General features: G+C 65.0%; 352 protein-coding genes, 5 tRNA genes, 5 pseudogenes and 1 riboswitch (2 of these 363 only partly in view). Of the genes and pseudogenes, 165 read left to right on the forward strand and 197 right to left on the reverse strand.

Annotated elements, in window-relative coordinates:
* The 7 genes in view from cobN to NDN01_RS16095 are tightly spaced (at most 12 nt apart) and all read right to left on the reverse strand, a layout consistent with a single transcriptional unit that may run on beyond the window.
* Positions 1–1,782, reverse strand: partial view of a cobaltochelatase subunit CobN gene (cobN, locus tag NDN01_RS16065; RefSeq protein WP_272622765.1) — the 5' portion only. 1,953 nt of this gene lie to the left of the window's left edge; 1,782 of the gene's 3,735 nt are visible here — the first part of the coding sequence; its start codon is at positions 1,780–1,782; its stop codon lies beyond the left edge, outside the window.
* Positions 1,782–2,828: a cobalamin biosynthesis protein CobW gene (gene cobW, locus NDN01_RS16070; protein ID WP_272622766.1), complete on the reverse strand. Its 1,047-nt coding sequence runs from the start codon at positions 2,826–2,828 to the stop codon at positions 1,782–1,784. Before cobW ends, cobN begins: the two co-directional genes overlap by 1 nt.
* On the reverse strand, positions 2,825–3,805 hold the full coding sequence (locus NDN01_RS16075) for a DUF6925 family protein (protein WP_272622767.1): 981 nt from the start codon (positions 3,803–3,805) through the stop codon (positions 2,825–2,827). The genes cobW and NDN01_RS16075 overlap by 4 nt, the downstream gene beginning before the upstream one ends.
* A gap of 12 nt (positions 3,806–3,817) precedes the next feature.
* Positions 3,818–4,585 carry an ABC transporter ATP-binding protein gene (locus tag NDN01_RS16080; protein WP_272622768.1) on the reverse strand — a complete coding sequence of 256 codons (768 nt, stop codon included), beginning with the start codon at positions 4,583–4,585 and terminating at the stop codon, positions 3,818–3,820.
* Positions 4,582–5,565 (reverse strand): FecCD family ABC transporter permease, encoded by a 984-nt coding sequence (locus NDN01_RS16085; protein WP_272622769.1) that lies wholly within the window; start codon positions 5,563–5,565, stop codon positions 4,582–4,584. The genes NDN01_RS16080 and NDN01_RS16085 overlap by 4 nt, the downstream gene beginning before the upstream one ends.
* Positions 5,562–6,470 (reverse strand): ABC transporter substrate-binding protein, encoded by a 909-nt coding sequence (locus tag NDN01_RS16090; protein ID WP_272622770.1) that lies wholly within the window; start codon positions 6,468–6,470, stop codon positions 5,562–5,564. Before NDN01_RS16090 ends, NDN01_RS16085 begins: the two co-directional genes overlap by 4 nt.
* Complete coding sequence (locus NDN01_RS16095) at positions 6,470–8,410, reverse strand: TonB-dependent receptor plug domain-containing protein (RefSeq protein WP_272622771.1); 1,941 nt, start codon at positions 8,408–8,410, stop codon at positions 6,470–6,472. Before NDN01_RS16095 ends, NDN01_RS16090 begins: the two co-directional genes overlap by 1 nt.
* Positions 8,411–8,592: 182 nt before the next feature.
* A riboswitch (cobalamin riboswitch) is annotated at positions 8,593–8,849 on the reverse strand.
* A gap of 253 nt (positions 8,850–9,102) precedes the next feature.
* On the opposite strand from NDN01_RS16095, the gene NDN01_RS16100 reads away from it, so the two are divergent.
* Positions 9,103–10,314 carry a glycosyltransferase family 39 protein gene (locus NDN01_RS16100; RefSeq protein ID WP_272622772.1) on the forward strand — a complete coding sequence of 404 codons (1,212 nt, stop codon included), beginning with the start codon at positions 9,103–9,105 and terminating at the stop codon, positions 10,312–10,314.
* Entirely contained in the window at positions 10,311–11,732 is a 1,422-nt protein-coding gene (locus NDN01_RS16105) for a UbiA family prenyltransferase (RefSeq protein WP_272622773.1), read from the forward strand. The genes NDN01_RS16100 and NDN01_RS16105 overlap by 4 nt, the downstream gene beginning before the upstream one ends.
* 32 nt (positions 11,733–11,764) lie before the next feature.
* Here the strand turns inward: NDN01_RS16105 and NDN01_RS16110 are convergent, their stop codons facing one another.
* On the reverse strand, positions 11,765–12,847 hold the full coding sequence (locus NDN01_RS16110) for an acyltransferase family protein (RefSeq protein WP_272622774.1): 1,083 nt from the start codon (positions 12,845–12,847) through the stop codon (positions 11,765–11,767).
* Positions 12,848–13,024: 177 nt separating this feature from the next.
* Positions 13,025–13,111: transfer RNA gene (locus NDN01_RS16115), tRNA-Tyr, on the reverse strand.
* 134 nt (positions 13,112–13,245) lie between these two features.
* On the opposite strand from NDN01_RS16115, the gene NDN01_RS16120 reads away from it, so the two are divergent.
* From NDN01_RS16120 to NDN01_RS16130, 3 genes are read left to right on the forward strand one after another with little or no spacing between them, the layout of a single operon-like run.
* Positions 13,246–14,856 (forward strand): M20/M25/M40 family metallo-hydrolase, encoded by a 1,611-nt coding sequence (locus NDN01_RS16120; protein ID WP_272622775.1) that lies wholly within the window; start codon positions 13,246–13,248, stop codon positions 14,854–14,856.
* Positions 14,856–15,602, forward strand: a complete 747-nt coding sequence (gene rlmB / locus NDN01_RS16125) for a 23S rRNA (guanosine(2251)-2'-O)-methyltransferase RlmB (RefSeq protein ID WP_272622776.1) — start codon at positions 14,856–14,858, stop codon at positions 15,600–15,602. The genes NDN01_RS16120 and rlmB overlap by 1 nt, the downstream gene beginning before the upstream one ends.
* Positions 15,603–15,630: 28 nt before the next feature.
* Positions 15,631–16,416 carry a hypothetical protein gene (locus NDN01_RS16130; RefSeq protein WP_272622777.1) on the forward strand — a complete coding sequence of 262 codons (786 nt, stop codon included), beginning with the start codon at positions 15,631–15,633 and terminating at the stop codon, positions 16,414–16,416.
* A gap of 33 nt (positions 16,417–16,449) precedes the next feature.
* On the opposite strand, the gene NDN01_RS16135 is transcribed toward NDN01_RS16130, so the two are convergent.
* A complete protein-coding gene (locus NDN01_RS16135; RefSeq protein WP_272622778.1) occupies positions 16,450–16,767 on the reverse strand; it encodes a 2Fe-2S iron-sulfur cluster-binding protein in 318 nt (105 codons plus the stop codon).
* Between the two features lie 66 nt (positions 16,768–16,833).
* Between NDN01_RS16135 and NDN01_RS16140 the strand changes: the two genes are divergently transcribed.
* Both NDN01_RS16140 and NDN01_RS16145 read left to right on the forward strand, forming a co-directional pair.
* Positions 16,834–17,457 carry a DNA-3-methyladenine glycosylase family protein gene (locus NDN01_RS16140; RefSeq protein WP_272622779.1) on the forward strand — a complete coding sequence of 208 codons (624 nt, stop codon included), beginning with the start codon at positions 16,834–16,836 and terminating at the stop codon, positions 17,455–17,457.
* A gap of 1 nt (position 17,458) precedes the next feature.
* Positions 17,459–17,821, forward strand: coding sequence for a hypothetical protein (locus NDN01_RS16145; RefSeq protein WP_272622780.1), 363 nt, complete (start codon positions 17,459–17,461; stop codon positions 17,819–17,821).
* A gap of 44 nt (positions 17,822–17,865) precedes the next feature.
* Here the strand turns inward: NDN01_RS16145 and NDN01_RS16150 are convergent, their stop codons facing one another.
* Positions 17,866–18,279 (reverse strand): DUF2147 domain-containing protein, encoded by a 414-nt coding sequence (locus NDN01_RS16150; RefSeq protein WP_272622781.1) that lies wholly within the window; start codon positions 18,277–18,279, stop codon positions 17,866–17,868.
* 76 nt (positions 18,280–18,355) lie between these two features.
* On the opposite strand from NDN01_RS16150, the gene NDN01_RS16155 reads away from it, so the two are divergent.
* A complete protein-coding gene (locus NDN01_RS16155; protein ID WP_272622782.1) occupies positions 18,356–19,225 on the forward strand; it encodes an S-methyl-5'-thioadenosine phosphorylase in 870 nt (289 codons plus the stop codon).
* A gap of 60 nt (positions 19,226–19,285) precedes the next feature.
* The gene (locus NDN01_RS16160; RefSeq protein WP_272622783.1) at positions 19,286–20,638 is read left to right on the forward strand and encodes an Nramp family divalent metal transporter; all 1,353 of its coding nucleotides are present in this window, start codon (positions 19,286–19,288) and stop codon (positions 20,636–20,638) included.
* On the opposite strand, the gene NDN01_RS16165 is transcribed toward NDN01_RS16160, so the two are convergent.
* Positions 20,625–21,476: an HpcH/HpaI aldolase/citrate lyase family protein gene (locus tag NDN01_RS16165; RefSeq protein ID WP_272622784.1), complete on the reverse strand. Its 852-nt coding sequence runs from the start codon at positions 21,474–21,476 to the stop codon at positions 20,625–20,627. The two genes, NDN01_RS16160 and NDN01_RS16165, sit on opposite strands and share 14 nt — an antisense overlap.
* A gap of 125 nt (positions 21,477–21,601) precedes the next feature.
* Here NDN01_RS16165 and NDN01_RS16170 point away from each other — a divergent pair, with 125 nt between their 5' ends.
* Positions 21,602–23,311: an ABC transporter ATP-binding protein gene (locus tag NDN01_RS16170; protein WP_272622785.1), complete on the forward strand. Its 1,710-nt coding sequence runs from the start codon at positions 21,602–21,604 to the stop codon at positions 23,309–23,311.
* Here the strand turns inward: NDN01_RS16170 and NDN01_RS16175 are convergent.
* Both NDN01_RS16175 and NDN01_RS16180 read right to left on the reverse strand, forming a co-directional pair.
* Positions 23,308–24,135, reverse strand: coding sequence for an arylamine N-acetyltransferase family protein (locus NDN01_RS16175; protein WP_272622786.1), 828 nt, complete (start codon positions 24,133–24,135; stop codon positions 23,308–23,310). The genes NDN01_RS16170 and NDN01_RS16175 overlap by 4 nt on opposite strands.
* A 10-nt stretch (positions 24,136–24,145) precedes the next feature.
* Positions 24,146–26,488, reverse strand: coding sequence for a GH92 family glycosyl hydrolase (locus tag NDN01_RS16180; protein ID WP_272622787.1), 2,343 nt, complete (start codon positions 26,486–26,488; stop codon positions 24,146–24,148).
* A gap of 202 nt (positions 26,489–26,690) precedes the next feature.
* On the opposite strand from NDN01_RS16180, the gene NDN01_RS16185 reads away from it, so the two are divergent.
* The 3 genes from NDN01_RS16185 (at position 26,691) to NDN01_RS16195 (ending at position 31,654) form a co-directional block, all read left to right on the forward strand.
* Entirely contained in the window at positions 26,691–27,722 is a 1,032-nt protein-coding gene (locus NDN01_RS16185) for a LacI family DNA-binding transcriptional regulator (protein WP_272622788.1), read from the forward strand.
* Between the two features lie 129 nt (positions 27,723–27,851).
* A complete protein-coding gene (locus tag NDN01_RS16190) occupies positions 27,852–30,368 on the forward strand; it encodes a glycoside hydrolase family 3 protein (RefSeq protein ID WP_272622789.1) in 2,517 nt (838 codons plus the stop codon).
* A complete protein-coding gene (locus NDN01_RS16195) occupies positions 30,365–31,654 on the forward strand; it encodes an MFS transporter (protein ID WP_272622790.1) in 1,290 nt (429 codons plus the stop codon). Before NDN01_RS16190 ends, NDN01_RS16195 begins: the two co-directional genes overlap by 4 nt.
* Positions 31,655–31,730: 76 nt before the next feature.
* Here the strand turns inward: NDN01_RS16195 and NDN01_RS16200 are convergent, their stop codons facing one another.
* Entirely contained in the window at positions 31,731–33,920 is a 2,190-nt protein-coding gene (locus tag NDN01_RS16200) for a penicillin acylase family protein (RefSeq protein ID WP_272622791.1), read from the reverse strand.
* 84 nt (positions 33,921–34,004) lie between these two features.
* Here NDN01_RS16200 and NDN01_RS16205 point away from each other — a divergent pair, with 84 nt between their 5' ends.
* Positions 34,005–35,300 carry a metal-dependent hydrolase family protein gene (locus NDN01_RS16205; protein ID WP_272628258.1) on the forward strand — a complete coding sequence of 432 codons (1,296 nt, stop codon included), beginning with the start codon at positions 34,005–34,007 and terminating at the stop codon, positions 35,298–35,300.
* A gap of 637 nt (positions 35,301–35,937) precedes the next feature.
* Here the strand turns inward: NDN01_RS16205 and galE are convergent.
* From galE to NDN01_RS16230, 5 genes are all read right to left on the reverse strand, one after another.
* Complete coding sequence (gene galE, locus NDN01_RS16210; RefSeq protein ID WP_272628260.1) at positions 35,938–36,933, reverse strand: UDP-glucose 4-epimerase GalE; 996 nt, start codon at positions 36,931–36,933, stop codon at positions 35,938–35,940.
* A 154-nt stretch (positions 36,934–37,087) separates the two neighbouring features.
* Entirely contained in the window at positions 37,088–37,435 is a 348-nt protein-coding gene (locus NDN01_RS16215) for a hypothetical protein (protein WP_272622792.1), read from the reverse strand.
* Between the two features lie 427 nt (positions 37,436–37,862).
* Positions 37,863–39,125 carry a hypothetical protein gene (locus NDN01_RS16220; RefSeq protein ID WP_272622793.1) on the reverse strand — a complete coding sequence of 421 codons (1,263 nt, stop codon included), beginning with the start codon at positions 39,123–39,125 and terminating at the stop codon, positions 37,863–37,865.
* 306 nt (positions 39,126–39,431) lie between these two features.
* The gene (locus NDN01_RS16225; RefSeq protein ID WP_272622794.1) at positions 39,432–40,541 is read right to left on the reverse strand and encodes a hypothetical protein; all 1,110 of its coding nucleotides are present in this window, start codon (positions 40,539–40,541) and stop codon (positions 39,432–39,434) included.
* Positions 40,542–40,587: 46 nt separating this feature from the next.
* Positions 40,588–43,596: a TonB-dependent receptor domain-containing protein gene (locus NDN01_RS16230; protein WP_272622795.1), complete on the reverse strand. Its 3,009-nt coding sequence runs from the start codon at positions 43,594–43,596 to the stop codon at positions 40,588–40,590.
* Positions 43,597–44,417: 821 nt separating this feature from the next.
* Between NDN01_RS16230 and NDN01_RS16235 the strand changes: the two genes are divergently transcribed.
* From NDN01_RS16235 to NDN01_RS16270, 8 genes are all read left to right on the forward strand, one after another.
* Positions 44,418–45,350 carry an RraA family protein gene (locus NDN01_RS16235; RefSeq protein ID WP_272622796.1) on the forward strand — a complete coding sequence of 311 codons (933 nt, stop codon included), beginning with the start codon at positions 44,418–44,420 and terminating at the stop codon, positions 45,348–45,350.
* Between the two features lie 648 nt (positions 45,351–45,998).
* The gene (locus NDN01_RS16240; RefSeq protein ID WP_443025130.1) at positions 45,999–46,637 is read left to right on the forward strand and encodes a GntR family transcriptional regulator; all 639 of its coding nucleotides are present in this window, start codon (positions 45,999–46,001) and stop codon (positions 46,635–46,637) included.
* A 340-nt stretch (positions 46,638–46,977) separates the two neighbouring features.
* Entirely contained in the window at positions 46,978–48,123 is a 1,146-nt protein-coding gene (locus NDN01_RS16245; RefSeq protein ID WP_443025131.1) for a fumarylacetoacetate hydrolase family protein, read from the forward strand.
* Between the two features lie 68 nt (positions 48,124–48,191).
* Positions 48,192–49,571, forward strand: a complete 1,380-nt coding sequence (locus tag NDN01_RS16250) for an amidohydrolase family protein (RefSeq protein ID WP_272622797.1) — start codon at positions 48,192–48,194, stop codon at positions 49,569–49,571.
* Positions 49,568–50,878 (forward strand): MFS transporter, encoded by a 1,311-nt coding sequence (locus NDN01_RS16255; protein ID WP_272622798.1) that lies wholly within the window; start codon positions 49,568–49,570, stop codon positions 50,876–50,878. The genes NDN01_RS16250 and NDN01_RS16255 overlap by 4 nt, the downstream gene beginning before the upstream one ends.
* Positions 50,879–51,104: 226 nt before the next feature.
* Entirely contained in the window at positions 51,105–51,968 is an 864-nt protein-coding gene (locus NDN01_RS16260) for a 4Fe-4S dicluster domain-containing protein (protein ID WP_272622799.1), read from the forward strand.
* Positions 51,965–52,648 carry a hypothetical protein gene (locus tag NDN01_RS16265; protein WP_272622800.1) on the forward strand — a complete coding sequence of 228 codons (684 nt, stop codon included), beginning with the start codon at positions 51,965–51,967 and terminating at the stop codon, positions 52,646–52,648. The genes NDN01_RS16260 and NDN01_RS16265 overlap by 4 nt, the downstream gene beginning before the upstream one ends.
* A 20-nt stretch (positions 52,649–52,668) precedes the next feature.
* A complete protein-coding gene (locus tag NDN01_RS16270; RefSeq protein WP_272622801.1) occupies positions 52,669–52,974 on the forward strand; it encodes a hypothetical protein in 306 nt (101 codons plus the stop codon).
* A 41-nt stretch (positions 52,975–53,015) separates the two neighbouring features.
* On the opposite strand, the gene NDN01_RS16275 is transcribed toward NDN01_RS16270, so the two are convergent.
* The 10 genes from NDN01_RS16275 to NDN01_RS16320 all read right to left on the reverse strand — a co-directional run bounded on the left by NDN01_RS16275 (position 53,016) and on the right by NDN01_RS16320 (position 66,028).
* On the reverse strand, positions 53,016–54,146 hold the full coding sequence (locus tag NDN01_RS16275) for a tetratricopeptide repeat protein (protein ID WP_272622802.1): 1,131 nt from the start codon (positions 54,144–54,146) through the stop codon (positions 53,016–53,018).
* 160 nt (positions 54,147–54,306) lie between these two features.
* Positions 54,307–56,079 (reverse strand): vWA domain-containing protein, encoded by a 1,773-nt coding sequence (locus NDN01_RS16280; protein ID WP_272622803.1) that lies wholly within the window; start codon positions 56,077–56,079, stop codon positions 54,307–54,309.
* A gap of 117 nt (positions 56,080–56,196) precedes the next feature.
* A complete protein-coding gene (locus NDN01_RS16285; protein WP_272622804.1) occupies positions 56,197–56,742 on the reverse strand; it encodes an RNA polymerase sigma factor in 546 nt (181 codons plus the stop codon).
* Positions 56,743–56,903: 161 nt separating this feature from the next.
* The gene (locus NDN01_RS16290; protein ID WP_272622805.1) at positions 56,904–57,797 is read right to left on the reverse strand and encodes an SDR family NAD(P)-dependent oxidoreductase; all 894 of its coding nucleotides are present in this window, start codon (positions 57,795–57,797) and stop codon (positions 56,904–56,906) included.
* A gap of 127 nt (positions 57,798–57,924) precedes the next feature.
* On the reverse strand, positions 57,925–58,608 hold the full coding sequence (locus NDN01_RS16295; RefSeq protein WP_272622806.1) for a TetR/AcrR family transcriptional regulator: 684 nt from the start codon (positions 58,606–58,608) through the stop codon (positions 57,925–57,927).
* Between the two features lie 67 nt (positions 58,609–58,675).
* Positions 58,676–60,259 carry a long-chain-fatty-acid--CoA ligase gene (locus NDN01_RS16300; RefSeq protein WP_272622807.1) on the reverse strand — a complete coding sequence of 528 codons (1,584 nt, stop codon included), beginning with the start codon at positions 60,257–60,259 and terminating at the stop codon, positions 58,676–58,678.
* Complete coding sequence (locus NDN01_RS16305) at positions 60,256–61,884, reverse strand: carboxylesterase/lipase family protein (RefSeq protein ID WP_272622808.1); 1,629 nt, start codon at positions 61,882–61,884, stop codon at positions 60,256–60,258. The genes NDN01_RS16300 and NDN01_RS16305 overlap by 4 nt, the downstream gene beginning before the upstream one ends.
* A complete protein-coding gene (locus NDN01_RS16310; protein WP_272622809.1) occupies positions 61,881–63,215 on the reverse strand; it encodes a spinster family MFS transporter in 1,335 nt (444 codons plus the stop codon). The genes NDN01_RS16305 and NDN01_RS16310 overlap by 4 nt, the downstream gene beginning before the upstream one ends.
* 3 nt (positions 63,216–63,218) lie before the next feature.
* Entirely contained in the window at positions 63,219–65,534 is a 2,316-nt protein-coding gene (locus NDN01_RS16315) for a TonB-dependent receptor (protein ID WP_272622810.1), read from the reverse strand.
* A 236-nt stretch (positions 65,535–65,770) separates the two neighbouring features.
* Positions 65,771–66,028 (reverse strand): GCG_CRPN prefix-to-repeats domain-containing protein, encoded by a 258-nt coding sequence (locus NDN01_RS16320; protein WP_272622811.1) that lies wholly within the window; start codon positions 66,026–66,028, stop codon positions 65,771–65,773.
* Positions 66,029–66,063: 35 nt separating this feature from the next.
* On the opposite strand from NDN01_RS16320, the gene NDN01_RS16325 reads away from it, so the two are divergent.
* Positions 66,064–66,249 carry a hypothetical protein gene (locus NDN01_RS16325; protein ID WP_272622812.1) on the forward strand — a complete coding sequence of 62 codons (186 nt, stop codon included), beginning with the start codon at positions 66,064–66,066 and terminating at the stop codon, positions 66,247–66,249.
* Positions 66,246–67,082 carry an HpcH/HpaI aldolase/citrate lyase family protein gene (locus NDN01_RS16330; RefSeq protein ID WP_272622813.1) on the forward strand — a complete coding sequence of 279 codons (837 nt, stop codon included), beginning with the start codon at positions 66,246–66,248 and terminating at the stop codon, positions 67,080–67,082. The genes NDN01_RS16325 and NDN01_RS16330 overlap by 4 nt, the downstream gene beginning before the upstream one ends.
* Positions 67,083–67,301: 219 nt before the next feature.
* Here the strand turns inward: NDN01_RS16330 and NDN01_RS16335 are convergent, their stop codons facing one another.
* Positions 67,302–67,694 carry a DUF3597 family protein gene (locus NDN01_RS16335; RefSeq protein WP_272622814.1) on the reverse strand — a complete coding sequence of 131 codons (393 nt, stop codon included), beginning with the start codon at positions 67,692–67,694 and terminating at the stop codon, positions 67,302–67,304.
* Between the two features lie 177 nt (positions 67,695–67,871).
* Between NDN01_RS16335 and NDN01_RS16340 the strand changes: the two genes are divergently transcribed.
* Complete coding sequence (locus tag NDN01_RS16340) at positions 67,872–68,456, forward strand: DUF4142 domain-containing protein (protein ID WP_272622815.1); 585 nt, start codon at positions 67,872–67,874, stop codon at positions 68,454–68,456.
* A gap of 49 nt (positions 68,457–68,505) precedes the next feature.
* On the opposite strand, the gene NDN01_RS16345 is transcribed toward NDN01_RS16340, so the two are convergent.
* Positions 68,506–69,447 carry an alpha/beta hydrolase gene (locus NDN01_RS16345; RefSeq protein ID WP_272622816.1) on the reverse strand — a complete coding sequence of 314 codons (942 nt, stop codon included), beginning with the start codon at positions 69,445–69,447 and terminating at the stop codon, positions 68,506–68,508.
* 209 nt (positions 69,448–69,656) lie between these two features.
* Positions 69,657–70,523 carry an aldo/keto reductase family oxidoreductase gene (locus NDN01_RS16350; protein WP_272622817.1) on the reverse strand — a complete coding sequence of 289 codons (867 nt, stop codon included), beginning with the start codon at positions 70,521–70,523 and terminating at the stop codon, positions 69,657–69,659.
* A 97-nt stretch (positions 70,524–70,620) separates the two neighbouring features.
* On the opposite strand from NDN01_RS16350, the gene NDN01_RS16355 reads away from it, so the two are divergent.
* The 3 genes from NDN01_RS16355 (at position 70,621) to NDN01_RS16365 (ending at position 74,339) form a co-directional block, all read left to right on the forward strand.
* Positions 70,621–71,523 (forward strand): LysR family transcriptional regulator, encoded by a 903-nt coding sequence (locus NDN01_RS16355; RefSeq protein ID WP_272622818.1) that lies wholly within the window; start codon positions 70,621–70,623, stop codon positions 71,521–71,523.
* A 135-nt stretch (positions 71,524–71,658) separates the two neighbouring features.
* Positions 71,659–73,077 (forward strand): succinylglutamate-semialdehyde dehydrogenase, encoded by a 1,419-nt coding sequence (gene astD / locus NDN01_RS16360; RefSeq protein ID WP_272622819.1) that lies wholly within the window; start codon positions 71,659–71,661, stop codon positions 73,075–73,077.
* Positions 73,078–73,238: 161 nt separating this feature from the next.
* Positions 73,239–74,339: a pyridoxal phosphate-dependent aminotransferase gene (locus tag NDN01_RS16365; protein WP_272622820.1), complete on the forward strand. Its 1,101-nt coding sequence runs from the start codon at positions 73,239–73,241 to the stop codon at positions 74,337–74,339.
* A gap of 99 nt (positions 74,340–74,438) precedes the next feature.
* On the opposite strand, the gene NDN01_RS16370 is transcribed toward NDN01_RS16365, so the two are convergent.
* Together NDN01_RS16370 and NDN01_RS16375 are read right to left on the reverse strand one after the other, a co-directional pair.
* Entirely contained in the window at positions 74,439–74,963 is a 525-nt protein-coding gene (locus tag NDN01_RS16370; protein ID WP_272622821.1) for a hypothetical protein, read from the reverse strand.
* Positions 74,964–75,125: 162 nt separating this feature from the next.
* Entirely contained in the window at positions 75,126–76,427 is a 1,302-nt protein-coding gene (locus NDN01_RS16375; RefSeq protein ID WP_272622822.1) for an Hsp70 family protein, read from the reverse strand.
* Positions 76,428–76,613: 186 nt separating this feature from the next.
* On the opposite strand from NDN01_RS16375, the gene NDN01_RS16380 reads away from it, so the two are divergent.
* The 4 genes from NDN01_RS16380 to NDN01_RS16395 all read left to right on the forward strand — a co-directional run bounded on the left by NDN01_RS16380 (position 76,614) and on the right by NDN01_RS16395 (position 79,616).
* Positions 76,614–77,249, forward strand: a complete 636-nt coding sequence (locus NDN01_RS16380; protein ID WP_272622823.1) for a PepSY-associated TM helix domain-containing protein — start codon at positions 76,614–76,616, stop codon at positions 77,247–77,249.
* 19 nt (positions 77,250–77,268) lie between these two features.
* Positions 77,269–77,787: a DUF2271 domain-containing protein gene (locus NDN01_RS16385; RefSeq protein WP_272622824.1), complete on the forward strand. Its 519-nt coding sequence runs from the start codon at positions 77,269–77,271 to the stop codon at positions 77,785–77,787.
* Between the two features lie 27 nt (positions 77,788–77,814).
* A complete protein-coding gene (locus NDN01_RS16390; protein ID WP_272622825.1) occupies positions 77,815–78,627 on the forward strand; it encodes a DUF4198 domain-containing protein in 813 nt (270 codons plus the stop codon).
* Positions 78,628–78,728: 101 nt separating this feature from the next.
* Complete coding sequence (locus NDN01_RS16395; RefSeq protein WP_272628264.1) at positions 78,729–79,616, forward strand: FAD:protein FMN transferase; 888 nt, start codon at positions 78,729–78,731, stop codon at positions 79,614–79,616.
* A 10-nt stretch (positions 79,617–79,626) separates the two neighbouring features.
* On the opposite strand, the gene NDN01_RS16400 is transcribed toward NDN01_RS16395, so the two are convergent.
* The 7 genes from NDN01_RS16400 to hutI form a co-directional block, all read right to left on the reverse strand.
* Positions 79,627–80,310: a Fe2+-dependent dioxygenase gene (locus tag NDN01_RS16400; RefSeq protein ID WP_272628265.1), complete on the reverse strand. Its 684-nt coding sequence runs from the start codon at positions 80,308–80,310 to the stop codon at positions 79,627–79,629.
* Positions 80,311–80,397: 87 nt separating this feature from the next.
* Complete coding sequence (locus NDN01_RS16405; protein WP_272622826.1) at positions 80,398–81,537, reverse strand: NAD(P)/FAD-dependent oxidoreductase; 1,140 nt, start codon at positions 81,535–81,537, stop codon at positions 80,398–80,400.
* 280 nt (positions 81,538–81,817) lie between these two features.
* The gene (locus tag NDN01_RS16410) at positions 81,818–82,465 is read right to left on the reverse strand and encodes a helix-turn-helix domain-containing protein (protein WP_272622827.1); all 648 of its coding nucleotides are present in this window, start codon (positions 82,463–82,465) and stop codon (positions 81,818–81,820) included.
* Between the two features lie 181 nt (positions 82,466–82,646).
* The gene (gene hutU, locus NDN01_RS16415) at positions 82,647–84,311 is read right to left on the reverse strand and encodes a urocanate hydratase (RefSeq protein WP_272622828.1); all 1,665 of its coding nucleotides are present in this window, start codon (positions 84,309–84,311) and stop codon (positions 82,647–82,649) included.
* Entirely contained in the window at positions 84,308–85,123 is an 816-nt protein-coding gene (gene hutG / locus NDN01_RS16420; RefSeq protein WP_272622829.1) for an N-formylglutamate deformylase, read from the reverse strand. The genes hutU and hutG overlap by 4 nt, the downstream gene beginning before the upstream one ends.
* Positions 85,120–86,652, reverse strand: a complete 1,533-nt coding sequence (hutH, locus tag NDN01_RS16425; protein WP_272622830.1) for a histidine ammonia-lyase — start codon at positions 86,650–86,652, stop codon at positions 85,120–85,122. Before hutH ends, hutG begins: the two co-directional genes overlap by 4 nt.
* On the reverse strand, positions 86,649–87,866 hold the full coding sequence (gene hutI / locus NDN01_RS16430; protein WP_272622831.1) for an imidazolonepropionase: 1,218 nt from the start codon (positions 87,864–87,866) through the stop codon (positions 86,649–86,651). The genes hutH and hutI overlap by 4 nt, the downstream gene beginning before the upstream one ends.
* A gap of 68 nt (positions 87,867–87,934) precedes the next feature.
* Here hutI and NDN01_RS16435 point away from each other — a divergent pair, with 68 nt between their 5' ends.
* From NDN01_RS16435 to NDN01_RS16445, 3 genes are all read left to right on the forward strand, one after another.
* Positions 87,935–89,287 carry a formimidoylglutamate deiminase gene (locus NDN01_RS16435; protein ID WP_272628266.1) on the forward strand — a complete coding sequence of 451 codons (1,353 nt, stop codon included), beginning with the start codon at positions 87,935–87,937 and terminating at the stop codon, positions 89,285–89,287.
* Positions 89,284–89,973 carry a UTRA domain-containing protein gene (locus NDN01_RS16440; RefSeq protein ID WP_272622832.1) on the forward strand — a complete coding sequence of 230 codons (690 nt, stop codon included), beginning with the start codon at positions 89,284–89,286 and terminating at the stop codon, positions 89,971–89,973. Before NDN01_RS16435 ends, NDN01_RS16440 begins: the two co-directional genes overlap by 4 nt.
* Positions 89,974–90,043: 70 nt before the next feature.
* Positions 90,044–90,514, forward strand: coding sequence for a low molecular weight protein-tyrosine-phosphatase (locus NDN01_RS16445; protein ID WP_272622833.1), 471 nt, complete (start codon positions 90,044–90,046; stop codon positions 90,512–90,514).
* A gap of 24 nt (positions 90,515–90,538) precedes the next feature.
* On the opposite strand, the gene NDN01_RS16450 is transcribed toward NDN01_RS16445, so the two are convergent.
* The 5 genes from NDN01_RS16450 to putA all read right to left on the reverse strand — a co-directional run bounded on the left by NDN01_RS16450 (position 90,539) and on the right by putA (position 99,172).
* Entirely contained in the window at positions 90,539–92,653 is a 2,115-nt protein-coding gene (locus NDN01_RS16450; RefSeq protein WP_272622834.1) for a S9 family peptidase, read from the reverse strand.
* 81 nt (positions 92,654–92,734) lie between these two features.
* Positions 92,735–93,850, reverse strand: a complete 1,116-nt coding sequence (locus NDN01_RS16455) for a YkvI family membrane protein (RefSeq protein ID WP_272622835.1) — start codon at positions 93,848–93,850, stop codon at positions 92,735–92,737.
* A 107-nt stretch (positions 93,851–93,957) separates the two neighbouring features.
* Positions 93,958–95,106, reverse strand: a complete 1,149-nt coding sequence (locus NDN01_RS16460; protein WP_272622836.1) for a dipeptidase — start codon at positions 95,104–95,106, stop codon at positions 93,958–93,960.
* 605 nt (positions 95,107–95,711) lie between these two features.
* Positions 95,712–95,984, reverse strand: coding sequence for a DUF1488 family protein (locus tag NDN01_RS16465; protein WP_272622837.1), 273 nt, complete (start codon positions 95,982–95,984; stop codon positions 95,712–95,714).
* 86 nt (positions 95,985–96,070) lie between these two features.
* Positions 96,071–99,172 (reverse strand): bifunctional proline dehydrogenase/L-glutamate gamma-semialdehyde dehydrogenase PutA, encoded by a 3,102-nt coding sequence (gene putA, locus NDN01_RS16470; RefSeq protein ID WP_272622838.1) that lies wholly within the window; start codon positions 99,170–99,172, stop codon positions 96,071–96,073.
* A 107-nt stretch (positions 99,173–99,279) separates the two neighbouring features.
* On the opposite strand from putA, the gene NDN01_RS16475 reads away from it, so the two are divergent.
* On the forward strand, positions 99,280–99,759 hold the full coding sequence (locus NDN01_RS16475) for an Lrp/AsnC ligand binding domain-containing protein (protein WP_443025132.1): 480 nt from the start codon (positions 99,280–99,282) through the stop codon (positions 99,757–99,759).
* Between the two features lie 49 nt (positions 99,760–99,808).
* Positions 99,809–100,213, forward strand: coding sequence for a hypothetical protein (locus tag NDN01_RS16480; protein WP_272622839.1), 405 nt, complete (start codon positions 99,809–99,811; stop codon positions 100,211–100,213).
* Between the two features lie 60 nt (positions 100,214–100,273).
* Here NDN01_RS16480 and NDN01_RS16485 read toward each other — a convergent pair whose 3' ends face one another.
* The 21 genes from NDN01_RS16485 to hpnI form a co-directional block, all read right to left on the reverse strand.
* Positions 100,274–100,681: a glyoxalase gene (locus tag NDN01_RS16485; RefSeq protein WP_272622840.1), complete on the reverse strand. Its 408-nt coding sequence runs from the start codon at positions 100,679–100,681 to the stop codon at positions 100,274–100,276.
* Between the two features lie 115 nt (positions 100,682–100,796).
* Complete coding sequence (locus tag NDN01_RS16490; RefSeq protein ID WP_272622841.1) at positions 100,797–103,871, reverse strand: efflux RND transporter permease subunit; 3,075 nt, start codon at positions 103,869–103,871, stop codon at positions 100,797–100,799.
* Positions 103,868–104,905, reverse strand: coding sequence for an efflux RND transporter periplasmic adaptor subunit (locus NDN01_RS16495; RefSeq protein WP_272622842.1), 1,038 nt, complete (start codon positions 104,903–104,905; stop codon positions 103,868–103,870). The genes NDN01_RS16490 and NDN01_RS16495 overlap by 4 nt, the downstream gene beginning before the upstream one ends.
* On the reverse strand, positions 104,902–106,239 hold the full coding sequence (locus NDN01_RS16500) for a TolC family protein (protein WP_272628268.1): 1,338 nt from the start codon (positions 106,237–106,239) through the stop codon (positions 104,902–104,904). The genes NDN01_RS16495 and NDN01_RS16500 overlap by 4 nt, the downstream gene beginning before the upstream one ends.
* A gap of 5 nt (positions 106,240–106,244) precedes the next feature.
* Complete coding sequence (locus NDN01_RS16505) at positions 106,245–107,594, reverse strand: HAMP domain-containing sensor histidine kinase (RefSeq protein ID WP_272622843.1); 1,350 nt, start codon at positions 107,592–107,594, stop codon at positions 106,245–106,247.
* Positions 107,587–108,264 carry a response regulator transcription factor gene (locus NDN01_RS16510; RefSeq protein ID WP_272628269.1) on the reverse strand — a complete coding sequence of 226 codons (678 nt, stop codon included), beginning with the start codon at positions 108,262–108,264 and terminating at the stop codon, positions 107,587–107,589. Before NDN01_RS16510 ends, NDN01_RS16505 begins: the two co-directional genes overlap by 8 nt.
* A 129-nt stretch (positions 108,265–108,393) precedes the next feature.
* Positions 108,394–109,452 carry a YncE family protein gene (locus NDN01_RS16515; RefSeq protein ID WP_272622844.1) on the reverse strand — a complete coding sequence of 353 codons (1,059 nt, stop codon included), beginning with the start codon at positions 109,450–109,452 and terminating at the stop codon, positions 108,394–108,396.
* A gap of 273 nt (positions 109,453–109,725) precedes the next feature.
* Entirely contained in the window at positions 109,726–111,918 is a 2,193-nt protein-coding gene (locus NDN01_RS16520) for a TonB-dependent receptor (RefSeq protein ID WP_272622845.1), read from the reverse strand.
* Between the two features lie 39 nt (positions 111,919–111,957).
* On the reverse strand, positions 111,958–112,152 hold the full coding sequence (locus tag NDN01_RS16525; RefSeq protein ID WP_272622846.1) for a hypothetical protein: 195 nt from the start codon (positions 112,150–112,152) through the stop codon (positions 111,958–111,960).
* Complete coding sequence (locus NDN01_RS16530; RefSeq protein ID WP_272622847.1) at positions 112,149–113,306, reverse strand: PepSY-associated TM helix domain-containing protein; 1,158 nt, start codon at positions 113,304–113,306, stop codon at positions 112,149–112,151. The genes NDN01_RS16525 and NDN01_RS16530 overlap by 4 nt, the downstream gene beginning before the upstream one ends.
* A gap of 106 nt (positions 113,307–113,412) precedes the next feature.
* On the reverse strand, positions 113,413–114,891 hold the full coding sequence (gene pdxR / locus NDN01_RS16535) for a MocR-like pyridoxine biosynthesis transcription factor PdxR (RefSeq protein WP_272622848.1): 1,479 nt from the start codon (positions 114,889–114,891) through the stop codon (positions 113,413–113,415).
* A 69-nt stretch (positions 114,892–114,960) separates the two neighbouring features.
* The gene (locus NDN01_RS16540) at positions 114,961–115,887 is read right to left on the reverse strand and encodes an alpha/beta hydrolase (RefSeq protein ID WP_272622849.1); all 927 of its coding nucleotides are present in this window, start codon (positions 115,885–115,887) and stop codon (positions 114,961–114,963) included.
* Complete coding sequence (locus tag NDN01_RS16545) at positions 115,884–116,477, reverse strand: FMN-binding negative transcriptional regulator (RefSeq protein WP_272622850.1); 594 nt, start codon at positions 116,475–116,477, stop codon at positions 115,884–115,886. The genes NDN01_RS16540 and NDN01_RS16545 overlap by 4 nt, the downstream gene beginning before the upstream one ends.
* Positions 116,474–118,681: a prolyl oligopeptidase family serine peptidase gene (locus NDN01_RS16550; RefSeq protein WP_272622851.1), complete on the reverse strand. Its 2,208-nt coding sequence runs from the start codon at positions 118,679–118,681 to the stop codon at positions 116,474–116,476. The genes NDN01_RS16545 and NDN01_RS16550 overlap by 4 nt, the downstream gene beginning before the upstream one ends.
* 40 nt (positions 118,682–118,721) lie before the next feature.
* Positions 118,722–120,899 carry a TonB-dependent receptor gene (locus NDN01_RS16555; protein ID WP_272622852.1) on the reverse strand — a complete coding sequence of 726 codons (2,178 nt, stop codon included), beginning with the start codon at positions 120,897–120,899 and terminating at the stop codon, positions 118,722–118,724.
* Between the two features lie 89 nt (positions 120,900–120,988).
* Entirely contained in the window at positions 120,989–122,656 is a 1,668-nt protein-coding gene (locus NDN01_RS16560; RefSeq protein ID WP_272622853.1) for an amidohydrolase, read from the reverse strand.
* Between the two features lie 129 nt (positions 122,657–122,785).
* A complete protein-coding gene (locus NDN01_RS16565; RefSeq protein WP_272622854.1) occupies positions 122,786–123,751 on the reverse strand; it encodes a lysylphosphatidylglycerol synthase domain-containing protein in 966 nt (321 codons plus the stop codon).
* Between the two features lie 20 nt (positions 123,752–123,771).
* On the reverse strand, positions 123,772–124,677 hold the full coding sequence (locus NDN01_RS16570) for a ferritin-like domain-containing protein (protein WP_272622855.1): 906 nt from the start codon (positions 124,675–124,677) through the stop codon (positions 123,772–123,774).
* A gap of 10 nt (positions 124,678–124,687) precedes the next feature.
* On the reverse strand, positions 124,688–125,521 hold the full coding sequence (hpnK, locus tag NDN01_RS16575) for a hopanoid biosynthesis-associated protein HpnK (protein WP_272628271.1): 834 nt from the start codon (positions 125,519–125,521) through the stop codon (positions 124,688–124,690).
* Between the two features lie 112 nt (positions 125,522–125,633).
* A complete protein-coding gene (gene hpnJ / locus NDN01_RS16580; RefSeq protein ID WP_272622856.1) occupies positions 125,634–127,079 on the reverse strand; it encodes a hopanoid biosynthesis associated radical SAM protein HpnJ in 1,446 nt (481 codons plus the stop codon).
* Positions 127,076–128,230, reverse strand: a complete 1,155-nt coding sequence (hpnI, locus tag NDN01_RS16585) for a bacteriohopanetetrol glucosamine biosynthesis glycosyltransferase HpnI (RefSeq protein WP_272622857.1) — start codon at positions 128,228–128,230, stop codon at positions 127,076–127,078. Before hpnI ends, hpnJ begins: the two co-directional genes overlap by 4 nt.
* A gap of 250 nt (positions 128,231–128,480) precedes the next feature.
* On the opposite strand from hpnI, the gene hpnA reads away from it, so the two are divergent.
* The 7 genes from hpnA to NDN01_RS16620 are packed head-to-tail and all read left to right on the forward strand — an operon-like array spanning position 128,481 to position 136,338.
* Positions 128,481–129,482: a hopanoid-associated sugar epimerase gene (gene hpnA / locus NDN01_RS16590; RefSeq protein WP_272622858.1), complete on the forward strand. Its 1,002-nt coding sequence runs from the start codon at positions 128,481–128,483 to the stop codon at positions 129,480–129,482.
* The gene (locus NDN01_RS16595; RefSeq protein ID WP_272622859.1) at positions 129,479–130,612 is read left to right on the forward strand and encodes a glycosyltransferase; all 1,134 of its coding nucleotides are present in this window, start codon (positions 129,479–129,481) and stop codon (positions 130,610–130,612) included. The genes hpnA and NDN01_RS16595 overlap by 4 nt, the downstream gene beginning before the upstream one ends.
* On the forward strand, positions 130,612–131,451 hold the full coding sequence (hpnC, locus tag NDN01_RS16600) for a squalene synthase HpnC (RefSeq protein WP_272622860.1): 840 nt from the start codon (positions 130,612–130,614) through the stop codon (positions 131,449–131,451). The genes NDN01_RS16595 and hpnC overlap by 1 nt, the downstream gene beginning before the upstream one ends.
* Entirely contained in the window at positions 131,448–132,287 is an 840-nt protein-coding gene (gene hpnD / locus NDN01_RS16605) for a presqualene diphosphate synthase HpnD (RefSeq protein ID WP_272622861.1), read from the forward strand. The genes hpnC and hpnD overlap by 4 nt, the downstream gene beginning before the upstream one ends.
* Positions 132,272–133,528 carry a hydroxysqualene dehydroxylase HpnE gene (gene hpnE, locus NDN01_RS16610; RefSeq protein WP_272622862.1) on the forward strand — a complete coding sequence of 419 codons (1,257 nt, stop codon included), beginning with the start codon at positions 132,272–132,274 and terminating at the stop codon, positions 133,526–133,528. The genes hpnD and hpnE overlap by 16 nt, the downstream gene beginning before the upstream one ends.
* Before the next feature lie 9 nt (positions 133,529–133,537).
* Positions 133,538–135,490 carry a squalene--hopene cyclase gene (shc, locus tag NDN01_RS16615; protein ID WP_272622863.1) on the forward strand — a complete coding sequence of 651 codons (1,953 nt, stop codon included), beginning with the start codon at positions 133,538–133,540 and terminating at the stop codon, positions 135,488–135,490.
* Entirely contained in the window at positions 135,487–136,338 is an 852-nt protein-coding gene (locus NDN01_RS16620) for a phosphorylase family protein (protein ID WP_272622864.1), read from the forward strand. Before shc ends, NDN01_RS16620 begins: the two co-directional genes overlap by 4 nt.
* Here NDN01_RS16620 and hpnH read toward each other — a convergent pair.
* A complete protein-coding gene (gene hpnH / locus NDN01_RS16625) occupies positions 136,258–137,403 on the reverse strand; it encodes an adenosyl-hopene transferase HpnH (RefSeq protein ID WP_272622865.1) in 1,146 nt (381 codons plus the stop codon). The two genes, NDN01_RS16620 and hpnH, sit on opposite strands and share 81 nt — an antisense overlap.
* Positions 137,404–137,412: 9 nt before the next feature.
* Positions 137,413–138,372 carry a 4-hydroxy-3-methylbut-2-enyl diphosphate reductase gene (gene ispH / locus NDN01_RS16630; RefSeq protein WP_272628273.1) on the reverse strand — a complete coding sequence of 320 codons (960 nt, stop codon included), beginning with the start codon at positions 138,370–138,372 and terminating at the stop codon, positions 137,413–137,415.
* A gap of 248 nt (positions 138,373–138,620) precedes the next feature.
* Between ispH and NDN01_RS16635 the strand changes: the two genes are divergently transcribed.
* Together NDN01_RS16635 and NDN01_RS16640 are read left to right on the forward strand one after the other, a co-directional pair.
* Positions 138,621–139,226, forward strand: coding sequence for an ABC transporter substrate-binding protein (locus NDN01_RS16635; RefSeq protein WP_272622866.1), 606 nt, complete (start codon positions 138,621–138,623; stop codon positions 139,224–139,226).
* 275 nt (positions 139,227–139,501) lie between these two features.
* Positions 139,502–140,320, forward strand: coding sequence for an MlaA family lipoprotein (locus tag NDN01_RS16640; protein WP_272622867.1), 819 nt, complete (start codon positions 139,502–139,504; stop codon positions 140,318–140,320).
* On the opposite strand, the gene NDN01_RS16645 is transcribed toward NDN01_RS16640, so the two are convergent.
* From NDN01_RS16645 to dxs, 3 genes are read right to left on the reverse strand one after another with little or no spacing between them, the layout of a single operon-like run.
* A complete protein-coding gene (locus NDN01_RS16645) occupies positions 140,317–142,920 on the reverse strand; it encodes an MMPL family transporter (RefSeq protein ID WP_272622868.1) in 2,604 nt (867 codons plus the stop codon). The genes NDN01_RS16640 and NDN01_RS16645 overlap by 4 nt on opposite strands.
* 4 nt (positions 142,921–142,924) lie before the next feature.
* Positions 142,925–143,395, reverse strand: a complete 471-nt coding sequence (locus NDN01_RS16650; protein WP_272622869.1) for a DUF2141 domain-containing protein — start codon at positions 143,393–143,395, stop codon at positions 142,925–142,927.
* Entirely contained in the window at positions 143,385–145,319 is a 1,935-nt protein-coding gene (gene dxs, locus NDN01_RS16655) for a 1-deoxy-D-xylulose-5-phosphate synthase (RefSeq protein ID WP_272622870.1), read from the reverse strand. The genes NDN01_RS16650 and dxs overlap by 11 nt, the downstream gene beginning before the upstream one ends.
* Before the next feature lie 296 nt (positions 145,320–145,615).
* Here dxs and NDN01_RS16660 point away from each other — a divergent pair, with 296 nt between their 5' ends.
* From NDN01_RS16660 to NDN01_RS16730, 15 genes are all read left to right on the forward strand, one after another.
* The gene (locus tag NDN01_RS16660) at positions 145,616–145,795 is read left to right on the forward strand and encodes a hypothetical protein (protein WP_272622871.1); all 180 of its coding nucleotides are present in this window, start codon (positions 145,616–145,618) and stop codon (positions 145,793–145,795) included.
* Positions 145,796–145,994: 199 nt separating this feature from the next.
* A complete protein-coding gene (locus tag NDN01_RS16665) occupies positions 145,995–150,233 on the forward strand; it encodes a contractile injection system tape measure protein (RefSeq protein WP_272622872.1) in 4,239 nt (1,412 codons plus the stop codon).
* Positions 150,234–150,240: 7 nt separating this feature from the next.
* The gene (locus NDN01_RS16670) at positions 150,241–151,593 is read left to right on the forward strand and encodes an ATP-binding protein (protein WP_272622873.1); all 1,353 of its coding nucleotides are present in this window, start codon (positions 150,241–150,243) and stop codon (positions 151,591–151,593) included.
* 172 nt (positions 151,594–151,765) lie between these two features.
* Complete coding sequence (locus tag NDN01_RS16675; protein WP_272622874.1) at positions 151,766–152,341, forward strand: DUF4255 domain-containing protein; 576 nt, start codon at positions 151,766–151,768, stop codon at positions 152,339–152,341.
* Positions 152,338–153,582: a hypothetical protein gene (locus NDN01_RS16680; RefSeq protein ID WP_272622875.1), complete on the forward strand. Its 1,245-nt coding sequence runs from the start codon at positions 152,338–152,340 to the stop codon at positions 153,580–153,582. Before NDN01_RS16675 ends, NDN01_RS16680 begins: the two co-directional genes overlap by 4 nt.
* Positions 153,583–153,625: 43 nt before the next feature.
* A complete protein-coding gene (locus NDN01_RS16685; protein ID WP_272622876.1) occupies positions 153,626–155,428 on the forward strand; it encodes a phage tail sheath family protein in 1,803 nt (600 codons plus the stop codon).
* 66 nt (positions 155,429–155,494) lie between these two features.
* Complete coding sequence (locus NDN01_RS16690) at positions 155,495–155,950, forward strand: phage tail protein (protein ID WP_272622877.1); 456 nt, start codon at positions 155,495–155,497, stop codon at positions 155,948–155,950.
* Positions 155,950–156,477, forward strand: a complete 528-nt coding sequence (locus NDN01_RS16695; protein ID WP_272622878.1) for a phage tail protein — start codon at positions 155,950–155,952, stop codon at positions 156,475–156,477. Before NDN01_RS16690 ends, NDN01_RS16695 begins: the two co-directional genes overlap by 1 nt.
* Positions 156,478–156,488: 11 nt before the next feature.
* Complete coding sequence (locus NDN01_RS16700; protein WP_272622879.1) at positions 156,489–156,692, forward strand: DUF5908 family protein; 204 nt, start codon at positions 156,489–156,491, stop codon at positions 156,690–156,692.
* Between the two features lies 1 nt (position 156,693).
* Entirely contained in the window at positions 156,694–157,404 is a 711-nt protein-coding gene (locus NDN01_RS16705) for a CIS tube protein (RefSeq protein ID WP_272622880.1), read from the forward strand.
* The gene (gene vgrG, locus NDN01_RS16710; protein WP_272622881.1) at positions 157,401–159,200 is read left to right on the forward strand and encodes a type VI secretion system tip protein VgrG; all 1,800 of its coding nucleotides are present in this window, start codon (positions 157,401–157,403) and stop codon (positions 159,198–159,200) included. The genes NDN01_RS16705 and vgrG overlap by 4 nt, the downstream gene beginning before the upstream one ends.
* A 22-nt stretch (positions 159,201–159,222) precedes the next feature.
* Positions 159,223–159,522, forward strand: coding sequence for a PAAR domain-containing protein (locus NDN01_RS16715; protein WP_272622882.1), 300 nt, complete (start codon positions 159,223–159,225; stop codon positions 159,520–159,522).
* Between the two features lie 3 nt (positions 159,523–159,525).
* A complete protein-coding gene (locus tag NDN01_RS16720; RefSeq protein ID WP_272622883.1) occupies positions 159,526–159,960 on the forward strand; it encodes a GPW/gp25 family protein in 435 nt (144 codons plus the stop codon).
* An 11-nt stretch (positions 159,961–159,971) separates the two neighbouring features.
* Positions 159,972–164,105 carry a hypothetical protein gene (locus tag NDN01_RS16725; RefSeq protein ID WP_272622884.1) on the forward strand — a complete coding sequence of 1,378 codons (4,134 nt, stop codon included), beginning with the start codon at positions 159,972–159,974 and terminating at the stop codon, positions 164,103–164,105.
* Entirely contained in the window at positions 164,102–167,515 is a 3,414-nt protein-coding gene (locus NDN01_RS16730; RefSeq protein WP_272622885.1) for a glycoside hydrolase domain-containing protein, read from the forward strand. Before NDN01_RS16725 ends, NDN01_RS16730 begins: the two co-directional genes overlap by 4 nt.
* Before the next feature lie 36 nt (positions 167,516–167,551).
* On the opposite strand, the gene NDN01_RS16735 is transcribed toward NDN01_RS16730, so the two are convergent.
* The 10 genes from NDN01_RS16735 to NDN01_RS16780 all read right to left on the reverse strand — a co-directional run bounded on the left by NDN01_RS16735 (position 167,552) and on the right by NDN01_RS16780 (position 180,604).
* A complete protein-coding gene (locus tag NDN01_RS16735) occupies positions 167,552–168,166 on the reverse strand; it encodes a TetR/AcrR family transcriptional regulator (protein ID WP_272622886.1) in 615 nt (204 codons plus the stop codon).
* Positions 168,167–168,178: 12 nt separating this feature from the next.
* Positions 168,179–169,297: a hypothetical protein gene (locus NDN01_RS16740; protein WP_272622887.1), complete on the reverse strand. Its 1,119-nt coding sequence runs from the start codon at positions 169,295–169,297 to the stop codon at positions 168,179–168,181.
* Positions 169,294–170,436 (reverse strand): DSD1 family PLP-dependent enzyme, encoded by a 1,143-nt coding sequence (locus NDN01_RS16745; protein WP_272622888.1) that lies wholly within the window; start codon positions 170,434–170,436, stop codon positions 169,294–169,296. The genes NDN01_RS16740 and NDN01_RS16745 overlap by 4 nt, the downstream gene beginning before the upstream one ends.
* Positions 170,436–171,689 carry a D-arabinono-1,4-lactone oxidase gene (locus tag NDN01_RS16750; RefSeq protein ID WP_272622889.1) on the reverse strand — a complete coding sequence of 418 codons (1,254 nt, stop codon included), beginning with the start codon at positions 171,687–171,689 and terminating at the stop codon, positions 170,436–170,438. Before NDN01_RS16750 ends, NDN01_RS16745 begins: the two co-directional genes overlap by 1 nt.
* Complete coding sequence (locus NDN01_RS16755) at positions 171,686–172,855, reverse strand: SO2930 family diheme c-type cytochrome (protein WP_272622890.1); 1,170 nt, start codon at positions 172,853–172,855, stop codon at positions 171,686–171,688. Before NDN01_RS16755 ends, NDN01_RS16750 begins: the two co-directional genes overlap by 4 nt.
* A 10-nt stretch (positions 172,856–172,865) precedes the next feature.
* Positions 172,866–174,104 carry a parallel beta-helix domain-containing protein gene (locus NDN01_RS16760; protein WP_272622891.1) on the reverse strand — a complete coding sequence of 413 codons (1,239 nt, stop codon included), beginning with the start codon at positions 174,102–174,104 and terminating at the stop codon, positions 172,866–172,868.
* Positions 174,105–174,127: 23 nt separating this feature from the next.
* Complete coding sequence (locus NDN01_RS16765; protein WP_272622892.1) at positions 174,128–176,569, reverse strand: TonB-dependent receptor; 2,442 nt, start codon at positions 176,567–176,569, stop codon at positions 174,128–174,130.
* A 129-nt stretch (positions 176,570–176,698) separates the two neighbouring features.
* Complete coding sequence (locus NDN01_RS16770; RefSeq protein ID WP_272622893.1) at positions 176,699–177,169, reverse strand: SRPBCC domain-containing protein; 471 nt, start codon at positions 177,167–177,169, stop codon at positions 176,699–176,701.
* Positions 177,166–177,504 carry an ArsR/SmtB family transcription factor gene (locus tag NDN01_RS16775; protein ID WP_272622894.1) on the reverse strand — a complete coding sequence of 113 codons (339 nt, stop codon included), beginning with the start codon at positions 177,502–177,504 and terminating at the stop codon, positions 177,166–177,168. The genes NDN01_RS16770 and NDN01_RS16775 overlap by 4 nt, the downstream gene beginning before the upstream one ends.
* 265 nt (positions 177,505–177,769) lie before the next feature.
* Positions 177,770–180,604: a TonB-dependent receptor plug domain-containing protein gene (locus tag NDN01_RS16780; RefSeq protein ID WP_272622895.1), complete on the reverse strand. Its 2,835-nt coding sequence runs from the start codon at positions 180,602–180,604 to the stop codon at positions 177,770–177,772.
* Positions 180,605–180,738: 134 nt separating this feature from the next.
* Between NDN01_RS16780 and NDN01_RS16785 the strand changes: the two genes are divergently transcribed.
* The 3 genes from NDN01_RS16785 to NDN01_RS16795 all read left to right on the forward strand — a co-directional run bounded on the left by NDN01_RS16785 (position 180,739) and on the right by NDN01_RS16795 (position 185,290).
* Positions 180,739–182,661 carry an isoaspartyl peptidase/L-asparaginase gene (locus tag NDN01_RS16785; protein WP_272622896.1) on the forward strand — a complete coding sequence of 641 codons (1,923 nt, stop codon included), beginning with the start codon at positions 180,739–180,741 and terminating at the stop codon, positions 182,659–182,661.
* Positions 182,658–183,101, forward strand: coding sequence for an Lrp/AsnC family transcriptional regulator (locus NDN01_RS16790; protein WP_272622897.1), 444 nt, complete (start codon positions 182,658–182,660; stop codon positions 183,099–183,101). The genes NDN01_RS16785 and NDN01_RS16790 overlap by 4 nt, the downstream gene beginning before the upstream one ends.
* 164 nt (positions 183,102–183,265) lie before the next feature.
* A complete protein-coding gene (locus tag NDN01_RS16795) occupies positions 183,266–185,290 on the forward strand; it encodes an acyltransferase family protein (protein WP_272622898.1) in 2,025 nt (674 codons plus the stop codon).
* Between the two features lie 68 nt (positions 185,291–185,358).
* On the opposite strand, the gene NDN01_RS16800 is transcribed toward NDN01_RS16795, so the two are convergent.
* The 4 genes from NDN01_RS16800 to NDN01_RS16815 all read right to left on the reverse strand — a co-directional run bounded on the left by NDN01_RS16800 (position 185,359) and on the right by NDN01_RS16815 (position 190,202).
* On the reverse strand, positions 185,359–186,687 hold the full coding sequence (locus NDN01_RS16800) for an efflux RND transporter periplasmic adaptor subunit (RefSeq protein ID WP_272622899.1): 1,329 nt from the start codon (positions 186,685–186,687) through the stop codon (positions 185,359–185,361).
* Positions 186,663–188,018 carry a TolC family protein gene (locus NDN01_RS16805; protein ID WP_272622900.1) on the reverse strand — a complete coding sequence of 452 codons (1,356 nt, stop codon included), beginning with the start codon at positions 188,016–188,018 and terminating at the stop codon, positions 186,663–186,665. Before NDN01_RS16805 ends, NDN01_RS16800 begins: the two co-directional genes overlap by 25 nt.
* Before the next feature lie 280 nt (positions 188,019–188,298).
* Complete coding sequence (locus NDN01_RS16810) at positions 188,299–189,501, reverse strand: ABC transporter permease (protein WP_272622901.1); 1,203 nt, start codon at positions 189,499–189,501, stop codon at positions 188,299–188,301.
* Positions 189,498–190,202 carry an ABC transporter ATP-binding protein gene (locus NDN01_RS16815; protein WP_272622902.1) on the reverse strand — a complete coding sequence of 235 codons (705 nt, stop codon included), beginning with the start codon at positions 190,200–190,202 and terminating at the stop codon, positions 189,498–189,500. The genes NDN01_RS16810 and NDN01_RS16815 overlap by 4 nt, the downstream gene beginning before the upstream one ends.
* Before the next feature lie 104 nt (positions 190,203–190,306).
* On the opposite strand from NDN01_RS16815, the gene NDN01_RS16820 reads away from it, so the two are divergent.
* Entirely contained in the window at positions 190,307–190,519 is a 213-nt protein-coding gene (locus NDN01_RS16820) for a hypothetical protein (protein WP_272622903.1), read from the forward strand.
* Positions 190,520–190,883: 364 nt separating this feature from the next.
* On the opposite strand, the gene NDN01_RS16825 is transcribed toward NDN01_RS16820, so the two are convergent.
* The 6 genes from NDN01_RS16825 to kdsA form a co-directional block, all read right to left on the reverse strand.
* On the reverse strand, positions 190,884–191,372 hold the full coding sequence (locus tag NDN01_RS16825; RefSeq protein ID WP_272622904.1) for a hypothetical protein: 489 nt from the start codon (positions 191,370–191,372) through the stop codon (positions 190,884–190,886).
* Between the two features lie 271 nt (positions 191,373–191,643).
* Positions 191,644–194,871, reverse strand: a complete 3,228-nt coding sequence (locus NDN01_RS16830; protein WP_272622905.1) for a TonB-dependent receptor domain-containing protein — start codon at positions 194,869–194,871, stop codon at positions 191,644–191,646.
* A 129-nt stretch (positions 194,872–195,000) separates the two neighbouring features.
* The gene (locus NDN01_RS16835; RefSeq protein WP_272622906.1) at positions 195,001–196,032 is read right to left on the reverse strand and encodes a FecR family protein; all 1,032 of its coding nucleotides are present in this window, start codon (positions 196,030–196,032) and stop codon (positions 195,001–195,003) included.
* On the reverse strand, positions 196,029–196,568 hold the full coding sequence (locus NDN01_RS16840; RefSeq protein ID WP_272622907.1) for an RNA polymerase sigma factor: 540 nt from the start codon (positions 196,566–196,568) through the stop codon (positions 196,029–196,031). The genes NDN01_RS16835 and NDN01_RS16840 overlap by 4 nt, the downstream gene beginning before the upstream one ends.
* 234 nt (positions 196,569–196,802) lie before the next feature.
* A complete protein-coding gene (locus NDN01_RS16845) occupies positions 196,803–197,111 on the reverse strand; it encodes a hypothetical protein (protein ID WP_272622908.1) in 309 nt (102 codons plus the stop codon).
* Between the two features lie 33 nt (positions 197,112–197,144).
* Entirely contained in the window at positions 197,145–197,993 is an 849-nt protein-coding gene (kdsA, locus tag NDN01_RS16850) for a 3-deoxy-8-phosphooctulonate synthase (protein ID WP_272622909.1), read from the reverse strand.
* A gap of 161 nt (positions 197,994–198,154) precedes the next feature.
* On the opposite strand from kdsA, the gene NDN01_RS16855 reads away from it, so the two are divergent.
* From NDN01_RS16855 to NDN01_RS16875, 5 genes are all read left to right on the forward strand, one after another.
* Positions 198,155–199,165, forward strand: a complete 1,011-nt coding sequence (locus NDN01_RS16855; RefSeq protein ID WP_272622910.1) for a KpsF/GutQ family sugar-phosphate isomerase — start codon at positions 198,155–198,157, stop codon at positions 199,163–199,165.
* On the forward strand, positions 199,158–199,988 hold the full coding sequence (locus NDN01_RS16860) for a 3-deoxy-manno-octulosonate cytidylyltransferase (protein ID WP_272622911.1): 831 nt from the start codon (positions 199,158–199,160) through the stop codon (positions 199,986–199,988). The genes NDN01_RS16855 and NDN01_RS16860 overlap by 8 nt, the downstream gene beginning before the upstream one ends.
* Positions 199,979–200,587, forward strand: coding sequence for a histidine phosphatase family protein (locus NDN01_RS16865; protein ID WP_272622912.1), 609 nt, complete (start codon positions 199,979–199,981; stop codon positions 200,585–200,587). The genes NDN01_RS16860 and NDN01_RS16865 overlap by 10 nt, the downstream gene beginning before the upstream one ends.
* Before the next feature lie 141 nt (positions 200,588–200,728).
* Positions 200,729–202,348: a capsular polysaccharide export protein, LipB/KpsS family gene (locus NDN01_RS16870; RefSeq protein ID WP_272628275.1), complete on the forward strand. Its 1,620-nt coding sequence runs from the start codon at positions 200,729–200,731 to the stop codon at positions 202,346–202,348.
* The gene (locus NDN01_RS16875) at positions 202,348–203,541 is read left to right on the forward strand and encodes a glycosyltransferase family 4 protein (RefSeq protein ID WP_272622913.1); all 1,194 of its coding nucleotides are present in this window, start codon (positions 202,348–202,350) and stop codon (positions 203,539–203,541) included. Before NDN01_RS16870 ends, NDN01_RS16875 begins: the two co-directional genes overlap by 1 nt.
* Positions 203,542–203,577: 36 nt before the next feature.
* On the opposite strand, the gene NDN01_RS16880 is transcribed toward NDN01_RS16875, so the two are convergent.
* On the reverse strand, positions 203,578–204,189 hold the full coding sequence (locus NDN01_RS16880) for a sterol desaturase family protein (RefSeq protein ID WP_272622914.1): 612 nt from the start codon (positions 204,187–204,189) through the stop codon (positions 203,578–203,580).
* Positions 204,190–204,332: 143 nt separating this feature from the next.
* Here NDN01_RS16880 and NDN01_RS16885 point away from each other — a divergent pair, with 143 nt between their 5' ends.
* Positions 204,333–205,109, forward strand: a complete 777-nt coding sequence (locus NDN01_RS16885) for an SDR family NAD(P)-dependent oxidoreductase (RefSeq protein WP_272622915.1) — start codon at positions 204,333–204,335, stop codon at positions 205,107–205,109.
* Here the strand turns inward: NDN01_RS16885 and NDN01_RS16890 are convergent.
* Complete coding sequence (locus tag NDN01_RS16890) at positions 205,090–206,583, reverse strand: LTA synthase family protein (RefSeq protein WP_272622916.1); 1,494 nt, start codon at positions 206,581–206,583, stop codon at positions 205,090–205,092. The two genes, NDN01_RS16885 and NDN01_RS16890, sit on opposite strands and share 20 nt — an antisense overlap.
* 218 nt (positions 206,584–206,801) lie before the next feature.
* Between NDN01_RS16890 and NDN01_RS16895 the strand changes: the two genes are divergently transcribed.
* Positions 206,802–208,145, forward strand: a complete 1,344-nt coding sequence (locus tag NDN01_RS16895; protein ID WP_443025133.1) for a capsule biosynthesis protein — start codon at positions 206,802–206,804, stop codon at positions 208,143–208,145.
* 7 nt (positions 208,146–208,152) lie between these two features.
* On the opposite strand, the gene rfbA is transcribed toward NDN01_RS16895, so the two are convergent.
* From rfbA to rfbC, 4 genes are read right to left on the reverse strand one after another with little or no spacing between them, the layout of a single operon-like run.
* Positions 208,153–209,022 carry a glucose-1-phosphate thymidylyltransferase RfbA gene (gene rfbA / locus NDN01_RS16900; RefSeq protein ID WP_272622917.1) on the reverse strand — a complete coding sequence of 290 codons (870 nt, stop codon included), beginning with the start codon at positions 209,020–209,022 and terminating at the stop codon, positions 208,153–208,155.
* A 4-nt stretch (positions 209,023–209,026) separates the two neighbouring features.
* Positions 209,027–209,947: a dTDP-4-dehydrorhamnose reductase gene (rfbD, locus tag NDN01_RS16905; RefSeq protein WP_272622918.1), complete on the reverse strand. Its 921-nt coding sequence runs from the start codon at positions 209,945–209,947 to the stop codon at positions 209,027–209,029.
* Positions 209,944–211,002 carry a dTDP-glucose 4,6-dehydratase gene (rfbB, locus tag NDN01_RS16910; protein WP_272622919.1) on the reverse strand — a complete coding sequence of 353 codons (1,059 nt, stop codon included), beginning with the start codon at positions 211,000–211,002 and terminating at the stop codon, positions 209,944–209,946. Before rfbB ends, rfbD begins: the two co-directional genes overlap by 4 nt.
* Positions 210,993–211,571: a dTDP-4-dehydrorhamnose 3,5-epimerase gene (rfbC, locus tag NDN01_RS16915; RefSeq protein WP_272622920.1), complete on the reverse strand. Its 579-nt coding sequence runs from the start codon at positions 211,569–211,571 to the stop codon at positions 210,993–210,995. The genes rfbB and rfbC overlap by 10 nt, the downstream gene beginning before the upstream one ends.
* Before the next feature lie 291 nt (positions 211,572–211,862).
* On the opposite strand from rfbC, the gene NDN01_RS16920 reads away from it, so the two are divergent.
* From NDN01_RS16920 to NDN01_RS16935, 4 genes are all read left to right on the forward strand, one after another.
* Positions 211,863–213,026, forward strand: a complete 1,164-nt coding sequence (locus NDN01_RS16920) for a Wzz/FepE/Etk N-terminal domain-containing protein (RefSeq protein ID WP_272622921.1) — start codon at positions 211,863–211,865, stop codon at positions 213,024–213,026.
* A 71-nt stretch (positions 213,027–213,097) separates the two neighbouring features.
* Entirely contained in the window at positions 213,098–213,826 is a 729-nt protein-coding gene (locus tag NDN01_RS16925; protein WP_272622922.1) for an ABC transporter permease, read from the forward strand.
* Positions 213,823–214,470: an ABC transporter ATP-binding protein gene (locus NDN01_RS16930; RefSeq protein WP_272622923.1), complete on the forward strand. Its 648-nt coding sequence runs from the start codon at positions 213,823–213,825 to the stop codon at positions 214,468–214,470. The genes NDN01_RS16925 and NDN01_RS16930 overlap by 4 nt, the downstream gene beginning before the upstream one ends.
* An 853-nt stretch (positions 214,471–215,323) precedes the next feature.
* On the forward strand, positions 215,324–217,645 hold the full coding sequence (locus NDN01_RS16935) for a glycosyltransferase (RefSeq protein WP_272622924.1): 2,322 nt from the start codon (positions 215,324–215,326) through the stop codon (positions 217,643–217,645).
* A gap of 199 nt (positions 217,646–217,844) precedes the next feature.
* Here the strand turns inward: NDN01_RS16935 and NDN01_RS16940 are convergent, their stop codons facing one another.
* The 3 genes from NDN01_RS16940 to NDN01_RS16950 all read right to left on the reverse strand — a co-directional run bounded on the left by NDN01_RS16940 (position 217,845) and on the right by NDN01_RS16950 (position 221,221).
* Positions 217,845–218,801 (reverse strand): phytanoyl-CoA dioxygenase family protein, encoded by a 957-nt coding sequence (locus NDN01_RS16940; RefSeq protein WP_272622925.1) that lies wholly within the window; start codon positions 218,799–218,801, stop codon positions 217,845–217,847.
* 64 nt (positions 218,802–218,865) lie between these two features.
* Positions 218,866–219,684, reverse strand: coding sequence for a DUF5672 family protein (locus tag NDN01_RS16945; protein WP_336298305.1), 819 nt, complete (start codon positions 219,682–219,684; stop codon positions 218,866–218,868).
* Positions 219,659–221,221, reverse strand: a complete 1,563-nt coding sequence (locus tag NDN01_RS16950; protein ID WP_443025134.1) for a glycosyltransferase family 2 protein — start codon at positions 221,219–221,221, stop codon at positions 219,659–219,661. Before NDN01_RS16950 ends, NDN01_RS16945 begins: the two co-directional genes overlap by 26 nt.
* Here NDN01_RS16950 and NDN01_RS16955 point away from each other — a divergent pair.
* Together NDN01_RS16955 and NDN01_RS16960 are read left to right on the forward strand one after the other, a co-directional pair.
* A complete protein-coding gene (locus NDN01_RS16955) occupies positions 221,211–222,584 on the forward strand; it encodes a polysaccharide biosynthesis/export family protein (RefSeq protein ID WP_272622927.1) in 1,374 nt (457 codons plus the stop codon). The two genes, NDN01_RS16950 and NDN01_RS16955, sit on opposite strands and share 11 nt — an antisense overlap.
* Positions 222,585–222,955: 371 nt before the next feature.
* Entirely contained in the window at positions 222,956–223,696 is a 741-nt protein-coding gene (locus tag NDN01_RS16960; protein ID WP_272622928.1) for a class I SAM-dependent methyltransferase, read from the forward strand.
* 186 nt (positions 223,697–223,882) lie between these two features.
* Here the strand turns inward: NDN01_RS16960 and NDN01_RS16965 are convergent, their stop codons facing one another.
* From NDN01_RS16965 to NDN01_RS16980, 4 genes are all read right to left on the reverse strand, one after another.
* The gene (locus tag NDN01_RS16965; RefSeq protein ID WP_272622929.1) at positions 223,883–224,473 is read right to left on the reverse strand and encodes an FMN-binding negative transcriptional regulator; all 591 of its coding nucleotides are present in this window, start codon (positions 224,471–224,473) and stop codon (positions 223,883–223,885) included.
* A gap of 162 nt (positions 224,474–224,635) precedes the next feature.
* The gene (locus NDN01_RS16970) at positions 224,636–226,360 is read right to left on the reverse strand and encodes an amidohydrolase (RefSeq protein WP_272622930.1); all 1,725 of its coding nucleotides are present in this window, start codon (positions 226,358–226,360) and stop codon (positions 224,636–224,638) included.
* 71 nt (positions 226,361–226,431) lie between these two features.
* On the reverse strand, positions 226,432–228,567 hold the full coding sequence (locus tag NDN01_RS16975; RefSeq protein ID WP_272622931.1) for a TonB-dependent siderophore receptor: 2,136 nt from the start codon (positions 228,565–228,567) through the stop codon (positions 226,432–226,434).
* Positions 228,568–228,743: 176 nt separating this feature from the next.
* On the reverse strand, positions 228,744–231,455 hold the full coding sequence (locus tag NDN01_RS16980; protein WP_272622932.1) for a helix-turn-helix transcriptional regulator: 2,712 nt from the start codon (positions 231,453–231,455) through the stop codon (positions 228,744–228,746).
* 178 nt (positions 231,456–231,633) lie between these two features.
* On the opposite strand from NDN01_RS16980, the gene NDN01_RS16985 reads away from it, so the two are divergent.
* Genes NDN01_RS16985 through NDN01_RS16995 form a run of 3 tightly spaced genes read left to right on the forward strand, consistent with a single transcriptional unit; the run spans position 231,634 to position 235,581 of the window.
* On the forward strand, positions 231,634–233,238 hold the full coding sequence (locus NDN01_RS16985) for a hydantoinase/oxoprolinase family protein (RefSeq protein WP_272622933.1): 1,605 nt from the start codon (positions 231,634–231,636) through the stop codon (positions 233,236–233,238).
* The gene (locus tag NDN01_RS16990; RefSeq protein ID WP_272622934.1) at positions 233,228–234,331 is read left to right on the forward strand and encodes a DUF917 domain-containing protein; all 1,104 of its coding nucleotides are present in this window, start codon (positions 233,228–233,230) and stop codon (positions 234,329–234,331) included. Before NDN01_RS16985 ends, NDN01_RS16990 begins: the two co-directional genes overlap by 11 nt.
* The gene (locus NDN01_RS16995) at positions 234,328–235,581 is read left to right on the forward strand and encodes a cytosine permease (RefSeq protein ID WP_272622935.1); all 1,254 of its coding nucleotides are present in this window, start codon (positions 234,328–234,330) and stop codon (positions 235,579–235,581) included. Before NDN01_RS16990 ends, NDN01_RS16995 begins: the two co-directional genes overlap by 4 nt.
* Positions 235,582–235,584: 3 nt before the next feature.
* Here the strand turns inward: NDN01_RS16995 and NDN01_RS17000 are convergent, their stop codons facing one another.
* Positions 235,585–236,460 (reverse strand): alpha/beta hydrolase, encoded by an 876-nt coding sequence (locus NDN01_RS17000; RefSeq protein ID WP_272622936.1) that lies wholly within the window; start codon positions 236,458–236,460, stop codon positions 235,585–235,587.
* 93 nt (positions 236,461–236,553) lie between these two features.
* Positions 236,554–237,741: a CaiB/BaiF CoA transferase family protein gene (locus NDN01_RS17005; RefSeq protein WP_272622937.1), complete on the reverse strand. Its 1,188-nt coding sequence runs from the start codon at positions 237,739–237,741 to the stop codon at positions 236,554–236,556.
* 81 nt (positions 237,742–237,822) lie between these two features.
* Between NDN01_RS17005 and NDN01_RS17010 the strand changes: the two genes are divergently transcribed.
* The 4 genes from NDN01_RS17010 (at position 237,823) to NDN01_RS17025 (ending at position 242,241) form a co-directional block, all read left to right on the forward strand.
* Complete coding sequence (locus tag NDN01_RS17010) at positions 237,823–239,298, forward strand: aldehyde dehydrogenase (protein ID WP_272622938.1); 1,476 nt, start codon at positions 237,823–237,825, stop codon at positions 239,296–239,298.
* 11 nt (positions 239,299–239,309) lie between these two features.
* Positions 239,310–240,074, forward strand: a complete 765-nt coding sequence (locus NDN01_RS17015; RefSeq protein ID WP_272622939.1) for an SDR family NAD(P)-dependent oxidoreductase — start codon at positions 239,310–239,312, stop codon at positions 240,072–240,074.
* 39 nt (positions 240,075–240,113) lie between these two features.
* The gene (locus NDN01_RS17020) at positions 240,114–240,848 is read left to right on the forward strand and encodes an IclR family transcriptional regulator (protein WP_272622940.1); all 735 of its coding nucleotides are present in this window, start codon (positions 240,114–240,116) and stop codon (positions 240,846–240,848) included.
* A 94-nt stretch (positions 240,849–240,942) separates the two neighbouring features.
* On the forward strand, positions 240,943–242,241 hold the full coding sequence (locus tag NDN01_RS17025; RefSeq protein WP_272622941.1) for an MFS transporter: 1,299 nt from the start codon (positions 240,943–240,945) through the stop codon (positions 242,239–242,241).
* Between the two features lie 2 nt (positions 242,242–242,243).
* On the opposite strand, the gene NDN01_RS17030 is transcribed toward NDN01_RS17025, so the two are convergent.
* Positions 242,244–242,672, reverse strand: coding sequence for an Lrp/AsnC family transcriptional regulator (locus NDN01_RS17030; RefSeq protein ID WP_272622942.1), 429 nt, complete (start codon positions 242,670–242,672; stop codon positions 242,244–242,246).
* Between the two features lie 125 nt (positions 242,673–242,797).
* Between NDN01_RS17030 and NDN01_RS17035 the strand changes: the two genes are divergently transcribed.
* The gene (locus tag NDN01_RS17035) at positions 242,798–243,835 is read left to right on the forward strand and encodes an ornithine cyclodeaminase (protein ID WP_272628281.1); all 1,038 of its coding nucleotides are present in this window, start codon (positions 242,798–242,800) and stop codon (positions 243,833–243,835) included.
* Here the strand turns inward: NDN01_RS17035 and NDN01_RS17040 are convergent.
* Positions 243,801–244,073: a hypothetical protein gene (locus NDN01_RS17040; protein ID WP_272622943.1), complete on the reverse strand. Its 273-nt coding sequence runs from the start codon at positions 244,071–244,073 to the stop codon at positions 243,801–243,803. The genes NDN01_RS17035 and NDN01_RS17040 overlap by 35 nt on opposite strands.
* A 368-nt stretch (positions 244,074–244,441) precedes the next feature.
* Here NDN01_RS17040 and NDN01_RS17045 point away from each other — a divergent pair, with 368 nt between their 5' ends.
* Positions 244,442–246,574, forward strand: coding sequence for a TonB-dependent siderophore receptor (locus tag NDN01_RS17045; protein ID WP_272622944.1), 2,133 nt, complete (start codon positions 244,442–244,444; stop codon positions 246,572–246,574).
* A gap of 223 nt (positions 246,575–246,797) precedes the next feature.
* On the opposite strand, the gene NDN01_RS17050 is transcribed toward NDN01_RS17045, so the two are convergent.
* Positions 246,798–246,873, reverse strand: a tRNA-Thr gene (locus NDN01_RS17050).
* Between the two features lie 174 nt (positions 246,874–247,047).
* On the opposite strand from NDN01_RS17050, the gene NDN01_RS17055 reads away from it, so the two are divergent.
* From NDN01_RS17055 to NDN01_RS17070, 4 genes are all read left to right on the forward strand, one after another.
* On the forward strand, positions 247,048–248,328 hold the full coding sequence (locus NDN01_RS17055) for a PAS domain-containing protein (RefSeq protein ID WP_272622945.1): 1,281 nt from the start codon (positions 247,048–247,050) through the stop codon (positions 248,326–248,328).
* A 63-nt stretch (positions 248,329–248,391) separates the two neighbouring features.
* A complete protein-coding gene (locus tag NDN01_RS17060; RefSeq protein ID WP_272622946.1) occupies positions 248,392–250,116 on the forward strand; it encodes an MFS transporter in 1,725 nt (574 codons plus the stop codon).
* 1 nt (position 250,117) lies between these two features.
* On the forward strand, positions 250,118–251,239 hold the full coding sequence (locus NDN01_RS17065) for an HlyD family secretion protein (RefSeq protein ID WP_272622947.1): 1,122 nt from the start codon (positions 250,118–250,120) through the stop codon (positions 251,237–251,239).
* Positions 251,236–252,633 (forward strand): efflux transporter outer membrane subunit, encoded by a 1,398-nt coding sequence (locus NDN01_RS17070; RefSeq protein WP_272622948.1) that lies wholly within the window; start codon positions 251,236–251,238, stop codon positions 252,631–252,633. The genes NDN01_RS17065 and NDN01_RS17070 overlap by 4 nt, the downstream gene beginning before the upstream one ends.
* Positions 252,634–252,758: 125 nt before the next feature.
* On the opposite strand, the gene NDN01_RS17075 is transcribed toward NDN01_RS17070, so the two are convergent.
* The 5 genes and pseudogenes from NDN01_RS17075 to NDN01_RS17095 form a co-directional block, all read right to left on the reverse strand.
* Positions 252,759–252,977 carry a hypothetical protein gene (locus NDN01_RS17075; RefSeq protein ID WP_272622949.1) on the reverse strand — a complete coding sequence of 73 codons (219 nt, stop codon included), beginning with the start codon at positions 252,975–252,977 and terminating at the stop codon, positions 252,759–252,761.
* A gap of 44 nt (positions 252,978–253,021) precedes the next feature.
* On the reverse strand, positions 253,022–253,711 hold the full coding sequence (locus NDN01_RS17080) for a class I SAM-dependent methyltransferase (RefSeq protein WP_272622950.1): 690 nt from the start codon (positions 253,709–253,711) through the stop codon (positions 253,022–253,024).
* 50 nt (positions 253,712–253,761) lie between these two features.
* On the reverse strand, positions 253,762–255,144 hold the full coding sequence (locus NDN01_RS17085) for a sensor histidine kinase (protein ID WP_272622951.1): 1,383 nt from the start codon (positions 255,142–255,144) through the stop codon (positions 253,762–253,764).
* Positions 255,144–255,815, reverse strand: a complete 672-nt coding sequence (locus tag NDN01_RS17090; RefSeq protein WP_272622952.1) for a response regulator — start codon at positions 255,813–255,815, stop codon at positions 255,144–255,146. Before NDN01_RS17090 ends, NDN01_RS17085 begins: the two co-directional genes overlap by 1 nt.
* A gap of 364 nt (positions 255,816–256,179) precedes the next feature.
* Positions 256,180–256,485, reverse strand: a pseudogene (locus NDN01_RS17095) (restriction endonuclease); the annotation flags it as partial.
* Positions 256,486–256,706: 221 nt separating this feature from the next.
* Here NDN01_RS17095 and NDN01_RS17100 point away from each other — a divergent pair.
* Together NDN01_RS17100 and NDN01_RS17105 are read left to right on the forward strand one after the other, a co-directional pair.
* Positions 256,707–256,985 carry a type II toxin-antitoxin system RelB/DinJ family antitoxin gene (locus NDN01_RS17100; protein ID WP_272622954.1) on the forward strand — a complete coding sequence of 93 codons (279 nt, stop codon included), beginning with the start codon at positions 256,707–256,709 and terminating at the stop codon, positions 256,983–256,985.
* On the forward strand, positions 256,963–257,292 hold the full coding sequence (locus NDN01_RS17105; RefSeq protein WP_272622955.1) for a type II toxin-antitoxin system YafQ family toxin: 330 nt from the start codon (positions 256,963–256,965) through the stop codon (positions 257,290–257,292). The genes NDN01_RS17100 and NDN01_RS17105 overlap by 23 nt, the downstream gene beginning before the upstream one ends.
* Before the next feature lie 276 nt (positions 257,293–257,568).
* On the opposite strand, the gene NDN01_RS17110 is transcribed toward NDN01_RS17105, so the two are convergent.
* The gene (locus NDN01_RS17110) at positions 257,569–258,408 is read right to left on the reverse strand and encodes a hypothetical protein (RefSeq protein ID WP_272622956.1); all 840 of its coding nucleotides are present in this window, start codon (positions 258,406–258,408) and stop codon (positions 257,569–257,571) included.
* Between the two features lie 312 nt (positions 258,409–258,720).
* Between NDN01_RS17110 and NDN01_RS17115 the strand changes: the two genes are divergently transcribed.
* The 3 genes from NDN01_RS17115 to NDN01_RS17125 all read left to right on the forward strand — a co-directional run bounded on the left by NDN01_RS17115 (position 258,721) and on the right by NDN01_RS17125 (position 265,629).
* Positions 258,721–259,266 (forward strand): helix-turn-helix domain-containing protein, encoded by a 546-nt coding sequence (locus NDN01_RS17115; protein WP_272622957.1) that lies wholly within the window; start codon positions 258,721–258,723, stop codon positions 259,264–259,266.
* Positions 259,259–260,779, forward strand: coding sequence for a terminase (locus NDN01_RS17120; RefSeq protein WP_272622958.1), 1,521 nt, complete (start codon positions 259,259–259,261; stop codon positions 260,777–260,779). The genes NDN01_RS17115 and NDN01_RS17120 overlap by 8 nt, the downstream gene beginning before the upstream one ends.
* 236 nt (positions 260,780–261,015) lie before the next feature.
* The gene (locus tag NDN01_RS17125; RefSeq protein ID WP_272622959.1) at positions 261,016–265,629 is read left to right on the forward strand and encodes an NAD-glutamate dehydrogenase; all 4,614 of its coding nucleotides are present in this window, start codon (positions 261,016–261,018) and stop codon (positions 265,627–265,629) included.
* Between the two features lie 45 nt (positions 265,630–265,674).
* Here the strand turns inward: NDN01_RS17125 and NDN01_RS17130 are convergent, their stop codons facing one another.
* The 3 genes from NDN01_RS17130 to NDN01_RS17140 all read right to left on the reverse strand — a co-directional run bounded on the left by NDN01_RS17130 (position 265,675) and on the right by NDN01_RS17140 (position 269,220).
* Positions 265,675–265,803 (reverse strand): hypothetical protein, encoded by a 129-nt coding sequence (locus NDN01_RS17130; protein WP_272622960.1) that lies wholly within the window; start codon positions 265,801–265,803, stop codon positions 265,675–265,677.
* Positions 265,804–265,900: 97 nt separating this feature from the next.
* A complete protein-coding gene (locus NDN01_RS17135) occupies positions 265,901–266,665 on the reverse strand; it encodes a tetratricopeptide repeat protein (RefSeq protein ID WP_272622961.1) in 765 nt (254 codons plus the stop codon).
* An 8-nt stretch (positions 266,666–266,673) separates the two neighbouring features.
* Entirely contained in the window at positions 266,674–269,220 is a 2,547-nt protein-coding gene (locus tag NDN01_RS17140) for a TonB-dependent receptor (RefSeq protein WP_272622962.1), read from the reverse strand.
* A 339-nt stretch (positions 269,221–269,559) separates the two neighbouring features.
* Between NDN01_RS17140 and NDN01_RS17145 the strand changes: the two genes are divergently transcribed.
* Positions 269,560–270,135 (forward strand): manganese efflux pump MntP, encoded by a 576-nt coding sequence (locus tag NDN01_RS17145; protein WP_272622963.1) that lies wholly within the window; start codon positions 269,560–269,562, stop codon positions 270,133–270,135.
* 137 nt (positions 270,136–270,272) lie between these two features.
* On the opposite strand, the gene NDN01_RS17150 is transcribed toward NDN01_RS17145, so the two are convergent.
* The 6 genes from NDN01_RS17150 to NDN01_RS17175 all read right to left on the reverse strand — a co-directional run bounded on the left by NDN01_RS17150 (position 270,273) and on the right by NDN01_RS17175 (position 275,801).
* On the reverse strand, positions 270,273–270,614 hold the full coding sequence (locus NDN01_RS17150) for a GIY-YIG nuclease family protein (RefSeq protein WP_272622964.1): 342 nt from the start codon (positions 270,612–270,614) through the stop codon (positions 270,273–270,275).
* 315 nt (positions 270,615–270,929) lie between these two features.
* The gene (locus tag NDN01_RS17155; protein WP_272622965.1) at positions 270,930–271,175 is read right to left on the reverse strand and encodes a ribbon-helix-helix domain-containing protein; all 246 of its coding nucleotides are present in this window, start codon (positions 271,173–271,175) and stop codon (positions 270,930–270,932) included.
* 15 nt (positions 271,176–271,190) lie between these two features.
* Complete coding sequence (gene cobT, locus NDN01_RS17160) at positions 271,191–273,020, reverse strand: cobaltochelatase subunit CobT (protein ID WP_272622966.1); 1,830 nt, start codon at positions 273,018–273,020, stop codon at positions 271,191–271,193.
* Positions 273,017–273,859, reverse strand: a complete 843-nt coding sequence (locus NDN01_RS17165; RefSeq protein WP_272622967.1) for a hypothetical protein — start codon at positions 273,857–273,859, stop codon at positions 273,017–273,019. Before NDN01_RS17165 ends, cobT begins: the two co-directional genes overlap by 4 nt.
* A gap of 156 nt (positions 273,860–274,015) precedes the next feature.
* Positions 274,016–275,020, reverse strand: a complete 1,005-nt coding sequence (cobS, locus tag NDN01_RS17170) for a cobaltochelatase subunit CobS (RefSeq protein WP_272622968.1) — start codon at positions 275,018–275,020, stop codon at positions 274,016–274,018.
* Between the two features lie 106 nt (positions 275,021–275,126).
* Positions 275,127–275,801: a winged helix-turn-helix transcriptional regulator gene (locus tag NDN01_RS17175; RefSeq protein ID WP_272622969.1), complete on the reverse strand. Its 675-nt coding sequence runs from the start codon at positions 275,799–275,801 to the stop codon at positions 275,127–275,129.
* Between the two features lie 99 nt (positions 275,802–275,900).
* On the opposite strand from NDN01_RS17175, the gene NDN01_RS17180 reads away from it, so the two are divergent.
* From NDN01_RS17180 to NDN01_RS17205, 5 genes are all read left to right on the forward strand, one after another.
* Positions 275,901–276,344, forward strand: coding sequence for a VOC family protein (locus NDN01_RS17180; RefSeq protein ID WP_272622970.1), 444 nt, complete (start codon positions 275,901–275,903; stop codon positions 276,342–276,344).
* Between the two features lie 34 nt (positions 276,345–276,378).
* Positions 276,379–277,101, forward strand: a complete 723-nt coding sequence (locus tag NDN01_RS25985) for a DUF1428 domain-containing protein (protein WP_443025135.1) — start codon at positions 276,379–276,381, stop codon at positions 277,099–277,101.
* Between the two features lie 46 nt (positions 277,102–277,147).
* Positions 277,148–277,939: a VOC family protein gene (locus tag NDN01_RS17195; RefSeq protein WP_272622971.1), complete on the forward strand. Its 792-nt coding sequence runs from the start codon at positions 277,148–277,150 to the stop codon at positions 277,937–277,939.
* Positions 277,940–277,967: 28 nt separating this feature from the next.
* Positions 277,968–278,456 (forward strand): VOC family protein, encoded by a 489-nt coding sequence (locus tag NDN01_RS17200; protein ID WP_272622972.1) that lies wholly within the window; start codon positions 277,968–277,970, stop codon positions 278,454–278,456.
* A gap of 61 nt (positions 278,457–278,517) precedes the next feature.
* A complete protein-coding gene (locus tag NDN01_RS17205; protein WP_272622973.1) occupies positions 278,518–279,180 on the forward strand; it encodes a dihydrofolate reductase family protein in 663 nt (220 codons plus the stop codon).
* Between the two features lie 46 nt (positions 279,181–279,226).
* Here the strand turns inward: NDN01_RS17205 and NDN01_RS17210 are convergent, their stop codons facing one another.
* The 3 genes from NDN01_RS17210 to NDN01_RS17220 all read right to left on the reverse strand — a co-directional run bounded on the left by NDN01_RS17210 (position 279,227) and on the right by NDN01_RS17220 (position 282,907).
* Positions 279,227–279,760, reverse strand: a complete 534-nt coding sequence (locus tag NDN01_RS17210) for a hypothetical protein (RefSeq protein WP_272622974.1) — start codon at positions 279,758–279,760, stop codon at positions 279,227–279,229.
* A 286-nt stretch (positions 279,761–280,046) separates the two neighbouring features.
* Positions 280,047–282,128: a hypothetical protein gene (locus NDN01_RS17215; RefSeq protein ID WP_272622975.1), complete on the reverse strand. Its 2,082-nt coding sequence runs from the start codon at positions 282,126–282,128 to the stop codon at positions 280,047–280,049.
* A gap of 164 nt (positions 282,129–282,292) precedes the next feature.
* Positions 282,293–282,907 carry a J domain-containing protein gene (locus NDN01_RS17220; protein ID WP_272622976.1) on the reverse strand — a complete coding sequence of 205 codons (615 nt, stop codon included), beginning with the start codon at positions 282,905–282,907 and terminating at the stop codon, positions 282,293–282,295.
* A 40-nt stretch (positions 282,908–282,947) separates the two neighbouring features.
* On the opposite strand from NDN01_RS17220, the gene NDN01_RS17225 reads away from it, so the two are divergent.
* From NDN01_RS17225 to NDN01_RS17245, 5 genes are all read left to right on the forward strand, one after another.
* The gene (locus tag NDN01_RS17225) at positions 282,948–283,232 is read left to right on the forward strand and encodes a BolA family protein (RefSeq protein ID WP_272622977.1); all 285 of its coding nucleotides are present in this window, start codon (positions 282,948–282,950) and stop codon (positions 283,230–283,232) included.
* A gap of 2 nt (positions 283,233–283,234) precedes the next feature.
* The gene (locus tag NDN01_RS17230) at positions 283,235–283,936 is read left to right on the forward strand and encodes a glutathione S-transferase (RefSeq protein WP_272628285.1); all 702 of its coding nucleotides are present in this window, start codon (positions 283,235–283,237) and stop codon (positions 283,934–283,936) included.
* Positions 283,937–283,971: 35 nt separating this feature from the next.
* The gene (locus NDN01_RS17235) at positions 283,972–284,379 is read left to right on the forward strand and encodes an NUDIX hydrolase (RefSeq protein WP_443025252.1); all 408 of its coding nucleotides are present in this window, start codon (positions 283,972–283,974) and stop codon (positions 284,377–284,379) included.
* Entirely contained in the window at positions 284,376–285,275 is a 900-nt protein-coding gene (locus NDN01_RS17240; RefSeq protein WP_272622979.1) for a pirin family protein, read from the forward strand. The genes NDN01_RS17235 and NDN01_RS17240 overlap by 4 nt, the downstream gene beginning before the upstream one ends.
* 121 nt (positions 285,276–285,396) lie before the next feature.
* Positions 285,397–286,284: an alpha/beta fold hydrolase gene (locus NDN01_RS17245; protein ID WP_272622980.1), complete on the forward strand. Its 888-nt coding sequence runs from the start codon at positions 285,397–285,399 to the stop codon at positions 286,282–286,284.
* A gap of 24 nt (positions 286,285–286,308) precedes the next feature.
* On the opposite strand, the gene NDN01_RS17250 is transcribed toward NDN01_RS17245, so the two are convergent.
* Together NDN01_RS17250 and NDN01_RS17255 are read right to left on the reverse strand one after the other, a co-directional pair.
* Entirely contained in the window at positions 286,309–286,878 is a 570-nt protein-coding gene (locus NDN01_RS17250) for an NUDIX hydrolase (protein ID WP_272622981.1), read from the reverse strand.
* 42 nt (positions 286,879–286,920) lie between these two features.
* Positions 286,921–288,018: a DUF2332 domain-containing protein gene (locus tag NDN01_RS17255; protein WP_272622982.1), complete on the reverse strand. Its 1,098-nt coding sequence runs from the start codon at positions 288,016–288,018 to the stop codon at positions 286,921–286,923.
* A 61-nt stretch (positions 288,019–288,079) separates the two neighbouring features.
* Here NDN01_RS17255 and hisG point away from each other — a divergent pair, with 61 nt between their 5' ends.
* The 13 genes from hisG to NDN01_RS17320 all read left to right on the forward strand — a co-directional run bounded on the left by hisG (position 288,080) and on the right by NDN01_RS17320 (position 300,936).
* A complete protein-coding gene (hisG, locus tag NDN01_RS17260) occupies positions 288,080–288,742 on the forward strand; it encodes an ATP phosphoribosyltransferase (RefSeq protein ID WP_272622983.1) in 663 nt (220 codons plus the stop codon).
* Positions 288,743–288,874: 132 nt separating this feature from the next.
* Entirely contained in the window at positions 288,875–290,185 is a 1,311-nt protein-coding gene (hisD, locus tag NDN01_RS17265) for a histidinol dehydrogenase (RefSeq protein ID WP_272622984.1), read from the forward strand.
* Positions 290,182–290,637: a transcription antitermination factor NusB gene (gene nusB / locus NDN01_RS17270; protein ID WP_272622985.1), complete on the forward strand. Its 456-nt coding sequence runs from the start codon at positions 290,182–290,184 to the stop codon at positions 290,635–290,637. The genes hisD and nusB overlap by 4 nt, the downstream gene beginning before the upstream one ends.
* A 265-nt stretch (positions 290,638–290,902) precedes the next feature.
* Positions 290,903–291,802, forward strand: a complete 900-nt coding sequence (gene thiL / locus NDN01_RS17275; protein ID WP_272622986.1) for a thiamine-phosphate kinase — start codon at positions 290,903–290,905, stop codon at positions 291,800–291,802.
* A gap of 101 nt (positions 291,803–291,903) precedes the next feature.
* Positions 291,904–294,042 (forward strand): sodium-translocating pyrophosphatase, encoded by a 2,139-nt coding sequence (locus tag NDN01_RS17280; protein ID WP_272622987.1) that lies wholly within the window; start codon positions 291,904–291,906, stop codon positions 294,040–294,042.
* A gap of 184 nt (positions 294,043–294,226) precedes the next feature.
* Entirely contained in the window at positions 294,227–296,182 is a 1,956-nt protein-coding gene (locus tag NDN01_RS17285) for an alpha/beta hydrolase family protein (protein ID WP_272622988.1), read from the forward strand.
* Between the two features lie 109 nt (positions 296,183–296,291).
* Complete coding sequence (infA, locus tag NDN01_RS17290; protein ID WP_010162480.1) at positions 296,292–296,510, forward strand: translation initiation factor IF-1; 219 nt, start codon at positions 296,292–296,294, stop codon at positions 296,508–296,510.
* 11 nt (positions 296,511–296,521) lie between these two features.
* Complete coding sequence (locus NDN01_RS17295; RefSeq protein WP_272622989.1) at positions 296,522–297,091, forward strand: Maf family protein; 570 nt, start codon at positions 296,522–296,524, stop codon at positions 297,089–297,091.
* Positions 297,084–298,055, forward strand: coding sequence for a ribonuclease (locus NDN01_RS17300; RefSeq protein ID WP_272622990.1), 972 nt, complete (start codon positions 297,084–297,086; stop codon positions 298,053–298,055). The genes NDN01_RS17295 and NDN01_RS17300 overlap by 8 nt, the downstream gene beginning before the upstream one ends.
* A 1-nt stretch (position 298,056) precedes the next feature.
* Positions 298,057–298,254 (forward strand): DNA gyrase inhibitor YacG, encoded by a 198-nt coding sequence (locus NDN01_RS17305; protein WP_272622991.1) that lies wholly within the window; start codon positions 298,057–298,059, stop codon positions 298,252–298,254.
* Positions 298,255–298,294: 40 nt separating this feature from the next.
* Positions 298,295–298,370, forward strand: a tRNA-Phe gene (locus NDN01_RS17310).
* Between the two features lie 188 nt (positions 298,371–298,558).
* Entirely contained in the window at positions 298,559–298,963 is a 405-nt protein-coding gene (locus NDN01_RS17315) for a DUF2147 domain-containing protein (RefSeq protein ID WP_272622992.1), read from the forward strand.
* A gap of 80 nt (positions 298,964–299,043) precedes the next feature.
* The gene (locus tag NDN01_RS17320; protein WP_272622993.1) at positions 299,044–300,936 is read left to right on the forward strand and encodes a RiPP maturation radical SAM C-methyltransferase; all 1,893 of its coding nucleotides are present in this window, start codon (positions 299,044–299,046) and stop codon (positions 300,934–300,936) included.
* Here NDN01_RS17320 and NDN01_RS17325 read toward each other — a convergent pair.
* A complete protein-coding gene (locus NDN01_RS17325) occupies positions 300,933–301,790 on the reverse strand; it encodes a hypothetical protein (protein ID WP_272622994.1) in 858 nt (285 codons plus the stop codon). The genes NDN01_RS17320 and NDN01_RS17325 overlap by 4 nt on opposite strands.
* A 158-nt stretch (positions 301,791–301,948) precedes the next feature.
* On the opposite strand from NDN01_RS17325, the gene NDN01_RS17330 reads away from it, so the two are divergent.
* Both NDN01_RS17330 and NDN01_RS17335 read left to right on the forward strand, forming a co-directional pair.
* Positions 301,949–303,871: an asparagine synthase-related protein gene (locus NDN01_RS17330; protein ID WP_272622995.1), complete on the forward strand. Its 1,923-nt coding sequence runs from the start codon at positions 301,949–301,951 to the stop codon at positions 303,869–303,871.
* Between the two features lie 146 nt (positions 303,872–304,017).
* Positions 304,018–305,081 (forward strand): IS630 family transposase gene (locus NDN01_RS17335; protein WP_272628134.1). Its coding sequence is split into 2 segments (ribosomal slippage): positions 304,018–304,509 and positions 304,512–305,081, totalling 1,062 coding nucleotides; the frame shifts between segments, so codons are not numbered across the junction.
* Between the two features lie 16 nt (positions 305,082–305,097).
* Here NDN01_RS17335 and NDN01_RS17340 read toward each other — a convergent pair.
* Both NDN01_RS17340 and NDN01_RS17345 read right to left on the reverse strand, forming a co-directional pair.
* Positions 305,098–305,412: a PqqD family peptide modification chaperone gene (locus tag NDN01_RS17340; protein WP_272622996.1), complete on the reverse strand. Its 315-nt coding sequence runs from the start codon at positions 305,410–305,412 to the stop codon at positions 305,098–305,100.
* Between the two features lie 235 nt (positions 305,413–305,647).
* Positions 305,648–305,806: a hypothetical protein gene (locus tag NDN01_RS17345; protein WP_272622997.1), complete on the reverse strand. Its 159-nt coding sequence runs from the start codon at positions 305,804–305,806 to the stop codon at positions 305,648–305,650.
* A 350-nt stretch (positions 305,807–306,156) separates the two neighbouring features.
* Here NDN01_RS17345 and NDN01_RS17350 point away from each other — a divergent pair, with 350 nt between their 5' ends.
* The gene (locus NDN01_RS17350; protein ID WP_272622998.1) at positions 306,157–307,269 is read left to right on the forward strand and encodes an FUSC family protein; all 1,113 of its coding nucleotides are present in this window, start codon (positions 306,157–306,159) and stop codon (positions 307,267–307,269) included.
* Between the two features lies 1 nt (position 307,270).
* On the opposite strand, the gene NDN01_RS17355 is transcribed toward NDN01_RS17350, so the two are convergent.
* Together NDN01_RS17355 and rtcR are read right to left on the reverse strand one after the other, a co-directional pair.
* Positions 307,271–307,963, reverse strand: a complete 693-nt coding sequence (locus tag NDN01_RS17355) for an alpha/beta fold hydrolase (protein WP_272622999.1) — start codon at positions 307,961–307,963, stop codon at positions 307,271–307,273.
* Positions 307,964–307,968: 5 nt separating this feature from the next.
* Positions 307,969–309,564, reverse strand: a complete 1,596-nt coding sequence (rtcR, locus tag NDN01_RS17360; RefSeq protein WP_272623000.1) for an RNA repair transcriptional activator RtcR — start codon at positions 309,562–309,564, stop codon at positions 307,969–307,971.
* Positions 309,565–309,833: 269 nt separating this feature from the next.
* Between rtcR and NDN01_RS17365 the strand changes: the two genes are divergently transcribed.
* The 5 genes from NDN01_RS17365 (at position 309,834) to rtcA (ending at position 314,654) form a co-directional block, all read left to right on the forward strand.
* A tRNA-Pro gene (locus NDN01_RS17365) sits at positions 309,834–309,911 on the forward strand.
* Between the two features lie 14 nt (positions 309,912–309,925).
* On the forward strand, positions 309,926–311,473 hold the full coding sequence (locus tag NDN01_RS17370) for a TROVE domain-containing protein (RefSeq protein ID WP_272623001.1): 1,548 nt from the start codon (positions 309,926–309,928) through the stop codon (positions 311,471–311,473).
* A gap of 488 nt (positions 311,474–311,961) precedes the next feature.
* Positions 311,962–312,034: transfer RNA gene (locus NDN01_RS17375), tRNA-Ala, on the forward strand.
* Positions 312,035–312,248: 214 nt separating this feature from the next.
* The gene (locus NDN01_RS17380; RefSeq protein WP_272623002.1) at positions 312,249–313,475 is read left to right on the forward strand and encodes an RtcB family protein; all 1,227 of its coding nucleotides are present in this window, start codon (positions 312,249–312,251) and stop codon (positions 313,473–313,475) included.
* A gap of 165 nt (positions 313,476–313,640) precedes the next feature.
* Positions 313,641–314,654 (forward strand): RNA 3'-terminal phosphate cyclase, encoded by a 1,014-nt coding sequence (gene rtcA / locus NDN01_RS17385; protein ID WP_272623003.1) that lies wholly within the window; start codon positions 313,641–313,643, stop codon positions 314,652–314,654.
* A gap of 7 nt (positions 314,655–314,661) precedes the next feature.
* On the opposite strand, the gene NDN01_RS17390 is transcribed toward rtcA, so the two are convergent.
* Complete coding sequence (locus NDN01_RS17390; RefSeq protein WP_272623004.1) at positions 314,662–316,035, reverse strand: cell division protein FtsZ; 1,374 nt, start codon at positions 316,033–316,035, stop codon at positions 314,662–314,664.
* A gap of 319 nt (positions 316,036–316,354) precedes the next feature.
* On the opposite strand from NDN01_RS17390, the gene NDN01_RS17395 reads away from it, so the two are divergent.
* Positions 316,355–316,990 carry a division/cell wall cluster transcriptional repressor MraZ gene (locus tag NDN01_RS17395; protein ID WP_272623005.1) on the forward strand — a complete coding sequence of 212 codons (636 nt, stop codon included), beginning with the start codon at positions 316,355–316,357 and terminating at the stop codon, positions 316,988–316,990.
* A gap of 550 nt (positions 316,991–317,540) precedes the next feature.
* Positions 317,541–318,161: a response regulator transcription factor gene (locus NDN01_RS17400; RefSeq protein WP_272623006.1), complete on the forward strand. Its 621-nt coding sequence runs from the start codon at positions 317,541–317,543 to the stop codon at positions 318,159–318,161.
* An 8-nt stretch (positions 318,162–318,169) separates the two neighbouring features.
* Here the strand turns inward: NDN01_RS17400 and NDN01_RS17405 are convergent, their stop codons facing one another.
* Entirely contained in the window at positions 318,170–318,520 is a 351-nt protein-coding gene (locus tag NDN01_RS17405) for a hypothetical protein (RefSeq protein ID WP_272623007.1), read from the reverse strand.
* Positions 318,521–318,877: 357 nt separating this feature from the next.
* Here NDN01_RS17405 and NDN01_RS17410 point away from each other — a divergent pair, with 357 nt between their 5' ends.
* Complete coding sequence (locus NDN01_RS17410) at positions 318,878–319,306, forward strand: response regulator (RefSeq protein ID WP_272623008.1); 429 nt, start codon at positions 318,878–318,880, stop codon at positions 319,304–319,306.
* 27 nt (positions 319,307–319,333) lie between these two features.
* Here the strand turns inward: NDN01_RS17410 and NDN01_RS17415 are convergent, their stop codons facing one another.
* Both NDN01_RS17415 and NDN01_RS17420 read right to left on the reverse strand, forming a co-directional pair.
* Complete coding sequence (locus NDN01_RS17415; protein ID WP_272623009.1) at positions 319,334–320,647, reverse strand: sensor histidine kinase; 1,314 nt, start codon at positions 320,645–320,647, stop codon at positions 319,334–319,336.
* Entirely contained in the window at positions 320,637–322,034 is a 1,398-nt protein-coding gene (locus tag NDN01_RS17420) for a sigma-54-dependent transcriptional regulator (protein WP_272623010.1), read from the reverse strand. Before NDN01_RS17420 ends, NDN01_RS17415 begins: the two co-directional genes overlap by 11 nt.
* 160 nt (positions 322,035–322,194) lie before the next feature.
* Between NDN01_RS17420 and NDN01_RS17425 the strand changes: the two genes are divergently transcribed.
* The 4 genes from NDN01_RS17425 to NDN01_RS17440 all read left to right on the forward strand — a co-directional run bounded on the left by NDN01_RS17425 (position 322,195) and on the right by NDN01_RS17440 (position 326,995).
* A complete protein-coding gene (locus NDN01_RS17425) occupies positions 322,195–322,323 on the forward strand; it encodes a hypothetical protein (protein WP_272623011.1) in 129 nt (42 codons plus the stop codon).
* A 131-nt stretch (positions 322,324–322,454) separates the two neighbouring features.
* Positions 322,455–323,777 carry an efflux RND transporter periplasmic adaptor subunit gene (locus NDN01_RS17430; protein ID WP_272623012.1) on the forward strand — a complete coding sequence of 441 codons (1,323 nt, stop codon included), beginning with the start codon at positions 322,455–322,457 and terminating at the stop codon, positions 323,775–323,777.
* A 4-nt stretch (positions 323,778–323,781) separates the two neighbouring features.
* Complete coding sequence (locus NDN01_RS17435) at positions 323,782–324,462, forward strand: ABC transporter ATP-binding protein (RefSeq protein WP_272623013.1); 681 nt, start codon at positions 323,782–323,784, stop codon at positions 324,460–324,462.
* Between the two features lie 25 nt (positions 324,463–324,487).
* Positions 324,488–326,995, forward strand: coding sequence for an ABC transporter permease (locus NDN01_RS17440; protein ID WP_272623014.1), 2,508 nt, complete (start codon positions 324,488–324,490; stop codon positions 326,993–326,995).
* Between the two features lie 108 nt (positions 326,996–327,103).
* Here the strand turns inward: NDN01_RS17440 and NDN01_RS17445 are convergent, their stop codons facing one another.
* From NDN01_RS17445 to NDN01_RS17490, 10 genes are all read right to left on the reverse strand, one after another.
* The gene (locus NDN01_RS17445; RefSeq protein WP_272623015.1) at positions 327,104–327,652 is read right to left on the reverse strand and encodes an NADPH-dependent FMN reductase; all 549 of its coding nucleotides are present in this window, start codon (positions 327,650–327,652) and stop codon (positions 327,104–327,106) included.
* Positions 327,652–329,220, reverse strand: a complete 1,569-nt coding sequence (locus tag NDN01_RS17450; RefSeq protein WP_272623016.1) for an aldehyde dehydrogenase (NADP(+)) — start codon at positions 329,218–329,220, stop codon at positions 327,652–327,654. The genes NDN01_RS17445 and NDN01_RS17450 overlap by 1 nt, the downstream gene beginning before the upstream one ends.
* Positions 329,221–329,418: 198 nt before the next feature.
* Positions 329,419–330,648 (reverse strand): SGNH/GDSL hydrolase family protein, encoded by a 1,230-nt coding sequence (locus tag NDN01_RS17455; protein WP_443025253.1) that lies wholly within the window; start codon positions 330,646–330,648, stop codon positions 329,419–329,421.
* Between the two features lie 19 nt (positions 330,649–330,667).
* Entirely contained in the window at positions 330,668–331,783 is a 1,116-nt protein-coding gene (locus tag NDN01_RS17460; RefSeq protein ID WP_272623018.1) for an endo-1,4-beta-xylanase, read from the reverse strand.
* On the reverse strand, positions 331,780–333,246 hold the full coding sequence (locus NDN01_RS17465) for a mannitol dehydrogenase family protein (protein WP_272623019.1): 1,467 nt from the start codon (positions 333,244–333,246) through the stop codon (positions 331,780–331,782). Before NDN01_RS17465 ends, NDN01_RS17460 begins: the two co-directional genes overlap by 4 nt.
* 91 nt (positions 333,247–333,337) lie before the next feature.
* Positions 333,338–334,750, reverse strand: coding sequence for a glucuronate isomerase (gene uxaC, locus NDN01_RS17470; protein WP_272623020.1), 1,413 nt, complete (start codon positions 334,748–334,750; stop codon positions 333,338–333,340).
* On the reverse strand, positions 334,747–336,093 hold the full coding sequence (locus NDN01_RS17475; protein ID WP_272623021.1) for an MFS transporter: 1,347 nt from the start codon (positions 336,091–336,093) through the stop codon (positions 334,747–334,749). Before NDN01_RS17475 ends, uxaC begins: the two co-directional genes overlap by 4 nt.
* A 22-nt stretch (positions 336,094–336,115) precedes the next feature.
* Positions 336,116–337,327, reverse strand: a complete 1,212-nt coding sequence (gene manD / locus NDN01_RS17480) for a D-mannonate dehydratase ManD (RefSeq protein ID WP_272623022.1) — start codon at positions 337,325–337,327, stop codon at positions 336,116–336,118.
* Positions 337,328–337,338: 11 nt separating this feature from the next.
* Entirely contained in the window at positions 337,339–339,717 is a 2,379-nt protein-coding gene (locus tag NDN01_RS17485) for a glycoside hydrolase family 3 N-terminal domain-containing protein (RefSeq protein WP_443025254.1), read from the reverse strand.
* Between the two features lie 5 nt (positions 339,718–339,722).
* Positions 339,723–342,119: a glycoside hydrolase family 3 N-terminal domain-containing protein gene (locus tag NDN01_RS17490; RefSeq protein ID WP_272623024.1), complete on the reverse strand. Its 2,397-nt coding sequence runs from the start codon at positions 342,117–342,119 to the stop codon at positions 339,723–339,725.
* 150 nt (positions 342,120–342,269) lie between these two features.
* Between NDN01_RS17490 and NDN01_RS17495 the strand changes: the two genes are divergently transcribed.
* The 3 genes from NDN01_RS17495 to NDN01_RS17505 all read left to right on the forward strand — a co-directional run bounded on the left by NDN01_RS17495 (position 342,270) and on the right by NDN01_RS17505 (position 348,999).
* Positions 342,270–344,429, forward strand: a complete 2,160-nt coding sequence (locus NDN01_RS17495) for an alpha-glucuronidase family glycosyl hydrolase (RefSeq protein ID WP_272623025.1) — start codon at positions 342,270–342,272, stop codon at positions 344,427–344,429.
* Between the two features lie 154 nt (positions 344,430–344,583).
* Positions 344,584–347,724 carry a TonB-dependent receptor gene (locus NDN01_RS17500; protein WP_272623026.1) on the forward strand — a complete coding sequence of 1,047 codons (3,141 nt, stop codon included), beginning with the start codon at positions 344,584–344,586 and terminating at the stop codon, positions 347,722–347,724.
* 198 nt (positions 347,725–347,922) lie between these two features.
* Positions 347,923–348,999 carry a LacI family DNA-binding transcriptional regulator gene (locus tag NDN01_RS17505; RefSeq protein WP_272623027.1) on the forward strand — a complete coding sequence of 359 codons (1,077 nt, stop codon included), beginning with the start codon at positions 347,923–347,925 and terminating at the stop codon, positions 348,997–348,999.
* Positions 349,000–349,034: 35 nt separating this feature from the next.
* Here the strand turns inward: NDN01_RS17505 and NDN01_RS17510 are convergent, their stop codons facing one another.
* Complete coding sequence (locus NDN01_RS17510; RefSeq protein WP_272623028.1) at positions 349,035–349,643, reverse strand: DUF4336 domain-containing protein; 609 nt, start codon at positions 349,641–349,643, stop codon at positions 349,035–349,037.
* Between the two features lie 144 nt (positions 349,644–349,787).
* Here NDN01_RS17510 and NDN01_RS17515 point away from each other — a divergent pair, with 144 nt between their 5' ends.
* Together NDN01_RS17515 and NDN01_RS17520 are read left to right on the forward strand one after the other, a co-directional pair.
* Positions 349,788–351,566 (forward strand): IlvD/Edd family dehydratase, encoded by a 1,779-nt coding sequence (locus NDN01_RS17515; RefSeq protein WP_272623029.1) that lies wholly within the window; start codon positions 349,788–349,790, stop codon positions 351,564–351,566.
* Positions 351,566–353,236, forward strand: a complete 1,671-nt coding sequence (locus NDN01_RS17520) for a glycoside hydrolase family 43 protein (RefSeq protein WP_272623030.1) — start codon at positions 351,566–351,568, stop codon at positions 353,234–353,236. The genes NDN01_RS17515 and NDN01_RS17520 overlap by 1 nt, the downstream gene beginning before the upstream one ends.
* Before the next feature lie 445 nt (positions 353,237–353,681).
* Here the strand turns inward: NDN01_RS17520 and NDN01_RS17525 are convergent, their stop codons facing one another.
* The 4 genes from NDN01_RS17525 to NDN01_RS17540 are packed head-to-tail and all read right to left on the reverse strand — an operon-like array spanning position 353,682 to position 359,675.
* Positions 353,682–354,980, reverse strand: coding sequence for a glycoside hydrolase family 1 protein (locus NDN01_RS17525; protein ID WP_272623031.1), 1,299 nt, complete (start codon positions 354,978–354,980; stop codon positions 353,682–353,684).
* Complete coding sequence (locus NDN01_RS17530; RefSeq protein ID WP_272623032.1) at positions 354,977–355,699, reverse strand: TetR/AcrR family transcriptional regulator; 723 nt, start codon at positions 355,697–355,699, stop codon at positions 354,977–354,979. The genes NDN01_RS17525 and NDN01_RS17530 overlap by 4 nt, the downstream gene beginning before the upstream one ends.
* Positions 355,696–357,390: a carboxylesterase/lipase family protein gene (locus NDN01_RS17535; RefSeq protein WP_272623033.1), complete on the reverse strand. Its 1,695-nt coding sequence runs from the start codon at positions 357,388–357,390 to the stop codon at positions 355,696–355,698. Before NDN01_RS17535 ends, NDN01_RS17530 begins: the two co-directional genes overlap by 4 nt.
* Positions 357,387–359,675 carry a TonB-dependent receptor gene (locus tag NDN01_RS17540; protein ID WP_272623034.1) on the reverse strand — a complete coding sequence of 763 codons (2,289 nt, stop codon included), beginning with the start codon at positions 359,673–359,675 and terminating at the stop codon, positions 357,387–357,389. Before NDN01_RS17540 ends, NDN01_RS17535 begins: the two co-directional genes overlap by 4 nt.
* A gap of 357 nt (positions 359,676–360,032) precedes the next feature.
* Here NDN01_RS17540 and NDN01_RS17545 point away from each other — a divergent pair, with 357 nt between their 5' ends.
* Positions 360,033–362,177, forward strand: coding sequence for a TonB-dependent siderophore receptor (locus tag NDN01_RS17545; protein WP_272623035.1), 2,145 nt, complete (start codon positions 360,033–360,035; stop codon positions 362,175–362,177).
* A gap of 114 nt (positions 362,178–362,291) precedes the next feature.
* Here the strand turns inward: NDN01_RS17545 and NDN01_RS17550 are convergent, their stop codons facing one another.
* Positions 362,292–363,767, reverse strand: coding sequence for an MFS transporter (locus NDN01_RS17550; RefSeq protein ID WP_272623036.1), 1,476 nt, complete (start codon positions 363,765–363,767; stop codon positions 362,292–362,294).
* A 110-nt stretch (positions 363,768–363,877) separates the two neighbouring features.
* Between NDN01_RS17550 and soxR the strand changes: the two genes are divergently transcribed.
* Positions 363,878–364,333: a redox-sensitive transcriptional activator SoxR gene (gene soxR, locus NDN01_RS17555; protein ID WP_272623037.1), complete on the forward strand. Its 456-nt coding sequence runs from the start codon at positions 363,878–363,880 to the stop codon at positions 364,331–364,333.
* A gap of 81 nt (positions 364,334–364,414) precedes the next feature.
* Here the strand turns inward: soxR and NDN01_RS17560 are convergent, their stop codons facing one another.
* From NDN01_RS17560 to NDN01_RS17585, 6 genes are all read right to left on the reverse strand, one after another.
* The gene (locus NDN01_RS17560) at positions 364,415–365,263 is read right to left on the reverse strand and encodes an aldose 1-epimerase (protein ID WP_272623038.1); all 849 of its coding nucleotides are present in this window, start codon (positions 365,261–365,263) and stop codon (positions 364,415–364,417) included.
* 1 nt (position 365,264) lies between these two features.
* Positions 365,265–366,671 (reverse strand): sugar porter family MFS transporter, encoded by a 1,407-nt coding sequence (locus tag NDN01_RS17565; RefSeq protein WP_272623039.1) that lies wholly within the window; start codon positions 366,669–366,671, stop codon positions 365,265–365,267.
* A 36-nt stretch (positions 366,672–366,707) separates the two neighbouring features.
* Positions 366,708–367,592: an SMP-30/gluconolactonase/LRE family protein gene (locus tag NDN01_RS17570; RefSeq protein WP_272628287.1), complete on the reverse strand. Its 885-nt coding sequence runs from the start codon at positions 367,590–367,592 to the stop codon at positions 366,708–366,710.
* Between the two features lies 1 nt (position 367,593).
* Positions 367,594–368,412 carry an SDR family NAD(P)-dependent oxidoreductase gene (locus NDN01_RS17575; protein ID WP_272623040.1) on the reverse strand — a complete coding sequence of 273 codons (819 nt, stop codon included), beginning with the start codon at positions 368,410–368,412 and terminating at the stop codon, positions 367,594–367,596.
* Complete coding sequence (locus NDN01_RS17580) at positions 368,409–369,563, reverse strand: fumarylacetoacetate hydrolase family protein (protein WP_272623041.1); 1,155 nt, start codon at positions 369,561–369,563, stop codon at positions 368,409–368,411. Before NDN01_RS17580 ends, NDN01_RS17575 begins: the two co-directional genes overlap by 4 nt.
* Before the next feature lie 114 nt (positions 369,564–369,677).
* Entirely contained in the window at positions 369,678–370,604 is a 927-nt protein-coding gene (locus NDN01_RS17585; protein ID WP_272623042.1) for a crotonase/enoyl-CoA hydratase family protein, read from the reverse strand.
* 134 nt (positions 370,605–370,738) lie between these two features.
* Here NDN01_RS17585 and NDN01_RS17590 point away from each other — a divergent pair, with 134 nt between their 5' ends.
* A complete protein-coding gene (locus tag NDN01_RS17590) occupies positions 370,739–373,213 on the forward strand; it encodes a DegT/DnrJ/EryC1/StrS family aminotransferase (RefSeq protein ID WP_272628288.1) in 2,475 nt (824 codons plus the stop codon).
* Positions 373,210–374,277, forward strand: coding sequence for a glycosyltransferase family 2 protein (locus NDN01_RS17595; RefSeq protein ID WP_272623043.1), 1,068 nt, complete (start codon positions 373,210–373,212; stop codon positions 374,275–374,277). The genes NDN01_RS17590 and NDN01_RS17595 overlap by 4 nt, the downstream gene beginning before the upstream one ends.
* Positions 374,278–374,286: 9 nt before the next feature.
* Here the strand turns inward: NDN01_RS17595 and NDN01_RS17600 are convergent, their stop codons facing one another.
* The 3 genes from NDN01_RS17600 to NDN01_RS17610 are packed head-to-tail and all read right to left on the reverse strand — an operon-like array spanning position 374,287 to position 379,673.
* Positions 374,287–375,201, reverse strand: a complete 915-nt coding sequence (locus NDN01_RS17600) for a DUF4886 domain-containing protein (protein ID WP_336298306.1) — start codon at positions 375,199–375,201, stop codon at positions 374,287–374,289.
* 11 nt (positions 375,202–375,212) lie between these two features.
* Positions 375,213–378,308, reverse strand: a complete 3,096-nt coding sequence (locus NDN01_RS17605; protein WP_272623044.1) for a TonB-dependent receptor domain-containing protein — start codon at positions 378,306–378,308, stop codon at positions 375,213–375,215.
* An 18-nt stretch (positions 378,309–378,326) separates the two neighbouring features.
* Complete coding sequence (locus NDN01_RS17610) at positions 378,327–379,673, reverse strand: dicarboxylate/amino acid:cation symporter (protein WP_272623045.1); 1,347 nt, start codon at positions 379,671–379,673, stop codon at positions 378,327–378,329.
* A gap of 216 nt (positions 379,674–379,889) precedes the next feature.
* On the opposite strand from NDN01_RS17610, the gene NDN01_RS17615 reads away from it, so the two are divergent.
* From NDN01_RS17615 to NDN01_RS17635, 5 genes are all read left to right on the forward strand, one after another.
* Positions 379,890–381,680, forward strand: a complete 1,791-nt coding sequence (locus NDN01_RS17615; RefSeq protein ID WP_272623046.1) for a sensor histidine kinase — start codon at positions 379,890–379,892, stop codon at positions 381,678–381,680.
* Positions 381,680–383,059, forward strand: coding sequence for a sigma-54-dependent transcriptional regulator (locus tag NDN01_RS17620; RefSeq protein ID WP_272623047.1), 1,380 nt, complete (start codon positions 381,680–381,682; stop codon positions 383,057–383,059). Before NDN01_RS17615 ends, NDN01_RS17620 begins: the two co-directional genes overlap by 1 nt.
* 300 nt (positions 383,060–383,359) lie before the next feature.
* The gene (locus NDN01_RS17625) at positions 383,360–386,062 is read left to right on the forward strand and encodes a TonB-dependent receptor domain-containing protein (protein WP_272623048.1); all 2,703 of its coding nucleotides are present in this window, start codon (positions 383,360–383,362) and stop codon (positions 386,060–386,062) included.
* Between the two features lie 8 nt (positions 386,063–386,070).
* A complete protein-coding gene (locus NDN01_RS17630) occupies positions 386,071–386,784 on the forward strand; it encodes a PepSY domain-containing protein (RefSeq protein WP_272623049.1) in 714 nt (237 codons plus the stop codon).
* Positions 386,781–387,503, forward strand: coding sequence for a PepSY domain-containing protein (locus tag NDN01_RS17635; RefSeq protein ID WP_272623050.1), 723 nt, complete (start codon positions 386,781–386,783; stop codon positions 387,501–387,503). Before NDN01_RS17630 ends, NDN01_RS17635 begins: the two co-directional genes overlap by 4 nt.
* A 1-nt stretch (position 387,504) precedes the next feature.
* Here NDN01_RS17635 and hutC read toward each other — a convergent pair whose 3' ends face one another.
* Entirely contained in the window at positions 387,505–388,314 is an 810-nt protein-coding gene (hutC, locus tag NDN01_RS17640) for a histidine utilization repressor (protein WP_272623051.1), read from the reverse strand.
* A gap of 246 nt (positions 388,315–388,560) precedes the next feature.
* Between hutC and NDN01_RS17645 the strand changes: the two genes are divergently transcribed.
* On the forward strand, positions 388,561–389,340 hold the full coding sequence (locus tag NDN01_RS17645) for a sulfite exporter TauE/SafE family protein (protein ID WP_272628290.1): 780 nt from the start codon (positions 388,561–388,563) through the stop codon (positions 389,338–389,340).
* A 171-nt stretch (positions 389,341–389,511) separates the two neighbouring features.
* On the opposite strand, the gene NDN01_RS17650 is transcribed toward NDN01_RS17645, so the two are convergent.
* The 8 genes from NDN01_RS17650 to NDN01_RS17685 form a co-directional block, all read right to left on the reverse strand.
* Complete coding sequence (locus NDN01_RS17650; RefSeq protein ID WP_272623052.1) at positions 389,512–389,787, reverse strand: hypothetical protein; 276 nt, start codon at positions 389,785–389,787, stop codon at positions 389,512–389,514.
* Positions 389,788–390,126: 339 nt separating this feature from the next.
* A complete protein-coding gene (locus NDN01_RS17655; RefSeq protein ID WP_272621981.1) occupies positions 390,127–391,203 on the reverse strand; it encodes an IS5 family transposase in 1,077 nt (358 codons plus the stop codon).
* 879 nt (positions 391,204–392,082) lie between these two features.
* Positions 392,083–393,369, reverse strand: coding sequence for a glycosyl hydrolase family 28-related protein (locus tag NDN01_RS17660; RefSeq protein WP_272623053.1), 1,287 nt, complete (start codon positions 393,367–393,369; stop codon positions 392,083–392,085).
* A gap of 490 nt (positions 393,370–393,859) precedes the next feature.
* The gene (locus NDN01_RS17665) at positions 393,860–394,396 is read right to left on the reverse strand and encodes a toxin-activating lysine-acyltransferase (protein ID WP_272623054.1); all 537 of its coding nucleotides are present in this window, start codon (positions 394,394–394,396) and stop codon (positions 393,860–393,862) included.
* A gap of 15 nt (positions 394,397–394,411) precedes the next feature.
* Positions 394,412–414,550 carry a cadherin domain-containing protein gene (locus NDN01_RS17670; RefSeq protein ID WP_272623055.1) on the reverse strand — a complete coding sequence of 6,713 codons (20,139 nt, stop codon included), beginning with the start codon at positions 414,548–414,550 and terminating at the stop codon, positions 394,412–394,414.
* Positions 414,551–415,659: 1,109 nt separating this feature from the next.
* Positions 415,660–416,583 carry a hypothetical protein gene (locus tag NDN01_RS17675; protein WP_272623056.1) on the reverse strand — a complete coding sequence of 308 codons (924 nt, stop codon included), beginning with the start codon at positions 416,581–416,583 and terminating at the stop codon, positions 415,660–415,662.
* Positions 416,584–417,065: 482 nt separating this feature from the next.
* Positions 417,066–418,145 carry an IS630 family transposase gene (locus NDN01_RS17680; RefSeq protein ID WP_272623057.1) on the reverse strand — a complete coding sequence of 360 codons (1,080 nt, stop codon included), beginning with the start codon at positions 418,143–418,145 and terminating at the stop codon, positions 417,066–417,068.
* A 160-nt stretch (positions 418,146–418,305) separates the two neighbouring features.
* The gene (locus NDN01_RS17685; protein ID WP_272623058.1) at positions 418,306–418,944 is read right to left on the reverse strand and encodes a formylglycine-generating enzyme family protein; all 639 of its coding nucleotides are present in this window, start codon (positions 418,942–418,944) and stop codon (positions 418,306–418,308) included.
* Positions 418,945–419,906: 962 nt separating this feature from the next.
* On the opposite strand from NDN01_RS17685, the gene NDN01_RS17690 reads away from it, so the two are divergent.
* Positions 419,907–420,083 carry a hypothetical protein gene (locus NDN01_RS17690; protein WP_272623059.1) on the forward strand — a complete coding sequence of 59 codons (177 nt, stop codon included), beginning with the start codon at positions 419,907–419,909 and terminating at the stop codon, positions 420,081–420,083.
* 175 nt (positions 420,084–420,258) lie between these two features.
* Here the strand turns inward: NDN01_RS17690 and NDN01_RS17695 are convergent, their stop codons facing one another.
* The 4 genes from NDN01_RS17695 to NDN01_RS17710 form a co-directional block, all read right to left on the reverse strand.
* The gene (locus NDN01_RS17695; RefSeq protein WP_272623060.1) at positions 420,259–420,663 is read right to left on the reverse strand and encodes an SEL1-like repeat protein; all 405 of its coding nucleotides are present in this window, start codon (positions 420,661–420,663) and stop codon (positions 420,259–420,261) included.
* A 198-nt stretch (positions 420,664–420,861) separates the two neighbouring features.
* Positions 420,862–422,331, reverse strand: coding sequence for an HlyD family type I secretion periplasmic adaptor subunit (locus NDN01_RS17700; RefSeq protein WP_272623061.1), 1,470 nt, complete (start codon positions 422,329–422,331; stop codon positions 420,862–420,864).
* Entirely contained in the window at positions 422,328–424,508 is a 2,181-nt protein-coding gene (locus tag NDN01_RS17705; RefSeq protein ID WP_272623062.1) for a type I secretion system permease/ATPase, read from the reverse strand. The genes NDN01_RS17700 and NDN01_RS17705 overlap by 4 nt, the downstream gene beginning before the upstream one ends.
* 291 nt (positions 424,509–424,799) lie before the next feature.
* Complete coding sequence (locus tag NDN01_RS17710) at positions 424,800–425,285, reverse strand: DUF6118 family protein (RefSeq protein ID WP_443025136.1); 486 nt, start codon at positions 425,283–425,285, stop codon at positions 424,800–424,802.
* A 131-nt stretch (positions 425,286–425,416) separates the two neighbouring features.
* Here NDN01_RS17710 and NDN01_RS17715 point away from each other — a divergent pair.
* A pseudogene (locus NDN01_RS17715) lies at positions 425,417–425,695 on the forward strand (transposase); the annotation flags it as partial.
* Between the two features lie 215 nt (positions 425,696–425,910).
* Here NDN01_RS17715 and NDN01_RS17720 read toward each other — a convergent pair.
* The 4 genes from NDN01_RS17720 to NDN01_RS17735 all read right to left on the reverse strand — a co-directional run bounded on the left by NDN01_RS17720 (position 425,911) and on the right by NDN01_RS17735 (position 431,853).
* Positions 425,911–426,807, reverse strand: coding sequence for an alpha/beta fold hydrolase (locus NDN01_RS17720; protein ID WP_272623063.1), 897 nt, complete (start codon positions 426,805–426,807; stop codon positions 425,911–425,913).
* Between the two features lie 100 nt (positions 426,808–426,907).
* Positions 426,908–430,066, reverse strand: coding sequence for an efflux RND transporter permease subunit (locus NDN01_RS17725; RefSeq protein WP_272623064.1), 3,159 nt, complete (start codon positions 430,064–430,066; stop codon positions 426,908–426,910).
* Positions 430,063–431,163, reverse strand: a complete 1,101-nt coding sequence (locus NDN01_RS17730; protein ID WP_272623065.1) for an efflux RND transporter periplasmic adaptor subunit — start codon at positions 431,161–431,163, stop codon at positions 430,063–430,065. The genes NDN01_RS17725 and NDN01_RS17730 overlap by 4 nt, the downstream gene beginning before the upstream one ends.
* A gap of 72 nt (positions 431,164–431,235) precedes the next feature.
* Positions 431,236–431,853 (reverse strand): TetR/AcrR family transcriptional regulator, encoded by a 618-nt coding sequence (locus NDN01_RS17735; protein WP_272623066.1) that lies wholly within the window; start codon positions 431,851–431,853, stop codon positions 431,236–431,238.
* A gap of 86 nt (positions 431,854–431,939) precedes the next feature.
* On the opposite strand from NDN01_RS17735, the gene NDN01_RS17740 reads away from it, so the two are divergent.
* The 6 genes and pseudogenes from NDN01_RS17740 to NDN01_RS25990 form a co-directional block, all read left to right on the forward strand.
* Positions 431,940–433,391 (forward strand): efflux transporter outer membrane subunit, encoded by a 1,452-nt coding sequence (locus NDN01_RS17740; RefSeq protein ID WP_272623067.1) that lies wholly within the window; start codon positions 431,940–431,942, stop codon positions 433,389–433,391.
* A 273-nt stretch (positions 433,392–433,664) separates the two neighbouring features.
* Positions 433,665–434,036: pseudogene (locus tag NDN01_RS17745) on the forward strand (transposase); the annotation flags it as partial.
* A 416-nt stretch (positions 434,037–434,452) separates the two neighbouring features.
* A pseudogene (locus tag NDN01_RS17750) lies at positions 434,453–434,602 on the forward strand (helix-turn-helix transcriptional regulator); the annotation flags it as partial.
* 37 nt (positions 434,603–434,639) lie between these two features.
* Positions 434,640–434,825, forward strand: a complete 186-nt coding sequence (locus NDN01_RS17755; RefSeq protein ID WP_272623068.1) for a helix-turn-helix domain-containing protein — start codon at positions 434,640–434,642, stop codon at positions 434,823–434,825.
* A gap of 25 nt (positions 434,826–434,850) precedes the next feature.
* Positions 434,851–436,668 carry a recombinase family protein gene (locus NDN01_RS17760; RefSeq protein ID WP_272623069.1) on the forward strand — a complete coding sequence of 606 codons (1,818 nt, stop codon included), beginning with the start codon at positions 434,851–434,853 and terminating at the stop codon, positions 436,666–436,668.
* A gap of 92 nt (positions 436,669–436,760) precedes the next feature.
* Positions 436,761–436,912: pseudogene (locus NDN01_RS25990) on the forward strand (IS5 family transposase); the annotation flags it as partial.
* Here NDN01_RS25990 and NDN01_RS17765 read toward each other — a convergent pair.
* The 12 genes from NDN01_RS17765 to NDN01_RS17820 form a co-directional block, all read right to left on the reverse strand.
* Positions 436,909–438,240 carry a CitMHS family transporter gene (locus NDN01_RS17765; protein WP_272623070.1) on the reverse strand — a complete coding sequence of 444 codons (1,332 nt, stop codon included), beginning with the start codon at positions 438,238–438,240 and terminating at the stop codon, positions 436,909–436,911. The pseudogene NDN01_RS25990 and the gene NDN01_RS17765 overlap by 4 nt on opposite strands.
* A 72-nt stretch (positions 438,241–438,312) precedes the next feature.
* On the reverse strand, positions 438,313–439,458 hold the full coding sequence (locus tag NDN01_RS17770; RefSeq protein ID WP_272623071.1) for an acyl-CoA dehydrogenase family protein: 1,146 nt from the start codon (positions 439,456–439,458) through the stop codon (positions 438,313–438,315).
* Positions 439,455–440,600 (reverse strand): CaiB/BaiF CoA transferase family protein, encoded by a 1,146-nt coding sequence (locus NDN01_RS17775; RefSeq protein ID WP_272623072.1) that lies wholly within the window; start codon positions 440,598–440,600, stop codon positions 439,455–439,457. The genes NDN01_RS17770 and NDN01_RS17775 overlap by 4 nt, the downstream gene beginning before the upstream one ends.
* The gene (leuD, locus tag NDN01_RS17780) at positions 440,597–441,214 is read right to left on the reverse strand and encodes a 3-isopropylmalate dehydratase small subunit (protein WP_272623073.1); all 618 of its coding nucleotides are present in this window, start codon (positions 441,212–441,214) and stop codon (positions 440,597–440,599) included. The genes NDN01_RS17775 and leuD overlap by 4 nt, the downstream gene beginning before the upstream one ends.
* Entirely contained in the window at positions 441,215–442,618 is a 1,404-nt protein-coding gene (gene leuC / locus NDN01_RS17785) for a 3-isopropylmalate dehydratase large subunit (RefSeq protein ID WP_272623074.1), read from the reverse strand. It abuts the gene before it with no gap.
* The gene (locus NDN01_RS17790) at positions 442,615–443,439 is read right to left on the reverse strand and encodes an isocitrate lyase/PEP mutase family protein (RefSeq protein WP_272623075.1); all 825 of its coding nucleotides are present in this window, start codon (positions 443,437–443,439) and stop codon (positions 442,615–442,617) included. Before NDN01_RS17790 ends, leuC begins: the two co-directional genes overlap by 4 nt.
* 13 nt (positions 443,440–443,452) lie before the next feature.
* Positions 443,453–444,910 carry an MmgE/PrpD family protein gene (locus NDN01_RS17795; RefSeq protein ID WP_272623076.1) on the reverse strand — a complete coding sequence of 486 codons (1,458 nt, stop codon included), beginning with the start codon at positions 444,908–444,910 and terminating at the stop codon, positions 443,453–443,455.
* Between the two features lie 49 nt (positions 444,911–444,959).
* Positions 444,960–446,153 (reverse strand): citrate/2-methylcitrate synthase, encoded by a 1,194-nt coding sequence (locus tag NDN01_RS17800; RefSeq protein WP_272623077.1) that lies wholly within the window; start codon positions 446,151–446,153, stop codon positions 444,960–444,962.
* A gap of 23 nt (positions 446,154–446,176) precedes the next feature.
* Positions 446,177–447,217, reverse strand: a complete 1,041-nt coding sequence (locus NDN01_RS17805) for a CapA family protein (RefSeq protein ID WP_272623078.1) — start codon at positions 447,215–447,217, stop codon at positions 446,177–446,179.
* Between the two features lie 6 nt (positions 447,218–447,223).
* Positions 447,224–448,510 (reverse strand): MFS transporter, encoded by a 1,287-nt coding sequence (locus NDN01_RS17810; protein ID WP_272623079.1) that lies wholly within the window; start codon positions 448,508–448,510, stop codon positions 447,224–447,226.
* Positions 448,510–449,685, reverse strand: coding sequence for a PrpF domain-containing protein (locus NDN01_RS17815; protein ID WP_272623080.1), 1,176 nt, complete (start codon positions 449,683–449,685; stop codon positions 448,510–448,512). Before NDN01_RS17815 ends, NDN01_RS17810 begins: the two co-directional genes overlap by 1 nt.
* Before the next feature lie 31 nt (positions 449,686–449,716).
* Entirely contained in the window at positions 449,717–452,731 is a 3,015-nt protein-coding gene (locus NDN01_RS17820; RefSeq protein ID WP_272623081.1) for a TonB-dependent receptor, read from the reverse strand.
* 124 nt (positions 452,732–452,855) lie between these two features.
* Here NDN01_RS17820 and NDN01_RS17825 point away from each other — a divergent pair, with 124 nt between their 5' ends.
* Positions 452,856–454,055, forward strand: coding sequence for a citrate synthase (locus NDN01_RS17825; RefSeq protein WP_272623082.1), 1,200 nt, complete (start codon positions 452,856–452,858; stop codon positions 454,053–454,055).
* A 408-nt stretch (positions 454,056–454,463) separates the two neighbouring features.
* Here the strand turns inward: NDN01_RS17825 and NDN01_RS17830 are convergent, their stop codons facing one another.
* Positions 454,464–454,946: a MarR family winged helix-turn-helix transcriptional regulator gene (locus tag NDN01_RS17830; RefSeq protein ID WP_272623083.1), complete on the reverse strand. Its 483-nt coding sequence runs from the start codon at positions 454,944–454,946 to the stop codon at positions 454,464–454,466.
* A gap of 94 nt (positions 454,947–455,040) precedes the next feature.
* Here NDN01_RS17830 and NDN01_RS17835 point away from each other — a divergent pair, with 94 nt between their 5' ends.
* Positions 455,041–455,409: an antibiotic biosynthesis monooxygenase family protein gene (locus NDN01_RS17835; RefSeq protein ID WP_272623084.1), complete on the forward strand. Its 369-nt coding sequence runs from the start codon at positions 455,041–455,043 to the stop codon at positions 455,407–455,409.
* A 239-nt stretch (positions 455,410–455,648) separates the two neighbouring features.
* Here NDN01_RS17835 and NDN01_RS17840 read toward each other — a convergent pair whose 3' ends face one another.
* On the reverse strand, positions 455,649–456,560 hold the full coding sequence (locus tag NDN01_RS17840) for a LysR family transcriptional regulator (protein WP_272623085.1): 912 nt from the start codon (positions 456,558–456,560) through the stop codon (positions 455,649–455,651).
* Positions 456,561–456,665: 105 nt separating this feature from the next.
* Here NDN01_RS17840 and NDN01_RS17845 point away from each other — a divergent pair, with 105 nt between their 5' ends.
* The 5 genes from NDN01_RS17845 to NDN01_RS17865 are packed head-to-tail and all read left to right on the forward strand — an operon-like array spanning position 456,666 to position 460,530.
* The gene (locus NDN01_RS17845) at positions 456,666–458,039 is read left to right on the forward strand and encodes an alpha/beta fold hydrolase (protein WP_272623086.1); all 1,374 of its coding nucleotides are present in this window, start codon (positions 456,666–456,668) and stop codon (positions 458,037–458,039) included.
* Positions 458,040–458,069: 30 nt separating this feature from the next.
* The gene (locus tag NDN01_RS17850) at positions 458,070–458,681 is read left to right on the forward strand and encodes a hydrolase (RefSeq protein WP_272623087.1); all 612 of its coding nucleotides are present in this window, start codon (positions 458,070–458,072) and stop codon (positions 458,679–458,681) included.
* A 2-nt stretch (positions 458,682–458,683) separates the two neighbouring features.
* Entirely contained in the window at positions 458,684–459,496 is an 813-nt protein-coding gene (locus NDN01_RS17855; RefSeq protein ID WP_272623088.1) for an alpha/beta hydrolase, read from the forward strand.
* Positions 459,497–459,521: 25 nt separating this feature from the next.
* Complete coding sequence (locus NDN01_RS17860; protein WP_272623089.1) at positions 459,522–459,704, forward strand: hypothetical protein; 183 nt, start codon at positions 459,522–459,524, stop codon at positions 459,702–459,704.
* 34 nt (positions 459,705–459,738) lie between these two features.
* Positions 459,739–460,530: an SDR family NAD(P)-dependent oxidoreductase gene (locus tag NDN01_RS17865; protein ID WP_272623090.1), complete on the forward strand. Its 792-nt coding sequence runs from the start codon at positions 459,739–459,741 to the stop codon at positions 460,528–460,530.
* A gap of 831 nt (positions 460,531–461,361) precedes the next feature.
* Here the strand turns inward: NDN01_RS17865 and NDN01_RS17870 are convergent.
* Positions 461,362–461,373 carry the end of a DUF1772 domain-containing protein gene (locus NDN01_RS17870; protein WP_272623091.1) on the reverse strand. 669 nt of this gene lie beyond the right edge of the window, so the window shows 12 of its 681 coding nt (coding positions 670–681); its start codon lies off the right edge, out of view — the gene reads right to left on this strand; it ends in the stop codon at positions 461,362–461,364.

Consider the following 461,373-nt stretch of genomic DNA (forward strand, 5'->3'; position numbering starts at 1 on the left):
CTCGCCTGGATCGTTGACGATGAACGGATAGAGTTGCGGGGTCGGCCCGGCGCAGATCTCCGGCCAGCATTCCCGCGACAGCGCGAGCGCTTTGCCCGGCAGCCATTCGAGATTACCATGCTTGCCGACATGGACGACGGCCTGCGCGCCGAAGCGGCGATCAAACCAGACATGGAAAGCGAGATAGGCGTGCGGCGGCACCAGCGCCGGATCGTGATAGGTCGCCTTGGGATCGATATTATAGCCCCGTGCCGGCTGCACGGCTACGGCGACATTGCCGAATTGGTGCACGGCGAGGCGGAAGGCGCCATCCCTGACGAACGGATCGGCGTCGGGCTGCCCCCAGCGTTCGAGCATCGCCCCGCGCGCGCCATCGGGCAGCCTGTCGAACGCGTCGCGATACTCGGCCAGCGACAGCGCCGGCGCGTCGCCGCGGCGATCCGGCGAGGCTATGTCGTTGGTCACGCCGGCCAGCATCACCGCCATCAGCGCTGCCCCATCCAGCGGGGCATTACCGACATCATAGCCGGCATCGTGGAGCGCGCCGAGGATCGCCGCAGCGCTTGCCGGCGTATCGAGACCGACGCCGTTGCCGATCCGACCATCGCGATTGGGATAGTTGGCGAGGACGAGCGCGACCCTGCGCTCGCCCGGCGCGGCGCGACGAAGCCGCGCCCAGTTGGCGGCAAGGCTGGCGACGAAGTCGACCCGATCGGGCAGGACACGCGGCACGACGATGCCGCATTCGGTCAGCGCGTCGAAACGTTCGGCCGCCTTGAAGGCGACGGCGCGGGTGAACAGCCGCCCGTCCACCTCAGGAAGCGCGACATTCATCGCGAGGTCGCGTGGCCCGAGGCCCCGTCCGCTCGCTGCCCAGTCCGCCTGCTCGACGCCGGCAAAGGCAAGCTGGAGGATCGGGCAATCGCCGCGTTCGAGGACACCACCGGTACGGTTGTCACCTAGGGTCGAGGAAGCGAAGGAGGTAGCGTTGAGGATGACATCCGGCTTTACGCCAGCGAGGACGCCGTCGAGCCATTCGATGACGAAGGGTTCGCGCAACGCCCGGACATGCGCGGCGACGACGTTCAGCCCCCTGGCAGCCAGCGCCGCGACGGTCGCGTCGACCGCGTCGAGCGTGCCCGCCGCGACCAGCGCGCGGTAGAAGATCAGCAGGGCGACCGGCCTGTCCTCCTGCCAGCCGGCCCGGACATCGGCGAGGCCAGGTCGCTCAACGCCGAGCAGATAGAGGCCGGCATCGGCGAGCGGCAGCGGATCGTCCGGTATCCCGGCGGCGCGACCGATCAGCCGGGCAGCGGTCTGCAGGAAACCAAGTGCATTGGCGACACCACCCTGGCGCAGATAGTCGCGCAGCCGTTCGAGTATCGCGACATCGAGCGTCGACGCGCTGTCCAACGCCGCATCCGCCTCGCGCCCGTCAGCGACCGCGGCGAAGGCGATGCCCCGCTCCCGCGCGACCCGGGCGATTTCGTCCACGCCATAGGGCCAGTAGCTCCGGCCGCCCAGCAGCACGACGCAGACGAACCGCGCCTGGGCGATCACCTTCTCGACATAGAGATCGACTGAATAAGGATGGAGAAGCTGGAGCAGGTTCACCAGCCTGACGCTGGGAGCCCCCTCCCCCAGCATCGCCGCCGCCCGCGCGAAGCAGGCGAGATCGCTGTCCGCCACGGTCAGGATCACGATGTCGCCCGGCGATTGATCGAGGTCGATCGCCTCGTCGCCGTTCGAAACCGTGCCCGGCGTGGCGGCAAGCAGATGCATCAGTTGGAACCGGCCCCCATGACGGTCCGGAGCCCCGCCGAGATCGATGCTTCGTCCAGACCCTTCTGGCCGATCACGACAAGCTGCGAACGGTGCGGTTCGCCATCGTTCCACGGCCGGTCGAAATAATGCTGGATGCGCGGACCGACCGCCTGGATGACGAGACGCGCCGGCTTGCCGTCGACAGCGATCATGCCTTTCACGCGCAGCACGTCATGCTCGACGATGAGACGCTCCAGCGCGGCAAGCAGCGGTTCGATGTCGCGGATTTCCGCCCCGGCGACCACGAAGCTGTCGAAATCGTCATGGTCGTGCTCGGGCTCGCCATCATGGACTGAAGGCCGCGAGTCGAGATCGTCCTCGGCAGCGGCGGTGATCCCGAGCAGGGCGCCGATATCGACCGCGCCATGATCCGCCCGAACGATCTTCACGCCCGAACGGGTGTCCTTGCGGATATCCTGCTCGACCCGGGCAAGCGTGTCGGTATCGACCAGGTCCGCCTTGTTGAGGACGACCATGTCGGCACAGGCAAGCTGATCCTCGAACAATTCTTCGAGCGGGCTGTCATGGTCGAGCGACGGATCGGCGGCACGCGCCGCCGCCAGCGCGGCTTCGTCGGTGGCGAAACGGCCGCCGGCGACCGCATCCGCGTCGATCAGCGTGATCACGCCGTCGATCGTCGCGCGGGTGCGGATATCGGGCCATTGGAACGCCTTGATCAGCGGCTTGGGCAGGGCGAGCCCCGATGTCTCGATGACGATATGCTCGGGCGGGTTCGGCCGGTCGAGCAGTGCCTGCATGGTCGGGAGGAAATCGTCAGCGACGGTGCAGCAGATACAGCCGTTCGCCAGCTCGACGATATCCTCCTCCGGGCACGCCGCATCGTTGCAGCCGCGCACGAGATCGCGATCGACGCCGATATCCCCGAATTCGTTGATGATCAGCGCGAGCCGCTTGCCGCCCGCATTCTGGAGAAGATGACGGATCAGCGTCGTCTTTCCTGCACCCAGGAAGCCGGTGACGACGGTCGTCGGTATCTTGCTCAAACTTCTTCTCCTTCTTCGATCTCAACTGGGGCGCGGTCATGCATCGCGCGCCAGGGTTTCACGCGCGCGTCACCAGCCGCCGCCAGACGGCGCAGCACGATCCGCGCCTTGGTCCGGCCCCGCCGGCTGTCAGGCCAGGATGTGGTCTCGGGCGAGCCACGGTCGACCGCCGCCGCTAGGTCAGTAGCGACCCGGACGTCCTCCGCCAGCCCAAAACGATCGAGCAGCGGCGCGAACGCCCGGTCGAGCGCCGGATCGAATGGATGGCGTTCGCCCGTCATGGTCCGCCAAGGCGATCGCGGATGCGCCGACAGCACCGATTGCCAGCCATCGGGAATCGGTACGTTCGCCGAATGGGTTCGATCCTTGGCGATCAGCTTGGGGAGAAGATGGGTATGCGGCCCCGCAGGCGACTTGCCGTCGGCGGGCGGGATAGGCTGGAACACCTCGATCCGCCCCGCCGGCGACAGCAGCACACGGTGCGGCTGCGCCCTCAGCACCGCGGGCATGATGCCGGGAACCGAGAGAAGCGCCTGGCCGACCGCAGCGCGCAAGGCATGGACCAGGTCCGGGTCACCGGTCCGCGCGCACATATGCACGCAGCCGGCACCCACGCCGAGGTCGAACAGGATCGATGCGCGGTCTTCGATCCGGATCGCCGAATCATCGGGTCCCAGCTCAACAACGACCGTGCCCGGAGTCCCGGGTCGTGGCAGGCAGAATGCCAGGGCATGCCCCCAGCTCTCGCCGTCGGCCGACAGGCTGTCCCAGGCGAGGCCGGTGAGGTCCGGGATCGCGACGACGCGGATCGCACCGCGCGCGGTGACGATCTCTACCCGGCCGGGCTCGCGCCGCATCCGCGCTTCCTCGTCGGCATCACGGACAAATTCGCCGATCGCCCCGAAACTGCCGATGCTCCAGCCATAATCGGGATCGGCCAGAAGATCGGCGACAAGCTCAAACGGGGCGTGCTCCATGCCGGCCTTTCGTCAGTCGAGGAATCGGATTGATGCGCCATCGTCGTCGCGACGGATGCTGACGCGGACGTCGTAAAGGCGGCCGAGCATATCCTCGGTCATCACGTCGGCGACCGGGCCCACGCCAAGCAACCTGCCGTCGCGAACCGCGACCACGTCATCCGCGAAACGCAGCGCCAGATCGAGGTCATGAATTGCCATGACAACGGTTCGCCCGACATCTGCCCGCGCGCGCAACCGCCGCGCCGCGTCGATCGCGTGGCGGGGGTCGAGGCCGGCGGTCGGCTCATCGACAATGAGCAATTCGGGATCTCCGACGATCGCGCGCGCAAGATTGACCCGGGCCAGTTCGCCGCCCGACAATCCCGTCGCCTGGCGGTCGCGCAGCGCCGACAGGTCGCATTCCTCGATCGCGCGATCGATTGCCGGAAGCAGCGCGTGCGGCAGGCCGCCGAACGCCGGGAGCTGCGGCATCAGGCCAAGCGCGACGACACGCTCGACGCTGATCGGCCAATCGACCGACGCACGCTGTGGCAGATAGGCGCGGCGCCGCGCCAGCCCCTGCCGCCCGATCGACGTCAGGTCAGCGTCGCCGAGCCGCAACACACCCGAGACAGGTACCAGCAGCCCGGCCGCGGTTTCGAGCAGGGTGCTCTTGCCGGCGCCGTTCGGGCCGATCACCGCGGTCAGGCGCGCCGCCGCGAAGGTGACATTAATATCGTCGAGCACGACGCGTTCGCCGCGCTTTACCGTGACGCCTTTCAGGAACAGTCCGCTCATGCCGTGCGCTTCCGGACGTGGAGAACGAGCCAGAGGAAGAAGGGCGAGCCGACCACGCTGATGAACACGCCGAGATTGATCGGCGGGCCAAAGCGGATCACCCGGGTCGCGATATCGGCCGTTACCACCAGAATCGCGCCGGCAATCGCGGCAGGAACGAGCGTGGCGCCGGGCCGGTGGCCGACCAGCGGGCGGATCACATGCGGCGCGACCAGCCCGACAAAGGCGATCGCCCCGGAAACCGCCGTCGCGCCGCCGACGCCCAGCGCCGTGCCGACCAGCGCGAGCATGCGGATACGCCCGACATCGACGCCAAGGCTTTCAGCCTGCACCTCGCCGAGCGCCAGCGCATCGAGCCCCCGCGCGGTGAACATCAGCAGGACGGCGCCGGCCAGGATGAACGGCGCTGCGATCTGGACATGGTCCCAGCTTCGATCGGCGAGCGACCCCATCAGCCAGGTCATGATCTCATAGGCGGCATAGGGATTGGGAGCGAGATTGAGCGCGAGGACGACGCCGGCAAAGGCAATGCCCGATATCGCCGATCCCGCCAGGATCAGCGAGAGCGTGCCGCCGCCGCGCGACAGCATCAGGGCAAGGCTCGTCGTGACCAGCGCGCCGACCAGCGCGAAGACCGGCGTGGCGAGGATATAGGTCGCCGAGAAGCCGAAATAGATCGCGATCACCGCACCGAACGCCGCGCCGCCCGATACCCCGAGCAGCCCCGGTTCGGCCAGCGGATTGCGCAGCAGCCCCTGGAGCACCGCCCCCGACAGGCCGAGGATCGCGCCGATGAGGATGGCGATGACGAGGCGCGGCAGGCGGATTTCGGTGACCAGCATCGCCGTGAGGTTTGAGTGGGGATCGCCGAGGCCCGCGATCACTGCCTGCGGGCTCAGCCAGATCGTGCCGGCGAACAGCGACGCCGCCGAGATGATGGCCAGCAGGGTGAGCAGGCCGGGAACGAGCCAGCGAGTCATTGAGCGCGACCAGCGAACGGCAAGGGCGCGCGCGCCGCGGCGGCCGCACGGCGCATCTGGTCACGCAGGGCGACCGCAGCATCGGCGATTTGCGGCGTGCCGCAGGCATAATAGGCCTGGGGCATGGTCAGCATCCGGTCCTTTCCCCAATAACGCCGGACGACACGATGCTGTTCGACAAGATCGCCAAGGCTCGGCTCATGCGCGTAGGGCGACCCTTGCACCAGCAGCGCCGGCGCTGTCTTCAGCAGCACTTCGGCATCGGGCTTGCCATAGGAGGTGGCCGGCGGCTCGTTCGCGATATTCCGGGCGCCGGCCGCTTCGAGGATCGCATCCTGCAGCGTGCCTTTGGCGGCGCTGAACCCAATGCGGTCCCACGAGGCGATACGAAGCTTCGGCGCAGGATCGCGCGCCAGTTCCGCAAGAGTGCGATCCATCCGCGCGATCATCGCCTCGCCCCGCGCCTTCTCGCCTACCGCCGCCGCGATCTGGCGCGTGAGCGCGCGGACATCGTCGAAACTGCTGGCGAAGCCGGCCTCGATCATCGGATAGTGAAGCCGCTTGAGCATCCCGCGGGTGGCCGGCGTCGTGAAGCTGCCGGCGATCACCAGATCCGGCCTTTGCTCGATCACGTCTTCCGCCAGCCCGTAGTTGACGCCGACCTTTTGCGCCTGCGCCGCCATCAGCGACGACCCGGGATCGCGCGCCAGCCAGGTCACCGACGCGATCCGCTCGGGCGGCAGCAGCGCAAGCACGAGCTGGTCGGTGCACAGGTTCATCGACATCACCCGCATCGGCCTTGCCGTGGGTGCCGGAATCGCCCGGTCCGCCGCGCCGCACCCGGTGAGGCACAGCGCGACGGCCAGCGATCCGGCCAGCAGCCGGGGCGCTGCCGCCCGTCTCATCAGAAGCGGACCTTCACCCCGCCATAGGCGGCGCGGCCCGGCGTGGCGAAGCTGAACACTTCCTCATAATCCTCATCGAACAGGTTCTCGACCCGGCCATAGACCGAGATCTTGTCGGTCACCTTGTACTCGGCATTGAGGTTCACCAGAACATATTCCTGAAGCGACACGGTCACCGGAATATAGCTTGGGTTGGTATAGGCGACGTCCGTCTGGCGACCATTGTAGCGAACCGTCAACGTGCCCGAGAAGCGCTTGTCGGCGCTGAACACGGTCGTGTTCAGGCTGGCGATATGGTTCGGCCGGCGCACCTCGACCGCGCCATTCTCCCGCGCGTGGAGATAGGTATAGGCCAGGTCGAACCGCAGCTGCGGGATCGGCGTGGCGGACGCGAACACCTCAACGCCGTGCTGGCGCGACAAGGTCGTCCGGTTGCCGGGCGTCGCGATGTACAGCGGGGCCGGATAGGTCGTGTAGATCTCGTCTTCGAGCTTGCTGTCGAAATAGGTGGCACCGATCGTCGCGTGATTCCCCGCGAAATCCTGCTCGATGCCGGCTTCCCAGCCCTTGGATTTTTCAGGCTTCAGGTTCGGGTTGCCGATATATTTGCCGTCGGAATAGCCATAGAGCTCATAATAGCCCGGGTTCTTGACGCCGGTGCCATAGGCGCCGCGGATTCGGGTCCCGGTATCGAACCGGTAGCTGCCCTGCGCCCGCCATGTCGTCACATCGGCGAAGCGCGTGTTCAGATCGCGACGGATCGAGGCCCCCAGCGACAGCCTGTTGTCGACGAGCAGGTCATATTCGCCGACCAGCCCGACATTGTCGGTGTGCCGCTTGCCCTGGAAGACGAACTTCGACGGCGTCGTGTTCTCGAATTCCTCACGCTCGACATCGACCGCGCCCGTTACGCGACTCTGGAAGGTGTCGGTGCCGAAGCGGAAGGTCGATTCGAACGAGCCCTTGTAGCGGCGCCCCTTGTCACCGTAGTCGAACCCGGCGCTGGTATAGCCCTTGCGGGTCGTGTCGGCGAACTGGCCGGACAGGGCATTGGTCCAGCGGCCGTCCGCCAGCGAAAGCTCGGCGCGGACCAGACCGTAAAAGGCGGTGTTGGTAAGCCGCACGCCCGGGCTGTCGACCGTATAGCCGAACAAAGGGCTGGCCGTGCTGCTCTCGCTGTTGTTCGACAGAGCATCGGTGTAGCTGTAGCGGCCCACCCCGGTCAGCTTGAAGATCGACGAGGGCGACCAGGTGAGCTTGGCGCTGGCGCCAATGCTGGTCGAACCGATGTCGCGCGTCCCGTTGCGCGCGGTCGGCGTGCCGTCGGTACGATAGAGCGAGCTCGACACCGCATAGTCGAGATCGCCGGTGACGCCGGCGATGCGCGCACCGCCCGATGCCGTCCCGAACGAGCCGCCTTCGGCGCGGAGCTTGATGCCGGGCGCCTCGGCACCGGTCAGGGTGATGTACTGGATCACGCCGCCGATCGCATCGGAGCCGTAGAGCGACGATTGCTGGCCCCGCAGCACCTCGATCTTGGCATCCTCGTCGGCGATCAGCGTGCCGAAATCATATTCGCCATAATAGGGATCGGAAGCCTTGATGCCGTCGATCAGCACCAGCACGTGATTACCCTCGGTGCCGCGAATGCGAATCTGGGTCACGCCGCCGATCGCGCCCGTGCGGTTGACCGCGATTCCGGGGACGTCGCGCAGCACGTCCGACACGATCCGCGTCTGGCGCTCCTGCAGCGCGGCATCGTTGATGATGGTAACCGAGGCGCCGAGATTCTTGACGGCGACGCCGTCGCCCGAGCGCGATGCGGTGACGACGATATCGTCGCCCTTGTCGTCGGTGGTCGGCTGGGTCGGATTGCTTTGCGCGAGCGCTGGCATCGCGGCGATCAGCGCAACGGTGGAAACGAAAATTCTGGTCAACATGGCAGTACCCCCTGGCGTCGAGCGACGGCACGGCGGGGCAAGCCGACCTTTCACGGACGACCGGCGCGGGACGACGGGCGGACGCCAATCAGCGCCCATGCATCACGCACCTCGCGGCCCCAGCCGCATGGTTCGTCGCTCAGACGGAGTACCGTGCCGTGACCATCCCCTGGACCAAGGCAAGAGCGACCAGAGCGCCGGCAGGTCTCCTGGCTCGCGGGTCACAGCTTGATGCACACCTTCCCAGGCCCCGCATGACTTAGCGTCCGGCCCAGTGGCTGTTCCTCGGGCGATCACCCAGGAACCAGTGCATCGCGCTCACCGCTTACAGTTGCAGGGACAGCCGCGGATTTGGATGGCCCCGGCTTTCACCGGATTCATCCGCACCGCATTCCCGAATTAAGCCCCTAATCGGGGCACCGGCGCGATCATGAACGATCCGGCATGACCCGATCGTTCGCGGCCCCCTTAGATCAGGTGGCAGCGCTCGCCAATGGGCTATTTGCCGGCATCACCAAGATGCCGGACCGAAAGACCGCGCGCGAAAAAGATACCTCGCACGAACGGCAGCGTCGGGATGGCCCCGATTAAGTGGATTTCAACTCGCGAACGTTATTCGGCAGCACGTGCGGCACTATAATCTTCTTTTAAAAAGGGCCTCCGTTCCCTTGACGGGCCGTGGCGAACTGGGGGTGCTTGCATCGATCCTTGCCTTGGCCGTGCTTGCCCGACTGGTCGCCATGCATGTGTTGCACGAACCGATCGTAAGCGACGCCGCCGCCTATCTCGAAATGGCGCGAACGCTGGCAGGGCCGGGGCCGATGCGCGACACCTATGGCAATGCCGCCTTTTACAGCCCCGGCTATCCGTTCGTGCTTGCCGGGGCATATGCGCTCGGCGTGACGGGGCTGGCCGCGGCGCAGGCGATCAATCTCTTCCTCGGCCTGATCTCTACCCTGCTGATGTATCTGGTAACCCGGCGGGCCAGCGGCCGGCCGTTCGCGGCCCTTGTCGCGGCGACTGCCTATGCGGTGCTGATCCCGGCGGTTGCCGGCACCGCATTCGTCCAGCGCGAGAATCTTTCGGTGCCGCTCCTCCTGCTGTTCATTCTTTGCGTGATCGAACTGGCGCGGACTCGCCGGCCCAATAGCGTCGCCGCGATCACGGGAATGGTCTACGGCGCCGGGTTGCTGGCGGGCGCCTCGATCATCCTTACCGTCGCTGCGGCGATCGTCGCGATGCTCTGGCGCAAGTCCGATTTGCGCGCAGCGGCGACAGCGGCAGCCACCTTCGTCGCCGGCGCCGCGCTGGTGGTCACGCCGTGGCTTGCCCATGTCGATCATGAGCTCGGCCGGCCGGTGCTGACGACCAATGGACCATTCAACCTCTATGTCGGTAACAATCCCGCGGCGGACGGCCGGTTCGTCAGCCTGCGCGACACCCCGATCGGCGCGGCATGGCACGGGCTGCGCGCCCAGGAAGGCGAACTGGGCGCGACCGACCAGCTGGGGCGGCTCGCGGTCGCCCATATCCGCGCGCACCCGGTCGAAACCGTCGCCCTCTCGCTCAAGAAGCTTGTACTCTTCTGGCTGCCCGACCTGCCCGACAATGCCGATACCGATCATGGCGCAGCGATCAACGCGCTGCGCTGGCTCGATGTCGTCCAGTATCTCCTGCTGGCCGGGCTCGGCCTCGTCGCGATCCTGCGCTGGCGGACGCGCTCGCAGGGCGAACGGCTGGTCATCATCACCCTTGGCGCCTTCTGGGCGATCCATGCCGTAGCCTATGTGATGCCGCGCTACCGCCTGCCGGCTCTCCCGCTGCTGGCGGTGCTCGCGGCGGGCGTCATCACGCCGCACTCGCGACGCCCGGCCGAACCCCGGCCGTTGGCGGCGGAGGCATGAACGCCCCGGTCCCGCGTCCGCTCTATGTCGATCTCGACCGCACGCTCGTCGCGGGCGACGTGTCGCTCGAAAGCTTTCTTCGTTTCGCCCGAAGCGGCATCGTGCCCGCGCTCCTGCTGTGCCTGTGGCTGCTGCGCGGACGCGCCTTCGCCAAGACGATGGTCGCGCGACGGGTCGCGTTCGATCCGGCTGCGCTTCCCTACCGGCCCGAAGTGGTCGACCTGATCAGGGTCGCCCGCGCGGAAGGACGGCGCGTCATCCTGGCGAGCGGATCGCACCGCCATCATGTCGGGCGCGTCGCGCGGCATCTCGGCCTGTTCCATGCCGTGGCGGGAACGACCCACCGGCGCAACCTGACCGGCCATGCGAAGCTGGAATGGATCAGCGGCGACGCCTGCGGCGCGTTCGACTATATCGGCGATAGCCGCGCCGATCGCCCGATCTGGAAGGCATCGCGAACCGCGCTGACGGTCGGCCACCATCCCGGCGGCGGCAATGTCCATCGAGTCGCTCATGCCGGCCAGTCGCCATGGCGCGCGACGGTGCGGGCATTGCGACCCCATCAATGGGCAAAGAATGCGCTGATCGGCGTACCGCTCGCCACCGCCGGGCTCTGGGGCGACCCTGCCCTGCTTTCCCGGACGGCCCTCGCATTCATCCTGTTCTCGCTGGCGGCGTCGGGTGTCTATCTTCTCAACGACCTGCTCGATATCGACGCGGACCGCGCGCATCACACAAAGCATCGCCGCCCGATCGCCTCGGGCGCGCTGTCCATTCCCCGGGCGATCGCGATTGCCACAGTGTTGCTGGCGGTCCCGCCGCTGGTCGCGTGGCAGACCCTCGGCCCCGGTTTCGCGATCGTCCAGGTCGGCTATCTCGCGCTGACGACCGCCTATTCGATGAGGTTGAAGCAGGTCATGGCGCTCGATGCGATCGTCCTTGCCTGCCTCTACACGCTGCGCATCTTCGCCGGTGCGATCGCGATCGCGGTTCCCGTCAGTTCGTGGCTGCTGACCTTTGCGATCTTCTTCTTCCTCAGCCTCGCCTATCTGAAGCGATACACCGAACTGGCCGGCGCCGTGTCTCCGGACCGCCTGCTCAGCGGACGCGGCTATGTAGGGGCCGACATCGAGATCGTGATGGTCAGCGGGGTGGCGGCCGGCATGGTCTCCATCCTCGTACTCGCCCTCTTCATCAACGGATCCGCGCCGGAATATGCCAACGGCACTCCAGAGCTGCTGTGGGGCCTATGCCTCATCCTCCTCTATTGGCAGAGCCGCGTCTGGATGATGGCCCGTCGCGGCCAGGTCTCGGGCGACCCGATCGCGTTTGCGATCACCGACCCGCGTAGCCTGGTGCTGGGCGGGCTTGCGGCGGCAATCGTGGTCCTCGCCCAGCGGGTGCATCTGGCCATCTGACGCTATCGGCGGCGGCCAACGCCGCCATCAGCTTACGCGGCCTGGAACTGTAGCCGGTGCCTTCGTGCCTTGAACATCGCCTGTATTTTCAGGTCGACCCCATGGGCACCCCATCCGCATGCGAAAAGAGCGATCACGAACACCGCACCCACCACGGGCGGGTCGATGTGCGTCTTCCGGATGATGAAAATGCACATCGCGATCAGCGGAGCGTGGATCGCATAGATCGGGAACGACATGGCACCCAGCCATCTGAAGACGGGCAAGAGCGAGGATGTCGGCTCTACGCGCGAACCGAAAAAGATGAGCAACGGCGAAGCGGCAATCACTATTAGCAGATCATAAAATGGGCGAAATGCCACGGCAGGATCGTAGAAGAGCATTGCGAATACGGCAATCAGCGCGGCGACAGACCAGATGGTTCGCACCGGCGCGGCACGAGATCGAATTCTGTACAGTATAATTCCGAGTGTGAAGGAGAACATCGTCCGGGCCACGCCGGCGGGAAGCGATTCCCAGCGCGGTCCAAGATTGGCGCCCCCAAGAGTGAGGACGAAGTATCCGAAAGCGGTGCCCGCAAGCAGCGCCACGAGCACGTAAGCCCATGGCCTGAAAAATCTGGCGACTGCGGCCCACGCAACATTGACCCAAAATTCGTACACCAACGACCAGGCCGGGTAATTCAGCGGCGAGAACGTTCCTACGCCGGTGCCGATCGATGGAAGGAACAGCAGCGCCGACAAGACGCCGGCCGGTATACGCCACATCGCAATTGCGTTGGGACTGCCGGTCAGCGATTGCCCGATCATCTGGATCGTCCCCAGCGCGAGACCCAGAACATACAGCGGATAGAAACGGACGAGACGTCGAAGGACAAAGTCGCCGGTGGTGAGCGCACCGGTTTCGAGCTTCGCGCCATTGGACGCCGCCAAAACGAAACCGCTGAGAACGAAGAAGATATCAACGGCGAGATGGCCACTCATCGCCTGCCGGGGCCAAAAATTCGCGAAGGTGTGGAAAATGACCACAGAGATGGCGGCCGCCCCTCTTATGCCGTTCAGGGTTTCATATTCCCGCTTGCCTTCCATCGTCGCCCCCATTGCGGTGTAAGCCATCAGGATGTTTCCGTCGGTGCGCCGCACCGCTCAAGGGAAGCCGCGCAGGAAGGATGATGAGGCAAGCGGGACCGAAGACGGTGGTCATTGGCCGACACCGTCGCGCAGGAATGGCATTTCCCGACCATTTCCATGATCCATATACAAAAAGCGCCGGCAAAACCGGCGCTTATGTGTTGGTGGACAGGGCTGGATTCGAACCAGCGTACGGGAAACCCGGGCAGATTTACAGTCTGCTGCCTTTAACCACTCGGCCACCTGTCCACTGGGCCGCTCAAAAGCGAGGCGGTCCCATGCCGACCGAACGCCATGCTGTCAACGCCTGACGAGCCCTTGCGCGGGAAGGCAGTGGCGAATAGGCCTCGTAATAATCTTTCAATGCCTCTCCGGGGATTCCGATGCGTCGTTCGCTGCTGCTCGCCACCGCGCTGCTCTCCCTTTCCGCGCCTGCCCTTTCGCAGGTTGTCGATCGCAACCAGGTCAACCGCATCATCGACGAGGGCACGACGCGCAGCCAGGTGATGCTGACCGCGCAGCATCTTTCAGATGTGATCGGCGCCCGACTCACCAATTCGCCGTCGATGCGACAGGCGGAAAACTGGACCCAGGCGAAGTTCACCGAATGGGGCCTGAAGAATGTCCACAAGGAAGGATATGATTTCGGCCGCGGCTGGTGGATCAACAGCTCGAGCGTGCGCATGGTCACGCCGCGCCCGATCGTGCTGACCGCGATCCCGATCGCCTGGACGCCTTCGACCAACGGCACGATCAGCGCGCCCGTCTTCGTCGCGCCAATGTCGAAGGAGCGGGATTTCGACAAATGGCGCGGCAAGCTGAAGGGCAAGATCGTGATGATCACCCAGCCGGGCACCGGTAGCGAACCCAGCGAGCCGGCGTTCAAACGCTATACCAGCGAGGAACTGGCCAAGCTCGACCAGTATCAGCAGCCGACCTATGATCCCGAGGCAACGGATCGCCGCCTGAAGCGGATGGATTACGCCAAGAAGCTCGATGCCTTCCTGAAGGCCGAGGGCGCCGTCGCCTATGCGACCATGTCGCGGCTCGACTACAAGCTGGTGCATGGCGAGGGCTATCTGTTCGGCGTCGGCGAGACCCAGGCGATGCCGGGCGTCGAGATCGCGGCCGAGGATTACCGCCGGCTCGCCCGCCTCGCCAAGGCAGGCACCGCGCCGACGGTCGAGATCAACAACGACGTGCGCTTCGACGACAGCGACGCCAAGGCCTATAATATCTTCGCCGAGATTCCCGGCACCGATCCAAAGGCAGGCTATGTGATGGCCGGCGCGCATCTCGACAGCTGGGTTGCGGGTGATGGTGCCGCGGACAACGGCGCCGGAACCGCGATGATCATGGAAGCAGCGCGTATCCTGTCGGCGAACGGCATCCGGCCGAAACGCACGATCCGCTTCGCGCTCTGGTCCGGCGAGGAGCAGGGTCTGCTCGGCAGCCTCGCTTATGTCGAAAGCCATCTCGCGACGCGCGGCAAGCCCGGCGACCCGGTCCTGACCGGCGTCGCCCGTTACTATGGCTGGCAGAGCCGCTGGCCGATCACAGCCAGGCCCGGCTGGGGCGATCTCGCCGCCTATTTCAACCTCGACAATGGGGCGGGCAGGATTCGCGGCATTTATGTCGAGAACAACCAGGCAGTCGCGCCGATCTTCCGCGACTGGCTCGCGCCGTTTTCCGGCATGGGTGCGAAGGACGTGGTGATCCGCAAGACGGGCGGCACCGACCATGTCTTCATGCAGGCGGTCGGCGTGCCCGGATTCCAGTTCATCCAGGATCCGCTCGACTATGGCAGCCGAGTGCACCACACCAGCATCGACACCTTCGACCATCTGAAGGGCGACGACATGCGCCAGGGATCGATCATCCTCGCCTCGTTCCTCGCCAACGCGGCCAATGCCGACAAGGCATTGCCTCGCCCCCCGATGCCGACCGAGCCGGTCGTCACCGATCCCTTCGCTTACACCGTGGACGACGACTAATGGCCCGCAAAGGACACCGCCCTTCCCAGGCACCTGTAGGCCGCCCCCGTTTCTGGGGACGGCACGCCGTGACGGCCGCGCTGGCCAATCCCGAGCGTACCGTGCGTAAGCTGTGGGCGACACGCGAGGCGCTGGCCTCGCTCGACATCCCTCCGGTGATCCCGATCGTCTTTGCCGATGTCGCCGATCTTGCGCGGCTGGTCCCCGGCGACGCGCCGCACCAGGGACTGGTGGCGGAGGTCGATCCGCTCGAGGACATCTGGCTGGGCGATCTGCTTCAACAGGGTGCTGACGACAGGCGTCCGCTGATCGTGCTCGACCAGGTGACCGATCCGCACAATGTCGGCGCCATCCTGCGGTCGGCGGCGGCGTTCGACGCGCTCGGCATCATCACCCCGGACCGCCATTCGCCGCCCGAATCAGGGACGATCGCCCGTTCCGCCTCGGGCGCGCTCGAGATCGTCCCCTGGGTGCGCGTGGTGAACCTCGCCCGCGCTCTGGAGGAGATCGCCGAGGCAGGCTTCTGGCGTGTCGGCCTTACCGGGGAAGCGACGCAGACACTCGCCGAAGCGATGGGCGAGACCCGCGTCGCGCTGGTGCTCGGCGCCGAGGGCGAAGGCATGCGGCAGAATACCGCGGCGCACTGCGACGAGCTTGCGCGCCTGCCGATCTCGCCTAAAGTGGAAAGCCTGAACGTGTCCAATGCGGCAGCAATCGCCCTTTACGCGGTGACGACACGGGGCTGACCACGGCGGACCAGACAAAGGCAAGACCATGGCGGCACGATTTTCGCGGCTGATCCTCACGCTGCTGCTGCCGTTCGCGCTGGCGAGCTGCGTGCTCACGCCAAGCAAGTTCGTCTCGACCCTGCGCATCGATGCCGACCGGCATTTCACCTTCACTTATGTGGGGGAAGTGCTCGCGCTCGATATCGGCGACGACATGATGAAGGGCATGGGCGACAATTCGCCGGATACGCCGGCCGATCCCGCCGCCGGGGATGGCACGGCGACGCTGCAGAAACTCGCCTTCCAGGACAAGCCGGATGCCGCCAGCCCGGACAGTGACGGCAAGGACGACGCCAAGACCAAGGCCGCCAAGAAGGCCGCGGCGGATGCCAAAAACCGGACGATCGCCGAGACGTTGTCGAAGGAAGCCGGCTATCGCAAGGTGGCCTATCTCGGCGACGGCAAGTTCAGCATCGACTATGCCATCTCGGGCACGCTCGATCATGCCTTTCTGTGGCCGTACAATGTCGATGCCGAACTCGTCTTCCCGTTCATCGCGATCGAGCTGCGCGCGAACAACACCGTACGGATGAAGGCCCCTGCCTTCGCCAATGACAGCAGCAAGAGCAGCGGCGGCATGGCCATGCCGGGGTTGGACAAGGCGTCGGACCAGCTCGACGGCGTCTTCACGCTCGATACGAATGCGGAGATCGTCAGCCAGAACAACGAGGATGGCGCGGTGACGGCCGGCGGCCGCAAGACCATCACCTGGAAGGCGACTCCGCTGACCAAGGACGCGCCCAGCGCCGTGTTGAGGATGGCCGCGAAGTGATTGCTCCCCTCCCGCAAGCGGGAGGGGATAACCTCAATCCTCGGCCGCGATCGTCACCTTCATGCCGTCGAGCGCGTCGGTCAGCTCGATCTGGCACGACAGGCGCGAACGTTCGTCGCGATCGGAGGTCGAATCGAGCAGATCGTCCTCGTCAGCGCTCATCTTCGGCAGTTTGGCAGCAAATTCCGGGTCGACATGGACGTGGCAGGTGGCGCAGCTGCAGCAGCCGCCGCACAGCGCCAGGACCTCATCGATCCCGGCGTCGCGAATCGCCTCCATCACCGAAAGCCCGGCCTCGCCCATGATCTCCCGTTCTTCCCCTTCACGGGTCACGACGATAAGCTTGGGCATCAAATCCTCCTCCGGGGTTCGGCGCCGCCATGCCGCCCCCGGCGCCGCTAATCAAGGGACGAGAATATGGGCCTGAGCGCCGAACAGCTTCGCGCGGCGCTCGACATACTGGCCGCGAGCGAGCCGTGCTTCGCCACAGCGATCGCGCGCGCGGGCTATCCCCCGCCGCGAATCCGCGCGCGGGGCTATGCGACCTTGCTGCGCACGATCGTCGGACAGCAGGTCAGCACCAAGGCTGCCGAATCGGTGTGGCGGAAGCTGGAGGGGATTGTCGGCAACCTCGACGACCCCCGCAATATCATGCACGCGACCGACGAGCAGCTTCGCGAGGCGGGGCTGTCGCGGCAAAAGGCCAGCTATGCGCGCAGCCTCGCCGACGAGGTGACGAGTGGCCGGCTCGATCTGGCGAATCTTCCCGCCGACGACCAGGAGGCGGTCGCCGCGCTCGTCCGGATCAAGGGCATCGGCCGCTGGTCGGCCGAGGTCTATCTCCTGTTCGCCGAAGGACGCGCCGACATCTGGCCGGCCGGCGACCTGGCGGTGCAGATCGAGATCGGCCGAATCCTGGGCCATGACGAACGACCGAGCGAGAAGCTGACCCGCGAGCTCGCCGAGGCCTGGCGACCTCATCGCGGCGCGGCAGCGATTTTCGCCTGGCATCATTATGCCGCCGACATGAAGGTGATCTGACATGGCCCGCGCCGCCCGCCTTGAACGCCTGGACGCCCACCGCGTCGAACTGGAAACGACATATCGCACCACGCTGATCGCCGCACTGCGCACCACCGCCGCAGGCCGTTTCGGCCTGTTCGACCATCATCAGGACAAGGATACGCGCAAGCGTGCGGCGGCGGTCGTCGATCCGATCATCACGCTTGGCGAAGAAATTGACGAGATGCGATCGCAACTCGGCATCGAGCCGTTCGCGCTGCACCAGGAATTTCTCGCGTCGCGGGGGCGGCCCAAATCACCTCAGGCGGTGGGCGAAGCGAAGCAGGCACAGCAATGGTTGAGCCGCCTGGAGACCGACAATTCCGAGGAACGGGATTCCTGATTCCGACGCCGTCAATTGCCTCGTTTCCGGAACCGGGGTTCGCCTCAGTGAGCCGCCGGCCATGTCACCGTGCGGCAAATGATGAACCAGCATCCCTCCACCTTCAGGCTGGTGGCCGACTGGCGGCTGATATAGGCTCGATAGGTCTTGCCCTGGAAAGGGTAATAGATTTTCCCTTCCCATTTGCCGTCCTGCTCGGTGAAACCGTACAGCACCTGCACGCCGACCAGCGAGCGGGTGCGCAGCGCCGGACTGGGATTGTGGCTGTCCGTCGTCGGCCCCTCGACTCGGGCCTTTTCGGTCAACCGCGTGATATGGCCGCACAGCGCCTTGCCACAGGGCGCGATCGTCACGATGCCCTTGCCGTCCTGCGAAACCCAGTCACCGGTGATGCCGTCAGCGGCATGTGCGGCACCGGACAGGATAATCGACAAAATCGCGGCAAGAACAAATCGCATATGGCGGCCCCGGGGCTCGAGAGATAGGCGGTATAAGACGGCGGTAGCCGGAATCGACGACCTATGGGAGCATCGAATGAGCGGCAAATGGAAGATCGGAATCATCGGTGGTTCGGGACTCTATGCCATCGATGCATTGCAGAACCCTGAATGGGGACGCGTTTCCACACCCTGGGGCGATCCGTCGGACGATCTTCTGTTCGGATCGATCGGCGATGTCGAGCTTGTCTTCCTGCCCCGCCATGGCCGCGGCCACCGCATTCCGCCGTCGGAACTCAACTTCCGCGCCAATATCGATGCGCTGAAGCGCAGCGGCTGCACCGACATCCTCGCCATCTCCTCGATCGGATCGCTGCGCGAGGAATTGCCACCCGGGCATTTCGTGGTGGTCGACCAGTTCATCGACCGGACTGTCGCGCGCCCCTCGAGCTTCTTTGGCACCGGCATGGTCGCGCATGTCTCGATGGCGGAGCCGGTCTGCCCGCGCCTTTCGGCCTTCGCCGCCGAGGCGGTACGCGCGGCCGGCGGGTCGATCACCAAGGGCGCGACTTATCTCGCGATGGAAGGGCCGCAATTCTCAAGCCGCGCGGAAAGCATGCTCTACCGCCAATGGGGCGCAGACGTGATCGGCATGACCGCCATGCCCGAGGCAAAGCTCGCCCGCGAGGCGGAGATGCCGTACGCCCTGATCGGCATGGTCACCGACTATGACTGCTGGCGTGAGGAGGCTGCTTTCGTCGAGGTGAGCGAGGTCATCAGGCAGATGTCGGCCAACGGCACCATCGCCCGCAAGGCGGTGCTTGAGTTCGTCGCCGCGTTGCCGGCCGAGCGCACGCCCTCCCCGCTCGACACGGTGCTCGACCATGCGCTGATCACCGCACCGGATGCGCGCGACCCGGCCGTGCTGGCGAAACTGGATGCTGTCGCCGGCCGCGTCCTGGGCTAAGGCGAAACCGAATGCGGCTCCGGCGATTGACGGCATGATACGCATACGAGAGGATACCGCATGTCGCCGCCGCCCTCAGCCACGACCGCGCCGGGATTCGACGGCATGAGCGACATGCGGCCGCAGCGCCCCTCGCTTTCCGAAAGCTATCGCACCATCGCGGTGCCGCTCGGCAAAGGCGGCTTCTGGCGCAAGACCGCGGCCTTCGCCGGCCCCGGCTATATGGTCGCGGTCGGCTATATGGACCCGGGCAACTGGGCGACCGATCTCGCGGGCGGATCGGCCTTTGGCTACACCCTGCTCTCGGTCATCCTGCTGTCGAACATCATGGCGATGGTACTCCAGTCGCTGTCGGCGAAGCTCGGCATCGTCACGGGACGCGATCTCGCCCAGGCATGCCGCGCCAACTACAACCCGGTGATCAATTTCTGCCTGTGGGTGCTGTGCGAGCTTGCGATCATCGCCTGCGATCTGGCCGAAGTGCTCGGCACAGCGATCGCGCTCCAGTTACTCTTCGGCCTTCCGCTCATAGCAGGCGTGTGCCTGACCGCGTTCGACGTGCTGCTGATCCTGGCACTCCAGCGATTCGGCTTCCGCAAGCTCGAGGCATTCATCGTCGCTCTGCTGGTCGTGATCGCTGGCTGCTTCGCCTATGAACTGGCGATGGCGCAGCCGAGCGTTGCCGCGATCATGCGCGGGCTGGTCCCGACGAGCGAGATCGTCACCAACCCGGCGATGCTTTATATCGCGATCGGCATCCTCGGCGCGACGGTGATGCCGCACAATCTCTATCTCCATAGCTCGATCGTGCAGACACGCCGGTTCGGGCAGGACGATGAGGGCAAGCGCGACGCGGTGAAGCATGCCACGATCGACAGCACGGTCGCGCTGACGCTGGCGCTGTTCATCAACGCCTCGATCCTGATCCTCGCCGCCGCGACCTTCCACACGGCCGGGCGGACCGACGTCGCGGAGATCGACCAGGCCTATAAGCTGTTGTCGCCGATGCTCGGCGCCGGGGCCGCCAGCGTGCTGTTCGCGGTGGCGCTGCTCGCGTCGGGACAGAATTCGACCGTCACCGGAACGCTTGCCGGGCAGATCGTCGCCGAAGGGTTCCTCGACCTCAAGCTGCCGATGTGGCTCAGGCGCATGGTGACTCGTCTGCTGGCGATCGTGCCTGCGGTGATCGTGGTCGGCATCGCCGGCGATTCCGGCGCGACGAAATTGCTGGTGCTGAGCCAGGTCGTGCTGAGCCTCCAACTGCCGTTCGCGGTGGTGCCGCTGGTCAGCTTCACCAGCGACAGGAAACAGATGGGCGCTCTCGCCAATGCGCTGTGGCTGAAGATCGCGGCCTGGGTGATCGCCGCAACGGTGATCGGGCTGAACGCGACGCTGCTGTTCAGCTTCTTCTGATCGACCCGGCCAGCGTGGCGATCCGCTGCGCCTGTTCGAGGTGCAGGAGTTCGACCATCTCGCCCTCGACGCGAATCGCTCCCTTCCCCATATTCTCCGGTAGCGCGAACGCGGCGATGATCCGATCGGCCCACGAAATGGCTGCCGCCGTCGGACCATAAGCCCGATTGGCCGCCGCGATCTGGGCGGGATGGATCAGCGACTTGCCGTCGAAGCCGAAGGCTGCCCCCTGGGCGCATTCGGCAGCTAGCACCGCCCCGTCCTCGATCACGTTGCACACGCCGTCCAGCGCAGCGATACCGGCCGCGCGGGCGGCGGTGACGATCATCGCGAGATGGCCGAGCAACGGGGTCCGCTCGGGCCCGGGCGTGCAGCACATCTCCTTGGCGAGATCGTTGGTGCCCGCGAGCAGGCCCACCAACCCGGTGGCGCGCGCCGATGCGGCGATCGCGGGCAGATCGAGCATGCCGGCGCATGTCTCGATCATCGCCCAGAGCGGTACCGTACCGAGCAGCATGCGGGCCGCTTCCAGATCCGCGGGAATCGATACCTTGGGCAGCACGACCGCTTCGAACCCCGCGTCCGCCACTGCCCGGCAATCGTTAGCCCCCCATGGCGTATCGAGCGCATTAACGCGTACGAACAGGGCACGATCGCCGAACCCTCCGGCTGCCGCCGCCACGATCGCCTGGTCGCGCGCTGCCGCCTTCAGATCGGGCGCGACCGAATCCTCAAGATCGAGGATCACCACATCGCAATCGAGGGTGCGCGCCTTTTCGATCGCGCGCGCGTTCGACGCGGGCATGAACAACGCACTACGGCACGGACGGGCGATCATCGGGCGGCTCCTGCAAACGGGTCGCCCGCATACAGGAAGTTCGCGCTCTCCGCGCAAGCCCTAACGCCGCCGCATATGCACACAGCTTCTCGACGGCGGCCCGCGCGCGTGGGAAAGGGATTTCCATGACACTTGCCTCGATGACCGCGCTCTGGCGCTCTGCCGCCCGTTTCTTCGAGGCCTTTGCGCGCTTTGCCGGCGTGCGCGGCTGGATCGCGGCGGGCCTTGTCGGCCTTTCCGCGATCCTCGACGGCGCGGGGCTGGTGCTGCTCATCCCCATCGTCGATGCCGTGGTCAATCCGGGCGACGGGTATCTACCGACACGGGCTGTCTTCGAAACCCTGGGCGTCCACAGCCAGATGGGCCGCCTCGCCCTGCTGATCGCTGCGTTCGTCGCGATGGCGGTGCTGCGCGCGGTCGTGCTCTATTCGCGCGACATGCACCTCGCCCGACTTCAGGGCGACTTCGCCCAGCATGAGCGTGACCGGATCATCCGATCGCTGGCAGGCGCACCGTGGAACCGGATCGCGGCGCTCAGCCATGCCCGCGTCACGAATATGGTCAGCGTCGAGGTCAACCGTATCGGATCGGGCGCGCAGTTCCTGATCCAGGGCGGTATCGCGCTGGTGATGCTGGTCGTGCAGGGCGCCCTTGCCTTCCTGCTCGCGCCGGGCCTCGCGCTGGCCATCGCCGCGATCGTCCTGATCGGCGGCGGCGCGGTCCTGCTGGCGCAGGGCCGGGTTCGCGATCTCGGTGTCGGTCTGGTCGATGCAAACCGAAAGATGATGGGCAGCGCGACCGGTTTTCTGGGCGGACTGAAAGCGGCGACCGCGCAAAACGCCCAACACGGCTTTGCCGAAGAGTTCGCGACGATCCAGCGTTCCGTCCGGGCACGCATGCTTGAATTCACCCAGCGTCAGGCGCGCAGCCGGCAGGTCTTCGCGGTCGGATCGTCCCTGATGGGCGCGATCGTCGTGCTGACCGGCTATGCCGTGCAGATTCCGCCTGCGGTATTGATTACTCTGGTGCTGATCTTCGCGCGGATGAGCGGACCGGCCATGCAGATCCAGCAATCGACGCAGAACTTCTTCTTCGGCCTCCCGGCGTTCGAAGCGGTCCGCAAGCTCGAGGAGGATCTCGATGCGAGCGCGGCGCCCGCGCCAGTGCCCGTCATGCCACCGCCGGGCGCGATCGAATTGCGGGGTGTGTCGTTCCTTCATCCGGGCGGCGGCGGGTTGCATCCGGCCGACCTGACGATTGAGCCGGGCTCCTTCATCGGCATCACCGGACCATCGGGCGCTGGCAAGACGACGCTGGTCGAGCTGCTCACGACACTGCAGGAACCGCAGACCGGGCGGATGCTGATCGGCGGCGAGCCGCTCGACGCGGCGCGGCGGGCGGGCTGGCGCGAGAGCCTCGCCTATGTTCCGCAAGAAGGCTTCCTGTTCAACGACAGCGTGCGCCACAATCTCACCTGGGGCACCGACGGGATCGACGATGCGCGCCTTTGGGATGCGCTGCGCCTTGCCGGTGCGGAAGAGATCGTCGCGCGCCTGCCCGAGGGGCTGGAAGGGCAAGTCGGAGAGCGCGGGATCGCGCTATCCGGCGGCGAGCGCCAGCGCCTGTCGATCGCCCGCGCCCTGCTCCGCGATCCGCGCATGCTGGTGCTGGACGAGGCAGCGAACGCGATCGATGCAGCGGGGGAAGCTGCGTTGCTCGAGCGGCTGGCCAGTCTCGATCCGCGCCCGACAATCGTGATGATCTCGCATCGCGCGGAAAGCCTGGTGCTGTGCGATCGTGTGATCACCGTCGAGCTCGGGCGCCTTTCCGCCTAGGCCTCGCCGAACAGGCCGAGCGCGGCGACCTCTTCGGCGGTGAAGTCGATCCCGAACATCAGGCTCAGCCGCATGCGATAGACGCGCGGATCGACGATTTCCGCGACGTTCTCCTCCTCGCCCGCACGCCGGCGATAGACACGGTCGGTGAGGCCGGCGAGCCCGCGCGGCAGCACGATGCTGACGAGGCGGAGTTGCAGGAAGCGGCTCTCCGGCGCGGTCGAGGTCCAGTGGTTGCTCAGGTGCAGGTCAGCGTCCCAGACCTGGCCGAGAGTGAAGCTGTATTGCGGCTGAAAGCCTTCCCCGGCGCCGCGCCCGTCGGTCGTGCCGGGATGGCCATCGCGCAGCAGCATCCAGCCATGCAGCGTATCGCGCTCCAGACGGAAGCTGGCGCCATCCGGCGCATCGACCATTGCGCCCTCGGCCAGCGGCATGATCGGCGTGTAGCTGCCGCCGAAGCCGGGATCGGCGACCCATTCCTGCCCGTCGATCGTCACCAGGCTGAATACATGGGCGAGCGGCGGCGTGTCCGTCGCGCCGAGCCAGACGCGGGCGAGCAGCGGCCGAGCCTCGAAGCCGAGTGCCGTCAGCGCGTCCAGGAACAGGCGGTTATGCTCGAAGCAATAGCCGCCGCGCTTCGCGGTCACCAGCTTGGCGAAGACCGATTCGCTGTCGATCCGGATGCCCCGGCCAAGGATGATGTCGAGATTCTCGAACGGGATGGCGAGACGATGGGACCGCTGGAGCATGGCCAGACCCTCGGCGTCGGCGAGAGGCCGTTCCTTCAGGGCGATGCGGGCGAGATAAGCGTCGAGGTCGAACATCAGCGTGATTCTACTTTCCTGCGGAATAGCCGGTCATTGAATAGGGGCGATTCTTTTCCCCCGTCGCCCAAATGGTGTTGGGCGTCGCCTGCATGACGAAGCGGAGCTCGCCGCCGGCAACGATCTCGCTATGGCGGATAAAGCCGCGCGGCAGCAATGTACCGTTGAGCAGCACCCGGCCGACATAGCGATTCGTATCGGACAGCCCTTCGACACGGATCGTGAAGCTCTTGCCGTTCGGCAGATTCAGCACCGCGCGATCAACGAAGGGGCGACCGATGACATATTCGCCCGTCCCCGGTGCCACCGGATAGAAGCCGAGGCTGGTGAAGACCAGCCAGGCCGACATCTGGCCGAGATCGTCATTGCCGGACAGGCCGTCAGGGGTCGGCTTGTACTGGCTGTCGACGATCTGCTTCAGCCGTTCCTGCGTGCGCCACGGCGCACCGGCATAGCTGTAGAGATAGGCGACATGGTGGCTCGGCTCGTTGCCATGGATATACTGGCCGATCAGGCCGGCGATGTCCTCGGCATGGCTATAGTCGACCTTGCTGTTGTCGAAGTCGAACATCGCGTCGAGCTTCTTCACGGTCGCCGCGTCGCCGCCGAGCATGCGGATCAGGCCGCCCTGATCCTGCGGCGCGAACCATGAATATTGCCAGGCATTCCCCTCCGTATAGTCGCTGCCATAGTTGATAGCGGTCGGATCGAACGGCTCGCGATAGCTGCCGTCCGCCTTGCGCGCACGGAGGAAGCCGGTCTTCGCATCGAAGCTGTTGCGCCAGTTGAGTGCGCGCCTGTCGAAGCGGTCGGCCACATCCTTGCGCCCCATCGCCCGCGCCATCCGCGCAATCGTCCAGTCGTCATAGGCATATTCGACCGTCTTCGACGCCGCCTCGGGCTCGCGGTCGATCGGCACGTAGCCGAGTTTCATATAGTCGCCGAGGCCGCCATAAGGCGTGTAGTCGGCGCTTGCGACCATCGCATCCAGCGCCGCCTTCGCGTCGAAGCCCCTGATCCCCTTCAGATAGGCGTCGGCGATGACCGGCACCGCATGATAGCCGATCATCGTCCAGGTCTCGCGACCGTTGAACTGCCAGACCGGCAGGATGCCGAACGGGCTGTCCTGCCGGCTTGCGATCAGCGAGTTGACGAAATCGGCGTTGCGCTTTTCCGGCTGGATCAGGGTCAGCAGCGGATGCTCGGCGCGGAACGTATCCCATAGCGAAAAGGTCGAGTGATAGGTGAAGCCGCTTGCCTGATGGACCTGATCGTCCGGCCCGCGATATCGCCCATCGGCATCCCCATAGACGCTGGGCGCGACGAGTGTGTGATAGAGCGCGGTGTAGAGCGTCTTCCTCATCGGACCCGGCGCCTCGATTGTCGCCGCACCGAGCGCTTTCTCCCATGCCGTTCGGGTCAGTGCGCGAATCGAGTCGAAGTCGCCGGGCTCGCTCGCGAGGTTCGCCAGCGCGCCCGCTTCATCGACGCCGGAAATGGCGACATGAACTTCGAGCGGCCTTGTCAGCGTGCCGAAATCGAGCCGGGCGACAAGCGCCCGCCCCGCCAGTTGATCCACCCCGTCATCGCCGCGACCGGGGCCCTGGAAACCCTTGTACGGCACATCCTCCTCGCGGTTGACGAAGGCGTGACCGGCAAGCGGTGCGGAGAAGCGCATCGCGAAGAACAGCTTGCGCGCCGGTGCCCAGCCCCGCGTCTCCCGCATGCCGGTGATCGTACCGTCGGAACGGACCCGGACCGACGACCAGAGGATCTTGCCCGGATAATTATAGATGCTCGACCGGAGATCGACCACGAGGTGTGCCGTCTTTCCCGCCGGAAAGCCGTACCGATGCACGCCGACGCGCGTGCCCGCCGTCAGCTCTGCGCGCACGCCGGGGTCGCTGAGGGTGACCGCATAATAGCCGGGTGTCGCGACCTCGCTCGCATGGCTGAAGCGCGAACGGTAGCCCGAGCCCGGCCTGGCCGAATCGCCCGGTTCAAGCGGGACCGCATCGCCGGCCGCTGGCATGACGAGGACGTCGCCGAGATCGCTGTGTCCGGCACCGGAAAAATGCGTATGCGAGAAGCCGAGGATCGACGAATCCTCGTAGCGATAGCCCGCCGCCCATTTGTAGCTCTGCTTGAACGGCTTGATCTCGGTATCCGGGCTCAACTGCACCATGCCGAACGGCGCGACCGCGCCGGGGAAGGTATGCCCCTCCCCACCAGTGCCGATGAAGGGATCGACCGAGTCGACCGGCGCGGCGGGAGCAGGCGGCGCCGTCTGCGCGGTGGCGAGGCTGGCAGCCGTGCCGAAGCACAGGATGGCGATGACCGGGAGGCGTTTCATCAGGGCTTTAGACCACAGGAGCTCGAGGGGGTGAAGCGCCCAGCGGGAAGGAGATCGAGATCAACGTTGTCATAATTTCGCGCACCCGACGGAAAAGCCTTGTTTCGCGGACGTTCCGGAAGGCACTATAGCGCCTGTCTGCTGTGCCGCGCGGTCCCGCGCGGTCTACCGCAGCGTCAATTCCCATGCTAGCGGAGCGGATATGGATCTCGGGCGGCGCGCAACCATCATCGACGTGGCCCGGGAGGCGGACGTATCGATCAAGACCGTTTCGCGCGTGTTCAACGATGCGCCCAATGTCACGCCCAAGACACGCGACCGCGTGCTGAAGGTCGCCGCCGCGCTGCATTATCACCCGAACGTCGTCGCGCAGGGCCTGGTCGGCCGGCGATCCTATCTGCTCGGCCTGCTCTACGAGAATCCCAGCCCCAATTATGTGGTCGAGTTGCAGCAGGGTGCGCTCGATCGCCTTCAGGGCGAGAAATACCGGCTGGTGGTGCTGCCCGTGGGGCAGGTGTCGGCGATCGCCGACAAGATCGTGTCGCTGGTCAGGTCGGCGGCGCTCGACGGGGTGGTGCTGACCCCACCGGCGTCCGATCATCCGGTCGTGCTCGAACAGCTCGAGGCGGCCCGTTTCCCGTTCGTGCGCATCGCGCCGACCCGGTCGCCCGAACTTGGCCCGCGCACGCTGACCGACGATGTCGGCGCAGCGCGGATGATGACCGAATATCTCATCTCGCTGGGCCACAGGCGGATCGGGATGATCAAGGGCGATCCAAGCCATCCGGCGAGCGAGGCTCGACTGCTCGGCTTCTCCAACGCGCTTTCGGCCGCTGGCCTGAAGATGCGGCCGGACGATATCGAACAGGGCATGTTCACCTTCGATTCCGGGCTGCAGGCGGGCATGCGCCTGCTCGGCCGCAGCGACCGCCCGACGGCGATCTTCGCGCAGAATGACGACATGGCGGCCGGGACGATCATGGCGGCGCACGACCTGGGGATCGACGTTCCGGGCGCCCTGTCGGTGGCGGGCTTCGACGACAGCGCGATCGCGCAGATCGTGTGGCCGCGGCTGACGACGATCCACCAGCCGGTGTTCGATATGGCGCGGGACGCGACCGCTATGCTGGTCGCCATGCTCGACAAGAAGGAACATGAAGACCTGATCGAGCACCCCGTGGCGCTGATCACCCGCCAGTCCACCGGCCCGGCCCCGCCCCCCCAGGCCAGTTGACGTTCGGTATGGCAGGCTTGCGTAACTATCGGGCGATTGGAATTGACAACGTAAGTCACGTAGTGATGTAAGAGCAGGCAGAACCCGACTGGTCGGGCTGACAAACCGATCGACGGAGAGGATAAAGTGATGTTCGGCAAGCGCAGGGCGAAGGTGGCGCTCGGGGTCGCCAGCCTCATGACTGTTGCCATGGCAACCGGAATCGGCACGGCGCAGACGCCCGCGGCCCCATGGCCGCATGTCGGATCGCCCCTGCCGCCCGATCCGGCGATGGAGGCCCGGATCGATTCCCTGCTTGCCCGCATGTCCGACGAGGACAAGGTGGCGCAGATCGTCCAGCCCGATATCGGCAGCCTCTCGATCGACGATATCCGCCAGTACAAGTTCGGATCGATCCTGGCCGGTGGCAGCTCCGGCCCGAACCGCGACGACAAGGCGCCCGCCCCCGCCTGGCTGGCCTATGCCGACGCGGCCTGGGACGCGGTGACGAAACGCGACGACGGCCGCCCGGTGATCCCGCCGATCTGGGGGATCGATGCGGTGCACGGCCATGCCAACATCATCGGCGCGACGATCTTTCCGCAGAATATCGGCCTGGGGGCAATGCGCGACCGCGACCTGATCCGGAAGATCGGGGAGGTGACCGCGAAGGAAATGGCGGTCACCGGGATCGACTGGGACTTCTCCCCTACCCTCGCCGTGGTTCGCGACGATCGCTGGGGCAGGAGCTATGAGGGTTTTTCCGAAGATCCGTCGGTGGTGCGCGATTATGCCGGCGCGATAGTCGAGGGATTGCAGGGCAAGCCGGGCACGAAGGCGTTCCTGCGCGCCGGCAAGGTGATTGCCACCGCCAAGCATTTCGTCGGCGATGGCGGCACCGCCAACGGCGTCGACCAGGGCGACAATCCTTCCTCCCCCGAAGAGATCCGCGACATCCATGGCGCGGGCTATCCGCCGGCCATCGCCGCCGGAGTGCAGGCGGTGATGGCGAGCTTCTCGAGCGTGCGCGGCACCAAGCTGAGCGCCGACAAGGAACTGCTGACCGGCGCGCTGCGCGACCAGATGGGATTCGACGGCCTGACCGTGGGCGACTGGAACGCGCACGGCCAGGTGCCCGGCTGTTCCAACACTTCCTGCCCCGCCGCGATCAACGCCGGGATGGACATGGTAATGGCGCCGGATAGCTGGAAGGGCTTCTATGCCAGCACGCTCTCCCAGGTAAAATCGGGCGAGATATCGAAGGCACGGCTCGACGAAGCGGTGCGGCGCATCCTGCGGGTAAAGATGCGCGCCGGCATGTTCGAGAAGGGCAGGCCCTCCAGCCGCCCGTTCGCCGGCAAGTTCGAACTGCTCGGGTCGCCCGAGCACCGTGCGGTGGCGCGGCGGGCGGTGCGGGAATCGCTGGTGCTGCTCAAGAACCAGCGCCATGTGCTGCCATTGTCGCCCAAGCTCGACCTGCTGGTCGCGGGCGACGGTGCAGACAATATCGCGAAGCAGAGCGGCGGCTGGACGATCAGCTGGCAGGGCACCGGCCTGACCAATGCCGATTTCCCGCACGGCCAGTCGATCTATGCCGGCATTGCCGAGGCAGCGAAGGCAGCGGGCGGCAGTGCGACGCTGAGCGTCGACGGCAGCTTCACCAAGAAGCCCGGCGCCGCGATCGTGGTGTTCGGCGAGGACCCCTATGCCGAATTCGCGGGCGACCGGGCGACGGTCGAATATCGCCCCGGCGAGACGCGCGACCTGGACCTGCTGAAGAAGCTGAAGGCGCAGGGCATTCCCGTCGTCGCGGTGTTCCTGTCGGGCCGGCCCTTGTGGGTGAACCCGGAGATTAACGCCGCCGACGCGTTCGTCGCGGCCTTCCTGCCCGGCGGCGAGGGTGGCGGCGTGGCCGACGTGCTGCTGGCGGGCAAGGACGGCAAGGCCCGCCATGACTTCCGCGGCAAGCTCTCCTTTTCCTGGCCGAAGCGGATCGACCAGACGCCGCTCAACCGGGGCGACGCCAAGTACGACCCGCTGTTCGCCTTCGGCTATGGGCTGACCTATGCCGACCAGGGCAACCTCGCGCAGCTTTCCGAAGACCGGCCGGCCGCCGCAACCCGCGCCGACGGTACGGTGTTCGCGCGCGGTACCCTGCCGGCGGGCTGGAGCTTCGACCTGGCCGAACCCGGCGGTGTGGCGGTGCCGGTGAAGGGCAATTCTGGCACGACCGGCGCCGGGCTCGTCCGCCTGGCCAGTATCGACCGGCGCGCGCAGGAGGATGCCCGCACCATCACCTGGGGCACGGCGGGCGGCACGATGCGGATCGCCGCCGACAAGCCGGTCGACATAGCTCGCGAAGCCAATGCACAGTACAGCGTGGTCGTGGAATATCGCGTCGATGCGACGCCAACGGGGATCGTACGAATGGGCCTGCAATGCGGCAATAATTGTGCGGGCACAGTCCCGATCACCGGCATCCTGCGGGCGGCACCGGTCGGGCAATGGACCACGCTCACCCTCCCCCTCAACTGCTTCGCCGCCACGGGACTCGACCCGAGGCGCGTCACCGCGCCCTTCACACTCGCAAGCGAGGGAGCGATGACGCTGTCGATCTCCGACATACGCTTCGTCAGCGCCGGCGGCGCGGCGGGGTGCCCGCAATGACCGCGAAGGAAAGCGGCAAGACCGCAGCCGGCGCCGGCGCCGCCTTCGCGGTGGTGACGTGCCTGTTCTTCGCCTGGGGCTTCATCACCTCCAACACCGACCCGCTGATCGCGGCGATGCGCGGCATCTACACGCTCAACGTGGCGGAAGGCATGCTGACCCAGTTCGCCTTCTTCCTCGCCTATTTCGTCGTGTCGCTGCCCGCCGCAGCGCTGCTCGCCCGGCTTGGCCACAGCCGCACGATCATCACCGCGCTGATCGTGATGATCGGCGCGTGCGGGCTGATGCTGATCGCGTCGCACATGGAAGCCTATACCATGGTACTGGTCGCGTTGTTCGTGATGGCGGGCGGCATCACCGTGCTGCAGGTCGCCGCCAATCCGCTGGCCGCGTCGCTGGGCGCGCCCGAGCGGAGCCATTTCCGCCTGACCCTCGCACAGGCGTTCAACTCGCTTGGCGTGGTGCTCGGCGTCAACATCGGATCGAAGCTGATGCTTCGGTCCGACGTGTTCGGCCAGGGCGGGCATATCCTTCCCCATGTACCGCGCAGCACGGCGCTGGGCGCGATCGACCATGCCTTTGTACTGATCGCCGTCGCGGTCGCGGCGCTCGCGTTGCTGATCTACGCCTTCCGCCACCGCATCAACACGTCCGCCGCCGACATCGGCATCCAGGGCGCCTCGCCGCTCAAGGCGCTGCGGTCGGGCTGGGCGGTGTTCGGCGCTGTCGCGATCTTCCTCTATGTCGGCGCCGAGGTGACTATCGCCAGCGTGATGATCAATTTCCTCAACCGCACCGACGTGCTTGGCCTGGCGCTCGACGCGGCGGGCGGCGTGCTGGCCTTCTATTATTGGGGCGGGGCGTTCGTCGGACGATTCGTCGGCAGCGTGCTGCTGACCCGGGTGCGGGCGAGCTATCTGCTCACCGGCGCCGCGACGGTCGCCGCGTGCCTGAGCGCCGCGGCCTTCCTGCTGCATGGACCCGCCGCAGCCTATGCCGCCCTTGGCGTCGGCTTCTTCAACTCGATCATGTTCCCGACGATCTTCAGCATCACGATGGAGCGGTCGAAGGCATCGAGCGCGTCGGTATCGGGGCTGTTGTGCATGGCGATCGTCGGCGGTGCGCTGCTGCCCTTGTGGTCGGGGCATATCGCCGACCGGACCAGCATCGGCATGACGTTCGTGCTGCCCGCCATCGCCTATGTCGGGATCGCACTGTTCGCCGCGCTGGGCAAAAGGTCCCGGCTGGCGGGTGACGGCGAGGCTGCTCCTTCCATGGCCCATTGAGGGCGGGGATTAGGACAGATCCGTCGCAGGTTGAATCGATCCCGGCCTCTGACACCCTTCCCCCGGTGGAAGGGTGTCAGAGGCCGGGCTGGTATTTCCGCTCCACATGGCCGGTCAGGTCCTGGGGATAGAAATAGACCGGCCTGAGATTGCCGTCGGCATAGCGCTGGGCCTGGTCGTTGAAATGGGGTGACGCCGGGTCCCCGCTCTCCCCGCCCGCGGTGACCGCCCATGCCTTGAGGCGCGGGCCGAACTCGACCACCGCCACGAAGCTGTTGCCGCTGGTGCCGTAATAGTTCTTCGTGTTGGGATAGGGTCTGGCACCATAGCTGGCGAGCGAGCCCCATTGCGCCGAGGTAAAGGGTACGGCGATGCTCGGCTTCGTATCGTCGAAATGCGCGTCGATCGAATCGTCGAGCCGCTGGAAGCGGTTGATCCGGCCCCAGGCCACGCGCCAGTCGCCGAAATCGCGAGTCAGGCGATCGACCGCCTGAACCAGCGCGTCGAGCTTTGCCCCGGGTGCCACCTTCGCGCCGATATAGTCGGGCACGTTCATCCGCTCGGCGCGGGCGAAGCTGCCGACATCCTTCCACAAGGTATCGCCCCAGATGACGGCAAGCGCAGTGGGCTGGGACGTGGCGCTCCAGCGATAGTCCCACCCCTTGAGCAGCGCGACAGGGGCGGCGAGCTTCGCGCGCCGGGCATCGCCGGGCGGGAGCGCTTCCCATGCCGAAACGAGTTGCGGGATCAGCGTCGCGAAGGCTGGGAGATAGCTGTCATAGGCTGCCGCGCGCAATCCTTCCGGCGTGAAGCCGGTCTTCCCGGTGAGCAGCAGATCGGCATGGGTGCCCCGCGCGTTGGCGCCGGCCTGATCCATGTAACGCGGATAATCCTTCGCCTTTGGGCTGTCGGGGCCGGCCGACTGCCATGGCCAGTCGTTGGTGTTCTTCGCCCAGCCCACCGGCGGGTTGATCACATTGGGCAGGGTTGCGATGGCGTGCAGGCCCTTCCAGTCGGTCGCCGGATCGGCGCCGTCGACCGCCCGGGTATAGTCGAACCGGTCGTCACGAACCGGCACGAATTGCGGGTGGAGATAGGCAATCTCCCCCTTGCTGTCAGCGAAGAGCGTATCGTTGGAGCTGTTCGCCTGACGTTCGGCGACCGCCATGTATGACGCGAGGTCAGTCGTCTTGGTCCGCAGCCAGCTCTGCTCAAGCGCGAGGATCGGTTTCCACATCATCGACGCGGCGATCCATTTGCCATCGCGCTTCGCCACGATCGGCCCGTGATGAGTGCGCGGCACGGTGAAGGCGCGGTTCCCCATGCTGCCGTCGGACTGGCGGAAGGCGATGGAGATTCGGCTGCGTTCGACCGGCCGCAGTTTCGCACCATAGCGATAGGAGAGCTTGCCCGAATCGTAGACGAAAGTCTCCGCGAACTCATCGACATTATCGACGCCCGAGGAGGTGTGCATCCAGCCCGCATTGGCGTTGAAGCCCTGGTAGATGAAGAACTGGCCCCAGGTCGAGGCGCCGTAGGCGTTGAGCCCCTCCCCGCTGGTCATCTGAAGCTCCGAGCGGAAATAGAAGCTGGTGTGCGGGTTGATCAGTAGCAGGGCATGGCCATCCACCGTGTTCTTCGGCGCGATGGCGATGCCGTTGGAACCGCGCGGCTCGCGCGGCACCCGGCCTGTCTCCTCGTCAGTCATCGCGACCTGGCGCGCACCGTAGAGGCTTTCCAGTTCCGACAGCGAGATTCGCTCGATATCGCCGCCGATGCTGCCCTCCGTGAAGGACAGCGCCATCCAGGGCTCGAAACGCCTGAGCACTTTGGGACGGGTGCCGGGATGGGTGGCGAGATAATAGTTCAGCCCGTCGGCCCACGCATCCATCAACTGGCGCAGCCAGGCGGGACTCTCGCGATACTGCTTCCGGAGGACGGCCGGATCGACATAGAGGCGCTGGCGCAGATCGGCCCAGATCGCCGCCTCGCCCTGCGCCTCGGCGGTGCGGCCAAGCGCGGTCAGGTAATTCGCCTCGATCCGGCTGAAATCATCCTCCGCCTGAGCGTAGATCGCACCGAACACCGTATCGGCATCGCTCTTGCCGATGACATGGGCAATGCCCCAGTCGTCGCGCGTAATGGCAACGCGGGCGGCCCGAGCCTTCCAGCTCCCCATCTCATCCGGCGCGGCATGGGCGATGCCGGGCGACAGCAGGGCGGTTGCGAGGAGCAGGTTGCGAAGGCGGGGCTTGAGTCTATCCATGGCCGCAGGGCTATCCGGCGCATGAGCGCGCGGCAAGACAATGGTGCGGTGGGAGAACCGGGGATGAAATGGTGGCTTGCGCTGATGCTGTCGATCGCCGGGCCCGTGGCGGCGGCCGAGCCGCAGGCGATCCTGCTTCGCCCGGCCCGGGTTTTCGATGGCGTCGATCCGAAACCGCATGCCGGCTGGGAAGTGTTGATCGACGGCGGCAGGATCGTCGCGGCGGGACCGACGCTGAAGGCACCGCCCGGCACGCTGACCATCGACCTGCCCGGCCAGACGGTGATGCCCGGGATGATCGAGGGGCACGGCCATCTGTTCCTCCATCCCTATAACGAGACGAGTTGGGACGACCAGGTCCTGCACGAGCCGCTGGCGCTGCGCACCGCGCGGGCAGTGGCGCAGGCACGCGCCACCCTGATGGCCGGCTTCACCAGCGAGCGCGACCTCGGCACCGAGGGCGCTGGCTATGCCGATGTCGGGCTGAAACAGGCGATCGACCAGGGAATCGTCGCGGGGCCGCGCCTGACGGTGGCGACACGCGCGATCGTCGCGCTGGGGGCCTATGGCCCCAAGGGGTTCGAGCCGGGCGTCGCCGTCCCGCAGGGTGCGCAGGAGGTGAACGGGGTCGACGAGATGGTGCGCGCGGTGCGCAGCCAGATCGCGGCGGGCGCCGATGTGGTGAAGCTCTATGCCGATTATCGCTGGGGCCCAGGAGAACCAAGCCGTGCGACCCTGTCGCAAGCCGAGATGATCGCAGCGACCGAGGCGGCGCATGACGCTGGGCGCCTCGTCGCGGTCCATGCCTCCACCGCCGAGGGCATGCGCCGTGCGATCGCGGCCGGGGTCGACACGATCGAGCATGGCTATGGCGGCACGCCCGAGATTTTCAGGGCAATGGCCGCAAAGGGCATCGCGCTCTGCCCGACGCTTGCCGCCTCCGACGCCGTCGCGCGCTATCGCGGCTGGAACGGTGCCGATCCGGCGCCGGCGAGCGTGACGGAGAGCCGGAAGAGTTTCGCCCTGGCGCGCGCGGCGGGCGTAACGATGTGCATGGGCGGCGATGTCGGCGTGTTCGCCCATGGCGAGAATGCACGGGAGATTGAATTGATGGTCGCTGCCGGCATGCCGGCGGCACAGGTGATGATCGCGGCGACATCGGGCAATGCGCGGGCCTTCCATCTCGACGGCAAGCTGGGTGCCGTGAAGGCCGGGCTGCTCGCCGACCTGATCGCGGTCAATGGCGACCCGACGCAGGAGGTGGCGTCGACGCGCGCGGTCAGCATGGTGATCAAGGGTGGCGTCGTGATGAAGGCGTTCACCGGGCCAGCCGCTATTCCGGGTGCGGCCGCGCCGGAACAAAGGTCCAGCGTGCGCTGAACGAGGCGCCCGCTGTCGACAGGGCCTCCATTCTGGCCGCGACGCCAAGTCATTGTGTTGGAGCGGAAGCCAAACGATCAAGTATTCGTCGAATTTCGCGACCCACCCACGAGGGAAGCGGATTCGGGCGTTACCAGCGGCCTGTGCCCGATATACGGACGATGGCCGAACAGGTGTTGGAAGTGCAAGAAACGCCGCGCGAAATAGTCCCCCGACGGTATTTGACGAATAGCCGGCCAATTTCGCGAGGGGTATCGATATGATTTCGAGCTCTTCTTGTGGGGACTTGAGCGCGGGTATTTCTACTGACATGCCTGCACCTCTCGCCCGGCTGCGGCACGCAGCGCGGGGCGAGCGACGATACCGAGCCGGGCGATTGGTTGAATCGCGGATGGCGGCGTCAGGATTCAGGACTGTCCGTGGGAAGGCAGGGTAGAGCGAGGCGCATCAGATCGAACCTCCCCCGATTCGGCCCAAATAGTCATTGAGCTTCCCAACGACGCTCGGGACATGCCTGTCGAGATGGCATATCGGGGCAGGCGTTCCGCACGTCACCTGTGCCTCGATACGGCTTCGCCTGTTCGGCCCTTACTCGGCACGAACGGAAGCTGGTGGCGCCGATTCCCAGCACGATGCTCTAGCCGCGCTGTTCCAGCAGCCGTTCCCAGGCAAGCGCATCCTTCACGATCGTGTCGAGATCATCGAGTGCCGGCTTCCAGTCCAGCGTGGCGAGGATCGCGCGGTTGTCGGCGACGAGCTCGGCCGGGTCGCCGGGGCGGCGGCCTTCGAGGTGGCGCTCGATCTTCATGTTGGTGACCCGGTCGACCGCGTCGAGCACCTGCTGCACCGAGAAGCCGCGGCCATAGCCGGCGTTGAGGAAATGATTGCGCGTCGGCTCGGCGACCAGCAGGTCAAGCGCCGCGACATGCGCCGCGGCAAGATCGCTGACATGGATATAGTCGCGCACGCCGGTGCCGTCGGGCGTGTCGAAATCAGTGCCGAATACAGAGACCGAGGCGCGTTTGCCGGTCGCCGCTTCGACCGCGACCTTGATCAGGTGAGTCGCCCCGGCGGTCGACTGGCCGCTGCGCCCCTTGGGATCCGCCCCGGCGACGTTGAAATAGCGCAGCGCCGCGAAGTTGATAGGATGCGCCGCGGCGACGTCACGCAGCATCGCCTCGGTCATCAGCTTCGACATGCCATAGGGGTTGATCGGGACCTGCGGATCACCCTCCGCCACCGGGACCTTTTCCGGCGTGCCATAGGTCGCGGCGGTCGAGGAGAAGATGAAATGCCGCACCCCGCAAACGACCGCACTTTCGAGCAGGGCGCGGCTGGCGACGGTGTTGTTGCGATAATATTTAAGCGGGTCGCTGACCGATTCCGGCACCACCACCGAACCGGCGAAATGCATGACGGCGCGCACGTCATGCTCGCGCATCGCGGCGCGGACCAGGCCGTCATCCTCGATATTGGCCCGGACCAGCGTGGCGCGGGGATCGACCGCCCAGTCGAAGCCGGTGACGAGATTGTCGACGACGACCACGCGGTGCCCGGCGTCAAGCAGTGCGAGAACCGCATGGCTCCCGATATAGCCCGCCCCGCCCGTTACCAGCACAGTTCCGTTCAGCATCATCATCTCCCCCAAGCCGGGAGAGCGTTAGGGCCTGCATCCGGCCTTCGCAACGGGTGCGGAGGCTGGATGCAGGCCCCCGTCATCAAGCGGGCGCATTCAAGCTGGTACATCCAGACCGGGGGCGTCGGGACACGCCGGACCCCATCGACACTCAGCAGCGCGCGAGGAAATCCTCCATGGCGTCAAAGGCGCTCGACGTCAGGCGCAGATAGGAGCGACGGCCGTCATAAGGATCGGCCTCGCGCACCACGAGCGAGCGCTCGATCAGCAGTTTCACCCAGCGCAGCCCGGTCGACATCGGCTTGCCCGAACCGATCGCGGCGCTCGTCACCGAAACGCGCTTGCCGCTCGCCTGGGCGATGTACAGATCGAGCATCAGGTCCCAGCCCGGATCGCCGAACAATTCGTTGCCGAGCACCTCATCGCGAAGCCGGCGCTGGTTGTGGATATGGCGTGCCTTTTCGATCAGCCCGAATTCGGTACGCAGGCCGACCCTCATGTGAGCGACCGGCAATTCCTGGATCAGCATATTGGTTCCCCCATTCCCGGCGACCCCGCAACTATAAGGAACAATGCGGGAATCCACGTTATGCCAAAGTCGGAACACCGTGTTCCACCGCGTCACCTGCGCCATTCAACAAGCGCCAGCAACCCGTGGGGCGCCGACGTCGCTAAAATAACGAGATTTGGAGGTAATAATCGACGGAATTCCGCCCTTTATTGAGAGGACGCAGGGAATAAGTCGATATTGGAGGGATCATCGCCCACCCATCCGGATGAGCGGGGCGTGCGCCATGGAACACCCGAAAAGCAATGTGGAACACCTCCGGGACCGATTTGGAACACCCCCCGGGAGGTGTTCCAGAACAGTCCGCCGGACGTGCCGGCCAACTCGCGCGGGGGTGCCAGCAGGCCGGTACATGGGGTTATTTCGCGATGCGGGTGACGCGGCCGACACTGGTATCGCCGGCCCACATGTTGTTCTGCTTGTCGAACACCCAGTAGCTCGCCTCGATGAACTGGCCCGGGCCGATACCCATGCCGTTGCCGACCGCGCCGACCACCTTGCCGTCGCGCGTCAGCTTCAGGAACTGGCCGTCCTGGCCACTCGCCATCCAGGGATTGCCGTCGCGGTCGAACTGGATCGCGCAGACCAGGTTGCGGGTCTGCATCGTGCGCAGGAACTGGCCCCGGCTGTTGTAGACGACGATGCGATAGTCCTCGCGGTCGCCGACCCAGACATCGCCATTGGCCGGGTCGATGCCGAGCGCATGGGCGTTGACGAACTTGCCCTCGCCGACATTGTGGCCGAACCACTGGCCTATGTAGTTGCCGTTCCTGTCGAGATGCAGGACCCGCGACGCGCCGATATTGTTGGTCGGGTTGTCCGAATCCACGACGTTCGGGCTTTCATTGCCATGCCCCTGCGCGATGTAGATGTCGCCCTTCGGCCCGAAAGCGATCATCACGGGTTCCCAGAGTAGCCGCTGGCCCTTTGCCTCGTCCCAGTCTCCCGGCTGGCCCGACACGCCGATCGTCTGGAGCAGCCTGCCATCGGGGCTGACCTTCTTCGCGGTGGCGTTGGCGGTATCGAGCACCCAGATATTGTCGTCGGCATCGATCGCCATGCCGTGCGCCTTGTCGGCATGGCCCACCACATCGTCACCGATCGACCGGGTGAGCTTGCCGGCGGACGAATAGCGCAGGAGTTGCGCGCTGCCGGCCGGCTTGCGCTGGAACACCCAGAGATTGTCCTTCGAATCGAGTGCGACCGCTGGCACGCCGCCAATGCCCGCCGGAAGCTGGATGGGATAGGTGAACCTGTAGCCCAGCTTCTGTTCCCACTGGACTCGCTGCATGTCGCCGCGCTTCGGGCCGTTGCGGTTCTGGCAGACGGTGGTGTGGCTGCAGCCCTGCACGGCAGCAGGACGCGCGCCGGCCGCGAAGGGCGCGCCTTCGGGGCGCGGCAGGACGGTCACCACGCCATTGGCGTCGACCGAGGTGCGCCCGCCCGGATCGGGGAAGGAACCCTGCATGAACCAGGCAGGCGAGCCGTTCGCCGCCGGGCCCCTTGTCGGCGGCGCGGTCTGCGCAAACGCGCCCGTCGCCAGCAGGATCGCGCCGAGCGTGGCGCCTGCGATCCTGGCGGCAATCCTCGGGGCAGTGGCGGGCTGAACGGGTCGGGTCATTTCTCTCTCCTGGGGGTATTCGATCGTTCTTGGGCTGAAGGAGGATCGCGGCCGTGGCCGGCGACGCGTCACGGTCGATCCTCTATCGATAGGTGCGGGCCATTTTTGACCTCGTGATCGGTGGCGAATATCCTGTGTGCCGGCGGAGGAAGCCCGGCTTCCACCGTGCTGCCCAGCCAATACTGCATACAAAAAATCCTGCGTGCATGCATCTTCTGCGTGCCCGAGATTGTCAATAGATTCGTCGGCGCGGCGGCAGCATCGACAGAGCCGGCCGCCCGGCACGGGCGGCCCCATGCCATCGATTCAGACCGGCATTCTCCGCTTGGTGAATTCGCGCCCCATGATCGCGACGTCCTCGCCACCCTGCCCCGCCGCGACGACCATGCAGCCGTCCCTGATCTGCTGGACCACATTGTTGTGGCCCGGCTCGGTCTCCGCAGCATTGAGGAACATGACCTTGTTCTTCTTGCACTCGGCCAGCACCCTGGCGCGGACCGCCTCCATATTGGGCAGGGCCGAGACATCAGCGATCACCTTGCCGGCGGCATCGCGGACCACCGGATGGCCGGACAGGCCGCCATCCTCCACACCGTGATAGCCGTTCAGCCACAGATTATGGTCGCCCGGGCCCCATTCAGCCATCGCCATGCCGGGAATGGCGAGCGTCTGGGCGACGGTCTCGTCGGCATAGGTGTCCTCGATCTTCACCCCGAAGATGATTTCGCCGCGCGGGTTGAGCGGCCAGAGATCGGCGATGTGCTGATAGGTGCCGCCCGACACGCCCCAGATATCGGCGGCATAGCTGGCGCTGTTGCCGCGCAGGCCCCGCATCCTGACCTTCGGCGTGTTGGGGAAATCGGGGAACGGGTAGCGCGCGCCCATATGCATATAGGTCTCGATCGCCCTGGGATCGCGGGCGTGGCAGATATGGATGCCCATCACGCCAGTGCAGAGAAGCTGCTCGATCACCCAGGTGTTGGCGCGGGCATAAGCCTCATCGAGGCCAATGACCGGGGGCGAGACGAACACGGTAGGGAAACGGTGGCCGGATTTCGTACCGCCGCCGTCCTTCAGGCCGCGCATGAACTCGCGCAGTTCCTTCAGGTCGAAACAGCCATGCTCCATTTCATAGCTGATCGCGTCCGCCCAGGTCTTGCACATCTTCCTGCCCTGTTCGTACGGATCGACGTTCGGGCCGACGCCCGAGCCGGTATAATAAATCGGCTGCCCGTCCTCCCACAGCTCGATGCACTTGTTCAGGCGGCGCGGCTTGTAGGTCATGTCGACCGACGACGGCTGCCTGCCGCTATTGACCGGACGGGCGGCACGGCCCTGCGCCACGGCCTGGGTGGCGGCGAGGCCGGCGCCGGCGACCGCACCGGCCACCAGCAATTCGCGCTTGTTGATATCCATCAGCTATCCCCTTTTCGGTTTCAGGTCATGAGGTGGAGTCGGCTCGTCAGAAGGTCGCCCGAAAGCCGACCGAGACGAGGCGCCCGAGCAGGTTCGAGGTGAAGCCGTTGAAGCCCCAGGCGCCGACACCCCCGGCACCGGTGGTGTTGCCGTTGTAGAAAGGCGGGTCGCGATCGAAGAGGTTCTTCACGTCGATGTAGACCTGGCTGCCGTTCATGAAGCTGCCCTTGAAGTTGTAGGCAGCATGCAGGTCGATCGTCAGGTCGGGCTTCACCCGGTCGCCGCCCCCGGTCGGATTGCCGTTGGAGCCGAGCGTCACCGGCTTGACCGATGTCTGGATCCAGTTGCGATAGGCGCCGGTATAGTTGGCGAAGAAATCGAGCGAGAAGGCATCCTTCTCCCAGCCGAGCTGCCCGCGCCCCTTGGTCTGGATCGACGGGAACTGCGAGTTATAGCCCGAGGTGTTGAGGATGCTGAACGGCTGATCGCCGAAGTCCTGCATGAAGCGGGTGAAATAGGTGATCGACCCGCCCACCGTGAAGATGCCGGCACCTGACGTCGGCACGCGATACTGGAACTGGGCATCAATGCCCTGGACGTTGAGGTTGAGCACGTTGCCGACATCGCGGTTGATGAGGAAATACACCGTCGACGGCAGGGTCGCCGCCGTCGTCGCGCCGTTCGCCACATTGGTGAAGGTCCGGATCTGGTCGGCGGTGCAGCTCGTAGGACAGATGGTGAGACGATCGTGCAACGCCGCCGAATTGATGATCAGCGGCTGCGCCGGCGAGGCGACGCCGCCCTTGAAGACGTTCGCCCAATAGGTGACGTTCGCGGTGAAGCCGGGAATGAAATCGGGCGTCAGGTCGACACCGACCGACCAGCTGCTCCCGGTCTGGGGAACCACACCGGCGAAGCCGGCGCCGAGCGAGCGATCAAGCCCCTCGCGTCCGGTATTGGCGCCGACGCGGCAGGTGACCGTCGCCGTCTCGCAGCCCGGAAGCTGCTTCACCTCGGGATAGGCGGCGACCGGCACGTCGAGCACGGCGCTGGCACCGGTGCCGGTCGCACCGCGCAGATAGCCCTGGCGCGCGTCGCCGATCTGGTTGAGCGGCGGCGCCACGAAGGATTCGGCCCAGTTGCCGCGGACCTTGATCCAGTCGTTGATCTGCCAGTTGGCAGCGACCTTCGGGTTCGTCGTCGATCCGAAGTCGCTGTAATGATCGATCCGGCCGGAAATGCTCAGGTCGAACTTCCTGACCAGCGGGATCTCCATGTCTTCCCCGACCACCGGCACATAGAGCTCGACATAGCCCGACTTCACCCGGCGCGGCCCCAGGTTCATGATGAAGTTGGTGTAGCCGGTGCCAGTGCTGTTCGGATTGAGGCCGTACACGTCCTGCGTGACGTGCATATATTCCCCGCCCACGGCCATGCGCACCGCGCCGCCCGGCAGATCGAACAATTCGCCCTGCGCCTCCAGCTTGAGCTGGTACATGTTGTTCTGGTGTTCGTTGTTGGTGTTGTTCGAATAGAGATACTGCCACACCGACGCCGCGGTGCGATTGGTGCCGAGGCCGTTCCACACGTCGAGCGCATTGGACGTGGTCAGCGCCTGGCTGACCGTCCCCGTCTGGCCCGGCGCCGGCAGAACGCTGGTTATCGTGCCATTCAGCGCCGGCGATCCGTTGAGCGCGAGCGTGGCGCAGGTACTGCAGAAGGTGTTCTTGCCGCGCTGGTAGCTGTTCGACCGAGCCAGCGCGCCGCTGGCCGTGATCGACCATTTGTCGGTGACCTTATAGTCGATCACGCCCGTCGTGTAGAAAGTGGTGTTCTGGTAATTGTTGGTGCCATAATCCCCGGTAGGAGTGAGGGCGAGCCAGTTGACCAGTTCCTGGGTGAAACCGCTGCCTGGCGGCGCCCGGAAGAAGGGGTTGATCTGCATTCCCTTGCCCGACCCCGCGCCATAGGTCTGCGCGTTCGACAGGGTGCCCGGCGTCCCGGTCGAGAAATGCTGCAGGTGGTTGAACACGAACTTGCCGGTGAAGCTGATCCGGTCGCCCAGTTCCTGGTTGACCACGACCAGCACGCCTTCGCGCTGCACGCCCGGCACGGCGCTGCCGTAAAGCGAAGTGTTGCACATACCGTTCAACGCCTGGTTGTTCGGCAACGTGGTCGTGGCGTCGGCGCCGGGATAGATCACCGTGGCCGATGAGCTGCCGCGCACCGTGGCGGGCGAGCAATTATAGCTATTGGTGTTGCTGCCGCCGATGTCGCGATAATCGCCGCGGCTGAGGAACAGCCGCTTGTCGCTGGTGATCTCCTGCTGCTTCAGGAACTGCCCGGCGATATAGACGCCGCCGCTATCCCATTTGGTGCCCCAGATGCCGTTGAGATCGTAGCTGCGATAGCTGTCGGCAAAACCGACGCGGCCGTTGACCGTCAGCCCCTCGAAGGTCTTGCGGGTGATGAAATTGACCACGCCGGCGACCGCATCCGAGCCGTAGATCGAGGAGGCGCCGTCAGCGAGCACCTCCACCCGCTGCAGGGCCGGGGTCGGGATGATGTTGGGATCGGTCTGGGCATATTGCAGGCCGCCGCCCGGCATGCGCAGCCCGTCGATCAGGGCAAGCGTGGTGTTGCTCCCGCTGCCCGCCAGGCTGTGGATCTGCGGCGCGTAATAGGAATAGGAACTTTGTGCCTGCGGGGTCGAGCCGGCGGTGGTGATCGCGGGAACCGTGTTAACCAGCTCGCTCGTCGAGATCGCGGCCGTCTTGATCAGGGCTTCCTGCCCGACCGACACCAGGTTCGACCCGACCGGCGCCACACCGCGGATCGCCGAGCCGGTAACCACGATATCCTCGCCAGGACTGGCCGAATCCTCGGGCGGCAGTTCCTGGCCGGAGCCGGCGGACGCGGGCACCTGAGCAGCCTGGGGAGTCGTGTCGGCCGCCCTCTGCGCATCCTGCGCCTGCACCGCCGATGCGAAGGCAAACATCGCCGCAACGGCGATCGTGGAACCGCTCAGCCTGAGCGTGGGCAACAGCTTGGTCACAATATCTTCTCCCCCGGTTGGTTCTTGTGGGTCGATGACGCGATCGGGACGATCCGGCGCAGCGCGGCGCGGCAAGAAGAGCGGCGGGGAGGATGTCGTGGCCGAGCGGTGCAGCGCCGCGGTTCCCGGATTCCCGGCAAGCGGACACGAGGCTCCGGCAACGGGTCGCGATGCGAATCCGATCAAGGCATTCTCCCCTTTTTATCGCCGCGGCTTTTGCCGTTGACGTTGCTGGCACCGGCTTCCCGCCGCCCGCCTGTCGCTCGAGTCCGAACGACAGTATGTTTGGATACAATTCTATTCATTGAATACAAGATGATATTTCATGCTGCGTTGCGATGCAGGAAATACGACCGTCGGGCGAACATCAGTCCCGGCCGATCCGTGCGGCACGAGCTACAGCTTCAGGCAAGCTGTCAGCATGTCATGATTCACGATTTTTCCCATTTTTCTATGTACACTTAATCCACGTCTTCTTCCCTTTTTCATTCAACGGGAGTCACGCTTTCGCGCCATGCAGACGGGCACAAATACCGGATACATAGTGCCGTCATGCACGCACCGACGCACGGTCGGTTACAGCAACTTGTCGCACCCCCTGCACCTGCCGGCATCTGCAGCGGATCAGGAGCAAATGTATTGAACTGGCAATAATTGTATGCAAATTTTGACGAGCGGCGCCGGCCGGCTCGACCATCCTTCCGGGGCCCAAGCAAAGGGGGGGAACGACACAGCAGACAATGCATGGCCCGCCACTATTCCGGGCGACGACCCCGGCCGCGCGGATGCGATATCGACAACAGAACAAAGGGAGAGATACAGTGAAAAAGCTTCTATTGGCCATGGCCCTAGGCGCGTCAGCCGTCGCCATGACGGCACCCGCCCATGCGCAGATCCAGGCGACCAGAGACGATATCCTGTTCTACACCGCCGACTGGACCGGGGAGCGTTTCCCCGACGGAAGGCCCAGGGTGCCTGATGCGATCCTGAAGCGCCTGCTCGACGTCAACACCGAGGAGGCCTGGGGCATCCTGCGCCAGGTCGGGTACAACAACCAGTTCGAGGGTGGATTCCAGATGGTCCACAACGACCGGCCGTTCGTCGGCCGGGCACTGACCGTCCAGTATCTTCCGCTGCGCCCCGACATGAACAAGGCGATCAGCGCGCTGGGCGCGAAGGAGAAGCGCTCCGGTGGCCATAACAGCTGGCCGATCGACATGCTGCAGGTCGGCGACGTCTATGTCGGCGACGGCTATGGCAAGATCATCGACGGCACGCTGATCGGCGACAATCTCGGCAATTCGATCTACGCCAAGTCGAAGACCGGCGTGGTGTTCGATGCCGGCGTGCGTGACGTGGCAGGCCTTGCCGAGATCGACGGGTTCAACGCCTTCACCCGCGGCTACGACCCCTCAGCCATCCGCGAGATGGAGATGTTCCGGATCAACGGGCCGATCCGCATCGGCCGCGCGACGGTGCTGCCGGGCGACCTGATCCTGGCAAAGCGCGAAGGCGTCGTCTTCATCCCCGCGATCATGGCCGAGACGGTGGTGAAGGGCGCCGAATATATCGCGATGCGCGATGCCTTCGGCCATCAAATGCTCCGCGAGCAGCGCTTCACGCCGGGCGAGATCGATCAGCGCTGGACACCGAACATCAACGCGGCCTTCCTCAAATGGACCGAGGACCATCCCGACCAGATGAAGATGACCCGCGCCGACCTCGCCGAGATGATGAAGTCGCGCAATCAGTAAGCGAAAAACCATGACGGAGAAGGGGTGGCGCGGCGGCCTCCCCTTCTTCCGGGGAGTCGCCATATCCGTTCATCGCGAGTAGCCGGGCCTGTCGAAGCGGTGGATCGGAGAACAGGCGCACCGCATTCCAAGGTGCGTCGATACGGGCCTTTGATACGGCTTCGCCTACTCGGTCCCTACTCAGCACGAACGGCTATGGTGAATCCGAACAGTTCATCATCACCATCCATTCAGCATGATTCGGTCACGGTGCACCCGTCCCTTCGCCTTAATGTTGCATGTAACATATAGGATATCGTATAACTTGCATGCAAATTGCATTAGCTTACTGATCGGACTAGGTTATTCGTCGGACCGAAACATGGCGGGGATGCGGGATACGGATATGGTCGACGCGAAGCGATCGGGAAAGCCGGGCGATGGCCGGGCGCGCCAGCTTGATAAGTCCCCTTCGGACCTTTAGGTAAACGCTGTCTCACGACGTTAACCTCCAAAAAATCACAATTGGGCGCTGAGATGATGAGCCGAACTGCAAAAACTGGCACCAAGACCAAGACCGTGCGGAGCAAGGCTCCATTAAAGAACGGCGCCAGTGCAGGACCCCGCAAAGGCAGGCTTCGACTTGATGCGGTAAAGACAATTCGGAAGATGATTCTGCTTGGCGAGTTGCCGCCGGGCGAACGCCTGCGCGAAGTCGCGCTGAGCGAGGCGCTCGGCATGTCGCGCACGCCGATCCGCGAGGCCTTTCGCACATTGGCGGCCGAAGGACTGATCGACCTGCTGCCGAACCGCAGCGTCGTGGTCAGCGTGCCGGACAAGTCGGAGGCGGCTGACGTCTTCACCGTGCTCGGCGTGCTCGAAGGGCTCGCCGGGCAACTCGCCTGCCGCCGGATGACGCCCGAGCAGATCGAGATCCTCGACGAGCTGCAGGCCGACCTGGCCGCCTATTTCGAGAAATCGGACAGGCTGAGCTATCTCGAGGCGAATCGCCTGATCCACGAGCATATCGTTCAGGCGGCCGAGAGCCCCTCGCTGATGCTCGCCTGGCGGCTGCTGCTGCCGCGCGCTGAACGCGCCCGGCATGTCACCACGCTCGACCATGACCGCTGGGCCGAGGCGTTCGCCGAGCATTGCGAGATCAACGCCGCGATCCAGGCGCGCGACGAGAAGCTGCTCAAGCAGCTGCTCGAAAGCCACTTCGCCAAGGGCGTCGAGAGCATGAAAAAGAACGAGGCCCGCGAGCGCGCCAATCGCCGCGCCGAAATCTATGCAGGCGTGGTCGGTTAAGGCGAAGTCGAACGTCATCGCGTAAGGACAAGTGTCAATCGAGGGAATATTGCGTCCCCGGCGAAGGCCGGGGTCCACTCGGGGGGCGATGATAATTGGCGTTACGTGTCGTTACATCAGCCTTCCCAACTGGGCCCCGGCCTTCGCCGGGGAAGGCAACAGGTGACCGGCCATCGCGTGCCCTCCCTCAACTCATGATGGGGCATTCGTCACTCCTGTAGCCTCACACCCCTAGCCGGGGTAGAATTCAGCAATACCCCGTTGTCTGTATGCAAGATGATTGATATGCATACATCAAATCGGGCGCCGTCTCGCGACCCGGAAACGGGGAGAATGACGAGTGCGCGACCTGCTTCCAGACGACAGCCGGGACGCGACTCTGATCGGACGACTGGCGAGCGACCAGGGCCCGATTCCCGTCTCCGTCATCGACGGGAATGTCTTCGACCTGTCCGGGGAAGCTGACACGGTTTCCGGCCTGCTTGAAATGCTGACCCCGGGCGGCACGCTGCCCGCTGGTCGCGCCATGGGGCCGATCGAGGCGCTCGACCTGAGGGCCGCCTGGGACGAGTCCGGACCGGGCCGCCTGCTTGCGCCAATCGACCTGCATTGCATCAAGGCATCGGGCGTGACCTTCGCGGTCTCGGCGCTTGAACGGGTGATCGAGGAGCGCGCGCGCGGCGATTCAGCCGGCGCGGCGCGGTTCCGCGCGGAAATCCAGGAGAAGATCGGCGGGGATATCCAGTCGGTCCGACCAGGATCGCCCGAGGCGATGAATCTCAAGGACATGCTGATCGCGAGCGGCGCCTGGTCGCAATATCTGGAGGTCGCGATCGGGCCGGACGCCGAGATCTTCACCAAGGCGCCAGTGCTCTCGGCGGTCGGATCGGGCGCATGGGTCGGCATCCGCAGCGATTCGCACTGGAACAATCCAGAGCCCGAGGTGGTGATCATCGCCGATTCAGCCGGCAATGCGCGCGGCGCGACCCTGGGCAACGACGTGAACCTTCGCGACATCGAGGGACGCAGCGCGCTGCTGCTGGGCAAGGCGAAGGACAATAACGCGTCCTGCGCGCTGGGACCGTTCATCCGCCTGTTCGACGACAGGTTCACCATGGACGATATCCGAAACGCCGAGGTCTCGCTGCTGATCGAAGGCGAGGACAAGTACCGGCTGGAAGGCAGGTCGAACATGCGACTGATCAGCCGCGACCCGATTGACCTGGTCGGCCAGACGATCGGCAAGAGCCACCAATATCCCGACGGCTTCGCGCTGTTCCTCGGCACCATGTTCGCGCCGGGCGACGACCGCGGCGAGCCGGGGCGCGGTTTCACCCACAAGATAGGCGATACCGTGACGGTGTCGACGCCGAAGCTCGGCACGCTGACCAACAGGGTATGCCATTGCGAGGATGCGCCGCCCTGGACCTATGGCATCGCGGCGCTGATGCGCGACCTGGCCCGACGGGACGCCTTCCGCATCTGATCAATCGAAGACCCGACCGTAAGCACGACGCGCCCGCCGAGACGGGACGGTCCAACAGGAGAGTGACCATGGGGAACGCCATCTTGCCGAACAACACCGCACGGCATGGGCGCAAGACGCGGCTGGCCGGGCGCCTGCTGGCCGCGACCGCCGGCGCGATCGGCCTGTTCGCCACCCTGCCCGCGCTGGCGGAAACCCTGGTGGTGAAGAACTTCACGCTGATCGACGGCCGCGGGGGCGCCGCCACGCCGAATTCGGCGATGGTGGTCGAGGATGGCCGGATCGTCTGGGTCGGACCGTCGGCCCAGGCGCCGGTCGATGCGGCGGCGATCGACCTGACCGGCAAGTTCGTCATCCCCGGCCTGATCGACACGCATATCCATATGGGCAATGTCCATGACCTGACCCAGGATGAGCGTTTCTACACGACCGAGAATGTCGAGGCCGACCTGAGGACCTATGCATCCTACGGCTTCACTACCGTGGCGGTGATGGGCACCGACAAGGATTCGGTCTTCGCCGTCCGCAACGCCGAACGTGCCGGACGCCCGACCATGACCCGGCTGTTCACCGCCGGCCAGGGCATCGTGTTCCGCGGCGGCTATGGCGGCGTGCCCGGGATCAACCGCCCCGTGGCCAATGCCAGGGAAGCGGCGATCGAGGTCGACGCGCAGGCGGCCAAGGGTGCCGACTATATCAAGTTCTGGCTCGACGACGAGCTGGCCACCATGCCCAAGATGCCCCCCGAGATCAGCCAGGCGGTGATCGACGCGGCGCACCGCAACGGGCTGAAGGTGTTCGCCCATATCTTCTATCTGGAGGATGCCAAGCGGCTCGCCGCGCAGGGCGTCGACGGTTTCGTGCACAGCGTGCGCGACAAGCCGGTCGACAAGGAACTGACCGACGCGATGAAGGAAAAAGGCATCGTCCAGGTCGCGGCGACGCTCAGCCGCGAGGCGGCGATGTTCGCTTATGGCAAGCCTGCGCCGCAACTCGACGATCCCTTTTTCAAGCAGTCGCTCTCGCCCGAGGCATTGCGGCTGCTGGCCAGCCCGGAGCGGCAGAAGAGCGTCGCCTCGGCGCCCGCCTTCCCCCGCCTGCCCGGCTTCTTCGATACCGCGATGGCCAATCTGAAACGCGAAGCGGCCGCCGGGGTGCATTATGGCGTCGGCACCGATTCAGGTCCTCCCGGCCGCGTCGCCGGCTATTCGGGCCATTGGGAAATGGAGCTGATGGTCAAGGACGGCTTCACCCCGGGCCAGGCGATCCAGGCGGCGACCGGATATGGCGCCGAGATCCTGGGCGCGAAGGACCTGGGCACGATCGAGCGCGCCAAATGGGCCGACTTCGTCGTGCTCGACGCCGATCCGCTCAAGGACATCAGAAACACCCGCAAGATCAACTCGGTCTATATCGCGGGCCGCAAGGTGCGCTCGGTCGCGCAATGACCGTTGAAGCGAATGACAGCCGGCGCGTGGCACGGCGGCCGACGCGCGTCCGCCATGCCGTGCTGTGGCTGACGGTCGCCGCGTACATGATCACCTATATGGACCGGGTGGTCATCTCCACCGCGGCGCCGGCGATTCAGCAGGAGTTCGGTTTCTCCGCGATCACCATGGGCTGGATCTTCAGCACCTTCCAGATCACCTATGCGCTGTTCCAGATTCCGGGCGGCTGGCTCGGCGACCGGTTCGGCCCGCGCCGGGCGCTGACCTGGATCGTGATATGGTGGTCGAGCTTCACCGCGCTGACCGCGATGACCTGGTCGGCCGGATCGATGCTGGTCTGCCGCGCGCTGTTCGGCGCCGGCGAGGCGGGCGCCTTCCCGATTGCCACGAGGTCCCTCTCGCGCTGGATGCTGCCGCAGGAGCGCGGCTTCGCGCAGGGCGTCACTCATGCCGGCGCGCGGCTCGGCGGCGCGATCACCCCGGTGTTCGTCGTGCTGCTGATCGCCGATTTCGGCTGGCGCGCGCCCTTCTTCGTGTTCGCGGCCGTGGGCCTGCTCTGGGCGGCGCTCTGGTTCTTCTTCTACCGCGACCTGCCGAGCGAGCACCGGAAGGTGAACCAGGCCGAACTGGCGCTGATCACCGATGCACTGGGGGCAGCGCCTCCACCGAGCCGAACGGTCAAGGTGCCGTGGGCGAAGCTGCTCGGCAACGGGCAGATATGGACGCTGTCGGCGATGTATTTCTGCTATGCCTACAGCATCGGCATCTTCCTGACCTGGTTCCCGACCTATCTTAAGGAAGCGCATGATTTCAACCTGACCAGGATGGGCCTGTACGCCAGCCTGCCGCTGATGGCCGGCGTCGCCGGCGACATCGCGGGCGGCTGGATTTCGGACCGCATGGCGCATCGGTCGGGCAACCTGACCCTGTCGCGACGGATCGTCGCGATGACCGGATTCCTGATCGCGGCGGCGACGATCCCGATGGCGGTGCTGTCGGCCGATCCGCTGACCAGCGTCGCCTGGTTCTGCCTCGCGGTGTTCGGGCTCGAGCTGACGGTCGGCGTATCCTGGGCAGTGACGCTCGATATCGGCGGCAACTACGCCGGCTCAGTCTCCGCGGTGATGAACAGCTGCGGCAATATCGGCGGCGCCATCGCCTCGTTCGCCACCGGCTATATCGTCACCTATGCGGGCTGGAATCCGGCCTTCTTCGTGCTGGCGGTGCTGTGCTTCGCGGCCGCGCTGCTGTTCCTGCGGATCGACGCCGCCAGGCCCCTGTACCGGGGCGAACCGGCCGCCGCGTGACGGGCTTTCGTCTCCCGATGTGAGAGGTTTGATCGGAATCGGACATCAAGACCATTGACACGTTCGGCCAATGGCTTGATGCATACAAACAGTTACTTTAGTATGCAACAATCGTCGAGAGCCGATCACTATCGTCGGCAACGGGGAAACGCCCGCACCGTCGCGGGCAACGCCCGACAGGCGAAAGCGGTCGCCGCCGCCGAGGTCCGGGGAGGTCAGGCAGGATATGAAGATCAGCGAGACGAAATGCGTTGGCTGCGGCAATTGCACCTACGCCTGCCCGATGGGGGCGATCTATGTCGACCCGAAGACGCGCAAGGCGACGGTCAACAGCGACGAATGCGTCGAATGCTATGCGTGCTATAACGGGCTGAGCAAGGAGCATCTGCCGCCCCGGACGGTTCGCTTCACCCGGCGCATGATGTCGAAGCTGTGGCTCCGGTTCGAACCCGATCCCGATATCTGCCCGACCGACGCGCTCGAGCCCGATCCGCTGACCTGGCCCCGCGTCGTGCGCCGCGCCTTTTCCGATCCGCGCGTGCCGCACGAATCGACCGGCGTCACCGGCCGCGGCACCGAGGAAGTGAAGACCAACGAAATCTCCAACCGGATCGCGGTCGGCATGGTCGGCTTCACCATCGAGTTCGGCCGTCCGGGCGTTGGCGTGCGCTTCCACCAGATCCAGGAAATGAGCATGGCCCTCGCCGCCCTTGGGGTGAAGATCCAGCCGAAGAACCCGGTCACCGCGATGATGAGCGATGTCGAGACCGGCAAGATCCGCGACGACATCCTGAACGAAAAGGTGCTCTCCGCGATCCTCGAGATCACGGTGCCGGTCGAGCGCACCGAGGAGATCATCCGCACCGTCTGGGCGGTCGAGAAGAGGATCGATACGATCGTTGTGCTCGGCGTCGGCACGCGCTGCGACGAGGATGGCGAGGAGCGCGTGGTCGCCCCGATCCTGGAGAGCCTCGGCTACACGCTGAAGCGCGCCAAGACCAATCTCGGCCTGGGCCGCCCGCAGATCCGCGAGCTTGCGCGCGAGAATGCCGAACCGGCCAGTCAAGCACAGGAGTCGGTCGCGGCATGACCAACACCCTTCACCGCTACGGCACCGCAGAAAGCTTCAAGGACGATTATGTGATCTTCGCGCTGCCCGCCAAGGGCGGCGCGCAGACGGGCGACCCCAAGCCGGCGTTGCGGCGCTTCCTGGAGATCGCGCTCGACTATAATCCGGTGAACATCGGCGACGCGATCCACGGCGGCGGCACGCGGCCGACCGAACATAGCCACGCGATGGAGCATTTCGCCAGGCGCCCGACCAAGCCCGATTTCCAAAGGGTGATGGACGGCCTGGGCGAGCCGACGACCTATTCCGCCGTGTTCGCGACACGCGAGGACGCGGAAGCATTCGTCCAGCGAATCGTCGAGGAGGACCTCGGCCTCAGCATCAACATCTCCTCCTCGATCGAGAATGCCCAGAATTGCTGCAAGGCGGCCGGCATCACTCGGCACAGCGTCGGCTATTCGCTCGGCTTCGAGGGCATTCAGGACAATGCGCCGAACCGCCATGTGCTCGCCCTGTCGACCATGTGCGGCCACGGCATGATCAGCCAGTCGCTCGCCAAGAAGATGATCGACATGGTCAAGGAGAACCGCGCCTCGCCCGACAAGGTGACGGCGGCGCTGAGCCGTTTCTGCTCGTGCGGCATCTTCAACCCGGTGCGCGCCAGACGGATCATCGAAGAGGCGCGCAAGAAGACCTTCTAGTCCCCGATGGAGCAACCATTGTGACGACCCAAGCCATGGACCCATGGTCCGACACCAAGCAATCCGCCGCCGGACGCGGCGCCAGAGCGCCGATCGGCGTCGGCGAAGGAACGATCCCGGCCGGGCGCTCCGGCCGTACCCGGCTCTGCTATGTTCATCCCGACCTGGTCAGGGACGCCCGCGACCGGCTGCGCGCGCAGACCGCGGATTGCGTGATGGAGACCCTCGGCATCAGCGTGAACACCTGGGTCAAGATGCGCGACGGCAAGCCGATCCGCATGTCGGTCGCCGAGCGGTTCGTTCAGCGGGTCGGCGCCTCACGCTGATCCGCCGTGGGGCGGATCGCTGCGCAGGGCGGCATCGGCGTTCAGTCCACCACGTCTTCGTAGCGCGGATCGAGATCGACGGCGCGATCCGCATCGGCATCCGCCCGGCGGATGTCGCCCTGCCGACGCAACAACAGGCTGCGGTTATAATAGCCGCGCGCCGCATTCGGCGCATAGCGCACCGCCCGGTCCAGATCGGCAATGGCGCCAGCAAGCTCTCCCTTGCGCTCCCGTGACAGGCCACGATTGAGCCAGGCGATGGCAAGCCGCGGCGACACCTCGATCGCCCGGTCGAATGCCGCGATCGCGCCGTCGACATCGCCACGCCACGCCAGCGAGAGTCCATCAGCCACCTGCGCCGCCGCGCGTCCGGCGGGGCCCGGCGCAGCCGGATCGACCAGTTTCCCGCACGCACCGAGATCGCGGCCCGGATCATCCACCGTGCACGCATTCCAGTCGCCGCGTCGCGCGCGCTTCGACACCATCCGGGCCCGCGCCCCGGCCTTGCCGCTCGATCCGCTTACCCGCGTCCCGGTGACCACGATATTCGCATCGGCGGAATCTTCCACCACCGGAGCGGACGGCGCCGCGGCCGCGGGAGGCGGAGCGGCCACAGGTGCGGCGAGGAATGCGCTTTCCGCCCGCGCGGAAGCGGCGCTGCGTTTCATTTCCATCGGCGGCGGCGGTGGGGGTGGCGGTGGCGGTGGCGGCGCAACATCGGCCTTCACCGTTGGTAATATGGGAGGCGCCGCCGGAACATTCGCGCCCGCCGAAAGCGACCCGGTTGGCTTGCCTCGAGGCGTGACGACCGGCGGCGCAATATCGGCCGCGACCGGCAAGGGCGGCCCGGGGGGCGAAGCGGGTGCGGGCCGGGATGGCACGTCCACAGGCGATGGCGCCTGCGTATCGCTGGCAAACCGGGGACTTGTCGTCATCCAGACCGGCACGCCCACCACCGCGACCAGCGCGACGGTGACCAGCGCTCCCATACGGGGGCCGCCGATCCACGACCGTCGCGGCGGCGTTGCCGGGCGCGGCGGATCGACGGCGCGCGGGGGGCCGGTGGCCGCATCGAACCGCTGCATCGCCGCCTCGATCGCCGAATCCCGGGCGGCGGGCCTTGGCGGCGGTGGGTCGGGCAGCGAAGCCGAGAGGTCGCTATCGGGCTCCATTCACGGCGCCCCGTCTGCGGCACGGATCGCATGGAAACCCGCCACTGGCCCGAGGCAATGAGGAGACGAAAGCAACATCTGCCGGCCTTATAGCCTCAATTGCCGACGGGTCGAATGGCGATCGGGTGCGGCGGCAGCGCCTGACGCCGCACCCCCTTGCCTATCGCCGCAACTGGGCCAGCGCCCCGGCCGACCTGGCCGCCCGGACGAGCTGGACGAACTCGGTGCGATAGCCGAAATCATCCTCGCCCCGCGCGGCCGTGACGATCCGCAGCACATCGTCATAGCTCATCGAGCCGTTATATTTGCCACCGCGAAGCAGTTCGGCAAACGCCGCGACCCCGGTCGCGAACCGTGCTTCCCGCGGCGCATCCTCGAACCGGGCAACCTCCGACGTTCGGTCGATCGGGGTCGAGATCAGCCGGCTCGTGTCGGATTTCGGCAGCTTGTAGCGGATCCTGACGAAACCATATTCGCCGCCGCGCGCTGACGCCGCAACTGGTGCGGGCCGTGCATAGCGCAGATCGCCAATGGCGCGCGGACCACCCACCGGCACGATCTCGTAAATCGCGGTGACCGTCTGGCCCGATCCGACATCGCCCGCATCGACCTTGTCATTGTCGAAATCCTCGCGGTTGAGCATGCGCGTTTCATACCCGATCAGGCGATATTCGGCGACGGTCGCCGGGTTGAACTCGACCTGGATCTTCACGTCCTTGGCGATCGGGAACAGGGTCGAGGTCGCCTCGTCCACCAGCGTCTTCCGCGCCTCGCCGATCGTATCGATATACGCGGCCGCGCCATTGCCGTTCTGCGCCAGCGTTTGCATCATCGCGTCATTGTAATTGCCCATGCCGAAACCGAGCACCGAGAGGAACACCCCCTTGCCGCGCTCGCGTTCGATATAACCCTTCAGCTCTTCCTGATTGGTGATGCCGACATTGAAATCGCCGTCGGTCGCCAGGATGACTCGGTTGACACCCTTCGCATCGAAATTGCTTTCGGCGAGTGCATAGGCCTGGCGGATCCCCTCGGCCCCCGCCGTGCTCCCGCCCGCGCCAAGCCGATCGATCACCCCGAGAATCCGGCCCTTTTCGCTCGCCCGGGTCGGCTCGAGCGCGGTGCCGGCCGAGCCGGCATAGGTGACGATCGACACCCGGTCATCGGCATCGAGCTGGTCGAGCAGCAGCGCCAGCGACTGCTTCACCAGCGGCAGCTTGTTGGGCGCGTTCATCGACCCCGAGGTATCGATCAGGAAGACGAGATTGGCGCGCGGCCTGGTCGCGCGCTGGAGCTCATAACCCCGGATGCCGATGCGGACGAGCTTGCGCCCGGCCGTCCAGGGGCTGGGGAAGACAGCGACATTGGTACTGAACGGCTGGTCCGCCGAACGTGCTGCCGCATAGCTGTAGGGGAAATAATTGACCATCTCCTCCGTCCGCACCGCCGCCGGCTGGGGCAGGAGGTTCTGGTTGAGCGAGGCACGGACGAAGGAATAGGACGCGGTGTCGACATCGATCGAGAAGGTCGAGACCGGATCTTCCCGCACGACCTTGAAGGGGTTCTGGGAAGTAGCGGTGAACTTGTCGCGCCCGACATCCTGATAATAGGGCATCGGCATGCCAGGTTCGGGCGCGATCCGCGCCAGATAGCTCTGCGGCGCCATCATCTTGCCGGTCACGATCATGGACGGCGGCGGCGGCGGGGCGGGCGGCGGTGGAGCAGGTACCGCCATCGCGACATCAGCGGCGACTTCGGCCCGCGCGGCAGTCTGCTGGTGCACACGCGTTCCGGTGACGACGATATTATCATCCGCCAGCGCGGCGGGCGGGGCGGCGGTCTCGATGCCGGACCTCGCGCACGAGGCGAGGAGCATGACGGTCACGCCGATAGCGATGGCGGGGTGCTGGCGGGACATGTATTGGCGGGGCATTGGGGGACTCTCCCTGGTGACAGCGGCGCACGATCGTCCGCATGTCCCTTCGACGCCCCTCCCCGGGATATCCTTGGGCCCGGTTGAAAATATTTCTTCGAATGCCGCCCGTGCCGTTCAGCCGCCTTCGGCCCGGTCGGTGGCAAGCAGCCGCCGTACCTCGTGCATCCGCCACGATATGGTCGATTCAGCCACGCCCAGTATCTCGGCCGCCTCGGCATGGCTGAGCTGCTGTCCCGCCACGAGCACCACCGCATCGCGATAGCCCGGCTTGAGCCGGGCGATGGCGCTCTTCATCCACATCGCATCGTGGAGATCGCGCCCGTCCGGCCCGCGCGTCAGCCCGGTCAGCACGCCGAGCCGCTCCGTAAAGCCGAGAAAGGAGCGGCGCCGGCGCTTCTGGTCGCGGCAGGCGTTGACCACGATGCCGCACAGCCAGGTGGTGAACCTCGCTTCGCCGCGGAACCCGCCGATCTTCTCGACCAACGTGCAGCAGACATCCTGCGCGATATCGTCCGCATCGGCACGCGATCCGGTCAATTGCCAGGCCAGGCCGTGGATCCGGTTGTAATGCCGTTGCAGCAGCAGGCCGAAGGCATCGCGATCACCGCCCATGGCGGCGGCGATCAGGTCGACGTCAGGATCGTCCCCCGTATCCGCCATGAGTCAGCGCCGGCCGCCATACGGGCCGGCGCGCATGCGCATGACTGTCGCCGTATCTCCCACAGGCCGCTCTGTGCATCATTCGCGCCCATGATGCCATCGCGGACCGGCGCCCCACACCTTCCGCTCGGGAAAGCGGGAGCGGATCGGCGGCATTTCCTTCACTCCACCAGGGCGGTTTCCGTCGATGCCATGCCGGCGCTCGCGACCTCGCGCTCGGCCTGGACGAAGCCATATTCGGGGACGATCTCGCCCGCCCGGTCGGAGATGATGTTCCAATGGGCGACCACCTGCTCGCCGGCATCCCCCGTACCGCCGATATGCCGCCCCTGCGACAAGGTGACGCTCGCCCGCGCGAAATGACCGGCGCCCGCGCAGAGGATCGCGCGGGTGGGCGCATCCTCGCCGACGAGCGCGAGCAGCCCCGGGCTCACCAGCGCCGGGTCGAGCAGGTCGAGGCTAGTGTCGGGCAAGACGCCATGAGTCATCCGGGTGGCGGCAGTCGGCGCGAGGCAGTTCACGCGGATGCCGTATTTCTCGCCCTCGATCGCCAGGGTCTGCATCAGCCCGACCAGCGCCATCTTGGCGGCGCCATAATTGGCCTGGCCGAAATTGCCGTACAGGCCGGACGAAGACGTCGTCATGATCACGCGGCCGTGGCGCTGCTCGCGCATGATCTCCCACACCGCCTTGGTGCAGATCGCCGCGCCCATCAGGTGAACGTCGATCACGATGCGGAAATCGTCGAGGCTCATCTTCGCGAAGCTCTTGTCGCGCAGGATGCCGGCATTGTTCACCAGAATGTCGATCCGGCCCCAATGGTCCATCACCCGGGCGACCATCGCGGCGACCGCCGCCTCGTCGGTGACCGATCCGGCGACGGCAAGCGCCTCGCCGCCGGTGGCGGCGATCTCCGCGGCAACGGTCTCCGCTGCCTGCTGTGCCACATCGTTGACCACCACCCTAGCTCCGTGGCGCGCCAGAAACAGGGCATGCGCCCGGCCCAATCCGCCGCCGGCCCCGGTTACGATCGCGACGCGTCCTTGCAGTGACATCTGACTGTTCCTCCCTCTTGACCTGCGTTCGTCGCTAGCTCGATTCATATTCACTCTCAAGCTAGTTAGTGTCTTTTATGTGTAACATCCGCTGATGCGGCCGGCGGGAATCACCTTCATCACGCCGTCAGAACGGCTCTTTTCCCGAATGCTGGCGGCACAATTCCAGGAAGCCGGCGGCCATGAACGACGCCATGCGATCCTTGACGGCAACAAAATCGTCCGACTTGCAGATGCCGCCGGAAAGCTTGTCGATACGCCCGGTGCGCGCCAGCGTGAGCATCAGGGCGCCAGTCACGAAATGATAGCCCCAGAAGATATCCTGCTCGCTGCAATCGGGCAGCGCCTTTTTCAGCAATCCGATCAGGCGCAGCACGACCGGATCGAAATGCTCGTCCATCAGTTCGGCACCCCATTGGGGTGCGTTCGCCACCTGGGCGCCAAGCGCGGCATAATTCTTCCAGCCCTCCCCGCCCTCGATATAGAGGTCGAGATCGGTATCGAGGAAAGCGCGCAGCGCCCCCGCGACACTCGGCTTGCCCTGGGTCGCCACGTCATATTCGTCGAGCGCCTTCATGCGCCGCTCACTCGTCACCACGGCGCGGCGGGCGAAGACGGCGTCGAAAAGCTTCTTCTTGTCCTCGAAATAGTAATTGAGCAGCGTGTGGTGGACGCCGACGCGTTTCGCGACATCCTTCAGCGTCACGCCGTAAAGGCCGTGCTGCGAGAAGAGATATTCGGCCGCGTCGAGGATCTGCTCCATCGTCTCGGCACGCTGTTCCGCCTTGGTGTTGCGTCGGCGGGGTTTCACGTCTTCGGGCAATGAGGGCCTTTCTGTCTTGGCGCGACCAGCGCCGAACCGGCGACCGGACCCCGGCTCACGCGCTGCCGTATTCGGATCTCAGGCGTATCTTGTCGATCTTGCCGGTCGACGCCAGAGGCATGTGCTGAAGGCGCACGATCGCATCGGGGATCCACCAAGGCGCGACCCGCCCTTTCAGGGGTGCCAGCAGCGCTTCGTCGCTAATTCCCTGTCGATCGCGCATCTCCACCAGCAGGATCGGGCGCTCGCCCCATTTATCGTCCTGCCGCCCGATTACCGCGGCCAGCGACACCTCCGGCAGCGCGCCGACCACGGCTTCGATCTCGGCCGGGTTGATCCACTCGCCGCCCGACTTGATCAGGTCCTTGGCCCGGCCGGTGATGATCAGATTGCCGTCCATGTCGATCCGCGCGAGATCGCCGGTCCCGAACCAGCCATCGGCATCGGTCGCGCTCTGCTCCTGGCCGAAATAGCGCTCGACCACCGCCGCGCCGCGCACGCGCAGATGCCCCTCCGGCCCGCGCTGTTCAGGCAAGGCGTTTCCTTCCGCATCGACCAGCAACAGATCAACCCCGATCGCGGGACGCCCCGCCAGGGCGGCGGACCGGGCCGGATCATTGGGCGGGGAGACGGTGCCCGAGGGCGACAATTCGGTCATCCCCCAGCTCGTCTGTACCGTCACGCCGAGCCGGCGCTCGATACGCTCCATCAGCGCTGGCGCCAGCGGAGCACCGCCCATGATGATTCGCTGGAGCGTCGGCACCTCTTCGCCGGTGGCCTCGAGGTGGTCGAGCAGCCCGAGCCAGACGGTCGGCACGCCCACCGCGATCGTCACCCCTTCAGCGACGATCAGACGCGCCAGGCTCGCGCCGTCAGTCCGCCTTCCGGGCAGCACCAGCTTCGCGCCGGCCGCGGGCACCGCGAAGGGCAGTCCCCAGGCATTGGCGTGGAACATCGGCACGACGACCAGCGCGCTGTCCTTGGCGGAGATCGCCATGACGTCCGCCTGCAGCAGCCGCAACGTGTGCAGGAAGCTCGACCGGTGTGTGTAGGTGACCCCCTTGGGCGCGCCCGTGGTGCCGGAAGTGAAGCAAAGGCCGCAGGGCGCGGTTTCGTCGAAGCCTCCCCAGGACACGGTCGGGGACGCGTCGGCGATCAGCGGTTCGAGTTCGACGACGCGCGCGGTCCCCGCCACGCCCTGGCCGGGCCCGTCGATCACCAGTACGTACTCGATCGCCCGCACCCGCTCGGCGATCTGGCTGGCGAGCGGCATCAGGTCGGCGCTCGCGACCAGCATCCGCGCGCCCGACTGCTCGACCATCGAGGCAAGCTGCGCGCCGGTCAGCCGCGGGTTGAGCGTATGGCAGACCGCCCCCATGCCCATGACGGCATACCAGGTCTCGACATGCGCCTGGCTGTTCCACGCCAGCGTGGCGATTCTGTCCCCCGCCCGCGCGCCAAACCCGTCGAGCACCGCCGACACGCGCCTGCTGCGCGCCTGTAACTCGCCATAGCCGATCCGGGCGATCCGCCCATCTTCGCAGGCAGTCACCACCTCGCGGCGAGGATGCCATTTGGCTGCATGTTCCAGAAACTTGTCGAGCGTCAGGTCGAAAGGCTGCATTTCACCGTCGATCATTTGCAGTTTGCCACCTTTGCCAGCACCGGGGAGATGACGCCGGTATTCCAGTTCCACGGCTGGTCGCCTGCCGCGGACCGGCGGCAGACAGCCGCTTCGTGCAGCGCGAACATGCCCGGGAAGAGCTTCCTGCCCGGCGTCGGCACCTGCGCGAAGGCAATGTAGTTCGCGTCCTTGCCATAAGGTTGCCAGGCGGGCTGGCCCTTGGCGACCGGATCGCCGGTCGTCGCGAACGACGTCCAGTAGCTCATCATCGCGTCGGACAGGCGCCGTTCGGCCAGCGTGTCGGGCACCTTCGGCCAATAAGGCGGCGTCTGGCCCGTCGTGCCGAAGACATAGGGCAGTTCCGATGCGTGAAACGCATGCAGGCCGTTATCGTCGGCGGCCGGATAGCCGTGATCGAACAGATAGAGATAGCCGCGCTGGCCGATCGCTGTCTGGCCGATCGCCAGCCGGGTCGAGGTCCAGCCGTAGAGTGCATCGCGGGTATTGGCGAGCATGCTCTCGTCGATCGTGCCAGCGGGATAGAGCCTGAGATAATAGTCGGCGAGATCGCCATAACGGCCGCGAATCGTCTCCTCATAGGCAGCGGCGTTGGCCGGCGCCGGCGGCAGCAGGACACGGAGCGAGCGGATTTCACCACTGTTGAAGCCGGCGAGGACCGGCACGGGCGCCTGCTCGCCGCGATTCCAGGTGTCGATGAGCTGGCGGGTCAGCACCTTGCCATCGACGGCGCCCCAGGGGCCATAACCCCTGGCCGCGGCCGAATCCGTGAGCTTTTCCGCGTCCATCGCGCGGAACGCCGGCAGATCGGCCGCCCCCAGCGCCGTCATGATCTGAGTCCCGGCAGCTTCCGCCGAGGGCGTGCCGTGCGCCGTCTGCTTCAGCTCGGGCGTTGAGATCATATAGGCGCTTTCGGCGATGGCCTTGTGGAACAGCCCGCGCGCGCGCGGTGAGGCCATCAAATACATCACGCTGAGGCCGCCCGCCGATTCCCCCGCGATCGTGACGTTGCCGGCGTCGCCGCCGAACGCGCCAATGTTGCGCTTGACCCAGTCAAGCGCCGCGATCTGATCGAGCAGGCCGTAATTGCCGGAGATACCTTCCGCCGATTCAGCGCTCAGCGCCGGATGCGCGAGATAGCCGAGCACGCCGAGCCGATAGTTGATCGAGACGACGATCACCTTCTTCCCGGCCATGCGCGCGCCGTCATACGTCCGCTCATGGCTGTAGCCGCCGACCAGCGCGCCGCCGTGGATCCAGACGAAGACCGGCAGGTTCCTCGCGTCCTTCGGTGCCCAGATATTGAGCGTCAGGCAGTCCTCGCTCATCTTCTCGGGCGGGTTGGTGTAGATGCCGACCGCCTTCGAATGCGGCTGGACGCAGGCCGGCCCGAACTCAGTCGACTTGCGCACGCCTTGCCAGGCCGGGAGCGCGGCCGGGGCCTTCCAGCGCATCGCCCCAACCGGCGGCTGTGCATAGGGGATGCTTCTGAAGACACGAACATCACCCTGGACGCTGCCCTGTACACTTCCTGCGGGAGCATCGACGGTCGCCGACTGGGCAAATGCCGGACCGGTCGGAAGCAGGAAGGCCGCCAGCGCGGCAACGCACAATTGTTTCATGCTGACATCTCGACGGGGTTGCGGCTTTCGCGGCGCAGGATGCGTGCGAGCCGGAGGAAGAGCGCGATCGCGATCAGGTAGAAGGGCGTCAGCGTGTACAGGGCCGATTGCAGATACTGGGGATGGCCATGCACCTTGAACCAGTCGCTTGCCTGACCGACCCAGGTCGGCCCGAGACCGAGACCGATGAAGTTCATCACCAGCAGCAGCAACGCTCCGGCCAGAACGCGCTGGTTGGGCCTGACTTCGTCCTGCACCAGCGCCACGGAGGCGGAGAGGTAGAAATAGTTGAACATCATCACGACCGCGAGCAGCGCGAGCGCCAGCGGCCAACCCGGCGCCCAGATGAAGGCAAGGTAGAAGGGCATCGCCACCGCGAGCGACAGTGCGGGCGCGACGGCATAGCCAGCGCGCGAGGTTCGGGTCATGCGGTCGATCACCCGGCCGGAAATGACCATCCCGCCGCCCATGCCGAGAACGAGCACCAGCGCGTACCAGATCGCAACCTCGCTCAGCACCATGCCCTTGTCGCGCATCAGGAACAGCACGGCGAAATTGCCGAGGCCATAGGTGACGAACTGAGTCGCGCCGCTGCCCAGCGCCGCGAGCATGAGCACCGGGTGCGTAAAGAACATGCGCAACGTGGGCCAGAATGGAGCCTTGTCCGACCCGTCGCTCGCGCGCACCTGGTCGGTCGCGCCGCGTTCCGGCTCGCGGAGGAATAGCCGCACCAGCAGCGCCGTGACGACGCCGATGACGCCGATGATGATGAACGGCATGCGCCAGCCGAACCGCTCAGCGATCGCGGCGCCGAACGCCACGCCGATCGCGGCGCCGATCGCCGGGCCGAGATTGAAGATGCCGAGCGCCGCCGCGCGCCTGCCGGGCGGATAGGTATCAGTGATGATCGCGTAGGATGGCGGCACGCCCCCGGCCTCACCGAAACCGACGACCATGCGGGCGACGACGAGTTGCGTATAATTCCCCGCCATGCCGCAGGCGATCGTCGCGCCGCTCCAGATCGCGCAGGCGAACGACAGGACGTTCACGCGGTTGGTCCGGTCGGCCAGCCAGCCGACCGGGATCGCGATGAAGCAATAGAACATCGCGAAATAGAGGCCACCGATCAGTCCAAGCTGACCATCGGTTACCTGCAAGGCGTCCTGGATCGGCTTGGCGAGGATGCCGATCAGCTGCCGGTCGAGAAAATTGAGGACATAGACGAAGGTGAGCGCGGCCAGCATGAACCACGGACGGGCGCTGGTGGCCGGGGCGGAACGCGCGGCGGCCGGCTCCGTCACGCCGATCGGGGGAACGGAACCGGCGGCCACCGATCAGAGCCCGTAGCCGAGGCGGATGCCGATCGTACGCGGCCGCAATGTACCGAACCGGCTGACGAGAAACGCTTCGGGATGGATGTAGGTGATCGAGTGATCGTCGAACACATTCTCGACATAGAGCTGCGCCGAGATGTCGCCGCGCTTGAGGCCGAAGGTCAGGTTCGTGTTCACATATTCGTCGGTCTTGCCAAAGGTCGACAACGGCACGGTCGGCGCGCCCGGCGTGTTCGGGAACGAGCTGTTGTACGAGCCGACATATTGCGCATTCACGGCGAAGTTCGCCTTGGTGTCGTTGCCGAGATCGAAGCCATAGGACGCGTAGAGCGCGCCCTGGAGCCGCGGTGCGGAGAGCCTGTGCCCGAGCACCGCGCCGGAGATCGCGGCCTCGGTCGCGCTCAGCTTGGTGATCTTCGAATCATTATACGCCGCGTTCAGGCCGATGAAGACGTCCTTGACCGGGATGATGCCCATCTCGACTTCGAAGCCCTTGCTGCGTGCCCCACCGATATTGGTGGCGAACTGCACCGAGTCCGATACGCGGTTGGCCTGTGCCTGGATATTGCTCCAGTCGATCAGATAGGCCGCGACATTGATCGTCACCAGCCCGTTGAGGAAGCGCCCCTTGGCGCCGACCTCATAGCTTTTCAGATCGTCCGAGGACGCACCGTTGGGGATGATGATGTCGTTGGGATTCACCAGGCTGGGACGCCCCGCGAACGCATTCACGATCGGGGCGCGGAAACCGGTGGAGAAGGTGGCATAGGTCGTCACTGACTCGGTGGGCTTGAAGCTGGCGCTCGCCTTCCAGGATGGCTTCGATCCCGATGCCTTCACACCGGCGACCGCGGCATAGGGTGTGAACTGGTTGAAGTTCACATTCCTGAAGCCGCCCAGCGCGTAATCGAAATAGTTGAAGCCCGCCGCCGTCGCGAGATACCCGCCAGCTTCGGTGAACCCCTGGGCCGAGGTACGGCCGTAGCGCATGCCGCCGGTCAGCCAGAACTTGCTCGAGAAGCGATAGGTCAGCTCCCCGAAACCGGCGAGTTCTTCACTGATCTGATGAGTATATTGCTTCTGGTAATATTGGTCGGGCAGTCCCGTAAAGCCGCGTGACTGCAGGAACGGAAGGCTGGAGCGGTAGAAATAATCGACGTCGCGGCGGCGGTGCATGTAGAAGCCGCCGACGACGAACTGGAAAGGGCCGTCCAGCGACGAGACGAGCCGGGTCTCCTGCACGAACACCTTGTCATAGCCGTTCGCATCCAGGCCGAACGCAATCGGCGCACCGGGAAAGGACCCGCGCGGGAAGGTGCCGCCGAGGTCAACCCAGAAGCGCTGGTCGAACTTCGAATAGGTCGACGAGCTGGTCAGCTTGGCGAAATCGAACTCATAGTCGAGCGTGCCGTTGAGCACGAGCTGCTTGCCGGTGAAGCGGTCCGGCTGGTCCGAAACGCGTTTCTCGCGCCCGAGCGCCGGGCTGGTCAGCGAGGAATCCTTGGGATCGCTGTTCTCATAGGAGCCGAGCAGCTTGATCGACAGCCGGTCGGTCGGCCGCCACAGCGCGACGAGGCGCCCGCCCCAGTCGATCAGCTTGTTCGAATTGTGGATGCCGGTGCCGACATTGTCGAGATAGCCATCCTCATGGCGATAGAAGCCGACGCCGCGGATCGCGAGCTTGTCGGTCACGACGGGGATGTTGACCATCACATTATAGCGCTGGCGCACCGAATCCGACCCGGTCAGACCAATATCGACGAGTGCGGAGGTGTCGAACTCATGAAGGTTCGGGCTCTTCGTCAGGATGCGCATCGCCCCCGACAGCGAGCCGGAGCCGAACAGCGTGCCCTGCGGCCCGCGCAGGAACTCGACGCGCTCCACGTCGAACAGATTGGGGTCGACCACCGTGGTGTTGCCGATGGTCGAGACCGGCAGCTCATCGATATAGACCGCGACCGAACTCTGGAGATTGGCGTTGTAGCCGTTGGTGGCGATGCCGCGCGCGGTGAAATTGTTGAAATTCTGGGTCGGACGGTTGAGCACCACACCCGGCGTCTCCCGGGCGATGCCTTCGAAGCCGACGATTCCCTTCTCGGTCAGCTGTTCCTGCGAGAAGGCGGTGATGCTGAGCGGAACGTCCTGGATGCGTTCGTTGCGGCGGGTGGCGGTGACGACGATGTCGTTCGCGTCATGAGCCTCTTCCTGCGTGGTGGCCGGGGTATCGGCTTGCGGTGCGATCGCCTGTGCCAGCGCCGGCGTTGCCGATACGACGAACGCGGCGGCGCAAGCCGACGCAAGAAGAATGGCCCTCATCCTGTCTCTCCCAATCGACACCGGTCGTTAATGCCGGCTCGTTGGCAGGAGAATGCCGCGCGCCTTGCCTGGAGTCAACACTCACTCTCTAGAGTGTGAATATTAATGGGTAGATCGCCTGAGCCTGAACCAGATTGTCCTGTGCAATTTGGGAAAACATGCGACAGGGACGATCGAACGCGTCGCGCGCTCGATCGTCCGCAACAGTGCCGCCAGCGGAGCGGGTGCTGGCGCTATCAGCGGTAGCGCCAGCCACCATGCCCGCGATAGCGGTGCTGCCAATAACGCCGACCATCCCAGTAGCCACGGCCATGATAGAAGTTGCCGACCACGAGCGGCCCCGGCGCGACGACCACCGCGGGACCGCGATTGGGGCGGCAATGGCCCGCCGGCCCCCGGTGATAGCCCGGCCCGCATCCCTGCCTGGCATCGGCCGGCGATATCGAAACGGTGGTGGCGCCCGTGACAAGGGCAATTGCTAGAAGCGTCTTCATAATGACCTCTCGGTACTGGTTACGCTACACGCCCGATGAAGGGCGATGCGAAAACGAGCGCGGTCGGGCCGTGGTTCCGTGCTCCCCATCCGTCACGCTGCCTCGCCAGCGGCGACCACATACCGAAAATCGCGCCCATCGCGCCGACCGCCGCGGTGGACGGGATTGTCGCGCCTGTGCCAGAGCGGCGGCGAGATGTGTCGATGAAGGTGAAAAGATGAAGCTTCGGTCGCTGTTGTTTGTCCCCGGGGATCGCCCGGAACGTTTCGCCAAGGCAGCAGCGAGCGGCGCCGATGCGCTGATCCTCGATCTCGAGGATTCGGTCGCGCCGGAGAAGAAACCCGAAGCGCGTGCGGCGATCGCCGCCTGGCTGAAGGACGGGCGCAGCGTCCCCTGCTTCGTCCGGATCAACCCGCTCGGCAGCGGCGAGACCCGGGCCGACCTGGAGGCGATCCTCCCCGCCGCGCCCGACGGCCTCATCCTGCCCAAGGCCGAGGGCGCTCCCTCCGTCCGCGCGCTGATCGACCTGGTCGGCGGCACGACACCGCCGATCCTGCCGATCGCCAGCGAGACCCCCGCCGCGGTGTTCCAGCTTTCCACCTATGGCGAGGTCGCGGATCATCTCGCCGGCCTGACCTGGGGTGCCGAGGACCTGCCCGCCGCGATCGGCGCGACCAGCTCGCGCAACGAGGACGGCAGCTATACAGCGCCTTATGAGATGGTCCGCGCGCTCACCCTGTTCGGCGCGCATGCCGCCACCGTGGCGGCGATCGAAACGGTCTATCCCAACATCGCCGACACCGACGGCCTCGCCGCCTATGTCGCGCGCGGGCGGCGCGACGGCTTCACCGGCATGATGGCGATCCACCCGGCGCAGGTCGCAACGATCAACGCCGGCTTCAGCCCGAGCGAGGCGGAGATCTCTCATGCTCATGCGGTGGTGGAAGCCTTCGCCGCCAACCCCGGCGCGGGCGCGCTCAAGCTCGACGGCAAGATGATCGACCGGCCACATCTCAACCAGGCGCGCAAGGTGCTGGCCCAGGTGGAAGGCTGACGAGCGGATCGACCATGAGGCCGGATAGCGCCCGGCACCGCCGGGTCGGATCAGGTGCCCGCTGGAAATGTCATGAGGGTAGCTGACATTTTCATTCTGGCTATTATTGTTTGTTTTCAGATATTTAATTGAGCATTTGCAATGACGGGCCGGTTAACCGGCCCGTCATCGCGGAAATTGGCATATGAGACAGGCCGGGCGACCTTGCCCGGCATCGGCTCAGTTGCGCAGGCTGTCCGGCACGACGCCGCCATTCTCGGCGAGCTTGGCCATCACCGCCTGGTGGAGCGCGATATTCTTCTCGGCGCTGCCATCTTCCCCGCTCACGCCAAGTTCGTCCGCCAGTTGCTTCCGTGCGGAAAGGCTCGAATCGAGATCGAGCAGTTTCAGCAGGTCGACGATCGACGTCTGGTAGTTGCCGCCGCCATCGTCCTTCATCGACGCCATTTCGCTGAGCACCGCGCCGACATCGACATTCTGGGGTGCGGCCGCCGGCTCGGGCGTCGCCGCCTCGGGTGCTGCGGCGTCGGGCGTCGCCTCGGCGGGCGCAGGCTGCGGCGCGGCGGACTGATGATGGAAGATCTTGTCCATGATGTTACCGAAAATGCCCATTGCTCTTCTCCTTGGTATTGCCGTTGCCCGACCTCGCCGCGCGCCTCGTAGAACGGGGCCGGACGCCAAAAGGTCCGTCCCGAAGCATCGCACGAAAATTTACCGGGCGGAACGTCCTTCGCCGCCGAAGGTTGGTGCGCGGGGCGCCGCTGTGCGCGATCAACAGGAGACGGAATAATGCGCTACAAAACCATCGCGATGCTGTCGGCGGCGACGCTTGCACTCGCCGGATGCGGCCAGAAGAGCGAGACGAGCACCACGACCACGAACACCGTCTCGACCGAGGTCGGCAGCTCGATGACGGCCGGCAACGACAGTCTGGCGGCACCGTTGCCGAGCGCCGGCCAGAGCTTCGCCAACGCCGCGGCTTCAGGCGACGCGTTCGAGATCGCCGAATCCCAGCTCGCGCTGACCACGTCGAAATCAGCCGCGATCAAGTCGTTCGCGAAGAAGATGGTCGATGCGCATACCGCCTCGACCGCCAAGCTGAAGACGGCCGCGGCGAGCGCGACCCCGGCGATCACGCCGGATGCGACGCTGACGGCCGACCAACAGCAGAAGCTCGATGCCCTCAAGACGAAGACCGGCGCCGATTTCGACACAGCCTATGTCGCCGACCAGGTCGCCGCACACCAGGCGACGCTGGATGCGGTACGCGGCTATTCGACCACCGGCGACGTTCCCGCCCTGAAGACCTTCGCGACCGGCCTGATCCCGACCGTGACCGCGCATCTCAACATGGCGAAGGGGCTCAAGCCCTGATCTGACCCGCCTGACCTCGCTGGCGAGGCGGCACTGCCGCCTCGCCATTCTAGACGATCCACCCTTTGATCGCCCGCGCGATATCATCGATCGCCGCGCGCGCGATCGGTACGTCACGCGTCATCTGCAGGAAGCCGTGCACCGCGCCCGGCCACACCACCAGTTCGGCCGGCACCGCCGCCGCCTCCAGCCGCTCGAGCAGCAAGCGGCTGTCGTCCGCCACCGTGTCCGCCTCCGCAACGCCCAGGAAGATCGGCGGCAGGCCGACGAGATCGGCATATAGCGGCGTCGCCTCGACCGGCGGCGCATCCTTCGCCGGTCCGAGATAGATTCCCCAGTACCAGGCCATTCTTTCCGCCGTCAGGCCATAGGGCCCGGTGCCGAAAGTGCGCGCGCTTTCCGTATCGAGCCCCGGCGCGAAGCACCCGTAAAGCAGCGCGCAGCCGGCCGGCATCGTCCGCCCGGCATCGCGCAGCCGGATCGCCAGCGACAGCGCCAGATTGGCCCCCGCGCTGTCACCGGTAAAGGCGAAGCGCGCCGGATCGAGCGCATAGCGCCTGGCGCGGCGCTCGATCCACTCCCATGCCGCCAGGCAGTCGTCGAGCGCGGCAGGATGGGGCTGTTCGGGCGAGAGGCGATAATCGACACCGAACAGTACCGATCCGCTTTGCTGCGCCAGCAACCGCAGCATGCGATCATGCGTGTCGACGTCGCCGGCACACCAGCCGCCGCCATGGAGATAGAAGATCGCGCCCCGCGCGGTGGCGGCGATGGGCGTATAGATGCGCAGGCGGATCAGGCCGCCCGGTCCCTGTATCCGGCGATCCTCAACGCCGCCCATCTCGGGCAGGCCGTCATTGAAATAGCGTGCCGCCGCGTTCGCCCGCGCCCGCGCCTCGGCCGGTGGCAGGACCGTCACGTCGAAGGCGGGAAAATGGGCCGCCTGGGCCGCGCGCGCGGCAATGATCTCTGGATCGATCGGGATCGCCATGACAGGCGCGTAGCACGCGCCATAAGTCATGCAATAATGACAAATCGTGCCGACCGCCGTGATGGCGTTCCCGCCGCGCCGGACCTCGGGTATTCGCGCAGGATTCGCCGCGCCTCCCTCGAGATCAGCCCGAGGTTGAACATCCGGTCAAGCATCGCCCGGCCTGCGCGCGGCGGCTCGCCGCGACAGGCGCGTCCGCCCACGCCATCTCAGTCGCCGGTCGTGCCGATCCGGTCGAGCTCACCGATCACCGCGTCCGACAGCACAAGATCGGCCGCGGCGAGATTCTCGAGCAAATGCCCGGTCGAGGAAGTGCCGGGGATCAGCAGGATGTTCGGCGAGCGCCGCAGCAGCCAGGCGAGCGCGACCTGCATCGGCGTCGCGCCGAGCCGCGTCGCGATGTCTGACAGGGACGAGGATTGAAGCGGCGAGAAACCGCCAAGCGGGAAGAAGGGCACATAGGCGATGCCCCTGGCCGCCAGTTCGTCGACCAGCGCATCGTCCTCGCGGTGGACGAGGTTATACTGGTTCTGCACGCACACCACCGGCGCGATACGTTCCGCCTCGGCGACCTGCGCCGATGTCACGTTGCTCAGGCCGAGATGCCGGATCAGTCCCTGACGCCGCAGGTCCGCCAGAGTGGTGAATCGCTCGGCGATCGAACCCTCGCTCGGCCCATGGCCATCGCCGAGGATGCGCAGATTCACCACGTCGAGCGCTTCGACGCCAAGGTTGCGCAGATTGTCGTGCACGCCTCGGGTCAATTCGGCGGGGCTCATCGCGGGATTCCAGGACGCATCGTCACCGCGCACCGCGCCGACCTTGGTCACGATCGTCAGTGCCTCGGGATAAGGATGAAGCGCCTCGCGGATGATCTGGTTGGTGACGTGCGGGCCATAGAAATCGCTGGTATCGATATGGTTCACGCCGCTCGCGATCGCTTCGCGCAGCACGGCGACCGCCGCGTCACGGTCCCTGGGCGGACCGAACACGCCCGGCCCTGCAAGCTGCATCGCGCCATAGCCCATGCGGTTCACGATTCGGTCGCCGAGGCGGAAGGTGGTGGTGTCGGTCATATCCGGTCTCCAGAGGTTTCCCTGCACAGGATATGTGCCCGGCACGACCGGACTATAAGACAGGACAATCGGGACAAGCCGTGCGATAATATGCACAATGGCGACCGAGCTCGACGATCTGGCGACCTTTGCCGCGGTGGTGCGCGCCGGTGGCTTTCGCGACGCGGCACGCGCCGGGACGGCGTCAGCATCAGGCCTGAGCGAAGCGATCCGCCGGCTGGAGGCACGGCTCGGCGTGCGCCTGCTCAACCGCACCACCCGCAGCGTCACGCCGACCGAGGCAGGCGCACGCCTGTTCGAACGGCTCGGCCCGGCGCTGGGCGAGGTCGAGGCTGCGCTCGACGTGGTCAACGCCTTTCGCGACCGGCCCGCCGGTACGCTGCGGCTCAACGTGCCGGCCAATGTCGCGCGGATCGTGCTGCCGTCGATCGTGACGCCATTCCTCAAGGCCTATCCGGAGATCCGCCTCGAGGTGACGAGCGAGGATGGCTTCATCGACATTCTCGCCACCGGCCACGACGCCGGCATCCGCTATGACGAGCGGCTGGAGCAGGACATGATCGCGGTGCCGATCGGCCCGCGTTTCCAGTGCATCGCCACCGCCGCCGCGCCCGCCTATCTCGCAGCATATGGTCGGCCGGATCATCCGCGCGACCTGCTCGACCATGCCTGCATGCGCGGGCGCTTCTCCAGCGGGCGGATCGCCGTCTGGGAATTCGAGCGCGACGGGGAGATCGTGCGGATCGACCCGGCCGGGCCGCTGCTGATCCAGCCGGGCGCCTCGGCCGACCTGCTGGTCGATGCGGCGATCGGCGGGCTGGGCATCGTCCATCTGTTCGAGGACTGGCTCAAGCCGCATCTCGACAATGGTGCGCTGGTGCCGGTACTCGAACCGTGGTGGCAGCGCTTCACCGGCCCGTTCCTTTATTATCCCGGCCGCCGTTACCTCCCCGCGCCGCTCCGCGCGTTCGTGGATTTCATCAAGGACCGGCCCGGCTGACCTGCCCTTGCCCGGGTCCGTTCCGGCGGGCGATGGGACGGGATGTGCATTAGGCTGCTTCCCGCGCTTGATCTCTCGCCCGCCGAGGCCGACATTGCGATCGAACCGCGATGCCTAGCGAGATGACGACCCGATATGACCAACCTGTTCAACTCCTTCGACCCTGCCACCGGTGAAATGGTCTGGTCCGGTCCCGAGACGAGCGCGGCCGATTGTGCCGCCGCGGTCACGACGGCGCGCGCCGCCTTTGACGGCTGGTCGGCGACGACAGTCGAGGAGCGAATCGCGTTCGTCCATCGCTACCGCGACGCGCTGAAGGAGGACGGCGAGGCCATCGCCGCGGCGATCTCGCGCGAAACCGGCAAGGCGCTGTGGGAAACGAAGGCCGAGCTCGCCTCGATGATCGGCAAGGTCGACCTGTCGATCGCCGCCTATGCCGAACGCACCGGCAGCCGCGAACAGGATGCGCCGTTCGGCCGCGCGGTGCTGCGCCATCGCCCGCATGGCGTGATGGTGGTGCTTGGGCCGTATAATTTCCCCGGCCACCTGCCCAACGGCCATATCGTGCCGGCGCTGCTGGCGGGCAACACGATCCTGTTCAAGCCGTCCGAGGAGACCCCTCTCGTCGGCGAGCTGATCGGCGCGGCGATGCGCAAGGCCGGCCTGCCCGAGGGCGTGTTCACCGTCGTCCAGGGTGGCCGCGACACCGGCGCCGCCCTGATCGCCGAGGATATCGACGGGCTGCTGTTCACCGGATCGGCCGGCGCCGGCGCTCATTTCAGCCGCATCTTCGCCGACAGGCCCAAGGTGATCCTCGCACTTGAACTGGGCGGCAACAATCCGCTGATCGCCTGGGACGGCGATCCGGCAGCGATCGCCTCGATCGTCGTCGCGTCAGCGTTCATCACCACCGGCCAGCGCTGCTCCTGCGCGCGCCGCCTGATCGTGCCCGAGGGCGCGAAGGGCGAGGCGATCGTCGCCGCGGTCGCCGCCCTGTCCGACCGGATTACGATCGGTGCGTGGGACGATATGCCGGAACCTTTCATGGGGCCCCTGATCTCCCCCGGGGCGGCGGCGCGCGTGTCGCTCCAGGCCGAGGAACTGATGAAGCTCGGCGCGCAGGCGATCCGTCCGTTCGAGGGCCGACCCGGCCGGTCGACCGCGTTCGTCGGCCCGACGATCCTCGACGTGACCGGGGTCGACGTGCCGGACCAGGAGATTTTCGGCCCGGTGCTCCAGGTGACGCGCGTGGCCGATTTCGACGCCGCCATCGCCGCCGCCAACGCGACCCGTTTCGGCCTGTCGGCCGGGCTGATCAGCGACGATGACTCGCTATGGGACCGGTTCAAGCGCCATATTCGCGCTGGCGTGGTCAACCGCAACCGACCGACCACGGGCGCCGCCGGATCGATGCCGTTCGGCGGCCTCGGCGCCTCGGGCAATCATCGACCGAGCGCCTATTACGCCGCGGATTATTGCGCCTATCCGGTCGCGAGCTTCGAGGCGGACCGGGTGGCCGACCAGGTGCACGACCTGCGGGGTATCCGCGACTGAGAGCGATGGCCGTTGCCATCCGGTAGCGGCCATGCGCCCCTCTCCGGCTCAGCCGCGCGCGCCGCGGCTCGTTCCGATCTCCCAGGGGATGGCGCCGGCGCCGCCGCGCGTGCAGGATCGCGATGCCAGAGTTCGCGGTCGCAAAGTGGGGGGAGGAACCGATGCGCTATGTCCGGATGCCGATCGAGGTCGAGTCACCCGAGGAATATGGCTATGGCCGGATCCGCTATAATCTTTCCGAAAGCTCGGTCGCCGACCGAAGCCTGGGCGACCTGGGCCTGCATGTTCCCGACCTGACCCTGCTCTATGGCGAGCATCGCGGCGGCGCGACGTTGCGTCGCCTGATCGCCGAGGCAAGCGGCGGGGTCGAGGCCGACGACATCCTGGTCACCGTCGGCGCGGCCGGGGCGTTGTTCATCATCGCCACCGCCTTGCTCGGCACCGACGATCATCTCGTCGTGATCAGGCCGAACTATGCGACAAACCTAGAGACGCCCCGCGCGATCGGCTGCAAGGTCACCCAGGTCGACCTCGGCTTCGAGAGCGGCTTCCGCATCGATCCCGCCGCCATCGCCGCCGCGGTCACGCCGCAGACCCGGATCATCAGCATCACCACCCCGCACAACCCGACCGGCACGATGCTGGCCGAGGCCGAACTGCACGAACTGGTCGCGCTGGCGAAGAAGCGCGGCTGCATCCTGCTGGTCGACGAGACCTATCGCGACCTGTCGCTCGACGGCACGCTGCCGCTGGCCGCGTCGCTGGGCGACCATGTCATCAGCGTTGCGTCGCTCTCCAAGGCCTATGGCGTGCCCGGCATCAGGATCGGCTGGATCGCCTGCAGGGACCCGGCGCTTCAGGAACGATTCCTCGCCGCCAAGGAACAGATCAGCATCTGCGGCAGCGTGATCGACGAGTGGGTCGGCGAGCAGATCCTGTCGCGCCGCGACGATATTCTCAAGCCAGTGCTGACCGAAATGCGCCGTCGCCTTACCCGGATAACCGAATGGATGGCGGGCGAGGACCTGCTTGAATGGGTCGCGCCCAGGGGTGGCGTCGTGTGCTTCCCCCGCATGCGCCGGGAACCGCCCGGTGGCGTCGACGCCTTCTACAAACGCCTGATCGAGGAGCATGGATGCTATGTCGGCCCGGGCCACTGGTTCGAGCGGCCCGACACCTGTTTCCGCCTCGGCTATGGCTGGCCGACCGCCGAGGAACTTGAAGGCGGGCTCAAGAGCATCTCGGCGGCGTTGCGCGGCTAGACCCGTGCTCGTCTCTCGCGACGAGGACGGCACCATCGGCCTATAGACTCAACGTGGCAGTATTGCTGCGACGCCCGCCGATACATGAGGCGCGCGCCCTCAGGCGTCGGCGAGTTCGGGTTGAGCGCGCGCCGCCGGAACGCCGGGGAACTCGACGACATGATGGGCCATGCCAACCACGTCGCAAGCTTCGAAACGGTGGCCGGTGCGATCGAGCTTCAACCGGGCGAGCCCGGCCAGACGAGCGCCACCATCTTCCGTTCCGCCATGCTCGACGACCGCCACCGAGGGCAGCCAGTCGATGCCGATACCGTCAGTGGGCCGATTATTGACCTGATGGACATGGCCCTGTGCGACGAAGCGAAGGTCATGGCCGTCGAAAAGCGCCTCAAGGCCACGCCGCGTATCGCGCGAGACATCGCCATCGACCATCTTGAACCACGGCTTGTTCAGGAACAGGCCGATCGGGCCCGCGCTCGCATCTAGCACCCCGCCCAGCCACGCCATTTGCGGGCTGTCGGGATCAGTGTCGAACGATGCCGGGTTGACGCCGATCAGCGTCCAGCCGGAGGTGTGGTGAACCCAATTATCCTGCCCGAAAGTAGCATGGAACCGTGCAAGCATGTCGGTCCGGTCAGCTGCTATATCGCCGAGGTGAATCATGCGGTTCGCTCCCGTAATATCAAGACGATCGCGGTCTCGCCTCTGGCGGGAACACTGGCGATCGTCCGGGAATCATACCGGCGATCGATGCAGCTTTGATGACGTTACCGTTGCGATTCGGCGTCAGGCCGACCAGGCGGCGATATCGTCCTGCTGCCCGATCAGGGCGAGGCCATGGGCAATCGAGGTCAGTTCGTCGCCCGAGCTGATCGCCGCATCGCCGAAGCGCCGCGAGAACAGCGCACGGACGGCGGGGATCAGCGACGAACCGCCGGTCAGGAACACCCGGTCGATCCCGTCAGCGCCGAGCCCGGCGGCGGACAGCGCGCGATCGACGGTCGCATCGATGCGGCGCAGATCCTCGGCGATCCAGCCCTCGAACTCAGCCCGCGCAACGTCCGCCTCGACCTCAAGCCCGGCGCCCGCGAAGTGGAAATGAGCCAGGTCGTCAGTCGACAGGCTGCGCTTCAGACGGCCGACCGCGTCGTACAAGGGGAAACCAAGCTCGTTCTCGATCAGCGCGATCATCCGCCCGATCGCCGCTGGATCGATCGCCGAACGCTGAAGCCGGTTCAGCTCCTCGAGCGTGCGGCGATTGCGCATCAGCGCGAGCCGCGACCAGTCAGCGAAATCATTGAAATAGCCGCCGGGGATATCGAGCACCTTGTCGAACGACCGATAGCTGCCGCCCTTGCCGAGCATCGGCAGCACCAGCCGGTCGACGATGCGCTGGTCGAAACGATCGCCCGCGATGCCGATGCCGGCATGGCCGAGCGGCACGCAGCGCTTGGCTGCCCCCGGCTCCGCCACGCGCACCACCGAGAAATCGCTGGTGCCGCCGCCAAAGTCGGCGACGAGGATCGTGGCCGGTTCCTCAAGCCGCGTCGCATAGCTGAACGCCGCGCCGAGCGGTTCATAGACATAGTGAATCTCGGCGCCGAAGCCAGCGAACATCGCGTCATAGCGTTGCCGGGCGAGCGCGACATCGGGCCGCGCGCCGGCATATTCGACCGGACGCCCGACGATGACTCGTTGGGGCTTTACGTCCAGGCCGCCACCGGCATGCGCCGCGAGCTTGTCGAGGAACAGCCGCCCAAGCTCTTCGAAACGGTAGCGCTTCTCGAACACCGAGGCGTGTTCGAACACCGCGCTGGCCGCGACCGACTTGAACGACTGGATGAATCGCGTGTCCTGCGGATACTCCAGATATTCGGCGATCGCCCAAGGGCCCGCCTCGACCGCCAGGCCGCCCCGCACATCATCGTCATGCCAGAAGCAGAGCGCCGACCGGAAAACCGCGCCGCGTGCCTCGGGGCCATCGAACTCGACCAGCGTCGCGCCCGCATCAGCGCCCGCCCGCGCGAGCACGCTGTTGGTGGTCCCGAAATCCAGGCCGATCGCGGTGCCAGCGGCAACATGTTCCATTGCCGACCTCCGACTCAGCACACAAAGGGGGCGCCTATGCCGCCTTGCGCATGATCGGGGCAAGCCTTGTTATCGGGACGGTCAGCCTTCGCCGCCACGGCACAGGCCCCGCCTAAGTCTTGCAACTGCGAGTCGTTTGCGTTATCGCGACTCACTCTCACTTCGAGCCGGGGCCGTCCGCCAGTAATGACTATCCAGGCCGCGCGGCAGAAGCCACGGCGCAAGACCTTCTGGCTCAAGCAGCTTCACACCTGGCACTGGATAAGCTCAGCGCTCAGCCTTGTCGGGCTCCTGCTGTTCGCCGTCACCGGATTCACGCTGAACCACGCGGCCGATATCGAGGCCAAACCGACGGTCGTCGCAAAGGCCGCGGCGCTGCCGGCGCCGCTGCTGCGCGCCGTCGCCCCGGTCGAGGGCCCCGACGTCAAGAAACCCCTCCCGCCCGAGGTGGCGACTTGGGTCGAAGCACATTTTCCCGCCAGCGCGCGCGGCGATGCCGAATGGTCCGCCGACGAAATCTATCTGGCGCTGCCCCGGCCCGGCGGCGACGGCTGGGTCTCGATCAACCGGGCATCAGGCGCGGTGACGTCGGAATTCACCGATCGCGGCTGGATCTCGTATCTCAACGACCTGCACAAGGGGCGCAATTCGGGCGCCGCGTGGAAATGGTTCATCGACATCTTCGCCTTTGCCTGCCTCGTCTTCGCGCTGACCGGGCTGGTCCTGCTCCAGCTCCACGCGGCCAAGCGCCCGATCACCTGGCCGCTCGTCGCCCTCGGCCTCGCCATTCCGGCCGGCCTCGCCGTCTTCTTCATCCACTAATCCATCGGGAGTTCCGTCAATGCAGCTCAGCCACCGCCTGATCCTCACCGGCATTCCCGTCGCCGGGCTGGCCGCGGGCACGCCCGCCTTCGCCCAGACGATCGACGTCGCCGTCACCGTGCCGCGCCTGTCGGTCGCCGAATATCACCGCCCCTATGTGGCGATCTTCGTCGAGGGCAATGGCGCCCCGGCCAGGACGCTGTCGGTCTGGTACGATGTGAAGAAGGCGAAGAACGAAGGCCGCAAATGGCTGAACGAGGTGCGTTCCTGGTGGCGTGCCTCCGGCCGTACCAACGCCTTCGTCGCCGACGGCACATCGGGCGCGACGCGCGCGCCTGGCGTCCAGGCGCTGAGCTTCAATGCCGCCAAGCTCGGGCTCAAGCCCGGCGAATACACCCTGGTCGTCGAGGCCGCGCGCGAGACCGGCGGGCGCGAGGTCCTGCGCCTTCCCTTCGCCTGGCCGGCCAAGCCTGGCCAGACGGCCCGCGCCGCCGGGAAGACCGAACTCGGCGCCGTCTCCGTCACCTTCAAGCCCTGATCATAATCGTTCCGGAAGGATCCGCCCATGAAGACCCTCCACAAACTGCTTGCCGCCGCCGTCTGTACGGCCGCGATCGCCGCGCCGCTGCAGGCGCATCGCCTCTGGATGCTGCCCTCGACCACGATCGTATCGGGTGACGACGACTGGATCACCTTCGACGCCGCCGCGTCGAACGACCTGTTCTTTCCCGATCACCAGCCGCTGCGCGCCGAGCCAGCGGTGGTCCAGCCCGACAGCACGCCAGGCAAGGTAGAGCATATGAACATCGGCCAGTACCGGGCGAATTTCGACCTGCACATGACCCAGAAGGGCACCTACAAGATCGTGATCCAGAATGCCGGGATCATGGGCAGCTTCAAGGTCAACGGCGTCGAGCAGCGCCTGCCGCGAGGCACCACCGCCGACAAGCTCGCCACCGCCGTGCCGGCCGGGGCGACCGACGTGAAGCTGAGCGAAACGATCAGCCGCAACGAGGTGTTCGTGACATCGGGCGCGCCGACCGACACCGTGCTCAAGCCGACCGGCCAGGGCCTCGAACTCGTCCCAGTCACCCATCCCAACGACCTGGTCGCGGGCGAGCCAGCGACGTTCAAGCTGATCGCCGACGGCAAGCCGGCCGCGAACATTGCCGTCACCGTGATCCCGGGCGGCAGCCGCTACCGCACCTCGGTCAATGAGATCGCGCTGAAGACCGACGCCCAGGGGCAGGTCGCGATCACCTGGCCTGGCGCCGGCATGTACTGGATGTCAGCATCGACCACCGCGCCGAGCACCGTCATCCCGAACGGCGAGAAGCGGATGAGCTACACCACCGTGCTTGAGGTGCTGCAGCCCTGATGGCTGGCCCGCCTCGCGTCGCGGTGCCGTTGCACGTCTCGCCTGAGTCGTTCCGGCGACGCGACGCCGGGGCGACGATCGCCCTGTTCGGCGGCGACACGATGGGGACGAGCTGGTCGGCGCGGGTCGTCTCCCCGCGACCGGCCAGCGACATACGCGCGGCGATCAAGCGCGCACTGGACGGCGTGATCGCCGAGATGAGCAACTGGGAACCGGATTCCGACCTGTCCCGGTTCAACCGCGCGCCGCCGGGCCAGTGGCAGGCGCTTCCGGCCGATCTCCTCCAGGTGCTCGATGCGGGGCTGGCCGTCGCCCGCGCGAGCGGCGGGGCCTTCGATCCGACGGCGGGCGCGCTGGTCGACCTATGGGGTTTCGGGCCAGCGGGCCGGGGTGCCCTTCCGGCGGAAACCGAGGTGATGGCTGCACCGGTCGGCTGGCGGAAGCTGGAGATTTCCGAAACGCGCGCGCGGCGAACCGCCGACGTGCGGCTCGACCTGTCGGGTATCGCCAAGGGGTTCGGAGTCGACGCGCTGGCCCGCGCGCTGCACGGCCTCGGCGCCGGCGATTTCCTCGCTGAGATTGGCGGCGAACTGGTCGGGGCAGGCGTAAAGCCGGACGGCGAACCATGGTGGGTCGAGCTTGAAGCACCGCCCGGTGCAAGAATCGCCCCCTTGCGCGTGGCATTGCACGATCTCGCCGTTGCGACCTCGGGCGATTATCGGCGCTTCTTCGAGACGGGTGGGCGACGCTACGCCCATAGCATCGACCCGCGGACCCGCCGCCCCGTGGCCAACGGCATCGCCGCGGTCACCGTGCTGAATCCTCGCTGCATGCTGGCCGATGCGTGGGCGACGGCATTGACGGTGCTCGGGCCGGAAGAGGGCCTAGCTTTGGCCATCCGCGAGGGTCTCGCCGTTCGCTTCGTCATACGGGACGCCTCCGGATATCGCGAAATCCTGTCGCCTGCGCTGGACGAGATGCTCGGCTAAGGCCCCGCCTTCAGGCGTCGGCCCAGCGGCGCAGCAGATTGTGATAGACCCCCGTCAACTGTACCACCGCGGCATCGTCCTGCCCGCGATCGCCCGCGACCGCCTGCACCGCGGAATCTAGGTCGAACAGGATATTGCGCGCGCTCTCGTCGCGCACCATCGACTGAATCCAGAAGAAGGACGCCACGCGGGTGCCCCGGGTGACCGGCGTCACGTGGTGCCGGCTCGAGGCGGGATAGAGCACCATATGGCCGGCGGGCAGCTTGACCATCTGCTCGCCGAACTGCCCCTCGATCACCAGCTCTCCACCGTCATAGCTCTCCGGATCGGCGAGGAAGAGCGTTGCCGAAAGATCGCTGCGGATACGGAAATCGCTGCCGCGCCTGATACGGATCGCATTGTCGACATGGGTATCGAAGGCCTGTCCCCCGGCGTAGCGATTGAACAGGGGCGGGAAGACCTTGAGCGGCAGGGCAGCCGCGACGAACAGGGGCGACGCGGCGAGCGCATCGAGTACCATCGCCCCGGCGCGGCGCGCTGCGTCCGAATCCTCGGGCAATTGCTCGTTGCGCTTGGCAAGGGCCGATTGATGCCCCGACGTCACATTGCCATCGACCCATAAGGCAGCGTCGATGATCACGCGCATTCCGGCAAGCTGATCAGGCGAGAGCAGGTCGGGAATAGCGATCAGCATCGCGCGGGGCCGCGTCGGATGGGTGTGGTTGCGCGCAAGCTGGGCCCTTTCGGTCAAGAGACCCGCTATTGCGAGCGGTTATCAATGTCAATGAGCGCTGGCCGGCGGGCGCAGCCGGGACGGGGCGATCGCCGCGGTCGTCACGCCGAACGCGGCGAGATCGTCCGGCAGATCCCGACCCAGGGCGAGCGCGGCGGCGGTACGTGCCAGCGCCGGCGCGGTCTGGATGCCATAGCCGCCCTGCCCCGCCAGCCAGAAGAACCCCTCCACCCCAGGTTCGTAGCCGACGACCGGCGTGCGATCGGGAACGAAGTTCCTGAGCCCCGCCCAGCTATGCTTGATGCTCCTCACATCGAGCGCCATCGCTTCCTCGGCACGGTGCACCGCGATGGCGATGTCGAGGTCGTCCGGCTGGACGTCGCACGGTTCGGTCGGGGTCTCGTCCGCCGGCGACAGGAGCAGCAGGCCCGCGTCCGGCTTGACGTAGAAGTTCTCGTCGATGTCGATCAGCAACGGCCAGTCGTCAGCGACCACGCCGGCGGGCACGGCGACCAGGGCTGCGGTGCGCCGATGGGCCTGAAGCCCGATCGGCGGCACCCCGGCCATGATGGCGATCTCGTCAGCCCAGGCACCGGCGGCATTGATCAATGTGGCAGCCTCATACTCCTCGGCGCCAGCGGTGACACGCCACCCCTCCGCGCGCCGGGCGATCGCGGACACGCGCGCATCGGTACGCAGGATGCCGCCGCGCTGCCGGAACTGCCGGAGATATCCATGATGCAGTTCATGGACTTCGAGGTCGGTCGACAAGGGCTCGTGCAGTCCGCCCGCGATATAGTCGTCGCGCAGCACGGGGCAGATCAGCTTCATCTCCCCAGGTGTCAGCATCTGCGTGGCCGGGGCGACATCGGGAAGCGCGGCGAAGGCGGCAAGCGTATCGAGTTGCGCCTCCGACGCGAGGAACAGCGTACCGCGCGGCCTGACCAGCGGCTGGTCGGTAAAAGCCTTTGGCGGATCGAACAGGAAGGACCGGCTTGCCCGGGACAGCGCCCTGATCGCGGCGTTTCCATAGATTTCGGAGAATTGAGCGGCCGACCGGCCAGTCGAATGATAGCCGGGCTGCTCCTCGGCCTCGAGCAGCGTCACGCTTGCTTCGTCGGCAAGCGTCGCGGCAACCGATGCCCCGGCAATCCCTCCACCTACTACGAGGAAATCAATCTTCGCCATTCGGATCGACATCCCCAATTCCGGGGCAATCGCCCCATCGCGCGTCAGCGAAAGCCGCCCCTTCGCTGCTTGCCAATGCTACAGGGGATGACACGAATTCTCCAAATGGAAAATCATCGCTAATTTGGAAAATTTATAGCCAATCGAGTTGACGAGCCGTCACGCGGCCGTTTGACGCAACCGACACCGGGCATCCCGTTCACGATATGCACGGGACAGCGCCTTCCGGAAACGAGCCCGGAGCGATCGATACGCAACCTGTTGCAGCGCCTGGCGGCCCTCAGGCCCTGGCGGTCTCATATTCGACGTCGTCGCCGTGGAGGTTCAGCAGCGAATCCATCAGGCCGTCCTCCGCGCTGGAGCAGACCGCCAGCACGACTGCCTCCTCGCAGTCCTTGCCCGTCACATAGGCATGGCCCATGGTTGAATCGAGGTAGATGGACTGCCCCTCCTCAAGCGCAACCGGATCGTAGAATTCGCTGTGCACCACGATCCGCCCGCTGACGACGTAGATGAATTCCTCGCCGGGATGATGGATCAGTTCCCCGAATTCCTCGGCCGATTTCGAGCGGATACGGGTGATCAGCGGGATCATCCGCTTCCGCCGCAGCTCGGTGCAGAGATAATAATAGTCGTAGTTGCGGGTGTTCACCCGCACCGCGTGATCGAGATCGCCGAGACTGCGCCGCGCGGTGATGGGCGGCTCGGCGCCGGCATCATTCTCCGCGAACAGTTCCGACATGCGGATGTTGAGCCGCTGGCTGAGCTGGAGGAGCTTGTCATAGGTCAGCGTCAGGCGATCATGCTCGACCTTTGACAGGGTCGAGATCGGGATGCCGCTATGCTCGCTCATCTCCTTGAGGGTCCAGCTGTTGCGCGACCGAAGCGCGCGCAACAGCGCGCCCAGCGTGGGCTGGCTGGCCTTCACGCGGCCGCTCGCAGCGGTCGCACGGGCTGGTCCAGGCCCATGCCGGGGCGCTCTCTAAACCGGCTCATTTCGTCCCAACCGGGATATTCCCCACGCGATATAGGTCTGGTCATAGAAACTCAGACTATACGCACATATCGGACGGTGCAATCCGGGGATAGGACCGGCCCGGTGGGGAGTCTCAGCGGAGCGACGGCAGGTCGAGGCCTTTCTCGCGGGCGCAGTCGATGGCGATGTCGTATCCGGCGTCGGCATGGCGCATCACGCCGGTGGCCGGATCGTTCCAGAGCACACGCTCAAGCCGGCGCGCCGCAGCCTCTGTGCCGTCGGCGACGATCACCATGCCGGCATGCTGCGAATAGCCCATGCCGACCCCGCCGCCATGATGCAGCGACACCCAGGTCGCGCCCGACGCGGTGTTGAGCAAGGCGTTGAGCAACGGCCAGTCCGACACCGCGTCCGACCCGTCCCGCATCGCCTCGGTCTCACGATTGGGGCTGGCGACCGATCCTGAATCGAGATGGTCCCGCCCGATCACGATCGGCGCCTTCAGCTCGCCGCTCGCCACCATCTCGTTGAAGGCCATGCCAAGCCGCTGCCGGTCGCCAAGCCCGACCCAGCAGATCCGCGCCGGCAGCCCCTGGAAGTGGATCCGTTCCCGCGCCATGTCGAGCCAGGTGTGGAGATGCTTGTTGTCCGGCAGCAGCTCCTTCACCTTGGCATCGGTCTTGTAGATGTCCTCCGGATCTCCCGACAGCGCCACCCAGCGGAACGGGCCGACGCCCCGGCAGAATAGCGGGCGGATATAGGCGGGCACGAAGCCGGGGAAGTCGAACGCGTTGGCCACGCCTTCATCCTTCGCCATCTGGCGGATATTGTTGCCGTAATCGACCGTTGGCACGCCCGCCGCCTGGAAATCGAGCATCGAGCGGACGTGCACCGCCATCGAAGCCTTGGCGGCCACGGCGACGCTCTCCGGATCGCGTTCGCGCCGCTCGATCCACTCGGCGACGCTCCAGCCCGCGGGCAGGTAGCCGTTGATCGGGTCGTGCGCCGAGGTCTGGTCAGTCAGCAAATCGGGCCGCACGCCCCGCGCGTAGAGCTCAGGCAGGATTTCGGCGGCATTGCCGAGCAGGCCGACCGACACCGGCTTTCCGTCAGCCTTTGCCTGCTCGATCATCGCCAGCGCTTCGTCGATCGTCTCGGCGGCGCGATCGAGATAGCCGGTGCGTAGCCGCATCTCGATCCGGCTGGGCTGGCATTCGATCGCGAGGCAGGAGGCACCCGCCATCACCGCCGCCAGCGGCTGCGCGCCGCCCATGCCGCCAAGCCCGGCGGTCAGCAGCCAGCGGCCCTTCAGGTCGCCGCCATAATGCTGGCGCCCCATCTCGACGAACGTCTCGTACGTGCCCTGCACGATGCCCTGGGTGCCGATATAGATCCACGACCCGGCGGTCATCTGGCCGTACATCGCCAGGCCCTTGCGATCGAGCTCGTTGAAATGCTCCCAGGTCGCCCAGTGCGGCACCAGGTTCGAATTGGCGAGCAGCACGCGCGGGGCATCGGCATGGGTGCGGAACACGCCGACCGGCTTGCCCGACTGGATCAGCAAGGTCTCGTCATCCTCGAGCCGGGCCAGCGCCGCGACGATCCGGTCATAGCTCTCCCAGTCCCGCGCCGCGCGGCCGATCCCGCCATAGACCACCAGTTCCTCGGGTCGCTCCGCCACATCCGGGTGGAGGTTGTTCATCAGCATCCGAAGCGGCGCCTCGGTCAGCCAGCTCTTCGCCGACAAGGCGGTACCGGTGGCGGGGCGGATGATGCGGCTATTGTCCAAACGAGTCATAAAACGTCCTTGAGCGCGAAGGCGGTGCACGCCTCCAGAATACGGATAAGCGTCGCGCGCAGCGGCGCGGCGATCTCGGGATCGAGCGGGGTGGGCCAGATGTCAGGCGCCGGCATCCCGGGCTCGGCCATATAGCCGCGCATCGCCAGCTCCATCTGGATCGCGTGGATGCCGTCCAGGGGGCGACCATAATGACGGGTGGTCCAGCCCCCCTTGAAGCGGCCGTCCAGCACATGGCCCATGCCGGATGCGACGCATTCAGCCTCCACCGCCCCGGCCAGCGCCGGATCGCAGCTCGCGCCGGAGAAGGTGCCGATATTGAACTGGGGCAATTCGCCCTCGAACAGCCGGGGGATATGGCTGCGGATCGAATGGGCGTCGTACAGCACCACGCGCGAATGTTCCTTTCGCAGCCGCGCCAGTTCGGCGGCAATCGCCTCGTGATAAGGGTCGAACCATAGCGAACGGCGCCGCGCGATCTCATCGCCATCGGGTTGGCACCCGACACGATAGAGCGGACCGCCGTCGAAGCTCGTGGTCGGGCATAATTCGGTCGTCGCCTGTCCGGGATAAAGCGACGCGCCCGACGGATCGCGATTCACGTCGATCACGCTGCGCGACACGGTCGTACGGACGGTTGTCGCGCCGAGATCGCCGGCAAAGTCGTAGAGCCGGTCGATCCACCAATCGGCATCGCGGCGCGCAAGCCACGGCGACACGAATCCTGCCTCGATCTCCGCCGGAAGATCGGTGCCGGTATGTGGAAAGCTGACGACGAGCGGCGCGGTGCCGCGCCGGATCTCCACGCTCATCCCGCCACGCCCGGCAGGGCGATCCCCACTGCCTCGACCAGCGCGCCGGAGCGGATGATCGCGTTCGCCGCCTCCATATCGGGATGCATGTGGCGGTCATGGTCAAGCCACGGCACCTCGCGCCGAAGCCGCGCCCGCGCTGCCTCGAGCGAGGCGGACGAGGTGAGCGGGACATGGAATTCGCAGCCCTGCACGGCGGCGAGCAATTCGATGCCCAGCACCGCGCCGAGATTCTCCGCCATGTCGAGCAGCCGGCGCGCACCATGCGCCGCCATCGAGACATGGTCCTCCTGATTGGCCGAGGTCGGGATCGAATCCACGCTCGCCGGATAGGCGCGCTGCTTGTTCTCGGAGACGAGCGCCGCCGCCGTCACCTGCGGAATCATGAAACCGGAGTTGAGCCCCGGCTGCGGCGTCAGGAAGGCGGGCAGGCCGGACAGCGCGGGATCGACCAGCATCGCGATGCGCCGCTCGGCGATCGAGCCGATCTCGCAGAGCGCGAGCGCGATCATGTCGGCGGCGAAGGCGACCGGTTCAGCGTGGAAATTGCCGCCCGACAGCGCTTCGTCGGTGTCGGCGAAGATCAGCGGATTGTCGGAGACGCAGTTCGCCTCGTTCTCCAGCGTCGCGGCGGCCTGGCGCAGCACATCGAGCACCGCGCCCATCACCTGGGGCTGGCAGCGCAGGCAATAGGGGTCCTGCACGCGCGGATCGCCCACCGCGTGCGAGGCGCGGATCGCCGAGCCCGCCATCAGGGTACGCAGCGCCGCCGCAGTCTCGATCTGCCCGGCATGCCGGCGGAGCGTGTGGATGCGCGGGTCGAACGGCGTGTCCGATCCCTTGGCCGCCTCGGTCGAAAGCGCGCCGGTGACGAGCGCCGACTGGTGCAGCAATTCCGCCTCGAACAGGCCGGCCAGCGCGTTGGCGGTGGAGAATTGCGTGCCGTTGAGCAGCGCCAGCCCTTCCTTGGGACCAAGCGTCACCGGTGCCAGCCCGGCGCCGGTCAGCGCTTCGGCCGCCGGCAGCCGCTGCCCGTCGACCAGGATGTCACCGACCCCGATCATCGTCGCGGCCATATGCGCGAGCGGCGCGAGATCGCCCGAGGCGCCGACCGACCCTTGTGCCGGGATCACCGGCGTCAGCCCGCGCGCCAGCATCGCTTCGAGCAGGGCGACGGTTGCCGGCTGCACGCCCGACGCGCCCTGGGCAAGGCTGGCCAGCTTAAGCGCCAGCATCAGCCGCACCACCGGCACCGGCGACGGTCCTCCGGTCCCGGCGGCATGGCTCAGCACGATGTTGCGCTGGAGCGTGGCGAGATCACCCGCCTCGATCCGCACGCTGGCCAGCTTCCCGAAGCCGGTGTTGATGCCATAGACCGGCTCGCCCCGGGCGAGGATCCGTTCGACCGCCGCGGCGCTGGCGGCGATCACCCCGGCGGACGCCGGATCGAGCGATACGGCGGCACCCCGATAAATCGCACGCCAGTCACTCAGCGGCACCGCGCCGGGCTTCAGGACAATCGCTTTCATAGACCACTCCAGATACGGGCATGGAGCGGGTTGAACCCCATGCGATAGACGAGTTCGGACGGGTGACCCACGTCCCAGATGGCGAGATCGCAGGCCTTGCCCGCCTCAAGCGTGCCGACCTCGTCCTGCAGGCCGAGCGCGCGGGCCGCGTTGACGGTCACGCCGCGCACGCATTCAGTCACGGTCAGGCGGAACAGCGTCGCGCCCATATTCATGACCAGCAGTAGCGAGGTGAGCGGCGAGGTGCCGGGATTGCAGTCGGTCGCGAGCGCGATAGGCACGCCGGCCTCGCGCAAGGCGGCGATCGGCGGCAGCATCGTCTCCCGCACGAAATAATAGGCGCCGGGCAAAAGGGTCGCGACCGTGCCGCTCACCGCCATCGCCGCGACCCCGTCCGAATCGAGATATTCGAGATGATCGGCCGACAGTGCGCCATAGCGTGCGGCGAGCGCAGCGCCATGCAGGTTCGACAGTTGCTCGGCGTGGAGCTTGACCGGGAGGCCCTGCGCCGTGGCGGCGGCAAAGACGCGCTCGGTCTGCGCGGCGGTGAAGCCGATCCCCTCGCAGAACGCATCCACGGCATCGGCGAGGCCCGCCCCGGCGACCGCCGGGATCATCGTGTCGCAGACCAGATCGACATAGCCGTCGGGATCGCCGGCCCATTCGGGCGGCAGGGCATGCGCGCCGAGGAAGGTCGTGCGGACACGGACTCGCCGTGTTTCGCCGAGCGCGCGTGCCGCGCGCAGCATCTTCAGTTCGTCATCGAGCGTCAGGCCATAGCCCGACTTCACTTCGACGGTCGTCGCCCCTTCGGCGATCAGCGCATCGAGGCGGCGCAGAGCGCTCCCGACAAGCTCCGCCTCGCTGGCGGCCCGGGTCGCGGCCATGGTCGAGCGGATGCCGCCGCCGGCCCGGGCAATCTCTTCATAGGTTGCCCCGTCCAGCCGCATCTCGAACTCGCGCGCGCGGTCGCCGGCATGGACGAGATGGGTGTGGCAATCGATCAGGCCAGGCGTGATCCAGCGGCCTTCGCAGTCGATCGACTCGTCCGCTTCGAAGGCCGGCGCACCGCTTGCCGGCCCGGCATAAGTGATTCGCCCGTCGCACGCCGCGACGATGCCGTCCTCGACCAGCCCGAGCCCCTCGCCCACACAGGTCGCCAGCCGGGCATTGCGCCACAGGCGGTCGCATCGGGGATGGTTCGGAGTCGTCATGCGATACAGACTTGGCCAATCCGATGAATATGTCTAGACATATTCGTACCGACAGGCAGGAGAAGATGATGCCGGCATTGTGGTTCGAGACCGCGTTCGTGGATAACGCCTGGGTCGACCGGGTTCGGCTGGAGATTTCAGACGGTCTGGTTTCCGCCATCGCCACCGGTGTCGACCCGGCAGCCGGCGACGAGCGCCATGCGATCGGCCTGCCCGGCCTGCCCAATCTCCACAGCCATGCATTCCAGCGCGGCATGGCTGGCCTCGCCGAGCAGCGCGGCACGACCGGCGACGATTTCTGGTCGTGGCGGGACCTGATGTACCGCTTCCTCGACCGGCTCGGCCCGGAGGATGTCGAGGCGATCGCGACGCTGGCCTATGTCGAGATGCTCGAGGCCGGCTTCACGCGGGTCGGCGAGTTCCACTATCTCCATCACGATCCCGATGGCCGCCTTTATGCCGACCCGGCCGAGATGGCGGCACGCGTCGCGGCGGCGGCGCAGGCGAGCGGCATTGCCCTGACGCTGCTGCCCGTCTTCTACGCCCATGGCGGCTTTGGCGGCATGGCGCCCGGTGCCGCGCAGCGCCGTTTCCTGAACGATGTCGACGGCTATGCCCGATTGCTGGACGGAAGCCGCGGCGCCGTCGCGGCCCTGCCCGACGCCGTGGCCGGCATCGCACCGCACAGCCTGCGCGCGGCGACACCCGATGAGCTTCGCGCGATCCTGTCGCTCGCGGGAACCAACCCGATCCACATCCATATCGCCGAGCAGCGCAAGGAAGTGGCCGATTGCCTGGCCTGGAGCGGCCGACGGCCGGTCGAATGGCTACAGGGCGAAATGCCGGTCGACCCCCGCTGGTGCCTGGTTCATGCGACTCATGTCACTGATAGGGAGCGCTCCACTCTTGCCGGTAGCGGCGCGATCGCCGGGCTTTGTCCGATCACCGAGGCCAATCTCGGCGACGGCATCTTTCCGGCGGCCACCTATCTCGCTGAAGGCGGCGCCTTCGGGATCGGCAGCGATTCCAACGTGCTGATCTCCGCCACCGAGGAACTGCGCCTGCTCGAATATGGCCAGCGACTAAGCCTGCACCAGCGCTGCGTCCTTGCCGGCGACCGCCCGTCGATCGGCGCGACATTGTTCGCGGGCGCCCTGGCCGGCGGATCGCGCGCGCTGGGTGTCGAGGGAGGCATCGCGATCGGTCGTCCCGCCGACCTGGTCTCGCTCGATGCGGACGACCCCGCCTTTGTCGCGCGTTCGGGCGACAGGCTGCTCGACAGCTGGATTTTCGCGGCGCGCACGGGGATAGATTGTGTCTGGCGCCGGGGCACCCGGCTGGTGGAGGGTGGCAGGCATGTGCGCGGCGAAGAAACACGGCGACGCTTTTCGGCCGTGCTCGCTCGCCTGATGGACGGATGACGATCGAGGCGCGCATCCGGCGCGATATCGAGGAGCGCATCCGATCAGGCGAATGGGCGCCCGGCACGCGAATCCCGTTCGAGCATGAGCTTGTCGTCACCTATGGCTGCGCCCGCGCGACCGTGAACAAGGCGCTCAGCCGCCTCGCGCGCGAAGGGCTGATCGAGCGCCGCCGCCGCGCCGGATCGTTCGTGGCACATCCGCGCATCCAGTCGGCTGTGGTCGGCGTACCGGATATCGGCGCGCTGATCGCGGCGCGCGGCGAGGCCTATCGCTGGAAACTGGTATCGAAGAGCCTCGACATGAGCCCGCCGGGAGAGGTCGAGGCGAGCGCCACCGCGCGATGGCTGCGTCTTTGCGGGATCCATCTGGCGAGCGCCCAACCCTTTGGATGGGAAGAGCGCTGGCTCGCCTTGGGCACCGTGCCCGAGGCAGCGGAGATCGACTTCGGCGAGGTCGCGCCCGGCACCTGGCTGCTCGGCCATGTGCCCTGGACCGACGCGCGTCACCGGATCGGCGCGGTTGCCGCCTCGCCCGCCGTCGCGCGCCATCTCCATATCGGCGCCGGCTCGCCCTGCCTGCAGATCGAGCGCTGGACCTGGCGGAGCGACGCGGCGGTCACCTTCGCGCGGCAGCTCTTCCCGGGCGATCGCTACGACCTGGTCGAGGATTTCACGCCGCGCTGACGGCATGGCTTGCCGCAATCAGGGACCCGGGGAACGCGACAAACCGGTCGCCACCGCGTATCCGTCGGGCATGACCGCATCCAAGCCCGCCATCCTGTTCGTCTGTCTCGGCAATATCTGCCGTTCACCCCTGGCCGAAGCGGCGTTCCGCGCGGAAGCGGATCGCGCGGGACTGTCGGTCGAAGCCGATTCCGCCGGTACGGGGGACTGGCATATCGGCGCCGGTCCCGACCGCCGCGCGGTGGCGACGGCGAAGCGCCACGGTATCGACATTTCGGACTATCGCGCCCGGCAGGTCAGCGCCGGGGACTTTCGCCGATTCACCCATATCTTCGCGCTGGACGCCAATAATCTCGCCGACCTGCAAGCAATCGCACCGGCGGATTCGACCGCCGAGCTTGATCTCTTGTTGAATGTCGCGCCAGGTCGCGAAGGCCAGGCGGTACAGGATCCTTATTACGGTGACGACGAGGGATTCGAGACGACCTGGAACGATGTCACCACCGCCGCCCGGGCGCTGGTGGAACGGCTACGGACCTGAAGATCGCTCTCCAGGCCCTCCGTTTCACTTTCCCGCGTTCGCGGCCTTTTTCATCAACTTGCGCTGCAGGAACTCCTGAGTCTTGTCGAACACCGCCAGCCAGCTCCGGTGGCGGATGAAGTCGTGCACCTCGTCGGGCAGGACGAACAGTTCCGGCTCCACCTTGCCGACCTCGCGCAATGCGCCGACCAGCTCGACCGACTGAGCGAAGTTCACCGCGCGGTCGTCATCGCCCTGGATGATCAGCACCGGCGCGGTCCAGTCAGCGACGCTGCTGATCGCCGAGGATTTCACCGCCACCTCGGCCGGTCCGGGAGGCGCGCCGGGCTCGGTAAGGTAAGGCAGGAAGGTCTTCCAGTTGTGCACCCCGGCGATATCGACACCGGCGGCAAAGTCGTTCGGCAGCTTCGACAGCGCGAGCGAGGTCATCACCCCGCCATAGCTCATCCCGTAGACGCCGATGCGCGACGCATCCACATCCGGGCGGGTCTTGAGATAGGCGACCGCCCCGGCGATATCGCGAACCTCGCTGCCCCCCGTCTCGGCGAATTCGAGCGGTTCGCGCCAGTTGAGGCCGTAGCCGGTGCCGCCGCGGAAGTTTACCGACAGGACGATATAGCCCTGGCTCGCGAGGAACTGGTTCATCGCATAGAGATGCGTATAGGCGCCCATCGGATGCCAGCCGAGCAGCATCTGCCGTTGCGGCCCGCCATGGAAGAACAGGACCGCCGGCTTCCTGCCCGGCGCCTTGCCCTCGGGAAGGAAGAGCTGGCCATGGACCGGCAGCCTGTCGCTGGCGTCGAACACCACCCGCTGCGGCACGACCAGCGCCTGGCGCGGAAAGTTCTTCAAGGCTGCCGGGGCATAGACCGGCTCCATCGTGCCGTTGGCGTTGAGCGCGACCGGCGTGAGCGGATCGCGGCCGGTACCGTGCAACGCATAGACCACGCCATCCTTCGTGACGGCCGGCAGGTCCTCGACGCTCGCCCCCCTGGTCAGCGCCCGCGCGGTGCCGCCCGCGGCGGGGACTTCCCAGAGATGGCGGTGATCGTCGTCGGTCGAATTGGACGAGAAGACGATCTTCCTGCGTGAGGGATCGAGATCGGCCGCGAACAGCTCCGAGCCGTCCGGCGTCAGTGGGACTGCCTCGCCACCGTCGACGGGAACCGAATAGAGCCGGATCCATCCGGTCTTCTCCCACGGGAAGACGAGACGGTCGTCGGCGGCCCACAACAGCATTGTGCCGTCCTCGACCTGACGGAAAGCGCTGCCCGGGCCCGACGCCGCTCGCCAGACCTGTTTCGATTCACCCGTCGCGACATCGCCGACCCAGACCGACCAGGGCGGTGCAGCGCGGATCGGCAGGAAGCCGCGGAACGCCGGCTGGCCTGCCGGAATGCGTACCCAGGCGATGCGCTTGCCATCAGGCGACCATTGCGGGGCACCGTCGCGATCAGTGGCGGGCGCCATCCACAGGATCTTCGCGCTGGCGAATTCATAGATGCCGAGAAGCGCCTGTCTGTCACGCCGATGGCTGATGAACGCGATCCTCGATCCGTCGGGCGACCACGAGATGCCGCTGGAGGAACCGCGATCATGGATCAGTTGCGCGGCCGCATCGCTCGACCCGAGCCGGGCGAGCCAGATCTGGCCTCCGCGGATGAAGGCGATGCGATCGTCGACCGGCGATGCCTCGGGCGCTTCGCCGGGACCGAAGATGCGCGAGGTCGCCTCGCCGATCGTCAGCGCCAGCACTTCCTTGACCATCGGGCCGGAGGTCAGGCTTTCGGTGTTGACCGGACCACCGCCCTCCAGGCTGCCGCCGCCGGTATAGACGATCGCCTTGCCGCCATTCGCCCAGGTCAGGTGATCCAGTTCATAGCCATTGTCGCGGCTGTAGCTCGTGACGCTGGCCGGCGCGAAGGAACCGTCCGGCTTGCGCGCCGCGACCATGATGTTGCGCACGCCCTGCTCATTGGAAACCCAGGCGACTCGTCCATCGGTGCGGGATGCGGTCAGGTCCATCGGGAAGGGCGCGCTCATCACGCTTTCAAGCGGTGCATTCTGGGCAAGGGCCGGCGCGGCGAAGGGCAGCAACGCCGCCCCGCACAGCAAGGCCGCGACACAAGTGCGCTCCAACGTCCTGATCCTCATTCCCCACCTTTCGAACATGTGATTGACGATGTTCCCGGAAATTTCCCCGCCGCCTCGGGCTTCGCGTCAGGTCGGCATGCCCTTGACTACCCGGTACAGCCCCAGTGTCAGCAGCGGGACCACGTAGACCGCGAGCAACGCGTAAGCGAGAATCCGGTAGCCGTTGCCGATCAGCGCGACGAGACCGAAGCGGTCAGCCACGAAGATGCACCCGATCAGCAGCAAGGTCGCGATGCCCGCCCGTGCCCGGTGCGACAGATCGACGCCGCGCCGCTTACGCCACACCGCCGCGATGCGTTCATTGATCGCGTGGACCGATCCGGTGCCGCTTTCCAGCAGGGCAGCGAAAATCATCAGCTGGAACAGCAGGTGGAAGACCGGGATTCGCAACTGCTGGAGCATGAAATCCGACGGCAGCGTCTCGCTGGCGATGCCGGGATAGAAGGCGATCATGCAGATGAAGAACAGGAGTGCCGGCAACATCGCCAGCGGGCCAGCGATCAGGCCCGAGACGATCGCGTCGCGCTGGCTGGTCAGATGGCGCATCACCGGCAGGATCACCACGGCCCCGACGATATTGTAGCCGGCATAGGTCAGCCCGCCCGCCGCCCAGCCATCCGTCGGAGTCGCCAGCGCGAGATTGGCCGAAATGCGATCGCCGAAGCTGGTCAGCGCCAGCACGACGAACAGCGCGTAGACGCCGTAGAGCAGGAACGAGACATATTTGAACAGCTGCTCGACCGAGGCATTGCCGAAGGTCGCGAACAGCGCGATCGCGCCCGCGAGCGTCAGCGTGCCGACGATCGGCGGCAAGCCCATGGTCGCGGCCCCGATCGCCCCCGCCGCGGCGCCGAACACGGACAGGATCAGGATGACGAACGCCACATAGGCGATCTCGAACAGGATCCAGCCCGGGCCGAGGAGTCGTTCGAAGAAGGTACGATAGTCATACGCCTGTGCTGCGCGGGCGAAGGCGAAGGTGACGGCGCAGACCGTGCTCCAGATGATCATCGCCAGCAGCATTCCGGCAAGGCCGCCCCAGGGGCCGCTCGGCAGGAAGAACTCGGCAAGCTCGCGACCGGTGGCATAGCCGCCGCCGATCACCACCGCCTTGAAGGCAAAGCCGGGCAGGAGGAAGCGCTGGAACCAGCTCGAGCGGACCGCGCCGTCACCCTGGGCCATGGATCAGCCGCGCGCGGAAACGCTGCCGGAGCGGCGAGCGCCCCGGAGCTGGCGGAAGATCATGGCTGGCTCCATCCGGCTATGGGTGCGAGGTCGCTCGCGACGGATCATCCGCCCCAGGTCGCCGTCAGCAGGCGCTGGAAGTTGCCGCCCAGTATCGCCGTGATGTTCGCGTCGGAATACCGGCGGCGGATCAGTTCCTCCGTCAGGTCGTACATCTTCAGCGGATGATCGAAGCCGTCGGTGTCGATCTTGTCGCGGAAGGCGTAGCTTGATTTGTACGCGGCCCGGATCTGCTTCTGAACTTCCGGCGGGGTGTCGTCATACCCGTTGAGATCGGCATCGGAGCCGATGCCGACATGCTCGATGCCGATCAGCTTCACGACGTGATCGATATGGTCGACTATGTCGACGATCGTGGTGGGCTCCTTCTCGCTGACGAACATGCGCACCCCGGTGATGCCCATCACCCCACCCTTGGCGCCGAGCGCCCTGATCGCCTCGTCGGTCTTCAAACGGGGATGATTGACGAGCGCGCGGCAATTGCTGTGCGTGATGGCGATCGGCTTGGGCGAGATCGCGATGGCGTCGAGCGTGGTGCGATCGCCGCAATGCGACACGTCGACAAGCATGCCGACCTCGTTCATCGCGGCGATGATCTCAGCGCCGAGATCGGAGACGCCCCCGTCGACGCGCTCGGTCGAGCCCGAACCAAGCAGATTCTGGCTGTTATAGGTGAGCTGCGAACAGCGCTGCCCGATCTGGTAGAAATATTTGACGTCTTCCGGCCGGCGGAGATGGTCCGAGCTCTGCAAGCCCATGATGACCGCGCATTTGCCGTTCTTCTTCGCGCGGACCAGGTCGGCCGCCTTGTCGACCAGGGTGAAGACATCGCTGTTGCGCCCGGCATAGCCTTGCCAGGTGGCGAAGAAATCGAGCGCTGCTTCGCGCGGATTCGGACCGCCCAGGCCGATCGCATGGTGGAAGCCGGTGATGCCGCTGGACAGGAACTCCTTCGCATCCTTTTCGCTCAGGGGCACCGCGAAGAACTTGGGACCCATGTCGATCTTGAGCGCGCCAAGCATGTCGATGACGAGCGACTGGCGCATGAGGTCGACCGCGCGCTTCGAATAGGTCTTCGGCGATGCGGCATTCAGGCGATACTGGCCGAAATTGATCATCGGGAAACCAGTGGCCGCGAGCGCGGTGGCCCCGCCGAGAAGCTGACGTCGCGACATGGGGAGTAGCTTCTTCACGGCGGCCTCTCTGTAGATTATTTGATTGATCGGGATGGTATGATCCCAATTGGAGAACTGTCAAACGGAATTGTGCCACTGGTCGACGGGATTAAGCGGACCCGCCTCCCGCAGGCCTGATCCAGCACGGCGAGAGCATCGATCACTATCGTCATGCCGGACTTGTTCCGGCATCCACTGTGCCGCGAGCGCTGAAGCGCGATGGATACGCGGCACGGCGAGCCCCGGAGCAGGTCCGGGGCGACGATTCGAGTTAGGTCGGATCGACATTCACCTCATTGGCGCGGTCGCAGCAAAAAGAAGGATTCGCGCAGAGGGCGCAGAGAACGCGGAGTTCATTTCCGGACTCGATCATCATGCACCGCCGACGGGCCGGTTCTGAATGTCGATCCGCCCCAGGTGGAGCCACCCCAAAATACGATGCGGACTCTATCAGGCTGACCCGCCATAGCCGAGCGGCCTTGCCCGTCCGTGCGGGCGCGCCCTCACGCATACGCCATCGCCGCGAGCGGTCTGTCGCCGCGTGGGTTGCCGTGTCGGATGTCGTAGCCGGCACGCGCCCTGTCGAGCGCGCGCCGGTAGTTCCGGAGATAACGCGCGGCGCGTTATTCCAGGTCGTTCTCGCTGATCACGATCAATGCCTGATCGCTGTTGCGCGCAAGCGCGACCAGGCCGGCGTCAGCGATCACGTCGCTGAAGCGGTTGAACATGTCGACCGCATCATCGTCCGGCGCGTCGCCGCTAAGCGCTTCCAGCACTGCATATTGGACAGCGAATTCATATTCGTCGCCATCGACTTCGCCGGTGAACTCGACGAGCTGTTCATGCTCATTGTCGAGGATCGTCGACTGGTCGATGTCCATCTTGTCTGCCGCCACGCCGATCTTCCCTCTTTGTCGTTACGCGCCACGGGCGCCCTGCCCCGCCTATCCGTAACGCGCCGACGGAGGTCAAGCTCCCCGTGCTACAGGTTTAGCAACGCGGGGTCGCCACCCTGGGCGGTGATGTTGACCGAGACAGCCCGTTCAAGCGCATAGCGCAGCAGCGCGTGGGGGCCGCCTGCCTTGGGGCCAGTGCCCGACAACCCCTCCCCGCCGAACGGCTGGACACCGACGACCGCGCCGATGATCGAGCGGTTCACATAGACATTGCCGGCGGGCACCGCGTCGCGGACTTCCTCGGCGAAACGGTCGATCCGGCTGTGGACGCCGAGCGTCAGGCCATAGCCACGGGCGGCGAGCTTGCCAGCGACTGCCTCCAGTTCGTTCGGGTCGTAGCGGTAGATATGCAGGATCGGGCCGAACACCTCGCGCTCAAGAAAATCGGGCGTCGGCACTTCGGCGATGACCGGACCGAAGAAACTCCCGCGCGTCGCGAGCGCGCCGGGATCGAGCCGGGCAACGATGCGCGCTTCCTTTTCCAGCCGGGCGACATGCCTGTTCAGCGCCTCGCGCGCCTCCTCGTCGATCACCGGGCCGATATCGGTCGAAGGGTCGCCGGGGTTGGCGAGAATTTGGGCCTCGAGCGCGCCGACCAGGGTCGCGATGGTCTCCTCGGCAGTGTCCTTCGGCAGGTACAGCAGGCGGAGCGCCGAGCAACGCTGCCCGGCCGAACCGAAGGCGGAGAGGATGACGTCGTCAACCACCTGCTCGCGCAGCGCGGTCGAATCGACGAACATGCCGTTGAGCCCGCCGGTCTCGGCGATGAATGGGACGATCGGGCCGGGGCGCGCCGCCAGCGTGCGGTTGATCGCGCCCGCGGTGTCGGTGCCGCCGGTGAAGGCGACGCCATCGATACCCGGATGCGCGACCAGTGCCGCGCCGACGACAGCGCCGTCGCCCGGCACCAGCGCAAGCAGCGCCGGGTCGAGCCCTGCCTTGTGGTAGATGCGCACCGCTTCAGCCGCGATCAGCGGAGTCTGTTCGGCTGGCTTGGCCAGCACGGCATTGCCTGCCGCCAGCGCGGCGGCGATCTGGCCGGTGAAGATCGCCAGCGGGAAATTCCATGGCGAGATACAGGCGAACACGCCGCGGCCATGCAGTTCCAGACTGTTCACCTCGCCGACCGGACCGTCGAGGATCACCGGCGCACCGAACTGGCGCTCGGCGAGCATCGCATAATAGCGGCAGAAATCGACCGCCTCGCGCACCTCCGCGACGCCGTCGTTGAGCGTCTTGCCTGCCTCCAGCGAGAGCAGCGCGACGAGGCGGTCCTCCTCCGCCTCAAGCGCATCGGCCATCGCACGCAGCAAGACGGCGCGACCGGTGCCGGTCAGCGCGTCCCAACGCGGCTGCGCCTTGCGCGCGAGCTTGATCGCCGCATCGATATCAGCAGGCGTCGCGCTGCCGACCTGGCCGATCGTCAGGCTGCGATCGGCAGGATTGGTGACCGGCTCGGTCGGACGCGTGACGAGCTTGCCGCCGATGATCGGCCCGGCCTTGAGCTTTTCAGCACGCACCATCGCGAGCGCCTTGCCCGCCGTGTCGCGCGCCGCCAGCAACGAGAAGTCGCGACCTTCCGAATTGCGACGGGCGCCGCCATAGAGCCGCGACGGCACCGGGATCTTGTCATGCGCGCGTGGGTGGGCCTCGACGATCGCGACCGGATCACGAACGACCTCGGCGGCCGGGATTCCCTCGTCGAGCAGCGCATGGACGAAACTGGTGTTCGCGCCATTCTCGAGCAGGCGGCGGACGAGATAGGGCAGCAGTTCCTCATGCCCGCCGACCGGCGCATAAGCGCGCAGGATGATGCCGCCATAACGCTTGTCGGCCCCGGCATAGAGCGCCTCGCCCATGCCGTGCAGCCGCTGATGCTCGATCCGGACACCAGCCGCATCGGCCATGTGGCGCACCGCGGCAAGCGTGTGGGCATTGTGCGACGCGAATTGCGGGTAGAGCACGGGCGAGGCGTCGATCAGCGCCTTCGCACAGACCAGATAGCTGAGATCGGTCGCCGCCTTGGTGGTATAAACCGGATAATCCGGCCGGCCGGCGACCTGGGCGCGCTTGATCTCGCTGTCCCAATAGGCGCCCTTGACCAGGCGGATCATGATCCGGCGGCCGGTTTCCTTCGCCAGATCGGCCAGCGCGGCGATGACCAGCGGCGCGCGCTTCTGATAGGCCTGGACCACGACGCCGAGGCCCTTCCAGTCGCCAAGCTCAGGCTCGCGCACCAGCCGGTCGACCAGCTTGAGCGAGAGCACGAGGCGATCGGCCTCCTCGGCATCGATCGCGAAGTTCAGGTCGTAGCGGGCCGCGATCAGCGCGAGGCGCTTCACGCGGGGATAAAGCTCGTCCCAGACGCGCGCTTCCTGCACCGCCTCGTAGCGCGGGTGGAGCGCGGACAGCTTGACCGACACGCCATGCCCAAGCTCAGGCCCGGCGCCCGCCGCGGCCTTCCCGACCGTCTCGATCGCATCGGCATAGATCTGCTCGAAACGCGCCGCGTCAACCTCGGTCCGGGCGCCCTCGCCCAGCATGTCGAACGAGCAGAGCGTGTCCTCCTTCTTCGCCCGAGCCAGCGCCGCTTCGATCGTGCGGCCAAGCACGAACTGCTCGCCCATGATCCGCACCGCGGCCGCCACCGCCTGACGGATCACCGGCTCGCCGATGCGCGCCGCGATACGCTTGATATAGCCGCCGATATCCTTCTTCGCGGTCTCGTCCGCCTCGACCAGCTTGCCGGTCAGCAACAGGCCCCAGGTCGAGGCGTTGACGAACAGGCTGTCGGACTTGCCGACATGGCTTGCCCAGTCGGCCGATCCGATCTTCTCGGCGATCAGCCGGTCGCGCGTCTCGGCATCGGGCACGCGCAGCAACGCCTCGGCGAGGCACATCAGCGCAAGACCCTCGCGCGTGCCGAGCGAGAATTGCTGGAGGAAATCCTCGACCACACCCTGTTTCTTCGCCGCCGAGCGCGCCGACCCCACCAGCGCGATCGCCTCCGCCACGACAGCTTTGCGCTCCGGAACCGAAAGCGGCTGGCGCGCAAGCAGATCAGCGATGGTTTCCGCCTCGTCGCGATATTTGGCGTCGTCGATCATGTCCCAGGGCGAGCGCGGCATCAGGGTTTCCTTGGCGAATGGCGAAATGGCTGAACATCTTCGTCATACCGCTTTCAGGGATGAACGTGCTTCGTTATATTGCCCTATATTCCGAAGGAGTTTGCATCTTGGGCGTCCGTACCATGGAATCTTCGGCCGATGGCGTGGACATCCGAATCCTGCGCATCCTTCAGGAAGACGGGCGCATCACCAACCAGGAACTGGCGAGCCGCGCCGGCCTGTCACCGGCCGCCTGTTTCGACCGGGTGAAAAGGTTGCGAGCGAGCGGGGTGATCGCTGGCTATACCGCCCTGCTCGATCCGGCAAAGCTCGGGCAGGCGCTGCTGATCTTCGTGGAGGTGGTGCTCGACCGCACCACCGACGATGTGTTCACGGCGTTCGCCGCGCAGGTCGGCGACATCCCCGAAGTGCTCGAATGCCATATGGTGGCCGGCGGGTTCGACTATCTGCTCAAGGTGCGCGTGGCGGACATGGCCGCCTATCGCCGCTTCCTCGGCGAAATCCTGACCAGCATTCCCGGCGTGCGCGAAACGCGGACCTATGCGGTGCTTGAGGAGGTGAAAGCGACGACGCGGTTGCCGATCTGAGCCCGGCCGTTCAGGTTGTGCTCGGGTATGACCGGTCTATAAGACACGGATGACCCGTTCGACGCCCCGGCACTTTCGTGCTCTTCCGACAGCGCTCGTCCTTGTGGCGGCGGTTTCCTTCTGGCCGATCGCCTCGTTCGCTCAATCCGCACCGGAACAGCCAGCAACGACGACACAAGCCGCGCCGTCCTCGGGCGGCGATGTCATTCGCCTGACGGATGAGCAGCGGATGGAAATTCTGAACAATAACACCGTGGAAAAAGCCGCGGCAGCCCGGGGCGAGCTTGTCGGAGCGGATGCTCCCGGGCGGGGCGTCCATGGCGAGATCGGCGTCATGATCGGCTCGAATGGCACGCGTGGCGCCTATGGCACCGCGAACATTCCCCTGGGCGAGAATGCAGGGGCGACGGTGTCGTTCGAAAGCAGCACCTTCGGATATCCTCGGCGACGCTGACGCTGCCATAGTCCGTCGATCGCCGCCCATATCCTGCCGGCTCAGGCGAGCCCCTGAATATCAGGCCGGATCGCCGCCTGCCGTCGCTGGTTCCCGCATCAGTCGAGAGGGCCAGCCAATTCGGACGAGCATACCATCGGGGCCGCAGATACCGACCTCATAGAGCCCCCATTCACGGTGACGAAGAACCCCGCCGGGACGGACGACGAGATCGTCGACCCGCGCCGCGATCGCGTCCACTTCGGGGGTCCGGATGAACACGCCGAAGGGATTGTGCTCTTCGGGAACCCGCCATGGGCCAGCCCCGGCCTGTGTCAGGTGAACCTCGCATCCCCAACCGGTCATGATGATATAGGCGCTGTCGCCGCCTGTCCGGGCGAAGCCGAGACGCTCCCAGAACGGGATGGCGCCTGGCAAATCATTGTGCGGGACGATGGCGAACGCGCCCGTCGTTTCAGGGATCGGCACCGGCTTCTCCATTTTTCCACAGCAGCTTTTAGTCGATTCGATCCTGGCTATCGAGGGGCATCGACACGTTGTTAGCCCTTCGCCTATTCCTCGAAGCGGCCCGCATTTCGGGAGCTCAGCCCGGCGCAAAGGCGGAATCGCCCTCCCGCGCCTCCATCGTGCGCGGCCGCTTCGTCAGCACCAGCACCAGAGTCGGCAGGATCGTCAGGACCAGCGGCGCGCCGATCGCCAGGCCGAAGATGATCGCGGTCGCCAGCGGTTTCTGCAGGCCCGATCCGTGGCCGATCCCCAGTGCCAGCGGCAGCAGGGTCAGGATCGCGATCAGCGCCGACATCACGATGGGGCGAAGCCGCGCCTTGCCGGCCGCGAGCAGGCTGGCCGCATCGACCGGCGCGTCGGGCACAAGCTCGGCCAGATAGAAGATCGCCAGCTCGGTGATCATGCCGACCACCATGGTCAGCCCCATCAGCGCGGAGATGTCGAGTTCAGTCCCGGTCAGCCACAGGCCGGCAAACACCGCCGTGGTCGACAGCAGCACCGTCCCGATCACCGCCGCGGTGAAGGCCCATCGCTCATAGAGCAAGGTCAGCAGCAGCGCTGAGAGCAGCAACGCCACGACAAAGACGGTCGTCAGATCGCTGAACGACTGTTTCTGCTGCGCATAGAGCCCGCCATAGTCGACCCGGATCGTGGATGGCAGATTGAGTCCGGCGACCGCAGCCTGCACCTCCCTGATGCCTGACCCGAGATCCTTGCCCTCAAGCCGCGCGGTGACCGGAATGAAGGGTGCAAGATCCTCGCGGGTGATCTGGCGCTGGCCGGCCGCGATGCTCACCTGCGCGATCGCCCGCAATGTCACCGCCCGGCCATCCGCCGCGCGGATCGTCAGCGCCTTGAGCGCATCCGCGCGCTGGCGCAGCTCCCTCGGCAGGCGGACCCGCACATCGATGACCTGCTCGCCCGAGAGAATCTTCGTCGCGACCGTGCCGCCGATCTGAGTCTCCACCTGCTTCGCCACCGCATCGGGATCCAGCCCGGCCAGCGCGGCGGCGGCGCGATCGACCTTGATGATGATCGCGTCGCCGGCGACCCGCAGGCCATCCTGCACCTCGACCACGCCGCCGATCCTGCCGATCGTCTCAGCGACCTTGCCGGCCGCAGCGGCGAGCTGCGCCTGGTCGTCGCCGAACAGCTTCACCTCGATCGGCTGCGGCACCGCGGTGAGATCGCCGATCAGATCCTCCATCAACTGGACGGTCTCGATCTTCAGGCCGGGGACGGTCGTTTCCACCTTCCCGCGAATCTCCGTCATCACCTCGTCGATCGGCCGGCGCGATCCGGATTTCAGGCGGATGAAGAAATCGCCTTCGTCCGCCTCGGTCAGCCCGCCGCCGAGCTGGACGCCGGTACGCCGCGAATAGCCGGTCACCTCCGGCGTCTCGCGGATGATCTTCTCGACCTGGCGCAGCAGCCGATCGGTATCCGAGAGCGCCGCACCCGATTTCGCCTTGTAGTCGAGGACGAAACCGCCCTCGTCCATCACCGGCATGAAGCCCGATTGCAGATTGTTCCAGGCGAACAGGCCCATCAGGATCAGGATGCCGGCCCCGACCGCCGCGAACAGGCGGGGCCTGGCGAAGGCGCGTACCGCCAGCTTCTGGTACCGGCCGCCGAGCGCCCCGGTGACACGATCGGCCTTGTCCGCTGCCTCGGCGTCCTTCAGCGTCAGCCAGCGATCGGCGATGATCGGCAGGACGAAGCGGGCGTAGAGCAACGAGACGACAAGCGCCGCCGTCATCGTCACCGCCAGCGCCTTGAAGAAACCACCGGTCACACCGGTGATGAAAGCCAGCGGCAGGAACACGACGATCGTCGCCATGGTCGATCCGAACAGCGGCTTCGCCATCTCGCGCGCCGCCGCCAGCATCGACGGGCGTTCGCCTTCCTTCGCCTCCTGCAGGCGACGCATGAGATGTTCGAGCATCACGACCGCATCATCGACCACCAGGCCGACCGCCGCGGCCATGCCGCCGAGCGTCATCATGTTGAAGCTCATGTGCAGCGCGTAGAGCCCGAGGCAGGTCGCCGCGAGCACCGCCGGCAGCAGCGCGGCGGTGATGACCATCAGCCGCCAGCTGCGCAGGAACAGGAACAGCACCACGCCAGCCAGGATCGCGCCGAGCAGGATCGCATCGCGCACCGCATTCGCCGCCTCCGTCACCAACTCCGACTGGTCGTAATAGGCGCTGACCTTCACATCGGCGGGCAGCGCGACACCCTTCAGCCGCTCATCGACCTGCCTGACCAGCTTCACCGCGTCAGCGGTCGGGGTCTGGCGGATATTGATGAGCACCGCGTCCGCGCCATTGGAGGTTACCTTGGTCCAGGCAGGCGCCGGCGCGCGGCGGATCGTCGCGATCTGGCCAAGCGTCGCGACGCCCGCGCCGGGCGCGTTTCCGGCCTTGACCGGGATCGCGGCAATGTCGGCCTCATTTACCAGCCGGTCTTCGACCAGGGCGAGATACAGCCGGTGACGGTCCTCGATCCGGCCGACCGCGGCGACGCTGTTGGCACTGCCGAGCGCTGTCGAGACATCAGCGACGGTAAGGCCGAGCGACTGGAGCCGCGCCGGGTCGACGTCGACCTCTATCTCCGGCGCTGCTCCACCGAGCACATCCACGCCGGCAACGCCCGGCACGGTCGAGAGCAAGGGCCTGAGCTTCAACTGGGCAAGCTGCGCCAGTGCCACGCCGTTCCGTTTGCCCGACGTCAGCGAGATGCCGAGCACCGGGAAGATCGTCGGGTCCGACCGGCGAACGCTGAAGCGCGTCCCCGCCGGCAGATCGGGCGCGATCGTCGCCAGCGCGCCCTGAGTCGCCAGCGTCGCCGCGACCATGTCATCGCCCCAGGCGAAGCTGATTGCGATCTCGGCCGAACCGCGGCTGGTGGTCGAGCGGATCCTAGTCACGCCGGGGATTCCGCGCAGCGCAATCTCGGCCGGGCGGGTGATGTCGGCGGCCATCTGCGCCGCATCGCGCTCGCCCGCATCGATCGAGACGACGACGCGCGGATAGTCGATATGCGGGAACAGCGTTACCGGCAGCCGGGTAGCCGCGACCAGACCCGCCAGCGTGACAAGGAAGACGCTCAGCCAGATCGACCGGCGATGGCGTTGCAGAACTTCTCTCACCTGGCGGCTCCAGCGCCTTCAGCGACCTTCATGCCATCTTCAAGCGCGGTGCCGCCTTCAATCACGACCTTCTCGCCGGGCTGGAGCCCCTTGAGAATCCGGACACGGTCCCCCGAGGAATTGCCCGGCGAGACGTCCCGACTTTTCGCCACGCCGTTCGTGACGACGAAGACATAGCTTCGCCCGCCATCGTCGAGTAGCGCAGCATAGGGGATGGTGATGCCATCGCGCGTCGCGCCGACCTGAAGCATCGCGTGCAGCGGCTCGCCGGCCCCCAGATGCAGGCCGGCCGGGATGCGGACGTAGATCGAGGCGAGCCGCGTGGCCGGATCGATCTGCGGATCGATGCCGACCATGGCAACCCTGGCGGGCGTATTGCCGTTGACCGTGTCGATATCGATCCGCTGGCCCGGATGAAGGCGTTGCGCAATCGCGGGATCGACGCCGAAGCGTGCGCGCAGATCGCCCTGTACCGCGACCGTCGCCACGGCCGCACCGGCAGCCACCTGGTCGCCCGGCCTGGCGGTCAGGTTGCGCACCGTGCCGGCGATCGGCGCGCGCAACGCCAGTCCACCGTCCTTGATCCCGAGATTGGCACGCGTCGCGTTCGCGACGGCGGCGGCCGCACGAGCGGTTTCGACATCGGCATTGCTGACCAGCCCGTCGGCGCGCAACCGGAGCGCACGGGCATAGGCTGCCTGCGCCGCGGCCGCATCCGTGGTCGCCCTGGCAATGGCGAGGCGGGACGCCGGGCTCGGCCGCAGCAGCATGATCGTCTGGCCGGCACCCACCGCGGTTCCGGTCGGTGCGGCAATCGAGGCGATGAGCGCCTCCGCCGGCGCCACCACCGATCGCTCGCCGCCCGGACCGGCCTCGGTCGCGCCATAGACGGTCACCGAGTCGCTGGATGCGCCGGCTTCGGCAATGCCGGTGCGAACCTGCGCGACCGCTGTGGGTGCCTCGGCCTCGGTCGCGGCCTTGCCGCCGCAGCCTGCCAGCAGGAGCGGAAGAAGGATCGGCAGGTACGACTTCATTGGGTCCATCCTTCGGCGGGACCGCCCGAGAGCAATTCGAGCGCGATGGTCTGCTCGGCGATCTGCTGGTCGAGCTGGCGCAGGGCGAGGCGGCGGTCACGCAGGGACTGCGCGGCAGTCTCCGCGGTCGCGGGCGCAAGATCGCCGCGTTTCGCTGCGCGTTCGGCACTGGCGGCGAAGCGCTCAAGCTCGGGCATCTGCGCGATCAGCTGGCCCCTCTGGCGGCGCACCGTCACGAGAATCGTCACCGCCGCGTCGATCTCGGCGCGGGTCTGGAACAGCCGCGCATCATATTCGGCGTGGAGCTGCTCCCGCGTCGCGCGGGCGATCGCGATCCCGCCGCGGTTGCGGTTCCACAGCGGCAGGGTGAAACCGATCGCCGGACCGACGGTGTAGTTGTCCGCGGTATCGCGCGCACCCGCCACGGTCAGCGAGAGATTGGGGAACTGGTCGAGCACCGCCTTGTGCAGGCCAGCCTCCGCCACGCCATAGCCCCCGCGCAGCGCCTGGAGATCGAGCCGGCGCGCGAGTGCCTGCGCGGTGAGCGTCGCACCGTCCGGCGGCACGATGGGATCGGTCGGCGCGGCAAGCGACAGGCTGGTCTCGGGCGGCAGGCCGAGCATCTTGTTGAGATCCCCCCGCGCGGCGGCGAGATCGCGTTCGGCAACGCGCATCTTGTCCGTCACGTCGACCAAGGCCTGGCGGCGCGTGTCGAGTTCGCCCCCGGCGATATCGCCCCGTCCGGCCGCACGCTGCGTTGCCTGGAACAGCCTTTCGGCGGCGGCCGCGCTGGCGCGCGCAATGGCGAACTGGTCGGTCAGTGCCAGGATACGCACACCCTGCAGCCGGGCCTGCCCCGCAACCTGCCATTCGGCCCAGGCGAGATCGAGCCGCACCTGCCGCTTGCTCGCGTCGCCCGCCTCGCGCGTCGCGCGTGCGGTGCGGAGCTGCGCGATATCGAGGCCAAGCTGCGCGCCCAGCGCATTGAAGACATCCGGGCCCGACAGGATCTTGTCGAAACTGGCCTGGAAGCTTGGATCCGGCAGCAGCCGTGCGGCAAAGGCCTGCGCATCGGTCACGCCTGCCTTCGCCCGCTGCGCCTTCAGTTCGGGATTCTCCAGCACCGCGATCACCGCCAGCGCGTTGGGTGTCAGCGGCTGCGACAGGTCGATCGGCTGGGGCGCCAGCCAGGGCCGGTCGATCTTCGCGGCATCCGCCGACAGGATCGCCGCATCAGGCGCCGCGAGCACGTCTGACGGAGCGGAAAGCGGTGCCGCCTTGTAGCCGACGCAACCCGAAAGCAGGCTGCCCGCCAGCAGCAAGGCGAGCGGCATGCGCCTCACCGTGGCCTCCGGGGCAGGGTAATCATGGCTGTCACTCCGGGGTAATTGTCATCGAGGCGGACGGTGCCGCCATGCGCCCTGGCGATCGCCGCCACGAGGCTGAGGCCCAGACCATGGCCCGGTGTGGTGCGGCTGCTTTCCAGCCGCGCGAAGCGCGCGAACACGCGTTCGCGATCAGCTTCCGGGATGCCCGGCCCCCTGTCGCTCACGACAAGCTGGACGCCCTCCTCGCCGGCAGCCAGGGCGATACCGATCGCGGTGCCGGGCGGCGTGTGGCGAAGCGCGTTGTCGAGCAGGTTCACGACAAGCTGCGCGATCAGTTCCCGATTGCCGTCGATCTCGACATCGGGCGCGATGCTGCGCAACAATTGCCGGCCGGAATCTTCCGCCGAGGGCAGATAGGAATCGGCGAGATCGGTCATAAGGCCGCTCAGGTCGAGCCGACTCATGCGCACGACGACACCCCCAGCCTCGACCTCCGAAATGCTCAGGATCGCGGCGAACAGGTCGAGCATGTCCTCGGTCTGCTCGATCGCCTGCTGCATCGCCGTCCGCAGCGCCGGCGCATCAGCGTTACTCGCCAGCGCGATATCGAGCTTCTGCCGCAAGCGCGCGAGCGGCGTACGCAGGTCATGCGCTATGTCGCCCGACACCTGGCGCAGATTGTCGAGCAGCCCGGCAATCCGGTCGAGCATCTGATTGAGCGTTTCGGACAACCGGTCGAATTCGTCGCCCGTGCCGGACAACGGCATGCGTTGCGCCAGATCGCCGCCGATGATCGCGTCAGCCGTCCGATTGATCGCGCCGAGCCGCCGTCCGAGTGCACCACTCAACAAGAAGGTCCCGATGACGCCGATGGCGGCGATCAGGCTGAAGGCGATCGCGAACAAAGGGATTATCCGGCCGTCGAGTTCCTCGATCGCTTCGGGGTCGGCGCCGACGATCAGCGTGCCGTCATCGGCGGTGCGCGACGCGAAGGCGCGCGTATCGTCCAGCATGCCGCCGTCCTTGACGAACCACATGTTCGACCAGCCGGTTGGCGGGATCGCGGTCACCTTGCGCCCGGCGTGCAACCGGCCCGCGGCGTCGAGCACGGCGTAGCGCATATCGCCCCGCTCCTGGCGCGCGCGCTCAGCGATGATCTTCTCCAGCCCGCCTGCCCCGAGGTTGCTCGCCTCGCGCAGAATGGCACCGCGTTCGGTCACCACCCGCTGCTCGAGTTCGTAGCGCAGCTCCTGCCGGATCGCCCAGTACATGGCCGTACCCAGCGCGAGGATCAGCACCGTGAAGGCGAGACTGTAAAAGGCCGCGAACCGGAACGCGGTCGAGGAAGGCAATCTAGGCATCGGCGTCGAACAGATAGCCGGCACCCCGGATCGTCTGGATCCGGTCGCGGCCGGAACCGGCGTTGAGCTTCGACCGGAGCCGGCTGATATGCGTTTCGACGATGTTGGTCTTTGGATCGAAATGAAAATTCCACACGCGTTCGAGCAGCATCGTCCGGGTCACCACCCGCCCCGCATTGCGGATCAATTGTTCAAGCAGGGCGAATTCCCGCGCCTGGACCTCGATGCGTTGCCCGGCGCGACGCACCTCGCGCTTCAGCAGGTCCATCTCGACATCGCCCGCGCGCAGCACGGTCTCCGTCGCGACCGCTGCCGGCCGCCGCGACAGGGCGTTGAGCCGCGCGGTCAGCTCAGTGAAGGCGAAGGGCTTGACCAGATAATCGTCGGCGCCTGTCTCGAGGCCCGCGACACGATCCTCCACCCGCGACAGCGCGGTCAGCATCAGCACCGGGGTGGCGATGCCCGCCGAGCGGATCGACCGCAGGATCGTCATGCCATCCAGCACGGGCAGCATGCGGTCGAGGATGATCGCGTCGAACGGTTCGCCGGTCGCGAGGAACATCGCGTCGCGACCATCGGCAGCAGTGGTCACCACATGGCCGAGCTCGCGCAGGCCGCGCTCGATATAATCGCGCGTCTCGCCATCATCTTCAGCGACCAGCACTTTCAACACCGCGTCCTCCTGCATCGGCTTTGCACCAGCGCGGATTGGTCACCCTTTTCGCGCTTTATACAAATCGCCAATATTGGACGGCGACGATAGCTGGATCGTCGTCGCGGATGCGGCGACCGCGCGCGGCTATTTTTCCGACACGACCATCAGGCGGAACGTACCCGGCTTCGCCTCCGGTCGCGGCTTGCCGCTCGCGTCCTTCGTCCACAGGAGGTCGGCGGTCGAGCTGAAGGCCCGGTGGCTCTTCGGGTCGATCGACACCGTCTTGGCATAATCGTCGATCGGCAGCGTCTGGTTGACCGCGTAGTGAGTCTTGTCGACCTGGTCGATGATCGTCCAGCCGCCCTTGCGGTTGGCGACGAAAATCCGGTCCTTCGCATCGTCATAGGCAATGCCGTCGGGATCGTCGCCAACCTTCACGGTCGCGACGATCTTGCCGGTGTCGGCATCGACCACGACCATCAGCGAATTGCCGGTGCAGCCGCTGAACAGCAAACGATCGGACGGGTCGAATGCCAACGGCCCCGGGCCATCGCACCCGTCGAGCTTGATCATCCGCGCGAGCGCCAGCGTCTTCGTGTCGATCTCGGCAATGGCATTGCCCTCTTCGAGATTGACCCAGACCTTGCCCTGGCCATCGGCCTGCGAAAATTCGGGCGCCTTGGGCAATTTGATCGTCTTGATGACGGCAGCCTTGGCCGGATCGATCACGCTGATATCGGCCGAGCCGCCGTTGAAGGCGAAGATCATTCCCGATGCCGTGTCATGCACGATTGAATCCGGCTTCTGCCCGGTCGGGATCGTCGTGATCGCCTTGCCGTTCGAAAGGTCGAACATCACCACCGCGTTCTGGCCTCCATCTGTGACAAAACCATGCCCCCGCGCCGGATCGAGCGCGACGCCATGCGACACCTTCAGCCCTTCCACCTGAAACAGCGGTTTCAGCGTGGCAAGATCAAGCGCATGCACCGTCGTCGAATGAGTGACGTACAGGCGGTTCGAATCTGAATCGACCGTGAGATAATCGCCCCGGCCGTCGCCGGGCAGCGGCACCTTAGTGACCCGGAAAGCAATGGGGGCCGCCGCCGTCGCATTGCCGGCGGATGCTGCCTCGCCACCGGTGGATGCGGAATGACAGCCGGCAAGCATGGCCATAGCAGCGGAGCAGGCAAGTAAATTACGCATGATTCCTCCGGATTCCATTGCCTTATGCTTTTCCGGTGAAGTGGATTATCGATGAATTTCCCGACTCATAGTCGAGGTGAACCGTATTCACCGTCCATCCTCTCGATCTTCTTAAAAGCTGCAGCACAAGTGCCGGCGCCTTTTCGGCGCCTCGCCTGCGTTTTCAAGTTACAAGTGTGTAATGTATCTTGTCGTCGGAGTGTCATTCGTAAATGACCGGCGCCTGCCGGAATTCGACCTCGGCCTCTTCCGGCTCGGCAGGCGAGAGGACAGCTAGAGCTCGATGGAAGCCGATACTTTGACCGTGCGCGGCGCGCCCTGCAGCAACGAGGTGCCGAACGAGTCGAACGAGGAAGCCCAATAGCGTTTGTTGGCGACGTTATCGACGGTGGCGCGCAGGGTCAGCGGATTGCCGCCGACCAGCAGGACATAGCGCGCGCCGAGATCGAATCGGGTCCAGGACGGAATCTCGAGCGTGTTGGCGGCATTGACCTGCTGCTTCCCGGTATTGACGACCCGGCCGGTCAGCGTGGCACCGGGCAGGAAGCCCAGATCCCATTCGACATTCGCGTTGGCGAGATAGTCGGGCACGCCGACCGCGGTGTTGCCGTCGTTCGCGCCACCCAGCGTCTTGCGCAACCTCGCCTGGTTCACCGAACCACCGGCAATGACACGAAGTCCATGCGTGATCTCGCCGTCGATGCTCAGTTCGATACCGCGATTGCGCTGCAGGCCGAACAGCCCGAATGTCGTTGCCGTCGGATTGGCCGGTGTCGGGGTGGGAACGCTGTACGCGCTCGGCAATTCGGTCTGGTACAAGGCAAGCGAGGCGTTGAACCGGCCAAGGCCGATCTTCCCGCCGACTTCATATTGAGTCGATACATAGGCCGGGAAGATCTGGCCCATATTGATGTTGCCCGCACCTGCCACGGCGCCCTGTTGCAAGCCCTCGATCCGGTTGGCGAACAGCGACAGGCCGGTAACCGGCTTGATCACCAGCCCGACGACCGGCGTCACGGCACTGGTCCTGAGTTTCGTCGTCAGGTCGCCCGCCGCGATCCCGTTCGCCGGGTCGGCGTTATAGGCATAAGAACGCGTGTCGATCGTCTGCAGCCGGAGGCCGGCGGTGAGCAGGATCCTGTCGTCCCAGAAACCGAGCGTATCCGACGCGAACATGCTGCCCAGCTTCGAGCGGCCGACGGGGAAGGGATCGGCCAGATTACCGCCGACCAGCGTCGAGCCGGGCAGCGCGACCCTGGGCGTGTTGTAGAGATTGGTGGCATAGCCGACAAAGCCGGGGCCATAGAGGAAGTCATAGGCGTTGCGGTTGACCTGCCAGATCATCGACCCGCCAAGATTGAATTCCTGGGTGATGCCGCCGGCCGCCAGCTTGATGCGAATCCCGGCCTGCGCCGTCTCGTTATTGTCGGTGCGCGGCACGAACAGCGCGTTGCCGTTGGCGTCCCCCGTCACTGCATTGGTCACGGTGATGCCGTCGTAAATGCCCCGCTCCGACCCGTCGCGCGCGCCGAACGCGGCATAGAGCATGGCATTGTCGGACAGGTCATATTCGCCGCGCACCGCGCCGAAGATGTCGCGGAGCGTGGTGTAGGAGAAGGCCTGGCCGTAATTGTGATCGGCGGCCGGCACCGCGGGGACCGTAGCGCCGACAGTCACCTTCGGCCTGAGATTGCGAATCTGCACGCGCTGATAGGCAAGGTCGAGCGAGAGCCGAACGCGGTCGCTGTGCCAGTCGAGACCGGCGCCGAGCACGGCCGTACGACGGAATTCATTGTCGATCGCGACATCGCCCGATCGATAGGCGCCGTTGATTCGAATGCCGAAGGCGTCGTCGTCGCCGAAGCGGCGCGACACGTCGAAGCTGCCGCCGAAATGCGACCCGCTGCTGTAGTTGGCCGTGACCCGGGTCAGCGGCGTGGGGCCGGCGCGTTTCGATACGAGATTGACGCTGCCGCCGACCCCTGTCCCGCCCGGCGCGGCGCCGTTCAGGAAGGCGCTTGCGCCGTTCAGCACCTGCACCGAATCATAGAGCTCAGGCGCGACGAGCTGACGCGGGGCCAGCCCGTAGAGCCCGTTGAAGCCGACATCGTCACCGGCCAGGGTGAAGCCGCGAATGACGAACTGTTCGGCGGCGTTGCCGAAGCCATAGGTCGTGCGGATCGACGGATCATTCTCCAATACCTGACCCAATGTCTGCGGCTGCTGGTTGAGGATCAGCGCGGCGTTGTAGCTCGTGATGCTGAACGGCACGTCCTCGGCCGCCTTGTCGCCGAGCACGCCGACCTGCCCGCCACGCCTTACCTCGGTCTGGTTGCCTTTCTGGGCGGTCACGATGATGTCAGCGTCCGACGGCGCCGATTCCTGTGCCCAGCCCGGCGTGGCGAGCGCCAGCGCCGAGCCGGAAAGCGCGAGGCGTGAGACGAAGCTGAAGATGGACCTGGACACGGGATTCCCTTTCAATGGCGCGTTACGCCTGCGTTGAGCTCAGGTTCGTCGGGCACGCATCGCCCAGACCACCGCGACCACAGGGATCGACAGCGCGATCCATGAGGCAACGTCCTCGATGCCGTCTCCGGCGAGCGCGCTGATCAGGCCAACCGTGCTGACCACCGCGATGGCGACGGGCACGACGAAGATCTGGCGGGCCGTTTGTCCACCGGGCTTGCGAGCGGTCCTCATGCGATCGCCACCGGCTCGACCGCGCCGCCGCTCTCGACCTCGCGCACCCGTGCGTCGAGCGGCGTGCGACGCTTGCCCAGCCAGAGGTACAGGCCGGACCCGAGGATGACGAGCGTGAACAGGTCGAGGATCGCCCACAGGATCTTGAGCGGCAGTCCGCCATAATCGCCGAAATGCAGCGGCTGCGACACCAGCAGCGCCTGCGCATACCAGGGCAACGGCCGGATCGCGGTCAGCTTGCCCGTCTCCGCATCCACCAGCGCCGGCGTGAGCAGGCGCTTGGTGATCGGCGTTTCGCCCTGCAGGAACACGGCATAATGATGCCTGCTGCTGAACCCCCCGCCGGGAAACGCGACGAATTGCGGCCGGTTGCCGGGCGCCGCGGCCTTCGCCGTTTCGACCGCCGCGTTGATCGACGCGAGCCGGCCGGGCGCCGGCACCTTCGCATCCTTATAGGCAGCGGTCATCTCGGCCAGGTCGTTCCTCTGCCAAAGCTGGATGATCGGCGTGGCAAGCGTGTTGATCACACCGGTCACGCCGACGACGCTCGCCCAGGCGAGCGCGACGATGCCGAGCAGGTTATGATAGTCGAGCCACTTGAGCCGCGTACTGCGCGAGACGCGCACCGTGCCGAAGGCGAGCTTCCGCATGAACGGCGCATAGAGCACCACGCCCGAGACGATCGCGACGAAGAACAACAACCCCATCAGGCCAAGGAACAGCATGCCGGGCAGTCCGAGGAACATGTCGGTATGCAGCCTCAGCAGGAACGCGATCACGCCGCCGCCGTCGAACGTACCGACCAACGCACCGGTGCGACGATCGAACGCGCGGGTCGTCATCTTCGCGGCCGGCGCGTCAGGCGTCGGCCCGGTGGTGATGTTGACCACCGGCCGGTCCTCGTCGAAGCTCATGAACAGCCCGACCTCGCCCGGCCGTGTCGACAGCGCCGTTCGCATCAGCTCGTCGAGCGACTTGAGCGGCACATCGGCACTGACGCCGACAATCTCCGGCCGCGCACCCGTCAGCGAGTCGATCTCGTCGTGGAAGATCAGCGGCAGGCCGGTGACGCAGAGCATCAGCAGGAAGCCGGTACAGATGATGCTCGACCATTTATGGACGAGATACCACGCGCGGATCGTGCCCCGGTTCATGGGCGAGCATCTCGAGCTATATTGCGAGGCATTATCAGATATCGTTAGCGCAGCGCGCCCTGTCGAACAAGCGGCCGGACGGGTCCAATTCTCCGAAATTATTGGGTCAAACGGGAGCCGCGGCGCCAAGGTCGGCGGCAGCCCGCAGACGGCGGAGCGCATCGTCCGCCTCGACTTCGTCGAGGCTCGCAAAGCCGAGACGCACCCCCCGTTCGACCGAGGGCGCGATCGCATAGGAGGTTGACGGCGCGAAGCGCAGGCCGACCGCCGCGCCGTTCCGGTCGATGCGGTCGAGCAGCGCGGAATCCGCGAAGCGCAGCCAGAAGGCCAGCCCGCCATCGGGCACCTCGAATTCGGCCAGCCCGCCGAAATGACGATCGAGCGCGTCAGCGAAGGCTCGCCGCCGTGCCCCATAGACGATGTTCGTCTTGCGCGCGTGGCGACGCAGTTCACCGGCGTCGATCAATTCCGCGACAGCATCCTCGGTCAGGGTGTTTCCCTGCCGGTCGAGCGACATCACCTGATGCGCAATCGCGTCGATCACTCGCGTCGGCGCGACAATATAGCCGATCCGCAGGCTGGGCAGCGTCAGCTTGGACAGCGACCCGATATAGATGATCCGGCCCGGCGCGTAGCTGGCAAGCGGCAGCAGCGGCTGCGATTCGAAATGATATTCATGGTCGTAATCATCCTCGATGATCGCAAAGGCGAATTGCCGCGCCAGTTCGAGCAGCCGCAGCCGTCGCTCGGGCCGCAGCGCCACGGTGGTCGGAAACTGATGATGCGGCGTCAGGAAGATCGCCTTGACGCGGTGCAGCCGGCACATGCGCTCCACAGCCTCGACATCGATGCCGTCACGATCGAGCGGGACGCCGACCACCGTCGCGCCCATCGCCTGGAAGACGACGGCGGCCGGGGCGTAGCTGAGCGATTCCATCAGCACGGTATCGCCACGGGAGAGCAGGATCCGCGCCGCCAGCGCCACCCCCATCTGGCTGCCCCGCGTGATGCAGATATTATCGACTCCGGCGACCACGCCGCGCTGCGCATTGAGCATGTCGGCGATGCACTGGCGCAGCACGGCCGATCCGCGCGGATCCCCATAGCGCAACCGGTTGCCGCGCCGCGCCCGCGCGATCGAGTCGCGATAAGCTCGGGCCAGGAGCTCGGTCGGGAACAGCCGGCAATCAGGGCTCCCCTCGTCGAAGGTGAGCCAGTCGCTGCCCGACAGGACAAAAGGTGCGGTCGCCGTCATCGCGAAGGGAAATTCGGCTGTGTCGGGCGGTCCTGCCACGCCTTGCGGCTCGAGCGGCTGTTCCGGCAGGTTGGCGGCAACCATCGTGCCGCGCGTTCCCTTCGATTCAAGCCACCCCTGCGCGGTCAGATCGTCATAGGCGAGCACGATCGTCTTGCGGTTGACTTCAAGCGTCGCGGCAAGCTCCCGGCTGCTGGGCAGATAGGTGCCGGGCGCCAGCCGCCCGCGCTGTATCTCGTGGATCAGCGCATGCACGATCTGGAGGTAGAGCGGCATCGCCCGCGTGGCGCTGATCCGCTCGGACAGCATCACCTTCCATGGTCGCAGCATTGGACCCTCACCTGCTCGACTATTCAACCATCCTATGGGCCATGCCGCCAGGAGCGGCAAGCGACCCGCTCAGGGCCTCAATTGCGCCGCCAGCCAACGCGCGCCATCGTCGATCGCGCGCGCGGCGAGCGGTGAGATACCGACCGCTTCGATGAAGCTGTGGGTGGCACCGGCATAGAGCCGGGCCTCGACCGGCACGCCCGCAGCCGCCAGCCGCGCCGCCATCTCACGATTCTCATCGGCTAGGATGTCGCATTCGGCGATGCACAGGAAGGTCGGTGGCAGACCCGCGAGATCGGCCAGGAGCGGCCGGGCATAGGGATCGTCACGATCCGTCTCGCCGAGATAATCAGTCCAGAAGGCAGCCATCTCCTCCGGATTGAGGATATAGTCGTCCGACTGGAAAAGGCCGTGCGAGGCGCGGGGTTCAGTGTCGAACGCGCCATAATTGACCAGCACAGCACCCAGCCAATCCTGGCCTGCATCGCGCAGCCGCAGCGCGGTGGCGACCGCGAGGTTCCCGCCGGCGGAATCGCCGCCGATCGCGATCCGCCGCGGATCGAGCCCGAATGCCGCACCCTCGGCTCGCAGCCATTCGAGCGCCGCGTGAACCTCCTCCAACGCTTGCGGATAGCGCGCCTCGGGGCTCAGGCTGTAGTTCACGCCCAGCACAGCGCAGCCGCTGCGCGCGGCATATTCGCGCATCAGTCGATCATGCGTATCGATGCTGAACAACACCCAGCCGCCGCCATGGAGATACACGAGCACGGGCAGATCCGGGGCATCGTCGGGGCGGTGAAGACGTGCCGTCACGCCCCCGATATGCAGGTCGACGGTCGAAGCCATCACCGGGCCGCCGAGATTCCAACGCTCGCGCACGAGCCCTGCAATACGCCGACGATCCGCCACGTCGACCGGCGAACCATGCCGTTCATATTCGGCCGTCACCTGTCGCTGGAACGCCCGGATCTCGGGATCGAGATCGTCGGGTGTCACGGACGCGCGTCGCGCATCATCCGCGACAGGGGCGTCTCGCCCAGCGCGTCGACAATCTCCGCAAAGGCAGTGTCGGATTCGTCCTGGCCCAGCTTGAACTTCGCGTCGCTGCGGATCACCCTCGCGCGGAACGCGACGATGTGCGGCAACATCCTGGCATAGCGGTCGCCCATCGTATCGACGGTCCAGGCACCGGATGCCTGCCCCTCCAGCGCGTTCACCAGTTCGGCGATCGCGCGATCATTCTCCTCGGGGAGGAGGCTGATGTCGACCTCGAATTGCGCCAGGGCATAGTTCCAGGTTGGCGCCCAGCCGGGGGCGGAGACCCAGGCAGGCGGGATATAGGCGTGCGGACCCTGGAACAGGATCAGCGCGCGAGGCCGGTCGCGCACCATCCCCACCTGCGGATTGGCCCGCGCGAAATGGCCAAAGAATTCGATGACCGCGCCCGCTTCGTCGGTGTGCGGCAAAAGCGGCAGGGGCGTCGTCGCATACCCCTGCGGACCATTCGATATGACAAGGCCAAGCATCTGCGCGCGCACGAACGCAGCGACATCCTCCGGCGATCTCGGCGAGAATTTCCCGTTCATCGTTGCGGCACGATGCCCCATTTGCGGTCGGCCGCCCAGATCGCAAAGGCATGGAACAATGCCTCCTGCTCCTGCGCCGCCGCCGCACCCGATGCGCCCATATGCCCGCCGGTCGTGGCGATGCGGGCCATCACCGGATTGCCGGCGGTGGTAAGAGACCTGGCGCGCACCGCGAATTTGAGCGGCTCGTAGAAGGCGACGCGTTCATCGGCGACACTGCCCGTCGCCAGCAATGCCGGATAGGCAGCGGGCCTGAGCTGATCATAGGGCGAATAGCTCGCGATATAGGCATATTCCGCCGGCACGCGCGGATCGCCCCAGATCGGCAGCGCGGTCAACCCGAGCGGATGTGTCTCGAAATAATCCATCGTGTTGAGCGGGTCGACGAACGGCACCTGCGCGATCACCCCGGCCCAGAGATCGGGTCGCATCGTATAGATCGCCCCCATCAGCAACCCGCCCGCCGAATAGCCATGGGCGACGATCCGGCCCTTCGCGGCATAGCCTTTGTCCACGAGATGCTCGGCGCAGGCGATGAAGTCAGTGAAGGTCTTCTTCTTCCCTGTCTTCAGGACCGACCGCCACCAGTCGTTGCCGCGCTCTGCACCGCCCCGGACATGGGCGATCGCATAGGTCCAGCCCTGATCGACCAACGCGATCTTGCCGGCCTCGAACGCCGCATCGACCGTCGCGCCGTAGGAGCCATAACCATAAAGGAACAAGGGTGCCTTGCCGTCCTTCGGCGTGCCCTTCCGGCGCAATATGGTGATCGGCACCCGCATACCGTCTTCGGTCGTCGCCTCGATCCGTTCGAGATCGTATCCGCCGGGATCATAGGCGGGATTGGCAGCAACGGCCGCGGCCGGCGCCGAGGCCCCGTCCTTCAGCGCCAGGCGGTAGGCGCGCGGCGCGAGACGCGGCGACTGATAGGTGAAGGACAGCGCGGATGCCGCCCAGCCCTGCCCATGCGGGACCGACAGGGCATAGGCGGGCTCGTCGAACGCAACCTCGCGCTCCTTGCCGTCCTTGCCCATCATCACCAGCCGGGGCAGCGCGTCACGCCATTCCTCCCGCACCAGCGTATCGCGGAACGGATGAATCGCGGCGATGAACCGCCCGGCCTTGTGCGGGACCCACTCCTTCCAGTGCGACCGCCCCGGCGCGGCGACCGGCGCGGTCATGATCTTCATGTCGACCGCATCGTCTACATCGGTCAGGATCACGAGCCGGTCGTCCCAGTGATCGACATCGTAGCGCAGACCTTCGGCGCGCTTCTCGACCAGGATCGGCCTGGCGACGGGATCGCTCGCCGGCACCAGCCATGCCTCGGTCCGCGCGCTGTTGAGCAGGCGAATCACGACGAAGCCGCCGGATGCAGTGGTCTTCAGCTCGATGAAGAAGGCAGGGTCCGCCTCGGCGTGAATCTGGACATCAGTGCCGTCCTGCATATCCCGCCGCCACACCGAGTTGGGATGGCCGTTGCCGTCGCGACCGACCCAGAAGAGATAGCGGCCGCCTGAATCGAAAGCGAAGCTGCCGTGACTTTCATTGATGTCGGTCACCACCATCCGGCCGGTAGCGATTTCGCGCACGCGGATGCCGAAGATACCGGAACCGGTCAGGTCCTGTGACCATCCGAACAGTTTCTGGTCGGGGCTATGGAAGGTCCCGCCCCAGTGCAGCGCGAAGAATTTCCTGCCGGCCGCCTCCGCCCCGACGTCGAGCAGTATCTGTTCGGCCCCGCCCCTGGCCGGGCGTCGCGCAAAGACCGGATACTGGCTGTCGGCCGGCTGGCGCTGATAATAGAAATAGCCGCCATCCTCGACCTCGATCGGCGCGTCCGCCCCGGCCTCCACAGCCCGGGCGCGCGCCAGCAGCGTTGCCTGGAGTGGCCTGGACGGCGCAAGCATCGCATCGGTGTAGGCATTCTCGGCCTTCACCGCCGCGGCGATCGGCGCGTCGAGCGTCGCCGGATCGCGCAGCACCGCGTGCCAGTCCTTCGGGCGCATCCACGCATAGTCATCGGTGCGCTTGTGACCGAAATTGCCGACCACGGCCGGCATGCGTACTGGCTGCGGCGGAACCGGCCAGCGTGTCGTCGCGGCGAGCGCGCGACCCGGCCGCGCCAGCGTCCCCGCGGCAAGGGCCAGCATCGATACGCATAGATGTCGCCGGTCGATCATGTCGTTCCCATTCGTTTCCATGGCCGGAGGCGGTCGGCGCCCCGACCGCCTTCGCACTGTCCTACATTGCCCAGTTGACTTGCACGCCGAGCGTACGCGGCTTGACGATGAACCGGCTCGCGCCCGATCCGAAGTCCTGATAACCGAAGGTGATGGCGCGCTTGTCGCCGATATTCTCGGCGAACGCGGCGACCGTGAAGTCAGCGACCTTCACCGACACGCGTGCATCGAAGATATGATAGGGCGCGAAGGTCGTATCCTCGTTGAGGAAGCCGGGCGAGCGCGACACATAGCGATGGAGCAAGGTGACGGTCGGCTCCGCGACACCACCGAAATTATAGGATGCGGTGTTGGAGATGCGCCATTTCGCGGCCGAAGGCAGCGTCTTGCCCGACGCCAGGGGCGGTGCCGCGGCCGGGATGTCCTCGGTCAGCTTTGCATCGAGATAAGTCAGGTTCGACACGAGCGAGAGCCCGCCAAGATTAAGCGTGGCCGACGCTTCGGCGCCGTAGATCTCGGCGGCACCCGCATTCGCGCCATAGGTCAGCCCGTCGCCGACACGACGCAGCCTGACCTGCAAATTGGTCCAGTCGATATAGAAACCCGTGACGCTGACGAAGAGCTTCCGGTCGACCAGGCTGAAGCGCGTGCCGACCTCATAATTCCACAGGCTGTCCGATGTCGTCCCGGCCGGGATCGGCGATCCGGCGAGTGGCGGCAGGGTGTTGGGCGAGCCGAAGCGATAGCCCTTCGACGCAAGCGCGTAGAACATCAGGTCCGGGCGTGGCTGGTATTTGATCGACGCCTTCGGTGCGAAACCCGAATCCTGCACCTTGTACGGCGGATTGATGACCGTGCCGCCGAAGAAGATGCCGAACTGGTCGGTATAGGTGTCGGTTCGCGTGCGGAACAGGCGGCCGCCCCCGGTGATGGTGACATCGCCGAAATGCAGATTGGCCTCGCCGAACAGCGCGTCCTCGTCGCCCTTGGTATGCGAGGCGGCGTAATAATATTCGTCGCCATGTGTCAGGCCGGCCGCCACATCCGCCGGATGCGCCGCGGCATAGCCCGGCGACGACAGATGTTCCTGAAAGCCCTTGGTCGTATCGATATGCGTGGCGCCGATCAGCCAGTCGAACGTCCGGCCCTTGGGCGAGGCGAAGCGGACTTCATAGGAATAGGTATTACTCTGCCCTGCCTGCAGGAAATAATGATTGCCGGGATTGAGGTTGCCGTAGAACGGCGTGAAATCGTCGAAGATATCGCCGGTCTTGCGGTTGTAGGTGCCGATCACGGTGGCGGTGGCGAAACCGAAATCATGGTCGAGCCGCAGGCTGTGAAGCTGAGTCTTGAAGATCATCGGGGTTTCGAACCTGGTCGAGCGCTGCAACAGGCCGAGCCCCAGATTGCTGACGCTGGGGTCGTCAGTGCGGCTCTTCTGGTAGAGACCAAGATAGCTGATCGTCGTATCGACATCGGGGGTAAAGACGATCGACCCACGCAGGCCGAAGGTATGGACATCGTTCGACCCGCGGATGTGCGTCCCGATATTATCGATATAGCCAGCGTCCACCCGCTGAGTCGCGACCAGGCGCACCGCCAGCTTGTCGGCGACCAGCGGCACGTTGATCATCCCCTTGGCGCGATAGTTCACCTCGCCCGCCGAGAAGCGCGTGGTGCCGATCGATCCTTCAGCCGCCGCGTGGAAGCCACTGGGGTCGGCAAGGTTGGAGATGAAGTTGATCGCCCCGCCGAGCGAGGCCGATCCGAACAGCGTGCCCTGCGGGCCGCGCAGCACCTCGACCCGCGACACGTCGAACGCATCGATGTCCGGGATGACGATGGTATAACCCGGCTCGTTCATCGGGATATCGTTGATGAAATAGCCAGTGCTGCCCTGGCCCTGGTCAAGCCCGGCCGTCGTGCCGATGCCGCGGATCACGGCAGTGGAATTGTTTGAAGGTCCTTCGTTGAACGCGACACCCGTCGTGCGGGTGAGATAGTCCTTGAAGTCCTGCGCGCCGATCGCCTCGAGCTGGGCACCGGTCACGGCCGAGACACCCCCGGCGACATTGCTCAGCTTCTCGGCCCGCTTGTTGGCGGTCACGATGATGTCACCGCCACTTTCGGCGGCGGGTTCCGCCTGGTCGGCGGCCTGGGCCTGGGCGGATGCCGAGCCGGCAGCCAGCAGGGCGATCGCCGAGGCGGCGGGCAGATAGCGCGATACGGTTCGAATCATGGTCGCATACCCCTTCATGGTGATGCGGGCTGCGGCTTTTGCCGCTTGCCCGCTCCTTGGCCGCCATTCCCTCTGACGGCCTCTTCCGGTCAGCCGTCTTGCGGCCCGAAACGCTGTTTCCCGCCGACGAAGGTGCGCAGCACCCTCGTCCGGGCGATGCTCGCCGGAGGAACGCTGCGCGGATCAGCATCAAGCACGACAAGGTCGGCGAGATACCCGCGCGCGATCAGTCCGAGCCGGTCTTCCTGGAAACCGGCATGGGCGTTGGCACTGGTATAGGCAGTGAGCGCCTGTTCGACCGTGACCTTCTGGTCTGGCAACCAGCCGTCCGGGTTGAGTCCGTCGATCGTGGCGCGCGTGACCGCGGCATGAATGCCGGCGATCGGGTCGAACGGCGCCACCGGCCAGTCAGACCCGAAAGTGACGCGCGCACCGGCGTCGAGCAGCGACTTGAACGAATAGGTGCCGCGCAGCCGCGATTCACCGATACGCTTCACCGCCCAGCGGCCGTCGTCGATCGCGTGATAAGGCTGGACCGAGGCGATCACATCCTGCCGCGCGAAGCGCGGGATCGCGGCCTGGCTGAGATGCTGGGCATGCTCGATGCGGAAACGCCGGTCGCGCTTGCCGTTGACGCGGGCGACGTCCGCATAGATGTCGAGCAATTCGTCGTTCGCCTCGTCACCAATCGCGTGGACCGTCACCGGCATATGGCGCGCATCGGCAGCGGCGACCCATGTCGCGATGTCAGCGCGGGGCGTCACCCGCACGCCGCGCGTGTCGGGCGCATCGCTATAGGGATCGCGGAACAGGGCGGTGCGCGATCCAAGCGACCCGTCCATCAGGCCCTTGACCCCGCCCCAGCGAATCCAGTCGTCGCCCCTGCCCTCGGCCGCGACGATCCCCGCCATCTTTTCCCAGTCGGCCAGCGGGACGAAGGAATAGAAGCGCATGTCCGGCCGTCCCTTCGCGCCCAGGCGCCGCAGGGCATCGTACATCGACCAGTCGATCTCGGGTGAATGCGCCTGCGCCACCCCCTTCGACAGGCCCTCGGCGATGCCGCCGCGCAGGATATCCTCGATCCCCGCCTCGTCGAGCTTCGGGATCGCGCGCTCCGCCAGCCAGGCGGCGTTATCCTTGAGGATACCGGTCGGCTCACCCGTTGCGTCGCGCACGATCACCCCACCTTCCGGCGGCACGGTGTTACGATCGATCCCGGCCAGCTTCAGCGCGACCGAATTGAGCAGGATCATGTGCAGGTCGAGCCGGTTCACCGCCACCGGATGGTCCGGCGTGACGGCGTCGATCCACGCGCGGGTCGGCAGGTCGCCGCCCCAGAGCTGCTCGTCCCAATAGCCACCCTCGACCCATTGGCCGGGCTTGAGCAGCCGCGCCGCCGCGCCGACCCGTTCGGCAAAGGCGGCCGGCGTGCGCGCATCGCGCAGGCTCGGCTGACGCAGCATCGCCGATCCGCGCAGGAAATGCGTATGATTGTCGGTGAAGGCCGGCATCAAGAACGCGCCGTCAAGGTCGATCACGCGCGTCGCCCGAGTGGTCGCCGCGCGAACCGCGCCAGCACCGATCGTGGCGATCCTGTCGCCGACAATCCCCACCGCGGTAACCGCTTCCCGTTCGCGCCGCCCGGTCCACACCCGGGCATTGACCAGGGCCACATCAAGGCCGGGCGCCGCCGCCAGCAATGGCGAGGTCAGCATCATCGCAGCGCTTGCGCCGATGAACTGGCGACGATCGATCATGGACGACACGCGGAAAGGCGACTGGTTCGGTTCATGTCGACCATAGAGGGCCGACTCGGCGGATCACGAAACATCCAATTTTCGTGGAGCGGACGGGTCCAGCTCCAGCGGCAACGCCTTGCGCGAAGACTACCCTCTTCGGGAGGCGAGCACGACCGCTCGCATCTCGCCGACCTGCCACAGGATCAACGTCGGCAGGCCGATTGCAAGATCGCGGGCGCGTTTGGCCAGGGACAGCGCCAGCGCCGTTTCAGGCGGCAGGCCGAACAGCGGGGCGGCAAGCGCATAGGCTGCCTCCTGAACCCCGATCGCGCCCGGTACCGCGAACGCCACGCTCCTGAGCGTGAAGATGAGGCTCTCGATCGAAAGCGCAGACCAGATCGAGATATCCGCGCCCATCATCAGCAGCACGATCCAGCCACCGATTCCACTGGCGATCCACCCCAGCAGGTTGAGCGCGAAGGCAAGCGCCACGCGTCGACGCCGCGCATAGGTCTCCCGCAACGCGTCGGTGATCCCGGTCATGGTGACGACCGACCCGGGCAGGAAATGCTGGGCGACCCGCCCGGCCAGACCGAGTGCGGGGCGTTGCGCGAAGAAGAACATCACCATCCCCGCGATCATCATCCCGGTGCCCCCGAGGATAAGCGGGCGAAGCGTCGCCGCCTGGCCGCCTGCGGCAAGCAGGGAGACCATCATCGCCAGGCCGAACAGGGTGAAGATGAGTTGCGCCCCCATTTCGGTCGTCATGTCGACCACGAACGACGCATAGACCCGGGACGCGGGGACGCCGGCGGTCGTGAGCGTCCGCGTACCGACGACGATTCCACCGATCTGCGAGAAGGGCAGCAGGTCCGACACCGCCTCCCGCACTGCCCGCGCCCAGGCGAACAGGCCGATCCGGTCGAGCGGTTCCCCGGGCGCCGCCGCCAGCCATGCGGCGCCGAGAATGAAGAAAGTACCGATCGAAAGAGCGCAGAAGACCAGGAATCCGTCGATCCCGATCCGTCCCGCGACCGCCAGCACACTGCCGAACCCGATCGAGCCAAAGGCCCAGACCGCGGCAGCCAACCCAGCCAGTGTCGCGAGCAGCATGCCCGCGCGTGCAAAATTCTTCAGGCGATGCCTCCCTTGCGCCCACCCGCGAAACGCAGCGCGAGGCGCATCATCGCCGGCACGAAACGCGGCCGGATCAGTCGATCGTCATACGGTGCCAGACGCCGGTCATTCTCGGCAAGGCAAATCCGGGCGAGCTCGGGAAAAGTCACCTCAACCCCAAGCTCCTTCGAACCGTTGAGCGTGAAGTTGTTCTCCTGCGCCTTGGTATTGTCGTCACCCATGCCCTTGGCCATGCTGATCCGCTCGCCGATCAGGAACATCCAGACGATCAGCACCTTCGCCTCGAACAGCGGCCGACGCCACCAGGGCATGTTGCGGCGCCACCAGGCGACCCAGTTAACGAAGAACAGGATGTGCCGCCCTTCCTCGCGCATCACCGGCTCGAAGGTGTCGACCAGCTCTTCCGGAAAGAAACCGGAATCCTTGGCCAGCTTGAACAGGCCGAAACCGAAGAAGCTGTCGATACATTCCGAATAGCCGGTGCGCATGAAAGCGAATTCCGGGTCGCGCGGGCGCTTATATTCTGCCTCGGGCGAAAGCTCGATGCCATATGCCTGGACCATGTCGGCAAGCACGATCTTGTGCCTGCTTTCCTCGAACCCGTTCATGTCGACCGCTGCCTTGAGCAACGGATCGGCGATCCCTTCACCAAAGGTCTTCACGTTCATGCCGGCCCGGCCCTCGGTAGCGACGGCGATATCCCAGATCGGCAGCGAGACGATCTTGTCGCGTGTCTCAGGATCAAGCTTCGGCCAGTCGATCAGCGCGGGGCGATACGGATCATGCGTGTCGAGCATGGTCTGGCAGAACAGGGCCCGGTGCTCCGGGCTCCCGAGGCGGATCGGGCCGGCGGGGACTGGCTCGGGCTGGGCGAAGTGGCGGAAGCCGTTGGCGATATTCATGGCACTGGTCTCAAGCGAAGTCGGTGAAGCCCCCCAGCACGATCCTCTCGCGCACCACGGCCTCGCGTGCAAGAGGGTCGGTCAACGCCGCCAGTTCGACGCGGTATGCGTAACCCGGCGCATGAGTTGGGTAGCGGTCGTCGGTGGCCGGATGGGTGTAGATTTCGGTCAGGCCGTCCGGAAGATGCTCGATCAGCCCGCGAACCCGCGCGGCATCCATCGCGCCGGACCAGGCGAGACCGAAGACCTGATCGGGCACGCACATTCCAGCCGCGCGCATGCGACGCCGGACGAGCAGTGCCCAGAGTCGGGCAATATCGACGCCACCGGCGCCGGGTTCGATCTTCTCGAGGACGTCGCGCGGCTCGATCGGGGCGCGGACCGATTTCATGCCGTAGCGCCTGCCGGTCTTCAGGATCGCGGAGGCGATGGTGGGGTGCAGGTGGAAATGCTTGTGCGCGTTGACATGATCAAGCGTCAGGCCGGTCGCGGCGAACGCGGCGAACTGTGCCTCCACCTCAGCGAGAAGCTGCCGGCGCGCGGTCGGATTGGCGAAGATGGTAATGCCAGCGCGGACCATGTCGGTACGGAAATGGCCGGTCGCGTCGACCAGTTCCGACACCTGCCCGGGCGGGAGTGTGGGCCTGCCCTCCACGAGAACGACGTGCAGACCGACGCCGAGCTTCGGCATCGTCCTGGCGCGGGCGACGGCGTCCGCGGCCGCCTCGCCGGAGACCATCAGGCTGGCGGCGGTCAGGATGCCGTTACGATGTGCCTGCTCGACGGCTTCGTTGACCGCGATGGCAGCGCCGAAATCGTCGGAGGTCACGACGAGGCGCTTCACCACAAGCCCTCTCCCCTCAGGAGAGAGGGTTGGGAGAGGGGCAGCAACGAGCGGCAGCGCTTAGGACTGCCCCTCTCCCCTACCCTCTCCCCGGAGGGGAGAGGGAGAAAGGTCACGCTGCCTCTTTCCGGCGGCGCAGGAAGTCGAAGAACTCCACACCCTCGCGCAGGCGGCGCTTCATCATGTTCCAGTCGCGCAGCATCTCCGACACGATCGACCAGATCTTGGACGGGCGGAAATAGAAGCGCTTGTAGAATTCCTCGACCTTGTCGAAGATCACGCTCGCCGGCAGATGCGGATAGCTGAGCTGCGCGATCTGGTTGCCGCCATCGGTCAGCAGATCATTGCTGTTATCGAACCAGCCATTCTCGGTCGCCTGCTTGTACAGGAAGGTACCGGGATAAGGTGCGGCAAGCGAGACCTGGATCGTGTGCGGATCGATCTCCTTGGCGTAGTTGATCGTCTCCTCGATCGTCTCTTCGGTCTCGCCGGGCAGGCCGAGGATGAAGGTGCCGTGGATGACCACGCCGAGCTGGTGGCAATCCTTGGTGAACTGCCGCGCCACATCGGTGCGCAGGCCCTTCTTGATGTTGTGCAGGATCTGCTGGTTGCCGCTCTCATAACCGACGAGCAGCAACCGCAGGCCATTGGCCTTCAGTACCTCGAGCGTCTTGCGCGGGACATTGGCCTTGGCGTTGCAGCTCCACGACACGGGGAAGCCCTTCTTGCCGAAGCCGAGCTTGCCGAGCGCGATCGCCAGTTCCTCGACGCGCGCGTGGTTATCGGTCAACGTATCGTCGTCGAAGAAGATCTCCTTGGTCTCGGGGATATTCTCCAGGATGTACTGCACTTCCTCGATCACCTTGGGGACCGAGCGGAAGCGGTAATTATGACCGCTGATCGTCTGCGGCCACAGGCAGAAGGTGCAGCGGCTCTTGCAGCCGCGGCCGGTGTAGAAGCTGACATAAGGGTGGAGGAGGTAGCCGCCGAAATATTTGTTGATGGTCAGGTCGCGCTTGTAGACAGGCGAGACCATCGGGAGGACGTCCATGTCCTCGATGACCGCGCGATCCTTGTTGCGCACGAAAGCGCCGTCGGGCGCGCGCCAGGTGATGCCATCGACGGTCGCGAGCGGCGCGCCCTGGGAAATCTCGAGGATCGTGAAATCATATTCCTCGCGCGCAACGAAATCGACGTGCGGCGTGGCGGCAAGGCTCTTGTCCGGCTCGACCGCGACCTTGGCGCCGACGAAACCGATCAGGATCTTCGGGTTGCGCTCCTTGATCAGCGCGGCGGTACGAATGTCCTGGCCGAAGCTTGGCGTCGAGGTGTGGAGGATGACGAGGTCGCGATCGTCGAACTCGTGCTTGATATCGTCCCAGCTCTGGTCGTGCGCGGGCGCGTCGATCAGCTTCGAACCCTCGACCATCGCGGCCGGCTGGGCGAGCCAGGTGGGGTACCAGAAGGACTTCACCTCGCGCTTCATCTGATAGCGCGCGCCGGCGCCGCCGTCATAACCGTCGAACGAAGGGGCCTGCAGAAACAAGGTACGCATCATGCGGAAATCTCCGGATCGGCCGAAACGCGGCCGTCATTTTCCATTTTAAGCCGTTGTCCGCGCCAATCAACCGACGCGACGAAGAAGCTTGCGACGAATATCGCGACGGTGAGGCAATCGCGCATCGGTAGAAGCCACCATGGCGCCGTCGTTACACCAGCCGCGCGGTCGACGAAACGGGCGATCGCGATACGGACAATCAGCGCCGACAGGGCAATGGCCAGCCCAACCGGATGCGCCGGGACCAAGGCTGCTCCCAGCAAGGCGAGCGGGAAGGGCATGCCGACCACCGATCCGGCATAGGCGCCCGGCACCACGCCGCGCACGGTCGCCCCCCAGCGCAGCTCATGCCGCCACAGCTCGGCAAAGCTTTGCTCGGCCGAAGCATGGGTGACGAGCATCGGCGGTACCGCGACCGTCTGCCCGAGCGCATGAACCGCCTCGCCGATCGCATAGTCATCGGCGAGCACGTCGGCGAAGCGTTCGAAGCCGCCAATCCGGTCGAGCGTTTCGCGCCGCATCGCGATGGTCGAACCCATGCACGGCCGGGCCAATGCCATCGCGACACCGAACACCGCCCCGGGCAGGAACTGGTAGCTGAGCCCCGCCGCGCCGAGCCGCGACCAGAAGCCGGCATCGCCGCGCCCGCGATACAGGCAGGTCACGGCGCCGACGCCCGGCGCGTCGAGCGCGGCCAGGACCCGGGAGAGATAGTCCGGCTCCGCGACCATATCGCTGTCGCTCAGTACCAGGATCGGATGCCGGGCCTTGCCCATCATGTTGATGAGATTGGCAACCTTGCGATTCGCGCCATGATTCGCTGAGTCGACCACCAAATCTATCGCCATATGCGGATATCGGTCGCGCAGGGCCTCGACCACGGCGATGGCCGGGTCGTCTTGTGCCTGCACGCCGCAGAGAAGCTGAACCGGGCCAGCATGATCCTGCGCGAGGAAACTCGCCAGGTTTTCGAGCAGGCGGGGCTCCGCGCCGTGGAGCGGCTTGAGCAGGGTTACGGCGTCGGCGCGAGGCGATGATGCGGTTCGCGGCGCCATGAAACGCCGGAACACGATCGTGGCGGTGATCATGTAGAAAGTGCCGACGGTGCCGAGGCCCAGCAAAGCCCAGCCGAGGATCGCGAACACGATCATTCAGATGGACTCTGCAAATCCTTCTCCCCTTGCGGGAGAAGGTGGCGCGAAGCGCCGGATGAGGGGGAGTGAGGCTCAAAACGCGCGGGAATGTCCCCCTCACCCTTCCGTCGCCGCGCTCCTCCCTCCCTCTCCCCCAAGGGGAGAGGGAATGAAAAGTACGACCGACTAGTCACATCCCGCATCCAGCCTCCCTATCGCCCCCGGTCCATCCTGTGTAGAGCGCGCGATCGAAGGATGCGGAGGCGGGGTGAGCCAGGATTCAGGTACGGTGCTGGTCACCGGCGTATCGGGTTTCGTCGGATCAGCGGTGGCGCGTGCGCTTGCGGCACAAGGGCGCCAGGTCCGCGGCCTCGTCCGCGCGACCAGCCCACGCGCCAATCTTGCCGATTTTCCCGGTACGCTCGTGGAAGGCGATGCGCGTGACGCAACGGCGATGGCCGAGGCGATGCGAGGGGTGAAACACCTGTTCCATGTCGCCGCGGATTACCGGATCTGGGCGCCCGACCCCGAGGACATCGTCCGCAACAATCTTGCCAGCACGCGCGCCGTGATGGAGGCGGCACTTGCCGCCGGGGTCGAGCGGCTGGTCTATACGAGCAGCGTCGCGACGCTGAAGCCCGATCCCGCCGGCCCGGCCGACGAGACCCGCGCCGCTACTCCGGAACAGGCGGTCGGCGCGTACAAGCGCAGCAAGGTCGTGGCCGAACGGCTGGTCGAGCGGATGGTCGCCGAACGCGGCTTGCCGGCGGTGATCGTCAACCCGTCCACGCCGATCGGTCCCCGCGACGTGCGCCCGACGCCTACGGGACGGATCATCGTCGAGGCGGCGAATGGCAAGATGCCGGCCTATCTCGATAGCGGGCTCAACCTCGTCCATGTCGACGATGTCGCGACGGGGCATGTGCTGGCGCTGGAACAGGGCCGGATCGGCGAACGCTATATCCTCGGCGGCCGGGACGTGCGCCTGGCTGATATGCTGGCCGTCATCGCCGGGATCATGAAGCGCCGTCCGCCCACGATCAGCCTGCCGCGCGCGCCGCTCTTCCCGCTTGCCTATGCCAATGAAGCACTGGCGCGACTGACCGGCAAGGACCCGTTCCTCACCGTCGACGGGCTGAAGATGGCGAAGCACCATATGTTCTTCACCTCGGCCAAGGCCGAGAGCGAACTGGGATATCGCGCCCGCCCCTGGGAACAGGCCCTGGCCGACGCGATCGGGTGGTTCAGGAATGCGGGAATGATCCGGTGATCGCGCTCGCTAGCGGTGGCCTGAGCCTCGTTATCTGGCTCGGTCTGGTCCTCGCCCATGGCGGCTTCTGGCTGGCGCGCGAACGCGACGCGAACGACCAGCCGCGCGATCCCGCTGAATGGCCCGACGTAGTCGCCATCGTCCCCGCCCGCGACGAGGCCGAGGTGATCGGCCGCGCGATCGCTAGCCTGCGCGCGCAGGACTATCCCGGCCGTTTCCATGTGATCCTGGTCGACGATTCGAGCAGCGACGACACCGCCAACATCGCCCGCGCCGCCAGCGGAGCCCATCCTCTCGACATCGTGACCGGCCGGCAACTCGCCCCGGGCTGGACCGGAAAGCTCTGGGCGGTGGCGCAGGGCGTCGAGCATGCCGGCCCTGCTCCACATTATCTGTGGCTTACCGACGCCGACATCGCGCATGAACCCGACACGCTTCGCACCCTCGTCGCACGGGGCGAGGCAGGCCGCCTCACTTTGGTATCGCTCATGGCCGAGCTGCGCTGCACCAGCCTGGCGGAGCGGGCGCTGATCCCGGCCTTCGTGTTCTTCTTCCAGATGCTCTATCCGTTCGGCCGCGTGAATCGCCCGAACGGTCCCGGCGCGGCCGCGGGCGGCTGCATGCTGGTACGACGCGATGCGCTGGCGGCGGCTGGCGGCATCGCCGCGATCCGCACCGCCCTGATCGACGACTGCACGCTGGGCGCCCTGCTGAAGAAACAGGGTCCGATCTGGCTTGGTCTCACTCATCGCTCGCACAGCATCCGCGCCTATGACGATGCCGGGGTGATCGCCGCGATGATCTCGCGCTCGGCCTATGCCCAGCTCGGCTATTCGCCGCTGATGCTGCTCGGCACGGTGATCGGCTTGGCCCTGGTCTATGGCGCGCCCCCGGTGCTGGCGCTGGCCGGCACCGGCTGGGCCCAGATCGCCGGGGCGACCGCGTGGCTGCTGATGGCGATCTCGTTCCAGCCGATGCTGCGCTTCTATCGACGCTCCCCGGTCTGGGGAATCGCACTCCCGTTGATCGCGGCTTTCTACGCCGGCTGCACCTTGCTATCGGCATGGCAGCATATGCGAGGACGTGGTGGAATGTGGAAAGGCCGCGCGCAGGCGACGGGGACGCTTTGATGGAAGCGGCCGACCTCGCCTCGGGCAAGGGACATCGTGACGAGAATTTCCCGGTCGCCTCGGTCCTGCTCAAACCCGAACACCGCGCGCCGGTGATGGCCTTTTATCGTTTCGCCCGCGTGGCCGACGACATCTCGGATCACGAGACGCTGCCGGCTGCGGAGAAGCTTGCCCAGCTCGGCCGAATGCGCGCCGGCCTTGATGGCAAGGCGGAGGGTAGCGCCGAAGCGCTGGCGCTGCGCACGGTCATGGCCGACTACCGGCTCGATCCGGTCCATGCGCATGACCTGCTCGGCGCATTCGAACGCGACGTGACGGTCACCCGGTACGAGGACTGGGATGGGCTGATGGGCTATTGCCGCCTCTCGGCGATGCCGGTCGGACGCTATGTGCTCGACGTTCATGGGGAGGATCGCGCCACCTGGCCAGCCTCCGACGCGCTTTGCGCCGCGCTGCAGGTGGTCAATCACCTCCAGGATTGCGCCAAGGACTACCGCACGCTCGACCGCGTCTATATCCCCGCAGAGACCTTCGCCGAAACCGGCGCGCGGATCGAGGACCTGACCGCCGATCGCGCCACGCCCGCGCTGCGCACCGCGATCGTCTCGCTCGTCGGCAAGACCCGTGCCCTGCTCGACACATCGGCCGGCTTCGCCGCGACGATCGCCGACCGCCGCCTCGCGGCCGAAGTCGCGATCATCCACCGCCTCGCCGTCAGCCTGTGCGGCCGGCTGGAGACGCGCGATCCGCTCAGCGAGCGGGTGCATCACACATCCTGGGAAGCCGCCTTCCTGGCCACCGGTGCCGCCGTCGGCAGCCTGTTCAGGCGCGCGGCATGAATCCCGACGCGACCCCGGCCGCGCTGCAGCAGCAGGTTTCGGGCAGTTCCTTCTATGCCGGGATGCGCGTGCTGCCCAAGGCCGAGCGCGAGGCGATGTACGCGATCTACGGCTTTTGCCGCCTGGTCGACGATATCGCCGACGATCAGCAGGGCGATCGCGAGGGCCGGGCCAGGGCGCTTGACGCATGGCGCGGCGATCTCGATTCGCTTTATGCCGGCGGGCCGCCCGGCCGAGCGGCGCTGGTCGCTGAAGCAGTCAAGCAATTCAAGCTCGATCGCGCCGATTTCGAGGCGGTGATCGACGGCATGGCGACGGACGTAGATCACGACGTCCGCTGGCCGCCCATGGCCGAGCTCGACCTTTATTGCGACCGGGTCGCCTCCGCCGTCGGGCGCCTGTCGGTACGGATCTTCGGCATGGACGAGGCACCGGGGATAGAGCTGGCCTATCATCTCGGCCGCGCGCTTCAGCTGACCAACATCCTCCGCGACGTGGACGAGGATGCGGGCATCGGCCGGGTCTATCTGCCCGCCGAGGAGATCGCCGCGGCCGGCATTCCCTTTACCACTCCCGTGGAAGTCGTCAGTGATCCCCGGATCGATGCCGCCTGCCGGGCAGTGGCCGCGACAGCGCATGACCATTATCGCAAGGCGCATGCGCTGCTCGCGACCCGCCCGCGCGGCCACCTGATCGCACCGCGCCTGATGGAGGCGGCGTACGCCAAGGTGCTGAAACAGACTGAGGCGATCGGCTGGAAGCCGCCACGTCGCCGGGTAAAGGTGTCGAAGCTGGCACTCCTACTGACTGTCGCACGACTGTGGCTGACGCGTTGACCTTCACCCGGGCGACGATTGCCGGGGCCGGTCTGGCGGGGCTCTCCGCCGCCGTCGCGCTGCGCAAAGCGGGCATCGTTGTCTCTATCGCCGATTCAGCCGCGCAGGCGGGCGGACGCTGCCGCTCCTATCACGATCCGCAGCTCGGCCTGACGATCGACAACGGCAATCATCTCGTCCTGTCCGGCAATCCCGCGGTGGCGCGCTTCCGCTCGGCGGTGGGTGCGACGACACCGCTGGCCGGGCCCGAGCATGCCGATTTCACCTTCCAGGACCTGACGACAGCCAAGCGCTGGACGGTACGCATCAACGACGGTGCCCTTCCCTGGTGGATCGCCGCACCGGCCCGCCGCGTGCCGGGCAGCCGGATCGCCGATTATCTGCCTCTCGCCAGATTGCTATCGAACCGCGAAGGTCGGATCGACCAGCGCATCGCAACCGGCGGACCGGCCTGGTCGAAACTGCTTGAGCCCGTGCTGCTGGCAGCGCTCAACACCGCGCCCGGCGAGTCCTCGACGATGCTCACCGCCAATATCCTGCGCGAGACGATCGCAAAGGGCGGCCGCGCCATGCGCCCCCGCATTGCGGAACCGAGCCTGGCCGCCGCCTTTATCGACCCTGCCCTTGCCTGGCTCGATGAACGGGGAAGCGCGGTCGCGCTGGGCCGCCGGCTTCGCACGGTCGCCTTCGAGGGAGATCGTGTCACTGGGCTGGACTGGGGTGCCGGCGTCGAGCCCGTCGCGGCGGACGAGGCGGTGATTCTCGCGGTGCCGCCCTGGGTTGCGACCTCGCTGGTGCCGGATCTGCAGGCGCCGGACGACTTCCGCGCCATCGTCAACGGCCATTTCGCCCTGCCCGCGCCTGCTGGTGCGCCGGCGATGCTCGGCCTGTTCGGCGGCACCGCCGAATGGCTGTTCGCCTTTCCCGACCGGCTTTCAGTGACGGTCAGTGCCGCCGAAAGACTTGTCGACCTCGACCGCGAGACGCTGGCGCGGACTTTCTGGGCCGACATCTGCGCCGCGCTCGCGATCGACGCGCCGATGCCAACCTGGCAGATCGTGAAGGAGAAGCGCGCGACCTTCGCCGCGACGCCGGAGCAGAATGCCAAGCGCCCGTCCGCCGCGACGCGCTGGCGCAACCTGTTCCTGGCGGGCGACTGGACCGATACCGGGCTGCCCGCCACGATCGAGGGTGCCCTGCGGTCGGGAGAAACCGTGGCGCGCCTCGCGCTCGCGCGTTAGGAAGGCGCGATGCATCAGGGCTTTTCCGAGATCGGCGGCTCGACCGCCCCCCTCGCCACGGTCGAGGCAGCGGTCGACCGCGCGACCGCGGCGCTCGCCAACCTGCAGCGCGACGACGGCCATTGGGTGTTCGAGCTTGAAGCCGATGCGACGATCCCGGCCGAATATGTCCTGCTCCGTCATTATCTCGGCGAGCCGGTCGATGCCGGGCTCGAGGCGAAGATCGGCACCTATCTGCGCCGCATCCAGTCGGCCGACCATCATGGCTGGGGCCTGTTCCATGGCGGCGCGTTCGACGTGAGCGCCTCGGTAAAGGCCTATTACGCGCTGAAGATGATCGGGGACCCGGTCGATGCCCCTCATATGGCAAGCGCGCGCGCCGCGATCCTCGCTGTTGGCGGCGCGGCGGCGGTCAATGTCTTCACCCGTATCCAGCTTGCCTTGTTCGCGGCCGGCCCATGGTCGGCGGTGCCGACCATGCCGCCCGAGCTGATCCTGCTGCCGCGCTGGTTCCCGATCCATCTCTCCAAGATGTCCTATTGGGCGCGCACCGTGGTCGTGCCGCTGCTCGTGCTCGGCGCGCTTCAGCCGGTCGCCCGCAACACGCTCGGGGTGAAGGTCGACGAGCTCTATACCGGCGAGAAGATTAGCCCCGGCACCAAGGCAGCCGACCCTAAATGGCTATGGACCCACGGCTTCAACGCGCTCGACCGCGTGCTCAAGGCCGGCAACGGGCTCTGGCCGAAAAAGCTGCGCGCCCGGGCGATCAAGGCCTGTGTCGATTTCGTGCTCGAGCGCCTGAACGGCGTGGACGGGCTCGGCGCGATCTATCCGGCGATGGCGAACAGCGTGATGATGTTCGATTGCCTTGGTTATGCCGAGGATCATCCGGCCCGTGCGATCGCGCGGGAATCGATCGAGAAGCTGCTCGTGATCCGGGAGGACGAGGCCTATTGCCAGCCCTGCGTCTCGCCGGTGTGGGATACGGCGCTCGCCGCGCATGCGATGCTTGAGGCTGGCGGCGACGATGCCGAGGCACGCGCAGGCCGGGGACTCGACTGGCTGAGGCCGCTTCAGATTCTCGACGTGAAGGGCGACTGGGCGGAGGAAAAGCCCGATGTCCGGCCCGGCGGCTGGGCGTTCCAGTACAATAACGCGCATTACCCCGATCTCGACGACACCGCCGTGGTGGTGATGGCGATGGATCGCGCCAGAACCAGCCACGATCAGGAAGCGATCGATCGCGGCGTCGAATGGACCGTCGGCCTGCAGAGCCGCGATGGTGGCTGGGGCGCGTTCGATGCCGACAACAGCTATCATTATCTCAACAACCTGCCCTTCGCCGACCATGGCGCGCTGCTCGATCCACCGACCTCGGACGTGAGCGCACGCTGTGTGTCGATGCTCGCGCAACTGGGCGAGACACGCGACAGCGACCGAATGCGCGCCGCGCTCGATTTCCTCGCCAAGGAGCAGATGCCCGACGGCAGCTGGTTCGGCCGCTGGGGCGTGAACTATATCTACGGCACCTGGTCGGTGCTGTGCGCGCTCAACGCCGCCGGCTTCGCGCCCGAGGAGCCGATTGTGGCGAAGGCGGTCGACTGGCTCACCCGGATTCAGAATACGGATGGTGGCTGGGGCGAGGACTGCGAAAGCTATGCGCTCGACTATAAAGGCCACACCCCCGCGCCCTCGACCGCATCGCAGAGCGCCTGGGCGCTGCTCGGGCTGATGGCGGCGGGTGCCGTGGACTCGCCGGCGGTGGCGCGGGGGATCGACTGGCTCGCGGCGAACCAGGAAGCAGACGGGCTTTGGGGGCAGGAAATATACACCGGCGGCGGTTTCCCGCGGGTCTTCTATCTGCGATACCACGGCTATCCCAAATATTTCCCGCTCTGGGCGATGGCGCGTTATCGCAACCTCAAACGCTCCAACACGCGCCGCGTCGCGCACGGCATGTGACGATCCTCGTTGCGACCGGCCTTCATAAGGAGGCCGCGATCCTGAGCGGACCGGGGGTAACGGCGATTGCCGGCGGTGGCGATGGCGCGCGGCTGGAACGGGAGTTGGAGGCTGCGGCGCATAGCACGCAGGCGATCCTGTCCTGCGGCCTCGCCGGCGCGCTCGATCCGAGCCTGAAGGCCGGCGATCTCGTCATAGGCTCCCTCTCCCCTTGGGACGGGAGCGCACGGTCGGTCGTGTCTCCAGCACGACCTGAACGGGGCGGGGCCCTATCCACCCAACGCTGGGCCCATGCCGAAGGCATGGGAAGGGTGAGCGCGACGGGTGAGATCGATCCTGACGATCACCCTCACCCTTCCGCCGCTTCGCGGCTCCCTCCCTCTCCCAATGGGAGAGGGAATGCAGCACTGTTCGACGCGCTCACCACGCATCTCATCGGGTCCTATGTCGGAACGATCGTCGGCAGCGACACCATCATCGCATCAGTCGCGGAAAAGCACACCCTCCACACGACCACCAACGCCCTCGCCGTCGATATGGAATCACATATCGCCGCCCGGGTCGCGGCACGCCATGGCCTGCCCTTCGCTATCGTCAGGGCAATCTCCGACACCGCCGATCACGCGCTCCCGCCGGCGGCGCTTGTCGGCATGCGGCCCGATGGGAGCATGGCGCTGGGCGCCGTCCTGGCGTCCCTCGCCAGGAACCCGCGCCAGCTACCGGCCCTGATCCGTACCGGACGTGATGCCGGCCACGCCTTTTCCGCGTTACGCCGCGTTCGCGATGTGCTTGCTGGCCTTGGGATTCGCCTTGCGGATGATCTCGAGCTCCCGCTCAACATGCGATGAGTGAACATCCTGCGCCGGGCGCTGGTTGCTGAGGTCGATGTCCTGCGCCATCGGCCCGCTCGTCCGCACGCCCTTGCGCCCGATCGCGAACATCTTCAGCGGATGGCGGATCGAATCCGTCGCGGCCGTTCCCTCGAACCCGCAATGGACCATGCAGTCGGCGCATTTCTCATATTTGCCGACGCCGTAATCGTCCCATTCGGTGCCTTCCATCAGCTCCTTGAAGCTCTGCACATAGCCTTCGCCGACCAGATAGCAGGGCTTCTGCCAGCCGAAGACGGTGCGCAGCGGCATCGACCAGGGCGTGCATTCATAGCTCTGGTTGCCGGCGAGGAAGTCGAGGAACAGCGGCGAATTGGTGAAGGTCCATTTCTTGCCGCCATCGCCCTTCGCGAACACGTCGCGGAAGAACTGCTTGGTGCGGGTACGGTTCAGGAAATGGTCCTGGTCAGCGGCGCGCTCATAAGCATAGCCGGGCGAGATGGTGATCTCGACACCGCGCTTCTCCATCTCGTCGAAGAAACCGGCAAGCCGATCGGGCGAGGCACCGTCGAACACGGTGCAGTTGACCTGGACGCGGAAACCCCTCGCCTTGGCCAGTTCGATCGCCTCGATCGCCACTTCGTAGGTGCCGTCCTGGTCGACCGCGTGGTCGTGCATGCCCTTGTCGCCATCGAGATGGATCGACCAGGTGAAGAAGGGCGAAGGCGCGTAGTCGTCAATCTTCTTCTTCAGCAGCAACGCGTTGGTGCAGAGGATGACGAATTTCTTCTTCGCGATATAGCCCTTCACGATCTTCGGCATGTCGCGGTGGAGAAGCGGCTCGCCGCCCGCGATCGACACCGCAGGCGCGCCGCATTCGTCGATCGCCTCCATGCACTGATCGAAGCTGAGCCGCTGGTTGAGAATCGCGTCGGGATAGTCGATCTTGCCACAGCCCGGGCAGGCCAGATTGCAGCGCAACAGCGGCTCAAGCATCAGCACCAGCGGATAGCGTCCGCCCTTGATGTGCTGCTTGACGGTGTACGCACCGATGCGGACGAGGGGTGAGAGCGGGAGACTCATGGATCTGTCCTATTTGGCCATTGCGGCGGCAGCGCGCGGCGTCACGTTCCTGAGTTCCGGCGGCAGGCTGAACTCGATGTTTTCCTCGACGCCGTCAAGCTGCGACACCTCGATCTGCCGTAACCGCGCCAGCGCGGCGATGACGTCATCAACCAGCTCATCGGGTGCCGACGCCCCCGCGGTGATACCCACCGCGTCGACACCCTCGAGCCACGCCGGATCGACGCCACTGCCGTCAGCGACGAGATAGCTGGGCACACCCATCTCCACGCCGATCTCGCGCAGCCGGTTGGAATTGGAGCTGTTCTCCGCCCCGACCACGATCAACAACTCGCTGACCCGCGCAAGATCGCGCACCGCCGTCTGGCGATTCTGGGTGGCGTAGCAGATTTCCGAGACGTCGGGGCCCTGCACATCGCTGAACCGCGCGCCGAGCGCGGCGATCACGCTGCGCGTATCGTCGACGCTGAGCGTGGTCTGGGTGACATAGGCGACCGGCGTATCCGTCGGCAGCGGCAGCGCATCGACTTCCGCCGCGGTCGAGACGAGATGGATCGGCGCATCGACCTGCCCCATCGTGCCCTCGACCTCGGCATGACCGGCATGGCCGATCAGGATCAGGGTGCGGCCAGCCTTGGCGTAGCGGCGCCCCTGGACATGAACCTTGGTGACGAGCGGGCAGGTCGCGTCGAGCACGGGCAGGTCACGCAGCCGCGCCTCGTCCTGCACTGACTTGGCGACGCCATGCGCGCTGAAAATGGTCGGCGCCCCGGCCGGAATCTCGGCCAGTTCGTCGACGAAGATCGCGCCCTTGCTCCTCAGCTTGTCCACGACATGCCTGTTGTGAACGATCTCGTGCCGGACATAAACCGGCGCACCATGGAGATCGAGAGCACGTTCAACGATATCGATCGCCCGGACCACGCCGGCGCAAAAGCCCCGTGGCTTGGCCAGGATCACACGAAGCACAGCATTGTTATTGGCGGTCATCAAACTCGTGCCCAGTCCCCGTACTAGTCCTGCACCAGCCCCCGCTCCAGCGACATTCCTTCGCTGTTGCACGCAGGAGATAGCGACGCGGCGACCGAAGCAAAAGGTGTAAAAGCACAAGGCAGTGCCTGAAGGTCGCCTTTCGGCCCTATCTTTTCAAGAAGGGTGGATTTTGGGTCACAGCGCCGATACATCGCGTCCGGGGCAGAAAATGGAGCGAGTAGAAGATGCGCAACCTGTCCCCCGTCCTCTTCATTGCCGCGCTCGTCGCGCCGGCTTCGGCAGCCCAGGCCCAGGCCAGCGACCCTGCCCGTGCGCCCGTGCAGGCGCTCTGCGACGGACTGGTCTCGATCATGAAGGGCGGCAAGGCGATGGGCGTGCGTGGCCGCGCCGCCTCGATCGGCCCGGTCGTCGACCGGGTCTATGACGTCCCCTTGATGACCCGGCTGACGGTCGGCACCGGCTGGAACGGTATCGCCCCGGCAGACCAGACCGCGCTCGTCGCCGCGTTCCGGCGCATGGTGATCGGGCAATATGCCACGAACTTCGATTCGTTCTCCGGCGAGAAATTCACCGTAGAGCCAACCGTCGAGACTCGTGGGACCGACAAACTGGTCCGCACCAATCTGATACAGTCAGGCGAAGCGCCGGTTCCTATCGCCTATCGCCTGCGCGCGAGCGGCGGGGGCTGGAAGATCGTCGACGTCTTCTATCGCAATGCGATCAGCCAGCTTGCCACCCGCCGGTCGGATTTTTCCCGGGTATTGGCCACGGGCGGCGCCAAGGCCTTGATCCGTCACCTCGACGAACTGGCTGCCAAGGGTGGCAATTGAGCGTCGGACTCGTTCTGCCGGCGATCGCGCTGCTTGGCGCGTCGCCGGAACAACCCGTCGCCCCTTTGCAGCCTGCGCCGTCAGCGCAGGTTTCAGCTGCTGCCGAGCCGCAACAAACGGTTACGGCGCCTGAGTCCCAACCCAATTCCGCCCCACCCGCTCCGGCCGAGGCAGTGGACCCGGCCGTGCCCGGGCCGCTGGTCGATTCGGCCATCGCTCCAACCGGGACACCTCCGACATCCGTCGAGAAGATTGGCCGCACGCGTGGCGACCCGATGGAAAATTTCAATCGGAAGATGTTCTCGGCCTTCCAGAAAACCGACCGGAAGTTCGTCCGGCCGGCGGCCATGGCCTATAAGCATGTCGTGCCGAAACTGGTCAGGTCGGGGCTTCGCAACGCCCTGAGCAATCTTAACGAACCGATCGTGTTCCTGAACGACCTGCTCCAGCTCAAGCCGGGTCGGGCAGTGAAGACGCTGGTGCGCTTCCTCGCCAACTCGACGATCGGCATCGGCGGTCTGGTCGACGTCGCGAAGACGCCAGCCGTCAGGCTGCCGCATCACGACAACGGCTTCGGCAATACCCTGGCCTATTATGGTGTCGGGCCTGGGCCGTATCTGTTTCTGCCCTTTGTCGGTCCGACGACCCTGCGCGACCTGATCGGTGGCCAGGGCGACGGCTTCGTGTTGCCGATCGCTGTCGGCAGGCCGTTCGATCGCTGGCAATTCCAGGTCCCCAGGGGGATCGTCTCCGCGCTCGACCAGCGCGCGGAATCGGACGCCGACATGAAGGCGCTCCTCGACGGCGCGATCGATCCCTATGCGACGCTGCGTTCGGTCTATCTCCAGAATCGCACGGCGGAGATCCGGGCATTGCACAGCGGCGCTGCCGCTCAGGAAGAAAATCCGCTTGAGGACCCGCTCAGCGATCCCGCGGGCGGCACGGCTAGCCCGCTCGCCGATCCGCTGAGCGATCCGGCGGCGGCGCCTCCCGCACCCTCAGCTGCTCCCGCCGACAAGGCCGATCCTCTGAACGATCCCTTGCCTGATCCGACCGCTTCCACGCCGGCACCGGCCCCCGCCAATAGTCCCTAGGCTGGCGTCGGTTCCGCGGCCGCCTTCTTTTCCGGCGGGCCAAGCAGGGCCGGTTCGAACACCAGGGCGCAGATCAACGTCCAGATGAGCGAGATCATCAGGATCTTGCCCATGCTTGCCGTTCCCGGATGGTGCGAAAGCCACAGGCTACCGAACGCCGTCCCCGTGGCGAGCGCGCTGAACAGCACCGCGCGCGCCAGGCTCGACTGGAGCAGGTCGGTCGCCCCGCCACGCCAGGCCATCACGAAATAGATGTGGAAGGCGACGCCGACGCCGAACAGCAGCGGGAAGGCGATGATGTTGGCGAAGTTGATCGGCTGGCCGATCAGCACGCAGGTGGCTAGCGTCAGGAAGATCGAGAGGATCACCGGCGCCAGCGTGAACATCACCTCGCGGAGGTTGCGCAGGACCGCCAGCAGCAACAGGCTGACCAGCGCGAAGGCGATCACCCCGGCCTGCACGAACGCGCCAGCCACCGTAAAGGCGGCAGCCTGCGTCGCGACCGGGAGGCCGGAAATGGCCGGCGTCACCGTCGCCACAGCGGTGCGGAAGCGTTTGATCACCTGATTGTCATTGCCATCCCCCTTGGGGAAGACCTGCAGCCGGGCGCGGCCATCAGGCGCGATCCAGTCCCGGACCATATCCGATGGCAGGCTTTCCCGCGTGACAGGTTCCGCCTGGAGGGCCGAGCGAACCTGATCGAGCATGACCGCCAGCGGTCGTGATAGCATCGCATTCACTTCAGCGCGCTTGGCCGGCGTGGCCGATGCCAGCCGGTCGAACGCGACGGCGAGGCGCCGCGCATCCGCCGTACCCTGCCCGGTGCCGGGAACTGCCTTCAACCGGCCCGCCACCTGCCGGAGCGACGCCACCAGCGCCGCGTCGTCCGGTGCCGCCGCCACATCGAACGGGTTGAGCGTGAGGTCGAGCAATACCGACGCATCCTGGATCAGGGCGAGCTTGGCCGGCTGGTCCTCCGGCACGAAGCTGTCGACCGAGATCACCTGACCGACCTCGGGCAGTGCCGACAGGCGTTTCACCAGGCCGGCCGCCGCCTGTGGATTTGGCGCGAGGACATCGATCGTGTTCGGCGTCCGGTCGGGGTCGCGGGTCAGGTCGGTCAGCGCCTGCATCGACGGTGCCTTGGGATCGCGCAGGTGAAGCGGGTTGAAGTCGAACACGACCCAGGGGAGCAGCGCGATGCTGACCACCATTGACACGCCGAACCCCCAGAGCACTGCCTTGCGGCGTTGTTCGAGGAACCGGTCGGCGGGTGCGAACTGGGCAAAACCCACCTCCCGCCGCGGCGCGCCCGGACGGAGCAGCAGGACCAGGGCGGGCAGGAGAGTCACGCTGAACAGCAGCGCGATCACCATGCCGAGGCCAGCAATCACACCCAGTTCGGCGATGCCGACATAGGCAGTCGGCAGGAACGCCCCGAAGCCGAGGAATACAGCCCCGGCTGCCAGCAGTAGCGGCGCACCCAGTGCAGCGGCCGCGGCCTGCAACGCGGCCGCAGGAGCCAGCCCCGCCACGCGCTCAGCATTGTATCGCACGCAGATCTGGATGCCGAAATCGACGCCGAGGCCGACGAACAGGGGGATGAAGGCGACGGAGATCAGGTTGAGGCGGCCGACCGCGAACAGCCCCACCGCGAGGGTGACGATCAGCCCAAGCACGATCGTGCCGAAAATCGCCGCGACCAGCCGCACCGACCGGGTCGCGAACCACAGGGTCAGCAGCATCGCGCCGAGCATGACCATTCCGACCGCGCCGATATTCTCCTGAAGCGTCGCGAATTCCTCGTCGGCGAGCGGCACCTCGCCGGTCAGCCGAACGGTGACGCCGTGCGCGGCATCGAGCTTCAGCGCAGCGGCGGCGGCATGGACCGCGTCGCTCGCCGCCTCGCCCGGCATCAGCGCGCCATGGTCGAGGATCGGCTGGGCCAGGATCAGGCGGCGTTTGGGCGGACTGAGCGGCCCTGCGCCAGTCGCGAACAGTTGCTGCCACGAGAAATAGCTCGGCTTGCCGTAAAGCGACCGCTCCGTCGCCTCGGCCAGCGCGCGCATCGGCCGGTCGATCTGGCCAAGCGTCGTCGCCTTCGCCTCGACGCCATCGAGCATCGTCGACAGCGCACCGTTCACGCCGCGCAGCGACGGATCGGCGGCAAGCGGCCCGAGCATCGGCTGCGCCTCGATCAGCGAGGCCGTCGCCTGGCGAACATCCTCGCGCGATCCGAACAACAGGCCTTCACGGGCGAAGAAATCCCCGCCATCGGGCCGGCGCACCAGCCGGAAATGCGCCTTGTCCGCCGCAAGCCCGACCGCCAGCCGCGCCGCCGCGTCCTCGGCCAGTTCCGGGGTCTGGCCGTCGATCACCACCACCATCACGTCGCGTAGCTGGGGGAACGCGGCCTCCATCGCCCGTTCCTGCTTGCGCCAGTCGATATCGGGCGAGATCAGCGCCCCGGTATCGGTCGTCATGTCGAACCGCGCTGCTGTATAAAGGAGCGCCAGTCCCGCCAGCACCACGGACAGCAGCAGCGTCAGCCAGGGACGGCGGACACTGGCGGAGACGATCGCTGGAATCGGCGAACGCATTCCCTCAGCGGGCCTTTGACGGCGGCCCGGAGGGACCCAGGAAATAGCGCATCTTCAACCCGATCGTCTGTTCTCCGCCGTTGAAGGCGAACACCGCATCAGCCCATTTCGGCGGCCCGAGGCTGATCCGGGCATCGTTCGAGAACCCGACCCCTTCCTTGGGGACGCCGAACAGCGCGCGGTCGACCTTCTTGTTGCGGTTCTCGTCATGGAAGATCTGCGCCGCGTAACGGCCGGGCGGCAGGTTGTGGACGGTGACCATCGTAACGCCGGCATGCGCCTGCGCATCCCCGACATAGGGACAATCGTCCTTCAGGAACTGCGCCTGGGGACAGATATCGACATGGACCACGCCGGTCGAGTTGCGGACATTGTCGATCCGCAGGGTCAGCGTGCCCGTGGGCGCCGGCGCCGCGGCGACACCGATGAACCCGATCGCGACGACAATCGCGGCTCGCACACGATCAGACAGCATCGCGCAGTGCTTCTTCGATGAGGCTCCCCGAATTGTGTCGGAGGGCCTTGAGGACGGTATCGACGATGGCATCGGCATCGAGGCCGGCCTCGGCATATTGTTTCTCGGGCTTGTCCTGGTCCTGGAAGGTGTCGGGCAGGCGCAGGGTGCGGATCTTCAGGCCCGCATCGACCAGCCCGGTGTCGCTCGCCAGCGTCAGCACATGCGCGCCGAGCCCGCCGATGGCGCCCTCCTCGATCGTCACCGCAACCTCATGCGTGCTCAGCAGCTTGCGGATCAGCGCCTCGTCGAGCGGCTTCACGAACCGAAGATCGGCGACCGTCGTCGACAGCCCCCGCGCATCGAGCGCGTCAGCCGCCTTCAGCGCCTCGCCAAGCCGCGTGCCAAGCGACAGGATCGCCACCTTGTGCCCCGTGCGCACGATCCGCCCCTTGCCGATCTCCAGCAGTTCGGGAACCTCCGGCAGCGCCACCCCGGTCCCGTTGCCGCGCGGATAGCGCACCGCGATCGGCCCGCTGTCGTGATGGACGCAGGTATGCGTCATGTGCACCAGCTCCGCCTCGTCGGCCGCCGCCATCACCACGAAGTTCGGCAGGGTCGCCAGATAGGTCACGTCGAAGCTGCCCGCATGGGTCGCCCCGTCGGCGCCGACCAGGCCCGCACGGTCGATCGCGAACCTGACCGGCAGGTTCTGGATCGCCACGTCGTGCACCACCTGGTCGTATGCCCGCTGCAGGAACGTCGAGTAGATCGCGCAGAACGGCCGCATCCCCTGCGCGGCAAGACCCGCCGCGAACGTCACCGCATGCTGCTCGGCGATGCCGACATCGAAGAACCGGTCCGGATAGGCCGCCGCGAACTTGTCCAGCCCGGTCCCCGACGGCATCGCCGCCGTGATCGCGCAGATCCTGGCATCGCTCGCCGCTTCCGCGACCAGCGCCGCGCCGAACACATTCTGGTACGCCGGCGGCCCCGGCGGCGCCTTGGCCTGCGCGCCGGTGATCACGTCGAACTTCTGCACCCCGTGATATTTGTCCGCCGCGGCTTCCGCCGGCGCATAGCCCTTGCCCTTCTTGGTCACCACATGGACCAGGATCGGGCCTTCCTCGGCATCGCGCACATTCTCCAGCACCGGGATCAGCTGGTCCAGATTGTGCCCGTCGACCGGCCCCACATAATAAAAACCAAGCTCCTCGAACAAGGTCCCGCCCATCGCCATCCCGCGCGCGAACGAATCCGTCTTCTTCGCCGCCGAATGCAGCGGACGCGGCAGCTTGCGCGCAAAGCGACGCGCCAGCTCCCTCAGGCTCAGGAACTCACGGCTCGACACGATCCGCGACAGATACGCCGACAACCCGCCAACCGGCGGCGCGATCGACATGTCGTTGTCGTTCAGGATCACGACCAGACGGTTGCCCGCCCCTTCAGCGTTGTTCATCGCCTCATAGGCCATGCCGGCCGACATCGCCCCGTCCCCGATCACCGCGATCGCCTTGCCCGGCTCGCCCTTGATCTTGTTCGCGATCGCAAAGCCGAGCGCCGCCGAAATCGAGGTCGAGCTATGCGCCGCGCCGAACGGATCATACTCGCTCTCGCTGCGCTTCGTGAAACCGCTCAGGCCCCCGCCCGCCCGAAGCGTCCGGATCCGGTCGCGACGACCCGTCAGGATCTTGTGCGGATAGCATTGATGCCCGACATCCCAGATCAGCCGGTCACGCGGCGTCTCGAACACATAATGGATCGCCGTCGTCAGCTCCACCACGCCAAGACCAGACCCAAGGTGACCTCCCGTCACCCCCACCGCCGCTATCGTCTCCGCACGCAACTCGTCCGCCAGCTGCCGCAGCTTCGCCACAGGTAACCCGCGCAATTCCGCGGGCGTGCTCACCGTATCCAACAACGGCGTTTTGAAATCGGGATTCATGTTAAAACCGGATCTCCTCATGCACCCTTCCTAGTCGAAGCGGGTGCAGACGCAACGAAAGAGGTCACTTTCGAACCGAAATCGGCCGCCGCCGACACACCCCGGCATTGACAATCGCGTCAGATTCCGGAGTGCGCGAACGCGTGGCCGGTGCGGCACCTCAATGAGGTAACACACCTGAAAATTGGCCATTTGTTGGCCGATTGTTGGCGGAGAATAAAACGATGTTGCGTTGGGAGCGAGACCAGAGCCTCGGAAATGCCGAGCGGGCCTTCAGCGGAGACCTTTGCGTCGGCATGATCGGCACCCTGACGGACGTCCCAAGCGCCTGGTGGTATACGCTCGACGGCGTCGTCATGAATCGCTTGGCGCGATGCGATGGCCACGTCACCAGCGCGAAGGAAGCCCGGGTCGAGGTGGAAAAAGGCTGGGCCAGATGGTGCGAGGCCGCCGATCTGGCCCCGTCGCACGCCTGACCTCCATCGTGCCGCCATACAAGAAGAACCAACTTGGGCCCGATCGGCTCGACGGTCGCTGACGGGCTGAATATGGTCCGCCTTCCCGGCACCTCCATGGCGGCGGCAAGAGGGAGACGGAAGTAGGTTCATTGGAACGGCGGCCGACCACCCTGCGATCCGTGCCGCCGCGTTCCCGAACCGCGTCGGAATAGCCGCCATGCCGCCGCGACCGCATCACGTCGAACGCCTGACCCTCGACATCGACCTCGCCGGCCTCGGCTCAGCGTTGACCTTGCGCGCGCGCGCCGAAGAGATGTCGCGCACGCTCTTTCCCACCGCGCTCGAACGAATCCTCGATTCGCTCGTCCCCGCCGACCTCCTCCTCAGGCTCGATCGGATCGACCTCGATCTCGGCAGCATTGCCGCTGAGCGGATGGAAGAAGAGGTCAGCGCTGCGCTGGAACACGCCCTGACCGAGGCCATCGGCAATGCCGTCGCTGCGGCGCGGCACGCCGCCGACGACGCCCCCGGCGCGACGATGGAAAAGGCCAGGCTCGAGGATTTCGATACCTATCTCCTCCATGGTGCGCCCCGGTTCCACAGCGCGGCCGACCCGTTCGATCCGGCCGGCTCGCTCAGGCAGCTGATCGCCGAACGGCCCGGAGCGTTGGTGGCAACGCTGCGCCGGCTCGCCCGATATCGCCACGCCCTCGAACGGCTCGTTCTGCAGGCGGCGGCCGACGATCTGCGGGCCCTGCTGACCATCCTCGCACCGGCCGATGTCGCCGTCATCCTCACCTATCATACCGATTTGCGACGATTGTATCTGCAAACGCCAGCGCCGCTCGCCGAGCCTGTGCTACGTCGCGCCCTCTGGGTGCTCACACTCGAATTCCTGCTGCGCGACGCGGGGACCCAGTCGAATCGCCGCGCCTTTGTCGATCATCTGATCCAGGGCATCGCCGTGGCTGAAGGCATCGCCTATCCGGTGTTGCTTGGGTTGCTGCGCGAAGCGCTGCACCGGACCCGGCGACAACGGCCGATCACAGGGTCGCTGCCCGGGGTGATCGAGGATCTCTTCGCGCGCCGCGGCGATGATGCCGCCACCGATACCCTGTCCGACGCGCCCATGGCGGCCCAGCCAGCGGCCGGAACCGAAACCCGCGATCTTGAAACCCTGCTCGCTCGGCTGCGCGCGGCGGTCGGTAATCCAGTCGCGCTGGAAGCGCTGGTGCGTGGCTTGACCGCGCGAGCCTTCGCCTGGCTGGTCGAACGGCTCGAACCGGCGCATGCCGCGCTGATCATCGCCTATGTCCACGGCCTGACCCTGCTGCACCACGAGGCCGCGCTGCTGGCGCTGTCGGACGCCGGCTTCGAACGCCAGGTGCGGCTGCTTGTCCTCCGCTATCTGCTGCGCGACGCAGGAACGCAGTTCAACCGGCGGAGCTGGCTGCGCCGCCTGCTGCGCGGCCTGGCCGCGGCCGGAGGCGTTTCCTATGCCTTCCTGCTGGAAACCCTGGTGGGCACGCTTGCCATCCTTCGTCAGCCGGCCGGATCGCTTCCCCTGGCGGTGGCGGATCTCGCCGCCGACCTGCCACCCGTCGCCCCGGGCGACCAGCCGGCAGCCGATCCCGACAAGGTCGCGATGCTGCTTTCCGGCCTGCGACGTCACGGACAGGATCAGGCCGCCACCGCAACATTGCTCCAGGGACTTTCGGCGAGCGATTTCCGGCGCCTGGTGGAACGCCTGCGCCCAGGTCACGCGGCAGCGATCCTGGCCGATCTCGATGACCTCGCCAAGGTGCAGCGCGGGCGATCCCTGTTCGGCCTCTCCGATACGGCGTTCGAGCAGCAACTCAGGCGACTGGCCTTGCGGTCGCTGCTGGCCGAACCGCCCCCCCCTTTCCATCGCCTTGCCTGGCTCAGACAGCTCCTGCGTAACCTGGCACCGGCCATCGACACGGATCATGCCCGGCTGCTCGCCTCACTGGCAGAGGCCGGATCGACGTTGGCCCGCGACTCGATCCTCGCGCGGGCGCTCTCGCAGAGCAAGCCGGTGGCCGTTCCAACCACCGCTGAAACCGTGGCCGGGACAACGGGGGACCCAACCGCCCTCGCGCGGCAGCTGTCGCAGGCCGATGGCGCCGGCAAGCTGGGCCTGCTCCGTTGGCTCGCCGGGGACATCGGGTTGTTGCGGCGGGTTGTCGCGATATCGGACGATACCGTGCTGGTCGCGGCACTTGGCGCCTTTGGCCGCGCTCATGCCGCCGTCATCGAGCCCGACCTAGCCTTGCTGCTGCGCTGGCATTCGGCCGCGCCGCAGGTGCGCCTCGACGCCGACAGGTTCCGCCACCTGATCTGGACGCTGGCCCTCGCGACCCTGGCGCGGGGCAATGGTCGCCTTGACCAGCCCGGCATGCGGCGCGCGCTGATCGCGGGACTGGCCCGCCACGACGGCATCGCGATTCGCGAAATCGGAGAATGGCGATCGCTGGCAGCCATCACAACCGCCGGCCCTGTCGCGGGGACCACCGCCACCAACGCGCCAGCTGAGATGCCGGCAGATCAGTTGCTGCGCTTTGCCGAGCATTTCCTGCGCACCGGCCAGCCGCTTGCGCTCGGACCACGCCTGCCGGAAGCGGCGAATCGCGACCCAGATGGCTTCGCCGCGCTGCTCCACCGTCTCACAACCGCTGCGTCAGGAGAAACGCGTGTCCTGATCGACCGCCTGCTGACCTGGATGCTGCCCGAAGAGATACTGGAAGCCCTGCAGCCGGATCTGGTCGACCGTGCGGCGACCATCGCCGGACATCTGGCCGACAGGCCGGGCGGAACCATGACGGACGCGTGGACGCGGATCCTCGATGCAGTTCTCCTGGGCAAGGACCCCGAGTTGATCCACCCGCCGGGTGCGCCCGGCGAGCGCCAAGATCGGCTCGCGCTGCTCACTCACTGGCTCGACCAAGGCACGCTGCCATGGTGGGCACCGCCAGAGGCACGGATCGCTACATGGCTCGGCGATCTGGCCGGAGAAACCGTTGCCGTCCTGCGGAAACTGTTCGACGATCCCGACCCGGAACTGGTCTCGGCCCGCCTGCGCCGCATCCTTGCCCATATGAAGCCGGCCGACGGTGCGACGCTGCTCCAACGCCTGGCGCCATGGGCCTTCGCATCGTCCGGACCGCTCGCCGCTCTGTCGGCCGGTCTCAACGGCCGCGCGCTTGAGGATCTGCGCATCCGCGCCGCCGTCGCGGCGATGGCCGGCGCGGCGCTCGATATGGCGCGCCTCGCCCGCCCCGTGCCGATGCCCCCCGATCTTGAAACGACGCCGCCCACGCCTCCCGGCCGCCGGGATCGATCGATCCTGTTCGCCTGGCTTTCCGGCGCCGGGCCCGCCGACCCGCCCACGCTGGCTCGCCTGTTGAGGCTGCTCGCGGACATGGCCGATCGTGGTGATCCGGCGCTCGATACCGTCCTGCGCGACGGACTGGCGCGCCCGGAAGCGAGGGCACGCTGGGCCGCGGCCATGCCGGGCGAGATCCTCGCCCGTATCGTGCACCGGATCGCACCGGCCCGGGCGCGTTTCGTCCTCGACCTGACGGCAATACTCGCAACGGCGCGGCGACAGGCCGCGCCATCGGGCGCGTCGGACAATGGCGAGCAACTATGGTCACTCGTCCTCACCATCCTGGCGGAACGGGAGACTCCCGCGCCCCGCGTCATCGCCGCCCGGATGATTGCCGCGATCGCGAAGGATGTACCGGACAGTGCGCCGCGAGTGCGCGCCCAGGCGACCCTGGTTGCACGCCAGGGCGGGCACGCGAATATCGTTGCGGCGCTGCAACGGGACAAGGCGACCGAAACGTCCCGCCCTCCCGCCCGGGCGGAACAACAAGCGGAACGACGGATGGAACCTGATCCGCCGCCGCCAATGGAGACGGGTGCGATGTCATATGTGCGGAATGCCGGGCTGGTGTTGTTCAACCCGTTCCTGCCGCTCTTCTTCGAGCGCCTCGGGGTCCTGACTGCCGGCACCGACGGGATTGCCCGCATCACCGGCATCGAGTCCATCTCGCGCGCCGTCCATCTGCTGCAATATCTCGTCGATGAACGGTGCGACCGGCCCGAGCCCGACCTCATTCTCAACAAGCTGCTGTGCGGCGCGGACTCGGCGGCGCCGGTGGCGCGATCGATCGTGCCCGACGCCGGCGATCGGGCGATCTGCGACGAGATGGTCAGGGCGATGATCGGCAACTGGCCGATCGTTCGCAACACGTCTCCTGCGGGCCTGCGGGAGACCTTCCTGCAACGCGACGGGCGTCTCCGCCGGGAGGAAGATCGCTGGACGCTGGATGTCGAACGCAAGACGGTCGACGTGCTGACTGACCAGATTCCGTGGAATCGCGCCGTCCTCTATCATCGCTGGATGCCCCAGCCCCTGCACGTGAACTGGTGAGATCGCCATGACCAAGGCACCGTCCGACCACGACGCCATCGAACGCGAACTGGCCTGGTTCCAGCGCGTGATGACCCGACGCTTCGCCGCCTATCGCGACGCGGCTGACATCGCCGTCACCGATATGCCGAAGCCACCCGGCCTGACGCACGCGAAGGGCCCCTATGCGCAGCTGCTCCGCGACATGGCGCTTGACCCACGCGAGCGCCTGGTCCTGATGCTCGCGCTGGTGCCGCACCTCGCGCCGGAAGTGCTCGATCCTTTCCTGCTGCAGAATCAGGCTACCGGCCGACGGTTCAGCGAGTTTGGCGGCGTCACCGACCAGTCGCATGCGGGCTTTCTGCCCACCGTCGAAACCGCGCTCTTCCTTATTGCCGGGACCGACCTGCCGGAACGGATTCGCGCCCGGGACCTGTTCGCGCCCGAGCACAAGCTGTTGCTGGAAGGTGTACTGGCGATCGATCAGCGAAACCCCAACGAGCCGCCCGCCGCGGCGCCGTTGCGGCTGTCGCGCGAATATCTGGAACGGCTGCTGACCGGGAAGGAGTATATCTTCCCGCCCGGCGAGGGCTTTCCCGCGGAGCGAATCACGACCCCGCTCGACTGGGACGATCTGGTCATCGATTCAGCAACGCGGGCGCAGATCGAGATGATCGGCAGCTGGGTTCGCCATTCTCATACCCTGCTGGACGATTGGGGTCTGGGCGGTAGGTTGAAGCCGGGATATCGCAGCCTCTTCTACGGCGGCCCGGGCACCGGCAAGACACTCACCGCAAGCCTGCTGGGCAAGCACCATGGCGTACCCGTCTATCGAGTCGATCTGTCGCGCGTGGTCTCCAAATGGATCGGCGAGACCGAGAAGAATCTCGCGGGCCTGTTCGACCAGGCGCAGCATCGCAACTGGATCCTGTTCTTCGACGAGGCCGAGGCCCTGTTCGGCCGCCGCACCGATGCAAGCAGCGCCAACGATCGCGCGGCCAACCAGCAGATCGCCTATCTGCTGCAACGACTCGAGGATTTTCCGGGACTGGTGATCCTGTCGACCAATGTGCGCAGCCACATGGATGAAGCTTTTGCCCGCCGTTTCCAGTCCGCCATCCTGTTCCCGATGCCCGACATGCCGTCGCGGCTGCGTCTCTGGCGCGACATGTTCGGCACCGGGCGCTTCGAAGTCTCGACGGAAGTGGACTTCAATGCACTGGCAAACAAATATGAATTAGCCGGTGGAGCAATAGTCAATGTCCTGCGCCACGCCTGCCTGCTCGCAGTTGAACGATCACCGCAGACAATCGAACTGGCCGACATCATGAGCGGAGTCCGTGAAGAGCTTCGCAAGGAAGGACATTATCTCGGAAGCTGATCGAGCTTTTTCGATATCTCATTGCATCGCATGACATATCCTGCCTGTTGGATTGGCACCCCGTCGCATCGCTGAATGTCGGCGGGAATCACACAGATTCGGTTGCTTCTCTCGCTTGCGCACCTGCCTTGGAGGTGTAAAAAATCAGTTGATGTCGAGCATACGCGGAGTCTTGGAAGTCATCCGCAGGCTTGCCAACGAGTATATGCAAAATCTCGATCGACGTGGGGACGATTGGGTTTCGCTCACCAGTACCGTTTATCATGATGGCTCGGTCAACGACTCGACCAGAGACAAGGTCGTGATGACTCTTTATAATATAACACGCGAGAACATTATTAGTTCTTACTCGTCCGCAAAGGCCGGAGCTGATGCCTACGCCATCGTTCAACCGCCCATCTATATAGATCTGCACCTTGTTTTCATGGCAAACTTCGCAGCACATAATTATTCGGATGGATTGTCTGCCATTTCGCGCATCATTTCCTTCTTCCAGCAGAATCCGTGGTTCACGCAGGCTAACGCACCCGAACTACCCATCGAGATCGACAAGATAACCTTCGAGATGTCCAGCCTTGATCCTGTCGAAGTCAATTATGTCATGGGCATGCTCGGCACCAAATACCTGCCAAGCGTGTTCTACAAGTTGCGGATGCTCCCCTTCGCGTCGACAGCGATGCGGGCGCGGACCTATCCCGTCGCCGGTGGTGGCATTTCGGAAGAACCAGACGCGGGCGCTTCGCTATGAGCATAGCGGGGGCATCGCGATCGTTCACCTATGCGCCGCCGAAATCGGCCAACCGGTTCAGGCGGCTGTTCAGCGTTTCCATCACGCACAATTACTATACCCAGAACGAGGGGAAGTGTCCCGATTTTCGGGTGACGCCGACATCCTCGACCAGCCAGATCCTCGCGTCGCTCGGCATGGCCTTCAAGGATGAAGGCGCCGGGTTCAGCGTCTTTTATCAGCCCCAGGACCTGCACAACATCATCGACTATCTCCGGCACGATGCCCAGGATCCGGGGGGCCGGAACGGCTTCTGGAGCAGGCTTACCTTCCTTCTCTCACTCACCAATGCGGAATTCGTCGGCGTCACGGCGCTGCCGATCCAGACCACCCAGTCGCGGGCCAACCTCTTCGGCTGCAACCTTGACGCCCACCGGCGCGACGGCGGCGGCCCTCCCGATCCGATTGCGCTCCTGTCGCAAGGCGATTTCATGGGTGCCGACGCACTTCACCCGGTGGTCGGCAACGAGCTAAATCTGACGGTGCCGCCCGGAACCCACCGTGTGATCGTGACCGATATTTCAGGTGCGGTCGTCATTCCCGCGCCCGGAACCGAACCGGCGGCGCTCGCCTCGACCGGCATCGACGCCCCGAAGCGTGTATCGGTCGATCTCAGCGACCTGCCCTATGATCTCTACACAATCTCGCTTCAGGGCAAGGACGGGGATCCGATCAAGGCGCCCACTTATCCGCGCGAGGTTCTCTATGTCCCGTCCGACGGCGAGAGCATGGTGCTGCTTGACATGCTGTTCACGCAACCGACGCGGGAGAGTGGCGGAATCTATCCGATTCCGTCGCTATTCGAATCGGATCCGCCGCTTGGCGCCATCATCGAGCAGGCCTATCGGCTGCCGTTCGACGCACGTCATACCTATTGGCAATATTACATCGTCTCCCAGGTTCCCGGGTCGCGCCTGAACGATCTGCGCATCGACGGATCGAATGCGCGGTTCAAGCAGGATCCGAAACCGGTGCTGTTGCCGGACGGTTCCGCCGCGATCCTGTTCAGGACCAGCGATCTGTTGCCGCTCCGCCAGAAATCCGGGCAGCGATTTCATCTCACCGGCCAGCGACGCGATGCGAGCGGCCAGAACAACGCGATCCTCGTGGCGCCGCTGCCGGTGGCGCCCGGGACGCCCGTCTGGCCCGGCCCTGTTGGTGAGAGCACGACAGGTACCTCGGAAATGTTTGTTTATGTCTGACCCGGCGACTTCGGCCGCCTAACCGCAAGAGGAAAGCAACGTCATGGCAACGAGCCTCAAGAAAGACCGGAAGACACCGGGCGTTTACGTCACCGAATTCGCGGCTTTCCCTCCTTCGATCGTCGGGGTCGCCACCGCGGTCCCGATCTTCGTCGGCTATACCGAGACCGCCAAGAACCCCTCGAACAACAAACAGATGTACATGCAGGCCGTGGAGATCAGTTCCATGGCCGATTATTACAGCTATTTCGGCTATGGGTTCGATACCAAGGGCATCGTCGGCGCGGGCACCGACACCGTGTATGATTTCGAAGCGGGTTCTTCGAACGGCGAGACGACCACCGTGAAGAACTATGTCGTCGGAACGACCGAGGACGGCACCCACAAGATCTCGTTCGCCGCACAGTTCAACCTCTATTCCGCGATGCAATTGTTCTACGCCAATGGCGGCGGAAATTGCTTCGTCGTCTCGGTCGGCAATTACTGGGGCACGCAGAGCGTAACGCCGGGCGGCACGGTGACCCCCGTGGACCAGAAGACGCTGCAGTCCGGCCTCGCCGTCGCCGCCGACACGCGGGGGCCGACGATGGTCGTGGTTCCCGACGCGTGCCTGCTGGTGAAGGTCAAGGAAGACGGCACTTACGACGCCAGCGGCTATGCCGCCGTGGCGGTCGACATGCTCAACCAGGCGGGCAAGCAGCAGGACCGCGTGGCGATCCTCGACCTGCCCGGCGCGCTCATCCCGGAGAACTGGAACTATGCCGGCATGCAGGAGCAGGCGAACGCGCTCTACACCTCGATCGCGCCGGCTGCGGCCAATTTCAGCTATGGCGCGTCTTACGGCCCGGCGCTCGAATCCTCGCTCCTCACCAGCAACGACGTTCTCTACACCAGCCTGACGGGCGCGACCGACAGCATCACCACCATGAACAATCTGCTGACGACTCAGCTGCTCGGCCTTTATCCGCCGACGGTCGACGAGACGGACAACACCAAGACCGATTATTCAGCCGATTTCGTGAATATCGCGGCCCGCATCGCCGCCGCCTTCCCGGTGGCGAAGACAGATATCACCGCGACCCCCGACACGGTGCCGGCGGATATCACCGGCACGACCGGCACGACCGACAAGCTGTTCGTATCGATGCCGGACGACGCGACCTACACGGCCCCCACCGACGCGGCGGGCATCAAGTCGCTCGACCAGTATCTGCTCAACGCCGTGCCGCTGCTCGGCAACATCCAGCAGATCCTCGCCGACAAGCTCAACGTCGTGCCGCCGAGCGGCGTGATGGCCGGTATCTGGACCCAGAACGATGCGCAGCGCGGTGTATGGAACGCGCCGGCCAATTTCTCCCTCAACGAAATCACCGCGCCCAAGGTGCTGCTCACCGACGATCAGCAAGGCGGCTTCAACGCGCCGCTCAACGGCAATGCGATCGACGTGCTGCGCGCGATGGTCAATCGCGGCACGGTCGTCTGGGGTGCGCGCACACTTGACGGCAACAGTCTCGACTATCGCTATATCCAGGTGCGCCGGACGCTCAACTATATCGAGCAGTCGATCAAGCAGGCGCTCCAGCAGTTCGTCTTCGCGGCCAATGACGGCGTCACCTGGGCAACCGTCACGGCGACGATCTCGAACTTCCTCACCGGCCTCTGGCAAGCCGGCGGCCTGATGGGCGACAAGGCGAGCGACGCCTTCACCGTCCAGTGCGGCGTCCCGCAGACGATGAGCGGGCTCGACGTGCTCAACGGCTACATGATCGTCAACGTCACCGTGCAGATGATCCATCCGGCCGAGTTCATCGAGCTGACCTTCACCCAGACGATGCAGGGCGTCTGATCGCGGCCAGGCGCGACACGCACTTTATCCAACCATTCCAAATGACACGCCAAATAACAGGAGTTCATGATGGCAGGCGAAGTAGAAGACGCAGTATGGCCACTTCCGAAATTCTATTTCTCGGTCGCTGGCTTTCCCACCGGCACGGTCAGCTTCCAGGAAGTGACCGGCCTAAGCACCGAGAATACGCCGATCGAATATCGGCATGGTGACAGCCCGAGCTTCTATCCGATCAAGATGCCCGGCCTCGGCAAGGTCGGCAACGTGACGATGCGCAAGGGCATCTTCATCAACGACACGACGCTGTGGACCTGGTTCGATTCGATTAAGCTCAACACGATCGCGCGCCAGACCGTGGTGATCAGCCTGCTCGACGAGACCGCCGCGCCGAAGATGGTCTGGACCCTCAACAACTCCTTCCCGATCAAGGTCACCGGCACCGACCTAAAGTCGGAAGGCAATGAGGTTGCGGTAGAGAGCATCGACATCGCCTTCGAGACGATGGTCGTCTCGGCGCCGTAATGGTCACCGGCGTCTATATCCCGCCACCCGCCTTTTCCTTTACCGTGGCGGTGGCGGGAAGCGGCACGGCGCTGCAATTGTTGAGCGGCGCCGATGCCAGCTTCCAGGAAGTATCGGGGGTCGACGCCAAGATCGAGGTCGAGACGGTGATCGAGGGCGGCGAGAACCGCTTCGCGCACCAGCTTCCGGGGGTCACCAAATCCCCCAATCTCGTATTGCGGCGCGGTTATGTCACTGCGCCGTCCTTCCTTGCGGAATGGGCGGCGCAGACGGTCGGATCGACGTTGAACGAGCCGATCCTGACCCAGACGATCGTCGTCATGCTGCTTGGGCCGAACCGCATCCCGCTGGTTGCCTGGACCTTCGACCGCGCCTGGCCGGTGCGCTGGGTCACCGGCCCGTTCGATTCGAAGAAGAACGACGTGCTGACTGAAGTGCTCGAATTTTCCTACTCGACCGTCACGCGCATGCCGCTGAACGAGGCGGTGAGCATGGTGCCGGCGGTGTCGGCGCTGATCGGTTACTGAAAGGGCACGACATGCCGTTGCATATCAGTGAGATAGGGGTCCGCATGGCAGTGCGCGATCCCGGCGAGGCGCCACCCACCGGGGGCTCGGGCGGCGGCGGGAGCGGATGTGGCGCATCGTCCTCCGGGTCCATGACCGGCCCCCAGCGGGAGGCGCTGGTGGAGGATTGCGTGCGCGCTGTACTGCGCAGCCTGAGCCTGCGCGAGACGCGCTGAAATGACATCGGGCAGCCTAGAGCGCATGGTCGTCACGGCCTATTCCGACGCGCAATATAACAGCCAGACCGGGCTGCCCTTCACGGTGTGGATCAACCCGGCCAGCTACACGCACGATTTCACGATCTGCTATGCTGATCGTCAGGCACCGGGCAGCAACGGCCCCTCGCCCGAGTATAATCGCGTCGGGCAGGAAAGCATTTCGTTCGACCTGGTCTTCGACGCCACCGGCGTCATCCCCCCGCCGATACCCGGCACGCCCTTGCCGACCGATGGCGTGGCGGGGCTGATCGACAGTTTCATCAAGCTGGTCGCGACCGTCAACGGCGTCATCCACCGGCCGAACTACATCAAGCTTTCCTGGGCTCAGCTTCAGTTCCAGTGCGTGCTGAGCAAGCTGAAGATCACCTATACCCTGTTCAAGCCGAACGGCACGCCGATCCGGGCCAAGGTTGCGGCGACCTTCATGTCCTTCGCCAGCGAGAAGCAACTGGCCGCCGAGGCCAATATGACCTCGCCCGACCTGAGCCATCTCGTCACCGTGGTGGCTGGCGACACGCTTCCCGATCTGTGTCACCGTATCTACGGCACCAGCACCTATTATCTGAAGGTCGCGGCATTCAACGGCCTGCTCGGCTTCCGCCGGCTCGAGCCGGGCATGCAACTGGTGTTCCCTCCGCTCAAGGGTGCGAGCACGGAGACGGGAACATGACCGCGCCCTCCCCCACCCAAACCGCCGGCGCGCTGGTCGCCACCACCATCACGGCGGACGGCAAGGCACTCGACAGCGCTTATCAGGTCGTCTCGATCGACATCTGGACCGGGGTCAACAAGCTGCCCCAGTGCCGCGTGGTGATCTCCGACGGGAGCCCGTCCGAGGCGACCTTCCCGATCAGCGAGACCGATGCGCTGATCCCGGGCAAGCCGCTGACGATCGCGCTCGGCTATGATTCGAGCGAGACCCTGGTCTTTTCCGGCACCATCTATCGCCAGGGCCTTCAGGTCACCCAGGACGGCCCCTCCCGCCTCGTCGTCGATGCGACCGACAAGGCGATGGCGATGACGCTCGCGCGCAACAACGCCATCTTCGAGAAAATGACCGACAGCGACGTCATCAAGAAACTGATCGGCGCGGCCGGGCTGAAGGCGACCGTCACCACGACCTCGCCGGTCCAGCCGTCGATCGTCCAATATTACGCGTCGGACTGGGATCTGATGCTGATCCGCGCCCAGTTGAACGGCATGGTCGTGATCGTGTCGTCCGGCGAGGCAACGGTGGCGCCGCCCGATACCAGCAAGGCGCCGGTACTCAGCCTCACCTATGGCGAATCGATCCTCGATTTCCGCGCCGCCATGGACGCGTCGACTCAATATACCGCCGGCGCGATCCAGAGCTTCGCCTGGGATCCGGCGACGCAGGCACTCGCGACATCGGGTCAGGCAAGCGCCAGCGTGACCACGCCGGGCAACATCTCGTCGGACCAGCTCGCCAAGGTGTTCGGCATCTCGACCTATCCGCAACAGACCGCGGGCACGCTCGAAAAGGCCGATCTTACCGACTGGTCCTCGGCCGAGCTGCTCAAGGCGAGGCTCGCCAAGATCCGCGGCGAGATCCGCTTCCAGGGCAACGCGCTGGCCAAGACCGGATGCATGGTCACCCTCGCCGGGCTGGGTGCCCGGTTCAACGGCGACGCCTATGTCTCGGCGGTCCATCAACATGTCGCCGAGGGCCTGTGGATGACGACGGTGGAGATCGGCCTCTCCCCGCAATGGTTCGCCGCCACCGCACCCGAGGTCGCGGCGCCCGGAGCCGCCGGCCTGTTGCCGCCGGTCGTCAATCTGCAGACCGGAATCGTGATGAAGATCGACGGCGATCCGGACGGCGAGTTCCGCGTCCAGGTCAAGCTGCCGTTGCTCCAGGCGGGGGACCTGGGCGTCTGGGCGCGGCTGGGAAGCTTCTATGCCTCGAACCAGATTGGCGCCGAATTCTACCCCGAGATCAACGACGAAGTGGTCGTTGCCTTCATGAATGGCGATCCCCGTTTCCCGGTCATCGTCGGCAGCCTGTACAGCAAGAAGAATCCTCCCCCGATCGCGCCCGAGGCGAAGAACAACCAGAAGGCGATCGTCACAAGGGGCAAGCTGCGCATCGATTTCTTCGAGGATCTCCCCGCGGTCGAGGTCTCCACCCCCGCCAAGCAGAGCATCCGGCTGGACGACAAGGCGAAGACGGTGACGATCAAGGACATGCACGACAACAGCATCACGATGGAGGCCGGCGGCATCACCATCGCCAGTGCCGCCAAGCTCACCCTCACCGCCAAGACCGACGTCGCGATCACCGCGCAGGGCAAGGTCTCGATCAAGGGAACCTCCGGCGTCGAGATTGCGGGCCTCACCATCAAGGCCAATGCCGACACCAGTTTCGCCGCCCAGGGCTCGGCCGAGGCCAAGCTGACGTCGAGCGGCATGGTCACCGTCCAGGGCGGCCTGGTGAAGATCAATTGACCCAGCGCGAGGAAACCACGCCATGCCCCCCGCCGCGCGCGTGACCGATTTCCATGCCTGCCCGATGGTGACGCCGGGCGTGCCGCCGATTCCGCATGTCGGCGGGCCGGTCACCGGCCCCGGCATGCCGAACGTGCTGATCGGCGGGCTTCCCGCGGCGTGCCTCGGCGATCTCTGCGTCTGTGTCGGACCGCCCGATTCAATCGTGAAGGGATCGGCCACGGTGCAGATCGGCGGCCGGCCGGCGGCGCGGATGGGGGACAGCACGGCCCATGGCGGCTCCATCGTGATCGGCATGCCGACCGTGATGATCGGGGGCTAGGCGATGGCCGACGAAATCTCGATCTCCCAGAGCTTCCTCGGCACCGGCTGGACCTTTCCGCCCACTTTCGATCGTCAGCTCGCTTCGGTGGAGATGTCGAGCGACGTCGAGAACATCAAGGAGTGCCTATGGGTGCTGTTCTCGACGGCATTGGGCGAGCGGATCATGGCAGCCACCTATGGCACCGGCCTGCGCCTCAAAGTCTTCGATTCGCTGACCGAGACGCTCGCCAACGACATCCGCTCGCTGGTCGCCAAGGCCATTCTCGACTGGGAACCGCGGATCGACGTGGGGCGGATCGACATCGAGGAAGTCTCCCCCCTGAACGGCGAACTCGCGATCTCGATCGATTTCATCGTCCGCCGCACGAACGCGCGCAGCAACCTGGTCTTTCCGTTCTATCTGAACGAGGCCACGCTTGCGCCGCCACCGATGTGAGGTGACGGGCGATGACCGCGCTGGATGACGTTCGTGCCCTGAACGACGCGCCGAGCCAGCGCGATCGCCAGCGCGCGGCACCGGCGCCCGCGCGGGTCGAGGTCGACGGACGCAGCCTGGCCGACCTGCTCGCCTTTGCCGGCGAATATGGTGCTCTCATCACCTTCTACGACCTCACCAACCAGCCCGATGGCGACTGGTCGGTCTTCTTCCTGAGCGATCCAGCCATCGCGCAGGCGCGCTATGCCAGCCTCGATCTCGACGAGATCCGCGCCACGTTCGACCAGATCCTGGTCGACCTGCGTGCCGCGGAGGGCGCCGAAGAGCGCATCGATTCCCTGCGCCCCGCGCTCGTCGCGATCTTGCGGCTGATCCGGATCCTCACCCGGAGCAAGGCGGATTACGCCAATCTCCAGCCGGCGCTGGCCGCGCTGGCGGGCTCGGACCGCCGCGATATCCTCGCCGCCCCGGCGCGCAGCCTGGCGACGCATCTCGGCGGCAGCGCGCCCGAAGACGCGGTACGCCTCAATTCCGGCGGATGGTTTCCTACCTTTCTCGATCGCCTCGAGGATCTGTTCTCCACGATCCTCACGGCGCTCGGGCAAGGGCGCGATGCCGCGCTGCGCGCGATGGAAAGGTCCTTCGAGGACCCGTCGCATGCGCCGCAATCCGGCCTCTATGATGCCTTTGCCAGGCTGTTCCAGCACGCGCAGAACGCGATCAACCACTTCCCCGCGCGGCTGATCGACTTCTACCAGTCCGACATCCTGCGCCAGACCGGCCGGGCTGGCACGCCCGACACGGTGTGCCTTACCTTCACCCCCGCAAAGGGCGTGACTCATGTCGAATTGCCGCACGACACAAAATTCCTCGCCGGGACCGACGCTGACGGCGAGGAGATCGCCTATGCGCTCGACGCCGCCTTCACCGTGGATCTCGCGTCCATCGCGGCGCTGCGCACGCTGACCGTGACCTCGGACATGGCCGCCGTGGGAACCTCTCATCTTCCCGCGCAGGTTCTGACCGGCGTCGTCGCCCTGTCGGAAAAAGCGCCGGCGATCGCCACGCCCTTCCCGTTGTTCGGTGCAACCCATCCCGGCACCTCCGGAGTCCTGACGACGACCAAGGCTACCCTCGGCTTCGCCGTCGCCAGCCCGACGCTGATGCTCGCCGGCGGAACCCGCGCGGTCACCCTCGCGCTGAAGATGGCGCCGGACAGCCTGACGGCAGTGAACGAGATACTCAAGGGCATCGCCGCAACCACCGGCATCCTGGCGGAGGACGCCTTCATCCAGCTGATGCAGACAGCGTTCGCCCTGCGCTATTCGACGGCGGGCGGCTGGATCGATATCGCCCGGTATCAGGTCTCCCCGCCCGGCGACGATTATCCGCTGTTCACCCTGTCGTTCGTGCTCGACACCGATGCCGATCCGCTGGTCGCGCTCTCCACCCAGCCGGCCGCGACCGACGCCGTGCCGCCAGCCGCCGACAGTGCCGTCCCCGACATGAACGTGCCGACGCTGGTCGCCGACCTGCTACAGGAACCGGTGACGCTGAAAGGGCCTTGCGGAAACATCACCGTCTATCCCTATTCGCTCCTCGCGACGATGCGGCTCTCGACGCTAGCGATCGACGTCGAGGTGGTCGGCCTTACCGATCTCCAGGCGTCGACGCCGACCGGGCCGATCGATACCAGCCAGCCCTTCCTGGTCTTCGGATCGCCCCCGGTCCAGGAGGCGACGCTGCAGATCGCCGCGCCGGAACTGTTCATCAAGCCGGTGGACAGTTTCGAGCTGACGATCGAATGGTTCGGCCTGCCGGTGACCAGCACCGGCTTCCGAGGCTATTACAAGGCCTATGTCATCGACGCCGATGGCAAGACGGTGCCGCCGGGAACCCAGTTCGACAATCAAAGCTTCAGGGCGAAGCTCGACGTCTTCAACCCCGGCCTGTGGCAGACGTCCGATCCGGCGCATTATCTGTTCCAGACCGGCGGACGCGTTCCGGTTCCGATCGTCGACGCCAGTATCGATCCCACCACAGAGCTGGTCGCGACGGTCGAGCCCCGCACCCCGCCCCCCTATTACGATCCGACCCTGAGCACGGTGTGCCTGTGCCTCAGCCAGCCCAAGACCGCCTTTGGCGACGTACTCTACGCGCCGAACGTGATGGCGGCATCGGTGCGGTTGACCGCGGCGGCATCGGCCTGCGCGCAGCAATGCGGGCAACCGGACAAGACCCATCCCGTCATCACGCATCTCGCGCCGATCATCGCGGCGAACGGCACCGCACCGGATGCGAGCCTGGAACCGTCGGTCCGCGCGGCGATCCAGCGCGCGGTCGCCAATCTGGACGGTGCCGCGCTCGAAGCGATCGAGGACGAGATCGCGGCGAACGACGCCGATCCGGCAACCAAGGCTGACTGGCGCGCCAGCCTCTCATCGGCGCTCGGGGATGTCGACACGGCCGGCTTCCTCCGGCGGCTTCGCCGTATCTGGCAACCGACACCCGACGTCGCCAGCGTGCACGCCAGCCTCGACTCGTGGCTGGCGCAGAATGCGTCGACCATCGCCACGCCGACGCCCGCGCGGCTCGACAGCGCCCGCGCCTTGATCGATGCCGCATCGGGCGCGCTCGACGTGCAGGCCAGGGCAGCGGGCCGGCCAGCGGCGGTCGCCCGGCCCGTCACGGCGGCCGGCCTGCGCGACGTGCAGACCAGGCTCGCCTCCACGGATAGCAGCGATTGCATCGACAAGTGCATGAAGGGCACCGACCTGCTCGGCTTTCCCAACCAGCCCTGGCTGCCGATGGCGGCGAGCATCCAGGTCACCTACACCGCAACCACAGCCATACCGGCTCCCGTCACGACCAATGGACCTGACGACGCCGCGCCGCCCGCGACGCTGTTCCACCTGCTACCCTTCGACGGCGTGGAGCCGGTGCGATGGCAGACAGACGGGACAGTGCCGCTGCTCACCCCGATAGACCCCGCGGACGCCCTGGAAATCGGCCTGTCCGACCCGGCCGAAACCTTGACCCTCTTGTTCCAGCTCGCGCCGCCGGCGGGTGGCTGGCCAACCGATACGCCGCCTGTCGTCTGGGCGCAGGGTCATGGAATAGACGGTCATGGCGGCACGCGCTGGCCGCCGCTGACGCCCTTGCGGGACACCACGAACAATCTGCGCAATTCGGGCATCGTCAGCCTAGCCCTTTCCGAAGCGCATGCCGCGCAGCCCTGGTTGCGGGTGAGCGTGCCCAGTCACCCGACCGCCTTCCCGAAACTCGCGGGGCTGGTGACCAACGCGGCAATGGCGACATGGGTCGGCCCGGGCGGTGGCGCGCGCCTGGGCGATCCCCTGCCCGCCGGAACGATCGCGAAAACCGTCACGCCCCTGCCCGATCTCGGCTCGATCGACCAGCCGATGCCGTCGACCGGCGGCGCGCCGGCGGAGATCGGCGCCGGCTTCGAACTCTGGCTGGCCGAACGGCTGCGCCACAAGGATCGCGGCATCCAGGGCTGGGACTATTCCCGCCTCGCGCTCGCGGCGTTTCCGTCACTGTGGCAGGTCGCGGTCGTACCGGCGAGCGACGGCGGCATCGCCCCCGTGCCGGGCAATGTCTGGGTCATTCCCGTCCCCGGGCCGCAGACGCCGGCCATTTTCGATCCGACGATCCCCGCCTGCGACGCGACCACGCTCAATGCGATCGCGACCTATCTCGGCCAACGGATCAGCCCGTTCATCCAGCTATGGGTGACCAATCCGCCCTATCTCCGGCTGCGCGTCGTCGCGGACCTGGTGTTCACCGACGACGATACGGTCGAGGCCAACAAGGAACGACTGAACCAGGAACTGATCCAGTATCTGTCGCCCTGGCCCTCCCCCGCGCTGCCGCCCCGGCCCGACGACTATTATACGCGCAACGAAGTGGCGCATTTCGTCCGTCACCGGCCTTATGTCCGTGCCATCCGGGCGCTTGAACTGGTGCGGGAATCGCCGATAGGCCTGCTCGGCGGCTTCTATTACCTGACCTCGGCCTCCGCCCACACCATCAGGGGCAAGGCGCAGCCGAGCGTCGAGCCGGCGCTTCCACCCAAACTGGCGCTGACGTCCCGGCCCGCCATGATCTCCGGACGCACCGGATGAGCGCCGAGCCGATACCTATCGTGCTCGCCACCGATGGCGACCCCGTTGGGCTCGATTATGCCGCGCTGCTCACCCAGGGCACGGCGCTGGTCCAGCGGCTGACCGGACAGATCTGGACCAACTACAACTGGTCCGACCCGGGCGTCACGATCCTCCAGCAGCTCTGCTACGCGCTCACCGAACTGTCCTATCGTTCCGATTTCGCGGTGGCAGACCTGCTCTGCGCGCCCGAGACGGGGCGGATCGCGCTTGACCGGCAGGCGCTCTATCCCGCCCGCGAGATCATGCCGGTCAATCCGGTGACGACGGACGATCTTCGCCGCCTGATCATCGATCGCGTGCCCGAAATCGGCAATGCGTGGTTCACCATGGTCCCGCCCGGCGAGGCGAAAGGGGTTTCCGGGCTTTATCGCATCGCGGTGCTGGTGCCGGGCCTCGATCCCGGCTGCGAGGATCACGGCCCAGATCCCGACTCGGTCAGGGTCGAGGTGCTCGATTGCTACACGGCGAATCGCGCCCTGTGCGAGGATGTGCAGGACGCGGTGGTTCTCCGACCGCTCCGCGCCCGGGTGCGGGCTGACATCCAGCTCGACGACAATAGCGATCCCGATACCGTGCTCGCCGACCTGCTGTTCGAGCTCGGACTCGCTTTGTCACCCGAACCGAAGCGACAGTCGCTCGACGCGTTGCGCCTGGCCGGTCTCACCACGGCGCATATCTTCAACGGGCCGCTGATGCTGCGCGGCTTCATCGGCGAAGGCGAGTTGACCGCTCTGCCCTCGACGGTCCCAGTCGAATATCTGCTTGAGATCATGGCTGAGGTGCGCGGCGTGCTTTCGGTCGACAGCCTGTCGGTACAGGTTGGCGAGCAGGTCTTCACCGGCAAGGACATCATCCATGTCCCGGATGGCCATATCCTCCGCCTGCAGGACGAAGCGGCCATTGCCGGCCGCGACATCCGGCTGCGGCACGGCACCAGTATCTGCCGCACCAATCCAGTCACCGTCACGCGCAAGCTCGCCCGTGCCTGGGCCGACCAGCGCCGCACCTATGACCTCGCCATCGACTATGCGCAGGACTATCCCCCGCCCACCGGCCATGGCTGGGATCTGGCGACCTATAGCTCGGTGCAGAATCAGTTCCCGGCGGTCTATGGTATCGGCGGCTACGGCCTGCCGCCGGAATCGTCGCCGCAACGTCAGGCCCAGGCCCGGCAACTCAAGGGTTATCTGATGGTCTTCGACCAGCTGATGGCCGATTTCTTCGCCCAGCTCGCTTTCGTCCGCCACCTCTTCTCGATCACGGCAGGCGGCGGACGGACCTATGTCAGCCAGTCGCTGCGCGGCATCGTGCCGAATGTCGAACCGCTGCTCGAGCCGGGCTATGAGGTCAGTCTCCAGCGGCTGATCGCCGACGGCGACCCCGTCGTGGCACGACAGGGCTCGATCCTCGATTTCCTGCTCTCGCTCTATGCCGAGGCGATCACCCCGCCGGCGGACTCGGCGTGCGGCATCGTCGAGCTTGAACCGGGTACGGCGCTGATCGAGGCGAAACGGACGATGCTCGCCAGGATGGTGCCCGCCACCCGGGATCGCGGGCGGGGTTTCGACTATCGCGCGGGCCACGACGCGGCACGGACGGCGGATCTCTTTATCCGCTGCCGGGTCGATCTTGCGCTGCTCGATGCCGCCAGCCGGGCCGATGGCCCGGAATTGGTGACCGATCCGGCGCAGGCCAGTTTCGGCCGCCTGCTGCCCGCTGCCCTGGGGGAGGTGGTGGCGCAGACCTTCCTGCCGGTCGAGACCGCCGATCACCCGCGCGATCCGGGCGACCATGACGGGCAATCGCCACTGGCGGGCGAAACGGTCGCGGCGGCGCTGATGCCGGCACTCGCCGATCCGACGCGCTACAGCGTCGGGGCACTACCCGGCCGCGGACCGGTCTATCTGGTGTGCCGCGATCTCGAAGACGGATGCTGGCTGCTGGGCGAGTTGCGCGATGTCGCGGAAGCGGTCGCCATGACGGCGCGGCTGGTGCGCGCCGCGAGCGTCGACCTGCGGCGATTCTACATCGTTGAATGGACACTGCTCCGCTACGCGCTGGAATATCACCACCACCACCACCACCACCACCATCATCATCATCACTATGGAGAAGAGGCGACGCAGGAACAGCCGCCGGACTACAGCTTCCGCATCACCGCGGTGATGCCGGTCGATGAGCCCGATGCCGACGGTGGCTGGTGCGACCAGGCCCGCGAGATCGTCCGGGACAACATGCCTGCACACATCGTCGTCCAGGATCTCTTCCTCCACCATCGCCACATGCGCCATTTCCGGCGTCTTCACTACGCCTGGATCGAGGCACTCCGCGACGGACAGTGCGAACGTCGTGCCAAGGCAAGCTGGCATCTCGAACGCTTCCTGCAGCGCCATCTGCCGCCGGTCCTCCCACCTCCCCCTCCGCCACCTCCGCCACCTCCGCCGCCACCTCCGCCGCCACCTCCGCCGTCGCCACCTCCTCCGCCAGCGCCAGCGCCGGTACCCACTCCTCCAGCGCCGGCCCCTTCGCCGGAGCCTGCACCCGTCCCGCCTCCGGCCCCTCCACCGGAACCGCCGCCGGAGCCGGAGCCAGCGCCTCCACCCGATCCGGCGCCAGCGCCGAATCCGCCGCTGACGCTTACCTTGCCGGGAACCGTGGAAGCGGCGCCTGCCGGGGCGACGGGATTCGACACCGACACCAAGCTGACGGCAAGCAGCGCAAGCGCCTTCGCCGCCGCCGGTTTCCGCTTCGCGATCCGCTATCTGACGCGCGACGCGCCTGAAGCCGATACCGACCTGACGCGGTCGGAAGCGCTGGATATCCTCGACGCCGGCCTGACGCTGATGGCGGTCCAGCATGTCGCCCCGTCGGGCTGGGTACCGAGCGCAAGCCTTGGCGCCGAATATGGCGCTTATGCAGCGGCCAATGCCCGGTCAGTCGGCCTGCCGTACGGCGTCAGCGTCTGGCTCGATCTGGAGGGCGTGGCGGAGGGCACGCCGACGATCGACGTGATCGCCTATTGCAACGCCTGGTACGATCCGGTGGCGGCAGCGGGCTATGTCCCCGGGCTTTATGTCGGGGCCAACGCCGGCCTCGACGGTTTCCAGCTTTTCGCCGGCTCGCGTTTCGAACGCTATTGGCAATCGGGCAGCGACGTGCCCGAGGTAGCGATGCGTGGCTATTGCCTGGTGCAGAGCATCGATGGCGCCACGCTCGACGGCGTGGCCTATGACAGCGACATCGTGCAGGCGGACAAATTCAAGGACCTGCCCTTCTGGCTCGCGCCGGCGATCCTCTCGGCTGAAACGCCAGCGGCACCTTCCGGCGAGGCGCCCCCGCCGCCAGCGGACGACGACCCGACCGGATGATCCAGCCCGGCGGCCCGTCCATCCGCCCTGCGCTTCCTACAGATCGTTTCTCAACAGGCGCGCCACGCTCTTCAGCACGGTTCCCTCGGACACGCGGGTTTCTTCCTGGAGCATTTCGTCGGCCGCGAAACCAAGCTCGACCGACAGCCTCAGGCGCTGCCAGAGTTCGTCGCGGTCCATGTCGGGAAGGTAGCGCGTATAGGCCTCGACCAGCTTGTCGGTGACATAGCGATGCGATTCGAGCCGGACATGGATCAGCCGCGGTGACGCATGGAGCGCGCGCAATATCCACACAGCGCCGGGTTCCGACTGGGTGACCCGCGCCGTTTCGCGGAGCAGTTCCTCGATCCCGTCGCGCAGCGCATCGAGGCCCTGGTCGGCATGCCGCGCGATCCAGTCCTCGAGCGCAACGTTCTGCCGCGCCATCAACCGCCGGCCGAGCGCCTCCAGCACCGCATATTTATCCTCGAAATAGCGGTAGAGCGCTGGCGGCGTGACGCCGGCGCGGGCGCAGATCATGTTGGTGGAGATGCGATCGACACCCACCTCGGCAAGCAGCGCGCCGGCGACGTCGAGCAGCAATTCATATGTCTGCTGCGCGCGCCCCTGCTTGGGGTGGCTGCGCCCGGGTGCTGCCGACGCGGCGGTCACTATCTGGTCTCCTCACGATCGACGCGGTGTGCCGGCGCCGAGCAGCACCGCAACCCCTATGACGGCGCAGCCTGTACCGAACCACAGCACCGGCGTCACGTCGTTCCCGCCGACCAGCATGCTCGCAAACAGCGGGCCAAGGCTCGATCCGGTCAGTTGCGCCCCGCCGATCAGCAACGCCGTCCGCCGGCTCGGGTCGGCAGCGATCACGACGGGAATCTGAAACGGCAGGGCGAACAGCCAGAGAAAGCCGAAAACCGCCGTCGCCGCGACGAAGACAACGGGCGACGGCGGCGCCGCCATGATCGCCAGGAGCGCCAGATTGACGAGGCCGATCAGGATGATCGTCCCACGCGCCGGCAAGCGGCCCGCGAGCAAGGTCGCCGCCCCGGCGCCGAGCACCTGCATCGCCAGCGACAGCGGTGCGATCATATGGATCAGGGCCGACGGGATACCGCGATCGAGCGCGAGCGGCTCGACATAGACCCACACCGACACGATGAAGGCGAGGTAGAGCACCACCCCCGCCAGCGCGACGATCCCCCTTGTCGGCAACGGACCGGAAGGCTCGTCATGCGCTTCGACCGGCGCGAAATGCCTGGGGATGAACGGCACGGCGAGCAATCCGGCCAGCGTGACGATGCCAAGCCACATGAACCCCGGCCCCGCGCCAGCTTCGATGACATAGAGCCCGAACACGCTGGCCAGCCCGAACTGGGCAAGCGTCTGCATGGCAAGGTAGAAGCCCGACCATCGCTCCGGTGCGCGGGTGCGGATGATGAAGCCGATCGCGATCCAGATCAGCACCCCCTCGCCGATCCCCGCGCCGATCCGCGCCGCGAAGATCGCCCCGGTGCCGAGCATCGGCGTCAGCAGGTCGAAGCCGCCGGTCGCAACCAGCGCGATCACGGCGATCGGGCGCAGGCGCGTTATAGGCAGAGCGAAGCCAGCCCCGCCCGCGGCGATTCCCATCGCCAGCAGTTCCACCGTCGCCAGCATGCCGAGCGCGTTGGACGTCAGCCGCCCCTCAAGCGCCAGCGCGCCAAGCAGTTGCGGCTGGAGACCCGGTATGAGCACACCGATCACGCCGACGATCAGGATCGCAGCGACGTGATCGGCCCGGAAGGTCACCGGGCGCGGCCTCGGGCGCTGACCGGCCACATCGCGACAAGCGTGTCGCCCTTCACGACATGGTAGAAATCATAGAGGTTCACCGTCGGGTCGCAATGCGGCACCGTCAGGCTGACCGGGTCGCCCGGTCCGAGGCGCAGCCCGATATCCGGCGCGATCAGGGCGGCATGTTCGTCGCCCATGAACATGAACATCGTGTCGGGCGCAGCGCCGCGCTGAACCTGCGCCACGCCACCATCGGTGGACAGCGACTTGAACCCGGCGTCGATCGTGACCAGCGCCGAATGGTTGGCGCTCGCCACCCGTGCATCGACCGCGAGAGACGTCTCGAACGGCGATGCCGGCCCGTCGGCCAGGTCGCAATCGAGATACTGCTTGTCCATGAACACATAGGAACCGGCCTGCAACTCGGTGAAGACCCCAAGCTCAAGATCGATATGATGCGTTCCCGTACCCGAGCCGGTGACGATCTCCGGCTGGTACCCCTTGTCGGTCAGCGCGGCGATGACCGAGCGCAGATAGTCGGTGCGCTCGATAATGGCGGCGCGGCGGGCGGCGTAATTCTCGATATGCTGCTGCAGCCCGCAATAATATTGGACGCCCCGGAGGGTGATGCTGGCCACACCCGCGATCGCCTCCGCCAGCGCCACCGCATCTTCCGGCGAGGCGACGCCGGTACGACGGATGCCGGGATCGATGTCGATCACGACATCGAGCATCGCGCCCTCGGCCGCGAGCGCCGCCTGGAGCCGTGCAACCATCCGTGGGTTGTCGATCGCGGCGATCAGGCCGGGGGACCGCTTCGCCAGCGTGGCCAGCCGCGCGACCGCCGCCGGCGCGGTGACCGGCGAAGTGATCAGCAGGCCGGCGATGCCGCCGTCAGCCAGCACTTCCGCCTCGCCGATCTTCGCGCAGCACAGGCCGACCGCGCCCGCCTCGATCTGGCGCCTGGCGATATCGACGCTCTTGTGAGTCTTGGCATGGGGTCGGAGCGCCACGCCGCGCTCCGCGGCACGCGCGGCCATATAGGCGATGTTGCGGTCGAGGGCCTCGATATCGAGCACAAGCACCGGCGTGTTGAGCGCGGCGCGGGAGCCCTGCTGCCCGATCAGATGTTCGTGAAGCGTTCGATCGTCCATCAGGAAAACAGCGCCTCCAAATGCGCGTTGAGGAACTTGCCCTGCGGGTCGGCAGCACGGCGCACCGTGCGATACCGTTCCGCCATTGGGTAAAGGCTGTCGACATCGTCCCGCGAGAGCGTGTGCCGCTTGGCCCAGTGCGGCCTGCCGCCATGCGCGCGGAAGATCTCCTCGGCATCGGCGAACAGATCGCGCCACGGCATCGCCGCATATTGATGCATCGAAATCGCCGCGACGGGGCCCCGATTCATCGGGCTCATCCAGATATCGTCCCCGGCAACCACGCGATATTCGAACGGGAAGGACACCGGCAACCGCCGACGCCGGATCCAGGCGACCACTTCGTCGAGCGCCTCCATCCCCGTCGCGCGGGGCATCTCATATTCCATTTCCTCGAACCGGATCGTCCGGTCCGACGGGAAGATGGTGTGGGCGGGTCCACGGCGACGGCCGTCAAAGCCGGTCTTCATCATCAGCCGCTGGAGAACCGGCACCAGCGGCGGCGCGAACGCACCGATCTTGAGCAGCCGTCGAAACGCGGTTTCCTCCATGTCGGTGGTGGAGGGCGGTGGATCGCACGGATCGGTCATCTCGAGCGTCTTGAGGATCACGTCGTCGGCATGGGGGAAGAACCAGAATTCGACATGGCGATGCCGTTCGACAAGCGAGTCATAGCTTTCGCGCACCTCAGCCCAGCTTTTCTTCTCGATCCTCTCGGTCAGATGAAAAGCGGGGATCACCTCGACCTCGATCTCGGTGGCGATCCCGAACAGGCCGAGCGATAGGCGCTGCGCCTGGAACAGATCGGGATTGGTGGTGGCGTCGCACCATGTCGCCGCGCCGTCGGGCCCGATCAGCCGGAAACCACGCGCAAAGGTGGCGAGATTACCGAGATCGCGACCGGTGCCATGAGTGCCCGTCGCCATCGCTCCGGCGAGCGACTGCGGATTCACGTCGCCCTGGTTGGCCAGCGCAAGGCCTTCCTCCCACAAGGCAGCCGTCAGCCGTTTCAGGCTCCAGCCGGCCGGCGCCCGCGCCGTCCTCCGGTCGGGCGCGACGGTGAGGGTCGCGGCCATGTCCTCCAGGCAGACGATCAGTTCGTCCGACTGGCAGAGCGGCATGAAGGAATGGCCGGCCCCGGTCGCGCGTACCTTCGCCGCCGCCCGTACCGCCGCCGCCAGCTCGTCCTCGGTCTTCGGGCGCAGCACCGGGGCCGATGCCACCACGCTGCCCGACCAGTTGGTCCAGCTCATCGCGCCCCCGCTTCGGCCGGCCCGTCATCCTCGGTGCAGGCGCCTTTCAGCCCGGTGATATAGCGAACGATCAGGTCCACGCCCTCCTTGTGCTCCAGGTCGCGGCCCAGCTCAGGCATCATCACGCCGGGATCGATGCTGGCCAGACGGTAGGGCAGGATCGAGGTCTCGGGGTGGCCGGGCACGACGTCGAAGGGCCGGTCGCCCGTCCCGCGACCGGCGGCGACCGGCGGCTTGCACATGCCGAGCAGGCGCGGGTCCTGCGTCTTCGCGTCGAGCCACAGGCCGGAGGTGCGGGCCGCGCCCACCGCATTATGGCAATGGCTGCAATTGATATCGAGATACGCGCGCGCTTGCGCCACCGGGCCGGCGCCCTTGTCCTGCCAGTCGGCGTTGCGCGGCACATCCTTGTCAGGAACACCCGTCAGATATCCCATCGCCACCAGCCGCCGAAGCTGGTTGATCTCGCCACCTTCGCCCGGGAAAGCGCGATTGAGGTGACGCGCCTTCAGTCCGATCGGCTCGATCGCGCGAGTCCGATAGTCCTGGGCGTGGCAGCCGGCGCACTGGTTCTGGTTGGGCACGCTATAGTCGAACCGGGTCCGGCTCGCGCCGTCGACAAAGGTCAGCGGAACATCGGCACCGGTCCGTTCAAGCGTCGCATCGGTGCCGTCCGCATTCCATACATAGGGCAATGCCACCCAGCCGCCAGCGCGCCGCACCAGCAGGCGAGTCTCGATCAGTCGCACATGCGCAAGGTCCAGGCCGTCGACGCCCGACTGGTAGCTGGCCGGCGTCATCTTCAGCACCTCGCCGCTGGTCTGCGGCTTCCCGGCACCGGCCGGCGTCGTGTAGTAGAAGGTCTTGGTGACGATCGTCCCGACCGGAAAGTCGAACGCCCCGTCCGGACGATAAGTGGCATGAACGCCCTTCGGCATCCACACCGTCCGCCATTTCTGCGCATAGTCGCTGAACAGCGGTGTCTGCAGCTCATAGGTCACCATGCCGGGGTGCGGCGTGATCCGTCCCCCGGACACGGTGAACAGCCCCCAGCCCGACAACGTCGCCGGATTGTCCTCTGCGTGGAAGGTGACGGTCGCCGGAACGCGGGCGCACGACGCCGTCAGCAGGGCCGCGGCCAGCGCGACCGCGAGATGCCACCTCATGACGCTTTGCTCATGATGCCTTGCCGCTGTCCTTCGTCATCTTCTCAGGCAGCACGATCTCCGGCAGACGCGTCGCTGGCGCGCAGTCGACGCTCGTATCGATCCTGGCCTTGGCGAACTTGCCCGGCCCGTCGACGTTCAGCATCTTCGCCGCGCCGTTCTGAACGCAGATGCCGGGGTTCTTCAGCTTGGGATTGACGAACCCGTCCCACAGCACGTCGGGCAGCCGCCCGCCGGCCAGCGCCTTCATCGGGGCGAAGCGGCCGCCCGGATCGTCACCGCCGCCGGAGAAGCGGTTACCCGTGACGTAGATATTCTCGGGATAAGGATCATAGGCGGCGGCGATCCCCTTCTTGGTATCGAAGCCGGTCGAATAATAGCTGGAGATGATGACGTTGGCGGTCTTGTTGTCCTTCACGTCATTGTCGAAGATCTCGACCTCGTCGTTCGAATTGACGATCACGCCCGATCCCGCCGGCACCGAGCTGACCGCGCTGCCCTTCGCGCCGAAATTGGCATGGTTGTTGGCGACTACCTGGTTCTTGTACACGCGTGTCTTGCTGCCCGGCACCGGCAGGTTCGGCATGTTGAATACCAGGATGCCGCCCGTATTGCCCGTCGCGGTGTTGCCATAGACATCGGCATGGCTCGAATTCTCGATCTCGATACCGGCGACATTGTCTTCCGCACGGTTATTGCGCACGATGATGTTACTCGACTGGCCGACATAGATGCCGGCATCGGATGCGCCCTTCACCACCGATCCCTCGATCAGCACGTTGGTCACCTGCACGGGATACAGGCCATAGGCACCGTTCGAGGTCTTGCCCCCGCCAGTCCATTCGGCGCGGACGCGTCGGATCACGGTGTTCTTCACCCCGTTCACCTTCAGCGCGTCGCCCTTCGTATCCTCGAACGCCAGATCCCGGATGGTGAAATCGTCACCGGTCACCAGCATGCCCTCGGCGCCCGACGTCTGCTTCGCGAAGGACAGGATCGTCTTGTCCATGCCGGCGCCCTTCACCGTCACGCCGTTGGCGGTCAGGCTCAGGCTGCGGCTCAGCGCATATTTGCCCGCCGGGATGTCGACCACGTCGCCCGGCTTCGCATCGAGCAACTTCTGCTGCAGGTTCTTCTCGAAATCGGGGTCGATGACGAAACCCTGCGCATCGGTCTTCGGACCTCCGCTGCATCCGCCCGCGAGCGCCAGCACGGCGACACAGCCCAGAAGCGCTATCCTGTTCCTCATGCCACTCTCTCCTTGATTATGCCCTAGAAACGGAAGCCGATTTCGGCCCCGTAGAAACCGGGCCGTTCGGCACGGACATAGGGGGTGTTGAAGATGTCGTTCGTGATCGTGTTCAACGTCTGGTAGTAGCGTTTGTTGAGCAGGTTCTCGGCATAGAGCGCAACCGTCAGATGGTTGTCCGGCGAGCGCCAGCCGATCCTGGCATTGATGATGTTGCGGGGCGAGCGAAGCGCACCGAGTTTCGACCAGTCGACGAACGGGGCAATCGATGCGTCGATCGCGCGCTGGGCGTCGTTCAGCCGCTGGCGCGAGGTATAGCTGTAGCTGGCATCGGCGAAGATCGACCCGTGCCCGATATCATGATCGTAGTGACCGCTCAGCACCCCGCGGAAGGTCGGCTCACCGGTCGGCTGGCCGGATATGTCGACGCCCTGTTCGACCCGCTTGACCCATGTCGAGTTGATCGCACCGGCGGTGACGCCGATCGTGAAATCGCGCGAGATGACGAATTTCGTCTCGAGATCGACGCCATAAGCCTGGGAATCGCCCGATCGGGTCTGGTATTGCGGCAGGCAGACAGTGCCCGCGGGCGGCGGCGTCATCGCGCAATCCGGATTGGTGCTTGGCTCCAGGCTGATCGACTGGCGGTTCTTGTACTTGAAATAATAGCCGGAAAGGTTGAATCGCACCCGACGGTCGAACAGTTCTGTCTTGAAGCCGCCCTCGAAATTCCACACCTTTTCGGGCGCGAAGAACGAGTTGATTTCGGTCGAATTGAACCCGCCCGCCTTGTAGCCACGTGATGCGGAAGCATAGAGATGCTGGTCGTCGTTCAGGTCGTACTGGATCACGAAGCGCGGGCTGACATCGCTGAAGGTCGCCCGGCGGGTGAAGGGAATTCCCTCCAGCGGGCCTTCGTCGAACACGAGGCCATTGGGGCCGATGACGGTGCGATAGAAATCTGCGACGCTGATCGGCACGTCCGGAAAGGCAGGAGCACCGATGATCGCGTTGTAGAGCGACCCAGGCGCCATGATCGTCTCGAGCCCGGGGGCCGTGAATCCGCCATTGCTCCAGGTGAATTTCTTCAGGTCGTGGGTATAGCGGATACCCGCGGTCAGGCTCAGGCGGTCAGTCACCTTGTAGGTCGCGTCGCCAAACGCCGCGTAGGAATCGTTCGCCGCCCGGTTGTTCATGTCTTCGTGATATTGCTGGCCGAATACCGGCAAGCCGGCGGCGTCGAGCGCAGTGAAGATCGGAAAGCCGACCGCCGCGCCCAGAATGCGATCCACCGAATCCGTCAGCAACGTCACCGCGCTGGTCTGCCGCCCGCGTTCGTGAAAATAGCTCACCCCGGCGATCGCGCTCAGCCGGTCATTGTCGAAGCCGACGCGGAATTCCTGGTACAGGCTGCTGTTCTTCTCGATATTCTCCGTGTCGAAATAGCGCGTCGGATCAGCGGTGCCGTCCTCGTCCTCGCGATTGTGCGTTTCGAAATGCTTGAACGAGCTGATGCTGGTGAAGGTCAGCGGGCCGGTGTGATGCGTGGCGGTGAACGACACGGCATGCAGGATTCGTGTTTCCTTGTCGCCGATCACGTCGTTCGCATGAGGGCCGGCGGGATCGGTGCTCAGCGCATATTTGCTGATCCCGATCGCGAACGGCCCGTCCTTGTTCGTATCGTCATGGTCATAGGCAAGCACGAAATCAGTGTCGCTGGTCGGCGCCCAGCGCAGCGCGGCCCGGCCCGACTTGTTGTTCTCGCCTTCGCGCTTCTCCCCGGTGATCGCGTCGGTCAGATAGCCTTGGCGATAGTTGGAGACGCCGTTCAGGCGCAGATAGAGCGTGTCGGTCAGCGGGATGTTCACCGTCACGTCGGCGCGGACCTTGCGGTAGTTGCCGACCTGGATCGTGCCGATGAGCTCCCGCTTGTCGCTTGGCTTGTTGCTGATGATCGAGATCGCGCCGGCCGAAGTGTTGCGGCCGAACAGGGTACCCTGCGGCCCCTTAAGGACCTCGACCCGCTGGATGTCGTTGAAGAAGATCAGCGACGATCCCGACCGCCCGGAATAGATGCCGTCGACGAAGATGCCGACCGATGGCTCTGTCCCGATCCCGAAATCGTCGGTCTGCACGCCGCGAATGGTGAAGGACGGTTGCGTGACCGACGTGTCGTTGATCGTCAGGCCCGGCACGAACTTGTCGAGATCTCCGATCGTCTCCGCGCTCAGCGAGGAGATCGCGTCGGCATTGAAGGCGCTCACGCTGATCGGCACCGACTGGAGCGACTGTTCGCGGCGCTGCGCGGTGACGACGATGTCCTGCAACCTGCCCGTATCGCCTTCGGCGTCCGCCTGGGCCTTGGCGGTCGCCGTCGTCGGGCCGCCCGCCACCTGCGCCACGGCCGGATTCGCCCATATCGCGGCCACGCCGGCCAGCAACGCTGTTCTGCACCCTCTCGTCATCACTCAACTCCCCAGCTGCGATAACGACTCGAAGGCTATCGCGATTGGGTAGCGAACGCTATCGAAATTATTGCGCAGCAATTTGGGCCGTCGAGCGGTCCGGAAAAGGCTGGAAAACGCGCTCCCGGCCTATCGCCCGATCATCGTTTCGAGCCGCTGGTATCCCGCTTCCATGCCATGCTCCATGCCGCTGGCGAGCATCGCCGCCCGCGTTTCCGCATCGGGCACCGTCATCCGCATCGTCATCAGCGTGCCGCTGCCATCGGGCGTGAAGACCGTCTCGACATGATTGTCCGGGGTGGGATCGGGCAGGTACATACGCTCGACATGGACGATCCGGCTGAACGGCTGGAGCTCGATGAACTCGCCGGTCAGATGGAAACCGCCCCCGGCACCGTCGGACCATTCGTACCGAATCTCCCCGCCCGGGCGCGCATCGTTAATGCACACCGGCATCGTCCAGCCCTCGGGGCCGAGCATCCATTGCTTGATCAGCTCTGGTTCGACATGCGCGCGATAGACCGCCTCGGGCGGCGCCGCGAACCGCCGTGTGACAAGGACATGGGTGTCGCCTTCAGTGGTGAGCGTCATTGCGGTCATGAGACATTCTTTCCTTCCTTGGGGTTCATTGCGGCAAGGACGGCGTCCAGCCGGTCGTAATTGGTTTCGAGCGCTTTCCTGAGTTGCGCGAGCCACTGGTCGATCTCGGAAATCGCGGCGGGTGCCAGCCGGCAGGGGCGCCTTGCACCATCGATCCGCCGCGTGATCAGTCCCGCCGATTCAAGCACCTTGAGGTGCCGCGAAAAGGCGGGCTGGGAGATGGCGAACGGTTGCGCCAGCTCCATCGGCGTCGCCTCGCCCAGTGCGAGGCGGGCAAGCACGGCGCGCCTGGTAGGATCGGACAAGGCGGCAAAAGTGGTATCGAGACGAGTCATATCGAATCCATGTTATATAACAACTTTGCTATATAGCGGACGCGACCTTGTCAATGCCATCCGCCCCGCGCTCGCGGCGAAGAAAATAGACTTGCTGCTGCTGTCCGGAGCCCGGGAAATCGGGTCCGCTATTCACCATCATCTTCCCGGATGTGACGCCGTCGGCACGACCGGCGCTTCCTAAACGGGCTCGGCGATCAACGGTACCGTTCGCAAGCGTCGCCGCACATAACGCCCACCGAACGGCGCGGCGGCACCTGCCGGATCAGAGCTTCGCCCCGCCCATCTTCCACGTCATCTGCACATAATAGCTGCGCCCGACACCGTCGAACCACGAAACGTCGTAATAAGGATAGGACGAATAGGTCCGGTCCTTGATCGGGTTCTGATCGAACAGATTGTTGACCGTGCCGGAAACGCGCAGGTGATCGTTGATGTTATACTGCAACGACAGGTTGAACAGATAACTCGGCTTGATATAGCCGTCCTGGTCATAATTGGGCAGCTTGCCGAGCCGCTGACCGGTCACCGTCGCGGTGAGCCCGTCCAGACTCCAGCTGATGCTTGCCGTGCCCTTGTCGCGCGGAATGTCGTAGCCGCTGTCGAACGCCAGCTTGTCGATCGTCGGATCGCCCGGATACTGTTTGACCGTGTGGCTGAACACATAGGTGTACCCAACCGACACCGACACCGTGCCCAACTTCTGGTCCTGGAGGGGGACCCGGAGATGCGCGGCGATATCGATACCGTCCGTCGTTTCCTCGGCGACGTTGATCGGGTTGATCAGGACGCTCTGGATCTGTCCGTCGAGGGCGCCGCCGACATAGCGCTGAACGCGCGACAGCGCATCGACGCAGGTCGGCGAGCCGCCATTGACCGGGGAGCCCGAATTCGTCTTGCCCAGGCGGCAATCCGCCTCATCGCGCAACAGGCTGTCGATATTCATGTCGAGCACCTGGTTCTTCATCTTCACCCGGAAATAATCGGCCGAGATGTCGAAGCCACGCCAGGGCTGGAACACCGCGCCGGCGTTGATCGAGGTCGAGGTCTCGGGCTGAAGCCGGCGATTGCCGTTCTTGCGGGTGATGAAGTTCGAATCGACGTAATCGCAATCGCCGATATCCTTCGGCGCACCGGGCTGTCGGCAGAGATAATAATCGGTGCCGCTCGAGTGCACATTGCCTGGACCCCGGAACACATAATGCAGGTCGGGCGCGCGGAAGCCGGTGCCATAGGCGCCGCGCAACAACAGACTCTTCATCGGGCGCAACTCGGCGCCGAGATTATAGGTGAACTTGCCGATGCTGCCGCCGCCGAAACCATAATGGTCGTAGCGTGCCGCCCCATCGATCTCGAGGATCGATAGGACCGGCACGCGAAGCTCGCCCCCCACGCCCCAATGCCGACGCGTACCCTTGCCGTCGGAATCGATCAGGCCGACATAATATTGCGAGAGAGCGCGCGGGTCGGGCCGGAGATTATAGCCCTGGTTGCCGATCTCCGCGACCGCGGCAAAGCCGACCGGGCCGGCCGGCAGGCGGAACAATTCAGTCGTGTTGATCGTCGCCGAGACATTGTTGACCCAGGATTTGGGCCGGTAAATCGAATCCGCCGTGATCGAGCGATATTCGGCCGGAGTCAGCGGCGTGTAGAGCCGCGTCGGATTGGCGTCGAAGCGCGCATAGCCCGTGTCGGGATCAGTGCCGAGCTGAGGCCCGAGAAAGAAGGCATTGGCCTTGTCGATGACGACCTGCGGAAAGGCGATCGTCGAACGGTATTCGGCATGGTTGAGGGTGAATTCGTACGACCATTGGTTACCGGTGCCGAACTTGCCCTTGATACCCGGCGTGATGTTGAAGGTGGTCGAGTTGTTGCGCGTCATGCCCGCCTCGAACCCGCCCATCTCCTCGGGCGTGAACTGGCGTGTCCAGTTATCGAGTTGCGCCCCGCTGTCGGTCTGGTTCGGGGTAAGATAACGGGGATTGAAGAAGGTCCCCTCCTCATTGCCGTCCGGGGCGACATAGAACCAGTCGAGCACGTCACGGAACAATTTGAGCTTCGAATAGCTTGCCTGGAAATCGACGAACAGTTCGGCGCGATCGCTGATGTCATAGCCTATCGATCCGAAGCCGCTGACCGACTTGCGTTCCGAGATCATCGTCCCATAGGCGACTGATGCGTTGCTCCCGCAGAAATGGCCAGGGCCGCTGATCGTGTCGTATCGTGGCCGCGCGGCATAATAGGTCGTGCCGCGATTCAGGCCCGACAGTGCGTCGCAGGTCGCCTTGCCCGGATCGATATATCCGGAATATTCGTCGGTCCGCAGGAAGGTACGCCGAGCGAGCGGGACAGCGGTCGCGGGGTTGTCCGCAGTCGAATCCTGCAGCTTGCGCTGATATTGCCAGAGCGGACGCTGGACGAGCCCCTCGATGCCGACGACACCGTGGAACGCGCCGGTGTCCCACCCGGTCGTGCCGGTGAGCCGGAACGAGGATCCGCCGCCCTGCTCGGTCCCGCCATAGCGGAAATCGAACCGGGTACCGTCAGGCTTCGACTTGAGCTGGAAATTGACCACGCCCGAAATCGCATCCGAGCCGTAGATGGCCGAGGCGCTGCCGCTCAGCACTTCGATCCGGTCGATCAGGCCGACCGGAATGTTGGAGATATCGGTGAAGTTGCTGTTGCCACCCAGGGGCAGCGGGAAATCGGCGATGCGTCGCCCGTTGACCAGCACCAGCGTATGGTTGGGGCCAAGCCCGCGCAGATCCACCTGCTGCGCCCCGGGGGTGAAGTCTGCGCCGGAAAAGCTCTGCTGGCTCTGAGTCTCGCCGCCATTCTGGGTGATGGCGCGAAGTACGTCCGGCACGCTCTGATAGCCGTTGCGCAGGATGTCGTCGGCGGTGATCGTCGTCACCGGGGCCGGTCCCTCGCCCTGGATTCGCGGGATGCGCGAGCCAAGCACGATGATATCGCCCGACTCGGTTTTCGCCTCGTCCTGCGGCAGTTGCGGATCGGCGACCTGCGCCTGCGCCGCGCTCGCCAGCGCGCCGAAGCTGCTGCCCGCAAGCGCGAGCGCGATGATCCCGGTGATGCGCATCATTTTCCCCCTGATTGCTGCCCCGCGACATATTGACACTGCACGACAACAAAATGGAATATGAAAAATGCGGATAGACGGCATTCGTCGCGCATTTTGTTAGGCGATCCGGTTGGATTCGCCCTTGGGGAGGGACAATGCACACTCTGCGCAGGTCAATTGCCGCACTGCTGCTCGCGCTGATGGCGCCCGCGGTGCATGCCGGGACACCCGCCGGCTACACCTATCACAGCATCGGCGACGTCGCCGCGAAGACTCCGGGCCGGACGACCGCCGGGCTCATGTTGATGGGCGGCGGTGGCTGGCCGCATGATGCATGGCGCTGGTTCCTTGCCAGGGCCGGGAACGGCCATATCGTCGTGCTACGCGCCTCCGGCGGCGCCGAGGCAGGCGAGGAGATCTACAAGGATATCGGTGGCGCCGCTTCGGTCGAGACTCTGGTGTTCGACGATCGCAAGGCGTCGGCCGATCCGAAAGTACTGGCGATCCTTGCCCATGCTGACGGCATCTTCATCGCCGGTGGCGACCAGGCCAATTATGTACGCTACTGGAAGGACAGCCCAGTCGCCAAGGCGCTCGACGCGCATGTCGCGCGGGGACGGCCGATCGGGGGCACCAGCGCTGGCCTCGCGATTCTGGGTGGCATCGCCTATGGCGCGATGGACGGCGGCAGCGTCGATTCGATCACCGCGCTCGGCGACCCGATGGGACCGGCGGTAACGATGGTCCACGGCTTCCTGCACATGCCGTTCCTCGCGCATGTCGTGACCGACACGCATTTCAACGCACGCGACCGGCTCGGCCGGCTGATCGCGTTCGTGGCGCAGGCGCGCGCAAGCGGCGACCCGAAAGCGATCGGGATCGGTGTCGACGAGAAGGCCGCCTTGTGCGTCGAGGCCGATGGTACCGCGACGCTCCACACCCTTGATGGCGGCCATGCCTGGCTGGTCGAGCCGCAGGGAACCCCAGGCGCGACGGCGGGCAAGCCCCTCGACTGGGCGGCGGTGAAGGTGACCGGTATCGGCACCGACGGCGCCCTCGATCTGAGGACTCTCAAAGTGACCAGTCCGGCGTTCGGCGGCACCGCGAGCGTGCGGGCCGGTCAGCTCACCGGGGCGCCCTTTCCGCCCAACGCCGCCTGGTCGCTACTCATCCATGGCGGCGCGGGCGTGGTCTCGCGCGGAGATCTGACACCGGAGCAGGACAAGGCCTATCGCCAGGGACTGTCCGAAGCGCTCGCCGCCGGATCGGCGGTACTGCGTCGGGGCGGATCGAGCATCGACGCGGTCGAAGCAGCACTTCGACCGCTCGAGGACAATCCGCTGTTCAATGCCGGTCGCGGCGCCGTGTTCGATGCCGAAGGCAAGAACCAGCTCGATGCCGCTATCATGGACGGCGCGACGCTCAGGGCCGGCGCCGTCGCGGGCGTCAGCGCGACGAAGAATCCGGTCACGCTCGCCCGCGCGGTGATGGAGCGCTCGCGCCACGTGCTGCTGACCGGGCCGGGCGCCGACCAGTTCGCGCGCGAACAGGGCGTCGAGCAGGTCGATCCAGGCTGGTTCCGCACCGAGAAGCGCTGGCAGGAATATCTCGCCTGGAAACGCGACGAGCACGCGGCGCTCGATCCCACCCATCGCTTCGGCACTGTCGGCGCGGTCGCGCTCGACATGCGCGGGCATGTCGCGGCGGCGACCTCGACCGGCGGACTGACCGGCAAGCGCTGGGGCCGGATCGGCGATTCACCGATCATCGGTGCTGGCACCTATGCCGCCGACCGGACCTGCGCCGTATCGGCGACCGGCACCGGCGAATATTTCATCCGCGAAAGCGCCGCGCGCCAGGTCTGCGACCGTATCGCGTGGAAGGGCCAGACCGTGCGGGACGCCGCCAATGATACGATTGAGGCGATCGGCGATATCGGCGGCGATGGCGGGCTGATCGCGATCGACGGCAAGGGCCATGCGGCGTTCGCGATGAACACCGAGGGCATGTATCGCGGGCTCGCCACCAGCACCGCGCCGGCCCGCACCGCCATCTATGCCGACGAGCCGATCCCGTGAGCGACCGGCTGGGCCAGGACAGCTTCGACCTTCAATTGCTGGCGATGCTGCGCGAGGATTCGCGCCGCCCCGTATCCGATCTCGCCACCGCGCTCGGCGTGTCGCGCGCGGGCGTCTATGCCGGGATCGAACGGCTTGAGCGCACCGGGACGATCACCGGCTACACGGTGCGGCTCGGCACGGATTACGACATGCGGATGATCCGCGCGCATGTGATGATCAAGGTCTTCCCCAAGGTTATTCACCAGACCCAGGAAGAGCTCGCCGCGATATCCGAGGTCACCAGCCTGTTCGCGATCAGCGGCCAGCATGATCTCATCGCGATCGTCGAGGCGCCGCATGTCAACCGGCTCAACGACCTGATCGATACGATCGGCATGCTCGAAGGCGTCGAGAAGACGACCTCGTCGATCATCCTCGCGACCAGGTTGCAGCGCTGAGCGCCGGAATTTCCCGAAAATAGAGACTCTGGGCGAACGATAGTGGTTTGGATTTAACGCCCGGTGCTCTAACGGCGCCACCGTTACCGCACCGTTCATGAAAAGCGGTTCACAATTCTCCTTCCGCTCCCGATGCGGCGCGCCGCACCGAGGTACAAAATATAGTGAGAATTGAGCGGGCGTCGGGACTGGGTTATTCCGGACTGGGTTATATCGCATCGATAGACGGCCTGCGCACGCTCGCTGTTCTGTCAGTGGTCCTGTTCCACCTCTGGCCGGCAGCGTTGCCGGGCGGATTCATCGGCGTCGATATATTCTTCGTCATTTCCGGCTTTGTCGTCACCGGTTCGCTCCAGGGACGGCGTTTCGCCAGCCTGGGCGCCCTGAGCGCGCATTTCTATGCGCGACGGCTGGTGCGGATCATGCCGGCGCTGATCCTGATGTTGCTGATGACCATTGTCGCGGCGACGCTGTTCGTGCCCCGAAGCTGGCTCAGCGACAGCATTCCGCAAGCCGCCCGCTTCGCCTTTTTCGGCCTCAGCAACATCGTTCTGGCGATCGATACCGACAGCTATTTCGGGCCGCAGGCAAGCTTCAATCCCTTCACGCACACCTGGTCGCTGGGCGTGGAGGAGCAATTCTATCTTCTCTTTCCCTTCCTCCTGTACTGGCATCAGCGGCTCGAGGGCGCTCGCATGCCGACACGCAGCGTGGTGCGATTGATCGCACTGCTGTGCGTGGGATCGCTGGCGATCCATGGCCTGCTTGCGGTGCTCGCGCCCAAATTCGGCTTCTACCTGATCGTCAGCCGCTTCTGGGAGCTTGGCGCAGGCATGTTGCTGTGCCTGACGCTCGACGACTGGCGTGCCGCGCCTCGCGCGCGGCACCCGGCAACGGGCGCGGTGGGACTGGCAATGATAGTCACGGGGCTGGCGCTGCCGTTCGACATCGGGCTGGCGCGCAACCTGTTGGCGGTGGTGGGCACCGTCGCGCTGCTCGCTCACGTCGTCGGCCGCGATGACGCCCCGCTTGGGCGACTGTTCGCCAGCGGTCCGATGGTGGCGATCGGCAAGCGCTCCTATGCCCTCTATCTGTGGCACTGGCCGGTGTTCGTGCTGTTCCGCTGGACCACCGGGCTGCACACCCCGCCCCTTGCCCTCACGGCCCTGGCCATCAGCGTGATGCTGGCCGCCATCTCTTACGCGCTGGTCGAGAACCCGCTCCACCGCAATGCGCGGATCGCGGCGCTGCCCCGCCGGCGCGTGCTGGTGGGCGCGGTCCTGGCGACTCTGCTCGCCGCCGGCGCGGGACAGGCGATGTTCGCCAATCACAGCCGGCTGACACTGAGCCGCACGGGCAATGTGCAGGACTGGTATGCCGACCAATGGCATGCGCTCGACCCGGCGCGCAGCCCGTGCCGCGTGAACGAGACACGTCGCCCCGTCGGCGGCGCGCTGGTGACCGTCTGGCAGGCTGAAGGATGTACCGGCACCCGCCGCACGATCCAAGTGCTGGGGGATTCGCACGCAACCGCCTATACACCGGCGCTGCGCCAACTGGTCGCCGAGACCGGCGCGACCGTGCAGCTCTGGGTCCGCGGGGGTTGTCCGGTGCTGCGCCTGATTGACCCATTGCCGCAGAGCGACCGTTGCAAGCGCTTTTATAGCGCGATGTTCGACGAAATGGCCCAGAATACGAAGCCTGGGGATACGATCTTCCTGCCCGGACTGCGCGTCGACCGGTTCGCCAACCAGTTCGACAATGACCGCGATACGAGGCTCAATGATCGCGCGGCCTCGCCGCTTGGCGTTGCCCACGCGCGACCGATCCTGGCACGTCTCGCGCGAAGCGGCGCGCGACTGGTGATCGAAGCGCCCAAGCCGATCTTCCCCAGCCCGCCCTTCCGCTGTGTGGACTGGTTCAATCACGACAATCCCAGCTGTGTGGGTGGCACCACCATCTCCCGCGCGCGCATCGAGCAACGCCGCGCGCCGATACTAGGGGCAATGCGCCAGCTCCAGGCAGCCGTGCCCCAGCTACTGTTATGGGACCCGCTTCCCCTGCTCTGCGCCACCGCAACCTGCGAAGCGGTGCCCGGCGGACGCCCGCTGTTCCTGGATGGCGACCATCTGAGCGGCCACGGCAATGACGTGCTCTATCCAGCGCTCAAACGCGTGCTGCTCGACTGACAGGAGAAACGCCCGCCCTTCTTCCGAATGGCCTGTCACGCAAGTTCAGCGCCTCGGTTACTCAAGAATCAGGGCGACGCGGGGGCGGCGGGCTGCGCCACCGACCACAAGACTTCCTCGCCCGGTTTCAGGCCCGAGAGGATCTCGGCACCGGTCGGAGAAACGAGGCCAAGTCGGACAGTCCTGGGAACCGGCTTGCCAGTCTTGCCGTCGCGGACCGTGACGGTCGCCGCGGGCGCCGCTCCCTGCACCGCTTCGGGGGGAACGACGATCGCGCTTGGATTGCTGTAGGCGATCACGATCACCATTGCCGTCATCCCGATCTTCACCCGCGCGGCCTGTTCAGGGGTCAGCGGGTCGAGGCGGGCAGTCGCGGTGAAGCTTGCCTTGCCGGTGCCACCCGCGGAATCCTTGCTTGCCTCGCCGGCGACGCTGGCGATCTGCCCGGCAAGGGAGATCTCGCCGAAACCTGGCCCCGTCACCGTCACCGGCATGCCGACCTTGATCCGGTTGATGTCGCCTTCGTCCAGACGGAAGGACACGCCCAGCCCCCCCGCCCGCGCGATCGTTCCGATCAGCTGTCCCTTGGTGACCCGGGATCCGACATGAAGCGCCTCGCTGCCCGCCCCATTGCCTTGCCCGGGCGGCGGCCGGACCACGATCCCGTCGTCCGGCGCGTGCAGGACGGCCCCGTCGAACTGCGCGGTCAGCTTGGCGAGACGGAGCTGCGCATTGGTCAGGTCGAGCTCTACCAGCCGCCGGTTCGGCCCCTGGCCCCGCCGCAGCGTCGTGCTCAGATCCTCCCGCGCCGCCTCCAGCGACGCCTTTTGCGATCGCTGCTGCTGGACCATGCCGTCATATTCGGATCGCGAGACAAGGCCCCGATCAAGCAACGTCTTGGTTTCCCGCAGCTTGTTCTCGGTATCGTCAAGCTGGAACATCGCTGTCTCGGCCGCGCGCCGGGCGCGGGAGACCTCGGGACCGCTCGTCCAGGACGCCATGTCGCCTGACGTCTGGGCCGCCTTCAGATAGGCGCTTTCCGCTTCGTTGCGGCTTTGCTCAAGCTCGGAAAGATCGAGTTCGACCAGCGTCTGACCCTGATTGACCAGATCGCCATAAGCGAAATTGATCGATTTGACGGTGCCGTCGAACGGCGCGGTGATGTCGATTCCATTACCGGGGCCGATCGTCCCCGTCACGTTGAGCGTCGACGTGAAGGGCTCGCGTTTCACCACCTGGCTCTTTTCGACGAGTGCCGCCGGTCCCGGCGCGGTGCCCGAGCCGGGGCCCCACCACCAGAGCGCCAGCACGCCGCACGCTATCGCCAGCGCCGCGGCGATCCGGCCGCGGCGCGTTTGCGGCACGATCCGCTTCAGTCGTTGAGATCGATCTTCCATGTATCGAGCGTACTTCCGATTTGCTGATCCAGAGAGGTCAACTGATTGAGATAATTGATCTTGGCTGACAGTTCCTGCGCGTCGGCGGCGCGCAGGTCGGCCTCGAACGAGAGCACCTCGAAATTGGAGGCGCGGCCGAAGTTGAGCTTCTCCCGCTGGATATCCAGCGCGCGCGCCGCCAGGTTCCGCGCCCGCCGCGCGGCCTCGAGCTGGAGCCAGCTTGCCTCGACGCTCTGCACTGCATCGCGGATCTGCGATTCGGCTGCCTGACTGGTGTCCTGATACGTGATTTCGGCCTGCCGCAGCGCGACTGTCGCGTTGATCTCCCCCTGGCGCGGAGCATAGTCGCCGCCGATAGGAATATTGAGCGTCAGCCCGACTCGTTTGTCGGTGTCGCCGTCCAGCGGCGATCGCAGCGCATCGCTGCCCCGGAAACGCGATACGCTGCCGGTCGCCGACAAATCCCAGAGCCGGTTATTCTTTGCCTCGCGCAACGATATCCGGCCCTGCTCCACCGCCAGCTCCGACGACAGCAGGTCCATCCGCGCTGACCGGCCGAGCTCAAGCGCCTTGTCGAGGTCGATCGCGACACGGCCTGTATCGATACTGTCACCCGCGACGATATTCGTACTCAGGTCGAGTGCCAGCAATTGAAGCAGGGCGAGCTGCGCCGACGTCCGCGTCTGCCCGGCCTGCAGAACGGCCACCTCCTGGTTCGCCACCCCGGATTCGGTCTGAACGATATCGGCCGCGGCCATGCGCCCGGCCGCGATCAGCGCACGGTTGGTTTCGAGCAGGTCCCGGGTGCGCTGCAGCGCCAGCTCGGCCAGGCGTACCTGCTCCTGCGCCTGGACCAGCCCACGATAGGCGAACACGATGCTGCTTACGGCGTTCGAGACGGTGTTCTTCAGGCCGAGCTGATTGATCCGCTCCTGCAGGCGAGCCCGCCTGATCGGCGCGAGGTTGATGTCGGGGCCGGCGCCGCGCAGCAAGGGCTGGCTCACCGAGAAGGTGCTGACCTCGCTGGCGAAATGCTGCCCGTCCTGGAAGCGGTCGTTCCGTGCCCAGGAAAAGCCGGCATTGGCTCCCGTCGGGAGGAGCACCCCCACTTGCGGCGTGACGTTCGACTGAGTGCTCGACACGCCGCCGCTCCACGCCCGAAAAACATCGGCGGCGACGCTGATGCGGGGTCGGAACCGGGTACCGGCGACGAACAGGTCGAATTTCTGCGCGATACGCGACAGATACGCTGACTTGATCGTGCGATTGTCGCGCAGGCCGAGCGCCACCGCCTCTGTCAGGCTGATCGCGACCGCCGCTCCCTTCGGCACCGGGCGCGATGGCGGCGGGGGAACCGGTGAGGCATAGGGTGAGGACAGGGGCTCAACGATTTGCGCGCGCGCCGGCATGGAACTACCCAAAGCGAGGACACTGCCGATCGCGATGGCGAGGGTGAGGAGGCGATTGACATGATGAAGACCGGCATGATGGCCGCCGCGGTTCCGATGCTGCTCGCCGGATGCGCCACACCGGTGGCGCTCAAGCGGCCGCTTGCCCAGCCGACGCTGACGCAGCCAGTCCCCCTGCCGGAGCTCAAACCCTATCAGGCGCCTATTCCGCACGTAGCGCCTCGATCGGATCGAGGCGGGACGCAGTGATGGCCGGGTAGATGCCGAAGGCCATGCCGACCAGGCCGGCCACCCCGGTACCCAGCGGCAGCACATAAAGCGCGACCGCGAAGCTCCAGCCCATCGCCTTGGCCATGAACCAGGACGCGCCGACGCCGAGCGCGACGCCGGCCAGCCCCCCCACCAGGGCAAGCGCCGCTGCCTCGACCAGGAACATGAGCTGCAGGTCGCGCGGCGTCGCGCCGATCGCCGCGCGGAGGCCGATCTCGCGCCGGCGCTCCATCACGCTCATCAGCATCACATTCATCACGCCGATTCCGCCGACCAGCAGCGAGACGCCGCCGATCGCCGCGAGCAGGCGGGTATAGACCCCCATCTGCGCCTTCATCGCCTTCACCAGCCCGCGCGCGTCGATCACGGTCAGTGTCGATGACGCATTGGCAAGACGCGCCTTCACCCGCTCGCCCATGGCGGCCGAATCGACGTCGGGCTTGAGCCGGATCAGCGCCGTATTGGGGTCACCGCCAAGCATGATGCGGCGGCTGCAGGCGAAGGGCACGAACACCGAATCATTATAGTCGGTCGGATTCATCGATTCATTCGGCACCGGCGCCAGGATGCCGATCACCGTATAGCCATAATCGCCGATCGCGATCTTCGCGCCCGGCAAGAGCCTGGCCCCCGGCGCCGACAATTTCGTCGCCGCCCCGTCCCCGACCATCGCCACCAGCCCGCAATCATCGGCCTCGCCAATCGGCCGTCCGGTACGGAGCGGCAGCTCGGTGAGTGTCGCGAAAGCGGGTGAGATCGCGATGGTCGCCACGTCCGCCGCCACACCTGCGGCCGTGACCTGGCCGCGGCTGATCGACAGGGGCACGGCGGTAAGGATGTCCGGCTCGTCGGCCGGAAGAGTATCGAGCAGGCGCCGGTCGAAACCCGCCGCACTGGCGCCGGTCTGCGCAGCGCGGATCTGCAACATATCGATCCCCATGCTCTTGAAGCTCTTGAGCGCTTCGAGCTGCGCCATATTTCCGATGCTCAGCATGGCGATGATCGATGCGGTGCCGACGGTGATGCCGAGCAAGGCAAGGATCGAGCGGATGCCCTGGCTGTACAGGTTGGCGAAGGCCTCGGCGAAGAGCTCGCCCGGCGGCGCGCCCGCTGGCATGGCGGCCGTGATCGTCATGCCGGCATCGGGACGGCCGCCGCCGGCGACAGCCTGTCGGAGACGATCCGGCCGTCGAGAAACTCGATCTGACGATCGCATTGAGCGGCCAGATCGCGATCATGAGTCACCATCAGGATCGTGACGTTGAGGCTGCGGTTCAGCTGCCGCAACAATTCCATCACCTCGATCGCCGTCACGCTGTCGAGGCTACCGGTCGGCTCGTCGGCGAGAATCAGGCTCGGCTCCCCGATCAACGCGCGGGCCAGTGCAACGCGCTGCCGCTGGCCGCCGGAAAGCTCGGTCGGGCGATGAAGGCTGCGGTCGGCCAGCCCGACGCGTTCGAGCATGGCCAGCGCGGCCATCCTGCGCCGCTCCCGCGGGATGCCGCGATAAAGCAACGGTAGCGCGACATTCTGCCAGGCGGACAAGCGGGGTAAGAGCTGGAAGGACTGAAAGACGAAGCCCAGCATCGCATTGCGGAGCCGGGCTGCCTGCTGCGCTGATGAATAATCCACGAGGACATCGTCTAGGATGACGTGGCCGGTATCGGGCTTGTCGAGCAGGCCCACGATATTGAGCAACGTGCTCTTGCCCGATCCAGAAGGGCCTACAAGCGCACAAAAGGTGCCGCGCGAAAGCGAGAACGACACGTCCTTCAACACCGGGATCGGTTGTGTCGGCGGCCCATAGCCTTTTCCGACATTGGCCAATTGCAGCATCTATCCCGACATCCAGCGAGGGATCAAAGGAAAAACCTATCTGAAAAGCAAGGAATTTCCAGATAGGCACGTACGCAATTTATGATGATTGCCCAATCTACGATATGCTCAATCCCGAAGGCCCCGTGAGCGTACCCACAATAGTGCAGGGAGCCGCCGCTCCGACGCCCGGCAAGGACGTATTGATGGTCATTTGCTTGGTGACATTGTTCCAAACACCGCTGAGCGTGCCACCGCACGAGCCGGTCAGGGGCGTGTTGATCGCGAACCCGCTCAGCGAGAGCTGGGATATCGCTGGATTGAAAGTGACGGCATGAGGTGTGCCCGTGACCGTCAAACTCGCACAAAGAAGCCCTCCCGGTCGGAATGGCGGCGTTCCGGTTATCGCGGTTGCCGAGCTTGAGGGTGTCGATGGCACGTTGAGCGTTATGCTCAGGGTGCAACTCTGTGCAAAGCTCTGACTGAAAACAACATTGCCCGTAAGCATATACGTCCCGACAGGCGTAAACGTTTGTGCGGACGCTGGCTGTACCGCCATGATCGCTGCACTGGCCCATAAGCCAATAGATTTGACCATCACTATTTCCAGTCTCGCATCGCCTAAAAAAGTGAGAAAAAAGATACCTGGGCGCAAAGGCGCCCAGGTAGATTGGACAGAATGTTCTATTCTATCAGCGCCAATCAGGGGAAAATGCTGAGCGCCGAGCCCGAAGTCTGATTGAGAGTGCCAACGATCGTGCACGGATCCGACGTGCCGCCGCCGGGCAGAGATGCGTTCACCGAAATGAATCGCGGGCTTGCGCTGTTGCCGCCCCAGGTGCCGCTGATCGTACCGCTGCAACCGCCGGGCGTGATGGTGTTCACCACAACGCCACTGATGGTTACGGTCGTCCCGTCGGACGTAACCGTATACGGCGTGCCGCTGAAGGTCACAGTGGGACAAAGGATGTTGGAGGGAGCCGCCAATGCCGGGGTCACTGTTGCGGTAGTCGCGCTGGTGACGTTGACGGTGAGCTTGAGCGTGCAGTTGAGGGTCAGGCCCTTTTTCACAACCACTGATCCCGAGAACACGAAGGTGCCGGACGTCGGCGAGTAGGTGGCCGCACTCGCAGGTGCTGCGGTGCCGGCGAGGGCCAAGGCGGTCGCACAGATTGCAGAAACGAATTTCATTTCAACTCTCCTGTTTTTGAATTGTGATTCGCACTCATTCGATGTGGTGCTCATAGACAATCAGCAATTTTTACATTGATGTCAATGTTGACTTGTAAGTAATACCACAATTATGGATGTAGTATTATTTGCGCCAGCATTAACACACTCCAACAATACTCAACTGTCGGCTAAATTTCTATATTATTGGTAATCTATAATTAATTATTCTGAATAATTTGCACTAAAAGTCCATAATTTAATTTTAGAAAGCAAATTGACTTCCTTTGATCTAGAATTTCTTGCTTACACTGAACCCAAATATACGAGGATCGAGCGTAAATACGTTGCTGGACAATCCTGTATCATCACTATTAGTGAAAAAATCGGATATCGGCGTGTTGTTGAACACGTTCTTGACGTAGAATTGAAAGGAGAGGTCCGATTCGGGCCGCGAAAGGGTGACCGCGAGATTGGTATTGTCCCAGGGCTTCAGTCGATCATAGGCGGTGTTGTAGACCCGCCCCCAGCTCGCCGACTGGCGATAATAATCGCCACGGAAGGTGAGGTCCCATTTGTCGATGAAGAAGGTATATTGCGCCCCCAGATTCACCGTCAGCCGCGGTGCATTGGGCAGTTCCTTGCCCTCCAGATCGGCATAGAAGCCGCGGCCGCCATTGGGGGCGTCGGTCAGGGGATTATAGGTGAACCCGAGGAACTGGTCGAAATGCAGGTTCGTCGCGACATCCGGATTGAAGCTCCCGAACGTGCTTGAACCATTGCACAAGGCCGCGAGCATGAAGAGGTCGAGGCCACTGCCGACAAAGGGCGAATTGAGAATGGTCTCGACATGCTTGCGCGGCGCGATGCAGTTCGACGGCACTTGGATCCAGGGACGAAGCACGACCCAGTCCGAATTGCCCTGGGTACGGTTCATCACGTCGATCGAGCGCGCGCCTTTTTTAAGCCGCGTCCTGAGATAGCCCAGATTGGCATCGATCCGAAAAGCGCGCGTTGGGCGCCACGCCCCCTCAAGCTCCAGGCCCCAGCTCTCCGCATTGAAGTTCTCGTTGAGCGAGATGCGGTCGACGATCTGGGAAACCTGATAGTCCTTGTAGTCATAATAAAAGGCGGTAGCGTTGAGGCTCAGCTTGCCGCCCGCAAAACTGTTTTTGGTACCGATTTCGAACGCGTTGACATATTCCGGCTTGAAGGTTGTCGGAAGCGGCTGATATTGAACCACTCGCGGGTTGAGATCGGCCCGCGGCGGGTTGGCGCCGCCACCCTTGTAGCCATGCGATGCCGACGCATAGATCAGCGTGTCGTCAGTGAAGGACAAATCAGGCTTCCAGTCGACCACCAGGCGCCCAGTGAACCTGCCCCATTTCTGGTTTATGTCGGGAAGCGCGGGATAACCGCTGTTGACGAAACCGCCGCTGTTGCCGAGGTCACCACCGCCGCCGAGCAACAACTGGCTTGGGACCGGCGTCGCCGTCTTCCTGTCATTCGTGTAACGGAGCCCGGCGGTGATCTTCACATTGTTGGCGACGTTCCAGTACGTTTCTCCGAACAATGCCCATGATTCCGTCTTCACGATATTACGGCTGAGAAAATAATTGTGGCCGAGATCGTTCAGCGAGCCAATCGGATTGGGATCCACGTAGATACATTCCCTGGTCGTCGTATTCGGAGGACAGGGAACATGTGCGCCATTCGCCGGATCGTTGCTGTTATTGTAGAAATTTTCCGCGCTATACGTAAAAAGATTGTTGAAGACGTAATAGTCATCCTGAGACTTGAAATTAAGATAGTTTCCACCAAAGCTAAAATTTATGGGACCGTCAAAAGAAGATTGCAGACGAAGCTCTTGGGTCCACTGATCATTACGGGAGCGGCTTAAGTCCACCGATAATATTCGATTGGATGCGCCCAATTGAGGATCGACGTAGATCCCGCCGGGCGATGCCCCTGGCCCCGAGAGAGGATTTCCGAAGAAATCAAGCAATCCTTGAGTATCTGGAAATATCGGCTTGGAAACAAAACGATTATAATCCTGCGATGAATAATAACGATCGCGGGCATAAGCGGTTTGCGAAATGAGCTTCAGGGAATCACTGACCTTGAATTCCAGGTTGAGCTGGAAAACATCGTTCTTTGCATGAAAGACAGGGTCATAGCTGGTCGCGATCTCACGCAGATTGCGCGACTGCACGACGTTTGCATAGGGGTCGCCCGGCAGAATACCAGGCACGACTGAAAAGGTCTGCGGATCGAGCCCCGCAGCAATGAGATAGGTGGGAAGAACAACGTAGCCAAGGCTGCTACCATTAGGCGCGCCGAACGACCGGTCGTCATAGAGCGAGACGGGCAGGCACCCCTGGCTCAGCCGCGAGCGGAGCGCTTCAGGCACCACGGTATCGCCGACCTTCTCCGGCCCGGGATCGCGGGCGCAGAGCTGCTTGCCCGTGCGAGAGCGATGGTCGTCTTCCTGGAAATGCTGCCAGATGATGTTGGCCTTGAACCGGTCGCTCGGTTCCCATTGCACCGTGGCGCGGGTCGACCAGAGGTCACGGTCGTTGACGTTCTTCTTCGTGAAGGTGTTGTAGTCGAAGCCGTCCCGCTTCGTCATCGAGCCTGCGACGCGGACGGCGAGCGTATCGCTGAGCGGCACGTTGAGCATCCCGCTCAGCCGCCTCGTATTATAGCTGCCGACCTCTGCCTTCGCTTCGCCTCCCAGCGTGTAGGTCGGCAGCGCCGGGATGATATTGACCACGCCGCCGGTCGCGTTACGACCATAAAGCGTGCCCTGCGGTCCGCGCAGCACCTCGACACGCTGCAGATCGAAAAATTCCGATTCGAACAGTCGGTTGCGGATCAGCGGCGTGTTGTTGAAGCTTACCGCGACCGCCGGATCACTCGACGCGGAGATCGCCTTCGTCCCGATCCCGCGGATCGAGAAATTGTACATGCTGAAATTGCCCTTGGAGAAATTGACGTTGGGCACCGCACGCAACAATTCGGATCCGCTTTCGATCTTGTGATCGTCGAGCGACTGTTTGGAGAAGGCGGAGATCGCGATCGGCACATCCTTCAGCGATTCTTCCCGCTTCTGCGCCGTCACGATGATGTCACTGGTATCGTCCTGGCCGACCGTGGAAACCCCTATCGCGGCGTCGCCCGTCGCCGTTCGGCTCTGCCCCGGTTGCGCTGGCTGCGCCGCTGGCCGTACGATCAGAACCCCCGACCGCCCTGTCTGCACCGTCAGGCCGGAATTGGCGAGCAGATGCGCCAGCGCCTCGTCCTTGGTGAAGCTTCCCACGAGCGCCGGGCTCTTCTTGCCGTTCACCGCGGCTGCATCGAAGATAATCTGTTGCCGCGATGTTTCGCCGAACGCCTTCAGCGCATTGCCCAGGCCCTGCGCCGGAATGTTGAACCGATATACAGGGCTTCGCGCCAGGGCCGCCGATGGCTGCGCAAGGACAGCGACGATCGCCGTCGCCGAGAAAAGATAGGCGCGCAAGGAATCCCGCATTTCGTAACACCTCCCCTTTTTTGCCGCCGTCCATTCTGACGGTCGATCAGGGGAGTAATACGCACGCCTATGCTTTTCACTCACTTGGCCGTGGCAGTTTTTTTGCCCGCGTTGTTTTCAGCTTGCCTTGTAACTCAGGACGATCCGTCCGGGCTCTCGGGTCGCCTGTACCGGATGCAGGGCGCAAACACCCTCGACAAAGGCCTCGGCATCGGCACCGAGGAAGACGCCGCTGACGCTATAGGATGCGATCCTCGGATCGGAGATGACCAGCTTTTCACGGGCGTCGCGATTCATCCGGTCGACGGCCAGCGAAAGCGGCTCAGCGTCGAAGGTGAGCTGGCCGTTTTCCCAGGACAGCGACCGCGAGACATCGGTCGGCGCGATTTGCGTCGCCACGCCGCTGGTCGATGCGATCAGTTCACTGCCCGGGACGAGCCCTGGCTTGCCCGGCGCGGGCAGGATGCTGTGCCGCGTTCCGTCCGCCGCCTGGGCCATCACCTCGACCCGGCCTTCATACAGCACGACCCGCATCTGCTGGGCCAGCAGTTCGACACTGAACGACGTGCCCGTCGCCAAGGTCAGCCGGTTACGCGCCAGCACGCTGAGGGGGCGCAGCGCATCGTGCGCGACGTCGAATTTGGCCCGGCCCGAGACCAGTTCGAGACGCCTGCTGTTGCGATCCATCCGCACGGTGACCTGAGTCGCGGCGTCGAGCGTGATGCGCGTACCGTCTTCCAGCACGACGACGCGCCGTTCGCCCGTTCCCGTCGAATAGGATGCCATGGGATCATGCAGCAGATAGACCATGGTCGTCAGCACCACCGCCACGCAGGCCGCGGCGACCTTCATCCAGCCAGCCGAGATCCAGCGGGGGCTGCGCGCCCAGCGGCGCTCATTGGCCCGGCGCAGCGCCTCGACCGCCTCGGCGCGATAGCGGATCATTTCCGGCATGTCGGCGACGTCGTCCATGCCGTGCCAGACCGCCACCACCTCCTCGAACGCCACGACATGCGCCTCGTCCGACGCGATCCATGCGTCGAACCGGCCACGCTCGTCGGCGTCGAGGCGCCCCTCGCTGAGGCGAAGGCACCACAATGCCGCCTGCTCGTCGACCTGGAGGCAATCCTGCTGTGCCGGAGACGTCATTTTGAAACTTCCCGGGCGCGCGCCATCAGATGCACCGTGGCGCGGGCCACATGTTTTTCGACAGCGCTCGGCGAAATGCCGAAGCTTTCCGCGATCACGCGCTTGTCGATGCTTTCGATTCGATAGAGGACGAAGATCGTTCGTGTCCGTTCGGGCAGGTCGCGGAGCGACCGCATGATCTGCGCGACAAGGCTGCGGCCCGCGGCGATCTTCTCCGGATCGAGCCAGTCGATTCCCTGCCCGTAGAGCAGGCACACCGTATCATATTGCTCGGTGCGGACACGCGATCGTCTGGAACGGTCCCGCAGCAGATTGGCCGCGATCTTGAAGATATAGCCGGCATGAAGGCCGGCCTCGGCGCTCCCGCCGCCGAACACCCGCGCGAAGGTTTCCTGAGTCAGGTCTTCCGCCTCGGCGTGGTTGTGCACGCGCTTGAGGAAGAAGGACATCAGCGCCGGCCGCCAGTGGCGAACATGGCCGGCAATGTCAGGTTGCTGATCGGTCGACAGCGCGTGTTCCTCGGAATCCGGGGTCATCGACCAGTTAATACGCACCACGTCCAGAACAGCACAGTATTTAACTGCCGTTTCGGAGGAAGCCGGAAAATGGGGTTTCGGCCGACTACATCCACAAGGGCGCTCCTGGGGTGATGCGGACTGGATTGATCCTTCCCCGTGTGTCGTCTCAACGAGTATTTTCGCGGGCTCTGCACATCCGCGCTCCGGCGTCGGAGTATTTTCGGAAACCTGCCGGGCCGCTCCGACGCGCCCTTATGCGCGCCGGGCCACGACGATCGCCAGGGCCACGGATGCCAGCACGGCAACGACCGTTTCCGAGATGGAGTGAGTATTCCAATCCCAGATTTCGAGCCCGACATAGCCGGGCATGTTCGCCCGGCGGCCATCACCGAACTGCTCGATCCATTGATATTCGCGCTGGGTGATTTCGCGCATGATGCACACGGCAGCGCCGGCGAAGCACCCGATCCAGACCGACGCCCTGGTCGGTGCGCGGAACAGACGGCCGATTCCCCAGCACGCAAGCTGGATACCTATCGAGATCGGGACATGGGCGAGCATGCCTAGTCAACACTCATCGCGGTGAAGGGTTGCCTATGCGCTTGTATCGGCGGCGGCGTCCTTCACCACCGCATCGATGGCGACGAGCCGTTCAAGCAGCCTCTCCAGTTGGTCCAGTGGCCAGCTGTTCGGCCCGTCCGACAGCGCCCGATCGGGATCGGGATGCGTTTCCATGAAAAGCCCGGATATGCCCGCCGCGACGGCCGCGCGGGCAAGCACCGGCACGAACTCGCGCTGGCCGCCCGAACGATCGCCCTGCCCCCCCGGCAACTGCACTGAATGAGTCGCGTCGAACACGACTGGGCACCCTGTCTCGCGCATGATCGCAAGGCTGCGCATGTCGGAGACGAGATTGTTGTAGCCGAAGCTCGCACCCCGTTCGCACACCAGAAAATTGTCGGCCGGGACACCGGCGACCTCGGCTGCGGCTCGGGCCTTGGCGACGACATGGACCATGTCACCCGGCGCGAGGAACTGCGCCTTCTTGATGTTGACCGGCTTGCCCGATGCCGCCACCGCCGCGATGAAATCGGTCTGCCGCGCCAGGAAGGCAGGCGTCTGCAGTACATCGACGACCTCAGCGACCATCTTCACCTGCCCCTCGGAATGAACGTCGGTCAGGACCGGGAGGCCAGTCTCCTGACGCACCTTCTCCAGGATACGCAGCCCCTCTTCGATGCCGGGGCCGCGGAAGGATGTACCCGAGCTGCGATTGGCCTTGTCGAAGGAACTCTTGTAGATCAGCAGGACGCCAAGCCGGTCTGCGATCGCGCGAAGCCGTGTCGCGGTATCGAGCGCAAAGGCTTCGCTCTCGATGACGCATGGTCCCGCGATGAAAAAAATCTGCCGATTCGGACCAATCTCTTTCCCGCACAGACGCATGTTTCATCCCTTTTGACTTGCCACGCAGGGCGCCCGTCTCTCTAGAGCAACAGGCGGTCGCGTCATGAGGCCCTGCGCTGCGGAAGCGCTGGAAGTCAACGCGATAGCGAATTAGACACTGGCCAGCTTAGTTTGCTGATATGCGTTCCCGGGGGAAGTCAATGCAGACGAATTTCACGCAGGCGACTACCGCCGGCGGATTGGACGAGTCCGGCTTGCTCTCTGCTCTCCGCACGACGCGAATCGAGATCGACGCACTCCAGGCATTTGCCGAAGCGTTGCGCACGCCACCGCTGCGCCAGAGCTTCATCGCCGCGGTCGCGGCGATCAGCGCTCATTCGGGTCGCCTGATCGTCACCGGCATGGGGAAAAGCGGGCTGGTCGGGCGCAAGATCGCCGCGACGATGACCTCGACCGGCACGCCCTCGCTGTTCCTGCATCCAAGCGAGGCGAGCCATGGCGACCTCGGCATGATCGGCCTCGAGGATATCGTGCTGGCGCTGAGCTGGTCGGGCGAGACGACTGAACTCGGCGACATCATCGCCTATTGCCGGCGCTTCGGGGTGAAGCTGATCGTCGCGACGGCGCGTGCCGACAGCGCCGCCGGGCGAGCGGCCGATATCTGCCTCGTCCTGCCCCCGGTTCGTGAGGCATGCCCCAACGAACTGGCACCGACATCGTCCACCACGGTGCAGGCAGTACTGGGTGACGCGCTCGCGGTGGCGCTCATCGAGCGGCGCGGCTTCACCCGGTCGGACTTCCTGACCTTTCATCCCGGCGGCCGGCTTGGCGCGCAACTGACCACAGTCAGACAGTTGATGGCGCGGGGCGAGGATGTGCCGATGGTGCGCGCCGGTGCCACCCTGCTTGATGCGACGATCGAGATGAGCCGCAAGCGCTATGGCTGCACCGCCGTGGTCGATGATGAGGATTGCCTTATCGGTGCCTTTACCGATGGCGATCTGCGGCGCAGCTTCGCGAGCAAGCATCTCGGCGACGACATCCGGGATCACATGACCGCGACGCCGATCTCGCTGGGCCCGGATACGCTCACCTCTGACGCGCTGCGGATTCTCAACGACAATTCCGTATCGGTACTCTTCGTCTGCGAGGACGGGCGGCTGGTCGGGGTGATCCACCTCCACGACATCCTGCGGGCGGGCGTTGCCTGAGGGCGTACCACCCGACCTGATCGTGATCCCGGCCCGCTTCGCGTCCCAGCGCCTTCCGGGCAAGCCACTGATTCCGATCGCGGGACGAACGCTACTGGCACGAGTCGTGGCGATCGCGCGCGAAGGTGCCAGGCGGGTCGGGAACGCGGATGTGGTCGTGGCAAGCGACGATGCGCGCATCCTGGATCATGCTCGGGACCTTGGCTGCGAGGCTGTCCTCACCGACACGGCGATCAGTTCCGGCTCGGGTCGCGCCTGGGCAGTCGCGCACGACCGGGAGGCCAGGCCGCCGATCATCGTCAACCTGCAGGGCGACGCGCCTTTCGCGCAGCCGGCGATGATCTCGGCACTGATTGCTGCACTTCGCCGCTCGGCCTGCGGAGTGGCGACGCCCGTCGTGCAGTTGTCGTGGGAGGCGTTGGAGGCACTGCGGCACCACAAGCATGCCTCGCCGTTCAGCGGCACGACCTGTGTCCGGCGCGCCGATGACCGAGCGCTGTGGTTTTCGAAAGCGATAGTCCCGGCGATCCGCGATGAGGCCCAATTGCGGCAGGCCAGCCCGCTTTCGCCGGTATTCCGGCATATCGGCCTGTACGCCTATCGCTTCGACGCCCTCGGTCGCTTCGAAGCGACCGTACCGACGCCGTACGAACGTCTCGAAGGGCTCGAGCAGCTGCGCTTTCTCGAATCGGGGGAGGACATATTGACGGTGGAGGTCGCCGCGCTCCCGCATGCCATGTCGGGCATCGACACAAGGGAGGATGTCGCGATGGCGGAACGCCTCATCGCCGAGCATGGTGAACCGCATCTGTCATGGGCCTGATCGTCACGATCGTCCGGCATGGCAACACTTTCGACGTCGGCGAGGCGGCGCGCAGGATCGGCGCGCGCACCGATCTGCCGCTGGTCGCGAGCGGCCTCGAACAGGCCCGCGCACTCGGCGCGGCGTTCGCCGGGCAGGGCCTGTCCTTCGACCAGGCGTTGGCCGCGCCGTTGCGCCGCACGCAAACGACGATCGAGCATATTCTCGCCTGCCAGCAGCAGGCGCCCCCTGTCACGTCAGCCGGCTGGCTGACGGAAATCGATCACGGTCCAGACGAAGGCCAGGTGGAAAGCTGCGTGGTCGCCAGGATCGGGCATGATGCGCTCGCCGCATGGGATGTCGAAGCGCGGGCACCCAATGGGTGGATCGTTGATGCGGATCGCCGGATCGAAGGCTGGCGGGCCCTGTGGGAGACGGCGCACGGGCACGTGCTGATCGTCACCAGCAATGGTGCGGCGCGTTTTGCGTTGCTCTCCGACGAAGCGCTGCGGCAGCAAGCCTCGGCTCTGCCCTCGCTCAAGCTGCGTACCGGCGCCTATGGCAAAATCGCGCGCGAACAGGGCGGACTACGCCTGGTCGAGTGGGACCGGCGACCATGAACCATGGCTTGCATCAGGAGGGGCATTGCGGGAAAGCCGCGCGATGAACCGCGCCCGCTCCTGCCACCGACGAGACGGGCCAGCAACCAGTGGCGGCGAGAGCGTCGTTCGCGTGCCCTTGTGCCAGCCAGCGTGACCGAGATGAGCACGCCGCTGCTGCGCGCGCCGCCCTTTCCGGGCATAGACGCGTCGGTAACGCGGCCGGGCGCTGGCACCGACCTCACATCCGACGCGATCGACCGCATTTTTTCCGCGATCCGCGAAGCGCGGGTCGGCGGGTGCTTCTGGGCAACGCCGGACACTGGCGCTGGCGCGACGGTGATCCTCCGCGCCCGAACGGCCGGCGAGATCGAACAGGCGCTGTCGGTGCTGACGGAGAAGGAGTTGAATGCCGGCACGCCGATCGTCCATGACGGCGCGACCACATCCCGGCAGGTCGATCCCTGGTCAGTGCTGGACGCTGCCCTGACGCTGGTCGCCCATGGCGATGACGAGTGGATCGCGCTCGCCGTGATCGCCGGCGCGCGCGTGCATTTCCTGTCAGGCGGCCGTTTCGGTGCGCCTGGCGACGATGTCGCCCGCCTGCGGCAGATCGTCGCCGAAGACCTGATGCGGGTCAGCTACCGCGACCCCTTTACCGGGCAGGACGTTCATATCGAGGAAACGATCGCGCTCCTAGCGGACTGGCGCCGGACGCTCCGGGCCAACCAGCAGATCGTCGCCGGGTGCGGCTTCAGCTGGTGGAAACGGCGCGAGATAGCGCGGTTCCTGTGGACGCCCGAGCACCCTCTGCGCTTCTTCCGGTCAGCACGGCGAGCGCTTGCCCATGCCGAACGGCATGGCGGCGCGGTCGCGATCTGGCCGTCGCGCGTGCCTGACGGCATGGCAGCCTCAGCGGCAGCGAGGAATGTGTCGCTGGTCCGTGTCGAGGATGGGTTCGTTCGGTCGGTCGGGCTCGGCAGCAACCTCGTACCGCCCTCGTCGGTTGCGGTCGACCGGCGCGGGATCCATTATGATCCTGCCCGGCCGAGCGATCTCGAATTGCTCCTCGCCGACGCTGACTTCCCCCCAGCGCTCCTCGCGCGCGCCGGGCAGTTGCGCGAGACGATCATAGACGCCGGAATCAGCAAATATGGCAGTGGCATCACCCATGCCTTCCCGCCCCGCCAAGCGGGGCGCCGCCTTGTGCTGGTGCCGGGACAGGTCGAGGACGACATGTCGGTGCGCCTCGGCGGGGGTGGGCTGTCAAGCAATCTCGAACTCCTGCGCCGCGCGCGCGCATTGGAACCGGATGCGGAAATCTGGTTCCGCCCCCATCCCGACGTCAATGCCGGCCATCGCAAGGGCGCGGTGCGCGAGGCCGACGCCCTCGAATATGCCGACCGGATCGTCAACGGCGGCGGGATGGCGTCCCTGCTCGACCAGGTCGACGCAGTGCACGTGCTCACCTCGCTCACCGGCTTCGAGGCGCTGCTGCGCGGGCGCGAGGTGACCTGCCATGGCATGCCTTTCTACGCCGGCTGGGGCCTTACCCGCGATCTCGCGCCGGTGCCCGACCGGCGCGGGCGGCGACTCACGCTCGAGGCGCTGATCGCTGCGGTGCTGATCGTCTATCCGCGCTATCTCGATCCCGTGACCGGCCTGCCCTGCCCACCCGAACTGCTGATCCGCCGCATGGGAGAAGGCGCCGCCCACAACCGGCTTGGGTGGGTTACCCGGCTGCGCCAGGTGCAGGGCCGGCTGCTGAGGCGTCGGACCTGATGGCGAAGGACGTCATCCTCGACCTGTCGCGTCTGGTATCCCGCGCGCGGCATCACACGCCCTCCGGTGTCGACCGAGTCGAGATGGCCTATGCGCGCGGCCTGCACGCGCGCCTCGGCGACCGGCTCCGCTATGCTGCGGTGCATCCCTTCGGGGTCTATGGCAGGCTCTCCACCGACAGGGCGTTGCGGTTCCTCGACACGCTTGAGCAGCGCTGGGAGAGCGAGGAAGGCAATGTCGAGCAGCGTTCGCTGATCGAGGTGCTGCCGTCATTGCTCAGGCTTCTGCCGGAACGACCCCACGCGTCTCCCGGAAGCGTCTATGTCCAGGCGTCGCCGCATCATCTCACCCGGCCAGCGCTGGTCCGGCGAATCCTCGCGCGCGAGCAAGCACGGTTCCTCTGCCTGGTTCACGACCTGATTCCGATCGAATATCCCGAATATGCGCGTCCCAATGGCGCCAGGCTGCACCAGCGGCGGATCGAGACGATCGCGGCGCTCGCCGATAGCGTCATCGTCAATTCCGGCGCGACCGGCGAATCGCTGCGGCCGTGGCTCGAGCGGGCCGGGCGCAGCGTCGAGATGCGCGTCGCGCTGCTCGGCACGCATGATACTCCCGTGCCAGCGACGCCGATAGCAGTGCCGGACGAGCCTTATTTCATTTGCGTCGGCACGATCGAGCCGCGCAAGAACCATCTGCTGCTGCTCAATCTGTGGCGTGCCATGGCCGACACGCTGCCGCACGACACCATTCCGCGCCTGATCATCGTCGGGCGGCGCGGCTGGGAGAACGAGCAGGTGATCGACATGCTTGAACGTTGCGCGGCATTGCGCAGCCATGTCGAGGAGTTGAACGGTTGTTCCGACCAGCGCCTGCAAGCATTGCTGCGCGGCGCGCGCGCGCTGTTGCTGCCGTCGTTCGCGGAAGGCTATGGCATGCCGGTCGCGGAGTCGCTGTCGATGGGAACGCCGGTGATCTGCAGCGATCTTCCCGCGCTGCGCGAGGCAGGCGGAGAGGCGCCCGACTTCCTCGATCCGCTCGATGGCCCTGCCTGGAGAGCCCACATCCTCGATTATTTCCGCGCCGGGCCTGCCCATGCGGCACAGAAGCAGCGCCTGATACAGTGGCGACCGCCCTCCTGGGACGATCACATCGCCACGGTCTGCGAGGCGATCAGCGATCTTCAGCAGTGACCGGACCGCCGCGTCACTGCGTCCATCGTCGCCTGCTCATCCCCTCTTGTCGGGGATGTCAGTCCCGAACACGCGATCCCAGAAGATCGCGGTGATGGCGTAATTGCCTTCCTGCTTGACATGATGGTGCCGGATATGGTGGCGCCGCAACAGGCGCATCAGCGGGCTGCGCATCGACAATTGGTGGCAGGCATAGTGGATCGTATCATACGCCACATAGCCGATGCCGAACCCCAGGGAGAGCACCGATCCCGCCGGGCCAAACAGAATCCGGAACACCGCCCAGACGGCGCTGAACAAGACCATGCTCACGATAGGCGGCATGATGTTGCGGTAGCGATCGCCCGGCGCCGCATGGTGATTGCCATGAGCGAGGAAGATCAGCCAGCGGCCAAATGCCGAGGTCGGCTTCAGGTGGAAGATGAACCGGTGCATCACATATTCGAACAATGTCCAGATCAGCACGCCGAGCAGGACAAGCAGGACCGACATCGGGAGACTTGCCGTTCCCCAGCCCGTATACAGCACGAACGCAAGAAACGCCGCCCATGTCAGCGCGAACGCCGGCGGGGAGATCAGCGTAAACCGCTCCAGCAAATCATTGCGAAACAGCCTGATACGCGGCGCGGCAGACCTGTACTTCGTCATCAGCAGGTCTCGTCTTCTCCCGTCGAGGGATCGGCATGCGCACAGCGGGACGCCCCCTGTCAAGCCGCAATGCAGCAAGGACCATCGTGCCCTCAGCAATGGGTCGCCCGCGACCCGTGTCATAAAACGGTCATAGTGCCGTCATGAAAGCCGGATTGCCGGATCGGATCCTGATCACCGGCGCCTCAGGCGGCCTGGGCGCGGCGCTTGCGCTGCACTATGCGGGGCCCCGTCGGACTCTGTTGCTATGGGGTCGCGACTGCGATCGGCTCGAATCGGTCGCCGCAGCCTGTCGCGAGGCGGGGGCTGAAATTGTGATTCGTTCTCTCGATTTCTCCGACAGCGCCGCGGCGATCGCAGCGCTTGAGGAGGAGGATGAGAGAGGTCCGATCGGCTTGGCGCTGCTCGCCGCCGGGGCGGGCGATGTTGCGGCACCGGGCGATCTGGTCGAGGATGCAGGCCAGATCGTGCGACTTGGGCTGGTCAACTTCGTCGCGGCGAGCGCGATGGCGGCCACGCTGGCGCGCTGCATGGCGCGGCGCGGTGAGGGTCGGATCGTCATGATCGGGTCAGCGGCCGCATTCCACGCACTGCCTTTCGCCGCCGCCTATGCCGGATCGAAAGCCGGCCTTGCACGCTTCGCCCAGGCCCTGCGGCTGAGCGTCAAGGAACATGGTGTGCAGGTCACGCTCGTCTCGCCAGGCTTCATCGACACTGCGGCCGGACGGCAGACAGCCGGGCCGAAGCCCTTCCTCCTGCAACCCGCGGATGCTGCCGCACGCATCGCCAGGGCGGCGGCACGCGGCCAGGCCCACCTGATCTTTCCCTGGCCCTTCGCGCTCTTGCGATGGGTCGATCGCCTGTTGCCGATGGCGTTGCGCGACCGGCTGCTGCTCGGACTCAAGCCTCGCGACGGTTGAGCGCGATAGCATCAGCCGGCTCGGCGTCCGGTCGCACACAGCGCAGGATGGCGTGATGAAGCGCGGCAGGCGAAAGATCGACCCGCCCGGCGCCTCCGTTCGAAACTGGCCCGCCGGAGTCGAAACGTACGATCACATAAGGCGTATGGCGTGCCCCTCCCGGTGCTGTCACGCCGGGGATGCTCGGCCGGTGATCGCCGAAAAAAACCAGCAGCGCGGGCCGGCCGTCGCGCGACAGCCGTGCGATCAGGTCGCTCAGCATGGCGTCGCTGCTCTGCAGGTGGCGCAGATAGGCCTCGAGCCGCCCGCGCGCATCGCGCGCGTTGTCGCTGTCCCACGGCCCGTGATTTTCCATCGTCACCGCGTAGATCAGCGTCGGCTGCATTGCCTTGTCGACCAGATCGATGAGCGAGGCCCCCAGAGTCCGATCGTCGACATACCGTCCGCCGTCGGGAAGGATCGGGGCGATCCCCTCCTCGCCGATCAGCCGGTCGAAGCCGATGGCGGGCATCAGCCGGTCGCGACTGTAGAAGCGCATGTCATGCGGATGGACGAAAGAACATTGATAACCGGCGCCCCGCAACCGCGCCGACAGCGCGTAGGACGATTCGCCATGCGCGCTCAGGAAGGGATCGTAGCGGCGGAAGCCGAGCGCAGCCTCACTGCGGCCGAACAGCACGCCATATTCAGTACGCATCGTGTAGGCGCCGAACCCACTGACATCGAGCTCGCCCCACTGCCATGCTGCTGCCCGGGCGCTCGTCAGCCCCGGCAGAGCGCACCGCGCCTCCCCGGTGAGATCGACCGGATCAGCGAAGGATTCGCACTGCACGATGACGATAAGCTCAGGAGGAAGCGGGTCCGCAACATCCGATATCGCCCGGAGCGCCGGGCAGGGCTGCGGGTCCGCCATCCGTCGCCAGCGCCGCCAGTAGAGCAGCAAGGTTGCGATCAGGCCATATCGGGAAAGGTCGTTTGCAAGGTCGGGCGTCTGCGCGACCGAGTCGAACCAGCGACTGCCGAGCAGCGAGGCCAGGGTCCCGCTTGTGAACAGCAGCAGCCCGGCTCCCACGAGATGGAGGTGCAGTTGCGCTGACGACAACAGCACAAGCACGACAAGCGCGATCGACGTACCGATCCCCAACATCCAGCGCTGGGGTGCCGAGATCGCCGTGAAATAGAAGCGCGGATGACGAAAGATGCCGACAATCAGCGCCAGATCCGAGAAAACGAGCGGCTCCCCCAGCATCTTGTGCTTCGCGTTGGACGCGACCGTGAACAGCCCCATCAACGCCGTAGCCAGAACGGCCGCGACCGGAGCGTTGCCCGAAACAGCCAGACAAAATCCGAACATGGCCGTCATGACCAGCAGGTGCAGCACTATCCCCTGCCAGCGGCGCATATACCCCGTCCGCGGCCACACGGCCGCGTCCAGCAGCAACGACGCGACCAGCATCGCCAGGAAAAGGATCACATCATTTGCCACAAAAGTCGCGTCGCCAGCCTCGATTAAGTCATGCCGTCTGGCCGCGGAAGGAAAGCGTGATGTCGCGTATAGCGGGCGGTTGCATGGCTGTCACGGCCGGACAAAGCGCGCGACAACTTGGAAAAGCATCATGTCATCTGTATGCGGCCGCCAAGTAACGGCGGCGGCGTCTGGCCGCCATTGGACGATTCGAAGGGAAATCACGGATGCCAGACCTGTTTCCCAACGGCCCCGTCCTAATGCCGCAGGTAGCGGCGCCGGGTGAGGCGCAGGCGCTCGCCAAGCGCAATATCCTGTTGCTGCAGGGGTTGATGGGGCCGCTTTTCCGTCGGCTTGGGCAGGCGTTGCACCGTGACGGCTACGGAGTCCACAAGGTCAATTTCAACGGCGGCGACCGGCTGTTCTGGCGTCTTCCCAACGGCGTCGATTATCGCGGATCGCTCGCTGACTGGCCCGAAGCGCTGCAACTGTTGCTCGCTGATCGGCAGATCACCGATGTCGTGCTGTTCGGAGATTGCCGGCCGGTGCACATGGCGGCGATCGCCGTCTGCCGGGACCTGCACGTGCCGGTTCATGTGTTCGAGGAAGGATATATCCGGCCCGATTGGGTCACGCTCGAACTGGGCGGCGTCAACGGCCATTCGACACTGCCACGCGACCCAGCCTGGTACCGTGCTGAAGCAGCGGCACTGCCACCGGCTCCCGAGCACCATCCGGTTCCCTCCTCTTTCCGTCGCCGCGCCGCCGAGGGGCTGCTCTACAACGCAGCCGACGTGCTGACTCGGTCGCACTATCCCTATTGGGAGAATCATCGCCCCTGGCATCCCCTGGTGGAAGGCATGGGCTGGATGCGCAGGCTCATGCGGCACAAGGCGGCGGCCGTACGATCGCAAGAAGTGCTCGCATCGCTCGAAACTCGCGGCCAGCCGTACATGCTCTTCCCGCTCCAGCTCGATTCGGACGCACAGATCCGGCTGCATTCCTCCTTCGCCGGGATTGCCGACGCGCTTCGCATGGTGATCGCCTCCTTCGCGGCCAGCGCGCCGCCGGGGCTGCGGCTGGTCGTCAAGGAACATCCGCTCGACAACGGCGTGCGGGACTGGCGCCTGGAAACCGCCGCGCTGGCGGCGCTCCACGGCGTCGCGGACCGCGTCGACTATCTCGAAAGTGGCGACATCGTACCGGTGGCGCAACGCTCCAAGGGCATGGTGACGATCAACAGCACCAGCGGCACGCTGGCGCTGGCGCTCGACGTGCCGGTGATCGCCCTCGGCCAGGCGGTCTATGATATCGAAGGCATCACCTTTCAGGGTCGGCTCGACGATTTCTGGCGGGATCCCGGGAAACCCGACGCCGAAACCTTCGCTGCCTTCCGCCGCGTGCTGATCGACCGCTGCCTGGTGGCGGGCGGGTTCTTCTCCGAAGAAGCGCTCGCCAAGGTGACCGAGGGAGTCATCGCCCGCCTGGAAGCCGCAAGTCCGTTGAGGACCGCAGCGATCGGCCACAAGGGAACGTCCAGGGCGTGGAAAGGGATTCTGGCCCGGGATTGAACTGCGATCAACCGTTAGCCAACAAGCGGCGCAAATAACGCGCATAATCCGACTTGCCATGCCTGACCACGGCCTGCTCCAACTCAGCCGTCCCGATGAACCCCTGGCGGAAGGCGATTTCCTCGGGGCTGGCGATTTTGAAACCCTGGCGTTTCTCCAGCACACGGACGAATTCGGCCGCGTCGAGCAGGCTGTCGGGCGTCCCCGTGTCGAGCCACGCATAGCCGCGGCCCATCACCTCAACCGACAACTCGCCGCGCTCGAGATAGACGCGGTTGACGTCGGTGATCTCCAACTCGCCACGCGGCGAGGGCTGGAGGTCGGCGGCGATGTCCACCACCTGCTCGTCGTAGAAATAGAGGCCCGTCACTGCCCAGTTAGACTTCGGCGCGACCGGCTTCTCCTCGATCGAGAGCGCCTTCATGCCTGCGTCGAACTCGACCACGCCATAGCGCTCGGGATCGTTGACATGATAGGCGAAGACGCTCGCGCCCGTTTTACGCGCGCTGGGGCTGGCAAGCAGCTCAGGCAAACCGTGACCGTGATAGATATTGTCGCCCAGCACGAGCGCCGAGGGCTGACCCGCCACGAAATCCGCGCCGATGATATAGGCCTGCGCAAGGCCATCGGGACTCGGCTGTTCAGCATAGTCGAACGACATGCCCCATTGCGCGCCATCGCCTAACAGCACCTGGAAGGCGGGTAGATCGCGCGGGGTCGAGATAATCAGCACCTCGCGGATTCCCGCCAGCATCAGCGTGGTCAGCGGATAATAGATCATCGGTTTATCATAGACCGACATGAGCTGCTTCGAGGTCGCCAGCGTCATCGGATAGAGCCGGGTTCCGCTGCCCCCGGCCAGGATGATACCCTTCATCTTCTCAAGTCCCTAATCCGAGAGAGGCGGATTGGTCCGTCCCGGCCTGAAGACGGGCGACGACAGATTCCAGCGAGCCGCGCCAATCGGGGAGCGCGACACCGTGGACGGTCGCGAGATGGCGGCAATCGAGCCGGGAATTAGCCGGTCGCGGGGCGGGTGTCGGATAATCGGCGGTCATGATCCGACGAACACTGGTCCTGCCTCCCCCATGCGCGCCCGAAGCGGCGAAGATGGCCTCCGCGAAATCCGCCCAGCTTGCCTCACCCTGCGCCGTCATGTGGAAGACCCCGCGCAACACCGGATCGGCATCGGCCACGAGATTGGCGACGACGCTCAGGATACCGTCGGCGATGTCGAGCGCGCTCGTAGGATTGCCGATCTGGTCGGTCACCACGGACACCTCGTCACGATCACCGGCGAGGCGAAGCATCGTTTTGACGAAGTTCGTGCCGAACGGACTATAGACCCACGCCACGCGCAGGATAGCGCTGTTGTCGGCGTACGCACGCACTTCCTCCTCACCCGCGAGCTTCGAGGCACCATAAGTGTTAGTCGGCCCGGTCGGGTCGGTCTCGACATAGGGGCGGTCGAGCCGGCCGTCGAAGACATAGTCGGTCGAAACATGGACCAGCGGTACGCCTAGCTTGGCGGCGGCTCGCGCCACCGCGCCGGCTCCACCAGCGTTGATCGCGAAGGCTAGATCGCGCTCGCTCTCGGCGTTGTCCACCGCCGTATGCGCGGCCGCGTTGACGATCACATCGGGACTTGCAGCCTCAAGCGCCGCGTAAACGGCCCCGTCATCCGGCGCGGCGAGATCAAGGTCGGGCGGCCCCACCGCGATCACCTGATGGCCGGTTGCCGGCCCGCGCTCCATCATGGAGAGTACGAGTTGCCCCGGCCCACCAACCACCACAATCTTCATCCCTTGGCGTCCTGCGTCAACCCGAGCCGCTCACCGTCATAGCGTTCTCGCAGAGGCCGCCACCACCAGTCATTGTCGAGATACCAACGCACGGTCTTTGCGATCCCCGTATCGAATGTTTCCTGGGCCTTCCAACCTAGCTCGCTCTCGAGCCGGGTGGCGTCGATCGCGTAACGCGCATCATGTCCCGGCCGGTCACTGACAAAGGTGATCAGACGATCATGAGGAGCCCCCGTCGGCACCAAATCGTCAAGCACCGCACAAATGCGGCGTACCACATCGATATTACGCCGTTCGTTGCGGCCGCCAACATTATAAGTCTCGCCCGGAAGCCCCTTTTCAGCAACGAGATCGAGCGCGCGCGCATGGTCTTCAACATATAACCAGTCACGCACGTTTTCCCCCGCACCATAAACGGGCAACGGCCGGCCGGCGAGCGCGTTGAGAATGGTGAGCGGAATCAGCTTCTCGGGAAAGTGATAGGGTCCGTAATTGTTGGAGCAGTTCGAAACGAGGACCGGCAGACCATAGGTCCGCGCCCAAGCCTTGGCGAGATGATCGGAGGCCGCCTTGGAGGCCGAGTAAGGCGAGCTGGGATCATAGGGCGTCGTTTCCTGAAACAGGCCCTCGTCGCCGAGTGAACCATAAACCTCGTCGGTTGAGACGTGGAGGAAGCGGAAGTTCGCCTTCGCTAAGTCCTCAAGCCCGTTCCAATAGCCTCGTGCGGCCTCGAGCAGGGTAAAGGTGCCGACGACGTTGGTCTGGATGAAATCGGCAGCGCCCGTGATCGAACGATCGACATGGCTCTCGGCCGCGAGATGCATGATCCGGTCGGGACAGAAGCTCGCGAGGGCCTGGTCCATCGCGGCGCGATCCCGGATGTCGGCTTTCACGAAGCGGTAGTTCGGCTTGCCCTCGACAGCGCGGAGTGATGCCTCGCAGCCGGCATAAGTAAGGACATCGAGGATGAGCACCTCATAACCCTTTTCGAGCACGAGATACCGCACGAGGGCGGAGCCAATGAAGCCGGCGCCGCCGGTGACGATCACGCGCATGGGACTGAATCACTCCAGGTGAAATAAGCGGCAAGGTCGGACAGGAACGGCTGCTCGCGGTCCTTGGCCGAGAGCGTCTCTGGGTCGGCGATATCGGGCCAAACGATGCCGATCGCCGGATCGTCCCAAGTGAGACCCTTGTCGTAGGCCGCGCTGTAATAGCCGGTGACCTTGTAGGAAATCACGGTGTTCGGCTCAAGCGAGCAAAAGCCGTGAGCGAAGCCGGGCGGCACCCATAGTTGCTTGCCATTCGCGGGAGTGAGGGTCTCACCGACCCACTGGCCGAAGGTAGGCGACCCCTGCCGAATATCGACCACGGCATCGAATAGCGCGCCAGCGATGCAGCGCACGAGCTTGCCTTGCGGATGGGGCCCGGACTGGAAGTGCAGGCCACGCACCGTGCCGGCCTTGACGCTCAGCGATTCATTGTCCTGCACAAAGGGGTGGTCGCCAACATGCTCGGCGAAAAGGTCAGCCCTAAACGTCTCGACGAAATAACCGCGCTCGTCGCCAACACGCCGGGGGACGATGAGCTTGAGACCAGGAATGGGGAGCGAGGTGATTTCCATGATTTTCCCTTGGAACACGTGGGAGACAGCGCATTGATCGTCCACTGTGTCCAGCCTCGACGCGAGATCGCAGTCAAGACCATCATGGGATAGCTGGCCGATGAGAGGCATTGGATAAGTCGCTTCACGCCACCCCTTGCCGGGCCTGTCATGCGGTAGGCGGCCAGCATCGGTCCGTCTCGGCGTACTTGCGCGCCGCAGCATGTTGGCCTAGCGCGACCGTCGAATGCGCCAGCACATCCACTGACACATATTCTATCTGCATCAAGTTCTATATGCCATGAAGGTTTTATGAACGTCGAACAATCGTTCCTGATCGAGGCGAAGATACCCGAGCGTCGATCCGTGTTCTCGGCATGGCTGATAAAGCGGCGCTGGTTCATTATCTGTGTCATCGTGCCAACGATCCTCGCGACCATTTATTATGGCCTGATCGCTTCCGATATCTACACCTCCGAGTCGCGTTTCGTCATCAAAAGTCCGGATCAGAAGCGAGCCCAATCGGCCACGCTCGCCAATATCATCCAGACCACGGGCCTGTCGGGCGGGCAGGAGCAAACGAACGAGGTCCTCGCCTTCGTTCGATCCCGCGGCGCGCTGAAATCGCTGGAGCAGAATCCCGGCTTCCGTAGCAGGTTCGCCTCGTCGCAAACCGATGCTCTTTCGCGCTTTCCGCAGCCGTTTTCGAACGACAGCTTCGAAGGCTTGTTCAAATATTACGGCAAGATGGTTGATGCCCGTCTCGATAGCGAGACAGGGATGGCGGTGATTACAGTCAAGGCCTTCACTGCTAAGGACGCCTACGAGATCAATCGCCAGTTACTGGGGCTGAGCGAGGGATTGGTCAATCGGCTAAACAACCGCGCGCAGGCGAACGGTATTGCCGAAGCTGTCAAGCAGGTGGATCTGGCGACCGATCGGGCCAAGCGGGCTCGCTTGGCCTTGGGAGCATATCGCAACCAGCAGGAACTCATTGATCCGAGCAAACAGGCTATGGGAGTTCTCGAAATCGCCAACTCGTTGACGGCCCAGCGCTCGGCGCTGCAGGTTCAGCTAGAGTTGATGCAGCGGGTGGCCCCCAGAAATCCCGCCATTCCGGAACTACGCAACCGGATCCAGGCGATCTCCGGCCAGATCGCATCGCAGGATAGCCGCGTGGTTGGGACCGACAGTGGTATCGCATCGAAATTGGGGGGATATGAGAATCTCCTCGTCGAACAGGAATTTGCAACCAAGAGCCTCGATGCCGCCAACGCAGGCCTCGTGCAGGCCCGCGCCGAGGCACAACGTCAGCAATTCTATCTTGAACGCGTTGTCGACCCGAACGTGCCTGACATGCCGCTGCTGCCCCACCGTATCCTCAATATCATCGTGATCGCCGCGTGCGCCATCTGCCTCTATTTCATCGGCTGGATGTTCACGGTCGGCATTCTCGAACACGCCTCGGACGAATAACCATGTTGGTCGCCGGCTCAAGCAAGCTTCGCAAGGGATGGTCAGCCCAAATCCGCGTGATTCACGCACTCATGATCCGCGAGCTGACCACACGGTTCGGACGGGACAATATCGGCTTCTTGTGGATCATGGTCGAGCCACTGATGTTCGCGGTCCTCGTCGCATTGATCTGGCGCGTGTCAAAGGGGCCTGAAGAACACGGTGTGAGCGTCGTGGCGTTTGTGGTGTCTGGCTATATCCCGATTACCCTGTTTCGACACTGCGTCAACCGAAGTGTCGCCGTATTCTCCGCCAACAGCGGCCTTCTATATCACCGACAAATTAAAATATTGGATTTCATTTTCTCTCGATTCATCATCGAGTTCGTTGGCGGGATGATGGCTTATTTATTTGCCGCCCTCATTTTGATATGGATTGGCGAGTTTCCTATTCCCGCCGATATGGGATTGTTAATTGCGGGATGGTGCGTTTATTCTTTTTTTTGCCTTTCACTCTGCCTTGTTATTGGCCCCCTCTCTGAAATATCTGAGGTGCTGGAAAAACTGGTCCCCGTCACTACGTACGTCATGATCCCAGTTTCTGGATTGCCTTACATGGTGTCCTGGATGACGCCGGATGTGCGGGATCTCCTACTTTACTCGCCCTTCGTGAACGGCATGGAGATGATGCGCAAGGGGCTTTGGGGGGAAGCTGTTACCGCCTACTACGATGTCTGGAATCCCTTGATCTGCTCGATGGTACTTACCCTGATCGGACTTACCCTATGCCGCCGCGTGCGACGGACACTTGCGGTCGAATGATTACGTGTCAAAACATCTACAAGAGCTACACGCACGGCTCGCAGCGCAAACAGGTCCTGAACGGCGTGAATCTCGTCGTCCAACCGGGTGAGCGTATTGGATTGCTGGGGCGCAACGGAGCCGGCAAGAGTACGCTCATCAAGCTGATCGGCGGCGTGGAAATGCCGACGTCAGGCAAGATTACGCGCAACATGACCGTGTCATGGCCCCTGGGCTTTGGTGGCGGCTTTCAGGGCAGCTTGACGGGCTATGACAATGCCCGCTTCATAGCGCGTATCTACGGGCGTGATTATGATGACACCCGAATCTTCGTTGAGGATTTTACGGAGCTAGGGCGTCAGTTGAAAATGCCGGTGAAGACCTATTCATCAGGCATGCGCGCGCGCTTGGCTTTTGCATTGTCACTGGCAATCGAATTCGATTGCTATCTGATTGATGAGGTGATTCTTGTTGGCGATCAGAATTTCTTCCGGAAGTGCCAATACGAGTTGCTCGAAAAACGAGGTGACCGAGCCATGGTACTGGCCTCGCATAGTACGGATGTCATACGAAACATTTGTAGCAGGGCAATCGTCATTCACAATGGCCAGGTAAATATTCACGATGACGTAAATCGAGCGATAGACATTTACGGCAACCTCTAGCGCGAGACGGAGCGGCATCGACTTGTGATTGCGTTTCGCGCTGAAGATTAAGATTGCGACAGGTGACAATACCTATTCTAGCATCCTATAGACATTCGAGACTTGACAAACCGCCCATTAAGGCCCTTCGGGTTTGCCAAAGTAAATATCATGTAAATGACCTTGAGTATTATTTAAAGATTTTCAAAAAATATTCTACAGAGCACACTCGCGGCGGATTGGTAAACATGCTCTCCTTCTGATGAATAGACCAACCGACACTAGAAGAAAATTACGATGCCTTAGCACGCACACATACAATGAGCGGGGTGTTAACAGAAATTTCACTTGGATATGCCGGATCTCAAACCACATCTGGGGCTTTGATGCCGAAAACCCCAAGCAGACACATAGAGTTATCAAAAACTGTATGAAAAGGAGATCATCGACGTGTGGCCAATGATGCTGGAGGACTCGATCCTGCTGACCCATTTCAAGGCGAAGCCAATCCATGCACACGACGCCTTTGCCAGATCGGCCCTCAATTTTGTACTAAGGAAGTCCTAACTTCTAAAGAGATGATTTACAGAATCGCCTGCGTATGCAGTACCTGTTTGCACCGACCTATCCGGTGGTGGCACCCGGTCCGTACGCGAGCATCATCTGCATCCAACAATGCACCCTAGATCCGATTTCCTTATGTGGACTGCGAGCCCAGGCAGGGCGCGACATGCTATCTCGGGCAAGCACCGGAGGGAGTTAAAGGGAATCAAACTCGCGACACATACCATTCCAGCCCACCTTAACGTAGCCGTCAAACTGTCCGAACGACCACTTCAAACGTCGCCAGCTTGGGCTGAAAAGTGGAATTACAATGATTAAGCTGTGCCTAATTGCTCCGGAACTTGCCCCATTTACGACGGGCGGAATCGGCGTTTTGCTTCATAATCTTATTCGGGAATATGAAGATTCAAATGTCGAATTCCATGTGCTGGCAATCGAAGACTGGCAGGTCGTTGACATCGCGTTCAAGCAAACCTTCCCGAACGCAACGCTATGGAAAATGTCCAATTTTTCGGAAGAGTCGCACCCTGCTCGGAAACCGCCACAATGGGCATTCACCACCCACCCTTCGCATTATAAGTCATATCAGATCGCCGGCGCGCTAAACAAGATGGCCTTACAAGGGGTGAAGTTCGATATTGTCGAATTCCCCGACTGGGGCGGCCTCGCCTTTTGTTCGTGTCAGGAGAAACTACTCGGCGGTTGGGGCCATGGAGAAATCGCGATCAGGCTACATAGCACCGATTCCATCCTCCGCGCGGGGCAGCCAGTCGCCGGGGGGGCTGGTACCGCACATTTGGCCGATCTGGAGCGCAAAGCGCTGCGAGATGCAGACATTGTCGTAGCCCATCTAGGAGCCGTTGCCAAAGCGACGAAAGATCATTTCGGCTTCGATGATAGCTGGTCCCAAAAACTCCGAATTGATGCACCGCCTATCGCCATACAATCGCAAAAGGCAGCCGTGTCGTTCGACGCAGCTACTCCGATCTGCTTTCCCAGCAAAATTCAGGCGCTCAAAAGACCAGAGGTGTTCCTAAACGGAATGCTGGCTTTTCTGAACAGCACGCCAGAGTACCACGGCAATGTAATTTTCATGGCCCATCCCACGGACAATCGCCTGCGGGAACAACTCTTATCGCGTATACCGCCGCATCTGAAAAATCGGGTTTCCTTTTCTGCCAACATGGCGCCGACGGCAAGGACCGCCATGCTGGGTAGCGGGATTTGTGTATTCCCCTCGCCGTTCGAAAGCTTCTGCCTGACGGCCTACGAGGCCTCGGCGTTGGGCGGTTGGGTTGTGCTCAATCAAGACAACCCGGCGTTTTCCGAGCGAACGACTTGGACAGATAATATTAATTGCCTCAAGTTTGACGGTACCGGACTCGGTCTCGCAGAGTGCTTGCATCGGGCATGGCAGGCCCGGAAGTCTTTGCGCATTTATCCAATGCAGCATGAAGCTGAGAAGGCGCCATATTGGCTGTCTGCGGCCCGCGACACCTTCCCAGACAAAATGCTGAATGGAAAGCCACCCCTCGTTTCTGTAGTTGTTCCTTATTTCAACATGGGAATGTATATCGAAAGGACCATAGAATCCATTTTTGCTTCAAGTTATTCCAACCTTGAGGTTATTATTATCGACGATTGCTCTACGGATCGAGGCAGCCAGCTAACTATCAGAGAAATTCAGCGATCATCATCCTATGATCGCGTTAAGATTTTTACGACACCGGCGAATCTCGGCCTATCAGCAGCAAGAAATCTCGGGGTCCGAAATTCTCTCGGAAGGTACATCCTTACGCTCGATTCAGACGACACAATTCGTGATGATTTCATCGATGTCGCGGTAAGTGCGCTTGATAGCAATCAAGATTATTCTTTAGTTGTTCCACAAACGGCAATCATTTCTGATGAGAGCTCGCCATCTAGAATAGATGTAATTGATTATATATTGTTTGTCGGAGAATCTATACACGCCGGTGCATTTATAAATAGATTCTCTACAGCAACGAGTTTAGGGCGCAGAGAATTATATGAAGAATTTCCTTACGATGAAAATCTAACATCCTACGAAGATTGGGATTTTTATCTAAGAGCATCGTCTGCCGGAAAGCGCTTTATTGTAACTAATGAAATATATTTCTATTATAGACGACGCAATGACTCCATGATATCTCAAAATAATTACGAAAGTCACAATCGCAACCTCTCGCTCATGCGAGCAAAACAGCGTGTTCGCTGGGGGTGCTCCATGATAGATATGAGCATCTTAACAGATGTAGAGGCTTATCAACGACAAATGCTGGACCATTCGGCGAGCTCCAGCGAAATGAGAGCAAAATGGATGCCCGCCTTGAAAGATGGCCATGCTCATGAACCTTGCTCCCGCCATGCGGTTGATGAATTTCAGGCCCAGTGTCTTTCCAGAATTTGGCCGAAGTTTATTTTAAAACTCTACAATAATTACAAATTGAATCGAGTGATCGACGATTTGCGCCGGCACAGCACATTCGACTGTCAGTGGTACCTCGAGCAGTATCCGGACGTCGCGGCGGCCGGGATGGACCCGGCAAGGCATTTTATCCTGCATGGTCGGCGCGAGGGCAGACTTCCAAACAGCCGAGGCGCGTTATGATGGGCTTCCCACACTGACCGTATCGATCACGCTTCTTCCCCATACCTGAACCATCTTGCGCAGCGTCATCCGACATCCGCCGGTCAGGGTAGGCCATGTGCAGTGGCCGACATCCCCCCGCGAGAGGGCGACCTCGCATATCGAGATTCTCATGGGCATTCGACGGCCCCAAGAGGATTAGGAAGCCACCTCCTCGCAATTATCCAAACAGGCGGCTCATCATCCGGTGCGGGAGGGAGCGTCCTTTCCCTCCTCCTCGTCCGGTCCGGCCCACGCATCTTACCGCCTCGCCGAGATAGGCGTTCGGCCGCGGCTGGCCGTCGCTGATCGAGATGAGGTCGCGCAGGTGCAGGCGGCCCACGGCTTCGTCGGAGAAAGCTGGCGTGTAATAGATGCAATCATCGAAATAATAATGCGTCACCTGCGACCAGCGCGTCAGGCGTGGATCGCTCTGCCAACTGCCGCCGTGCAGCAGGTTGGCGCACCAGATCAGCGCCTGCCCTTTGCGCGGGACGAAGACCTCCCGTTCGGCGCCATGGGCGTCGCACAATGCCTGCCAGGCCGGGCCATAGGGATCCTGAGCCGACTCCAGGGCACTGCCATAGCCGCGCCGCCCGATCAGCGCGTTGGTTACGATCGGCCAGCGGTGCGAACCGGGGAGATAGAAGAGCGGCCCCGCTTCTGCGCTGATATCCTCCATCGCGAGCCACACGCCGCACATGAATCGCTCCGGCAAACTTGAGAAATGGACCGAGTCCGAATGCGCGTCCTGCTGCGTCCCGACCGGGAAATTCAGCGTCTGGAACGGGAAAGCCGCCCGTCCGTAAAGCTTACTCAGCAGATCCAGCACCGCCTCATTGGCTGCGATTGCACGGACATCCTCGTCGAACTTCCACGCATCCTGGATTCGGTTTTCACCACCCGTCTTGTCGCTGTGCGGATCGTCGAAATCGATACCGTAGCGGGGCGCAAGGTTCTGCAGGATGCGCGCGATCCGCTGATCCAGATCCGCGTCCGGGAAATCGAACACGGCATAGCCCTTTTCGTGCAGGCTGGTCCCAATTCGCTCTTCTTCTGCGGTCAGTCCCTGCGAAGCCTTTTGCAAGGGAAAGAGCGGGGATTCGATCAACGGCAAGCCCGGCAGAAGATTGATCACAGGAAACTCAGCCCTTCTGTTGCGCATTCGCGTAGCACAGCCTTATTCGGAGGAGCCGCGGTCGTCATGCTCTGTTTGCCCGCGTGGCACGCAGCAGGCGATCGACGATCATCTCCGTCACTCGCCCACCACCGCCAGGACCACGCCTCACCATCTTCAGGATGGGGGTGAAATCATGCCACACACTACCAAGCGCATCGAGCTCGCGATAGACGTCCCAGAACGCCTCGAGGCCGATGGCCTGCGGCATGTTGAACACACCATGATAACCGAAGCTGGTGGCGAGATCGCCGGCGCGCTCGGTTGCGAACAAGTCGGCGAGCGAGGGTGGAGCAAAGCACAGTCCCTGCGCCTCCAGCCAATCGCGGTTGCTCCGTCCGATGGCGAGATCCTCAGGATGGGAGGTACGAAATTCGGGGCCACGACAGGCCAACATCAGCCGGCGGCTGCGCAGCGAGAAGCCACCATTGCCCACGACATGTCCATCGTCGAACTGCGGCCAGCGCGCGCCGATATAGTCATAGTCGAGGAATTCCGGCCGCCAGCGGGCGGCATCCAGCACATGGCCATCCCATTGCGCGACGAGGCAATGGGACGTCTCGATGTGATCGGCCAGACCGGCCAGCAGGAAGCGCGAATAGGCCTCCGAGGAGCCGATTCTCCGGATCGGCACGACACGAATATCCGAACGATCGAGCCGAACGGGTACATCAGTAAACAGCAGGCAGTCGGCAAAGGCAATCTGATCGAGACAAACGCCCAAGGCGCGCACGGTGGGCGCTACATTGACGGAGGTGGCGGCGCATAACGTCACTTGCGGCAGGGCCAGGCGAGCGGATGACGTCATACAGGGAACATCACAGCCCGACCACAAAGCGTTCACTATAGAGACTGAGCTCGGGGTGATGGAAGGGATCGACACTTTCGTCGGTGCCCCAGCGCGCCTTCAGCGCCGCAAGCTCCCCCGCGAAACGCCGGACCCCGACCGGATCGCGATCCAAGCCGCGCGACACGGATTCATGATGGATCAACCGCGCGCGCGGTTCGTACAAGGATTGCCAGCCCCGTTCGTTCAACCGCAGGCACAAATCCACATCATTGAACGCCACCGCGAAATTGCGTTCGTCGAGCCCGCCGACGGCCAGAAAACGATCACGCTCCACGACGAGGCAAGCGGCGGTCACCGCGGAGGTGAACTGCGGCAGCGCATGGCGACGGAAATAGCCCTCTGCCTCGGGACGAACGAAACGGTGCGCATGCCCTGCCGCACGTCCCACTCCAGTCACGACGCCGGCATGCTGGATTCGCCCGTCTGGATAGAGAAGCTGTGCCCCGACCGCGCCGACATCCTCGCGCAGCGCTTGCGTGACCATAATCGCCAGCCAGTCTGCACCGATCATCTCGACGTCATTGTTGAGCAAACAGAGCATCCGTCCCCGCGCCTCGGCGACGGCGCGATTGTTGATGGCCGAATAGTTGAACGCGCCGGCATGGTGCAGCACGCGATGCCGGGCCGGATCGAGCGCGGCGAGATAGGCCAGCGTCTCAGGATCGTCACTGTCATTATCGACGACGATCACTTCGAGGTCGGGATAGTCCGTGGCGGCGATCCCGCTCAGACATGTGCGCAACAGGTCGACACGGTTGCGCGTCGGCACGATGATGCAGACGGGCGGCAGTATCGGTGACAGCGCGATACCTGTCGGGACGGCTGGACGACGGCGTGCGTGGCGATGGTGCAGCACCCGACGCAAGTGCAGCGGCGTCCCTTCATCTGCCGCCTGCACGACGAGACGATATGCCCAGTCGTCGGCATCAGCGCCATCTTCCAGCACTTCGCGGGGCGCGCGGACAATGCAGGCACCCGTCAGATAGTCGAAATGGCGGAACAATTCACTGTTCCAGTCGGGCTTGAAATGCGGCGCGGTGCGGTGCCCCTTGGCATCGAGAAGATCATCGTCGGCATAGACGATCCGCGCGTCCAACCCGGCAAGCGCCGCGTGATAGGCCGACGCCGCCCCCGGTGCCAGCATGTCGCCCGCCATGATCGGCATCAGCCAGGGCCCTTCGCTCCAGTCGATATGCCGCGCCGCCTCGGCGAGTGTAGGGATTGCCTCCGTCCCGACAACCAAGGCTCGAACCCCCTCCGCCGCCATGTTGCACAGCGTCGCGTCCAGAGCCGCTTGATCAGCCCGAACATCGATCAGCGCCCAAATCGGCGGTTTAGCTTCAGGCGGTCCGCCTACCTTCCCGATAGCCTCCTCGCGCAACAGCCAGAGAGCGTAGGACTTCGAAGACACCTCCAGCAACGGCGCGAACTTTCCGCGCGCACGCACCCGCTTGCCGCAAATCCGGCACCATAGCGCCTCAAGATAGGGCCATGGCGCGGCGCGAAAGGCAGCGAGATGGATGGACAGCAACAGCCAGGCGATAGCACCTTTTGCCGGCTTCGGCCCTGTCGAGTGCGATGGCATAGAAGGCAGCGGAATAACGGGTTGGACAAAAGGAACAAGCTCGAAGCAGCATCCGCCTGCCATAGAATTTCATGATCGGCGATTTGCCTGCGAGAATTGCCTGCGGGAAGCATCTCGTCTAAGCCGCCCGCACCGGGTGGAAAGGGCACAAGTCAAGAGCATGAATACTAAAAAAACCAAGGCATTGCTGGCCCTTAGCCTGTCGACCTCGCTCGCTGCCTGCGCCACCTTTCCTTCGTCCGGCCCGACGGGCGCCCAGATTCAAAGGGATGTCGCCAGGCCGCAAGTCCCGCTCGGGATCAAGATCATCGAGGTGAACAATGTCGCCTCGCTTCCGCCTGCGGAGCCACAGCCGACCGTCGACCTTCCGACCCTACCCCCTACACCCACCGATATGGTCGGCCCGGGTGACGTCCTTGGTATCTCGATCTACGAGGCGGGCGTTACGCTGTTCGGCCGGGGCCCCACCGCGGCCGCCGGCATCGGAGGCGCCGTGAGTGGTTCCTTCGACACCAGCGCCAATGCGCAAACCCTGCCGCCCACCCGCATCGACGACAATGGCAACATCACCGTGCCTTATGCCGGTCGCCTGCATGTCGCCGGCAAGACCGTCGGGCAAATTCAGACGCAGATCCGCGATGCGCTAAACGGCATGTCGCAAAATCCGCAGGTCCTGGTGTCACTGCGCGACGCAATCAGCAATACGGTGATCGTGGGCGGCGAAGTCGCCCGCCCGGGGCGCCTCGTCCTCCAGACCAACCGTGAAACACTGATCGACGCGATCGCGCTGGCCGGTGGCTATCGCGGCAATGCCAAGGATCTCACACTGCGGATCAATCGGCAGGATCACAATTTCGACATTCGTTACAGCGCGCTCGAGAAGAATCCCGCACTTGACGTCGGCGTCTATCCCGGCGATCGCCTGACTCTCGTCAGCGATCCACAATCCTATTCGGTTCTGGGTGCGTCGGGTCGGGTCGACCTGATCCCCTTCAGCCGCTCATCGCTCAATCTCGCCGAAGCCGTCTCCACAGCCGGCGGCTCCAATCCCAACGCCGGCGATCCCGCCGCCATCTTCCTGCTTCGCTACGTCACTAGTGCGGAGGGGCATGAGGAGCCAGTCGTGTATCATCTGAATATGATGAACGTCGGCTCCTACTTCCTCGCCGGGCGCTTCCCGGTCCGGAACAAGGACATCCTTTACTTCGGCAATTCCAAGGCGAACCAAGCCAGCAAGGTGGCCTCGTTCGTTTCGCAGCTCTTCTCGCCGGTTCTGACGGTCGTCAGCGGCGTCCAGGCGCTAAAATAAACGATCACCGCCCGTCTTCGCGAAAAGGCGGGTGGCGATTTCGCGGTGGCGGGCTTCGTCGCAGTAGCATTCAGACGCAGCTTCGCGCATCGCTGCCTCACACACCTCGAAATTGTGAACCGGCACACGCGGCGCTTTTCTCTTCCGTCCCGTCGGGCGCACTGGACTTCCACCCAAGGACTCTTCTGTCGACGTAAGAACTGGCGCCATAATCACCACTCCACAGGATCGGCACACCACCAATTATGTCGCCAGCATCGCTATCGTCGCAACCATCACCGCGTGGATCAAATCAATCCCTAACCTAGCCTGATCGCTTGACCCTGTAAGCTCGGGTCAGGCATGGCATTTATATTATGTACGGGGGGCGCATGGCCAATCTGGTTCAACATTTCCTCGCGCGGGCGAATCGCGCGCATTCGGTGCGATCGTACAACGCGCTGGTCGCGGGTTTCCGACGCCAGTATCGGGGCGACTACGACATGGCGATGATCGCATCGATCGGCGCGTTGTCGCCGCTTGAATTTGAGCGCCAGGGCGACGGTCACGTAGCAGTGTTGCGGCACCACGGCCTGCGGGATGGAATGTCGATCTACGACCTTGGCTGCGGCTCTGGGCGAACCGCGATGGCACTGCAGCGCTCGAGCTGGCGGGGGCGCTACAAGGGCGCCGATATCGTCAAGCCGCTGGTCCATTATTTGAAATCAAAATGTCCAGGCTACGATGCGGTCGTGCATCGTAAATTGACCATTGCGGCGCCTGATGCTTCACTGGATATGATTTTCCATTGGTCGGTGTTTACGCATCTTTATCCGGAAGAATGCTTTCTCTATATGGAAGACACTTTTCGTGCCTTGAAGCCGGGTGGCCGCCTGATCTTTTCTTTTCTAGAACTTGAAGATGCCAAGCACCACGGCGTTTTCGACAGCCGGCTCGGCCGCTTTCGCAAACAAGGCTGGTCCGATACGCTGGATGTCTTTCTGCATCGCGACTGGATACGCTATTGGGCGAAGCGGATCGGTTTCGAGGATCTTTCCTTCACTGATGGTACGGACGAAACACATCACCCCCAGTTCTGGCAGGCGCTGGCGGCGATGACAAAGCCGGCCTGATACCGGATCAGGTGCCGGCTTGGGCAAGATCGCAGCTCTGGGTCACCCCCGACAGACATATTTCGCTAAGCTGCAATAACCAAATGGCTGGATAATGATCCCCGCCTGCAACGCGACAAACGCTTGCTGCGGCCTTTCTTGGGCCGCCGCTGCCTGGCGGCGAACTTCGGCACATGCTCCTGCCGCCTAGCGCATCGTCCGCGCGAGAGCGCTGTCCCCCAACGCCGCAAGAATCTCGCCGTACGACTTCTCGTCCTCATCCTGGCCGAGCTTGAAGCGCGTACTGGCGCGGATCACACGGGCACGGAAGGCGACGACATGGGCGACGAGCCGCGCGTAGCGCTCACCCATCTGCTCGATGGTCCAGGCGCCTTCCCCCGCTCCTTCCCCTGCCCCCTCCATCGCCTCGACCAGCGCGCGGATCGCTGCGTCACTCGCCTCAGGGCGGAGGTCGATCTCGACTTCGAACTGGGCGAGGCGATAGTGCCAGGTCGGGGCCCAGCCAGGCTTGGAGACCATCCCCGGGCCGATATACCCATGCGGCCCGAAAAAGCTGATCTGGGCCTGGGGCGTAGCCCGCGCGCGCGCGAAATGCGGGTTGGCCAGCGCGAAATGCCCGATCAGCGCCCGGACCTCGCCCACGTCGTCCAGCTCGGCGAGCAGCGGCAATGGCGTGGTGATGAAGCCTTGAGCATCATGCGTGGTGACGAGGCCAAGCACTTCTTCGCGGATCATCCGGGCGACGTCGCCGGGATAGCGGGGAGCGAAGCGGTTCATCGTGTCGCTCCCGCAACGAGCCGGTCGATTCCTTGCGCCTCCATCGCGGCCAGTGCCAGGCTCCGGCCGATGAAGTCCCTGCGGCTCAGCATGCGCCTCTCCCCCTCGTCTCGAACTCATGCCACGCCATGCGACCGGCCATACTGCCAGGTATCGGGACGTTTACCTGCCGACCGCCGCGAGACTGCCGTGTACCTCGCGGCCCTGGAACAGGGTGAGCATCACCTTCGTCGAGTGGATCTGGCGCGCGGGGATCTTGAACAGGTCCTGGTCGAGCACGATCAGATCAGCGCTCTTGCCGGACGCGATCGAGCCGGTCTGTTTGTCGAGATGGTTCACATAGGCGACGTTGAGCGTATAGGCGCGCAGGGCCTGTTCCAGCGTCACCGCCTCGTTCGGCTCCAGCGGCGGCAGCTTCCCTTCCGGCGCGACGCGGGTGAGCGCGACTTCGATGCCCTCGAACGGATTGGCCGAGGCGACCGACCAGTCGGCACCATAGGCAAGACGCCCGCCGAAGCGCAGCACGCTGCCCGCGGGATAGATATAGGCCGAGCGTACCGGCCCGATCCGCTCGATGGTGAGCGCCATATAGGCCTCGTTGCAGGCCCAGAGCGGCTGGAAGATCGCGGTTACATCGAGCTTGGCGAAGCGCGGCTGGTCGGCCGGGTCGATGACGTTCATGTGCGACATCATCGGCCGCGTGTCGCTCATGCCGTCACTGTTGCGCGCGGCGGCGACCGCGTCCAGCGCCTCGCGTACCGCGGCGTCGCCGATCGTGTGGAAATGCGACTGCATGCCACGCGCATCGAGCGCGGTGACCGCTTCGGCGAGTGTCTCCAGCTTGATCTGGGTGGCGCCCTTCACGTCGGTGCCCTCATAAGGCGCAAGCATCGCCGCGGTCTGCTGCGGGATCACGCCGTCGATGAAGAACTTCACGCCATTCGCGGTGAGTCCGATCTCGCGCGCCCGTGTCGAGAGCTTGAGGATATCGGCCATCTGCTCGATGCCGCGCTCATTGTTCCAGCGCAGGTCCATCGCGGTATGCATGGTCAGCCCGCCGCTATCCCTGACCGCCTTATAGGCTTCGATCGCGCGGCTCGTGCCGCCCTTGTCCCACTCGACGGCGGCGTCGTGCCATGAGGTGATGCCCATGCTGTTGAAGAACTTGACGGAATAGCTGATCGCGCCCTGCAGGTCCTGGTCGGTGGGCGGCGGTACCAGCGGATCCACCAGCGCCATCGCCGCCTCCTCCAGCCCGCCGACTGGCTCGCCGGTCTTCGGATCGCGGTCGATCGTCCCGTTCTTGGGATCCGGGGTGTCCCTGGTGATCTTGGCCAGTTCCAGCGCCTTGGAATTCACCCAGAGCGTGTGCCCATCGGATTCGAAGATTAGCGGACGATCCCTGGAGATCGCGTCGAGGATTTCCTTGCGCGGGATGCCGTTGGGCGGGAACAGCGTCTGGTTGAAACCCGAGCCGAAGACCGTGCCGGTGCCCGGCGTCTTCGCCACGCAATCGGCGATGATCTTGCGATAATCGTCCAGCGTCCTGCCGGCGTGGAGCGCGCAGCGGGCATGACTCATGCCGCCGAAGATCGGGTGCGCGTGCGCATCGCCGAACGCGGGCATCAGGAAACGGCCGTGGAGGTCAACGACGTTCGTCTTCGCGCCCTTGCGCCGGGCGATCTCGGCACTGGTGCCGACGGCAAGGATACGCCCATCCTTGATCGCCACCGCCTCCGCCCAGGGCTTGCCCTCCTCGACCGTATAGACGCGACCATTGGTGAGGATCAGCTCCGCAACCTCGGGTGCTGGCGTCAGCGGGGCGCTGTTCGCGGTGGCGGTGACGGTGAGGAGCAACCCGGCGGTCGCGAGACGAAGGGCGGGCATGGGCGTTCAATCCTGTGAAAACATGGAAACTGGGAGCCGGAGGAAAGTCCTCCGGCCCCGGGTACGTCAGGTCAGAAGCGGAAGCGCGCCGAGGCCAGCACCGTACGGTCCTTGCCCAGATAGCAATAGCCTTCGCTCGCCGCCGCGCTGTAGTTGCAGTTGGTGTAGACTCGCTGGTTGAACAGGTTGCTTGCGTTCACCGACAGGTTCCAGCCCTTGTAATCGAGCTCGAACATCGCATCGACCAGCGTGACCGGATCGACGAAATAGGTCTGCGAGGCATCGATCTTGTCACCCTGGTAGCGCACGCCGAGACCGACCTTGCCGTTGACGTCGCTGCCCAGCGCGAAGTTTTTCGCGCCCCAGATCGATGCCTGGTGCTCCGGCATGTTGCTCACCCGGTTCCCGATGATCGACGGCACCGGGTTCTCGATGAACCTGGCCCGGGTGTAGCTATATGCCGCGGCCAGCTCGAAATTGCGCGGCAGGCGCCACGTGCCTTCGACTTCGATGCCCTTCGAACCCACCGTGCTGTTCTGCAGGAAGTTCTGGATATTGGTGGGATCGGAGATCAGATAATTCTGCTCCCTCACGTCGAACCCCGCGATCGTGATCAGGGCGTTGCGGGTCGGCGCGAACTTCACGCCCGCCTCAAATTGCCGGCCCTTGCGCGGCACGAAGGCAACGCCGGCGAAGCTGGTGCCGAACACCGGCAGAAAAGATTCCGAATAGTTGAAATAAGGCGAAACGCCCTTGGTGACATCGACGATGATGCCGCTGCGGAAGGTCCAGGCCTTGTTGTCGGGCTGATGGACGCCATCGACGGTCGAAGTGACGTTGTCGTGGCGCAGGCCGAAGACGAGCGAGACACGGTCCCAGGCGCGGATCTGGTCCTGCGCATAGAAGCCGAGCTGGGTGTTCTTCGTCACCTTGTTCGGGCCCCAGGGCGCGGTGGCGAAGGGCTGGCCATAGACCGGGGCGTAGAGGTTGATCGTCGGTGCCACGCCGAAGCCCTCGCTCTTGTTTTCCTTGAACGAGGTATAGTCCGCGCCGAGCAGGATCTTGTGCTCGAGCGGGCCGGTGTCGAATTTGAAGGTCAGGTTGTTGTCGGTGTTGAAATTGTCATAGTTCGCGCGGTTGAAATACCAGTAGCGCGCCGGTTTGCGCGGCCCGCGACCATCGGCATAGGCGACGCCCGCATCCGTGTAGAAATAGTCCGCATAGACTTCCTGATAGTCGATCTTCTGATGGAAGTAGCGGTTGCGGCTGCTGAACGTGATGTTGTCGCCCAAGCGCTGGGTCAGCAGCGCGGTACCCGAATAATAATCGCTGCGGCTGTGGTTGAAGCCCGGCTCGCCCAGGTAGAAATCGAACGGGATCGCCACATTGGCGTTGGCCGCATCGACTGTCTTGGAGGTCGGCAAATAGGTCTGCGTGCCGAGACGGTCCTTCTGATAAAGGCCGATCAGCGTGATCTCGGTGCTTGAGCTCGGCTTGAAAGTGACCGCGGGCATGATCAGCAGGCGGTTATCGTCCTGCGACGGCTGCTGCAGATGCCCGTCGCGCACCAGGCCGACGAGGCGCGCAGAGACGCCATCGGTCAGGCCGCCGGTCACGTCGAAGCGGAATTCCTTGCGCGCGTCGGTGCCGAGCGTGACGCCCACTTCACCGGCGAACGCGTCCTGCGGCCGCTTGCTGACCGCGTTGAGGATGCCGCCCGCGCCACCGCCGCCGTAGAGCGTCGAGGAAGGGCCGCGCATCAGCTCGGCGCGCTCGACCGTGTAGATCTCCAGTCGCGCGCCATAGACGAAGCTCGGCATGCGGTTGAGTCCGTCGAGATACTGGTTCACGTCGAAGCCGCGCGCCGCGAGGAAATCGCCACGCGCATCGACGCCGTTGAGTTCGGAGGCGACGCCCGCGCTGTAGCGGACAACGTCCTGGAGATTGACCGCGGCGCGATCCTTGAATTGTTCCGACGTGATCACGCTGATCGATTGCGGAATCTCGGTCAGCGGCGTGTCCGTCTTGGTGCCGGCCATCGCGCGCGTGCCGGTGACGATGATCTCTTCGTCCGACTGCACCTTTGCCGGCGCCGGATCGGCGCCGTCCTGCGCCATCGCCGCGCCGGACCAGCCGGTCACCGCGCATGCCGAAAGCAGCGCCAGCCGCGTCCGTCTAACCAACTTCTTCGAATATCCGTGTGTCATGGCCGCCTACCCTTTGCTATTTTTGCCGGCTCTGGGTGTCGCCTCCCTTGACGACAACCGGCTGTTTTTCGGCGGGGACATTGAACAGGCAGCGTCGCGAAACCGTCACGCGATTTTCAGGGTAAATACGAGGGCAAGACGGGTAAGGCTTTTACCCATTTCGGGGAAACAACTGCTCAGAAGGCCGCGGGGCGCGATAGCCCGCCCTCGACCAGCCCGCGTTCGTGCGACACGCGCACCGCGTCGCGCCGCTTGTTGACCCCGATCTTCCGGAACACTGCCTTCAGCCGGTATTTCACCGTATCGGGCGACATGCCGATCAACCGGGCGATCTCCTTGTTCGAATAGCCCTGGCTCAGGTGGCGGAGGATCGCGGCCTCGGCATCGTTGAGCGCATCGGGTGCCGGCGCGGGCGCCCGGGTGTTGCCGTACGAGCGGGACAGGCCCTTGAGGAATTGCGCGCGAAAGCGGTCGGGCGCGCCGGCCAGCGCTTCCTCCAGCGACGTCTGGACGAAGGCGCGCGCGTTGAGGAACGGGCGGACGATCCCCTGGAACATCGCGGTGCCCGCCGCCTCATCGAAACAGGCCTGCGCCTTTCCGGGCTCGCCGATCGCGCGATGGCCGTGCGCCATGAGCAGGTTGAGATCGATCAGCAGCCGGCCCGCGCCATGCTGCCGGGCCCAGCGTGCCATTGCGCTCAGCTCGTCGAGCGCGGTGTAATGGGCGCCGGAGAGCAGCGCGAGCCGGGCCCGGCAGAGCGAGGCGGCAATAGCCACCGGGCGGTAATGCGGCGATTCCACGGCCATCGCATCGGCCAGCGCGTCGAGCCCGATCGTCGCGGCAAAGGCCCGCGCTTCGCCCAGCAAAGCCTCGTCGCGCAGCAGCAGTTCGAGCTCGCACAGCTCGGCGAGCAGTTCGAGCTGGCGCAGGCGACGGCGCTGCGCGACGCTGCGCGCCCGGGCGAGCAGCGCGCGGGCAGCATCGATCGCACCGTCATCCATCAAGGCGTGTGCCGCGGTGAAATAGGCCACGGCATAGACATCCACCCAGCCGTCCGACTGCTCCATGTGCGGCAGCGCCCATTCGAGCAGGGCGTTCGCTTCGGTCGTGCGGTCCTGTTCGTAGAGCAGTTCCGCCTCGAACGCCGCGCAATTGGCGGCGAGATCGGAACGGGCGCCGAAATGCGCCTCGATCTCCCTGTGAGCGACCGCAAGCACCGCGACCGCGTCCTTGAGCCGCCCCTGCCCCTCCCGGATGCGCGCCTCGTGGAAGCGGGTGAACAGCTCGCTGTAAAGCGATCCCATCGCCTGGTAGTGGCCCCGCGCCGCCAGCGTCGGCTCCATCGCGCGCTCCAGCCAGCCGCCTTCATAATATTTGGCGCCGAGCGATTCGCTCACATTGGCGAGGACCAGGTGATCGTCGGCAGGTAGCGTGCGCAGCAGCGCCTCGCGGGCGAGAAGGTCTTCGAGCGTCAGCGGCTCATTCTCATATTCGGCGAGGATATCGCCGACGACGCGGATCTCGGTCCAGAGATCGGGCGACGTCTCCTCCCGCTCGGACCGATCGACCAGCCGGTCATAGGCGAGCCGGGCCGAGTCCATCCGCCCGCATTTGATGTCGAGATATAGCTTGGCCAGCACCAGCGCCGGGCTCGCGTCGATCTCCGCGGCGCTCAGCCTGGCGAGGCCACGCTCGACCAGGCCAAGCTGGCCTTGCGGGATCAACCGCCAGCCGCCGGCGTCTTCGAGGACGCCGGCGAGCAGCGCGCTGTCATCGGTCTCGATCGCGTGGCTGATCGCCTCGGCGGTCTCGCCCCGCGCGTCGAACCACAAGGCGAGCCGCTGGTGCAGCGCGCGATACTGGCCGATGTCGCGCCGGACGAGCCGCTCGCACAGATATTCGGCGAAGAGCTGGTGGTAGCGATAGGCGTCCCGCTCGCGCGAGAGCGGGGTGAGCAGCACGCCCTGCTGCTCGAGCCGTTCGAGCAGCAGCCCGCCATCCTGCCGGTCGCAGATCAGGTTGAGCGCCTCGGCGGTCACGCGGCCGAGCAGGGCGGTGCGCAATACCACTTCCTGCACGTCCTCTGGCAGCGACATCAGCACCTGTTCGGAGAGATAGCCAGCCAGCTCCGAGCCGGAGCCCCCCGCTCCGCCGACGAAGCTGCGCCGGTCGATTCCGCGCTGGAGCGAGAACAGCGTCAGTTGCAACGCGATCGGCCAGCCTTCGGTCCGCTCGATCAGGCTGCGGACATCGTCTTCGCCCAGCGGCAAGCCATCGGCGCGGGCCAGCATCTCCTCTGCCTCGGGGCTGGAGAATTTGAGATCTTCGGCGGAGAGTTCGAGCAATTGCCCCTCGGCCGCCAGCATCGTCTGGCCAAGCCGCGGATAATCGCGCGAGGCGATGATGAAGTGGCAGTTGCGCGGCGCGAGGCGGATGAGCGACTGGAGGAAGTCGTACGCCTCAGCGCTCTCGGCGCAGTGGAGATCGTCGAGGATCAGCACGGTCTGGCGCGGATCGCGGGCCAGCCGATTGATGATCGCCGACAGCGCCGCACGCGCGGGCATGCCGGCGGAGACCGGTTCGCCCTCCTCCACTGCCTCGCCGCTGATCGCATAGGAAATATATTGGGCAAGCCGCTTGGCATCGGCATCATCGCGCTCGAGCGTGAGCCACGCGACGAGCAGATCGGCATCGGCGAAGCGGCGACGCCACTGGGCGAGCAGGCTGGTCTTGCCATATCCCGCCGGCGCATGGATGAGCGTGAGGCGCCGGCTCAGCGCCTCGTCCAGCCGTTCAAGCAACGCATCGCGCCGGATCTGGTTGCCCATCCACAGCGGCGGCGCGACCTTGGTCGGGATCAGTTCGTCGATCGCGGCTACTCCGTCCATTCCGAGTCGCTAGACGAAGGACGGTACAAGAAGATGGCGGAAACGGGAGCGACTTACCCGTTCGGGCGCCCCGATTACCCGTTCGCCGGGGTCCCGCACCCGTTTCCCGTATTGCGCCGCTTGGCCGCAGCCCCTTAGCTCGCGACGATTGAGGGGCGTGCCAAAGGATTGGGATAGCGTGCGAATTGGGGTCGATGTCGGGGGAACGAATACCGACGCCGTGCTGATGGACGGGGCCGAGGTGGTTGCGTGGACCAAGCAGCCGACGACAGCCGATGTGGGCTCGGGCGTCGCCGCCGCGATCCGCGCGGTGCTTGCCGATGCGCGGGTGGCACCCGAGGCGGTCGCCTCCGTGATGATCGGCACCACGCATTTCACCAACGCGCTGGTCGAGCGCAGCCGGCTCGACCGGGTCGGCATCCTGCGGCTCGCCAGCCCGTCGGGCGAGGCGCTGCCGCCGATGACAGGGTGGCCGAAAGCGCTTGCCGGGCAGGTCGACGCGAAAACCTATCTCCTTCCCGGCGGCTTCGAGTTTGACGGGCGCGAGATCGCCCCGCTCGACACATCCGCGATCCGCGCCGCCGCCCGCCAGTTGCGCGAAGCCGGGATCGATTCGATCGCGATCAGCAGCGTGTTCGCCCCGGTAAATCCCTCGATGGAGGAACGCGCCGCCGCGCTCGTTGCCGAGGAGCATCCCAGGGCGCGCATCACCGTCTCCCACACGCTAGGCCGGATCGGCTTCATCGAGCGCGAGAATGCCGCGATCCTCAACGCAGCGCTGGGCAGCCTCGCCAGCCATGTCATCGCCGCGTTCGAGCGCGCGCTGGAGGATATCGGCGTCGAGGCGCCGCTCTATCTCTCGCAGAATGACGGCACCTTGATCTCAGCGGCGCGCGCCGCGGCCTATCCGGTGCTGACCATCGGATCGGGGCCGACCAACTCGATGCGCGGCGCCGCCTTCCTCACCGGGGTGCGCGACGCCATCGTGCTCGATGTGGGCGGTACCACCACCGATCTGGGCGTGCTCGCCAGCGGCTTCCCGCGCGAATCCTCGGTCGCGGTCGATATTGGCGGGGTGCGGATCAATTTCCGCATGCCCGATATCCTCGCGCTCGGCCTGGGCGGGGGCACACGCATCCATCTCGATCCGTCGCGCTACGCGGCGGAGGGGATCGCTGAAGACGAGCTTGGCGTCGGGCCGGACTCGGTCGGCTTCCGCATCACCGAACAGGCGCGCCTGTTCGGCGGCGACACCCTCACCGCAAGCGATGTCGCCGTCGCCGCCGGGCGCGTTCGCTTCGGCGATCCGACCAGGCTACCAGCGCTCTCCGAGCCCGTGCGCGACGCGGTGTGGGCGCGGATGCAGGCGATGCTCGAGGAAGCGGTCGACCGGATGAAGACCAGTCGCGGCGACGTGGTGCTGCTCGCGGTCGGCGGCGGCAATTTCCTGGTGCCAGACACGTTGCGCGGCGCCGCCCGGGTGGTGCGCCCGCCGCACGCAGCCGTCGCCAATGCCGTTGGCGCGGCGATCGCCCAGGTCGGTGCGCAGGTCGAGCAGGTCGTGTCCTATGAACGCGAACCGCGCGAGCAGGCGCTCGATCGCCTGCGTGCCGAGGCGCGCGACCAGGCGATCGCGGCGGGTGGCATCGCCGAAAGCGTCGAGATCGTGGAGATGGACGAAGTGTATCTGAGCTATCTGCCCGGTCGCGCCGCGCAGGTCCGCGTCCGCGCTGTCGCGGACCTTGCCGGCACCGCTGCTGTTCTGGCCGCCCATGCGTATTGATCGCCAGGCGCTGCTCGATCTCGCCACCGGCGCCGCCTTTCTGGGTTCGGGCGGCGGCGGCGACCCCTATTATTCGCAGTTGCTCGGCGAGGCCGAGATCGCGCGGCGCGGCACTTTCGAGCTCATCCCGCTCGATGCGTTGGCTGACGATGCGCTGGTCGCGCCCTGTGGGTGGATCGGCGCCCCGACCGTCTCGGCAGAGAAGCTGCCCAATGGCCAGGAAGCGCTGCTGGGTCTCCGCGAACTGGAGCGAATCCTCGAGCGTCCGATCGATGCGGTGATGGCGATCGAGATCGGCGGGGGCAACGGCCTCGCGCCTTTGCTTGCCGCCGCCGAGCTCGGCATCCCGGTCGTCGACGCTGACGGCATGGGTCGCGCCTTTCCCGAATCGCAAATGACGGTGTTCAGCATCGACGGGCTCTCCGCCTGTCCCTCGGTCGTTACCTCGGCCAATGGCGGGCTGCGCCTGATCGATGCTGTGGATAACCTGGAGCATGAGCGCCAGGCGCGCGCGCTCTCGATCGAGTTCGGCGGTAACGCGCACATGGTCGAATATCCGCTGAGCGGCGCGACAGCGAAGCGCCATGCGATCGGTGGCAGCGTCTCGGCCGCGATAGCGATCGGCGCGGCCGTGCGGATTGCGCGGGCCGCGGGCGAGGATCCGTTCGAGGCATTGCACGCCGCTCTCAGGGCCAGCGGGCTCTACCCCTTTGCCGGTACCTTGTTCGACGGCAAGGTGGTCGATGTCGAACGCGAGACCCGTGGGGGATTCTCGGTCGGGCGGGTTGTGATCGAGGGCTTTGGCGGCGAGGGGCGAATGGACCTGGAGTTCCAGAACGAGAACCTTATCGCCCGTGTCGATGGCCAGGTCCGTGCGATGGTACCCGATCTCATCACCGTGATGGACCGCGAGACCGCCGACAGCATCACCACCGAACGGCTGAAGTTCGGCCAGCGCGTCAAGGTGGTCGGCGCCGCCGCCCCGGCGATGCTGCGCGCCGAATGGGCGCTGACATTTGTCGGCCCGGCCGCGTTCGGCTTTACCGATCCCTATCGCCCGATCGAGGATCTCAACGGCTGGAACCACGGATGAGCAACGAAGCCGACGATGCCTATGCCCATTCGCCGGTGCCCGAAGGGGTCACCGTCCCAGGCTGGCGCGTCGGACTGATCGTCGCGAGCTTCTCGATCGGCCTGCCCGACTTCCTCAACGGGTCGCACAATGCGCTGGCGCTGGGCTTCTCCGGCGCGGTGATCGCGGCGCTGCTCGCCGGGCTGATCCTCTGCGTCGGCGGATCGATGACGGCGATCGTCAGCGTGCGCACGCGGCTTTCCACCTATCTCCTCGTCCGCCGCTCGTTCGGCACCGGCGGCGCGGCGCTGATCAACACGGTGATCGCGCTCATCCATTTCTGCTGGTTCGGCGTGAATGCGTCCTTCTTCGGCGAGGCGATGGTCGAGGCGGCCACGGCGAATGGGTTGCCGGGCAGTTTCGCGGCATTCGTGGTGCTTGGCTCGATCCTGATGATGGGCTCGACCGTGATCGGCTTCCGCGCGCTCGACCGGCTGGCGCTGGTCGCGGTGCCGCTGCTCGCGGCGATCCTGCTCGCGGTGGTGGTGGTGACGCTGAAAACGCACGGCTTCATCACCGCGCCCGATTCCACTCCGCCCGAGCCTATGACACTCGGCATCGCGATCTCGGCGCTGATCGGCGCCTATATGCTCGCGGTGGCGACGATGCCTGACCTGTCGCGCTATACCAGCAGCCCGCGCGGGGCGATCGCCAGCATGGCGCTCTCCTTCCCGATCGCGACGCCGCTGATGATGACCGCGGCCGCGATCCCTGCGCTCGCGACTCACGAGACCAGCGTGATGAAACTGGTCACGGCGTATGGCTTCGGTACGCCGGTGCTCTTCCTGCTCGTGCTGCCGACCTGGACGGTCAACGCGCTCAACCTCTACTCGTCGAGCCTGTCGCTCGGCAGCACCTTTCCCAGGGTGCGCCAATGGGTGTTCACGCTCGCCGGCGGCACGATCGGCACGATCCTGGCGCTGATGGGCATCCTCGAGATGTTCATCCCCTTCGTGCTGTTCCTCGGGCTGATCATCCCGCCGATCGCGGCGATCTATGTGATCGACGCCTGGACGCGCTATCGCCGCGCCGATGCGGCGGAATCGCTGCGCGGCCTGCCGCGCTTCGACTGGCGGGCGATCGCGACCTGGGCGATCTCGGTCGTGGTCGCGGTGCTGGGGACGTACAAAGGCTGGACGATCACGACCGTGCCGGCCCTCGACGCGACGATCGTGGCGGGGCTGATCTACGCGACACTCAGGGCCAGATAGCACTCAGGGCCAGGTAAAAGCGAAGCGCAGCGCCGACGTCACCGAGCGGCTCGGCACGGTGATGTGGACTTCTTCGGCATAGGCCTCGGAGCGTGTCCGCAATCCAAAGGCCGAGAGGGGTTCCATCCGCTTGACGAACGCCTCGGAATCCCAGCGCTCGAGCACGGTATCCTCACGCTCACCCCAGACGACCATCAATCGGCCGACCTTCTGGATATTGCCTGCCTGCAAGCCGGCGGCGAAAGCGCGCTCCTCCTTTTGCATCTCCAGGTCGTGCCAGAACAGCGACGGGCTGGCGGCAATCAGGGCATGAAAGGCAGTAGGCCGCGTGAACAGGGCGTGGACCGCGAACAGGCCGCCCAGCGAATGGCCGTACAGCGCCTGACGGTCGCGGTTGATCGTGTAGCGCCGGTCGAGTTCGGACCGCAGCTTGCCGGTCAGGAAGTCCAGGAACGTGTCCCAGCCGCCATTCGGCACCTTGCCGAGTTGGACATCCCAGGGCGGCGGCGGCGGTCCTCCCGTGAGATCGAAGATGCGGCGAATGTCATAGGCCTTGTCGGTCTTGTAGCCCACGCCGACCACGATCGCCTTGCCGGTATCCGCCTTCATATAGTCGTGCATGCGCCGCGTCTCGGCGAAGCCGGCGAACATCGCATTGCCGTCGAGCACAGTGAGCACCGGATAGCCGCCCTCGGGCGCCGGCCCGGCCGGCCTGGAAACAAAGATCTGATAGGAATAGCCGTCTTCGCCCTTGAGCTCCCAGGTCTCGGTATCGGGCAAAACATAGCCGGGCGCGACAGGCGGCCGCGTCTGGGCGAACGCGGGCGATGCGCCCAGCAGGCAAAGCGCGAGCGCGCTGGTGGCGAGCGATCTGGACATTCTACCTCTCCCGACGGTGAGGTGCGATTGAACCCTGTCCCGTGCGGCCACGCCATGCGGACGGCGGGTAAACCAGGCGGATTTTCGGGGTAGCTAAGCGGCGACCACGCCCGCCGTGACGAGCGCGTCGATCGCGGCCTCGTCACATCCAACGTCGCGAAGCACCGAGCGACTGTCCGCTCCGAGCGCATGCGGAGGCTGGTCCGGCGTCCGCTCGATCCCGGTGAACCGCACCGGCTGCGGGATCGCGCGCTTCACGCCCTCCGGGAAGCCGTCGGGCACATCGAAGAAGCCGATCTCGGTCAGGTGCGGATCGCTGAGGATCTCCGCCGGTGTCGCCACGCGCGAGCAAGGCACATCGATCGCCTCCAGCACGTCGATCCACGCATCGGTACCGCGCGCTTGCAGGCTTGCGGCGACGATCGCATAGAGCTCGCCGATAGAGGCCTGGCGCCGGGCGGGAGACTGGAACCACGCCGTCTCGCACACCTCGCTCCGGCCGATCGCACCGAGGAAGCGTCGCCACTGCGCCTCGGTATAGGGCAGCACCGCGATCCATCCGTCAGCGGTGCGGAAAGGCCGGCGATCCGGCGAGAGCAGGCGCGGATAGCCGGGCGCACCGTCAGCGGCGAAGGTCGCGGCGGACAGATGCTCGTTCATCAGGAAGGCGACCATCGCCTCGAACATCGGCACTTCGACCCGGAACGGCCCAGCCCGCCCACGCGCGCGCGCGAACAGGGCGGCGAGAATGCCATAGACCGCGTGCAGCGCGGCGACCTTGTCAGCGACGATCGTCGGGGCGAATTGCGGGGTAGCATTCTGAAGCGCGGCGAGGCCGGCAAGGCCGCTTGCCGCCTGGATGATGTCGTCGAAAGCGGGGCGGTCGCGATACTGTCCGCCACGCCCGAAGCCGGTCGCCGCGCAATGGACAATGCGCGGGTTGATTGCCGCGACCTGCTCGAAGCCCAGCCCCAGCCGATCGGCGGCATCGAGCCGCATATTGTGAAACAGCACATCAGCGCCCGCCACCAGCTTCGCAAGCGCCTCGCGCCCCTCCGGCCGTTTGAGGTCGATCGCCAGCATCCGCTTGTTGCGATTGTTGTTCACGAACAGCGCCCCGCCGCCCGTCCCCTGGGGATGCGCGTGGCGGGCGATGTCGCCATCGAGCGGCTCGACCTTGATCACCTCCGCCCCGAGATCAGCGAGGATCTGCCCCGCATAGGGTCCGAGCACCACTGCGCCGACTTCGATCACGCGCACGCCTTCTAGCAACGGCAGCATCGCATCTCTCCACAAAATCCGTTGACTATTATTTCCATATGTGGACAAATTAGTCCATAATAAGAAATCAAAGAGGAAATTATGGATTATTGCTTCGACCGTCTCTTCATCGGCGGCGAATGGGTCGAGCCCGTCGACGGCGGCGTTCGCGACAGTATCGATCCGGCTACCGGCAAGCCCTGGGGCAAGGTCGCTTTTGGCGGCGCGAAGGATGTAGATCGCGCAGTGGTCGCCGCCCGCGAGGCGTTTGAAGGGCCGTGGCGCAAGATGCCCCCCTGGGAGCGCGCGGCGCTGATGCGGCGCTTCGCCGATCTCTACGCGACTCAGGTCGATGCGCTCGCCCGCATCGAATCGCAGGACAATGGCCGCGCCATCCGCGAATCGCGCGGCGATATCGCCATGCACGCTCAATATTATCACTGGTTCGCCTCGCTGGCGGACAAGCTGGGCGGCCGGACGATCCCGATGGACGACAGCGTCCATGCCTTCACCACGCGTTCGGCGGTGGGCGTGGTCGGGACGATCACTCCGTGGAACGTGCCGCTGATGGCGGCGGCGTGGAAGCTCGGCCCGGCGCTCGCCGCGGGCTGCACCGTGGTGCTCAAGCCTGCCGAGCAGACCCCGGCCTCTTCGCTGGCGCTGGCCAGGCTGTTCGAGGAAGCGGGTTTCCCGCCGGGCGTCGTCAATGTCGTGCCGGGCGACGGCCCGGTCGCCGGCGCGCATCTTGTCGCGCATCCGGGCGTCGACAAGATCGCCTTCACCGGCGAAGGCGCGACCGCCAAGACAATTCTCAAGACCGGCGCTGACACGCTCAAGCGCTTCTCGTTCGAGCTGGGCGGCAAGGCACCGCACATCCTGTTCGCCGATTGCGACGTGGAGAATGCGCTGAATGCCGCGACCGGCTCAGCCTGGGCGCTGTGCGGCCAGAGCTGCGCGCTGGGCAGCCGCATCTTGGTCGAGCGGCCGATCTACGATCAGGTGGTCGAGGGCTTCCGCCGCAACGCCGCGCGAGTCCGTGTCGGCAATCCGCTCGATCCCGCCACCCATATGGGCCCGCAGGCGCACCAGCAGCAGCTCGACAAAACGCTCTCCTATGTCGCGATCGGCCGGGACGAGGGCGCCGAACTGGTGACCGGCGGCGCGCGGCTCGACGGCCCGGATCTGGCAGGAGGCTATTTCGTCGAGCCCACCGTGTTCGCCAGCGTCGCGCCGGAGATGCGGATCGCGCAGGAGGAGATCTTCGGCCCCGTCGCCTCGATCATCCCGTTCGACGGGGAGGAAGAGGCCATCGCGATCGCCAATGGCACGCCGTACGGCCTGGCCGCGGGCCTGTGGACCGGCGATGTCGGCCGCGCCCACCGTGTTGCCAACCGGATCGAGGCGGGCATCGTCTGGGTCAACACCTATCGCTACATCCGCTGGTCCACGCCGTATGGCGGCGTGAGGACCAGCGGCTGGGGTCGCGAGAACGGGATCGAGGCGCTCGATTCCTATCTTGAGACCAGGACCACCGTGATCTCCACCACCGGCAAATTCGCCGATCCCTTCGCCAATTGAGGAACATCACCATGCGTTTGCAGGGCAAGCTCGCCATCGTCACCGCCGCGGCATCGGGCATGGGCCGCGCCGGCGTGGAACGCTTCGTGCGCGAAGGCGCGCGCGTCGCCGCGATCGACATCAGCTCGGAGGCGCTGAACGCGCTGGTCGCCGAGTTCGGATCGGACAAGGTGACCCCGATCGTCGCCGATCTGCTCACGCCCGAAGGCGCGCGCGGCAGCATCGACCAGGCGGTGGAGGCGCTGGGCGGCGCCGACATCCTCTGGGCGCATGCCGGCATGCCCGGCCCCGCCTCGGTCGAGAATCTCGACATGGACGCATATCGCAGGGCGATCGACCTCAATATCACTTCCGCCGCGCTCGGCGCCGGCCAGGTCGCGCCGCACATGCGGGCGCGCGGCGGCGGCTCGATCATCTTCACTTCCTCGATCTCCGGGCTGGTCGGCTCGATGATGAGCCCGATCTACTCGGCGGCGAAATGGGGTGTGGTGGGCCTCGGCAAGTCGCTCGCGCTGGCGCTGGCCGGCGACAATATCCGCGTCAACGTGGTGTGCCCGGGACTTGCCGACACGCCGATGAAGATCGGCTTCATCGGGCGCAACGGCGATCCGGCCGAGGCGGCGGCGAACGAGGCCAAGGTGGTCGGCGCGGTCCCGATGGGCCGGCTGGTCAAGCCTGGCGAAGTCGCGGATGCGGCCTTGTGGCTCGCTTCGGACGAAGCCAGCTTCGTCACCGGCGTGGCGCTTCCGGTCGATGGCGGCTTCACGGCCCGCTGACCGTGGCATATCGCCCGTTCTCCTTCCCTCCAGTGGACGATGGCGATCATGATCGTGCGGCAAGCGGCGAACACGCTCCAGATCCTCGAATATTTCGCCGAGCGGCGGCGGCCGGCGAGTGCGGCGGAAGTGGCCGACGATCTCGGCTGGCCACGCTCCAGCACGTTCAAGCTGCTGGGGACACTGGCGACGCTCGGCTATCTCTACGAGCCACAGGGGCGCGGCGCCTATTATCCGAGCCTGCGCTGGCTGGAACTGGCCGAGCAGGTGGCGCAGGCCGATCCGCTGCCGCCCGAAATCCAGCGGCTGGTGCAGGCGGTTTCGGCCGAGACCGGCGAGACCACGGCAATCTCCGCACCGGCCGGGACCTCCGCGATGTTCGTCGTGGTGAAGGAATCGCGCCATGCGGTACGTTATTTCGCGCAGGTGGGCGACAGGGTGCCGATCCACGCCAGCTCGGCGGGGCGCGCGCTGCTCGCCCAGATGCCGGCGGAAGAGCGTCAGGCGCTGTACCGCAAGATAGACTTCAGCAGCTATTCTGCCACCACGCCGATGAGTCCCGAGCGGATCGAAGCCGATCTGGCGGAAGCGGCGGCACGCGGCTGGCACCAGAGCAATGCCGAATACACGCCGGACCTGGCGGGCGTAGCGCTACCGCTGCCCGTGGGCGGCCGGCGGCTGTCGATCGTGGTGGTCGGCCCGGTCTCGCGCTGCCTCGAGCGGCGCCCGGAAATAGCGGCGGTGCTCGGCAACCATGTGAACAAGCTCGTCTAAGAGTCCGTTTGAAAATGCGCCCATGGGCGCATTCTCAAACAGCCACGAAGCCATCCGGCCGCAAGAGCCGGGCACGTCCAGAGAGAGGAATGTCATGACGCCCGATCCCCGCGCGGCGATCGCCGCTGAACCCATGCGCCCGGCGCAGATCGCGGTGGTCGCGGTCTGCATCGCCCTGAACGCGCTCGACGGCTTCGACGTGCTGGCGATCAGCTTCGCCGCGCCCGGTATCGCCAGGGAGTGGGGCGTCGACAAGACCATGCTGGGCATCGTGCTCTCCATGGAATTGATCGGCATGGCGGCCGGATCGGTGCTGCTCGGCAATCTCGCCGACCGCATCGGGCGGCGCCCGACGATCCTTGCCTGCCTGTGCGTGATGGCGGTGGGCATGTTCGCCGCCTCGCATGCCACGGGCGTCGAGATGCTGTCGGCGATCCGCTTGTTCACCGGGCTCGGCATCGGCGGCATGCTCTCGGCGACCAGCGCGATGGTCGCGGAATTCTCGAACAGCCGCCGCCGGGGACTGAATACGGTGCTCAACATCGCCGGCTATTCGACCGGCGCGATCCTGGGCGGGCTGGTCGCCTCGTCCCTGCTCGCAGGAAACGGCGACTGGCGCATGGTCTTCCTGTTCGGCGGCATGATGACGCTGGTTGCGCTGCCCCTCGCCTTCTTCCTGCTGCCGGAATCGATCGAGTCGCTGCTGGCCCGTCGCCCGGAGAACGCACTCGCCGCGATCAACCGCACCCTCGCCCGCCTGCGCCGCGGCCCGATCGAGGCGCTGCCGCCAGCCGAGGCCGAGCGCACCCGTCCCTCGATCCTCGCCCTGTTTTCGCCCGGCTATCGCGCCACGACGATCCTGCTGACGGTCGCCTATTTCGCCCAGATCACCTTCTTCTACTACATCCAGAAATGGGTGCCGAAGATCGTCGTCGACATGGGGTTCGACGCGGCGCAGGCCGGGCGCGTGCTGGTCGCGGCGAATGTCGGCAATTTACTCGGCGCGCTGGCGATCGGCCTTGCGACTCAGCGCCTGCCGCTCAGGCCGCTGATCGGCGGGGCCATGCTGGTCGGCGTGATCGCGATCGGCATCTTCGGGCTGGGCTTCCGCGACCTTGCCCTGCTCTCGCTGAGCGTCGCGGTGGCCGCCTTCTTCATCAATGCCGGCGTCGTCGGCATCTACCCGCTGCTCGCCCGCGCCTATCCGGCCGAACTGCGCGCGAGCGGCACTGGTTTCGTGATCGGGGTCGGCCGTGGTGGTTCGGCACTGGGACCCCTGCTCGCCGGCACGCTGTTCGCAGGCGGCCATGGGCTGCTGACCGTATCGCTGGTGATGGGCCTGGGTGGCATCATCGCGGCGACGGCGATCGCCCTGCTGAAACCAGTGGACTGAGCCTATTGCACCGAGCGGAGCAGGATGCTCGTCTCGCTGTTGAGCACGCCTTCCACCGTGCGCATCTCGCGCAGGATCCGGTCGAGATCGCCCAGCGACTCCGCATGCACCTCGGCGACTAGGTCCCAGGCCCCGTTGGTCGTGTGCAGCGCGGTGATCTCGGGCAGGCCGCGCAGCGACCGAATCACCGCGCTGGTCGAGGCGCCGGCCACTTCGATCAGCGTGATCGCGCGCACCCCCTCGCCCGCGCCGCGCTCTTCCGCCCGCACCGTGAAGCCCAGGATCGCGCCCGATTCCAGCAGCCGATCGAGCCGCGCCTGCACTGTGGCGCGCGACACCTTGAGGGCAGTCGCCAGTCGCGAGATCGGCGCTCGGCTGTCAGCCCTGAGCAGCGAAATGAGCTGGCGATCGAGCGAGTCGAGAAGGATCATACAAATCGCTTAACACTGCCTGGCATTTTGCTAAGCATTTACCCATCTACCACGCATTCTTCCAATTTTTCCTGACAAGGTGTCGAACTAGCTTCCCTGAAACGCGAACAGGAAGGGTGAGCAGCATGACGGTCTATGTCGGCGTGGAGGATCTGTGCAGGCTGGTCGCATCAATTGGTATGGAGCCGTTCATCCAGGGCATCGCCGATCGCCTCGAAAGCGATTTCCGCCGCTGGGAAGAGTTCGACAAGGCGCCGCGCTATGCCAGCCACTCGCCCGATGGCGTGATCGAGCTGATGCCAGCCGCCGACCGGCGCCGCTTCAGCTTCAAATACGTCAACGGCCACCCGAAAAACACGCGGCTGGGCCTGCAAACCGTCGCGGCGTTCGGCGTGCTGGCCGATGTCGATACCGGCTATCCGGTACTGCTGAGCGAGATGACCCTGCTCACCGCGCTGCGTACCGCCGCAACCTCGGCGCTGGCGGCGCGCTATCTAGCCCGGCCCGGCAGCCGCACGATGGCGGTGATCGGCCTCGGCGCCCAGTCAGAATTCCAGGCGCTCGGCTTCCGCGCGCTGCTCGGCATCGATCGGCTGCGGATATGGGACACTGATCCAGCCGCCATCGCCAAGTTCCGCGCCAATATGGCCACACTCGGTTTCCAGGTCGTCGCCGCCAGCTCGGCACCCGAGGCGTTGCTTGGCGCGGACATCGTCACAACGGTCACCGCCGACAAGGCCAAGGCAACGATCCTGTCCGACAACATGGTCGGCGCGGGCATCCACATCAACGCCGTGGGCGGCGATTGCCCCGGCAAGACCGAACTGGCCCCCGCCATCCTCTCGCGAGGGAGTGTCTTCGTCGAATATCCCGAGCAGACCCGGATCGAAGGCGAGATCCAGCAGATGCCGGCCGATTTCCCGGTAACCGAGATCTGGCGTGTGATCGCCGGCAAGGCGGTTGGCCGCAGCGCCGACGACGAGATCACCATCTTCGACTCGGTCGGCTTCGGGATCGAGGACTTCTCCGCCCTCTCCTATGTCCACGCGCTGATCGAAGGGCGCGAAGACCTGCGCCGGCTTGACCTGATCGTCAAGCCGAGCGACCCGCGCGACCTGTTCTCCCTGGTCAGGCAGTACCAGCCGGAGCAGCAAGCGGCTTGAAGCTGGCGGTCTCCGGGATATCCAGACGATCGCCGACCCGGACGGGATGCGCGGTGGCGGGATGCGCCGCCACCAGCGCCCGAATCTCGGGGACCACGCAGCGGCATGTCCGCCGCCAGGCCAGGATCGAGGCGCCGCGACGATGGCGGACGATATCGACCGGTTCCGGATCCAGATCGTCGCGCGTAATATTCGATCCGTTCGTCCCGAGTAGCCGCCGAGCTTGTCGAGATGGCATATCGAGAGACAAGCTCTGGATATGGCTGCACCTGCTCGATCTGTAATCGGCACGAACGGGGGACGTCTGATTTGGCACTCGATGCACAAACGATGTCGTCACGGCGCCGCGATTCTTGAACCATACGCTCGCCGTGTCAAACCCTCGCGGGTCGGCGATATCCCCGTGGATCTGGACCCCGAAGGAAGCGCCAGGCCCAACCGCGATGGCAGGTCATGCCGCCGTTGACACCCGTAGCAGCTCTCCTTATTGCAAATGCATCGCAATAGTACATAGTTGGGGGATTGACCTTGGATTTGTATCGACCCCGGATTTCCGGCGCGAAAGCGCGCGTCCTCAGTTCGGCGATCGCTCTTTCTACCGTCCTTGTGAACGCGCCCGCTTTCGCTCAGTCGAAAGACGGTGCGCCACAGAAGGGCGAGCAGCAGGCTAAAGCGGATCAGGCGCGGGACGACAGCGGCGACATCGTCGTCACCGGTTCCTATACGACGAATGCCAAGCTGGATTCCGCGACCGGTCTCGGCCTTTCCATTCAGGAAACGCCGCAATCCGTCACCGTCATGACCGCACAGCGCCTGGAAGATCAGGGTATCCGCACCCTGAGCGATGTCGCGAACAACGCCGCCGGCGTCTCGTCCAAGGCCTTTGACAACGCACGCAACGGCTTTTCCGCGCGCGGCTTCTCCATCGACAACTATCAGATCGACGGTGTTCCGCTGCAGTGGGACGCCGGCTACAGCGCCGGCGAGTCCGAAATCGATGTAGCGCTATATGAGCGGGTCGAGATCGTGCGGGGCGCGACCGGCTTGCTGACCGGCGCGGGCAACCCCTCCGCCTCGATCAACCTTATCCGCAAACATGCTGACAGCCGTAGTTTCACCGCTACGGCAACCGTGTCCGGCGGCAACTGGAACCGCTATTTCGGCATGCTCGACGTGTCGACGCCGATCACGTCGGATGGCAATGTGCGGGCGCGCGTGGTGGCCAAATATGAAGACGGCGATTCCTACATCGACCTGCTCCATAACAGGAAGCTCGTCCTGTACGGCGTGATCGACGCCGATCTTTCCAACACCACGAAACTGAGCGTCGGGGCCAGCTATCAGGACAACAGCCCGCGTGGGACTCAATGGGGCGGCCTGCCGGTCTGGTATACGGACGGCACGCGCACCGACTGGTCGCGATCCAAGACGATCGGTGCCGACTGGACGCGCTGGGCATCCACCAACCAGACCTATTTCGCCAATTTCAATCAGCAGATCGGAGACGACTGGAACCTGCGTCTCTATGGCAGCTATTCGCGCAACCGGGGCGACATGCAGTTGCTCTATCTCTACGGTCAGGTGGACAAGGCCACGGGCCTTGGTCTCGGCCCGTCGCCCGCAAATTATCAGAGCAACCTTCGCCAGATCGACATCGGCGCGCGGCTAACCGGAAAATATCACCTTTTCGGCCGTGAACACGAGTTGATCCTTGGCACGAGCTTCGCCCGGCAAGCGCTCGATTTCTACGGCTTCGCGCCCGATTATTCGAAGCTCCCGCCCATCGGCAATTTCTTCCAATGGGACGGCTCCTATCCCGAGCCGGCATGGGGCAGCGTCGGGACACACGACGTTCAGTGGCGCACGAAACAATGGGGCTATTTCGGCGCGACGCGGCTGTCGCTGACCGATCACCTGAAGGTGATCGCGGGCGGCCGTCTGAGTTCGTGGGAGCGCACTGGCGTAGCGTACGGCAGCTCTGCCGATTTCGGCGATCGCAATCGCCTCCTGCCTTATGCCGGCGTGCTCTACGATGTCCTCCCGGGACAGACGCTGTACGCCAGCTACACCAAGATATTCCTCCCGCAGAACAGCCAGGATCGCAACGGCGCCTTTCTGCCGCCGATCAACGGCGTCAATTACGAAGGCGGCCTGAAAAGCAGCTTCTTCCACGGTGGGCTCAACACCGCGGTGTCAGTCTTCCACATCGAGCAGGACAATCTCGCGCAGGTCGATACGGGCTATCTCGTCCCCGGCACGATCAACCAGGCCTATCGCGCGGCACGCGGCGCACGGAGCGACGGTTTCGAGATCGAGGCCAATGGCGAAGTGCTGCCCGGCTGGGCCCTGAGCGGCAACTACACCCAGTTCTGGGCGAAGGATGCCGGCGGCGCCCGCATCAACACGCTGTTCGCGCAGCAATTGCTGCGGATCTTCTCGACCTATCGCTTCGGCGGTGGGCTGGATGGCCTCACCGTCGGCGGCGGCGTGAACTGGGAAGGGTTGAGCTATACCGACACCACCAATCCCGTCACGAAGAATCCCGAGCGCCTGAAGGTCGAGCCCTACGCGCTCGTGAACCTGATGGCGCGCTATCAGCTTCGCAACGGGATTTCAGTGCAGGCCAACATCAGCAATTTGTTCGACAAGAAATATTATTCTCAGATCGGTTTCTACAATCAGGTCGCTTTTGGAGCGCCGCGAAGCGCGATGTTTACCCTGCGATATCAATATCGATAGGCGCGGCGGAAGTGAGTTCTTCGGACGGCCCACCGATCTCGTTCTGGTCGGTGGCGTTCGATGCGCGACTCTGCACGATCGCAAGCATGGTGGACCACGCTTCACGGCTTCTTCGTGGTCCACTTCGAGTGGACCATCACGTAACATATTGAGATTTCGCGGACCGACGCGAGCCATTTTACCGCAGATTTCTAGGGCTTCCTGGGGCATCCGCGTTATGGACTGGTGCCGCTTACAGGACTCGAACCTGTGACCCCCGCATTACGAATGCGATGCTCTACCAACTGAGCTAAAGCGGCATATCCCCCGTGCGGCCCGTGGACGGGCTTTCGCGAGGGGGCGGCGCTTATCACCTGTCTCGCCGGCTGACAAGCGCTCAGACTGCAAGCGCCCCCTTTACGCAACGTTTACCACGCGCGGCGCAGAAGGGCGGGACAGCGGGCTGATCCAGGCCCTTGAGGGTAGCTTTCTGCATGGATAACGTCCGCGGTTTCGAAGAGGATCGGGTGGATCACGATCACGATACCGGCGCGAGCGGCGTCGACGAGCCGCGCCTCGACATCGGCACCGATGAGCGCCGCATGCATGTCCGCGCCTATAACCACTGGGTCTCGCTGCTGCGCGGTCGCGCCTACCCGTCGATCGAGGATCTCGATCCGGCCAATATCGCCGATTTCGGCCCGCACAGCGTGCTGCTCGATTTCTCGAACGGGATCGAGGATCCGGCGATCCCGTATCTCGGCCGGCTGCTCCGCGAGGAATGCGCGCTTGATCACAGCGTCACCCACATCGCCCAGGTGCCCAGCCGCTCGCTGCTGTCGCGTCTGACCGACCATTATCTGCAGATCATCGCGAATCGGGCGCCGATCGGCTTCGAGGCCGAATTCGTCAACACGCGCGGCCACAACACCATGTATCGCGGCATCCTGATGCCCTTTTCCTCGGACGAGGATTCGATCGACTATATCTATGGCGTGATCAACTGGAAGGAACTGGTCGACGCCGAGACCCAGGCGAAGCTGGATGCCGAGGTCGATGCGTCGCGCCGCGCCGCGCCCAAGCCGGCGGCATCAGCCCCGGCCTGGGCCGACGGCCCGAGCGCAGGGATCGAGGACGCCGCGGAGGAGGCGCCGCCGATCCAGGGCATCGGCACGTCGCCACCCACCGGCAGCCTCACCGACCAGCTGATGCTTGCGCAGCAAACCGCCGCCGCGGTGCGCGCGGCCGACACGCGCACGCGCAGCACGCTCTACCGCGCGCTTGCCCGCGCGCATGATTTCGCCGCCGCCGCCGACGCCGATCCCGTCTCCTACCAGGCGCTGCTCGACCATGCCGGCATCGCCGTGCAACTCCGCGCGCCGATGACACCGGTCGTGAAGCTCGTCTTCGGTGCGGATTACGACAAGACGCGGCTGACCGAATATGCCGCCGTGCTGTCCCATGCCCGCCGCGCCGGCGTGCCCGCCGGTGCGCTGACCGAGTTCCTCGAAGGCTTCGAGGGCGGCATCAAGGGCGTGGTAAAGGCCGAGCGCGACGCGAAGAGGCCGACAGCCCCTTCGGCCCCGGCCGATCCGGCGACCGTGCTTGACGCCCGCCCGACGCTTGCCAGGGTCTCGATCGACACCGGCCTCCACACCGGGGACTATGTCGTCCTGCTGGCCCGTGCCGGCGATGGCGGCACGCTCGACATCGTCGCGGCCGTCGGCGGCGACACCGCCCTTACCCAGCGCGCCATGCGCCAGGCGGCAAGCTGAACGCCATCTCGCATCGCTGCTCTCGATTGACGGCGGCAATGTCGGCCACCTAAGCCCTTTTCCGTGGCTCGCCCGCTGATCGTCCGGATCGAGTCGGGGGAACGCGAGGGCAAGGAAGGCAGGAGCGTGGCGGAATACGTCTTCAAGCCGCACGAAAAGCCGACGATGCCGGGGTCGCCGGCCAATCCCGATCACCCTGCGCGCCGCCGTTTCTTCTATTTCCTGATCGGGTGCCTCATCGGCGTTACCGGCGGCCTCGGCAACGCGCTGGTGACGGTCAATCTGAACTTCGCGCAGGGCACGCTCGGCCTCAACAGCAACGAGAGCGCCTGGCTCACCGCCGCCTATTTCATGACCAATGTGACGGCCAACCTGCTGCTGGTGAAATACCGCCAGCAATTCGGGTTGCAGCCGTTCATCCGCTACACCCTCGGCGCTTATGCCGCGACGACGCTGCTTCATCTCTTCGTTCATGATTTCTGGACGTCGGTGGCGGTGCGCGCGATGAGCGGGATCGCGGCAAGCGGCCTTTCCACCCTGACGCTCCTCTATCTCATGCAGGCCATGCCCCCGGCAAAACGGCTCGCCGGCGTGATGATGGGCATCAGCATCCCGCAACTCGCCTCGCCGCTGGCGCGGGTCTTCTCGCCAAGGCTGCTCGAATGGGGCGACTGGCACAATCTCTACTGGTTCGAAATGGGGCTGGCGCTGGCCTCGCTGGTGGCGGTGATGATGGTGCCGCTGCCGCCAAGCGAGCGCGAGGAGGTGTTCGAGCCGCTCGATTTCCTCACCTTCGGCCTGCTCGCGCCTGGCCTCTGGCTGATGATCGCGGTGCTGTCCGAGGGGCGGATCGAATGGTGGACCGACCAGCCCTGGATGGGCTGGGCGCTCGCCGCCAGCATCGCGCTGATCGCGGCTGCGCTGATCGTGGAGCATCGCCGCGCCAACCCGCTGATCAACACCCGCTGGCTCGCCACGAGGGAAGTCCTGCGGCTGATGGCGGTCGCGGCGTCGGTCCGGATCCTCCTGTCGGAACAGGCGTTCGGATCGGTCGGGCTGTTGACCGTGCTCGGCATGATCAACGACCAGATGGTCGTCCTCAATATCATCATCGTGCTCGCCTCGATCGCCGGCCTCGCCACCGCGGTCCTCACGTTCCGCCCCAACAACGTCGCCCGTCCGATCACCATCGCCGTGGTGCTGATCGTAATCGGGTCGTTCATGGATGCCGATGCCACCAACCTCACGCGCCCGAGCAGCTTCTATCTCAGCCAGGCGATTATCGGCTTCGCCTCGCTGCTGTTCCTGGCGCAGGCGATGGTGATCGGCATCGCGCGGACCCTGCTCGCCGGCGGGCGGAACTTCGTCAGCTTCGTCGTGCTGTTCAGCATCAGCCAGAGCATGGGCGGTCTGATCGGCAATGCGCTGCTCGGCACCTTCCAGGTGATCCGGGAGAAATTCCATTCGCACGCCCTGGTCCAGCATATCGTGATGACTGATCCGCTGGTCGCCGCGCGGCTGCGGGCTGGCGGCGGCGCTGTGGCGGGCGTGGTCGGCGATCCGGCGCTGCGCAGCGCGGAGGGCGCGGCGATCCTGGCGCAGCAGGTCGCGCGCGAGGCGAACATCCTCGCCTATAACGACGTGTTCCTGCTGGTCGGCGTGCTCGCTATCCTCGTCGCCTTGTGGGGCTATGCAATCCGCTGGTCGATCCGCCGGCGGGGCGAACAATCACCCATCATCCTGCTGCAACAGGCAATGCAAAAGACACAGGCGCAAGAGGGCCAATGAGATGAGCGAAACCAACGAGGCAACGCCCGAAGCGCCGGAAATCGAACGCCAGATCGATTCGCCTCCCGGCTGGCGCCCCGCGGTCAAGACACCCCCGACGGTCTTCCTGATCGTCGTGCTGGCGCTCTGCGCCATCCTCGCCATCCTCTATGCATGGCGCCTGCCCCCGTTCGCCGGCTGGACCGAACGGACCGACAATGCCTATGTCCGCGGCCGGGTGACGATCATCAGCCCGCAGGTCAGCGGCTATGTCACCGACGTTCCGGTGCAGGACTTCGCCGAGGTGAAGGCAGGCCAGGTCCTCGCGACGATCGACGACCGGATCTATCGCGCCCGGGTCGCCCAAGCCGAAGCGAACGTCGCCGCGCAACAGGCAGCCCTCGCCAATTCGAGCCAGGCGCAACGCTCGCGCGAGGTCGCGATCCAGAGCCAGGACGCCGGCATCGCCAATGCCAGTGCTCAGCTCGTCCGCGCCCAGGCCGACATGAAACGCGCCCATGCGCTGGTCGCCGACGGATCGATCTCGACCCGCGAATTCGACCAGACCCGCGCCACCCTGCTCGCCGCCGAGGCAGGTGTGCGCCAGGCCCAGGCGAGCCGCTCGATCGGCACGCAGGACGTCCGCACCGTGCTGGTCGGCCGCGCGGGACTCGAGGCGGCGGTGGAGTCGGCCAGGGCGCAGCTCCGCCTCGCCCAGATCGATCTCGACAACACCATCATCCGCGCGCCCGAGGCAGGCCAGCTTTCCGAAATCGGCGTGCGCCGCGGCGCCTATGTCACCGCCGGCACTCAATTGCTGTTCCTCGTGCCGCACACTGTGTGGGTCGTCGCCAACTACAAGGAAGCGCAGACGCGCGACATGGCGATCGGCCAGCACGCACGCTTCAAGGTCGACGCACTGGGCAGCGCGGCGCTGACCGGCCATGTCGAGAACATGTCCCCCGCCGCCGGATCCGAGTTCGCGGTGCTGAAATCCGACAATGCGACCGGCAATTTCGTGAAGGTGGCGCAGCGCATCGCGGTGCGCGTGGCGATCGATCCTGGCCAGCCGCTCGCCGCGCGGCTTCGCCCCGGCATGTCGGTCGAGCTCAGCATCGACACGCGCGGCGGGAAGCGCCCGTGATCCGGGCGACATCCTGCACGGCGCTGCTGCTGCTCGCATCCTGCGCCGGCCCGGCGGTGGAGATTGCCCGGATCGCCCCCGTCTCGCCGCCGCCCGCCTGGCGCACCGATGCCGGGCCCGTCGCGCCGCTCGACCGCGCCTGGTGGCAGGCGTTCGGCGATCCGGCGCTGACCGCGCTGGTCGAAAAGGCGCTGGCCAACAACCCCGACATCGCCATCGCCGCCGGCCGCGTGCGCGAGGCGCGGGCCAACATCGCGCTGGCCCGGTCGCGGCTGCTCCCTACGCTCGATGCCGGCATCGGCGGCGGCCCCTCGCGCTCGGTCAACGCCTTTGGCCTGCCGCTGAACCAGACCGCGCTGCAGCCACAGATAGAGGCCAGCTACGAGATCGACCTGTTCGGCCGCCTCGCCGATCAACACTCCGCCGCGCGCGTTGCCTATCTGGCAAGCGAGGCGGCGCGCGACGCCGTCCGGCTTTCTGTCGCCGGTGCGACGGCGAACGGCTATGTCACCCTGCGCGGCCTCGACGCCCGGCTTGAGGTCGCCCGCTCAACCCTCGCGGCGCGATCGGATTCGCTGCGCATCGCCCGGTCGCGCGTCAGCCACGGCTATTCCCCCAAGCTCGAGTTGCAGCAGGCCGAAGCCGAATATGAAGCGACAGCGCAGATCATCCCCCAGATCGAGCTCGGCATCGCCCGGACCGAGGACTCGCTCAGCGCGCTGACCGGCGAAACCCCGCAGGCGGTCGCGCGGGGTCTTGCGCTTGACCGGCTGGCCGAGCCCGCCATCCCCGCCGGCCTGCCCTCGGAATTGCTGCGCCGCCGCCCCGATGTGGCCCAGGCCGAATATCAGCTCGCGGCGAGCGACAAATCGCTGGCCGCGGCGCGCAAGCGCTTCCTGCCGCAAGTGCAACTCACCGCCGCCGCGGGCGCCGCGTTTTCGACGGTGCTGCAGGACCCGATCACGATCTGGTCGCTTGGCGCCAGTATCCTCGCACCCCTGTTCCAGGGCGGGCGGCTGACCGCGCAGGCTGAAGCAGCCGGCGCGCAGCGCGACCAGGCCGCCTTCGCCTATCGCCGCGCCGCGCTGACGGCGTTCCGCGAGGTCGAGGACGCGCTGGCCGCGGCCGCGCGGCTCGACGAACAGGCTGCCTCGGCACAGCGCCAGCGCGACGCGCTGGCAGAAGGGCTGAGGCTGGCGACCAATCGCTACCGCGAGGGCTATTCGCCCTATCTCGAACAGCTCGATGCGCAGCGCGGCCTGCTCGGCGCGCAACTGGCGCTGGTCCAGGTCCGTACCGACGCCCTGTCGGCGCGGATCCAGCTCTACCAGGCGATGGGGGGCGGATGGTCGATGTGCGCGCCCGGCGAGGGGAGCTGCGCGGTGGGGCTCTGACTGCCCTGGAGGGGCAGGAACCAGCGCGGGAAAGACAGGTAGCGATGACGCTATGGGGACGCATACGGGCAGGCACTGAAAGCGCGACGCCCGGCCCTTGCCTGAGAGAGCCGGGCGCCCGGACGTCAGTTGCCGCTGTCGTCGTCGCTTGGCGGCGCCTCGCTGTCGTCGGCCGGCTGGGCCTCGCCCTCGGCGAAATGCTCCTTCACTGCCTTGACGCCCTCGAATCCGGCAACGGCGGCGGCCGCCTTGGCGAGCAGCCCCGCATTGGGATCGACGGCTTCGAGCGCCTTGTCCCCGGCGAAGGCGCCGGCGGCTTCTTCAGCAAAATCCAGAATACCCATGTATTTTCTCCACACCAGGCGACTCGTTGCCTGGCCGGCCGATGCTAGGCCGCGCCACGTGTCAGAATCCTGACAGCTTGGTGACGCCCGGCGCGAAGAGGGGCGCGGCGCGAGATGCGATAGACGGTCGCCGGCGGCACGTTCAGCACCGCGCGGCCAACCACCACCGCCTTCAGCCCGAGCCGGTCGAGGATCGGCCGCGGCACCGGGCAGTGCCGCCCATAAGTGAACTGGTACAGCGCCCCGCCAGCGCCGAGATGCACGAACGCCCCGCGCATGATCGCGAAGACCTTGCGCCGCGGCATGTTCAGCAGCGGCAGCCCGCTGATCACCGCGCCCACCGGCATGGCGTCCGGCAACGCGAATCCGCCCAGCCGGTCGGCGTCCAGCGCCAGCAGCCGTGCCTCGGGAAAGGCCCCGCGCAGCGCCCGGCCGAACAGGGGATCGGATTCGATCAGGGTCAGGTCGCGCTCCCGCACGCCGCGCGCCAGCAGCGCCCGGGTGAACACGCCGGTGCCCGGCCCGAGCTCGATCACGCCCGCGCCGGGTTCGACTCCGCTGGTGATCAGCCGCGCCAGCGCCTGCCCCGATGGCAGGATCGCCCCCACCTGCGACGGCCGCGCCACCAGCGCCCGCAGGAAGCGCACCGTCTCGGCGACACCCCGCGCCGCGCGCCTTGCATTCCACCCCGACGGAATCGCTCCCGGCATCCACATTCCTCCGATCCGCGCCATGCGGACGGAGCGGCGTAGGCGGCCAGGATTGCGCGAACCTTGCGTGACGGTCATCCGCCGCGCCTCCCGGCGCCAGGCCCGGGCAGTTCGATCCGCATGCACAGGCCGCCGCCCGGGCTGTCGAGCGCGACGATCCGGCCGCCATGCAGCGCGACGATCTCCCCCGCGAGATTCAGGCCGAGCCCGGCACCATCGCCCCCGGCGCCGAGGCGGCGGAAGGGCTCGAACATCCGCGACCGCTCGGCCTCGGGGATGCCGGGCCCTTCGTCCCGCACCTCGATGGCGGTGCCGGGGCCGACCCGAACGACGATCGCGCCGCGCCGCCCGCCATGGCCGATCGCATTCTGGACGAGGTTGATCAGCGCGCGTTCGAGCGACGAGCGGTCGGCCAGCGCCTCCACCGGGCCGCCGGCCGTCTCGAGCCCGAGCGTATAGCCGGCCCCGATCGCCATCGGCGCGAGATCGGCGGCGACGTCGCGCGCCAGCGCGACCAGGTCGAGCGGGGCCATGTCGGCCCGCCCCTGCCGCCTGAGCCGCTCGAGATCGAGCAGCTGGTCGGCGAGGTTGGCCAACCGCCCGGCATCCTCCACCAGCCGCGCCCTGACCGGATCGTCGGGCAGCAGCCCGAGCCGCGTGGTGAGGATCGCGATCGGCGTGCGCAGTTCGTGCGCCGCATCGGCCAGGAAGCGCCGGTGCCGTTCATGCCCCTCGTCGAGCCGCGCCAGGGTCGCGTTGACCGCATCGACCAGCGGCCTGACCTCGCGCGGGACCGTCTCGACGGGCAGCCGCGCGCCGCGCCGCTCGATATCGATCCGCTCCGCCTCGCCGATCGCGCCGTCGAGCCCCGCCAGCGCCGAACGCACCACGACCGGCGTGACGAGCCAGGTGGCGAGCCCCATCATCGCCAGGATCGGCAGGAGGAAGAGCAGGACAAGCAGCAGCGCGGAGCCGACCAGCCGGTACCAGGGAGCATGAAGGCCGGGCCCGGTCATCACCTGGAGCGCGCCGGCCGGGCTATGGATCCACTGGATACGCGCGGTCGGCCGGGGCGGATCGCCGAGGTTCCAGCCGAGCCGCGCCTGCCCCACCCGGTCGAGCGCGGCGCCGATCCCGGCGAATTCGCCCGGCACCGCGCCGTGCGACAGGCGGTGGCCCGCACGATCCTTCACGGTGAACCACAGATCGGGCACGCCGGCCTCGAGCGACGCCAGCGCCGGCGTGCGCCGCAGCGCGATCCCGCCCCCCGGCGCGCGCACCGCCGCCTCGCGCACGGCGGCGATGACATCGTCGCCGGGCTCGTACAGGTCGAACGCGCCCCGGGCCAACAGCCCGGCGACCAGCAGCGCGACGACGGCGGCCAGGATCAGCGCCTGGAGAGTCACCAGCCGCCAGCGGAATTGCGCGCGCAGCGACGGGCCGGCGCGCGCGCGCATCAGGCCTGTTTCAGCAGATAGCCGACGCCGCGAATGGCGTGGATCTCCACGCCGGCATCGCCCTCGACCAGCTTGCGCCGCAGCCGCGACACATGGGCATCGAGCGAATTGGAATGGACCTCGTCGTCGAAACCATAGACCGCGTCCTCGATGAAGCCGCGCTGGACCGTCCTGCCAAGACGCCGCACCAGCGCCTCGAGCAGCAGCAGCTCCCGGCGCGGCAGGACGAGCGGGACGCCACCGATGCTCGCGACCCGTTCCCGGAAATCAAAGACCAGCCGGCCGGCGGTGACCGTCGAGGGCGACAGGTCGGACGGCCGCCGGCTGATCGCGCGCAGCCGGGCAAGCAGCTCCTCCGTGGCGAACGGCTTCGCCATGTAATCGTCGGCGCCGGCATCGAGCCCGTCGATCCGGTCGGCCAGGTCCCCCTTCGCGGTGAGCACGATCACCGGCGTGCCGCGCCCGGCCTGGCGCAACGGGCCGAGCAGGGCGAGCCCGTCGCCGTCAGGCAGGCTCCGGTCGAGCAGCACCGCGTCGTAACAGGCCATGGCGAGCGACGCCTCGGCGCAGCGCAGCCGCGGCGCGAGATCGACGATCATGTCGTCGCGCTGAAGCGTGCACCGAAGCGCCATTGCCATTTCCGGATCATCCTCGACCAACAATATCCGCAATGAGAATTCCTCGTCCGTCTTTTTGGCTGCCACGCTGACGGCCACGGATTGCCCGAACATTGCGGGCGGCGTGGACGCTCTGCCTGGCGTGAGCTGCGAGACGGCATGTCCGCCGGCCCGGGCGAAGGCCGTACGCGCTCCACCACTCCCAAGACGCCGCCCCGCCGCCCTTCCCTCACAACGGATGAACGGGCGATGCAGGTACGCGGGCAGACCTGCCGCGCGAGGATTGAGTCCGGGTGTCCTAGTTGACGCACACCGTCCAGAAACCGGAGGCCGCGTTGACACGGTGAAGCTGGAGGCCGTTGCCGCCTTCGTCCTGCGCGAGATCGAAGGCGGTGATCTTCACCTGCTTCTGCTCGGCGGCGGTGAGACGATCCAGTGGCCACTGGCTTTCGGGCAATTGGCGCCAGCTCTCGACCGCTGACCGAATGCCATTGATGACCTCGGTCGGATTATATTCCTGGCCTGATTCATCCGCGAGCAGGTCAGCCTGTACTGCCTTGCCGCGGATCTTTTTCGCTTTGGGGATCGGCGAAACAAGTGAACTCTGCCGACGGCGCGAAACTATCTCGCTTGTCGGCTGGCCATTTGCATCCAGCTCCCAGTGGCGGCTCGGCTCTTCATAGGGAGCATTCAGGATCGGCGACTGGAAAAAAACATCGCTCATTCAACTTCACCCCCGTACCGCGTCCTTCTTCGGAAAGATCGCCGCGATGTCAAAGACATTGAACGGACCTGCGCAATGCGACGACATGAACCTCGTCCAGATCCGAGCGTCTGAGGCCGATTGCCCGACAGCCGACACCCGAATCCTGACGTCATCGCATCTTGATCTTATCCCGCCGTACCACCATGTTGTATCTCAATTGAGATACGCGAGAACCCATCATGGCTGCGAGTTCGATGTTGCACGTCCGTCTGGACGATGAGGTCAAGACACAGGGCAACGCGGTGCTGGATGCCCTCGGCCTTTCCGCATCCGATGCGGTCCGCCTGCTCTATCATCGCCTGGTCGCCGACCAGGCCTTCCCGTTGGAACTCAAGGTGCCAAATGCCGAGACCCAGGCGGCCATGGCGGAGGCTCATGCCATCCTGCGCGAACACCGCGCTCGCTTCGATAACCCTGCTTCGCTGATCGAAGACCTTGAAGCGCACAGCGGCAAGTAAGCGGGCGCCGCTGCCTCGCACCAGCGACTATACCAGATCCTTCCTGAAGGATTGGGAGCGGCTGTCGCGATCGGGCCGATACGATCTCAATCGCCTGAAAGAGGCGATGCTGTTGCTGATCGCCAACGACACGCCACTCGGTCCCGAATGGCTCGATCATCCGCTCAAAGGTGATTGGGCAGGCTATCGCGAGTGCCACATCGGCGGCGATTTCCTGTTGATCTACGAACTGGACGACGCCGCCGGAAAGAGCGGCGGTATCGTGTTCGTGAGGGCCGGCACCCATGCGGAACTGTTCAACGAATGACGCTCATATGGCGGCCGATTGATAAGCTTCACTCCCGAGTGCCGGAGTGAAGCTGCAGCAATTCGCCGACATCTGGAGATCGAAGACGCTCGCCTTACGGCCTGCTGATCGACGCCGGATAGGCAACTGAAGGATGCAGTAAGGGTATCGGCGATCAAGAACGTCACGGCGGTCAACCGCTTCCTGACAGGAGAATTTTTCTCCGGCGCTGATCGTGTTTGATCGGTGATGGCGCCCCCCGACGCCCCGTCAGCCTCGGATTTTCAGCTGATGGCATTACTGTCCAAGAAGAAAATGATCCAGCACCGGCGAGCGCAGTTCATACGGGCAAAGCTCGTATTCGTGCTCATCGACTTCAATATCTTCCGCCTCCGCGTAAGTTGCCCATTCTCGCCAGTTATCAATAAATGCGGGGCTCTCCCAATAGGTGATGAGCGGGAGATAGATCGACCGTACGAGCGCCTCTCGCGGAATCGCGACATTGATCTCCTCGTATCTGCCGATGCGCGTGTTGTGGGCGATCAGCAGGTGACGACTCTCGCCGTGCGGCCAGAGGTGAAACTCGATTTCGCTTCCTTCTATGTCGTAGCAGAAGCGCTGCGACGTCCCAGCCGCCACCTGTTCCAGCCATCGAACAAGCGCCGGAAGCCGATCGTCGAGATTGGTAAGTTGGCTTTCGAACGATTGCCCGCCGGCGGTAAACCGCACACTGATCCCGCCCGCATAGGGTTGCTGGAATACGACGTCGACCTGCTCGACATCGGGCCCTGGCGGCGGCCGGACCAGCGCTTCGTCCGGCGCGCGCCAGCATTCGGCGCGGTAGTCATGGGACCAGCCAGTACCGCACGCCAACTCGAACGCATCGCCGAAGTCGAGGATCTCGAGCGGTTCATGCGTCAACGAGGTAACGCCCCTCGAAATTTCGATCCTGGTGTCAGGGAGCAACGATAGCGCGGCAAGATCCTGATCGATTGGCTCGCATTCGCCGAGAAAACGGACGAACGACCAGCCTTCTCCGTTTGACCGCATTGCCGCGTAGATTCGGTAGCCGACCCATTTTTTGGCCTGGCCGCGCCGACGCGAACCCTTGCCCGACCGCGCCGTGTCCGCCTTCATCACATCTCCTCGCCGGAAAAACTGGTCAACCTGATCCCCTCCTTCGCGATGCCGACATAGTGTTTGGAACAAGGTCGTGCCGTCAAAGAATTTGTCAGCTTAACACGCCGACCGTCGATTTTAGTCCTCGCCGAATCGGATCCTTACCCGCGGCAAGGCTTCGTACGCGAGGCCATCTTACTGCTAATTGCCTGATATTAAATGCAATTATTTGAATTTCCCCACTTCGACGATGTCAGCAACCCTACTGACACTCCCAACACCACACCCCCTCGATTCAAACCCCACCCCACCGCCGCTATCCCCGGCGTCATGGTCTACGAACCCGTCTTTGCCGATCAGGCCCGCCACCTCTGCCGCCTCGGCGCCACCGATGAGGAACTCGCCGAGCATTTCGGGGTCTGCGTCCGCACCATCTATCGCTGGCGCAACGCCCATGAGGCATTCGCCGAAGCCGTTATAGCGGGAAAGGAACATGCCGACGCCCGCGTCGAACGTGCGCTTTATTCCCGCGCCGTCGGGTGCAGCGTGGAACGCACCAAGGTCTTCAAGCACGCCGCCGATCCCGAGCCCGTCTACGCCACGTACAGACTCCATCTCCCGCCCGATCCCGTCGCCGCGCTGCAATGGCTCCGCGTCCGCCAGCCGAAGAAATGGCGCATCGCCGATGAGGACAAGGGCGATCCCAACGTCGTCGAGATGATCCAGAAGTCGCTCGCCCGCGTCGCCAATTACACGCCCGCCCATATGGCCGCCGCCCGTGCCGGCGAACCTCCCGGCGGCGGCGACAGTGGCGGCGCGCCCGTCCCCGCGCCGGTTTACGTCAAGGCGCATACCAGGGCGCCGCGCCATGGATGAGGTCGTCGCCCGCCAGGCGTGGACCGACCGGCTGATGGATTTCAAGCACGACCCGCTCGGCTATGCCGAACTCGCCTTCCGCTGGGGCGACGGCGTCTTGCGCGACGTCACCGGCCCCCGCGCCTGGCAGCGCGACGTGATGGCGACCATCGCCGCGCATCTTTCCAACCCCGCCACGCGCTTCACCCCGTGCCGGATCGCCCGCGCCTCCGGCCATGGCATCGGCAAGTCGGCGCTGATCGCGATGCTGGTCAAATGGGGGCTCGATACCGGGATCGACACGCGAATCGTCGCCACCGCCAATACGGAGAGCCAGCTGCTCACCAAGACCGCGCCGGAGATCGCGAAGTGGCATAACCTCTCGCTCACCCGCGACTGGTTCCGCGCGACCGCGACGTCGCTCGTCTCCAATGTGCCGGGGCATGAGCGGGGCTGGCGATCCGACCTCGTCACCTGGAGCGTCGCCAATACCGAGGCGTTCGCCGGGCTGCACAACCAGGGCAAGCGCATCATCCTGATCTTCGACGAAGCATCGGGCATCGCGGCCAAGGTGTGGGAGGTGGCGCTGGGCGCGCTGACCGATGCTGAGACGGAAATCCTGTTCCTCGCCTTCGGCAACCCGACGCTGAATTCGGGGCCTTTCCGCGAGTGTTTCGGGCGGCACCGGCATTTGTGGCACGCGGCGCAGATCGACAGCCGCAATGTGGAGGGCGTGAACCGCGCCTATCTGAACGAGCTGGTCGCCACCTATGGCGAGGACAGCGATATCGTTCGGGTGCGCGTGCGCGGGCAGTTCCCCTCGGCCTCCTCGATGCAGTTCATCGCCGGCGACCTGGTCGAGGCGGCGCGGGTGCGGGAGGTGCAGGGGCTGACCAGCGATCCGGTGATCTTCGGGCTGGATTGCGCGCGGTTCGGCGACGACCATTCGACGCTCGCCATCCGATGCGGGCGGGATGCGCGGTCGCGGCAGTGGAAGCGCTGGCAGCGGGTCGATGCGATGACGCTGGCCGGCGACGTGGCGCTGCAGGCGCAGGCGTTGCACCCCGATGCGATCTTCGTCGATGCCGGGAATATCGGGGCGGCGGTGGTCGACCGGCTGCGCCAGCTCGGCGTGGAGAATGTGGTCGAGATCTGGTTCGGCGCGCGGGGGCGCGAGGTGGTGTGGGCGGGCGATTTGCGGGTGCAGACCGCCAACAAGCGATCCGAGATGTGGACCAACATGCGCGGCTGGCTGTCGGGCGGGGCGATCCCGGACGAGGCGGCGCTGGCGGCCGACCTGACCGGGGTGGAGTATGGGTACGCGGCGGACCAGGTGTCGATCCTGCTGGAGAAGAAGGAGCATATGAAGGCGCGCGGGCTTGCCTCGCCCGACGATGCCGACGCGCTGGCGCTGACCTTTGCCGAGGCCGTGATGCCGCGGGAACCGAGATGGCTCGACCCGGGGTGCTATGGATCGCGGCGGGCCGAGACGTGCGAGGAGGAATGGGCGCGGGTGTACCGGGAGGTGCTGTGACGATCCCTCTCCGCCTTTTCCCGCTCCCCTTGCGGAAGAGGGAGGAGCGCGGCGACGGAAGGGTGTGGCGGGCACTCGCGAGGTTCCGAGCCCCACTCCCCCTCACCCGACCTCGCTTCGCTCGGCCGCCCTCTCGCACAAGGGGAGAGGGAGATTATGCCCCTCTCCCGCCCCCAAAATCATTGTGCAGCGCCACAAGGGTTGAAGCCCGCAACGGGCGGGAGCATAGGGCTGCGATGGCCAAGACCACGCTGAAATCGCTGTCGGACGCACTTGCTGTCCGGCTGACCAAGGGCGCACTTCCAGGGGAATTGCAGGGGTTCGGAAAGGCGGAGCGGGCTGATGCCGCCGCCTTCGTCGCCGCCACCGCCGAAACACGGCCGCCCGGCAAGCCGGTGCTCGCGCTTGAGCCGATCGCCGGCTCCGAACCGCGCCGCACCATGCGGCTCGCCATCGTCAACGACGACATGCCTTTCCTGGTCGATTCGATCGCGGCGACGATCGGCGCGCATAATGTCGTGATCGACCGGATCATCCACCCGGTACTCAGCGTCACGCGCGATCCGTCCGGCGTGCTGACCAGCGTCGGCGGGGCCGACGGCGAGGGCGGATCGCCCGAATCGATGATCTATATCGAGATGGAGCGCGCCGATTCGCGCGAGCGGCGCGAACTGATCGCCGCGCTCGAACATAACCTGGCCGATGTCCGTTCGGCCGTGGCCGACTGGCCGGCGATGCAGGCGCGCATGGCCGCCGACGCGGAGGCATTGGGCACCAGCGAGGGCGCCGAACTGCTGCTGTGGTTCCTCGACCGCAACTTCACCCTGCTCGGCGCCGAATCGTGGCAGGGCGGCAAGAGCGAGAAGCCGCTCGGCATCGCGCGCCACGCGCATAGCGTGCCGATCCTGGCCGAGGCGTCGCGCGCGCTCGCCATGGCGTGGTTCGAGAAGGGCGGGGAAGCGCCGCTGCTGCTCAAGTCCAACCAGATCTCCGGCGTGCACCGCCATGTGCCGCTCGACCTGGTGCTGGTGCCGATCCGCGAGGGCAAGAAGGTCACCGGGCTGTCGATCCATGCCGGCCTGTGGACCAGTTCGGCGCTCAACGCGCCGCCGCAGGATGTGCCGGTGCTGCGCAAGCGGCTCACCGCGCTCGAGGCGAAGTTCGGCTTCGACCCCAAGGGGCATACCGGCAAGGCGCTGACTCATGCGCTGGCCGCGCTGCCGCACGACCTGATCAGCGCGTTCGACGTCGAATCGCTCGAGCATCTCGCGCTCACCGCGATGTCGCTGGCCGACCGGCCGCGGCCGGCGCTGATCCTGGTGCGCAGCATCCTGGGGCGACATCTGTTCGCGTTCGTGTGGCTCCCGCGCGACGACCTCACCACCGCGCGGCGAGTCGCGATCGGCGACATGCTGGCCGAGGCGGCGAACGGCACGCTGCTCAACTGGGGCATCGCGATGGAGGACGGCGTGGTCGCGCAGATCCGCTACACCATCGACCTGCGCGGCGAGGGCGTGATGCCCGATGCCGCGGCGCTCGACGCCCGGATCGCGCGGATGGTGCGCGGCTGGGTGCCCGCGGTCGAGGCGGCGCTGGCCGACATGGTCGAGCCGGCGCGCGCGACCCGGCTCGCGCTGCGCCATGCGGCGACCTTCCCGCAGGGCTATCGCGCCAGCGGCAGCGCCGAGGAGGCGGCGCGCGACATCCTGCGGCTTGCCCGGCTCGATACGCCCGACGCCCGCTCGGTGCGGCTGTACCGCGATTCGAACGGCGCGGCGCGGATGAAGATCTATCGCCTGGGCGGCGCGCTGGCGCTGTCCGACGCGGTGCCGGTGCTCGAGAATTTCGGCTTCCGCGTGATCGAGGAAGTGCCGACCGCGCTGGCCGACGACGCGCAGGGTTTCGTCCACGAGTTCCTGGTCGAGAGCGCCGGGATGGTGAAGGGCGATCCGGCGGTGCTCGAGGACGCGGTGGCGGCCGTGCTGGAGAGCCATGCCGAGAATGACGCGTTCAACCGGCTGATCGTCGATGCCGGCATGGCCCCGTCGTCGGTCGTGCTGTTCCGCGCCTGGTTCCGCTATCTGCGCCAGGCCGGGCTGCCCTACAGCCTGGTCACCGTGGTCGATGCGCTGCGCCGCGCGCCGAAGGTCGCGGCCGGGCTGATCGAGCGGTTCGCCGCCGCGCACGACCCGGCGCGCAAGGCGAAGGCCGAGGCGATCCATGCCGCCGACGCCGCGGTCGACGCCGGGCTCGACGCCGTCTCGGCGATCGACGACGACCGCATCCTGCGCGCGCTGCGCAACGTGATCGCGGCGACGCTGCGCACCAACGCCTTCGCCCCGGCGGGCGAGACGGCGCTTGCGTTCAAGCTGGACAGCCACCTGATCCCCGGCCTGCCCGCCCCCGTGCCGTGGCGCGAGATCTGGGTCTATTCGCCGCGGGTCGAGGGAATCCACCTGCGCGCCGGCCCAGTCGCGCGCGGTGGCTTGCGCTGGTCGGACCGGCGCGACGATTTCCGCACCGAGATCCTCGGCCTGATGAAGGCACAGCGCGTGAAGAACGCGGTGATCGTGCCGACTGGGGCCAAGGGCGGATTCTATCCCAAGCAGCTCCCGCCCGTCTCAAGCCGCGACGCGTGGCTGGCCGAGGGGACCGAAAGTTACCGCGTGTTCATCCGCTCGCTCCTGTCGATTACCGACAATATCGTCGAGGGCAGCATCGTCCATCCGGCGGGCGTGATCGTTCATGACGGCGACGATCCCTATTTCGTGGTCGCCGCCGACAAGGGCACCGCGACCTTTTCCGACGTGGCCAATGCGATCGCGCTGGAGAACCGTTTCTGGCTTGGCGACGCCTTCGCCTCGGGCGGCTCGGTCGGGTATGACCACAAGGCGATGGGCATCACCGCCAAGGGTGCCTGGGTCTCCGTCCAGCGTCACTTCGCGGAGCGCGGCGTCGACGTGCAGAGCGAGCCGATCCGCGTGGTCGGCTGCGGCGACATGTCGGGCGACGTGTTCGGCAACGGCATGCTGCTGTCGAAGACGCTGAAGATCGTCGCCGCGTTCGACCATCGCCACATCTTCCTCGACCCCGATCCCGATCCGGCGGCAAGCTGGGAGGAGCGCGCGCGCATGTTCGCGCTGCCGCGGTCGAGCTGGGCGGATTACAATCCGACGCTCATCTCAAGGGGCGGCGGGGTGTTCCCGCGCACCGACAAGACGATCAAGCTGTCGAAGCAGGTCCGCGCGGCGCTCGGCATCGAGGCGAGCGAGATGGAGCCGGGCGCGCTGATCTCCGCGATCCTGAAGGCGCCGGTCGACCTGATCTGGTTCGGCGGCATCGGCACTTATGTGAAGGCGGCGGCGGAGAACAATATCCAGGTCGGCGATCCGGCCAACGACCGGCTTCGAGTCAATGCCGAGGATATCCGCGCGACCGCGATCGGCGAGGGCGCGAACCTGGGCGTCACCCAGGCGGCGCGAATCGCGTTCGCCTCGCGCGGCGGGCGGATCAACACCGACTTCATCGACAATTCGGCGGGCGTCGATTGTTCGGACAATGAGGTCAACATCAAGATCGCGCTCAACCGCGAGATGATCGAGGGCCGCCTCGCCTATGAGAAGCGCAACATCTTCCTCGCGAGCATGACCGACGATGTCGCGCACATCGTGCTCGAGGACAATCGCCTGCAGACGCTGGCCCTGTCGATCATGGAGAATGACGGCGCCCGGTCGGTACCGAGCTATGTCAGGCTGATCGAGATCTTCGAGGCATCGGGCAGCCTTGACCGCGCGGTCGAGGGGCTTGCCTCGAACGACGACCTGCTGCGCCGCGCGCAGGAGGGCAACGGGCTGACCAGACCCGAACTGGCCGTGCTGCTCGCCACCGCCAAATTGTCACTCCAGGCGGCGATCGAGCATGGCACGCTCGGGCTCGATCCCGATCTCGCACCCGATCTCCAGGCCGCCTTCCCGCCGGCGATGCGCAAGAAGTTCGCCTCGGCGATCGACCAGCATCGCCTGCGCGGCGAGATCGTCGCGACCAAGCTCGCCAACCGGATCGTCAACCGGCTGGGCGTGCTCCATCCGTTCGAGCTGGCGGAGGAGGAAGGCGCCGCGATGAGCGACATCGCGGCGATGTTCGTCGTGACCGAGCGGCTGTTCGGCCTGCCCGCGCTCTGGGCGGAAATCGAGACAGCCGACATGCCGGAAGCGGCGCGCATCGCGCTGTTCGAGGAAGTGGCGGTGGCGACCCGCTCGCAGATCGCCGACCTGCTCCGGGTGGTGCGGACCGGCACCGGCCCCGGGCCGGCCATGGCGCGGCTCGCCAAGGGCATCGGCACGCTCGACAAGCAGACCAAGGCGCTGCTGCTCGAGGAAGCCAGCGCGCAGAGCGGACGGATCGCCGCGACGCTCGAAGCGGCCGGCGCGCCGAAGAAACTGGTGCAGAAGGTGGTGCGGCTGTTCGAGCTGGACGGCGCGGTCGGCCTGGCCGATCTCGGCGAGCGGCTCGGCCTCGACGAGATCGTGCTGACGCGGGCCTTCACCCGGCTCGGCCACGCGCTGGGGCTCGACTGGGCGCAGGCCAATGCGGCGCGCATCGTTTCGAGCGATCCGTGGGAGCGCTTGCTCATCGCCGGGCTGGCGCGCGATTTCCAGCAGTTGCGGCTCGAATTCCTCAGCCGCGGCGAAGGCGATCCGCAGGCGCTGGTCGAGACATGGCTCGCCGCCAATGCCGGCCGAGTCGCTCAGTTCAAGTCGGTGGTGGAGCGTGCCCGGCACGCGCCCGCACCGAACGCGGCGATGCTCGCGCAGATCGCCGGACAGGCGCGAGTCCTGCTGGGACGATGACAGGGTGAAGGACGCGTGGTCGATCCGGGCGCGCGTCCTTTCGCTCTATCGAAAGACGAACAGCCAGAGGATCACCGCCCAGAGGAGCAGGGCGAACGGCATGGCGTAGAACAGGCCGAGCACCGATCCGGCGTCGGCGCCATCCTTGTCGGATACGGGTGACGGGTGGGGCATCTCGCTCTCCTGAGCGCGATGTACCGCGCGGCGGCGTGTCGCCACAATAAGGAGAAATACGACGGATTGCCCCCTCCCCGCGACGGCCGTGACGCGCTCAGGAAAGGCCGGCGCCCATCCGCAGGGCCTGCACGCCGCGCACGCGGAAGGCAGGCAGCTCGGCCGTCGCCAGCCAGGCGCTCGCCTTCTCGACAAAGGCCGGCGTCGCCGTCTCCCCGGCACGTTTCAGCCAGCCGATCGCCTCTTCCGTCTTCCCGGCCGCCCCGAGCATCCGGGCATGGTTGAAGCAGCCGCGGAAATCCCCGCCCTGCGCCGCCCGCGCATAGCAGCGCGCCGCCTTCGCCATGTCGCGCGGGACTACCCAGCCATCCTCGTGGAAGCTGCCGACGAAGTTGATCGCCTTGGCATTGCCGAGCGCGGCCGCCTGCTGGAACCAGTCGAGCGCCGCCGCCTTGTCCTCCGCCACGCCGTGGCCGAGCGCGAGCAGGGTCGCGTAATTATACATGCCCCAGTCAAGCCCGCGCCCGGCGGCGATGCGATAGCATTCGGCCGCGCGCGCCTTGTCGGGCGCAGTGCCCCAGCCGAGATCATAGCAGCGGCCGACCATGTTGATCGCCATCAGGTGATGCTGCGCCGCCGCCCTGGTGAACCAGTCGAGCGCGGCGGCCGTATCCGTCGCGACACCCGCGCCATCGAGCAGCATCTGCCCATAGACTGCCTGCGCCTCGGCCAGCCCGGCTTCGGCCGCCTGGCGCACGAACGCCGCGCGCTCTTCGGGAGGTCCCGAAAGGCGCGCGGCGATCTCGTCGGGCGTCAGGGCATTCAAATCCTCCCCGGTCATGGCCGGGGCTGATTCAACCATGCCTTCCATCAATATTTGACGGTCAGCGTGCCGAAGGCCGAACGACCGGGCGCGATGCTGGCATAATGCGCGGTATAGGCCTGGTTGAAATAGGTCTTGTCGGTCAGGTTCTGGACGTTGACCGAGAGCTCCACCTGGCGCGAGAAGCGGTAGGAGGCGCGGGCGTCGAAGCGCCAGTAACCCGGGATCGTGCGGTACAGGACCTTGGTCGCCGGGGTCACCGTAATCACGCCATTGGTCAGCGCTGCACTACGATTGTCGCTATACCCGCCGAACACGCGGCTCGTGTAGAACGCGCCGCCACCGATCGAGAAGCCCTTCACCGGCTCGACCGTCGTCCACATCGTGAAGCTGTCCCTTGCGGTTTGTGTCGCCTGTTTACCCGTGTTCACCGACGGGACGAGGGCGACGGTCCCAGCGGCGGCGCCGGCGACGGCAAGCGCGGTGAAACCGCCATCGACGATCTTCGGATCGAGATGGGTATAGCCGCCGAAGATGGTCCAGCCGGGCAGGATCTGGCCGCTTGCGTTCACTTCGACGCCGCGGATGCGGCGCTTGCCGAGGAACTCGACCGTGTTGTTGGGGCCGGTGACACGGGCATTGTCGGTATCGGTCTGGAAGGCCGCAGCGTTGAGCGACAGCCTGCCACCCATCAGATTGGCCTTGGCGCCGAGCTCATAGGAGCGGGTCTTCTCGATCTTGAGCGAGTTGAGCACCGCCAGGGCCGTGTTGTAGGCGGCATCGCTGGTCGGCGTGCCGAGCGCGTTCGTCTCCGACCCTTCGCCGAGCAGGCTGTTCGGCGGCGTCGCCGCAGTTGCGTACGACGCGTACAGGCTGGTTTCCGGCGTCGGCTTGAAGACAAGGCCTGCCTGCCAGTTGAACAGATCGTCTGTCCGCGACAGCTGGTAGGTCCTGGTCGCGGCCATCGGCTGGCCCGGCGTCACGGTCGATTTGAAATGATCGTAACGGGCGCCGAGATTCAAAATCAGCGAAGGCAGGAGCGTGATCGAATCGAAAGCATAGAGCGACCGGGTTTCCGCGTCATTCTGCGTTTCCTCGATCGGTAGCGTCTTCACGATCGGCGCGCCCACCGTCGATGTGTCGCTCGCATAGTTCACCCAGGGATCGTTCGGATTTGGGTTGAACAGGCTGGTGCAATAATAGCGCGATACCGTCGCGGTATTGCAGCGCGGACCCACGGTCGAGCCGGTCGAGAGAATTTCGGTGCCCGTCGAGTTGAGATACCCGCGCGTGACAAAGGTTCCGCGCCGTGCCTTTTCCCACGACAGTTCAGCACCGATGGAGATGCTGTGCTTGATGCTGCCGGTGTCGAAGCTGCCGTACAGGTCGGTCTGGTTGGTGATATTGTCGGTATAGCCGTAGCGCGTATTGGCGCGCCGCCAGACATAGCCGCCGGTGACGAGATCGCCGCGGAGCGCCGCGGCGCTGCCGGTGGCAGGCGGGGTCGCCGACGTGCCGAACACATTGCCCTGCTGATCGTCAGGCTGCGTATAGATGTACGCCTGGGTGTTGTGCGAGAAACGCGATGTGTTGCGCAGCGTCAGCGTACCGAAATCATGCTCGGCGCGGATCGTGATCTGATCGGTGTCGGCATCGCGGAAGTCGCGGCTCTTCAGGCCGTAGAAGGTCGAGCGATCGACCACCCCGGTCGTGCCGCCGATCGTCGTCCCCTTGCCGACCAGCGGCGCCGAATAGACGATGCCCGTGCCCGGCGCGTTGCCGATCGTGTAGAAATACGGAATGCCGCTGTCCGGCAGCTCGTGGCTGGTCAGGTGGTAATAGGACAGGGTCATGCGGGTATCGGTGCCCAGTCCGAGGGTGATCGAAGGCGCGACGCCCCAGCGGCGCTGCCAGATCGCGTCGCGGCCGGCGACGTCCTGATCGTGCCACATGCCTTCGATGCGGAAAGCGATCGTGTCGGTCAGCTTGTAGTTCGCGTCGATCGTCGCGCGCTTGTAGTCGGCGGTGCCGTAGCTTGCGCTTGCCGTTACGAAAGTACGATCGGTCGGCAGCTTCGAGATGATGTTGATCGAACCGCCGGCGCCGCCGCGACCGCCAAGCGTCGAATCCGAGCCGCGCACGACCTGGATCTCCTCGACCGCGAACACTTCGCGGGTCTGCGCCGCGAGATCGCGAACGCCGTCGACAAAGGTCGAGCCCTGGCTGTCGAAACCGCGGATGAAGGGACGGTCGCCGATCGGGTTGCCGCCCTCGGCCGCGCCGAAGGTGATGCCGGGCACGGTACGCAGCGCATCGGCCAGGCTGGCCGAACCGGTCTGCTCGATCACTTCCTTGGGCAACACGACGATCGATTTGGGCGTGTTGACCGGCGTCGCGACCTGCTTCGGCGTCATCTCGCGCTGCCCGGTGACGAGCACGTCTTCACGATCCTGCGCACTGGTATCGTCGGCCGCCGCCGGATTCGGCCCGTCGGCGGCGAAAGCCGCGCCGCTGGCGAACGCGCCGACGCACGAAAGCGCGAGGAAGGCAGGCTTGGCGACGGGCACGCGGCGAGCGTTGCTGGTGGTACGCAAATTATGTCCCCTTTGTTTCCGGGGTGCCGCTATTGCGAGTTACTCTCATTGTCAACGCTATTGAGAGTAGTTCTCATACGCTTGGCCAAAAGGATGGTCTAAGGCAAGGAGCGCGTGGGCTGTTGACCGCTCGCCCGATCATCCCTATCCCCGCGCTTCCTTGGGGAGTAGCCACCTGCTTCGAGCAGGGCCTTCGTCAACATACTCGAACATGCGATCCGCATCGTTCGTGGCGACGGCAGCGGCGCATGCGCCAGCCCGGCAAGACCAACGATGTGACCCTTCTTTAAGGCCAGGGGTGTTTCACATCGTTCGTCGGCAGGCCTCGGGATTGATGACATGACCGGTATTCTCACGCTGGGCGGCCTCGGCCTCAGCCTGTCCGTCGACGCGTTCGCCGCCGCAATCGGCAAGGGCGCCGACGGGAATTCGACCCGGTGGCGCGACGCGCTGCGAGTCGGCATCATCTTCGGATTCTTCGAGGCGATCACGCCGGCGATCGGCTGGGCGGTCGGCCTGATGCTGAGCGCGTGGATCGCCGAGGTGGATCATTGGGTCGCCTTCACGCTGCTTGGGGCGGTCGGCCTCCATATGCTCTGGCAGGCAAGCAAACCGGCGGAAGACGCCGGCGATGCGGATCGGTCGGCCAGGCCCCACGGCCTGCTGAGCCTCGCCGCGACAGCGATCGCGACCAGCATCGACGCCACGGCGGTGGGCGTGAGCCTTGCCTTTCTCGACATCAACATCGTCACGGCCTGTCTGGTGATCGGCGGCGTCACCACTGTCGTGGCGACCATCGGCGTGCTGATCGGCAAACATGTCGGCGCCTATCTCGGCCGCTATGCCGAGGTGGCGGGCGGCCTTACGCTGATCGGGATCGGCAGCCTCATCCTGTATACGCATCTGACGGCCTGAGGGCGTCGACGTCCGGCCCGGGACTTGTTCTGGGGCTGTCGTGCCGCGCCCCAAAGGCCGGGGAGCTTGCCGAACCGTGGATGACGGAACAAGTCCGGCATGACGGATTTGGCAAGCGCTTCCCCTTCTCTCTACCGTCACCCCGGACTTGTTCCGGGGTCCACTGTCGTATCAACCCAAGGGTCGAGACCGAGCGCGACGGCGAGATCATCCCATCTGGGATTGTCCCGTTCGATCAGGTTCTTCTTCCAGTCGCGGCGCCATTTCTTGATGCGCTTCTCGGCGGAGATAACGGCGTCCATCGTATCGCCGACCTCGTACCAGACGAGGCGTTTGATATCGTAACGCCTGGTGAAACCATCGAAGGTGCCGTCGCGGTGCTGCATGATGCGGCCGACGAGATTCGATGTGACGCCCGTGTAGAGGCGACCGTTGAACGTGCTCGCCAGGATATACACGCACGGTTCGCGCTCTCTCATGCCATGGAGAATGCCGAACCGTGGATGCCGGAACAAGTCCGGCATGACGGATTTGGCAATCGCTTTCCGTCCCTCCACCGTCACCCCGGACTTGTTCCGGGGTCTACCGATGTCTCAACGTAAGGGATCGAGATCGAGGTGACGGCGAGGTCATCCCATCTGGGTTATCGCGTTCGATGAGGTCGAGGTGACGCCGGAGTAAAGGCGACCGTTGAACGTACTCGCCAGGATACACACGCACGGTTCGCGCTCTCTCATGTCGCGGAGTTTGCCGAACCGTGGATGCCGGAACAAGTCCGGCATGACGGGCGGGAATCAGGATGTGCGTTGCGGCAACAGCCACGTCCGCAGCGCGCTCGCGAGGTTGGGCGGATCGTCAGCCGTGATTCGCAATGCGTCGATCTCGGCGATCAGGGCGTTGAGCGGCAGGGAGCGTGTCTCGGCGGCGATTTCAAGCGCCTCCCAGAACAGGGGTTCAAGGCTGATCGAGGTCGCATGCCCGGCGATCGTCACCGATCGCTTGACCGGGCCGACAAACCCGCCCGGCGGCGCCTCGATCATTCAGCCACCGATCGCTCAGTCTGTGTCAAACAGGGCGGCGAGTTGCTCGATGATGGTGCCGCCGAGTTGCTCCGCGTCCATGATCGTCACCGCGCGGGCGTAATAGCGCGTGACGTCGTGCCCGATGCCGATTGCGGCCAGCTCGACCGGCGACTTGGTTTCGATCCAGTTGATCACCTGACGCAGATGGCGTTCGAGATAACTCCCCGAGTTCACGCTGAGCGTCGAATCGTCGACCGGGGCGCCATCCGAGATCACCATCATGATCTTGCGCTCCTCGGGCCGGGCGATCAGCCGGCTGTGCGCCCATAGCAACGCCTCACCGTCGATATTCTCCTTGAGCAGCCCCTCGCGCATCATCAGGCCGAGCGAGGTCCGGGCGCGCCGCCACGGCTCGTCGGCCTTTTTGTAGACAATGTGGCGCACGTCGTTGAGCCGCCCCGGCTGCGGCGGACGCCCCGCCGAAAGCCAGGTCTCGCGCGACTGGCCGCCCTTCCAGGCGCGGGTGGTGAAGCCGAGAATCTCCGTCTTCACCCCGCACCGTTCAAGCGTGCGGGCGAGGATGTCGGCGCTGATCGCCGCGATCGAGATCGGCCGGCCGCGCATCGACCCGGAATTGTCGATGAGCAGGGTGACCACCGTATCGCGGAAATCGGTCTCGCGCTCGATCTTGTAGCTGAGCGACTGAGTCGGGTTCACGACCACGCGTGCCAGACGCGCCGCGTCGAGCAGGCCTTCCTCCTGGTCGAAATCCCAGCTGCGGTTCTGCTGCGCCATCAGGCGGCGCTGCAGCCGGTTGGCGAGCTTCGTTACCGCGCCCTGCAGGTGAACGAGCTGCTGATCGAGATAGGACCGCAGCCGTGCCAGCTCGTCAGCGTCGCACAGGTCGGTCGCCGCGATTACCTCGTCGAAGCTGGTCGTCCATGCCTTGTATTCGAACTGAGGCGAGAAATCGGAGAAAGGGCGATTGGGGCGGACGGGCAGCATGCCTTCCTCGCCGTCATCGCCTGCCTCGCCGTCCATGTCCTGGAATTCGTCGTCGCTCTGCTCGGCGCCTTCGCCGTCCTGCGATTCGGCATCGCGATCGGACCCGCGCGCCTCGATCTCGCCCTGGCCCTGCTCGCCTTCGCCCTCGCCATCCTCGCCCTCGTCCGACTGCTGCTCGTCGGAGCCCTCATCCTCCGATCCGCCTTCATCGGCCTCGTCGGGGATCATGTCACCCTCGACCAGGTCGAGATCCTCGAGCAGGCGCGTGACCAGGGTCGCGAAAGCGCGCTGATCGTCGATCGCCAGCGCCAGCGCGTCGAGGTCCTTGCCCGCCTTTTCCTCGATCCAGTCGCGCACCAGCGCCATGCCGGGCGCGGTGACCGCCGGCGCCTCCGCCCCCGTCAGCCGCTCGCGCACCATCAGGCCAAGCGCGGTCGACAGCGGCACTTCCTCGCGATTGCGGGCACGGGTGATCGGATCGGCGCGCAGCTTCAGGTCGAGCGCGGTCGCCAGATTGGCGGCGATGCCGGCATAGCCCCGCGCACCCAGCGCCTCGACCCGGGCGCCCTCGACCGCGTCGAACACCGCGCGCGCGACCGCCTCGGCCGGTGCCTGGCGGGCATGGAGCGTCGCATTGTGGTGCCGCAACCGAAGCGCGAAACCATCGGCGAAGCCACGCGCCTCCGCCACCTGCTCGGCGGGCAGCGTGCGCGCCGGCATCGGCACCTTGATATGCTTGCCCGACTGAGTCGGGGCGTCGGCGGTGAAGGCGAGCTCAATCTCCGGCTCGTGCGCGATCGCCCGCGCGGTGCCGCCGAGCACAGCCTTGAAGCGATCGAGGGGGGTTTCCGTCGTCATGGCTTCTGCTCTGGCACCACCAAACGCCCCGGCGCAAGATCGCGGTCGATCCTGATCCGCGCGATCTTCGTCTGCGGATCGAATTCAAGCACGGTCACGACCGCCCCTTCGATCACGCCGTACGCCGGCAGGCGGGCGATCGATATCCTGTGCCGCACCTCCGGCAGGGGGCGACTCATGCCGTACAGCATCAGCTCGGCATCGAAGGACAGGCTGTCCTTCTCGCCCGCCGTCCCGGCATAGCGCAGCCGCAGCTCGCTGCCGTCGCCGAGCAGCAGCCCGCTGATCAGGCCATAGCGCGCTGGCGTGATCTCGAAAGGCGCGCGGCCCGAGTCGCCCTTTGCCCCGATCAGAATCGCGTGATCGAGCTTCTCGTCATTGTCGCTGTCGTAGAGGCAGTAGCGCGTGACCAGCTTGGTCGGCCTGAGCAGGCCGACCAGGCCGAAGCCCATCGAGCCGACCATCGCCTTGGTGAAGGACGGATCCTGTTCCGTCTCGCAGAACACCACCGGCGGATCACCGGGAATGCCAGCGACGCGGGCCGATTCGAACACCGTTTCGCGGCTGAAATGGCGTTTCTGGCCGAGCCGGTCGAGGTCGATCGGATCGACCAGCAACACCGTTTCCGGCCGGCCGAGCGGGCTTTGCGCGATGACGGCGCCGGGGACGGCGATCTGTTCTCCCTTGAGCGTGCGGCCGGGGAGGAGGGGAACCGAGGCCGGCTGGACCTTGTAGTCGGGGGTCTTGGCGGCGGTGAGCATAAGCAGGGCGGCCAGAGTCGCCGCGACTTTCGTCGATTTCCCGCTACTCGAATGAGAGACGTCTGGCCGGACGTTCATTGCCAACACCTCGGCATCATCCAGCTGGAACCTCCCCGGCGGAGGCCAGGGTCCAGTTCAGGAACGGAAGGAAACGGGCGATTCGACCGACCAGAAAGGTCCCCCAACTGGCCCCCGGCCTTCGCCGGGGAAGAACGATAGGGATTGAGCCGTGGTTCAACCCTTGCCGACCACGCTCTCGGGCAGATCCTTGCCGAACACGCGCTGATAATATTCGGCGACCAGCGCCCGCTCGGCCTCGTCGCACTTGTTGAGGAAGCTGAGGCGGAAGGCGAAGCCGATATCGCCGAAGATCAGCGCGTTCTGCGCCCAGGTGATCACGGTGCGCGGGCTCATCACGGTGGAGATGTCGCCGTTGATGAAGCCACGGCGGGTCAGGTCGGCCACGCGGACCATGTTGTCCACCGCCTGCTTGCCCTCCGGCTTGTCATATTCGCCCGACTTGGCGAGCACGATCTGCGCCTCGACCGCGGCGGGCAGATAGTTGAGCGTGACGACGATGTTCCACCGGTCCATCTGGCCCTGGTTGATCTGCTGCGTGCCGTGATAGAGACCGCTGGTGTCGCCCAGGCCCACCGTGTTGGCGGTGGCGAACAGGCGGAACCACGGGTTCGGGCGGATCACCCGGTTCTGGTCGAGCAGGGTCAGCTTGCCCTCGGTCTCGAGCACGCGCTGGATGACGAACATCACGTCCGGGCGACCCGCGTCATATTCGTCGAACACCAGGGCGGTCGGGGTCTGCAACGCCCAGGGCAGCAGGCCTTCGCGGAATTCGGTGACCTGCTGGCCATCCTTCAGCACGATCGCGTCGCGACCGACCAGATCGATCCGGCTGATATGCGCATCGAGGTTGATTCGGATGCAGGGCCATTTCAGCCGCGCCGCGACCTGTTCGATATGAGTCGACTTGCCGGTGCCATGATAGCCCTGGACCATCACGCGGCGATTGTGCGCGAAGCCGGCACAGATCGCGAGCGTGGTGTCCGCATCGAACACATAGGCCGGATCAAGATCGGGCACGCGCTCGTCCGCCTCGCTGAAGGCCGGGACCTCCATGTCCGAATCGATGCCGAAAAGCTCACGGACCTGCACCACCTTGTCGGGGGCCTCCAGAATCGTGGTCTCGCGGCTATCGGGTTGGGTGTTGGATATGTCCGTCATGATCTCGTACCGTTCGGGCTGATCTGCAGAAGCCCTGCTCCTCTTCAACGATCGAGAAGGAAGAACGGCACTTCGACAAGCTCAGTGCGAACGGAATCCAGCTTCGTCAAGCCGAACTGGTCTTTGGTGGCAACGGAAACAGCGTAATAAACTGTTCCGCAAGTGCGCGATCCCCCGATAATTTCAGCGAGCCGGCCGATTCGGCATCCCCGATCGGGCGCCCGCCATAGACGACCGACGCCAGCGTCACGGGGTCGGTATCGAATATTGCGTCCGCCGGGCGCGGATCAGTCCGGCGAATCACGATCCCTTCCCTGTCCACCTCAGCGACGAATTCGTCCTCGCCGAAGCGGAAGCCGACCGAGCGGTTCACGTCGCCCGAGCGCGACCGGTCGATCATCGTGCGGAAGGACAGCATGATCGATGCGGCACTGAGCGGAAGAGTGGTATCGTGGCGATGCGACCTGACCGCCCAGCGGCCGAGTTCCTGGATCGCCGTTTCGCTCGCATAGCCCCAGGGGGTGAGGCCATAGACCTGCACCGAGGCGGGTGGCGGCAGCTTCCGACGGGTCAGGATGCCAACCTCCTCCATGCCCTCGAGCCGCTGAGTCAGCACGTTCGCGCTGATCCCGCCGAGCGCCTTCTTCAACTCGCCGAAGCGGCGCGGGCCGAACATGAGTTCGCGCACGATCAGCAGCGACCAGCGCTCGCCTACCAGCTCCATCGCCAGCGCAGTGCCGCAGGCGTCGTCATACCAGCGCTTTTCCGGCTTCTTTTCCAATTCAGTTATTTTTTCTAACTCCATAGTTGCTTTTAATAACTTCCGGCGTCATCATCGTCAAATAGCGATTCGCCTGACACGCAGAGGAAAGAATTTGCCATGCCCAAGATGATCTTTGTGAACCTGCCGGTGGCCGACGTCGACCGCTCGGTCGCCTTTTACGAAGCGATCGGCGCGACCAGGGACGAGCGATTCTGCCAGGCGGGCAGCGCCGCGATGCTGATGTTTTCCGACACGATCAGCCTGATGGTCCTGAGTCATGCCCGTTTCAGCGATTTCACCTCCAAGAGGATCATCGATGCGCGTACCGATTGCGAAGTGCTGATCTGCCTTTCGGAGGATAGCCGCGATGCCGTCGACCAGACCCTTGCCAAGGCGGTTGCCGCCGGAGCGCGGCCCGACCCCGCCCCCGCGCAGGACCTTGGCTTCATGTACGGCCGCAGCTTCCAGGACCCAGACGGCCACAGCATCGAGCTGACCTGGATGGACCTCGACGCGGCGATGGCCGCGATGGCCGGCGGAGACGAACCGGTCGACGCCTGAACAACCGACGCCATATAAGATGAGGAGAGAGACGATGAGCTATATCCAGGGTTTCGTGCTCGCGGTGCCGGCCGCCAACAAGCAGGCCTATCTCGACCATGCGACCGGCACGGTGCCGCTTTTCCGCGACTATGGCATGACGCGCATGGTCGAGAATTGGGGTGACGAGGTGCCCGACGGCACGGTCACCGATTTCAGGCGCGCGGTGAAGGCCGGGGACGACGAGGTCGTACTGTTCAGCTGGGTCGAATGGCCCTCCAAGGAGGCCCATGACACCGGCATGCAGAAGATGATGGATGACCCGCGCATGGCGAAGATGGTCGAGATGCCGTTCGACGGCAAGCGCATGATCTATGGCGGCTTCGCTCCGCTGCTCGACGACGGGACGGGTGGATCGACCGGTTATGTCGACGGCTATCTGGTGCCGGTCCCGGACGGCAAGAAAGGCGCGTATCGCGACATGGCGAGCAAGGCCTCCGCGGTGTTCCGCGACCATGGCGCGACCCGGGTGGTCGAGGCCTGGGGCGACGCCGTGCCCGACGGTACCGTCACCGACTATAAGGGCGCGGTGAAGGCCATAGGCGACGAGAAGGTCGTCTTCTCCTGGGTCGAATGGCCGTCGAAGGAAGTCCGCGACGCCGGCATGGCCAAGGTGATGGAGGACGAGCGGATGAAGCCGTCCGCCGGTTCGGAAATGCCGTTCGACGGCAAGCGCATGGTCTATGGCGGCTTCGCGCCTATCCTCGACGCGGCCTGAGCCCGGAGCCGCCCCCCTTTCCCCCTGCCCTCCAAGGAGAGCGACGATGCCCAATCCCGAAGGTACCCCGATCTGGTACGAACTGATGACCACCGACCCGGAGGCGTCAAAGGCATTTTACGACGACGTGATCGGCTGGACGGTGCAGGACAAGCCGGCCGGCGACATGGATTACCGGATGATCGACAGCGGCAATGGCGGCGACCTGGTCGGCGGCGTGATGCGCCTGACCGAGCAGATGACGGCGGGCGGGGGCCGGCCGACCTGGCTCTTCTATATCGGCGTCGACGATGTCGATGCATCGGTCGGGAAGATCGAGGCGGCCGGCGGCAGCGTCCTGATGCCGGCCTGGGACATCCCCGATGTCGGCCGGATCGCGATGGTCGCCGATCCGCAGGGCATCCCCTTCTATATCATGCGCGGCGCCTCCGGGGAGAACAGCACCGCCTGGGACCGGATGGGCATGGGCAAATGCAACTGGAACGAGCTGGCCACGCCCGACCAGGCCGGCGCCAACGCCTTTTACGCCACCGTGTTCGGCTGGACCTATCCCGACAGGATGCCGATGGGCGAGATGGGCGACTATGTGTTCGTGCAGGCCGGCGACCAGACGATCGGCGCGACGATGACGGCGCCGGCCGACGGCCCGCCCCCGGCATGGCGCTTCTATTTCCGCGCGCCCGATATCGAGGCGGCGGCGGCCAAGGTCTCGAAAAATGGCGGGACCGTCCATGCCGGCCCGATGGAGGTGCCCGGCGGCGACCGCATCATCGTGGCGAGCGACCCGCACGGCGTGATGTTCGGCGTGGTGGGGCCGGGCCAGCAACAGGACCGGTAGCGGAAAGCCAAGATACGGAGAGAGTGTCATGACGAAGATCACCCCCTGCCTCTGGTATGACGGCACGGCCGAGGAGGCGGCTGCCTTCTACGCCGCGACCTTCCCCGATTCGCGGGTCGAGGCGGTGCACCGCGCGCCGGCGGACTTCCCCGGCGGGCATCAGGGCGATGTGCTGACCGTCGATTTCACGGTGCTTGGCATGCGGTTCCTCGGCCTCAATGGCGGGCCGGCATTCACCTTCGACGAGGCGGTGTCCTTCCAGGTCCATACCGACGACCAGGCGGAGACCGACCGCTACTGGAACGCGATCGTCGGCAATGGCGGTGCCGAGAGCGCGTGCGGCTGGTGCAGGGACAAATGGGGCCTGTCCTGGCAGATCACCCCGCGCGTGCTGACCGACGCGATGACCAACCCCGACCGGGCGGCTGCCGGGCGCGCGATGGAAGCGATGATGACGATGCGCAAGATCGACATCGCGACCATCGAACGGGCGCTGGCCGGAGAGGTCGCGGCATGATCGCCGCGGTCGACATGGAGAAGAACGCCGCCTGAAAGGGCCGCCAGCCAAAGGATATCCCATGAGAAAGATCATCGCGGGCGTGTTCCAGTCGCTCGATGGTATCATGCAGTCGCCCGGCGCCCCCGAGGAGGACCCGACCGGCGGCTTCACGCTAGGCGGCTGGGTCGCCATCCCCGGGGACGCGGTGATCGACGCGCATCTCGGCAGCCTGTTCGACCGCGAGTTCGACCTGCTGCTCGGGCGGAACACCTATGACATCTTCGCTGCCTATTGGCCGTATCAGCCGCCCAATCCGATCGGCGACCTGTTCAACGCAGTGACCAAATATGTCGTGACCTCCTCAACCGAACCGCTGGGCTGGGCGAACTCGGTCGCGATCAACGGCGACGTCGCGGCCGGCATCGCCCGGATCAAGGCAAGCGAGGGCCCGGACCTGCTCGTCCAGGGCAGCACCAGGCTCTATCCCGCGTTGCTGGCGGCGGGCCTGCTCGACCGCCTATCGATCATGACCTTTCCGGTCGTGCTGGGCAGCGGCAAGCGGCTGTTCGCGGAGGGCGTGGCACCCGGCACGATGACCCTGGTCGACTCAAAGGTGTCGAGCACCGGCGTGATCATCGCGACCTACGAACCCGCCGGTCCGGTCCGAACCGGTTCCTTCGCGACGCAGGAACCCTCCGCCCCGGAGATCGCGCGCCGGGAGAAGATGGCGCGCGAGGGCTGAAGCGGGCATCGGCGCGCGCCTCTCGCGATGCCTGGGGCGTCCGATCTCATTTGGGAGCGCTCCATTTCCAATTTGGCCCCAACGCTTTGCGCCTATCTTCTTCGGAGAACGGACAATCACCGCTCATGACGAAATCGGACATTTCGTATTTTCTGATTCGCTCACCATCGGTATCAGCCTTGTACGCGCCCAAGGCATCGCTGATCCGTTTGCAATTCCGCAGGACCGGCACGGCCGAGATCAGGCTGATCAGCGCAAGATTTGCTTCGTTGTCACCAAGCCTGATAGCAGTTTCCCAATGGTGCCTGGCGGCGACGAAATCGCCTGAAATCTCGCTATGCAATGCCAAGTATCGGTAAGCCTTGGCATCATGATTCACTGCGGCCTTGCGGGCAAGTGCATCGCAGCCTCCAAACCTCTCCCCGGCGTCGTTCTGGATCGTCCAAGCCTCTGCGGCCCGCAAGCATTCCCCAAGAGTCGTTTTCCGGTCGGAATAGAGCCATACACCGATCACCGCGCCGCCTGCCAAGGCAAAGCTGATACAGGCCAGCAATATCCGTGCGAGAGTTCCCTTGATCACAGCCCCCTCCCCCGCATGCTGAGACAAACGAGATTCCAATTTGCGAAATGCCAGCTTACACAATGTTCGCCTTCCGTTCCGGATGTGTCAAGTTGAGCTATCGTTTTATCGATGGACTGCGGATACCGAATAACGAGACAGTCCATCGGACATAGTGACGCAGCCATGCGCCCGATCCCGAATCATCATCAGGTCGTATAGTGCCGTCCACAAGCCTATTTAGCCCACCATAGATACATATTCTGATCTCAGAATATTAAATTTCAATAATATAATCACCCAATAGTTAAAATATAAATCCTTCTCTAATCTTAGTCAGATCACTTTTTGCTTGATATGGAACCCGAACGTCGATTTTCTGATCCTCCTGAGAAATATTCCATTTCCATTCCGATGATTGAGGATCGTATCTCAATCCAAGTAGTCTCGATGGAACCTCTTTTCCCTTATAGTATTTAACATACCCAGATTTTTCACCCACCCCATATCCCAGCGAATATACCGTGAGATCGTATTTTTTATGAGTTTCGTTCGGAGCCGTCACATATGCTCGCGCGGCGTAGACGATTCCTCCAGTAAGTTCTGATAATATTCTTGCCTCAGTCCCATTTGCTGCGAAACAACTGGATAGGATAATGGTTGTTCCCATTTTGTAGTTTTTACCGAGCCGGGCCAATATTTTTTTAGCACTGAGAGCGGGCTGCCTCTCGCCACGCGAGGCATCGGCTATTTGTCCTTTTGGCGATCCATGCGAGAATATTATAACCGCGTTCGCCGGGCTTCCCATTTTCTTCAAAGCTGCGATTTCCGGTCCGTCTTTGACCTCGCTTAGAAGATTTAAGCTCATCCCTTTTTCCCCCGATGCGGGCCCAGGCCGTTTGCGTCCGCCCGACAAGAGATTCGCATTGATGTCTCCAATCTCCATCTCGGATGAAGGCAGCGTTTCGAGCCCACGAACCACTTGTCTGCCGGATGGGAGCACGGCCTTTTGACCACCCACGAAAGCGGCTTGTTGGATGAGTGGCGCAAACCCGGTTTGGCTGATTGAAGGCCGACCCAACAACTTTGAGATTTTGCCTAACGAAGACACGGCATTAGGTCGCTCCTCGCCAAGGCCCAGCTGGATCGCCCCGAGCCTGCCATATTCCTCCGGCGCCACTTTGCCGCGTATCAGCCTCAAATCCTCCTTCGCGAACGCAGCCGGATTCTCCGACGCCATGATGCTCATCATCAGTGACGTCGCGCCGCCCGGCACGACTGGGGTCGGATCGAGATTGACCAGCGCCAGACCCCGCAACGCCTGATCGGTAGCCTCGTCGAGATCGCGACGCACGGCAGCCGGGATCTGCGAGATCGAGGTGAAGCCCGACCCAAGCCGCTCGGCAGTCGCAAGCCCGGCTTCGCGCGCAACGTCAGCCGCCTGTTTGCGGGCACGCGCCTCCAGCGAGGCGCGGTCGTCGAGATCGTCCAGGGCGTAGCGCTTGAGCGTCTCGCTCAAAGGCCCCGCCTCGATCTCCTGCGCGATGGCGGCGCGGCGTTCGGCGGAGAGCACGATGCCTGCCTCTTCGGGCAACAGGCGCTTGTCCACCTCCGCCGCCCCAAACTTGCGCGCGAGTGGCTCAAGCAATTCCTTATCGACCGCCTGGCGGTCGGCCGGAGTCATCGTGTCGCGCATCGACCGGTAGCGGTTGGCCGCCTCGACCGGATCGCGGTCGATCATGCCCTGCACCACGCGTCGCCGGACGCCCGAAACATAGGCCGTCACGCTGCGCTCGATCTCGGACGGATCGACGCCGCGTGCCTCCGATCGTCCGACGATCGAGTCCACGCCGGTTTGAAGATGCTTGTCGAACAGCGCGGGATTATCCGGAGTATCGACCGCATCGTCGGCGGCATTCTGCTCGATCCGCAGGCCTTGCTCGTTCTGGCCGCGCCGCATCGCCTGTTCCGCGCTGCTCAGGGCGCCCGAGAGATCGTAATCGAACCGCTCGGCGATGACATGATCGAACTGGCCGCGCTGGCGATCGTTCTTCAGCCCGCTGCGGATCCAGTCGCGCAGCCCGCCATAATCGCGCGTCATGCTGTCCAGCATGCCCTGCGGATCGCCCTCGAATCTGCCCAGCGCGTCGGTGCGAATGCTGCGCGCGCCCTCGGCATAGGCATTCCACGCCTTCTTCACCTGAAGCTCGTCGTCGCGGTCCTGCCGCTGCTGCGTCTCGACCGCGATCTTCTGGCCGGTGTCCGCCAGCTCGCGCATGCCGGCGCCAAGCGCCTGCAGCCCGGCGCCGGAATAATCGCCGGGCTGGAGTTTCGCATCCGTCACGCCGGCGACGCCGACGCGGTTCTGCTCTGTCGGGACCGTCGGCATGTCAGTATGCCGAGCGCGTATTGGAGAAAATCACGGTCATGTACGCCTCCTTGGTTCGAAGGAGAGGTATGACGGGCGGGCGCTATGTTGAATCGACACGCGGCCTTTGGCCGGTTGGGGCATGTCCCGCCCGATCCTGCACGCATCGACGCTCTGTCGCGCCCTCAGGCGAAGGCCGGCGCGCCCTTCAGCTGGGTATAGGCCGCGATCACCTCCTGCAGGATCTTTTCGTGGCTGCGGTCGCCGCCGTTGCGGTCCGGATGATAGCGGCGGACGAGTTCCGCATAGCGCTGGCGCAGGCCGCGGCGGTCGACGTCCAGGGGCAGGCCAAGGATCCTGAGCGAGCGGCGGTCGCTTTCCGACAGCGGCCGTCCGTCCTTGCGCGCCGCCGTCTCCGCCATGCGGCGCTGGAAGCGCGCGCCGATCGCGTCGAGCGGATCGGTGAAGTCGGCCCAGCTCGGCGGGCGATCCGCGCCGCTGGTGGCGAAGGCGCGGGTCTCGCGCTCCCATCCGGCAAAGGGGCGTTGCGCGTCGTGGATCTCGTCGGCACTCATGCCCTGGAAGAAATTATAGCCGGCGTTGAATTCGCGCACATGATCCAGGCAGAACCAGCGATAGGGGCGCGGCCCTTCGAAGTCGTTCGCCGGCCCGTCTGCCGGAGGCGCACGGAATTCACCCGGAAGCGCGCAGTCCGGATGCGCGCACGCGCGCTCCGCCCCTTCCACGCGACCGTGGAAGCGGGCGTTCGGCCGTTCTTTCTTTTCCCTGTCCCGCGCCACGCGGCTCCCCGAATTCGACAAAGCGGCCTATATAGGGGCCATGACCAATCTCGCCACCGGCCCCGTCGCATCCGAAATCGCAACCCGTCTCGCCGCCGCGCTCGACCCGACGCATCTGGAGGTGGTGAACGACAGCCACCACCATGCCGGGCATATGGGCGATGACGGCACGGGCGAATCGCACTTCACCGTCATCGTCGAGAGCCCGGCCTTTTCCGGCCTGAACCGCGTACAGCGCCAGCGGCTGGTGAACCAGGCGCTCGCCGATCTGTTGTCCTCGCGCATCCATGCGCTGGCCATCCGGGCACGCGCGCCGGGAGAATAAGCATCATGTACAGGCTCTGGTACTGGCCCTCGATCCAGGGGCGTGGCGAGTTCGTGCGGCTGCCGCTGGAAGCGGCGGGCATCCCCTATGAGGATTGCGCGCGCGAGACGGACGAAAAGGCGCTGATGGCGAACATGGAGACGCAGGACGATGACGGTCCATTCGCCCCGCCTTATCTGGAGACGAAAGACGGGACGATCGCGCAGGTCGCCAACATCCTGCTCTATCTCGGCGAGGCTCACGATCTCGTACCCGCGGCGCAGCGGCACTGGATCAACCAGCTCCAGCTCACCGTCGCCGACCTGGTCGCGGAGGTGCACAATGTGCATCACCCGGTCAGCACCTCCGACTATTATCGCGACCAGAAACCCGAGGCGGCCCGCGCGGCGACGACGATGCGCGAGGAGCATATGTCCAAGTTCCTCGGGCATTTCGAGAACGCCGCGAAGGCCAATGTCGGCGACTGGCTGACCGGATCGCGGTGGTGCTATGCCGATACCTCGCTGTTCCAGGTGATCGAAGGGCTGCGCTACATGTTCCCGAAACGCATGGCGACGATCGAGGGAGATTATCCCGAGCTGATCGCGCTCCGCAACCGTGTCGCCGAACTGCCGGGCATTGCCGCCTATCTGGCGAGCGACCGGCGCATTCCGTTCAACCAGGACGGCATCTTCCGCCACTATCCCGAGCTCGACGCGGCGTGAGCCTGGCCAAGCGCCCGGCGGCGCGGATCCTGCTGATGGACCCGGCCGGGCGGGTGCTGCTGTTCCGCTTCGTCGCCGCCGACCGGCCACCCTTCTGGGCGACGCCGGGCGGCGCGGTCGATCCGGGCGAGAGCTATGAGGACGCGGCGCGGCGCGAATTGATCGAGGAGACCGGTATCCACGCCGATCCGGGGCCCGAGCTCTTCAGGCGAGTCGTCGAGTTCGTCACGCTGGAGGGCGTGCCGGTGCTGGCCGACGAGCGCTATTTCCTGATCCGCACCGATGCCGACGGGATCGATACCTCGCGCCACACCGAACTGGAACGGCGGGTGATGCAGCACTGGCAATGGTTTGACCGCGACGCGATCGCCGCGCACCATGAGCTGATCTATCCCGAGGACCTCGCCGAGATCCTGTCGGGCCTGAATGGAGCCGAATCATGATCGACGATTTCGTCCTGCACACCATCCTGCCGACGACTCACGACCTGGGCGGCTTCAAGGTGCATCGCACCCTGCCGTCGAAGCCACGCACGATGGTCGGGCCGTTCCTGTTCTTCGACCAGATGGGGCCGGCGCATCTTGAGGTGGGCACCGGCATCGACGTGCGACCGCATCCGCACATCAACCTGGCCACCGTGACCTATCTGTTCGGCGGGGCGATCGACCATCGCGACTCGATCGGCACCTTCGCGACGATCGAGCCGGGCGCGGTGAACCTGATGACGGCCGGGCGGGGCATCGTCCATTCGGAGCGCTCGCCCGCCAGCGAGCGAGCGCAGGGACCGGACCTGTCGGGTATCCAGACCTGGATCGCGCTGCCCGAGGCGAACGAGGAGATGGACCCGGCGTTCGAGCATGTCGCCAAGGCCGACCTGCCCGTGATCGAGACACCAAATGCCCGCGCCCGGATCATCATGGGCAGCCTGTGGGGCTCGACCGCGCCGACCACCACCTATGCCGGGACGATCTATGCCGACATCGTGCTCGATCCGGGCGGCGAGGTGCCGGTCGACGCCGATGCCGACGAACGCGCCGTGTATCTCGCGCTGGGCGAGGCGAGCCTCGACGGCGTGCCGCTCGAGCCGATGACTCTCTATGTGCTGAAGCCCGGCGTGGCGACATCTCTGAAATCGCGCGACGGCGGGCGGGTGATGCTGTGCGGCGGCGACGCCTTTGCGACGCCGCGCCATGTGTGGTGGAATTTCGTCTCGTCGAGCCGCGAACGGATCAACCAGGCCAAGGAGGACTGGCAGGCAGGCCGATTCCCCAAGGTGCCCGGGGACGACAAGGAGTTCATCCCGATCCCGGCGATTCCGAAGACTGTGAGCTATCCGTGATTCTGTTCCCCTCCCGCTTGCGGGAGGGGTTAGGGGTGGGCTCGCGCTCACCAGCAATGAGCCGTTTGTGGAAGCCGGGAGCCCACCCCCGGCCCCTCCCGCAAGCGGGAGGGGAGTAAAAATGGCCTTCGACCTCCAACGCATCGACCTTCCAACCGGCGTCGCCCTGGACGTCGCCGTCGCGGGCGACCCGGCGAATCCCGCGATCATCCTGCTCCACGGCTTTCCCGAATCGCACCGCACCTGGCGGCACCAGATCCCCGCGCTGGCGAAGACCCATTTCGTGCTCGCACCCGACCAACGCGGTTTCGCGCGGTCGTCGAAGCCGGAAGCGGTCAGCGACTATACCCCCGACAAGATGGTCGGCGACCTGATCGCGCTCGCCGATCATTTCGGCGTCGGGACCTTCACGCTGGTCGGCCATGACTGGGGCGGCGCGATCGCGTGGATGGCAGCGCTGACCCGGCCCGACCGGGTCGCGAAGCTGATCATCGTCAACGCGCCGCATCCGTTCGTCTTCCAGCGGTCGATGTTCGACGATCCGGCGCAGCGCGAGGCGAGCCAGTATATCCGCGCCTTCCGCAACCCGGATTTCGAGAAGCATATCGACGCGATCGGCCTGTCCGCGTTCTTCGACGGCAGCTTCATGCGCCATACCGATTTCGAGAACGTCGCGGCGGAGAAACCGACCTATCTCGACCAATGGGGCCAGCCGGGCGCGATGACCGCGATGCTCAACTGGTACCGCGCCAGCGCAATCATCGTGCCCGAGATCGGCGAGGACGCCGAACGCCCGGCATTCCTGAACGCGCCCTTCCCGCCGATCAGACAGCCGACGCTGGTGATCTGGGGCGTGCAGGACAAGGCATTGCTGCCGAGCCAGCTCGAGGGGCTCGACACGCTGGTGCCCGACATGACGCTGGTGAAGGTCGATGCCGGGCATTTCGTGCCATGGGAAGCGCCCGACGCAGTGACCGGCGCCATTCGGGACTGGCTGGCCCGCGCCTGATTACCCGCCTGTCCTGTCGGTCGATCACCATCGACCGATCATCGACAGCGCAACAGCGAGCGCGGCGACGTGCATCGACTGCAGTATCTCGCCCGCCTTGGCCATGCGGACCACCTCGTCCACCGGGCGCGGGATGATGCGGAGTCGTTCGGTCGGATCATCCTGCGGCGTCGCCGTCCGGATCGCCGCACGGGCGAGGAGGAAATGGCATTCGTTGGCCATATTGGACGGATTTGGCGCTAGCGCCGTCAGATACTGCCAGTCCGACGAGACATAGCCCGTTTCCTCCACAAGCTCGCGGGCGGCGGCCGTGACCAGATCGGTATCACCGGGCTCGACCCCGCCAGTCGGGAGTTCGAGCGACATGATGCCCCGGCCGTGGCGATATTGCTCGACCAGGATGATGCGATCCTGATCATCGATCGCGACGACGATGACCCAATCGGGGTATTCAAGCACATAATAGGGCGCGATCTCCATGCCCTCGACCGTGACGCAGTTATCCGCCCTGACGCTGATCCAGCGATCCTGGAGAACGTGCCGCGAACCGGTAACGGTCCAGGGCTGAAGGATCGAGCTGTCGGACGCGGTCATACAGTCTAATCCCATGGGACCCGGTTCGACCACAAGCCGGCATCAGACCGATATCTTCGCCGCATCGGGCAGGTCGATTCCGGTAGGATCGCGTTCGGGCAGGCCGGCGTCGATCCAGGCAGCATGGGCGTGCGAGGTCGCGACCGTTTGCCAGGCACCGTCGCCGGGCCAACTGCGCACGCGAATGACTTGATGGGCTAGCGCACGATCGGGCTCCATCATCACCCAGCCAAGCGGGCAATCCACAGCGGCACGGGCACCGGCCGTCTTCATGGTGACCCTGATCCGTTCAGCGACCTGCTCGGGCAAATACTGCCAGACCACTGAATGCATCAGCACTCGCGTCACGCCTTCGGCCTGGGGTTCGGCAAGGCGGGCTTCGATCCAGTCGGCGGCATCGGCGCGTTCGAGCCTGACCGGGCGGTCGCGCAGCATCGCTATGGCGGTCTTCAGCCGGGTCGCGCGATCGGGCTTCTCCGCCCAGACATAAGCGGCAAGGCGCGCTTCCGCCGCTGGGTCGGTAGCGTCGATCGGGTTAATATCGCAGCCGCGCGTGCTCACGATCTCGATCGGCACGTCGGGCGGCGGCGGACCTTTCCACTCGGGCACGATGGCGACCGGCGAATCGGCGGGCCCCACTATCGTGCCGCCCAGATCGAAGCGATAGCGATCGATCATAAGGTTGAGACCTGCACTCGATCCGATCTCAAGCAGCTCGATCCTTGGCCCGTGCCGCCGGGCGATCTCCAGCAGGCCCGTCATCAGCGCGGCGGAGCGGCCAGGTTCGTTAGTCTGAGGTGGGCCATCGAGCCAGGGAAGCAGGTCGGCGTCATGCTCGACGAGCACGCGGACAAGGTCGGCCTCGATGGCGCCGGGATCGGTGACGCTACCGTTGAACAGGGCCGTCAGCCCGGCATCCTTCCCCGTGAGCACCAGCGCGTGCAGCCCGCCGACGAGTCGCAGCGGCAGTGCGGCGCGAGTCGGCTCGCCCGGCCAGTCGAGCAATGTCGCCCCCACCTTGCTGTCGCGATTGAGGCCCCTGGCCAGCGCCGCACAGATGCGTGCGTAAGCGGGCGCGGCCATGGCCTTGCAATAATGTTCCTGGATCAGGAACGCGCCGCGGACATTCTGCTCGGTCATAGGGCCTCCTTGCCGCGTCTGTTGCGCCCGCGAGGGGCCGCAAGTAAAGCCCCGCTCACTCATGGCCGATCCGATCATCATCGCCGTCCCCAAAGGGCGCATCCTTACCGAGGCCGTGCCGCTGCTCGAGCGTGCCGGAATCTCGCCCGAGGCGGCCTTCGCCGACGAGGACAGCCGCGCGCTGCGCTTCTCCACCAGCAACCCCGGCATCGACCTGATCCGGGTGCGCGCGTTCGACGTGGCCACCTTCGTCGCGCATGGGGCTGCACAACTGGGCATCGTCGGCTCCGACGTGCTGGCCGAGTTCGACTATTCGGAACTCTACGCACCGGTCGACCTGGGCATCGGGCATTGCCGGCTGTCAGTCGCCGAACCGGCCGACATGGCGGCGGGCGACGATCCGCGCGGCTGGAGCCATGTGCGGATCGCGACCAAATATCCGCATGTCACGCGCCAGCATTTCGAGGCGCGCGGCGTTCAGGCGGAGTGCGTCAAGCTCAACGGCGCGATGGAACTGGCGCCGACGCTGGGGCTGGCGCCGCGGATCGTCGACCTGGTGTCGTCAGGCAAGACGCTGAAGGAGAATGGGCTGGTCGAGGTCGAGGTGATCGCCGAGGTCACGTCGCGCCTGATCGTCAATCGGGCGGCGTTCAAGACTCGGGCCGAGGTGGTGCCGCTGGTGGATGCATTCCGGCGGGCGGTGGAGATGCGCGATGCGGCTTGATGCCCCGCACCTTCCCGGGAGTGGCTCATTTCTCCGTTCGTTTCGAGCGGAGTCGAGAAATCTGAGTCAACCGCCCTTGACCTGTTTCTCGACGTCGCTCGAAACGAACGGGTTTGAAGGGGCACACCGCTCATGATCCGCCTCTCAACCTCCGATCCCGATTTCGCGCGCGACTTCACCGCCCTGGTCAACGCCCGCCGCGAGGCCGACGCCGATGTCGCGCGTGACGTGCGAGCGATCGTCGCCAGCGTGCGCGACGAGGGCGATGCCGCGCTCCAGACGTTCACCAGGAAGTTCGACCGGCACGACCTGGAAGAAACCGGCTGGCAGATCGAGAAGACAGACTGGCTCGCCGCGCTGAACGGGCTCGAACCCGAACTGCGCGCCGCGCTTGAACTCGCCGCCGAGCGCATCGCCGCCTACCATATCAAGCAGAAGCCCGAAGACAGCGACACCACCGACTCGGCCGGCGTCAGGCTCGGCGCGCGGTGGAACGCGATCCAGGCGGCGGGCATCTATATCCCGGGCGGCCGGGCGGCCTATCCGTCGTCAGTGCTGATGAACGCGATCCCCGCCAGGGTTGCCGGCGTGGAACGGCTGGTGATGGTCACGCCGACCCCGGACGGCGAGGTCAATCCGCTGGTGCTGGCCGCCGCCCACATCGCCGGCGTGGACGAGATCTGGCGGATCGGCGGCGCGCAGGCCATCGCCGCGCTTGCCTATGGCACCGGGCGCATCGCGCCGGTCGATGTGATCACCGGCCCCGGCAATGCCTGGGTCGCCGAGGCAAAGCGCCAGCTCTACGGCGTGGTCGGCATCGACATGGTGGCCGGGCCGAGCGAAATCGTGGTGGTTGCCGATGGCAGGAACGACCCCGACTGGATCGCCGCCGACCTGCTGAGCCAGGCCGAGCATGACCCGACCAGCCAGTCGATCCTGTTCACTGACGATGCCGATTTCGGCAACGCCGTCGCAGAGGCGGTGGACGCGCAGATCGCCCAGCTTTCAACGGCGAAGGTGACGCGCGAGAGCTGGGATGCGAACGGCGCGATCATCGTCACCGCCGACCTGTTCGAGGCGATCCCGCTGGTCGACCGGCTGGCGCCCGAACATCTCGAGCTTGCGTGCGACGATCCCCAGGCGCTGTTCGACCGGGTTCGCCATGCCGGATCGGTATTCATCGGCCGCCATACGCCCGAGGCGATCGGCGATTATGTCGCCGGTCCCAACCATGTCCTCCCGACCGGCCGGCGCGCGCGCTTCGCCTCCGGCCTGTCGGTGCTCGACTTCATGAAGCGCACCAGCTTCCTCCAGCTCGACGCCGCTGCGCTGAGCGCCATCGGCCCGGCGGCCGTGGCGCTGGCCGAGGCGGAAGGGCTCCCTGCCCATGCGAAATCAGTGGCGCTCCGCCTCGCGGGCGACCAGACGGAATTGACATTATGAGCCGAACCTCAGCCCGTTCCACGGCGCGCGCCGCCGCCAGGCTTGCCGCGACCCAGGCACTCTACCAGCACGAGATGGAGGGCGCCGCGGTCGCGGCACTGCTCCACGAATTCCACCAGCATCGGCTCGGCGCGACGATCGAGGACGCCGAATATGCCGAGGCCGAGGTCGATTTCTTCGACGATCTCGTGAAGGGCACGGTCGCGCGCCAGAGCGAGATCGACTCGGCGATTTCCGGCAAGCTGGCCAAGGGCTGGGTGCTCGAGCGGCTCGACCGGTCGATGCGCGCGATCCTGCGTGCCGGGACCTATGAACTGCTGGCGCGGATGGACGTGCCGGTGGCAACGGTCATCACTGAATATGTCGATGTGGCGCATGCCTTTTTCGACAAGCGCGAGGCGGGTTTCGTGAACGGGTTGCTCGATGCGATCGCGAAGGATGTTCGGAGTTAAGAGCGCCGGGTGTGTCCTTCATAGCCCCTCCCCTTCAGGGGAGGGGTTGGGGTGGGGCAGTCCCGCAGCCGCCATCATTCGTGGCTGGCGGCGTGGGGGGGGGGGGGGGGGGGGGGGGGGGGGGGGGGGGGGGGGGGGGGGGGGGGGGGGGGGGGGGGGGGGGGGGGGGGGGGGGGGGGGGCGGGGGGGGGGCGCAGCCGCCATCATTCGTGGCTGGCGGCGTCCCCCACCCCTAACCCCTCCCCTGAAGGGGAGGGGAATTTAAGTGAACGAAGCGGAGTTCCTTGCTGCCCTGCGCGCCCTGCCGCTCCATCCGGCGGCACGCGGTTTGCTCGACGATACCGCGCTGCTCGACGCGCGCGGCCCGCTGGTTCTGACCAGCGATACCATCGTCGAGGGCATCCACTTCCTCTCCACCGACCCGGCCGAGGATGTCGCCTGGAAACTGGGTGCGGTGAATCTCTCCGACCTCGCCGCCAAGGGCGCGCTGCCCTTGGGGATGATGCTCAACTACACGCTGACCGGCGATTCCGCCTGGGATGCCGGCTTCATTAAAGGGCTGCGACAACTCGACTGTGCACTAATCGGCGGCGACACGGTATCGCTGCCGTCGGGCGCGCCGCGTGTGCTGACGCTGACCGCCTTCGGCAGCGACGCCACCGCACCGCTGCGCTCCGGTGCGCGGGCCAGTGATGCGCTTTATGTCACCGGCACGATTGGGGATGCCGGTGCGGGGCTTTCCATCGCGCAGGGCATGTCGGGCCCGGCGGAACTGCTTGCCGCCTATCGCCGGCCCATGCCGCGCATCGCCGACGGTCGGGCGCTAGCCCCTCTCGTCCACGCGATGATGGACGTATCCGACGGGCTGCTGATCGATGGCGCTCGCATGGCCGAGGCAAGCGGGCTGGCACTGGAAATAGACCTGGCCGCTGTCCCGCTGTCCCCGGCCTATCGCCGCTTCGTCGGCGACGACCGGGACGCACGCATTGCCGCCGCAACCGCCGGTGACGATTATCAGCTGTTGTTCGTGGCACCGCCCCGCTTTGCGCTGCCCGTCCCCGCCACCCGTATCGGCAGCTTTTCGCCCGGTGCCGGACTATGCCTCATGGATGGCGCCGAAGCGGTGGCATTACCTCCCCGACTCGGCTTCGAGCACGCCGCCTGACCGGCTTGCGCTCCCGTCGAGCGCCTCTATACCTTTCGCCTAAATGTCGATGACACAGGTCTCAAAGACCTGGCGGGGGCACCACTAGGGGAAGGATAAACATGACAATTGTTTATGCGGCCATGATCTGCGGCGTGATCGCCGTACTTTATGGTATCATTACCAGTCGCCAGATTCTTGCCGCAAGCGCCGGCAACGAGAAGATGCAGGACATCGCGGCAGCCATCGCGGAAGGCGCCAAAGCCTATCTCGGCCGGCAATATCGCACCATCGCGATCGTCGGCGTCGTCGTCGCCGTCCTGGTCGGCTATTTCCTCGGCATCATCTCGGCCGTCGCCTTCGCGATCGGCGCGATCCTCTCGGGCGTGACCGGCTTTATCGGCATGAACGTGTCGGTGAAGGCCAATGTCCGCACCGCGGAGGCAGCGCGCACGTCGCTGCAGGGCGGCCTGACCATGGCGTTCCGCTCGGGCGCGGTCACCGGCATGCTCGTCGCTGGCCTGGGCCTGCTCTCGATCAGCGGGCTGTTCTGGTATCTGATCGCACAGGGCCATTACGACCTGGCAGTGCAGGCCGACCGACGCGTGGTGGTCGACTCGCTCGTCGCGCTCGCCTTCGGCGCCTCGCTCATCTCCATCTTCGCGCGTCTCGGCGGCGGCATCTTCACCAAGGCCGCCGATGTCGGCGCCGACCTGGTCGGCAAGGTCGAGGCCGGCATCCCCGAGGACGACCCCCGCAACCCGGCGACCATCGCCGATAACGTCGGCGACAATGTCGGCGATTGCGCCGGCATGGCAGCCGACCTGTTCGAGACCTATGTCGTCACCATCGGCGTGACCATGGCCTCGATCGCGCTGCTGCTGCCGAACGCCGACCATCTGTTCCAGCTGATGACCCTGCCACTGCTCGTCGGCGGCGTCTGCGTCATCACCTCGATCATCGGCACCTATATGGTGCGGCTGGGCGGCGGCGAGTCGATCATGGGCGCGCTCTACAAGGGCTTCTGGACCACGGTCGTGCTCTCGATCCCGGCGATCTATTTCGCGACCCAATATGTGCTGGGCGACATGCATACCCGTATCGGTGGCGGTTCGTTCCTCGATGCCGGTGCCGAAGTTTCGACCGGCTTCACCGGCATGGCGCTGTTCTGGTGCATGATGATCGGCCTCGCGCTCACCGGCGCACTGGTGTGGATCACCGAATATTATACCGGCACCAACTATCGCCCGGTCCGCTCGATCGCCAAGGCGTCCGAGACCGGGCACGGCACCAACGTCATCCAGGGCCTGGCCGTAAGCCTGGAAAGCCCGGCGCTGCCGACCATCGTCATCTCGGTGGCCGTTATCGCGAGCTACCAGCTTGCCGGCATCATCGGCATCGCCTTCGGCGCGACCGCGATGCTGGCGCTGGCCGGCATGGTCGTTGCGCTCGACGCCTATGGCCCGGTCACCGACAATGCGGGGGGCATCGCCGAAATGGCGGGGTTGCCGGAAGATGTCCGCCATCGCACCGACGCGCTGGATGCGGTCGGCAACACCACCAAGGCGGTGACCAAGGGCTATGCCATCGGCTCCGCGGCGCTCGCCGCGCTGGTGCTGTTCGGCGCGTACACGACCGATCTGGGTATCTATTTCCCCGATCTCGCGGTCGATTTCTCGCTGAGCAACCCGTACGTCATCGTCGGCCTGCTGCTCGGCGCGCTGCTGCCGTTCAGCTTCGGCGCGTTCGGCATGACCGCGGTTGGCCGTGCCGCTGGATCGGTCGTCGAGGACGTCCGTGCCCAGTTCCGCGACAATCCGGGCATCATGGCCGGCACCAGCCGCCCCAATTATGCCCGGACCGTCGACCTCGTCACCAAGGCGGCGATCAAGGAAATGATCATTCCGTCGCTGCTGCCGGTGCTGACCCCGATCATAGTGTATTTCATCATCACGGCGGTGGCCGGCCAGGCGAGCGGCTTCGCCGCGCTCGGCGCGCTGCTGCTTGGCGTGATCGTGTCGGGCCTGTTCGTCGCCATCTCGATGACATCGGGCGGCGGCGCCTGGGACAATGCCAAGAAATATATCGAGGACGGCCATCACGGCGGCAAGGGCAGCGAAGCCCATAAGGCAGCGGTGACCGGCGACACGGTGGGCGATCCCTACAAGGACACTGCCGGCCCGGCGGTGAACCCGATGATCAAGATCACCAACATCGTCGCCCTGCTGCTGCTCGCGGCGCTGGCGCACGCGGCCGGCTGATCGCTCCTTCGGGAGGCTTCGGCCTCCCGCCACCTTCCAGACCCCGTCCGGCACCGTCCGGGCGGGGTCTTTCTTTGTGCCGCCGGCATTCCGAAATCTCCATTCCGGTGCGAATGCATCGAACCTGCTTACTTTCCCCGGCCGCGGTGCTCGCCTAAAACGGACAATCGAGGGGTATCGGGGGATGATCATGCGAGCTGTGGTGCTGGGCGCGAGCGCCCTTCTCTTGTCCGGATCGGCGGCGATCGCCCAGCAGGCGGCCCCGCCCGTTGTCGCGCCGGCCGCGCCGGCGGACGCCCCCATTCCAGCGGAGCTGTTCGGGCGGCTACCCTTCATGGAAGCGCCGCAATTGTCGCCCGACGGCACCAGGGCCGCCGCCCGCCTGGCGGTGAACGGAACGCAGCGGCTGGCGATCATCCCGCTCGACGATTCGAGCAAGATGGTTCAGATCAACCAGGGCGAGATCGACCTCAACAGCTGGACCTGGGTGAACGACAGCTGGCTGGTCGCACGGATCGGAACGAACACCCCGGTCGAGGGCGACACCTGGTATGTGCGGCGCGCGATCAGCATCAGCGCCGACGGCAAGAAGATGCAGGTGCTGGGCAAGCAGGACGCGGCGCAGGGCGCCGACGATATCCTGTGGATCGCGCGCGACGGATCGCCGCACGTCCTGCTCGCGATGCAGACCTCGATCTATTCGGACCGCCCCGGTTTCTGGCCCGAAGTGCGCGATTTCGATGTATCGACCGGCAAGGGGAAACGCGTGCTGGCGCCATCGACCGACGTCATGGACTGGTATGCCGACAGCACGGGCACCGTCCGGCTCGGCATCGCCTATGTCGATTCGACGCGCACCTCCAAGATGCTCTATCGCGACCGGAACGACCAGACCTTCCGTACCGTCGACAAGGTACGCGGGCCCGGCGCGTCGCTGGGCAACGTGCCGGCGATGTTCCTGCCCGAGCCGGGCAAGGCGATCGCCTATGACGATGCGGGCGGGTTCAACGCGCTCTACAATCTCGATCTCGCGTCGCTGAAGACGGGCGAGAAACTGTTCGGCGTTCCCGGCTACGACATCGACAACCTGATCACCGGCGACGGCGGTACACGCCTGATCGGCATACATTATACCGACACGCGCGCCCGCACCCACTGGTTCGATCCCGCACTGGCCGATATCCAGGCGAAGATCGACCAGGCGGTCGGCACGCGCCGGGCCCAGATCAAGTCCTGGAGCCGCGATTTCAAGGTCCTGATCGTCCTGGTCGACAGCCCCGACAATCCGGGCACCTATTATATCTTCCGCCAGGACGAGGGCGTGATGCACGTCTTCGCCTCCGTCAACGAGGGGCTTGGGCGAAAGGCGTACGGCCCGGTCAGCTCGATCCGCTACAAGGCGCGCGACGGGCTGGAGATCGAGGCGATCCTGACCCGGCCCAAAGGCGGGACGGGCAAGAACCTGCCGCTGATCGTGATGCCGCATGGCGGCCCGTTCGCGCGCGACGACGAGAGCTGGGACTGGTGGGCGCAGTTCCTCGCCAGCCGCGGCTATGCGGTGATCCAGCCCAATTACCGCGGATCGTCGGGTTACGGCACCGCCTTTTCGGAAAAGGGCAACGGCCAATGGGGCCTGGCCATGCAGGACGACCTGATCGACGCGATCAAATGGGCAGCCAAGGAAGGCATCGCCGATCCCAGGCGCGTGTGCATCGTCGGCGGATCCTATGGCGGCTATGCGGCGCTCCGCGCGGCGCAGCGCGACCATGGCACCTATCGCTGCGCGATTTCCTATGCCGGCGTGTCGGACATGGCGGCGATCCTGCGCCACGACGGCAGCTTCCTGAACGGCGGACGAAGCAAGGACTACTGGCGCAGCCAGTCGACCGACCTGAAAGGCGCCTCCCCGATCAACTTCGCCACCGATTTCTCGATTCCGGTGCTGGTCATGCACGGCAAGGTCGATGCCCGGGTACCGGTGAAGCAATCGCGCGAAATGGTCGAGAAGCTGAAGGCCGCGGGCAAGACCTATCGCTATATCGAGCAGCCCCTGGGCGACCATCACTTCTCCCGCGAGGCCGACCGCATCCAGTTCCTGAAGGAAATGGAGGCGTTCCTGAAGGAGTATAACCCGGCGTGACGGCGCAACCACGCGCTGCCCGGCGGGCGGGACAGGCGGGTGCTTCCCTTTTGGCTGCTTTGCGGCTAAGGCCCGCGCTCACTTATCCCCAACATCGCTAGAGGTTTGTTTGGCCAAGGAAGAATTGCTCGAAATGCGCGGCCAGGTGGTGGAGCTTCTGCCCAACGCCATGTTCCGCGTAAAACTCGAAAACGATCATGAAATTCTCGGCCATACCGCCGGCAAGATGCGCAAGAACCGCATCCGCGTGCTGGTGGGCGACGAGGTTCTTGTCGAACTGACCCCGTACGACCTGACCAAGGGTCGCATCACCTACCGCTTCAAATAAGCAGCGGGCCTGTGCGGCTCGTTCTTGCCTCCACCTCCCCGCGCCGGCGCGACCTTCTTGCGCGGCTTGGTGTCGAGCCGGCGCGTGTCGCCGACCCAGCCATTGACGAGACGCCGCTGCCCGGCGAGCTGCCGCGCGCCCATGCCCTGCGCCTGGCCGAGGCCAAGGCGCGCGCCGTCGAGCGCGCACCCGACGAGATCGTGCTGGCCGGCGACACGGTAATCGCGCTGGGCCGCCGCGTCCTGGGCAAGGCCGAAAATGAGCCTGAGCTGCGCGGCATGCTCGGCCTGCTTTCCGGCCGGCGCCACCATTGCCTTACTGCCGTCTGCGTGGTCGATGCCAGCGGCAAGGCGCGCACCCGCCTGTCCGATACGATCGTCGCGTTCAAGCCGCTGAACGGGGCCGAGATCGACGCCTATGTCGCGAGCGGCGAGGGGCTTGGCAAGGCGGGCGGCTATGCCATCCAGGGCCGGGCCGAGGCGTTCGTGCGCTTCCTCTCCGGCAGCCATTCCGGGGTGATCGGCCTGCCCCTGTTCGAGACCCGCGCGCTGCTCGCCGCAGCCGGGATGCCTCTTGGCTGAGCACGCATCCGCCGAATGGTTGTACGAGCCCGGAATCGGCGAGGCGCGTGCGGCGCTGGTCGAGGACGGCGCGATCGTCCAGGCGCTGATCGAGATCGACAGCGACTTTCCCCGACTCGGCGCGGTGCTCGCCGCCCGGCTGGTCGAGATCACCGTCAAGGGCCGCGAGGGCCGGGTGACGATCGAGGGTGGCGGCGAGGCGATGCTCTCCCCGCTGCCCGCAGGCATCACCCAGGGCGCGGCGCTGACGGTCGAAATGATCCGCGAAGCGATCCCGGAGACTGGGCGCGCGAAACTTGCCAGGGTCGCCCCGGCCGAGCCCGGCGCTGTCCCAGCCCCCGGACCCGACCTGCTCGCGCGGATCACCGCGTCGGGCCAGCCGCTGCGCATCCTGCGCGCGCACGAACCTGACGCGCTGGAGGCAGCAGGCTGGTCCGAGGTGCTTGAAGAAGCGCTGAGCGGCGATATCGCCTTTCCCGGCGGCGCGCTGCGCCTGTCGCCGACGCCGGCGATGACGCTGTTCGACGTGGACGGCCATCCGCCGCTCGAGACGCTGGCGATCAACGCGGCTCATGCGGTGGGTGCGGCGATCCTGCGGCACGATATCGGCGGCTCGATCGGCATCGACTTTCCGACGATCGAGGGCAAGGCCGCTCGCCAGGCGGTGGCGGCAGCGATCGACGCTGCGCTGCCGCCACCGTTCGAGCGCACCGCGATGAACGGATTCGGCTTTCTGCAGATCGTGCGCCGTCGCGCGCGCGTGTCGCTGCCTGAGCTGCTCCGCGCCGACCGCGCGGGCGCCGAAGCGCGGGCACTGCTCCGCGCGATCGAGCGCACACCCCCACCGGGCATCCGGCACCACAAAGCGACCCCGCGCGTTCTGGCCTGGCTGACGGCGCGCCCCGCGCTTGTCGCCGAACTGGCGCGCCGAACTGGCATGCACCATGATTTCGAGGCGAGCTGACATGGCGAAGAACGACAAATGCCCGATCTGCGGCAAACCAGCTGCCGCTGAGCACACCCCGTTCTGCAGCCGCGGCTGCCGCGACCGCGATCTCCTGCAATGGCTCGGCGAAGGGTATCGCCTTCCTGCAGGGCCCGCCGATCCGGAAGAGTCATCGACTGCATCACGCGGGCTGGACAGCGCCAACGACGCCGATTAAGAGGCCCGCTCTTTCCGGCGCCCGTCAGGCGCGCCGGCATGCCCGGGTAGCTCAGTTGGTAGAGCATGCGATTGAAAATCGCAGTGTCGGCGGTTCGATCCCGTCCCCGGGCACCATCCTTTCCCTTCCACCCTTTCTTCCGCAATGCAGACCACGGCAAGGACGGCGCCGTCGAGATGCGGCCGACACGTCGAAGCGCGCGAATCCTGCGTGCGACGCCCGGAAGACGGAGTCCATTGTCATCCACGGTTCAGCTTCGCAGCGATATTTCTGCCCCTGCCCTTTACCCAGGGAGGATGATTCCATGCGGAAGGTCGCCGCGCTTCTCGCCGCCGTGATTGTGCTTGCCGCTGCCAGTCCGGCCGCTGCGGCCAGCCCGCCCCCGGGCGTCTGGGCCAACCCGTCCGACAGCGTGCGCGTCGCCTTCAGGCGCTGTGGCGACGCGATCTGCGGCACGGTGATCTGGGCGAACGCCAAGGCCGAGGCAGATGCCCGGCGCGGCGGCACAGACCGGCTGGTCGGCACCATGCTGTTCCGCGATTTTGTCGAAGAAGACCCGCATCGCTGGAGCGGCGAAGTCTACATCCCCGATATCGGACAGAGCCTGTCGGGCACGATCACCCAGATCGATGCGCGCACCCTGGTTGGCGAAGGCTGCGTATTCGCCGGGTTCGGCTGCAAATCCCAGACATGGAAGCGTCTGAAATAGCCGGTCGATCGAACGGCAGGAGCTAGATCCATTCCGGCGCGAACGGCGGGCGAAGCTTGCATTCGGCGCTCGCGCGACGGATGCTTCGTCCTTACGGACAGCCGATAGGCAGCCAGCAGGATCGGAGCAACACGACGATGGGGATCGAACCGGCGGAGCCCGCCTCCTCCTGCGACATCTGCCTGGTCGTGCCGCCGTTCGACGCGATCAATTTCCCCGCGCTCGGCACCGCGATCCTGGCCACGGCTTGCCGCGCCCGCGGGATGAGCGTGACGATCGTCTATGGCAGCATCCTGCTCGCCGCCGAGATCGGCTATGATGATTATTGCCGGATCTGCGATTCGCCCATCCGCACCATGATGGGCGAACGGCTTTTCCGCCGATACGCCTTTCCGCCCGAGATCGAGCGGACCATCCCGGACGGCGAGCCGCTGACGGGAAATGGGCAGGCTGTTTTCGATCGCGCCGCCCCGCTGATCGATCCGTTTCTCGACGACCTCGCCGATCGGGTACTCGCGTTGCGCCCGAAGCTTATCGGCATCGCCTCGACCTTCCAGCAGAATCTGGCCGCCGGCGCGACCGCGCTCCGGCTGAAAGCGCGCGCGCCCGACCTGCCCATCGTACTGGGCGGCGCCAATGTATCGACCCCGATGGGCGAGGGGCTGGCCCAGGTCTTTCCGTGGATCGACCGGTTCGTGTCGGGCGAGGCCGATCTCGTCTTCCCGGCGCTGTGCGAGACTTATCTCAAGACCGGCGCGCTGCCTGACGAGAAGCTGGTCGCCTGCGGGCCGATCGACGACATGCGCGTGGTGCATACGCCCAATTTCGCTGATTATTTCGCGGTGCTGCGCGAATGCCAGGCGGCGGGAAAGCTACCGATGAGCCTGCCCGAATTCCTGACGCTGGAAAGCTCGCGCGGATGCTGGTGGGGGCAGAAGAACCATTGCGTGTTCTGCGGCCTGAACGCGCTCGGCATGGATTTCCGCAAGAAGGACGCGCGGCGGGTCTTCCGCGAGTTGAAGGACCTGACCGAGACCTGGGGGGTGAAGCGAGTCGCTGCCTCCGACAACATCATGCCGCTCAACTATCTCGACGAGCTGATGCCGGCGCTCGCCGCCTGGGAGGGGCGCCCCCACCTCTTCTACGAGGTCAAGGCGAACCTGCGCGAGGACCAGATGGACGTGCTGGCGGCGGGCGGGGTCAACGCGATCCAGCCGGGCATCGAATCGCTGTCGTCACGGCTGCTGAAGCTGATGCGCAAGGGCGTGTCGGGACACCAGAACATCGCCTTGCTGCGCCATTGCAAGGCGCGCAACATCAGCGTCGGCTGGAATTATATCTACGGCTTTGTCGGGGAAGAGATCGCCGATTATGACGGCGTCATCGAAATGATGCCCAAGATCGAGCATCTCGAACCGCCGACAGGGTGCAACCAGATCATCGTCGATCGCTACAGCCCCTATCACACCGCCCATAAGGAGCTCGGGATCGGCGAGATCACGCCCTACCCCTCTTATTACGCGCTCTACCCGCCCGATGCGCCGCTGATGGACATCGCCTATCATTTCAAGGGTTCCTACACGACGCCGCTGCTGTCGAGCCCGGCCGATGTCGAGCGACTGTGCGCGGCCATCGAGCGCTGGCGCGAACGGTGGCGGACACCACCGCACGCGCCAGCGCTGCGCCTGCTGCCGCGCCCGAACGGCGCGGTCATCGTCGATACGCGGAGCATTGCGCGCGCGAAGCTGACCATCATCTCACGGGAGCAGGACGAGGCGCTGAAGGTGCTTGACCGCCCAAAGCCGCTCGATGCGCTCGATCCTGAGACACGCGCGCAGGTCCCGTTCCTGCTCGAACGGGATTTCGTGATCGATCATGAGGGCTTGCTGCTTACCGTCGTAACCCGCCCGAGAGTACTGGCGCGGCCCATTGCGGCGAGGCCGGCCGACCAGGCCGAGATGCAGGCAGCCTAGGCGGGGCGCTCTCGCGCGAGGGCCGCGACCGTCGCAGCGACGCTGTCGGCAAGTTCCTCAACCGACAGCGCCTTCGCACCACCAAGGCCGAACAGCCTGCAATCCGCGGCCATGCGCCTGACAAGATCGAACTGCGCGCGCTGGCCGCCCATCGGCTTCACGAATTGCGGGCGGCAGGCATGGCGAAGAAGCAGCCCCATCCGGTCGGCCCCCTCGACCGGCCGGCAGCCGGGCGTCGTGCCGGGCCGCAGCTCGAAGATCGCGGACAGGCGGACCGGCTCGGCATGGGCCGGTGCCGGAAGATAATATTTGTCCATGACCGCCGATACGCGCCGCAACGTGGCGGGGGCGACCCCGATCAATGCACAGGCATCGCCCCAGAGCTTGATCTGACCGGAGCTCGGCCAGGCGAGCGGTGGCCCGGTAGCGGTGCTGATGCGCGTGGTATCGTCGGCGACCAGCGCCCAGCCACGCCGGCTCAAGGCTGCCGCGAGGGTCGATTTGCCGTTGCCCGACGCCCCGCAGATGGCGATCGCGCCAATCCCGTCCGGTGGGACGAGGCTGGCCGCGTGCAGGGGATATTCCCCCCGCTGATGGATGAGGGCGGCGCGCACACTGCCGTTCATCACCTGAGTGAAGATTCCGCGATCAGCGGCAGGATCGATCGAGAAGTCGACCGACCGGCCGTCGCGAATGAGGAAACTGCCAAGCGCCGGGATCACGATCAGCAATTCACCCGGCCTTGCCTCACTATACTGGCCAGCCGGCTCACCGCCGGGCAGGGAAGACGGCAGTGTCGCGACCTGGCGCAGGACAATATCGGGCAGGCCGGGCAAAAATTCAGTAAGTTCCACGCAGCAGCAGCTAGGCAATAAGCCGGCCAAAGGAAAGTTCCGGCGAAGGAATTGCCACCGGAAGCATCCCCAGTTGCATATTACCGGCGAAAGGGGACATTGGCGGCGGCGATGCTCGACATTCTCCAGCCCTTTTCCCGCACCATGGCGGAACGACGATGACGGCGTTGGCCGGCATGTGGCGCCTCGACATGCGTCCGGATGCGGACGATGCCTGCGCCAGCATGCTCGCGGCCCAGGCACTGTACGGACCGCACGGCACTGCCGGCTGGTCCGACGGGCCGATCGCGCTCGGCCGCCGGATCTTCCGCGTGCTGCCGGAGGACGTGCATGACGATGCGCTCCAGGTCGGCGCCGGCGGGCGGCTGGTGATGGCCGCCGACGTCAGGCTGGACAATCGCGATGAGTTGCTCGCCGCCCTGGGGATCGGGAACGATCGCGCCAGGACCCTGTGCGACGCGGCCGTGCTGATGGCCGCCTATGAGCAATGGGGCGAGGAAACGCCTGATCGCCTGTCCGGCGATTTCGCCTTCGCCGTCTGGGATCGGGAGCGCCGGCGCCTGTTCCTCGCGCGCGACTTCATGGGCCATCGGCCGCTGCATTTCCATCGCGGCAAGGGATTCTTCGCCTTCGCCTCGATGCCGAAAGGCCTGCACGCGCTGGCCGAAATCCCGTATGCGCCCGACGAACGGCGCGCGGCCGAATTCCTGACGCTGATGCCGGAGGGTGATTCGCGCAGCTTCTTCGAGGGCATCGAGCGCGTCCAGGCAGGCCATGTCGTGGTCGTGACCGCTGACGAGGTGACGACCCGACCTCACTGGCAACCACGGCGCGAGCGACTGAAGCTGCGCAGCGCTGACGACTATGCGGCGGCGATGCGCGATCTGGTCGACGAAGCAGTGCGCGTCCGTCTGCGCCGCGCGGCGCGGCCGATCGCCGCGCATCTCAGCGCCGGCCTCGACAGCGCGGTGGTCGCCGCCTCCGCCGCGCGACTGATGGCGCCGGCCGGCGAAAGGCTGACCGCCTATACCGGCGTGCCGCGGCGGGGCTATGACGGGCCGGTTCCTGCCGGCCGGATCGCCGACGAAGGTCCGCTGGCGGCAGCGACGGCCGGACTCTACCCCAATATCGACCATGAACGGATCAGCGCGACGCGACCGCTGCTCGATTCGCTCGACCGCAATTTCCACCTGTTCGAACAGCCGATGCTGAACCTCTGCAATAGCTGGGTGCTGGCGATCAACGATGCCGCCCGGTCAGCCGGAATATCGGTCCTGCTGAACGGCCAGATGGGCAATTTCAGCATCAGCTACACGGGATCTGAAGCGCTGGCCGAACTGTTCGCGTCGGGCAGGTGGCTGCGACTGATACGCGAAGGCCGCGGCCTGGTGCGGAACGGGGGCATGCGGTGGCGCACAATTGCGGGGAAAGCGATCTCGCCCTTCCTACCTGAAGCCCTGCTTCAGCGCCTGAGGCAGACCCCGCCTGACATCCATGGCTATTCCGCGATCAGCCCGGAGCGGCTCCGGGCGCTCAACCTTGCGTCGCAGGCCGAATCGCGCGGCCTGGATTTCACCTATCGCTCGCGGGCTGACGGTTTTTCCACGCGGCTATGGGCGCTCCGCCGGATCGATCTCGGCAATGTCAACAAGGGCGTGCTCGGCGGCTGGGGGATCGACCAGCGCGACCCCACGGCGGACCGGCGACTCGTCGAATTCTGCCTGTCGGTGCCGAGCGAACAATTCCTGGCGGGCGGCGTATTCCGCGGGCTTGCCCATCGGGCGTTCGCCGACCGCCTGCCCGCGCCGGTGCTGGCGGAGCGACGCCGGGGCCTTCAGGGCGCCGACTGGCACGAAGGGCTTTCCGCATCTCGGGCCATGGCCGCGGAGGAACTCGACCGGCTCGACGAGTGTGCGCCTGCCGCCGCGGCGCTCGATCTGTCACGGATGCGGCAACTCGTCGCCACCATGCCGACGAGTGGATGGGAGAAGGATTCGGTGATGCAGGCCTATCGCCTGGCGCTGCTGCGCGGTCTTTCGACCGGGCATTTCCTGCGCAAGGCGATGCGTTCGAACCATTGAGCCCCGACCACCGAGGCATGTCACGCCCCTCCGGCAGGACATCACCCGGACTCATACCAGGTTGCGATGATGCTGACTCACGAGAGGGATTCCCAGGCTGCTGAAAGTCTGAATCAATGGCGCGCTGGGTTTTGGAGGGCGCGACCATGGGAACGGCGATCAGTTTGCGGGATGATTTTGACGGACCTGCGCTGAGACGGTTGGCGCGAGGGTCGAAGAGCGCGAACCAGGCGCGGCGGCTTTTGGCCTTGGCCGAGATTTACGATGGCGGCCGCCGGACGGCCGCGGCGCGGATCGGCGGGGTGGGTTTGCAGATCGTGCGCGACTGGGTGGTGCGGTTCAACGCCGACGGGCCGGACGGCCTGCTTGATGGCAAGGCCCCCGGGGCCCGTTCCCGGCTCAACGACGCCCAACGGCGGGCGCTGGTCGAGGCGGTCGAGCGCGGCCCGATCCCGGCAATCCACGGCGTCGTTCGCTGGCGGCTGATCGATCTGGCGCAGTGGCTCCATGACGAGTTCGCAGTGTCGCTCGATGAAACGACCGTGGGTCGGGAGTTGAGGAAGCTGGGCTACGTTAAGCTGACCGCGCGGCCTCGCCATCATACTCAGAACGAACTTGCCATGGAGGACTTCAAAAAGGGGGCTTCGCCGCCGAGTTGGCAAAGGTCAAAGCAAGCCTCCCCAAGGGCGCGGCAATAGAGATATGGTTCCAGGACGAGGCGCGCGTGGGTCAGAAGAACAAGATCACGCGGCGCTGGGCGCGGCGCGGGACACGACCCTCGGCTCCAAAGGATCAGCGCACGAAATCAGCCTATATCTTCGGCGCGATCTGCCCGGAGGAAGGCAAGGCCGCAGGGCTGGTCCTGCCCTTCTGCAATACCCAAACAATGTCGCTGCATCTGGCCGAGATATCGCTCGCCGTCGCGCCGGGGGCTCACGCGGTCGTGCTGATGGATCAGGCCGGTTGGCACATGACCGGCAAGCTCGATGTGCCCGCCAATATCAGCATCATCGCGCTGCCGGCCAAATGCCCTGAGCTCAACCCGGTCGAGAATATCTGGCAGTTCATGCGCGATAACTGGCTCTCCAACCGCGTCTTCACATCCTACGACAACATCGTCGACCAGTGCTGCGAAGCCTGGAACAAGCTCGTCGATCAGCCATGGCGCATCATGACCATCGGACGCCGCAAATGGACCCGTAGGTCATGATCAATGCAGGCTGGTATCAGACGTCGGGGGTGATCTCCACCAGGTCTTCGCGGACCATGGCTTCAAGCATTGCCACCACCTGCTGTTCGCAGGTTGTGGCATCCACGTCATATTCGCGCTGCAGGATGGCGCAAATCTCGGCGACCTTGATCGGAGCGGCGGTCAGCTGCCAGACGCGCGAGCCGACCGGATTCAGGCCGAAACACACGCCTTTCGCTGCGTTCATCGCGACGACTTCTCCGTCCATTTCGGCGTCGACCGCGTCGCTGTGATGGACGGCGGAGCAGGAAGGCTTGATAGGAATGTGGGCTGTCTTTTCAAAGGGCTCCAACGGGACCGCCTGCCGGTAGGATGGTGCCGGCAGGAAAATCCCGAAAGTAGCGCAACGTCGGTTTCAGCATCTTGGCGCCGCCCGCTTTCGCGCGATGAAGACTACACCTTCCTGAGAACAGGAACCGAATCATCGCGAAACCGCGCTTGATGTCGAACCTCGCGGATCGACCGGCGACCTGAAGCAAGCGCGGCGGCTGGAAATCAAACGGGCCTCACGCCCGACAATACCTGCCTTAGGAAAGCAGGATCAGGATTTCCGGGCCGTTATTGATACCGCTCTCGGTGCTGTCGGCATCGATGCTGTAGAAGCTCGGCGCCTGCCACGGCTTCTTCACGATATCGGTTCCATTTTCGGAATCCGATCCAGTGATGTTGCGAGCGTCTTCAGACATGGTCGTCTCCAAATTTCCCGGTGCTAAACGCCACCCGGCCCTACCAATATCAACGATAAAGTCCATCTCCGGTGTCACAATAACTGAGCTAGTTCTTCACTTTTTGCAATGCCGCATACATCCATTCTGGTGGGAAAAATCAGTATCGGCCAAAGCTTCGAGGTACGAAGCATATCCCGACAGGTCATTTCTGACCCGAAACGTTCCCTCGCGCGGCGACCTTCCCGCCGTTCCACGTCGAATCGCACGAGCCGTTCGCGCATCAGGCGACATCGACTCGAGCCGCGTCGTCACCTGGTCGACCAAGGGTTCGGCTATGCGCGCATGCCACAAACAAGCTATCTGGCCCGATGTATCGCCGTACGCCGATGGCAGCACTGATCGAGCGCATCGATGCGCGAATGGTCGACGAACTGGAATGCGTTGCTTCAGTGCTCCTAGCGATCATCGCCGCGCACGCGATCGGCGCCACCAATGTCTCATGGGCGGCCTTTTCCGGCTACATGGTGATGCGTGGACATCTGGCCGATACGCTGTCCCGGGGATCCTTGCGGATCATCGGCACGATCGCCGGCGGCCTGCTTGCGCTGGCTGCGACACCGTTTCTTACCCCAAGCCTGCCGCTCGCCGCGCTTGCCGTGGCGCTGATCGGGACAGCGAGCCTCTACGCCGCGCTGACGGCGAAACGCGCTTATGCCTGGCTATTCTTCGGGCTCACCTTCGCGATGGTGGTTTTCGACAAGATCGAGCACCCCGAGATCGCGCTCGGCGCCTTTGTCGAAACACGCGTCCTGGAGACGCTCGCAGGAACGCTTGCCTGCATGGCGGTCAGCCTCGCATCCGGCGCCACCCTCCGCCGACGCTGGCCAGCGAACCGCGCGCCCCAGGCGCAGAGAGCCGGATGGCACCCGGGCGCATTACGCCATGCCTTACAGGGAGGCGCCGCACTGGCGGTGCTGGCGCTCCTGTCGGGCTGGTTGCCCCTCCCCGCGCTCGCTCAATCCGCCGTCACGATCATGGCCGTGATGCTCGTACCGGCGAGTGGGATCGGCCCCAGCGGCTTCCGCCCGGTCAGCGCCCGCATTGTGCAACGCTTTGTCGGCTGCATTGCCGGCGCGCTATTGGCCGCGCTGTTCCTATTCACGACATTCCTGTTCACACCGCAGGCGCCCGCGCCGCTGCTGATCCTGGGCACCATCGTCGGCGTCGCGACCGGACGCCATCTGGAAAATGGCGATCATTCGCACCGCTATGTCGGGACCCAGTTCACCCTCGCGATTCTCATCACACTGGTCCCAGACAGCTATGCCAGCGCGACGATCATGCCGGGGCTTGAGCGATTGTCCGGCATCCTGATCGGCATGGCGGTGCTCGAACCGATCCTCCTCGCCTGGCATGTCTTGAGCCCGTCCCTACGGGCTGGCGGCACCGGGGCCCAGCCGGACGAGCCTGGCGGCATCTGAGTTACGCCGCCAGCCAGTCGCACAAGACGGCCGTCGTCTCGTCCGGCCTTTCAAGCGCCGGAAGATGGCCGCAGTCGCGGAAGCGGTGAAGGCGAGCCCCCGCCACGCGGCGCCGGATATCCTCGGCTTCGCCGGGCGGCGTCAGCACATCGCCGTCGCCAACGGCGACAAGCGTCGGCACCGCGATGTCGGCCAGAAGCGGCCGACTGTCCGCCCTGCCGAGGATCGCTTTTTGCTGTCGCAGAAAGGCGTCGCCACCGACTCGCTCCGCCATCGCCTTGACAGTCTCCGCCACGGCCGAATGGAGCAGGTTTTCATGGATCAGCTGCGGCAGAAGCCGGTCCGTCACGCCACGGAAACGGCCGAGCCTGAGCGATTCGATACCAGCCCGGCGTTCAGCGGCCCGTTCAGGCGAATCGGGCGCGGCGCTGGTGGCGATCAGCGCCAGGCGCTCGATACGCCCGGGCGCCTGACGCAGCATCTCGAACGCGACATAACCGCCCATCGACAGCGCGATCAGGGCGAAACGCGGTGGCGCCGCCGCAAGCGTTCTCCGCGCCATCGCCTCCACACCGTCATCAAGCGTCAGATCGGCGACGAACGGCGCCACCAGAGCCGCCAGTCCGTCGATCTGCGCGCGCCACAAAACCGCATCGCAGAGTAGTCCTGGCAGGAAGACGGTTGGCTGGAGCATGTGCGTCATCCGGAAACCTGGCCCCACTCCAATCCGAATCGGGTGAGATATTTGCGCAACCGGTCCGCGTCGTTGGACGATGTCCGCCGGGCTCGCGATGCCGCGAACAGCGCACGACCCGCCTCGGACAGGGAACGGCTGCGGCGGCAGGTCGCCACGACATGGGCAAGCTGCACCCGGTCGAACGGGTCGAGCGCCGCCAACGCCACGTCGCCGAGCAGCGGGTCGAGCCCGTCATCGTCGCCCTTAGTATCCGACGCCCATAGCCGCGTCAGCCGCGCGATTTCGCTCGCCACGCAGTCGCTGTCGATCCGGCCCTTGGGAGAGAAAGTGGCCATGCGCGTGACGCTCGCCGCCAGATCGCGGAAATTTCCAGCCCAGATCGCATCCAGGCTCGTCGCGAAGGCGAGATAACGCTCACGTGCTTCCTTGTTGAAAGTGACGCGGGTGCCCTCGCGCTCGGCGAATCGATCCAGCTCGTAATCGAGATTGGGCTCGATATCCTCGCGGCGTTCGGCCAGGCCAGGAAGAGCGAATGTCCAGAGGTTGAGCCGGGCATAAAGATCGTCGCGGAACCGCCCTTCCGCCACCGCCCGGCCGAGATCGCGATTGGTGCCGGCGATAAGCTGGAAGTCGGACGAAACCTCCTTGTCGGCGCCGACCGGGAGGAAACGCTTGTCCTCGATCGCGCGCAGGATCATCGCCTGCTCGTCCAGCCCGAGCTCGCCGATCTCGTCGAGGAACAGCATGCCGGTATCGGCGGTGCGGAGCAGGCCGGGGCGATCCGCCGCAGCGCCGGTGAAGGCGCCTTTTTTGTGCCCGAACAGGGCGGACATCGCGCCGTCACCCTTGAGCGTCGCGCAGTTCACTTCGACGAACGGGCCCTGCACCTGGTGCTTGAGCTTCTTCAACTCATAGATGCGCCGGGCGAGCTGGCTCTTGCCGGCGCCGGTCGGGCCGATCAGCAGCACCGGCGCACGGCTCCGCACCGCGACCTGCTCGATCTCGTCGATCAGCCGGTTGAAGGGGGCGTTCTTCGTGTCGATGCCCGATTTCAGGAAGCTGGTGCTCTCAGCGCTTGCCGCGGCGAAGCGGGTGGCGATGCTGTCGTAACGCGATAGATCGAGATCGATGCTCGTCCAGCGCCCCGGCGCGCCGCCATCCTCGCCGCGTTTCGCCGGCTGGGTCTGAAGCAACCGTCCGGGCAGATAATGTGCTTCCGTCAGCAGGAAGAGGCATATCTGCGCAACGTGCGTGCCCGTCGTGATGTGGATCAGATAGTCCTCCGCGTCGGGATCGAACGGATAGGCACGCGCGAAATCGAGTAGCTTGCCGTACACCTCCTCAAAATCCCACGGATCAACGAGATCAAGGACACGGCGGTCGACCGTGGTTTCAGGCGAGATGCTGGCGATGTCCTCGGCGATATACTCGGCCAGGCGGGCGTGCGGCGTGCCGTGGAGCATCACGAACCGGTCGACTCGCAGATCCTCATGCATGGTGAGCGCGACCGAAGGTCGCCACTTGCTCCACCGCGACGGGCCGAACTTGCTCGCGTCGAGCGTGGAGCCGAGGAATCCGATGACAGTAAGCGGCTTCATACCTTTATATAATAGGATAAAAACATAGCCTGGTCGATAGAAATATCGCGAAGCGGGAGGAAGCGCGGCTAGAGCACATTTAAGCATCCAAGAATAATTCAATTATAGATCAATATCTTGATTTTATTTTGGCGCCCCAACGACCGAACTGGCACGCCCGCTGCAATACCCATGATGTCATGCCGGTTCGTCGAACATCCGGCATGACGGCGCGGACTAGGGGCGGCCGGAATAGGCCGGTCGCCCCGGATCTGCAGAGTTTGGATCGGCAGGGCGTAGCTCAGGCAGCGCAGAGCACCGGTCTTGGGCACCGGGGGTCTCTGGTTCAAATCCAGCCGCCCTGACCAGAAGGATGAAGACGATGGCCAACAAGGGACTTTTCGCCTCGGCGATCGCCAAGCTGCTCCCGGCCGCGAACATCGTGAATCGAGAGGGAGCGCCGGCTTATGCCTATGGCGCCGAGGCGAAGCTCGCCCAGCTTGCGGCGACTGGAACACTCAGCGACAGCTTCTATGCCACCGCCGAGACCCACCTCGCCGAGGTGCTGGCGGCGGCAAAGGCGGTCGATCCGATGTTCGTCGCCAAGGCTGCGGTCTATGCCCGCAAGGCCGGGGCGATGAAGGACATGCCTGCCCTGCTCGCCGCTTATCTCACGGTGGCCGAGCCCGACCTTGCCGTGCGCGTCTTCGGCCGCGTCATCGACAATGGCCGGATGCTCCGCGCCTTCGTGCAGATCATGCGGTCCGGCCAGGTCGGACGGACCTCGCTCGGCACGCGGCCTAAGCGACTGGTCAAGCAGTGGCTGGAGCAGGCGTCGATGCGCGACCTGATGACGGCCGCGACGGTGAATGACCCGTCGCTCGCCGATATCGTCCGGATGGTTCACCCGAGCCCGAGGGACGAGACCCGGCGTGCCTTTTACGGCTGGCTGATCGGCAAGCCCTATGATGTCGCGGCGCTCCCCGTGGAGATCGCGGTGTTCGAGGACTGGAAGCGCGCTTCTTCGGGAGCGTTACCGCCGGTGCCGTTCCAGTGGCTCACCGCCTTTCCGCTGACTGCGGAGCAGTGGGGCGAACTGGCCGGCACGATGGGCTGGCAGGCGCTGCGGATGAACCTGAACACCCTGGCGCGCAACGGCGCGTTCGCGGTGGACGGCGTCACTGCGACGGTTGCAGCCCGGCTGTCCGATCCGGAGGCGCTCCGCAAGGCGCGGGTCCTGCCCTATCAGTTGATGGTGGCGCTGGATTCGACCGGAGAAAGCGTGCCGTTGAAGGTCCAGGCGGCGCTTGAGGATGCGCTCGAGGCTTCGGTCTCGAACGTGCCGATAGTGTCAGGCAACGTGGTCGTCTGCCCCGACGTGTCGGGATCGATGGCCTCGCCGGCGACTGGCTACCGCAAGGGCGCCACGTCGAAGGTCTCGTGCACCCAGGTCGCGGCGCTTGTCGCGGCGGCAATGCTCAGGGCCAACCGCCAGGCGCGCGTGCTCCCGTTCGAGCAGCGTGTGGTGAAGGTGAAGCTCGATCCGTTCGCCCGTCTAGCCGTGAACACGGCGAAGCTGGCGGCGTTGGGCGGTGGCGGGACCAGCGTTTCGGCGCCCCTCGCCCAGCTCAACGCAGAACGGGCGGCGGTCGACCTGGTCGTGATCGTCTCGGACAATCAATCCTGGGTGGATGCCACCTGGGGTGGATCGACCGCGACGATGATCGAGTGGGACAAGATCGTGCGGCGCAACCCACGGGCAAAACTCGTCTGCGTCGATATCCAGCCGCATGGATCGACCCAGGCGTCGGGTCGGGCGGATATCCTCAATGTCGGGGGTTTCTCCGACGCGGTGTTCGATGTGATCGCGCGCTTCGCCTCGGGCGAGGCGCGGGATTGGGTCAGCATCGTCAACGCAACGGAGGTGTAAGAACAGGTCGTGGCGAATGCTGGCGGGACTACATGTCACCAGGGGAAACCCGCACGTCCAGAGTAGAGCGCCCGAACGTCAGCGATGATGAACGGGAGATGGGGTTCGAGGCCCCCCCGCAGACACGGTAGCTCAAAGGACAGTCTCGCTATTCCTCGTCGCCACGACCGCGACCTGTCAATCGTCATGCCGGACTTGTTCCGGCATCCACCGATCCGCTTGATCCCCGCCCGGGGCGCTTGCGGGCCAGTGGCCCCGGAACAAGTCCGGGGTGACGGTGTGAGTGGGGGAGCATCTGACCAGAAAAGCACGGCGAATGCCGGTCGGACTACATGTGTCGCGGGTTCGAGTCCCGCCTTGCCGAAAGGCTTGTAGCTCAGCTGGGTAGAGCAATAGCGTCCGGCCAACACCTCGTCGCCTTGCCCCTCCTCTTCCCTTCCCCGGCCTTCGCCGGGGAAGATTAGAGTGTACGAAATCAAGCTGGCGAATGCTGGCGGGACTACAGGTTAGAGCACCTGCTTTGCTGGCAGGAGGTCGGTGGTTCAACTCCACCCCCGGCAACGGGTAGCTCAGATCGTCTCACCAAACCTCGTCGCCGGCACCGAACAACGGCCGTGGCGAATGCCGCGCGGGACTACATGGTAATCCGAGTGGGCCGGTGCGAATCCGGCCGGGCCTTCGGGTCCGTAGCTCAGAGAGAAGAGCATCGGGAACGTCTCGCCACTAACCTCGTCGCCGAGGCTGCGACATGCAAGAAGGACAACAGGAGGTCGCGATGACCGAAGCGAATTTCGAGTACAGCAAGGCCGAGGGCGCCTACCCGGTAAAGATGTGGACGCGCGGCGTGCCGGTCGACGACAAGGCGCGCGCGCAGCTCGCCCGGGCGGCGCAGATGCCGTTCATCTTCCGCCATGTGGCGGCGATGCCCGACGTGCATGTCGGCATCGGCGCGACTATCGGCTCGGTTATCCCGACCAAGGGCGCGATCATCCCGGCGGCGGTCGGTGTCGACATCGGCTGCGGCATGATGGCGGCGCGGACGTCGCTCGTCGCGAGCGACCTGCCCGACAATCTGGAGGGCGTGCGCGCGGCGATCGAGCGGGCTGTCCCGGTCGGCCGGTCGGTCGGCCGCGACAAGCGCGATACCGGTTCGTGGGGTGATCCGCCTCCGGCGATCGTGGAGGCCTGGGCGACGATCGTCGCGCGGTTCGATGCGATCACGGCGAAATATCCGCGCCTGAAGAACACGAACAACCTCGTTCATCTCGGCACGCTCGGCACGGGCAACCACTTCATAGAAGTCTGCCTCGATACCGAGCAGCGGGTATGGGTGATGCTCCATTCGGGGTCGCGCGGCGTCGGCAACGCGATCGGCAGCTATTTCATCGAGCTGGCGAAGCAGGATATGCGCAAATGGCATATCAACCTGCCCGACCAGGATCTGGCGTACTTCCCGGAAGGGACTGACCATTTCGACGATTATGTCGAGGCGGTCGGCTGGGCGCAGGATTTCGCGGCGCTCAACCGGCGCATGATGATGACCAATGTGATCCGTGCGATCCGGACGGTCATCGCCAAGCCGTTCGATGCCGAGCTGGAAGCGGTCAACTGCCATCACAATTATGTGACGCGGGAAAACCACTTCGGCGAGAATGTGCTCGTCACCCGCAAAGGGGCGGTGCGCGCGGCGAAGGGCGTGCTGGGGATCATCCCGGGCTCGATGGGCGCGAAATCGTTCATCGTGCGCGGGCTCGGCAACCCGGAATCGTTCGACAGCTGCAGCCATGGCGCCGGCCGGGTCATGTCCCGCACCGAGGCCAAGAAGCAGGTGTCGCTCGCCGAGCATATCGCCGACACGGCGGGCGTCGCCTGCCGCAAGGACGAGGGCGTGATCGACGAGAGCCCGCGGGCGTACAAGCCAATCGAGGCGGTGATGGCGGCGCAGGCCGACCTGGTCGAGATCGTCCATACGCTGAAGCAGGTGGTGTGCGTGAAGGGCTAATCTTTCCCTCTCCCCTTGTGGGAGAGGGAGGGAGGAGCGAAGCGACGGAAGGGTGAGGGGGATGAGGCTCGTGACTGGGCCACCAAGTCCCCCTCACCCTTCCCATCGCTGCGCGATGGGCCCCTTCCCTCTCCCACAAGGGGAGAGGGAGAAGGAAGAAGAACAATGATCGTCATCGACGGATCTGAAGGCGAAGGCGGGGGGCAGGTCGTGCGCAATGCGTGCGCGCTGGCGCTCGTCACCAGCCAGCCTTTCCGAATCACGAACATCCGTGGCGGGCGCGAGAAGCCCGGGCTGATGCGCCAGCATGTCACCGCCATCACGGCCGCCTGCACAATCGGCGGCGGCGAATGCGAGGGCCTGAATGTCGGATCGCGCGAGATGCTGTTTCGGCCCGGCAAGGTAGCAGCCGGCGACTATCACTTCGCGGTCGGCACGGCGGGGAGCACCGGGCTTGTCCTCCAGACCATCCTGATGCCGCTGCTGCTCGCCGACGGGCCGTCCCGGCTCGTGCTTGAGGGCGGCACGCACAACATGCTCGCCCCGCCGTTCGACTTCATCGACCGGGTGTTCCTGCCGATCGTCAACCGCATGGGACCGCGCGTCTCGGCGCGGCTGGTGCGGCATGGCTTCTACCCACGCGGCGGCGGACGGATCGAGGTTGAGATCGAGCCCGCACCATTGGTGCCGGTCGTGTGCGCGGAACGCGGCGCGATGCTGTCCTGCTCAGCGACAGCACTCTACACCGGACTGCCCTTCGATGTCGCTGACCGCGAGATCCGCATGGCGAAGAAGCTGCTCGACTGGCCCGAGCGCGCCTTTTCCGTACGCGAGCTGCCGGAAGAATATGGGCCGGGCAACATCCTGCTGCTCGAAGCGGTCTATGAGCATGTCACCGAAATGGTCAGCGGTTTCGGCAAGCTCGGCGTACCCGCCGAACAGGTGGCGAAACGTGCGGTGGGCCGGATGAAAGGCTATCTCGAGTCGATGGCGTTCGCGGGACCTTATCTTGCCGACCAGTTGCTGCTGCCCTTCGCTATCGCCGGTGGCGGGGTGTTCACCACAGTGAAGCCGAGCCAGCATGCGACGACAGCGGCCGATATCATCCAGATGTTCCTGGATCGTCGGACGGCCTTCCAGCACGAGGCCAGCGGCACGCACCGTGTGACGCTGAGCTAATATCGGTTCAGCCCATGCCGAGGTGTTGTGGCACGCCGCGGGTAACGCGGATCACGCGCGCAGGCAGCGCCGGCAACAGCGGCACGGCTGGCTGCCGGTGCCAGCTTCGCTTCAGTTCGCGCGTCGCGAAATAGATGCGGTCGACCAGGCTGGCCTTGCCGCGCGAGCGGACCGGCCCCCTGGCCAGCGGACGCTCAGCGGCGAGATCGAGATCGAGTCTGTAGGTGCTGTTGAGGATCAGCACGTCGCGATCGGGTTCGACGAGCGGCACAACTTCTTCCCGTCCCACGGCGGCGATCGTCGTCATATGGTCGGCCTCGCCCGGCACAGGGGCCAGCACCGGCTCCACCATCGGCTGCAGGACCGGGGCCATCGGCACAGTCGCCGAGCGGGCGACGGACGCAGGCATATCCTCAAGCGTCTCGCGCGGCGGCAGGCCCGCCGCGGTGATGCCGATGCGCATATGGCCGTCAAGCGCGGGATCGACCACTGAACCCCACACCAGTTCCGCGCCGCCATCCACATTCGCGCGCAGATGGGTGACCGCCTCCTCGATCTCCAACAGGCCGAGATCCGCGCCGCCCGCGATCGTCACCAGTAGGCGCCGTGCGCCGCGTGGCGCATCTTCTAGCAACGGATTGCGCAACGCCGACTCGGCCGCGCGCATCGCACGCCCCGGGCCATTGCACCGCTCGCCATAGCCGATCACCGCCCGCCCGCCGGATATCAGCGTCGAGCGGATATCGGCGAACGTCAGGCGCTTCAGCGCCGGCCCCGCGACCAGCGCCGCGAAATCGGTCGCGCTGTCGCACACGATCGAATCGGACAGATGGAGCGCGCCGCGGAAACTGGTGTCGGGCCCGGCGACACGCAGCAGATGCTCGTTGCAGACCACGACCAGCGCGTCGACGCTGTCCTCGAACTCAGCGACGCCCGCTGCGGCCAGGCGCATGCGGCGCATGCCCTCGAACGCGAAGGGCTTGGTCGCGATGCCGATCGTCAGGATACCACGCTCCCGCGCGGCCCGGGCGATGACCGGCGCCGCACCGGTGCCGGTACCGCCGCCAAACCCCGCTGCGACGAAGCAGAGCGAGGTTCCGTCGAGCGCCGCGAGGATCTCGGGCAATGCCTCCCGCGCGGCCGCGCGGCCGACCTCGGGCCTGGCACCGGCACCAAGCCCGCCGGTAAGATGACGGCCAAGCTGGATCTGGCTGGCGGCCGGCACCAGGCGCATGGCCTGCATGTCAGTGTTGGCGCAGATAATCTTCATGCGATGACCGGGCGCACGAAACAGCCGGGACACAGCATTCCCCCCGGCACCGCCCACGCCAAAAAGCGTCACCCCGATCTCATCGCCCGGATTCGGTTGCTGCTGGCTCATATCAGCCTCCTCGACCGGCGGGACTCGCCATCGCCGGTACCGGATCGCTAATCAGAGAAGACATGGTTAAACAGGTCGTAGAATCACAGTAATCATTAAATACTCATGCCGATCGACCTAAGTAATTATCCGGTACGTGCTCCGCGTCGAATCAAATCGCCACCCGGAGCGATCCTTCACTGGCGATCGCCACGAGAATCGGGTCCGATTACGCAGAATCGCAGCTACGCGATTCCACGATATAGTAGTTTTACGCGCTACGCCGGACCGGTGATGATTCGTTAACCATGTTGCTCAACGACAAGGGGTAGCGGGCAACATGGACGAGCTCTTCATCGGCAGCGCGATCTGCGAAATGACCAGCGGGGGCGAGATCCTTTTGCCGCGCAGCTTCCACGAGACCGCGCGGCAGAGGGCGATGGGGGGCCAGCTCTTCGTCGGCCTGCACGAGGAATCGCGATGTCTGGTCGTCTATGACAAGGCCTTCGCCGCCCAGCAGCAATGGGATTTCGATACCCGCCGCGCGGCATTCATCGGGTCGAACCTCGACGCCCATTATACCCGGCTTCGCCGGACCTTCGGGTTCGTCGAGGAAATCATGCTCGCGCCTGACGGCATGATGACACTCGGACCGCTGATGCGCGAACGCGGCAATATCGGCGATTCGGTACTCCTGGTGGCGACCGGACAGCGGTTCGAAATCTGGGACCTGGAATTCGCCCTCTCCCGCGGCCCGTCCGAGTTGATGAAGCTCGCCTCCCTCCACCTCAAAATCCATATCGCCAACGAGGAACGCCATGTCCCTGCCTTGTCGCCTGTCGAGTCACGCCACCGCACCGCAAGTACTGCGCAACCAGGGCTTCGCGTTCAGCAGATGCCGGCGGTGCGGCCGCGACATGATCCGATCCTTGGGGTCGTCGGAGACGAAATGGCGAACCGTGCCTGCGGGATTTAGGGTCGACTGGAAAAACGCCGGCATGAATCGGGCGCTGGATGACAGCCGTCGCGCTTCACCGCTGAGAAGAGGCATGAATTCATCTCTTATAGCTGATTTCCTGCGCGTCACGACGGCCGCATTATATTGGAAGATCCGCGACTATGCCTCCGATCTACCCTCTCGCCATGAGGTGATACTTCGTATTTCGGGATCGTAGAAGAACTCCTCTGAACGCCCTTTGTCCCAGTTCACCGAATGATCGGTAAATACGTTACTAACTATAATGCGTCGCAGCAAATCTTCATTTTGGTTGTATTTCCGAATCAGCGAACAGAAACTGCCCCGTGTGGCATTTTGTTTCAGGTCTGTTATGGATGTTCATTGACATGTTCGCGCGGAAAAAGGGTGCAGGCAGGTTGGACGGGAACCCCCGCACACACTCAGCGAGCCCGGCGTGGCGCTTCACGCCAGGCCGTCCCGCAGGCGCGATATTGCCGTACACCCTGGGCACGGCCCACCAGGTGAGCGGCCAATCTCATGGACCTCAGGCGCTGGAGGAGTTCGAGCGATGACCCGAAGCATCTATCTTGTCGACGACGACGATGCTGTCCGTGCGTCCCTGCACAGCCTGTTGTCGCTGCAGTCGGACCTGCTGGTCCGGAGCTTCCGCAGTGGCGACATGTTCCTGACCAACGCATCCGATCTCGATCCCGGCGTGCTCCTGCTCGATTTTCACATGCCCGGATCGAACGGGATCGACGTGCTCAACGCGCTGCAGGACGCGGAGCCGAAGAAATACGCATCTGTGATCCTGACCGGCGAGGGCAATGTCGGGCTGGCAGTCCAGGCGATGAAGGCGGGCGCACTCGACTTCATCGAAAAACCCTATGAGGCGGAGACGCTGCTGCGCACCGTTGACGCTGCCTTTTCTCGCCTGGCCCAGGACAGCGCGGCCGCCAGCCATGCGGAACAGGCAAGGGCCAAAATCGACGGCCTCTCGCCGCGCGAGCGCGACGTGCTGATGGGCCTGATCGAGGGCCGGGCCAACAAGGTGATCGCCTATGAACTCGATATCAGCCCGCGCACCGTGGAAATCTACCGGGCCAACCTGATGACCAAGCTTGGCGTCAGGAGCCTGCCCGAGGCTTTGCGCATCGCCTTTGCGGCCGGGCTGATCCCGCAACCCTGACTGACCCGTCAGGCACGCGCCAGACGCCACCGCGCCAGCGTTTCGGCCACGCCCGTCAGCGCCTGCCCGTGACGGACGATGCTGATCGGGTCCCCGGCATCGCCCTCTTCGGTATCGTCGGCCAGCGCGATGACGCCGCGCCAATGCCTGCTGGCAGCCACGGCCTGAAGCCGGCCGCCCAACGTCGCCTTGTCGACCACCAGGATCCGAGGCGCCGGCGCGACGCGGCGGATATAGGGATCTTCCGGATCGGCCTCGAGCGTGACGAGGCTCTCGCCCTGCATCGACAGGCGCGCGGTCAGCGCACTGCGCAGGCCGCCATCACGCACGATCAGGACAAGCAATTCCTTTGACGTCACGACAAAGCCGATCTCGATAGGTGCAATCCCCCGCCGCAAGGGTAATCGCGCCCGGTGGGGTCTTCTGCTTGGGGAAACCACGTAACCAACGGCGGCGGCGCCTCGACGCGGCATCGACAGATGACGCAGGATGGTTACCCGCGGGTTGCCGGGGGCTTATGTAGATTCCCGCATGTTCATGTCCGCCTTGTCTGTGGTCCGTATCCCGGACTAGTCTTGGCGCGGGCGCTGGCCTGACCATGGCTGCGTCCGGCGGGAGTTGACGATGACCCGACTGCGCCTTTCGTGGTTTCGCCACGGCCCCGGCAAAAAACCGGCCGCCCCGTGCGACCGGCCCGTTGCCCGAAGGGCAGTCCGATGAGCGCAACGTCGCCGGGCAGCGTCCTGATCATCGACGATTCACTGACGGTGCGCGCGATCATCGAGGAGATGCTGTCCGGTGACAGGGACTTGCGGGTTGTCGGGTCGGCCGGTGATATCGAGACTGCCCGCATGCTGATCCGGCAGCATCAACCGAGCGTCATCACGCTAGACCTCGCGATGCCGGGGATCGGCGGCATGACCTTTCTGGACGAACTCGCGGCGAGCCCGCATGCGCCGGTACTGGTCGTTTCCTCGCACACGAGGGATGGCAGCGACACCGCGCATGAAGCGGTCGCGCGCGGCGCCGTCGCCTGTTTCGACAAAGCGCATCTCGTCAGCCACGCCAAGGACTTCCGGCGAGCACTCAAGAAATCGGCCAGATCGAAACCGCGTCAGCCTGGCCTGGTTGCCATCTGCAACTGAGCGCCAGGACCGTCCGGTGAGATCAGGTCACAGGATGATGCGGAACAGCGCCCCGCCAATGCGACCATCGGCAATGTCGATCGAGCCGCCATGCGCCACCACGACCTGCCGCGCGAGATTCAACCCCACCCCGGTGCCTTCGGCGCGTGTAGTGAAGAAAGGCAGGAAGATATCGCGGCGCAGATTCTGCGGCACGCCCGTTCCACTGTCCTCGATCTCGATCCAGATGCGCCCCGAAACGGCGGACAGCGACAGCCGCACCCAGTGCGCGCCGCTGCCGCGATGCCCCGCCTGCGCCCCGTTGCGCAGCAGATTGATCAACACCTGCGCCAGCAAATCGGGATCGGCATCGAGGACGATGTCTGGCTTGACCTCAACGATCAACCGCACATCGTTCCATTCAGCCGCGAACAGCCTGGCAAGCTCGGCGACGAAAGGTTCGGCCTCGAACGGACGACGGCGCAGGGCCGGTGCATGCGATACCGCGCGATAGCTGTCGATGAACCGCCGCAACCCTTCGGCCCGGCGCGCAAGTGTCGTCACCGCGACGCGCGCATCCGGCACGTCGGGCGGCTCCGCATCGAGTAGCGCGGCGGCGGTGCCGGCCAGCGAGGTCACCGGGGTGAGCGAATTCAAGATCTCGTGGGTCAGCACGCGAACGAGATCGGTCTGCGCCGCCATCTCGACCGTATCGAGCGTGCCCTGAACCGGCTCCACCGTCACCACGCGGATACGCAGGCCGAGCCGCTCGAGCGACGCCGTTCGCACGATCGCACGCTGCGGTCCGCCAGGCATGCGCAGGATCAGCAATTCCTGCCGCGCCTCCCCGTCCTCGGCGAGTCGCGACGCGAAGGTCGCGCCATAGACCGCGTAATCCTCCGGCCGAACACCCTGGTGTCGTCCGAACAGCCTCCGCGCGGCCTTGTTGGCCGGCGTCGCGCCATGCGCTTCATCAACCGTCAGCAGCGCGACCGGCATGTCGTCAACCAGCGCCTCGAGATAGCGCATCTCCCGCGCCGACCGGTCCCGCTCGTCCTGCAGCCCGCGCATCGCGGCATCGAGCGCCCTGCCCAGTTCGCCGAAGCCGGCGCCGCCGCGCCCGTCGAAACGGGCGGCGAAATCCTTGCTGCTCAGCGCCTCGACGAAGCGCGCGACGGTGCGGTTGGTGCGGTCGACATGATGCCACAGGCCCCTTGCGGCAAAAAGCACGATCAGCCCGGCGACGATCCGCGTGGCACCCAGCCCTTCCACCTCGCAGGACCAGATGAACCCGGCGAGCGCCACGAGCAACGCCCCGATCCAGAGCCCGAGGACAAGCGTGAACCGCCGGTCAAAGCCCATGTTTCTCCATCCGCCGATAAAGCGCCGCGCGCGACAGGCCCAGTTCGGTCGCCGCCATCGAGATATTATAGCCGTGCTTCTTCAGCGCTTCCTCGACCAGCCGGCGCTCAACCTTCTCCAGATTGAGCTCCGATGCAGCCGGCGTGACCACCGCGTCTTGCGCGACACGCGGCGCCGAGGCGCCGAGCGGGAAATCCTCCGCCTCGAGCGGCGCATCGCCCGCGAGGATCACGGCCCGCTCAATCGCATGGCGCAATGCGCGGACATTGCCCGGCCAGTCATGCGCGGCGAGCGCAGCCCTGGCCCCGGCGGTGATCTCGGGTGCCGGCCGGTTGTAGCGCCGGGCATAGTGATCGAGGAAATGGCCGACCAGCGCGGCCACGTCCTCGCGTCGCTCCCGCAAGGGCGGCAGCTCGATCTCGACGGTGTTGAGCCGAAAGAGCAGATCCTGCCGGAAATGCCGGTCGTCGCGCAGCATCTGCGGCGTCATATTGGTCGCCGCGATCACCCGGATATCGACCGGAATCGGCCGGTTGGCGCCGACCGGCGTGACCTGCCGCTGTTCCAGCACGGTCAGCAGCTTCGGCTGGAGGTGAAGCGGCAGGTTGCCGATCTCGTCGAGGAACAGGGTGCCGCCGTCGGCCGCCTGGATTCGGCCGATGCGATCCGCGCGCGCATCAGTGAAGGCGCCCTTCACATGACCGAACAGTTCGGAATCGATCAGTTCGGTGGCGATCGCGCCGAGATCGACCGTCAGCATCGGCTGGGGCGCGCGCAGCGACTTGGCGTGCAACTCGCGCGCGACGATCTCCTTGCCTGTGCCGTTCTCGCCAAGCACCAGCACGTTCGCCTCGGTCGGCGCGGCGCGGGAAATCAGCGAATGGACGCGCGCCATCGCCGGCGACTGGCCAATCAGCGGGGTATTGGTGCCCGGCTTCGTATCGGTGATCGCGACCACGCGCGCCTTTTCCACCGCAACCGCGCGGCGCGAGCGGCGAAGGGAGGCAGCGGTGCGCACGGTCGCAAGCAAGCGCTCATTCGACCAGGGCTTGGACACGAAATCGGTCGCGCCGCGCTTCATCGCCTCAACCGCGATGTTCACGCCGGCGTGCGCCGTGATCATCACCACCACCAAATCCGGGTCGATCGCAAGCAGCCGGTCGAGCCAGGCAAGTCCCTCCGCGGCATCGGTCGCCCCGCGCGCGAAATTGGCGTCAAGCAGCACGACATCGGCCGACCGGCCGGCGATCGCGGTAATCGCCTCGTCCGGCGCGCGCGCGGTCACCACCTCGTTGAACAGGCCGCGCAGCAACAGCCGCGCGGCGGTCAATATATCCTCGTCGTCGTCCACCACGACGCAGAGATCGAATTCCGCCGATTTCCCCATTGACCGCTCCCGTACAATCCGCGTGCGAAATCGGACAGTCAAATTCCGTGCCAGGATTGTCCCCCGGAGACGAAAGCCCGCAAATCCGCCGATTTCCGTATCTGGCACGCCTCATGCTGAACGGAGGATTGCCAACCGGCACTACTCAAGGAGATCGACGATGAAACTGACCCTGAAGCCGCAAATCCTGAGCGCAATCGCTGCAATGGCAATCACCGCCTGCCTGACCTTCGCGTCGTCCGCGCCGGTCGTCACGGTCGCCTCGCTCGTCGCCGGCCAGATTGCGTGACCGGGATTCGCGTCCGGTTCCGGACGTCACTGTCCGGAACCGGACACTGGATCAAGGACTGACCCGTGACTTTTCCTGAGACCAGGGCTGGCACGCCGCTTGCTGAGCATGACCCCAACAGGGGAGTGAAGATGAGTGTCGTACATATGAAGGGGGACCAGCCGGGCGACCGTCCGGTGACGGGCAGCGGGATGGATCGGGTCGTCGAGACGCGCAAGTTGTCCAGGCGGACCAGGATCATGATCGGTGCCGGGACGCTGCTGGTCGCCGCCGTACTTTTCTGGTTTCTCGCCCCGCGCGCCGGCTCGCAGACCGTCGCGGCCGACCGGCTGACGATCTCGCCTGTCCGGACCGGGAAGTTCGAGGATTTCATTCCGCTCCGCGCCCGCGTCACCCCGCTCCTCACCGTCTATCTCGATTCGATCGAGGGCGGCCGGGTCGAGAAGGTGATCGCCGAGGACGGCGCCAGCCTCGCCAAGGGCGAACTGATCGTCGAGCTGTCCAATGCCGAGCTCCAACTCTCCACGCTCGCCCGCCAGACCGAGGTCGAGCAGCAGATCAACAACATGCGCAGCCAGGAACTTGCGCTGGCCCAGACCCGCCTCGCCAATGAGCGCTCGATGATCGATGCCGATCTCGCCGCGACCAAGGCGCGCCGCCAATATGAGCGCGAGCAGCCGCTTGCCGCGCGCGGCTTCGTCTCGGGCAAGCAGTTCAACGATACCCAGGATGACTATCTCTCCACGCAGAGGCGCATGGACGCCGTCCGCCGCAGCCAGGCGACCGACGAGAAGCTCCAGGGCAGCCAACTCGCCCAGCAGCGCGCCTCCGCCGCGTCGATGCAGTCGAGCTTGAGCCTCGCCCGTGCCAATCTCGACGCGCTCAACCTGCGCGCGCCGGTCGCCGGCCAGCTTTCCGGCTTCTCGATCCAGGTCGGCCAGTCGCTCAAGCCCGGTGAGCGGATCGGCCAGATCGACAGCCCGGGCCGCAACAAGCTGATGGCCGGCGTCGACGAATTCTATCTCGGCCGAGTCCAGCTCGGCCAGAAAGCCAGCGTCGACTGGAACGGCAAGAGCTTCGCCGCCAGGGTGACCAAGATCTACCCGCAGGTCCAGAACGGCCAGTTCCAGGTCGACCTGCAGTTCCTCGGTACCGAGCCGGCCAACATCCAGCGCGGCCAGACGCTTCAGGCCAAGCTGACGCTGGGCGATCCCGCCCCGGCCCGGCTGATCCCGGCCGGCGCCTTCTACAACGAGACCGGCGGCAACTGGGTATTCGTGGTGTCGCCCGACGGCGGCAGCGCGATGAAGCGCCCGGTCCGGCTCGGCCGCCGCAACCCCGATTCGATCGAGGTGCTCGAAGGACTCGATCCCGGCGAGCGCGTCATCACCTCCCCCTATACCGGTTTCGCCGACAAGGACCGGCTCGACCTGACGGCCAAAGGAAAGGACTGACCTTATGCTTGAGATGCGCGCGCTTTCACGGGCCTATCGCTCCGATACGATCGAGACGACCGCGCTCGACGCGATCGACCTTGAAATCGCCGACGGCGAGTTCGTCGCGGTGATGGGTCCGTCGGGCTGCGGCAAATCGACCCTGCTCAACCTGATGGGCATGCTCGATTCGCCAACGAGCGGGTCCTATGTGTTCAACGGCCAGGAAGTTGCCGGCCTTGGCGAGGGCAGGCTGGCCGAGGTCCGCAAGGCGAATATCGGCTTCATCTTCCAGAGCTTCAACCTGGTCGACGAGCTGTCGGTGCGCGAGAATATCGAGCTGGCGCTGCTCTATCACGACGTGTCCGCCGCGGAGCGCAAGCGCCGCACCGATGTGGTGATGGACCGTGTCGGCATCGCCCACCGCGCCCGCCACCGGCCGAGCCAGCTTTCGGGCGGCCAGCAGCAGCGAGTCGCCGTCGCCCGCGCGCTGGTCGCCGAACCCAAGCTGATCCTCGCCGACGAGCCGACCGGCAACCTCGACACCAATCACGGCGACGAGGTGATGCGCATGCTCCAGCAACTGAACGCCGAGGGTTCTACCATCGTGATGGTCACGCATTCCCCCGCGCATGCCGATTATGCCAGCCGGGTCGTCAACATGCTCGATGGTCGGATTCTGCAGCAGCACCGCCGCGCCGCCTGAACGACCCAGAACCCGGAGACCCGCCATGTGGCGCAACTACCTGACCGTCGGCATCCGAGCGCTCGCCAAGAACCGCGCCTATGCCTTCATCAACATCGCGGGCCTCGCGCTTGGCATCGCGGCATGCCTGCTGATCCTCGGCTTCGTACGCTACGAATTCAGCTACGATAGCTGGCTGCCCAATGCCGACCGCACCTTCGAACTGCAGGATTTCTATAGCCCGACCGAGTCCGGCGGCCAGGAGATGAAGCTTCAGGTGACGAGCTACGCCGCCGGCGTCGCGCTGAAGAAGGATTTCCCCCAGATCGAGCGTGCGATCTATGTGAAGGGCACCAGCGTCGTCGTGCTCAAGGACGGCCAGCCCTCGACGGTCCAGGAGACGCTCCTTGCCGACGGCCCGCTGTTCAGCGTGGTGGAGGTGCCCTTCCTTCATGGCGACCCCGCACATGCGCTCGATGACCCGCATGCGATGGCGCTGGGCGAGACGCAGGCCAGGATCCTGTTCGGCAACGGCAACCCGATCGGCCGCACGGTGACCCTGATGTTCGGCGATGTCACCGCCGACTACCGCGTGACGGGCGTGTACAAGGACATGCCCAGGAACACGTCGCTCGCGATGAACATGGTCGTGCGCTTCGATCCCCAGGCCTTTTTCGCCAAGTCCCCCTCCGTACTCACAAGCTGGAACAGCCAGGCCGGCAACTATCTTGTCCGCCTGAAGCCCGGCGTCGACGTGAACACGATCAACGCCGCGCTGCCCGCCTGGGAAAAGCGCAACATTCCCGACGAGGACAATGGCACGCGCAAGCAGAATGCGGGCGACAACCAGGACTGGAAACTCGTCAACCTCCGCGACATCCATCTCGGCGAGGCACAGATGGCCACGATGCGGCCGGGCAATGACAAGACGACGATCATCACCTTCGCCATCGTCGCGCTGCTGATCATGGCCATGGCGTGCGTCAACTTCACCAACCTCGCCACCGCCCGTGCCACCCAGCGCGCCCGGGAAGTCGCGCTGCGCAAAGTGCTCGGCGCGACACGCCAGCAGCTCATCACCCAGTTCATCGGTGAATCGATCCTGCTCGCGGCGATCGCGATGCTGGTGGCGTTGGCCGTGGTGGAGATCACCCTGCCCGGCCTCAACGCCTTCCTGAAGGCGGACATCTCGCTGCGCTATTTCGCGCTCGACGGGCTGATCTTCCCGGTGATCGGCCTCACCCTGCTCGTCGGGCTGGCGGGTGGCGTCTATCCGGCGCTCGTCCTGTCGCGCTTCGAACCGGCACGCGTGCTGAAGGCCAACAAGTCCGCTGCCGACGCCGAAGGCTCCGGGCGGCTGCGCAATGTCCTGGTGATCGGCCAGTTCGCCGTGTCGATCGGGCTGATCATCTGCACCTCGATCGTCTATGCCCAGACCGTTTACGCACGCACCAGCGACGCCGGATACAAGCGTGACGGGCTGATCCAGATCGGGAGCGTCGGCCGGCCCCAGGCGGAAGCCGTGGCCCGGCCGCTGATGGAGGAGATGAGGCGCATTCCGGGCGTCACCGCCGTCGCCCGCTCGACCATCTCGGTCAATGGCGGCAACAATGCGGTGACCACGGTCAGCCTGCCGGGTAGCTCGAATCCGGTCGCGCTCGGCGTGTATGGGGCCGATCCGGATTTCTTCAAGGCAATGGGCATCAGGCTGATCGCCGGCCGCACCTTCTCCGAGAGCCAGCCGCGCGACGACGCGACCACACCTCAGCCGGCCCAGCCCGAGGCTGAGCGGGCACTGGTCCAGCGCGGGCTGAACATCATCCTGAGCGAGGAAGCGGCGCATCGGCTCGGTTTCGCCCAGGCGGAGACGGCGCTCGGCAAGACGGTGATGGCCAGTATAGTCGACGGCGAATATGGCCTGGTGCCGGCGACCGTGATCGGCATCGTCGCCGATGCCCGGTATCGCTCAGCGCGCGACCCGTTGCAGCCGATGTTCTATTTCTACCAGACCAACGGCTACAACAGCATGGCGGTACGCTTCCAGGGTGTCGAACCCAAGCTGGCCTATGACCAGGTCGCCGCGGCGTGGAAGCGCCAGGTGCCCGACGTGCCGTTCGACGCCAAGTTCGTCGACGATATCGTGCGCGATCTCTACAACGCCGACGAGGCACGGGCGAAACTGTTCGGCGCCTTCGCGATCCTCGCGGTGGTGATCGGATGCCTCGGACTGTTCGGCCTCGCTTCCTTCACCGCCGAGCGGCGGACCAAGGAGATCGGAATCCGCAAGGTGCTGGGAGCCCGCACCGGCGACATCCTTCGGTTGCTGGTGTGGCAGTTCAGCCAGCCGGTGCTGATCGCGAACCTGATCGCTTGGCCGATCGCCTGGTGGGTGATGCGCGGGTGGCTCAACGGGTTCGAAAGCCGGATCTCGCTGACCCCGATGCCGTTCCTGGTGGCCGGCCTGCTCGCGGTGATGATCGCGATCGGGACCATCTCGGCCCATGCCTGGCGCGTCGCACGCACCAGCCCGATCCGCGCGCTGCGCTACGAATGACGGGGCGCCACGAATGACAGAACGTCGCGGCAGGCTCTTTCCTCGGCCTGCCGCGGCACATGCCGGCAAGATCGACGCGGGCAGATCGACGGGGATCGAGCCGCCCGGTCAGAGCGAAGCGACGAACCCCGCCACAAACCGTCCAAGCCTGACGCGCACGGCATCGTCGATCAGGTTGCCCTCGCCGTCGAACGCCTGCCCGGCACCAGGGACCATCAGCTTCTGGCCGCTCCACAGCTCGGCGCCGAGCGTGCGCAGCGTCGGCAACCAGCCATTCTGCGACAGGATCGTCCCGAAATTGCCGGGCGAGGCACCGATCAGCGCGACTGGCTTGCCGCCAAACACACGGGGAATGTCGGAGGCCGGGCGCGACATCCAGTCGATCGCGTTCTTGAACACGCCGGGCACCCCGTTGTTGTACTCAGGCGTGACGAGCAGCAGCCCGTCGGCCTCGGCCACCGCATCCTTCAGCACGGCGACGGCGGCGGGGATTCCCTCCGCCGCCTCGACATCGCCATTGTAGAGCGGGACGCCGGCGATCGTATGGATCGTCAGTTCGTGGCCCTCCGGCATCGCCTCCCGCGCAGCCCGCAACAGGCCGGCATTGTAGGAATGCCGCCTCAGGCTTCCCGAGATGCCGACCAGCCGCACGCCCATCAGCGCTTGCCGTCCACGAGGCGCTCGATCCCGAGCGGGTTGGCCTGCTTCAGCGCTGCCGGGAGCAGATCGTCGGGCAGGTCCTGGTAGGAGACAGGGCGCAGGAAGCGATCTATCGCCTTGCTGCCGACCGAGGTCGAGCGGCCATCGGCGGTCGAGGGATAGGGCCCGCCATGGACCATGGCGTGCGCCACCTCGACACCGGTGCCGAAGCCGTTGACCAGGATCCGGCCGACCTTGCGCTCAAGGTGCGGGATCAGCTTCGCCGCCTCGGGATGATCAGCCTCGACGATGTGGATCGCCCCGGTGAGCTGGCCCTCGAGATGATCGACGACATTGGTCACCGTCTCCAGATCGGCGCAGCGCACGATCAGCGACGCGGCACCGAAGATTTCATCCTGCAGCTCGTGATGAGCCAGGAAATCCTCGGCGCTGGTCTGGAACAGGCCGGCCTGGCCCTGGCAGTGATGCCCGGCCTTGCCACGCGCGACCGTCTCGACGGTGTTGTGGCTGCCGATCGCCTCGACGCCCGTCTGATAGGCCTTGGCGATGCCCGGGGTGAGCATCGTCGCTGCCGGCATGTCGCCCAGCGCCGCCGCCGCCGCCGCGACGAAGGTGTCGAGATCGGGGCCGTCGATGCCGAGGATCAGGCCAGGGTTGGTGCAGAACTGGCCGGCGCCCAGCGTCAGCGAGCCGACGAACGCCTTGGCGGTCGATTCCGCCTTCGCCGCGAGGGCGTTCGGGAACAGGATGACCGGGTTGATCGAGCTCATCTCGGCATAGACCGGGATCGGCTCGGGACGGTTCTGCGCGATCTTCATCAGCGCGGTGCCGCCGCCGCGCGAGCCGGTGAAGCCGGCTGCCTTGATGCGCGCGTCGGCAACCAGGCCCTGGCCGATGGTGCGGCCGGAATCGAACAGCAGCGAGAAAACGCCTTCGGGCAGGCCGCAATCGGCGACGGCTTTGCGCACCGCGCGGCCGACCAGTTCGGAGGTGCCGGGATGCGCGCTGTGCGCCTTGGCAACGACCGGGCAGCCGGCGGCGAGCGCCGAGGCGGTGTCGCCGCCCGCGACCGAGAAGGCGAGCGGGAAGTTGGACGCGCCGAACACGGCGACCGGCCCGACCGGGATGTTGCGCAGGCGCAGGTCGGGTTTCGGCGCCGGGGTCCGCGCCGGATCGGCATGGTCGATGCGCACGTCGAGATAATGGCCGTCGCGCACGACCTGGGCGAACAGGCGGAGCTGGCCGCACGTCCGACCGCGCTCGCCCTCGAGGCGGCCGCGCGGCAGGCCGCTCTCGGCCATGGCGCGCTCGATCAGTTCGTCGCCGATGCCCATGATATTGTCGGCGATGGCTTCGAGGAACCTGGCGCGATCCTCCGGTGAGGTCTCGCGATAGGTGTCGAACGCTGCGTCGGCGAGGGCGCAGGCGGCATCGAGATCCTCAAGCGTGGCGCCGCCGAATGCGGGCTCCATCGGCTCGCCGGTCTCCGCCTGGACCGCGCGAATCTCGCCCTGGGTGCCGCGCACGGCGCGCGCGCCGATAAACATTTCGCCGTTGATCGTCATGCTGATCTCCTTGGCCGCTTCCGCGGTCGGTTAGGGGTGTAGGTAATCACGGTTTCGGCGCGTGCGAGGGGCAATGAAGCCCCGATCGGGCAACGCCGATGAATTCTGCGCCGCTACCAGACACGGCGAGGCAGGTCTGTGGCGCCGCCGGTGTCGCGGTGTCAAAGCCCTTGTTCGACGCGGCGGTACGACTGGATGTCACTTGAACAACGCCAGCGGGACGGCGTCGCCCATCGCGCGGTGGCCGGCGACGCTCGGATGCAGATGGTCGCCTTTGTCGACATCGGCGCGCATCCGCATCGGATTGGCGGGATCGCGCATCACCGCGTCGAAATCGACCACGGCATCGAAATTGCCGGGCGCGCGAATCCATGCGTTGATCGCCTGCCGGTCGGCCTCGTTCTGCGCATCCGGGTGATAATAGTCATTGCCGCCATAGGGCAGGATCGTGCCACCGATCACCTTGATGCGGGCGGCACGGCCGCGCTGGACGATCTGGCGATAGGCGCCGATGATCCGGCGGACGAGCGCGGCATGCGCCTCCGGGGTCTGCGGGGCGTCGCGCGTGAAGGTGCCAAGATCGTTCACGCCCTCGAGCACGATCAGATAGCGAACGCCGGTCTGGCCCAGCACGTCGCGGTCGAAACGGGCGAGCGCATTGGGGCCAAGCCCGTCGAGCAGCAGCCGGCCGCCGCCGATCCCGTGGTTGAGCACCGTGACATTGCGGGTGGCGGGCGAGGCCTGGAGCCGGTCGGCCAGCCGATCGGGCCAGCGATCATTGCCGTTGGTGGTCGAGCCGTTGCCGTCGGTGATCGAATCGCCCAGCGTCACGATCGCGCGACCATCGGTCGCGGCCATGATCTCGACCCCGGCGATCTGGTACCAATGCTCCACCGTCTTCGCGCCGGTCAGCTCGACATCGGCCACCTTGTTGCCATGGACGACATAGGAGGTGGCGCGCGACCCGGGATGGCTTGTCTGGCGCGCGGGCGCGTCGGGCAGATGCAGGGTGATCGCCACGCTGGCCAGCCCCCGCACCGGCAGCCGAACGGGATCGGACAGATAGCTGGCACCGGCCGGGATCGTCACCTCGGCCGCACCGTCGAAAGTGAGTGCCCGGTCGCTTGCGAGATCGATCTTCGATGACGCGCCACCCGCCGCCAGCGCGACATGCGCCGCATCGATGCGCAGCGGTTCAGTACCGAACGCGTTCGACAGCATCACTCTGATCTGCGATCCCCCGGCACTGACCCGCACCACCTGGCGCAGCGTCGCGTCCCTGAGATCGGCGTCGGGCAGCGCATTGTTCGGTTCGGGAATCTGTTGCGACGAGGCCCAGCTTCGCAGCCAGGTTTCGCGCGGCGCCGGCGCCGCCGAGCCGGCCACCGTCACGCACAACAGGGATGCGGCGATCATGCGCGTGATCATGCTCATCGGCCAATCCCTCCTATCGTGCCTGCGCCGCGGCCAGCGCGGCCGCGACCGCCGTGCGAAGCGGCCTTGGCTCATAGTTCATGCCGTAAGGGCAGCAGCGCTTCGCCAGCCCGTCGGGACGCGGCGTCAGGCCTTGCAGCCAGCTATATTTGTCGGAGATTCCCCAGAACAGCACGGTATCGAGCTGCGGATAGACGAGCAGGGAATCGAGAAAGGCCCTGGCATAATCCGCCACCGCACGGTCGCGGGTCGCGATGTCGGTCGGCAGCAGCTTGTCGTTCACGTCCATCTCGGTGACGAGCAGCTTCAGCCCCATGCCGGTGACCGCGTCGAGGAAGTGGCGCCACGCCTTTTCGTCGCGGGCGCCGAACGGGACGCCGCCGCCCTGCCCCGGCGCGCCGATATGCGACTGGATGCCCAGCGCATCGACCGGGGTGCCACGCTTCTTCAGCGCTTCGAGCAGCTTGAGCACGCCGCTGCGGTGGAGTTCGTTGCCCGGCTCCCAGCTCATATAATCATTATAGACGAGCTGCATGTGCGGCGCCGCGGCGCGAGCGGTGCGGAAGGCGAGGTCGATGACATTCTCCGCGCCAAGCGGCGCGGTCAGCACGGTCTCGCGCAGGCCGCCGGTCTTCTCGTCGACCGCTTCGTTGACCACGTCGAAGCTCGGCAGCACCCCGGCATAGCGGCCAGCCACGGTCGAGACATGCCCGGTCAACAGGCGTTCCGCCTCGGCGCGCGGGTTGGGGCCGAAATCATGCTCGACCAGCCATTTCGGATAGCGCTCGGTCTTCTGCCACAGCAGGGTATGCCCGCGCACGCCGAGCCCGACCGACGTCGCCCAGGCGATCAGCGCATCGGCGGCACGGAAGTCGAAGCTCCTCGCGTCCGGGCGAACCGCCTGCCATTTCAGTTCGTTCTCGGGCACGATCAGTCCGCACTGCGCCGCGACCAGGGCGCGGTAGCGGGGGTCGCGAAGCCCCTTGCCGCCCAGGCACGTTCCGAAACGGATGCCGCGTGGTTTGCCGATCGCATCTAGTCCGGGCGACGCGGCCAGCGCGTTGCCGGGCACGAACAGGGCAACGGCTGCCGCGGCGCCGATCGCCTCGCGCCGTGTCAGGTCGGTCATGCGAACGCCTCCGCCGTTGCGCGCGCGCCGTTCGCGATGAGCGCCGCCAGATGTCGCGTGAGCGTGGCGCGGAACTCTTCGTCGGTAGCAAGGACTGACGGGAAGATCGCATCGATCGATAGCAGCGCGGTCACCTGCGCCTCAGCATCGGCCACGCCATCGAGCCGCGCGGCAGTGACGGCGGCCAGCGGATCGTCAACCACATGGGCGGCACTGCTGTCGTCGCGACCGCCCTGCCAGCGCATCCAGGCAGCGACCGCCAGCGCGAGCGCGTCGACGCACAACCCCTTGGCCCGCCGTGCCGTGATCGACGCGAGCAGGCGCTGCGGCAGCTTCTGCGATCCGTCCATCGCGATCTGGCGGGTGCGGTGCTGGAGCGCGGGATTGGTAAAGCGCTGCATCAGCTCGCTGCGATAGGCAGCAACATCCAGCCCGGGCGGCGGCGACAAGGTGACCTCGGCCTCGTCCCACAGCGCCTCGACGAAGCGCCTGAAAGCCGGGATGGCGACGACCTCATGGACGAACTCGATGCCCGCCAGCCCGCCGAGATAGGCGATGCCCGAATGCGCGCCGTTGAGCAGGCGCAGCTTGGCTTCTTCCCACGGCGCGACCGACGCGGTGATCTGTACGCCCGGCGTCTCGAACGCGGGACGCGGGCCGCAGAAACGATCCTCGATCACCCATTGCAGGAATGGCTCGGCCTTCACCATCGCCTGGTCGCTCATGCCGAGCGACGCCTCCAGCCCGGCGATATCGACCGACGTGGTCGCCGGGACGATGCGGTCGACCATCGTCTCAGGAAAGGCTCCCTCGGTTTCGATCCACTCCGCGAGCGCCGCGCCATGCGCGCGGGCGATGGCCAGCACCGCCTGCTCAAGCCGCCGGCCATTGTGCGGCAGATTGTCGCACGAGATCGCGGTGAACGGGGGCAGGCCGCGATCGCGACGCGCGGCGAGCGCCGCGACGAGGAACCCGGGCGCGGTCCTGGGTGCGGTCAGGTCTGTGCAGTCGGCAGCGACATCGGGGTCGCCGGCGAGCAGCGCGCCGGTCGCCGGGTCGAGCTTATAGCCTTTCTCCGTCACGGTCAGCGTCACAATATGCGTATCTGGATGCGCCAGCCGCTCGACCAGGGCTTTCGGGTTCTCGGGCGCGACCAGCACTTCGCGCACGACACCCATGACCTTCAGGCTGTCGCCCGATCCGTCCCGGGTGACGACGGTGTAGAGCCCGTCCTGCGGGTTCATCTCGTCGCGCACGCCGGCCGAGCGCAACGACGCCCCGGTGATGCCCCAGCGCAGGTCGCCGGATTCGAGCGCTGCCTCGAACACCACCGCCTGGTGCGCGCGGTGGAAGGCGCCGATGCCGAGATGGACGACGCCGGATTTTACGATGGAGCGGTCGTAGGAAGGGACGGCGACGGTTGAAGGTAAATCGCCAATCGTCGCAGATGAGAGTCTTGTCATTTCTTTCCTTCCCCGGCGAAGGCCGGGGTCCAGTTAAGACCGGCCCGATACTGGGCCCCGGCCTGCGCCGGGGAAGAGTAAGGAGGTCTGCTCACAGCTTGTACGCCGCCTTCGCCAGATCATAGGAAAGCGCCTTCGCAAGCTGATGCGCTTCGTCTTCCTCGAGCCGGTGCTCGGCGACGAGCTGGGCCAGGAAAGTACAATCCATCCGCCGCGCGACGTCGTGCCGCGCTGGGATCGACAAAAAGGCACGCGTATCGTCGTTGAAGCCGACCGTGTTGTAGAAACCCGCCGTCTCGGTCGCGCGCTGGCGGAAACGGCGCATGCCCTCGGGGCTGTCATGGAACCACCAGGGCGGGCCGAGCCGCAGCGCCGGATAGTGACCGGCGAGCGGTGCCAGCTCGCGGCTGTACGTGTCCTCGTCGAGCGTGAAGAGGATCAGGGTCAGGCGCGGATCATTGCCATAGGCGTCGAGCAGCGGCTTGAGGTTGTGGACGAACTCGCTGGGCAGCGGGATGTCCGCCCCCTTGTCGCGGCCGAAGCGCACCAGCACGCCCGGATTGTGACTGCGGAAGGCGCCGGGATGGAGCTGCATCACCATGCCGTCCTCGATCGACAGGCGCGCCATCTCGGTCAGCATCTGGCCGCGAAACAGCTCGGCTTCGGCGGCGCTTGCCTGTCCTGCGCGCACCTTCGCGTAGAGCGCCTCGGCCTCGGCGGCCGGGAGATTGGCGGTGAAAGCGCTCGGATGGCCATGGTCGGTCGAGGTCGCCCCCGCCTCGCGGAAGCGCGCGCGGTGGAACTGGTGCGCGCGCAGATAGCCGGCGAAGGTCGAAATGTCCTCGCCCGCCGTCTCGCCGAAACGGGCGATATTCTCCAGGAAGCCAGCAGCCTCCGGGTCCATCACCGGATCAGGACGATAGGCAGTCATCACCCGGCCCTGCCAGCCGCTCTCGCGGATCGCGCGGTGATGGTCGAGCGGATCGAGCGGGCTCTCCGTGGTGGCGATCGCCTCGATGCGGTAGCGTTCGAACAACGCACGCGGACGGAAGGCCGGGGTCTTCAGCGCCGCGTCGATCGTCTCGTAATAATGATCGGCGGTCGCCGGCTCCAGCCGCACGTCGAGGCCGAAGCATTCGACGAACACCCAGTCGAGCCACATCGACGACGGCGTGCCGCGAAACAGATGATAGTTCTCGGCGAAGATTTTCCAGATCGCGCGCCCGTCGGTCTCGGTCGGGGTGCCGTCCCGGGTGGGCACGCCAAGCTTCTCCAGCGGCACGCCCTGGCTGTAGAGCATGCGGAAGACATAATGGTCAGGCACGATCAGCAGCTGCGCCGGATCGGCGAAGGGCTGGTCATAGGCGAACCAGGACGGATCGGTATGGCCGTGCGGGGAGATGATCGGCAGATCCTTGACACCGGTGTACAACGCACGCGCGATGTCGCGCGTCCGGCCCTCGGCAGGGAACAGGCGGTCGGGGTGGAGCGTCAGCTTGGTCATTGGTTGCCTTCATTGTGCGCGAGAACGGCCGGCTCCCAGCGCGGCACGATCAGATGGACGACGAGCAGCGCGAGCAGGTAGGAACACGCCGCGAGGATGAAGATCGGCTGGAAGCTGCCGACGGTGGCGAGGATATAGCCGGCATATTTCGCCATCAAGGCGCCACCGATCGCGCCGGCAAGGCCGCCGAGCCCGATCACCGACCCTGCCCGCCAGCGCGGAAAGAGATCGCCCGGGATAGTGTAGACATTGGCGGAGAAGCCCTGGTGCGCGGCGCAGGCGAGCCCGATCAGCCCGGCCGCGACCCACATGTTAGGCGCGGCGGTGGCGAAGGCGATGGGCAGCGCGAACAACGCCATGAAGAACATCGCCGTCTTGCGCGACCGGTTGATGCTGTAGCCCTTGCCGATCAGCCGCGACGAGATCCAGCCGCCCGCCACCGAGCCGACATCGGCGATCAGATAGATCATGACCAGCGGCGGCCCGAAATCGAGCATCTTCACATGATATTGCTTGTTGAAGAAGTCGGGCAGCCAGAACAGGAACGTCCACCATACCGGATCGATCAGGAAGCGGCCGGCCATGTAGGCCCAGGTCTGGCGATGGCAGAACAGGGCGCGATAATCCTGGACCAGCGCGACCACGCCCTCGACGAAGCCGCGCTTCACCCGCACCTGTTCGGGCTGGGCCGGATCGGATTCGATGAAGGCAAGCTCCTCCGCCGACACGCGCGGATGCTTTGACGGTCGGTTGTAGAAACCGAGCCAGGCGACCAGCCAGATCACCGTCAGCAGGCCGGTGAGGATGAAGGCCCAGCGCCAGCCAAACGCGATGGTGATGACCGGCACGATCAGCGGGGTGACGATCGCGCCGATATTGGAACCCGCGTTGAAGATGCCGATCGCGAAAGCGCGCTCGCGCTTCGGGAACCATTCGTTCGCGGCGGCGAGCGCCGAGGGGAAGGTGCCCGCCTCGCCGAACGCCAGCGTCAGCCGCGCGATCATCATGCCGGTCGTGGTGGTGAACAGCACATGGCCCATATGGCCGATGGTCCAGAGGGTGACGGCAATGGCATAGCCGATCTTCGCCCCGACCCGGTCGACCAGCCGCCCGAAGATCACATAAGCGACGCCGTAGGTGAGCTGGAACGCGACCGCGAGATCGGCATAGCCTTGCTCGGTCCAGTGATATTGCGCGGCGAGATCGGGCTTCAGCACCGACAGGACAAGGCGGTCGATATAGCTGAGCACGACCGCCGCGAAGAGCAGGCCACAGACGATCCAGCGGACCTTGCCCGACGGCTTGGGCAGGATCGGCGCTTCCGCGCCGGCGGTCGCGTTCATTGAAATCCCCTCACCTGTCGACTCACCAGTTGGTCATGGTGCCGTCTTCGAGACGGTTCACCGGGAGATAGGCGCGGCTGTATTCGTATTTCGCGGCGAGGACCTCATCGAGGTCGACGCCGAGGCCGGGCTTGTCGCCCGGATGCATCAGGCCGTTGTCATAGGTGTAGGCGTGCGGGAACACCGCATCGGTCTCGTCGGTGTGGCGCATATATTCCTGAATCCCGAAGTTCGGCACCGACAGGTCGAAATGAAGCGCCGCCGCCATGCACACCGGCGAGAGGTCGGTCGCGCCATGGCAGCCGGTGCGGACATTGTGCAGGTCGGCGAAACTCGCGATCCGGCGCAGATGGGTGATGCCCCCGGCATGCACCACGGTCGCCCGGATATAGTCGATCAGCTGCTCCTCGATCAGCTGCTTGCAGTCCCAGATCGAGTTGAAGATCTCGCCCACGGCAAGCGGCGTGGTGGTGTGCTGGCGGATCAGGCGGAAGTTCGCCTGGTTCTCCGCCGGCGTCGCATCCTCGAGCCAGAAGGGCCGGTATTGCTCGAGGTCCTTGCCCAGCCGCCCAGCCTCGATCGGCGTCAGGCGGTGGTGGATGTCGTGCAGCAGGTGCACGTCCCAGCCAAGCGCCTCGCGCGCCTTTTCGAACAGCGGCGGCACCGAACGCAGATACTTCTCGCTCGACCAGACATTCTCGGTCGGCAGATCGGCATCGGCCGGCTCGTAGAAATAGCGATCCTTCGACACGCCATAGGTCGAGGCAAGGCCCGGCACGCCGGACTGGAGCCTGATCGCCTTGTAGCCGAGCGACTGGTAATGAAGCGCGTTATCGATCGTTTCCTCGATCGTCGCGCCATTGGCATGGCCGTACACCATCACGCCTTCGCGGCTCGCCCCGCCGAGCAGCTGATAGACCGGCAACCCCGCGATCTTGCCCTTGATGTCCCACAGTGCCGTATCCACCGCGGCAATCGCCGACATCGTCACCGGACCCCGCCGCCAATACGCCCCCTTGTACAGGAACTGCCACACATCCTCGATCCGGTGCGCATCCCGCCCGATCAGGCACGGCACCACATGATCCTGCAGATAGCTCGCAACGCTCAGCTCCCGACCGTTCAGCGTCGCGTCGCCAAGACCGTACACCCCCTCATCAGTCTCGATCTTCAGCGTCACGAAATTACGCCCGGGGCAACTCACGATAACACGCGCACTGGTAATCTTCGGCATGATGCTTCCCGTCAGGCGATCGTGAGGATTGCGGATTGCAGCTTGGCCGAGCTGTTCCCGACCATGATTTCGACCCGGCCCGTCTCGACGACTTCCTTCATCGCGACGTTCCAGATGCGGAAAGCCTTGGGCCCGAGCGTGAAGCGCACCATCCTGCGCTCGCCCGGCGCGAGCGTGATGCGCTCGAACCTCTTCAAGGCCAGCACCGGCTGCGTAACCGAGGCGTCAAGGTGACGGATATAGAGCTGCACCACCTCATCCCCGACCCGGGCACCATTATTGGCGACCTCTACCGAGACGATCACGCTACCGTCCGGGGCGATCGTCGCGGCGGAAAGGGCCGGTGCGCCGATGGTGAAACTAGTGTAGCTCAGCCCGTGCCCGAACGGGAAAAGCGGCGCTGCATCATCGAACAGATAGCCGCGTCGCGCGCTCGGCTTGTGGTTGTAGAAGAACGGGATCTGCCCCGCGTCGCGCACGATGGTGACCGGCAGCTTGGCGCCCGGGTTGATGTCGCCGAACAACGCGTCGGCCATCGCGGTACCGCCCTCCTGCCCGACATACCAGCAATCGAGGATCGCGTTCGCCTTGGCCGCGATGGTCGGCCAGCTTGCCGGCCGGCCGTGGATCGCAACCACTACCACCGGCTTGCCCAGCGCGTGCAGCGCCTCGAACAACGCGTTCTGCTCGCCCAGAAGGTCGATCCCGGTCCGGTCGCCGAGATGGTTCTTCGCGAAGCCCTCGCGGCTGGTCAGTTCATTGTCGCCGACCGCCAGCACGATCACATCGGCCCTCTTCGCCACCTCGACCGCCTCGGCGATCAGCGCCCGGTTCTTCGCCGGATCGGCGAGGATCACCTCATTGTCAGTCGGGTTCTCGCTGGTGGTGATGAACACGCCCTGGGCATGGATCACTTCCGCCCCGCCAAGCTTCGCCTTGATGCCGTCGAGCAGGCCGATCTTCTGTTTCGGCACGCTCGAATAGCCACCCAGACGTGCAGCCACCGCATTGGGGCCGATCACCGCGATCTTCTGCGCGCCGGCCTTCAACGGAAGAGTGCCGTCATTCTTGAGCAGGCAGATACTCTTGCGCGCTGCCTCGAGCGCAAGCGCACGGGCCTCTTCATTGCCGGTAATCCGCGCGGCGAGCTTCGCATCGCCATAGGGATTTTCGAACAGCCCGGCGCGGAACTTGAGCGTCAGCAGGCGCGACACGGCGGTATCGATCGCCGCCTCGCTCACCCGTCCCGCGCGCACCTTGCCGGCCAGCAGGCGGAAGGCTAGACCGTCGGGCAGTTCGCAATCCACCCCCGCCGCCAGTGCCAGCCGCGCGCCCTCGGCCTGATCCGCCGCGACATGATGGATCTTGTCGAGTTCCTGGACCGCGCCATAATCGCTCGCGACCACGCCGTCGAAACCCCATTCGCCGCGCAGCACGTCGTGCAACAACCATTTGCTGGCATGGCTCGGCACGCCGTCGATCTCGTTGTAGCTCGGCATCACCGCGCCGATCGCGGTACGCTCGACCACCTCACGGAAGGGCGGGAAGAAATTCTCACGCAGTTCGCGCCGCGATATCTGGGCGGGGCCGACATTGGTGCCCGATTGCGGTTGGCCATGCCCTGTCATGTGCTTGAGCGTGGCGAACACCTTGTCTCCGGCCAGCCGCTCGCTTTTGCCGACGCCCTGCAACCCTTCGACCGCGGCGACGCCCATCTCGCCGCAGAGATAGGGGTCCTCGCCGAACGTCTCCTCGATCCGGCCCCAGCGCGGGTCGCGCGCGATATCGACTACGGGCGACAGGACATAAGGCACGCCTCGCGCCCGGGATTCCCGCGCGATCACCGCATTCACGCGGCGCACGAGATCGGTGTCGAAGCTGCCCGCCAGGGCGATCGCCTGGGGAAAGCTGGTCGCCTCGGTCGCCATGAAGCCGTGCAGCGCTTCCTCATGGAACAACACGGGAATGCCCAGCCGGGTCTTTTCCAGCGCCCAATGCTGCGCGGCATTGTTGAAGACGATATTGTCCGCCGGCGTCCGCCAGCGCGCGCCGGTCCCGCCCTCGGTATTGACGATGCCCGGCCCGCCGCGCTTGTCCGACGGCCGGCTGATCTGGCCGATGCCATTGGGATAGGCAATGCTCGCCTTGGCCGGATCGAAGGTCAGGCCGTCCATGATATCGGCCTTGGTCGCCCATAGAGCGATGGTCTGCGCGACCTTCTCCTCAAGCGTCATCCGCCCGACCAGGTCGCGCACCCGATCCGCGATCGGCGCGCGCGCATCCTTGTAGAGTGGCCTGCGCTCGCGCGCGAAGGCGACGCCCGGCGTCAGCGCAGCGACGCTCGCCGTGGACAGCCACACCAGCGCCTGGCGCCGACCGATCGCACACATCTTCGTCATGGCGCGACCGTCAGCGTGGCGGATTTGAGATCGACCGAATTGGCGCCAGCCATGATCTCGAACTGGCCCGGCTCGACCACGCGCTTCATGTCGAGGTTCCACATCTCGAAGGCGCGGCGGCCGAGGATGAAGCTCACGGTCCTGGTCTCACCGGGCTGCAAGGTCACGCGGCGGAACGCCTTGAGTTCCTTCACCGGCCGGGTCACCGAGCTGACAGTGTCGCGAACATATACCTGAACCACCTCGTCACCCGCGCGCTTGCCGGTGTTCGCGACATCGACTTTCACCTCGACCTGCCCGTCCGGCCGGATCGTCGTCGCCGAAAGCTGCGGCGCGCCAATGGTGAAGCTGGTGTAGCTCAGCCCGTATCCGAACGGGAAAAGCGGCGTCGCCTCGCTGAACAGATAGCCGCGATGCGCCGACGGCTTGTAGTTGTAGAACATCGGCAATTGCCCGACCGAGCGCGCGATGGTGACGGGCAGCTTGCCGCCCGGATTGACGTCGCCGAACAGCGCATCGGCTACCGCGTTGCCGCCCTGCTCGCCGAGATACCAGCCCTCGATCACCGCATTGGCCTTGGCCGCGACCTTGTTGATCGACAGCGGCCGGCCGTTGATCATCACCACAACGACCGGCTTGCCCAGCGCCTTCAGCGCGTCGAACAGATCCTGTTGCTGCCCGACCAGATCCAGGCTTGACCGGTCGCCGAGATGATTGTCGGCCCAGGCCTCGCGGCTGGTCTGCTCGGTATCGCCGATCGCCAGCACGATCATGTCGGCGCCCCTGGCCGCCTCGGCCGCTGCGGCGATGCGCTTCGCATTCGCGGCTGGATCGGCAAGCGTGACCTTGTCCTCCCACCAATCGTCATTCTCGGTGATCTTCACCCCTTCCGACGTGACGATATTGGCGCGCGCGCCGACCTTGGCCCTGATCCCGTCGAGGATCGACACGGTCACTGGCGGCTGGCCATAGTAGCCGCCCAGGCGCGCCACGGCCGCGCTCGGCCCGATCACAGCGATGGTCGGCCTGGCTGCACCGGCCACTGGCATGGCGAGCGGCAGCGTGCCGTCATTCTTGAGCAGCACCATCGACCGCGCCGCGGCGATCCGCGCCAGTGCGCGCGCCTCGGCATTATTGGTGATCTTCACCGCCGCCGCAGCATCGGCATAAGGATGCTCGAACAGTCCGGCGCGGAACTTGATCTCGAGCATCTTCCGCACGGCATTGTCGATCACTGCCTCGGAGACCTTGCCGGCACGTACCGAGTCGACCAGCGTCTTGTAGCTGTCGCCCTCGGGCAGATCGCTGTCGACACCGGCATTGATCGCCAGCAGCGCTGCCTCCGTCCGGTCAGCAGCGATATGATGGATCGACCGAAGCTGGTCGATCGCGTCGTAATCGCTGGTGATCGCACCGCTGAAACCCCATTCGCCGCGCAGCACGTCCTGCAACAGCCATTTGCTCGCATGGCTCGGCGTGCCGTCGATTTCGTTATAGCTTGGCATCACCGCACCCGGCGCCCCGCGCGCGATCGCCTGTTCGAACGGCGGGAAGAAATTCTCGCGCAGCTCACGCTCGGAAATCTGAGCAGGACCGATATTGGTCCCGCTTTCCGGCTGGCCATGTCCGGTCAGGTGCTTGAGCGTGGCGAACACCTTGCCCGGCGCGAGCTTCTCCGCCTTGTCGCCCTGCAGACCCTGCACTGCCGCGACGCCCATCTCGCCGACGAGATACGGGTCTTCGCCGAACGTCTCCTCGATCCGCCCCCAGCGCGGATCGCGCGCGACGTCGACCACCGGCGAGAGTGCCAGCGTCACGCCGCGCGCGGCAATCTCGCGCCCGGTAACCACGTTGATCCGACGGATCATGTCCGGGTCCCAGCTCGACGCGAGGCCGATCGGCACGGGGAAGCTGGTCGCGTCCCGCGCGGCATAGCCGTGCAGACCTTCCTCGTGGAACAGGATCGGAATGCCCAGCCGGGTCTGGGTCAGCGCATAGCGCTGCAGCGTGTTGACCACGTCGATCGTGCCCCTCACGTCATGACCCGGCACCACGCGCGGCGACCCCGCGCCGAGCGTATCCGACGGACGGGCGAAGCCGCCAAAGCCGTTGGGGAAAAGCACGGCGACCCTGGCCGGATCGATCCGCTTCTTCGCGTCGAGCATCTGGGCCTTGCCGCCCCATACCGTCAGCAGCTGGCCGACCTTCTCCTCCAGCGTCATCCGCTTGAGCAGGTCCTCCACACGTGCGGCAACGGGCGCGGTAGCATCCTTATAGAGCGGGCCGGCCTCAGAGAGCGACGGGAGCGCTGCTCCGGCAAGCGCGACGGGAGCGACGCAGGCAAGCAGCATCGCCAGGGTGCGATGAGCTGAACGCGACGCGACTGATGGCATTCCGGCTACCCCTCGATGACGCTGATTCGTCGGCCGACAACCGCGCCAGCGCCTTTTTCTGATAGCGCTACCATGATAAGTCGGGCAAAGACTGTCAATCGCCGATGGCCACCAGAAGGACCAGGGCGCACGAGTCTGGAGAGGAATGACATGGGTCGGTTGATCGCCTGGTGCGCGGCATTGTTTCTGACGCTGGGCGTCCTGCCAGTCGCCGCGCATGCCGAGGACGGCTATGATCTCTGGCTGCGCTATCGTCCCCTTCCCGCCGACATCCAGGCGCGCGATCGTGTCCGCGCGACGGCGGTCGTCTTCGACGTCGACCGGCACGATATCCCGACCCTCAAGGCGGTCGACGAGATTGAGCGCGCGCTCGAAGGCATGCTCGGCGCAGCCGTGCCGACCTACGGCCAGGCAGTGCAGGCCAACGCCATCGTGCTCGGCACCAGCGCCGAACCACGGATCAAGGCACTCAACCTCCCGCTCGGCCAGCTCGGTACGGAGGGCTATGTCATCCGCAGCGCGACGATCGACGGCAAGCCGGTCACCGTCGTCGCGGCGAACAGCGGCGTCGGCGTGCTCTATGGCAGCTTCGCGCTGATCCAGCATCTCCAGCGCGGGCTCGGCCTAGACCGGCTCGACATCGTGTCGGCGCCGAAGCTCAAGCTTCGCCTGCTCAACCATTGGGACAATCTCGATCGCACAGTCGAGCGCGGCTATGCCGGCCAGTCGATCTGGGACTGGTGGAAGCTCCCCGACTTCAGGGAACCGCGCTACACCGACTATGCCCGCGCCAATGCCTCGATCGGCATCAACGGCACCGTGCTCAACAACGTCAACGCCAAGGCCGACAGCCTGACCGCGCCCTATATCGCCAAGGCGGCCGCGCTGGCCGATGTGTTCCGCCCCTATGGCATCAAGGTCTATCTCTCCGCGCGCTGGTCCGCCCCGATCGAGATCGGCGGGCTCAGGACCGCCGATCCGCTCGACCCGCAGGTCGCCGCCTGGTGGAAGGCAAAGGCCGACGAAATCTACAGGGCCATCCCCGATTTCGGCGGGTTCCTGGTCAAGGCCAACTCGGAAGGGCAGCCCGGCCCGCAGGATTACAAGCGCAACCATGCGGAAGGCGCGAACATGCTCGCTGCCGCGGTGAGACCGCATGGCGGCATCATCATGTGGCGCGCCTTCGTTTACCAGCACGAGAATCCGGAGGACCGCGCCAAGCAGGCCTATGACGACTTCAAGCCGCTCGATGGCAAGTTCGCCGACAATGTCATCGTCCAGGTAAAAAACGGCGCGATCGATTTCCAGCCGCGCGAACCCTTCCATCCTTTGTTCGGCGCGATGCCGAAGACACCGCTGATGATGGAGTTCCAGATCACCAAGGAATATCTCGGGATGGCGACTCACCTCGCCTATCTCGGGCCGCTTTACGAGGAGGTGCTGCAGGCCGACACCTTCGCGAAGGGCAAGGGATCGACCGTCGCCCGGGTGATCGAGGGCGCGCTTGACGGCTACAAGCTTACCGGCATGGCCGGCGTCGCCAATATCGGCACCGACCGCGACTGGAGCGGGTCGACCTTCAACCAGGCCAATTGGTTCGTCTATGGCCGCATGGCCTGGAACCCCGAGGCATCGGCGAAGCAGGTCTCGGGCGAATGGTCCGAACTGACCTTCGGCCCGGATCCCGCGATCACGCCGGCCGTGGTGAACATCATGACCGCCTCGCGCGAAGCGGTGGTCAACTATATGACGCCGCTGGGGCTCGCCCATCTGATGGCGACCAGCCATCATTTTGGGCCAGGACCCTGGGTGAAGGATCTCGCCCGCCCCGAATGGAACCCGGTCTATTACCACAAGGCCGACCGGAACGGGATCGGCTATGACCGGACGAGGACGGGCAGCGACGCGGTCGCGCAATATGCGCCCGAGGTCGCGCGCATGTTCGCCGATGTGAAAACCACGCCCGAGCGCGACCTGCTGTGGTTCCACCATGTCGGATGGGACGATCGCCTGAAGTCCGGAAAGACGCTGTGGGACGAGCTGGTCGCTCGCTACACGCTGGGCGTCGGCGAGGTTGCCGACATGCACCGGGCATGGCGGACACTCGCCCCCCATATCGACCGCGAGCGCTTCGCGAAGACCGACACCTTCCTGTCGATCCAGCAGAAGGAGGCGCAGTGGTGGCGCGACGCGAGCCTTGCCTATTGGACCAGCGTCTCGGGCCGCCCGCTCCCCGCCGGGGAGACGGCGCCGGCAAAAACCCTTCCCGAATATGAAGCCATCTCCTGGCCGTACGAACCCGGGAGATAAGCGATAACATAATGGATAACCGAAATAAAATTAGACCGAACCGGGAGGATTGACAGTTTCGTAACATCGTCATACCCCTTTGTGGGATCGCTACCATCCATCGTGGAGGGTGCGATCTCACGGGCCCGCAGAGGCCCGGCACAGGAGGGGTGAAATGGCTATCGAACTGTCCCGTACGGTCGCGCCGCGTCGATTCGCGGCAATCGGCGCACTCTTGCTCGCGGGCACGGCCTGGCCTGCGCTGGCGCAGAATGGACCGGCCGCACAGGCCGACTCTCCCCCCGGCGTCGCCGGTCAGGCAGAGGAAGACATCGTCGTCACCGGTTATCGCGAGAGTCTCCAGAGCTCGACCAACGCGAAGCGCAATTCCACCGGCTTCACCGATTCGATCTTCGCCGAGGATATCGGCAAGTTCCCCGACACCAATATCGCCGAGACGTTCAACCGGATCCCCGGCATCCAGATCAGCCGCGAGACGACCGGCGAGGGCCTGAACATCGCGATCCGCGGCCTCGGCACCAACTTCACCAAGATCCTGCTGAACGGCGCGCCCGTCGCGATCGCCTCGACCGGCCGCACCGACGCCCAGAGCACCAATCGCGAGGTCGACCTCGACCTGTTTCCGATCGAACTGTTCACCCAGCTCACGGTCAACAAGTCCCAGGCCGCCGACATGATCGAGGGCGGCACCTCGGGCGTGGTCAACATGCGCAGCGCGCGGCCGTTCGACAAGCCGGGCATGCACCTGACCTATGCGCTGCAAGGCGTGGAGAACACCAGCGCCGGCAAGCTCGGCGCGCGCGGATCGCTCATCGCAAGTGGCACCTTCGGCGACTTCGGCATCCTGGTCGGCGCGGCCGGCTTTCGCAACAAGGTCCGCACCGTCGGCTATGAAACGATCGGTCTGACCAACCCGAATCTCAGCGCCGCGCAGTTCGGCGCGGCGACGGGTGCCAATGCGACGGGCGGCGGCAACTGGACCATTCCGGGCACCGTGCCGGCCAATGCCGGCAATGGCCTGACGACGGGCGCGACGATCGACAACGCCTTCCTGCTCGCCCGCAATCCCGGCGCGAATATCGGCCAGATCGACAACGGGCTGATCCCCCGCCTCGGCCGTCCGTCCGACGAGTTCGGCACCAAGGACCGTTATAATTTCATCGCGAGCATGGAATATCGCCCGAGCGACACCCTGCATTTCTATGTCGACGGCATGTACGGGCGGAAGAAGAACAACCTCCAGCGGATCGACATGAACTGGGTCGGCCGCAACGGCGCGACAATCCCGCTCAACACGCAATATGATCGCTCCGATTGTTCCACCGGGTGCGTCGTGACCAAGGGCACCTATGCCAATGCGCAGTTCTTCCTCGAATATCGCCCGTTCATCGAGGACACCGAATTCTGGGGCGTGAACCCGGGCGGCGAATGGAGCGTCACCGACAAGCTCAAGCTGACCTTCCAGGGCAATTACACGAAGAGCACTTTCCACCGGGAATCGCCGACCGTCCTGGTCATCACCCCGCCCAACGCAGGCATCACGGTCAATTACGACTATAATGGCGGCGGCGTGCCGATCATCGGCGCCACCGGGGTCAATCTCAACGATCCGACCGCCTTCGGCTGGAACGGCGGCCGGGTGAACATCCAGGACGAACGGCGACGCACGGAAACCAAGGGCTTTCGCGGCGACCTGACCTGGGGCGACACGCGCCTGAGCCTGAAAGTTGGCGGCGCCTATGACGACGTCTCTCGCCGCATCCAGGGCTTCGACAATAGTCAGGCGTGGCAGAACGCCGTGTGCGGCAACAGGCCGAGCATCTTCGTGCCGTCGCCGAACACGCAGCCACCCTGTCTCGGCCAGTCGGTAACGGGCACCGGCGCGGCGCTCAATGCATTCGACTCGCGCTATCCGCTCTACCCGGGTTACGGGACCAATTTCACGGCAGGGTCGACGACACCCTATACCTATGCCGGCTCGCTGATCCCGCAGACCGCGCTGGCCGGCTATCTCAAGCCCGGCCCCGACGGCTTCGTTACCCTCGACTGGGACAAGTTCAAGGCAGCGTCCAACTATGACGCGTTCCACAACGCAGCCCCGGAATCGAGCGGCACCAACACCGGCGCGAGCGGCGGCTATGTCCGCGAAAAGACGACCGGCGCCTTTGCCGAGGTGAATGGCGACCTGCCGATCGGCGACAACCGGGTTCAGTTCAACGCCGGTCTGCGCTGGGTCCATACCAACCAGACGATCGGCGGCTTCGTGTCGCTGCCCGATCCGCGCAACACACCGGCCGCGCCCGCGGTGGCACCGGCGGACGGCGGCAAATATCCGAACGTCGTCAGCTTCGTGTACCGCGAGAACAGCTATGACAACTGGCTGCCCTCGGCGAGCGCGGCTTTCCATATCGGCAGCAGCGCCGTGGCCCGCGCCTCCGTGTCGCGGACGATGACCCGACCCGACCCGAATGCTCAGTTGCCGGGCCTCAGCTTCTCCAGCCCGTCCGCCGATGTCGGCTCGATCGGCAACTCGGCGTTGCAGCCCTATCTCGCGACCAATTTCGATCTCGGCTTCGAATATTATACCGGCAAGGAAGGCTATGTCGGCGTCGCCGCGTTCCGCAAGGCGATCACCGGCTTCACCACCAACGGCACCACGACATTGCCCTTCGCGGCGCTGGCCGCGTACGGCGTGACTTATGACACGCTGTCGCCGACCCAGCAGCAGGCGATCACCGCCCGCGGCGGCCCGAGCTCCGCCACCGTGGTCATCAATCAGCAGGTCAACGCGGCCGGCACGCTCAAGATCAACGGCCTCGAATTCAACTGGGTGCAGCCGCTCGACTTCGTGCTGGGCAAATATCTCGGCCTGAACGGGTTCGGCTTCAGCGCCAACCTGACCCTGATCGACCAGAAGGGCGAGGGAGCCGCGGCGACCTCGGCGGTGGCCCTTGGCGTGGCGCCGGTATCCTACAACGTCACCGCCTATTACGAGAATCACGGCCTGACGGTCCGCGCGTCGACGACGTTCAACCGGGGATCGCAATCTTCGGGCCTCAACCAGAACGGCATCCCGCTGGCGGCACTCTTCACCGACGATTACCAACAGTTCGACCTGTCCTCGAGCCTCGACCTCAACAAGGTGTTCGGGTCCGAGGGACTGCCGCAGCTTACCTTCGACGTGGTCAATATCTTCAACGCCGAACAGCGGTCCTACTTCCAGTTCAAGAACGCGACCTTCACCTCCTACAAACCGGGAACCACCTTCCTGTTCGGCCTGCGCGGCCGCTTCTGATGCGGATGGCGGCGGCAAGAGGGACGCCCGCCGCCATTCCCTGCCGGCATGGGCGCTCCTCGCTGCCCATGCCGGACCATCTCCCCTGGGGCGGCCGGCGCGACCGGCCGCCTCTCTTTTTGATTGCCGGCACCCGTTAACGTCAACATTGCGGCCCGCACCGCAACATCGTAGCCATATTGCCGAGGAGCACCACGCTTGAGCCAACCGACGTCCCGACGGCAACGCACCAATGCGACGATTACCGATGTCGCCCGCAAGGCCGGCGTATCCCCGATGACGGTGTCCCGGGTGCTGAACGGCGAAGGCAATGTTCGCGAGAGCACCCGCGACATCGTCAATGCGGCGATCGCGGCGCTCAGCTATTCGCCCAATCCGGCGGCGCGCAGCCTGGCCGGCGCCGCGCCGGTGCGGATCGGGCTGCTCTACAGCAACCCCAGCGCCGCCTATCTCAGCGAGTTCCTGGTCGGCAGCCTCGACTATGCCAGCCGCGCCAACATCCAGATCATCGTCGAGAAATGCGATGGCCCCGAACAGGCGCGGGAAGCCGCCACCCGGCTGCTGCGCGGCGGTGTAGAGGGCATCGTGCTGCCGCCGCCGCTGTGCGATTCGCTGACCCTGCTCGAGGCGCTGCGCGAGGCCAATGGCCTGGCCGTCACCGTCGCCAGCGGCCATCCCGCCCCCGGCTTCTCCGCCGTCAGCATCGACGATCACCGCGCCGCCTTCGAGATGACCCGCCACATCGCCGCGCTCGGCCACCAGCGCATCGGCTTCATCATCGGCAATCCCGACCAGACCGCCAGCGAACGCCGCCTCGCCGGATATCGCGACGCGCTCGACGCGGTCGGCCTTCCCTATGACGCCGACCTCGTCGCCCAGGGGCTGTTCACCTATCGCTCCGGCCTCGACGTCGCCGAGCAGCTGCTCGACCTCGCCAACCCGCCTTCCGCCATCTTCGCCAGCAACGACGACATGGCCGCCGCCACCGTCGCCGTCGCCCATCGACACGGCCTCGACGTCCCCAACGACCTCACCGTCTGCGGCTTCGACGACACCGCCCTCGCCACCACCATCTGGCCAGAACTCACCACCATCCACCAGCCCATCACCGACATGTCCCTCGCCGCCGTCGAATTGCTGGTCAGGGAAATCCGCAGCCGCCGCGCCGGGCACCGCGACCCCGCGCAACATCGCCAGCTCGATTTCCAGCTCGTCCGCCGCCAGTCCGACGCAGCTCCCCGCCGACGCCCGGCTGTGGCGCCGCCAAGGGCCTGATCCGCACGGCCAGCCCGCCATTCGGGGAATCGGCGTCATCGTGACAGCCAGCGAAATGCGCGGCGTATCAACGCCCGACCGTCTTCGCTGACCGGCGTTCCGTGCGCCATCAGCACCCTTTTTGCCGGCCATGAAAGAACATGGCCGATCGCGGCACGCGCAGCGCGCCGATCAGTAAAGGCGAGACGAAATTTCCGGGGCACCGCCGGTTCCGGACCCGTCATCAGGTCCCATCTGGCGACCAGCGCGCGCCAGCCGGAGAAGCGGCTCGCGGAAAGCTGTTGCAGGAGATCCGTAAAAAGCACCGTGCCGCTCGGAACATGGAAGAACACCACCTCGGTGGTGATGACATTCCCCCGCATCACGACCTGGTCGATCTCCCCGGCCCAATTCTGCATCGGCCCGTCGGCAAGGTCATGGTCGAAGGCGAGGTCCCGGCGCTTCTCCCACAGCCCGGGCGGAGCATGGAGGCGGGCCTCGGGAAAAGCGCGTTTCCAGTCAGCGAGGAACAGGTGGTGCAGTGAATTGGGCGCGATCAGGTGGCTGACCGTCCCGAGCGACTCGACGGCGGCGCGGAGACCCTCGGTCAGCGCTGTCGGCGACCAGATGAAAAGATCCCCGCCAGCCAGTCGAATGACCGCCATGCCACCGCTACCGGGTCGATGGCTACTCCGGACAAGGCGCGATCGATCCGATCCGACTGCCCCGCGCCGGTTTGCACACTGCCTTCGTTGAAGGTAACGGAACTTTGCGTTAGCGTTACCATAGACTTGAATCAGGAGAGGCGAGTGCAGCGTGAACCCGTAAGGGCCTTCCGGTCGCGAGACTGGTTCGCCGATCCGGAACGGTCGGACATGACGGCGCTCTATCTTGAGCGTTTCATGAATTACGGCATCACCGCGGCCGAGCTGCGCAGCGGTCGCCCAATCATCGGCATCGCGCAGACCGGCAGCGATCTTTCCCCGTGCAACCGGATCCATGTCGACCTCGCGCGGCGCACGCGCGAGGGCATTCGCGACGCGGGCGGAATCCCGATGGAATTCCCGACTCACCCGATCTTCGAGAATTGCCGCCGCCCGACCGCGGCGCTCGACCGCAACCTCGCCTATCTTGGCCTGGTCGAGATCCTCTATGGCTATCCGATCGACGCGGTGGTCATCACCACCGGCTGCGACAAGACGACGCCGTCCGGCATCATGGCGGCGTCGACCGTCGACATCCCGGCCATCGTGCTGTCGGGCGGACCGATGCTCGACGGCTGGCATGAGGGCGAGCTGGTCGGGTCCGGCACCGTGATCTGGCGGTCGCGCCGCAAGCTTGCCGCGGGCGAGATCGACGAGGAGGAATTCCTCCGCCGCGCGACCGACAGTGCCCCCTCGGCGGGCCATTGCAACACCATGGGCACCGCTTCGACCATGAATGCGGTGGCCGAAGCGCTTGGCCTGTCGCTGCCCGGGTGCGCCGCCATTCCGGCGCCGTACCGCGAGCGTGGGCAGATCGCGTACGAGACCGGCCGCCGCATCGTCGACATGGCCTATGAAGACCTGCGCCCGTCGAAGATCCTGACGCGCGCGGCGTTCCTCAACGCGATCCGCACCATCACGGTGATCGGCGGTTCCTCGAACGCGCAGCCGCATCTGATGGCGATGGCGCGGCATGCCGGGGTCGAGCTGTACCCGTCCGACTGGACCGAGCATGGCTATGACCTGCCGCTGCTCGCCGACGTCCAGCCGGCCGGCCGTTTCCTCGGCGAACGCTTCCACCGCGCGGGCGGCGTGCCGGCGATCCTGTGCGAGCTTGCCGAGGGCGGCGTGCTCGACAGAGACTGCCTGACCGTGACCGGGCGCAGCATCGGCGAGAATATCGCGGGCCGCCAGTCGCGCGACCGCGAGGTGATCCGTCCGTTCGCCGAACCACTGAAGGAGAAGGCAGGCTTCCTCGCCTTTTCCGGCAACCTGTTCGACTTCGCGATCATGAAGACGAGCGTGATCTCCGAGGAATTCCGCGCGCGCTATCTCAGCCACCCCGGCAAGGAAGGCGTGTTCGAGGGCCGGGCGATCGTGTTCGACGGGTCGGACGATTATCATCATCGCATCAACGACCCAGCGCTCGATATCGACGAGAAGTGCATCCTGGTGATCCGTGGCGCCGGGCCGATCGGCTGGCCGGGCTCCGCCGAGGTGGTCAACATGCAGCCGCCGGACGCGCTGATCCAGCGCGGCATCGCCTGGCTGCCGACACTCGGCGACGGGCGCCAGTCGGGCACGTCGGACAGCCCCTCGATCCTCAATGCCTCGCCCGAAAGCGCGGTCGGCGGCGGGCTCGCGTGGCTGCACACCGGCGATGTCATCCGGATCGACCTGAACACCGGCCGCTGCGACGTGCTGGTCGACGAGAACGAGATCGCACGGCGCAAGGGAGGTCCCGCCCCGGCCTTTCCGTCGAGCAACACGCCGTGGGAAGAGCTGTACCGCGAGAAGACCGGACAGCTGGAGGACGGCGCCGTGCTGGAGATGGCAGTCAAATATCGCGGCATTGCCACGAAGACGCCAAGGCATAACCATTGATGCGCGGCGGGGCATTCGCCACGGCAGCGCTCGCGCTGCTGCTCACGGCGGCCGCCCCGGCGGCACCGGTCGCGCGCTTCGCCTGGTTCGACTATCGCGGCGAAGATCCGGTCGACCGCGCGGCAAAGGCGGGGCCGGGCGACTATCGCAACCCGATCCTGCAGGGCTTTTATCCCGATCCCTCGATCGAGCGGGTCGGGAGCGATTATTACCTCGTCAATTCCACCTTCAGCTATTTCCCCGGCCTGCCAATCTTCCACAGCCGCGATCTCGTTTCCTGGACCCAGATCGGCAATGCGATCGACCGGCCGAGCCAGTTCAATTTCAAGCAGATCGGCCTCTCGCGCGGCATCTTCGCGCCCGACATCAGCCACCATGCCGGAACCTTCTACCTTGCCGGCACCTGCGTCGATTGCGGCGGCAATTTCGTGATGACCGCGAAGGATCCTGCCGGCCCCTGGTCCGACCCACACTGGAACGAAATCGACGGCATCGACCCGTCGATCTTCTTCGATGCCGACGGCTCCGCCTGGATCCTCAACAACGGCCCGCCGATCGGCAAGCCGGAATATGACGGCCATCGCGCGATCTGGATCCAGCGCTTCGACCCGAAGACGGTGAAGCCGTTCGGCGAACGGACGCTGCTGGTAAATGGCGGCGTGCATTTCGCGGACAAGCCGATCTGGGCGGAGGGACCCCATATCTTCACCCGCGACGGCTGGTATTATCTGATGACCGCCGAGGGCGGCACTGCCGAGAACCATAGCGAGGTGATCTATCGCAGCCGATCGGTGACGGGTCCCTATATGCCCGGCCCGAACAACCCGATCCTGACCCAGCGCGGGCTCAATCCCGGGCGGCCCTTTCCGATCACCTCCGCGGGCCATGCCGATTTCGTCACGACCCCCGGGGGCGACTGGTGGACGATCTTCCTCGCGACGCGGCCTTACAAGGACGATTTCTATAATATCGGCCGCGAGACCTTCCTCCTGCCAGTCCGCTGGAAGGATGGCTGGCCTGAGGTGACGGCTCCGGATGCAACCATATCCTATGCCCTTACCCGGCCCGCTTTGCCACGCGGGAAGGCCGCCGCCGTGCCGAACAGTGGCGCCTTCCATGTCCGCGACGACTTCACCGGGCCGAAGCTGGCACCTTACTGGATGCAGATCCGGGCGACCGAGACGGGCTGGCGCAACCTGTCCGGCGGCGCGCTGGCGATCGATGCGCGGCCGGTGGCGATCGGCGGTGCCGGACAAGCCGCTTTCCTCGGGCGGCGGCTGCAACATCACTGGGCGACGGCGGAGACCGCCATGGACTTCGCTCCAAGGCGCGCGGGTGATCGGGCGGGTATCGCGGTGGTGCAGGACACGGCCTATTTCTACACGCTTACTCTTGCCCGAACCGGCGCTGGGACTGTGATCGCGCTGGAGAAACGCAGCGGCCCGAAGGACCCCGTCGATGGCGTGACGGTTGCCTCGGCACCCTATACCGGTGCGACCGTTCGATTGCGCATCGTGCTCCGCGGCGAAGTGTGCGACTTCCTTTATGCGCGTGCCGACGGGAGCTGGCAGGTGCTCGCGAAAGATCAGGATGCGACGATCCTGAGCACCAGGACCGCGGGCGGCTTCATCGGTGCGATGGTCGGGCCGTTCGCCCGGGCGGGCGAGTAGCGGCAACGCGCCAAGTAATGGGGTTGGACGTCGCGGCAATGCGCTGAGTATTCGCCGAATTTCGCGACCCACCTGCGAGAGGGGCCGGAAGCGAGCCCTACTTTGGGCCTGCGCGGGATGTCGAGTAACGGGCAATGGAGATGTTGGAACACCAAGAAACGCTGCGCGAACTGATGCGGCACGAGGATTACGCATCGACTTGCCGAATTTCGCGACCCCTATCAGTTCTTGTATCGGCTGTACTGACGAATAGTCATAACGGGAAATCTGTATCGGCACGCCCGGCCTCTCGGTTTTCTCCGGCTGGCCGCCGGACCGAGCATCATGGAAGTCGGTTCACCTGACTTGAATCGGTTGCCCGGACCACCCTGCCGCGCGTAGCCCGCTCCCGCGGAACAGCGGATACCGGAACACGTCCGGCACGACGGCATTGATTCATGCCCCTTCAGCCGCGCCGGATGAGACTCGCGAAATGCTGCGTGCTTGGCTTCAGCTTGCGCGCGAACGTGTCGCGATCGACGGCGACCATGCCGAAATGCTGTCCATAGCCTTGAGTCCATTCGAAATTGTCGAGCAGCGACCAATAGATATAGCTCTTCACGTCGATGCCCTCGTCGAGGCAGCGCCTGATCTCGGCGATGCTCGCGTCGAGCCAGGCGACGCGGCGACTATCGTCATCAGTGGCGATGCCGCTTTCCGTGACGAAGATCGGCTTCTTCGTCTTGCGCGCGGCGAGGCGGATGACGTGGCCGAGCGCCTGCGGATAATATTCGTAACCCGCCGCGGTCATCTCAGCTCCCGGCGGTGGCGGCACCATGCCCTTCGCGTCGAGCCGGACCCGGGTATAGGCCTGCACGCCGACGAAATCGCTGGCGTTCACCACATCCCACCAGTCACCATAGACCATCGCCTCGATACGCGGGGCGAGGCTGTTCTCGCCGACCGGCTCGATCGCCTGAGTCGACAGAGTGACGCCGACGGGGAAATCTCCGGGGCCTGCCTTGATCGCCTGATAGGCCTTGGCATGGGCCTGAAGCAGATGAGCGTCGATGCGGTCGGGGTCAGCGAAAAGGATCGAGGAGAAACCCGGAGAATTGGTCGCGCGGGCGGCCGCGGCAATCATCGCGGTCCGCTTCGCGCGATAGTCGGGCGTGGCGCCCATGCGCAGCAATTTGGCGAGCAGGTGGATGTTCGCCTCGTTGAACGGCGACGCCATGCCGATCTGGTCGCCCAGCGCGCGCGTCGCGCGCTCGCAGAAGCGGGCGAACAGGTCGGCGCTGTCGGGCGCTTCCCAGCCGCCACGTTTGGCGAACCACAGCGGAACGGTGAAATGATTATAGGTGACGATCGGCAGCAGGCCGTGGGCGCGACACGAGGCAAGGACCTTCGCATAACGGTCCAGCTCGGCCTGGGAGAAGCGGCCGGGCTCGGGCTCGATCCGCGCCCATTCGATGCCGAAGCGATAGCAGGTCAGTCCGATCGACCGGGCGATCGCGAAATCCTGGTCGTAGCGATGATAGCTGTCACAGGCGTCGCCCGACGGATCCTTGTAGACCGTCTCGGGCAGGTTCTCGAGCAGCCAGCTATCGGAATTGAGATCGTTGCCCTCGCTCTGGTGCGCCGAAATCGCCGCGCCCCAGAGGAAACCCCTGGGCATCGCGCCGCGTGCCGCCGCCCGGGTCGGCGAGGCAACGACCGCCGCGGCCGCCGCCAGTCCCGCTAGCACGTCCCGCCTCGTCGTCATCCCGATCCCTTCCCGGCTGCCGAATTCTGGCAGATCGCGTGAAACCCCGCCGCCATGAACCTTGCCATATGCCGCTTGATCGATTCAAAATCGTTGGACGAGCATAGCCCGTGCGACAGATCGTCAAGCCGGCCGGTGCGCGCCATGTTGTGCGTCATCGCGCCGGAGACGAAGTGATAACCCCAGAAGATCGTTTCCTCGTCAGAGTCCGGCATCGCTTTCCTGAGCAGGTCGATCAGCGCCAGGACCACGGGATTGAAATATTTGCTCATCTTGCCCGCGCCCCAGCCGGTCGCGCTATTGGCCTGCGCGGCGATCTTGCCGAAAGCGACCCATTGCTCCTCATCGTCGATCTGGACGTTCAGGTCGGCGTCGATCCAGGCGTGCAGCGCGCCCTCGACCGTGACGTTGTCGCCCACCTGCTCGGCATAACGCCGCATCGCCTCGAGCCGGTTGCGCGCGGAGATCGGCGCCTTGCGCGCCCAGACCGCCTCGTAGATGCTTTCCTTCCCGTTGAAATGATAGTGGATCAGCGTCGAGCTGACCCCGACGCGCGCGGCGACATCCTTCAGCGTGACGCCGTGATAGCCAAACTCCGCGAACAATTGCTCCGCGGCGTCGAGGATGCGCTCCATCGACGCCTCGCGCACGCGTGCCTTGTGGTTTCGCGCGCGAGGCGCCGGGTCGCCGTCCGGTGCGGCTTGATCGATGCTGCTCATCGGGCCTCTGGTTGCCGAGGGGCGGCAGGCGCGTCAACGCCCTCTCCCGTCCGTGCCGGAAAGGCCGAGAAGCCGATATCATACCGCCAGCCGCGCCCCTGCCGCCGCCGGCGGGCGACCAGCGCATCGGCCCAGGCGAAAGCCGCGGACTGGAGATGACGTCCGGCGGACGGGCGCTCGTCAATGTCGAGATAGGCGGGCTGTGGCGCGGTGTAGCGGGGCCAGGGCGTTTCGCCCGCTGCCGTCGGGGCGCCGGAGCGAACGAAGGAGACCCAATAGCGCATCATGGCGTCCGAAAGCCGCGTTTCAGCCTCGGTGAGCGGCGGGCGTGGCCAGTTCGCGCCGAGCGTCGCCGAAGGACCGACCTGGCCGAAGATATAGGGCAGTTCGCTGGCATGGAAGGCCGCGAGGTCGCGGGCGCGTTGCGCTGGCGTGCTGTGCCGAAAGAAATAGAGATAGGCCGGCTGCCCCGCCGCCGCCTGTTGCCGCACCAGATATTGGGCGGCCCAGCCGTACAAGCCGTCGCGGATCGACGCCATCACATCGGCCCTGGGATCAGCACCCGGATAGACGGCGAGATACGCGGCAGCTTCGGCGCCGAAGCGCCGCCGCACATCGGCCAGATAGGCCTGCTGGCTATCGGGTGCCCTGGGCATCAGGAAAGGCAGCGAGCGGATCTCGCCTTCGTTGAACCCCGCGAGCACCGGAACCTTGGCCTGTTCGCCGCGCGCGAAGGTTTCGGCGAGCTGGCGCCTGAGCAGGATTCCGTCGATCACCGGCTCGGGTTGCCAGCCAGTCGCGAGGCCTGCCCTGAACAGCGCTGCAGGATCAGCCGCGCGGAGGGCGGCGGCATCCGACACGCCGGCGGCCCTGGCCAGCGCCGTGCCCGCCGCCTCCGCGGACGGCAGGCCGCGTGTTTCCTCATGAAGCGCGCGATAGGAGGGCATGTAGCCGCTCTGCACGATCGCCCGGGCGAACAGACCCCGCGCCTGCGGGCTGGCCAGCAGGGCGATAGTGCTGAGGCCGCCGGCCGATTCACCCGCAATCGTGACCCGGCGGGGGTCGCCCCCGAAGGCCGCGATGTTGTCACGCACCCAGCGCAGCGCCTCGATCTGGTCGAGCAAGCCATAATTGCCGGAGCGATGCCGCGGCGATTCAGCGCTCAGCACCGGGTGTGCCAGATAGCCGAGCAGGCCGAGCCGATAATTGATCGAAACCAGGACGATGCCCTGCCGGGCCAGCTTGACGCCGTCATACAAAGGCTCGGAGCTGCTTCCTCCGACCAGCGCGCCGCCATGGATCCAGACCATGACCGGCAGTTTCCGCGCGCCGGCCGGCGCCCAGACATTGAGGGTCAGGCAGTCCTCGCTGACCCTCGCCATGCCACCCGAATACAGACCGGCCGGCGATTGCGGCGGCTGCAGGCAGGCAGGACCGAACGCCCGCGCATCGCGCGTGCCCTTCCAGCCTGGCGCGGGAACGGGCGGGTGCCAGCGCAACGCCTCCGTCGGTGGCTTGGCATAGGGGATGCCCTTGAAGGAGACGACCTGTGCACCCGGATCGGCGGCACCCTGCAGCAGGCCCTGGCGAATATGGACATGCGGTTGGCTCGGCGCGCCGGCTGCCGACGTGGCGGCAGGACACAGCCAGGCGACCGCGAGCCACAAAGGTCCCGACGCTTTCACGCTCACCACAGATTATAGCCGATCCGTACGCCAAAGGTGCGTGGCCGCACGATCGCGTAGCGGCTGTACACGAACGCTTCGGGATGGATGTAGGTCGTCGCGCGGCTGTTGGCGATATTCTCCATGTAGAAGGTCACGGACAGATCGCGGATCGTGATGCCGGTCTGCAGGTTGAGATACGTATAGGCATCGGTGTTGTCGTAGAGCGGACTGCGAACCCCGGGCTTGCCCGGCGTGTTGGGAAAGCCGTTGGGGAACGACCCGACATGCTGAACCTGGAAGCTGGTGAAGCCCCTGGCCCCGCTGCCCATGTCATAATTATAGGTGCCAAAGAGCGAGCCCTGCACGTGGGGCGAGGCGAGACGCGCATTGTTCACCGCGCCCGAGATTGCCGCTTCCTGCGCAGAAAGCTCTGTCACCTTGGCCTGGTTGAGCGAACCGTTGAGCCCGAACAGCAGACCGGTGACGGGCGCGAAAGTGATCTCCGCCTCGATCCCCTTGCTTGATGCCCGCCCGACATTGGTGGCGAACTGGACTGAATCCGACTGGCGGTTGGCCTGAACCTGAATGTTGCGCCAGTCGATATAATAAGCGGCGAGGTTCGCCGTCAGCTTCCCGCCGAGCCAGCGCCCCTTCAGACCAAGTTCGTAATTGGTGAGGTTGTCCGATCCAGCCCCGGCGGGAATGACGAGATCGGTCGGATCGACGGTGCTGACGCTGCCGGCGCGGCCATTATAGACGGGCGTGCGGTAGCCGGTGGAAACGGTCGCATAGGTCGTCAGGTTGCGAGACGGCTTGAAGCTGAGACTCGCTTTCCATGACGCCTTGCTGGCGGAAGGATAGCGGGTGGTCGCCGCCGCGTTCGGCACCAGCGCGAGCGGCCCGGGAATGCCGAACAGCGCGTAGGTGAAATAGGCGGTGTTGAAGCCGGGCTTGGTATCGACCGTGCCGCCATATTTGCCGTAGCGGACGCCGCCTGTCGCAATGAGCTTGTCGGTGAAATGGTAGCTGAGCTCACCGAAGCCGGCGAGTTCATAGGTGCGCGAGACGCTGCCGAATTGGCTGAAGGTCGTGCCCGGCAGCCCGGTGATGCGGCGCGCCGCGAGGAAGGCAGCGTTCGACAGGTTCTCCCCGTCGAGATCGAGGTTGCGGTGCAGGTAGAAGCCGCCGACGACCCAGTCGAACCGCCCGCCCGCGTCGGAGGCGATCCGCGTTTCCTGGACGAAGGTCTTCTGCCGATACCTGTCGTCGAGATAGAAGGGGATGGCCTGCGCGATGGGCACGCCCGTCGCGAAGGTACCGGCGAGATCGACCGCGAAATCGCCATCCGCGATCGAATAGGTCGACGAGCTGGTCAGGTGCGCGCCGTCGAACTGATAGTCGATCGTCCCGTTATAGACCTGAGTCTTCGAGGTGTAGCGATCGGGGATCGAGCTGTAGCGCTTGCGGTCGCCGAGCGACGGAGAGGTGAGCGCCGAATCCTGCGGCTCGCTATTCTCATAGGAACCGAGCAGCTTGACGCTCAGCCGGTCGGTCGGCTTCCACAACAGGGTCGCCCGGCCACCCCAGTCCTTCAGCGTGTTGGCATTCTTCACGCCCGTCCCGAGATTGTCGACATATCCTTCTTCGTTCCGGTAATAGCCGACCACGCGCAGCCCAAGCGTGTCATTGACCAGCGGAACATTGACCATGCCGTTATAGCGCTGGCGGATGCCGCCGCCGTCGGGCGTGAGGCCGATATCGACCAGCGCGGACATATCATATTTCGCGAGGTTGGGGCTCTTGGTCAGGATACGCAGCGCGCCCGACAGCGAGCCAGATCCGAACAGGGTCCCCTGCGGGCCGCGCAGGAACTCGACGCGTTCGATATCGTAGAGGTTGGGATTGAGCGTCACCGTGTTGCCGATGGTGCTGAGCGGCAGCTCGTCGAGATAGATGGTGGTGGTGGTCTGCAATCCGGCACCCCAGCCATTGGTGGAGATGCCGCGGGCAGTGAGCCGGGCGTTGTTGTCGCTTGCCTGGTTAAGCACCACGCCCGGTGTTTCGCGGGCGATGCCCTCGAAGCCGACAATGCCTTTCTGGGTCAGCTCGGCCTGGGAGAAGGCGGTGACGCTGAGCGGAACGTCCTGCAGGCGTTCGTTGCGGCGGGTGGCAGTGACGACGATGTCATTGGGATCGGCCACGCCCGGGTTCTGGCTGGTCGAATCGGGCGCGGAACTGGTCTGCGCGGCGGCGGGAGCACCCGCGATGACGAGCGCGAGCAGCGACGACGTGTAGGCAAAGCGGTTCATGTCCCCTCCTTGTCGCCGCCGCGTCTTGGTGACGCTGGTCTGCGAACGATCGGGAACATGACATCCTTCCCCGCAGAGTCAATACTGACTGCTACGTCAGTCAGTATTGACTCTGCGGGGCGTCAATGCCGGGTTGAAAATCCTCCTGAGCGATCCAGTCTTGCAATTGCTAATTAATCTCATTAGCGGCGCACTCCTTAGGGAGGCAAACATCAACTCCATCGTCGCGAACGGGCTTCGCTCGCGTCGTCCCCGGATCTTGCGGGTCGGCTTCGCGGCGCCGGGCCAGGGCGATTGCGGGCGCATCCGATGCGGCGGGGAAGATGGGAGCGCCACAAATGACACAACAGGGGGACAATGATGCGCCGTTCATTTCGCTTGCTGCTGGCCGGCTCGGCCTGGGTACTCACGCCGGCGCTGCTCCACGCTCAGCAGGCGCCGCAACAGGACATTGCGCCTGAAGGAGAAGGCAATGATGAGATCGTCGTGACCGGCTATGGCCGGAGCAACCAGCCCACCACCGCCACCGGGCTTCGCCTCACGCCGATCGAGACGCCGCAGACCATCAGCGTCATCACGCGGCAGCAGATCGACGATCAGGCGCTGATATCGATCAACGACGCGCTCGATTTTGCCGTGGGCATTTCCAAGAAGGACATCGATCGCGGCCGCAGCGCGATTTCCGCGCGTGGTTTCGAGGTGCAGAATTTCCAGCTCGACGGCGCGCCGTTCGTCAACGGCAATGTCGGCTTCGGCGAGACGAGCACGGCGATATACGACCGAGTCGACCTGGTCCGCGGTGCCGCGGGCCTGATGCAGGGGGCCGGAGACCCGTCAGCCGTCGTCAACCTGATCCGCAAACATGCGGACGCCACCAGATTCTCCGGCCAGGTCAGCCTGGAAGCAGCGTCATGGAACCGCGTAGCCGGGACCGTGGATGTCCAGTCGCCGCTCAATGCCGACGGCACCGTGCGCGCCCGCGCCGTCGTCCAGGCATCTCGGCAGGACAGTTTCGTCGATCGCGAGGAAAAGAAGGGCCTGGTCCTCTACGCCGTGGTGGATGCCGATCTGGGCGAGCGCACGAAGCTGTCCGTCGGCGCCAGCTACCAGCGCGACGACCGCAACGGGGTGATGTGGGCGCAGCTGCCCTATTGGTACACCGACGGCACGCGGACCCGCTGGCCGCGATCGAAGACGACCGGCACCGACTGGAATTTCTGGGACACCACGGAGATTTCGGCCTTCGCCACCCTCACCCACGACCTGGGCGGGAAATGGAGCATCCGGGGGGATCTCGGCTATCACAAGGGACTGGAGAATTCGCGGCTATTGTGGCTCGACGGCGTACCCGACAGGGTGACCGGCCGCGGCGTGGCCACCTCCGGCTATTGGTTCAATGCGAATCCCGAACAATGGCACGGCAGCATCCAGGCCAATGGCCCCTTCTCGCTGCTGGGCCGCGAGCATGACCTCGCGATCGGCGCGATGGTGAGCCATCTCAACGATGGCTGGACCAATCGCGATCCGGTCTCGATCGATCCGATCAACGATTTCAACCGGTGGGACGGCGAGCTCGCCCAACCCGAATGGGGCCCCCGCTATCTGTCAAGCAGGGGCAATACCACCCAGATGGCGCTCTATGCCTCGACGCGGATCAACCTGCTCGACCGGCTGAAGCTGATCGGCGGCGGACGGCTGAGCTATTTCAGGCGCAACGAGGACGCGGCTGGCGCAACCCCGGCCTACAAGCTGACCTACAAGGGCACGATCACGCCCTATGCCGGGCTGGTGTTCGACATCCTGCCCAACCTGTCCGCCTATGCGAGCTACACCAATATCTTCAAGCCGCAGGGCAATGTCCGTGACCGCACCGGGCGCCTGCTCGATGCGCTGGAAGGCAAGAGCTACGAGGCCGGGCTGAAGGCATTGCTGCTAGACGGCAAGCTCCTGGCGACGGCGGCGGTGTATCGCATCGAACAGGATAATCTTGCCGTGCCCGATCCCGGGCAGTTCGTGCCGGGCACATCCAACCCGGCCTATGTCGGCGCGAAAGGAACCGTCTCCAAGGGCTATGAACTGGAAGTCGTCGGCAAGGTCACCCGGCAATGGGACCTCAGCCTCGGCTGGAGCCACTATAGCGCGAAGGATGCCGACGGCGCCAATGTGCTAAGCCACCAGCCGCGCGAGGCGTTCAACCTCGCCACCAAATATGCCTTTGCCGGCGCGCTCGACGGGCTGAGCGTCGGCGGCGCGGTGAAGTGGGAAGGCCGGCCGCCAGTCACGGCGCAGAATCCCGGCACCGGGATCGTCGAGCCGATCGGCCAGCCCGCCTATGCCATCGTCAACATCATGACTCGCTACGCCCTGAGCAAGCAGGTGTCGCTTCAGCTCAATATCGACAATCTTTTCGACAAGACCTTTTTCAGCGGCAACAGCTGGTTCCCCGGCTTCGTCTATGGAGAACCGAGAAATGCGCGGGTGACGCTGAAATACGGCTTCTGACGCTGCGCCGGGCACCCGGCGCCACATCCGAACCACGCCGTTCGCGCCGGATAGCGATGTCGATACGGGTGCGCCCGTTCGATCGCTACCCGGCACGAACGGATGGGGCGCGGATCAAACGCTCCGGGAGCGGACCACCCTCCCCGCGCTGAAGAGACAGAGAAGCGGTGCCAGGGCAAAAATGCCGAACAGCCAGCGCGCGGCATGCGAGGCGCCGACCACGCCGCCGGGATCGACCAGGCCCCCGGCGTTGACGACCAGCCCGGCAAGCGCGGCGCCCATCGCGGTCGCGAACAGCTGAATCGTCGTGATCGACGCGCCGGCCAGTTCCTGTTCGTGAGGAGGCGCCGCTTTCAGAATGGCGGTCAGCAGATGAGGCCAGGCAAGTCCGACGCCGAAGCCGATCACGACCAACAGGGGACAGAGTGGCGCCAGATCCCGCCAGGTGCCCGCGCTCGCGTTCGGCATCAGCACGCACAGCATCACCATGCCGACCAGTTGCAGCGCCGGCCCGAGCAGGATCGACCTTCGGGCACCGCGATCAGTCGCGCCGGAGCCGAAGACCGAGCCCAAGGTCCAGCCCGCCGCCATCAGCGCCGCGAGATACCCGGCCAGCAGCGGCGACTGGTGATGAAGCACCTGCAGGAAGAGGGGCACAAAGACCTCGCTGCTCGTCACCGTGACGGCCAGCAGGGAGATCGTCAGGTAAAGCGCGGCAATGGACGAACCGGGGTTCAACGTCTCCGATGGGAAGAGCTTTCGCCGTGAGCGGCGTTCAGCGCGCACCAGCAGGGCCACCAGGCAAAAGGCCGCGACGACGCCGACAAGGTTCTGAACCGGATTCGAGGAGGTGCTTCCCACTGAAATGGCGAGAACGGCCATGACGAGCAGCGACAATTGAATGGCGGGCACCTCCACTGGTTCGGAAGGCTTGCCATCCCTTCCCGGCAGCACCGTCATCGCCAGGATCACGAACAGCATCGATACCGGCACCAGCACCCAGAAAGCGGCCCGCCACGCGTCCATCTCGGCGAAAACGCCACCGATGGCCGGGCCGATGAGGGTCGCGATGCCCCACATGCCGGACACGAGCGCCATGCCACGGGGCCACAGGGTTTCGACAAAGGCGATCCGGATCATGGCATAGGCCAGCGCGAACAGGAGACCACCGCCGCACCCCTGGATCAGCCGGCCGACCAACATGACCGGCATCGACGGCGCCACCGCGCAGCCCACGGCGCCCAGCGCGAAGATCGTCGCGGCCACGGCATAGGCTCCTCTCGGTCCCGCCAATCGAAGCAGCTTTGCTGAAAACGCCGACCCGATGATCGACGCGACCACGAAGATCGTGGTGTTCCACGCGTAGAGATCGAGTCCTCCGATGCTCCGGACCACCGAAGGGAGGATGGTCGTCGCGAGATAGACATTGATCGCGTGGAGCGCGACGCCGCCGGCCAGGACAAGCGAGCGCACCCCGTTTGTGCCGGACAATAATGCCGCCCATTCGCCCGTCGCGGGTCGGGCAGGTGTGTCCGGACCGGAGTCCCCGGATACGACCGGCGAATCGAAAGTGTCAGTCTGGTCTTTCACGTCAGCTCCATTCTCAGGCCCCTGCAGTAGCGCGATTCGTGCCCTTGCAGTGACAGGCTGACGCCTCCCATAGAACCTCATCCATAGATGAGGTCAAGGACGATGCTGCCATGCCGGTCAACGTAACGATTCCCCTCTCCGTCGGGGATGTCGCGCGCCGGTGCGGCGTGACGATAGCGACGGTCCATTTCTACGAAACGAAGGGGCTGATCCACGGATGGCGGAGCGGCGGCAACCAGCGTCGCTATGCCCGTGACGTCCTGCGTCGCGTCGCGATCATCAGGATCGCGCAACGGGCCGGGATCACCCTCCAGGCCATCAAGGCCGGGCTTGACGCGCTTCCCTCCGATCGGATGCTGACCGCGCGCGATTGGGCACGGCTGTCGACACGCTGGCGGGACATGCTCACTGAACGGATCGGGAGCCTCGTCCAGTTGCGTGACCAGCTCGACGGCTGCATCGGCTGCGGCTGTCTTTCAATGGCTGACTGCCCGTTGCGGAATCCCGATGACCGGCTGCACGCGTCGGGAAGCGGCGCCGTCCTGCTCGAAGCAGCAAAGGACTGACGCGCGGGACCTTCTTGACCCGCAGGCATTGAACGGGCCGACCTGATCGGAACTGCGAGCCGGTGCTATAGGCTCCGGGCTTCAATGATGCTCGACCGCGATCCGAATCGTCAGCGCCAGCGAGCCACCCGGCGGCAGCAGATCGAACACCGCATCCGGCCGGTTGAACGCATCGGGCAGATGGCTGACCGGCTCAAGGCAGCAGAAGCTCTCGCCTTCCGGATGGAAGAGATGAAGGTCGCGCGCGCCCTCGCCGGTCAGGCGGACGATGCGGTCGCCCCGGTCGAGCGTGGCGAGACCGTCCCATCCTTCGTAGCTGTGGTCGATGAACCCGGCGTCGGAGATCGAGGCGCCAGACGCCCAGTCGCCGAAATAGCCGGCGGCGGCCGCCTCTTTCGGGATCTGGTCGTCGTCGGTCAGCCACACCCGCGCCGCGTTAAGGCTCAGCCGGGTCCCGGCGTGAATGGCGAAATAGGGATGGAGGCCAATGCCGGCGGGCATCGGCTCGCGGGCGGCGTTGGCGAGGGTCAGCGTCACGCGCAGCCCGTCCTCGCCGAGTTCGAACGACTGCTCGGCGCGATAACGCCATGGCCAGCCGCCGCCACCGTCATGAACATGGGCGAGCCGCGCCCGGTCCGCGCCCGCTTCCACCACGTCCCAGGCGCGTTGCCAGCCGAAGCCGTGCAGCGTGTTGGGATGATCCCCGAAATTGAGCGGGAGCGCGACCTGGCGCCCGCCGAAGCTGAACCGCCCGCCCGCGATGCGATTGGCATAGGGGACGAGCGGGAAGCAGGCGCTTTGTAGCGGATCGGTGGCGCCGTCAGCCGTGGGACGCAGAATGTCGATACCCTTGTGGCGCAGCGCGCCGATCGCGCCTCCGAGCGCGGGGAGGATAGTCAGCGCCCACCCCGCGCCCGAAAGCTCGATCATGTCAGCCTTCCATGTCCTCGAGCTCGCGCCCGCGCGTCTCGTTCACCAGTGCCTTGACGAAGAAGAAGGAGACGAACGCGCTCGCGGCGTAAAAGCCATAGGTGACCGGCAGGCCGATATTCGCCGCCATCCAGGGGAAACTGACGCTGATCAGGAAGTTCGCGCCCCATTGCGCGAGGCCCGATACGGCGAGGCCCGAGCCGCGGATCTGGTTCGGGAACATCTCGCCGAGCATGACCCACATGATCGGGCCCCAGCTGAGGTTGAACAGGGCCGAATACGCGAGCGCGCTGGCGAGGGCGATCTTGCCGATCATCGGCGACATTTCCGGTCCGTGCGCGCCCACCGTCGCGGTCGAGAAGGCATAGGCCATCAGGGCGAGCGTCACGGCCATGCCGACCGAGCCGATCAGCAGCAACGGCTTGCGGCCGATCTTGTCGACGGTGAAGATCGTCACCAGGCAGGCAGCGATCGAGACCAGCCCCGAGATGATGTTGATGATCAACGAGTCATTCTCGCTGAAGCCGACCTGCTGCCACAGCACCGACCCGTAATAGAAGACGATGTTGATGCCGACGAACTGCTGGAACACGGCGAGACCGATGCCGGCCCAGACGATCGGGCGGACCTTGCCGTTCGCGTCGAGCAGGTCGGCGAATTTGGGCCGGTGATGATCCGCGGCGAGGCTCGCGCGAATCTCGGCGACCTTTGCGCGAGCGGCGTCGGCGCCGAACAGCTTGGTCAGCACCACTTCGGCTTCGGCATCGCGACCCTTCATCGCCAGATAGCGCGGGCTTTCCGGAATGAGCAGCAAGGTCAGGAGATAGATCACCGCGGGGATCACCTGCAGCCAGAACATCCAGCGCCATGCCGGATAGTCGAACCACAGATTCTGGGTCGATCCGCCCGCGCTGTGCGCGAGCGCATAATTGGCGAAGAAGGCGCCGGTCAGGCCGGTGATGATCATCACCTGCTGGACGCTCGACAGCCGGCCGCGGATGTTCGCCGGCACGACCTCGCTGATATAGACAGGCGCGAGCACGCTGGCCGCGCCGACGCCGAGGCCGCCGATGATCCGGGCGAGGATGAACACGACCGAGGAGTCAGCGGCCCCGGCACCGAGCGCGCTGAAGACGAACAGGACTGCCGCGATCATCATCACCGAGCGACGGCCGATGACATCCGCGAGGCGACCCGCGATGAAGGCGCCGGCGGCACACCCCAGCAGGATCGCCCCGACATTGAGGCCAGTGCCGAGCTTCGACAGGTCGAAAGCCTTTTCGAGGCCAGCCTGCGTGCCGTTGATCACGCCGCTGTCGTAGCCGAACATGAATCCGCCGATCGTCGCAACCGCGACGATCAGCGCGATAAAGGCCATATTGACCCGCCCCGCGCTTGGTGTTGCCATGGTCTTGTCCCTCTCCGTTCTCGTTCTTGTTGTCGTCTAGCGGGCCGGTATCGCCGCCTCTGTCACGGGCAGCCCCGGCACGTCGACATCGAACGCGAACAGGTCCCCGGCCTCAGGCTGCCCCGCCAGCGCCTCCGCGTCCAGCCCTTTGCGCGCCGTTGTGACAAACGCTGTCATCAGATTGGGTCCGCCGAACGCGATCTTGGTGACGTTGGACACCGGGAGCCTGACCGTTTCGAGCAAAGTTCCGTCCGGCGCGTAGCGGCGCACGCCCCAGCCGAGGAACAGGCCGGTCCAGAGACAGCCCTCGCTGTCGACCACCGGGCCGTCGGGATAACCAGCGCCGTCCTCGATCGTCGCGAACACGCGCATCGCGCCGAGCGTGCCGTCGTCATTGACCTCGACCGCGTGGATGACCCTGCCGAGCGTATCGGTGTGATAGAGCGTCCTGCCGTCGGGCGAGACGGCCGGGCCGTTGGTGATCGACACCGGCGGCAGGCCGGTATCCGCAACCCCGGTCGAATCGAGCGCGTAGAGACGGCCGGTCAGGTCGCCCTCGCTGTCGTCCATCGAGCCGAACAGGATGCGCCCGCGCGCATCGGTGGTGGCGTCGTTCAGCCGGTTTCCGGGCAGATGCGCCTCAGGGGCGACCAGCGCGGTAAAGCCGCCGGTCGCCGGATCGAAGCGCTCGACCCCGCGCTGCAGACCGACGACGAAGCCGCCACCGCGTTCAGGCAGCACCCAGCCGACCTGCGAGGGCGCGCTCCAATGCTTCAGATCGCCGGTCGCCGGGTCGAAGCGGTAGATCAGCTTCTCCTTGATATCGACGAACCACAGCGCGTTCTCGCGCGCGACCCAGACGGGCCCTTCGCCCAGCGTCGCCCCGACGCCGCAGACCCGGCGCGGCGCGGCCGCGACCATCTCAGCGCCAGCCGGCATCGACGAAATAATCATGGCCGGTGCACATCTTCGCGTCGTCCGACGCGAGGAACAGCACCAGGGCGGCGACGTCCGCGGGCTGGATTCGGCCATCGAGGCACTGCGCCGCGACGATCTCCGCCTCGCCTTCCGGCGTGTACCATTTCATCTGCCGCGGCGTCTGGACATTGCCCGGCACGATCGTGTTGACGCGGATGTTGGAGCGGCCGAGATCGCGCGCCAGGCTGCGCGTCAGGCCCTCGATCGCCGCCTTGGCGGTCTGGTAGAGGACGAGCTCGCCGAGCGCGAGATGCCAGCTGATCGACCCGAAATTGAGAATCACGCCCTGCCCGGCCCGCTTCATCGCCGGCACCACCGCTTGCGCCGCGAAGAACTGGTGGCGCAGGTTCACCGCCATCCGTTCGTCCCAATAAGCCGGAGTGACCTCCTCGATCGTGTGCCGGTCGTCATTGGCGGCATTGTTGATGAGGATATCAACGCCGCCGAGCTCCTGCTCCATCGCCGCCATCGACCGCTTGAGCAGGTCGATGTCGGTGATGTCGCAATGGCGGAACACCGGCGCATGGACCGCGTCCGGCGTCAGGCGATCGACCACCGCGCGGCTGGCGTCCTCGACGATATCGATGAACGCGACGCGGGCACCCTGCGCGACGAACGCCTCGACCAGGCCCTCGCCGATGCCGCTGCCGCCGCCGGTCACGATCACGCGTTTGCCGGCCAGGCTGGGATAGAATGCGCCGGTTGCCCCGGCGGCTTTTGCCTGCAGCACGGATTCAGTCTCCAATATGGTAGTGTCGATCATGACGGGGCCAGCAGCCCCCGGCCAGCGAGGTTGCGCATCAGATCCCCGATGCCGAACCGCCAGGGCGGCGCCGCCTTCGACGTCGTCACCCGGTTTACCAGGCGGCCGATGCGCGGCGTCGAGATGCTGACGCGGTCGCCCGTCTTATGGGTGAAGCCGTGCTTGGGCACGTCGCGATCCTGGGTCGGCGCGAACAGCGTGCCGAGGAACAGCACGAAGCCGTCGGGATATTGATGCTCGCTCATCGTGTGCCTGAGCAGCGCCTCGGGATCGCGGCTGATCTGGTTCATCGAGCTGACGCCGGTCAGGCGATAGCCCTCGGGCCCCTCGATCAGCAGCTCGACCTCTGCCTGGCGTACATCGTCAAGCGTGAAGCCCTGGTCGAACAGCCGGACGAACGGGCCGAGCGCACAGGAAGCGTTATTGTCCTTCGCCTTGCCGAGCAGCAATGCCGAGCGCCCCTCGAAATCGCGCAGGTTGACGTCGTTGCCCAGCGTCGCGCCGACCGCGGCGCCGGTCGAATCCGCCAGCATCACGATCTCGGGCTCCGGATTGTTCCAGGTCGAGTCGGAGCGAACGCCGATCTCGCCGCCATGGCCGATGGTCGAGAGCACGGGAGATTTGGTGAAGACCTCGGCATCCGGGCCGATCGCGACCTCGAGATATTGCGACCACATGCCGTCCTCGATCAGCGCGGTCTTCATCGCGGCCGCCTCGGGCGAACCCGGCACGACCGCCCGCAGGCTGCCGCCGATGATGTCCTCGAGCCGGGCGCGCACGTCAGCGGCGGCACCGGCATCGCCCCGGGCGCGCTCCTCGATCACGCGTTCGAGCGCCGAGACGGCGAAGGTCACGCCGGCAGCTTTCACGCATTGCAGGTCGATCGGGCTCAGCAGGCGCAACGCCGACTCCGGACCGGTGCCGAGATCGAGCGAGTCGAGCGCACCAAGCGCCTTGCCGGCGCTCACATCGAACGCCCTGGCCTCGACAAGGGCCGAAACGGTCGGCGCCACCTTCGCCATATCGTGAACCACACCGCCAGCGATCAGGACCGGGCTCGGCCCCTCCGCGCTGGCGATCCGGCCGACAAACAGGCCCTCACGCCAATCCGCTGGCAGCGCATCCGCCACCGCAAAGCCCCTCTCAGACATCCCGCTCCGCTCAACCACATTATTGATAGCGCTACCATCGAGCGCCGCCGGGGCCCTGTCAAGGTCCCGAATAACATCGAATCACGAGAGGGATGTCGAAAAGCTATAGGATGCTCAGCGGTAACGTGGCCCTTCGAACCAGTCAGCGAAATCGCCCCATGCCTTGGACACGCGATCGGGAAAGGCAGCGGGTCGCTTTTCGAGGAACGACCCGACGCCCTCGCGCGCATCGGCGCTGGCACCGCGCAGCCACATGACCCGGCTTTCCAGGCGGTGCGCCTCCATCGGATGAGTCGCGCCGAGCCCGGTCCAGAGCATCCGGCGCATGACCGATATGGAGACCGGCGCGCTCTCCCCGGTCAGCGTGCGGGCAAGGGCGCGGGCGGCGGACAGCAGGTCATCGGGCGCGTGGACGCCACGGACCAGCCCGCCGCGCAATGCCTCCGCCGCATCGAACAGACGGGCCGAGTAGCACCATTCCAGCGCCTGCCCGATGCCGACAAGCCGGGGCAGGAACCAGGTCGAGGTCGCCTCGGGCACGATCCCGCGCCGGGCGAAGACGAAGCCGAAGCGCGCCGTATCGCCGGCGAGGCGGAAATCCATCGGCAGGGTCATGGTCGCACCGACGCCGACCGCCGGGCCATTGATCGCGCCGATCACCGGCTTGCGCGAGTCGAAGATGCGGAGCGACAGGATGCCGCCGCCATCGCGCACCGCCGGATTCGACCAGTCGACGCTGCCATCCTCGTTCACCGGTGAATCGCCATCGGCCCAGCGGCCGCCGCGCTTTTCATAATCGAAGGTCGCGCCGCCTTCCGACAGGTCGGCGCCGGCGCAAAAGGCCCGGCCGCTGCCGGTGACGATCACCGCGCGAACGGCATCGTCGGCGTCGGTCGCGTCGAATGCAGCGAGCAGATCGTAGAGCATCGCCCGGTTGAACGCGTTGAGCTTGTCGGGCCGGTCGAGCGTGATCGTGGCGATGCCGTCCTCGCCGGTCTCCAGCCGGATCGTCTCGAAACGCGGGTCCTGCCGTGCCGTCATCCGCCCGTCCTTGCTGCTACCCGATCGAGACTAGGCCCGCCACGGGGAAGCCCGCAATCGGGTGTAACGGCTTTTTAGCTGGTGCGGGGCCATAGATGCGCGGTTCGACCCCAAGTGGACAGGCCGTCTATTCAATGCATCGCTTCCCGCTCATCGCCCCCAAACCGCCGCGCCTCAGCGAACATCTCGACGCGTTGAAGCGGGTCGAGCAATCGGGCGTGTTCAGCAACAACGGCCCCGAGGTCCGCGCGTTCGAGGCCGAGGCCAACGAGCATCTGTTCGGCGGCCATGGCGCGACCCTCGCCGTCGCGAATGCGACGCTTGGCCTGATCGTGGCGATCCGCGAGGCGGCCGGCGCCGGTGCGCCCGGGCGGTTCGCACTGATGCCGGCGCTGACCTTCGCCGCGACCGCGCAGGCCGCGCTGTGGGCCGGGCTGACGCCGCTGATCTGCGATATCGACCCGGAGGACTGGGGCGCCTGCCCGGCCGCCGAGGAACGGCTCCTGCGTCACTATGGCGACCGGATCGGCGTGATCGTGCCTTATGCGACCTTCGGCAACGCGATCGACCTGGATCGCTATGCCTGGTTGCAACGCCGTCACGGAATCGGCGTGGTGGTTGACGCGGCCGCCTCGCTCGGCACGATCGACGATTGCGGCCTCGGCTTCGGCGCCGATGCGCCGTTCGCCGTGGTCTATTCGATGCACGCCACCAAGACCTTCGCGGTGGCCGAGGGCGGCTTGGTCCATTCAGGCGACGTCAGGCAGGTCGAAGCGCTCCGCGCGATGATCAATTTCGGGTTCGAAAGCGGGCGCAGCGCCACCGTGCCGGGCATCAACGCGAAATTGCCGGAGGTCCTGGCCATCATGGCGAGGGCGAAGCTGACCGAGATAGATTCGATCTGCGACAATCGCGCTGCGATCGAGGATGCCTACAAGGCATCGCTGACGGGCATGACCTTCCAGCGCGTTTCCGGCCGCCGCCGGGCGAGCCAGTTCATGCCGGTGGTGCTGCCCGAGGAGCAGATCGGGCGTCGCGAATCGATCACTGCCGGCCTTGCCAAGGCGGGCATCGGCTGCGGACGCTATTTCAGCCCGCATCTGGGCGAGCAGCCCCTGTTCCGCTCGGTGGCGACGATCGAGCCGACGCCCGTCGCCGATTCGATTTCAGCGCGCCTGCTGTCGTTGCCGGTTACCGATGCGATGACGCCGGCCGATGCGGAGACCATCGCCCAGGTCTTCAACAGCCTGTCAGCACCCCGCGCCCATGCCCGCGCGGCGGCCGCCATGCCGATCGCGTCGATGCTGCTGGTCGGCGGGGGCCCCGCCGGCACCGCGCTGCTCACCGCCGCGACCAAGCAGGGCCTGTTGCCGCAACTGGCGCAATCGGGGCTGGTCGTGGTCGAGCGCGAGAACGCGATCGGCGTCGGCCGGATCGGGCGCTATGCGATCAATTCCGACAGCACCGCCACGACCTTCCTGAGCGCGGTGAAGGACAATGTGCACCCGGAGATCGCGGCGATCGCCAACGGCCCGATCGGCCGCGCGGTGGCGAAGCATGACGGGGCCGACGGCGTGCCACTCGTCGAGGCGGGCCGGCTGGTCCGCGCCACCGGCGACCGGCTCGCGGGCATCGTCACCGCCAATGGCGGATCGGTCCTGACCGGGCACGAGGTGATCGGCACCGCCCGTACGCGCGAGGGCCTGTGGCGGACGGCGCTGCGCCGCCTTTCCGACGGGACGACGGTTGAACGGCTTTCGAGCTCGGTGGTGATCGCGACGGGCGGCCACCAGCCGCTCGACCGCCTCGCCGCGCAACAGGTCGCCGGCGTCTCGCTTGTTTCCGAAGTCGGCGACCGGCTGATCCAGTCGGACGAGGTCCTGGCCGAGGGCGGCATGGACAAGCTCGGCGACCTCCTTTCAGGCAAACGTACCCCGCGCATCGCGGTGATCGGCGGATCGACCAGCGCGCTCGCGACGATCGTGCTGCTGCTCAAGAGCAGGCCGGCGTTGCCGTTCGGCGCGGGCGGGGTCACGCTGCTGCATCGCCGTCCCCTGAGGCCCTTCTACCATTCAGTCGAGGCGGCGCATGCCGAGGGCTTCACCGATTTCGGCCCGGACGACATCTGCCCGGTCAGCGGCTTCGTCTATCGCCTTGCCGGCTTCCGGCTCGAGGCCCGCGAACTGGTGCTGCGCATGCTTCAGGTCGACGGCCGCGCACCCGATCCGCGCGTCGCGATCCACCAGGTCACCGGCGACGACGACGTGGCGGCGCGCGCTCATCTGGCGGAGGCCGACCTGGTGATCGCCGCGCTCGGCTATCGCCCGCGCGCCCTGCCGGTCACCGACGCGAGCGGCGTCCCGATCCCGCTCGCCGCGCAGAGCGGTGCGCCGATGGTCGATCGCCATTGCCGCGTCTGCGACGCGCATGGCGCCCCGATCGCCGGGCTTTACGGCATCGGCCTCGCGGCGGGATTCGTGCCCTGGGGCACGCTGGGCGGCGAGACGAGCTTTCGCGGACAGGCCAACGGCCTGTGGCAGTGGCAGAACGATGTCGGGCTGATGATCGTCAACCAGGTGCTCGACACCGCCGAAAGGGCTGTCGCATGACCAGCCCCGCGATCAGTGTCGTCATGGCAGCCTATAATGGCGCCGGCCTGATCGTGGAGACGCTCGAAACGCTGAAGGCACAAAGCTTCGGGGATTTCGAGGTGATCATCGTCGACGATTGCTCGACCGACGACACCATCGCGGTGATTCGCGGCTTCGACGATTCCCGCATCCGGCTGATCGCGGCGGAGAAGAACCAGGGCGTGGTCGCCTCCCGCAACCGCGGATTCGCCGAGGCGCGCGGGCGCTATATCGCGGCGCTGGACCATGACGACCTCTGCCATCCGCAGCGTTTCGCCAAGCAGGTCGCCTATCTCGAGGCGAATCCCGGGACCGTGCTGGTCGGCACCGCCGCATCGATCCTGGAAAATGGCGTGGTGCTGCCGGGATCGCTCGCCCCCGTCACCACGCCGGCGCTCGTCGAATGGCTGTTGCGGATCGAGAATCCGCTGGTCTGGTCGTCAGTGATGATCCGCGGCGACGCGGCACGGAAACTCGATCCATTCACCCGGCCCGACATGGTCTTCGCCGAGGATTACGACCTTTATCACCGGATCGGCAGGCTGGGCGCGATCGCCCGGCTCGACGAGGAACTGGTGACCTATCGCCGCCACACCGGCGGTGCCTCGCAGCGCCATATCGATGCGATGACCGGCCGGGCGACCGATGTGCTGACCGAGGTCTATGCCGGCCTGTTCGGCGACGATGCCAGGGCGACCGCCGACCTGGTGGTCCGGCACGTCATGGGGCAGCGCCCGGTTCCCGACCGCGCGACTTTCCGTCGTCTCGGCGACGCACTGGTCACCCTGCAGGACGATTTCCTCGCGACTCACCGCCCCGACCCGAACAGCCGAAGCCTGATCCGCTGGGAGACCGCGCGCCGCTGGGCACGGATCGGGCGGATCGGACTGCGCACCGGCCAGCTCGACCTGGGCGACGCCGTCGCGGTGCGGCCCGACCATCTCGGGCTTGGCTATGCCGGGATCGACGACCTGGTGATGTCCCGGCTGGTCGGTACCGCCCGGTCGGTGCAGCGCAAGCTGGCAGCGCGCGCCGCAAGCTGAGCCACGATCTCAGCGCGGGGTCTTCTCCGCCTCGATCTGCCTGAAGGCCACATTCTGGAGCGCGACCGCCTGCCCTTCCGACAGGCCGAGATCGTCCGCCGCCCTTTCCTTCGCCCCGAGCATCCGAGGGTCACGCCCGGTCACCTTGCCGAAGATCATCAGGGCTTCGAGATAATAGCCGGCGACGCTCCCGTGATACTGGTCGTAGGTCCACAGATCGAGCTTGCCGAAATCGATCCCGTCATAGGGATTGGGATCGGCGACCTTCTCGGCGAAGGCCCGGTTCCAGGCCTCGCCCACCGCGATGATCCCGTCGACCGAGCGGTTCGCCAGCGCCAGATTCGCCCCGGCGCGCAGGTCGAGCGCCATCGCGGTGATCGGCTTGCCGTACCAATGGCCCTTGGGCAGATAGGTCTCGTCGGCGCGCGACCAGGTCGAGTTCAGCTCGATGCGCACGGCGGGATTGCGCTGGCGGAACATGGTCGCGAACAGGCCCGAATAGCGCAGCAGGAGCCCCGGATCGCCCGGCCTGGCGCGATCGAGCGTACTGAAATCCTGCAACACGACCACATCCCATTTGCGGTCGAGCAGGGCACGTCTCGTCTCGTAATGGAAATCCAGCCCCTTGCCGCCCTGAGTCTCGAGGCTGACCTCGTAGGAGAGCCCGGCCTGCTGAGCCATCAGCTTGAAGATCGCTGGCACACCCCCGGTACCGTCACCGGTGAGATCGGTGACCGTGTCGGTGCGGTAGCGCCGAACCGCCGAATGCGCGCCCTGGGTAAAGCTGTTGCCGACGAACAGGATGGTCTTCGCCGCCGCCCGCGCCACCGGTGGGGCCTGCACCTGCGCCCTGGCGACGGCGGCGACGGGCGCCAACGCCGCAAGCGACGCTGCCACCAGGAAACCGATCTTGCCCATCCTCATGCGTCTTTTCCTCAGAACTTCTTGCCGACCGATACGTACCAGTAGCGGCCATAGGGGTTGTAGAGCGACCCGAAATAGCCGTCAGCGGTGATCGGCGGCTGCTTGTCGAACAGGTTGCGCGCGCCGACCCGGATCCGCGTATCGTTCAGCGCGCCGCCCTTGAAGCGATATTGCGCATAAAGGTTGAAGATCGTCTGGCCATGGATGACATAGGGGTTGCCCGACGAATCCAGGAAATTGGTGTCGTTGACGTCGCTGGTGTAGTTGGCGAACCCGCCGAGCTGCACCTGGCCGAGAGTCCAGGTCAACGATCCGGTGACCCGCCATTTCGGCTTGCCCCGGACCTCGATCAGGTCGCTGCCGTCCGTCAGCGGGGTCGCCGCGTTGATCGTGCCCGCGGCACGCGCATCGAACAGCGTCTGCACCAGCGACGGATTCTCGCGGGCATATCTGGTCAGCCGCGCCGCGTTGATGTTGAGATCGAAATCGCCGATCCCGGTATGGTCGATGCGGTAGAGCAGGGCGAGATCGACCCCCTGCACTGTCTGCGGCAGCAGGTTGGTGAACTGGTCCTTGATCTGGAGGATCGCCCCGGCCGGTGCGAGACCCGATCCGGCGAACACCGCCGTGTCGTCCGGCGTCACCGCGGCACGGATGACATTGGGATTGCTCGATCCCTGCAGGCGCAGGAGATAATCCAGGACCAGCGCATTCTGCGCGCCGAACTGGCCGACGATGCCGACCTGGTGGATCGACCAGAAATCAGCCGTCAAGGTCAGCCGGCCGAAGCGCCGTGGAATGAACTTCGGTTCGATCACCGCGCCGACCGTCCAGTTGGTGCTGTCCTCGGGCTTCAGGTCGGGATTGCCGCTGATCAGGATGGTGTAGCTGATGTTGCGCGTGCAGGTGTTGAAATTGGCGATGGTCGCTTTGCGCACATCAGCTTCGCAGCGATAGAAATCCTGGTTGATCACGCTGCTCGAGCTGAGCCGCGAATATTGTACTGTCTTCGTCTGTTCGAGGTTCGGCGCGCGGAAGCCCTGCGACCAGGAACCGCGCAGGCGCAGGCCGTCGATGATATCCCAGGCGGCGGCGACCTTCGGCTTCGCGACCGACCCGAAATCGCTGTAATGCTCGTACCGGCCGGCAAGCTGGAGATCGAGGCGGCGGACGAGCGGGATGTTCATGTCCGGCGAGACCAGCGGCACCGCGAGCTCGCCAAAGGCGGAGGCGACGAAGCGATCGCCCCGGGTCGACGGCGTCGGGCTGACCGCCGCGACATTGCTGATCGAGACCTCCCCGGTCACGGCATCGACGAACTGGATCGACCCGTCGAGGTTCGGGTCGCGATCGTCGCGCTGAGTCTCGCGGCGACCCTCGACGCCCGCGGCGATGCCGACATCGCCGCCGGGCAAGGCGAAGAGATGGCCGTTCGAGACCTTGAAGTCGCCCAGCGCCAGCGTGGTCTTGTCGTGCCGGCGCAGCTTGAAGCGGATCGCATCGATCGCCGCCCTCGACGAGGGCGAGCAATCGCCGACACTCGGGTTGGCCGAGCAGCCGCCGCTGAAGGGATTATACGCATCCGGCGTCGAGAGCGCGAGGCTCTGCTGAAGCCTGGTCATGTTGATCGCGTCCGACAGATCGGTCGCAATGGCTTCGGAATAGAGGAACGCGGTGTCGAAATCGAAGCTGCCGATCTTGCCCCTGGCCCCGGCCAGGAAGCGCGACTGGGAATTGGTCACATCGACATATTGCGGACCGGTATCGACGAAGCGATAGGTCGACAGGCGCACCGGCAGGCCGGCGGCGGGCACGTTGGTCAGCCCGGGGATTCGGTTGGGATTGACCGTGCCGTTGGCGAAGACCGCCGCGCCGAACGGATTCCAGTAATTGCTCGCCGGGACGACGATCGCGTTGAGGTTGATCGTCGGCGGCTGGATGGCGTGGCTCTGCGCCCGGTAATAGCCGAGCTCCGTGTAGAGCGTGAGCGAGTCGGAGACGTCGTAATGCGCGCTCAGGAAGCTGTTGAACCGGCTGATCCGCGGCGAGACGGTGGTGTCGACCGCGTTGTCGAAGCGTTCGTTGCGCAGCGTCGTGCTGGTGGCCCGCGTGCCGGTACCGAAACAGGTATCAGTGCTGATCGTATAGACGCAGCCCGGATCGAGCGCCGACTGGGAATGGAAGAGACCGGTCGAACTGGTGAGCGCTGTCGTCCCACGCCGGATCGTGCCGGGGCCGCCGACGACCGCGAGGTTCGCCCAGGGCGACTGGGTCGCGCGGCCGTCCGGATTCGCGTTGGCGGCAAAAGCGGAATTATTCGCGAAGAGCGGGCGCAGATCGTTGGTCGCGGTATAGGCCTCGTCCCCGGAAAGCTGCGCGGTGCGCCGGGTATAATCGAGATAGAGCGACACGTTGCCGCGGCCCTGGGCGAAATCGGTGCCGGCGAAACCGGTGATCTGATATTCCTTGCGATGCGTGCCCTCGGCGAAGCCGAAGCGCCCGTCGATCGAGACGCCCTTATAATCGCTCTTGGTCACGGTGTTGACCACGCCCGCCACCGCATCGGCGCCGTAGATCGCCGCCGCGCCGTCGCGCAGCACCTCGAGCCGCTCGATCCCGGCGACCGGCAGCGAGTTGGAGTTGAAGCCGAGAACGGGGACATTGCCCTCGCCGGCCTGGCTCACCGGATGCGAGACGAGGCGGCGGCCGTTGAGCAGCACCAGCGTATTGCCGACGCCGAGGTTGCGCAGGTTGATCGAATTCACGTCGCCCCGCGCCGCGTTGCTGGTCTGCGGGTTGTTCGACGGGTTGAAGGTGACGTCGCCCATCTGCGGGATAGCGCGGATCAGGTCGTCGCCGGTAAGCGCGCCGGTCGCGTCGATCTGCTTCGCGTCGATCACGGTGACGGGGAGCGCGGCGGTGACGCTCGAGCCGCGGATCTGCGACCCGACGACGACGATGTCCTTGGCAAGCTCGGCTGACTCGTCGGGCGCGGCGGCATCCTGCGGCGATGCAGCGGGCGCTTCCTGCGCCCAGGCGCTCGCCGTCGCGAGTGCCGCGAAAGCGCTACCGGCGAGCAGCACCGCCGATCGGATTGCAAGGTTCATCGTCTCTCTCCCCATTTGTCATTCTGCCGGCGCCGTTGTGACGTCCGGTGCGATCACCGTTTCGAGCGGTAGTGGATGGCCGGCGAGCGCTGCGTCGAGCCGGGTGCGATCGAGCGCGCCTTCCCAGCGCGCGACCACCACGGTCGCCACCGCGTTGCCGATGAAATTGGTCAGGCTGCGGCATTCCGACATGAACCGGTCGACGCCGAGGATCAGCGCCATGCCGGCGACCGGCACGCTGGGCACGATCGACAGAGTCGCCGCCAGGGTGATGAAGCCGGCGCCGGTCACCCCGGCCGCCCCCTTCGAGCTGAGCATCGCGACGAGCAACAGGGTGATCTGCTGCCACAGCGACAGATCGACGCCGGTCGCCTGAGCGATGAACAGCGCCGCGAGCGTCATGTAGATATTGGTGCCGTCGAGATTGAACGAATAGCCGGTCGGCACGACCAGCCCGACCACGCCCTTGTCGCAGCCGGCCGCCTCCATCTTGCCGATCAGGCTGGGCAGCGCCGCCTCCGACGAGGAGGTGCCGAGCACGAGCAGAAGCTCGGCGCGCAGATAGACGATCAGACGGACGATCGAGAAGCCATGGACCCGCGCCACCGCGCCGAGCACGACCAGCACGAAGAACAGCGAGGTAAAATAGAAGGTCGCGACCAGCGCGCCGAGATTGACCAGCGACCCGACACCGTATTTGCCGATGGTGAAGGCCATCGCGCCGAACGCGCCGACCGGTGCCGCGCGCATCAGGATGCCGACCAGCCGGAACACGACCAGCGCCAGCCGCTCGATCATGTGAAGCACCGGCTCGGCCGGCTTGCCGACCAGCGACATGGCGATGCCGAACAGGATCGCGACGAACAATGTCTGCAGGATCGAGCCGTCAGTCAGCGCGGAAACCATCGTCGTCGGGATGATCGACATCAGGAAGCCGGTGATCGTCGTCTCGTGCGCCTTGTGGGTATAGGTGGCGACCGCCCCCTGATCGAGCGACGCAGGATCGACATTCATCCCCGCGCCCGGCTGAACGACATTGGCGACGATCAGGCCGACGATCAGCGCCAGGGTGGAGAAGACGAGGAAATAGGCGAAGGCTTTGGCCGCCACGCGGCCGACCGAGGAAAGCTGGCGCATCCCGGCGATGCCGCTGACCACCGACAGGAAGATCACCGGGGCGATCACCATCTTCACCAGATTGATGAATCCGTCCCCGAGCGGCTTCATCGCCGCGCCCCAGGCGGGCCAGAAATGGCCGAGCGTGACGCCGGCGATGATCGCGACGAGCACCTGTACATAAAGGTGCCGCCAAAGCGGTACGCTGACGGCAGGCTGGTCGGTTGCGGTGGCGACGGTGATCGTCATTCAGTCCCTCTCGGCGCACGGACGCGCTGGTCGGCCGCTTTCTGGTGAGCGGCTGGGTGTGAAGATACGGCTCCAGAAGGCCGACAGGAGAAGTTTCGATATTTCCAGGCAAGTATCTGGTAAACCGTGGCTAAATGGGCATCGGACAATGAGTGGACGAAATATTTTGTGCGCATTTCCACACATGACAAAGTGCATTTGTGTGGTATGCCGCCCATGATGGCTAGTCGACCAAGCCCTATCAGAATCCGGCTGATCGCGGCAGCGTTGCTGCTGCTGGCCACCGGTGCCGCGCTAGCCTGGGCGGGCACACGCTGGGCACAGGCACAGGCGGACGCCGCCGCCGACACCACGGCCAGCCAGACCGCGCGGAACCATGCCGGGCTGCTCGCCAGCGAGTTGCAGAAATTCCGGCTGCTGCCGCTGGTGCTGGTCGAATACCCCGACGTCTCCACCGCGCTCGCGACGCATGCGCCCGCCGCTGTCGCCCGGCTCAACCGGACGCTCGAACTCCTCGCCGACCGAACCGATGCCGCCGTGATCTACGTCATCGACGCCGACGGGCGCACGGTCGCGGCGAGCAACTGGCGGCTGCCGACCAGCTTCGTCGGGCAGAATTACAGCTTCCGCCCCTATTTCCGCGACGCGATGGCGCGGGGCGCCTCCGAACTGTTCGCGCTGGGCACGATCAGCGGCCGTCCCGGCCTGTTCCTCGCCCGACGGCTCGAGGTCGACGGCCGCGCCGCGGGCACGGTGGTGGTCAAGGTGGAGTTCGATCGGCTTGAGGCGACCTGGGCGCGCGCGGCGGGGCCAAGCTTCGTCACTGACGCGCACGGCGTGATCCTGATCACCAGCGTGCCCGACTGGCGTTTCCGCACCACCCACCCGCTCGACGCGGCGACGCTGGCGCAGGCGCGGGCGACGCTCCAGTTCGGCAGCGGACCGCCCCGCGCCGCGCCGATCATCCTGTCGGGCGGATCGGCCACGGCTCCCGTGGCAGGGGGCACCGCACAGTATCGCGTTGCGGCGCTGCCAGTACCACTGACCGGATCCCGGCTGATCCATCTCGAACCGCTGGCCGCCCCGCTCGGCGCGGCGACAACCAGGGTACGACTCTGGGGCCTGGCCATCCTGATTATCCTCGGCGCGATCGCCGGCCTGGCCTGGCGCGCGCGCGAAAAACGGCACCTCCAGCGCGAGGCACAGGCAGCGCTCGAGCAGGAGGTCGCCCGCCGCACCGCCGAGCTGAGCGAGACCAACCGCCAGCTCACCATCGAATCGCGCGAGCGAATCGAGGCGGAACGCCGTTTCCGCGCGGCGCGGGAGGAACTGGCCCAGGCCAACCGGCTCGGCTCGCTGGGCCAGATCACCGCCGGCGTCGCGCACGAGATCAACCAGCCGGTCGCCGCGATCCGCACCTTCGCTGAAAATGCCGAGACGTTCCTGGATCGCGACCAGATCGGGCCGGTGCGCGGCAACCTGACGCAGATCATCGATCTGACCGCGCGGATCGGATCGATCACCGCCGAACTGCGCACCTTCGCCCGGCGGAGGACCCCGGCGCGCGGCGCCATCGGGCTGGGATCAGTGGTCGACGGCGCGCTGCTGATCCTCGGCGAGCGCGCGCGGGAAATCGTCACGGTCGATCTCCCGCCCGTCATGCGCGACACGCGGGTCGCGGGCGACCGGGTGCGGCTTGAGCAGATCGTCGTCAATCTGCTGCAGAATGCGCTCGACGCGGTCGAGGGCGTTGCCCGGCCCCGCATCCTGATCGCGGCGGCCGCATCGGGCAATGACGTGACCGTGACGGTCGGCGACAATGGCCGGGGCGTCGATCCGGCGATCGCCGACCAGTTGTTCGCGCCGTTCGTCTCGGCCAAGCCGGAAGGGCTTGGCCTTGGCCTCGCCATCGCGCGCGACATCGCCCGCGAATTTGGCGGCGAGCTCGAAATCGGCACTTCGGCGCGCGACGGTGCTGCCTTCCTCCTGAAGCTGAAGCGCGCCTGATGCTGTTTCCGACCGAGCAGAACATCTTCTTCGTCGAAGACGATGCCGTCCTGCGCGCGGCGACGATCCAGACGCTCGAGCTTGCCGGGCTCAGCGTGCGCCCCTTCGCCAGCGCGACCGACGCGCTGCCCGAGATTCGGCCGGACTTTGCCGGCATCATCATCTCCGACATCCGCATGCCGGGGATCGACGGGCTGCAACTGCTTGAACGAGTCCGAGCGATCGACCCCGACATTCCCGTCATCCTGATCACCGGCCATGCCGATGTCGCCATGGCGGTCGGCGCCCTGCGGGACGGCGCGTTCGATTTCCTGACCAAGCCGTTCGCGACCGACCATCTTGTCGCCGCTGCCCAGAAGGCGCTGGAGAAGAGGCTGCTGGTGATCGACAATCGCCGCCTGCGCGCCGCTGCCGCCGCGGTCGACGAAACCGGCCCGCTGATCGGCGACAGCCCGGCGATGGTTCAGTTGCGCGGCACGATCCGCCAGCTCGCGCTCGCCGATATCGACGTACTGGTCGAAGGCGAGACCGGCACCGGCAAGGAGCTTGCCGCCCTGCTGCTTCACCGGCTTGGCGCGCGGCGCGGCAGGCCGTTTATCGCGGTGAATTGCGGCGCCCTGCCCGAGACGCTCGCCGAGGTGGAGCTGTTCGGCCACGCGGCCGACAGCGTGCCGCATACGCGGCTGGCGCGGATCGGGCAGATCGAGGCTTCGAGCGGCGGCACCCTGTTGCTCGACGAGATCGACAGCATGGCCCTTCCCCTCCAGGCGCGGTTGCTCCGCGTGCTCGAGGAGCGCGAGGTCCAGCCGATCGGCGACACGCGGCCGCGCGGCGTAGACCTCCGCGTGATCGCGACGACCAAGACCGATCTCGCGCGCGCCGCGACCGAGGGCAGATTCCGCCCCGACCTCTATTATCGATTGACCCTGGTGCGGCTGCGCGTGCCCCCGTTGCGCGAGCGCGGCGAGGATATCGCCACGCTGTTCGCCAGCTTCGTCGAGGAAGCCAAGCAACAGGCGGGCATTGCCGACTTCCTGCTTACCGACAATGTGCGGGGCCACCTGCGCGCGCATGACTGGCCGGGTAATGTCCGCGAGTTGCGCAACTTCGCGTTCGGCGCGGTGCTCGGCCTGGCGGAGCCGCCCCCCGCAGGCCCGGCCGGCGCGCGCCCGAGCCTGCCGGCACGGGTCAACCAGTTCGAGGCGGGCGCGATCGAGGAAGCATTGCGCGCGACCGGCGGCAGCGTCGCGGCCGCCCTCCCGCTGCTCGGCATTCCGCGCAAGACCTTCTACGACAAGGTCGCCCGCCTCGGCATCAGGATCGAGGATTTCCGCCCGCGGTCGGCTGGCGCGCCGTCGATGCGGAAACCCACCGGATAGGGTGATCCGGCCGGGCGATAGCATCGCCCGGGTCAAGGGCGACGACTCAAAACAGACGGGCCGGATTCCCGGCGGCGGCCGGTGCTGCGGCGCCCGCGACATGCCGCCAGCCCATTCCCGCCGCCCAAGAATATCGCGGGATGCATGAGGGGTAGTGCCCGACAATGCGTATCATCATGGGGCAATACATCAACAGAACAAAACTAAGCTATTGTTTCAATTATATTTTTTTCATTGACCTGTATATACAATTGATGTTTCCTAGGGGTCAGGGATCAACGAGATAAACGGGGGCACGACATGAAGACTGCGAGCGCATTACTGGCCGCAACGATGTTGACGGCTGTATCACCTCACGCATGGGCGCAGGTCGAGCCGGCCGGGCAGACCCAGCCGGAAGCCGAGGCGCCGGATGAGATCGACGTGGTCGTCACCGGCAGCCGGATCCGCCGCCAGGACATTGCCGGGGTCGGCCCCGCGACCGTCGTCTCCGCCGAGCAGATCGAGAATACCGGCATCGTCAACATCGAATCGCTGCTGCAGCGGCTGCCGGCCAATGCCGGTTTCGCCGGCAACCAGACATCGGCCTATTGGACCGGCAACGGCTATGGCACCGCGCAGGTCAACCTGCGCGGCCTTGGCATCAAGCGCACGCTGGTGCTCCTCAACAACCGGCGCCTCGTCGCCGGCGGCACCGGCGCGAACTCCTCGCCCGACCTCAACATGATCCCGGTCGTCGCCCTGGCGCGCACCGACGTGCTCAAGGACGGCGCGTCGGCGATCTATGGTGCCGATGCGATGGCGGGCGTGGTCAACCTCGTCACCCGCACCGACTATAACGGGTTCGGGATCAGCGCGCGGAGCGGCATCACCGGGCGCGGCGACGGCGGCGACGTGACGATCGACGGCCTGTGGGGCGTGCGCGGCGACCGGGGCGGCTTCCTAGCCGCGGCGACCTACCAGAAGACCGAGGCAGTCAACATGGCGAGCCGCGCACCCTGCTCCCTGTCCGAGGTGACCAAGGGCTCGCTGAGCTGCGTCAACAGCGCCTCGACGGTCGGCGGACGGGCCGTGCTGCCCAACGGCCAGCAGATCAACTTCAACCAGGTCCCGGGCGGCAACGGCAATTTCTACGAGCCGTACAATGCCGCCAAGCATAATTTCAATTCGAACCCGTTCCTCAACGCGGTCAGCCCGATCGAGCGGATCAGTACCGCGTTCTTCGGCGACTACCGGCTGACCGACGGAATCCAGGCGTTCGGCGAATTCCTCTACACGCACCGCAAATCGACCCAGATCGCCACGCCGGGCACGCTGCGCAACCTGGCCATCTCGGCAACCAACCCCACCAACCCGACCGGCCAGGATATCGTGCTGATCCAGCGCAGGCTCGCCGAGCCCGGGCCGCGCCAGTTCTTCCAGAAGACGGACACGTGGCAGGGCACGATCGGTTTCCGCGGGAAATTCGCCAATGGCTGGGCGTGGGAAGTGGCCGGTGCCTATGGCCGCAACACCGCGATCGACGGATCGACCAACGTCGCCAACCTCGAGAAAGTCCGCAACAGCATCGACACGACCAAGTGCAGCGTCGTTCCCGGTGCGGCGATCCCGTGCGCCGATTATCTCGGCTTCGGCGATCTGACGCCGCAGGCGCTGAACTATATCCTGTTCACCTCGACCGATCGCGGCGGCAACGAGCTCGCCTCCTTTACCGCCGACCTGAACGGCGACCTGTTCCGGCTTCCCGCCGGCGCGGTCTCCTTCGCGGCGGGCGTGGTCTATCGCCGCGAGAAGGGCTGGCGGAATCCCGATCCGCTGACCGTCGCCGGCGTCGCCAACACCAACCAGCAATCACCCATCTCCGGATCGACCACCGCCAAGGAAGCCTATCTCGAGCTGTCGGTGCCGGTCCTCGCCAACACGCCCTTCTTCAGGGCGCTGACCCTCGACGGCGCGGTCCGCTATTCCAATTACGACCTGTTCGGCAGCGACTGGAACTACAAGGCCGGCGCCGACTGGATGATCACTGACGGCGTTCGTCTGCGCGGCACCTATGGCACCGGCTTCCGCGTGCCGAACGTGCCAGAGCTGTTCGGCGGCGTGTCCGAAGGGAACCTCACCACCAGCGACCCGTGCAGCCGCTATTCGACCAGCACCAATGCGACGCTCGTCGCCAATTGCCGCGCGTCGGGCGTGCCCGCCAATTATGTCCAGCTCGGCACCACGATCCTGACGACCGTCGGCGGCAACAAGAACCTCAAGGCGGAAAGCTCGAAGAGCTGGACGATCGGTACCGTCGTACAGCCGCGCGGGATCGTGCCCGGCCTGACGCTCACCGCCGACTGGTTCGACATCGAGATCACCGGCGCGATCCGTGCAATCCCCGGCTCGACCAAGCTGGCGGTATGCTATGCCAGCGCCAATCTCTCGAGCCCGTTCTGCCGCGACTTCACCCGGAGCACGCTGACCGGCGAGGTGACCACGCTTACCGCCCAGCCGATCAATACGGGCCGCGAGCGGATGAGCGGTCTCGACCTGGGGCTGGTCTACAGCCACAGCCTTGGCCCGGTGGATCTCTCGGTTGACCTCAACGCGACCTATCTCGACCAATATGTCGTCGAGCCGTTCCCCGGCGGCGCGCCGATCATCTTCGACGGGCATATCGGGGGCGGCAATGGCGGCTATCCGAAGTGGCGCGGTTACGGCGTGGTCACCGCGAAGAAGGATTTTATCAGCCTGACCTGGTCGACCCAGTGGATCGGCAAGGCGACCGATTTCAACGCGGCGCCCGGCGCGATCGGCTATCGCGCGCCGAACGTCTTCTACCACAATGCGCAGCTTGCCTTCGAGATCGCCGCCAAGACCCGCTTCCAGCTCGGCATCGACAATCTGTTCGATCGCAAGGCGCCCTATATCGCGAGCTTCACCGACGGGAACACCGACACCATGACCTATGATCTGCTGCGCCGCAGATTCTACGTCGGGTTCCGGCACTCGTTCTGAGCGGCCCGGTGACGAAGATCCGCTGGCCGCTCGTCGTCAGGCGCACGCACAAATGGCTCGCCCTGCTGGTCGGGCTGCAGGTGGTGCTGTGGACGGCCACCGGCTTCTACATGGTGGCCGTCCATATCGACACGATCCATGGCGACCATCTGGTGCGGCCGGTCACGGCCGCACCGGTCGACCTGGCCGGGGCCGTGCCGCCGTCGCGCATCCTGGCGGCACAGCCCGGCACGTCCGAACTGAGCCTGCAGCGGCGGCTCGGCCGCCCGGTCTGGCGTGCCGAAGGGCCGCACGGCACCAGCGTCTTCGACGCGGGGACCGGGCAGCCGCTTCCCCCGATTTCGGAAGCGGAAGCACGCAGCCGCGCCCGTTCCTATTATGCGGGCGAAGGCGATATCGTCTCGACATCGCTGCTGACGACGGCGCCGCGCGAAATGGGATCGCGCAAGCCGCCTTACTGGCAGGTCGAGTTCGAGGGCTGGAACAGGCCGACCCTGTACATCTCCCCCGTGACCGGTGATCTGCTTGCGAAGCGCCATCTGCTCTGGCGCGCCTTCGACATCGCCTGGATGCTCCATATCATGGACTATCAGGACCGCACCGACGTCAACAACCCGCTCCTGCGCGTCGCCACGTGGAGCGCCTTCGCCATGGCGATCAGCGGCGCGTGGCTCCTGATCTGGTCGTTTCCGCGCCGCAAGAAGAAGAAGGCCAGTTCATGAAGCGCCTCCGCCTCTCGCCCCTGCTGTTCCGCCGGATCCATAAATGGGTCGGCCTGGCGCTCGGCCTTCAGTTCGTGCTGTGGACGCTGAGCGGCGCGATCATGGCGCTGCTCCCCGCCGATTCGGTCGGCGGCCATGGCGGTGGCGGCGGACACGGCCATGCCCTTGCCGCCGGCCCCTATATCGACCCTGCCCGCCTGAGTGCCGGACAGCCGATCTCCGGCCTCGTCCTGCGCGACCTGGGCGGGCGGCCCGTCTATGAAATCCGCGAGGCATCGGGCATTCGCCTGGCCGACGCGACGACCGGCGCACCGGTCAATATCGATCGCGCGACGGCGATCGCCGTCGCGGAGATGACCTCCAATGCCCCGGTCGCGAGCGTCGAGGCGCTCGCCAGGCCGAACCTTGAATCGCGCGAGCACAAGGGCGCGATGTGGCGGGTGAACCTGGACGATCCGGAGCATTCAAGCGCCTATGTCTCGGCGGTGACCGGACGGCATCTCGTGACCCGCGGCGATAGCTGGCGGACATGGGACTTCTTCTGGATGCTGCACAACATGGACTATGCGAACCGGGCGAGCTTCAACCACCCGCTGATCATCGTCGTTGCGTTCGGCGTGCTGTGGTTGTCAGGCACCGGCTTCTATCTGCTCTTCAAAAGCTTCCGCAAAACCGACTTCAAATGGCTTCGCCGGCGCCGCCGTCCAGCCCAAGGCTGAATCAGCCGGTATCGACCGAGAAAGCCGCGGAAAGCTCGAAGCTCCTGCCGGGATGAGTCAGTACCGCATGCGAAACGAGTCTTCCGCGGCTCCATGTCCGGCGGGTCATCACCAGCACCGGCTCGCCCTCGTCGATACCCAGCAGCAGGCGGGTGCCCGAATCCGGCATGGCGGCCCGCACCCGGTGCTCCACCCGCTCGAGCGGCGCGACGCGGGTGAGATATTCGTTCGGCGTGGTCTCATGGAAATCCATCGCCCCATAGTCGGGCGCTGCCGCGGCCAGCACGAAACGCTCCTCGAGCTGGATCGGGAATTCGGCCTCGTGATGGACGATCACGGACCGGAAAAGCCTGGTGCCGACGGCAACCTCAAGCAACGCCGCCGACCGCTGGTCGGCCCGGATCGCGATATTGTCGATCACGCGCGCGCGATAGGCACGCCCCCTGGCGCGCACCTCGTCGGCGATGTTGCGGATCTCGATCATCTGCCCGATCGGTCGCGGCTCGGCGATGAACGATCCGGCGCCCGCGCGGCGGACGACGACCCCGGCATTGCTCAGCTCGCGCAGCGCCCGGTTGGCGGTCATCCGCGATACGCCGAAGCGCGAGACCAGTTCTGCCTCGGACGGCACCCGATCACCGGGCTTCAGCGCGCCCGACCTGAGCGCTCCGACGATTGACTGCTTGATCTCGACATAGCGCGGCGGGTCGCCATTTTGTGCCCTGCGCCCCTGCCTGGCGGCGTGCCCGGCCGCGTCCCGCGTCCGTTCGTCAGTGGCTGCCATCGCATCCGCTTCAGCAAGATCTTTCATGCGGCTGTCTATACAATCGGAAACGTTCCGCGCCATGCGATTGCGGCTCCGGATCGGTCTTATCGTGCATCGGCCGGTCGCGTCAGGCGCCGTTCAACAGCTTGATGATACTCGGCACGAGAAAAACTTCCTCGCGCCGCCCGCGGTTTGCGACGAGGCTCTTGCATAAGGCCAGGTGAACGGGCGAACTGGCGAGCATCCGGTTCGGCGGGGTTCAAACGCCGGCAACTGACGAGTGCGCCGATGATGGTCGAGATCAACCCGCTCTATTCGATCGCCGGCGTCGCGGTCGGGGCTCTTGTCGGTCTTACCGGCGTGGGCGGCGGGTCCCTGATGACGCCGCTGCTCGTCCTCGCCTTCGGCTTCCATCCCGTCACCGCGGTCGGGACCGACCTGCTCTATGCATCGGCGACCAAGACGGTGGGCACGGCGGTGCACGGCTTCAGCGGCACGGTCGACTGGAAAGTGGTGCGGCGCCTCGCCATGGGCAGCGTGCCGGCGAGCCTGGCAACCCTGATCGCGCTTGCCTATGCCGGCGCCAAATTCGACGGGACTCAGCACGTCATCACGATGACGCTTGGCCTGGCGCTGATCGCGACGGCGATCGCCATGGCCTTTCGCCGCCAGATCCTCGCTTATTACGCCGAGACGATGGAGGCGATGTCGGATCGCCGGATCATGCGGCTGACGATCCTGCTCGGCCTGATCCTCGGCGTACTCGTGTCGCTGTCGTCGGTTGGCGCGGGTGCGCTCGGCATGACGGCGCTGCTGGTGCTGTATCCGAAGCTGCCGATCAATCGGCTCGTCGGCTCCGACATCGCCCATGCCGTGCCGTTGACGCTGATCGCCGGCATGGGTCACTGGGCAATGGGCTCGGTCGATTTCGGGCTCCTGCTGTCGCTGCTGATCGGATCCGTGCCGGGGATCATCGTGGGCAGCCTGGTCTCGACTCGGGTGCCCGACGGGGTTTCACGCGCCATTCTTGCCGGGACCCTCGCGATCGTGGGCGGCAAGCTGATCTTCTAAAGCCTGCCCGCGACGGAGGGCATGACCGTGATCCGCAGGCCTTATGACCGCCCCTGACGCCCTCCATTCTGCCTGGTCAACGGTCGTGTCGCGACGGTCGAGGCCCTACTCCCGGCCGTGTCGATCAACCACGGCCATATCACGATCATGCAGGTGCGCGGCAGGATGGTGCTAGGATTCCGACATCATCTCGATCGACTTAAGGCAGCCAATATCGCCTTGTTCGGGCGCCCGCTCGATCGGCAGAGGATAACCGGGTTCGTCCGCGCGGCGACGGAGGCGGGACCTGATACCACCCTGCGCGTCAATATCTTCGCAGGCCGTGCAGTTGAGCATGTAATGGTGACGGCGACGCCACCTATCGAGCATGATCCGCCCCCACGCGTTTCTCGCTGATGCCTTGACGTCCATATCAGCGAGGTAACGATCTGGAATGTCGGCTTCCATGATGGCAATGCCATCATCGCCATCATATGGCCCGATGCTGCAGCCCTGACGGGCGTAACGCAGATCATGCTGAACGAGGGGCTTGCCGCGATCGGCGCGCCGGTGCGCCGGTGCACCACGAGAGCATTCGCGCCGACATGTTGTCGCAGTACGAAGCCAGCTTCCTCATCAATTCGTCCACCTTCGGTCGCCCCTTGAGCGCAGTTGGACACCTCGAAGAACGCCTTTGAACGGTGATGACGGCGTCGGCATGGTCTGGATGGCGGGTTTGCCGGCATCGACAAGGGCGTATTGGCCGGTTCGCTGCCCCTGAGGGTGCCTGATCGGGCGCAAATCCGGTCAAGCAGGCGCAACTCGGGCTTCGAGCCAGGCGAGGCGGCTGAAGTTGTAGGCGAGGTTGACCATGCCGATCTTTACCTTGGCGCGGGCGATGCCGATGGTGCGCACGAACAGCTTCATGCGGTGCTTTTGCCCGGCAAAGACGTGCTCGACGGCCGAGCGGACTGGTGACCTTGCGGCGTTGGCGCGGGCATGATGCGCCGGCAGGTCCTTGTTCTTCGGCTTGCGGAAATGGACCTTCGAGACAAGCCCGCGCTTCGCCATCGCGGCTTCGTTGCGCTTCGAGCGATAGGCGGTGTCGGCCCATACCGGCGATGCGGTGTTCCTCGGATCGAGCAGCCCCTCGAACGGCCGGCTGTCGTGCGCGGCGGCACTGGTCACCTCCCATCGTCGGATCAGGCCATGGCGGCGGTCGATCCCGGCGTGGTTCTTGTAGCCGAAAACCGGCACCGCGATCTCGACACCTTTGGCCTTCATCTCGCTCGCCTCGCTGCGCTTGCGGCGGCCGCGCTTTATCGTCCAACGCGCGTCGGTGTCCTTCTGCCGGCGCTTGGCTGGCGACCAATGTCCCGGCGTGCCGCCGCCCTTGATCGTGACCTTCTCCTCGTCGCTCAGCTTCTGGCGTGGTGCCGCCACGACGGTCGCGTCGATGATCTGCCCTCCCATCGCCAGATAACCCGACCCGTGCAGCGCATCGTCGAAGCCCGCGAACAGCTTCTCGATCGCCTTCGCCTGGACGAGTTGCTCGCGGAACAACCAGATCGTCTTGGCATCGGGCACCCGGTCGCCAAGCCCAAGCCCCAGGAAGCGCATGAACGACAGCCGGTCGCGGATCTGGAACTCGCACGCATCGTCCGACAGGCTGTACAGCGCCTGCAGCACCAGCACCTTGAACATCAGTACCGCGTCATAGGGTGGCCTCCCGCCGCGACTGCGATCCGACCGCGCAAGCGCTGCATCCAGCACCGGCCGGAACAACGCGAAATCAACCACCGCGCTCAGCCGTTCCAGTGGATCCCCCGCCGCCGACAGTGCCGCAAGCCGATCATCAACATCGAAGAAACCGCGTTGTACCATCGCTGCCTCCCGTTCTCACGGGATGCAGTGAATCATCTCACGCCCTCAAACGCCATAGGTTTTTAGAGGCGTCCAATTGGCGAGCACTCCTTCGCGCTCCATCCTGACCTCGATGCGCTGCTTCTCGGCTCCTATGAACTGACACCGTTCGAAACGCGGAACGGTTGGGTCCTGCGTATATCGCCGGACGCACAAAAGCCGTCGACCAGGGTCGACGGGCTTTCGAATCTAGTGGATCGTATCCGACAAAGGTATCCGCTTTTGCCGGAGGCCCGATCAACTAAGTCATGGATAGGTGGTCTGATTATCCGAAATACATGCGGATGCATCTGTTTCGGTCAGACCACTAGCCGACATTCGCTGTCAACTGCAGTTTAGCCGCTCCTGCGGTCATCGCTTGCTACGTCGTCGCGATATCATGGCGCTAGCGCGCCATCCGCCACTTTCTGTCACTGCCTTCCTCATCCGGCGTCGAGGTGCTCCGTACAACAGATGCGAGGTAATCTCTTAGCAGTGCGTCACAATGCCGTTCGTCACGGTAAACGTCGCTAAGTTTACTGTTCCAGCCGCACAACTCACTCCAGTCAAGCTGCCCGTGCCAAATGCCGGTGCAAAGACGGCGTGCCCGAATGTTACAATGTCTGTTGCCGGGTCAACAGATAATGTTGTAGCACCAGATCCCGAATTATAGCGAGCATTGTAAATAAAGAACGATGGGTCTGCACTCTGCTGGCCTATTTGCCAAGCGCTCGCGTTGTTGTAATAATAGTTTGTGGAAGCCTGATTCGATGGATTCCCTGCCAAAGAGAGCGTGGAATTCTGTAGAGAAACCCAAGGTGACTGCGGAAAATTCATAGATCCAGATGCAGTTGTTGTACTCTACCCCAGCAGGATCGCTCCGGATCCGAAAGTAAATGCTTGATTATCAAGCCAATTACCCCAAATAAAGGCATTCGTGCAAGAGGTGTTGGAAGTAGATCGCCCTCCAGTTGAATAGGAAAACCAATTCCCCGTAATTTGAGCGCCATTACTATTGGAACCGTCACAAAGAAAATTGTAATTTAGATTGTTCTCAAAATAATTTCCAAGGACCGTTGCGCCATTAACGTTTCCGGAGAAAAGCAGGCCACCGAAGTTTCCTGACCATTGAGAATTGAAGAATGTTGGATTCTCCACCCAATTTGAGCCTCCGATAATTGTAGCAGCCTCTCCTAAAGCATTTCCATTCGAAAAGAACTGCACATGGTCAATACGCGAATTACTAAAGCTTATATCTTGATTTGAAACAATTGCTGCGCCTAAGTTGTTATAAAAGAATGCATTTTTCGTTACAGATGCGAAAGAATTATAGAATATGATTCCTCGTCTGTATCCATTTTCAGTGAAGTCATGCAAATATGCATTTGATCCGGCAGGAGGACCTGTGATGATTGCTACGTCGGTAGCAGCAGCGTTTTGCAGAGGAGGTGCGAAATAAATTCCGGACATATCAATATTAGGCTGAGATGCCAACGTCGACGAAGGATTAACTGCTAATACTGGAAGAGCAACGGTTCCTGCGGAGATGAGCGCGTGAGCGAAGGTTGGACCGACAATATCAATATGCGTGCTATCAATGACGATAGCGGGCCAGGCACCATTAGCTTCCACAGTACCTCCAACCCCGAATACTTCAATTGCCGCACCCATATTCGCTGTCGTAGCGACCGTCAGACGGATCGATGGTGAGCCGTTGTGAGTTGCCCCTGCCGCCGCGCTACTGACAGTTGCACCAATTGGAAAAGCGGGGATGATTGAGCAGGCCGTACCCCCAGGGCCAGAAATCTTGATCTGGGTTGCGGTTACATTAAGGCTTTTGGTGATTTTGTAGCTTCCTGCGGTGCAAAATGCTATCTGCCCCGACGATGCTGCAGCATTCATCCAACTCTGAAGAGCGGTTGTATCGTCGGCAACACCGTTGCCAACCGCACCATATTGCTGAGGTGTAATGCCCGCACCAGCCTGCCCCCATGCAGAAGGCACATTTGCAAACAGAACAGTAGCCAACAACGATGCATGAATTTTAACCAAATTCGCCTCCCCCTTGTAACTACAGGATTTATCTGCGGCAGGAAAATACCTAATAGCGTGGAGCGCAGACGCAAACCACCACGCTGATTTTTCCAACGTTTCGCTTTCGTGTCCGATTGTTGGTTCGATGACGACGAGCCCGCAATTGCGATAGCTGGTTTCCCGGTGCTCGGCAGTCCCGGCTCGCAATGAACTACTGGATGGGGAATAAACGCCGGCACCATGTTTCGAGAGCATGTCTAGCGAGACCCGCCGGGCACCGAACGCACGAAACCCCCGTCGCTTGCGCTACGGGGGTTTCGTGATGCGATTGGTTGCGGGGACCCGCATTAGCCGAGCGCGGTACGCGCTATCGACTGCGGTTTAGCCAACCTCCAAACGCAAAGGTAGGTAAGGCATCAAGACTTCTTATCCATAGGCCGACAAGCCTCCGTCGAAACAAGCTTACGCCTGCTCTCGGTGCCTTAACAACGAGCGATTTTATAGCAGTCCCGCGTAATCGCTTCACTGGCCTTCTGGCAAGAGCCCGCCTCAATTCTTCCATTGCGATATTTGGGTGCACTTCAGATCGTCGAAAGCGACCGCATTATTGCTTCTCGTTCAAAGCAGCCGCGATCGAGGCCTTCAATTTTTCACCCGCATCGGCATCAATTTTCCGAACGGTACGTTGGCCGGTAGCAGGATCCGTCTGGTGGAAACTGAACGCCTTGCCTGCGAGCGGCTTCGAGATCAGATCGGCGATCATCAATTCGCGGTGACGATTGGCCGCGTCCGCGAACGGGGCGATCAGATCTACCAGCCAGATCCGGTCACCCGATATCCATTCCTCAAGCGTCAACCTGTTTTCCGGCTCGATCATACCACCTTCGAGCTTCTTCTCGGCCACCTCATTACACTTCGCCCAAAGCGCAAGTCCGACTGGCTTGTCGCCATCCCTGAACAGATAGAACTGCTCATGGATCAGCGCCGGCATTACCAGCCATTCGAGATCGCCAATCGCAAGAACCTTGTGCAGAGGCGACTGGCTCAACAGCCAAGTCATTTCTCCAAGCAGATGGCTCACTGTCGGCGGCTTCGCAGCCGGTGCCGGTACCGGCGCGGCGCTCGTCTTCTTCGTCTTCATCAAAGGTTCCTATCGTCAGGCCGCGAAATAATCAAAGTGTGCGGCTTCTCGTCCTGCGCGCTCCCTCCAGTCCCCTTCGCCCGATCTCGCACCGAACGCAGCCATAGTCTGCGCGATGAGAAGCGGACGCAGATCGCTCATCTCGACCGGCCCGGACGGGGCTTGCTCCTGCGGCAGATCCTGAGCGCCTTGCGCGCGCTCATCGACATCGTTCGCGGCAAGACTGGCGATCGGCATCCGCGCGATGAAGTTCTCGAGGAGGTCGCCCTCAAGGCCACGACGCAATGCGGCGAACTGAGCCTCGAGACGCTGACTTGCCAGCACGGGCTGCCCCGCGTCCTTCGCTACGGTGCCGGGCACAACGTCTGGTTCACGCGGAAGGTCCTGCGAGCGTTGCACGCCTTCGCCCGGACCGTTTGCCGCGAGACTAAGGACGGGCACCTGCGCCGCCGAATTTTCGACCACACCGTTGTCCAGTTCCCGACCCACTTGGGCCGGCCTGGTTCCAAGCCCACTGCTCAACGCGGTTGGAACCGGATCGGTGGTTCTCATCCGCGTCGGGCGGTAGGCCAGCACCGCGGCGCCCAGCGTACCGACGGCACCGTTCACCCTGGTAAAGGTCGATGTGGCAGCCACCGCGTTCGCGCCCACCTTGACGTTCTGATTGAGCGCCCGTGCCGACAGGCTGACCGAAGCGATGCCATGCTCCGCAAGCGTCTTGAGTTCGCCGGCATCGGTCACCCCGTCACCATCGCGATCGACCCAGACACGCAGTTCACCGAAACGCGTATCGGTTGCATCGATCTTGCCATCCTTGTTCGAATCCAGCACCGCCAGCCCATCGAGGCCACTCGCAGCATTGGTCTTTTCGGACAGGAAGGTGAGTTCGGACTCCTCGGTGATCAGGCCATCGCCGTTACGGTCGATGACGAGAAATCCGTCACCCTTGCCGACCCATCCTACATCGTCGTTGAGTCCGTCGCCGCTCATGTCGAACCGCGCCTTCGAATCGCCCATCGAACGCGTCTCGACGCCGTCACCGTCCAGGTCGAGAATGAAGGGCGTCAGCACGCCAAAGGTCTCGTTCTTGAATTCCAGAACGGTGGCCGGGCCGACCAGACCGGAGCGCTCGTCGACATCGCCTTTCCTCGACCGGACATGCACGGCCCCATTCAGGGTCGACAGCATGTACTTACCGGACTTGTTCGTGAAAATCTGTCGTTCGACATTGATCGCGGGGTTCCGCGGAGCATTCGAGGTGGAGGGCGTCGCATCCCCCGTCCAGCTTGAAACCGCAGACCCGAAGCCACCGTCGCCGCGTACATAAGCGAGGCCAACATCGAGTAGCGTACCCGTCTGTCCATTGCTGCGGGTGAAGTTGCCGACCCCGTAAATGATATTCTCGTCACCGCTGGCTCTGGTCGGCGCCGTCGAAGAGAGACTCAGTGAAGCAAGGCCTGCCTCGGCCAGGCTCCGGATTTCGCCAGCGTCCGATACACCGTTCGAATTGGTATCGAACCACAGCTTGAATTCGGCAAAGCGCGCATCAAGCGCACTCAGCAGGCCATCCCCGTTGCTATCGAAGGCCTTGAGACCCTCAAGATCGGTTTTCGCTCCGGCAAGGTCACCCACAAAAGAAATTTCGGCGATATCGGAGATCTTGCCGTCGCCGTTGCGATCAAGCGCGAGAAATGCATCGCCCGCCTCGATCCAACCCGTACGCTCGGCTGCACCATCGCCGTCCATGTCGAAACGGACATTGCTGGAAGCCAGCGACATCAGGCCGGCGCCGTCGCCATCGAAATCCAGAATGACCGGCGGCGCGATGCTGTACGCCTTGGACGGATCATATGCCAGGAAGACGTCTCCGGCGATGCCGGTCGTACCGTCGGAGCGCAGATACTGCGTCGTGCCGTAGATCAGATTCTCGCCGGTCGATTGCGCACCCGTCAGATCAAGCGACAGGTTGATCTGGACGATACCAAGCCCGGACAAGGTCTGAAGCTCGCTCGTCTGGCTGATTCCGTCCTGGTTGATGTCGCGCCAGATACGGAATTCGCCGAAGCGCGCGTCGCCACTGTCGAAGAAGCCATTTGCGTTGCTGTCGAACGCGCGGAGCCCTTCCAGATCCGACGTAGCGCCGGCCGCGTCCGCTATGAACGAGATCTCGCTCGAGTCATCGATCGTACCGTTGCCATTCCGGTCGAGCGCCAGCATCCCGTCGTCGCCACCTACCCATCCGGTACGGTCCGCGATACCGTCGAGATCCATATCGAACGAGATCGACGAATTGGCCGCCGCGACCAACTCAATGCCATCGCCGTCCAGGTCGAGCACAAGCGGCGGGATCGAACTGTTCCTGCCCTGCTTCACGAAGGTAATTTTGATGGATGCCGTGCTCGATACACCCGACGGGTCGGTCATGAGGACGTTAACAAGATAATCGAGGAAGAACGTGCGCCTCCCGCCCTCCGCGTGATGTTCCACGCCCCCTTCCCACTCGCCGTCGCCGGGTATCTGAAAGGACAATTGTCCGCCCGGGGTTAGATAGAGCTCCGGATATTCGCCGCCGATGTCACCAAGCTCTGGCCCAGTGGATGAAATAAGATACTCGGTCGCCTGAAAACCCAGGATCTGGAAGGTGATACCCGAGTCACTGCGCGTCTCAGGGTCACGCGCAGTCAACCCAAAGGGGATATCTCCTTCCTCCTGATCGTCCTTGACGTAATATTGAATCCTGCTCGTCAGTATCGGCCCTTCGTTGCGATCAGTCACGCTGATCGTCGCGATACCGGTACTGGTGAAGTAGGTGCCGTCCGGGGCGGGAGTCAGGTCGGTCGCCGTAACAGCGAGATTGAATGTCGCGCGTGACGGATCCTTGTCGCGATACACCCATTCATAAACGGGATCGATTTCCTCCCACCTGTTCGGGTTACCAGTACGAGGAACCTCTTGTTCTTCCCATATTTCGGTCAGGCCCTCATAATCGACAGAACCGGCGATCAGGCTGATCTCGCCAGTCGATCCGTTAATCTTCCATATCCCCGATTCAGTGCCGCCATCGGCAAAGCGCCACTGCATTGTGCGCCCTTCAGGATCATTCAGCATCAGTCGGGCATCCACCACGGTGTTCTCCGGGGGCTGTGAACCTTCCTCGATAGAAGCATAGGATCGCGATAGGAGGGTGTGGCGCTCGTTTACATCCGTAATGCCGATCGTGACTGCCGAGGTGGTCTGGTTAAATCCCGCATTGCCCTGATTATCACGTGCCGCGACCGTGTAGGCAACGCTCGGCGTACCGATCTCGAAGTCGAGCGCCGCCGCGGTACGGATCGCGCCGCTGACTTCATCGATGGCGTAACGCCCGTCGAATGAGACGGCACTCGCGCTTCCGTTGTTCAAGAAGTAATAACGCTGCTGCCCAAAGGTGCCGCCGGCGCTATCGAGGTCGGTCGCGGCAACCGTGCCGACACTCGTCCCGATCGCAACATTCTCGGTCACGGCCATACCGTAGCTTGCCGGCATGGCGTTCGCTTCGTTCGTATCGGTGATGCCGATCGTCACCGTCGAACTGGTCTGGTTGTAACCGGCGGAGCCCTGGTTGTCGCGGGCGACGACCGTGTAGGCGACGCTCGTCGCCCCCGCCTCAAAGTTGAGCGCGGCCGCAGTCCGGATCAGGCCGGTCACCGCATCGATCGCGTAGCGCCCGTCCGCGGATATCGCGCTCACCGCACTGCCGCTCAGGAAATAATAGCGTTGCTGCCCAAACGCGGCCCCAGCGCCGTCAATATCGGTTGCCGCCACCGTGCCGACATTCGTACCGATCGCACCATTCTCCGACACGGACATCACGTAGCTCGCCGGAATAGCGTTCGCTTCGTTCATATCGGTGACGCCGATCGTGACGGTCGAACTGGCCTGGATATAGCCAGCAGCACCCTGGTTATCACGCGCCACTACCGTGTAGGCGACGCTCGTCGTGCCAGCCTCGAAGTTGAGCACCGCCGCAGTCCGGATCAGGCCGGTCAGCGCATCGATCGTGTAGCGCCCGTCCGAAGAGGTCCCGCTCGCCGTGCTGCCGTCCAGGAAATAATAGCGCTGTTGTCCAAACGCCGTGCCCGCACCATCGAGATCAGTCGCGGCGACGGTGCCGACGCTTGTCCCGATCCCGACATTCTCGGCCACCGACATTGCATAGGTCGCGGGGATCGCGTTCGCTTCGTTCGCATCGGTGACGTCGATCGTGACGGTCGAGGTGGCCTGGGTGTAGCCCGCAGCACCCTGGTTATCGCGGGCCACCACCGTGTAGGCCACGCTCGTCGTGCCAGCCTCGAAATTGAGCATGGCCGCCGTCTTGATCACACCAGTAATCGCATCGATCGTGTAGCGCCCGTCCGAAGAGGTCGCGCCCGCGACGCCAGCGTTGAGGAAATAATAGCGCTGTTGGCCAAACGCCGTAGCGACACTGTCGATATCGGTAGCGACAACGGTGCCGACGCTTGTCCCGATCCCGACATTCTCGGCCACCGACATCGCATAGGTCGCGGGGATCGCGTTCGCTTCGTTCGCATCCGCGACGCCGATCGTGACGGTCGAGGTGGCCTGGGTGTAGCCCGCCGCGCCTTGGTTATCGCGGGCCACCACCGTGTAGGCCACGCTCGTCGTGCCAGCCTCGAAATTGAGTATGGCGGCGGTCTTGATCACGCCGCTCACCGCATCGATCGTGTAGCGCCCGTCCGAAGAGGTCGCGCTCGCCGTCGAACCGTTCAGGAAATAGTAGCGCTGTTGCCCAAACGCCGTAGCGACACCGTCGAGATCAGTCGCGGCAACCGTACCGACGCTTGTCCCAACCGCGACATTCTCCGCCACCGACATCGCATAGGTCGCAGGGATGGCGTTCGCTTCGTTCACATCGGCGACGTTGATCGTGACCGTCGAGGCGGCCTGGGTGTAGCCAGCAGCACCCTGGTTATCCCGTGCGACCACCGTGTAGGACACGCTCGTCGTGCCGGCCTCGAAATTGAGCACCGCTGCCGTCCTGATCACGCCGGTCAGCGCATCGATCGTGTAGCGCCCGTCCGACGAGGTCCCACCCGCGACACCGGCGTTGAGGAAATAGTAGCGCTGCTGCCCAAAAGCCGTAGCGACACTGTCGATATCGGTAGCGGCAACCGAGCCGACGCTTGTCCCGACCGCGACATTCTCCGCCACCGACATCGCGTAGCTCGCGGGGATCGCGTTCGCTTCGTTCGCATCGGTGACGCCGATCGTGACAGTCGAGGCGGCCTGGATATACCCAGCTGCGCCCTGATTGTCGCGCGCCACCACCGTGTAGGCGACGCTCGTCGTGCCAGCCTCGAAGTTGAGCGTGGCCGCCGTCTTGATCACACCAGTAATCGCATCGATCGTGTAGCGCCCGTCCGAGGAGGTCGCGCTCGGCGTGCTGCCGTCCAGGAAATAATAGCGCTGTTGCCCAAACGCCGTAGCGACGCTGTCGATATCGGTAGCGACAACGGTGCCGACGCTTGTCCCGATCCCGACATTCTCGGCCACCGACATCGCATAGGTCGCGGGGATGGCATTCGCTTCGTTCGCATCCGCGACGCCGATCGTGACAGTCGAGGCTGCCTGGATATACCCCGCCGCGCCTTGGTTATCGCGGGCCACCACCGTGTAGGCCACGCTCGTCGTGCCAGCCTCGAAATTGAGTACTGTAGCGGTCTTGATCACACCGCTCACCGCATCGATCGTGTAGCGCCCGTCCGAAGAGGTCGCGCTCGCCGTCGAACCGTTCAGGAAATAGTAGCGCTGCTGGCCAAACGCCGTAGCGACACCATCGAGATCAGTCGCGGCAACCGAGCCGACGCTTGTCCCGACCGCGACATTCTCCGCCACCGACATCGCGTAGCTCGCGGGGATCGCGTTCGCTTCGTTCGAATCGGTGACGCCGATCGTGACAGTCGAGGCTGCCTGGATATACCCCGCCGCGCCCTGATTGTCGTGGGCCACCACCGTGTAGGCGACGCTCGTCGTCCCCGCTTCGAAGTTCAGGGCGGCCGCGGTCTTGATCACACCGGTAATCGCATCGATCGCGTAGCGCCCGTCCGAAGAGGTCGCGCCCGCAACGCCAGCGTTGAGGAAATAGTAGCGCTGCTGCCCAAACGCAGTGCCCGCACCATCGAGATCAGTCGCGGCGACGGTGCCGACGCTTGTCCCGATCCCGACATTCTCGGCCACCGACATCGCGTAGGTCGCGGGGATCGCGTTCGCTTCGTTCATATCGGTGACGCCGATCGTGACGGTCGAGGTGGCCTGGGTGTAGCCCGCAGCACCCTGGTTATCGCGGGCCACCACCGTGTAGGCCACGCTCGTCGTGCCAGCCTCGAAATTGAGCGTGGCCGCCGTCTTGATCACACCAGTAATCGCATCGATCGTGTAGCGCCCGTCCGAAGAGGTCGCGCCCGCGACGCCAGCGTTGAGGAAATAATAGCGCTGTTGGCCAAACGCCGTAGCGACACTGTCGATATCGGTAGCGACAACGGTGCCGACGCTTGTCCCGATCCCGACATTCTCCGCCACCGACATCGCATAGGTCGCAGGGATGGCGTTCGCTTCGTTCACATCGGTGACGTCGATCGTCACCGTGGAACTTGCCTGGGTATAGCCGGCCAGACCCTGGTTGTCGCGGGCCACCACCGTATAGGCGACACTCGTCGTGCCAGCCTCGAAATTGAGTATGGCGGCGGTCTTGATCACGCCGCTCACCGCATCGATCGTGTAGCGCCCATCGGCCGAGGTCGCGCCCGCGACCCCGGCATTCAGGAAATAATAGCGCTGCTGCCCGAATGGCGTCGCCACACTGTCGAGGTCGGTCGCGGCAACCGTGCCGACACTCGTCCCCACCGCGACATTCTCGACCACCGACATCGCATAGGTCGCGGGGATCGCGTTCGCTTCGTTCACATCGGCGACGTTGATCGTGACCGTCGAGGCTGCCTGGGTGTAGCCAGCAGCACCCTGGTTATCCCGTGCGACCACCGTGTAGGACACGCTCGTCGTGCCGGCCTCGAAATTGAGCGTGGCCGCCGTCTTGATCACACCGGTAATCGCATCGATCGTGTAGCGCCCGTCCGAAGAGGTCGCGCCCACCGCACCAGCGTTCAGGAAATAATAGCGCTGTTGGCCAAACGCCGTGCCCGCACCATCGAGATCAGTCGCGGCGACGGTGCCGACGCTTGTCCCGATCCCGACATTCTCGGCCACCGACATCGCATAGGTCGCGGGGATGGCGTTCGCTTCGTTCACATCGGTGACGCCGATCGTGACGGTTGAGGTCGCCTGAGTGTAGCCGGCATTGCCCTGGTTATCGCGCGCGGCGACGGTGTAGGCGACGCTCGTCGTACCGGCTTCGAAATTGAGCGCCGCCGCCGTCTTGATCACACCGGTCGCCGCGTCAATCGTGTAGCGCCCGTCCGAAGACGTGCCGCTCGCGACGCCCGCATTGAGGAAGTAGTAGCGCTGCTGCCCGAATGCCGTCGTCGCACTGTCTAGGTCGGTTGCGGCAACCGTGCCGACACTCGTTCCTACCGCGACATTCTCCGCCACCGACATCGTATAGGTCGCCGGAATGCTGTTCGCTTCATTCAGATTGTTGACGGCAACCGTGAACGTCTGGTCCCTGAACTGCCCGAAGGAATCGGTGACGCGAACGACGATGGAATGCGACGTTGCACTCTCATAGTTGAACAATGCGCTGTTCGCGACTTTCAGTGTTCCGGTCGTCGTGAGTGAGAAGCGCCCACCCGCATTGTCGAGCAGCGAATAAATCAGGGTGTCGCCGCTATCCGGATCAACCGCAGTGACGGTCCCGATCGTCACGGCATTCGCGGCGTTCTCGTCGACCGATCCCGAAAATGCGAGGCTGGTCGGCGGTGCATTGACGATCACCGTCGTCGTCGTCGCGGTCGAGATTGCGGTTTGACCTCCCTCAGTCGCCCGCGCGGTTACGGTCAGGGACAGATCCTGGCTCCAGCCCGCAGGCGCAATGACCTGAAGGCCGCTGGCCTGGGCCGGGGACAGCTTCCAGACGCTGGCCGAATTGTCATAGGTTCCCGCGCTGAGCGTCACGCCGACAGGAACGCCCGCAATCCAGATCTCCTGGACCTCCGAGCCGTCCGTATCCGGGAAGGTGACGCTCAGATTGAGCGGGATACCGGCGAGGCCCGACGTGCCACTACCGCCGGCGAACTGCGCAATAACCGGCTGGTCCGGCGCCGAATTCACCGTGACCGAAAAGTCTTCGGTCGAGATCACCCCGCCCGCGTCTATCGCCTGAACACGGATCGTCGCGACGCCGCTGGCGTTACCGTTCGGCGTGATTGTGAGGCTGCGTTGACCCGCAGCGTTCGGTGCACCGAATACCAGTCCCGAGGCAGCGATGAGCCCGCTGCCGGAGAGGACCGTTGCCGAAAGCTGCAGGCCCGCATTGGGCGTGATGTCGTCGGTCGCCGTGACGGTCAGGCTAAGCGTCGTATCTTCGTTGATCGTCTGGTCGGCGATCGCGGACAAGACGGGAGCCGCGTTGCTGCCCCAATGGGTTGCCCATTGCGCCTTGTAGGTTAGGTCGCCCATTAGCGTGTCGCGCGCCGCGGCAGTCGCAGGCTTCGTCTTCGACGCCATGAGGCCGACCAGCCCCTCGACATTGATGCTCGTCGAGTAGCGCTCGCCAGCCACGATGAAATCGACCCTGTAGTTGGCACGGCTGGCCGGGTCGGAGATGAGGTACCAGTCCTTGATCAATACGCTTGAGGCCGAACCGATGACGCTGATGCGCATGTCGTCCCCGACGCGTTCGAACCAGAGGTCCTCGTGCGCGATAGCACCGGCAGTGTCCTGGAACCCAAGCACGTCGATGTCGTCGCCTGACGGATCATAATTGTAGATGGTGTCGGCGTCGGAAGCGCGGGTGACCACATAGGTGTCGTTGTCGACGCCTCCGGTCAGAATATCGTTGCCAGCGCCGCCATCGAGGAAATCGTCACCGCTTTCGGCGTTGAGTGTGTCGTTACCCGCGCCGCCGATGAGCACGTCGTTGCCAGCGCCACCATAGATGATGTCGTCACCGTTCTCGCCGTACAGCGTGTCCGCGCCGTCATCTCCGTAGAGAATGTCGTTGCCCGCCCCTCCATTGAGCAAGTCGTCCCCGGCTCTTCCGCGCAACGTGTCCGCACCGCCGATGCCTAACAGGATATTGGCTGTCGCATCGCCCAGGAGTGTGTCGCCCAGGGGGCTTCCGACGATACCTTCGATCCCGACATAGGTATCGCCCGCAGCGGCCCCGGTATTGGCAGAAGGCGTCGCCAGATCGACCGTCACCGCAGTCGTCGCGAGGACGCCTTCGTACACCCGCTGATAGGCGGCATAGTCGACACCGGCACCGCCGACCAATTGATCCGCGCCATTACCGCCAGTGAGATAATCGTCGCCATCCTCACCGTACAGCAGATCGTCGCCGTCATCGCCGTACAGGAAGTCCGTGACACCAGTAGTATTGTTCCCGCCATAGAGCGCGTCGTTACCGATGCCGCCGATGAGAGTGTCGCTATCGTCTCCTCCATAGAGCGTATCGGCCCCGGCCCCCCCGATGAGCCGGTCGACCCCGGCACCGCCCTCAAGCCTGTCATCGCCAGCACCGCCATCGAGCGTATCGTTGCCGCCCAGACCGTAGATTCGGTCGCGGTTCTGCTGACCGGTCAGGGTATTGGCATTCGCATCGCCTTCCAGCACGTCGTCCTGATCGGTAACGACTATATCGATGCTGCGCTGGATGGAGAAAGGAGTCGCGGTCTGGTCGGTCGCCGTGACCGTGATCGCGACCACGCTGCTCGCTTCGAAATCGAGGACCGCGCCGAGCTTCAGCCGCAGGACATCTCCCACGATCTCGAAACGACTGTCCGAAACGGAATAGCTGTAGCTGCTATTGGGCGTGCCTGCGGTGTCGGGATCGACAACCGCGAATGACCCCAATGAAATCGCGGGCAAACTCGTGCCGCTGGCAACGCGGTCCCGCTCCACGACGAAGCTGACGGAAGGCGCCCAGTTCAACACGCTGGGAGCCTCGTTCGCGTCAGTAACGCCGATCGTAACGGTCGAGCTCGCCTGGATATAGCCAGCCAGGCCCTGATTGTCCCGTGCAATGACCGTATAGGCCACGCTCGTCGTGCCAGCCTCGAAATTGAGGGCGGCGGCCGTCTTGATCACGCCGCTCACCGCATCGATCGTATAGCGCCCATCCGACGAGGTCGCGCCCGCAACACCAGCGTTGAGGAAATAATAGCGCTGCTGCCCGAACGCCACTCCGGCATCGTCGATATCGGTCGCGGCAACGGTGCCGACATTCGTTCCGATCGCGACATTCTCGGCAACTGTCATGGCATAGGTTGCTGGAATGGCGTTCGCTTCATTGACGTCGGCGATGCCGATCGTCACCGTCGAACTCGCCTGGGTATAGCCCGCCAGTCCCTGGTTGTCCCGCGCGACCACCGTGTAAGCAACGCTCGTCGCCCCCGCTTCGAAGTTCAGGGCGGCAGCCGTCTTGATGACCCCGCTCACCGCGTCGATCGTATAACGGCCATCCGAAGAGGTCCCACCGGCAACACCGGCGCTCAGGAAATAATAGCGCTGCTGCGCGAAAATCGTGCCAGCGCCATCAAGGTCGCTCGCGGCGACGGTGCCGACACTCGTCCCGATCGCGACATTCTCCGCCACCGACATCGCATAGGTCGCGGGGATGGCGTTCGCTTCGTTCGCATCGGTGACGCCGATCGTTACGGTCGAGCTCGCCTGGATATAGCCAGCCAGGCCCTGATTGTCCCGTGCAACGACCGTATAGGCCACGCTCGTCGTGCCAGCCTCGAAATTGAGGGTGGCGGCCGTCTTGATCACGCCGCTCACCGCATCGATCGTATAGCGCCCATCCGACGAGGTCGCGCCCGCAACACCAGCGTTCAGGAAATAATAGCGCTGCTGCCCGAACGCCGATCCGGCATCGTCGATATCGGTCGCGGCAACGGTGCCGACATTCGTTCCGATCGCGACATTCTCGGCAACTGTCATCGCATAGGTTGCTGGAATGCTGTTCGCTTCATTGACGTCAGCGATGCCAATCGTCACCGTCGAACTCGCCTCGGTGTAACCTGCCGCTCCCTGGTTATCGCGCGCGATAACCGTGTAGGAAGCGCTCGTGGCCCCCACCTCGAAGTTCGACAACGTAGCCGTGGTGATCAGCCCGCTGACGGCATTTATCGCGTAGCGCCCGTCCGAAGAGGTCGCACCCGCGACGCCAGCGTTGAGGAAATAATAGCGCTGCTGCCCGAAAATCGTGCCAGCGCCATCGAGGTCGGTCGCGGCAACCGCGCCGACGCTCGACCCGATCGCGGCATTCTCCGCCACCGACATCGCATAGGTCGCAGGGATGGCATTCGCTTCGTTCGCATCGGTGACGCCGATCGTGACGGTCGAGCTCGCCTGGGTATAGCCAGCCAGTCCCTGGTTGTCCCGCGCGACCACCGTGTAAGCGACACTCGTCGTGCCGGCCTCAAAATTAAGTGCGGCGGCAGTCTTGATCACGCCAGTCATCGCGTCGATCGCGTAGCGCCCGTCGGAAGAGGTTGCGCTCACCGTCGAACCGTTCAGGAAATAGTAGCGCTGTTGCCCAAACGCCGTAGCGACACTGTCGATATCAGTCGCGACAACGGTGCCGACATTCGTTCCGATCGCAACATTCTCGGCCACCAACATCGTATAGGTCGCGGGGATGGCGTTCGCTTCGTTACCGTCGGTCACACCAATCGTCACCGTCGAGCTCGCCTGGGTATAGCCCCCCAGTCCCTGGTTGTCCCGCGCGACCACCGTGTAAGCAACGCTCGTCGTCCCGGCTTCGAAGTTCAGGGCTGCAGCCGTCTTGATGACCCCGCTTACCGCGTCGATCGCGTAGCGCCCGTCCGAAGAGGTCGCGCCCGCGACGCCAGCGTTGAGGAAATAATAGCGCTGCTGTCCGAAAATCGTGCCGGCGCCATCGATATCGGTCGCGGCGACGGTGCCGACGCTTGTTCCGATCGCGACATTCTCGGCAACCGACATCGTGTAGCTCGCCGGAATGGCGTTCGCTTCGTTCACATCCGCGACGTCGATCGTCACCGTGGAACTTGCCTCGGCATAGCCGGCCAGACCCTGGTTGTCGCGCGCCACCACCGTATAGGCGACACTCGTCGTGCCAGCCTCGAAATTGAGGGCGGCGGCGGTCTTGATCACGCCAGTCATCGCGTCAATCGTATAGCGGCCATCCGACGAGGTCGCGCCCGCGACCCCGGCATTCAGGAAATAATAGCGCTGCTGCCCGAAGGGCGTCGCCACGCTGTCGAGGTCGGTCGCGGCAACCGTGCCGACACTCGTCCCCACCGCGACATTCTCGGCCACCGACATCGCATAGGTCGCGGGGATCGCGTTCGCTTCGTTACCGTCGGTCACACCAATCGTGACCGTCGAACTGGCCTGAGTATAGCCGGCCAGGCCCTGATTGTCGCGCGCCACCACCGTGTAGGACACGCTCGTCGTGCCAGCTTCGAAGTTCAGGGCGGCTGCGGTCCTGATGACCCCGCTCACCGCATCGATCGTGTAGCGACCGTCCGAAGACGTAGCGCCCGCCACACCGGCATTCAGGAAATAATAGCGCTGCTGGCCAAACGCCGTGCCCAGACTATCGATATCGGTCGCAACCACCGTGCCGACGCTGGTCCCGACCGCGACATTCTCCACCACCGACATCGCATAGGTCGCGGGAAGCGCGTTCGCCTCATTCGCATCGGTGACGCTGATCCCCACCGACGAGCTCGCTTCCCTGTAGCCCGCCAGGCCCTGATTATCGCGCGCCACCACGGTGTACATCGCACCCGTCGTACCGGCCTCGAAATTGAGCGTGGACGCCGTCTTGATGACCCCAGTCAGTGCGTCGATCGTATAGCGTCCGTCGGCGGACGTACCGCTCACCGCACCGCCGTTCAGGAAATAATAGCGCTGCTGGCCAAACGCCGTGCCAACACCATCGATATCGTCCGCGGCAACGGTTCCGACGGCGGTTCCGACCGCAACATTCTCGGAAACCGACATCCCATAGCCTTCGTGCATGCTGTTCGCTTCATTGCGATCCTGGAGCGAGACAGTGAAACGCGTCTCGCTCGACGCACCATGGCTATCGACGACCCGAACACCGACGACGTGAGAGGGGGCCGCTTCGAAGTTCAGACGTGCAGGATCTCGCGCGATGAGCAGCCCGGCAGCCGTGATCTCGAACCGGCCGCCCGCATCGTCCGTCAGCGAGAAAGTGAACGAATCGCCTTCCACGTCGGTTGCCACGAATTGAGCGATGGGACTGTCCACCAGGGTTGGCGATCCCGGGCCGCCCTCGACCACACTCAGTATCGCCTCGTTCGCCAGCCGCAGGTTGCGCGGCGCGTCATTTGCCGCCGCGACCATCACCTTGACGGCGACATCCTTTGCTTGCCCGTCGGCGTCCTTCACCATGATCGAAAAGCGATCTTCGCCGTTGAAATCGGCATTGGGCGTATAGATGAACTTGCCGTCGAGCGCGTTCACGACAACCGCCCCGTTCGTTGGCGCCGTTCCGAGAGCATAGCTCTGGATATTCTCGTCCGGATCGATCGCGCCGACGGATGTCAGGCCGGTTGCCCCATCTTCATTAATCGCGATCTCGATCGGCGCTGCCTGCGGCGGCGCCTTGCCACCGGCATACCAGAACGCGGCCAGTTGGGTTTTGATCGCTTCCGGCATCGCGCCGGGCGCCTGTATCTGGATCGCCGTCATGGCATCGATCAACGGCGTCGCATACCCAAGGAACAGCGTGTGTGTCGTCGTGGAAACCGACCGCATCAACGTCGCATATTGCGGCGCAAAATAACCCTGCAGTAGCACTCTCGTAGTGCTGCCGATGATGCCGATCTGCAACTCGGTGCCCGAGCGCGAGAACCAGAGCTGGTCGAAGCTTACGGACGAATCGAAGACAATGTTGTTCTTGCCCGTCATATCGATGATGGCGTCCCGCCCGGACAGCGCACCGAAGATATAGACATCGTCCCCGTCGCCACCTGCCAGCGTATCATCACCGGCGCCGCCATCGATCGTATCTTTGCCGCCACCGCCGTTGATATTGTCGATGCCGTTACCGCCGCTGATGATGTCATCGCCATCGCCGCCATCAAGACTGTCATTGCCCTCGCCGCCGGTCAGCGAATCATTGCCAGCCTCACCGAAGAAATAATCGTTGCCGTCGCCCCCATCGAGGCGATCATTGCCGTCGCCACCATAAGCGTCATCACTTCCCGCACCGCCGGCAATGGCATCATCGCCCGCACCGCCATAAAGCCGATCAATACCGCTGCCGCCGACCAGGACATCGCCGCCGCCGTTGCCGTAGAGCGTGTTGTTGCCATCGAGGCCGTCGATGCGGTTTCCATTGTCATCGCCGGTAAGCGTGTCGTTGAAAGCCGAGCCGGTGAGATTTTCAATGCCGGTCAGCACGTCGCCAGCGGCATCGCCGCCGGTCTGGCCGGTCGTCGTGTTGCGCAGATCGACCTGGACCCCAGCGGCCGACCGCACATAGCGCGCCGTGTCGCCCCAGGACGTCACGGTGGTGGCGGAGTGAGTTCCGCCGTCGAGCCTGTCCGCACCCGCGCCGCCCTCAAGCTGGTCGTCGCCATCACCCCCGGTCAGCACATCGTCGCCGGCACCACCGCTCAGCACATCATGACCGGCGCCACCGTTGAGCTGATCCGCAAGCGCTCCGGCCTGGCCCATCATCAGGTCGTCACCCGACGTTCCGTTCAGCACCGCGCCATTCGTGGCGGTCAACACGCTTGCAAGGGACACCGCCAGCCCGTCGCGGAACTGGAGCGTCTCGATCCGGCCATTCGGCGTGAACTGATTCCTGATCGTGATCTGGCTCGTCGCCGAACCGCCGAACTGAACCACAAGGTCCGCGCCACTCGTGATGAAGCTCAGGTCGCTGAGGCTGACCCCGGCGCCGAATTCGAGGACGTCGTCGCCGGCATCGGTCGTCGTATCGAACTTCTCGCGGGTGACCTGTTGGCCATAGGTCTTGGCGAACCCGCCGAGCCAGCCGGCGACGTTATAGGCCGCCGGCGGGGTGTCCGGCTGGTTTGCATCTGCATTGTTGGGCGCGAACCGATCGTAATCATAGACGACCTCACCATTTGGCCCGGTCACCTGGAGTCGCCAATAGTAGCGATCCCAATATCCCGGCTGGAGGATCCACGTGCATTGCCACAATGTCTGCGTATAGCCGGCCGCAAGCGTGCCCGAGGCGGTTACCGCCTCCTCGATGGCGAAGCTGGCGTCGCGAATGATATCGGCGCCGTCCCCGACGTTCCACAGATAGGTGTCGTCGCCCTCGCCACCGAGCAGCGTATCGTCGCCCTGGCCGCCGGTCAGCTCGTTGTCGTAATCGTCGCCACCGAGCACATCGCCGCCGCCGCCGCCCGCCAGGTTCTCGATCGAGGAGAAAGTGTCGCCGGCCGCGTCGCCCGTGTTCGCGACTGCGCCCGACAGATACACCTTCACACCCGCGCTGGCAGAGAGATAGGACGCCGTATCGAGGCCGCTGCCGCCAATCAGGACATCCTGACCAGCACCGCCATCGAGGCTGTCGTTACCGGCGCCGCCATAGATCACGTCGTCACCGCTCTCGCCCTTGAGCGTATCGGATCCGCTGTTGCCGACAATGATGTCGTTACCCAACCCGCCGGCCAACACGTCGTCACCGGCACCGCCGGTCATCCAGTCGGCCATCACCGTGCCGGCTAACGGCGCAGCGGTGGTGCCGTTTGCCGCATCGGTGCCAGCGATCAGATTCGTAGCCCCCGCCGAGATGTCGAGGATGCCGGTCTGATAGAAAGCCAGCTTCTCGATCTGGCCCGGCGAGAGATACCAGTCCTTGATCGTGATGCTGTCGGCAATCGACCCGGCGGCCGAGAATTCCGTATTCTCGCTACCGATCGACAGCACCAGATCGTTGGAACCTGCGGGCCGCCACAGGACGATGTCCTGAATGTTGATACCGGGCGCGAATTCGATCGTGTCGATGCCGGCATTGGCGACGATCGAGGCTCCGGCCGGCGGATTGAAATGCCGGAGCGTGCCAGCTTCGCTGTCATAGTCGAAACGGCCGAGCCATTGCAGGTCCGGATTGGCCGCCGTGCCGACATTCTTGCGGATGAAGGTGCCACCTGGGCCCGTGACCTCGCCCGTCGCCGAATTATAGGTATAGCCCGCCGTGGCGTTCCACACACCATTGGTCCAGGCAATCTGCCAGTTCGCCGAAAAATCGTCGAACATCATGTCGCGGCCGTCGCCACGCGCATATTTGAAGATGTCGTCTCCGGCACCGCCGACGACCTGATCGCCGTCGCCGCGCCCGCCGGACAGGATATCGGCGTCATTGCCGCCATAAAGATCGTCACCGCCGCCATCGCCGGACAACACGTCCGCGCCCTTGCCGCCGATCAGTTCGTCCGCGCCGAGCCCGCCGAGCAGCAGGTCGCGCCCGGAATCCCCGGCGACCATGTCGTTGCCGGTGCCGCCATTGCCGATATCGTTGCCGCCCATGAGGTACAGCGCGTCATTGCCGCCGCCGCCATAGACGAAATCATTGCCGGCCGTACCGATGAGCACGTCGTTGCCCGAGCCGCCGATGATGAAGCTGGTGATGTCGCCGATGCGGACTTCGTTGCCGTCGGCGAACTTGAGCCACTCGATGCGCTTGAACGGATCGGAGAACCAGTTCTTGACGGTAAGCTGCGTGCCGGAGAAGCTCACGACCCCATCGACCGTCTGCATCACGCGAACGATCAGGTCGTCGCTGTCCGTGCTCGACCGGACCAGCATGATATTGCCCATGTCGATACCCTGCCCGAAGACGATCGCATCCTCGCCACCCTGGAGGGCCTTGCCGGTGACGCCCGCCGCGCCACCGGCCCAGTTCTTCTTGATGATGCCCGAAAGCAGGCCGGCAAAACGCTGGCTGATATAGTCGCCGCCGGGCTGGGCCACGGGCGCTCCTGCCGCCTCGTCCTCGGCGATATCAGCGCCGTCGCCGAGCCGCACCAGATATTGATCGTCGCCGATCCCGCCCTTGAGATCGTCGCCTTCGCCGGCACCGCCGGCCAGGATATCATCGCCCGCGCCGCCGGTCAGAACGTCGATGCCGTCACCGCCCTCAAGCCAGTCAGAACCCTCGCGGCCACGAAGGATGTCGTTGCCCGCGCCGCCATCAAGGTAATTGCCGTCACCCCCCAACGCCTCGGGCGCAACTGTGCCTGCGTCGAGCACATCATCGCCAGCCCCACCGAGCAGCCAATCGTCGAGCCGTCCGCCGTACAACGTGTCGTTGCCAGCTCCGCCAAAGATATTGTCGCCGAGATTGGAGGCATAGACGGTGTCGTTGCCGTCGCCGGCATCGACCGTCGCGGCGATGGAGATGTCCAGCTTCGTGCGATCCGAGGTCGTATACTGCACTGTCGCGGTTCCGCTCGCGACTTTGCTGCTATTGATCCACGCGGCACTGAGTTGCCCCTCATGGTGGACAACATCGTCGATCCAGACATAAGGCACGGGGCTCGTGCCGTCGATGATCGTACCCTTGCCCGATACGGGACTCGTCCCACTGGCCAAGGCGGCTGTACCCGCAGTGACCGTTGCGGTCAGAGTGAAGGTTTCATTGCCTTCAATATTGGTTGAGTGCCCCTCCGCGTCCACGCCGTTGTCGGCGATGACTGCAATCCGCACGAAATAATCTTTGATGCCCGCGGCCAGCGTCAGGCTGGTCGCATTTGTCCAGCCAGTAATCCCATCGGTCGAAATCTGGAGCGTCGTACCGTAATCTGCTCCCCCGGTGGCCCGGCCATCTGTAAGTGCGAGGCTCATCGTAACCGCAGTGGTCGCGGCCTTGGAAAGGCCCACGCGAAACACGGCATAGCCGTCACCTTCGCCGGCAAAGCTCCTTCCGACCATTAAGGTCGGTAGCGCTGAGTTAGAGACGATTGTGACGGTAGCTGCGGGCCCGACGATCGACACGCCCGCTGCGTTGCTCAACGTGATGTTAAACTTCTCGTCTGCTTCCTCCAGGGAATCCTGGGGCGTAGCCACGATCGCTCCGATACTCCTGGTGCCGGAAGCTATGGAGAGGTTCTCCGATTTGACGACGAAGTCTGCCGTACCGAGCGCGATGTCATTATTGAGGCGGCCATTCACCGTGTAGCCAATCTGGTTGGCGAGGGACCCGGAACGGAGGTCGATCACCTGAACGCCATCGAACGTCTCGATTGTAGTGAGATCGTCGACACTGACGCCATCGACGAAGGTATAGTTGCCGATGTCGATCCGTCTCGAAATGGATCCGGCGCCATTCCCCACGAATCGGAAGAAGACCTCGGCGGAACTCGCGCCCGCTTCGTCTAAAAGAGACTGAAATCCGCCGAACCAGTCGGATGCATGACGCTTATTAATTCCGAGGTCGTGCGCCGCGGAGATTGCGATCGCGACCTCTGCGGTGAAGACGCTGCCTTCCTCGGCACGAACCAGCGACGACACGATTGCCTCATTGCCGACAACGCCCGAGTATCTTTGCGCAGCCGTTATGTTGCCGATAAGCACGTTGAGGTCGAATTCCGCGCCAACGACGGAATTGACTTCGAGCGTGCGATATATTGCCCGTTTTACGTAGATATCGCCGCCGACAAGCTGGAAGTCAGGATCGGCCAGTCCTTGGTATATCCCATAAGCAATAAGCTTGCCCGCACCGTCTTTACCTGAGAAGCGGCGCGTGATCGCCCCCTCGTCTCTCGTCGATACGGGACGATAGACGAAATCAGATTTCCACATCCCGTAATTGCCGGTCTGAACCAACTCCGGATTGGCCAATCTCGAGCCACTTGCGACCAGCAAATTGTTGAAAGTATCGGAAACCACCGATGCCAATGACGCAGCGGTGTCTTTGGAGCCGCCTTTTCGAGCATAGGCATTCGCGACGCTGAACTCACCCTTCTGTTCGTCCCACGCGACATCGGCGCCCGACCTTGGTGTGCCACCGAAGATCGAACCGATCAGACCGCCGACGATGAACCCAAGGAACGCGCCTATAGCGGCTCCGATAAGAGCACCAACGGGTCCGCCAACTATCGCACCAAAAAGACCCAGCTTCTCGGCGGCGATCACGCCGAGCGTAGCCCCCACAGCTGAACCGATCTGCCCGCCAATAGTGTCGAACGAGATGATCTCACTAGCCAGCTTTGCGCCCAGGAAGGAGCCGACCGCAGTGGCGATCATCGTCGGATTCACGTTGGCGAAGAGTTCGGCACTCTTGAGTACGTTCGCACCATTGGCGATATTGGTCACGATCTGGCCGATTGCGGCCCCGGCAGCCGTGTTCAGAAGGTCTCCGGCGAAGCCATCGACGCCAAGCGCGTGGACCAGTTCCGCGGTAAGGAACGATGACAGGGCTCCGATACCGGCAGACTTCAGGTTGGCGAGGAATTCGCCATCGATATTGGCGAGAATTGAGCCCCCGCCTCCCGAACTGTGGACAGCTTGAGCCGCCTGCCCGCCCTTGTCGAAAAACGCTAGGTTCAACGCGTCGCCGAGATTCGCGCCAATCGTCTTCAGCGCTGCGGACGCGACAACCTGTCCAAGCACGTTGTTCTTGACGAGCGTGTTCCCCAAAATGCTCCCGAGTTGCTCGCCCGCATCTACGAAATCGAAGCCGATCGTCGAGTTGATCACCTTGACAGTAGTTGGCTTTCCCGTCCCCGAGGTCACAGTGAGGTTGCTGTTTCGGTCGGTCGTGACACGGTTGGCAGAAACAATGATGTTGCCGGAGACTTTCTCGGTCTTGGTTTCCGTCACGCCGGGAGCGACATCGTAAATCTTTACGATTTCCCCCTTGTCGTTGGTATAGGTAATGACTAGGGTCGATAAGTAGGCGGCCTCCTCCTGGGCAGAAAGCTTCTTGCTAACCCTGGTATTGATCCCGTCCACCATTGACTTGCGGTGTACGTCGAGGAGCATAGGGTCGAAATGCAGACCCGCCACTGGCACCATGGTGTAGTCCATTATCGAAGCACCGGTGGTTCCGGGCTTCTGAACCATCATCCCGGCGGCGACGAACTTCGCGAGATCCGATTGTGAGAATGGCTCCGCAATCGCGCCGCCAAACGCTGCGGTTATGCCAGTGCGCAACCAGATATTCTCAAGCTTTGCGTAAGCCTGGACGTGAATGCTCGTTGCATACGTGGCAACGAGATCCGCGTAATCTTGCGCATTCAGCGGGGCAGACCGCGCGCTAAAGAATTGCTGCGCGGCGGCGAAACCGACGCCATAGCTATTGGGATCGGTTGTTTGTAGCTGAGGCGAGAAGCCCCTGATGATCCCGTCGGCTCCGGCCGTTCCGACGGCCAGAGGGTTCGAATTCACCTGGAAGTAATGTGGCGCACCATTGCCTCCCACCACCCAGGACAATAAATGACCCAAGGCCTCGTGTGCGAGTATGTTGACGAACAAACCTTGGTAATAAATCTGATTCGTCGCGAAATTCGGATCTCCGGCGCCTAAATCCGACAGGGGCGTGATGTTGACGAACCGATCGCCGTCATCGGCGGTCTCGACTCCGCCATTGACATGTTCGGGATAAGCGGTTCCCCCAGCCGCCGTGCCGCCGACAGTGAGTTGCGGCCGGGTAATAAAGGTCCCCGGCGCCGATCGGCTGGGCACCTGACCATTTTGGATGGCGGTTCCGGCCATCACATACAGCGTATCACCCGTGAATCTTCCCTGAGCGTCCAAGGAGCCGAAACCGGCACGCATGAGATCGAACTGCCCGATAGGGTCGGGCGACAAAAGAATTTGGTCGAAGAAGGCTTTAGTCTGCAGGTCCTGCGTTATGAGAACAAGCTTCGGCAGGACGTAGGAAGTCCCGTCCGATCGGCGGATCGTAATGCCGGTATAGGTATAGGTCGGCATCGAGTTGAAATTGTGTGCGGCAAGCGCACGAACGTAATCTGCGATCCTGACATTGGCCGGCCCAGTGACGTTTGGCCGGATCGCGTCGGCCGCGTCCAAGATCGCCCGAAGGTCCATCTTTCCCTGAACCGCCGCCGGCGTGGGGGTAGGAGTAGGCATCAGCGCGGCTCCGTATACAATAGATTGTTAATGACATAGTCCAAGACTTTCTCGGCCGTAAAAGGCCCACTGTAATAGCGCTTGAACCCGTCAAATCCTCCGTCTCCGAACTGTGATGACCGCAAGATATTCAGAATATCGAGCGTTATATCGGAACCAAAAACAGGTATATCTCCCTGCAAATGGCGTCGTCTTACTTCGATCTCGGCCAATTTTTCGCTCGAAAGGCGATAGAGCTTCGACCGAATATAGCCTTGGCAATAACCAAACTCGAAAGGACCTGAGGCAGAGAAAGCCCGGCTGTCCAGCTCCGGCTTGGATCGGCACGCCCGCAGAAGCGAGTCGCCTTCCTCGCGCGATCCGAGCGGCAGGTCCTGCGGCTCGATCGGCACGTCCTGCGACAGACGTGAAGGCGTACTGCTGTTCGCTGCCAAACGATCCGCGCGCACCGAATTTGGCACGGGACCGTCGCCTCCAAAGGCGATGTCCGAAATGGCCCGCGTGCCGGCGGGCGCGGTAAGTCTACTCAGCCGTGATTTAGCTTCACTCAGCCCTGCCTGACGCGGACCTGAATCGATGGGAACGACCCGGCCTTTTGCCTTGCCATTACCCGGTGAATAGACCCAGAGTGTCCCGTCACTGTCGCTTGCGGCCCTGGCATAGAGAGTCTTCGATTTGGCAAGGTCGCGCGGAACCCCACGCCCTTCTTCGTATCGCACACCAAGCGCGAGTTGAGCGTATTTGTCCCCAGCCTGAGCCCGGCGCGCAAGGACTTGAAGATCGGCAGACGCTGTACCCGGCTCCAGCGAAATCCCCGCATATTCGCTGGAAGCGCAGCCACTCGCGCTAAGGCTCAGGCTCACACCAAGGCCCGCGGTGAAAACACCGCGCCATAGCCGCGCCGGCCAGAATCCCATTGTCATCTTACCCCCGGGCAGGCGATTCTCCCGCAAGATCCTGAAAGAATCCCACATCGCCCGACCGAGCAATCTAGGCAGACAAACCAAGCCTGGTCAATGTCACGAATTGTTGTTTTATGTTACAAAAATATTACATGGCCCTGCGCAATAGCGCCCTTCCCGTGGGAGTATATCGCTAGCGTCGGTGCATGGCACACCTTCCCCGCATCGTCCTCCCTGGCCTTCCGCATCCCGTGACGCAGCGCGGCAACCGGCGCGAGCAGGTGTTCTTCGAGAACGGCAATTCCCCCTTGCACCTTAATCTTCTGGTCAGGACGGCGGTGCGATCGCAGGTGGGAGATCCGGGGTTATTGCCTGACACCCAATCATACCCACAGCATCGCCGTGCCAGCGAACGAAGACGCGTTGCGCTGCACCTTTCGCCACTATGCCGGGCACATCAATGCAACGATGCGGATAACCGGCCATCTGTTGCAGGCCATCTGCTAGTGGATTGATTCCAACGTTTGGTGCCCACGCTTGACGGCGGCGATGATGTCATTGGGATCGGCGCGCCAAACGAAGGGTCGCGATTCGGTATTATGCTCATCGATGAAGCGATTGATGGCGGCCTGAAGGTCGACGACCGACTGGAAGACGCCGTTCTTCAGGCGTCGGCGGGTCAATTTGGCGAAGAAGCCCTCGACCGCGTTGAGCCATGAGCAAGAGGTCGGCACGAAATGGAATGTCCAGCGCGGATGCCGGGCGAGCCAGGCACGAACCTTGGGCTGTTTGTGGGTCGCATAATTGTCGAGAATGACATGCACGGTCTTATCCGCTGGCATCTCGGCCTCGACAGCATTGAGGAAGCGGATGAATTCCTGGTGGCGATGGCGCTGCATGTTGCGCCCGATCACGGTGCCGTCGAGCACGTTGAGCGCGGCGAACAGCGTGGTGGTTCCATTTCGCTTGTAGTCGTGTGTCATGGTTGCCCCGCGACCGCGCTTCAGCGGCAATCCCGGCTGCGTACGATCAAGCGCCTGGATCTGGCTCTTCTCGTCAACCGACAGCACGATCGCGTGGGCCGGTGGTGAGACGTAGAGGCCAACGACATCGTGAAGCTTCTCGGCAAACGCCTTGTCGTTGGACAGTTTGAAACTGCGCCAGCGGTGCGGCGCCAGACCATGGTCGTGCCAGATCTTCACCACCGAGGACGCCGCTATGCCCGCCGCCTTTGCCATTGCGCGAACCGTCCAGTGGGTTGCTTCCCGAGCCGGCGGCTCGAGCGTCAGCGTCACGACTTTCTCGACCAGTTCATTCTCAAGCGGCGCGATGCCGGGAGGCCGGGTCTTGTCGCGGAGCAGCCCGTCGACCCCCTCGGCCATATACCGCTCCTGCCAGCGCCATACGCAGGTCTTCGATTTACCCGTTGCCGCCATGATCGCGACAGTGCCCAACCCGTCATCGGTCAAGAGGATGATCCGAGCCCGCCATACATGCCTTTGCGGCGTCCCGCGCGCCGCAACCAGAGCCTCAAGCCGCGCTCGATCCGGAGCTGTGACGACGATGCTGATACCATTGCGCATGCACCTTCGTCGCACATCACGACCAATCGTGGAATCCTCAATCAGACTCTTCCGTTCCGATCAATCCACTAGAAGAAGCGAGATCTCGAAGATTAAAATCGGCGCGATTCTCGGTATGAAGTTCCGTCAGACCATTTGGCGGGATCGGAGAATTTCCCATTTATCGAGCTCTTTCATAAACTAACCTAAAACCGACGGTGTCGGAATTGGCAAATGAAAAGTATTTAACTCTGCCGTTAATTACATCGAATTCTGGAGCAGAGAATCTGTTGCCGCCCTTGAAAATTGTCTGTCGAACCGACGATTTCTTACCATCAACCTCGCCGATAACAGTGAAGGTAGCCGGATCGCTCACGGCTTCAGCGGCATTGCCAAACAGGTCATACAAGCCAAGAGAATCGGGCCTGAACTGTCCAACTCGCCAGATCAATCCTTTTTCCACAGCATTTCGAGGATCGTTATCAGTGTAGCTCCATTCGGTGTGCAGGTCACCGAGCAAGTACGCCCACCCCTTAGGAATATCCTTAATTTTTAATGCCTTGAGACCCGTGGCTTTACGGGCAATGGCGGTCCATTCGGCCTCGCTTGGCAAACGGAAGGGCTTTCCCGTCTTTTTCCGAATCCACGTCAAATAGCAGTCAAATTCGTCTGGCTTGATTGACGTCATCGGAAAATTGTCGCGTAGATCCTTTGCCTCAAGATTAATCGTCTTCCCGTCTACATTACGGGGCGGCGCGCACTTTTCTTCTTCATATGCAGCAAGGTAATCGCTCCAGGTGACCTCGTATCGAGCCACCATGAGCGATCGGTATTTCCCATCTATTTCTATATCAACGGGGACAACGGAAAAACATTCAACGCATCCGACCTGTTTTTTTGAGCCGGCCCAGTGTCGTTTTCAGTTCCAGCTTGCCCATCACTGCTGCCAATATACTTCGCCGCAAAGCTATCTCGAGTACCGATGCAGACAATTGCAATGCCTGTGACAATCAATCCCACGGCCCTGAGACGACCAATGATCATAAATCTTGAATGTCTCATATGATAGGAGTCAATCTGAGAAGATTGCACATGACTTCTATTGAACTAGATGTCACTCGTCCTAATTGTATATTAGAACACCGCCCTGAAAATGGGGAATTAAACTCTAATATACTGCCACTGCCCTGTGCAGTCATCGCCCGATGGCCATCGGGCCCGCCGAAACTCCGCCGCAGGTGTGCCGCCCGCGCGTGAGGTGGAGTATATTTATATTTACCTCCAGCCCGCGTCAGGGAATTACCATCAGTGGATGCAACACATGATCTGGATGAGGTATCTACAGCTTGGCCAGAGACACGCGCCCCAAATGCAAGAACCGAACACGAGCCAGAAGGCGCAGCGACAACACCGCGCGCGCGCCGCCGCTGACCGAAAAGCTTCATCCATCCCCCCACGCAGACGATTCTCCCGCAAGATCCTGAAAGAATCCCACATCGCCTGACGGTGCAACCTAGCCAGACAAACCAAGCCTGATCAATGTCATGAATTGTTGATTTGTGTTACAAAAATATTACAACGCCCCGCACGACAGCCTCCGTACCGTGCGAGGCATGTCGCTAGCGTAGACACATGGCGCGCCTTCCCCACATCGTCCTTCCCGGCCTTCCGCATCCCGTGACGCAGCGCGGCGACCGGTGCGAGCAGGCGTTCTTCGAGAATGGCGATTACGCCTTGTAACTCGCCCCTCTTCCCGAAGGGCGCAATCGCGGAGGCGATCCAGTGATACCCAATCATGCCCACATCATCGCCATGCCGGCCGACGAGGACGGGTTGAGCCGCACCTTTCGCCACTACGCCGGGCACATCAATGCGCGGGTGCGGGTGACTGGCCATCTGTGCCAGGCGCGCTTCAGCTCGGTCGCGAGGGATGAAGCGCATGGCCAGCAAAACCGATAGCCAGGAGAGCAAGTGCTACCTCTATTTTCATGCGGACTGATTTGACTCCAGGGTGGGTCGCCAGGGTTTTTCAGCGCCTGTCGAATTCACCAGATTATCTGATAATTTGCGGTTTCTTGGCTTCAACAATCCACCATCAGCGCCTCGCGAAATGCCGCGTGCGGCGGATTCTGCATCAATCACGATTCCGTACGCCTTTGAGATGTTTCAGACGTAGCTTTGCCTCGTCTAGCCCCGCTCGGCGCGGACCGGAACTCACCGGAATGACACGCCCTTTGGTCGCGGCGCCAACTGCGGGTGAATAGACCCAGAGTGTCCCGCCACTGTCGCTCGCGGCTCTGGCATAGAGGATCTTCGCTTTGGCAAGGTCGCGCGGAACCCCACGCCCTTCTTCGTATCGCACGCCAAGCGCGAGTTGAGCGTATTTGTCCCCAGCCTGAGCCCGGCGCGCAAGAGCTTGAATATCGGCCGACGTGGCACCCGGCCGTAGAGAAATCCCGGCATACTCGCTGGAAACACACCCGCTGGTGCCGACGATGGCACACACGGGAAGGCTCGCGGTGATCAAGCCACGGTACATGCGCCGATATCCGCACCTCCTGCTCATGCATCCCCCCGGAGAGTAGCCATCCTATCGAACTGAAAAGGCCGGTGACTTCGCTCGATACCTACATGCGCGGGCTGTTTTGGCCGGTCAAGATGATTTGAAGATGTAAACATGATGACAAAAATGTGTCATCCACTCGCGACAGGCTCGCCTATTCGACGAACCTTGTCCTCATCGCTCACGCGCTGCCTCATCCATCGTCTGGGCGATCGGGGAGATGAGATACTGGATGATCCGGCGCTCGCCGGTCTTGATCTCGGCCTGGACGGAGAGGCCCGGGCCGATCAGCTGCTCGCGGTTGCCAACGCGGATCGTGCGCTGGTTCAGCCGGATGCGCGCGGCATAGACGAGCCCGGTCGGGGGGGGCTTGCCATTGCTGTCGCGCGCGGCACCCGCGCCCTGCTGGCTGAAGTCGATTGCATCGCGGCTGATGCTTTCCACAATGCCTTCGATCAGGCCGTAATCGGTGAAAGGGTAGGCCTCCAGCTTGACGCGCACCGCCTGGCCCTCGCGTACAAAGCCGATATCCTTGTTGAGGATCTGCGCCTCCACCTCGATCGCCGCGTCGTCCGGCACGATCACCATGATCGGCTTGGCCGGCTCGACCACGCCGCCGACAGTGGCGATGCTGAGCTGCTGCACGGTGCCGTCCACCGGTGCACGGAGTTGCTGGTACTGGCGGCGGCGCGAGCTCTTGTTGAGCTCCTGCGTCGCCATGCTGGACTTGTCCTGCGCTTCGGACAGATCAGTCACCGCGGTCTTGCCGAAGGTCGCGCGCAGCCGGGCGATCTGCGCGTCGTAATTGGCCATCGCCGCGGCCGCCTTGGCCGCATTCGCCTCCTGCACCGCGATGTTCTGGATATGCTCGAGCCGGAGTTGCTCATATTCGAGCAGGCGGATCTTCGAGAAATAGCCTTTTTCCGAAAGCTCCCTGCGCGCCTCGAGCTGGCGTTCGACCAGCGGCAGCGTCTGTTTCAGCTTGGCGATCTCCGCCTCGGCGCCCGCACGCCCGGCGGCGCTCTCGGCCTTGCTCTGCAGCAGGCTGGCACGCTGTGCCTCATATTCGCCGACCGAGGTTGCGATGAACTGCTCCTGCGTGCCGGCGATCACGGCCGGCGTGCCGGGCGGCGCCACGAAACGGCGAGGCCTGCCGGAAAGATGGGCGAGCAGCGCATTATTGCGCGCGCCCACGATATTGGCGCTCAGCAACCCCTGGCTCGCCTGCGCCTCGTCGGCTGCGGTCAGCGTGGAATCGAGTTCGACCAGCAATTGCCCCTTCTTCACATGCTGGCCGTTGCGCACATGGATCGCGCGGACCGCGCCGATCTCGATCGGCTGGATCAGCTTCACATTGGCGGCGGGAATCACCTTGCCGGTAGCGACCGCCACGACATCGACCTTGCCGAAGATCGACCAGATGATGGCGATGGCGAACAGTGCGCACAGCGCCAGCGTCAACCAGCGCAATCCCGGGCTTGGCGGCTTTTCCATGATCTCGAGCGCGGCCGGCAGGAACTCATGGTCCGTCACCGGCTTCCGGTTCCGGTCAGCATCGTCCTGCATGCGCCAGGAAAGGCGCAACACGGCAAGATGGCGCGCGAGTGTCGGAAAGCGCTCGGCCAGCGTCGACCCGAGGCTCATGCGACTACTCCCATCTGCTTGGAATAGAGCTGGGCGTAGCGCCCGCCCCGCGCCATCAGGCCGTCATGGTCGCCTTCCTCCGTGACCTCCCCTCCCTCCACCGTTACGATCCGATGGCATTGCCGGACAGCGGACAGGCGGTGCGCGATAATGATCACAGTGCGTCCCTGCGCAATCTGACGCAGATTGTTCTGGATGATCTCTTCGCTCTCCGCATCGAGCGCCGAGGTCGCCTCGTCGAGGAGCAGAATCCGCGGGTTGCCGATCAGCGCGCGGGCGATGGCCATGCGCTGCCGCTGGCCGCCCGACAGGTTGTTCCCGCGTTCGTCGATGACGGTATCATAGCCATGGGTCATCGCCAGGATGAACTCATGCGCCCCGGCCAGCTCGGCCGCGGCGATCACCGCCTCCATCGGCATGGTCGGGTCGGCCAGGGCGATATTCTCGCGTACCGACCGGTTGAACAGGATATTCTCCTGCAGCACCACGCCGATCTGCCGACGGAGCCACGCCGGGTCGACCAGCGCCAGATCAACGCCATCGACCAGCACACGCCCCTGTTCCGGCACATATAGCCGCTGAACGAGCTTGGTCAGGGTCGACTTGCCCGATCCCGAAGGGCCGACGATCCCGAGCATCTCCCCCGCGCCGATCGACAGAGAGACGCCGCGCAGCGCCTCGGGCGCATCGGGACGATAGCGGAAGCGCACCTTGTCGAACTCGATCAGGCCGCGGATCGCGGGCAGGCTCGCGCGGCCCGGATTATGGTCTGGCTCGGCCGGGCTGTTGAGCACATCGCCCAGCCGGTCGACCGAGATGCGCACCTGCTGGAAATCCTGCCAGAGCTGCGACAGGCGCAGGATCGGCGATGCCACGCGCCCGGACAGCATGTTGAACGCGACGAGCGACCCGACGGTCAGGTCGCCCGCGATCACCGCCTTGGCACCGAAATAGAGGATGAAGACCGTGGTGAGCTTGGACACGAGCTGGATCAGGTGGCTGCCCCAGTTGGCGAGCTTGGTCACCGCGAAGCCGGTGCTGGTGTAGCCGGCGAACTGCTTTTCCCATTTGTCGCGCATCTGAGGTTCGACCGCCATCGCCTTCAAGGTGCCGATGCCCGTCACGCTCTCGACCAGGAATGCCTGGTTCTCCGCGCCGCGCCTGAATTTCTCGTCCAGCCGCTCGCGCAAGGTGGGGGTGATCAGGATGGAGATCGCAGCATAGATCGGAATCGACAGCGCCACGATCAGCGTCAGCATCGGGCTGTAGAGATACATCACCACGAAAAAGACGATCGTGAAGAACAGGTCGATCACGACGGTCACGGCGTTCGACGTCAGGAACTCACGGATCCGCTCAAGCTCGCGCACGCGCGCCACGCTGTCGCCGACCCGGCGCGCCTCGAAATAACTCAGGGGAAGGTTGAGCAAATGCCGAAACATGCGCGCCGACAGCTCCGCATCCACGCGGTTCGTGCTGTGTGCGAACAGCCAGTTCCGCAGAGCCGACAGCAACGTCTCCCAGACGAGCACCACGGCGAGCCCGAAGGCCAGGACATCAAGGGTGGTGAGCGAATGGTGCACGAGCACCTTGTCGATCACCAGCTGGAAGAAGATCGGGGATACCAGTCCCATCAACTGGAGGAAGAACGAGGCGATCAGAACATCGCGAAGCGGTTTGCGGTATTTGACGAGTGCCGGGATGAACCAGCTGATGTCGAAGGGCCGAGAGACACCGGCCATTTGTTCACGCGAGGCAAGCAGCAATACCTGCCCAGCAAGGCGATCCTTCAGGACATCATCCGTCCAGACTTCCGGCGCCTGTGCGTCGGCGCGTTGGACGAGCATCCGTGGTCCCTGGGCATCTTCGTCCGCCTTCAGCAAGATGACGGACGTTCCATCGATGCACGCTGCGATGACGGGCAAGGGCAGCTTCACTACGGCGGCGGCGTCCGCCCGGCGCACACGGGCGATCAGGCCAAGGCCCTTGGCGACGCGCGCAAGATCTTCCAGGCTGTAAGGTTGGTCACCTTTGCCTCGGGCATGAGCGATCTGATCGGGATCGGCCGGAACACCGAGAAACTTCGCGAGCAGGACGAAACAGACGAGCGCGGAGTCAGGTCGAAGCGTCGCCGCGCCGTTCCCGCCCGAGCCATCGGGCGAAGCGTTATTCTGCATGATGGGAAAAACCGAACTGTCTATACTGACCGGTTCACAATGAACCGCCCCCCCGGGGCTGCTTCCTAGACGATCGTCCAGCATTTTGCGAGATGGAAGCGTAGCAGGCTGGCATTGCGTCAGAGCCGCTTGGTTCATGCCCTTCCTAACCTTTGACACGCCTAAAGGAACATGATGTCCTCCCCGGAGGGCGGGTACCAAAGGACTTGGCCCGGGTCGGGTTGGCATAGCCCGGGCGCTGACTTTCGGCGTGACTTGATCAGCTTGGCCGCAACAACGATGTGTAGCGAGCTATAATTTCGACCACATCGAGCGATATTTTTGAGTGCTAGCGTCGGCTTTGATGACGATGGTGCATCGTACTGCCTTCGCTGCTTTCGCCGCCATCTGACGACATCGAACGATATCCTCCCGATTGTCCTGCAACATGCGATTGGCCAGAACCACTGTACGCCATCGTTCGACATCCGATCGGGAAAGCAACCTCTCGCCCGCCTCCCACATATCGAGGCGCAACCCTCGGGCGGCTATCCGTTCCGGCCACGACCAGCTTGCCGGCGCCGCGCGCGCAACTACCCCGGGGAGAGTCGTCCAAAGAGCTGCGCCCGCCAGCACGCCACCCGCCGCAGCCCAGCCGAGCCGGCGCCGCTGATCGCTCGCGTTTCGCGCGGACTCAGCCCATACACGCAACTCGCTCGCCGCCGCGCGCATGTCTGCCTGCGCTTGCTTCAACATCGCCGCCTCCCCTGCCCTCGCCTCCTTCCCGGCCACGTTCACCTGCGCCGCGAACGCTTCAGGCGTGAGGGCAAGTGCCGGGCTTTAGCGCATCGCCTTCACCATGGCGCCATAGACGCCCAGATTCTGCGCGATCGTGCCCAGAGTCTCGCTATAGTCGGGCACCTGCTCCTTTGCCCTGGGTCGACCAGGGCTATACCGGTGAGCGTGCCGCCAACGCCGCAGCCAAACATGGCATCACCCTTGAAGTCGTCAAACTACCCGAGGCCAAGCGCGGCTTCGTGCTCCTGCCACGACGCTGGGTCGTCGAGCGGTCATTCGCCTGGGCAACCCGCTTCCGCCGTCTCGTCAAAGACTATGAACGCTACGCCGAAACACTCGCCGAACTTCACCTCGTCGCCTTTGCCTGCCTCATGATGAAACAAGCCGCTATGCTCACACCAGGTTCATAACAGCCTCTAGTTCCGGCGTCCCAATTCCAGACGTCCGTTCATGTGAGCCGCGAACGTCTTTCCGATGGTCTCAGATCGCCGCTCGGAAGGGCGAGACGTGGGACATTTCTGCCGTACCCTTCTTGGTCGCTGAACGTCGTGTTTCGGTGCGATCGGACATTCTCTCGTCAGTGGGTGCACTGAGCCAGGCACGCAGGTGGCGACCGACGGTCTATCTAAACGTCCCTGGCGGATAGGTAAGGCGCGGCGTCCGAGTTTGACGCTAGGAACGCGGATGCTTGGCTCGCGAATTCTTTATGGAACTGGAAAAGCGACCCGTGCCCCGCGTCAGGGTAGGTAAGCAGCACGGCGTTTGGGAGGTTCGCGCTCAGCCAGTAAGAATTTGCGACGGGGATCATTTCATCCTGATTGCCGTTCACCACGAGTGTCGGATGTAGAATGGCGTGCAGGTCGGCAAATCTTTCGCCTCTGGGCTGCTCCCACTCGCGGAATGCCATCATCTGGGGCTGGATGATGTTTGGGCCGGACTGCGGTTCCCGGTCCGTCCTTCTCTGCATCAGTCGGTCGATAAAGGCGGCCCCTGCGGTCTGGCTCGTTGCGGTCGGTGAGAAAAAGATTTTTTGCAGGATCTCATAGCCTTTGAGATCGGGGTTGCCGAAATGGACGGCAAGACTTGGCTTCTCCAGGTGCATGATGTCACTTCCGCCGCGCGGTGCCGTACCGACCAGGATAATCCGGCGGAAGATCGAGGGGCGGTCCTGCGCCATCTGCTGGGCGACCATGCCACCCAGCGAAAAGCCGAGCACATCGCACTGCGCTATGCCGAGCCCGTCCAGGAAGTCGAGCGCATGCGCGGCCATGCCGGCAATGGTGTTCGGCACCGTGCCCGTCGAGCGTCCGACGCCTGCGTTTTCGAACAGGATCACCTCGCGGCCGAGCGCCAGCGAGTCGGTGACCGCCGGGTCCCAATTGTCGAGCGTGCCGGTGAAATGCTGGAGGAAAAGCAAAGGAAGGCCGGGCCCGGAACCGAACCGACGATAGGCGTAGGTCTCATTTCCCGCGCTCAGGAAGCGGGTCGGGGCGTCGATATTGCTCATGGTTGTATCGAACATGGTCAGTCTCCTAGAAATATGATGGGTCGAACTCGGATCAGGCAACCGGATGGTCGAAGGCGATCGATGTCGCTTCGCGTCACAGCCTGCCTTCGTTGCGTCAGGCGATCAGAAGATCGCCGTCGTCCGCCGGGGCGTGGTCGAAATGCGGCACCGCACCCTTGTCGTCCTCTGTCGGCGGGCGAATACGGAACCAGGTCGCGTACAAGGCCGGCAGGAAAATCAGCGTCAGCACAGTGCCGCCGAGCGTGCCGCCGATCAGCGTGTAGGCAAGCGATCCCCAGAACACGGAGAAAGTGAGCGGGATGAACGCCAGCACCGCCGCCAGCGCCGTGAGGATCACCGGCCGCGCGCGCTGGACGGTTGCTTCCACGACCGCATGGTACGGGCTGTAGCCGTCATGCTCGTTGGCGTGGATCTGCCCGATCAGGATCAGCGTGTTGCGCATGATGATCCCAGCGAGAGCGATAACACCGAGGATCGTGTTGAACCCGAACGGCTGGTTGAACAGCAGCAGGACCGGCACGACCCCGACCAAAGCGAGCGGCGCTGTAAGCAACACCATCGCCATCGCCGACATCGAGCGGACCTGGAAGATGATCACCAGCATCATCAGCACCAGCATGATCGGGAAGACGGCAGCCAGGGCTACGTTCGCCTTACCGGATTCTTCTAGCGCCGCGCCGGTCTCGATCCGGTAGCCGTCCGGCAGGCTCTTCACGAGCGGCTGCATGTCCCCGATGATCTGCGCGGCAACGTCCGGCGGTTGCAGCGATTCATCGATGTCGCCCTGAACGGTGATGGTGGTCAGCCGGTCGCGCCGATGCATGATCGGGTTTTCGTTGCGGATCTCCAGTCGCCCGATCTGATCGAGCGGAACGCGCTGGCCGTTGGCGCCTTGCAGGGTGAATGCTTGAAGCTTGGCCGGATCGAGCCGGTCGGGGCCCGCCGAGCGCGCGATGACATCGACCTGCCGGATATCCTCGCGGATCTTCGTCACGGGCGCGCCGCTCAACAGGAACTGGATCTGGGCGGCGGCATCCTGCGAGGAGAGGCCGATCGAACGGAGCCGGTCCTGGTCGAGCACGAAATGGACGGTCGGTACGCGCTCACCCCAGTCGGTGTTTACCTGCCGCATGCCCTTGTTGGCCTGCATAATCGTTTGCAGCTTGGTGGCAATGTCCCGCACCTTGCCCTCGTCCGGCCCCATCACGCGGAAGGCGACGGGGAAGTGCGAATAGGGTCCGAACACGAGATAGGTCAGGCGGATCCGGGCCGCCGGCGCCAGCCCCTCGGCCGCCGCCTTGCGTGCGCGCACGATCAGCGCCTCACGCTCCTTCTCGCTACCGGTTAGGATCACAACCTTGGCAAAGGATGGATCGGGGAGTTCCGGCGCCATCGCAAGATAGAAGCGCGGCGCGCCTTGCCCGATGTAGCTGGTTACCAGCTTCGCCTCGGGCTGCTTCTTTAGCCAGTCCTCGACCTTGGTGACAGCTTTGCCGGTTTCACCGATGCTCGTACCCTCGGGCATCTGCACTTCAAGCAGCACTTCGGGCCGGTCGGATGTCGGGAAGAATTGCTGTTTGACAAAGCCGAGCGAGAAAAACGCGACTGCAAACACGCCAATAACGGCGACCATCACCGTCTTCTTCCGCGCGACGGCGCCTGCTACCATTCGTCGTAGCTTCTGATAGCCCGGCGTTCCGTAGATCGCCGCATGGCCGCCTTCGACCGGCTTGATATTCGGGAGCAGCTTCACGCCGAGATAGGGCGTGAAGGCGCCGGCAACGAACCAGGATGTCAGCAACGCGAACATCACGACCCAGAAGATGTTGCCGGCATATTCCCCGGCCGTCGACGCCGCGAATCCGACCGGCATCAGGCCGATGGAGGTGACCAGCGCGCCCGCCAGGCGCGGGGCGGCAGTGGTGAGCCAGGCACGACCCGATGCGAAGATGCGGTCGTGCCCTTCCTCCATGCTCACGACCATCGTCTCGATCACGATGATCGCGTCGTCGACGAGGAGGCCAAGCGCGAGGATGAGGGCGCCGAGCGTAATGCGGTCAAAATCGCGGCCGGTCACCAGCATGATGACGAACACGCCGGCAAGCGTGAGCGGAACGGCGGCGGCCACAACGATGCCGACCCGCCAGCCAAGGCTGATCAGGCTGACCGTGATGACCACCGCGAGCGCCACGAAGAACTTCAGCATGAACTCGCCGTAAGCTTCGCTGATGTTCACCGCCTGGTCGGTCACCTTCGAGAAGGTGACGCCGGTGGGCAGAGCCGCCTGGATCTTGGAGGCCTGCGCCTCAAGCGCCTTGCCGAGGACCAGGCCATTATAGCGGTCCTTCATCACCACGCCGAGCAGCAGCGCGGGTTCACCCTGACTGCGGACCATGAAGGTGGCAGGATCCTCATAGCCGCGCTTCACGTCGGCGACATCGGAAAGCTTGAGCGTCTTGCCGCCCGCGACGATCGGCGTGTCCCTGATCTTCTGCACATCGTCAAAGGCGCCATCGAGCCGGACCACGACGCTCGGGCCGTGTGTCTCGATCGATCCGCCCGGCGTGACGGCATTCTGCTCATTGAGCGCGGCGAAGATCGCGCGGGCCGAAAGGCCGAGGCTCGCGAGCTTCTCATAGGTGAATTCGACGAAGATCTTCTCGGGCCGTTCGCCGACGATGTTGACCTTCTTCACGCCGGGCACATGCAGGATCTGCTGACGCAAAGCCTCCGCCGCGCGGACGAGCTTGCGCTGCGGCACGTCCTTTGCCTTCAGCGCGTAGAGCGCGAACGTGACGTCGGAATATTCGTCGTTGGTGAAAGGACCATAGACGCCGGGGGGCAGTTTGAGCGCCTCGTCACCGAGCTTCTTGCGCGCCTGATAGAACTCCTCCTGGACTTCCTTGGGCGGCGTGTTGTCGAGCAGGGTGAGCGTCGTGAAGGCGAAACCAGGGCGGGTGAAGGTCTCCACGCGGTCGTAATATTTGAGTTCCTGCATCCGCTTCTCGAGCGGCTCGGCGACCTGATCCTGCATCTCCTGCGCGGTGGCGCCGGGCCAGACCGTGTAGAAGGTCATCACCTTGATGGTGAAGCTCGGGTCCTCCGCGCGGCCGAGACTGTTGAAGGCGATCGCCCCCGACAACACGATGATGATGATCAAGAAGAGCGTAATCGACCGCTCTTTGACCGCGAGCGCGGAGAGATTGAAGCCACCGCGATGGGGCCGAGCCTGTACATCGAGGGGGGCGCTCATCGTGCTGCCGCCAGCTTCGAGACGGACAGCACGACCGATTGCCCCTCATGGAGCATGTGCGCACCGAGCGCGACGAAGCGATCACCCGCCGAGAGGCCACCGGTCACGGTCGCCATTTCCTCGCCGAGCGACCCGATCGTGACGGGGATCCAGTGAACCTTCAGGCCGTTGCCCGAACCGACCAGTTTCCAGACACCGGGGCCACGTCCGGTATCGTAGAGCGCGCTGAGCGGAACCTGCCGGCCCGCTTTGGTTTGACCGGATACGTCCGGCAGCGAAATGCTGACGGTTGACCCAAGCGGTGCGGCGGAGGCTCCGCCTTCCAGCACATAACGCGCGTCGAAGGTGCGGGTCTGCGGATCGGCTGCATCGGACAATTGCCGCAAGCGCGCGCTGCCGTTGACGCCAGTGCCGCCATAGAGCGTGGCGGCCGCGCTCGAGCCGATCGCCGGCCTGATCGTTTCGGGCAGGCTGATCGTCGCTTCGCGCGGACCGGAATGGGCGAGCTTCACCACGATCTGGCCCGCCGCGACCACTTGCCCCGGCTCTGCGAGCGTCTCGACGACGACGCCCTCGGCGTCCGCCACCAACACCGAATATCCCACCGCATTGCCCGCGACGCTCGCTTGCGCGATGGCCGCATCGAGTTGGGCACGAGCGGCATCCGCATCGGCCCTGGCCTGATCATAGCGCGATGCCGAGACGGCGCCCGCCGCGACGAGATCGCGGTAGCGGCCCTCATCGGCGGCAGTCTGTGCAGCGCGAGCGCGGGCGGCGTCCACCGCATTCCTCGCCGCAGTCGCGCCGAACGCATAATCGGCATTGTCGATTCGCATGAGCGGCTGACCGCGACGAACCTGCTGGCCCGCATCGACCAGCCGCTGCACGATTTTTCCGGCAACGCGGAAACCCAGGTCGCTCTGCACCCGCGCCGAGACCACACCGGAGAAGGTGCGAGTCGCACCCGCGGCATCGGCTGCATCCATCACCTCAACCAGCGCCGGTCCGGTGCGCGGATCAGGAGCAGGATGCGCGCAGGCCGAAAGAATCAAGGCCGTCGGAGTGATCAAGGAAAGCGTGCGAAGCGGCTTGAGCATGGGGGTCCTCCCAAAGGAGCCCTCCATCTGGTATCCAGTGACCAATTCGTCAACTGGTCACTGATATTTTTGTTACGGAGCCAGACTTCGCAGGATCAGGCTCACCACCTCGTTCGTCGCATCGGGCACCAGATCGAGATTATATTCAAGCGCGCGCGGATCGACGAACGGCTGCGACGCCAGCATGATCGCGCGGACCGCTTCGTCGAGCGGGGTCTTGCGCTCGAATTCCCCTGCCGCACGACCTTCGACCAGGATCGTGTGCAGGAGCACTTCCAACTGCCCGAGATAGCGTACCGAAGAACCCCATTTCTCGGAGGAGGACACGGCCGCAATATCGTAAAGCTTGCGGTCTTCGAAGAACAGGTCGACGCCCATGGAAGCAATGGTTCTCAGCATCTTGCGAAGCCTTTCGGACGCCGAGCCTGCGCCGGCAATCTCCGCCTCGATGCCTAGGATGATTGTGCCCAGCACCTGGCTGCAGATCGCCTCGCCAATCTCCTGCTTTGATTTGAACAACCGGTAGAAATACGTCTTGGAGAAGCCGATTTCCTTGGCGAGATCGGCCAGGGTCGTCTTGGCATAGCCATATTTGCTGAAATGGTCGGACGCCACGGCGATCAGTTGCTCGCGGACATTCGGTTCGGCGGTGCCGCCATCGGCGGCCGGATCGACTGGGGCTTGGACCATGTCATCGATATAGCCGCGACGTGCCGATTGACAACCTGTGACCAAATCATACATTGGTCACTTCTCAGGCGAACGATCGGACTATCATGCACACATCCATTGCATCGGCGACCCTGATGTCGGGGATCCTGCTCACGGGGTGCGCGGTCGGCCCCGATTACCGTCGTCCGACGGTTACGGCGCCGCCCGCGTTCATGGGTGACGCCGGGATCGCCAGCCGGCAAGCGGCCCAGCCGGCCGACCTTGCGCATTGGTGGGATGGCTTCAACGATCCTCTGCTCAGTAAATTGGTCATCACGGCGCAGGCAGATAATCTGGACATCGCGCAGGCCATTGCCCGGGTCCGCCAGTCCAAAGCCAGCCTCAACGCGGCGACGGCGGCGCTCCTTCCCTCGGCTTCGGTTTCGGCATCGGCGGGCCACCAGCGAAATTCGGTCGACGCACCGCCCGGCGCCCTCGCCAGCGCCCTCGGGTTCAGCCGTGACTATGACAGCTATGAAGGCGACGTCGTTGCCAGTTGGGAAGTGGATATCTTCGGCGGGCTCAGGCGCGGGCGCGAGGCGGCCCTTGCCGAGTATCAGGCATCCGGTGCCGCCGCAGTGGCGGCGCGCCTCGTGGTGGCCGCGCAAGTGGCCGACACCTATGTCACCATCCGGGGCTTGCAGACCCGGCTTGCGATCGCCCGAGAACAGGTGACGACGCAGCAGAAGCTCGTCGCAACCGTCCAACTCCAATATCGCAAGGGCATCGCGGCCGAACTTCAGCTTCGGCAAGCGGAGGGTGTCCTCTCGCAGGTCCAGGCGACTGTCCCGGTATTGGAGAGCGCGCTGGATGCGGCGATGAACGCGCTCGACGTCATCATGGGCGCGCAACCGGGAACGTATCGGCCGCAGCTCGATCCGGCGCTCCCGATCCCGACCGCCCCGTCGATCGCGAATGCGGGCAGTCCGGCCGATTTGTTGCGCCGCCGCCCCGACCTCATCATCGCCGAACGCCGCCTGGCCGCGTCGAACGCGCGCATCGGCCAAGCGATCTCCGATTATTATCCGAAATTCTCACTGTCCGGTCTGCTCGGCACCGCCAGCACAATCGGGACGGGGGCGCTGTTCACGGGCGGCGCGACGCAGGGACAAGGCTTTGCCGGGCTGCGCTGGAGACTGTTCGACTTCGGCCGCATCAACGCGGAGATCAAGGCCGCCAGGGGCGCCAACGCCGAAGCGCTGGCCGCTTATCGCCTGACTGTCCTGCGCGCGTCCGAGGATGTCGAGGATTCGTTCTCGGCACTGGTCAAGCGCGAGCAGCAGGAGAATGTGCTGGCGGGCGGGGAGAAATCGCTCACGCGGGCACGCCATGCCTCCGATGCCGCGTACAAGGGCGGGGTCGTGAGCCTGATCGAGGTCCTCGACGCGGATACCCGGCTTCTTCAGACACGCGACCAGCGGGCGCAGGCGCGGACCGAGGCGGCGCGCGCCGCAATTTCATCGTTTCGGGCGCTCGGCGGTGGCTGGAACCCCCCGACACAGGTGGCGCTGAGGTAGATACGCCACCTCGGGAAATTTGCCGAAACGACGGCTCTCAGGCTTGCCGTCGCTCTGCCTGAGCGACTGGAGGGTGGCGCAATGCTCATCGTTCGCCCGGAAATTCGCGCGGCCGCTTTTGTCAGGAGCAGCCGATTTGAGGCTCGTGAGCGAACGTCCGAAAATGGGTCGCAATCTGCCTATCAAATATCGCGAAGCCATCGCTCGAACGACATCGGGCGCTGAGCGACATGACGAATGCCGCATGACACCCGCCTGCGCACAACCCATCGGAATACCGATGGGCGAGGGCTGCTGCTCGAACCCCACCCGGCCGACGTGCAGGATCGCGACGCTGCCGGTCCCGTGCTCCAAGCCTCCCGGCCGATGTTCCCCTTCATCGAGAAGCTGTTCGCAGACACTGCCTATGATCATCAGCGTGTCAGCGGCGCCACCACCCTCACCGTTGAAATCGTGCGCAAAATCGCTGGTCAGGTCGGCTTCGTCGTCCTGCCGCGACGATGGGTCGTCGAGCGCTTCTTCGCCTGGATCAACCGGAACCGACGCCTCGCAAAAGACGTCGAGGCCTCTCTCAACTCCGCCAGAGCCTTCCTCTACACCGCCTCAATCATGCTCCTCGTCCGGAGGCTCGCTCGCTCAACATGACTTCTCGGACGGACTCTTAGATGCGCAAATCGGCACTTCAGTGCCTCCCCCGTTGCGCGGCGAGAATGTTTGACGCAGCCTTGCCCTTGGCGGGCAGACCATCACAAAAGGATGGAATGCCATGAACGACTCGACCTGAGCAAAGCGGGGTACCGCTTCAATAGTGGCAGGAATAGAGCCTGCAGGCGTGATGGAAAAGCAACACTGGGACAAAAGTTGAGCTGAAGACATTCGACGATAATTCTCCGCCAACTTACGCCAGCTTCCGCCACAGTCCGACCTCGTCCGCCAGTATTTGCCGGCGCTTGTACGCCCGAGCCCAACAGCGCCCAACACGCCCCTTGTCTGGGACCCAAGGCTATTGGATGCAGGTTCCACGGGGGCGTTTGCAAACACGTGACTTGAGAGACACGCCCATGTCCAACCCTGATCGTATCATTCGTTTGAAGACCGTGCTCGACCGCACAGGCCTTTCCCGCACGACCCTGTATCGCAAGATGGCCGACGGCACCTTTCCCGACAAGGTGCGGATCAGCATCCACGGCGCCGGCTGGCACGAGTCTGCTGGATGCGCCAGACCCGATCGAGGCGATCCGCTTCCGAATGGAGCAGCAGGGTATCAGCCGGAAGGACCTCGAACCGATGATCGGCACGCGCGGGCGCGTCTCCGAAGTGATGAACCGCAAGCGCGGCCTGACGATCGAGATGATCCGTCGCTTGCATGAGGGACTGGGCATTTCCGCCGATGTGCTGATTCAGCCCATTCGTCCGGAGCGTGCCGCCGCCTGAGAGACCGGCAACAGGAGAGCATCCCATGACCCGCGCCGCATTATATGCCCGATACTCTTCAGACCAGCAGAGCGCATCGTCGATCGACGACCAGTTGCGCATCTGCCGGGAACAGGCCGCGCGCGAGGACTGGCAAGTCGTCGGCATTTACAAGGATGCGGCGATCTCGGGAGCGAGCGTTTCCCTCCGCCCCGGTATCCAGGCGCTGTTGCAGGACGCCCAGGCAGGCAAGTTTGATGTGGTGCTGGCGGAAGCTCTGGATCGCGTCTCGCGCGATCAAGCCGATGTGGCGACGCTCTACAAGCATCTGCAGTTCGCCGGCGTGAAGATCGTCACCCTGGCCGAAGGCGAGATCTCGGAACTGCATGTCGGCCTCAAGGGCACGATGAACGCGCTGTTCCTGAAGGATCTCGCGAACAAGACGCGCCGGGGGCTGCGCGGTCGGATCGAGAAGGGCAAGGCCGGCGGGGGCCTTTGCTATGGCTATGACGTCTTGAAGCGGCTCGATCTCAATGGCGAGCCAGTACGCGGCGAACGGACCATCAACGCGGCCGAAGCCGAGGCCGTCCGTCACATCTTCCCCGACTTCGCCAACGGGTTGAGCCCACAGGCTATTATCGAGCGCCTAAACGCAGGCGGCATCGCCGGCCCCGGCGGCAAGCTGTGGAGCGCGACCACGATTCGCGGCCATGTGAAGCGCGGCACCGGCCTGCTCAACAACGAGCTCTATATCGGCAAGCTCGTGTGGAATCGGCAGCGCTACATCAAGGATCCGCGCACCGGTAAACGCGTATCGCGCGTCAATCCCGCTTCCGAATGGATCACGACCGACGTACCCGAGCTGCGCATCATCGATGACGCGTTGTGGCAGGCGGTGAAGGCGCGCCAGGAGATCATCACCACGCAGTTCGCCAACGCCATCGCCGCTACCCGCGCCAGCTTCCAGCTAAACGCGACGCATCGCCCCAAATCACTCCTGTCTGGGCTGGTGAGCTGCGGCTGCTGCGGCGGACCCTATGCCCTGCGCCTGAAGGCTCGCTTCGCCTGCTCTAACCGCGTCGATACCAGGAGCTGTGACAACGGCCATTCCATCACGCGCACAGAGTTGGAGGCGCGCGTCCTCGACGGCCTGCGCGACAAGCTGATGGCGCCGGATATCGCGGCGGAAGCGGTCCGCGCCTATGTCGATGAGACCAACCGGCTCAACCACCAGCGCCGCGCGGCGAGCACAGCGGACAAGGCCGACATGGAGAGGGTCAGCAAGGCCATCAGGGGCCTCGTCACCATGGTGGAGGACGGTCAGGGCACACGCACGCTCATTGAGCGCCTTCGCGATCTTGAGAGCCAGGAAGATGCGATCCGTGCGCGGACGGATGCGGCGCCGATCGACGCACCCGATATTCACCCGAACATCGCCGAGATTTACCGGAAGAAGGTCGAGCGGCTTGCGGAAGCGCTCAACCATCCGGCCGAGCGCGATGAGGCGGCGGACGCGATCCGGGGACTGATCGAGCGCGTGACGCTGACCCCGGGCGCGAAGCGCGGCGAGGTCAATGCGGTGCTCCATGGCGAGTTCGGGACCATATTGGAATGGATGGAACGTCGCGGAGATGGCGCTGGTGCCAAAACAGCAACAGCCCTCGCCGGAGGACCGGAGAGGGCTGTTATGCGTTCGATGGTTGCGGGGACACGCAACCAACGATACCGGCGCAACAAAAGCGGCGACCCCGAAGGATCGCCGGTATCGTTGGTTGCGGGAGCACACAACCAACGATGCTTGCGGAATTCGTTCACTCGACTGTTCGAGATGCATATTCCAAAATTGACTGCAGGCCTGCGGTAAGCTTCACGTCGGCCCTCGAGCCATTTGAGTATTGCGTCGGGATTGCTGCCTAACCGCGCGATACCAGCAGGTGCCGATGATCTGCGCCAGATCGTCAGCGCAGCCGCGTCGAGCAACTCTTCAATAAGCTCGAAAACTGGGCCGAATTGCCACCCGCTACGACAAAACCAAAGAGTCCTATCTCGGCTTTGCCACCATCGCTTCAGCTTGGCTCTGGATGCCCTTTGTCCACGATGACAGCTAGTGGAAGAGCGGTATGGCGCCAAATAGGAGCGCGGCGGTAATCAGGATTAAACACAGACCAAGTGAGTAACGAATGGCAAACCGCTGGAAGTCCGCAAGCTCGATGCCGAGGATCGCGCATTTGAGGTAGACTGCGGGGACGAGCGGGCTGAGGCCGTGGACAGGTTGCCCCAGGAGCGATGCACGTCCGATCTCCTCGGCCGATATGCCATACGCCGCGCCGGCTTCTGCAATCACCGGAAGGACGCCGAAGTAAAAGGCGTCGCTCGACAGGAAGAAGTTCATCGGAATGCTGATCAGCGCGGTGATTAGCGCCAGATAGGGGCCGCTGGCGTCCGGAAGGCTGAGAATGACCGCCTTTGCCATCCCCGCCGTCATACCCGTACCCGACATGATCCCGGTGAAGGCGCCGGCGGCGAGTACGAGCAGCGCCACGCTGAGCGCGTTGCCCGCATGCGCCATGATGCGTTTACGCTGATCCGGAAGACCCGGATAATTGATGACGAGCGCCAGCGAGAAACCGACCATGAACGTTACCGGCAAGGGGGCCAAGTGGAGCACGACGCATGCCATGACCACCGCCGTCAATCCGAAATTCACGAGCAATAGCTTTGGCCTCAGCGCATTCTCATCGATGACGAACACCTCGCCCAATGGCGCCTGCGACGCGTCGGTCGCGGTCACATAGCTGCCGCAGGCCGTCGGCCCACCGTCCGCCAATCGTCGATATTCCCGTCCGCCGAGCCACCACGCTAGCGCGAAAACCGACAGCAGTCCGGTCGCGAGCACGGGCAGCATTGGGAGGAAAAGCGTGTTAGGATCGATCCTCAGGGTCGCGGCAATCTTGGCAACCGGCCCACCCCAAGGTGTCATGTTCATGATGATGAAGCTCAGGCTGCCGATGACGGCGTAGACCATGATGTCCATCTGAAGGCGCCGATAGACCGGCAGGATCGACGATGCGCCAACCAGCGTCGTCGTCGTCCCGTCGCCATCGAGGCCGACCGTGCTCGCGATCGCCGCCTGCCCGATCGTTGCCCGGCGAGGATCGCTACCGACCCATCGCACAATCGCCCCGACGAGAGGCTTGAACAGGCCGGCATCGATCATCAGGCCGAAATACAGAATGGCGAAGACGAGCAAAATACCAGTAGGGGCGACCTGCTTGATGCCTTCAAGCATCATCGCTGGCGTACGAGTCCCTGCTCCCGCCAACAGCGCGAACGCGATCGGCACGAGGATGAGGGCGGCCACGGCGGTGACCCGCCTGGTCATGACGACGACGGTCAAAACGATGACCATCAGGAATCCAAGGACCGCAATTGACATCGATTATCCTTCAGGCGTCCGGTCTTCGGCAGAGCGCGGACGAGAGCGACAGCACGCCGGGACCATTCAGTCTTACCCCCCGCGCTTGATGGTTTCTCGAGCGATGATGAGCTGCTGAATCTGGCTCGTGCCCTCGTAGATCCGGAACAAACGCACGTCGCGATAGAGCCTCTCGATACCGTAGTCAGCGATGTACCCGGCCCCGCCAAAAATCTGCACAGCGCGGTCGGCCACACGACCAACCATCTCGCTCGCGAAATACTTCGCAGCGGCGGAACCCATCACGACGTCCGTGCCTTCATCCTTGGCCGCAGCCGTCTCCAGCACAAGCGCACGGGCGGCCAGCGATTCCGTCTTTGAGTCGGCGATCATAGCTTGAATAAGCTGGTGCTCGGCGATCGGCTTGCCGAACTGCTGGCGTTCGCTGGCGTAACCTACACAGTCCGCGATGAGACGCTCGGCCAGGCCGACACATACCGCAGCGAGGTGAAGACGGCCGCGGTCGAGCACGCGCATCGCGATCTTGAAACCTTCGCCCTCGGCGCCGATCCGGTTCTCGACCGGCACAGGAACATCGTCGAGATTCACATCGGCGACCTTCGCGCCTTTCTGGCCCATCTTGCGTTCGGGATCGCCGACCATGACGCCGGGGAGAGACCTGGGCACGAGGAATGCTGAGACGCCGCGAGCGCCGGGTTCATCGCCCGTGCGGGCCATCACCGTGAACAGGTCGGCGCGGTCGGCGTTCGTGATGTAACGCTTTGTCCCGCTCAGTCGGTAGACATCACCATCCCGTACGGCGCGCGTCTTCACGGCGCCGCTGTCGGACCCAACGTCAGGCTCGGTCAGCGCAAAGCTGGTGATGATCTCGCCGCTCGCGATCCGGGGGAGCCAGTACGCCTTCTGATCGTCATTGCCTGCCATCACCAGGCCCTGGCTCCCGATTCCGACGTTGGTGCCGAAATTCGAGCGGAAGGCGGGCGTGGTCCGCCCCAGTTCGATCGCGACCTTCGCTTCCTCGAGCATGGTCAAACCGAGGCCGCCGTACTCCTCGGCGATCGAGAGCCCGAACAGCCCCATTGCCCGCATCTCATCGACGACGTCCGCCGGAACAGCGTCGTCCCGCTCGACCTGCGCCTCGAGCGGACGAAGGCGCTCGGCCACGAACCGGCGCACGGCGTCGATCAGCGCGTCGAAGGTTTCTGGATCGAGGCTCATGGGTCGCTCCTGCAGGCGAGTGGCGGACTGGCGCCTGCGGACACCATTCTGACTGCATCGATCACGATCGGGCTGGCGACACCTGGAATTCCGTCGCGTTCGATGCGCATTCCGCGACTGCGGACGTGTTCATCGGCGAACGCCTCGGCCACGGTATTGATAGATCCCGCGGGAACACCCGCCGCCTCCAGCTTTTTGGCAAGCTGCGCCTTGGTCCAGGATCGCGTTGCGGCCTCCAACAGCGGAATCAATTCCAGCCGGTTCGTCACGCGCGCAGGATTGGTGGCGAACCGGGGATCGGTTCCAAGCCCCAGTCCCAGCACGTCGCAGAAGCGGCGGAACTGACTGTCGTTCCCAACCGCGATGACCAGTGCCCCGTCCGCTGCTGGAAAAGACTGGTACGGTGACAGATTGGCGTGGCCGTTCCCCATCCGGTGCGGCACCCGACCCGAGGTCATCCAGTTGAGTGCCTGGTTGGCGAGCACCGCGACCTGCACGTCCAAAAGCGACATGTCGACATGCGAACCCCGGCCAGTCTCGTTCCGGAGCCGCAGCGCAGCCATGATCCCCACGGCTGAATAGACTCCGGTGAAGATGTCCGCGGCGGCGATCCCCGCCTTCTGCGGGGGACCGTCGGGCTCCCCCGTCATCGACATCAGCCCGCCCATTCCCTGGATGATGAAATCATATCCGGGACGATGGCTGTAAGGACCGGTCTGCCCGAAGCCCGTGATCGAGCAGCTGATCAGCCGAGGATAGTCCCCTCGCAACGAGGCGTGGTCGAGGCCGTATCGGGCAAGGTCGCCCACTTTGAAATTTTCGATCAGGACATCGGCGTCGTCGAGCAACGCGCGCACTGCCGCCTGACCGTCCGGCGTGGAGATGTCGATCGCGACGCCCCGCTTCCCGCGGTTTGTCGAATGATAGAAGGCCGCGCCCAGATCGTTGCCGTCGGCGTCGCGCACAAACGGCGGCCCCCATTGGCGGGTATCGTCGCCCTCGCCGGGCTTCTCGACCTTGACTACCTCGGCGCCGAGGTCGGCCAACAGCTGACCGCACCACGGCCCGGCGAGAATGCGGGCCAGTTCGACGACCTTTATCCCCGCGAGCGGTGCAGTTCCGTTCGATTCGTTCGCGCTCATTTCTGGACGCCCCAGATCCATGGCCGCCGGGACCGGTCGTCGATCTGCCAAGCCTGAATGACATCGCCATCACGCAGCGTCAGACCGATGTCGTCCAATCCTGCGAGCAGCGCGTCCCGGCGCTGCGCATCGATCTCGAAGCGCAGCGCCGGGACGTCGGGCGACCGAACTTCGCAACGTTCGAGATCGACCTCGAACAAGCTCGGAATCCTCGCCGTCTCCATCAGTACGAGCACCGAGGCTTCGGGCAGGCGTATCGGCAAGAGGCCGTTCTGGAAGCAGTTGGCGTAGAAGATGTCCCCGAATGACGCTGAGATCACACAACGGATACCCGCCCCCTGCAGCGCCGTGACGGCGGCCTCGCGCGACGACCCGCACCCGAAATTTGGACCGGCAATCAGGATGGGTGCGTTTCTGAAACTGGCGGCGTTCAAGACGAAGTCCGTGTTCTCGGTTCCGTCTGGAAGATACCGCAACGCCTCGAAGGCCCAATGCCCGATCTGAGCCGGATCACCAGCCGTAAGACGCTCGATGCGGATGATCACGTCAGTGTCGACGTTGGCCAACTCCAGCGGAGCGGCGACGCCAGCGACGATGCGAACGGGGTCGAACATTCAAAACGTCCTGACATCGGCGATGGCACCGGCGAGCGCTGCCGCCGCCGCGCTTGCAGGGCTGGTGAGATGGGTACGAGCTCTCGGCCCTTGGCGCCCGACGAAATTTCGATTGGAGGTGGATACACAGCGCGCGCCGGGAGGGACCTGCTCACCGTTCGCAGCAACGCACATCGAGCACCCAGGCTCGCGCCACTCAAAACCCGCATCTCTGAAGACGCGATCCAGCCCCTCCGCCTCGGCTGCACGCTTGACCTGGAGAGAGCCTGGAACCACCCACGCCGTGACACGGTCGGCCTTCGTGCGACCCCGGATGATTGACGCCGCATCCCTCAGATCCGAGAGCCGCGAGTTCGTGCACGAACCGATGAAGACCCAGTCGACAGGCGTTCCCACAATCGGCTTGCCAGGCTCGAGCCCCATATACTCAAGGGCAGCGACCATCGACTCCCGCTGGTTCGGATCGGTCGCAGAGGAGGGATCAGGAATCAGTCCATCGATGGAAATGCCCTGGTCCGGACTCGTACCCCATGTGACGACCGGGGCGACGTCCGCTGCGTCGAGTTCGACGTCGCGGTCAAAGCTGGCGCCTTCGTCGCTGGCGAGATCGCGCCATGACCGACGTGCCTGCTCGAACGCCTGAGCCTTGGGCGCGAAGGGACGCCCCTCGACATAGGCAAAGGTCTTGTCGTCCGGCGCCACGAGACCCGATCGGGCACCCAGCTCAACCGAGAGATTGCACAGCGTGAGCCGTGCTTCCACGTCCAGCGCTCGGATGGCGCTGCCGGCATATTCGATACTGTGCTGCACACCTGCTGAGGCCCCCAACGTCTTCAGGATGTGCAGAATTACGTCCTTTGCCGTGCATCCCCGTCCCAAGCGGCCATCGACGGAGATCCGCATCCTTTTGGGGCGCTGCATCCGCAAGGTGCCGCTAGCCAGGGCGTGGGCGCTTTCCGTCGTTCCGACACCGAATGCCAAGGCGCCCAAGCCCCCATTGGTACAGGTATGGCTGTCACCGCAGATGAGCGTGGCTCCCGGAAGGGCTATGCCCATCTCAGGCGCCATCACGTGCACAATTCCCTGCCCCGTCTCCCCAAGATCGAAAAAGTGTATGCCGGCAGCTGCGCTGAGAGCTCGCAACCCTTCGTACAGGCGCGCGCCCGGTGCAAAGGTCGAACCCGTCCGTCCCGGCGCGCTGGAGACGATGTGATCTGGCGTCGCGAATACCAGGTCGGGGTTGCGCACAGGCAAGCCGCGCTCTCGCAACTGCATCAGCGATCTCGGACCCGAGAGATCGTGCAATAGGTGGCGGTCGATGTGAAGCAACGCCCAGCCATCCCCCAAGTCCCGCACGACATGGGCTTCCCATATCTTATCAAGGATGGTTTGCGGTCCTGTCATGCATATTCGCGCCGAAGCGCGTCCCACTCGGTCGCGCCCATGCGACGGAACCCTTCAGAGGGTGCGGGCTCGTTTTCCGAGGCGATCGGCAGGCCACTCGCCTTCAACGCCCGCAGCGCGGCATCGGCCGCCGGGATCACGGCACGCAGGAGGACGCTCGGACAGATCGCGAGCCGATAGCCCATGGACCGCGCATCCTCGAACGAGACTACCGGCGTCTTGCCGCCCGCGACCACGTTGAGCAGGCATGGGCCGTTCACGCGCTTCGGCACTTCGGAAAGCTCATCGAGCGACTGGACGGCCTCGAGGAAAATCATGTCGGCACCCGCGGCCATCGCCCGGTTCGCGCGGTCCACGGCGTCGTCGAGGCCCGTCACGGCGCGTGCGTCGGTCCGAGCGATGATCATGAAGTCACGGTCCCTCTTGGCAGCGACCGCAGCGGCGATCTTGCCAGCGAACTCCTCCGGCGTGATGACCTGCTTGCCGTCCAGATGACCACATTTCTTTGGCGAGACCTGGTCCTCGATATGGATCGCGGACACGCCCGCGCGCTCGAAGTCGCGCACCGCACGTGTGACGTTGAGCTCGTTGCCGTATCCCGTGTCGGCATCCGCGATCAGCGGCACAGCGATCGCGGCCGCCATATAGGCTGCGTTGTCCACCATTTCGTTCGCCGTCAGCAGCCCGTAGTCAGGGAAGCCATGCGCCATCGAGGTGCCGGCTCCGGTCATGTAGACAGCATCGAACCCGGCCTGATCGACGAAGCGGGCCGTAAGTCCATCATAGGCGCCGGGGGCCACGACGAGCGGTTCGCGCGCCATCAGCGCGCGCAGTTCAGCCGACCTGGACATGGGTGGCCTCCTGTCCAGCGTGAACTTCGAACGGGCTTCCCACGGTCGGAGCGAGCAGCGCCACCAAATCTCCGACATCGGACAGTGTGTCGAGCCCCAGGACGGCGCGGACGATCGCGTCGCGCCTATCGTTATCAATGATGCCTTCTGTAAGCGTGGCGAACTTCGCCAACACCTCGTCCCGCTTGAGCGGATCGGCTACCGTCCGCGGCATGCCGATGTGCTGAGTCGCCTCGGTGCCATCGGTATAGGACACCACCATCGTGATGTTCCCGGTCCGCCCGAACCCGTCCATGTCGGGATTATGGTGAGCACGTATCTTTGGGATCAGCGACCAGACATCGTCTGCGTCGATCCGCGTCGGCGAGAACTGATGCACCATCGCGGCTCCGTCGAGAATCGCTGCAGCGACAGCGTAGCCGACGTTCATCTGCGCGCCGATCGGCGTGAGCGGTCGCTCCACCTCCCACCAGCCATGATGATAGGCCGCATGGGACATGCCAATCTCGATATGCTCGATGTCGTCGGCCTTCCACGGCCGACGCTCAGCGATCTTGAACACGGCGTCGAGGGGGGCATGGAGCGCCCCCATGGCCGCGTACGGTTTCAGAACGATGCGATGAGTCTCCCATTGCTCGCCAAGACCCTCGGAAATCTTCTCCGGCAAGGGTTCGTGCCCTTCGCCGAAGACCGCTAGAAAGCCGCCATAGTCGCGCTCGAATACCCGCTTGATCCCGGTATAGCCCCCCTTTGCGAGCATGGCGGCGTAGTAGCCGCTTTTTGCGCTGAAGCCGTGGTGCATGCGCTTGCACATCGCCTCATACTGGGCTGCCATCAGGCCTGCGGACTGGGTGCCCGCCAGGCCAAGCGCATCCTCATAAGTCCCCGGTGAGAAGCCAAGCACTTTCCCGACGGCGACTGCCGCCGCGTGCGTCCCAAAGACAGCGCCGGAATGCCAGCCGCGGGAAAGCATCTGCGGCCCACGCAGCGCCATTCCAACTCGCGGCCCGACCTCAAAACCGGCAATCGACGCCAGCAGGAAGTCAGCACCACTGATTTTCTGGCGCGAAGCGAGGGCGAACAGCGCCGGCAGGACGACCGAGGCGCTGTGCAGCGGACCGAGGGGATGGAAATCGTCCAGCTCAAAGCCCTGGATGAAGGTTCCGTTGAGTAGCGCCGCGGCCGGCGCAGTCGTCGTGCGATCCCAGCCGATGATCGGAGCCTCGCCTGTCCCTTCAAGGTCGAGCACCGCCTCCACCGCGACACGCGACCAAGGGAGTTGCGCGCCAACGATCGCACACCCGAGGCCATCGAGTATCAGATCCTTCGCGCGCTCGATTGTTTCCGCTGGGACCACGGCCAAAGTCAGATCGGTCAGCCATGTGCAGAGTTGACCAGTGACGCCTGCCGGGTCGGTCACATCCTGGGTCGCTTCGGCCATATCTAGTCTCCTGTTGAAAGCGGGATGCTCGGCGCCATCGACGAGCGGGTCATTCGGGAAGCCGCCCAAGATAGAGCGAGCGTGGGCGCACGACGTCGTGCGTCGATTGTTCGAGAGCGTGGGCGATCCAGCCGCAGATGCGGCCGATCCGCAGCAGCGAGAGGTCTTTGTGCAGTCGGATCAGCTTCCGGTTGAACACCCAAAGCGCGAGCACGAATTGGGGGGCGAGGCCGGTCGCGTCGCGCACCATATCGACGACGCGCAGGAAGCGAGCAATGTCGGGATCGTCCGGCAGAAAACGGCGGTATGTCGATAGTATAGCATTAACCCGGCTATCGCCGCCAACGTGGATATAGGCACCGAAACCAGGGAGCGCCTCGCCCGATCGAAGCCGCCCAAGGATTGGCGCCGTGGGATCGACAGCTTCGTCGATCTCGTCCAGCAGCCGACTTGCGCCCCTCGCCCGAACCTGGACACCGCGGCGCCCCTCGGCCGTCATCATTGCGGCCATCATTACGCGATAGGGCGACACCCCCGTGTTCGCGACGGCCCGCGCCGCCAGTGTTGTCGGGTCGAGATCATGATCTGCAGAGAGCACAAGCAACCGCCGGGCGACTTCGGCCCATCCGTCTCGCTCGGTAACAGGCACTTCGGAAACGACCTGCAGGTGGATTGGATCAGTTGATATGGTGTCGCGGCCAACCATCAGGGCGACGACCCAGCGCAGCATGCCTGCGCCGCCCTCAGCGAAGCCGTTCGGCGTCGCGTCGAAACAGCGCGGATTGGCACGCTCCATGAATGGCACCAGGGCACCGACACGGTCCGGAAAATCAAGTGCGCTAATCTCGCCGGAAAACCCAGCGTTCAAGGCCGGCAGCGCGGGCAGCGGTGCGTCGAATACATCCACGTCCTCAAGATCCCAGAGGAGAGTGGCAACTTGTTCCAGAGTATGCGTCTCAGCCAGCGCGGTGACGTCGCGGCCGCGATAGTAGGTGCCGGTCCGCGTCACCAATGTGATGGCGGAATCAGAGACAAGCGTCGCAAAGCCGGTACCGCCCCGAGAGGAAGGCCGCCCCTTCATCCGCTCGACATCCGAAAGCCAGTAGCGACTTTCGCGCTGGCCGGGAGATCGCTGTACGCGCAAATGGCCACGACTGACGTACGTGTAAAGCGTCGCCATGCTCACCCCGAGAATGGCAGCCGCCTCCCGCGCGCTGATGTACAGCTTGTCGTCAAGTTCCATCGCCGAGCCCATCGTGGTTTCGCTCAGACCGGCTTTACCACGACGCGGTCGCCCTCGACCGATAGAGACGCACCGTGGGCGACGCTTTGTTTGGTCAGCCAGTCGAGTGGCTCACGCTCTTCCGCGATGCTTGCCGGCACCGTCTCGTTGTTGTCGTCGTGGCGGACGAAGGTGAACGACACCTCCGGATCACGTCCCGCCTCAATCGAGAGACTTGGAAGTACGCCGATCCAGTCCCCGTGCTTCATCCCAAGATGGCCGGTATGGAACGAGAAGCTCCCCAGACCGTAAAAGATCGGCTTCGACTTGTAGAAGCCGATCGGCAGCGGCTTGTGCGGCCCGTGGCCCATCACGACATCCGCCCCGGCGTCGATCGCGGTCTTCGCGATCTGCGGCATATAGGCGAGAACCTCTGTCGAGAGGCCCCAGTGGCACGAAGCGATCACCACATCGACCTGCGAACGAAGGGCTGCGATGTCGGCGGCGAAGGCGTCGAGGTATTCCTGGTCGGCCCAGGTAACGATCAGCGGCGGAATTCCGGGCCGATTGAACGGCGGTAGCCGAGTATCGTGTCGGTGCATCGGGACATGGTAGGCGGTGTGCGCCCGAATAACGGCGATTCCGACGCCACTGACTCCGGCTTCGTGGTTCGTCGACCAGTACACGCTGCTGCGCTGAAGGAACCCGTAGCGAATGCCCTCCTTCTCGATGATCGCGGGCGCTCTCGCTTCGGAAAGGTTGCGGCCGGCACCGGCGTAACTCAAGCCAGCCTTCTTCAAAGTGTCGATAGACCCCAGTATCGCGCCCTCGCCATAGTTGACGTTGTTCGCCACGCCGAAGACGTCGATGCCGCTTGCATTGAGCAGCGACGCACCGAGATCGGGTTCGACGAAGAAACCCTCATGCTCGATCGCGTGCCCGTTGGGTGGCGTGTAGAGCGAGCACTCGAGGTTGGACGCGATGAAATCCGCGGCCTCGAGCGTAGCCTGCAGGGGTCTGAAAGGCGTCTCACCCGGCCTTGAGTTCATTAGGTTGATGTCGCCCGTGAGCATGATTTTAGGCATTGAAAACTACCCTTGGATGCCGGCGGCAGTATCCGCCGGCGCGTTGCGAAGAAGTTGATCGGCTATAAGTGTCGCGGCGATGCCGAGGGCGGCCGCTACGACGATGTAGGCAACCATGGCCGTGGCCCCGAACCGGTGGGACAATATGGTGAGCGATAGCGGAACGGTGCTCACGAAAAGCGCAAGACCCAGGTTATAGGACACGCCGAAACCGGTCAGGCGAATGCTTGCCGGAAAAAGCGACGTGCCGACCTGAAAGGCGCACCCAACGTTGCCCATGGCGAGCGAAGCCAGGGCGAACCAACCGAGCAAAGCCTGTGGAGATCGCGGGTCGACGCCCAGCAACCCGGCTGAGCACACCACCGCGATGCCGCAGGTCGCGCCGATGCGCAACGCTCGCGTCGCCCCGACTTTGTCGGCGATCCAGCCCCAGAGCACGGCCGACGCCGACAGGAACAGAAAGGCGACCATGATGACCCACGCCGTCGTGGATGTTTTTACATGATAAGCGGTCTGTAGAAAGAGCGGTGTGAAGGTGTAGATCACCGCGATCGTCGATCCGACATAACCCGCCAGCAACACCACCGAAAACATGGCCAGCTTGTGGTCGCGCACAACCGTACTCAGCGGAGCCTTGCGGCGGGCGTCTTTCCGAGCGGCAAGGAATGCTGGAGATTCGTGCAGCTTGCGGCGCGCGATCAGCGCGACAAACCCGAGGGCTCCGCCAAGTAGAAAGGGAATGCGCCAGCCGAACGACAGAACCTGCTCGCGGGTCAGCACAGTGGTAACGGCGGCAGCCACTGCCGCCGCCAGGAAATAACCGAGATGAATGGCGCCATATAGCGACCCCGACGCCAGTCCTCGTTTGTTTACCCCGGCAAGCTCGTTGGTAAACACAGCGGCGCCAGACAATTCGCCGGCGCTCGCCATCGCCTGCATGATGCGAAGGAATAACAGGAGAATGGGCGCGCCCGCGCCAATCATCGCGTATGTCGGCAGCAGCCCGATGGCGATCGTCGGGATCGCCATCAGTAATAAGGTAAGCAGAAACGACCGCTTGCGCCCTTCGCGATCGCCGATCCTGCCCACGATGATGGCAGCGACCGGCCGAAAGATGAAGGAAACGGAGAAAAGCGCGATGGCCTGCAGATCACGAACCCATTCGGGCTGCGAACTCGCGAAGAACACGGTGCCGATGATACTGAGGAAAATCGCCGATGTCTGGAACTCGTAGAACTCCAGCATCGATCCCGCCGCCACCAGCCCGAGAGTCTTGGCGTTCCCGTTCGCCATCAGCCGACGATCGTTGAGTTCAAGAAGTTCGACACGTCCGATGCGGGGACCAACACCGCTCCCTGAAAGAGCCGGCGCTGCGTCCGATACACGCTACCCTCCCGCGCAACCCAGCCACCGTCGTCCTCGGCAACGTCCGCGGCAACCGTCAGTACACCGGAAGGTGTCGCGATGCGGATCGCGTGCGTGCTCCAGTTGGGCCCGCGCGCCTCCGCAACAAGGGTGCCCGCGATGGCGCTCGCTACTCCGGCGCAGATTGCGCCGGTCAGCGGCGACGCGCGGTGCGGCTGTCCTGAAGAAATCATTCGCACGGCGAAATCGGCGTCGGCAGCAACGATTTCTTCGCCACCCAACGTCCGAGCCGCCTTGGACGGCGCAACCATTGATATCAGGGCCAGACGCTTCGGCTTCGTGCTGGCCCCCGGCTTGGCCGGGAGCAGGGCCAGGGCCGCGGCACCGATCGCGGTGAGCCGTTCAAGAACATCCGTGCGCTTGTCTAGGTCGATTGGCGACTCTACCCCCGTCAGCCCCAGGTCCGCAGCTCGGACGAAGCAAACAGGGTTAGCCGCATCAACAATGGACGCCTCGATCGGGTCACCCACCTCGGGAAGAAGCAGGTCGATGGTATTCCCAGTAGGAAGCAATCGCCCCGTAGCTGCGCCGCCTGGAGATTCGAAGACCAGCTTGATCGGCGCTCCGGTTCCCGCGACACCTGGAATGGTGAGATCACCATGACTACACGGAAGCCCTCCGTGAACCGGAAACTGCGACCGGATAATCCGGTTTGTATTGACGTTGTGAATCCGCACTATCGCCTCTTCACCGACGGCGGAGATCATCCCCTCCTCAACGGCAAATGGGCCAATGGCCGAGGACATGTTGCCGCAATTGCCGTCAAACGAGACCTTCGCCTCGGTGACCCCAATCTGCACGAACAAATAGTCGACGTCCGCATCGGCACGGGTCGGTGGGCTGATCACGCAGACCTTGGAAAGAGACGACAAGCCGCCTCCCATTCCGTCAAGCTGACGAACAGACGGGTCGGGGGTCCCCATCGCTCGCATGAACAGCGCAGGCCATAACTCTCTATCCGTAGGCAGATCTCGCTCATGGAAGATCAAAGCCTTGCTCGTGCCGCCACGAGCGAACACGGCCGGTATCGAAATCTGTGTCACAGCTGGTGACTCCTCATGGGATTGGAATCGCTCACCACTTCATCTTGAACGCGACGGAGAAGCGCCGACCCAGAACATCGTAGATCTGGAAGTTGGTGGGAGCTTGGAAGGTGGTGGCGATCGGCGTGATCGGCGGGTCTTTGTCGAACAGGTTCAGCACGTTCAACGTAACCGCCGCGTCCGAGCCGCCCATGTCGAACTTGAAGCCGATCACGGCATCGACATAGGTGACCTGCGGGACGCGGTTCTGTTCGGGAGAGAGCTGCGCATCGGTATAGTTGGGATTGACCTTACCCGGCGCGATCAGCCGCTCGGTCAGACCCAGCAGGAGGGCGCTGCTGCCGGAGAGCGGCAGTTCATAGTCTTGCGTAAGAGTGGCCGTCCATCGCGGGATACCGCCGCCACTGGGAATTGCCAGCTGGTTCAGGCCGTATGCGCCGATGAGCGTCGGGCCGGCGGGCGCGGTAAGCGCGGAGTTATCGTAGGTGAACGCGTAACTTCCAAGGGCGCGCAGGGCGAGCTTGCCGCCAGCCAGCATAGACCGATACCCTAGCTCGATATCGAGCCCAGAGGTCTTGACGGTGGCGACATTGATGGGCGCCAGCCGTACGACGACCCCGGCCGTCGTCGGCACAATGCCGGTGGTGGTCGTGACGGGATTGCCGCCAACGCTAATGAAGTTGCAGAATGACTGGTCACCCGCAAAGCATGCGTTCACCACACTCTGATTGACCGGAGCAGCGATCGCGTCGGAAATCTTCACGTCGAAATAGTCCACGGACGCCGAGAAACCGGGTAACCAGGATGGTTGATAGACGGCTCCCAACGTCAAGGTCTGCGCCACTTCGGGTTTCAGGTTGGGATTGCCGACCGTTAGCGAGACGGTGGTGACGTTCTGTCCTCCCGCCGAACTCGGATACACCGTCGACGACGTATTCGTCGAACTGGACACCGTCGAAAACAGGTCATTCGCGGTCGGTGCGCGGATATCCTGGGATCGCGTGGCGCGTAGCCGGAATTCGTCGCTGATTGCCCAACTCGGACCAATCTTCCAGGTGTAGGTCATCCCGCTGGTACTGTAATGCGTGGCCCGACCCGCTAGCGCCAAGTCTATCGATTTGGCGAACGGCAGATTCTTCAAGATCGGAATGCCAAGTTCGGCATATCCCTCCGTGACGTCGATCCGTCCCTTCAAAGGGCTCGGATTGTAGGTCTGGTAGCCGCCATATACGTTGTTGTACGCATCGCACCCGCCCGCTCGCAGGCCGGTACAACTAGTGAAGACGTCGGCCAGCGGAGACACTACGCGTTCGATGTCGTCGCGTCGGAATGCGGCGCCCACCGCGAAACTGATCGGCCCGGCGCCGAGGCCCAGTCCCTCGCCGAAGTCGCCGTTAAGATTGGCGCTGACGGTAAACTGCTTGTCCGTGGTGACGCCCCGTTCAAAGCCGCTGACGTAATCTGCGCCTGGTTGCGTGATAGTGTTCAGGCCGAGGACGTTGATGGGTACGCACCCCGGGTCGAGCCCCGCCAAGGTCGACCGGCAGACGATCGTATCGTTAGGGCCCACAACCGCGTCCGCCGCCGCATAGAGATTGCGATTGATCGTATGCCGCGCGGCGAAGTCCTGCTTTGCCTTGCTCGCGGTCGCACTGACGTCGAACTTCCAGTCATTCGCGAAACTGCCCTGAATCCCGGCCGTGGCTCGAACCAGCGAGTTGTCCGTCACAGTAAGGATTGGAAGCTCTGTGCCGGTGCGGCCTAGAGTGAACGACGCGATGTTGTTGGCGGCTAGGATCGAGCGAATATCGGCCGACAGGTAGGGATTGTCGGCGTAGATCCGGAATGCCCTCGTCGTCTGCTGATAGGAGTATGTGCCAACGCTGTTGGTCTTCGACCTATTGTACAATCCGTCGACATAGGCAGTTATCGTATCGCTCAGCTTGAACTCGCCGCGCAGGTAGCCGCCGTACCGTTCCTGGGTTGGGCTCAGGCCATTCACCGCGACCCCGCCATCCCCTCCGCTCTGAAACGCGGTGCCCGTGAACTGGCCGCGATCATAGGGCAGCACGGCGCCACCCAAGCCGAGTTGCTTGAACAGCAAAGCAGCCGTACCTGCAGCGCCAACGGTTCTCCCCGTGACCGCGGTCAGCCCGGTGATCAGCCCGCCTGGGGTCGAGTTGGAAAATCGCACGTCCGGGACGATGCCGAACGTCGTCGCCGACCCTGCCGGAAGCGTGACCAAGCCTGCGGGCTTGTCGAACCACTCGCGACCGGTCGGGGGCAGGCCGATCCCGTCCTGATGATAATATTCGGCGCTTCCGATCACGCGAAATCCGCCGAAATCGTGACCGGCAGCTAAGCTGACATGCTGATGCCCGCCATCGCCGTAATCAGTGACGCCGGCGTTCACGTCCAGTTTGAGACCGGTGAACTTCGTGTCGAGGATGAAGTTGACAACACCCGCGACCGCGTCCGATCCATAGGTGGACGACGCGCCGCCGGTGACCACGTCAATCCGTTGCAGCAACGCCTGTGGAATCACATTGGTATCGACCGATCCAAGCACATTGGTTGCAGGTAGCCGTTCGCCGTTCAGCAGTATCAGCGTTCGGTTAGCGCCCAGTCCGCGCAGGTTGAGCAACGCCTGTGCCCCACTGAGCAACTGCGATGAGGAACCGCCTTTCGAGGTGACTTGGCTACCCACGAAGGCAGGCAGCCTCGCGAGGGCTTCGCCAGCGCTGCTGGGTGACAACTGAGCCAGCTGGTCCGAGGAGACGATCGTCACCGGCGTGGGGGTCTTGAAACCGCTCGGCAAGCGGGATCCGGTTACAATAATGTCCGACGCACTTGCCGATTCGACCGTAGAGGGCGCCGCCGAAGGATCCTGCGGCACGCTCACAGGATCCGCAACGGTTGGCGACTGCGGAACAGTGGCCTGATCGGATGAGGCGGTCTTTTGAGCCTGCGCCGCATGCGCGAACAATCCCGCCTGAACGATTGCGATGATAGCGCAAAGGCTATGCTGCCGAATGAGCCTCTTCATGCATCCTCTCCCGTCGTCGGCGTTTATCGCCATTGACGCCAGAGCTAGCCGAAGCGAAAATATGGTCAATCTCGACTGGAATAATCGATATAGTTATGGAGCCGCGTCGGCGTAATACCAAGCCATGTCCGACCTTTACCTAACCGCAGATGAAGCCGCTTCGGAGCTTGGGATCAGCGTCAAATCGCTTTATGCGTACGTCTCAAGAAAGCGCATCCGCACGACCAACGGGGGGGGCTCTCGCTCCAAATATTATTGGGCTGAGGATATCGCGCGCGTGAAGCGCGGCGAGCGTCTGATCGTGCCGGATTCGATCCTCGTTCCCACTAGCGACATCACTAGTCTCGGCGACAAGGGACCGATCTACCGAGGAAGATCGGCCATTGAAATGGCGGAAAGCGAAACGTTGGAGTCGACGGCGGCTCATCTCTGGACCGTCCCAGAAAAAGAAGCGTTCTTGTCGCCGCCGCCTGCAGCGACCGGCTCAATGAAAGCCCTTCTCAAAGCTGCGTCCGGCCTGTCGATCATCGAACGGGCCGCCTGCATGCTGCCGCTTCTCGAGCATGCCAGTTCAACGAGTCACGACATCTCCATCCGCGGATATGGCCAAAGCGGCGCAAGCATATTGCGCTGGTTTGCAGCGTTGATGCTGGGCGAACAATCCGCGAGCGATGAAGCGATCCACCTACAGCTGAGCAAATCTAGCGACAGACCTATCGAGTTCGCCGACATATTGCGTCGGCTGCTCGTCCTTGCTGCGGATCACGAACTATCTCCTTCGACCTATGCGGTGCGCGCGGCCGCCAACACGGGCGTCACACCGCACCAGGCGATTGCGGTGGGACTCATCGCGTCACAGGGGCGACGTCTGCCGGGAGGGCGGACGTATCTGATCTCAAGGCTCGTCAATGAGATCATCGTCGCCGAAGCGCCGAAGGACGTCATCCTACGCTATTATCGCGACAACGAGGACCTTCCCGGTTTCGGGGATGGCGTCTATCCGCACGAAGATCCCCGAGCGACGGCAATTGCGGAGACTTTAGCAGTCAGGATGAATGACGATATTGCCGTGCGGCGCATGCTTGCAGCCGCGATGGCTGCGAAAGATTTGTTTGGCAAGGGCCCGGACTTTCTCGTGCTGATGATCCTGATTGAACAGCTGGTGGGCCTCACCGGCAATAAGGGATCGCTCATGCTGCTGGCCAGGATCAGTGGCTGGATTGCCCATGCCTCTGAGCAGAGCAGATCGGGTCCTGTGATCCGCATCCGCGCCGCCTACACGGGCAGGAGCGATCGGGCGCAGCAGCAGACAGAAGCGGGTTAGCGTACCTTTCGCTGCCTGCCGACCGGGTTCGAGGTGTCGTCGCTCAACCGACTTCTATCGCGAAAGTTTGGGCGATGACGGTCGAGCGGCCGGTCTGGAAGGCATGCAGCCCCCATTCTCCGCCTCGTTTTGACCGAAGTGGACAAACAGAAGGACATGCGATCCTCGTCAAGCCGGTAGCCGGGTTTCCCGGTCCGCTCGATCCATTCAAGGATGGTAGAGAGATCGCCCTGTAGGGTGATGTGGGTTTAGCCGCGCTTGTCGCCGGGGGTGCTGACGATGCAGTCGATCACCTCGCGGATGGCGTCGGCGGCTTCGAGCGCGTCGTCGGGATGGGATAGAGCCTCCGTCATCCGGATGCTGTGACGAGTTCAAGTGTGTTTCTCACAGCCTGTCCCGTAACGCCCCTCAAGAGACATTCGCGTCGTCCACTTCCTCGCCTTGTTCGAGACGCCCGCGTAGCCCAGCCACGACGCGGCTAACCACAGCGATATCTTCAACCGAAAGCCCTTCGGTCAGGCGGTTCATCCAAGGAGTCTGAAGGTTCATCGCCGCGGTGAAGGCCTTGAGGCCCTTGTCGGTCATGACGACTAACTGGGCACGGCGATGGTGCGGGTTGGGCTCCAACGTCACAAGCCCGTCACGCTGGAGATCGTTGACGATCCGCTGCACGTTCTGCCGGTTGCCGCCGACGTCGCGAGCGAGCCACGCCACTGGCTGAGGCCGCCCGACGGCGCGGATCGCGCCAAGGATTTGCCAGCGGGCGCTGGTCAACCCGAGCCCCGCCACCAGGCGATCGCCCGAGGTCAGGATTAGGCTGTTGAGCCGGAACAGATCGAGAATGAGGGGCGTCATGGCCTCACCGGCTGGAGTCCGCTTGGGTTCGCGCATTTGTCACCATAGAATATAATTGACATCATGATGTCAATTAAGCATAAGGCGTCATTGTCAGATTGACAACATAATTCCAACCTGGAGATATGTCATGCCCATGCTTCGCCCGCTCGATCCGTCCTTCCCGATCGAACGCCAGCTCGCCGTCGAGGCCTCGCCCGTCGTGCTCATCAACCTATTCACGCTGGACGCGGCCGACGAGCCGGCGCTGCTCAAGGCGTGGGAGGACGACGCCCTGTTCATGAAGCAGCAGCCGGGGTTCATCTCGACCCAGCTTCACCGCGCGATCGGCGACAGCGTCGCCTACCTGAACTACGCCGTCTGGGAATCCACCGCCGCCTTCGCCGCCGCCTTCTCGCATCCGGAGTTCAGGTCGAAGCTCTCGGCTTATCCTTCGTCGGTCGTGGCCAGCCCGCACCTGTTCCAAAAGGTCGCGGTTTCCAACGTCTGCGTCGCCTGACAAAAGCGATCAATACCAAGCACGGAGATTCAAGGGACCGAATTGCACGGCGAACCGAATTTCAGAAGTTCAGCTTACCAGATCGGGGCGGCCGGGATCACGTTTCCATTACAGGCCTTCCGGACTTCCCAAAGGGTGGTGCGGACTAAACGGGTAGCGTCTGCGGGGTATCGCCGGGGATCAAGCAAGCTTCTAGCCACGCCGATGAACCCGCCGCGAGCGGCCACGCGCTAGCCGGACTATCTTCGAGAACGATCGTCCATGTGTTCCACTAGATAGTCCACGAATGCTCGGATGCGCGCAGGCATGTTGGCCCCGCCGACGAAGACTGCGTGGAAGACTTCCCGATCTCCGGGGTTGAAAGCCTCAAGCAGGGGTACCAGCCGCCCCTCCGCGATCGCGTCGCCGAGGCTGAAATCGCCTACGCGGGCGATGCCTACGCCGTCGAGCGCCAACTGGCACAGGGTTTCACCGCTGTTGGCTTCGATCGCGCCCAGTACCTTGAGGGCGTAGTCGACCCCATCTCGCCGGAACGGCCAGACCGGCTCGGCCCGGCGAAAACTGAAATTCAGACAATTGTGATTGTGCAAGTCCTCCGGCGTTTCCGGCACACCCCAGCGAGCCAGGTAGGCCGGCGAGGCGACGATGGTGCGACCATTCTCGCTGAGGCGACGCGCCGTGAGTGCGCTGTCGGCCAATGGGCCGCCACGTATCGCGACGTCTGCCTGCCCCGCGGCCACATCGACGATCCCGTCGCTGAGGTTGATGTCGACCAGGATGTTCGGATAGCGGCGCACGAACTCCCCCAGCAGAGGGACAATACAGAACCGCCCGTGCGAAACGGCGGCGCTGACCCGGATGCGACCGCGGGGAGAGCCCTGGTCGGCGATGGACTGCTCGGCTTCATCAAGGTCGGTCAGGATCCGGCGAGCCGCACTGAGATAGGCCTGGCCCTCGGCGGTCAGGGTCAGCGCGCGCGTGGTCCGCAATAGCAGGCGCACGCCCAGCCGCGCTTCGATGCGGTCGAGCGTGCGGCTGACGGCCGAGGGGGTCAGGGCCAGGGTGCGGCCCGCGGCTGAAAAGCTGCCGCCGGCGGCGACGGCGCAAAACACTTCCAGTTCGCGGGCCCGGTCTACGCTGCTGATCGTCATCTTTGCGTCCGATTCAAAAATATTTAGCCTCGTTACGGGCTAATCCAAGGAACGGTCTCCGTCTAGCTTTGCGTCATACGAATGGTGCCAACACAGGAGATCGCCGTGACCTTTGCCCGCTTCCTTCGCCCCATCGCCCTTGCGGGCGCCGCCCTCACCGTCCTGGCCAGTTCGGCCGTCTGCGCGGCGAGCGCCTTGCCGCGGGATTTTCCCAAGAGTTTCCATACCGAGGAGGTCGCGACCAACGGCACAACTCTTCACGTCCGGATCGGCGGGACCGGGCCCGCGGTCGTGCTGCTGCACGGCTATGGCGACACTGGCGACATGTGGTCGCCGCTGGCGGCCGACCTGGCGCGCGACCACACGGTGATCATCCCCGACCTGCGGGGGATGGGCCTGTCCGCCCGCGCCGGCAGCGGTTTCGAAAAAGCCAATGAGGCGGAGGACATCATCGGCGTCATGGACGCGATGCACGCACCGCGCGCCGATGTGGTGGCCCACGACATCGGTAATATGGTGGCCTACGCCTTGGCCGCCCGGCATCCAGACCGGGTGACCAAGCTGGTGCTGATGGACGCGCCGGTTCCCGGCGTCGGACCCTGGGACGAAATCCTGAAGAGCCCGCTGCTCTGGCATTTTCGGTTCGGCGGTCCGGACATGGAGCGCCTAGTCGCCGGGCGCGAGCGCATCTATCTCGACAGGTTCTGGAACGAGTTCTCGGCCGACCCAGCGAATTTCCCCGAGGCTGAACGCGTCCACTATGCCGAGCTCTACGCCGCGCCCGGGCGCATGCACGCCGGCTTTCGCCAGTTCGCCGCCTTCGATCAGGACGCCGTCGACAACCGGGCCTGGCTGGCGGCGCATGGCAAGCTGACCATGCCGGTCCTGGCGATCGGGGGTGAGAAATCGTTCGGCCCGACGATGGCCGTCGTCGCCCAGGCCGGCGCTGTGGATGTCGAGGAACGGGTCATCTCGAACGCCGGGCACTGGCTCATGGAGGAACAACCCGCGGCCACCGTGGCCGCGATCGACCAGTTCCTGAACGACCGTGCGGCGCCGGCCGCACGCGGTCACCTCGAACCGACGGCCCTGTCGCTGGACCAGACCCAGGCGATGCGCCAGTCCGGAGCGGGCGCCGGCACCTCGGGGCTGAGCGGGATCCGCACCGTGCTGCTCTATGGCGATCCCGCCAAGCCCGGGCCGTACATGCTAGAGATCCACGTGCCGCCCAACACCCGGATCGCCCCCCACACCCACCGCGACGACCGCTTCGCCAACGTGATCTCCGGGAGCTGGTACTTCGGCTATGGCGCCAAAGCGAATGACGCGGCGGTCAAGCCGCTGACCGCCGGTGGCCTTTACACCGAGCCGGGGGGCACCCCGCACTTCGCCTTCACGCGCGCTGATCCAGCCGTCGTCAGACTGACCGGTATGGGCCCCAGCGACACGGTCTATGTCGCCGCCACCCTGCCCCACTGATCATCCCCACCCGACCAAAAGGAGACTCTTATGACGTCCTTCGCTACCATTCGCGACCCGCAAACCGACCATCTGCTGACGCCGCAGAACGCGTCCCTGGTGATCATCGACTATCAGCCGGTTCAGGTCGGCTCGATCCAGTCGATGGAAAAGCGGACGCTGGTCGCCAACATCACCGCCGTCGCCAAGACCGCAAAACTTTTCGGCCTGCCGACAGTCATCGCCACGGTGAACGTAGCCACCGGGCGCAACCAGCCCACCATCCACCAGATCGCCGAGGTCTTTCCGGACATCACCCCTATCGATCGGACTTCTATCAACGCCTGGGAGGACAAGGACTTCGTAGCCGCGGTTCACGCCACGGGTCGCAAGAAGCTGATCATGGCCGCCCTCTGGACCGAAGTCTGCCTGGTTCACCCTGCGCTCGACGCCCTGCGGGAAGGCTTTGAGGTCTATCCGGTTGTCGATGCCGTAGGTGGCACATCCCGTGTGGCTCACGAGGCTGGGCTGTCGCGCCTGATCCAGGCCGGCGCCCAACCCACCAGTTGGGTGCAGCTGATCTGCGAGTTGCAGCGGGATTGGAACCGCGCCGACACCGTTCCGGGCTTTTCCGACATCCTGTTCACCGTTGAGGGGCATTGACCATGACGATCCAACCCATCAGCGACGCGGTCGCTGAGGCCAACGCGTCGACGAAACAGCCGGTCATCTTCATCCATGGCCTGTGGCTGAAGCCCAGTTCCTGGGACCGGTGGGCCGAACTGTTCGAGGCCGGCGGCTATGTGACGCTGGCGCCCGGCTGGCCAGCGGAGATGGGCGGCGCCGTGGCGCCCGAAACCATCGGCCAGGTCGCGGCTCACTTCGCCGGCGTCGCCGAGGCGCTCGACCGGACCCCGGCCCTCGTCGGCCATTCGTTCGGCGGGCTGATCGCCCAGATCCTGGCCGGACGCGGGCTCTCCGCCGCGACTGTCGCCATCGACCCAGCACCGTTCCGTGGCGTCCTCCCGCTGCCGATCTCGGCCCTTCGGTCCGCCTGGCCGGTCTTGCAAAACCCGGCGAACGTCAGCCGGGAGGTTGGCCTCACCCCTGAGCAGTTCCGCTACGCCTTCGGCAACGCAGTGCCTGAACCTGAGAGCGAGGCGCTATACCAAGCCTATCAGGTGCCGGCGCCTGGCCGGCCGATCTTCCAGGCGGCGGTCGCCAACCTCAATCCATGGACGGAGGCTCGCGTCGACACCGAGGCCACGCAACGTGGACCGTTGCTGCTGATCTCTGGGGAGCGCGACCACACCGTGCCACCGTCGGTGACCCGTGCCGCCTACGAACAGCAGAAACGCAATCGGCATGCAATCACCGAGTTCGTTCAACTTCCGGGGCGCGGCCACTCGCTGACGATCGACAGCGGCTGGCGGGAAGTGGCGGAGACAGCTCTGGGGTTCGTGAAACGCTTTCCTTAGTGACACTTCACGAGTCTTAGGCTGAATGCCCGACCATCTCGTAGATCTCGCATCCGGGCAACGTTGCGCTCATTCAGGCGCAGATTCCAATCGGCGCTTCGGCAGGTCTGCTGAAATCACCGCTACCGCGCTGCATCTCGCCTCGCTCGAGGCAGCTTTCATTGTCGGCACGGAAATCGTCGCCGACGGCGGCATGAGCGAGCTTTGAACGTAACCAACTCGAACGCATCAGGAGAGACATCATGAACCTCGAACTCAACGACAAACTGGCCCTCGTCACCGGCAGCACCGCTGGCATCGGCCACGCAATCGCAGCGGCTCTCGTTCGCGAGGGCGCTCATGTCATCGTCAACGGCCGGACACAGGATGCGGTCGATCGTGCGGTCGCTGAACTTGCCGTGATCGGGAGCGGCGTCGTCGAGGGATTTGCGGGCGATCTCGGAACAGAGGACGCCGCCGAGGCGATCGCGAAACGTTTCCCGAACATCGAGATCCTGGTCAACAACCTCGGCATCTTCGAACCCAAGCCGTTCGAAGAGATTCCGGACGCCGACTGGCGGCACTTCTTCGACGTCAACGTCCTCTCCGGCGTTCGTCTCGCTCGCCTGTACCTTCCGTCGATGCGGCAGCGCAACTGGGGCCGCATCATCTTCATTTCGAGCGAGAGCGGACTGCATATCCCGCAGGAAATGGTGCATTACGGCGTGACCAAGGCGGCGCAGATCGCCGCGGCGCGCGGCATCGCCGAATCCGTCGCCGGCACCGCGATCACGGTCAACAGCGTATTGCCGGGCCCGACCAAGTCGCGGGGCATCGTCGATTTCGTCGGCGCGCTGCCAGGGTCGGGAGGGAAATCCTTCGCGCAGTTCGAGACCGAGTTCTTCGAGACAGTCCGGCCGACGTCGCTGATCAAACGCTTCGCGCAGCCCGAGGAAATCGCCGCCATGGTCGCCTATGTGGCGAGCCCATTGTCCTCGGCCACCAATGGAGCGGCACTGCGGGTCGATGGCGGCGTGGTGAAAAGCGCGTTCTAACCGATAGGTCCAACTTCTCTGTAGATCAGGGCCAAGGGCTTTCAACGCGGAGCGAGTTCTTAAGTAAGTTTACGCTGAAGAGTCAGCTTCGACCGCGCTAACTGGGTCCTGATCTGCACGGGCTTCTCACCGCAAATCGTGTCTATGTCGCACTATGCCTATTTTATCATGATTTGACGGTCTCCCTCAGAAGGGGTCTGCCGAGAAGAAGGCTCGATCGCTGGGGAGGGTTTTCCCATAGGCGCTAACTTAACGCGCCTGCCCACCGGTGGCGTGTGCGGTCGTAACAATTGCCGGTAGCACTCGATCATGTTGGGCCGTTCAGCCGATCAACGTATCGTCCTAAAACTCGCCATCCCACCGGGATACTCTGTACCATTTTTCCGTATAGAGCAGCTCGTTTCGGAGAAACGCAAATGTGACACAATTAAGTGGAATTATTCTGTGCATGTCGGTGATGATGCTCATAGCTTTTATGCTTCAGGTAGGTTCAGCCGGCAACGCCGCGCCAGGCACATCCGTGCCAACAGACCAGACAAAATTTTCAGCGCTCGCTTCGCTGACAGGTCAGGCGTGTCCGTCAAGCGGCGCTTCGGAGGAGATAGTTGTTTGTGGCCGAGCCGATCATCACGGCCAGCGTCTTGAACGACTTGATCCACGGTTTGAGCAGGGACCATCTGCCACGGGACTTTTTGAACACCATCTGTCGGACAGTACGACCCTGACCGGAGGCGGCCCGAAGGGCTCGGTAGGAGTCACCTTGAAGGTGGGATTCAAGTAGTCCCAATTTTCGATCCCGATCGAAAATGGCGGACCTTCGCGGTTCGTGGGTCAGAGGTTCAA

This window comes from Sphingomonas sp. QA11, from assembly GCF_028473665.1.
Lineage (GTDB): Bacteria > Pseudomonadota > Alphaproteobacteria > Sphingomonadales > Sphingomonadaceae > Sphingomonas > Sphingomonas phytovorans.

Bases quoted from the DNA above. Each gene is read 5' to 3' on its own strand.
- NDN01_RS17730 (WP_272623065.1), bottom strand. From the start codon at position 431,163: ATGCTCAAGCCGCTTCGCACGCTTTCCTTGATCACTCCGACGGCCTTG.
- NDN01_RS16180 (WP_272622787.1), bottom strand. From the start codon at position 26,488: ATGAAACGCCTCCCGGTCATCGCCATCCTGTGCTTCGGCACGGCTGCC.
- NDN01_RS17800 (WP_272623077.1), bottom strand. From the start codon at position 446,153: ATGGAACTTGACGACAAGCTGTACATCAGCGCGCGGGAGGCGGCTGCC.
- NDN01_RS17705 (WP_272623062.1), bottom strand. From the start codon at position 424,508: ATGCAGAATAACGCTTCGCCCGATGGCTCGGGCGGGAACGGCGCGGCG.
- NDN01_RS16480 (WP_272622839.1), top strand. From the start codon at position 99,809: ATGACCCGTTCGACGCCCCGGCACTTTCGTGCTCTTCCGACAGCGCTC.
- NDN01_RS17805 (WP_272623078.1), bottom strand. From the start codon at position 447,217: ATGCCTAAAATCATGCTCACGGGCGACATCAACCTAATGAACTCAAGG.
- NDN01_RS17115 (WP_272622957.1), top strand. From the start codon at position 258,721: ATGGTCTACGAACCCGTCTTTGCCGATCAGGCCCGCCACCTCTGCCGC.
- NDN01_RS17330 (WP_272622995.1), top strand. From the start codon at position 301,949: ATGACGGCGTTGGCCGGCATGTGGCGCCTCGACATGCGTCCGGATGCG.
- NDN01_RS16445 (WP_272622833.1), top strand. From the start codon at position 90,044: ATGACCGCATCCAAGCCCGCCATCCTGTTCGTCTGTCTCGGCAATATC.
- NDN01_RS17440 (WP_272623014.1), top strand. From the start codon at position 324,488: ATGTGGCGCAACTACCTGACCGTCGGCATCCGAGCGCTCGCCAAGAAC.
- NDN01_RS16720 (WP_272622883.1), top strand. From the start codon at position 159,526: ATGGCCGACGAAATCTCGATCTCCCAGAGCTTCCTCGGCACCGGCTGG.
- NDN01_RS16855 (WP_272622910.1), top strand. From the start codon at position 198,155: ATGCAGACGAATTTCACGCAGGCGACTACCGCCGGCGGATTGGACGAG.
- NDN01_RS17665 (WP_272623054.1), bottom strand. From the start codon at position 394,396: ATGAAGACGAAGAAGACGAGCGCCGCGCCGGTACCGGCACCGGCTGCG.
- manD (WP_272623022.1), bottom strand. From the start codon at position 337,327: ATGCCGAAGATTACCAGTGCGCGTGTTATCGTGAGTTGCCCCGGGCGT.
- NDN01_RS16840 (WP_272622907.1), bottom strand. From the start codon at position 196,568: ATGACCCCGGATTCCGAGGAACACGCGCTGTCGACCGATCAGCAACCT.
- NDN01_RS17025 (WP_272622941.1), top strand. From the start codon at position 240,943: ATGACGCCCGATCCCCGCGCGGCGATCGCCGCTGAACCCATGCGCCCG.
- NDN01_RS16155 (WP_272622782.1), top strand. From the start codon at position 18,356: ATGAGCGGCAAATGGAAGATCGGAATCATCGGTGGTTCGGGACTCTAT.
- NDN01_RS16140 (WP_272622779.1), top strand. From the start codon at position 16,834: ATGGGCCTGAGCGCCGAACAGCTTCGCGCGGCGCTCGACATACTGGCC.
- NDN01_RS17435 (WP_272623013.1), top strand. From the start codon at position 323,782: ATGCTTGAGATGCGCGCGCTTTCACGGGCCTATCGCTCCGATACGATC.
- NDN01_RS16835 (WP_272622906.1), bottom strand. From the start codon at position 196,032: ATGACGTCTCCGGCACAGCAGGATTGCCTCCAGGTCGACGAGCAGGCG.
- NDN01_RS16755 (WP_272622890.1), bottom strand. From the start codon at position 172,855: ATGAGGTGGCATCTCGCGGTCGCGCTGGCCGCGGCCCTGCTGACGGCG.
- NDN01_RS16335 (WP_272622814.1), bottom strand. From the start codon at position 67,694: ATGGGCATTTTCGGTAACATCATGGACAAGATCTTCCATCATCAGTCC.
- NDN01_RS17670 (WP_272623055.1), bottom strand. From the start codon at position 414,550: ATGCTCCTCGACGTACACCGCAAGTCAATGGTGGACGGGATCAATACC.
- NDN01_RS16895 (WP_443025133.1), top strand. From the start codon at position 206,802: ATGCCAGACCTGTTTCCCAACGGCCCCGTCCTAATGCCGCAGGTAGCG.
- NDN01_RS16095 (WP_272622771.1), bottom strand. From the start codon at position 8,410: ATGTTGACCAGAATTTTCGTTTCCACCGTTGCGCTGATCGCCGCGATG.
- NDN01_RS16085 (WP_272622769.1), bottom strand. From the start codon at position 5,565: ATGACTCGCTGGCTCGTTCCCGGCCTGCTCACCCTGCTGGCCATCATC.
- NDN01_RS17620 (WP_272623047.1), top strand. From the start codon at position 381,680: ATGCTGTTTCCGACCGAGCAGAACATCTTCTTCGTCGAAGACGATGCC.
- NDN01_RS16975 (WP_272622931.1), bottom strand. From the start codon at position 228,567: ATGACACACGGATATTCGAAGAAGTTGGTTAGACGGACGCGGCTGGCG.
- NDN01_RS17855 (WP_272623088.1), top strand. From the start codon at position 458,684: ATGACGATCCAACCCATCAGCGACGCGGTCGCTGAGGCCAACGCGTCG.
- NDN01_RS16545 (WP_272622850.1), bottom strand. From the start codon at position 116,477: ATGAACGGGAAATTCTCGCCGAGATCGCCGGAGGATGTCGCTGCGTTC.
- NDN01_RS17005 (WP_272622937.1), bottom strand. From the start codon at position 237,741: ATGCTGCCGTTGCTAGAAGGCGTGCGCGTGATCGAAGTCGGCGCAGTG.
- NDN01_RS16075 (WP_272622767.1), bottom strand. From the start codon at position 3,805: ATGGAGCACGCCCCGTTTGAGCTTGTCGCCGATCTTCTGGCCGATCCC.
- NDN01_RS16635 (WP_272622866.1), top strand. From the start codon at position 138,621: ATGCGCAACCTGTCCCCCGTCCTCTTCATTGCCGCGCTCGTCGCGCCG.
- NDN01_RS16760 (WP_272622891.1), bottom strand. From the start codon at position 174,104: ATGAGGAACAGGATAGCGCTTCTGGGCTGTGTCGCCGTGCTGGCGCTC.
- NDN01_RS17235 (WP_443025252.1), top strand. From the start codon at position 283,972: ATGGACCCGGCCGGGCGGGTGCTGCTGTTCCGCTTCGTCGCCGCCGAC.
- NDN01_RS25985 (WP_443025135.1), top strand. From the start codon at position 276,379: ATGAGCTATATCCAGGGTTTCGTGCTCGCGGTGCCGGCCGCCAACAAG.
- putA (WP_272622838.1), bottom strand. From the start codon at position 99,172: ATGCCGCGCTCGCCCTGGGACATGATCGACGACGCCAAATATCGCGAC.
- NDN01_RS17445 (WP_272623015.1), bottom strand. From the start codon at position 327,652: ATGGGCGTGCGGCTGGTCGGCATCTCGGGAAGCCTGAGGCGGCATTCC.
- NDN01_RS17545 (WP_272623035.1), top strand. From the start codon at position 360,033: ATGATGCGCCGTTCATTTCGCTTGCTGCTGGCCGGCTCGGCCTGGGTA.
- soxR (WP_272623037.1), top strand. From the start codon at position 363,878: ATGCCGGTCAACGTAACGATTCCCCTCTCCGTCGGGGATGTCGCGCGC.
- NDN01_RS17735 (WP_272623066.1), bottom strand. From the start codon at position 431,853: ATGGTCCAAGCCCCAGTCGATCCGGCCGCCGATGGCGGCACCGCCGAA.
- NDN01_RS16110 (WP_272622774.1), bottom strand. From the start codon at position 12,847: ATGGCTTACACCGCAATGGGGGCGACGATGGAAGGCAAGCGGGAATAT.
- NDN01_RS17130 (WP_272622960.1), bottom strand. From the start codon at position 265,803: ATGCCCCACCCGTCACCCGTATCCGACAAGGATGGCGCCGACGCCGGA.
- rfbB (WP_272622919.1), bottom strand. From the start codon at position 211,002: ATGCGCGTGATCGTCACCGGCGGCGCCGGCTTCATTGGCTCCGCCCTC.
- NDN01_RS17760 (WP_272623069.1), top strand. From the start codon at position 434,851: ATGACCCGCGCCGCATTATATGCCCGATACTCTTCAGACCAGCAGAGC.
- NDN01_RS17580 (WP_272623041.1), bottom strand. From the start codon at position 369,563: ATGTCTGAGAGGGGCTTTGCGGTGGCGGATGCGCTGCCAGCGGATTGG.
- NDN01_RS16935 (WP_272622924.1), top strand. From the start codon at position 215,324: ATGATTAAGCTGTGCCTAATTGCTCCGGAACTTGCCCCATTTACGACG.
- NDN01_RS17795 (WP_272623076.1), bottom strand. From the start codon at position 444,910: ATGGCCGAAGCGACCCAGGATGTGACCGACCCGGCAGGCGTCACTGGT.
- kdsA (WP_272622909.1), bottom strand. From the start codon at position 197,993: ATGCGTCTGTGCGGGAAAGAGATTGGTCCGAATCGGCAGATTTTTTTC.
- NDN01_RS16205 (WP_272628258.1), top strand. From the start codon at position 34,005: ATGCTGTCGATCGCCGGGCCCGTGGCGGCGGCCGAGCCGCAGGCGATC.
- NDN01_RS16810 (WP_272622901.1), bottom strand. From the start codon at position 189,501: ATGACGATCACGGCCGCCATGCCAGCGGGCGCGCCGCCGGGCGAGCTC.
- NDN01_RS16255 (WP_272622798.1), top strand. From the start codon at position 49,568: ATGACCGTTGAAGCGAATGACAGCCGGCGCGTGGCACGGCGGCCGACG.
- NDN01_RS17865 (WP_272623090.1), top strand. From the start codon at position 459,739: ATGAACCTCGAACTCAACGACAAACTGGCCCTCGTCACCGGCAGCACC.
- NDN01_RS17685 (WP_272623058.1), bottom strand. From the start codon at position 418,944: ATGGTGGCTCGATACGAGGTCACCTGGAGCGATTACCTTGCTGCATAT.
- NDN01_RS16700 (WP_272622879.1), top strand. From the start codon at position 156,489: ATGCCGTTGCATATCAGTGAGATAGGGGTCCGCATGGCAGTGCGCGAT.
- NDN01_RS17075 (WP_272622949.1), bottom strand. From the start codon at position 252,977: ATGGGTATTCTGGATTTTGCTGAAGAAGCCGCCGGCGCCTTCGCCGGG.
- NDN01_RS16440 (WP_272622832.1), top strand. From the start codon at position 89,284: ATGACGATCGAGGCGCGCATCCGGCGCGATATCGAGGAGCGCATCCGA.
- NDN01_RS16750 (WP_272622889.1), bottom strand. From the start codon at position 171,689: ATGAGCTGGACCAACTGGTCGGGCAGCGTGGTGGCATCGGCCCCGGTG.
- NDN01_RS16650 (WP_272622869.1), bottom strand. From the start codon at position 143,395: ATGCTGTCTGATCGTGTGCGAGCCGCGATTGTCGTCGCGATCGGGTTC.
- NDN01_RS16135 (WP_272622778.1), bottom strand. From the start codon at position 16,767: ATGCCCAAGCTTATCGTCGTGACCCGTGAAGGGGAAGAACGGGAGATC.
- rtcR (WP_272623000.1), bottom strand. From the start codon at position 309,564: ATGAAGCCGCTTACTGTCATCGGATTCCTCGGCTCCACGCTCGACGCG.
- hisD (WP_272622984.1), top strand. From the start codon at position 288,875: ATGATCCGCCTCTCAACCTCCGATCCCGATTTCGCGCGCGACTTCACC.
- NDN01_RS16215 (WP_272622792.1), bottom strand. From the start codon at position 37,435: ATGAGGGTCGGCCTGCGTACCGAATTCGGGCTGATCGAAAAGGCACGC.
- NDN01_RS17425 (WP_272623011.1), top strand. From the start codon at position 322,195: ATGAAACTGACCCTGAAGCCGCAAATCCTGAGCGCAATCGCTGCAATG.
- vgrG (WP_272622881.1), top strand. From the start codon at position 157,401: ATGACCGCGCCCTCCCCCACCCAAACCGCCGGCGCGCTGGTCGCCACC.
- NDN01_RS16240 (WP_443025130.1), top strand. From the start codon at position 45,999: ATGATTCTGCTTGGCGAGTTGCCGCCGGGCGAACGCCTGCGCGAAGTC.
- NDN01_RS17675 (WP_272623056.1), bottom strand. From the start codon at position 416,583: ATGACAATGGGATTCTGGCCGGCGCGGCTATGGCGCGGTGTTTTCACC.
- NDN01_RS16875 (WP_272622913.1), top strand. From the start codon at position 202,348: ATGGCGAAGGACGTCATCCTCGACCTGTCGCGTCTGGTATCCCGCGCG.
- NDN01_RS16225 (WP_272622794.1), bottom strand. From the start codon at position 40,541: ATGGATATCAACAAGCGCGAATTGCTGGTGGCCGGTGCGGTCGCCGGC.
- cobT (WP_272622966.1), bottom strand. From the start codon at position 273,020: ATGACGACGGAAACCCCCCTCGATCGCTTCAAGGCTGTGCTCGGCGGC.
- NDN01_RS17355 (WP_272622999.1), bottom strand. From the start codon at position 307,963: ATGCTCCAGCCAACCGTCTTCCTGCCAGGACTACTCTGCGATGCGGTT.
- NDN01_RS17645 (WP_272628290.1), top strand. From the start codon at position 388,561: ATGGTCGAGATCAACCCGCTCTATTCGATCGCCGGCGTCGCGGTCGGG.
- NDN01_RS16920 (WP_272622921.1), top strand. From the start codon at position 211,863: ATGAACGTCGAACAATCGTTCCTGATCGAGGCGAAGATACCCGAGCGT.
- NDN01_RS17415 (WP_272623009.1), bottom strand. From the start codon at position 320,647: ATGGGCTTTGACCGGCGGTTCACGCTTGTCCTCGGGCTCTGGATCGGG.
- NDN01_RS16380 (WP_272622823.1), top strand. From the start codon at position 76,614: ATGACTATCCAGGCCGCGCGGCAGAAGCCACGGCGCAAGACCTTCTGG.
- NDN01_RS17350 (WP_272622998.1), top strand. From the start codon at position 306,157: ATGTATCGCCGTACGCCGATGGCAGCACTGATCGAGCGCATCGATGCG.
- hpnD (WP_272622861.1), top strand. From the start codon at position 131,448: ATGAATCCCGACGCGACCCCGGCCGCGCTGCAGCAGCAGGTTTCGGGC.
- NDN01_RS16955 (WP_272622927.1), top strand. From the start codon at position 221,211: ATGGACAGCAACAGCCAGGCGATAGCACCTTTTGCCGGCTTCGGCCCT.
- NDN01_RS17460 (WP_272623018.1), bottom strand. From the start codon at position 331,783: ATGACCGACCTGACACGGCGCGAGGCGATCGGCGCCGCGGCAGCCGTT.
- NDN01_RS17720 (WP_272623063.1), bottom strand. From the start codon at position 426,807: ATGTTCGATACAACCATGAGCAATATCGACGCCCCGACCCGCTTCCTG.
- NDN01_RS16765 (WP_272622892.1), bottom strand. From the start codon at position 176,569: ATGACGAGAGGGTGCAGAACAGCGTTGCTGGCCGGCGTGGCCGCGATA.
- NDN01_RS16275 (WP_272622802.1), bottom strand. From the start codon at position 54,146: ATGGAGCCCGATAGCGACCTCTCGGCTTCGCTGCCCGACCCACCGCCG.
- NDN01_RS16185 (WP_272622788.1), top strand. From the start codon at position 26,691: ATGGATCTCGGGCGGCGCGCAACCATCATCGACGTGGCCCGGGAGGCG.
- NDN01_RS17400 (WP_272623006.1), top strand. From the start codon at position 317,541: ATGACCCGAAGCATCTATCTTGTCGACGACGACGATGCTGTCCGTGCG.
- NDN01_RS16435 (WP_272628266.1), top strand. From the start codon at position 87,935: ATGCCGGCATTGTGGTTCGAGACCGCGTTCGTGGATAACGCCTGGGTC.
- NDN01_RS16315 (WP_272622810.1), bottom strand. From the start codon at position 65,534: ATGAGGGCCATTCTTCTTGCGTCGGCTTGCGCCGCCGCGTTCGTCGTA.
- rfbC (WP_272622920.1), bottom strand. From the start codon at position 211,571: ATGGAAATCACCTCGCTCCCCATTCCTGGTCTCAAGCTCATCGTCCCC.
- NDN01_RS16455 (WP_272622835.1), bottom strand. From the start codon at position 93,850: ATGGCCCAGGGTGACGGCGCGGTCCGCTCGAGCTGGTTCCAGCGCTTC.
- NDN01_RS17250 (WP_272622981.1), bottom strand. From the start codon at position 286,878: ATGACCGCGTCCGACAGCTCGATCCTTCAGCCCTGGACCGTTACCGGT.
- NDN01_RS16375 (WP_272622822.1), bottom strand. From the start codon at position 76,427: ATGGAACATGTTGCCGCTGGCACCGCGATCGGCCTGGATTTCGGGACC.
- NDN01_RS17850 (WP_272623087.1), top strand. From the start codon at position 458,070: ATGACGTCCTTCGCTACCATTCGCGACCCGCAAACCGACCATCTGCTG.
- NDN01_RS17240 (WP_272622979.1), top strand. From the start codon at position 284,376: ATGATCGACGATTTCGTCCTGCACACCATCCTGCCGACGACTCACGAC.
- NDN01_RS16640 (WP_272622867.1), top strand. From the start codon at position 139,502: ATGGAAAATTTCAATCGGAAGATGTTCTCGGCCTTCCAGAAAACCGAC.
- NDN01_RS17255 (WP_272622982.1), bottom strand. From the start codon at position 288,018: ATGACCGAGCAGAATGTCCGCGGCGCGTTCCTGATCCAGGAACATTAT.
- astD (WP_272622819.1), top strand. From the start codon at position 71,659: ATGACCAACCTGTTCAACTCCTTCGACCCTGCCACCGGTGAAATGGTC.
- NDN01_RS16665 (WP_272622872.1), top strand. From the start codon at position 145,995: ATGCCGCCGCGACCGCATCACGTCGAACGCCTGACCCTCGACATCGAC.
- NDN01_RS17825 (WP_272623082.1), top strand. From the start codon at position 452,856: ATGTCCGACCTTTACCTAACCGCAGATGAAGCCGCTTCGGAGCTTGGG.
- NDN01_RS16925 (WP_272622922.1), top strand. From the start codon at position 213,098: ATGATCCGCGAGCTGACCACACGGTTCGGACGGGACAATATCGGCTTC.
- NDN01_RS16525 (WP_272622846.1), bottom strand. From the start codon at position 112,152: ATGAGGACCGCTCGCAAGCCCGGTGGACAAACGGCCCGCCAGATCTTC.
- NDN01_RS16260 (WP_272622799.1), top strand. From the start codon at position 51,105: ATGAAGATCAGCGAGACGAAATGCGTTGGCTGCGGCAATTGCACCTAC.
- NDN01_RS17765 (WP_272623070.1), bottom strand. From the start codon at position 438,240: ATGTCAATTGCGGTCCTTGGATTCCTGATGGTCATCGTTTTGACCGTC.
- NDN01_RS16690 (WP_272622877.1), top strand. From the start codon at position 155,495: ATGATGGCAGGCGAAGTAGAAGACGCAGTATGGCCACTTCCGAAATTC.
- NDN01_RS16325 (WP_272622812.1), top strand. From the start codon at position 66,064: ATGAAGGGCGATGCGAAAACGAGCGCGGTCGGGCCGTGGTTCCGTGCT.
- NDN01_RS17450 (WP_272623016.1), bottom strand. From the start codon at position 329,220: ATGACGATCAACGGCGAAATGTTTATCGGCGCGCGCGCCGTGCGCGGC.
- NDN01_RS16745 (WP_272622888.1), bottom strand. From the start codon at position 170,436: ATGGACGATCGAACGCTTCACGAACATCTGATCGGGCAGCAGGGCTCC.
- NDN01_RS17035 (WP_272628281.1), top strand. From the start codon at position 242,798: ATGACGGTCTATGTCGGCGTGGAGGATCTGTGCAGGCTGGTCGCATCA.
- NDN01_RS17635 (WP_272623050.1), top strand. From the start codon at position 386,781: ATGAAGCGCCTCCGCCTCTCGCCCCTGCTGTTCCGCCGGATCCATAAA.
- NDN01_RS16870 (WP_272628275.1), top strand. From the start codon at position 200,729: ATGAGCACGCCGCTGCTGCGCGCGCCGCCCTTTCCGGGCATAGACGCG.
- NDN01_RS17570 (WP_272628287.1), bottom strand. From the start codon at position 367,592: ATGGTCGCGGCCGCGCCGCGCCGGGTCTGCGGCGTCGGGGCGACGCTG.
- NDN01_RS16995 (WP_272622935.1), top strand. From the start codon at position 234,328: ATGAGCAACGAAGCCGACGATGCCTATGCCCATTCGCCGGTGCCCGAA.
- hisG (WP_272622983.1), top strand. From the start codon at position 288,080: ATGGCCGATCCGATCATCATCGCCGTCCCCAAAGGGCGCATCCTTACC.
- NDN01_RS16780 (WP_272622895.1), bottom strand. From the start codon at position 180,604: ATGATGCGCATCACCGGGATCATCGCGCTCGCGCTTGCGGGCAGCAGC.
- rtcA (WP_272623003.1), top strand. From the start codon at position 313,641: ATGATCGTCATCGACGGATCTGAAGGCGAAGGCGGGGGGCAGGTCGTG.
- rfbD (WP_272622918.1), bottom strand. From the start codon at position 209,947: ATGAAGATTGTGGTGGTTGGTGGGCCGGGGCAACTCGTACTCTCCATG.
- NDN01_RS16880 (WP_272622914.1), bottom strand. From the start codon at position 204,189: ATGACGAAGTACAGGTCTGCCGCGCCGCGTATCAGGCTGTTTCGCAAT.
- NDN01_RS16340 (WP_272622815.1), top strand. From the start codon at position 67,872: ATGCGCTACAAAACCATCGCGATGCTGTCGGCGGCGACGCTTGCACTC.
- NDN01_RS16320 (WP_272622811.1), bottom strand. From the start codon at position 66,028: ATGAAGACGCTTCTAGCAATTGCCCTTGTCACGGGCGCCACCACCGTT.
- NDN01_RS17530 (WP_272623032.1), bottom strand. From the start codon at position 355,699: ATGAGCAGCATCGATCAAGCCGCACCGGACGGCGACCCGGCGCCTCGC.
- NDN01_RS16560 (WP_272622853.1), bottom strand. From the start codon at position 122,656: ATGATCGATCGTCGCCAGTTCATCGGCGCAAGCGCTGCGATGATGCTG.
- NDN01_RS17625 (WP_272623048.1), top strand. From the start codon at position 383,360: ATGAAGACTGCGAGCGCATTACTGGCCGCAACGATGTTGACGGCTGTA.
- NDN01_RS17395 (WP_272623005.1), top strand. From the start codon at position 316,355: ATGGACGAGCTCTTCATCGGCAGCGCGATCTGCGAAATGACCAGCGGG.
- NDN01_RS17740 (WP_272623067.1), top strand. From the start codon at position 431,940: ATGCACACATCCATTGCATCGGCGACCCTGATGTCGGGGATCCTGCTC.
- NDN01_RS16150 (WP_272622781.1), bottom strand. From the start codon at position 18,279: ATGCGATTTGTTCTTGCCGCGATTTTGTCGATTATCCTGTCCGGTGCC.
- NDN01_RS17465 (WP_272623019.1), bottom strand. From the start codon at position 333,246: ATGACAAGACTCTCATCTGCGACGATTGGCGATTTACCTTCAACCGTC.
- NDN01_RS16195 (WP_272622790.1), top strand. From the start codon at position 30,365: ATGACCGCGAAGGAAAGCGGCAAGACCGCAGCCGGCGCCGGCGCCGCC.
- NDN01_RS17650 (WP_272623052.1), bottom strand. From the start codon at position 389,787: ATGGAAGCCGACATTCCAGATCGTTACCTCGCTGATATGGACGTCAAG.
- NDN01_RS17370 (WP_272623001.1), top strand. From the start codon at position 309,926: ATGGCCAACAAGGGACTTTTCGCCTCGGCGATCGCCAAGCTGCTCCCG.
- NDN01_RS17155 (WP_272622965.1), bottom strand. From the start codon at position 271,175: ATGATCGAGGCGCCGCCGGGCGGGTTTGTCGGCCCGGTCAAGCGATCG.
- NDN01_RS17085 (WP_272622951.1), bottom strand. From the start codon at position 255,144: ATGCGCGCGCGCGCCGGCCCGTCGCTGCGCGCGCAATTCCGCTGGCGG.
- NDN01_RS16365 (WP_272622820.1), top strand. From the start codon at position 73,239: ATGCGCTATGTCCGGATGCCGATCGAGGTCGAGTCACCCGAGGAATAT.
- hutC (WP_272623051.1), bottom strand. From the start codon at position 388,314: ATGAAAGATCTTGCTGAAGCGGATGCGATGGCAGCCACTGACGAACGG.
- hutH (WP_272622830.1), bottom strand. From the start codon at position 86,652: ATGAAAGCGATTGTCCTGAAGCCCGGCGCGGTGCCGCTGAGTGACTGG.
- rlmB (WP_272622776.1), top strand. From the start codon at position 14,856: ATGGCCCGCAAAGGACACCGCCCTTCCCAGGCACCTGTAGGCCGCCCC.
- hpnC (WP_272622860.1), top strand. From the start codon at position 130,612: ATGGAAGCGGCCGACCTCGCCTCGGGCAAGGGACATCGTGACGAGAAT.
- NDN01_RS16105 (WP_272622773.1), top strand. From the start codon at position 10,311: ATGAACGCCCCGGTCCCGCGTCCGCTCTATGTCGATCTCGACCGCACG.
- NDN01_RS16530 (WP_272622847.1), bottom strand. From the start codon at position 113,306: ATGAACCGGGGCACGATCCGCGCGTGGTATCTCGTCCATAAATGGTCG.
- NDN01_RS16645 (WP_272622868.1), bottom strand. From the start codon at position 142,920: ATGCGTTCGCCGATTCCAGCGATCGTCTCCGCCAGTGTCCGCCGTCCC.
- NDN01_RS17485 (WP_443025254.1), bottom strand. From the start codon at position 339,717: ATGTGTGCGATCGGTCGGCGCCAGGCGCTGGTGTGGCTGTCCACGGCG.
- NDN01_RS16120 (WP_272622775.1), top strand. From the start codon at position 13,246: ATGCGTCGTTCGCTGCTGCTCGCCACCGCGCTGCTCTCCCTTTCCGCG.
- NDN01_RS16405 (WP_272622826.1), bottom strand. From the start codon at position 81,537: ATGGCGAAGATTGATTTCCTCGTAGTAGGTGGAGGGATTGCCGGGGCA.
- NDN01_RS16190 (WP_272622789.1), top strand. From the start codon at position 27,852: ATGTTCGGCAAGCGCAGGGCGAAGGTGGCGCTCGGGGTCGCCAGCCTC.
- NDN01_RS17245 (WP_272622980.1), top strand. From the start codon at position 285,397: ATGGCCTTCGACCTCCAACGCATCGACCTTCCAACCGGCGTCGCCCTG.
- NDN01_RS16930 (WP_272622923.1), top strand. From the start codon at position 213,823: ATGATTACGTGTCAAAACATCTACAAGAGCTACACGCACGGCTCGCAG.
- NDN01_RS16370 (WP_272622821.1), bottom strand. From the start codon at position 74,963: ATGCTTGCACGGTTCCATGCTACTTTCGGGCAGGATAATTGGGTTCAC.
- NDN01_RS16820 (WP_272622903.1), top strand. From the start codon at position 190,307: ATGCTCAATCCCGAAGGCCCCGTGAGCGTACCCACAATAGTGCAGGGA.
- NDN01_RS17380 (WP_272623002.1), top strand. From the start codon at position 312,249: ATGACCGAAGCGAATTTCGAGTACAGCAAGGCCGAGGGCGCCTACCCG.
- NDN01_RS16715 (WP_272622882.1), top strand. From the start codon at position 159,223: ATGCCCCCCGCCGCGCGCGTGACCGATTTCCATGCCTGCCCGATGGTG.
- NDN01_RS17860 (WP_272623089.1), top strand. From the start codon at position 459,522: ATGCCCGACCATCTCGTAGATCTCGCATCCGGGCAACGTTGCGCTCAT.
- NDN01_RS17585 (WP_272623042.1), bottom strand. From the start codon at position 370,604: ATGACGGCACGGCAGGACCCGCGTTTCGAGACGATCCGGCTGGAGACC.
- NDN01_RS17390 (WP_272623004.1), bottom strand. From the start codon at position 316,035: ATGAGCCAGCAGCAACCGAATCCGGGCGATGAGATCGGGGTGACGCTT.
- NDN01_RS17500 (WP_272623026.1), top strand. From the start codon at position 344,584: ATGGCTATCGAACTGTCCCGTACGGTCGCGCCGCGTCGATTCGCGGCA.
- rfbA (WP_272622917.1), bottom strand. From the start codon at position 209,022: ATGAAGGGTATCATCCTGGCCGGGGGCAGCGGAACCCGGCTCTATCCG.
- hutU (WP_272622828.1), bottom strand. From the start codon at position 84,311: ATGACTCGTTTGGACAATAGCCGCATCATCCGCCCCGCCACCGGTACC.
- NDN01_RS17775 (WP_272623072.1), bottom strand. From the start codon at position 440,600: ATGAGCGCGAACGAATCGAACGGAACTGCACCGCTCGCGGGGATAAAG.
- NDN01_RS16730 (WP_272622885.1), top strand. From the start codon at position 164,102: ATGAGCGCCGAGCCGATACCTATCGTGCTCGCCACCGATGGCGACCCC.
- NDN01_RS16175 (WP_272622786.1), bottom strand. From the start codon at position 24,135: ATGTTCGACCTCGACGCTTATCTCGCCCGCATCGCCCTGAAGGAACGG.
- NDN01_RS16725 (WP_272622884.1), top strand. From the start codon at position 159,972: ATGACCGCGCTGGATGACGTTCGTGCCCTGAACGACGCGCCGAGCCAG.
- NDN01_RS17610 (WP_272623045.1), bottom strand. From the start codon at position 379,673: ATGACGATCACCGTCGCCACCGCAACCGACCAGCCTGCCGTCAGCGTA.
- NDN01_RS17225 (WP_272622977.1), top strand. From the start codon at position 282,948: ATGACCAATCTCGCCACCGGCCCCGTCGCATCCGAAATCGCAACCCGT.
- NDN01_RS17820 (WP_272623081.1), bottom strand. From the start codon at position 452,731: ATGAAGAGGCTCATTCGGCAGCATAGCCTTTGCGCTATCATCGCAATC.
- NDN01_RS17020 (WP_272622940.1), top strand. From the start codon at position 240,114: ATGGCGATCATGATCGTGCGGCAAGCGGCGAACACGCTCCAGATCCTC.
- hpnJ (WP_272622856.1), bottom strand. From the start codon at position 127,079: ATGATGCGTACCTTGTTTCTGCAGGCCCCTTCGTTCGACGGTTATGAC.
- NDN01_RS17165 (WP_272622967.1), bottom strand. From the start codon at position 273,859: ATGAACGTCCGGCCAGACGTCTCTCATTCGAGTAGCGGGAAATCGACG.
- leuC (WP_272623074.1), bottom strand. From the start codon at position 442,618: ATGACAGGACCGCAAACCATCCTTGATAAGATATGGGAAGCCCATGTC.
- NDN01_RS17560 (WP_272623038.1), bottom strand. From the start codon at position 365,263: ATGATCGAGCTTTCGGGCGCGGGGTGGGCGCTGACTATCCTCCCCGCG.
- NDN01_RS16965 (WP_272622929.1), bottom strand. From the start codon at position 224,473: ATGAACCGCTTCGCTCCCCGCTATCCCGGCGACGTCGCCCGGATGATC.
- NDN01_RS16705 (WP_272622880.1), top strand. From the start codon at position 156,694: ATGACATCGGGCAGCCTAGAGCGCATGGTCGTCACGGCCTATTCCGAC.
- NDN01_RS16160 (WP_272622783.1), top strand. From the start codon at position 19,286: ATGTCGCCGCCGCCCTCAGCCACGACCGCGCCGGGATTCGACGGCATG.
- nusB (WP_272622985.1), top strand. From the start codon at position 290,182: ATGAGCCGAACCTCAGCCCGTTCCACGGCGCGCGCCGCCGCCAGGCTT.
- NDN01_RS16345 (WP_272622816.1), bottom strand. From the start codon at position 69,447: ATGGCGATCCCGATCGATCCAGAGATCATTGCCGCGCGCGCGGCCCAG.
- NDN01_RS17565 (WP_272623039.1), bottom strand. From the start codon at position 366,671: ATGGCAACACCAAGCGCGGGGCGGGTCAATATGGCCTTTATCGCGCTG.
- NDN01_RS17455 (WP_443025253.1), bottom strand. From the start codon at position 330,648: ATGATCACGCGCATGATCGCCGCATCCCTGTTGTGCGTGACGGTGGCC.
- NDN01_RS17695 (WP_272623060.1), bottom strand. From the start codon at position 420,663: ATGTACCGTGGCTTGATCACCGCGAGCCTTCCCGTGTGTGCCATCGTC.
- NDN01_RS16505 (WP_272622843.1), bottom strand. From the start codon at position 107,594: ATGCCTAGATTGCCTTCCTCGACCGCGTTCCGGTTCGCGGCCTTTTAC.
- NDN01_RS17345 (WP_272622997.1), bottom strand. From the start codon at position 305,806: ATGTCTGAAGACGCTCGCAACATCACTGGATCGGATTCCGAAAATGGA.
- NDN01_RS16330 (WP_272622813.1), top strand. From the start codon at position 66,246: ATGAAGCTTCGGTCGCTGTTGTTTGTCCCCGGGGATCGCCCGGAACGT.
- NDN01_RS17540 (WP_272623034.1), bottom strand. From the start codon at position 359,675: ATGAACCGCTTTGCCTACACGTCGTCGCTGCTCGCGCTCGTCATCGCG.
- NDN01_RS17700 (WP_272623061.1), bottom strand. From the start codon at position 422,331: ATGAGCCTCGGGTCGACGCTGGCCGAGCGCTTTCCGACACTCGCGCGC.
- NDN01_RS17810 (WP_272623079.1), bottom strand. From the start codon at position 448,510: ATGGCGAACGGGAACGCCAAGACTCTCGGGCTGGTGGCGGCGGGATCG.
- NDN01_RS16865 (WP_272622912.1), top strand. From the start codon at position 199,979: ATGGGCCTGATCGTCACGATCGTCCGGCATGGCAACACTTTCGACGTC.
- NDN01_RS17755 (WP_272623068.1), top strand. From the start codon at position 434,640: ATGGAGCAGCAGGGTATCAGCCGGAAGGACCTCGAACCGATGATCGGC.
- NDN01_RS16145 (WP_272622780.1), top strand. From the start codon at position 17,459: ATGGCCCGCGCCGCCCGCCTTGAACGCCTGGACGCCCACCGCGTCGAA.
- NDN01_RS16960 (WP_272622928.1), top strand. From the start codon at position 222,956: ATGGCCAATCTGGTTCAACATTTCCTCGCGCGGGCGAATCGCGCGCAT.
- NDN01_RS17605 (WP_272623044.1), bottom strand. From the start codon at position 378,308: ATGAACCTTGCAATCCGATCGGCGGTGCTGCTCGCCGGTAGCGCTTTC.
- NDN01_RS17100 (WP_272622954.1), top strand. From the start codon at position 256,707: ATGGCTGCGAGTTCGATGTTGCACGTCCGTCTGGACGATGAGGTCAAG.
- NDN01_RS16290 (WP_272622805.1), bottom strand. From the start codon at position 57,797: ATGTCACTGCAAGGACGCGTCGCGATCGTAACCGGGGCCGGCGGCGGA.
- NDN01_RS17055 (WP_272622945.1), top strand. From the start codon at position 247,048: ATGGATAACGTCCGCGGTTTCGAAGAGGATCGGGTGGATCACGATCAC.
- NDN01_RS16815 (WP_272622902.1), bottom strand. From the start codon at position 190,202: ATGCTGCAATTGGCCAATGTCGGAAAAGGCTATGGGCCGCCGACACAA.
- NDN01_RS16565 (WP_272622854.1), bottom strand. From the start codon at position 123,751: ATGCTGCTCGCGACACTGGCTGGGTTGGCTGCCGCGGTCTGGGCCTTT.
- NDN01_RS16980 (WP_272622932.1), bottom strand. From the start codon at position 231,455: ATGGACGGAGTAGCCGCGATCGACGAACTGATCCCGACCAAGGTCGCG.
- NDN01_RS16285 (WP_272622804.1), bottom strand. From the start codon at position 56,742: ATGGCGGATACGGGGGACGATCCTGACGTCGACCTGATCGCCGCCGCC.
- NDN01_RS17285 (WP_272622988.1), top strand. From the start codon at position 294,227: ATGATCATGCGAGCTGTGGTGCTGGGCGCGAGCGCCCTTCTCTTGTCC.
- NDN01_RS17205 (WP_272622973.1), top strand. From the start codon at position 278,518: ATGAGAAAGATCATCGCGGGCGTGTTCCAGTCGCTCGATGGTATCATG.
- NDN01_RS17680 (WP_272623057.1), bottom strand. From the start codon at position 418,145: ATGCGCAATGGTATCAGCATCGTCGTCACAGCTCCGGATCGAGCGCGG.
- galE (WP_272628260.1), bottom strand. From the start codon at position 36,933: ATGCTGAACGGAACTGTGCTGGTAACGGGCGGGGCGGGCTATATCGGG.
- hpnI (WP_272622857.1), bottom strand. From the start codon at position 128,230: ATGATCGTGTTCGCGATCCTCGGCTGGGCTTTGCTGGGCCTCGGCACC.
- NDN01_RS17490 (WP_272623024.1), bottom strand. From the start codon at position 342,119: ATGCCATCAGTCGCGTCGCGTTCAGCTCATCGCACCCTGGCGATGCTG.
- NDN01_RS16080 (WP_272622768.1), bottom strand. From the start codon at position 4,585: ATGAGCGGACTGTTCCTGAAAGGCGTCACGGTAAAGCGCGGCGAACGC.
- NDN01_RS17010 (WP_272622938.1), top strand. From the start codon at position 237,823: ATGGATTATTGCTTCGACCGTCTCTTCATCGGCGGCGAATGGGTCGAG.
- NDN01_RS17145 (WP_272622963.1), top strand. From the start codon at position 269,560: ATGACCGGTATTCTCACGCTGGGCGGCCTCGGCCTCAGCCTGTCCGTC.
- NDN01_RS17420 (WP_272623010.1), bottom strand. From the start codon at position 322,034: ATGGGGAAATCGGCGGAATTCGATCTCTGCGTCGTGGTGGACGACGAC.
- NDN01_RS17595 (WP_272623043.1), top strand. From the start codon at position 373,210: ATGACCAGCCCCGCGATCAGTGTCGTCATGGCAGCCTATAATGGCGCC.
- NDN01_RS16495 (WP_272622842.1), bottom strand. From the start codon at position 104,905: ATGAAGTCGTACCTGCCGATCCTTCTTCCGCTCCTGCTGGCAGGCTGC.
- hutI (WP_272622831.1), bottom strand. From the start codon at position 87,866: ATGACGACTCCGAACCATCCCCGATGCGACCGCCTGTGGCGCAATGCC.
- pdxR (WP_272622848.1), bottom strand. From the start codon at position 114,891: ATGCTGCGACCATGGAAGGTGATGCTGTCCGAGCGGATCAGCGCCACG.
- NDN01_RS16660 (WP_272622871.1), top strand. From the start codon at position 145,616: ATGATCGGCACCCTGACGGACGTCCCAAGCGCCTGGTGGTATACGCTC.
- NDN01_RS17575 (WP_272623040.1), bottom strand. From the start codon at position 368,412: ATGATCGACACTACCATATTGGAGACTGAATCCGTGCTGCAGGCAAAA.
- NDN01_RS17830 (WP_272623083.1), bottom strand. From the start codon at position 454,946: ATGCGCGAACCCAAGCGGACTCCAGCCGGTGAGGCCATGACGCCCCTC.
- leuD (WP_272623073.1), bottom strand. From the start codon at position 441,214: ATGTTCGACCCCGTTCGCATCGTCGCTGGCGTCGCCGCTCCGCTGGAG.
- NDN01_RS16845 (WP_272622908.1), bottom strand. From the start codon at position 197,111: ATGCTCGCCCATGTCCCGATCTCGATAGGTATCCAGCTTGCGTGCTGG.
- NDN01_RS17520 (WP_272623030.1), top strand. From the start codon at position 351,566: ATGCGCGGCGGGGCATTCGCCACGGCAGCGCTCGCGCTGCTGCTCACG.
- NDN01_RS16170 (WP_272622785.1), top strand. From the start codon at position 21,602: ATGACACTTGCCTCGATGACCGCGCTCTGGCGCTCTGCCGCCCGTTTC.
- NDN01_RS17135 (WP_272622961.1), bottom strand. From the start codon at position 266,665: ATGGTTGAATCAGCCCCGGCCATGACCGGGGAGGATTTGAATGCCCTG.
- NDN01_RS16570 (WP_272622855.1), bottom strand. From the start codon at position 124,677: ATGAATATCGCCAACGGCTTCCGCCACTTCGCCCAGCCCGAGCCAGTC.
- NDN01_RS16670 (WP_272622873.1), top strand. From the start codon at position 150,241: ATGACCAAGGCACCGTCCGACCACGACGCCATCGAACGCGAACTGGCC.
- NDN01_RS16395 (WP_272628264.1), top strand. From the start codon at position 78,729: ATGGGGACGAGCTGGTCGGCGCGGGTCGTCTCCCCGCGACCGGCCAGC.
- NDN01_RS16550 (WP_272622851.1), bottom strand. From the start codon at position 118,681: ATGGAAACGAATGGGAACGACATGATCGACCGGCGACATCTATGCGTA.
- NDN01_RS16515 (WP_272622844.1), bottom strand. From the start codon at position 109,452: ATGCGTAATTTACTTGCCTGCTCCGCTGCTATGGCCATGCTTGCCGGC.
- NDN01_RS17590 (WP_272628288.1), top strand. From the start codon at position 370,739: ATGCATCGCTTCCCGCTCATCGCCCCCAAACCGCCGCGCCTCAGCGAA.
- NDN01_RS17770 (WP_272623071.1), bottom strand. From the start codon at position 439,458: ATGAGCCTCGATCCAGAAACCTTCGACGCGCTGATCGACGCCGTGCGC.
- NDN01_RS17725 (WP_272623064.1), bottom strand. From the start codon at position 430,066: ATGAGCGCCCCCCTCGATGTACAGGCTCGGCCCCATCGCGGTGGCTTC.
- NDN01_RS17000 (WP_272622936.1), bottom strand. From the start codon at position 236,460: ATGTCCAGATCGCTCGCCACCAGCGCGCTCGCGCTTTGCCTGCTGGGC.
- NDN01_RS16265 (WP_272622800.1), top strand. From the start codon at position 51,965: ATGACCAACACCCTTCACCGCTACGGCACCGCAGAAAGCTTCAAGGAC.
- NDN01_RS16390 (WP_272622825.1), top strand. From the start codon at position 77,815: ATGAAGACCCTCCACAAACTGCTTGCCGCCGCCGTCTGTACGGCCGCG.
- NDN01_RS16680 (WP_272622875.1), top strand. From the start codon at position 152,338: ATGAGCATAGCGGGGGCATCGCGATCGTTCACCTATGCGCCGCCGAAA.
- NDN01_RS16280 (WP_272622803.1), bottom strand. From the start codon at position 56,079: ATGCCCCGCCAATACATGTCCCGCCAGCACCCCGCCATCGCTATCGGC.
- NDN01_RS17125 (WP_272622959.1), top strand. From the start codon at position 261,016: ATGGCCAAGACCACGCTGAAATCGCTGTCGGACGCACTTGCTGTCCGG.
- dxs (WP_272622870.1), bottom strand. From the start codon at position 145,319: ATGAATCCCGATTTCAAAACGCCGTTGTTGGATACGGTGAGCACGCCC.
- NDN01_RS16695 (WP_272622878.1), top strand. From the start codon at position 155,950: ATGGTCACCGGCGTCTATATCCCGCCACCCGCCTTTTCCTTTACCGTG.
- NDN01_RS17430 (WP_272623012.1), top strand. From the start codon at position 322,455: ATGAGTGTCGTACATATGAAGGGGGACCAGCCGGGCGACCGTCCGGTG.
- NDN01_RS16555 (WP_272622852.1), bottom strand. From the start codon at position 120,899: ATGATTCGAACCGTATCGCGCTATCTGCCCGCCGCCTCGGCGATCGCC.
- NDN01_RS17615 (WP_272623046.1), top strand. From the start codon at position 379,890: ATGATGGCTAGTCGACCAAGCCCTATCAGAATCCGGCTGATCGCGGCA.
- NDN01_RS17080 (WP_272622950.1), bottom strand. From the start codon at position 253,711: ATGGCGCGGATCGGAGGAATGTGGATGCCGGGAGCGATTCCGTCGGGG.
- NDN01_RS17315 (WP_272622992.1), top strand. From the start codon at position 298,559: ATGCGGAAGGTCGCCGCGCTTCTCGCCGCCGTGATTGTGCTTGCCGCT.
- NDN01_RS16785 (WP_272622896.1), top strand. From the start codon at position 180,739: ATGCACACTCTGCGCAGGTCAATTGCCGCACTGCTGCTCGCGCTGATG.
- hutG (WP_272622829.1), bottom strand. From the start codon at position 85,123: ATGAGCGTGGAGATCCGGCGCGGCACCGCGCCGCTCGTCGTCAGCTTT.
- NDN01_RS16770 (WP_272622893.1), bottom strand. From the start codon at position 177,169: ATGACCGCAATGACGCTCACCACTGAAGGCGACACCCATGTCCTTGTC.
- NDN01_RS17475 (WP_272623021.1), bottom strand. From the start codon at position 336,093: ATGAACGCGACCGCCGGCGCGGAAGCGCCGATCCTGCCCAAGCCGTCG.
- NDN01_RS16825 (WP_272622904.1), bottom strand. From the start codon at position 191,372: ATGAAATTCGTTTCTGCAATCTGTGCGACCGCCTTGGCCCTCGCCGGC.
- NDN01_RS17280 (WP_272622987.1), top strand. From the start codon at position 291,904: ATGACAATTGTTTATGCGGCCATGATCTGCGGCGTGATCGCCGTACTT.
- NDN01_RS16800 (WP_272622899.1), bottom strand. From the start codon at position 186,687: ATGGAAGATCGATCTCAACGACTGAAGCGGATCGTGCCGCAAACGCGC.
- NDN01_RS16990 (WP_272622934.1), top strand. From the start codon at position 233,228: ATGCGTATTGATCGCCAGGCGCTGCTCGATCTCGCCACCGGCGCCGCC.
- NDN01_RS16500 (WP_272628268.1), bottom strand. From the start codon at position 106,239: ATGCCGCTCGCCTTGCTGCTGGCGGGCAGCCTGCTTTCGGGTTGCGTC.
- NDN01_RS16350 (WP_272622817.1), bottom strand. From the start codon at position 70,523: ATGACCGACACCACCACCTTCCGCCTCGGCGACCGAATCGTGAACCGC.
- NDN01_RS17510 (WP_272623028.1), bottom strand. From the start codon at position 349,643: ATGGCGGTCATTCGACTGGCTGGCGGGGATCTTTTCATCTGGTCGCCG.
- NDN01_RS17410 (WP_272623008.1), top strand. From the start codon at position 318,878: ATGAGCGCAACGTCGCCGGGCAGCGTCCTGATCATCGACGATTCACTG.
- NDN01_RS16400 (WP_272628265.1), bottom strand. From the start codon at position 80,310: ATGCTGATCGCTATTCCCGACCTGCTCTCGCCTGATCAGCTTGCCGGA.
- uxaC (WP_272623020.1), bottom strand. From the start codon at position 334,750: ATGACCAAGCTGACGCTCCACCCCGACCGCCTGTTCCCTGCCGAGGGC.
- NDN01_RS17840 (WP_272623085.1), bottom strand. From the start codon at position 456,560: ATGACGATCAGCAGCGTAGACCGGGCCCGCGAACTGGAAGTGTTTTGC.
- NDN01_RS17200 (WP_272622972.1), top strand. From the start codon at position 277,968: ATGACGAAGATCACCCCCTGCCTCTGGTATGACGGCACGGCCGAGGAG.
- NDN01_RS17150 (WP_272622964.1), bottom strand. From the start codon at position 270,614: ATGAGAGAGCGCGAACCGTGCGTGTATATCCTGGCGAGCACGTTCAAC.
- NDN01_RS17790 (WP_272623075.1), bottom strand. From the start codon at position 443,439: ATGGCGCGCGAACCGCTCGTCGTGGCCCCCGGCGCCTATGATGGACTT.
- shc (WP_272622863.1), top strand. From the start codon at position 133,538: ATGCATCAGGGCTTTTCCGAGATCGGCGGCTCGACCGCCCCCCTCGCC.
- NDN01_RS17600 (WP_336298306.1), bottom strand. From the start codon at position 375,201: ATGAGGATGGGCAAGATCGGTTTCCTGGTGGCAGCGTCGCTTGCGGCG.
- NDN01_RS16305 (WP_272622808.1), bottom strand. From the start codon at position 61,884: ATGAAACAATTGTGCGTTGCCGCGCTGGCGGCCTTCCTGCTTCCGACC.
- NDN01_RS17040 (WP_272622943.1), bottom strand. From the start codon at position 244,073: ATGCCATCTCGACAAGCTCGGCGGCTACTCGGGACGAACGGATCGAAT.
- NDN01_RS16200 (WP_272622791.1), bottom strand. From the start codon at position 33,920: ATGGATAGACTCAAGCCCCGCCTTCGCAACCTGCTCCTCGCAACCGCC.
- hpnH (WP_272622865.1), bottom strand. From the start codon at position 137,403: ATGAGTCTCCCGCTCTCACCCCTCGTCCGCATCGGTGCGTACACCGTC.
- NDN01_RS16090 (WP_272622770.1), bottom strand. From the start codon at position 6,470: ATGAGACGGGCGGCAGCGCCCCGGCTGCTGGCCGGATCGCTGGCCGTC.
- NDN01_RS17320 (WP_272622993.1), top strand. From the start codon at position 299,044: ATGCTTCGTCCTTACGGACAGCCGATAGGCAGCCAGCAGGATCGGAGC.
- NDN01_RS16885 (WP_272622915.1), top strand. From the start codon at position 204,333: ATGAAAGCCGGATTGCCGGATCGGATCCTGATCACCGGCGCCTCAGGC.
- NDN01_RS17835 (WP_272623084.1), top strand. From the start codon at position 455,041: ATGCCCATGCTTCGCCCGCTCGATCCGTCCTTCCCGATCGAACGCCAG.
- NDN01_RS17495 (WP_272623025.1), top strand. From the start codon at position 342,270: ATGGGTCGGTTGATCGCCTGGTGCGCGGCATTGTTTCTGACGCTGGGC.
- NDN01_RS17305 (WP_272622991.1), top strand. From the start codon at position 298,057: ATGGCGAAGAACGACAAATGCCCGATCTGCGGCAAACCAGCTGCCGCT.
- NDN01_RS16970 (WP_272622930.1), bottom strand. From the start codon at position 226,360: ATGCCCGCCCTTCGTCTCGCGACCGCCGGGTTGCTCCTCACCGTCACC.
- NDN01_RS16355 (WP_272622818.1), top strand. From the start codon at position 70,621: ATGGCGACCGAGCTCGACGATCTGGCGACCTTTGCCGCGGTGGTGCGC.
- NDN01_RS17655 (WP_272621981.1), bottom strand. From the start codon at position 391,203: ATGGTACAACGCGGTTTCTTCGATGTTGATGATCGGCTTGCGGCACTG.
- cobS (WP_272622968.1), bottom strand. From the start codon at position 275,020: ATGACGGACATATCCAACACCCAACCCGATAGCCGCGAGACCACGATT.
- NDN01_RS16685 (WP_272622876.1), top strand. From the start codon at position 153,626: ATGGCAACGAGCCTCAAGAAAGACCGGAAGACACCGGGCGTTTACGTC.
- NDN01_RS17215 (WP_272622975.1), bottom strand. From the start codon at position 282,128: ATGCCGACGGTCCCGACAGAGCAGAACCGCGTCGGCGTCGCCGGCGTG.
- NDN01_RS16385 (WP_272622824.1), top strand. From the start codon at position 77,269: ATGCAGCTCAGCCACCGCCTGATCCTCACCGGCATTCCCGTCGCCGGG.
- NDN01_RS17180 (WP_272622970.1), top strand. From the start codon at position 275,901: ATGCCCAAGATGATCTTTGTGAACCTGCCGGTGGCCGACGTCGACCGC.
- NDN01_RS17110 (WP_272622956.1), bottom strand. From the start codon at position 258,408: ATGAAGGCGGACACGGCGCGGTCGGGCAAGGGTTCGCGTCGGCGCGGC.
- NDN01_RS17015 (WP_272622939.1), top strand. From the start codon at position 239,310: ATGCGTTTGCAGGGCAAGCTCGCCATCGTCACCGCCGCGGCATCGGGC.
- NDN01_RS17120 (WP_272622958.1), top strand. From the start codon at position 259,259: ATGGATGAGGTCGTCGCCCGCCAGGCGTGGACCGACCGGCTGATGGAT.
- NDN01_RS17030 (WP_272622942.1), bottom strand. From the start codon at position 242,672: ATGATCCTTCTCGACTCGCTCGATCGCCAGCTCATTTCGCTGCTCAGG.
- NDN01_RS17195 (WP_272622971.1), top strand. From the start codon at position 277,148: ATGCCCAATCCCGAAGGTACCCCGATCTGGTACGAACTGATGACCACC.
- NDN01_RS16220 (WP_272622793.1), bottom strand. From the start codon at position 39,125: ATGACCCGACCCGTTCAGCCCGCCACTGCCCCGAGGATTGCCGCCAGG.
- NDN01_RS16775 (WP_272622894.1), bottom strand. From the start codon at position 177,504: ATGACTCGTCTCGATACCACTTTTGCCGCCTTGTCCGATCCTACCAGG.
- NDN01_RS17065 (WP_272622947.1), top strand. From the start codon at position 250,118: ATGAGCGAAACCAACGAGGCAACGCCCGAAGCGCCGGAAATCGAACGC.
- NDN01_RS16250 (WP_272622797.1), top strand. From the start codon at position 48,192: ATGGGGAACGCCATCTTGCCGAACAACACCGCACGGCATGGGCGCAAG.
- NDN01_RS17525 (WP_272623031.1), bottom strand. From the start codon at position 354,980: ATGACGACGAGGCGGGACGTGCTAGCGGGACTGGCGGCGGCCGCGGCG.
- NDN01_RS16300 (WP_272622807.1), bottom strand. From the start codon at position 60,259: ATGATCGACGGTGAAATGCAGCCTTTCGACCTGACGCTCGACAAGTTT.
- NDN01_RS16165 (WP_272622784.1), bottom strand. From the start codon at position 21,476: ATGATCGCCCGTCCGTGCCGTAGTGCGTTGTTCATGCCCGCGTCGAAC.
- NDN01_RS16130 (WP_272622777.1), top strand. From the start codon at position 15,631: ATGGCGGCACGATTTTCGCGGCTGATCCTCACGCTGCTGCTGCCGTTC.